Source organism: Rhodobacter sp. P2_H5, assembly GCF_056403335.1.
The window spans coordinates 111,525-459,359 of sequence record NZ_JBFUFS010000001.1 but is presented as its reverse complement, the minus strand read 5'-3'; the positions used below and the strand labels follow the sequence as shown (position 1 = coordinate 459,359).

Sequence of the window (347,835 nt, the reverse complement as noted above, 5' to 3'; positions counted from 1 at the left end):
TAGTCAGCGTGGCCGGGGCAGTCGACGTGGGCGTAGTGGCGGGCTTCGGTCTCGTATTCGACGTGGGCGGTCGAGATCGTGATGCCACGGGCCCGCTCTTCCGGCGCGCCGTCGATTTGGTCGTAAGCGCGGAATTCGCCGAAATACTTGGTGATCGCAGCGGTCAGCGTCGTCTTGCCGTGGTCAACGTGGCCGATCGTGCCGATGTTGACGTGCGGCTTGTTCCGTTCAAACTTTGCCTTACCCATGGGGTGCCCTCGGATTGGGGGGGCCGCAGGGACCCCGATTTCCACGCGCGGCGACTTAAGCCGGAAGCGAAGGAAAATCAAGGCCAGAAGGCACCAGCCGCCGTTACGGCAGGCTGGGGCCCAGAAGCAGGAGCGGCGAGATCTCTGCCGGTTTCGGCGGCAGTTTCGAGGGCGGCAGCTTCGGCGGGGCCGGCGGGACCGGTGCCGGGGCGGCCACGGTGGCCGGTGCCGGCGTGGCGGGCGGGGTTGCCGCGGGATTTGCAATCTGTTCCGCCGTCAGGCCCAGCCACTCGGGATGTTCCAGCATGTAGTTCTGCACCATCTTGGCGGCATTGAAGGCCAGCTTCTTCATCTGCTGGTCCTTGCTTTGCGTCCAGCCCGAGCCGATCACGCTTTCCGCCGAGATACCCTCGACATAAGTCATCCGCTTGCCGCCCTTGACCAGCAACTGCTGCTTGGCGTCATCCCAGACGTTGACCGTGAAGATCAACGCCGAATGCGGGCTGGCCACGATGGGCACGCCGGGCGGGGCCAGAACATAACCGTCGATCGAGATGCCGAAGTCAAAGAGCTTGTCGCCCGAATAGCTGCCGAAGCGGTCTGCCATGGCCTGGGTCATGACAGCCTTCCATTCCTCGGGCTTGGCCTGGCGCGAGATCGGCAGGGTCTGCGCCGTATCGGCGACCACGATGTTCAGGCCGAGGGCGAAATTCCCCATCGGGCGCGGCGGTTCACCGGCATCATGGGCATCGCAGGCCGCCAACAGGAACAGTCCGCACAGGACCAGAAGAGGGCGCAACATGCGAGGCAGGGTCATGATCGGGCAAGGCTCCTTGGCGCCGGGGTCCCGCGGGAAGTCCGTTGGGGGTCCATCCCGAGATAGCGGCGGCGTGGCGCCTTGGCAACTGGCGCGCGGCTGGACGGGGGCAAGATCGGCACTATATCGTCATCAGGGAAAAGCCTTGGAACAGGAGGCGCTATGGGCAAGCTGGACAAGGTCGAGGCACGGCTTCCGGTCCGCGTGCCGCTGCACACCCAACCCCTGGGCATCTGGGGCTCGCTGCAGGCCGGGCGGCGCAATGTGCTGGAGCTGATCCCCGAGATCGCCACCCGCGTCCCGATCCTGTCGGGCACCACCGGCAAACGCTGGCATATGGTGATGGACCCCGCCGCACTCCACATCATCTTGCGGGAAAGGGTGGAGGATTACCCCAAATCCATGGTCACCAAGCTGATCCTCGGCCCGGCCATCGGGGATTCGATGTTCGTGGCCGAGGGGGCGGAATGGCGCTGGCAAAGGCGCACCGCAGCACCGGTCTTCTCGCATCGCAACATCGCGGCCCTGGCGCCGGTGATGTCGGCCGCCGCATCCCGCGCCGTGGCCCGCTTCGATGCCGCCGCCGGCCGCGCTATCGACGCCTTCGACGAGATGGTCGCCGCCACTTTCGAGGTGATCTCTGACGTGACCTTCTCGGGCGGCGAGGGCTTTGACCGCGCCGGGGTGCATCAGGCGATCGAGGATTACATCAGCAAGACGGCGCGGATTTCGCTTCTGGACATCCTCGGCGCGCCCGCCTGGGTGCCGCGTCCGGGGCGGATGTTCTCCGGGCCGGCGCTGCGCCAGATGAAGGCGATGGCCGACACCGCGATCGACCAGCGCCGCCACCGCCCCTCGACCGGGGTGCCGGATCTTCTTGATCTGCTGATGGCCGGTGAAGACCCGAACACCGGCCGCAAGATGGATGTGGACGAGTTGCGCGACAACCTTCTGACCTTCATCGTCGCAGGCCACGAGACCACGGCTCTGACCCTCGCCTGGTCGCTCTACCTCTGCGCCTTTGACCCCAAGGTGCAGGAAGACGCCCGGGACGAGGCGAAAGCGGTGCTCGGCGCCCGCCCCGCCACCGCTGCCGACCTGGCCGCCCTGCCCCTGATCCGCCGCATCGTGGACGAGGCTTTGCGGCTGTATCCGCCCGCGGCCTTCCTGTCGCGCACAGCGCAAAAGGCCGATGAGCTTTGCGGGCGCGAAATCCGGGCCGAGGACACGGTGATACTGCCGATCTACGCGATGCACCGGCACCAGTTGCACTGGAAGAACCCGGATGCCTTTGACCCGGAACGGTTTTCCGACCCCAAAGCCATCCCGCGCCTGACCTATCTTCCCTTTGGCGATGGCCCCCGCGTCTGCATCGGCGCCTCTTTCGCGCTGCAGGAGGCGGTGATCATCCTGGCAACCTTGCTCGCCCGGTTCCGCTTTGCCCCGGTGCCGGGCAAGGCGCCCAAACCCGTGATGATCCTGACCCTGCGCCCGGAAGGTGGCGTCTGGCTGCAGGTGCAGCGGGCCTGAAAGGGGCCGGCAAGGCGTCACGGATGATTGCCCAAGTAAAACGCTTGGGCAATCTTGACCTTGCCGCGCGGGGCGGTCTATTCTGACAATAATACTTGGTAATAGGATCCGCCATGACCCGCCGCCCTTCCGAACCCCGTGCCACCAAACCGCGCCGCTGGACCAGCCTTGCGGTCGCCTCGGTCACGCTTGCCGTCACACCCGCCATGGCCGAAGTCCATCGCCCGGCGCCCATCACGCTCGCCATGCCCGGGCAGGCCGCCGGCGCCGCGCGCCTTTGGTTGGCGCAGGCCGAGGGCGGCGAGTCGGGCGAGGCTGGTTTGACGGCGGATGCCACCCCCGCGGCGGCCGTTCTGGCCGAGGTGATGATCGTCGAGGGCCATATGCTGGCCGCGCGCGATCTGTACGAAAAGGGTCAGAAGGACCTGGCGGTCGAGCTCGCACGCCATCCGCAAGAGGAAGGCACGCTCGACACCCTGGGCAAGGAAATGACGGCCAAGAACGCCGCCGACATGGCGGCCGTTGTGACGGCCTTCACCGAAACCATGGCCAAGGGCGCAGCACAAAACGAGGTGGATCAATCCCTTACCGCCCTGACCCAGACCTTCGGTGCCATCGCCGCCACCCCCGCTCCCGACGCCCGCGCCCGGTTTGACGCGGTGACGCTGCTGCTGAAAGCTGCCGCCGGGGAATATGAAGGCAGCCTCAAGGATGGCGCGGTCGATGACGTGATGGCCTGGCACGAGGCGCGCTCTTTCGTCACCCTTGCGCGCGAAACCTTGCAGGATCTGGCCGCGACGCCGAAATGGACCGCCGCCGCCAACAAGGCTCTGGCCGCAACGCGCGAGGCCGATGCCGCCTTTGGCGACCCGATGGCGGAGAAGCCGCTGGCGGGCGACCCGCAGATCCTGCTGGGGGTTGCGGCAAGGGTGGAGCTTGTCACCTCCTCCGTCAGGTAACTCTATGATCGTCATAGAGAATATCCTGTCCGCCGCCGAGGTCTTTGCCCTGCGCGAGGCCGCTGCCGGGCTGGTGTTTGGCGATGGGCGGGCGACGGCGGGGCGGCATGCGGCCCTGGTCAAGGCCAATGATCAGGCCCTGCCTTGCCCCGCTTTGGACGGTATCCTCGCCAAGGTCGAACAGGCGCTCGCGGCGAACCCGCTGTTCCGCTCGGCTGCCAGGCCCAAGGCGATGACGCGGCTGATCCTGTCGCGCTACCGCAGCGGGCAGACTTACGGCCTCCATGTCGATGACGCCGTGATGCAGGGCTTGCGCACCGATCTGTCCTTTACGCTTTTCTTATCAGATCCAGAGACTTACGACGGCGGCGCCCTGATCATCGAGGACCGTTTCGAGGCCCGTGCCATCAAGCTCGACCCCGGCGAGTTGATCCTTTACCCCGCCACGTCCCTCCACCGGGTGGAGGAGGTGACGCGGGGCGAGCGGCTGGCCGTGGTCGGCTGGGTGCAAAGCCAGATCCGCGATCCGGGCCAGCGCGAGATCCTGTTTGACCTCGATCAGGCGGTGGAGACCTGCTTTGCCAGTGAGGGCAAGACGGCGCAGTTCGACCTTCTGACCAAGACCCGCAGCAACCTGCTGCGCATGTGGGCCGAGGTCTAAACCCTTCAGAACGCTGGCTTAACGAGAGAGACGCAGGGCAATTCCCGCGTCTTCTTTCCGTCTTGCCTCTGTCTTCCTTCCGTCTCTACGCGCGGCGCTTGCAGGGCTTGTTAACCATGAACCGCCGAACACGGGGCGGTATCACAGCACCAGAAAATCCGTCGCGTGAAGGTCGAGGCCAACCTTGATCTGGACCAGTGCGATGGCTGCCGCAGCGCCGTTGCCGTCGCTGTCATAGGAGACCCAGCCCGAGTTCGCGTCGTAGAGGATCACCTGATCGGCGCGGGTCGCACCCCCGGCGACGAAATGGCTGGCATCCAGCACGCCGGCGGCGCCCAGACCGCCGATCACCTTGGAGGATAGCGCGATATGGTCCTGACCGCGGGTGAAGTCGGTGATCACGTCGGAATCCTCGGCCCGCACCGCCATGTTGAAGACGAACTGGTCGCGCCCGCTGCCGCCGGTCAGCACGTCATGGCCGACGCCGCCAAACAGCGTGTCGGTGCCGACGCCGCCATCGAGGCTGTCCTGGCCATAGCCGCCCGACAGCCGGTCGTCGCCGTAGTTGCCCAACAGGATGTCATTGCCGCCATTGCCGAACAAGGCATCCTTGCCACCACCACCGGCCAGAACGTCGCCGGCGCGCGAGCCCAACATCTGATCGCTGCCGCGCGTCAGATAGCTCAGAAGATAGTCCCAACGCGCCTCCCTCACATAGGTGAAGAATGTGCTCATGTCCGAATTGAGATTGGTGAAGGTGACGGAAATGACCCTGCCCGAGGTATCGACGATCTGCTCAGTCATGCCGGACAGGGAACCGCTGGTCACGTCGACGATCAGATCTCCCGACTTTTGCACCACGATTCCGGAACCGCTCAGGCTAAGGGTGTCGGTGATGGTGCCGTTGCTGACGCTCCAGACGATCTTGGTCGCGCTAATCGAGGCGGGAACGAAGCCCAGCAGACCGCCGAGGTCGAAGCCGTCAGCCCAATAGGCGCCCCCGCTGTCCCTCGGGAGGTCAAATACAAATTTCGCCATGAAATCACCCTGCACACACTGAACCCGCCCGATCGTGCAGGAGGCATCCGGCGCGGTCAAGTCAAAGTCGCACTGGACAAAGTCGGGTTGGCCAAAGTCGGGTTGGCGTCAGTTGAAGCGGTTGTCGCGCGGGAAGCCGCGGGGCGCCATCGAGCCGGTGCCGGCGCGGTTGCCCAGCCACATCAGAAGCTCGGTCTCGGTCCTTGTGCGACCGGCGGGGTCTTTCCACGACAGGCCCTGGGCGAGGGTGAAGGTCGTGGCGTCGGACAACCCGCCGTCCCTGTACTTTTGCAGGCGCACGCCCTTGCCCTTGGTCATTTCCGGCACCTGGGTTAGCGGGAAGATCAGGACCTTGCGGTTTTCCCCCACCACGGCGACATGATCGCCATTGACCCGGCGGCAGACGGCGGTTTTCACGCCCTCGGCCACGGTCAGCACCTGTTTGCCGGCCTTGGTCTGGGCCAGAACCTCATCCGAGTTCACCACGAAGCCGTCACCGGCGGTGGAAGCGAGCAGAAGCTTCTCGCCGGGGCGGAAGATCATCAGATCGACGATGGCGGTGTCGTTGGGCAGATCGACCATCAGGCGCACCGGTTCGCCCATGCCGCGCCCGCCGGGCAGGTTCACGCCCATCAGGGTGTAGAAGCGGCCATTGGCGGCGACGATCAGGATCTTGTCGGTCGTCTCGGCATGGAAGGCGAAGCGGGCGGCGTCGCCGTCCTTGAACTTCTGTTCGAGGCTGAGGTCGGCATGGCCTTTCAGCGCGCGGATCCAGCCCATTTGCGAACAGATCACGGTGATCGGCTCGCGCTCGATCATCGATTCGGCGGTGATTTCAATGGTCTCGCCCGCTTCGGCAAAGGTGGTGCGGCGGCGGCCGGCCTTGGTGTCCTTGCCGAAGGCCTTGCGGATCTCCTCCAGTTCGGTCCCGATGCGCTGCCACTGCGCGACATCGGAGGCGAGGAGTGTCGCCAGTTCGGCGCGTTCGGCGATCAGGGCGTCGCGTTCGGCGATCAGCTCCATCTCTTCCAGGCGGCGCAAGCTGCGCAGGCGCATGTTGAGGATGGCTTCGGCCTGCACCTCGTTCAGCTGGCCCTGGCCTGCGGCCGGCGGGACGTAGTCGCGCTCTGACGTGGCGCGCTTGTGCTTCTTGTCCCAGTTTTCCGCCATCAGGGCGCGCTTGGGGTCGTCATCATAGCGGATGATGTCGATCACGCGGTCGAGGTTGAGGAAGGTGATCAGGAAACCGGCGAGAATCTCCAGACGTGCGTCGATCTTGTCCACGCGGTGCTGGCTGCGGCGCTTCAGCACGTCGCGGCGGTGGTCGAGGAAGGCGCGCAGCACCTCTTTCAGCGAGCAGACTTTCGGCACCTTGCCGTCGATCAGCACGTTCATGTTGAGCGAGAAGCGCGATTCCAGTTCGGAATTGCGGAACAGGGCGGCCATCAGCTGGTCAGGCTCGACCGTGCGGGAGCGCGGTTCCAGGATGATGCGGATATCGTCGGCGCTCTCGTCGCGGACATCGGCGAGTAGGGGGACCTTTTTGAGGTTCACCAGCTCGGCCAGACGCTCGATCAGCTTGGATTTGGCGACCTGATAGGGGATCTCGGTGACGACGATCTGCCACATGCCACGGCCGAGATCCTCGATCTCCCACCTCGCCCGGGTGCGGAAGGAGCCGCGGCCGGTGCGGTAGCTGTCGAGGATGGTGGCGCGGTCTTCGACGATGACGCCGCCGGTCGGGAAATCGGGGCCGGGGATGAGGGCGACCAGCTGGTCATCGGTGGTGTCGGGGTCACGCAACAGGGCGTGGCAGCCGAGGATCAGTTCATCCAGGTTATGCGGCGGGATATTGGTCGCCATGCCGACGGCGATGCCCGAGGAGCCATTGGCCAGAAGGTTCGGGAAGGCGGCGGGCATCACCACCGGCTCTTCCAGCGTGCCGTCGTAGTTCGGGCGGAAGTCGACGGCGTTTTCGGCCAGACCTTCCATCAGCGCCTCGGCCACGGCGGTCAGGCGGGCTTCGGTGTAGCGGGCGGCGGCGGGGTTGTCGCCGTCGATATTGCCGAAATTGCCCTGGCCATCGACCAGCGGGTAACGCACGTTGAAGTCCTGGGCGAGGCGCGCCATCGCATCATAAATTGCAGCATCGCCGTGCGGGTGATAGTTTCCCATCACATCGCCAGAAATTTTTGCCGACTTGCGGAACCCACCGGTCGATGAAAGCCTTAACTCCCGCATGGCATAGAGAATGCGGCGGTGAACGGGCTTCAGCCCGTCGCGCGCATCGGGGAGCGCACGGTGCATGATCGTCGACAGGGCATAGGTCAGATAACGTTCGCCAATCGCGCGGGCCAGAGGCTCGCTGCGCAGGGCGGGGACGGGAGCCTCGGGGGGCGCGCCGTCAGGGAGATCGTCGTCGTGCGTATCGGACATGAGGCTTTCTGTAGTGCGCTGCGGCCAAGGGGTCCAGTGCGATTTCGCGGGCGGGGGCGGGCTGTGGCCCGTGCCTTGCCTACAATGCCCGCTTGCGGGCACCGGGTGCGCAAAGTGCGGCACACCCAGATTCAAGGTCTTTGAATGATTCGACTTCTGACCGCCCTGGCTGTGTTCCTGTTCTCCGCCCTGTGGTTTCTGGGCGAGGATCATGGCCAGTATATCCACCCGCCGCGCCCGCAGGAGGACGCCGCCGCAGCCCCCGCCGCGCGGCCGGTCTTCGTGCCGGCCAAATCCACCACCGGCCTGCCGGCTGGTGCCACGCCGGCCAAACCCGCCGCCTTGCCAGCGGTGGTTCCTGCGGCGCAACCTGCTGTCCAGCCCGCCGTGCAACCGGCTTCCGAGACGCCGCAGATCGGGGCGCAAACTGGGGAGGAGCAAAGCGCCGCCCCCGCCACCGGCGTGTCGCTTTCCCTGCCCCAGCCCGCGCCCGAGGCGCAAGTGATCCGCCTGATGCGCGCGCCCGCCGGGGCGACGGTGCGCGAGGGGCCGGGGACGCGTTTTGCAAAGCTCGGCACATTGAAAGCCGGGTTTGTGGTGATGGTGCTCGACGAGACCTCGGCCCCCGGCTGGACCCGGATCCGGACCGATGATGGCGGCGAAGCCTGGGTTGCGGCGAGCCTGTTGCGGGAATAGCGGTTGGCGGCGCGGCGGCTTCTGCTAGACCTGCCCGGCACAAGGCCAAGGCAAGGACCCCTGATGACGCGCACGATCCTGATCACCGGATGCTCCTCGGGCATCGGTTACGACGCAGCCCATGGCCTGAAGGCGCGGGGCTGGCGGGTCTTTGCCACCTGCCGCAAGCCCGAAGATTGCGTGCGGCTGCAGGGTGAGGGGTTGGAAAGCTTCGTCTTGGATTATGCCGATGAGGCGAGTGTGACGGCGGCGGTGGCCGAGGTCGCCACCTGCACGGGTGGCAAGCTGGACGTCCTGTTCAACAACGGCGCTTTCGCCTGCCCCGGTCTGGTCGAGGATCTGCCGCGCGGTGCCTTGCGGGCGATCTTCGAGGTCAATCTGTTCGGCCAGCATGACCTGACGCGGCAGGTCATTCCCCTGTTGCGGGCGGCAGGCGGCGGGCGGATCGTCAACTGCTCCTCGGTGCTGGGGATCGTGGGGGCGGAGTGGCGCGGCGCCTATGTGGCGACGAAATTCGCGCTGGAGGGCTTGAGCGATGTGATGCGGCTGGAGATGCGCGATCAGGGGATCAAGGTGATCCTGATCGAGCCGGGGCCGATCGGCACCAAGATCCGCGAAAACGCCATACCGCATTTCGAACGCTGGATCGACTGGCAAGGCTCGGTCCGCAGCGCACATTACACCAAGCTGCGCGACAGGCTTTATGCCGCAGGCGGGCCGGACCGGTTCCAGCTGCCGCCTTCCGCCGTGACCAAGGCGCTGATCCATGCGGTGGAGGCGCGCAGACCCAAGGCGCGCTATGCCGTGACAGTGCCGACCCGGATTGCCGGCCTGGCGCGGCGGCTCCTGCCGACGCGGATGCTGGACTGGGTGGTGGCCAAGGGCTGAGGTCTGGAAGATGGGCAAATTGCCCATCCTACCGGACAGGGCGCGCCTTGGGGTTGGCGGGGTCAGCGGTTGAGAAAATCCGACAGGATCGCGGCGAAGAGGGCCGGGTGTTCGAGATGGACGTTATGGGCGGCGTTCGGCACCACGGCGAGGTCGGCGCCCTTGATGCCCTGCCACAGCGCCTCGGGCTGGGACCAGGCGTAGGAACGGTCCCGGCTGCCCCAGATCACCAGGGTGCGGGCGCGGATATCGGAGAGGGCCGCACGGCCATCCCAGCTTTCCCAGGCTTTGAGGCTGGCGAGCGCGGCTTGCAGGCTGGTCTGGCGGCCCAGCGCCTCGCAGAGGGGGAAGCCCTCGGCCGCCTCGCCTTGCAGGAACCAGGTGGCGGCGATGCGGCTTGCGGTGGGTGCGATGCCTTCGGACAGAAGGCGGGCGCGGGATTGGGCGATGGTTTCGAACCTGCCGGGGAGCAGGCCTTGAGGGCCGGTGCCGTAGAGGGTGAGGCTGCGGAGGCGCTCCGGCGCGAGGCGGGCGATCTCCTGCACCACCATGCCGCCCATCGAATGGCCGAGGAGGTTGAATGCGGGGACGCCGAGGTGGTCGAGCAGGTCGAGCACCAGCCGCGCATGGCCGGTGATCGTCTCGGGTGCCTCAAGCCCCGCACTGGCGCCGAAGCCGGCGAGGTCGGGGCAGATCACGTCATGGGTGGCGCTGAAGGTTTCAAGCTCGCGGGTCCAGATGGCGCTGCCGGCGAGGTAGCCGTGGACCAGGACGAGGGGCGGGCCGCTGCCGCGCCTCTGGAAGGCAAGACCGGTCATGATGCGAGATCTGGGGCGGCCAGATCGCCGGCGGTGAGGTCGAAGACCTCGCCCGGGAAGAACTTGGCCAGGCGGATGTCGGCGGAGCGGGCGTGGCCCTCCATCCCCTCCAGCCGGGAGATGCGGGCGGTGGCCTCGGCGAGCGGGCGTGCGGCGGCGCGGGTGGCGCGTTGCCAGGTCACGGTCTTCATGAATTTATGGATCGAGAGGCCGCCGGTGTAGCGGGCCGCACCGGAGGTTGGCAGGACGTGGTTGGGTCCCGAGGTCTTGTCGCCGAAGGCCACGGTCGTCTCCTCGCCCAGGAACAGCGAGCCATAGGCGCGCAGGCGGCCCAGCCACCAGTCGAGGTCGCGGGCCTGGATATGGAGGTGTTCGGGGGCGAAATGGTCGGCGACCTCGGCCATTTCCTCGGCGCTGTCGCAGAGGATGACTTCGGCGAAATCTGCCCAGGCGGCGCGGGCGCTGTCGCGGTTGAGCGCAGGGAGCGATTCGATCAGCTTGGGCACCAGCGCCATGACGGCGGCGGCCAATGCGGCATCCGAGGTCACCAGCCAGACCGGGGAGTTGTAGCCATGTTCGGCCTGGCCGACGAGGTCATAGGCCACCATCTCGGCATCCGCCTCGGCATCGGCCACGACCATGCTGTCGGTCGGGCCGGCGAACATGTCGATGCCGACCTGACCGTAAAGGATGCGCTTGGCTTCGGCGACATATTGGTTGCCGGGGCCGACGAGGATATCGGCCTTGGGCAGACCGAAAAGCCCGTTGGCCATGGCGGCGACGCCCTGCACGCCGCCCATGTTCAGGATCACGTCGGCGCCGCAGAGGTCCATCGCATAGAGGATCGCGGGCGGAATGCCGACGCCGGGGCGCGGGGGAGAGCAGGCGGCGATATGGGGGACGCCGGCCACCTTGGCGGTGGTGATGGTCATGATGGCGCTGGCCACATGGCTGTAGCGGCCACCGGGCACATAGCAGCCGGCGGCGGAGACCGGGATCTGCTTTTGCCCCGCCATCAGGCCTGGCAGAATCTCCACCGTGCAGTCGGTGACGGTGGCGCGCTGCGCCTCGGCAAAGCGGCGGACGTTGTCATGGGCAAAGCGGATGTCGGCCTTCAGCCTTTCGGGCACAAGGGCTGCGGCGGCGCGCAGGACCTCGGGCGAGACGATGATCTCACCCTGCCAGCCGTCCAGCTCGCGGGCGAAGCGCCGGGCGGCGTCTTCGCCCTCCGCCGCGATCTGGGCCAGCATATGGGCCACGACGGCGCGCACGTCTTCCTGGTCCGTCTCGGCAGTCCGAACGGCTTTCTTCAAATATATCATCGACTTGTCTTTCCGGTTACATGCGCCCCTTCCAGGGCACGAGGCGGCGCTCGACAAAGCGCATCAAGAGGTCAAAGGCGAAGGCGATGATGGCGATCACGAAAATCCCCATGATCACCACCGGGGTTTGCAGGAACTGGCTGGCCGAGAGCACCATGTAGCCAAGGCCCTTGGTGGCGGCGACCATCTCGGCGGCGACGAGGGTGGTCCAGCCAAAGCCGATGCCAATGCGCATGGCGGTCAGGATCTCGGGCAGGGCGGAGGGCAGGATGACATGGCGCATCACCTGCCAGCGGGTGGCGCCGAAGGAATAGGCGGCGTGGATCTGTTCGATGGCCGCCGATTTCACGCCGGAGCGGGCGCCGAGGACGACGGGGGCGAAGACCGAGAGGAAGATCAGCAGGACCTTCGAGGTTTCGCCGATGCCGAACCAGATGATCATCAGGGGCAGATAGGCGAGCGGCGGGATCGGGCGGTAGAACTCGATCGGCGGGTCGAAAAGGCCGCGCATCAGGGGGCTCATCCCCATCGCGAGGCCAAGGGGCAGGCCGATGACGCAGGCCAGAAGGAAGGCGCCGAAGACGCGCAGGGTCGAGATGGTCAGATGGTCGAGGAAGGGCGTGCCGGTGAAGCCGGTGTTCCAGATCGCGATGAACTTGGTCACGATGCTCATGGGCGACGGCACGAACAGGGGTTTGACCCAGCCCATGTAGGTGACCAGCCACCAGACGAAGAAGAACAGCCCGATCGAGAAGGCCGAGAGCCAGAGCGAGCTGCCCTGCCCCGGCACGCCGTAGATCTCGCCCGGCTTGGTGGGTCTGGCACGCGACAGGCGCGACCAGAGGCCGGGGGCTTTTTGCAGGATGGGTTGGTCGGTCATGCCACGGCCTCCTCATCGGCGAAGATGATCTTCAGCACCTCTTCGCGCATCGCGATGAACTCGGGCGAGGCTTTGACCTGCCGGGCCGGCATGCCATCGAGGAACTGGCGCGAGAAGGGCAGATCGAAGAGATGGGTGATCCGGCCCGGGCGCGGTGACATGACCACGAGTTTGGTGCCCATGAACAGCGCCTCTTCGACGCTGTGGGTGATGAAGAAGATCGACTTCGCGGTGTCGTTCCAGATGTGCAGGATCAGCTCCTGCGCCTTTTCGCGGGTCAGGGCGTCGAGCGCGCCAAGGGGTTCATCCATCAGAAGGATCTTCGGGTCGCAGGTCAGGGCGCGGGCGATGCCGACGCGTTGCTGCATGCCGCCGGAAAGCTTGTAGACGGGCGAGTTCTGGAAGCCGTCGAGCCCCAGAAGGCCCACAAATTTGTTGGCGACCTCGTGGCGCTTTGCCTTGCCAATTCCTTGAATTTGCAGGCCGAAAGCCACGTTATCCAGGACGTTCAGCCAGGGCAGCAGCGCGTGTTTCTGGAACACCACGGCGCGGTCGGCACCGGGGCCTGCGACGCGCTGGCCGTCCAGCCGCAAATCGCCGGAGGAGGGCGAGAGGAACCCCGCGATCAGGTTCAGCAGGGTCGATTTCCCGCAGCCCGAGGCGCCCAGCGCCACGACAAATTCGCCCTCGGCAATCTCCAGGTCAATCTTGCTCAGCGCGGCCACCGGCGGGCGGCCATCCGCTGCCGGGTAGACAACCGAAACACTGTCGATCTTCAGCGCCATGAGCCGCTTTCCCTTTCAGATGGTCTCCCTGCCCGGGCGGTCCCGGGCAGGGCAAATGGCTTACTTCGCGGCGGCTTCGGCATAGGCCGGGGTCACGAAGGCGGAATAATCATCCGCCGTCGCGTCGATCCGGCCCGCACCTTTCAGGAACTCGGCGGTGGCCTTGACCTTGGCGGCAGCGCCACCGAGCCAGGTCTCGCTCGCTTGCGTCGCCATCGGCAGGAAGGTGAAGCCTTGCAGGATGTCCGGCACCTGGGAGGCATCGGCACCGGTGGCCTTGGCCAGCGCTATGACCTCGGGGGCGGTGGCGGTCCAGGCGGCGGGGTCTTTCAGGTAGCTGGCGTTGGCCTTGTCGATCTCTTTGAGGAACATGACGATCTTGTCCTTGTTGGCCTCGCCGAACTTGCGGTCGACGACCCAGCCGTCAAAGGTCGGATAGCCCCATTCGGCGGTCTGGTCGGCGCCGATGATCAGCTTGCCCGACTTCAGGATCTGCGATTGCACCGGCTGCCAGATCCAGGCGGCGTCGATGACGCCCTGGTCCCAGGAGGCGGCGATCTGGTCGGGCTTCATGCTGACAATCGTCACGTCGGTTTCGGCGATGCCTTCATGCTTCAAGGCGCCCATCAGCGAGAAATGCGCGGTGGAGCCGACCGGCACGGCGATGCGCTTGCCCTTGAGGTCGGCCACCTTTTCGATGCCCGAACCGTTGTGGGCAATCAGCGATTCCGCTTTGCCGATCACGTCGGAATAGGCGATCAGCTGCAGATCGACGCCCTGGCTGGCGGCAATTGCCAGCGGCGAAGAGCCAAGCTCGGACAGCACCACATCGCCCGAGGCCATGGCCGCGATGACATCGGTGCCGGAGGCGAACTTGCGCCATTCGATGTCCCAGCCGGTTTCCTTAGCCAGCGCGTCGGAGGTGGAGAGCAGTTGCATCGGCGTCGGGTTGCCGAAGTGGCCGATGATGATCTTTTCGGCCGAAGCAGCCCCTGCGAACAACATGGCAGAGGCGGCGAGGCCCAGGGCGAGAAGTCGGGTCGGGAGTTTCATGGGCAGGGCTCCTTGTTGGGTCGGTTTTGTGTTTTTATGGGTCTTACGTGGCGGTGGGTCCGGGAAGGGCAAATCTTGCGATCCCGGCCACCAGAATGTCCAGAGTATCAAAAGCCTGGCTCTCCGGCGCGACCGAATCTGCGATCAGCGAAAATTCGGTGCAGGCGATCATCTGGACCCGGGCGCCGCGCCGCAACAGATCGGCGGAGGCGGCTTGCAGGGTCTGGCGGGCGGTGTCGGTGGCGCCCCTGGCCTTGATCTCGCGGATGGCGGAGAGGAGCGCCGCCTCGTCCTCGGCGTAAAGCGGGGTCAGTCCGGCGGCGGCGAGCGGGGCATCGAAGAGGGCCACCTTGCGGACGGCGGGCGAGGCGAGGATGCCGACCGTGCCCCCGGCCCCGGCGAGGCTTGCCGCATGGGCGACCGAGAGGGCGACCATGTCGAGGAAGGGCACTGTCACCGCGCCGCGGATCGCATCGGCGTAATGGTGGGCGGTGTTGCAGGGCATGGCCAGCGCCTCGGCCCCGGCGTCTTGCAGCCTGCGGGCCATGGCGGCCAGAACCGGGGCGGGATCGACGCTGCCGCCGCCCAGAAGATGGTTGATCCGCGACGGGACTTGCGGGTTCTGGTCGACGATCAGCGGGATATGGTCGGCATCATCGGCCGCCTGCACCGCGCCCAGGATCTTCTGCATGATCAGGATCGTCGCCGCCGGCCCCATGCCGCCCAGAATCCCGACTCGCCGCGGGGCGGCTGGGCTATGGGGCGGCAGGGTGGCGGAGGTTTGCGTCATCGGATCAGGCGACCACCAGCGCCTTGGAGCTTTCCTCGAACACCGCATCATAGCCGAACAGCGCCGCCGAACCGCCGGTGTGGAGGAAGACCACCCTTTCGCCCTTCTTGAAATGGCCCTTGCGGCAATAATCGATCAGTCCGGCGGCGCCTTTGCCGGAATAGACCGGGTCGAGGAGGATGCCTTCCAGCTGGGCGAACATCGTGATCGCCTCCAGAGTATCGGCGCGCGGGATGCCGTAGCCGGCGCCGACATAGCTGGAATCGGCCACCACATCCTCGCGCTTCACGACACCGGGGCAACCGAGCTTTTCGGCGGTCTTCTGGGCCAGGGCGAAGACGCTGGCCTCCTGCTTGTCTTTCGGGGCGCGGACGCCGATGCCGGTCAGGGGGATGCCGGCGTTGATCGCCTTCAGCCCGGTGATCAGGCCCGCTTGCGTGCCCGCGCTGCCGGTGGCGGTGACGATATGGTCGATGACAAGGCCACGGTCGTTGGCCTGGCCCACCAGTTCAAAAGCGCAGTTCACATAGCCGAGCGCGCCGGTGGCGTTCGAGCCGCCGCCGGGGATGAGATAGACCTTGCGCCCCTCGGCGCGCAGCTTGTCGGCCACAGCCTCCATCTCGGCCTGCATGTCCATGCCGCCGGCGCGCTTGGAGGTGGTGGCGCCGTGCAGATGGTCCAGAAGCACATTGCCGTTGCCGTTGTAATTGCCGTCGTTGGACCCGGTCCGGTCCTCCAAGAGCAGATGGCAGGCGAGGCCGAGCTTGGCCGCAAAGGCGGCGGTCTGGCGGGCGTGGTTGGACTGGGTGGCGCCTTGCGTCATCACCGTATCGGCGCCCATGGCCTGCGCCTCGGCCATCAGGAACTCCAGCTTGCGGGTCTTGTTGCCGCCGGTCGACAGCCCGGTGCAATCATCGCGCTTGATCCAGATTTCCGGGCCGCCCAGCTCTTTCGACAGGCGGTCCAGCTTTTCCAGCGGCGTTGGCAGATGGGCCAGGAAGACACGGGGAAAGCGGGCGAGATGCATGGCGGCGTCCTTGAATTAACTTGCGCAAGACGAGCATTGATCGACTAAATTCAAATAGCAAATGCGAAATTTTCCATATATCTTGCAAGAATTGCAAGTTGAGGGTCACCATGCAGCTGGAATGGCTTGAGGATATCCTGGCGATCGCCCAGACCGGTTCCTTCAGTGGCGCAGCCGAAAAACGCCGGCTGACTCAGTCGGCTTTTTCCCGTCGCGTGCGGCAGATAGAAGAGCATGTCGGCGTCGAATTGTTCGACCGCAGCCACAAGCCGGTGGTCCTGCGGCCCACAACCCTCGCCCAAAGCGAACAAATTGCGCAGCTTGCCGCTTCCTTGCGCCAATTGGTGGTGGACCTGCGGCGCGGCGACCGAATCGCCAACAACAAGATCGTCATTGCGAGCCAGCACTCGCTGGCGACCTCTTTCACGCCGGGAATCATCCAGGGCATCCAGCAGAGCGGGGAGGAGACCTATGTCCGCCTCCGCTCGGCCAACCTGGACGAATGCTTTGGCCTGCTTTTGTCGCGGCAGGCCGATGTGGCGATCTTCTATCAGGTGCCGGAGGAGAAGATCGATGTCAGCGACGCCTATCTGGATGTGGTGACCCTCGGCACCGATCGGCTGATTCCGGTCTTTGCCAGCGCCCCGGTGGCGCAGGGCGAGCTGCCCTATGTCGCCTATCCCGGCGATGTCTCCTTCGGCAAGGTGATGGAGGGGCGGATCCTGCCGCAGCTGCCGCCGCATCTGACCCCGGTGCCGATGGCCGAAACCGCCCTGACGCTGGCCGCTTTGGAAATGGCGACGGTGGGGGTGGCGGTCGCCTGGGTGCCGCAGTCGCTGGCGGCGGAACGACTGGCGAGTGGCCGGCTTTGCGATCTGTCGCCCAGCCTGCCCAGCTGCCCCCTGCTGGTGCGCGCCGCCCGGCTGCATGGCGCGGCAGGACCGGTGGAGATGGCCTTCTGGTCGCGCCTGCTCGCCCTGTCAGCCGAAGGTTGAACCCTGGCCTGCTTTCGGGTTTTCGACCACCACGGCGATGCCCTGCCCGCCACCGATGCACATGGTGGCCAGACCGTAGCGGCCGCCGCTGCGCTGCAATTCATGGATCAGCTTGATCAGGATGATCGCGCCGGATGCGCCGATCGGATGGCCCAGCGCCACTGCGCCGCCGTTCGGGTTGGTCTTTTCCGGCGGAAAGCCCAGTTCCTGTGCCACGGCGCAGGCCTGGGCGGCAAAGGCCTCGTTGGATTCGATGACATCCAGATCCGCCACCGTCAGACCCGCGCGGGCCAGGGCCTGTTTCACCGCAGGCACCGGGCCAAGCCCCATCACCTCCGGCGCGACGCCGCCGAGACCGGTGGCGACGATCCGCGCCAGCGGCGTCACACCGCGCGCCTCGGCCACGGCTGCCTCCATCAGAACCAGCGCCCCGGCCCCGTCGTTGAGGCCCGAGGCATTGCCTGCGGTGACCGAGCCGTCCTTGGCAAAGGCCGGGCGCAGCTTTTCCAGATCGGCGAGGGTCACACCGGGGCGCACATGTTCGTCGGTATCAAAAACCACCTCGGCGCGGCCTTTCTTCACCGTCATCGCCAGGATTTGCGCGGTGAAGCGACCCTCGGCGATGGCCTGCGCCGCCCGCCTGTGGCTTTCGACGGCGAAAGCGTCCTGGGTGGCGCGGTCGATCTGGCCGCGCGTCGCGACATTCTCCGCCGTGATGCCCATGTGGCCGTTGCCGAAGGGGTCGGTCAGGGCGCCGACCATCATGTCCACGGCCTTCATGTCGCCCATCTTCTGCCCCGTGCGGCCCTGGGTGATCAGATGGCCGGCGCGGCTCATGCTTTCGGTGCCGCCGGCCAGCGCAATGTCGGCATGGCCGAGTACGATCTGCTCTGCCGCCGTGACCACCGCCTGCAGGCCCGAACCGCAAAGCCGGTTCAGGGTCAGCGCTGGGGCGGTATGGGGGACCCCGGCCCGCATGGCGACGATGCGCGAGATATACATATCCTCGGGGGCGGTGTGGATCACGTGGCCCATGACGGTCTGTCCGATATCCGCCCCCACACATCCGGCGCGGGCGATGGCCTCACGCGCGACAGCCGCGCCCAGATCGCCGGGGCTGATGCCGGACAGGGCGCCGGAAAAGTCGCCGATGGCGGTGCGGACGCCGGAGGCGATGATGACGGAACGGGGCATGGCGATCTCCTGCGGTGAGCTGCCTCAAGCTGTTCCCCCGGCCCGCGCAGGGCAAGAGCGTGGGTCCGTGTTCCACCCGTGACGTTGCGGCACGAGGGCCCTAGATCTTGCGCGGCGGGCCGACCGAATTGCGCACCACGAGGTCGGGCAGCAGGAGGATCTCGGTCTCGGCCGGTTCGCCCTCGCCCAGAAGCTGGAGGAGGAGCGCCATTGCATGCTTGCCGATCATGCCGCGCGGCTGGCGGATCGTGGTCAGGCCGGGCGACATGTAAGAGGCTTGCGGCACGTCATCGAAACCGGTGACCGAGAAATCGCGCGGCACGTCGTAGCCGCGGGCGGCGAGGCCCAGCATGACGCCGATGGCGGTCTGGTCGTTGACGCACATGAAGGCAGTGGGGAGCGTGTCGCGCAAAAAGAGGCGGTCCACAGCGAGGCGGCCGCTTTCGATGGTGCCGTCGCCCTCCATTACGATGCGGCTTTCGGCGGGGATGCCGGCCGCGTCCAGACCCGACTCGCAGCCGATCAGCCGGCGCTGATAGGCCAGCCGGTTGCGGGCCGCGCCGATGAAGGCGATCTTGCGGTGGCCTTCGGAGATGAGAAGATCGACCGCCTTGCGCGCGCCGCCGATGTCATCGACGCCGACATAAGGAATGCCGCCGTTGAAGACAGGCTCGAAGACGCCGACCGTGGGCGGCAGCTTGGCGGTCATCGACTGGTGGCCGAAGGGCAGGATGCCGGTGAAAAGGATCATCCCGGCGGCCTGGTTGGAGGAGAAGAACTTCAGATACTCCACCCCCCTTTGTGCGTCGTTCTGGGTGTGACCGATCAGGACGCCATAGCCATGCGCACGGGCCTCATTCTCCAACCCCACCAGAATGCTGGAGAAATTCGGGTCGCCGATGTCTGGCGCCACCACAAGGATCATGTTGGATTTGCCAAGCCGCAGGCTGCGCGCCATCGCGTTGGTGGTATAGCCGGTCAGGGCAATGGCCTGATTGACCTTGAGCCGGGTCGAGACGGCCACCTTCTCGGGCAGGTGGATGGCGCGCGAAACGGTGGCGATCGACACCTCGGCAATGCGGGCGACGTCTTCAATGGTGGCGGGTGAAGTGTTCGTCACGGTGCGGCCTGTTCCTGCTGACCCCCCTTTCCTACACGCTCCTCGCTGCAGGTGCAAAGCTGGCGGTAAAAATCTCGGGCGGCACCGGCAATGTAAACCTTTACATGAAAAATGCAAAGGTTTACACCTGAGGGAGCGGGGGGAGCCGCGAGGGAGGAAGTCATGGAGTCAGCGCCTTTGGGCCGCGACGACATCGTGCTGTCTGCGGAGCGGATCAGCAAGACATTCAGCGGCGTTCAGGTGCTGTTCAGCGTCGATTTCACCCTGCGGCGGGGCGAGATTCATGCGCTGATGGGGGAGAACGGGGCGGGGAAATCCACCCTCGTGAAGATCCTCTCGGGCTTTGAACAGCCGACCTCGGGCGAGATCTTCCTGGATGGCGTCAGCGTCAAGCTGCCGCCCAACGGCGCGGCGGAAGCCTTGGGGATCGTGGTGATCCATCAGGAATTCAACCTCGCCGAACATCTGACCGTCACCGAAAGCCTGTTTCTGGGGCGCGAGGTCGCCCGCTATGGCGTGCTCGACCGCAAGCTGATGCGGGCCGAGACGAGGCGGGTGCTGGACCTTTTGGGCTCGCATATCAGCGAGACGGCGGTGATTTCCGCGCTGTCGGTGGCCGACAAGCAGATGGTCGAGATTGCCAAGGCGATCAGCCGCGATGCGCGGATTGTCTTCATGGATGAACCCACCGCCGTCCTGTCGCGCGATGAGACCGAGGCGCTGTTCCGCCAGGTGCGCAAGCTGCGCGACCGGGGGACGAGTTTCGTCTTCGTCTCGCACAAGCTGGACGAAGTGACGGAACTGTCCGACCGCGTGACGGTCCTGCGCGATGGGCAATGGGTGAAGACGGCGGCGACCTCGACCTTGGACGGCGAGTCCATTGCCCAGCTGATGGTGGGGCGAGAGCTGTCCAGCCTTTACCCGCAGAAATCCGAACCCGATGTCGATGAGGCGCGGGTCTTGTCGGTGGTGGGGCTGACAACGGCCCATGTCCGCGACGCGCATTTCGACCTGAGGAAGGGCGAGATTCTGGGCTTTTCCGGCATGATCGGATCAGGCCGGACCGAGCTGATGGAGGCGATTGTCGGGCTTTATCCGCGCCTTGCGGGTGAAGTGCGGATCGGCGAGGCGCTGATGCCTGCGGGCGACATTCAGGCGACCTCTGACGCGGGGCTGGTCTATATGACCAAGGACCGCAAGTCGAAGGGCTTGCTTCTGGGGTCTGACATGACCGCCAACCTGACGCTGCAATCGCTTGACCGGCATGGGCACTGGGGCTACCTCAGCCCGGCCAGCGAGGCCAAGGCATTGGAGCGGGCGCGGCGGCGCTTTGACATCAGGGTGCGCGATGCCAGCGTGGTGGCGGGGCGGATGTCGGGCGGCAACCAGCAGAAGCTTCTGCTCGCCAAGGTGATGGAGATCACGCCGAAAATCCTGATCATCGACGAGCCGACACGCGGTATCGACGTGGGCACCAAGCAGCAGATCTACCATTTCATCGCCGGCCTCGCGCGCGAGGGGTGTTCGATCATCATGGTGTCTTCCGAGATGCCGGAGGTGATTGGCCTTTGCAGCCGCGTCGTGGTGATGCGGGCCGGGCGGATCGTCGGGGTGCTGGAAGGCGACGAGATCAACGAACAGGAAATCATGCGCTATTCGGCGGGCCTGAAACAAAAAGCCGTGGCGTGAGGGGGGACGAGATGACGACAGGAACCGAGGCCGAGGCGCGCAAGTGGCGCTGGCAGGATGTGGATCTGCGCGCCGTGGCGCCCTTTGCGGCGCTGGCGCTGTTGTTGATCCTAGGGGCCTTGGTCAACCCGAATTTCATCGGGCTCAACAACCTCGCCAATGTGGCGACGCGCAGCGCCTTCATCGCGCTGATCGCGGTGGGGGCGACCTTTGTGATCTCCTCGGGTGATCTCGATCTGTCGGTGGGGTCGATGGTGGCTTTCGTGGCCAGCCTGATGATCCTGTTCCTGAACTCTGGCGTGATTGCCGATCCGGGGCTGGCGATTGCGGCGGCGATTGTGCTGGCCCTGGTGATTGGCGCCTTGTGCGGGCTGGCCAATGGGTTGATCACGACACTGGGCAAGATCGAGCCCTTCATCGCCACCCTGGGCACGATGGGGATATACCGGGGTCTGACCACCTGGCTGAGCCAGGGCGGGGCGATCACCCTGAAATCGGCGGAACAGCAGAACCTCTACCGGCCAGCCTATTTCGGCTACATCCTCGGCGTGCCGGTGCCGATCGTGGTGGTGCTGGTGGTGACCTCGATCGCGGCCTTTGTGCTTTACCGGATGCGGTACGGGCGGCATGTGGTGGCGGTGGGGTCGAACCCGAATGTGGCGCGCTATTCGGGCATCAAGGTGGACCGGGTCAGGACCACGGCCTTTGTCATCCAGGGCGTCTGTGTCGCGATTGCGGTCATGCTTTATGTGCCGCGTCTGGGGTCGACCTCGGCCACCACGGGCATCCTGTGGGAGTTGCAGGCCATCACCGCCGTGGTCATCGGGGGCACCGCCCTCAAAGGCGGGGCGAGCCGGGTCTGGGGGACGATCTGCGGCGCCTTCATCCTGGAATTGGTGGGCAATATCATGCTCTTGTCGAATTTTATCAGCGAATATCTGATCGGGGCCATTCAAGGCGCGATCATCATCATTGCGATGCTGGTGCAACGATCACTGGTGCGCAAGTCGTGACGACGGCGCCGGGGAGGGGTCGCCCCGGCATCGCAAGACCAGACCTGTCCAAAGGGAGAGAGAAAATGCGTAAAGGACTAATGAGCCTTGTCACCGTGGCGGCCATCGCCATGGGCAGCACAGCCGCCTTCGCTGAAGACAAGCCGATGACGGTGGGTGTATCGATTCCGGCAGCCGATCATGGCTGGACCTCGGGCGTGGTGTTCCATGCCAACCGGGTCGCCAAGATCCTGATGGATCAGCACCCGGGGCTGAACATCATCGTCAAGACCTCGCCCGATCCGGCGAGCCAGGCCAATGCGCTGCAGGACCTTGAAACGCAAGGCATCGACGCCTTGGTGATCCTGCCGAGCGACCCCGATCCCCTGGTCAACTCGATCAAGGAGATCAAGTCCAAGGGCACCTTCGTGACCATCGTGGACCGTGCGCCCTCGGTCAACGACGATTCCGTGCGCGACCTTTATATCGCGGGCAACAATTTCGCGCTGGGGGAGACGGCGGGGAATTACATCAAGGCAACCACGCCGGATGCCCAGGTCGTCGTGATCCGCGGTCTGCCGATCCCGATCGACCAGACCCGTCAGGATGGCTTTGACAAGGCGGTTGCCGGCTCTGGCGTCAAGGTGCTGGATCGTCAGTTCGGCAACTGGAACCGCGACGATGCCTTCAAGGTCATGCAGGATTACCTGACCAAGTTCCCCAAGATCGACGTGGTCTGGTGCCAGGATGACGACATGGCCGTGGGCGTCCTGCAGGCGATCGAGCAGGCTGGCCGCACCGACATCCAGTATGTCGTGGCCGGTGCCGGGTCGAAAGACATGATCAAGAAGGTCATGGACGGCGACAAGATGATCCCGGTGGACGTTCTGTACCCGCCGGCCATGGTCGGTACCGCGCTGGAGATGACGGTGGCCGGGCTTTACGGCCAGGTTCCGGTGCGCGGCACCTTCACGCTGGATGCGACGCTGATCACCAAGGACAATGCCAAGGCCTATTACTTCCCCGACTCGCCGTTCTGAGCCGGACATGACGCGGYCACCTGCCCCCATCGGGCGGGTGGCCCCCATCGGAAGGCCGCGCAAACCGCCCCCTTCGCCGTTCTTCAGCGTTGCTTTCGCAAGGGCAGGCCCATAGTCTCCGCAGCATTGTAAAGCGTAACCTGTACTCTGGCGGGTTGAATTCATGGGCATTAGGATTGGTGACCTCACCAACCGGTTCGAATTGATGAACTGGCACGAACCGGTCGCGGAACGTATTCCCCGCAGGTTCAACGACCATGCCGAAGCCTTGCGCTTCCTGCGGCGGCATCTATTGCCCGACGAGGTCTCTTCCGCCGTGCGCCGGTGGAGCCATGACCTCGGGATCAGTTCCGGCACCCACAGCATTTTCCTCAACCGTCTGGCCCATGCCATCATGGCCGGCGAGCTTTGGGTGGCCGAGCTGGAGCGCGGCACGCTGCAAGGCGGTGGCGGCGGCGGTGGTGGCGGCAAGGTCGATCCGCCCGGACCCGGCCCGGGACCCGGTCCTGGCCCTGGGCCAAAGCCGAAACCGGTGCCGGTGGCCGAGCTGGTGGTGACGGTGAAGGATCTGAACGGCAAGCCGGTCGAAGGCGTCACCGTGACGGCGGGCGCGCTCGGCACCAAGACCACCGACAAGTCCGGCGTCGCCGATTATGGCAAGGTCACCCCCGGCAGCTATGACATCACCGCCGCCAAGCCCGGCCATGGCAAGAAGCGCAATGGCAACGAGGAGAAGGACGAGAAGAAATCCGTCTCGGTCCCCGATGGCGCCAGGACCGCCGTTGACCTGATCCAGCATCCCGAATGCGCCAATGTGGCCTTCTTCGAAGGCTCCAAGATCCGGCCCAACTACTTCGGTTTCGACCACAAGACCAACATGCGGGCGGTGCCAAAACCCTCCTACTGGGACCCGATCCCGCCCAAGGGCTCCTTGAAGATGCCGACCGACCGCCTGACCCGCGACGAGGCGCGCTGGGTCTCGGTCGCGGTCGGGCAAGAGGCGGAGGTGGAGATCCACTTCCTGTTCAGCGACACGCCCTGCGTGCCCTGCCTTGCCAACACGACCTACGAGGTGATCCCCGCCACGGTGGCCGAGGTGGTGACGGCCCAGATCACGACGCAGCATTCCTGGTTCAAGATCAAGGGCAAGGCCGAGGGCGAGGCGACGCTGAAGGTGGTCTGCGACGGGAAAGAGATCGGCTGGTTCCACATCTGGTGCAAGGAAGAGGCCACCGTCAACCTCGACATCTGCATGGTGACGACCACCCGCGCGCGGGCGGCGGTCTATTCGGCGGCCGACATAGATACACGGCTGAACCGGATCTACCGGCAGGCGGCCTTGAAGGTCAGCACGCTGGATCTGGGGACCATCGACCTGTCCGGCAATGCCGGGATTTCCACGCTGGAATCGAAGGTCTACCCCTCCGATGGCAGCGCGCCCTTCAAGGACGACGATCCGGCGCTGAACAATTTGCTGGCCGGGCTTGAAGGCGCGATCAACGGGGCGCTGGCGATCCGGCCTACGGGCCCCAAACCACGCGACAAGACGCGCAAGCTGATCTTCTATGTGCCGACCCTGGGCTGCAACCTGAACGGCATGGCGCGCAACATCGGGTTCTCTTCGGTCTTCCTGTTTTATGACACCTCGCCCAACTACTTCTCGACCTGCGGGCACGAGCTGGGCCACAGCCTCAGCCTGCGCCACCCGAGCGACCCCAAGGGCTCCGGCCAATATGCCGAGCACAATTACAAATCCGCCGGCCAGAACCCGACGCCGGCCTGGGCCGCCACCAATACCGAACCGGCGGTCACGGCCTATCCCTACACGACGGCGGCCGAGATCCGGGAGTCGAAGAACGTCCAGGGCAATGACCCGCTGAACCTGATGGGCTACTGGCATGACAGGGCGGTGCGCAATCAGCTGCGCTATCACCAGTGGAAAGTGATGGATCGGAAATGACCATGGATTACGTCAACATCTGCCCGCCCGCCATCGTCTACCGCATTCAGGAGGCGGACCTGAAATCCTCGTCCAGCAGCGACCTTCTGCCATTCATCCAGGGCGCCGGGGACCGCCGCTGCGTTCTGGCCGCGACCGAGGCCGTGGCGCGGCGGATCTCGGCGCTGACCGATCCGCAGGTCTTCGGCGCCTTTGCCAATACCGTCGCCTCTTATGCCAGCGATTTCGAGCCCGACCAGATCCCGGTGATCCGCGAGGCCTATCTGCACTATCCCTACAACCGCAAGGTCGCCGGCGAATACTTCGCGGGCCTGCGCCGCACCGGGATTGACCTGCGCAAGGAGTTGCGGGGCAAGATCCGCCCGGACTGGTCCTTTGCCACACCCTATAGCGAGGGCGATACCTGGGATTACTACATGTACCTTGCGAGCCTGGGCGAGCCGGGCGCGCTGGAGGCTTTGGCCGCCAAGATCGCCGACACGCCGGATGGCAATGACGTGACCCTGTTCCTGACCAGCCTCGCCGATCTGCCCGGGCCCGAGGTGGAAGAGGTCTTGCAACGTTACGCCCATGACAGCCGCACCGCCGATGGGGTGGACGGACCGGGCATGTCGCTGGCCGATACGGTCGTGCATCTGATGTCGATGCGCCATCCGAACTGAGCGGCGAATTGACAGGCGCGGGGCGCGGGCCCTAGGTTTGGCCCTCAACAGGCGGGGGCAAGATGGATCTGCGGGCTTACACCGGTTTCGTGGCCGCCGCCGAGGCGATGAACATCACCGTGGCAGCCCAGCGCCTGAACCTGACCCAATCGGCCTTGTCCCGCCAGATCAAGACGCTGGAGGAATCGCTCGGTGTCGCCCTGTTCGAAAAGGCCGGGCGCAATGTCCGGCTGACCGCGGCCGGGCAGGCGCTGTTCTCGCGGGTCAATGCGGTGCTGATCGCCGACCGGACGCTGCGGACTTTTGCCGATGATATCGCGCGGAACCAGACCGGGCTTCTGAAGATCGGCTTCTGCTCGCAACTGATCGAGCGGTTCTTGCCGAACTTCCTGCCGCAATGGCGCAGCGCGAACCCCGATATCGACATCCATATCGAAGACGGCGGCGGGCCGGAGCTGGGGGAAAAGCTGCGCGCGGGCGAGCTGCACCTGATCCTCAGCGCGATGCCCGCGGCCCCGGTGGCGCAGTTCGAGGCGCTGCCGCTGGGCAAGCTCGGCTTTCTCGCGGTCGCCACCGCCGAACATCTGCCACCCAGCCCGCGCCCGGTGGAGATGGCCGATCTGATGGCCCTGCCGATCCTGACGCTGAACCGCCGCCACGCCTCACGCGAGGTGTTCGATGCCGCCTGTCGCCTGCTTGGCGCCGCGCCGCAGGTGGTTCTGGAAAGCAGCGCGCCCGCGACCCTGTTTGCGATGGCGGCGGGCGGGAATGGGGTGGCGGTTGTGCCCTCCTCGGCCATGGTGCCTGCCGGGACGCAGGGTCCGGCGCAAAACGGGGCCAGCCGGGCGCTGGTCTCGCGGCCGATCGCGCTGCGCGGCACGCCGATCGAATTTGCGATCGGGGCGATGTGGAACAGCCGCGCGCCGTTGCCCCTTTATGGCCGCCGCTTCCTGACCGACATTGCCGCCCATATCGGCCAGGTCGAGGCCGCCGCCCTGCTGCAAACCACGTTGCGCATTGCCTGAAAACCGCTTGTCTGGGCAAAACCCATGCACATTCCGCATGAATCAGCGGCGCGATTATTCATTGGACGTATGGTTTGCCGTCACACTAGGATCACGAAAGCGCGCGCCTCGGCCGGGTTGCGCGGCGCAAAGACAAGCAGGGATACCCCGACGATGGAACGCAGCTTCGGTTGGAAAAGCCTGAACCAGGAGCGCATCGTGCTGGCCATCGCGATTGGGTTGTTTGTGGTGGCCGCCGTCGGCCTGCCGGGGTTTCTGACCACGGGCAATCTGCTCGCCATCCTGCGCTCGGTCTCGGTTCTGGGGATCCTGTCGCTTGGCATGGCGGTGGTGATCATCGGGCGCGGGATTGATCTGTCGATCGTGGCCGTCATGGCCATGTCGGTGGCCTGGTATCTGCAGATGCTGGGCGCGGGCGTGCCGGATGCCTCGGCCTTTGCGCTGGCCCTGGGTGGCGTGGTCGCGATCGGGCTGATCAACGGGTTTCTGGTGGCCTATGCCGAGGTGCCGGCGATCTTCGTCACCCTCGCCTCGGGGTCCTTCGTCTTCGGCTATGTCCGCTCGCAGCTGATCGACCGTGATGCGGTGCCGGTGCCGCATGGCCATTGGGTCGAGACCCTTGGCCAGATGCGGCTGGCCACGGTGCCGCCGGAGGTCTTCCTCTTTGCTTTTTTGGCCTTTGTCGCCTTCATCTTCCTGCGCTTCACCCGCTGGGGCCGCTTTGTCTATTACGCCGGGGACAACCCGGTGGCGGCGCGCAACATCGGGATTCCGGTGCGGCCGATGCTGGTGCTGCGCTATGTCATCTCGGCCCTCGCGGCCTTTGTGGCAGGCATCCTGACGGCGGCTAGCCTGCAGAGCATCAACAGCCGGGTGGTCAATTCGACCCTGCTTTACGACATCGTGCTGGTCGCGGTGATCGGCGGGATCGGGCTGTCGGGCGGCAAGGGCGGCGTGCGCAACGTGCTTTATGGCGCGGCGCTGATCGGGATCATGCTGAACGCGATGACGATCATCGACATCCCGCTTTTGTACCAGAACCTGATCAAATCGACGATCCTTCTGGCCGCGATCATCTTTGACGGCGTGATCAACCCGCGTGACGAACAAACCGCCCAGCAGGGCGACATCTGACTTTTCCGCCCCCCGCCATTGCGAACCAGAAGGATATGACATGAAGCTCGCGAAACTTTTGATCAGCGCTGCGGCCCTGGCCGCCTCGCTTCTGACCACCGCTCCGGCGATGGCCGACGACCCGGGCCCTGCCGCCTATTCCACCGCCCTGACCGGCAAGCGCGTGCTTCTGGTGCCGCTGGCGATGGGGTTCGACCTGGCCCAGGGCTGGTCGGCGATCCTGAAGCGTGAGGTCGAGGCCTTTGGCGGCTCCTTCGACACCCGCGACCCGAACTGGAGCACCGAAGCCGGGGCGCAGGCGCTGACCGAGGCGATCTCCTCTGACCCGCATCCCGATGTGCTGGTGGTGATGTCGCCGGACCTGAACTCCTATTCCAAGATCCTGAAGAAGGCGCAGGACGCCGGTATCTATGTGATCCTGATCGACAATCCGGCCAACTTCCCGGCCGATGCCTATGTGGGCAGCGACTGGAACAAGCTGGGTCAGCTGGAGGCCGAAGCGGTCGTGAAGGGCTGCGGCGAGGGGTCTTCCAAGAAGATCGGGCTGGTGCAGGGCGATCAGGTCAATGCGACCTCGCTTTACCAATATGCCGGGATCATGGAGGTTCTGGCCAAGCACCCGGATTTCAGCGTCGTGGCCAAGCCTGACAGCAACTGGGATGCGACCACCGCGCGCAACGTGGCCACCACGATGATCCAGCAGAACCCCGACATGTGCGGCATCATCGACTTCTGGGATGGCGATGCGACCGGAACCTCGGCGGCGATCCGCGATGCGGGGTTGAGCGACAAGATCTTCCTTGTCACCACCGGCGGCGGCGAGAAGACGGCGGATTGCGCGACGCTGGAGGATGGCACCTATGGCGCGGTGGTGATGACCGATCTGGCGCGCGAATCCGGCGATATGGTCGCGATGATCAAATACCTGCTGCAAAGCGGGCAGAAGCCTGGCACCGCCTCGCCCTATATCTACACGCTGCTGAAGGCGACGACCAAGGCAGACCTGAAGCCCGACACCTGCTGGGATCTGAAGGCGCTGCAGGCTGCCGCTGGCAAATAAGTGATCGGGCGTCGCAGGATATGCGGCGCCCCCCTGCCCTTGCGGGCCTTCTCCTGACCTGATCGAGCATATCCGATGCACCTCCGCGAGCGGCTGCAAGCCTGGCGCTACAACCTTGTCCCCGATCATCTGATCGGCGAGATCCTGACCAAGCGCTGGACCGACAATGCCATTCCCTTTCTGGCTTTGGTCGTCACGGTGGCCACCTTCGGCAGCCTGATCCCGGGGTTCTTCAAGCCCCTGTCGCTGCAGGAAAGCACCCGCCAGCTGGGGGAGTTTTCGCTGGTCGTCACCGGGCTTACGGTGGTGATGCTGGGCGGTGGCATCGACCTTGCGGTGGGGTCGATCTTCGCCCTTTCGGCCTTTGCGGCGGTGGCGTGCTTTTTCATCTTTGAGCTGCCGGTCTGGGTGGCGTTTCTGGCCTCGCTTTCGGTGGGCGTGCTGTTCGGTGCCATCAACGGCTATCTGATCGGCTATCTGCGGCTGCGGGCTTTTCTGACGACGCTGGTGACCTTCATCATCGGACGGGCGGTCTATGACATTCTGGTAGTGAGCTTCGCCTCCAAGGTGCAGATGTCCTCGGCCCAGTCGGATATCTGGGATTTCATCGGCGATGGCACGGCTTTGGGCGTGTCGGTGCCGGTCTGGGCGGCCTTGGCCTTGGGGCTGGTCACCCATGTGGCGCTGACCCGATCACGCCCCGGCTGGCATGTGCTGGCGGTGGGCGGCTCGCGCCGGTCGGCCTATAACGCGGGCATCAAGGTGCGGCGGACGGTGTTTCTGACTTATGTTTTTTCAGGGCTTTGTGCCTCGGCCGCCGGGTTCCTGATCGCCACGCGGCTGTCAGGTGCGGGACCCGGCACGGGTCAGGGGTTGGAGATCGCGGCCCTGACCGCCGCTGTGGTGGGGGGCAATTCGCTGGGTGGCGGGCGCGGGTCGGTGGCCAAGGGGATGATGGGCGCGATCATCGTGCTGGTGATGACCAATGGCCTGATCCGGCTGGGTTATGGCACCGGGACCAACCAGATGGTGCTGGGGCTTTTGCTCGCGGTGGCGGTCACCATCGACATCCGCTGGCTGAAGAACCGCCACAAGGTGCTGAACGAGGTCTATGTGGCCCCCGTCTACCTCGCCATGGGGCCGACGCAATCGGCCGAGCCTGCCTCGGGCACGCCTTACGCGTTGAACAACCGCCTGTCGCAGGCCGATGCCATCGGGCTGGGAGAGTTGGAGGGGCCGGAGGATGTGATCCTGGACGCCAACGACCACCTCTACTGCGGCACAAGGCATGGCGAGATCGTGCGGTTTTTCGCCCCCGATTATACACGGTCCGAGGTCTTCGCCCATGTCGGCGGCTTTCCCCTTGGGCTGGCGTTTGACGCCAAGGGCAACCTGATCTCCTGCGTCGGCGCGATGGGGCTTTATGCGATTTCGCCCGACCGCAAGGTGACCAAGCTTTCGGCGGAAACCGCGCGTTCGATGACCTCGATCGTCGATGACGCAAGGCTGCGCGACCCCAACGATCTGGATATCGCCCCGGATGGGAAGATTTACTTCACCGACTCGACCAAGCGCTACGATGCGCATGAATGGACGCTGGACAGCATCGAGAACCGGGCGACCGGGCGGCTTCTGGTCTATGATCCCAAGGATGGCAGCACGAAAACCCTGCTGGACGGCTATCGCTATACCAATGGCGTCTGCATGGCGCATGACAACAAGTCCTTGTTCTTTGCCGAAAGCTGGGCCTGCCGGATCCACCGCTATTGGCTGGAGGGGCCGAAGGTCGGCACTGCGGAGTGTGTCATCCGCGACATGCCGGGCTATCCGGACAACATCAACCGCGCCTCGGATGGCAGCTACTGGATGGCCTGGCTGGGGATGCGGACGCCCTCGTTCGACCTTTCCCTGCGGCATCCGGCGATGCGGAAGAGGATGGCGCGGCGGTTGCCGCAGGACGACTGGTTGTTCCCCAACATCAACACCGGCGGCGTGGTGAAGTTTGACGACAGCGGGCGGATTATCGGCACGCTGGGCGACCTCACCGGCGCCTCGCATGCGATGGTGACCTCCATGCGCGAGCATAAGGGGCAACTGTTGATCGGCGGCATCTTCAACAACCGGATCGGGCGCTTTGCCATCGAAGGCGCCGACAAGGGGTGGAGCGGGATGCGGTCTTATTGGGGGGTGGGGCAATGATCTTCGATCCGATCCTTGATATCTTCCGCGGCAAGGCCGTGACGATCCCGCCTTTGGACGGGGCGTTTCGCCCCAATACCGCGCTGGAGGATGCCCCGGTTTTAGCCGCCATGACCGCGCCGGACAATCTGGTACACTGGCAGGGCGAGGTTCTGGCCAGTTCAGGCGCGACGCTGCTGCGGCCCGATGGGTCTGTGGTGCAAAGCTTTGGCTCAGATGTGACGGCGCTGGCCGTTTCCCACTCAGACGATCTGGTCGTTGCGCTGGAGGATGGCAGCCTAACGGTGGCAGGCCAGCCGCTACCCCTGCCCCCGGGCGTCGCCTGCATCACGGCGCTGGCTTATGGGGCGGATGGACGGCTTTGGCTCGCCAATGGTTCGGCCACGTTGAAGCCGTCGCAATGGGCGACGGATCTGATGATGAAAAACGCCTCGGGCTCGGTCTGGGTGTTTGAGGGCGGTTGGAAGAAGGTGGCGGGCGGGCTCGCCTGGCCCTATGGGCTTTTGCCGGAGGGGGCGGGGGTTCTGGTCAGCGAAAGCTGGCGGCATCGGGTGTTGCGGCTGGGTGCCGGACGGCCGCAGCCGGTGCTGGAAAGCTTGCCCGGTTATCCGGCGCGGCTGGTGCCTGCGGCAGGGGGCGGGGCGTGGTTGGCACTCTTCGCGCCGCGCAACCGGTTGATCGAGTTCGTCTTGCAGGAAACCCATTACCGTCTGGCCATGATGGCCGAGGTGAAGCCGGAGTTCTGGATCGCCCCGGCGCTCGCCTCGGGCCAAAGCTTTCTGGAGCCGCTGCAATGCGGCGGCATCCGGATGATGGGCGTCCACAAGGCTTGGTCGCCGACCCGCTCGCAGGGGCTGGTGGTGCGGCTGGGCAAGGATATGGCGCCGCTTTATTCCTTCCACAGCCGGGCCAACGGCAGGCGGCATGGCGTGACCTCGGTTCTGGAGCATCAGGGGCGGCTTCTGGTGGCCGCCAAGGGTGGAGATTGCATCGTGACCTGCGAGGGAGAGGGCTGAATGGAACCGATCCTGAGGCTGGAAGCCATTTCCAAATCCTATCGCAGCGTGCCGGCGGTCAGCGGGGTGAATTTCACCCTGATGCCGGGCGAGATCCATGCCCTTCTGGGCGAGAATGGCGCGGGGAAATCGACCCTGACCAAGATGATGGCCGGGGTGGTGCAGGCGAGTTCGGGCAAGATCTTCCACAAGGGGGTGGAGACGAGTTTTGCCACGCCGAACGAGGCCCTCGCGGCAGGGATCGCGATGGTGTTTCAGGAAACCTCGCTGGTGCCCTCGATGACCGTGGCGCAGAACCTGTATCTGGGGTCGGAGAAGTTCCTCAACCGCTTGCGCGGGATCACGATTTCGACGCAGCAGTTCCTGCAATCTCTGAACTTCAGTGTCGATCCAACGGCGATGGTGGAGACTTTGGGCGCGGCCAAGCGCCAGATGGCCGAGATCGCCCGTGCGGTGCATCACAACGCCGAGGTGATCATCTTTGACGAGCCGACCGCCACGCTGACGCCCGAGGAGAAGCGGCATTTCTTTGCACTCCTGGGGCGGTTGAAAGCCTCGGGCGTGTCGATCATTTTCATTTCCCATGCGCTGGAGGAGGCTTTGGCCATTTCCGACCGGATCACCATTCTGCGGGACGGCGAGCTGGTGGTGACGGCGGAGACTTCGACCTTCACCCGCGACAGCATCATCGCGGCGATGGTGGGGCGGAGCCTTTCAGCCTCGATCTACAAGGCGCGGGATGATGCGTCCTTGCGCAAGCCGGGGCGCAAGGTCTTGTCGGTGCAGGATATCTCGATGGGCGCGATGGTGCGCAACACCTCGTTCTCGGTGTTCGAGGGCCAGATCACCGGGGTTTTCGGGCTGATCGGATCAGGCCGGACCGAGACCTTCAAGATCGTCGCCGGAATCGCCAAGCGCGACTTTCTGCGCGGCGGGACGATCCTTCTGGACGACAGGCCGGTGCGCTACCTGACCCCCGCCCCGGCGATGCGCGACGGGATCGTCTATGTGACCGAGGACCGCAAGACCGAAGGCATCTTCGAGACGATGAGCATTGGTGAAAACCTGTTCGGCGGCGCTTTGGCGGCGGGCAAGACGGGCGCCACGGTGGTACGGCTGGCCGATATCAAGGCGCTGGCTTCGGAATGGATCGCCAAGCTGAACATCCGCGCCATCAATGACAATGCCCGTGTGGTCGAACTTTCGGGCGGCAACCAGCAGAAGGTGGTGATCGGCAAGGGCCTGGTGCAGGCGCCACGTCTGGTGATCTTTGACGAGCCGACGCGGGGCGTCGATGTGGCGGCGATTGCCGAGATTCACCAGATCATCAACGGGTTGGCGGATGCGGGCCTCGCCGTGGTGGTGATCTCCAGCTACCTGCCCGAGGTTTTGAACCTGTCGGACCGCATCCTCGTCTGCCGGCAGGGACGCATCGTGGAAGAGCTGTCGCCGACCCAGGCAACCGAGGAAAAGATCATGTATGCTGCGGTCCACTGACCGCCAGAGGAGGACAGAATGGCAACCGTGAAACTGCTGACCGACGCCGAGGCCGAAGCGATCCCGCGGGTCAAGGCGGTGTTCGACGATATCCGCGCGACGCGGAAGTCGGATTTCATCAACAATTTCTGGCGGGCGGCGGCCAATGACCCCGCGCTGCTGGAGCGGACCTGGGGCGGGTTGAAAGAGGTCATGGCGGGCGAGACGGTTCTGGGCCGGGTGGTGCAGGAGATGATCTATATCGCGGTTTCGACCGCCAATGGCTGCAGCTACTGTGTCCATTCCCACACCGCTGCCGCACGGGCCAAGGGCATGACCGAGGCGCAGCATGCCGAGATGGTCGCGATCATCGGGCTCGCCGCGCAGACCAACCATCTGGTGACCGCGATGCAGGTGCCGGTCGATCCCGAATTCCAGATCGAAAGCTGACGTCATGGACAAGGCCCTGATCGCCCATCAGCCCGGCGGCCCGGAGGTCATGCTCTGGCAGGACATCGCAACCCCCTCCCCCGCTGCGGGGGAGGTTCTGGTGCGGCAGACGGCCATCGGGGTCAACTTCCTCGATATCTACAACCGCTCTGGCCTTTACCCCTGGACCACGCCCACCATGATCCCCGGGGCGGAGGCTGCGGGCGTCGTCGAGGCGGTGGGGCCAGGTGTCACCGGTTTGGCCCCCGGTGACCGCGTGGCCTATGTCCTGCCGCATGGCGCCTACCGCCAGCGAAGGGTGGTGCCGGCGGAACGGCTTCTGGCCCTGCCGGAGGCGATTTCGGATGTGCAGATCGCGGGCGTGCTGCTGAAGGGGCTGACGGCGCAATATCTGGTGACCGCCTGCCACGCGGTCCAGCCCGGGGATCGCGTGCTGGTCCATGCGGCGGCGGGTGGGGTTGGGTTGCTGCTTGGCCAGTGGCTGAAGGCGCTGGGGGCCATGGCGATCGGCACTGCGGGTTCGGCGGAGAAGGTCGCTCTGGCCCGCCAGCATGGCTATGCCCATGTCATCAACTACCGGAGCGAGGATTTCGTCAGCGTTGTCCGCGAAGTGACCGAGGGCAAAGGTGTTGCGGTGGTCTACGACTCGGTCGGGCAGGACACCTGGGCGGGCTCGCTGAAATGCCTGCAGCGGCGGGGCATGTTCGTGAATTTCGGCCAGTCCTCGGGGATGATCACCGGCTTTACCCTGGCCGACCTGGCGCGGGGCGGCTCGCTTTCGGCCAATCGTCCGGTGCTGTTCGACTACATCGCCAGCCGGGAGGAGCTTCTGGCCCGCAGCGGCGATCTGTTCGCCCGTCTCGCCAGCGGCGTCCTGCAGACCCCGGCGCCGCACACGCGCCCGCTGCAAGAGGCCGCTCTTGCCCATGACGATCTGGAGAACCGACGCACCACCGGGGCGACCGTCCTTTTGCCCTGACGTCACAGCGGGTTCGGGGCGGCTGCATACCTTCGCATAGTTGCAATGCAGGGCGCGGCTGCGCAGGCTGGGACCAGACCTTGCGCCCATTGCCCGCACCTTCCCTCCCCCTGCCGGGCGTTTCAGGATCTGAGGAAGAAACCCATGTTCGGCGACATCTCGGCGATTGATCTGGCGCGGCTACAGTTTGCCTTCACCATCTCGGCCCATATCATCTTTCCGGCCTTCACCATCGGCCTGGCAAGCTTTCTGGCGGTGCTGAACGCACTTTGGCTTTGGCGCAGGGACGCGGTTTACCTGCGGCTCTTTGAATATTGGAAGACCATCTTCGCGGTGATCTTCGGGATGGGCGTCGTCTCGGGCATCGTGATGTCCTATCAGTTCGGCACCAACTGGTCGGTCTTTTCCGACAAGGTCGGCCCGGTGATCGGGCCCTTGATGGGATACGAGGTGATGTCGGCCTTCTTCCTCGAGGCGGGTTTCCTGGGCATCATGCTGTTTGGCCGCGAGAGGGTGGGTGAGCGGCTGCATATGGCGGCCACGGCGATCGTGGCGATTGGCACGCTGTTCTCGGCCTTCTGGATCCTGAGCGCGAACAGCTGGATGCAGACGCCGCAGGGTTACACCATGAACGATCTGGGCCAGTTCGTCCCGGCGGATTGGGGAGCGGTGATCTTCAACCCGTCTTTCCCCTATCGTCTGGTGCATATGGTGCTGGCGGCCTATCTGACCACGGCCTTCATGGTCGGCGGGGTCGGCGCCTGGCACCTGATCCGCTCCCCCGACAGCCGGGGGGCGGAGATCATGTTCTCGATGGCGATGTGGATGGCGCTGATCGTCACACCGATCCAGATCTTTGCCGGCGATGCGCATGGGCTCAACACGCTGGAATATCAGCCCGCCAAGATCGCCGCGATGGAGGGCCATTTCGAGGGTTACCCCGAGGGCGGCGTGCCCCTGATCCTGTTCGGCCTGCCCGACGACAAGGGCGAGGTCACGCGTTACAAGGTCGAGATCCCCTATCTCGGCTCGCTGATCCTGACCCATAGCTTGAGCGTGCCGATGAAGGGGCTGAAGGACTTCCCCGCCGACGAGCGCCCGAAATCGGCAGTGATCTTCTGGACCTTCCGGGTCATGGTGGCGATCGGCTTTGCGATGCTGGGGATCGGGCTCTGGTCGGCCTGGGCGCGCTGGAAGGGGCGGCTTTACACCGAGGTCTGGCTGCACCGCGCCGCCGTGCTGATGGCGCCGGCAGGGTTCGCCGCCGTCCTGGCCGGCTGGATCACGACCGAGGCCGGGCGGCAGCCCTATACCGTCTATGGCCTGTTGCGCACCTCGGACAGCGTGGCGCCCCTGCATGCTTCGGCTGTCGGCACCTCGCTTCTGGCCTTTGTCGTGGTCTATTTCTTCGTCTTCGGCTCAGGCACCTTTTACGCCCTGCGCCTGATGTCCAAACGCCCGCGCGACCGGATCGAGATCGACGAGATCGGCCCGACCCGCACCGCCGGGATCACGCCCGTCGCGGCCGATCCCGCAGCGCCGCACACCGCGGCAAAGGAGTAGCGCCATGATCTTCGACCTTTCCTTCATCTGGGCCGGGCTGATCGCCTTCGCCGTGCTGGCCTATGTGCTGCTGGATGGCTTCGATCTGGGCATCGGGCTCCTTTACCCCTTCCTGAACAACCGCGAGGAGCGCCAGCTGGCGATGAACACCGTAGCCCCGATCTGGGACGGCAACGAGACCTGGCTTGTCTTGGGCGGCGGCGGGTTGTTCGCGGTGTTTCCGCTGGCCTATGCCATCGTGATGCCCGCACTTTACCCCCTGATCATCGCCATGCTTCTGGGGCTGATCTTCCGCGGCGTGGCCTTTGAATTCGTCCACCGCACCACAAGGATGCGCGGGTTCTGGGAGTTCGGCTTCTTTGCGGGATCGCTGGTGGCGGCCATTGCCCAGGGCATGGCGCTGGGGGCTTTGGTGCAGGGCATCAAGGTGACCGGGCGGGCCTATGGCGGTGGAAACTGGGATTGGCTGACGCCCTTCTCCGGCCTGACGGCACTGGCCTTGGTGGTGGGCTATGCGCTGTTGGGCGCGACCTGGCTGATCCTGAAGACCGAAGGGGCGACCCTGGTGCGGGCGCAGGCCTTTGCCCGGCCCCTGGCCGTGGCGCTGGTGGCCCTGATCGGCGCGGTCAGCCTCGCCACGCCCTTCCTGCGGCCGGAATATCTGGCGCGCTGGTTCGGCTGGCCCTCGGGGATCTGGAGCGCGGTGGTGCCGGTCCCGCTGGCCCTGACGGTCTGGCAGCTGTGGAAGGGGTTGCGCGACGGCGACGCCCTGCGGCCGTTTCTGGCGACGGCGGCGCTGTTCGTTTTGTCCTATGCCGGGTTGGGCGTCAGCTTTTACCCCAATCTGGTGCCGCCCAGCCTGACCATCGCCGAGGCGGCGGCGCCCGACGCCTCGCTGGCCTTCCTGCTGGTGGGGGCGGCGGTGCTGATCCCGATGATCCTGGCCTATACCGGCTATTCCTACTGGGTCTTCCGCGGCAAGGTGAAGCCCGAGGATGGATACCACTGATGCGCCGGGCCTTGTGGTTCCTCGGCCTTTATGTCGCCGGCATCCTGGTGGTCGGCGTCCTCGCCCTCGTGATCCGCGCGGCGCTCGTCTAGGGTGCGACGGGCCGGACGTCCTCCCGCCGGGGCAGACAAAACCCAGTCACTTTTTCTTCAAACCGCGCGGAAAACCGCCGATTTAGCAGGCGAAGCGAAAAGGAATCAGGCTAGACTACCCTTGAGGCAAACCTCGCGGCGCAGCCAAGGCCGCAGGACCAACGGGGAAAACCGGTGAACGCGCAGGCCAATGGGCACAGTTTCGCCCCCGCCGTGTCGGCCGAAACAGGCCCGCACACCGCGGTCGGGGGCATGCAGGACTTCTGGGGGCTGATCGCCGCCTACTGGCGCTCGCCCCTGTGGCGGCGGGCCTGGGCCCTGGGTCTGGCGGTGGCCGCGCTGTCCTGGTTCATCAGCCTGATCGGCGTCTGGGTCGCCATGGCGGCGGGTTCCTTTGAAAACGCCAAGGCGACCTATCAGACGCCCGGCAACATGTCGCCTTTCGCGGTGTTTCAAAGCGCCGCGCTGGTGCTGACCGGCGTCGTGGCGCTGTCGGTCACCATGATCGCCTTTCGCCACCTGCTGTCGCAAACCCTGCAGCGGCAATGGCGCAGCTGGCTGAATGCGCAATTCACCGAAGCCAGCCTGGACGAGGGCGGCACGCTCCTGAAACTGCAATCGATCCCGGGGCTGGATTCGATCGACCAACGCCAGGCGGAAAGCCTGAAAACCATGACCGGCAATGCGATCGGGCTGGCCATGGGCATCCTGTCGGTGATCGCCTCGACCTGGGAGGTCTCGCGCGCCTTGTGGCGGATCTCGACCCCGGTCCGCGGGCTGGAGGTTTTCGGCAACGGCGCAAGCTTTGCCCTGACGCTGGGCGGTATCGTCCCCTTCGCGCTGCTGGTCACCTGGGGCTTCACCCGCATCGGCGCCGTGATGCGCGATGTGAACAAGGATTTCCTCGAGGCCGAGGGCGCCTTCCGGTCCGAGCTCAACACCATGGTGCGCCGCGCCGGGCAGATCACCGCGCAGTCGGGCGAGGCGGTGCAAAAAAAGGTCAACCGCACGCTTTATGTCGAGATCGACAACGTCTGGCACCGCTCCAACATACTGCAGGCCGGGTTCATGGGGCTGCAGGGGTTCTACAGCACGCTGTCCTTTCAGGTTCTGGCCTCGGTCCTGGCGCTGCCGGCCTATGCCCAGGGCGAGATCGGCTTTCAGACCTATGTCACCACGGCGGCCCTGGTCGGTCAGCTGACCACCGGCTTTTCCTGGCTGATCGACGTGACCCCCGCCATCGCCTCGCTGAAGGCCGATACCGAGCGGATCACCGAATATGCCGCCGCAATCGAAAAGGTCCAGGACACCCGCGCCTTTTATCAGGCGACCGGGGTGCATGATTTCAGCTATCACCGCCATCCGGTCGAGGATGGCATCGTCGTCCTCGGGCTGGAACTGATGCACGAAGGGGCCACTTCGGAGCCGTTCCTGCGCGCCGAGGGCGAGCTGTACTTTCCCACCGGGTCGTGGACGGCACTGGTGGGGTCATCGGGCAGCGGCAAGTCCTCTTTCCTCAACGCCTTGATGCATCAGCAGGACTATGGCCGGGCCGAGATCTACCTGCCCTTGGGCCTGCGCCCGTTCTACGCGAGCCAGGCCGTGCGCACCCCCGATACCACGCTGAAACAGCTGGTGGCGGGCTCGGCCGATGCGGCGGATTTCAAGGATGCCGATGTGGCCGCCGTTCTGGTCGAGGCGGGGCTGGACAGCGCCCCGCTGCTGCGCTGCCTGAACGAGCGCAACTTCAACGGCCGGCAATGGGAACGCGCCCTGTCCGGCGGCCAGAAGAAGCGCCTGATCCTCGCCGGGCTTTTGCTGCACCAGCCCGAGATCGCCTTTCTGGACGAGGTGACGGCGGGTCTTGATCCGCAGGCGCAGTCCGAATTTTACGAAACGCTCAAGCGCACCTGCAAGGAGATGACGGTGATTTCCTCGATCCACAACCGGGCCATGCCCTATCTGCCCAGCGGCGAGCCGGTCTACGACTATATCGCCGAAATCGACAACGGGGTCATCGCCGTCCGGCCCTATGTCGAGGGTGCTCCGTTGCACCTGTCAGGCGCCGCAGAAAGCCTGCCCTCGCCGCGCCGCGATGACCGACGGGAGGTGATCCATGCCCGCCGCAACTGAACGGGACCACTTCCTCGACGCGCTGCTGGCGCGGATGACGCTGAAGGAAAAGATCGGCCAGCTGAACTACCCCTCCGGCGCCGGGATCGACACGACCGGCGTGGCGCAGGCGGTCGATGTGCCGGTGATGATCAAGCGGGGCGAGCTTTGCGGGATTTCAACCGGCGCCACGGTGGCCGACCGGCGCGAGTTGCAGCGGTTGGCGGTGGAAGAGGGGCCGAACGGCATTCCCCTTCTCTTCGGCAAGGACTGCATCCAGCGCTACAAGACCGGCGGGCCGATCCCGCTGGCGCTGTCTTGCTCCTGGGATCTGGACCTGATCCGGCGGATCAACGAGATGACCGCGCGCGAGGCGCGGGCCGATGGCATCACGATCAACTGGGCGCCGATGCTGGACATCTGCCACGATGCGCGCTGGGGCCGGATCGCCGAAGGCAATGGCGAGTTGCCCTATCTGGGCGCCCGCATCGCCGAGGTGATCGTGAAGGCCTATCAGGGCGCCGATGGCGACATGGCCCGCCCCGACCGCTTCATGGCGACGCTGAAGCACTTTCTGGGCTATGGCCTAGCCTTGGCCGGGCGGGATTATTCCAGCGTCGAGGCCTCGGTCGCGACCCTCGTCCGTGTGATGGAGCCCTTCCGCGCCGGGATCGAGGCCGGGGCCGGGGCGATCATGGTGGCCTTCAACACGATCAACGACATGCCGGTGACAGCACACCGCATTCTGCTGCAAGAGGTGCTGCGCCAGCGTCTGGGCTTTGACGGGCTGATCGTCACCGACTTCACCGCGATCGACCCCGAACTGGTCAACCACGGCATCGCCGCCACTTCGCGCGAGGCGGCCTATCTCGCCTTCAAGGCCGGGGTGAACATCGACCTCGTCTCCCAGGCCTTCCTGCGCCAACTGGCCGAACTTGCCGCCGATGGCACCGCCAACCCCGGGCATTATTACGCAGCTTACGGCGCCTACCGCGCCGGCCCGGTAACCGAGGCCGAGATCACCCAGCGCGCCCGCGAGGTGCTGGTGGCGAAGTGGAACCTCGGCCTGTTTCAGAACCCCTATATCGGCATGGACGAGGCCCTGCGCGACGCTGTGACCCGCACCCCGGCCCATGTGGCGCTTGTGCGCGAGGCTGCTGCCAAGTCGCTGGTCCTTCTGAAGAATGAAAACGCCGCCCTGCCCCTGCGCGATGAGGTCGGCACTTTGGCGGTCATCGGCCCTCTGGCCGACGATCGGATCGACATGCAGGGCACCTGGGCGATTGACGTGGACCCGACCCAATCGGTCACCCTGCTGGAGGGGATCACGGCTGCCGCCGGCAACCGGCTGGCGGTGCGCCATGCCAAGGGCTGCAACATCGTCGATGACCCCGCGCTTGCGGCGCGGCTGAACGTGCACAACCGCGACATGCCCTCGGTCATCCTCGGGCCGAACAGCCCCGGGGCAATGGTGGAGGAGGCCTTGGCCGTGGCGCGCACAGCGGATGCGATTTTGCTGTGTCTGGGTGAGGCCAAGGAGCATTCCGGCGAAAGCTCGACAAGGCTCGACATCGGCCTGCCAGAGGCGCAGCGCCCGCTGTTCGACGCGATTTCGGCCTATGCGGCCGAGGCGGGGAAACCCCTGATCCTTGTCGCCATGGCGGGCCGTCCCCTGGCGCTGGAACACGAGGCGGCGCGGGTCGATGCGCTGATCTGGGCCGGGCATCTGGGGACAGAGGCGGGCAATGGGCTGGCCGATGTGCTTTTTGGCCGGGTCAACCCCTCGGGAAGGTTGTCGCAGGCCCTGCCACGGCATCTGGGCCAGCTGCCCTACCGGACCGAGGGTCTGACGACCGGGCGGCCGATCACCGGGGCGGGGGTGACGGTTCTGGGCGATACCGCGACCGATGCCTCGGGCCGCCCGTGGTTTCGCAAGTTCACCACCGACTGCATCCTGGAAAGCCCCGCCACGCCGCTGTACCCGGCGGGCTTCGGCCTGACCTACACCAGTTTCGCCCATGGCCCATTGCAAGCCTCGGCCACCGAACTGCAGGATGACGACGAACTGACCGTCACGCTCACCGTGACCAACACCGGCGACAGGGCGGGCAGCGATCTGGTGCAGGCCTGGCTGCATGACGTGACCGGCCATTCCGCCCGGCCACGCCGCCAGTTGATCGGGTTTGAACGGGTCACGCTCGCCCCGGGAGAGGCCGCCACCCTGACATTCCACCTGACCCCGGAGACCCTGCGCTATCCGGTGGGCGAGAGCCTGACCCACTACACCACCGACTGGGAACCTGGCTCGTTCGATCTGATGATCGGGCGCTCGGCAGAGGACGTGGCCACCCTGCGCTTTGACTGGAAAAGGAGCTGAGATGCGGCTTTCCAATGACGCTTTGCTGGATCTGGTGCAGCGCCGCACCCTTGGCTATTTCTGGGACTTCGCCCATCCGGTCAGTGGCATGGCGCGAGAGCGGTCCTCGGGCGCGATCGGCTATGACACGCGGGAAACCGTGACGACCGGGGGCACCGGCTTTGGCATCATGGCGCTGATCGCCGGGGCAGAGCGGGGCTTTCTGCCGGTCGCCGATGTGCGCCAAAGGCTGGCCAAGATCGTTGACTTCCTCTCCGCCGCGCCGCGCTATGACGGGGCCTTCGCGCATTGGATGAACGGCACCACCGGGCAGACCATCGCCTTTTCGCCCAATGACGATGGCGGCGACGTGGTCGAGACGGCCTTCCTGATGCAGGGCCTGCTGACCGCCCGGCAATGGCTGAACGAAGGCGAGACCGCCCGCCAGATCGACGCGCTGTGGCGCGAGGTGGATTGGGCGGCCTTCTGCCCCTCGCCCTCCAAGATGATGTGGCATCGCACCGGCCACCATGTCATCCGCAGCGATTGGGGCGAGGGATTGCCGATCACCGGCTACCATGAGGGTCTGATGGCCTTCGTTCTGGCCGCCGCCTCGCCCACCCATCCGATTGATCCGGCGGCCTATCAGATCGGGTGGAAAACCTCGAAGACCTATGACAATGGCAAGAGCTTTCTTGGCATCCCGCTGCCGCTTGGCCCCGATTGGGGCGGGCCCCTGTTCTTCACCCATTACAGCTTTCTCGGCCTCGACCCGCGCGGACTGTGGGATGGCAAGGTGGAGTTCTTTGCCCAGAACCGCGCCCATGCGCAGATCCATGTCGCCTATGCCAAGGCCAATCCCAAGGGGTTCAAGGGCTATGGTCCGGCCTGGGGGCTGACGGCCTGCGATGGCAACAAGGGCTACAATGCCTTTTCCCCCACCAATGACCATGGGGTGATTGCGCCCACGGCGGCGCTGGCCTCGATGCCCTACACGCCCGTGGAATCGCTGGCGGCGCTCAGGCATTACCATGAGGATCTGGGCGACAGGCTGTGGGGCGAGTGGGGCTTTTACGACGGCTTCAACCAGACGGCGGATTGGGTCGCGGGCAGTCATCTGGCCATCGACCAGGGGCCGATCGTCGGGATGATCGAGAACGCCCGCAGCGGGCTTCTCTGGCGGCTGTTCATGTCCGCGCCCGAGATCGCCCCCGGCCTGGCCCGGCTGGGCCTGACCCACAGCACGACGGCGGATCAGGTCAGGCAGGTAGCTCTTGCATGATCAGAAGGATCGTCGCGGGCAAGGTGGTGTCGTTGCGCAACGCGCGCGCCTCGTCCGCGGCGAAATGGCAGGAATCCATCGGGCCGAGCACGACCTCCTCCGCGCCGTTGCTCAGGGTCACATGGCCGCTGATCACAAGGTACAGCTTCTCCTGCCGGGAGGCTTTGAGGCTGGTGTGCCCCCCCGGCAGAAGATGGGACAGGCCCATCCACATCGACCTGGCCCCTGTCGCCTCTTTACCTTGCAGGCGCAGGCAAGCCATGTCGAAATGCTCCGGGGCGGTGTAGCCCCGGGCCTCGCTGATGCGGGTGACCTCCATTACGGTTTCAGGATCACGCGGTCGGGGGTGGAGCGCAGGACCGAGGCATAGGCCTTGGCCGCATCCTCCAGACGGTAGACCGCGGCGGGGTTGATCGGGAAGGGCTTCAGGTGCCCGGTTTCGAACTTCGGCTTCAGCTTGTCGAAGATCTTGGCGCCGTAAACGCTGTCGAGCGCGAGCGTGTCCACGCCGATGTATTTGTGGCGGCCGCGGAAGAAGTTGAAGATGTCGAAGTCCACCGCCCGGTCAAAGGTCGAGATGAAGATCTGACGCGCCTGTTTCGCCATCGCCGCATTGGCCAGCGCGAAATAGGGGCTGCCCACGGTGTTGAAGACGATATCCACGCCATGCCCGCCGGTCTTTTCGCGGATCAGGGCCGCCACGTCCTGCGAGGAGCTGTCGAACATCTCGATCTCGGCATTGGCATGGCCGAGGTAGTCCATCGGCTTGTATTCCACGCCAAAGACCCGCGCTCCGGCGAGGGTTGCCAGTTGAATCGCCGCCTGCCCCACCTTGCCATTGGCGCCGCAGACCAGGACATTGTCCCAGGGCTGCACGCCGCCCGCCTCGCGCAGGCCCTCGAAGGCGGTGATGAAGGGCACGCCGATCGAGCCGGCCTCTTCAAAGCTGAAATTGGCGGGCTTGGCGCGGACGGCGGCTTGCGGCAGGACCATCCATTTGGCGTGGCTGCCGTTCTGGGTGATGCCCAGCTCGCCACCGCCGCCCCAGACCTCGGTCCCGATCAGGCTGGCCGGGCCCTCGCGGACGATGCCGCCAAAGTCGCGGCCCGGGGTGCGCGGCCAGATCGCGTGGGGCATGTGGCCGAGCGAGGCCTTGACGTCGGAGGGGTTGACGCCTGCCGCCACGATCTCGACCAGCACCTGACCCGGGCCGGGGCGCGGGGCGGGCGTGTCGGCCAGCAAAAGCTTCAGGTTGTCGAGATCGGCGGATTTCTCTTCGACGCGGATCGCGGGGCCGGAGAGGGGGGGATGTTGCATGTTCATGGGAATGTCTCCGTATGGGTATCCGGGTGAAGGTCAGGTGTTCAGGCCGAGGAGGGCGCGCGCCTCGTCGGGGGTGGCGAGCTGGCCGCCGAGTTTCTCGATCAGGTCGCGGGCGCGTTCCGTCAGCTCGCCATTGCCGGCGGTCAGCTGACCCTTGGCGATGAAGCTGGTGTCCTCCATCCCGATGCGGATATGGCCGCCGAGCAGCCAGGATTGCACCAGCATCGGGAAGGCCATCCGCCCGATGCCGAAGCCGGTCCAGACCGTGCCTTGCGGCAGCATCCGGGCCGCAACGGCCATCGCGTCGGGGGTGGAGGGCAGGCCGTATTTCACGCCTGTGACGATGGAGCACATCATCGGGCCGGCAATCGAGCCGTCTTTCAGCATGTCCTGCGCGAGGCCGATATCGCCGGTGTCGAACAGCTCGATCTCGGGCTTCACGCCGGCGCTCTTGATGATCTCGGCCATGATGCGGGCGTTGCGCGGGGTGTTGATCACCACCTGCCCGCCGGAGTTCATCGTGTTCAGGTCCAGCGTGCAGATCTCGGGCTTCAGGGCCGTGATATGTTCGACCCGCTTTTCGGGCGGCAGAAGCGTGGTGCCGGGGCCGGCGACCGCGGGGTTATCCAGCGAGGGGACGTAGCGGCCGCCCGGCCCGGTGGTCAGGTTCAGGATCAGGGACGTGTTGCGGGCCCGGATCAGCTCGATCACCTTGGCGTAAAGTGCGAGGTCCATCGAGGGTTTGGCGGTGACCGGATCGCGGACATGGATATGCGCGATGGCAGCGCCGGCATCGGCGGCCTCAAGGCAGGCGGTGGCGATTTCCTCGGGCGTCGCGGGCAGGCCGGGGTGGTTTTCGCGGGTGGCGAGGTTGCCGGTGACCGCACAGGTGAGAATGACTTTCGACTGCATCAGAGCGCCCTTCCGGCATCGACCGCGATCCTGATGCCGGTGGAGAGCGGCATATGGGCTACGGCGGCATAGATTGTATCGGCCACGTCTTCGGGTTGGGTCACGCGGCGCAGCGGCGCCGCCTCGCCCGCCTTGGCGATCTGTTCCGGCGTGCGCCCCGGCACGAAGCCGGTGGCGACCACGCCGGGAGAGACGGAGAGCACGCGGATGTCGGGGGCGAGGGCCAGCGCCAGCGTATGGGTCATGGAATCCAGCCCCGCCTTGGCCCCGCAATAGGCGACCGAGGACCCGAACCCCTTGTAGGCCGCGATGGAGGAGAGGTTGATGATCACCCCGCCGCCGGAAGCCTTCATCAAGGGCGCAAAGGCGCGGATCGTGGCGAAGACGCCGCGCCAGTTCGAGGCGAAGACCTCGTCGATGATCTGGTCGGTCAGGCGATCCAGATCGGCATGGGGAACGGGCGTGGTGGTGCCGGCGGCATTGATCAGGATATCGACCCTGCCGCAGGCCAGTACAACCGCCTCGCGGAAGGCCGTGATGCTGGCGCTGTCGGTGACGCTGACCGGCAGGGCGACGTGACCCTGCCCCGGCAGGGCCGCCGCCAGCGCCTCGGCCTTCTCGCGGCCGGAGCGGTAGCCCACGACCACGGTGGCCCCCGCCTCGGCCAGCCGCCGGCAGGTGGCGGCGCCGATGCCGCCAGAGCCGCCGACGACAACGGCGATCTTGTTCAGGAGCGTCTCAGACATGGGGATCGGCCTTGGCTTTGCCGGAGATCGGCGGGATCGGGAAGGAGGGCGTGCCGGGTTTCAGCACGAAGTCATATTCGCAGGTGAAGAAGGGCAGCTTGGCATTGGGGTAATCGGGGTGCAGTTCGGTATGTTCGACCAGCGTGCCGCAGATCTGCCGCTTGGCGCCAAAGACCACATCGGCGGCCATCATCTCTTCGGTGTCGGTGAAAATCTGGGTGATCAGCGTCTTGTGGCCCGGGGCCGAGACGATGAAGTGCACATGGGCCGGCCGCATCGGTTCCCGGTTCTGCGCCTTCAGAAGGTCACCGGCAGGGCCGAAGGTCGGCACCGGATAGCCCGCCGGCCGGACCGAGTGGAATTCATAGCGCCCATCCGCCCCGGTCATCTGCACGCCGCGCAGATTGTAATCGGCCTGATCGGGGTCCTGGTTCTCATAAAGCCCGTCGGGCGAGGCCTGCCAGATGTCCAGCGTCGCCCCGGCCAGCGGAGTGCCGTCCAGTTCGGTCACGCGGCCCTTGATGAAAAGCTCCGGCCCCGGGGTTTGCGAACGGGCGATGGTCTGGCCAAAGGGGCAGTGCGGGCTTTCGCCGCGGTAGAAGGGGCCGAGGAGGGCGGACATCGTCTCGCCCTGCATGCCGTCGTTGTTGATCAGGTCGATCAGGGTCGAGATGCCGAAGACATCCGCCGCCAGCACCGTCTCGTTATGGCTTTCGTCGGTCAGCTGGCCCAGCCGCGTGATCCAGCGCAGGCCGTATTCGAACTCCGCCTCGGTCGGGCGGGTTTCGCGGATGAAGGCGTGCATATGGGTGACAAGGCCGGTGATCAGCTCTTTCAGGCGCGCGTCATCGGTATTCTGCATCGCGTTCAGCACCTTGGGCGTCACCTCCTCCTCGCGGGAGATGATGAGGCGGGAAAGTGCGGGGTCTTGGGTGGCATGGAAATCCATGGGGAGCCTCGTAGGTTTGGGTTAGGTCCGGTTCGCGCGGTCCTGATGCTGCCCTCAGGCGAAGGCAGCCGCTTGTTTGGCCTTGGCAAGGTGGGGGTATTTCTCGGTCAGGAGAGAGCCGTGGTAATAGGTCGGCGCAAAGGCCGGGGTGGCGCGCAGCGCGGTGAGCCAGGCGGCGACCTGAGGTTTGCCGTCCCACATGTGGTCAAGGTTGATATCGGCCATCCGCACGATCACCGGCATCAGGGCGATGTCGGCGAGGGTGATACTGGATCCCATGAGCCAGGGCCCGCCGCTGGTGGCCAGCCACTGCGCCATGCGGTCGATGCCGCGTTGCAGGCGGCCCAGAGCCTCGTCCATCTCGGCCTTGGGGAAACCGGTGCGGCCCATCTTCAGAAGGAACTCGCGCCGCAGGGGTTTGCTGTCGGCGAGGGCCCGGAAGGCCTCCTCGCTCATGGTCTGGAAATGCGGCAGGAAGGCCAGGTTGTAGGAGGGCACGCGGATGGCGGGCGTCGGCACCTCGTCGATGAAGCGCATCATGGCGCGCATCTCGGCCGCCTTGACCGGGTCTTTCGGGCGCAAGGAAGCGGTGTCGGGCAGAATGTCTTCGAGGTATTCCAGGATCACCGCGCTGTCGATCACGGCGGCACCATCATGCACCAGCGCAGGCACCACGCCATTGGGGTTGATCGCGAGGTATTCCGGCTTCAGCTGGTCGCCCACGAAGAGGTCCAGCTTGTGTTCGGCAAAGTCCTGGCCCTTGGCGTGGAGCGTATAGCGGACGCGCTGCGAGCAGGTGGATTGCGGGGCGTTGTAGAGGGTGAAGGCCATGGCTTTAATCCCAGTTCAGGAAGCGGGGCAGCTTGTGCAGGCGGGCGAGGGTGCCGATGATGCCCAAGGGGAAGAACATCAGCACGATGACCATGAGGGCGCCGGAGGCGAGGATGTTCAGCTCTGACGCGCCGAGGGTGGCCACGAAAAGCTCGTTGAAGGCGATGATCAGGATGGCGCCGATGACCGGCCCGGCCACGGTGCCCTTGCCGCCCAGGATGCACATGAGGACCATGTTCACGCTGACCAGGATCACGAGGAAGATATTGGGGCGGATATAGGTGAGATACTCGCCCCAGATCGCCCCGGCCATGCCGACGAAAGCGCCCGAGATGGCGAAGGCCAGGACCTTGTAGGTGCGGGTGTCGATGCCGGCGCTTTCGGCCTTGATCTCGTCTTTCGAGATTGCGCGCAGGCCAAGGCCGAACTTCGAATGCTTGATCTTGTAGGAAGACCAGACCGCGAAGGCCGCGAGGAGGATGAAGGCGTAGTAATAGGGCAGCTTCGCCCACTGCGCCGACAGGTTGTTGGCCTTGAGCGTGACGCCATTGGTGCCACCGACAAACTCCCAGTTGTTGAAGAGGATGCCCGCGATCATCGTCAGCGCGACGGAGGAGATGATGAAGCTCGGCCCCCGCGTCTTCAGCGTGATCGACCCGATCAGATAGCCGACCCCGGCGCAAAGGAGCCCGGCCAGGGGGGCGAGGAGGATGGTCGAAATGCCGGTGCGGGCAAAGATCATCCCGGCGAAATAGCCGCCGATGGCGAAGAAGACGTTATGGCCGAGGCTGACATAGCCGGTGAAGCCGCCGAGGATGTTCCAGCCCGAGGCCATGGTGGCATAGCAGGCGGCGAACAGCACCAGATGCAGCAGGTAGTTGTAATTGCCGACGAATTGCAGGCCCGGCAACAGCAGAAGCACGGCCAGAAGAGTCACAGGAAACATGACGACCCTTGTCTTGTCGGCACTGGCGGCGAGTTTCGCGTTATGGGCGCGGCGGGCCTCCAGCACGGAGGAGGCGGCCTGGGTATCGGTGGTAATCGACATCATGCAAGCTCCGGTTTTTCGCCGAACAGGCCCTGGGGCCGCACGCGCAGGATCAGGAAAAGGGCGAGGAAGAAGGTCATCGTCGACCAGGTGGCGCCGATATAGGCCCCGACGAAGGCCGCGATCACACTGAGCAGGAAGGAGGCCACCACCGTCCCCATGATCGACCCCATGCCGCCGAGGACGACGAGGGACATCAGGATCGAAATCCACTCCCAATGCTTGGCCGGAAAGAAAGAGAAGACGAAGGAGACGAGCGAACCTGCGGCGCCTGCAAGGCCGATCCCGATGGCAAAGCTCATGATGCCGACGAGGTTGACGTTGACGCCCAGAAGCTCTGCCGCCTCGCGGTTCTGCGTGGTGGCGCGGATCGCATTGCCGAAGCGGGCGTATTTCAGGAACAGCGCCAGCGCGGTGATCAGCAGGATCGAGACGATCCCGGCGTAGAGCTGGCCTTTGGGGATGAAGATATCGCCCAGGAAGAAGGCATCGGTCGCATAGGCGGGCGAGGTGATGCGCTGGGTGTTGGTGAACATGCCGCCGAGCGCGCCTTCGACGATCATCGCGGTGGCGAAGGTCAGAAGCACGGTCATCTCGGAATATTTCGCCGATTTGGCCTGCCGCTCGAAGACGAGTTTATACAAGAGCACGCCGATGGCGGCCATGATGACGGTGGCGACCGGCAGCATGACCAGAGGGTCGATGCCCCAGAGCTTGAAGCCCCAATAGGTGATATAGGCGCCCCCGATGATCAGCGAGGGATGTGCAAGGTTCACGATCCGCATCACGCCAAAGACAAGGCTGAGCCCCGACCCCATCAGCGCGAAAACACCGCCGAGGGCCAAGCCGAGGATAAGGGTCTGGATGAAAAGGTCCATCTGTGTCTCCGGTTCAGGCGGCGCGTTTGCCGCCGAGGTACAGTTCCTGGATGCGCGGGTCGGCCAGCACATCGGCGGCGGGGCCTTCGAACAGCGTGCGGCCAAGGTCGAGGACCACGCCCCAGTCGGCATTGCGCAATCCCATCAGGGCGTTCTGTTCGACCAGAAGGATGGTGATGCCCTCGGCCGCCATCATCTTCATGATGTCGAACATCTCCTGGATGATCTTGGGGGCGAGGCCGAGCGAGGGTTCGTCCAGCATCACGATATCGGGCTTGATGATCAGGGTGCGGGCCATGGCCAAGGTCTGCTGCTGGCCGCCCGACATGGTGCCGGCCTGCTGATCGCGGCGCTGGCCAAGGATCGGGAAACGCTCCTCGATCTGGTCGATGGCCTTTTCCAGCCCGCTCTTGTCGGCGAGGGAGTAGCCGCCCATCCGCAGATTCTCGCGCACAGTCATCTTGGGGAAAAGCGCGCGTTCCTGCGGGACAAAGCAGATGCCCTTGCGCAGGATCTGGTCGGGACGCAGGCCCTTCAGGCTTTCGCCTTTGAATTTCACATCGCCCTGCCGGATTTTCAGCATGCCGCAGATGGCTTTGAGCAGGGTGGATTTGCCGGCCCCGTTCGGGCCGATGATGCAATGGACCTTGCCCGGCTGCACCGTCAGATGGGCGCCATCGAGGATCGAGGGCCCGTCGCCATAGCCTGCGGTCAGGCTGGTGACTTCCAGAAGTTCGGTCATTAGGCTGCCTCCTCCAGAACGCCGCCCAGATAGGCCTCCAGCACGGCGGGGTTTTCGCGGATCTCGGCGGGTTTGCCCTGGGCGATCACCCTGCCCTGCGCCATGACCACGATGTGGTGGCTGAGGCGCATGATCAGATCCATGTTGTGTTCGACGATCAGCACCGTCATGCCCTTGTCGTTCAGCTTGCGGATGTGGCCCGCGATCTCCTCCAGAAGGGTCGGGTTCACGCCGCCGGCGGGTTCGTCCAGCAGGATGATCTTCGGTTCGCTCATCAGAAGCGCCGCCAGATCCATCAGCTTTTTCTGCCCATAGGAGAGGTTGGCGCCGTCTTCATGGGCGATCCGCGTGATGCCCAGAAAGTCGAGGATGCCCATGGCCTTGTCGATTTCGGCGGTGGACATGGCGGGTTTGAACATGTCGCGCCAGCCGTTGATCTTGGTCTGGCAGATCACATTCTCCAAAACCGTCATGTCAGAGAGATTCCGGCTGATCTGGAAGGTGCGGCTGAGGCCGGCCCGCGTCACCTGATGCGGGCGCATGCCGTCGATGCGCTGGCCGTCCAGCCAGACCTCACCCTTGGTGGGGGCAGCGGTGCGGCTGATGCAGTTGAAGGCGGTGGTCTTGCCGGCGCCGTTCGGGCCGATCAATGCGGTGATCGAGCCGCGCTCGACCTGGAATGTGCAGCCGTCGACGGCCTTGATCCCACCGAAATGCTTGCCGAGCCCTTTGACGTCGAGCATGGACTGTCCTTTCGTTTGAAGGGGGGGTGGGCCCGGACCTGCCGGACCCAAAGGATCACGGGATCAGAACTTGCCCTTGGGATAGGTCAGGGCGGCCACGCCCTTGAACTCGTCCGTCGGGTAGACGAACTGCAGTTTGCCGTCCTTCCACTGGGTCATCAGGAAGGGCTTGTCCTTGGGCAGGCCGGTCTCGTCCCAGTTGAAACGGCCGAGGATGGTCTTGACCGGGTCTTCCTTGGTGCGGGCGCGGAGCCAGGCGCCCATCTTGGCATTGTCGGTGCTGCCCGCGCCGATCATCGCCTGTTCGATGCCCTGGCAGACGGCGAAGGGGATGGCGCTGTCTTCGTCCGGCACGGCGCCGTAAGCGGCCTGGTGGGCAGCGACGTAATCCGCGTTGGAGAAGGGCTTGCCGCCGAGGAGGGCGTCAAACGGCGCGTCCTTGTGCCAGGAGGTGTGGATCAACACGCCGTTGGCGCTTTCGCCGGTGCCCTCGGCATATTCGGACTGGGTGCCCTGGCTCAGGTAAACCATCTTCGCCTCGGCATGGACGGTCTTGAGTGCACGGGTCAGTTCCACCGCCTCATCCTCGGATGCGGTCAGGCCGATGATCAGGTCGGGCTTGGATTGCTTGACCTGATTGGCCAGGTTGAGCCAGTCGCTGAAACCCTCCTCCGGCCATTTCTGCTGGAAGACCACCTCGATCCCGGCATCGGCCAGATATCCCGGAGCCAGATCGGCCACTTCGGCGCCCGAGGCCGGGTCCATGACTTTTTCGCCCATCAGCCCCGACCACACGCCATTGGCGAAGAAGTCGTCGGCCGAGATGATCGCGGCTGTCAGGGGTTTGTCGGCGGGGACCAGATCCTTGATCACGCCTTCCAGCGAGGCACCGACATATTCCGCGGCATTGGGCTGAAAGTAGAAGAGGTTCTTGTAGCCCTGCTTGTAGATCCGCAGCGCGCCGCCCGCCGGGACCGCATGCACAAAACCGTTCTTTTCCAAAATGCTGGCCACCGGAAAGGTCAGGCGCGAGGAGAAGGTGCCATAGACCGCATCGACGCCATCGACATTGATGAAGCGTTCATACTGGTTGATCGCGGTGGCCGGGTCCGAGCGGTTGTCCGAGACGATCAGGTCGACCTTGCGGCCCAGAATGCCGCCACGCTCGTTGATCAGGTTGACGCAAAGCTCGTAGCCTTGCTTGTGCTTGGTCCCCGCCACGGCAAAGCTGCCGGTCAAGGGCAGCGAGGCGCCGATCTTGATCGGCGCTTCCTCGGCAAAGGCCTGCGCGGCGATCAATGCCGCCGCAGCCACAGCCCCGATCAGTGATTTGGTCTTCATGTCGTTCCTCCTCAAGGACATGCCACGCAATCGTTTGCGTGATCGGCGAAAGCTTTTCACCGGGAGGAGGGATCGCCACCGGCGGTCACGACACGCGCCTCGCCTGGCGGTGCGGAAACCGGTGAACGCCCCCTCCCCCGATGGCGCGACCGACCTCCTCAGCTCAGGCCGCGCAAACGATTGCACAAACCGTAGCGTCTTGGGCAATCTGCGTCAAGATGGCGCATGCAACCGTTTGCGCAGGGCGTTTCGAGGGCCTATAGTGGCGGAATTAAGCCCCGGGGGTCCCATGAATAAACGTGTCACTCTCAAAGACATAGCGCGGGCGACCGGGGTCCATGTCTCGACCGTGTCGCGGGCGCTGGACCCCAAGCGCGACACGCCTTTGACCGTGGATGTGGTGACGCGCATCCGCGAGACGGCGGAAAAGCTGGGCTACCGGCCGAATCAGATCGCCTCCAGCCTGCGGACCCAAAGGACCATGACCATCGGGGTGATGATCCCCGACATCACCAACCTGATCTTCCCGCCCATCCTGCGCGGCATCGAAAGCGTGATGGAACCTTTGGGCTACGCCTCGATCATCGTGAACACCGACAGTCAGCGCGGGCGCGAGCAGCGTCTGGTCGAGATCCTGCAGGACAGGGGGGTGGATGGCATCATCCACACCGCGGTCTTGCTGGACGATCCGACGATTGTGCGCGCCGCGGCGGCGGGCCTGCCGGTGGTGACCTTGAACCGCAAGATCGAGGGCACCCAGATCCCCTATATCATCAACGACGAGACGGCGGGCATCAACGCGGTCTTCTCGCTGCTGTATGACAAGGGCCATCGCCGCATCGCGCATCTCGCCGGGCCCCGCGCGCTATCGACTGGACAGCTGCGGCTCGATGCCTTCCGGGCGGCAGCACAAAGCCGGGGCATCGACCCGGACAGCCTGACGGTGATCGAGGCCAACCAGTTCGACGAAAGCGATGGGCGCTGCGCCGCCGCCGATATCCTGCACGCCGATCCCGGCACCACGGCGATTCTCTGCGCCAATGACCGGCTGGCGCTGGGGGCGATCGACCAGTGCCGCAGCCTGGGCCTGCGCTGCCCGGAGGATATTTCCGTCACCGGTTTCAACGACATGCCCTTCCTCGACATGATTCCGCCGCGCCTGACCACGGTCCGCATCCAGCAGTTTGACGCCGGGGTGGTTGCGGCCCGCCATATGGCTGCGATGCTGTCAGGGCGCGGTGCTTCGGTGCCGATCGAGACCATCCTGCCGGTTCAGCTGATCGAGCGTGACAGCGTGGCGGCCCCCAAAACCAAAGGACTTGACCCATGACCATCACCAAAAGCGGCACCGCCCCCTCTGCCAAGGGCGCCCCGGCCTATTTCACCGGCCAGGTGCGCCTGGACGCCCCTTTCAAGGCCGAGGCCCCGGCGAGGGTCTCTGGCGCCACGGTGACCTTTGAACCCGGCGCCCGCACCGCCTGGCACACCCATCCGCTGGGCCAGACCCTGCTGGTGACCGCCGGCCTCGGCTGGATGCAGATCGAGGGCGGACCGGTGGAGGAGATTCGCGCCGGCGATACCGTCTGGTTCGCCCCGGGCGTGCGGCACTGGCACGGCGCCAGCCCGACCATCGCCATGACCCATATCGCCATCGCCGAGATGCTCGACGGCTCTGCCGTGACCTGGCTCGAACATGTGACGGATGCGGAATATCAGCGCTGAGGGATTGAGACCTCCGAACACCAAGGGGTGCGCCGCTTTCGCGACGCAACCCTTAGTATTTCTGGAAGATTTGGTGAGCCGGTCGGGATCCGAACCCGAGACCTACTGATTAAAAGTCAGTTGCTCTACCGGCTGAGCTACCGGCCCACTGCGGCGCTGACTAAGCAAAGCTGCGGGGGACGTCAACCCCGATCATCGCACTTTTTTCGGAAGGGAGGTTTTGCATGGTGAGCCGTGCAGGATTCGAACCTGCGACAAGCTGATTAAGAGTCAGCTGCTCTACCAACTGAGCTAACGGCCCCATGCAAGGCGGGTCTTTAGTCCGATCATTTCCGGGCGGCAAGGCCCCGCAGCGCTTTTTCGCACCCGACTGGCAAAATCCTGTGGTGGGGCTTATATGGCCAACATGAACAGAACAGATTCTCCCCTCGCGACCGGCGGCCTTGGCTTCATGAAGATGCATGGGGCGGGCAATGATTTTGTCGTCATCGATTCGCGCGGGCGCGACGCGGTGGTGACGGCTGGCCTCGCCAAGGCGCTGGGCGATCGCAACCGCGGCGTGGGATTCGATCAACTGGCCGAGATTCGCTCGACCGAAGATGCCGATTTCGTTCTGGATTTCTGGAACAACGACGGCAGCCGGGCCGAGGCCTGCGGCAATGCCACGCGTTGTGTGTCGGATTATGTGATGCAGGGGCTTGGGCGCGACAGAGTGGATCTGGTCACCGTGCGCGGGCGGCTGGCGGCGCGGCGCTTGGCGGATGGCCGTGTGTCGGTCAACATGGGCGCGCCGCAGCGCGACTGGACCGAGGTGCCCCTGGCCCATGCGGCGGATACGCTGCACCTGCCCCTGCCGGGCGATCCGGTGGCGGTCGGCATGGGCAACCCGCATTGCGTGTTCTTTGTCCCCGATGCCGAGGCGGTCGACCTGCCCTCCCGCGGACCCGCGCTGGAACATGACCCGCTCTTTCCGCAACGGACCAATGTCGAGTTTGCCTCCGTGCTGGGGCCGGATCATTTGCGCATGCGCGTTTGGGAACGTGGCGCGGGGATCACGCTGGCCTGCGGCTCGGGGGCCTGTGCGACGGCGGTGGCAGCGCATCTGCGCGGCTTGACCGGGCGCAAGGTGCGGCTCGACCTCGACGGCGGTGTGCTGGAGATCGACTGGCGCGAGGATGGCGTCTGGATGACCGGGCCGGTGGCACGTGTCTTTGACGGCTGGCTTTCGGCCGATTATCTGGCGGCAAACGCATGAACGCCGATGTGAAACCTCCGGTCTTTGCGACGCTGGGCTGCCGGCTGAACGCCTACGAATCCGAAGCGATGAAAGAGCTTGCGGCCGCGGCCGGCCTGTCCGGCGCCGTCATTGTGAACACTTGTGCGGTAACTGCCGAAGCCGTGCGCAAGGCCAAGCAGGAAATCCGCCGTCTGGCCCGCGAAAACCCCGGTGCAGCGATGATCGTGACTGGTTGCGCCGCCCAGACCGAGCCCGAAACCTTCGCCGAAATGCCCGAGGTGACGCGGGTAATCGGCAACCACGAGAAGATGCAGGCCGACACCTGGAGTGGTCTGCGCGAGGGCCTGAACGTGCCCGATCTGATCGGCGTGACCGAGAAGATTCAGGTCGATGACATCATGTCGGTGCGTGAGACCGCGGGGCACCTCATCGACGGCTTCGGCCGCCAGCGCGCCTATGTGCAGGTGCAGAACGGCTGCGACCACCGCTGCACCTTCTGCATCATCCCCTATGGCCGCGGCAACTCGCGCTCGGTGCCGGCGGGGGTGGTGGTGGAGCAGGTCAAGCGCCTGGTGGACAAGGGCTTTTCCGAAGTCGTCCTGACCGGCGTTGACCTGACCTCCTGGGGCGCGGACCTTCCCGGGACGCCGCATCTGGGCGACCTCGTGCTGAAACTTCTGCGCCTGACGACGATTGAACGGCTGCGGATTTCCTCGATCGATTCGATCGAGGCCGATCCCGCGCTGATGGAGGCGATCGCCACCGAACCGCGCCTGATGCCGCATCTTCATCTCAGCCTGCAGGCCGGTGACAACATGATCCTGAAGCGGATGAAGCGCCGCCATCTGCGCGAGGATTCAATCCGCTTCTGCGAAGAAGCCCGCAGCCTGCGCCCCGACATGATCTTCGGCGCTGACCTGATTGCAGGCTTTCCGACTGAAACCGAAGAGATGTTCACAAACTCGCTGAAGCTGGTCGAAGATTGCGGCCTGACCTTCCTGCACGTCTTCCCCTTCAGCCCGCGCAAGGGCACGCCGGCGGCCCGGATGCCGCAGGTCAAGGGGCCGGATATCAAGGCCCGGGCGGCGCGCCTGCGCGCGGCGGGCGATGCGGCGCTGCTGCGACACCTGCAGGCGCAGCAGGGGCAGGTCCATCAGGTCCTGATCGAAAACCCGCGTCTGGGCCGTACCGCCCAGTTCACCGAGGTCAGCTTTGCCTGCGACCAGACCGAGGGCGCCATCGTCACCACTGCGATCACCGGCCATGCCGGGGGCAAGCTGCTGGGTCTGCCGCTGTAGCCCGCTCAGCTTTGGCGGATCGTGTCGCCGGGCTGCAGCGTCGGGAACAGTTCCACCACCTCGGGGCCAAGGTCGGGATTTTCGTTGCGCGCCGCGATGATCTGCGCCGCGCGCCGCCCGATCTTCAACCGGCAAGCGTCCATCGTGGCCAAACGGCGCGGCAAGCCGTCCAGCAGTTCCACACCATTGAACCCGGCCAGACCGACTTTCCCTGGCACATCGATCCCGCGGTCCAGGCAGTACAAGAGCCCACCCGCCCCGATCATGTCATTGGAGTAATAGAGAAAATCCACGTCCGGATTGCGCCGCAGCACCGAAGCCGTCATCTCGCGCCCCTTCAGAAGCGCCGAGCCGCCGTCGTAATACTCCCGGTCGACCAAAGCCATGCCAGCGCGCTTCAGGGCCTCTTCAAACCCCTCCAGCCGCTTCTTGGCGCGGAAATCGTTCGGCATCTGGGTGCCCAGGAAGGCGATCCGCTTGTAGCCCGAGGCCATGATCGCCTCGGCCATCTGCCGACCCGCGCGGCGGTGCGAGATGCCCACCGCGCTGTCGACAGCCGCGCCATCAATGTCCATCACCTCGACAATCGGGATGCCTGCCTGCGCCAACATGGCCCTTGCGGCCGCCGTATGTTCCAGTCCGGCCAGAATCACGCCCGAGGGGCGCCAGGACAGCATCTCGTACAGAACCTTCTCTTCACGATCCGGCAGATAATTCGTCACCCCCACCACCGGTTGCAGCCCGGTATTGTCGAGAATCTCGGAGATTCCGGTCATCACCTCGGGGAAAACCATGTTGGACAGCGAGGGGATGATCACGCCCACCAGATTGACCCGCTGGCTGGCCAAAGCCCCGGCGATCTTGTTGGGCACATAGCCGAGGGAGCGCGCCGCCTGCAGAACGCGTTCCCGCGTGGCGTCGGAAACGTCACCTCGGTTGCGCAGGACGCGGCTGACGGTCATCTCGCTGACACCCGAAGCCTCGGAGACATCCCGAAGCGTCAAGGTGCGGCGGGGTTCGGGAGCTGTGGCCTTGGTCACCGGGATATCCTTCTTTTCCGGAAATGTTAGCGCCAAATGTTTCGCTTGTCCAAGTGGTGATTCCACGATATGTTAACGCTAACAGGGCTTAATTGCAGTCCTGATCAGATCTGCTGTGTCCTGCAAGCTCTCACTTCGGATGCAACGGACCCAAAGGGGGAGTGGTGGGCCAAATTCACTCCCCCTTTTCTTTTCCAAAAGCGTTGCATGACGGGGCTTTTTGGGCGACAAGCCCGACAGGTCTGGCCGCTTTGCCGGGTAAGGCCTCGTAGCTCAGGGGATAGAGCGGCCGCCTCCTAAGCGGCAGGTCGATGGTTCGAATCCATCCGGGGTCACCAGACTGTTCAGCCACAGAAAAGGGGGCCGAAGCCCCCCTCCCTAGATGTCGAGATGTTCGACGTTCAGCGCATTGGCCTGGATGAAATCGCGGCGCGGTTCCACCACATCACCCATGAGTTTGGTAAAGATATCATCGGCTTCGGCAAGGTCGTCGACCTTGACCTGCAGCAGGGTGCGCGCCTCGGGGTCGAGCGTAGTTTCCCACAACTGGCCGGGGTTCATCTCGCCCAGCCCCTTGTAGCGCTGCAGGGACAGGCCTTTTTCGCCCTCCGCCAGCACGGATTTCAAGAGATCGACCGGGCCGAAGACGGGCTGATCGCGCTCCTTGCGCACCAGCTTGCCCGGCGCACGGTAGACCTCGCGGTCGCGCTGCGAGATGGCCGCCAGACGCCGCGCCTCGCCCGAGCGCAGAACGGCGCCGTCGAGCGTGCGCAGCTCCTCCACCCCACGCAAGATGCGCGAGAGGCGGATGCCGTGGTCTTGCGTGATGCGGCCATTCCAGCCGCGCTCGAATTCCGGCGCCACAAGGTTCAGGCGGCGCGCGACCTGATCTGCCACAGCCTGCAGATCGCCCTCCATGCTGCCGGGATCGAAAGCGCCGGCCAAAGCGGCCTGCTCCAGTATGGCGCGGGGGTAATGCGTCGGGAAGGCGTCCAGCACGCGGCGGAAGGCGCGGGCGCCTTCGATGACGCGGGCGAGGTCTGCCCCGGCGATTTCCTCGCCCGAGGCCATGCGCAGGATGGCACCCTCCACCCCCATCTCGATCAGGTAGTCATCCAGGGCAGCCTGATCCTTGAGGTAAACCTCTGATTTTCCACGCGCCACTTTGTAGAGCGGAGGCTGCGCGATGTAGAGGTAGCCGCCCTCGATCAACTCCGGCATCTGGCGGAAGAAGAAGGTCAGCAGCAGGGTCCGGATGTGGGCACCGTCCACGTCGGCGTCGGTCATGATGACGACCTTGTGGTAGCGCAGCTTCTTGATGTCGAACTCGTCGCGCCCGATGCCGGTCCCAAGGGCGGTGATCAGGGTGCCGATCTCCTGGCTCCCGAGCATCCGGTCAAAGCGGGCACGCTCGACGTTCAGGATCTTGCCGCGCAGCGGCAGGACCGCCTGATTGGACCGCGAGCGGCCCTGTTTCGCGCTGCCACCGGCCGAGTCACCCTCGACAAGGAAGATTTCGGACTTGGCGGGATCGCGTTCCTGGCAATCGGCGAGCTTGCCGGGCAGACTGGCCACATCCAGCGCGGTCTTGCGCCGGGTCAGATCACGCGCCTTGCGGGCGGCTTCGCGGGCGAAAGCCGCCTCGATGATCTTGCCGACGATGATGCGGGCGGGTCCGGGGTTTTCTTCAAACCATTCGCCGAGCTTTTCGTTGACGAGGTTTTCAACCGCAGGCCGGACTTCTGAAGAAACCAGCTTGTCCTTGGTCTGGCTGGAGAATTTGGGATCCGGCACTTTGACGGACAGGACGCAGGTCAGCCCTTCGCGCGCGTCATCCCCGGTGAAGTCGATCTTTTCCTTCTTGGCGATCCCCGAGGACTGCGCATAGGCGTTGATCGTGCGGGTCAGGGCACCGCGGAAACCGGCGAGGTGCGTGCCGCCATCGCGCTGCGGGATGTTGTTTGTGAACGGCAGGACGTTTTCGTGGTAACTGTCGTTCCACCACATCGCCACCTCGACCCCGATGCCGTTCTTTTCGCCGATCATGTAGATCGGTTCCGGCATCACCGGCACCTTGGAGCGGTCGATGTATTTGACAAACTCGCGCACGCCGCCGTCGTAGAACATCTCGACATGCAGGGGCTCGGCGGGGCGGTCATCCTCCAGAACGATTTTCACACCGGAGTTCAGAAACGCCAATTCGCGCAGGCGGACTTCCAGCGTCTTGAACTGGTATTCGAGGTTGGAAAACGTCCCGTCCGGCCGGTTGGTCTTGGCGGAAGCCAGAAAGCGCACCTCGGTGCCCTTGCGGCCCGGCGCGGGGCCGACGGGATGGACATGAACGGTGCAATCGCCATGCTCGAAGCGGGCGTTGTATTCGGTATCATTACGCCAGACCGTCAGCTCCAGCCATTCCGACAGGGCGTTGACCACGGAAACGCCGACGCCGTGCAGACCGCCAGAAACCTTGTAGGCATTGCCGGATTCATCGGTGTTGTTGAATTTGCCGCCGGCGTGGAGCTGGGTCATGATGACCTCGGCCGCCGAAACGCCCTCTTCCTCATGCATGTCAACCGGGATGCCGCGCCCGTTGTCGCGCACGGAAACGCTGCCATCGGCGTGGATTTTCACGCTGACTTCGGTCGCATGTCCGGCCAGGGCCTCGTCGATGCCGTTGTCCACGACCTCATAGACCATGTGATGCAGACCCGAGCCATCGTCGGTGTCGCCGATATACATGCCAGGGCGCTTGCGAACCGCATCTAACCCCTTGAGAACCTTGATGGAACTTGCGCCGTAGCTTTCGGTCTTGTTGGGCTCTTCAGCCATGTGCACTGCACCCCTTGATAAGCCTGCAACTTATAGCGATTGCGAGGGGGAATGTCACGGCTTGGGCACAAGATTTGGGGTCAGATGAAGGGAATTACGCCCGCAACCAGGATCAAAAGTGCGCCAGAAATCCGGTTGAGGATCTGCACCCGCTCCGGGCTCGACAGAAAGCCGCGCACACGGCCCAGAAACCCCGCGAGGGCGAGGTTTCCCGCCAAGGGCACGGCCACCGAAACCGCCAGAATGGCCGCCGTGTCCCAGGCCGTCAGCTTGGACAGGTCGCCGAAAAAGCCCGGCAGAACCGTCATGTAAAAGAGAATCGCCTTGGGGTTGCCGATCACGGCAGCCACCCCAGTCATGAAGCCCGCAAGCTTGCCCGGTCGCGTAAGCTTGCTGTCGGCTGACATCAGCGCGCCGGATTTCAGGATCAGAAGCACGCCCATCACCGCGAAGGTCGCCGCCGCAATCCAGCGCAGGATGTGCAGCGCGTCGCCATAGACTGACAGAACCCAGCTCATCCCCATGATGGCCACCAAGGGCCAAAGGCAATCGCCCAGCGTCACCCCCACCGCCAGCGGCCAGGCGGCCGCAAAGCCCCCCGACAGGGCCCGCGCCAGCAGCGCCACCCAGACCGGCCCCGGCACGGCCCAAAGCCCCACCAGTCCCAAGGCATAAAGTCCAAGCTCGGCCAATGTCAGCGTCATCGAAAGCGTCTTTCCCAGGGAATCGCGGTCGCAAGGGTTTCCCATGCCGTCAAAGTGAAAAGCAAGCCCCGAAGATCGCCCGCATAACGGAACGATCATTCGCCCGCGCGTTCGTTAACCTTCAGCGAACAACGCTCTCACCGGCGGCTTCCATCGCCGTCAGATGCTGCGCCCGCGGGCCCAAGGCGTCGAAGAGCCCGGGTTCGGTGCCGGTCATCAGGGCCTGCGCCCCCAGAAGGCAGATCTCGTCGTAAAGCGCGGCCCGGCGCCCAGCGTCCAGATGCGCTGCCACCTCGTCGAACAGCAGGACTGGCGGCTGGCCCAGATCTGCCGCCAGCGCCCGCGCATTGGCGAGGATCAGGCTGATCAGCAGGGCCTTCTGCTCGCCGGTCGAGCATTGATCGGCCGCCACCCCCTTGGCCCGGTAGGTCGCATGCAGATCCACCCGGTGCGGCCCGACCAGCGTCCGCCCGGCTGCCATGTCGCGCCGGCGTCCCTGCGCCAGGGCCTCGGCCAGATCCTCGGGCATCTCGCCCTCTAGCCGCAGGTCGGCCTGGGGAAAGGCCGTCTCCGCCCCCTGCTGGGCCGCAAGCAGCCGCGCCAGCGCCATCTGGCGGTTCGCGGTGATCTGGGCCGCAGCCTCAACCATCCGCGCCTCAAGCGCCCCATACCAGAAGGGGTCGCTCTGCCCCTCCTTCAACAGCCGGTTGCGGTCGCGCATCGCCTTTTCATAGGCGAGCGACACCTCGGCATGGTCCGGCGCAAAGCTGAGCGTCATGCGGTCCAGAAAGCGCCGCCGCCCCTCGGCAGGCTCGGTCCACAGCCGATCCATCGCCGGCACCAGCCACAGGATGCGCAGGATGCGGCCAAGCGCGGTCTGGCTCGCGGCCTTGTCGTCGATCCGCACCTCGCGCCCGGCCTCGCCTTCGGCCCAGGTCTCGACCTTGTGCGACGACCCGCCCAGGCCGCGCACCTCAGCCGCAACCTTCCAGCCCAGAGCCTCCGGCCGCCGCGCCAGCTCGGCGGTCGTGGCGCGCCGCAGCCCGCGCCCCGGCGACAAGAGCGAGACCGCCTCCAGAATGTTGGTCTTGCCCGCGCCATTCGGCCCGGAAATCGCCACTGGTCGCCCGTCAAAGGCCAGCCGCAAGGCACGATGGCTGCGGAAATGCGACAGGGTCAAGGCGGTAATGGCCAAACCACTCACCGGCTCACCCCTTTCATTTTGGTACAAATATCCCGGGGGTCCGGGGGCAGCGCCCCCGGCCTGCCTCAGACACGCATCGGCATGACGACATAGGTCGCCGACATGTCATTGCCTTCGCGCATCAAGGTCGGATCGCCCGAGGAGTTGAACAGGAAAACCGCATTCTCGCGGTCGACCTGGCCCGCAATCTCCAGCAGGTACTTGGCGTTGAAGCCGATCTCCAGTCGTTCGGCGTCATAAGCCACGGCCAGCTCTTCCTCCGCCGCGCCAGAATCAGGAGCGTTGACCGACAGGATCAGCCGGTCATCCTCCAGCGTCAGCTTCACCGCGCGCGAGCGTTCGGAGGAGACGGTCGCCACGCGGTCCACCGCCTTGGCGAACTCGGCAGCATCCACCTCCAGCCGGCGGGTGTTGCCGGTCGGGATCACGCGGGAATAGTCGGGGAAGGTGCCGTCGATGACTTTCGAGGTCAGCGTGACGCCCGGCGTGGCAAAGCGAACTTTCGTTTCGGAAACCGAGACCGCGATCTGGGCGTCGTCGTCATCCAGCAGCTTGCGCAGTTCGCCCACGGTCTTGCGCGGCACGATCACGCCCGGCATGGCCGCGGCGTTCTCTGGCAGGGCGGCGTCGATCTGGGCCAGACGGTGGCCATCGGTGGCCACACAGCGCAGCACAGCACCTTCGGCCGATTTGGCGACATGCATATAGACGCCGTTCAGGTAATACCTTGTTTCCTCAGTCGAAATCGCGAATTTCGCCTTGTCGAACAGCCGCCGCAGCACCGGGGCCGGGGCGGTGAAGTTCGTGGCGTATTCCGAGCTTGCCATCACCGGGAAATCCTCGCGCGGCAGGGTCGCGAGGTTGAAGTTCGACCGCCCCGCCGCAATCGCGAGACGGCCAGCCGCCGCATCGTCGATCAGGCTGACCAAGGCACCATCCGGGAGTTTGCGAACGATCTCGTGCAGCATCACGGCCGAGACGGTCGTGGCCCCCGAACGCTCCACCATAGCGGGGGCGCGGTCGACCACTTCGATATCCAGGTCGGTGGCGCGGAAGGACACGGTATTGCCCTCGGCCTCGATCAGCACATTGGCCAGGATCGGGATCGTGTTGCGGCGCTCGACCACCGATTGCGCCTGGGCCAGGGCCTTCAGAAGTGCCGCGCGTTCGATCGAGAGTTTCATCGTCCCATCCCTTTGTCTTGCCGCGTCTTGAAGCGCGGGGCCTTGAACCTAGCGGGTTTCCGCCAATTCACAAGGGCCTGAGCGTGGCTGTGGGGCCGACCCGCGCGGGTTTTGCATCAGGCCGGGGCAAAAAGGCCCCAGAGGCCGCGTTTCAGCTTTGCAGCAGGCGCTTTAGCAGCTGCAGATCGTCGGAAAGCTGGCTGTCGGTCGCCATCAGCTCTTCGATCTTCTTCACGCCATGCATGATCGTGGTGTGATCGCGCCCGCCAAAACGGCGGCCAATCTCGGGCAAAGAGCGCGAGGTCAACTGCTTGGCCAGGTACATCGCAACCTGACGCGGCCGGGCGATGTTGCGCAGGCGCTTCGGCCCGATCATGTCGGACAGGCGAATGTTGTAGTGCTCGGCGACCTTGCGCTGAATCTCTTCGATCGTCAGCTTGCGGTCCGAGGCGCGCAGGATGTCGGCGAGGCAGTCCTGCGCCAGATCCAGCGAGATTTCACGGCCCACCAGCGAGGCAAAGGCGAAAAGCCGGGTCAGGGCGCCTTCCAGCACTCGCACGTTGGTGGTGATGCGATGGGCGAGGAATTCCAGCACGCCTTGGGCAATTTGCAGGCCCTTGTACTGCGTGCGGTAATGCTCGGCCTTGGTTTGCAGGATCCCTAACCGCAGTTCGTAATCCGTCGGGTGCAGGTCGACGACGAGGCCACATTGCAGGCGCGACTTGATCCGCTCTTCCAGATCCTTAATCTCGCCCGGGGCGCGGTCGGCAGAAATCACAATCTGCTTGTTCTGGTCGACGAGGGCATTGAATGTGTGGAAGAACTCTTCCTGGGTCGAATCCTTGCCGGCGATGAACTGGACGTCATCGACCATCAGCACGTCAACCGAGCGGAAGATCTCCTTGAAATCCATGATCTGGCGTTCGCGCAGGGCCTGGACGAAGCGGTACATGAACTGTTCGGCGGAAAGATAGAGGACACGGAGTTCCGGCTGACGGGCCTGAAGTTCATGCGCGATGGCATGCATCAGGTGGGTCTTGCCGAGGCCGACGCCGCCATAAAGGAACAGCGGGTTGAAGGCGACCGGACCACCTTCGGCCACACGACGAGCAGCGGCGTGAGCCAACTCGTTCGGCTTGCCCACCACGAAGCTGTCAAAGGTGAAACGCGAATCGAGCGGGGCACCGGGCAACTCCTCGTCCACCGGGCGCACGGGGCGCGACAGCGGGCGGGCGGTGGACTTCTTCACCTCGGCCTTGGCCTCGGGCTTCGGCTCGCCCTCGCGGCCGACGGCAAATTCCACGCGGCTAACTTCGGCCCCGTTCTGTTGCAGCTGATTCAGAATCTGGTCGGCAAAATTACGCGAGACCCAATTGCCGAAGAAGGTGCTGGGAACTTCGAAATGCGCGACGCCGTTGCGCAGGGCGGCGAGTTTCAGAGGCTCGATCCAGGTCGTGTAATTGTTATGGCCGACCCGCGCGACCAAATCTTCCCGTGCCCGTCCCCAAGTCTCTTGCGTCATCTGTTCCGTCCAGGGTTCGACCGGCGCAGCTGCCAGTGACCCTTCCTTTGCTGTTTATCTGTCCGATCCCTCACGGCCTGGGGGCCACACGGAACCGCACCAGAGCCTGCGGCTCCGGTGGGTAAAACGTGCCTTCGGACACTGAAAAAACATCGGCCACAGATGCGCTGCGGACCCTATGCTATTTCCAGACTGCAACGGACAAAGCCGCTACATTATACCAAGGTGTTGATCACAAACCACTTTCTGTCTTTAACGGCTTAGCTTGGCAGCGCCCGCCCGCAGATATTCGGTCCGTGATTCCTTGTTGTCCCCCAAGTCGATGTGAATCGCTGGTTCAACGTACCAACTCCGCAAGGGGCAGGGCAATCGAACTTCTCGCTTGACAGAGGCCCCGCCCAACCGAATCCGAGGCCTCTGGCAAAAGAGCAACGCCGGCCCGGTTTTGCGGCAAAAGACGTCCCAAAATGCAAAAAACGCACCCCGGAGGGATGCGTTTTTCAATTCAGGTCGGTAAGGTCTCAGACCGCAGCAGCGGCGCCGAGGACCTTCACGCGGTGGTTGAGGCGCGAGATTTTGCGCGCAACCGTGTTCTTGTGCAGAACGCCTTTCGTGACGCCGCGCATCACTTCGGGCTGAGCGGCTTTCAGCGCAGCAGCGGCTGCAGCCTGATCGCCAGAAGCCAGGGCTTCTTCAACTTTACGAACGAAGGTGCGGATCCGCGAGCGGCGCGCCTTGTTCACATCTTGGCGTGCCACGGATTGGCGGGCGCGCTTCTTGGACTGGGCGGTGTTTGCCATATCGTTATCGGTGTCCGTTTGCGTAGGTATTGATCTGAAGCCGGGGCTATAGAGGCGACTCGGGGCTTAGTCAACCGGCAAACGTCATTTGTCCCGGAAGACCGGGGCACGTTTCTCCATAAAAGCCTGCATGCCTTCCTTCTGATCCTCGGTGGCGAAGGCCGCGTGGAACTGGCGGCGTTCGAACAGCAGACCTTCGGCAAGCGAGGTTTCAAAGGCGCGGTTGACCGATTCTTTCGCGGCTTTGATGGCAAGCTGGGACTTCGCGGCGATTGTAGCGGCGGTTTTCAACGCTTCCGTGACAAGATCGGCCATCGGGATGATGCGCGCCACCAGACCCGCCCGCTCGGCTTCGACCGCGTCCATCATGCGGCCGGTCAGGTTCAGCTCCATCGCCTTGGCCTTGCCGATGACACGGGTCAGACGCTGGGTGCCGCCCATGCCGGCCAGAACGCCGATATTGACCTCGGGCTGGCCGAATCGGGCCGTGTCGGAAGCGAGGATGAAATCGCAGAGCATCGCCAGTTCGCAGCCGCCGCCGAGGCAATAGCCCGAGACGGCCGCGATGATCGGTTTGCGGATTCTGGCGATGATCTGCGCCTCGACCCCGAAGAGGTCGGCGGTCACGACCTCGGCATAGGTCATGGCGGCCATCTGCTTGATGTCGGCCCCCGCCGCAAAGGTCTTGTCCGAACCGGTCAGGACGATGCAGCGCACCTCCGGGTTGGCGTCGGCCTCGGTCAGCGTCTCGGCCAGTTCGCGCATCAGCGTGGCGTTCAGCGCGTTCAGCGCCTCGGGCCGGTTGAGGCGGATCAAGAGCACCGGGCCGTGGGTTTCAAGAAGCAGGGTCTGCATGGGTCACCTCTGACAATTCGGGCAATAAAACGACGAGCGGCCCGATTGCACAAGACGCGCAATAGGCGTGCCGCAGGTCAGGCAGGGTTCCCCCTCGCGGTCATAGACGCGGAAGGTGTGTTGGAAATAGCCAAGCTCGCCATCGGCCTGGCGATAGTCGCGCAAGCTGGAGCCGCCCGCCTCGATCGCCTCGCTCAGCACCTCGCGGATGAGGGGGACGAGGAGGGCGACCTCCACCTCGGTCACGTCACGGGCCAGACGGGTCGGGGCGATCTTGGCGCGGTAGAGCACTTCGCAGACATAGATATTGCCGAGGCCCGAAACCACGGACTGATCCAGCAGCGCCGATTTGATCGGCGTGGCGCGGCCGTGCAGGCGGGCGGCGAGGTAGGATTCGTTGAATTCATTGCCCAAGGGCTCGGGGCCCAAGCCGGCCAGCAACTTGTGCGCGGTCCAGCCCTCGGTCGGCATCAGATCCATCGCGCCAAATCGCCGCGCATCGTTGAAGGTGATCCGCGCGCCATTGCCCATCTGCAGGACCACATGATCATGCTTTTGCGGCACCGGATGGGGGTGGTGAAACTCCCCCACCACGGCGCCGGAAATCAGCATCCGCCCCGACATGCCCAGGTGGATCAGCAGGGTTTCCGCCGAGGAGAGGTCCGCCAGAATGTACTTCGACCGTCGCCGCAGGCTCAACACCGTCTGGCCGCCGAGCCTTTCCGCCATTCGCTCCGGCAAAGGAAAGCGAAGGTCGGGGCGGTTGACGGCGGCGGTTTCGATGACCTGCCCTTCCATCACGGGCAAAAGGCCGCGCCTTACGGTTTCGACTTCGGGCAGTTCGGGCATCCCGGTTTCCTTGGTTGCGGTGCGGCGGGTTGAGGCGCTGCGAGGCTCAGCCTATAAGGTGCGGGCAAGGCAGGAAGGGCAAGCCCCGATGAGCGACCAGAACACCACGCATTTCGGTTACCAGACCGTGAATGAGGACGAGAAGGCCGGGATGGTCCATGGGGTTTTCACCCGTGTGGCCAGCAAATATGACATCATGAACGACTTGATGTCGGTGGGGATCCACCGGCTGTGGAAAGATGCCATGATGGATTGGCTGGCGCCGCGCCCGGGGCAGAAGCTTCTGGATGTGGCCGGCGGCACCGGCGATGTGGCCTTCCGCTTTCTGGGCCGCGCGCCCACCGCGACGGCGACCGTGCTCGACATGACCGAATCTATGTTGATCGAGGGCCGCAAGCGCGCCGAGGCGGAAAGCCTGTCGGACAGGCTCGACTGGATCGTCGGCGATGCGATGGCCCTGCCCTTCCCCGACAATACCTTCGACGTCTACACGATCAGCTTCGGCATCCGGAACGTGACCCGCGTGCAGGACGCCCTGAACGAAGCCTTCCGCGTGCTGCGGCCCGGCGGGCGCCTGATGGTGCTGGAGTTTTCGCAGATCCCGAACGAGATGCTGCAGAAGGCCTATGACCTTTACTCCTTCAACGTCATCCCGCCTCTGGGCAAGCTGGTGACGGGAGACCGCGATTCCTATCAATACCTGGTGGAATCGATCCGCAAGTTCCCGGAACAGGAAGTCTTCGCCGGGATGATCCGCCAGGCCGGCTTTGCCAATGTGAAATACCGCAACCTGACGCTGGGTGTGGCCGCACTGCATTCGGGCTGGAAGGTCTGATGCGGGGACCGCACAATCTGTTGCGCCTGATCCGCACGGGTGCGACCTTTGAGCGCACCGGGGCGATGGATGTCGTCCTCGAAGGCTTTGGCGCCCCCACGTCTTTGCGGATTCTGGCGCGAACCTTGGCCTGGCCCTTCAAATGGCTGGGCCTCAAGGGTGACCCTGCCCTGCCGCCGGTGACACGGGCGCTGACGGCGCTGGGGCCGGCCTATATCAAGTTCGGCCAGATCCTCTCGACCCGGCCCGATATCGTCGGCGAAGAGATGTCGCAGCAGCTGAAATACCTGCAGGACCAGCTGCCGCCCTTCCCCGTCGAACAGGCCAAGGCAATGGTGGAGGCCGAACTCGGCGCCCCGGTCGAAGCCCTGTTTGAAAGCTTTTCCGAACCGGTGGCGGCCGCCTCGATCGCCCAGGTCCACAAGGCCTCCCTGCGCGAGGATGGCAGGCTGGTCGCGGTCAAGGTGCTGCGCCCCGGGATCGAGCGCGCCTTCCGCGTCGATATCGACGCCTTCTACTTTGCCGCACGGACCGTGGAGGCCTTCCTCCCCTCCACCCGCCGCCTGCGGCCGATGGATGTGATCGCGCATTTCGAAGGCGTGGTGCTGGGCGAGCTGGACCTGCGTCTGGAGGCGGCGAGCGCCTCGGAATTCACCGCCAACACGGCGGGCGACAAGGGCTTTCAGGTGCCGCAACCGCTGTGGCGGCTGTCAGGGCGCAGCGTGATGACGCTGGATTGGGCCGAGGGGATCTCTCTGGCCGACAATGCCGCGCTGGATGCGGCCGGGCATGACCGGGTGGCGCTTGGCGCGCGGGTGCTGCAGCTGTTCCTGAGCCATGCACTGCGCGACGGCTTCTTTCACGCCGACATGCACCAGGGCAACCTGAAGGTGGCGGCCAATGGCGACATCATCGCCTATGACTTCGGCATCATGGGCCGGATCGACGCCTATACCCGCAAGGTCTATGCCGAGATCCTGATGGGCTTCATCCAGCGCAATTACCGCCGCGTGGCCGAAGTGCATTTCGAGGCGGGCTATGTCCCCGCCGACCGCGATGTCGAAGCCTTTGCCTCCGCCCTGCGCGCCGTGGGCGAGCCGATCTTCGGGATGGAGGCCAACCGCATCTCGATGGCGCGGCTCCTCTCCTATCTCTTTGAAGTCACCGAACGTTTCGGGATGGAGACGCGGACCGAGCTGATCCTGCTGCAACGCACGATGGTCGTGGTTGAAGGTGTCGCGCGCAGTCTGGATGCCAACATCAACATCTGGCAGGTCGCCCAGCCGGTGGTGACGGATTATGTCCGCAGCCATGTCGGCCCGCTGGCTCTCGCCAAGGATCTGGCGCTGACCCTGCAGGTGCTGGCGCGTTTCGGGCCGAAACTGCCGCGTCTGGTCGAAGACATGCTGATCGCCCAGGCCGCCGGGCCAAAGCCCCCACCGCCCCGGCAAGGTGTGCCGGTGGCTGTGGCGGCTTTGGGGGCGCTGGCGGTGCTGGCGCTCGGCCTCTGGGCCGGCGTGGTCATCAGGTAGAACGCTGGCCGGTAGGATGGGCAATGCTGCCCATCTTCCTTACGCGGCCTGTGACGCCCGCGCCTCGGTCAGGATGGCGTGCAGCTTGGACGGATCGGTGTTGGCGCGCAGCTTGGCGCAGATCCCGGAATCCCGCATGGTGCGCGAGACCAGGGCCAGCGCCTTCAGGTGCTCGACCCCGGATTCCTTCGGCGCAAACAGGCCGAAGACCAGATCGACCGGCTGGCGGTCGACCGAGTCGTAATCCAGCGGCTTTTCCATGCGCAGAAAGACGGCGACGATCCGGTCGATGTCGTCCAGCCGCGCATGGGGCAAGGCGATGCCATGGCCCACACCGGTGGGGCCAAGGCTCTCGCGTTCCTGCAGGCCATCGGTCGCGACCGAGGCGTTCAGGCCATAGGCCTGGGCAGCAATCTCGCCCAGCTCCTGAAACAGGCGCTTCTTGCCGGTCAATTGCCCGATGACCCGCACTGCGGTGGGCATCAGCAGCTTTGAAAGTTCCATGCGCCTGTTCTTACCTGCTCGCCCCGTACACGTCCGGGATCATTTGCCATTGTTCGGATCAATCCAGCCGATGTTGCCGTCTTCACGGACATAGACCACGTTGACCCCGCCATGCCCCTCGTTCCGGAACATCAGAAACTTCTGCCCGCCCAGTTCCAGCTGCATGACCGCCTCTCCGACGGTGATCGAAGGAATCTTCGTCTCCATCTCGGCAATCACGACGGGCTGAAGGGCTGCGGTATCGGCTTCTTCCGGCTCTTCGGTTGGCGCGAGGATATAGGCCGCGCCCATGCCGAATTCAACCGGCTGCGTGCGGTTGGAGTGATGGTTGCGCAGACGCCGCTTGTAGCGCCGCATCTGCTTGTCCATCTTCTCGCGGCAGGATTCAAAAGCGGCATAGATTTCAGTGGCATGACCCTTGGCTTGGGCGCTCAGACCGGTCGACAGGTGGATGGTCGCCTCGCAGACGTGTTCAAAGCCGGCCTTGGAAAAGACGATCGAGGCGTCGGTCGGTCGCTGGGCATATTTCTCGATCACTTCGCCAAGTTCAGATTTCACATGGGTCTGCAGCGCCTCGCCAATGTCGATTTGCTTGCCACTGATTTGATACCGCATGATTCCTCCTAAGCGTTGAATAGCCCCGGGTCAGATGAATCCGAGGGGGTAGTAGCTGGATTTGGTGGATATGATGCGCACCGTCGCCCATAAGCGGTGCCCCGTGTCAGGGCCGCGAAGGCAGAGCAAGGCAGGGCGAAACTTGCGCTCATCCCTAGCATTTGGGGATGCCACAGGGCACTTGTCAACTGCCCTGTGGTCTCTACTCAAATGATGCGGAAATTCTCGCCGAGGTAGACGCGGCGCACCATTTCATCGCGCACGATTTCGTCGGCCGTGCCGGTCATCAGAACCTTGCCGTCGTGCAGGATATAGGCGCGATCCACGATTTCCAGCGTCTCGCGGACGTTATGGTCGGTGATCAGAACGCCGATGCCGCGCGATTTCAGATCCTGCACCAGATAGCGGATTTCGGCCACCGCGATCGGGTCCACCCCGGCAAAGGGCTCGTCCAGCAGCAGGTACAGCGGGTTGGCCGCCAGACAGCGCGCGATTTCCACCCGCCGCCGCTCACCACCCGACAGGGCCAGCGCGGGGGCGGCGCGGATATGGGTGATCGAGAACTCCGACAGAAGCTCTTCCAGCTTCTCGCGACGCTTGTGGCGGTCGGGCTCGGCAATCTCCAGCACGGCGAGGATGTTGTCCTCGACGCTAAGGCCCCGGAAGATCGACATTTCCTGCGGCAGATAGCCGATGCCAAGCCGGGCGCGGCGGTACATGGGAAGTGCAGTGACATCGCGCCCGTCGATCAGAACCTGCCCGGTGTCCGGTGTCAGAAGCCCGGCGATGGCGTAAAAGGTCGTGGTCTTGCCGCTGCCGTTCGGGCCCAGAAGGGCCACGATCTCGCCCCGCGCCAGATCCAGCGAGACGTCCCGGATCACCAGCCGCTTCTTGTAACTTTTGCGCAGGTTGCGCACCTGCAGGCCATCGGCCCCCGGAGTTGCGTTCGGGTCGGACATCAGTTCTTCTTCGCCGGGGCTGGGGTGAAGGTCGTGGTCACGCGGCCATCCATCGTGCCAAGCCCGGTCTTGAGACTGAGCGTCAGCTTCTGGCCAGAGATCGCCGCAGCCCCCTGGGTCATCAGGACATCGCCCGTCATCAAGAGGTTGCCGGTCTCGGGCGCATATTCGGCATCCTGCGACGAGGCCGCATCGGTGCCCGCCGCAAGCTTGACCCCGCCGCTTGCCAGCATCCGTGCGATGGTCTTCTTGTCGGGGCCATATTCGATCTGCACCGAGGCGGCCTCCAGCCGCATGGTGCCTTGGGTCACCACGACATTGCCGGTGAACACCGCCTTGCCGTCGGTCTGGTTGACCGAAAGCTGGTCGGCGGTGACCTTGACCGGCTCGGAGGTGTCGGTCTTGAGGCCGGCAAAGGCCACATCGGTGCCCGCAGCCTGTGCCATCAGGGGCATCGCCATCAGAATGGCGGCAAAGATCCGGCAGCGCAGCATCACTATCCTCCGTTAGGCTGGTATATCAGGGTCACGCCCCCGGTGAAGTCCAATAGGTAGCCGCCCGTYGGGTCGAGGCCAAGGTGCATGGCCTTGGCATCAATCCGCACCCCCGGCCCGGTGCCGGTGACCGGACCCAGGCTCGTCACCTCGGTCTGGGCGAGCCCCACGCGCATCCCGTCGGACTGCAGCCTGTAGCCGGTCGAGGAGACCAGATCGACGCCGCCGGTCAGGATCGCCTCGTGCGCGGCATCGTCCATCCGTCCCGCGCCCGCAGCCATGGTGGCCGAGGCGCCGTTGGGCATCTCGATCAGGGAAGAGATCTTGGTGGCCGACCCGGCATTGTCAGACCCCGCCACCCCCGGCCGCGCCTCGGCCGCGTTGATCGTCAGGGCGGAGCCGTCCTTGGTCATGCCGGAATAGGCCGCATCGGTCAGACGCGGCTCTTTGGCGCGGTCGGCGATATCGGTGCTGGCATAGGGGATTGCATCCTCGGGGCTGACGCCGCGCCCGAACAGGAACAGCGTCGCGAGAAGCGCAAGCGCCGCCAGAGGCAGCAGAATCTTCAGCCAGAACACCACCCGCGAATGCAGATTGTCGGCCCAGATCCCTGCCATCACACCACTCCGGCGCGCAACAGGTCGTGGATATGCAGGATGCCCAAGGGCACCGGCCCGTCCTTGACGAAAAGGCAGGTGATCTTGCGCTCATTCATCACGGCCAGCGCCGTGGCTGCCAAGGCATCGGGCGCCACGGTGCGCGGGTTGCGGGTCATCACCTCTTCGGCCTTGCGCGACAGAAGCCCGTCCATGTGGCGGCGGAGGTCGCCGTCGGTGATGATGCCCTGCAAGGCCTGATCCGGCCCGACCACGCCGACCACGCCAAAGCCATGACGCGAGATGGTCAGAAGCGCCTCGGTCATCGGATGATCTGCCGCGATCAGCGGCATGTCCGTGTGCATAAGGTCGCGCACTTTGAGCAGCTTGGCCCCCAGCTTGCCGCCCGGATGAAAGATGCGGAAATGTTCGGGCGTGAAAGAGCGATGCTCCATCAGCGCGATGGCCAGCGCATCCCCCAAAGCCAAAGTCATCGTGGTCGAGGTGGTCGGCACGATCCCCGTCTCACAGGCCTCAGGGGCGTCGGGCAGCAGGATCGCCACATCCGCCGCCCGCAAAAGGGTCGAACCGGGGCGCGAGGCGACGCCGATCAACGGAATCTCGAACCGCCGGGTGTGGGCGACGATATCGGCCAGCTCCGAGGTCTCGCCCGAGTTCGACAGGACCAGAACCACATCGCCCGACATGATCATGCCAAGGTCGCCGTGGCTTGCCTCACCCGGGTGGACGAACTGCGCCGGCGTCCCGGTCGAGGCGAAGGTGGCGGCAATCTTGCGCCCGATATGGCCGGATTTCCCCATGCCCGAGACGATGACCCGGCCCTTGACCGCCATGATCAGATCGACCGCCGCCGTGAAACTGTCGCCCAGCGCCGCGCCCAGCATGACCAGCGCCTCGGCCTCGCGCGCTATGACGCGGCGGGCGGTGGCGAGCGGAGCGGCTTTCGGCAGGGTTTCAGTGGTGGAAAATGTCATTGGGCTCCTCCCAGCCGAGAAGATCCAGTTCCCCCCGGGTCGGCAGGAAGTCAAAGCAGCGCTGCGCCAGATCCAGCCGGTCCTCGCGGATCAGAATCGCCTCCAGCGCGGCCTTCAGCTTGTGCAGGTACAAGACGTCCGAGGCGGCATAGTCCTTCTGCGCGTCGGTCAGCGTCGCCGCACCCCAGTCCGAGGTCTGCTGCGCCTTGGAGACATCGACGCCGACCAGTTCGTTCAGGAGGTACTTCAGCCCGTGCCGGTCGGTGAAGGTGCGGATCAGCTTGGCGGCGATCTTGGTGCACCAGACGGGCTCGGTCCGCACGCCGAAAGCATTCTGCAAGGCCGCCACGTCGAAGCGGCCAAAGTGGAAGAGTTTCAATACCTTGGGGTCGGTCAGCAGGCGCTCCAGATTGGGAGCGGAGGTCTGACCGCGTGCGATCTGCACCAGATGGGCATGGCCATTGCCCGAGGACAGCTGCACCACACACAAGCGGTCGCGGCGCGGGTCAAGGCCCATGGTCTCGGTGTCGATGGCAACCACGGTGCCTAGATCAAGGTCGGCGGGCAGGTCGTTCTGGTAGAGGAAATTGGCCAAGGTCGGGTTCCATCACAAATGGGGCAGACGGCTGAGGTGCAAAACCGCGCCCTGTGCGGGCACGGTTTTCCGGGTTCATCCCGCTCGGCTTAGCTGATTTCGCACAGGAAGGGAATTCACCGCCCGCGCCTCGGCAGCGGCTGGCCCAAGGCGGCTATTCGCCCGCGCCATAGGGCGTGATGGCCCAATAGATCCAGCGGTCGGCCGGGTCTTTCGGCCCTGACAGCACCGCCCGGTCGTCGCGCACCCCCAGCCAGCCACCGCCTTGCATGCAAGGCCGCAGGCGGAACCCGGTCAGGTCGCGGTACATCAGCCAGCGGGTCACGTCGAACTTGTCGAAACCGGCCCGCACCGGCGCACGGCCAAGGGTGACGATCCCCGCGGAGCCCGCCAGAAGATGCTCTTCCTGGCCCTGGTTCAGAAAGGACCAAGTCCCATCGGGGTGAAGCCGGGTCAGCCAGCGCGTCCCGGTATAGGGTTGCAGCCGCGAGGGCACCAGATTGACGGTCGCAGCATAGACATTGCCATCCAGAAAGGCATTGGGCGTGTCGGCGAGCGAGGCCATCGACACCCAGGTGCCGGTCGCCAGCGCGATCCCGTTCACCAGAAGCGGCTGGGTGATCCTTTGCAGCTCATCCTGCGCGGTGCGCCGGTAGCGGGCATCGTGCGACAGATCAATCATGGAGCACCCCGAATGCGGCCCCCTTGGCCACCTCTTGCCAGAAGGCCGGGGTCGAAGTCTCGCTCAACCGCTGCTGGTAGTGGGCGCGCAGTTCATCAAAACGCTGGGTGAAGGCGCTGAGCGCGGCATAAAGCCGGGCCGCCACCGTCGCAAGCGCGGCAAGCCGGTGCGGGTCGGCAGGGTCGTAGATGCAGCGCCGTTCGGTGTGGGGGTTCCACAGGACCACGCGATCAAGTTCGATCTCGCCCCCCACGGCCTTCATGTAAAGGAAGGGCAGCACCGTCGTCACCTTGCCCGCACGGCGCGAGGCTTCGCTCAGCGTATCGACCAGCTCGTCCGGCATGGTGGAAAAGGCGGCGTCAAAGCTCTTGAACCGCGCGATCATCGCCAGGTAGTGGTCGGCGAAATCCTGCACCATCAGCCGGTCTCCGGCGACCAGATCGCCCAGAACCTCGGCATAGACCGACAGGCCCGCCACATCCGAGACCGAAAGATGCGCCCCGGCGCGGGTGTGGAAGAAGCTGGCGAAATCGTCGGGCTTGTCCTGGCCATAGGCCATGTTGATCACCACGCCATGCGCGATCGACATGTATTCCTGCGCGTAGGAATGCGCCGGCTCGTGCCAGGCCATCATGTTGGGGTTGGAGACGGTCACCCCACCCGCCGCCGCGTGGCGCAGGTTGTATTCGATGTCATCGCCGCGCAGGAAGAACGCCGCCGGCAGACCGATCTCCTCAAGACGACCATAGGGCATCGAAAGGAAGATGAAGGTCGAATATTCGGCATGATGCAGCCGCGCCATGTCATCGAGAAAGTCGAAGGCGCGGAAGATCCGGCTGTGCCGCAACAGGCGCGGGGCGATCACACTGCGCTGGCCGCGCGGGCTTTCGGAGGTGAAACGGCCCCAGAAGCCGCCATCCTCCCACATCCGGCGCGGTTCGGACTGCATGATCACCGGCAGGGTGTGGAAGGCGTTGTCCTTGCGGAACAGCGTGGCGCCCCAGTTGCGGGTCAGCGATTCCAGCGAGACCTGAAGGTCGTCATCGGTCAGCAAGACTTCGTTGATCGTCACGCCCGCAGCCGCGACCGCCTGTTGCAGGGTCAGAAGCTCCAGGCTCATGTTGCCGCCGCCGCCCAGATTGGGGCCGGTCATCACGAAAGTATTCAACAGGTTGTGGTCGGTGAGGTCGGCATAGGTCGTCTCGTCGAGACCGGTCGAGGAATCGTAGATCAGAAAGAACAGGTTGGACAGAACGCGGGCATAATCCCCCGCCGCCGCCTGTTCCTGAAACTGGCCGATCAGGTTTTTGACATCGCGGGTCCGCCCGAAGGTGCGGATCAGCACCACCATCCGGCCTTCGGTCGCCGCGGGGGCATGAGCTTCCCAGGTCGCGTCCACAAGCTCGCAGCCGTCGTGCAGGGCGCGGGCCACCCAGAAAAGCCGCGCCCCGCGCGGCAGCGACTGGATCGCGCCCAGCGGCACATGAACGTCGGTCACTTCCTCGGACTGCACAATCCGCTCGGCCAGGGCCATCGGCGGATGACCGATGCGGCTTTGATAGACCAGCACCTGAAACCGGCCGCGAAAGCGCAGATGCAGGGAGAAGTCCATGTTCTGGCAATGGGCCGAAAGGATCTGCGGGTAGAACGAATTGCGCAGCGTGCCGGTGTTCATCATCTCCTGATTGAGGAAATGCATGCCGCCATCCGGGCGCGGGCGGAAATGATCCTGTTCTTCGACGAAGAACAGATCATCCAGCCCGGTGATCCGGTTCGACAGATCCAGCCCCTGCAGACGGACATGCTCGCCCTTGGCGATGGGCGTGGTCTTGTCCGACCAGCGGCCGAGCGCCGCCGACAGCTTTTCGACCGTCTGGGAAAATCCAAGTGTGGTCATGCCAGAGCCGCCTCCCGAAAGAACAAATCTCAGGACGCCGGAACCAAAGACCCCCGCTGCCCCAATGTGGAATTGCCTTTCGAATAATCCGCAGTCGAACGCCCTGCAATAGACAAGACATGCGCCAGCACCGAAACGGCCAGGGTGCGCGGGTCGCGACAGGAGGGAATCAGCCCGAAATCCGGGCAAAGACGCTGGATGTGCTCATCCCTTACGCCCCGCGCGACGAGATCCTCCAAAAGCCGCTGCCGCGCTTTCAGGCTGCCCTGCGCTCCGATGAAAAAAGCATCCGTTGGCAGGAACTGCGCCAGAAGCCGCGCCTCGTTCTCGTGGTCGTGGAAGAACAGGGTAATGGCGGTGCGCCGATCGGGCACAGGGCAAGTGTAGGTGCGGAAACTGGGCACCACGGAGATGTTCAGAGGCCCGATGCGCGATAGGTCCGCTTGCAGGCCCTCCTGGCCAAAAAGCGTCACATCATAGCCCGCAGCCTGCGCCATCAAAGCGAAAGAGATGGCCTCGATGCCATGCCCATAGACCCAGAACCGAAGTTCGGGTTCCAGAACCACGACGATCTCCCCCGGATCGGCCATAACACTCCCCTGCGGCAGAAGCCGCAGGGCGCCATCCTCCAGCCGGATACCCAGCGCGGCATCGCAGCGCGCATCGCCGCGCGCCAGAACCGCCCGCAACAGCGCCGGATCAGGGTTGGGGATGAGGATGATCGACAGCCCGCCACCGCAAGGCAGCTTGAGGTCGAAGAACGGCGAGCCCTGCCCATAGCGCAGCGTGCGCGATGTGCCGGTCTGCAAGGCCGTGGCCGCATGTTCGGCGATGTCATCCTCGATACATCCCGAGGAAAGCGAGCCCGTGCGTTGGCCCTGCGGGCCGAAGGCCATCATCGTGCCGAGATTGCGATAGGACGTGCCCACCACCTCGGTGATGACAGCCAGAACGCCGCCGGTTTCAGAAAGCCGCTTCAGCGGCACACGATTACTGGCATATTCGATCATCAGACACCTGCTCTACCCTCCCCAAAGTGGGCCAGAAGGCCCCGCTGCACCAGAGGTCATTCGGCCAGACGACCAAAAGGTCGCAGTCGGGGCGGCCTCAACTGTCGGCTGGCGCGCGGACCGCCGTGATGACGGACATCAAGGCCTCCACCCCGCCGGGCAGCATGGCGGAAATCCCGTTGGGGGTACTGCGGATTTCCAGGATCCGGCCATAATATTCGACATCGGTCGATTCCACCAGCTTGTCGCCCTGATAGCTTTCCAGCGACAGGGAATAGAGCCCCTTCGGCAAAGGATTGCCCGAGGCGTCCAGCCCCTGCCACTTGTAGTCCGCACTGCCCAGCGGCAATTGGGTGCGCGCCACCTCGTTGCCGCCCTGATCCTTCACCACCAGAACCGCCTTGTCGGCATCTGAACTCGGGCTGGGCGAAATCGTCACGGGCGTTGCCCCGTCAAAATAGGCCGGCGCGGCCAGACGCGCATCCTTGCCCACCCAGTTGACCATCTGGCTCATCGTGCCGATCGAGTTCTGCGAGATCATCTGCGTCAGCAGGTCATTGGTCTTGGTCTGCTGCTCGACCCCCGAGAAGGTGGCCAGCTGAACCGCCAGCTGGTCGGCGCTCATCGGGTTCAGCGGGTCCTGGTTCTTGATCTGGGTCGTCATCATCTTGAGAAAAGTCTCATAATTCTTGTCGTTGTTCTGCGCTGCCGTCGATTTGCCGTTGGCAGAACCGTTCGAGCCGGAAATGGCGGAAACACTCATGGGCTGTCCTTTCAGAGGCGAAGGTCCAGACCGGCGCCAGGCGGGCCGACCCGGAGAGCGGGTTGTGCAGGAAGATCAAGGGCAGGCTGTCTTTCGGAAAGCATTTCCGCCCCGGGCGGCATGGCGGGTGCGGCACGATCCTGTCCTTTCTGGTTCCACTGGCCGAAATTGAGCGTACCGGTGTCAAAGCCGGCGGCCTGAAACTCCTGGCGCAGCTCTTCGGAATGGCGGCGGAGCAGATCGAGCGTTTCGGGACGTTCCGCGCTCAGGTTGATCTGGACCTGGCTGCCCTGGGTCAGAATGTCAAAACGCAGCCGCCCCAGCTCCGCCGGGTCGAGGATCAGCTCAGCCCGGCTGTGGCCGCTGCCCGCCACCGCATGGGCTAGACCGCTTGAAAAGCCGGGCGGCAATGCGTGATCCCCCCTGCCGCTCGCCTTGTCCGTGCTGCTTGTGGCGAGGCCAAGGTGGCGAAGATGCGGCACGAACCCGGCAGGGACCATGTGCAGCACGGTCGGCTGGCTTGCAGCGGGCTGGGCATCGGTCGGCAAAGGGGCCGGCTGGCCCGCAGCCGGCAAGGCATCAGTACGCGGCGCCCGCTCCGGCGCGGGGGCCGCGGCGACCGGCACGGCGGGTTCGGGGGTCACGGGGCCGCCCGTGCCATGCCCTATGCGCGGCAGCGCATCGCAGGGCACGGGGACGGGTACCCTCGAGGCCCCAGCCGCCCGCTTCGCAGCGACGGGGTGCGCAGCTCCCTGCACCTCGCCCGATGGTTCCGCAGGTGAGGCTGGCTCGTGCGCCCGGCCGGTCGTCCGCGCCATGTCACGATGCGGGCCCGCGCCTTGTCCGCGCCCCGCGCCCAACGCCGCACGCTCCACCGCAGGAGCAGTGGTGGCCAGACCTGGCGGCAAGAGGGCCGCGATGCTTGTCGTCAGTGTAGCGGACGTGAGAGGCGCAGCGCGGGCCGTCGCAATAGGCTCCGGTGCAGAGGGCGGCACAGGAACCGGCGTGGTGCGGTGCGGGGGCGGTGTGGACGCCGCCCGCCGCGGTTGCTGTGCTGACGCGATCGCGCCCTGCCTCGTCGCAATCTGCGCGGGGCGGGTCAGAGGCGGGATCGGCGCGTCAAAACTCTGCGTGGGCACATCGGTGGCTTCGGGGATGGCTTCGGGATGGAAGGGCACATTGGCAGCCGAGACGACGGTCGCGGGCGCCAAGTCCGCCGCTCGCGACACTGGCGTAATTTCCCCCTCAAGCGCTTCATATGGCGCCTTGCTCGCCAAGGCCTGCGACACGGGCACAGTGGAAACAGGTTCCGCCCTCGCGGAAGGTGTCCCGGCCTGCGCTTTTGGCCGGGCGGAAATGGCCTGAGGGGGGGCCGCCACCGGCACATCCGGAATGGGCGCTTTGGGCGAGGTCAAAGGCCCGGAGCGCGGCGCGATATGTGCCATAGGAGGATAGGCCGTCGCGTTCCTCGGCATCTCCAGCGGTCTCACGGAATCGGCGGCGGCCTGACGCCCCGGCACGCTCTGCGGCATTTCAGGGTCTGCAGGGGCTGGACTTACAGGAATAGCCAAGGATCTGGCCTCAATAGGCGGCGCAAACGCCTCTACCTCTGGGCCGGAGCCGCGCACCACAGGACCGGTAGGTGCGCGACCGGTCGCAAGTACATGATCGCCCACGACTGGTCCGCTCCTTTGCGCAAAATCCGAAGGGATCAGTCGTTCGAAATCCTGGCGAACAGCAGGCGCTTGCGGCGCTGCGACGCTCCTGTCGCGAACTGGTGTCGAGCCCTCGCCGCTTTCGCTGAACAAGGTCGGACCATCCGGTACAGCCTGACGCAGCGCTGAGTGCATTGTGCCAGAGGTCAGCATGACCCTCGTCGGCAGGTCGGTCGAGACGACAGGTCGTGGAGAGGCCAAGGGCGCGGCGCGAGAGAAAACAATCCTCGCCGCGCCCGCCATTGAAACCGGCAGCTCCGCAGGCACCTTGATCCGTGGGCGAGAATCCTCAGCATTCTTCCGCAATTCCGGCGAGTTACGGTCTGGCGGCCCGGAGGGAACCGCCCTCTGAACCGACAAAGCCGGCAGCGGCAGATTGACTGGCTCCTTCGCTGCACCCTGCGGCCGCGCCAGATCGGGTGAGGCAGCGATCGGTGGCCGTTCTGCCGCGACTTGTGCGGCCTTTGTCAGAGGTGGCGCCTGCTGCGGTGCCGCCAGATGGCCGCCCGGCTTGGCCCTTTCAGCCGGATCGGCTCTTTCAACGGAATTGGTCTGCTCAACCGAGCGGGCCCTTTCCGTCGGATTGGGATTTTCGATCGGAGGCGGCGTTTCACGCGAAGGGGGGACATTCCCCGTCTGTGTGTGACGTTCCTCTACGGGAACGGATTCCGCCTGGACGGCCCGTTTTGGATTGGCCGGTTCGGGCAGCGGAGTGGCCTTGGTCGCCACCATCCGGGCCGGCGGATCGCCTGCACCATCCGCAACGGCCGGAGGTTCCGGATCCGCCGTTTCCGACCCAGACGCTGGCGCCGGTCCCGTTGCGGCGGACGGCGCCCTGGCGGGAACGACGGGATTTGGCACGTCGGGTAGACTGATGGAGCGGCTTTCAGCAGCTGCGTCTGGAGCAGCCGTGTCGCCGATTATGGATTCCGGAGGCGCGCCGCTCGTCGGCGCATGCCTTTCTGCCGATTCGAACTTGAGAGGGGGTCCACTTCGGCCCGGGACGACAGCGGATGAACTTTCAGGGAATTTGTCCGCGCGCGCGCTCTCCTCAGGTTCGGCTTCGGCAAGACGTGGCCGAATCGTAGGCGGAGTCACCGAAACTGGCAGCGGAAGCGGAATGGCCGGAAGAGAGACCTCGACCACCGAATCGGGGGGTGCGGTCCGTGGCGTTGTGGATGGGGCAGCGGCCCTGGGCGAAAGCGGCATTGCGGCTTCGGCTGTCGCTTCGGAAGGACGCGCCGTATCGAAAACTTCCAATGAGAATCTCACCTCAAAGTCGCTCTTGAGGACAGATAGGTGCCGATGGCGGGCCATCGTCGAACGTCCGTCATGTGGCGCATCCGCCTTGGCATGATCAACCGATGCGGCCTTCAACGCTTCCGCCCTCGGTTGGTCTGCCACTGGCTGAGGAGGCGATATCTCCGGCGCCAATATTGCCGGTCCCAATGTGCCCAATGCCAATATCTCGGACCCTAACATTTCCAGATCCGTCACCCCCGGCAAAACCACCTCCGCATCTCGGTCCGGCTCAGGAGAAGGCTCAGCACCCGCCTCAACCGCGGCCTGCATCCCGCGGAGACGGTTCGGCGCCGGCCCGCCCCAAGCCACTGCGACAGGTTCGTCGCCCTGTGCCATAACCTCCGCAAAAGCTGCGGAAAGGTCGGCCGGGTCCTGCGCTTTGAGATTGCGCGCCGTGGCGACATGGTGGCTCGGCAAGATTTGCGGTGCGGCGTTCATTTCATTCCGACTTCTGTCGATGCCCGGGCATATTTCGACGGCAACAGTTACCAGCTGTTTACCGCTTGGGGCGATAGTTCGAAAAATACGCTGCAATTGGAGAATCCGATGCAAGGTCTGCCCCCGATTGATCCCGCCAGCACATTGAGCCCGGCGCGCGCCACCCTGCTCATGAAAAAAGCGAAGGAGCTGGAGACCAATTTCCTGTCGGAAATGCTGTCCTACACCGGGCTTGATTCGCAAAAAGGTGAATTTGGTGGAGGCATCGGCGAGGATCAGTTCAGCTCCTTTCTGCGCGAGGCCCAGGCCAAGGCCATGGTCGACCACGGCGGAATCGGCCTGTCCCAGAACATCTTCAACGCTTTGGTGAGGCGCGACCATGACAACACATGAACCGCGCGCCGCGATGCTGCTGGATGAGGTGCACGCGGCCCTGATGCGCAAGGATTACAGTGTCTTGGCCGATCTCGGCGCGGCTCTGGGCCGCGAACTCGACCAGCCGGGCGAAAAGCTGGATGCGGCCGCTCTGGCGATCATCAAGCGCAAGGCGGATCGCAACGCCGCCACCTTGCTTGCCATTCAGCGTGGCATTCGCGCCGCCCTGCGCCGGATCGCCGAGATCAAGTCGGTCTCTAACGGCATGTCGACCTACGACCGGTCGGGTCGCAAATACGAGGACCAGCAAGGGCGCGGGCTGGCTGCACGATATTAGAGATTAGATCAAATCCTGCGAATACAAGCTGTTGCGATTAGCAATCTCTTAGATGTTCCGCCGTTTTATAGGTCTTGCATCCCAGGTGGGGTGGCGCGTTCCGGGCCCTCCGGTCGCATTGGAAAGAAAGCCCAACTGCCATCATTGGTGATGGTGCAACAAGCCGTGCGCAAAGCGCCGGCTGACCGCAAAGGAAACGGAAATGTCGTCGATTCTGACCAACAACAGTGCGATGGTCGCGCTTCAGACCATGAAGTCGATCAGCATGAACCTCGCCAAGACCACCGCCGATATCTCTACGGGCAAAAGGGTCGCCACGGCCAAGGACAACGCGACCGTCTGGATCACCTTCACATTCGAAGAATAGGCCCGCTGCGTGGTGATCAGATTGGTCAGCTCGGAGGTGACATCGGTGGTCGATTGTTCTTGCGAATAGCCGACCAGCTTGCCGGTCGGGCCATCGCCGGAATCCCAGAGATAGAAGGGCCCGGAATCGGCCGAAACCTGGTAGGTCTGGTCGGAATGCGAGGCCAGGCCGTTCGGGTTGGGCACATCGACCACCGGGATCTGGTAGATCACCTTCGAGAATCCCTGGTCGTAATTCGCGTGCAGGTAGCCGTTGTCGTCAATCTCGACCCCGACCAGACGCGCGACGGGCGTGCCGTTGGTCGCCTTGCCGATCGGCGCGAAGCTTTCAGAGAGCTGGGTCATCCCGCCGGTCACACCGATGGCGCCGATATCCATGGCCACGCTGCCGCCGCCTACCGACAGGGGAATCACCCCCGTGGAGGGATCATAGTCGCTGCCGCTGACCGTGGTGACCGAGGCCAGGGTGCCGCCGGCCGACTGGCTGCTGTCGAAGGTCACCGTATACTCGCCGATGATCGCGTCATCCGAGGCCGAATCGGCGATGGTCATGTTCCAGGTGTTGGAGGCCCCGGTCGCCGGGACCGAGGGCGTGAAGACATAGTGCAGCGTTTCCTGCGTGCCGAGGTTGCCAGTATATTGCACCGACATCTCGTAACTGAGGCCGTTCGCCCCGGCCTGGGTCGCCGTGGCAGGCAGGTTCGCCCCCAGGGTCATCTTCGTGGTCGGGTTCGACACATATTGATTGGTGTCCAGCTTGACCGGAATCATCGCTTTCATGGTGTCGCGCGGGTAGTTGGCCAAGGTGCCATCCGGATTGGCGGGCCACCCCATCAGAACCTGGCCGGTCGAATTGCGCAGCACACCGTTGGCGTCGGCCTTGAAAGAACCGGTGGTCGCCAGCGAGATCGGAAGAGCCGTTGTGCCACTGTTGACCGCGTCAATCGTGGTGACGGCCATGAAGCCGCGCCCGTCAATCGCAAGGTCGGTGGAATTGGACGTGCCGATCAGTGGCCCGTGTTCGTCGATCACCCGATAGCTGGTCGATCTGACGCCGCCCGCCGAATAGGCGGTGCTGAGGTCGCCATGCACGACCACCGAGTAGAAATCGGACTGTGCCCTTTTGTACCCATAGGTGGAGGAGTTTGCGATATTGTCCGAAATGGTTGCCAGACGGTTGGCATTCGCATTCAACCCTGCCACCCCCGCATTCAGCGAAGAGGAAATCGTCATCGATAGCGCCTTTCTGCAGCTCGACCTTATGAGGACAAGCTGACCGCTCCGACTTAAGATTCGGCTAACAGATAAAATCCAAATCGTCTCTCAACGATTCTTGCGCAGGAGGATCACCTCGACCCGGTTGTTGCGCAGCGCCGAAGGGTCCGCCGTCGCCGGCTTGCGGTCCGCATGGCCCGTCACGCGCGCGATCCTCTCATCGGCCATGCCTGCATTTTCAAGCAGTTGCCGGACAACCTGCGCCCGCGAGGCCGACAGGTCCCAGACCGGATTGCGCGCCAGCATGACTGGATAGGAACGCACATAGCCATCGACCGAGATCTGGTTTTTCGTCTGCACCAGAACTTCCGACAAAAGCGAGGCAATTGCGCGCAAAGTATCGGTCGGGCCCGCGGTGTCCTGGTCAAACAGCGGGGTGCCCTCCAGATCGAAAATCTCGATCACAAGCCCCTCATCGGTGACCTTCGTCACGACATGGCTGAGCAAGCTCTGCATGGTCTGGCTCTCACCGCCCTTGCCCTCCAGCAGGCTTTGCAGGCGTTTCAGCTGATCGGCCTGAGCCGCGCTGTCCTGGCCCGCGGCATCGCCGCCGACCCCGCCTGACTTTTCAGCCTCGCCCGGCGAGGCCGCCGACTGCCCGGTGCCGTTGCGCGCCGAGGTCTGGTCGGTAAAGATCGAGTCGCCGCCAAAGGCGCCATCCCCGCCGCCTGAAATGCGGTTGATCGGGATCGTTGGATTGAAATAGTCCGCGATACCCTTGCGCTGTTTTTCCGTCGTTGCACCCAGAAGCCACATCAGCATGAAGAAGGCCATCATGGCCGTCACAAAGTCGGCATAGGCAACCTTCCACGCCCCACCGTGGTGACCGCCGCCGCCGACAACCTTCTTACGCTTGATGATGACTGGCGCGGCATTGGTTTGCCCGGCCATCCATTCACCCCACTTAACACCCAAGGTCGACCTTAGATCAGCAGGGTGAATCCGGGCTTAAGCGACTGCATTTTAGAGGTATTCCTGCAGGCCCATCAGATCGGCGCGCGCCGGCAGGCCGATCGTGGCATAGTCCATGAGGAACTGCCGGGCCGCAGCGCGCGACAAACCACCCTCGACCCGCCAGCCCTTCCCGGACTCGATCGCATCGCGCGCGTCGGCCCAATTGGCGCCGCGCGTGGTGAGGAAATCGCGCAGCTCATTCTGCGTCAGGCGGCCATAGCCGGTGAGGTACAGCTGATAGCGCTGGAAAGCCTGGTTCACCCCGACCAGATTCAGATGCGCAAAATGCGTCATGACATGGTTCAGCGTGCGCCTATCCAGCCCCGTGGCGAGCGCCTTGGACGGCCCCCGGATCACACAGCCGAGCAAGGCGAGGTGTTGGCAAAGCGCATTCAAGCCCGGCCCCATCCGCCCGCCCGCGGCAAAAAGGTCGTAGCGCGCGCCGATTTGCGCCGCCAGCGTCACCTGAGCGCCCGGAATGGCCCGCAAGCCGGCTGCCACCTCTTCGGCCAGGGGGCGCGGCAGGCTTTCGATCACCCAGCCCGAGGGCCCGTGACACTCCGACTCCCGCAGGGCGCGCGTCAGGCCCAGCCGCTCCAACACTGCGGCGGCGCGCGTCAAGGGACCCGAGAGGCGCAGGGACAGATCGCAAAGCTCCGGCTCGCCCACCGCATGTACGGGGCGCAGCGCCATCTGAACGCCCAAAGCCGCCAGCACGGGCAAGGCGGCCCGAACCGAAGCCGCGCGGCTGCGCGCGACTTCCAGGCCGCCGCCACCGCTCAGCAACCTCTCGGCCGCTGCTTTCGTCACACCAAGGTGCTGCGCGAGTGTTCCGGCCGCAAGGCTGGCGGATTCGCACGGCGCGAAAAATGCAACCTGAACGGTATCTTCGGCAAGCTGGGGCGCTGTCATCCGATCCTCCCATTTATGCCGCAGACCTTGCGATCCCAGCCGTCACCATTGCGTGACATCCGCGTTAACGAAGCGTCAAAACGTTAACGCGGACAGGGGGAATTTCAGAAATTTTTGCGCAAAAGGGCAAAATGCCGAAGATTTGCCCTTCTCAGATCACCGAAACCAGCCGCAAGGCATCGTAAATCGCGGCGTGGATGTTGCGCGCCTCCACCGCATCGCCGATGCGGAACAGCTGGAATCCTTCCGGCCCGCCCGCCATGGTCTGGGGTTTGCGATCGATGAAAGCCTCGTAATCCACCGCACCCAGATTCACGGAAGCGGGCTTGAGCGCGAAGTAAAGGTCATCCAGCGGCAGCGTGCCGTGGTTGACCACGACCTGGTCAAAGTTGCGGGTGATGCCCAGCTTGGCATAGTCGCTGTCGATGGTGGCCTTGATCAGGTTGCCGTCTTTTGCGACCGAGGACAGACGGTAAGTCACGGTAAAGGTGACATCCTTGTCCTGAATGGCGCGCATGTAGGGGACGAGGTTCATCGCCATCACATCGGGCACGAAGGTGCGGTCGGGGGTCATGACCTCGACCTTGGCGCCGGATTCGGCCAGAAGCTGCGCCGCCTGAAGCGCGGTATGGTCGCCCGCATCGTCATAAAGCAGCACGTTCTGCCCCGGCTTCACATCGCCCGAGAGTATATCCCAGGCCGACACCGTCAGTTCGTTGCCCGCGGCGAGGATGTCCTTCTGCGGCATGCCGCCGGTGGCGATGATCACGACATCGGGGTTCAAGGCGCGGACATCCTCGGCCTCGGCCCAGGTGTTGAAGCGGAACTCGACACCCAAGGCCGCGCATTGCGCCATGCGCCAGTCGATGATGCCGATCATCTCGGCCCGGCGCTTGGTCTGGGCCAGAAGCCGGACCTGGCCGCCGGCCTGATTGGCGGCCTCAAAAACGGTGACGCTATGGCCACGTTCGGCTGCGACGCGCGCGGCCTCCAGCCCGCCAGCGCCGGCACCGACGACCACGACCTTGCGCGGCTGCGCGACGCGTTCGATCGTGTGGGGCATGGTCTCTTCACGCCCGGTGGCGGGGTTGTGGATGCAAAGCGCCATGCCGCCCTGATAGATCCGATCCAGGCAATAGGTCGCCCCGACGCAGGGACGAATGTCATCCTCGCGGCCCTCGACGATCTTCTGCACGATATGGGGATCGGCCATATGGGCGCGGGTCATACCGACCATATCCAACTGCCCGGTAGCAATCGCATGGCGCGCGGTGGCCACGTCGGGGATGCGGGCGGCGTGGAAGGTGGGCATGCCGACCTCGGCCTTCATGCGGCCTGCGAAATCCAGATGCGGCGCGGATTTCATGCCGTGGATCGGGATCACATCCGTCATCGCCGCGTCGGTATGGATGCGCCCTTTGATAATGTTGAGGAAATCGACCAGCCCGCTGTCGCGGAACATCTTGCCGATCGCGACACCGTCATCGGCGCTGATGCCGCCGGTCTCGGCCTCGTCGGCCGTATAACGCATGCCGAGCAGGAATTTCTCGCCCACCCTTTTGCGCACGGCGGCCAGGACCTCCATCGCGAAGCGCGCCCGGTTTTCCAGGCTGCCGCCATAGGGCGCGGGCATCGCATTGGTCAGGGGCGACATGAACTGGTCAAGCAGGTGGCCGTAGCATTCGAACTCCACCCCATCCAGACCGGCCTCTTTCATCCGTTCGGCGGCATCGGCGAAGTCCGTGATCACACGGGCAATGTCCCAATCTTCCATCACTTTGGGGAAGGCGCGATGGCTCGGCTCGCGCGAGGGGCCGGCGGCCAGAACCGGCAGCCAGTCGCCCTTGTCCCAGCGGGTGCGGCGGCCCAGGTGGGTCAGCTGGATCATCACCGCCGCACCTGCCTCGTGGCAGTCATCGGCGAGACGCTTCATCCACGGCACGACCTCGTCCTTGTAGGCCAGCACATTGTTGAAAACCGGAGGGGAATCCTTCGACACCGCCGCCGAACCTGCAGTCATCACCATGGCGACGCCGGCCTTGGCACGCTCCAGATGATAAAGCCGGTAGCGATCCTTCGGCATGCCGTCTTCGGGATAGGCCGGTTCGTGACTGGTCGTCATGATCCGGTTGCGCAGGGTCAGGTGTTTCAGCTTGTAGGGTTGCAGCAGGGGATCGTTCGACATGGCGGCCTCCGGAGGGTTTGCGGCAAGATTGCCAAAATCGACATATGTGTCAAGTTTTCTCTGACGGGTGGTTGTCATGGAAACCCGCCCCGCCTAATCTGCCGCGATGGAACAGGTGCAAAACGAACGGGGATGGCGCGGATCGGCCGAGGTCTGGCTGGACGCGGCCTATGAGGTGCTGGTCGAAGCCGGGGTGGAGGCGGTGAAGGTCATGCCGCTTGCCGCGCGGCTTGGCCTGTCGCGCACCTCGTTCTACTGGCATTTTCCCGACCGCGAGGCGCTGCTGGCGGGCCTGATCGCCCGGTGGCAGGGCACCAACACCGCCCAACTCATCGCGCGGACCGAAGCGCCCGCCGCCACGATCACCGCCGCGATGCTGAATGTCTGCGATCTCTGGATCACGCCCGCATTGTTCGACAGCCGGCTGGAGTTTGCGATCCGCACTTGGGCGCTGACCGATCCCGCCTTGACCCGGACCCTGGCCGAAGCGGACGAGACGCGGATGCAGGCCCTGACCCGCCTGTTCCTGCGCTACGGGTTTGCCGAGGCCGAAGCGCGGATCCGGGCGCAAACCGTCTATCTCACGCAGATTGGCTATATCGCCATGCGTACCGTCGAAACCCTGGACCTGCGGCTCGCGCGGATTCCCGATTACGTTCTGGTCTTTGCCGGCCAGACCCCGACCGAGGCCGAGTTGCAGGAATTCCGCGCCCGCCACACGCCTTGAGCCTCAGGTCAGGCGGCGCAACAGATCCGACAGCACCATCTGCTCTGCGGTCGACAGGGGCGCCAGCGTCTCGGCCGACACATCCAGCGCCGACTGGACCCGGCGGCGGTAAAGCTCTGCTCCGGCCGGGGTCAGGCTGACGGTCAGGCGGCGCCGGTCGTCCGGGTCGGCTGCGGTTTCGACCAGACCGTCGCGGGTCAGCCGATCCACCACCCCCTTGATCGTCGCCGCGTCCATCGAGGTCGCCCGACCCAGAACATTCTGACTTTGCGCGCCAAGCTCCGCCAGCTTGGCCAGGGCCGCAAATTGCGTCGTGGTCAGTTCGGGGATGGCGGCACTGAAAATCGACAGGTGCCGCTGGGTCACACGCCGCAACAGGAAGCCGATCTGATCGTCAAGCACGTAGGGAGGGAGGGGGGTTTCCATGGTGTCAGGGTAGCCAAGCCTCGGCTCTGGCGCAAGAAAGTTGATGTGCAGGGCCCGAAAACACCGCCCCAATTCCCCTTGCGCTTCCCTTATGGGCGCGCTTTCGTGCAGATCCATCTGATTGGACGGAGGGCCGGATCCTGAACCAAATCGCGCGCCTGCATCTTGGCCAAAACTTCGAGGACGGGCATCCGGCCCGTACTCCCCGGGGCTGCGGCAGACAAGTCGTCCTGTTCATCGCCTCGCCGACATTCGCCTTCCCTTCCGCCGAGGTCTGAATGCGCGCCCTTTCCGCCGGACGCCACAGCTATGACAGGGTTGAGCCGGGCGACCACTATCTGACCGACTGGGCCGAAGTCACGCCCGAGGCGATCGACACCTTTGCCGCCCTGACCGGCGACAGGTTCGAAATCCACCTTTCAGCGGCCGGAGCGGCGCGCCACGGCTTTCGCGCCCGGGTCGCGCATGGGCTCCTGATCCTGTCGCTGATCGAGGGACTGAAAAGCCAGAGCGCGGTGCAGCTTGATACCTTTGCAGCCCTCGGCTGGGATTGGTCCTTCCGCGCCCCGGTCTATGCTGCAGACCGCATCCGCGCCCGGATTACCGTCAGGGACAAGCGGGCGGCCTCTCCCGACAAGGGGGTTCTGACGCTGGAGATTGCGGTGGAAAACCAATCGCTTCAAGTGGTTCAGCGCGGCACCGCCCACTTCATGGCTTACCGCGCGCGCCAGTCGCCATAGCCGAAGGCGGTGTAATCGCGGCCATAGGCCTCACGCGCGGCGGCCTCGACCTCGGGCGTATGGACCTCCGACAGGGGAAATACATGCCTGTCGGCAAGCTCGGGCAAGGGCTGCATCTCAACGCCGATCTCAGCACACAAAAAGGCCAGACCCTCGGCCAGATTATCCTCGCGCAGCACATGGTCCGGGGCCTGCAGCTGGGCGAAGCCGGTGATCGTGGCGATCTGGGTTGCCAGATGCGGCGGGGTGCGCAGTTCGGTCCGGCCGGCATGAAGGTGCTTGGCCACCTCCAGGAACTTGAGGAAGCCCGCCCGGTGTGCGGCCAGATCGGCGAAGCCCTTGCCCTTCGGCGGCAGCTCGAACTTGTGGACCCGCTTCAGGTGACCGCGGAGTTCGCCCATCCACTCCTTGTCGAGATAGTCGCAGAAGGCGCTATAGGCCCGGGCCAAAGGATGGCGCAGCACAGTGAAACTGCGGTGGCCGGGCCGGTCATTGCGCCAAGACTTCAGGCTTTGACGGTCGAAGCTGGTCAGGATCGGCCCATAGCCCTGCATCCACTTGCGCAAGACCTGCTCCGGCCCGGATTTGACCGGCTGGAACAGCAGGGGCAGCGTCTCCCCCGCGACATAGGTGTTGATCGCGCCCTGACGGCGTGGCTCGAAATTCGGGGTCTGGGCGATGTTGAAAAAGTCGATCTTCGCCAGCCCCGCCGTCATTTCTGCCGGGTTCGAGACCTTGTCGCGGACAGGCTCCGGATTCTGCTTCTTGAAGGACAGGTCCAGCGATTCCAACCGGCCCTCAACCCCCAGAAAGGCGGCAAGACCGTTCAGAACCTTCAGATCCAGCACATCCTCATAATCGATGTAGAACGCCGTCTGGCCCGAGACCTGCAGCCGGTTCAGAAGCTCGCCCTGAAACGCCTGCAATTCATCGGTGCGGGCGCGGAACTCTTCGATTTCGAACCGGGGACGCGCAGTTTTGATATTGGCGGCCGAGGTGGTGCGCCACTGGTTGGATTCCTTGGCAATCTTCCAGCTGATGTAGCTTTCCAAGGGGTTGCGAGTCAGGATCACCTTGGCGACCGAGGGGTCATCGACCACCAGGCCAAAAACGCGCGGGTCGTGGTCATGGAAATAGCGAAAGCCTGCCAGCCCTTCGGTCTGGCGGCGCATGGCTTTCAACAGCGTCTCGGGGTTCAGGTCGCGCTGGTGGATCGAGACGCCCAGCAGTTCGGACTTGTTGGCATTGCCGACGAAGGCCGGATTGAACGCCTCGCCATAGCACATCACCCCGGGAATGGCGTTCAGATTGGCCTCAAGGAAGTTCGATCCCGTCCGCATTTCCGCAAAGACGACGAAGGACTGAAAACGCGGTTTGGCCAAAAGAACGATCCTTTACTTCACCAGATAGGGACGACCCCGGCGGTTGGCGGCGGGGTTCGGGTCCTCGCCGGTCGGAAAATCGCCCATCAACACCGGCTGCATGCCCTGATTGCGCAGGTTCTGCAAGAATTGCCCAAAGCCCTTGAGGTCCGCAAGCCTTGGCGCCTCGGTCAGGCGGCGCTGGCTGCGGGGGCTGATCTCGTCCACGATGGTCTGCAGGGGCTCCATCGGGTTTTCGACAAATTCGGCCAGGGTCCAGATCCGGATCCGCGCCTTGGCGAAATGCGACCGCAGGATGGAAAGGTGATCGGATTCAATCTTTTGCAGGCGGGCGGCCTCGCGCCGGATCTCCGAGAAGTTCTGGTTGGAGTGGAAGAGCGGAATGGCCCAGGCGCCCGAGATGACCGAGATCTGCGCATTGGGATCGCAGGCCATGAACCAGCTGGTGGCCTGCAGGTCGTTTGGGCCGAACTGGAAGCACTGACGCTCGCCCCTTGTGTTCCAGATCAGGTTCGACAGGAAATTCTTCGGCGCATAGTCGCGCAGCGCGGCGCTGTTCGACATGGCACCGCTGAAGACCGCCTCGCCACCGGCAAATTCCACCCTGTCGGGGGCAAAGAGATGGCCATGGGCGCGGGTGCCGGCGACCTTGCCAAGCCAGGCCTCGAAATTCTCGAAAACCTCGGAGAAGCCTTCGAACACCGAATAGGGCGCTGCGGTACGCCCGTTTTCCCAGTTTTCATTGGGAAAACGGCTTTGCATGTACAGACCGGCGCGGCCTTTGGTACGCCGCTCGACCGCCTTGGCGAAGAGCCGGTCGATCTTGCCGGGGTTGGGTTCAGCCGAGGCCTGACCCGCCGCACTGCCGCGCAGGAAGGTGTCGTAAAGCTTGTTGGCCTGCGGCCAGATCTTGCGCGCCACAAAACAATCCGACCGGCGCAGAAGCTGCAGGTGATCGTCGTAGAAGATATGCGGCTTGCCCTGATAATCGAACTTCGAGAGCGTCAGCGAGCGGCTTTCGACATTGCTCGAGAACTGCCGCACCATGGTCTGGAAATAGCTTTCGTCGGGAATCCAGACCCGGCGGAAATAGCGGTCAATCTCGGCCCGGTCCGGGCTTTCGAGGATGGCCGACAGGGTCTGCCGCGTCAGACACCACCATTGGCTGCCCAGATGCGGCACAAGCGCGGACGGCACCTTGCGACGAAAGCGGATCCGGCGCTGAAATTTCACATACCAGTCAAAGGCACGCCGCCGTTTGCGCCAGCTGAAGGGGAACCGCAGGGTGAACCGTTCGAGGTTGAGGCCGCCGACCGTCCAGCCGACATCCTCGGTCGTCACGCTTTCGATGAAATCGGTGCGCGGGCGGCTTTCGAGATAGGCCATCAACTCTTCCACCGGGCGCAGCGGCAGGCAGGAGCCCGAGGCGAGGAAGACATGCCGCACCTCAGGGAAGGTCTTGAGCATGATGGTCGCGGCTTCCTGGGTCGCCGCCACGATGCCCCAGGTGCCCCATTCACAGGCATAGCGGCCGGAAAAGCGGACATTCCCCAGATCGGCCAGCGATTTGACCAGACCGTCATAGGCGGCAAAAGCCACCCGCTTGTCGACATGGATCACGACCGGGCAATCCCGTTCGGCCCAGTGGCGCGCCACTTCGGAGGCACGTTCCAGCGCCGTGTGACATAGCATGACGAAGCCGACGCTCACGCAGCCTCCCTCAGGCCCAATTGCCCTTGGACATCAGACCGAGAATTTCGAGCTGACGCCAGTTGATATATTTCTCGCTGAACTTGCACCACATGTCCGGATGCTTGGCCAGTTTTTCCTGATAGGCCTTATACTCCACGCTGGCCCCATAGTGCTGTCCGCGCGACATCTCCTCCGCCGCCTTGGTCGCAAATGTATCGAGAAACTTGGCGTGAAGAAGGCAGCCCGAGGCTTTTTCCCCGCCCCATTCGTCATAGACCAGATTAAGCCCGCGCGGCAGCAGCATATGGGTCGAGCTGACGTAGGCATAGGAACGGTGCCAATTCACCAGAGGCACCTTGTTCAAGGCCGGCGCCATCTCGGGCTTGTCGGGGAAGAAGACCCGGGTGCGCGGGCCGCCCTGAATCCACAGATTGCCCAGGCCGCCATTGCGGTGGATCGTGTAATTGCCGCTGTCGAACCACTGGGCAATCTCCATCGGGTTCTGCCCCTCGCGGTAGGGGCGTTCGTGGATCGGACCCTTGGGATACATGTCCAGCATCATAGCCGAGAACGACCGCACCGCCGAGGCATCCAGCCAATCGGTCAGGGCCCGCAGGGGTCGCGTCTCGCAGAAGGGATAGACCAGGAATTCATCGACATCGACCGTCAGGCACCAATGGCCGTGACAATAGCGCCGTTGCAGATGGGTCAGCCAATCGACCCCGAAGCGCGAGGCCTTGTAGCCGCCCTTGGTCGTCCAGAGCGAAACGTCGGGCTGTTCGGCCAGATATTCTCGGCTGCCATCGGTGCTGTCATTGTCGACGAACAGAAAATGCTCGATCCCAAGATCGCGGTAATAGCGCAGGAAATAGGGCAGGCGGATCCGTTCATCGCGCAGGGTGCAGAGCAGAAGGATCGCGTTGCCCGCCATCGCCCGCGTGCGATTGGCCACAACCTGCAACTCACGGCGCTTGAGGAAGGCGCGCAAATGCGCGCGCCGCCGTCGCGTCCTGAGCTTTATCGCTTCATACAAACTCACGCTCTGCCCCCGTCGTCTGCAACGACAACCTATCCTTCACCGTGTAAGATCAAAAGCTTGAGGAAGCCTTGACGCCCTGCCACTTTTCACCACGCAGCCAAAGTCCCGATCGGCCCGCACCGGGTTGGAGCCCGGCTGGTTCCAATTTCCGGACTTTGTAGCGAAATTCACAACAATCCAAGGGAGTTAGGAAAAAATTTCCGGCCTGCGCTACAGCCAGCCTCCACGCGACATCAGGCCAAGCGCCTCAAGGTTGCGCCAACCGCTATAGCTTTGCGACTGCGGGCACCACAAGTCCGGGCTGTTGATGACCTCGGCATAGTAGGAGTCGTAGAGATCGGAGTTGGCGAAATGCTGGCGCCGCGCGCGTTCCTCGGCCGATTTTTCGATGATCGTCGGCAGGAATTTGGTGTGCAGCAGGATTCCGGACAGCATTTCACCGCCCGTCTCGTCAAAAACCGCGTTCAGGCGGGGCGGCAGGATCGCGTGGGTGGAGTTCACATAGGCATAACCGCGGCGCCATTTCACCAGCGGCACCTTGTTGAGGGTCGGCGCCCGGCGCGGCTCGTTGCCGAAGAAAACCCGGGCGCGCACGCCGCCCTGGATCCAGAGATTGCGCATTCGGGGCTGAACCTGGACGACATAATTGCCACTGTCGAACCAGGGCAGCACCTCCAGCGGGTCCTGCCCGGGGGTGTAGGTCTGCGCCGCCAGCGGGCCTTGCGGGTAAAGATCCAGCATCATCGCCCCGAAAGAGCGCCGCCCCTCCGAATCAAGCCGGGCGGTCAGGGCGCGCAGGGGTCGCGTCTCGACATAGGGGTAGACGAGCAGCTCGTCGGCATCGAGCGTCAGGCACCAATGGCCCGGAGCATGGCGCTGCATCAGCCAGGTCAGCCAATCCAGCCCGAACCGCGAGGCCTTGTAGCCCGCCGCACTGTGCCAAAGCGAGACATCGGGTTGGTCCGCCAGCAACGCGGCCGTGCCATCGGTGCTGGCATTGTCAACGAAGAAGAAGTGATCGACGCCCAGCTTGCGATAGTATTGCAGGAAATGGGGCAGCCGCAGCGCCTCGTTGCGCACGGTGACGAAGGCGAGGATGGCGCCCGGGGCGATCTGGCGGGTGCGGTCGGCGAGCGGGGAAATCTCGCGCCGCTTGCGCAAGGCGCGCAGCAGAAAGCCGCGCCGCCGCAAACGCAGGCGATAGGCGCGCCAATAGGATGTCACGGAGGGGGAGGTCGCCGCCAACTCGCCCAGGCTTACGGCATGAGGCAGATCCACCGGCCCCCAGACCCGCCGCGCAAACTCACGCAAGCGTTCCCAGGGGCCAGCGGACAAAGCTTATTGAGCCGCTTTTTGCATGGCGACCATATCGTTGATATAGGCCGAGAATTCCTCACGCAGATCGGGGCGCGACAGGCCGAAGGCCACGGTCGCCTGCAGGAAGCCCGCCTTGCTGCCGCAGTCATAGCGCTGGCCACGGAAGCGGAAGCCGAAGACCTGGCCGGGGATTGCGGCCTCTTCGGCAATCGCGTCGGTCAGCTGGATCTCGCCACCGGCGCCCTGCTTCATCTTGTTGAGGTTGGTCATGACTTTCGGCGTCAGGATGTAGCGCCCGATCACCGCGAGGTTCGACGGCGCATCGGCAGCCTTGGGCTTTTCGACCATGCCCTTGACCTGCACGATCGAGCCCATGTCCTCGGCCACGTCCAGCACCCCATAGGAGGAGGCCTTTTCGACCGGCACTTCCATGGCCGCGACCATGTTGCCGCCAGTCTGTTCGTAAGCCTCGACCATCTGTTGCAGGCAGGGTTTTTCGGCGGCGATCACGTCATCGGGGAGCAGAACCGCGAAAGGCTCGTTGCCGATCATGCGGCGGGCGCACCAGACCGCGTGGCCAAGACCCAGCGCGCGGTTCTGCCGGACGTAGGCGATGGCGCCCGAATCCATGTTGGTCTCGCGCAGGATTTCCAGCAGGTCATCCTTGCCGGCACGGCGCAGCGTGGCTTCCAGCTCGGGCGAGTGGTCGAAGTAATCTTCCAGCGCGGATTTGCCGCGCGCGGTCACGAAGATGAATTCCTTGATGCCGGCGGCGCGCGCCTCGTCGATCGCGTATTGGATCAGCGGGCGGTCGACCAGGGTCAGGATCTCTTTCGGGACCGACTTGGTTGCAGGAAGGAAACGCGTCCCCATACCAGCGACCGGGAAGACGGCCTTGGTGACTTTCTTGATCTTGCGTTTGATGATTTCAGCCATTTCATCCACTCGGAATTCATCTGAGCGTGACGCTCATTATGTGAAGTTCTAACAGAACATTTGCCGGAACGCGCGCCCCCACGGTCCGAAACTCGCTGCATTTGCACAAATTTTTAAGCGCTTGCCTAGTACTTCCCTTTCAGCAGCGTAAAAGGCAAGTCCGGGTGCAGTTTTCTGGGCGGTTTCCTGCCAAACCCGGGGCCTACTGCATCGCCTGCATCATTTCCTCCAGAAGGCGAACGTCGGACGGGTTGTTCAACTCCCAGAATTGGCGGCCCCGCGCGGCGACTTCGACGCAAAGGACCTTGCGGCCCTGTTCAAGAAATCGCAGCTGTTCAAGGCCTTCCAGCTTTTCCAGGGGGCCTGTGGGCCAGGTCGGATATTGGGCAAGGGCGGCCGGTCGATAGGCATAGACGCCGACATGGTGGAAAACCGGGGTCATCTCGTCGGGTTCATAGGTCTTTCCCGTATAGGGGATTACTTCCTTGGAAAAGTAGAGCGCCCGGCCACCCGCGCCGAAAACCGCCGTGGTGCCGCCGACCCGACCGGCGCGGCGGTCGGCCAGAAAGCCTTCCACGGCCCGCCCGTCGCAGCGCAGGACCGGGGTGGCGATGTCGGCCTGCGAATCAGCCAGAAGGCCCGCCACCAGATCCTCGACGAACCAGGCGGGGGTCAGCGGCGCATCGCCCTGCAGGTTTACCACGACGTCATAGCCGGGCAGATGCTGCACCACTTCGGCGCAGCGCTCGGTGCCGTTCTGCGCCTCGGAGGAGGTCATCACGACCTCCGCCCCAAAGCTTTCGGCATGGCTGCGGATGCGATCGTCGTCGGTGGCCACCACGACCCGGTCGATGCCAGAGACCGCCATGGCGGCCTCCCAACTGCGGCGGATCAAGGTCTTTTCGCCATCCGGCCCGCGCAGGGTGACCAAAGGCTTGCCCGGATAACGGGTCGAGGCATAGCGGGCGGGGATCGCGATCAGGACGCTCATTTCTTCAGGGTGACCCCGGGCGCATAGGCGATGAAGAAGGGGTTGTCCCACCCCTTCTTGCCATAGGTCAGGGTCGTGTGGTCGTCAAAGCGCACCACCTGCCCGCCCGCGCCGCGCAGAACGGCATCGCCGGCGGCAGTGTCCCATTCCATCGTGCGGCCAAGGCGCGGATAAAGATCCGCCTCACCCGTCGCCACCAGACAGAACTTGAGGCTGGAGCCCGCCGACTTCATGTCCTTGACCGCATACTTGCCGATATAGTCATCCGTCGCGGCATCGCGGTGGCTTTTGGAGGCCACGACCATCAGGGCGCCATTGTCGGGTTTGGAGACGCCGATGGCCTTGGTGGCCCCGACGGTTTCCTTGTCGAACACACCGGTCTCTTCAACCGTGCTGCCATCCGGCAGAGTATAGAACAGCCGGTCCTGCGCCGGCGCATAGACGACACCGCGCACAGGCACGCCGTTTTCAACATAGGCGATGTTCACGGTGAAATCGCCGCGCCGCTGGACGAACTCCTTGGTGCCATCCAGCGGGTCGACAATGAAGAAGGTCGAGGCCTCCAGCGCGTGGCTTGCCGCCTGTTCCTCGGTGATCAGGGTCACGTCCGGATAGGCCGCACGCAGACCTGCCGAGATGATCTCGTCCGCCGCCTCGTCGGCCTCGGTCACCGGGCTGGTGTCACTTTTGGATTTCACCGCAAAATCCGGGCCATTGTAGACCTGCATGATTCGGTCACCGGCCTCGAGGGCGAGGCGTCGGAAGATCGGGATGAGGCGGTCGAAATCCATGCAAACTCCTGTGAGGACGGGTGAAACGGCTGGATCGCGGCCCAAACCCGTGCCAAGCCTTGATTGAATGACCCTGACTTTGCCTTTATCCTCAAAGATAAAGGGAACAGCAAGATTTCCCGGCGCAAAACGGGATCCGGTCCCGCAAGAGGCGATTCGATGTTTCAGCCCGCACTTCCCAAGAGCCATGTTGGCAGTTTTTTAGCCACGGCCGAGCTGATCTTTCACGTCGCGGTGCGCGACATCCGCAAATCGCACGGCAATGCGATCATGGGCCTGATCCTGACCATGGTGCAGTCCGTCGTCCTGGTGCTGTTCTTCTGGTTCATGCTGACGGTGCTGAAGATGCGCGGCTCGGCGGTGCGCGGCGACTTTATGCTGTACTCGATGACCGGCATCTTCATGTACATCACCCATGTGAAGACGCTGAAGGCGGTGTCGAACTCGGACGGGCCGACCTCCAACATGATGAAGCACGCACCGATGAACACGGTCGTAGCCATCGCGGGCCAGTCGCTGGCCTCGCTTTACCAGCAGATCCTGTCGATCGTGGTGATCCTGTTCTTCTACAACACCTGCTTCAACCGCATCACGATCGAACAGCCGATCATGGCGCTCTGCATGCTGTTGATCGCCTGGGTATCCGGCATCGGGGTCGGCATGGTGTTCAAGGCAGCGACACCCTGGTCGCCCAACTTCTTTTCCGTTCTGAACATGGTCTACAGCCGGGCCAACATGATCGCCTCGGGCAAGATGTTCCTGGCCAATGCGATGCCCACATCGAAGCTGGCCTGGTTCTGGTGGAACCCCCTGTTCCACGTCATCGACCAGACACGCGGCTTTGTTTTCCTGAACTATCACCCGCATTATTCCTCGATCAGCTATCCGCTGATCGTCTCGGCCGTGCTGATCATCATCGGCCTGATGGGCGACAGCATCACCCGCAAATACGCCTCGATCAGCTGGAGCGCGGGACGCTGACGGCTGGTTTTCGCGCTGTTCGGGGAAATATCGCGGTTTCATCAACTTCGGTGATATTTCCCCTCTGCAGGGCGCTTGCAGCACCCGAGACCCCCCCTTATATACCCCACGAAGCCAGATGGGGTTGTCCACCAGGGCAGCTTGCAGATGGTTCTCGTTGGGATCGGGGCAGGTCGCCTGATAGGGTCCGCCCCAAAACATCGCCTAAGTAAAGGGAACAGACATGGCCAAAATTATCGGCATTGACCTGGGAACGACGAACTCCTGCGTCGCCATCATGGATGGCAGCCAACCGCGTATCATTGAAAACTCCGAAGGCGCGCGCACCACGCCTTCCATCGTTGCGTTCACCGAGAATGAGCGTCTTGTCGGCCAGGCCGCCAAGCGCCAGGCCGTGACCAACGCCTCCAACACCATTCACGCCGTCAAGCGTCTGATCGGCCGCCGCGCCGATGACTCGATGCTGGCGAAAGACCTGAAGAACCTGCCTTACAAGGTGGTTCCCGGCCCGAACGGCGACGCCTGGGTCGAAGCCCGTGGCGAGAAGTTCTCGCCGGCGCAGATCTCGGCCATCATCCTGCAAAAGATGAAGGAAACCGCCGAGGCCTATCTGGGCGAGACCGTGACGCAAGCCGTCATCACCGTTCCGGCCTATTTCAACGACGCACAACGTCAGGCCACCAAGGACGCGGGCAAGATCGCCGGTCTGGAAGTGCTGCGCATCATCAACGAGCCGACCGCGGCTGCGCTGGCCTACGGCCTCGACAAGAAAGAGACCAAGACCATCGCGGTTTATGACCTTGGCGGCGGTACTTTCGACATCACCATCCTGGAGATCGACGACGGTCTCTTCGAAGTGAAATCGACCAACGGCGACACCTTCCTCGGTGGCGAAGACTTCGACATGCGCATCGTCAACTACCTGGCTGACGAGTTCAAGAAAGAGCATGGCGTTGACCTGACCCTCGACAAGATGGCCCTGCAGCGCCTGAAGGAAGCCGCCGAAAAGGCCAAGATCGAGCTGTCATCCTCGTCGCAGACCGAAATCAACCAGCCCTTCATCTCGATGGACCGCACCACCGGCCAGCCGCTCCACCTCGTGGTGAAGCTGACCCGTGCCAAGCTGGAAAGCCTGGTGGACGACCTGATCAAGCGTTCGATCAAGCCGTGCCAGGCCGCTCTGAAGGATGCCGGAGTCTCGATCTCGGACATCGACGAAGTGGTTCTGGTCGGTGGTATGACCCGGATGCCCCGCGTCATTGAAGAAGTGACCAAGTTCTTCGGCAAAGAGCCCCACAAGGGCGTCAACCCCGATGAAGTCGTGGCCGCTGGTGCCGCCATTCAGGCCGGCGTTCTGCAAGGCGACGTCAAGGACGTGGTGCTGCTCGACGTGACCCCACTGTCCCTGGGGATTGAAACCCTCGGCGGCGTGTTCACCCGCCTGATCGACCGCAACACCACGATCCCGACCAAGAAGAGCCAGATCTTCTCGACCGCCGAAGACAACCAGAACGCCGTGACCCTGCGCTGCTTCCAGGGTGAACGCGAGATGGCTGCCGACAACAAGCTGCTGGGTCAGTTCAACCTGGAAAACATCCCGCCGGCCCCGCGTGGCATGCCGCAGATCGAAGTCACTTTTGACATCGACGCCAACGGCATCGTCACCGTGAAGGCCAAGGACAAGGGCACCGGCAAAGAGCAGGCGATCACGATCCAGGCTTCGGGCGGTCTGTCCGATGCCGACATTGAGCGCATGGTCAAGGACGCCGAGGCCAATGCCGACGCCGACAAGGCCCGCAAAGAGCTGGTGGAAGCCAAGAACCAGGGCGAAAGCCTGATGCACTCGACCAAGAAGTCCTTGGCCGAACATGGTGACAAGGTTGACCCCTCGACCGTCGAAGTGATCGAACTGGCGATGTCCGCGCTTGAGGATACCCTCAAGACCGAAGACGCCGGCAAGATCAAGGGCGGCATCCAGAACCTGACCGACGCCGCGATGAAGCTGGGCGAGGCGATCTACAAAGCCCAGGCCTCGGCTTCGGAAGGCAAGGACGAAGATGCCCCGCGCGACGTGGACGATGACATCGTCGACGCCGACTTCGAGGATCTTGGCAACAACAAGCGCAAGTAACCAGCGCGGAACGGTCGATGGGCGGCCCCCGTAAAGGGGTCGCCCAAACGCGTTCTCGAACAGAGGTTCAGCAATGGCAAAGCGCGACTACTACGAAGTCCTCGGGGCCGCCAAAGGCGCCTCTGCGGACGAACTCAAGAAAGCCTATCGGACCAAGGCCAAAGAGCTTCACCCCGATCGCAACTCCGACAATCCCGAAGCCGAGGCTCAGTTCAAAGAGATCAACGAGGCTTATGACGTCCTGAAGGACGCCGACAAGAAGGCGGCCTACGATCGCTATGGTCATGCGGCCTTTGAAGGCGGGCGTGGCGGTGGTGGCGGCGCAGGCAATGGCGATTTCGCCTCGGCCTTCTCGGATGTTTTCGAGGATCTTTTCGGCGATTTCATGGGTCGCGGCGGTGGCGGGGCCCAAGGCGGGCGCCGGCGGGCGCAGCGCGGGTCTGACCTGCGCTACAACCTGCGCGTCAGCCTTGAGGAAAGCTTCAAGGGCGTCCAGAAGACGATTTCGGTGCCGACGGCCGTGGCCTGCGACACCTGCCACGGCACCGGTGCCGAAGGCGGGGCCGAACCTGTGACCTGCCCGACCTGTTCGGGCATGGGCAAGGTGCGGGCGCAGCAAGGTTTCTTCACCGTCGAACGCACCTGCCCGACCTGCGGCGGCGCGGGCCAGACCATCAAGAACCCCTGCAAGGTCTGCGGGGGGGCTGGTCGGGTCGAAAAGGAACGCTCGCTCTCGGTCAACATCCCGGCTGGCGTCGAAACCGGCACCCGGATCCGGCTTGCCGGCGAGGGCGAGGCGGGGATGCGCGGCGGACCGACGGGCGACCTTTATATCTTCATCGAAACGCGGGAGCATCCGATCTTCCAGCGTGACGGGGTCAACCTGTACTGCCGAGTCCCGGTGTCGCTGATCACGGCGGCCTTGGGTGGCGAGGTCGAAGTGCCCACGATCGACGGCGGCAAGAGCCGTGTCAAAGTGCCGGCAGGCACCCAGACCGGCAAGCAGCTGCGCCTGCGCGCCAAGGGCATGCCGGCGCTGCGCGGCGGCGGTCATGGCGACATGCTGATCGAACTGGCGGTGGAAACCCCGGTCAACCTGTCGACCCGGCAGAAAGAACTTCTGCGCGAGTTCGAGAAGCTTGAAGCCGAGGACAACAACCCCGAAGGCTCGTCTTTCTTCGCCAAGGTCAAGGGCTTCTGGGACGGGATGAAGAACTGAGCCCAAACTCTCCGGATGGGCGGAATCGCCCATCCTACCGGACAGGTCGCGCCTGTTGCCCAGGGCACCGTTAACCCTTCCTTCACCAAGCCAGTGGCAAACTGTGGCCATGGCACAGCATGGCTTTCAAGAATCACTTCTGCCGCTGTTCCCCACCTCGGGGGACGAGGATGAAGCCACGGCGGTGGCCCTGCCCGGCAGGCTGCCCTCCTATATCGCCGATCACCGCAAACGCCTGCGCGAACGTTTCATGGCGGGCGGGCAGGCGGCTTTGCCGGATTATGAATTGCTGGAACTTGTCCTGTTCCGCGCTATCCCGCGCCAGGATGTCAAACCGCTTGCCCGGCTGTTGCTGGACACCTTCGGCGATTTCAACCGGGTGATCACGGCCGCGCCGCAGCGGCTGCTGCTGGTAAAGGGCGTCGGCGATGCCGTGGTGGTGGAGCTGAAGCTGGTCGAGGCTGCGGCGGGGCGCCTGATGCGGGCCAAGGTGATGAACCGGCCGATCCTCTCGTCGTGGAATGCGCTGCTCGACTATTGCCAGACTGTCATGGCGCACCGCGAAACCGAACAGTTCCGCATCCTCTTCCTCGACCGCAAGAACGTGCTGATCGCGGATGAGGAACAGGCCAAGGGCACCGTCGATCATGTGCCGGTCTACCCGCGCGAGGTGGTCAAGCGGGCGCTGGAGCTGAACGCTTCGGCGATCATCCTGATCCACAACCATCCCTCGGGCGACCCGACCCCATCCGAGGCGGATATCTCGATGACCCTTCAGGTTCAGGAGGCGGCGCAGGTCCTGGGTATTGTCCTGCATGACCACCTGATCATCGGCAAATCGCGCGAGCTTTCGTTCAAGGCGCAGGGCTATCTGTAGCCGCTGGCCGCGCCGTGAAGGCCGGCTTCAGCCAGACCTCGACCCGCCGGTTCAGCCGGCGCCCGGCGGCGACCGCATCACAGGCCATCGGCAGCGCCTCGCCAAAGGCCTGTTCGGTCGGCAACTGGTCCAGCGGCATGCCGGGCACCAGTGCTTTCAGCGCGGCCAGCACCGCATCGGCGCGGGCCTGCGACAGGTCCATATTGGCCTGCACCGCGCCCTGCCCATCGGAAAAGCCGGCGAGCGTCAGGGCCTCGCCCTTGAAGAGGCCCGCCTCCATCATCTGCGCCAGATCGGCGAGGTTGTCCTGGCTGGCGGCATCCAGCGTGTTGGTGCCATCCTCGAACCGGAAGGTCAGTGACAGGCGATCGGCGCCGTCCATCGCGGTGACAAGGCGCTGCAAGTCCTCCAGCGTGGTCTGCGCGCCGGCCCCCTTGATGGCGTTGATCAGGCGCAAGCCGTCTGCGGTCATCGGTTGGCGTTCGACGCTGCGGTCGATATAGCCGGCCTGCGCCACGGCGCGCTGCGCCTCGGGGGTCGAGAGAAACTCCAGAAACTCGCGCACGAAAAGCGGCAGGCGGTGTCGGGGTGTCAGGAAAAATACTGGCAGGGTCAGGGGATAGTCCTGCGCCTTGACGGCAAGCCGGGTCGGCAGAAGGGGAAAGCCGCAGCTGTCGGTCAAAGGCAGGGTCCGGGCCGGCTGCGCCACCGAGCGACCGGTTACCGCGATGGCCCAGGGGTCGCGGGCGACGGCGGCGGCCAGTTCGGCCAGCGTCGCATGCGAGACCGTCACAGCGGGATCCTTGCCCAGCCGCGCCTTCAGCGCCCGTGCGACATCGCTGTCGGCGGCCAGCCCGTGCAGGACCAGCGGCATGTCCGGACCGCCGACGTCCTTCCAGTTCTTCGTCTCCCCCGCCAGAACGCGGGCCAGATCGGTGGTGGAAATCCGCGGTGTCGGGTTGTCGGGGGCAACGATCGGCACCAGCGCGTCCAGCGCCACCGACTGCGACCCGAGATCCGCCTCGGTCGTAGAGGCCAGCGCCAGCGTCGCCGCCCCCGAAAGCACCGCGTCATGCGCGGCCTGCGGCGAGGCCGGGGCAAAGGACACTTCGGCCAGCGCCTCGCCCGAGGTCGGGTCAGAGATCACCACCGGCATGCCCGGGTGCAGGGTCAGACCGCGACTTTGGGCAAAGGCCGCCAAAAGCGGCGGAAGCAGCTTGGCCCCGGCATCTGAGGCCCCGGTGATCGCGATCACCGCCTTGGGCGCGGTCAGGTCCGGGCAGGCCGGGCCATCGCAGACGACGCCCTGGCCATCAATCGTCAAAGGTCCGTAATTCGAGGCGATCCGGAAGAACTCTCCGTCATAGCCGGTCAAAGTGCCGGCGATCGACAGGGAACCGTCGCGCGACGTCAAGGTGACATCCTGCGCCCCAGCTGCAACCGGAAACAGAAACGCGGCGAAAACCGCCGCGCGCCACACCATCAAACCCATGCCATCCGCCGTTCCTAGTTGGCGACGAGTGTCACGTTTAGATCAAGATTCTTCAACACCAGAAAGTCACCGACCGCCGAACAATCGGGCATGGTGAGCGAAAGTCCGGTCACCCGCGCCGCCCCCGCCGTGCTGAGGATGGTTTGCCCGCGCATCACCCGGCCGCAACTGGCCGAGGAGACCGGCGCTTCGACCACGACCTCGGTCGTCGCGGGGGCGGCGGGATAGGTGTAAATTTGTGCCATCAGCGGGGCATCCACCGTCGCATCGCCCAGAAGGCTGATCCAGCCCCCCGCCCCCGGCGTGCCGGGCTGGCCGGGCGACACGTCGCCCGCGCCGCCAAAGGTAGCGCCATTCTCCATCCCGTGCAGGATGAATCCTGCCTTGCCGGACCATTGCACCACAAAGCGCCGGACCGTGGCGAGGTCGGCGAGCGGCAGCGCGGCGGAAGCCTCGCGCCCATCCGGCAGCTGCAAGGAGAAGCGGCCCGCCGCATCCAGCGCCGGCAGGCGCAGGGCCAGTTGCCCGGTCGAACCGATCCGCTCGGAGATCGCAAGCCCCGCGTGGTGCATCACAACCTCCGCCCCGGCATCGCAGGGCGCGCTCACCCGCAGCAGCACAACCGCGCCCGCCTCTGCTACAAGCTGCATCGTCGGCGCACAGTTTCCCTGAGCCGGCATCGGTGCCTGCGTCAAGGTTGCGGTGGCATGGACGGGGGGCGTCAGCTCCGCCGCATCGGGAGCGGCGGACAATTGCACGACATGCTCCAACGTCTTGAGCGAAGACTGCGTCGGAGGCACCGACTTGCGGGCCGCGAGGGTCTGGACCAGATGCCCCGCCGCCAAGGCAATCGCCACCACCGCGATGAATCGCGCGGCACGACGCAACCTCTCTGACGACAGCACCGATTCGATAGGGCTCATGTTCTTACCCGGAGACTCAAAGATGACCATTGCGCCTTGAAAGGGGCGCAGCTGCGGCCCGATCAAGGAAATCCTGCGGCGAAAGGGACGCAAACCCGGGCCGAAAGACGCATTCCCGCCGTTATCGCTGTGTGAAAACCCGCGCCCAGCCCATGGAACTGCGGCGCCGGTCAAGAGCCGCCGCGATCTTTGCAACTTCCTTATATCCACCCCCCGCCTTCCGTATCGAAAGGCGACGCGGCCCCGTGGCAATTTTGGCCCAGCAAAAAGGGGTACACCGATGCTTGATATCTGGTTTGGCGGGCTTGGCCTGGGGCTGATCGGCCTCATGGCGGCCTATGTCGCGCTGCTGCGCAAGGCGTGAGGGGACCATCATGTTTGAAGCGGTCCTCGGGCTGATCTTCGCCCTCGGCTTGGGCGTCTATCTGATCATCACCCTCATCGCCCCCGAGAAATTCTGATCCGGGTGCAGGAGTCTTTTCATGTCTATCAACGGATGGCTGCAGATCGCGGCCACTTTGGCTTTGGTTCTGGCGGTGGTGCTGCCGTTGGGCCGCTTTATGGCGCGGTTGTTCACCGGGGAGCGGACCTTTCTGCACCCGGTGCTTTCGCCGGTCGAGCGCGGTTTCTACCGTGCCGCGGGCATTGACCCCGCGCGGGAGCAGGGCTGGGCCAGCTACGGCCTGGCGATGCTGGTCTTCAGCGCGCTTGGCTTCCTGTCGCTCTATCTGATCCTGCGCCTGCAGGCCTTTCTGCCCTTCAACCCGGCGGGTCTGCCGGGTGTTGCGCCGGATCTGGCCTTCAACACCGCGGTCAGCTTTCTGACCAACACCAACTGGCAGGCCTATTCGGGCGAGGCCACGATGAGCAATTTCAGCCAGATGGCCGGGCTTGCCGTCCACAACTTCCTGTCCGCCGCCACCGGCATCGCGCTTGCCATGGCGGTGACGCGGGCTTTCGCGCGGTCGGGGGCGGCGACGCTGGGCAACTTCTGGGTCGATCTGACCCGGGCGACGCTCTACATCCTCTTGCCCCTGTCAATCGTGGTGGGGCTGGCGATGGTGGCCCTGGGCTTGCCCCAAAGCCTGTCGGCGGCGCTGGACGCCACCACGCTGGAGGGCGCGCATCAGACGCTCGCCCTTGGCCCGGTCGCAAGCCAAGAGGCGATCAAGCAACTGGGCACCAATGGCGGTGGCTTCTTCAACGCCAACTCCGCCCATCCGTTCGAGAACCCCTCGGCCCTGTCCAACGTGCTGGCGATCTGGGCCATGCTGATCATCTCCGCCGCGCTGCCGATCACCTTTGGCCGCATGGTCGGATCAGAGCGGCAGGGCTGGGCCTTGCTGGCGGCCATGGCGATCCTGATGATCGGCGGCGTGGCTTTGGTCTATTGGGCGGAAACCCAGGGCAACCCCCTGATGACCGCGCTGGGGGTTGACCCCGCGATGGGCAATATGGAGGGCAAGGAGCTGCGCTTTGGCCAGGCCATGTCGGCGCTTTTCGTGGCGGTGACCACTGGCCTGTCCTGCGGCGCGGTCAACGCGATGCATGACAGCCTGACGCCGCTTGGCGGGCTGGTGCCCATGGTTCTGATCCAGTTGGGCGAGGTTCTGCCCGGCGGTGTCGGCTCGGGTCTGTACGGCATGGTGGTGTTCTGCGTCCTGTCGGTCTTTGTGGCCGGGCTGATGGTCGGCCGCACGCCGGAGTTCCTCGGCAAGAAGATCGAAGCGCGGGAAATCCGGCTGGCAGTGCTGGCCGTGCTGATCCTGCCTCTGGTCATCCTCGGCTTCACCGCCGTGGCGGCCCTGCTGCCGGCTGCGCTGTCGAGCCTGAACAACGCCGGCCCGCATGGGTTGAGCGAGCTTCTCTACGCCTATTCATCGGCGGCGGGCAACAACGGCTCGGCCTTTGCCGGGCTGAACGCCAACACGCCCTGGTACAACACCACCCTCGGCATCGCGATGGTTCTGGGCCGGTTCGCCTATGTGCTGCCGGTGCTCGCCATGGCGGGGTCGCTGGCCGCCAAGACCCGCGTCGCGGCCTCCTCCGGCACTTTCCCGACGACCTCGGCCCTCTTCGTGGGTCTGCTGGTCGGGGTGATCCTGATCCTCGGCGGTCTGCAATTCTTCCCGGCCCTTGCCCTTGGGCCCATCGTGGAACACGTGCTGATGCACGCCTCCGCAACCTTCTGACGGAGCATTCCCATGTCAAAAGACACTCTCGCGGCACCTGCCCTGTTTGAAAGGGCAATCCTGCTGCATGCGGCGCGCGACGCCGTGGTGAAACTCGACCCGCGCAAGCTGATGCGCAACCCGGTGATCTTTGTGACCGAGGTTGTGGCGGCGCTGGTCACCTTCCTTTGGCTGCGCGACCTCATGCAAGGCACCGGCGAGCCGTGGTTTTCCGGGCAGATCGCGGCCTGGCTCTGGTTCACCGTGCTGTTCGCCACCTTTGCCGAGGCGGTGGCCGAGGGGCGCGGCAAGGCGCAGGCGGCGAGCCTGCGGCAATCGCGCAGCGACGTGCAGGCCAAGCTTCTGTTGCATCCCGACACCCAGGACGGGCTTTACGAAGTGGTCAACGCCCAGACCCTGGAACGCGGCGCCGTGGTTCTGGTCGAAACCGGCGATGTGATCCCGCTCGATGGCGAGATCATCCAGGGCGTGGCCGCGATCAACGAGGCCGCCATCACCGGCGAAAGCGCACCGGTGATCCGCGAGGCGGGCGGCGACCGGTCCGCCGTGACCGGGGGGACCACGGTCCTGTCGGATGCCATTCGCGTCCGCATCACCGCCGCACCCGGCCAGACCTTCATCGACCGGATGATCGCGCTGGTCGAAGGAGCGGAACGGCAGAAGACCCCGAACGAGCTGGCGCTTTCGGTCCTTCTTTCCGGCATGACGCTGATCTTCCTGATCGCCGTCGTCACGTTGTGGGGGCTGGCGGGCTATTCGGGCACCAGTGTTTCGATCGTCATGCTGGTGGCCCTGCTCGTGACCCTGATCCCCACCACGATCGGCGGCCTTCTGTCGGCCATCGGCATCGCGGGGATGGACCGGCTGATCCGCTTCAACGTCATCGCCACCTCGGGCCGTGCGGTCGAGGCGGCGGGGGATGTCGATACGCTCCTGCTCGACAAGACCGGCACGATCACCTTCGGCAACCGGATGGCGACCGAGTTTCTGGCCCTGCCCGGCGTGAGCGCGGCCGAACTGGCAAGCGCCAGCCTTCTGGCCAGCATGGGCGACGAGACGCCCGAGGGCCGCTCCATCGTGGCCTTGGCCAAGTCCGACTTCGGCCTGATCGAGCAGGACCTGATGGGCGCGGTTCTGGTGCCCTTTGCAGCCCAAACGCGGCTGTCGGGCATCGACATCTCTGGCCGCACCATCCGCAAGGGCGCCGTGGATTCGGTCCTGCGCTTTGCAGGCCTTGCGGCAGACCGCGCCCCGGTGGAGTTTCGTCAGGCGGTGGACCGGGTGGCACGCTCGGGCGGCACGCCGCTGGCTGTCACCGATGGCGCCCGGCTTCTGGGGGTGATCCATCTGAAGGACGTGATCAAACCCGCGATCCGCGAGCGTTTCGCCGCCCTGCGCGCCATGGGCATCCGCACGGTGATGGTGACTGGCGACAACCCGGTGACCGCCGCCGCCATTGCCTCGGAGGCCGGGGTCGATGACTTCATCGCCGAGGCCACACCCGAAGACAAGCTCGCCTATATCCGCCGCGAGCAGACCGGCGGGCGGCTGATCGCAATGTGCGGCGACGGCACCAATGATGCGCCCGCCTTGGCCCAGGCCGATGTCGGCGTGGCGATGCAGACCGGCACCCAGGCCGCGCGCGAGGCGGGCAACATGGTCGACCTCGACAGTAGCCCCACCAAGCTGATCGAGATCGTCGAGATCGGCAAACAGCTTCTGATGACGCGGGGCTCGCTCACCACCTTCTCGATTGCCAATGACGTGGCGAAGTATTTCGCCATCCTGCCGGCGCTGTTTGTCGCCACCTATCCGGCGATGGCCGCGCTGAACCTGATGCATCTCGGCTCGCCGGAATCGGCGATCCTGTCGGCGGTGATCTTCAACGCGTTGATCATCATCGCGCTGATCCCGCTCGCCCTGCGCGGGGTGCCTTACCGCCGGGTCGGGGCTGCGGCCCTTCTGCGGCGCAACCTGCTGGTCTACGGCCTTGGCGGCCTGGTCCTGCCCTTCATCGGCATCAAGGTGATCGACCTCGCCATCACCGCCCTGCATCTGGCTTAAGGAGCCTGAAAATGTTGACCCATCTTCGCCCCGCCTTCGTGCTTCTGGTGCTGTTCACCCTGCTTCTGGGTCTGGCCTATCCCCTGGCCATGACCGGGGTGGCCGGACTGGCCTTTCCGGCGCAGGCTGCGGGCAGCCCGATCAGGGAGGGCGACCGCGTGATCGGATCGTCCCTCATCGGGCAGATCTTCGTTTCCGACACCTATTTCCACCCCCGCCCCTCGGCCGCCGCCTATGACGGGATGGCCTCGGGCGGCTCAAACCTCGGGCCCTTGTCGAAAAAGCTGATCGACCGGGTGACCGCCGATGTCGCGGGCCAAAAGGGCGTGCCGGCTGATGCGGTGACCACCTCGGCCTCGGGGCTGGATCCGGATATCTCGCCGGCCAATGCGCAGGCGCAGGTGGCCCGCGTGGCTGCGGCGCGCCATCTGCCGCCGGAGAAGCTGGCCGCCCTGGTGGCGGATCAGACCACGGGGCGGCTCTTCGGCCTGTTTGGCGAGCCGCGCGTCAATGTGCTGGCCCTCAACCTCGCCCTCGACAAGCTGGCCGCGAATTGACCAGATAGCGCCATGGGCGACCCTGTCAGCACCCCCAAACGGCCCGACCCGGACGCGCTTTTGGCCCTGAGCCAGCGCGACAGGCCGGGCCGCCTGAAGATCTTCGTCGGCGCCGCTCCCGGCGTGGGCAAGACCTTTGCCATGCTCGCCGCCGCCCAAAGGCTGAAGACCGAGGGCCAGGAGCCGCTTCTGGGCCTGATCGAGACCCACGGACGGGCGGAGACCGAGGCCCTGATGCGCGGGCTGGAGGTTCTGCCGCGCAAAAGCATCGACTACCGCGGCCAGCACCTGGAAGAGTTCGACATCGACGCCGCCCTCGCCCGCCACCCAAGCCTGCTGGTCGTCGATGAACTGGCCCATACAAATGCCCCCGAAAGCCGCCACCCCAAGCGCTGGCAGGACGTGAAAGAGCTGCTGGAGGCCGGGATCGACGTCTGGACCGCGCTCAACATCCAGCATCTGGAAAGCCTCGCCGATGTGGTGGCCCAGATCACCGGCGTCACCGTGCGCGAGACAGTGCCCGACAGCATCCTGCAAACCGCGCAGGATGTGGTGCTGGTCGATATCACGCCGGACGAGCTGATCACCCGGTTGAAGGCGGGCAAGATCTATCTGCCGCAGACCGCGCAGAAGGCGACCGAGAATTTCTTCACACCCGGCAATCTGACCGCGCTGCGTGAACTGGCCCTGCGCCGCACCGCCGACCGGGTCGAGGATCAGATGACCCAGATCCTGCGGCAAAAGGCGATCGAGGGGCCGTGGGGCGCCTCGGACCGGCTGCTGGTTTGCATCGGCCCGGATATGGCGGGCGAAAGGCTGGTCCGACAAGCGGCGCGGCTCGCCTCTTCGCTGAACGCGGGGTGGATCGCGGTGTCGCTGATCCAGCCGGGACTGACGCCGGATCCGGCCCGCGACCACCGCATCTCCGACGTGCTGGCGCTGGCCGAAAGCCTGGGCGCCGAGGTGCGGCGGCTTACCAGCGACGACTTCACCCAGGACCTCCTCCGCATCGCCCGGCGCGAGAATGTGACCCAGATCGTGCTGGGCCGCAGGCCGCGCCGCTGGACCGCCCGGCCCTTCGCGCGCTCGCTGCCGGATGCGATGCTGCACCATGCCGAGGGCATCCCGGTGCTGGTGATGCCGCTGGCCGAGACGGAGGCTGCGGCGCCGTTTGCCAGCCGCCTCACCGCCACGCTGACCCGGCCCGGTCTGGCCCTCGACCTGACCTGGGCGGGCCTCGCCACCGGCCTCGGCGTCGCGGTTGGGCAGGGTTTGAACGCGCTGATGGCGCTGCCCAACCTTTCGATGGTGTTTCTGGTCGGCGTTCTCGCCTGTTCCAGCGCGCGGGGCACAAGGGCGGCGGTGCTGGCGGCGATGCTGTCCTTCCTCGCCTACAACTTCTTCTTCATCGACCCGGTCCACACCTTGACCGTGGCCAAACCGCACGAGCTTTTCGCGCTCTTGATCTTTCTGGTGGTGGCCACGCTGACCGGCTCCCTGACCGGGCGCATCCGGGCGCAGGCCCGCGCCGCCATGGCCCAGACCCAGGTGATCGAGGCGCAGGCCGCCTTTTCGCGCAAGCTGGCCGCCGCCTCGACCGAGGAGGACGTGCTTTGGGCCACCGTGACGCAGATCCACACGCTGCTCGGCGGCAAGGCGATCCTGCTTCTGGCCGAGGGGCAGGAACTGACCGCCCGCGCCGCCTGGCCGCCGGACGAGCTGGCCGACCCTGCCGAGCTGACCGCCGCCCGTTGGGCGCTGGAGAAGGCCGAGCCAGCGGGCTGGCGCACCGGCACCCTTCCAAACATCCGCTTCCGCTTTCAGCCCCTGAAGACCTCGCGCCGGGTGGTGGCGGTTCTGGGCTTCGAGCCGCCCGACCGCAGCGCCCCCCTGCCGCCCGAGGACGAGATCAAGCTCGACGCCGCCGTCGAACAGGCCGCGACCGCGCTGGACCGCGCGCTTCTGGTGCGCGAGGCAGTCAAAGCCGCCGCCCTGCAGGAGAACGAGAACATCCGCGACGCGCTATTGGCCTCGCTCAGCCACGATCTGCGCACGCCGCTGGCGGCAATCACCGGCTCGGTCTCGACCCTGCAACAAAGGGGCGCCGCCCTGCCCCAGGCGCAGCAGCAGGACCTGCTGCAGACCATCGGGCAAGAGGCGGGGCGGCTGAACCGCTTTGTCACCAACCTCTTGGAGATGAGCCGGATCGAGTCCGGCGCGGTCAAGATCCGGCGCGATTGGGTCGATGTGGGCGATGCGATCCGGGCAGCAGTGGAGCGCTGCGCCAAGGCGCATCCCGGCCGCAAAACGCGGATCAGCCTGGCGCCCGACCTGCGCTTCATCCGCGGCGATCAGGATTTGCTGGGACAGGTCGTGTTCAACCTGCTCGACAATGCGCAGAAATATTCCGATGAGGGCGAGGTGACCGTCCATGCCCGCAATCAAGGGGATCAGGTGGTGATCAGCGTGACCGACGAAGGCCCGGGGATCAAACCCGCCGACCTCGACCGGATCTTCGAGAAGTTCTACCGCGGCGGCGGCACCGACCGGCGCAAGCCGGGCACCGGGCTGGGCCTTGCGATCTGCAAGGGGCTGGTGCAGGCCATGGGCGGCACGATCACCGCCGAAAGCCCGGCAGCGCGGCGGCGCGGCACGAGGTTGATCGTGCGCCTGCCCGCCGCCGTCCTGCCGCCAGAACTGGCCCCCGAGGAGCCCGCATGAGCCTGACCCGCATCCTGATCGTCGATGACGATCCGCAGATCCAGACCATGCTGCGCATCGGGCTGGAAAGTGCCGGCTACGAGACCCGCCCCGCCCTGACCGGGCAGGATGCCGTGCGTCTGGCCGCCAGCATCGCCCCCGATGCCATCCTTCTGGACCTCGGCCTGCCCGACCGCGACGGCAAGGAGGTGCTGGCCGACATCCGCGCCTTCTCGCAGGTGCCGATCATCATCCTCTCGGCCCGCGACCGCGAGGCGGAGAAGGTGGCGGCCCTGGACCTTGGCGCCGACGATTATCTGGAAAAGCCCTTCGGCATCAGCGAGTTGCAGGCCCGCCTGCGCACCGCCGCCCGCCACGCCGCGCGTGGCAAGGGTGAGGTGCTGCGGCTGCAGATCGGCGATCTGGTCATCGACCTCGACAAAAGGCTGGTCAGCCGGGCGGGGCAGCCTTTGCGGCTGACGCCGAAGGAATATGACCTTCTGGCCATTCTGGCGCGCAATGCCGGGCGGGTGGTGACGCACCGCCAGATCCTGACCGCCGTCTGGGGCCCGGCGCATCACGACGACACGCAATATCTGCGGGTCTTCGTCGGCCAGCTGCGCACCAAGATCGAGCCCGACCCGGCCAATCCCACGATCATCCGCACCGAACCCGGCGCGGGCTATCGGCTGATGGAGCCCTGATCGCGGGCGAGAGGGTGGCGACACCGCCCCCTCGCCTTTGGCCGATCAGGCCAGCTTGCCGTGGCAGTGCTTGAACTTCTCGCCCGAACCGCAGGGGCAAGGGTCGTTGCGCGACGGGTTGCCCCAGGTCGAAGGATCGGCCTCGTTGAAGGCCACTGCGGCAGGGGGGGCAACCGGGGCCGCGACCTCGGGAGCCGGGGCCGGGGCGGGGGGCGCGGCGGGGGCCTGCATTGCCTGCTGCTGGGCGATCATCTGCGCCATCATCGCCTGCTGCTCTTCCTGCGTCATCGGCCGCACGAGGCCCAGCTTCTGCGTGACCTCCTGACGGAGCGAGTTCAGCATGGATTCGAACAGCGCGAAGGCTTCGGTCTTGTATTCGTTCAAGGGATCGCGCTGCGCATAGCCACGGAAGCCGACGACGGTGCGCAGATGCTCCAACGTCACCAGATGCTCGCGCCATTTGGCGTCGATAGTCTGCAGCAGCAGCTGCTTTTCGATCGAGCGCATGGTATCGACGCCGAAGGCCTCCAGCTTGCCGGCCATGGCCTTGTCGCTTTCGGCCACCAGACGCTCCAGCATGACCGCCTGATCGACCCCCTCTTCAGCTGCCCATTTGATGATCGGCAGGTCGAGGTTCATCTTTTCGATGACGGCGGCGTAAAGGCCGGGCACGTCCCATTGGTCGGCATAGGCTTTCGGCGGCAGGTAGAAGTCGACGAGATCCTCAGCGACCTGATGGCGCATGTCCTGCGCGATCTCGCCGACGTCTTCCGAGTTCATGATCTCCAGCCGCTGGCCGAAGATGGCCTTGCGCTGGTCGTTCATCACGTCGTCGAACTTCAACAGCTGCTTGCGGATGTCGAAGTTGCGTCCTTCGACCTTGGCCTGCGCGCGTTCCAGCGATTTGTTTACCCAAGGGTGAACGATGCTTTCGCCCTCTTTCAGGCCCAGCGTGGACAGGACTTTGTCCAGACGCTCGGAACCAAAGATCCGCATCAGGTCGTCTTCGAGGCTCAGGAAGAAGGACGAGCGGCCCGGGTCACCCTGACGGCCCGAACGGCCGCGCAGCTGGTTGTCGATCCGGCGGCTTTCATGGCGTTCGGTCGCCAGCACGAACAGGCCACCGGCGGCCAGAACGCGGGCCTTTTCCTCGGCATGTTCGGCTTCGATCTTGGCGCGGACCTCATCGGGGTGCAGATGCGGGTCGGCGGCGATCGCCTCCAGCACCTTCAGCTCGACGTTGCCGCCGAGCTGGATGTCGGTGCCGCGGCCAGCCATGTTGGTCGCGATGGTCACCGCGCCGAACTTGCCGGCATCGGCGACGATCTGCGCCTCGGCCTCGTGCTGGCGGGCGTTGAGGACGTTATGGGTGATGCCCTCTTTCTTCAGCATGTCCGACAGCGCCTCGGACTTCTCGATCGAGGTGGTGCCGACGAGGATCGGTTGACCCTTTTCATGCGCGGTGCGGATCGTCTTGACGATGCCTTCGTACTTTTCGCGCGCGGTGCGGAAGACCTGGTCATGGTCGTCGATCCGCTGCACCGGGCGGTTGGTCGGCACTTCGACCACACCCAGCTTGTAGATCTCCATGAATTCGTCGGCCTCGGTCGTGGCCGTACCGGTCATGCCAGCCAGCTTGCTGTAGAGGCGGAAGTAGTTCTGGAAGGTCACGCTGGCCAAAGTCACGTTCTCGGGCTGGACCTTCACATGTTCCTTGGCCTCGATCGCCTGGTGCAGGCCTTCCGACAGCCGGCGGCCACGCATCATGCGGCCGGTGAACTCGTCAATCAGCATCACCTCGCCATCCTTGACGATATAGTGCTGGTCGCGCTGGTAGAGCTTGTGCGCCCGCAGGGCCTGGGTGACGTGGTGCACCAGGGTCGTGCTTTCCGGGTCATAAAGCGACTGGCCATCGGGCAGAAGGCCCGCCGCATGCAGACGGCGCTCGATGAAATCGTTGCCCTCTTCGGTCAGCGTGGCCGACCGGACCTTTTCATCCAGCTTGAAATGCTCTTCGGTCAGTTCCGGGATCACGGCGTCGATCTTCTGGTACAGATCGCTGCGGTCCTCAGACGGGCCCGAGATGATCAAGGGCGTGCGCGCTTCGTCGATCAGGATCGAGTCCACTTCGTCGACGATCGCGAAGTTGTGGCCGCGCTGCGCCATTTCGGCGATCGAGCCCTTCATGTTGTCGCGCAGGTAGTCGAAGCCCAGTTCGTTGTTGGTCGCATAGGTGATGTCGGCGCGGTAGGCCTCGATCTTTTCCGGCTCAGGCTGGAAGGGCACCACGATGCCGGTGGTCAGGCCCAGGGCGGCATAAACCTTGCCCATCCACATGGCGTCGCGCTTTGCCAGATAGTCGTTGACCGTGACGACATGGACGCCCTTGCCCGACAGGGCGTTGAGATAGGCCGGAAAGGTCGCGACAAGGGTCTTGCCCTCACCGGTGCGCATTTCGGCGATATTGCCCTGATGCAGAAAGATGCCGCCCATCAGCTGGGTGTCAAAGGCGCGCAGGCCAAGCGCACGGCGGGCTGCCTCGCGGCAATTGGCGAAGGCTTCGGGAAGGACGGAATCAAGGCTCTCGCCGCCCTCCTGAACGCGTTTCTTCAGCGCCTCGGTCCGTTCCTTGATGCCGTCATCGCTCAGTGCCGCGAACTCCGGCTCCAAAGCATTGATCTTCTCGACCAAGGGGCGCACCGTTCTGACCATGCGGTCGTTGGGCGTGCCAAAGACTTTCCGTGCAAGCGTTCCCAAACCCAGCATCAACCACTCCGCCTGACCAATTCGGTTATGTCCGCCAAACGCTGACATCATCGTGTGAGGCTTGGCCTTGCCCGCACCCAAGTCACCCCCTAGAAGAGCCGGGCAGGTCGGCCAACCTGGCCGCGGACCAATCCAATGGGACGTGTGCGATTTAAGGTCTGGCCATGCCATAGTCAACGCTGCGCGACGCCGCAGCCGCATCAGGAGCGTGTGAGATGACGAAACTTTCCGGGTTCTGCGCCGCGCTGGCCCTTTCTGCCGGGTTGGCGCTGCCGGCCCTGGCCGAAACGACGGCCCCCGCGACCACCGAAGCTGCCCCCGCCGCCACGCCCGCCGTCGCTGCCACCGGCGCCACGGTTCTGGCCACGGTCAACGGCAAAGACATCACGCTGGGCGATGTGATCGTCACGCGCGACGGCCTGCCGCAGCAGTACAAGGCCCTGCCGGATGACCAGCTCTTCAAGGGCATCCTCGACCAGCTGATCCAGCAAGAGGCGCTGAAGCAGTCGGTCGGCGAAACCCTGTCGAAAAAGCAGACCATCGCGATCCAGAACCTGAACCGCAGCTACCTGTCGAACGAGGCGCTGATCGCCGGCATCAAGGACGCCACCTCGGAAGAGGCGATCCAGAAGGCCTATGACGCCAAGTACAAGGACATGGCGCCGGAGCTGGAATACCACGCCGCCCATATCCTGGTCGACAGCGAGGACAAGGCCAAGGCCCTCCTGGCCGAGATCGAGGGCGGCAAGCCCTTCGCCGATGTGGCCAAGGCCAATTCCACCGACGGTTCGGCTGCCAATGGCGGCGACCTCGGCTGGTTCGGCAAGGGTGCGATGGTCAAGCCGTTTGAGGATGCGGTTCTGGCCGCTCCGGTCGGCAAGGTCGTCGGCCCGATCAAGACCGATTTCGGCTGGCACCTGATCCTGGTCTCGGAAACCCGCAACAAGGCCGCCCCGGCACTGGCCGAGGTGCATGACCAGATTGCCGCCGAGGTGCAGAAGGCTGCCATCGAATCCTTCATCAAGTCTGTTACAGACAAGGCCACCGTCACCCGCGCCGATATCTCGGGTATCGACCCGGCGGCGATCAAAGACCTGACCCTTCTGGACAAGTAAGGACAAAGCGATGGGCAAGACCGATTGGAAAGCCGAAGCCAAGGCGCTGAGGAAAGAACTTCAGGCCCTGAAAGAGGCCACGCCGGCGCCCGCACCGGCGCCGGCGAAAAAGGCCAAGCCGGTCTCGCCCCTCGCCCCCGAACGCTTCCCCGACCTGCCCCTGATCCGCGGCGTTGAATTCGCCGCGGTCGAGGCCGGGGTGCGCTACAAGAACCGCAAGGACGTGATGCTGATCCGTCTGGCCCCCGGCACTGCCATGGCCGGGGTCTTCACCCGCTCCACCACGCGCTCGGCCTGCGTGCGCGATTGCCAGGCCAAGATCGCCGCCAAGGTGCCGGAAGGCGCCGGTGCCGCGATCATCGTGAACTCGGGCAATTCCAACGCTTTCACCGGCGCTTTGGGCGAACAGTCGGTTGCGGCCATCACCGGCCATGTGGCGCAGGCGCTTGGCCTGCCCACCAGCCGGGTGTTCTCCTCCTCGACCGGGGTGATCGGCGAACCGATCGCCCATGACCGCATCATCGCGGCCATCCCCGCCCTGCAGGCCGGCCTACGCGACGACGCGATCGTCATGGCCGCCGAAGCCATGATGACCACCGACACCTTCCCCAAGGGCGCCACCGCCACCGTGGCGGGCAAGGGCGGCGCGATCCAGATCGCGGGCATCGCCAAGGGCTCGGGCATGATCGCGCCCGACATGGCCACCATGCTGGTCTATATCTTCACCGATGCGAAGATCGCCCCCGCCGCGCTGCAAAAGGTGCTGTCGCGCCTCACCGACACCACCTTCAATGCCATCACGGTCGACAGCGACACCTCGACCTCCGACACCCTGCTGCTGGCCGCCACCGGCCAGTCCGAGGCCGCCCCCCTGACCGGCGCCGCCCTCAAGGCCTTCGAAGCCGCCCTCCGCGAGGTGATGCTCAACCTCGCGCATCAGGTGATTCGCGACGGCGAAGGGGCCACGAAATTCGTCGAGGTCCGCGTGACGGGTGCGGCAACCGATGCCGACGCCCGCAAGGTCGCCCTCGCCATCGCGGATTCGCCCCTGGTGAAGACCGCCGTCGCCGGCGAGGATCCGAACTGGGGCCGCATCGTCATGGCCGTCGGCAAGTCCGGCGCCGAGGCCGACCGCGACCGCCTGACCATCAAGTTCGGTGAGATGACCCTGGCCGAAAAGGGCTGGCGCAGCCCCTCCTATGTCGAAGCCGACGCCGCAGCCTACATGAAAAAGCCCGAGATCGTCATCGCGGTCGACATGGGTCTTGGTGAGGGCGCGCGCACGGTCTGGACCTGCGACCTGACCAAACGCTACATCGAGATCAACGCCGATTACCGCTCCTGAGGCGCGCGCCTTCGGCCTTCATTCAGACACAAGTATCCCACGGGGGTCCGGGGGTGTGAAACCCCCGGCCGCCGGCAAAGGGCGCAACCCATGAATATCATTCTTGTTTCCGCCGTCGCCCTGATCGATCCCGAGGGCCGCGTGCTTCTGGCCCAGCGGCCACCGGGCAAGTCCATGGCCGGCCTCTGGGAGTTCCCGGGCGGCAAGGTCGAACCCGGCGAGACGCCGGAAGCGGCCCTGATCCGCGAGCTGCACGAAGAGCTGGGCATCAACACCTGGCAAAGCTGCCTCGCGCCCTTGACCTTCGCCAGCCACGCCTACGACAGCTTCCACCTCCTGATGCCGCTCTTCGCCTGCCGCCGATGGGAGGGTATTCCCACCCCGCGCGAAGGCCAGACCCTCGCCTGGGTCCGCCCTGAAAAGCTGCGCGATTACCCGATGCCGCCCGCCGATCTGCCCCTGATCCCGATCCTGCGCGACTGGCTGTGACCAAACCTTCAAGTATTTTTCGAAAAATTATACTTCAGGATAGGTACTTTTCTTAACTTGCCTGTATCTTAATCGGAAAGTTACACATATCTTTCTAAAAACTGACACAGTGTTGAGGGTCGAGCCATGATCAGAACCATCTCCATCGGAAGCAGCGTTTTCATCCAGGGCACCTATGTGCGTGACCTGAGTGATGGCCAGATCGCCGTGAAGGTTGACGGCGGTACCTATGTTGGCCGCGCGATCCAGTCCTACAAGGCTGCGGCGCCGGCGAACGCCTGATCCCGCGCGCGGGCTACCACTTGCCTGCGGGGCCTTTCGGGGCCTTGGCACTGTTGTGAATTCAAAAGGCCGGGCAATTTGCCCGGCCTTTGCATTTCGTGTCCGCGCCCCGCAAGAAACTTCTGGCCAGAGAACCTCTGGCCAGACCTTTCCCGCAAGACCTGATCAGGCCAGGGTGCGCTGGATCTCTTCGCGTTCGAAGATTTCGATGACGTCGCCAGAGCGGACATCCTCGTAACGCTCGAAAGCCATGCCGCATTCCTGACCCATCGGCACTTCCTTGACCTCGTCCTTGAAGCGCTTGAGCGTCTTGAGCGTGCCTTCGTGGATGACCACGTTGTCGCGCAAGAGACGCACGCCAGCCGAGCGGCGGGCGACGCCTTCGGTGACGAGGCAACCGGCCACGTTGCCGATCCCGGTGATCTTGAAGACCTCCTTGATCGTGGCGTAGCCGATGAAAGTCTCGCGGATCTCGGCCTTGAGGAGGCCCGAGGCGGCTTTCTTGATGTCATCCACCAGGTCATAGATGATCGAGTAGTAGCGCAGCTCGACCCCCTTCTGGGTGGCGGAGGCACGGGCCATCGCATTGGCACGGACGTTGAAGCCGATGATCGGCGCCTTGCTGGCATCGGCCAGGCTGACGTCGCTGTCGGTGATGGCGCCCACACCGGAGTGCAGGACGCGCACGCGCACCTCGTCGTTGCCGACCTTTTCCAGCGCCTGCACGATGGCTTCGGTCGAACCTTGCACGTCGGCCTTCACGATGATCGGCAACTCTGCCACCGACTGGTCGGCCTTGGCCTTGGCCATCAGCTGTTCCATTGTGGTGGCAGCGCCAACGGCAGCGCGCTTGTCCTTGGTCGCCTTCTCACGGTAGTCCGCGATCTCACGCGCTTCCGCTTCGGTGTTGACCACGTTCAGCGTGTCACCGGCATGCGGCGTGCCCGACAGACCCAGAACCTCGACCGGAACGGACGGGCCAGCTTCGGTCACCGTCTCGCCCTTGTCGTTGATCAGGGCGCGGACCTTGCCCCACTGCTCGCCGACGACGAAGATATCGCCTTTGCGCAACGTGCCGTTCTGCACCAGAACCGTCGCCACCGGGCCGCGACCTGCGTCCAGCTTCGCTTCGATCACGGCGCCCGCCGCCTGACGGTTCGGGTTCGACCGCAGTTCGAGGATTTCGGCCTGCAGCGAGATCGCCTCGAGCAGGTTGTCGATGCCCTTGCCGGTCTTGGCCGAGACTTCAACGTCCTGCACGTCACCGGACATTTCTTCCACAACGATATCATGCTGCAGCAGATCGGTCCGCACTTTCTGCGGATTGGCTTCGTATTTGTCGATCTTGTTGATCGCCACGATGATCGGAACCTTCGCCGCTTTGGCGTGGGCGATGGCTTCGATGGTCTGCGGCATCACGGCATCATCGGCCGCAACCACCAGAATGACGATATCGGTCACATGAGCCCCGCGCGAGCGCATCGAGGTGAAGGCCGCGTGGCCGGGCGTGTCGAGGAAGGTGACAAGCTGGCCGTTCGGGGTTTTCACCTGATAGGCGCCGATGTGCTGGGTGATCCCGCCAGCTTCGCCCGACACCACATTGGCGTGGCGGATGGCGTCCAGAAGCGAGGTCTTGCCGTGGTCGACGTGGCCCATGATCGTGACGATCGGCGGGCGCGGCAGCAGGTCCTCGGTCTTGTCCTTGACCGTGTCGATCGCCTGTTCGACGTCGGCATCGGCGACGCGAACCGCGCGGTGGCCGAATTCCTCGATCACCAGTTCTGCCGTATCGGCGTCGATCGCCTGGTTCATCGTGACCATCATGCCCATTTTCATGAGCGATTTCACGACGTCAGCGCCACGTTCCGCCATGCGGTTGGCCAGTTCCGAGACGACGATGGTTTCCGGCAGCTGCACATCGCGCACCTGCTTTTCGGGCTTGAGGCCCATGCCCAAAGCCTTCTGGCGCGCCTTTTCCTGCTTGCGCTTCATCGCAGCCATGCTGCGCTGACGGCCACCTTCATCGGCGACGGCGTCAGACAGGGTCAGCTTGCCGGCGCGGCGGCCTTCTTCACCCTTGGCCTTGTTGGCGGCGCGTTCGCGGTCTTCGCGCTCACGGTCGGTGCGGCGCGGCGGCAAGCCGGGCTTGGCCGAGGCCGGACCACGCGAGACGGCATCCTCTGCCGGGGTCGCCGGAGCCGGACGGCCCGCAGGACCACCGCGCGAGGGCGCGGCCGAATTGTTCGAACGCGGCGCGGGCGAAGCGGCAGGCGCCTTGCGGGCCTCTTCGGCGGCCTTGGCGGCAGCCTCGGCTTCCGCCTTCACGCGGGCTTCTTCTTCAGCCTTGGCGCGGGCCGCAGCCTCTGCCTCGCGCTGTTCGCGCTCTTTGGCCTCGTTCTCTTCGCGCTTGCGCTGGCGATCTTCCTCGCGCTGGCGCTCGTCTTCGGCGCGCTTGGCGGCGTCTTCGGCTTCACGCGCCTTGGCGGCACGCAGAGCGGACAGACGACGCTCCATCTCGGCATCGGAAATGCCGGCAGGGCGCTTGGACGGATCGCCCAGACGCGGAGATGTCGCCACAGCCGCACCCGTACCCGGGGTCGGCGCGGCACCTTTGTTCGGCACCACCGTCAGCTTGCGCTTGACCTCGACCACGACGCTTTTCGTGCGGCCATGCGAGAAGCTTTGCTTCACCTGACCGGAACGAGGTGCGCCACCCAGGCCGAGGGGTTTTTTGCCGTCTGTATCGCTCATGCGTCCTACATATCCTTCAAGGCGGCATCGTCGCCGCCATCATGCCCGCCGGTCTGCACCCGCAGCCCAGCCAGCCTTGCCGCTTCCTCTACAACACGAGTCGTAAGGACACCAGTCGCAAGCGCGGCGTGTATCGCACGTTCGCGGCCAAAGGACAAACCCAATTCCCCTGCTGTCAGACAGCCGATGAACCCACCGCCATTTTCCGGTGGCCTGAGCTTGGTTTTCCCGCGTTCGGACCCGTCGGCTGCCTGGATCAGCACGGTTGCCCGCCCGTCCTTCAGCCATTCCTTCACTTTCTCATACCCGGTCACGGCGGCATTGGCCTTGCGACAGAGCGAGATCGATTCCTGCACCCGTTTGAGCACCAACGATTCGACCAGATCGGCCAGACCTTGCGGCACCTTCACGGGCTGTTTGGCGGCCCGGGCAAAGAGCCCCTTGGCCGCCGCCTTCTCAATCGCCTTGCGGTCAGCCGAGACGTAAAAGCCACGTCCGGGCAACCGGGCCAGAATATCCGGCGTCACCTGACCCTCGGGGTCAAGGCAGAACCGGATCAGGCCTGACTTGGGTTGAACTTCCCCGGTCACAATGCACTTGCGCTCGGGGTCGTCCATATCTGGGGTGCGGCCGCCGCGGGTCAAGGGGGTCCGGGGTGCGTTACGCCCCGGCCTCCTCTTCTGCTTCGGGTTCCATGGCGGTGGGGTCGACCCAGCCGAGCATGACACGCGCCGTCATCACCAGGGTCTGGGCTTCTTCCAGGCTCATGTCGAACTTCTCAAGGATGCCTTCATCCTTGACGCGCTGGCCGTTCACCGTGGTCCAGCCGCCCGACAGTTCCCAGTCGGCGCAGGTTGCGAAGTCTTCCAGCGTCTTGATGCCTTCCTTGCCAAGCGCTTCCAGCATCTGGGGCGTCAGACCTTCGAAGGACATCAGCTCGTCCTGTACACCATAAGCCTTTGCGTTTTCAATGGCTTTGTTGTTGGCAGCCTCCAGGTAATCCCGCGCACGGGCCTGCAGTTCGCCGGCCGTACCCTCGTCGAAGCCGTCGATGGAGAGAAGCTCGTCCGTCTCGACATAGGCCACTTCTTCCAGGTTGGTGAAGCCTTCCGAGACCAAAAGCTGCGCCATCATCTCGTCGATATCCAGCGTCTCCATGAAGAGCTTGGTGCGTTCGGCGAACTCGGCCTGGCGGCGAGCGGACTCGTCGGACTCGGTCATGATGTCGATGTCCAGCGCCGTCAGCTGGCTTGCCAGACGGACGTTCTGACCGCGGCGGCCGATGGCCAGCGACAGCTGTTCATCCGGCACCACGACGGTGATCTTGCCGACTTCTTCGTCGATCACGACCTTGGACACTTCAGCCGGTTGCAGGGCGTTCACAAGGAAGGTCGCCTGATCCTGATTCCACGGAATGATGTCGATCTTCTCGCCCTGCAGCTCGTTCACCACGGCCTGCACACGGCTGCCGCGCATACCGACGCAGGCACCGACCGGGTCGATCGAGTTGTCGTAGGAGATCACCGCGATCTTGGCGCGCGAGCCCGGGTCACGGGCGACAGCCTTGATCTCGATGATGCCGTCATAGATTTCCGGCACTTCCATCTTGAAGAGCTCGGCCATGAACTGCGGGTCGGTGCGGCTCAGGAAGACCTGCGGGCCGCGAGCTTCACGGCGCACGTCCTTGATATAGGCGCGGATGCGGTCGTTCGGGCGGTACGATTCGCGGCCGATCTTCTCGTTCCGGCGCAGGATGGCTTCACCGCGACCGATGTCGACGATGATGTTGCCATATTCCTCGCGTTTGACCTGACCGTTGATGATCGTGCCCTTGCGGTCCTTGAATTCGTCGAACTGACGGTCGCGCTCGGCTTCGCGGACCTTCTGGAGAATCACCTGCTTGGCCGATTGGGCAGCGATTCGGCCCAGATCGACGGGGGGAACCTCGTCGATCACCTCGTCACCGATCTTGGGGTCGGCGAGGTAGGATTTCGCCTGCTTGACGGTCAGCTGGGCGTGGTGGTTTTCCACCGCCTCGTCCTCGACCACGGTGCGGATGCGGGCAAAGGTGGCGCGGCCGGTCTTGCGGTCGATCTTGACGCGGATGTCCATCTCGGCGCCGTAACGCGACTTGGCGGCACGGGCGAGGCTGTCCTCCATCGCCTGGATCACCAGATCCGGGTCGATCATCTTTTCACGCGCGACGGCTTCGGCGGTTTGCAGAAGCTCCAGCTGGTTGGCAGAGGTAATCGCCATGTTCGTCTCCCGGCTTGGTGTCAGTGTTTGGTCGGTTCGGCGGGCTCTTCGTCCTCGCCGTCGGTTTCGGTCTCGTCGATCTCGTCAAAGCCGCCCTCTTCAACCTCGGGCACTTTGCGCTGGCGCAGCATTTCGGCGATCAGCTCGTCGGTGAGGATCAGCTTCGCGTCGGAAAGCCAATCAAAATCAAGGCCGATGATCACGTCCTGGCCATGCTCCTCGATCTCGATCAGCACGTCATTGCCTTCGACGCCCATCAGCCCGCCCTTGAAACGGCGGCGGCCGTCGATCAGCTCGGTCGTCTCGATCCGGGCTTCCCAGCCCTTCCACATCTCGAAATCTTTCAAACGCGTCAGCGGCCGGTCGATCCCGGGGGAGGAGACTTCGAGGACGTAATTCTCCTCGATCGGGTCTTCGACGTCCAAGACGGCAGAAACCGCGGTGGAGATATCGCCGCATTCATCGACGCCAATGCCGCCATCGGGGCGGTCGGCCATGATCTGCAGGATGCGGGTCGCCCCGCCCATCAGACGCACGCGCACCAGTTCAAAGCCCAGACCCTCGATCACCGGGGTGATGATGTCGGCCAGACGGCGGTCCATGGCGGTTTTGGCGATAAGGTCAGACATGAGGGAGGTCCCAGAAATGAAAAACGGGCCAACAGGCCCGCAAGATAGGTCGGCAGCTTCAGGTTTGGACCCTGAAACTTCTGTTAAAGGCGATATAGGCCCGATGCCCCTGTGTTGCAAGACAAATGCGCAGGTTCCGGGTCGAGCCTCGGGCGGCTTTTGGCGATATTGGCGGAAAATGGAGGCCATGATGCACTTTACCCCGATCCCCACCGACCTTGTTCGCGCCTGGCAATCCGGCGGCCCCGATGCCAATGGGCAGTTGCCCGAGCGTCATATCTCTGACGGCGATGGCAACCCCTGCCGCCATTGCCTGAAGATGATTCCCAAAGGCGCCGAGATGCTGATCCTCGCCCACCGCCCCTTCCCCGCCCCGCAGCCCTATGCCGAGTTGGGGCCGATCTTTCTGTGCGCGGATGCCTGCGAGGCGGGCGGCGGCGACACCCTGCCGGAGATTCTGGAGTCTCCGACCTATATCGTCCGGGGCTATGGCGCGGATGACCGGATCGTTTATGGCACCGGGGCGGTGGTTCCGGTTTCTAATTTGATATCAGAGGCTTACACGCGGATCACCGACCCGCGTGTGGCCTATGTTCATGTCCGTTCCGCCCGCAACAACTGCTTTCAGGTCCGGATCGACCGTTAGGGCCTAGTGGGCGGCGGCCCAGTTAAGTCCTTGGCCAGCTTCAACAATCAGGGGCACCTTCAGCGCCACGGCGGGGTGCGAGGCGCCCTCCATCACGGCTTTGGCGACCTTGATCAGGTCTGCGGCGGCGCCTTCCTCGACCTCGAACAGCAACTCGTCATGGACCTGCAGCAACATCTTGGCGGGGAGGCCGGCGATAGCGTCGGGCATCCGGATCATGGCGCGGCGGATCACGTCGGCGGCTGTCCCTTGAATCGGCGCATTGATCGCGGCGCGTTTGGCGAAGCCGGCGCCGGGGCCCTTGGCGTTGATCTCGGGCGTGTGGATCTTGCGACCGAACAGGGTTTGCACAAAGCCGTTGGCTTGCGCGAATTTCACCGTCTCGGCCATGTATTCCTTGATGCCGGGGAAGCGCTCGAAATAGCGGTCGATGAAGCCCTGCGCCTCGGCCCTTGGAATGCGCAGGTTGCGGGCGAGGCCGAAGCCCGAGATGCCGTAGATCACGCCGAAGTTGATCGCCTTGGCGCGGCGGCGGATTTCCGAGGTCATCTGATCGAGCGGCACGTTGAACATCTCTGACGCCGTCATGGCGTGGATGTCGATGCCGTCACGGAAGCTTTGCTGCAGGGCGGGAATGTCGGCGACATGGGCGAGGATGCGCAGCTCGATCTGCGAATAGTCGAGCGATACCAGAACCTTGCCTTTGGGCGCCACAAAGGCCTCCCGTATCCGGCGGCCCTCTTCGCTGCGCACCGGGATGTTCTGCAGGTTCGGGTCGGAAGACGCCAAGCGCCCGGTCACCGCCCCCGTCATCGAATAGGAGGTGTGGACCCGGCCGGTTTCGGGGTTGATATGCTCCTGCAGCGCGTCGGTATAGGTCGATTTCAGCTTGGAGAGCTGCCGCCAGTCCAGCACCTTACCGGGAAGTTCGTGTTCGGTGGCCAGATCCTCCAGCACATCGGCGCCGGTGCCATAGGCGCCGTTCTTGCCCTTCTCGCCGCCCGGCAGGCTCATCTTGTCGAACAGGATCTCGCCGAGCTGCTTCGGCGAGCCGACGTTGAATTTCTCGCCGGCGAGGGTCTGGATCTCCTCCTCCAGCGCCAGCATCTTCTGGGCAAAGGCGCCGGACATGCGCGACAGGGTGGCGCGGTCAACCTGGATGCCGGCCATCTCCATCTCGGCCAGAACCGGGACGAGGGGGCGTTCGAGGGTCTCGTAAACCGTCGTCACCTTGGCCTTATGCAGGTTGGGCTTGAAGGTCTGCCACAGGCGCAGCGTCACATCGGCATCCTCGGCGGCATAGGCCACGGCCTTGTCGAGGGGGACCTTGTCGAAGGTGACGGCGGATTTGCCGGAACCGATCAAGTCCTTGATCGGGATAGGTTTGTGGTGAAGGTATTTCTCCGACAGCTCATCCATGCCGTGGTTGTTCAGCCCGGCATACATCGCATAGGACATCAGCATCGTGTCGTCGATCGGGGCGACCGTGACGCCCAGCCGGGCGAAGATTTTGGCGTCATACTTCATGTTCTGCCCGATCTTGAGGACGGCATCATCCTCCAGAAGCGGTTTCAGAAGGCTTAACACCTCGTCCAGCGGCATCTGCCCCTCGGCCATGGTGACCGCGCCCAGAAGGTCATCGGTGCCGGTGCGGTGCAAAAGCGGGATATAGGCGGCCTGGCCGGGGTCGACGGCCAGCGAAATGCCGACGATCTCGGCCTGCATCTCGTCAAGGCTGGTGGTTTCGGTATCGACGGCCAGATAGCCGCGCTCGCGGGCGCGGGCGATCCATTTGGCGAGGGTTTCGGCATCGCGGATGCAGGTATAGGAATTCGTGTCGAAGGGCAGCGCCTCGGCCTTCGGCGCGTCGTGGGCACCGGCAACCTCGTAGCCTTTGGCATTGTCCAGCACCGGCGCCTCGACCTTCAGCTTTTCGGAAACGCGGCGGATAAGGGTCTGGAATTCCATCTTTTTGAGGAAGTCCATGATCGCCTCGGGCTCCGGCGCGCGCAGTTCCAGCGTGCCAAGGTCAAGGTCGATCGGCGTGTCGTCCTTCAGGGTGACCAGCTGGCGCGACAGGCGGATCTTGTCGGCGTTTTCCACCAAAGCCTCGCGGCGTTTGGGCTGCTTGATCTCGGATGCCCGGGCCAGAAGCGTGTCGAGGTCGCCGTATTCCTGGATCAGCAGCGCCGCCGTCTTCAGGCCGATCCCCGGCGCCCCCGGCACGTTGTCGACCGAATCCCCGGCGAGGGATTGGACGTCGATCACCCGGTCGGGTCCGACGCCGAACTTCTCCTGCACGTCGTCCAGCGTCAGACGCTTGTTCTTCATCGGGTCGTGCATGTCGACGCCGTTGCCCATCAGCTGCATCAGGTCCTTGTCGGAGGAGAGGATGGTCACCGTCCCCCCCGCCTCGCGCGCCTGTTTGGCCAGGGTGGCGATGATGTCGTCGGCCTCGTAGCCGGCAAGCTCGATACAGGCGACGTTGAAGGCGCGGGTGGCATCGCGCGTCAGCGGGAACTGCGGGCGCAGATCCTCGGGCAGGGGTGGGCGATTTGCCTTGTATTCCGGGTAGATATCATTGCGGAAGGTCTTGGCCCCGGCGTCGAAGATCACCGCGATATGGGTCGGCGCGTTCTGGTTGCGGGTGGTGGTGAGCTCACCCCACAGAAGGTTGCAGAAGCCTGCAACCGCCCCGACCGGCAGCCCATCCGACTTGCGGGTCAAAGGCGGCAGCGCGTGGTAAGCGCGGAAGATGAAGGCCGAGCCGTCGATGAGGTGAAGGTGATGGCCTTTGCCGAAAGTCATGTCGCGCGCCCCGCTCAAGTTTCGCCGAAGTATAGGCGGGAACCGGGTGCGGGTGCCACTAGGTTCGGTCAAACAGATAGGCGGACAGGCGGATGGCCTGCGGGGTCGGCGTCCAGAGGCCGAAGGGAATGCCCGCAGCCCGCAGAACCTCGCCCACCCAGACGTTGCAGGTCCGCAGCAGGCTGAAGTGCCCTTCGGCGGCGAAGAAGGCATCGGTCTGGCCGAAAGCCAGACCCGGCAGAGGCACGGGCTGACCCGCAGCGTCCCGCGTCAGGCTGGAGAGGATCGCGCCCGTCAGCCGATCCAGCTGCGCATCGGATACCGGCAGCCAGATCAGGCCCGGCACATCGGCCAGATCCCCGGTCACATCCAGATGCAACACCGCGTCGTCCCCGGTCATGGCCCGCAAGACGGTTGAGAGTTCAAGATCGGCATAGCTGCCCGTGGTGGTGTAAAACCCTGAAGAGCCCCAGCCCACCACAAGGTAGTGTGCGGTCTTGTCCTCCACCGGCACGCTCTGACTGGCGGCAAAGGCAAAGCTTGTGCGCAGGGTGTCGGTCAGGGGCAGAAGAATGTCGAAATGGATCGGCCCGGCGGCCAAAGCGATGGCGCGGGTCGGCACGCCATCCGTCTTCGTGTAGGACCCGGGCAGCGCTGCGCCGATCAGGCCGGCGCAGAGATAGAGCAAAGGCAGGCAAACCAGAACCGCGAAGAGGCGCAGGCCCCGGCGCATGGCAAGCCTCAGTGGTCGTCGTGGGCGTGGGCGCGGTCGATCTCGAAGCGCTTGTCGCAATAGCCGCATTCGACGAAACCGGTGTCCTCGGGGATGGTCAGCCAGACGCGGGGATGGCCCAGCGCTCCCACACCGCCGTCACAGGCGACTTTCCAGGTGGTGACGATTTGGGTCTCGGGCGCTTTGGTCGGCATATTGTCGTCCCTGAATGAGGTTTGGCGACAGGATAGCGGTTGCGCGGGGCCGGGGAAAGAGGGGGGTGCGGATTGTCTCCCAAGTCTTTGGGGACGCTGGGTTAACCGGTGAAAACCAGGGCGGCAACCGGGTCTTGCCGGCGTCTTCCTTCTGTCTTCCTTGCGTCTCTACGCGCGGCAAGACAGCAGGCCGTTAACCAAAGGGCGCCGAATCGGGCAGGACTGCGGGAATTTTCGCAGAAAATTCGGGCCCGGCGCGCCGCCCCCTCAGCCGGCGGTGCCGATCAGCTTGTCGCGCGCCTTCAGCGCGTTCAGCCAGCCGAGGCCGTGCACCGTCGCGCGGGCGGGGCGGTATTCGGCGGCGACCCAACCCTGGTAGTCCTGCGCATCGAGGTCGCGGAAGAGCGAGGTCAGGTCGAAGCCACCGCCGCCGGGCTCGGCGCGGCCGGGGAAGCCGGCAATCTGGACGTGGTTCACCAAAGCACGGTGCTTGTCCCAGACCGCTTGCGCATCGCCGTGGATGCGGGCGGCGTGCCAGATGTCGAACTGCAACCCGATGCGACGGTCTTCCAGATCGGCGAGGATCCGCGCCGCCTGGTCGAAGTCGTTGAGGAAATAGCCCGGCCAGTCATCGGCGTTCAAAGGCTCGATCGTCAGGCTGAGGTCGGGGGCGCTCTCGGCCGCCCAGGCGAGGTTTTCGGTGAAAACCTGGGTCGCCTGCGGCCCTTTGGCCACGCCCGCCATCACATGGACCGTCGCGGCGCCAAGCCGGGTGGCGAGGTCTGCGGCGCGCAGGAAATGCTCGCGGAACTGCAACTCCATCCCCGGCACAGCGGCATGGCCGCGGTCGCCCGAGGCCCAGTCGCCCGGCGGTGTGTTGATCAACGCCAGGGGCAGCCCGGCCAATGCCGCCTGCCAGTCCTTGGCGGGATGGTCATAGGGAAACAGGATCTCCACCCCGTCAAACCCCGCCTGCGCCGCAAGGCCGGGGCGGTCGAGGCTCGGGACCTCGGTGAAAAGCATGGTCAGGTTCGCGGCGTAACGGGGCATATGTCTCTGGTCTGGTCAGGTCGGCAGTTAAGTCGGGCGGCGGTCACGGCAGGTCGGCCGACGGGATCACCTTGAAGAACTGACCCTGGGACCAAAGGCCGAACCAGCTTTCCCGGTCTTGCACCTCATGGCAACCCAATTCGATCAGGCGGTAGAAGCTCTTGCGGTCAATACGCGCGTAAAGGCCAGACCGAATGTGGATATAGGGGGCAGGTTCCCCCTCAATCAAGCGAATTTCCAGCGGATTTTCGGCATCCGCCACCACCTCATCCTCGGTTTTGGTGACAAAACGCAAGACCTGATCGCGGCCTTCGCCCGTTGCCGTGAAGTCAACGGCGAAGAGCGGCGCGTCCTCGACCTTGATGCCGACCTTCTCGACCGGGGTCACCAGAAAGTAGTCCTCGCCCTCTTTCTTCAGGATTGAGGAGAAGAGTTTGACCATGGGCGCGCGCCCTATGGGGGTGCCGTTGTAGAACCAGGTCCCCTCCCGCGCGATCCGCATGTCGATGTCGCCGCAAAAGGCCGGGTTCCACAGATGCACCGGCGGAGGGCCCTTTTTTGCGGCTTTGGTCACGGAAGACAGGAGGCTTTCGGCATCAGGTTTCACGATCATTTGTGGCTTTGCCCCTTTTGCCATTTGTGCCTGCGGTCAGGATTGGCTTTAGTGTCCCACAGAACCCTGTCGGAGCAAAGTCATGTCCCAAGCCGAAGATCTCGTCACAGCCATCGAAGCCCTGGCCTCCCGTCTGGGGGTGGCGCGGGCCGCGATCGGCGGGCGCTTCATCGGTCAGGAGCAGGTGGTCGAGATGACGATGGCGGCCCTTCTGTCGGGCGGGCATGCCTTGCTGGTCGGCCTGCCGGGTCTGGGCAAGACGCTGCTGGTGGATACCTTGGCCACCGTCATGGGGCTGAAATCGAACCGCATCCAGTTCACGCCCGATCTGATGCCCGCCGATATCCTCGGCTCCGAAGTGCTGGAGACCGCGGCCGATGGCGCGCGCGCCTTCCGTTTCATCGAAGGTCCGGTGTTCTGCGAGCTTCTGATGGCCGACGAGATCAACCGCGCGAGCCCGCGCACCCAGTCCGCCTTGCTGCAGGCGATGCAGGAGCGTGAGGTCACCATCGCGGGCCAGCACCGCAAGCTTGGCCCGCCCTTCCATGTGCTGGCGACGCAAAACCCGATCGAGCAAGAGGGCACCTATCCCCTGCCCGAGGCGCAGCTCGACCGCTTCCTCGTGCAGGTTGATGTGGCCTATCCGACCCGAATGGCCGAGCGCGACATCCTGATGGCGACCACCGGCGCCACGCTGGCCGTGGCCCAACCGGTGTTTTCCGGGCCCGAGCTGATCGCGGCGCAGGCGCTGATCCGGCGGATGCCGGTCGGCGACAAGGTGATCGAGGCGATTCTGGACCTCGTCCGCGCCTGCCGTCCGGGGGAGCCGGAGGGCCGCGATCTGCGCGACACCCTGTCCTGGGGTCCGGGGCCGCGTGCGGCGCAGGCCCTGATGCTGACGGTGCGGGCGCGGGCCCTGCTGAACGGGCGGTTGGTGCCCTCGGTCGAGGATGTGGTGGCGATGGCGCAGCCGGTGCTGGAACACCGGATGGCCTTGAACTTTGCGGCACGGGCGCGGGGCGAAAGCCTGCAGGGCGTCATCGCCCGCGTGTCCGGCCGTGTTCTGGGCCAAGAGGCCGCCGCGTGAGCCTTTCCGCCGATCTGCGCGCCCGGGCCGAGGCCCTTGGCCAGTCCCTGCCGCCGCTTCTGGCCGAGGCCGAGCATCTGGCCGCGACCGTCGCCCTGGGCGAGCATGGCCGGCGGCGGGCCGGGATGGGCGACGACTTCTGGCAATACCGCCCGGCGCAGCCCGGCGATCCCCTGCGCAGCATCGACTGGCGCCGCTCGGCCCGGTCGGACCAGACCTTCGTGCGCGAGCGGGAATGGCAGGCGTCGCAGCAGGTGGTGCTCTGGGTCGATCCGGCGCAGTCGATGGCGTTTTCGGGCGCCGCCAATCGCCCCGCCAAGGCCGACCGCGCCCGGGTTCTGGCACTGGCCCTGGCCGTGCTTCTGCTCCGTGGGGGGGAACAGGTCGGTCTGGCCGGGCGCGAGCCGCCCAAGGCGGGCAAGGGCCAGATGCAGCGCCTGATCGAGGCGATGGCGCTGGATCTGGCGCGGGCCGGCGCGGATTACGGCGCGCCGGTGCCCGACGCCTTTGTGAACCACGGGCGCGCGGTTTTTGTATCGGATTTCCTGGGCGACATGGCCGCGGTGGAGCAATCCCTGGCGCAGGCGGCGGGCCGCGATGTGAAGGGCCTTCTGTTGCAGGTGCTCGACCCGGCGGAGGAGGAGTTTCCCTTCGACGGGCGGACGGTCTTCGTCTCGATGGGCGGCTCGGTCAGCCATGAGACCCAGCGCGCCGGCGATCTGCGCGAGCGTTATCTGGCGCGGCTGGCCGAACGCAAGGCGCGGCTCGCGGATCTCGCCCGGGCGGCGGGCTGGCATTACATGGCGCATCACACCGGGCAACCGGCGCAATCGGCCCTTCTCTGGGCCTATCGCGCGCTGGAGGGCGGGCACTGATGCTGGGCTTCACCTCTCCGCTCCTGTTGCTGGCGCTTCTGGCGGTGCCGGTGCTGTGGTTCCTGCTGCGGGCGATTCCGCCGGCGGCGATCCGGCGCAGGTTTCCCGGGGTCGCCCTGCTTCTGGGCCTGACGGACGAGGACCGCGAGGCGGACAAGACGCCGTGGTGGCTTCTGGCGCTCCGGATGCTGGCGATCGGCGGGGTGATCGTGGCCTTTGCCGGGCCGGTGCTGAACCCGACGCCTCTGGTCGCGGCCAAGGACCCGCTGCTGATCGTGCTGGATGGCGGCTGGCCGGATGCCTATGACTGGCAGGCCCGCATCGCCAAGGCCGCCAGCCTGCTGGACGGGGCCGAGCGCACCGGGCGGGCGGTGGCGGTGATCTCGTTGGCCGATGCCCCGCAGCCGGTCAGCTTCAAATCCGCCGCCGACGAACGCGGCAAACTCTCCGCCGCCCAGCCGCGCCCCTGGCTGCCCGGCGCCATGACGCTGTGGCTGGGCGATCTGCCCAAGGATCGGTTCGAGACCGACTGGATCACCGACGACCTCGCCCATCCCGGGCGGGCCGATCTGCTGGCCGCCTTGCAAAAACAGGGCGAGGTGCGGCTTCATGCCTCCGCCCGACCGATCTATGCGCTGCAACCCGCGGTGCAGGCCGAGGGCAAGCTGACCATCGCCGCATTGCGCGCCACGGCCGGCGTCGAGGCGCCATTGACGCTGGTCGCCCGCGGGCCGGACCCCTCGGGCACCGACCGCGAGCTGGCGCGGGTGCCGCTGACCTTTGACGCCGCGGCCACCACCGCCAAGGCGGTGCTGGACCTGCCGCCCGAACTGCGCAACCGCGTCACCCGCTTTGCGCTGGACGGTCAGCGCAGCGCGGGGGCTGTCACGCTGGCGGGCGATGCCCTGAAACGGCGCAAGGTGGCTCTGGTCGCCGATCAGGCGGCGGGCGAGGGGCTGCAGCTGCTGTCACCGCTGCATTACCTGCATCAGGCGCTCAGCCCCTCGGCCGATCTGATCGAGGGCGGGGTGACCGATGTTCTGCCCGCCAAGCCCGATGTGATCGTGCTGGCCGATGTGGCGCAACTGCCGCCCACCGAAAGCGACGCGCTGGTGGAGTGGATCGGCAAGGGCGGGCTTCTGTTGCGCTTTGCCGGGCCGCGACTGGCCGCCGCCGATATCGCAAAGCTGGAGCAGGACCCGCTGATGCCGGTCACGCTGCGGCAGGGCGGCATGTCCTCGGGCGGGGCGATGAGCTGGGGCGCGCCGAAGACGCTGGCCGCCTTCCCCGAAGGCTCGCCCTTCCATGGGCTGGAGATTCCGCCCGATCTGCGGGTGCGGACCCAGGTCCTCGCGCAGCCCGATCCCGACCTTTCGGCCCGCACCCTGGCCCTGCTGGACGACGGCACGCCTTTGGTGACGCGCAAGGTGATCGGGCTGGGCCAGGTCGTGCTGTTCCACGTCTCGGCCAATGCGGAATGGTCGGATCTGCCGCTGTCGGGCCTGTTTGTGCAGATGCTGGACCGGCTGGCGATTTCCGCCACCGTAGGCGCCGGCACCGCCGAGGGGCTGACCGGCCTGATCTGGACGCCGGAGCGGTTGCTGGATGGCTGGGGCGATCTGGGCGACCCCGGCAGCCTTGCCGGGGTGCCGGGGGCGGCTTTGGTGCAGGCGATGAAAAGCGGGCCGGGCAGTGCGGTGCCGCCGGGCCTTTACCGCAATGACGGGCGGGTGGTGGCCTTGAACCCGGTGGCGGGTGACTCGGTACTGGTCAAGGCGGTCTGGCCGGCGGATCTGACGCTGGGCGATCTGGCGCTGCCAACCGAACGGGCCTTGAAGGGGCCGGTGCTGGCCATCGCCATGATCCTGCTTTTGCTGGACATTCTGGCGACTTTGGCCCTGTCGGGGCGGCTGCGGTTTCGCGGCGCCGGCGTGGCGCTGGTGGCGCTTTCCCTCTTGTCCCAGCCGCAGGAGGCCCGCGCCGATGCTGCCGATGACCGCGCGATTGCCGCGACCGCGGGCGTGGTGCTGGCCTATGTGATCACGGGCGACACGCGGGTGGATGAAACCTCGGCCGCGGGGCTGCTGGGCCTGAGCGATCAGCTGGCCAACCGGACCGCGGTCGAGCCTTCGCCGCCGATGGGCGTGGACATCGAGAAGGACGAGCTGGCCTTCTTCCCCTTCCTGTACTGGCCGGTGACGGCGGATGCGCCGGTGCCCTCCTCGGCCACCTATGCCAAGCTGAACCGGTATCTGCGCACCGGCGGCATGATCCTGTTCGACACCCGCGATGCCGATGTGGCGGGCGCGGGGCCGACGCCCGAGGGGCAGGCGTTGCAGCGTATCGCCTCAGGTCTCGACATCCCGCCGATCGCGCCGATCCCCGAGGATCATGTGCTGACCCGCAGCTTCTATCTGCTGCAGGCCTTTCCGGGCCGCTTCACCGAAGGCGGGCTCTGGGTCGAGGCCGCGCCGCCGGATGCTGCCAAGGCGGAAGGCATGCCGTTTCGCAACCTCAACGACGGGGTGACGCCGGTGGTGATCGGCGGCAATGACTGGGCGAGCGCCTGGGCGGTGGATAGTGACGGGATGCCCCTCTACCCGGTCGGGCGGGGTGCTGCGGGCGAGGATCAGAGGGAATATGCCTACCGCTTCGGCATCAACCTGATGATGCATGTGCTGACCGGGAATTATAAGTCGGATCAGGTCCATGTGCCGGCCCTGCTGGAAAGGCTGGGCAAATGAGCCAGACATTCATCTTTCAACCCCTCGTGCCGGACTGGGCGCTGATTGCTCTGGCGGTGGCGGCGGCCTTGCTGCTGGCGCTGGCCCTGTGGCGCGGGCTGGCGGGTTGGGCCGTCCGGGCACTGGCGCTGGGGTTGGTGCTTCTGGCGCTTGGCAACCCGTCCTTGCAGGATGAAAACCGCAAGGCGCTGGCGGATATCGTTATTCTGGTCGTCGATGACAGCGCGAGCCAGGGCCTGTCGGACCGCACCGCACAGACCGCCCAGGCGGTTGAGGCGATCAAGGCCAAGGTCGCGGCCCTGCCCAATACCGAATTGCGGATCGTCCATGTCACCGATGCCAAGGACAATGCGGGCACGCTGGCGATGACGGCGCTGGCCCAGGCCCTGGCGCGCGAACCGCAGGCGCGGGTGGCGGGCGCCATCCTGATCACCGACGGACAGGTGCATGACTTGGGCGCCACGCCCACCCTGCCCGCGCCTTTGCAGGTGCTTCTGACCGGGCACCAGACGGACTGGGACCGCCGCCTTGTGATCACCAATGCCCCGGCCTTTGCGATCATGGGCGAGAAGACCAGCCTCAAGTTCCGCATCGAGGATCAGGGCAAGGCGCCGGCCACTGCGGGTGCCGTGGTCGATGTGACCATCGCGCTCGACGCCGAGCCGCCCTCGACCTTCTCGGTGCCGGTGGGGCAGGATCTGGACCTGCCGATCGGCTTGCCCCATGCCGGGATCAACGTGCTGCAACTGTCGATCGCGGGCCAGAAGGGCGAGCTGACCGACCGCAACAACACCGCCGTCGTCCAGATCAACGGGGTGCGCGACCGGTTGCGGGTTCTATTGGTGTCGGGCGAGCCGAACCCGGGCGAGCGGGTCTGGCGCAACCTCCTGAAATCCGACCCTTCGGTGGACCTTGTGCACTTCACCATCCTGCGGCCACCGGAAAAGCAGGATGGCATCCCGGTCTCGGAACTGTCGCTGATCGCCTTTCCGACCAAGGAATTGTTTGTCGACAAGATCAAGGATTTCGACCTGATCATCTTTGACCGCTATGCGATGCGGGGCATCCTGCCGATGTCCTATCTGCAGAACGTGGTGGATTATGTGCAGGAGGGCGGCACGGTTCTGGTGGCCGCCGGGCCGGAGTTCGGCCAGGTCGACAGCCTCTGGCGCTCGCCCCTGTCACAGATCCTTCCGGTGGAGCCGACGAGCCAGATCATCGAACAGGGCTACCGTCCCGCGCTGACCGAGGTCGGCCGCCGCCATCCGGTGACCGAAGGGCTGGAAGCCCTGGCCCCGCAAGGCGGCTGGGGCCGCTGGTTCCGCCTGATCGAGGTCAAGCAACGCTCGGGCCAGGTCTTGATGAGCGGGCCGGATGACAAGCCTTTGCTGGTGCTGGACCGGGTGGGCAAGGGGCGAGTCGCCGTCCTCGCCTCGGATCAAAGCTGGCTTTGGGGGCGCGGGTTTGAAGGCGGCGGGCCGCAGCTGGAGCTGTTGCGCCGTTTGGCGCACTGGATGCTGAAACAGCCGGAGCTGGAGGAGGAAAGCCTTGCCGCCTCGGCCGTGGGGCAACAGATGACGATCACCCGGCGCACCATCCTGGACACCGCCCCGCCGCCGGTCGTCCTGACCCTGCCGGACGGCACCACCAGCAGCGTCACGTTACAGAAAACCGCGCCCGGCCAATATGATGCGACCTATGCCGCGCCGGCGCTGGGGCTGTACCGGCTGCAACAGGGCGATCTGGCGCGGGTGGTGGCCGTCGGCCCCTCGGCGCCGAAAGAGTTCGAGGAAACCATCGCCAGCCCGACCAAGCTGCAACCCGCCGTCACCCCGACGCGTGGCGGGATCATGGCTTTGGAGGCCGGAATCCCGGATATCCGCCTGGTCAATGACGGGCGACCGGCGGCCGGGCGCGGCTGGATCGGGATCACCCCGCGCGGGGCCTATGTGACGGGCGAAATTTCGGTCAATGCCCTGCTACCGGCGTGGTTGTATCTGCTGCTGGCCGCGGCCTTCGCGGTGCTGGCCTGGGTGATCGAAGGGCGCAAGGGCAGCCGGGCCTGAAAATCGGGCCTGAAAAATAGGCCGGAGACTTCGTTCCCAGGCCTACTCGATCTTTTCCATCATCACGGCACGGGAATGGCTGGCAAACTCGCGCCGCAGCTGGACACCGCCGGTCAGCAGCACGGCGAGGATCAGCGCCCTTGGCCCGATCAGCCAGGCCAGCCCGGCCAGGGCGAAATAGACCGAGTTCAGCCCGCGGTTGAAGCTTTTGGCGGCGGTGATGTTGATCTCGGCGGTCTGGGCGGCGCGCGGCAGGGCGGTGTGCTTGGTGTGGTCATTGGGCACCGCCGCCAGCATGATCGCGCAATAGCCGAAGAGGCGATGGGACCAGACGAATTTCAGCAAGGCGTTGGACATCAGCCCGATCACGACGATCAGCTTGATGCGGATCTGGCTGACATCGGCCCCGATGGTCAGGTCATGCGCCAGCCCCTGCAGGGTCGTCACATTGCCGATTAGCGCCAGCCCGCCGCCGATGGCGATCATCGAGCCGGAGACGAAAAACGCCGTGCCCTGGCGCAGGCTGTCCATCAGGGAAATGTCGAAGATGCGCGGCGTGCGGGTCAGAAACTCCACCATCCAGCGGCGGCGGAAATCCTTCATCAGGACCGTCACCGAAACTCGCCAGGCCGGCGGATGTTCGGCCACATAGCCGGTGCCCAGCCAAACCGCCATCAGCAGCCCGAAAGCCACCGTGTCGAGGCCGGTGAATGTGGTCTCAAGGGTCGCAAGAAGATTCATGCCGGCAACCCTAGCGTGACGCGCAGCGCCTTGCCAGAGGGGATGCAGGCTCGTAACCTCGCGCAAAGGGGAGGCCTTGCCCATGGATATGCCATTGCCCGATCAGGCCGTGCTGTCGGCCCGTGACCGGATCATTTCGCGCCTGCGCGGGGTGCTCCCCGCCGGCGTGATCTCGGACCCGGCGGAGACGCTGGCCTATGAATGCGACGCGCTGAGCGCCTATCGCTGCGCGCCTTTGGCCGTGGTGCTGCCGCGCACGACGGCGGAGGTTTCGGCCCTGCTGCGGCTGTGCTGCGAGCTTGGGGTGAAGGTCGTGCCGCGCGGTTCGGGCACCAGTCTGGCGGGCGGGGCCCTGCCGACGGCGGATTGCGTGGTGCTGGGTGTGGCGCGGATGAATGGCGTTCTGGAGACCGATTACGAGAACCGCTTCATCCGGGTGCAGACCGGGCGCACCAACCTCGCCGTGACGGCAGCGGTCGAGGCGGATGGCTGGTTTTACGCGCCCGACCCGTCAAGCCAGCTCGCCTGCGCCATCGCCGGCAATATCGCGATGAACTCCGGCGGTGCGCATTGCCTGAAATACGGGGTGACGACCAACAACCTGCTGGGCGTGACCATGGTCCTGATGACGGGCGAGGTGGTGGAGATCGGCGGGCCGTGGAATGACGCCTGCGGGCTGGACCTGCTGGGCGTGATTTGCGGGTCGGAAGGGCAGCTTGGCATCGTCACCGAAGCCACCCTGCGCATCCTGCCCAAGCCCGAAGGCGCAAGGCCGGTGCTGATGGGCTTTGGCTCGAACGAGGTCGCCGGGGAATGCGTGGCCGACATCATCCGCGCCGGGCTGTTGCCCGTGGCGATCGAGTTCATGGACCGCCCCTGCATCCGCGCCTGCGAGGATTTCGCCAAGGCGGGCTACCCCGATTGCGAGGCGTTGTTGATCATCGAGGTCGAGGGCAGCCCGCCCGAGATCGACGCCCAGCTGGCCCGCATCAAGGAAATCGCCCAGCGCCACAACCCGACCGCCTACCGCGAAAGCGGCTCGGAAGAGGAATCGAAACGGATCTGGCTGGGGCGCAAGTCGGCCTTTGGCGCGGTGGGCAATCTGGGGGATTACATGTGTCTGGATGGCACGATCCCGGTCTCGGAACTGCCCCTGGTCTTGCGGCGGATTGCCGAGATGTCGAAGGCGGTGGGCCTGTCGGTCGCCAATGTCTTCCATGCCGGCGATGGCAACATGCATCCTTTGATCATCTACAACGCCAACAAGCCGGGCGATCTGGCTTTGTGCGAGGCTTTGGGCGCGGATATCCTGAAGCTTTGCGTCGAGGTGGGCGGTTGCCTGACCGGGGAACATGGCGTGGGGATTGAAAAGCGCGATCTGATGCATGTGCAGTTTACGCCTGCCGATATGGAGGCGCAGCTGCGGGTGAAGGACGTGTTTGACCCGGCCTGGCTGTTGAACCCGGCCAAGGTGTTCCCCTTGGACACCACCGCCAGCCGGCGCGCGGGCTGACAGCGCCGGAGGGTTTCACACCCTCCGGACCTCCCGTGGGATATTTATGGACCAATGAAAGACAAGATGCAGCCGAGAGATGAAGCTGAACTGAGCGAGATGGTGCGGGCTGCCGCCGGGCCTCTGTCCCTGCGCGGAGGCGGGACAAGGGGTGTGGCTTTCGGGCCGGGTGAGGTTCTGGAAACCTCGCGTCTGGCCGGGGTGCGGCTTTATGAGCCGGGGGCGCTGACGCTGGTCGTGGGCGCGGGGACGCCGGTGGCGGAGGTTTCGGCGCTGTTGGCGGGCGAGCGGCAGCGGCTGGCCTTTGAAGTGCCCAATTTGCAGCAGGCTTTGGGGCGCGCGGGCGTCTCCACCATCGGCGGGGTGGCGGCGGTCAATGCGGCGGGGCCGCGGCGGGTGCAGGCGGGATCGGCGCGCGATCACATGCTGGGCGTGCGCTTTGTCGACGGGCGCGGCACGGTGATCAAATCGGGCGGGCGGGTGATGAAGAATGTGACCGGGCTGGATCTGGTCAAGCTGCTGGCCGGGTCGCATGGCACTTTGGGCGTGATGAGCGAGGTCGCCTTCAAGGTGCAGGCTATGCCCGAGACCGAAGTGACCCTGCGCGCCGAAGGGTTGGGGGTGACGGCGGGGCTGGCCATGCTGCGCAAGGCGCTCGGCTCGCCTTTTGAGGTTTCGGGGGCGGCGCAGGGGGATTTCGGCACCTTGCTGCGGATCGAGGGGCTGGAAGCCTCGGTCCGGCATCGGGCGGCGGCGTTGCGCGGGCTGTTGGGCGGCGATTGGGCCGAGGTCGCGGGGCAGGATCTGTGGGCGCGGCTGCGGGATGGCGGCGGCGTCAGTGGCGATGCCTTGTGGCGGATTTCCTGCAAGCCGACGGCGGCGGAGGCGGTGGTCTCGGCTCTGGCTGGAACCTCGCATCAGGCGGCTTATGACTGGGGCGGCGGGCTGATCTGGCTGGGCGTCAGCGGGCTGGCCGATGGCGGGGCGGCGCGGATCCGGGGGGCTTTGGCGGGGGTTGGCCATGCCACCCTCATGCGGGGCCCAAGCGGGGTTGCGGTCTTTCATCCGGAGGCGCCGGGGGTTGTGGCCCTGTCGCGCGCGCTTCGGGCCAGATTTGATCCCAGAGGGATTTTGAACGCAGGGATCATGGACTGATGCAGACCTTTTTCACCGAAGCCCAGCTGGCCGACCCGACCCTGGCCGAAGCCAACAAGATCCTGCGGACCTGTGTCCATTGCGGCATGTGCACCGCGACCTGCCCGACCTATCAGGTGCTGGGAGACGAGCTCGACAGTCCGCGCGGGCGGATCTACCTGATCAAGGAGATGCTGGAAAGCGGGCGGCCGGCCGATGCCAAGACCGTCAAGCACATCGACCGGTGTCTTTCGTGCCTTGCCTGCACCACCACCTGCCCCTCGGGCGTGGATTATGCCCATCTGATCGACATGGGCCGCGCGCATATCGACCTGACCTACAAGCGCCCGCTGATGGACCGCTTCCTGCGCCGGGTGCTGGTCATGGTGATGCCCTATCCGCGCCGCTTCCGGCTGGCGCTGTTCGGCGCGCGTCTGGCGCGGCCCTTTGCCCGGCTGATGCCCGATGCGCGGCTGAAGGCGATGCTGAAGCTGGCGCCGAAGACCCTGCCGCCGGTCAGCCGCAACGACGATGCGCAGGTCTTTCCGGCAGAGGGCCCGCGGCGGATGCGGGTCGCCTTGATGACCGGCTGCGTCCAGAAGGCGCTGGATACCGAGATCAACGATGCGACGATCCGCCTTCTGACCCGGCTGGGTGCCGAGGTCGTGGTGCCGCGCAACATGGGCTGCTGCGGCGGGCTGCCGCTCCATATGGGCAAGGAGGCCACCGCCCTGCCCTTCGCCCGCAGCATGGTCAAGGCCGTGATGGCCGAGGACCGGCGCGAGGCTTTGGACGCCCTGGTCATCAACACCTCGGGCTGCGGGACGACCTTGAAGGATTACGGGCATCTGCTGGCCCGGGATGCCCTGGCGGGAGATGCGGCCAAAGTGGCCGGATTGACCAAGGATATCAGTGAAGTGCTGACCACGTTGGGCCTGCCTGCATCCAAGCCCATGGGCTTGTCGGTGGCCTATCACGCGGCCTGTTCGCTGCAACACGGGCAGAAGATCAAGACCCTGCCGAAGGACCTGCTGAAGGCGGCGGGCTTTACGGTGAGCGAGCCTTTGGACAGCCATCTGTGCTGCGGCTCGGCCGGGACTTACAACATCCTGCAGCCGGAGATTTCGGGCGAATTGCGCACACGCAAGGTGGCGAGCCTGATGGCGAAAAAGCCCGATGTGATCGCGGCGGGCAACCTCGGCTGCATGATCCAGATCGGGCAGGAGGCCGGGGTGCCGGTGGTGCATACGGTCTCCTTGCTCGATTGGGCGACCGGCGGCCCGGTTCCTGCCGCACTGCAACAGACCCGACTGCGACAAACCAGCGCCGCAATGATGCCCAGCTGAAGGGTTAGGACCGCCGTGAACCCCGGAGGTCCCATGCTGCGTCTGATTGCCCTTTTCTGCCTGATCGCCCTGCCCTTGCGGGCGCAGGAGACGCCCTTGGTCAAGCTGCAGACCCTGAATGACAGCCGGGGCTGGGAGGCGGTGGGCAAGCTCGTCCTCGGCGACCGCGGCTTTTGCACCGGGGCGCTGATTGCGCCGCAGCTGGTGCTGACGGCGGCGCATTGCCTGTTCGACAAGGAAAGCGGCGCAAGGCTCGACCCGGGCCAGATCAAGTTCCTCGCCGGCTGGCGCAATGGAAGGGCCGAGGCCTATCGTGGCGTCAAGCAGGCTGTGGCGCATCCGGATTACGTCTATGGCGGGTCGGACAGTCTGGACCGCGTGGCCGATGACGTGGCCCTGATCGAGCTGGATCAGCCGATCCTGACCCCCTCGGTCCGGCCCTTTGCAATTGCCGAGACGCCGAACACCGGGGATATGATCGGGGTGGTGTCCTATGGGCAGGGGCGGGCCGACAACCCCTCGCTGCAACAGGAATGCAGCGTGATGGACAAGCAGACCGGGATTCTGGTGCTGACCTGCGATGTCGATTTCGGCTCCTCCGGCGCGCCGGTGTTCCAGATGAAGGATGGCGTGGCGCGGGTGGTCTCGGTCATCTCGGCCAAGGCCGAGGTCGAGGGGAAACGGGTCGCCCTCGGCTCGGCGCTGCAGATCCCGATGGCCCTGCTGATGGACACGCTGAAGACCGCCGACAGCGGACGCGGCGACGTGGCCCATGTGCAGATCCTGTCGGGCGGGCTTGGCGGCGGGGCCAAGTTCATCAAGCCGAAGGCCGTACCGGCGCCCTGAGGGCGGATTGGCGTGGGCTGCGATCCGACGACTCTCGTTTTTCCCTCCGAGGGCGGTACGGCTGCGCTGGGTCTTTGACGCCACTGCCAGCGGAAGCGCATGTTTCTGCACGGCGCCTCGTCGCGTAAAATCTGGGAGTCAAATCTGGGTGATGCCCCTGGAACGGCCATAAATGGCCTGATCTTTCCGTTGCTTGGCCAGTTCCAGCCGAGATTTTCCCGGTTTTGACAGCCTCAAGATCTCGTGTCCGGCGCGGGGCTGGTCCGGGCGCCACGCCCGTCCCAGGGTCAGGGGCAGCATCGACGTTCGATGCCGAAAAAGTCGGGAAAAGCCCCTGGAGGCAGAAAATGAAGCATACCGCAGTCTTGGCCCTCGCTCTTCTTGCAACCCCGTTCGCCGCCATGGCGGGCGGCCCCGCAGCACCGACCATCGAGCCGACGGTCGCGGCCCCGGTGCCGGTGGCGCCGCCACCGCAGGCCGTCGACTGGACCGGCTACTACACCGGGCTTTCGCTGGGCCATGGCAAATCCTACGCCAATGTTTCGGGGCAGGATGGCACCCTTGGCATCGGCGGCGTGAACCTTGGCTACCGGAAGGATCTGGGCCAAGTCGTCATCGGTGGCGAACTCAGCTATGACAAGGACAATTTCCGCACCTCTGGCAATTCCAACAGCGCCTTCAAGAATACCACCGCGCTCAAGATGATCGTCGGCACCAATCTGGGCCGCACGCTGGTCTATGGCACGGTCGGGCTGGCGCAGTCGGATGCCACGGTGGCGGGCACAAGCGGCTCGGACCATGGCTATACCGCGGGGATCGGCGCCGACTATGCGCTGAACCAGCAATGGACCGTCGGCGGCGAACTTTCCACCGACCGGTACAACAACTTCGACAACACCGGAATCGACCTTAAGAACACGGCGGTGAAGGTGAAGATCGGCTACCGGTTCTGAGCGGAAGGCGGGCGCGGCCGGTCCGGGCAGACCCGACCGGCCGCGCGCAGGCGGGTGCCTTGAAATCCTCGACAGGGTTTCCCACATGAGACCTGTGCCGGATGCCACAAGGGTCCGGCCAGAAACCGCCCGTCCCCAAGGGGAGGGCAAATCTCGTGTCGCTCCAAGGAGGATGCCATGCAAGCTTTTGATTTCGCTCCGCTCTACCGTGCCACCGTCGGCTTTGACCGTGTGGCCAATCTGCTTGACCGTGCCCGGTCGGCCGATGTCGCCCAGCCGAGCTATCCGCCCTACAACATCGAAAAGACCGCCGAAGATGCCTATCGCATCTCGGTCGCCGTGGCGGGCTTCACGCCCGAGGAACTGACGGTCGAGGTCAAGGAAGGCGGCCTCTTCGTCTCGGCCAAGCGCACGGCTGAGACTGCCCCCAAGACCTATCTGCACCGCGGCATCGCCACCCGGGCCTTTGAACGCCGCTTCACGCTGGCCGATCATGTCCGTGTGACCGGGGCCACCCATGAACATGGGATGTTGCACATCGACCTCGTCCGCGAGACCCCCGAAGCGCTGAAACCGCGCCGGATCGAGATTGGCCGCGGCGCCGATGCGACCGAGGTCAAGGCGCTGGAGGGCACCACGGTTGAGGCAGCACCCCAGACGCTGAACTCCTGATCCTCTGATCATCTTCGACAAGGCCCCGGGCAAGTCCCGGGGCCTTTGTTTTGCCGCTGGACGCAAGGCGCGCGCTGGGCGAAGACGGGGCAATTCAGGAGGATGCCCATGGAACTGCACGCCCAGCCTTTGCCGCCCAGCCCGACCCCTGATGCGCCCACCCCGCTGCGCCCGGCCACCGCCGCCCTTGATGGCGGCCTGCGGCCCGATCCGGTCACCGGGGCGATCCAGCCCAATATCTCGATGTCGGTCAACAACCTCTTCAATCCGGGCGGCGCGGGCTTCTCGGCCGAGGGGGCGGACCTGACCGCCCTGCCCTATCTTTACGCCCGCTGGACCAACCCGACCGTCCGCGATCTGGAACGCCGGCTTTGTGCGCTGGAGGGGGCGGAGGATGCGCTCGCCACCGCCACTGGAGTGGCTGCGATCGCCGCGACCTTCCTTGCCCTGTTGAAATCGGGCGACCATCTGATCATCTCGGACGTCTGCTATGCCGGCGCTTACGAGCTTGCCAACCGCATCCTGCCCGGCTTTGGCATCGAGGTGACTCCCGTCAACCTGTCGGATCTCGCGCAGCTGAAAGCGGCGATCCGGCCCAACACGCGGCTGATCCATGCCGAAAGCCCCTGCAACCCCTTGCTGCGGCTGACCGATCTGGCGGGACTTGCCGCCATTGCGAAAGCGCATGGCATCCTGACCTCGGTCGACAGCACGCTGGCCACGCCTGTGATCACAAGGCCGCTGGCCTTGGGGGTCGATCTGGTGATCCATTCGCTGACCAAGTTCATCAACGGCCATGGCGATGCCCTGGGCGGAGCGGTGATCGGGCGGCAGGAAGTAATCTCGAAGATCCGGGCGCAGAGCGGGGTCTATCTTGGCGCCACCCTGTCGGCGCAGAATGCCTGGCTGATCCTGCGCGGCATCGACACGCTCTTCCCCCGGCTGCGCACCGCCTCGGCCAATGCGCTGCAGGTCGCGCGGTATCTTGAGGCGCATCCGGCGGTGCAGAAGGTCACCTACCCGGGCCTTCCCAGCCATCCGCAATTCGATCTGGCGCAGCGCCAGATGGACCTGCCCGGCGGCATGCTGACCTTTCAGGTCGCCGACCCCGAGGCCACCTCGCACCGCATGGCCGCCAGGTTCCGCGTCATCCATTATGCCTTTTCGCTCGGCCATCAACGTTCGATCTGCGTGCTGATCCCCACTGCGGAGATTCAGGCCTCGACCTACCGGATGGCGGGGCCGGCGCTGGAGGATTACCGCCGGTTTGCCGGGGATGGCGTGTTCCGCCTCTCGGTCGGGCTGGAAGACCCGGAGGATCTGACCGAGGATCTCGCTCGCGCGCTGGATCGGTAGGATGGGCAATTTGCCCATCTTCGGGGCCTGAACGGGGCGGCGCAGATAAAAAAAGCAGGCGGGGGGGCGCCCGCCTGCTTCGGATACTGAAAATGGATTTTCGGGAACCCTGCTCGATGGTCTCTTGTCCCGGAAAGTTGGTCGTCGCGGAAAGCTGACGTCTCGGAAAATCTGGTCGCTCCGGGGCCGCAGGACCCCGGGGCGGAAGGTCAGCCGATCAGCGCGTCGAACAGGCCATAGGCGCCGCCGCGGCTTTGCAGCAGATTGGCCTTGCCCGAACGGCTGGCATAGGCGGCAATCGCGTTATAGGTGCCCGGGCCAAAGGCGCCATCGAGGCTGCCGTTGTAGTAGCCGTAGTTCGACAGCGTGGCCTGGATCCGGATCCGCTCGTTGCGCGAGTAGGAGTTGAAGGCCTGCGCCCCCGGGGTCGAATAGATGCTTTGCTGGTAGGTCGGCTGGTAATAGGTCGGCTGGCGATAGACCGGGGCCGGTTGGTAATAGGTCGGCTGACGGTAAACCGGCGCGGGCTGGTAATAGGTCGGCTGGCGGTAGACCGGGCGATAATCGTCGCGGTAGACCGGCTGGTCACGGTCCCGGTTGCGGTGGTTGGACTGCTGGATCACCGATCCGATGATCACCGCGGCCAGGGCACCCTTGGCGAAATCCTGTTCGCGCTGGCCCCAAGCCAGAGCCGGAACCGCCGAGGTGGCCAGAAGCGAAACTGCAACAGTCGCGGCGATCAATTTGTTCTTCATGTTCGACATTACGGGCAGCATGTCATTTCCTTTCAGCGTGCTGTTGGCATTGCCCCGGACCCATGCCGTTGGCGTTTGCCTTGGACCAAGAGATGGCCCTTAAACGCAGGCTAGGCAAGATCAGCTCCCTGCTATCGGATATCAATGGCCTACAACCGGTATAATACATTGGTATTAAACGCTTTTCATAATCCTTCCGTGCCCCGCGCCACAGCACCTTTTCAGGGAAATCATCCGGCGGAAGGGCCCGGGATTCGCCGGATTTGCCTGCCACCTCCGGGCCTCATCCACAGGTATAGGGGCGCCGGGGTTGAAAACCGGGCGCGACTCAGGTCTGGCGATGAAGGGGGGGGCAGGTCATTGACCTGTGGCGCCCGGGCAAGGTCAAACCTCGCCCGGGGCAGAAGAGGTCATCAGACCGACAGGCAGATGTACTTCATTTCCATGTAGTCTTCGATGCCGTGATGGCTGCCCTCGCGGCCAAGGCCGGATTGCTTGACGCCGCCGAAGGGCGCGACCTCGGTCGAGATCAGGCCGGTGTTCACGCCGACCATGCCGTATTCCAGCTGCTCTTGCACCCGGGTGATCCGGCCGATGTCGCGGGAATAGAAGTAGGAAGCCAGGCCAAAGATCGTGTCATTGGCGCGGGCGATGATCTCTTCCTCGGTGTCGAACTTGAACAGCGGGGCAAGCGGGCCGAAGGTCTCTTCGGTGGCAACCTTGGCGGTGGGCAGGACGCCGGTCACCACGGTCGGTTCAAAGAAGGTGCCGCCGAGGGCATGGCGCTTGCCGCCGGTGATGATCTTGCCGCCAGAGGCCACAACATCGGCGATATGCTCTTCGACCTTCTCGACCGCTTCTTCGTTGATCAAGGGCCCCGTGGTGGTGCCCGCCGTCAGACCGTCGCCGATCGCCAGCTTGTTGACCGCCGCCGCCAGCTTGTCGGCAAAGGCGTCATAGACCCCGGCCTGCACATAGATCCGGTTGGCACAGACGCAGGTCTGGCCGTTGTTGCGGAACTTCGAGATCATCGCGCCTTCGACGGCCTTGTCGAGGTCGGCATCGTCGAACACGATGAAGGGCGCGTTGCCGCCCAGCTCCATCGAGCATTTCAGCACCTGCTGCGAGGCCTGACGCAGAAGGATCCGCCCCACCTCGGTCGAGCCGGTGAAGGTCAGCTTGCGGATCGCCGGGTTCTCGCAGAACTCCTTGCCGATCTCGGAAGCGCGGCTGGAGGTGATGACTGAGAAGACACCGGCCGGAACCCCGGCGCGTTCGGCCAGAACCGCCAAAGCGATCGCCGACAGCGGGGTTTCCGAGGCCGGGCGGCAGACAAAGCCACAGCCGGCGGCCAGCGCAGGGGCGACCTTGCGGGCGATCATCGCGTTGGGGAAGTTCCACGGCGTGATCGAGGCGGCGACCCCGATCGGCTGCTTGATCACCGTGATGCGCTTGTCGCGCTGGTGGCCGGGGATCGTCTCGCCATAGATGCGCTTGGCCTCTTCGCCGAACCATTCGATATAGGAGGCACCGTAAGCGACCTCGCCCTTGGCCTCGGCCACCGGCTTGCCCTGTTCGGCGGTCAGGATCACGCCAAGGTCATCCTGATTTGCCATGCAAAGGTCGAACCACTTGCGCAGCACGGCGGCGCGTTCCTTGCCGGTCTGGGCGGCCCAGCCCCGGCGCGCCGTGTCGGCGGCAGCGATGGCGCGGGCGGCATCGGCGCGGGTCATGTCGGGCACCCGGGCGATCACGTCGCCCCGCGCCGGGTTGGTCACGTCAAAGGTCGCGCCATCGGCCGCTTCCACCCATTCCCCGGCGATATAGGCCTTGTTGGGAAGCAGGGATGGGTCTTTGAGTAGGGCGCGCAGATCGGTTACGGAATCGAGCATAAGTGGGCCTCCATGACTCGTTTGCCTTGTGAGGATTGCAATGGCGCAGGGCTGGGGAAAAGTCCAGTTCCGGGCTGGGGTCTGGACTTAAGCTTTGCGCAGAACTGGAGGAGTGGAATGCAGGATTTCGAAGCCGCCTATCAGATCGGCGCCTATATCGACGGCGGCAGCGCCTATCCCCCCCGCTGGCGCGCCGAGGCCGAGGCCTTCCGGCAGGCGCTCGGCGCCCGGGCACAACTGGGCCTGCCCTATGGCGCGGCGCGGCGGCAGCGGTTCGACCTGTTCCTGCCCGAGGGCGCTCCTCACGGTCTTCTGGTCTTTGTCCACGGCGGCTACTGGATGAGCTTTGGCCGCGAGGACTGGTCGCATCTGGCCGCAGGCGCGCTGGCGCGGGGCTGGGCCTGTGCCATGCCCTCTTACACCCTCGCCCCCGAGGCACGGATTGCGCAGATGACGGGCGAGGTCGCCGAAAGCCTGCGCGCCGCTTCGGCGTTGGTGGCGGGGCCTGTGGTCGTCACCGGACATTCCGCCGGCGGGCATCTCGCGGCGCGGATGGGCTGCGCCGATCTGGACCTGCCTGAGGTGCTGCGGGTGGTGCCGATCTCCCCCCTGTCGGACCTTGCCCCCCTGCAGCAGACCGAAAAGCAGGCGACCCTGCATCTGGACGCGGCTGAGGTCGCAAGCGAAAGCCCGGCACGATTGAACCTTCGCCGCGGCTGCGAGGCCCATGTCTGGGTCGGCGGGCAGGAGCGCCCGGCTTTCCTCTGGCAGGCGCGCACCCTGTCCGAGGTCTGGGATTGCCCCTGGACCGTCGCCTCTGGCCGCCACCACTACGACGTGATCGACGATCTGGCCGACCCGGACAGCGCTCTGATCGCGGCCTGCCTCAAGGGGCTCTGACGCGCCCCATTCATTCTGGCTCAAATATCCACTCTTACGCCAGCGTCTCGCGCTGCCAGCCGTCGGTAAATTCCACCCGGTCACAACCGGCAAAGCGGGCGAGGCGGTCCAGCTCGGCCTCCAGCCGTTGCAGGCGGCCAGTGCCCATCGAGACACCCTGCTCCGGCCAGAAGGCGCGGATGCGCAGGGTGGATTGGTCGCGGTGCGCCTTGGCGTCGATCCGGCCGATCAGGCGGGCGCCTTCCAGCACCGGAAAGACGTAATAGCCATATTTGCGCTGCGGTTCGGGGACGAAAACCTCGATCCGGTAGTGGAAGCCAAACAGGTGCAAGGCCCGGTCGCGGTCGCGCAAGGCCGGGTCGAAGGGCGACAGGATGCGCAACCGGCCGGGCGGTTCGGGGGCATTGGCCGCCGCCACCAGCACATCGGGCCGCGCCAGGCTGCGCTTGCGGCTGCCATCGGCGCCTTCGACCTCGACCGGCACGACCTCGCCCTTTTGCAGGGCGGCTTGCGCCCAGGCCTTGGCCTCCTCCACCGTGATCATATGCCAATAGGCGCGCAACTCGCTGGAGTCGGCAAAGCCCAGGCGGTCGAGCGCCGCATTGCAGGACCAGTCGACCATGCTGGCGCGGTCGCCCTTTGGCGGGTGGTGCACCTCGGGAATGACGCGGTGCGACAGGTCATAGACCTTGCGGAAGCTTTCGCGCCGGGTGATGGCGAGCTTGCCGGTCCGCCACAGCCATTCCAGCGCGGTTTTCGACGGGTGCCAATCCCACCAGCCGCCCTTGCCGCGCACCTCGCCCTCGCCCACGTCGGAGGTGGTCAGCGGGCCTTCTTCCTCGATCCGGCGCAGGATGGTGTCGAACTGCGCCTCATAGCCCTCGCGGAACCATTTCTGCCAGTTGCCATGCAGGCGCGTCGCATCGCGTTCGAAGCGGTGATGCCAATGGCCATGCAGGTGGATCGGCAGGATCGAGGCATCATGGGTCCAGTGTTCCCACATCAGCCGGTCCTTCTCGATCAGCCGATGCAGCGCCTCGGGCTTGTAGGAGGCGCGGCGCGCGAAGAGGATCATGTGATGCGCGCGTTCGACCGTGTTGATGCTGTCGACCTGGACAAAGCCGATCCGGTCGATCAGCGCGGCCAGCGCCGCGCCAGAGGCCGGGCCGCTGGGCGGCTCTCCCAAAGCGTGACGGTCGAGGAACAGGCGGCGAGCGGCGGGGTTGGGAAGCAGGATCATGGGGGCGAGGCTAGCAGGCGGCAGGGGCAGGGCCAAGCAGATCTGCGGGCCGTCTGGGCGGACCGCTGAAGGATCTACTTTCGCCATAGTTGTGTCAAAATGGCTTGGCAGACCGGGGGATGTATCATTGCAAAGGTTTTGCCCGATGAATTTCCGCCGTCTTGTTGCAGCCCTCGCCACCTGCGCTGCTTTGCCCGCATTTGCCCCGGCGCTGGCCGAAACGCCCGCCGCCGACCCCGCGGCAGACCTCGCCGCCATCACGGCAAAGGCCGCCGCGGACCGCAACCTGCAGGTCTGGCTGCAACAGATGCTGCAGTACAAATCGCGCCCGAACGAGGCGCGGATGATGCTGGACCAGCAGATGTTCCAGTTCGATGGCATGGGCCGGACGCCCGGCGATGTGCCGTTCAACTACCGGACGCTGGCGCAGGTGCTGGTCGCACAGCAGCGGGCGCAGTACCTTGGCCAGATCCTGACGGCCGATCTGAACAACGATGGCCAGATCACCATGCAGGAGATCAAGGACGCCCTCAGAGTGCGCCAGATCCAGGGCGCGGCGGAGGCGTTCTTTTCGTCAGACGCGAACAACGACTCGGTGCTGGCGCCGGAGGAGATCCGCGCGGCCGCCGACCGTCAGGTCAGCTTGCAGCAGGGCCGCGCCCAGCGCGGCAATCCGGCCCAATTGTTCGACTTTGACGACGACGGCATCATGACCCCGGCCGAGCATGACCGGGGCATGGCGGCCTTGGGCCTTTAGGCCGACCCGTAAATCTGGCGCATCTCGCGGAAGGACATCAGGCGCTGGGTCTTCTCGTCCCAAAGCTTCAGCTTCACGCAGGCAAGGCTTTCGCGGATCGTCAGCTTCTGCGCCTGGGCGAGGTCCTTGTGATCACGCAGAACCTCCGTCAGGCGGTAGAAGGGGATGCGACTGTAAAGGTGGTGCACATGATGCACGCCGATGTTGCCGGTCAGCCATTGCAGGGGCTGCGGCAGCTGGTAGTGCGAGGAGCCTTCCAGCGCTGCGTCATGGATCTGCCAGTCTTCATCCTTCGCCCAATGGGTCTCTTCGAACTGGTGCTGGACGTAGAAAAGCCAGACCCCGATCGTCGCCCCGATCACCGAGGTCGGGATATAGATGAGCAGCAAGGGCATCAGCCCGCCGAGCCAGAGGATCAGCGCCACGATGATCGCGATCAGCGCATTGGTCCCCATGGCCGAGGTCCAGTAACGCCAGCCCGATTTCATCAGGCCCATCGGCAGACGGTTCTGCAGGATGAACAGATAGCTCGGCCCCAGCACGAACAGCACCAGGGGATGGCGGTAAAGCCGGTACATCAGCCGGCCCCAGCGGCTGCGGGCGCGGTATTCCTCGACCGTCAGGGTCAGCACATCGCCGATGCCGCGGCGGTCCAGGTTGCCGTGCTGCGCATGGTGAACGGCATGGGTGCGCTTCCAGACGTCATAGGGTGTCAGGGTCAGCACGCCCAAGGCCCGGCCCAGCCAATCCGAAACGGTGCGGTTGGTGAAATAGGAGGCATGGCCGCAATCGTGCTGGATGATGAAGATCCGCACCAGAAAGCCGCCGTTCAGCATCGCAATGGCCAGCGACAGCCAGGGCGACACCTCCATCGCGGCCCAGGCGAGCGCCCAGAGCATCAGGAAGGGCACCAGGGTCACGAACAGCTCGAAGATGCTGCGTCGGGTCGAGGGCTCGCGGTAGCGCGCCAAAGTCACCACCCATTTGCGGGCGGCGTCCTGTCGCGCCTTTGCGACGGCAAGGTCAATTGTCATGCAGGGGCCCATGTTGAGAGGCGCAGAGGGAAGGCAGAACCAAATTTCAGCTTCCGCTCATAGGGTCCGGGACTCAAGCCCGGGCTGGTCAGCATAATGAACGCTTTGCCCGCATCGGGAAAGCCTATTCCGCTGCAGGTGCGGCACGCTGCGCCGATTTGCGCAGTTTTTCACTCGCGGACTTCAATTGCCCGCAGGCGGCCATGATATCCTCACCGCGCGGGGTGCGGATCGGCGAGGCGTAGCCGGCGTTGTGGATGATGTCGGCGAAAGCATGGATGCGGTTCCCGGAGGAGCGTTTGTACGGTGCGCCGGGCCATTCGTTGAAGGGGATCAGGTTCACCTTGGCGGGGATGCCCTTGAGCAGTTCAACCAGACGCAGCGCGTCTTCCTTGCTGTCGTTCACATGGTCCAGCATCACATATTCAAAGGTGATGCGTTCCGAGTTCGACAGGCCGGGATAGGCGCGCAGCGCCTCCAAGAGGGTCTCGATGTTCCATTTCTTGTTGATCGGCACCAGCTTGTCGCGCACCTCGTCGGTGGTGGCGTGGAAGGAGATGGCCAGAAGGCAGCCGATTTCCGTGGCGGTGCGGGCGATCTCGGGCACGACACCCGAGGTCGAGAGCGTGATGCGGCGGCGGCCAAGGCCGATGCCTTCATCGTCCATCACGATCTTCATCGCGTCGCGCACGTTGTCGAAGTTGTACAGGGGCTCGCCCATGCCCATCAGCACGACGTTGGAAACCAGACGCACCTCGGGCTTGGGTTCGCCCTTGACCGGCCATTCGCCCAGATCGTCGCGCGCCAGCATGACCTGGCCGACGATCTCCGCCGCCGTCAGGTTGCGCACCAGCTTTTGCGTGCCGGTGTGGCAGAAGGAACAGGTCAGCGTGCAACCGACCTGGGAGGAGATGCAAAGCGTGCCGCGGTCGGTTTCGGGGATATAGACCACCTCGACCTCATGCCCGCCCTGGATCCGCACCAGATATTTGCGGGTGCCGTCTTCCGAAAGCTGACGGGTCACGACCTCGGGCAGTTCGATGCAGAAGTTTTCGGTGAGCATGACGCGGAAGTCCTTGGCGAGATTGCTCATCGCCATGAAGTCGCGCAGGCCCCAGTAATAGACCCATTGCCAGACCTGCCCCACCCGCATCTTGGCCTGCTTCTCGGGCGTGCCCGCCGCAATCAGCGCCGCGCGCAGCTCGTCACGGGTCAGACCGACGATATTGGTCTTGCCACCCGCAGCCAGCTTGCGCGGGATGGTCAGGAGGTCCTGAACAAGAGGGGCTTGGGTGATGGGCGTCTGGGCTGTGGTCATGGGTCTGGCTCCTGAAGCGGTGCATATAGGCGCTGCCGCTGCAAAAGAAAACAGCTGTGGTTGCTGATGCACCACAAGCTGTCCGAAATTGTCTGGGCCAGACCCTCGCGCCCCGCAACCGGGGCGCTCCAGGGCTTATTTGCAGCGGCTGGAGGCCTCGGCCATCGCGGCCGTGAAGCCGGAGAGGCTGAAGGTGTCCTTGGTCTGGGTGCCCTTGCCGGAATGCGCGGTCAGCGTGGCGGTCGAGCCCTTTTGCAGCGCGGCCATCAGCTTGGCGTCGTCATCGGCGCTGGACCAGGCCCATTCGCCCTTGGTCGACAGCTTGAACGTGGTGCCGTCGATGGTGACATCGACCGTGGATTTGTCGGCAAAGGTATAGCCGCCGGTGAAGGAGGTCTCGCCCAGCGGTTTGCCCGGGCGGAAGGTCACGAACAGCATCACGTCGCTGCGCTTGACCGAGACCGGCTTGCCGTCGCGGGTGTTCACGCTTTCCTTGGGCTTGGAGACGCCCCAGCATTCCTTCGGGCTGCCTTCGGCGAAAACGCTCCACGCCGTCTTGCTGGCCACCAGATTGTCAGAGGTCGCCTGTGCGTTCACCGCACCCGCCGTCAGAACCAGGGCAGCGCCGAATCCGGCACGCATCATCCAGTTTGTCATATCGTAAGCCTCCAGAAGCCTCTGCCCGCCCGGCCCCCTTGATCGGGGTTTTTCCTGTGGCGCGGGCCACATTCACTCGATATCCCATATGTAACCGATAATGTCCGTTCCGCGAAAGCCCCATGGGCAGTTTTTCGCCCAGACGTGAAGGAGAATGCGATGGGAAAGACGAACCAGCAGGCGCAGACCATGGTGGAAACCTGGCGCGGCGGGCTTTTGGAGAGCTATCACGCCGGCCACGCGGTGATCTGCGACGAGAAGGGCCAGATCATCGAGGCCTGGGGCAACCCCGAAGAGGTGATCTTCCCGCGCTCCTCCTGCAAGATGGTGCAGGCGCTGCCATTGATGGAAAGCGGCTGCGCCGATCAGGTCGGGCTGACCGAGGCGCAACTGGCCTTTGCCTGCGCCAGCCACTGGGGCCAGGCCCTGCATGTCAAGATGGCCGCCGCCTGGCTGGAAGGCCTCGGCATGGGCGAGGCCGACCTGCGCTGCGGATCACATGAACCGACCGACAAGATCGAGCGTGACCGCCTGATCCGCGCCGGGGAAAGCCCGTGCCAGTATCACAACAACTGTTCGGGCAAGCATTCGGGCTTCCTGACGATGAACCGCCATATCAAGGGCGGGCCGGAATATGTCGAGCATGACCATCCCCTGCAGGTGATGATCAAGCAGGCTTTCGAAGAGGTCACCGGCGAGACGAGCCCGGGCTGGGGCGTCGACGGCTGTTCGGCGCCGAACTTTGCCACCTCGGTCCACGGGCTGGCGCGGGCGATGGGGCGGTTTGCCGGCGCCACGGGCGAAGGCGACGGGCGCGACCGGGCGATGTTCCGCCTGACCAAAGCGATGGCGAAATATCCCGAACTGGTGGCAGGCGACACCTCGACCGATACGGAACTGATGCGCGCCATGGGCGGCAAGGTCACGATCAAGGGCGGCGCCGAGGCGGTCCATGTGGCGATCCTGCCCGAGTTGAAGCGCGGCATCGCAATCAAGATCGTCGATGGCGGGGCGCGGGCCTCGGATGCGGTGATGACGGCTTTGCTGATCCGGCTCGGGGCCTTGGACGCGGGGCATCCGGCGGTGGCAAAGCGGCTCAATACCGTGCAGAAAAACTGGCGCGGGATCGAGACCGGCACTTTGCAACTGGCGCCGGGCTTCCTGTAAGCTTCTGGAAGATGGGCATATTGCCCATCCTACCGGCCAGCGGATGCGCGAAGGCCCCCGGCGTTCTGCCGAGGGCCTTTTGCAGGACAGTCACCGACGGACCGGGCTTGGTGGGGGCTACAACCCGAGCCCGCCGGCTTCTGCGTTTCGTGCAACGGGTCTAGCGCCGAATCATGGCGGCTCCGCGACGGCAGTCGGGCGGGGCGGCGGTCATTTCGCGGCGGAAACGGGGCACGATTGGGCTGCCCTCGCGTGTCGCGGCGACTGGGCCTTGATTTGTGACGATGCGGCGGTAGACTTGCCCCATGACGGTTCTGACACCGACCCCTTTCCCGCATCCCGAACGCCCGCCCGAGCAGGTTTGTTTCGACCGCCGCGAGTTCGGCCAGATCTTCACTCTTTATGGCCGGATGGTCGCGATGGGCGAGTGGCGCGACTATGCCCTGGCCACCCTGCGTGACAGCGCGATCTTTTCGATCTTCCGCCGCACCGCCGAGATGCCCCTGTACCGCGTGGAAAAGCGCCCCGCCCTGCGCGGCAAGCAGGGGATGTATTCGGTTGTCGCCATGGACGGCCGCATCCTGCGGCGCGGGCATGACCTGACGCAGGTGCTGCGCGTGCTGGAGCCGAAGGCCGTCAGGCCGATCGACTGACCGCCTTACAGCCGGCGATGGCTGCGCAGGGGATGGCCTTCCTGCGCCTCGATCCGGGTGATGGCCTGAGCGATGCCTTCGTAGGCCACAGACATGCTATGGCCATTGGCGTGGATCAGCTTTTCGCCGTCCACCGCCATGGCGACATGGCCGGGCCAGAACAGAAGATCGCCCCGCCGGAACTCGCCCTGCACCACCGCGCCGGCCTTTTCCTGCAGGTCGGCGTCGCCGCCGATCGTCACCCCGCAGGCATGAAAGGCGATCTGGCAGAGGCCGGAACAATCGAGACCCGCCCTTGCATTGCCGCCCCAGAGATAGGGCGAATGCAGGAAGCTCTCTGCCACGGCGACCGGATCAGACAACGTTTGCCCAAGCGGCAGAAGGTGGCTCATCGGGACAAAGCCCTGCGTCGTCTGGGCATATTTGCCGCTTTGCCCCAGGACCGACAGCCGCGCGCCCATCGGCAGCGCCGCAATCTCGCGCGAGGCGGAGCGCGGCTCGGGGTAAAGATGGGTGCCGGGCGAGGCGACCCAATGGGTCAGCGGCGGCGCCTCTTCCAGCATCGCCTCGGGCAGCCAGCCGCAATAGCCATCCTTGGCGGCAAAGCCGAAGGCATGACCCTGATCGCGGTCAATCACGGTGAAATCCTCGCCGAGCCAAAGCTGACGCTCCCGCGCGCCGAAGGGTTCGCGCAAGAGGTCGGCGAGGGGGACGGCGACCTGGCGCAGCTGCCCCTCGGTATATTCCGGCGCCTCGACCACACCGCGAAGCGAGACATGGGCCACGCGGGCCGTGGCGGGGGTGAGGCGGCGGTCCATCCTACAGCCCCAGAAGCGCGGGAAGGGCGTTCAGCACCGCCCGTGCGCCCTGCCCCACGCCGCCCTTGGGCCGCGCCGGCAGGTCCGAGGGGGTATGGGCATAGATGTCGAAATGCAGATAGCGCGGGTTATCCACAAAGCGCCGCAGGAACAGCGCCGCCGTGCCCGAGCCGGCAAAGCCCCAGCCCGGCGCATTGTCGAGATCGGCGATGCCCGGCTCGATCACCACCTCGTAGGGATCGTGGAAGGGCAGGCGCCAGACCGGATCGAAACCCGCAAGCGCGCCCGCTTCCAAAGCCGCCACGACGCCCATGTCATTGCAGTAATAGGGGGCCAGATCCGGCCCCACCGCCACCCGCGCCGCGCCGGTCAGGGTGGCCATCGACAGGATCATGTCCGAAGGCTCCTCCTCGGCCCAGGCCAGGGCATCGCCGAGGACCAGGCGGCCTTCGGCATCGGTATCGTTAACCTCGACCGTCAGGCCCTTGCGCGAGGTCAGGATATCCTTCGGGCGCAAGGCATTGCCGGAAATGGAATTTTCCACCGCAGGCACGATGACGCGCAGCTGCAGGGGCAGGTTCAGCGTCATGATCATATGGGCCAGGCCCAGCACCGTGGCCGCGCCGCCCATGTCTTTCTTCATCAGGTTCATCCCCGAGGAGGGCTTGATGTTCAGCCCGCCGGTGTCGAAACACACGCCCTTGCCAACCAGCGTCAGCTTCGGCCCGACGCTGCCCCAGTGCATCTGCATGATGCGCGGCGCCCGGGTCGAGGCGCGGCCGACGGCATGGACCATGGGGAAATTCTGCGCCAGCAGGTCGTCACCGCGCACCACGGTGGTGCTGGCGCCGAAACGGGTGGCAAGGGCGGTGAAGGCGGCCTCAAGCTCCGCCGGGCCCATGTCGGAGGCGGGGGTGTTGACCAGATCGCGGGTCAGAAACTCGCCCTCGGCCATGGCGAGCATCCGGGCGCCGTCCACACCTTCGGGCAGGCGCAGCAGGGCGGGGGCGGTGGGCGTTTTGCTGGGGCGGTAGCGGTCGAAACGGTAGGATTGCAGGAGCCAGGCCAGAACCGCCTCATCGCGCTGCGCGGGGGAAAGGTTGCCCGCCAAAGCCCAGTTGCCCGCAGGCAGCCCGGCAATCGCCTTGGCCAGACCGAAGCGCAGCCGCGCGCGGGCCTTTGCACTGCCGAGCCCCGCCACGGCAGAGATACCCTCCGCGCCCGGGATCAGGCGCAGATCGCCCAAAGACGCCTCGAACCCGGTGCTCACAAGCCAATCCCTCGACGGATGGGCATCGCGGAAGGCGGGCCAATCGTCGGCGCTGACGACGGTCAGGGTTTGAAAGGGCGCAGCGGGGTCGGCAAAGCGGACTTCGGTCATGGCATTCTCCTGTGCCGTGACCCTAGCTTTTCCGCGCCGGGCTGCAAGAGGTCTAGCCTTGGGTGAGCCCCAACATCCCGCGATCCGCCGCCAGTGAGCGTTCGGCCACCCGCAAGAGCCTTGCCCAGACGGCGGCAAAGGCGGTGACATCGCTGCGTTCGATACAGGCGCGCACGTCGTCGGCGATCAGGCCCAGGCTGACCATGCCGAGGTTCTCGCTCATCCGTTGCAGGCGGCGCAGCTGGCGGGCCATATTCGCCAGATCGTGCGCCTGGACCTGGGCTGCCAGTCCCGACATGGTCACCGCCAGTTCGGTCAGGGCCCGCGTCACCACCTGCTCCGCCGAGGTCGTACCAAGGTTGCGATAGATCGTTGCAATCGGCTCGGCGTCTTGGCGCACCCGGTCATTGGGGCGCAAGGCCACCACATTTGCCATAGTCATTTCCCACACTCCTCAGTCACCCAAGGCCATCCTGCACCGTCTTGCTGAAGAAATAGTTCCCCGCACCCGAAAGGCGAGGCGGATAGTCGCTACGAATCCTCTCGAATTTGCTGCGATTGCAAACTATGGTCAGCCGACCACGAAGGAGCCTCGCATGGACCAAGCCCGCCCCCTGCCGACCTATCTCGTGAGCCGCTTTCACGGCTGGCGCGCCACGACCTATCAGGAAAACCGCGCCTGGTATCGCCGCTTGGCCGAAGGGGGCCAGCATCCGCGCGCCATGGTGATTTCCTGCTGCGACAGCCGGGTCCATGTCACCTCGATCTTCGGGGCGGACGAGGGGGAGTTCTTCATCCACCGCAACGTGGCCAATCTGGTGCCGCCCTACAACCCGGACGGCGAATATCACGGCACTTCGGCGGCGGTCGAATATGCCGTCACCTCGCTGGGGGTCGCGCATATCGTCGTGCTGGGCCATTCGAACTGCGGCGGTGTGAAGGGCTGCCACGACATGTGTTCCGGCCTTGCGCCGCAGCTGGAGGAGAAATCCTCCTTCGTCGGCCGCTGGATGGACATCCTGCGCCCCGGCTATCAGCGCATCGCCGGCCTGCCCGAGGGCGAGCGTGTGCCCGCGCTGGAACGTCAGGCGGTGCTGGTCAGCCTGGAAAACCTGATCACCTTCCCCTTCGTCCGCGAGGCTGTCGCCAATGACATGCTGACCCTGCATGGGCTTTGGAACAACACCGGCGAGGGTGCGCTGGAGCAATATGACCCCGCCAAGGGTGGCTTCGTTCCGGTCTGAACCTCAGACCAGAACCCCCGCTTTCAGGCCTTCGTAGACCGCCTCTTCCGCCGTGCGCGGGGCGAGGCAGTCGCCGATCAGATGCACTTCGATGCCTTGGGCCTGCAGGCTGTCCGACAGGGTTTCAACCGGGACATGGCCGAGGCAGAGGACCAGCGTATCCACCCCCGCCACCTCGATCGCGTCGCCATTGGCGGTGTGCTGCAGATAAACCGTATCGCCCGCCGTGCCGTAAAGCCTTGCATAGGGCATGACCTTGACCTGCAGTCGGTGCAGTTCAGAAGCGATGTTGTCGCGGACATAGAGCGGCAGCACCTCGCCCAGATGGGTGCCGTTGACGGCTAAAGTGACCTGAGACCCGTCGCGGGCCAGCTGTTCCGCAATGCCGGGACCGATCCAGTCGCAGCGCCAGTCGGCGACCAGAACCCGCCCGCCGGGGCGGACCTTGCGGTCAAGGATATCCCAGGCGGTGAGGATCTGCATCTCGCCATCGGTCGGCAGGTCCGGCACATGCGGCACGGCCCCGGTGGCGAGGATCACGGCGTCGGGCTTTTCCTCGGCCACAAGTTCAGGCGTCACGCGGATACCGCGGCGGATCTGGACCTGCGCCAGCTCCAACTCGCGCGACAGGTTGGTGACGATGCCGCCAAACTCGGCCCGGCGCGGCAGAAGCTGCGCTTTCAGAGCCTGCCCGCCCAGCTGCGGCGCGGCTTCGTAAAGGGTGACCAGATGGCCGCGTTTGGCGGCGGTCACCGCGGCCTTCATGCCGGCAGGGCCGCCGCCGACCACCATCACGCGTTTGGCTTTCGCGGCGGGGGCAAGGCGCGCATAGGTCAGCTCGCGCCCGGTTTCGGGATGCTGGATGCAGGACACCGGCAGACCGCGATGGAAATGCCCGATGCAGGCTTGGTTGCAGCCGATGCAGGCGCGGATATCGTCCACCGCGCCGCGCTGCGCCTTGTTGGGCATCTGCGGGTCGGCGATCATTGCGCGCGTCATGCCGCACATATCAGCCTTGCCGCTGGCAAGGATCGCCTCGGCCTCTTGTGGCTGGTTGATCCGGCCTGCGACAAAGACCGGGATTTTCAACGCCTTGCGGAAGCTGGACGCTTCCGGCGCCACATAGCCCGGGGTGAAGGCCATCGGCGGGGCGATATGCACCGCGCCCCCGACCGAGGCCGAGGTGCCGGTGGTGACATTCACATAATCCAGAAGATCCTCGGCGCCGACACAGGCGGCAATCGCCTCGTCCAGCGTCAGCCCCTCGTCATCGCGCTCACCACCGCTGATGCGCAGGCCGATGACAAAGCCTTCGTCGGTTTCGGCGCGGATCGCGGCCAGAACCTCGCGCAGGAAATGCAGGCGCTTGGCGTCATCGCCGCCATAGGCATCTGTCCGGCGGTTGATGCGGGGGTTGAGGAACTGGGCGGGCAGATAGCCGTGGCTCGCCACGACCTCGACCCCATCGAGCCCCGCCTGCCGCATCCGGCGGGCGGCGGCGGCGTAACCGGCCACGATCTCGGCAATCAGCGGCAGCGTCAGGGCACGCGGCATGACGTGAAAGCGTTCGTTTGGCGTGACCGAGGGCGCATAGGCCACCGCCAGCAAGCCATCCGCGCTTTCCATGATCTCGCGCCCCGGGTGGAACAGCTGCGAGAAGATGGCACAGCCCGCCGCATGGACGGTTTCGGCCAGCGCCCGATAGCCGGGGATGCAGTCATCGGAAGTCGCCATCAGCAGGTGCGAGGTGTAGCGGGCGGTTTCATGCACGCCGGCCACTTGCGTCACGATCAGCCCGGCCCCGCCCTCGGCCCGCGCCTTGTGATAGGCGATCAGCGCCGGGTTCACCGTGCCATCGCTGGGCAGGGTCGTGTCATGCCCGGTCGACAGGATCCGGTTGCGCAGGGTCACGCCGCGGATCGTCAGCGGGGCGAAGAGATGGGGGAAACGCATGGCGGCGACCTTGGCTGGGGGGGTTGGCCGATTGGTAGGCCAGTTCAGTAAAATTTCAAAGCTATTTTTTACTCTGGGAATAAACTTGCCAATACTTTTACAATGCTTCAGCTTGGGCTCATGGCAGAGACCAGTGAAATCCTCGGCGAACGCATCCGCGGCCTGCGCAAAAGGCGCGGGTTGACGCTGGCCGCGCTGGCGCAGGCGGCCGGGCTTTCGACCGGCTATATCAGCCAGCTGGAGCGCAACCTCGCCTCGCCCTCGATCCCGGCCCTCGTCAATATCGCCAAGGCTTTGGGCGTCACCGTGCAATGGTTCTTCGCTGGCGAGGCCGTGGTGCCGGAAGACGAGCGCGGCTATGTCATCCGCCGCCACAACCGCCTGTCGCTGCACTACGACGGCGGCATCGTGGACGAGTTGCTCACCCCGAAGCTGAGCCTTCAGGTCGAGATGATCCACACCCGCATGCCCCCCGGCACCGAAAGCGCGCAAAGCTACAGCCATGAGGGCGACGAGGTCGGCTTTGTCCTGCAGGGGCAGCTGGAGTTCTGGGTGGGGGAGCGCCATTTCCTGCTGAACACCGGCGACAGCTGCAGCTTTTCCTCACGCGAGCCGCACCGCTACCGCAATCCGGGGCCGGAGGAGGCGGTGATCCTTTGGGCGATCAGCCCGCCGAGTTTCTAGAGCGAAAAGCAAACGGCCCGGCCCTCTCACGGGGACCGGGCCGTTTGGCGCGATGGAAAAGGCTCAGTTGATCTCGGGCACCTGGTAGCGGTTGGTCAGGAGCGAGGTCTCGACCCGCTGGTTCAGCATGCCCCAGAGAAAACCGGTGGTGATCGTCTGCACCCCAAGCGAGGCACAGACCACCGCCAAGGAGGCCGGACGCACGATCATCGCCGGCGACAGATCGCCAAAGCCCGCGGCGGACCATTGCAAGACGGCCGTCACCGTGGCGCCCAGAGCGACCAGCAGGAAGGCGCCGCCCAGAAGGCAGGCGGTATCCACGCTGATCAGGCGCCGCAGCTTCTCGAACTCGGGGGAGGAGGGGAGGAGGTCGAAGCGCACCGCAAAGACCCGGGCCAGAGCATAGAAACAGACCATCTGGAACCCGGTCAGCACGAGAGCCGATGCGAGGATCAGGGTCGCAATGTCAAAGGTCACGCCGCCGATGTGCAGGGGGCCGAACATCAGGCCGGTGAAGGCGGCGCCACCCAACCCCAGAAGCATCATGCCCGGGTAGAAGAACAGCCAATAGGGCGCGAAGGTCAGAAGCAGCTTCAGATGCCGCCAGCCATCGCGCCAGCTGCGCAGATGCGGCGGGCGCGAGCGGCCATCGGGGCTGAGTGTGGTCGGAACCTCGACAATCTTCAGGCCCATCAGGGTGGCCTTGATCACCATCTCGGAAGCAAACTCCATGCCGGGCGAGTTCAGCTCCAGCCGCAGGGCCGCCTCGCGGGAGAAGCCGCGCAGACCACAGTGAAAATCGCCGACCGGGGTGCCGTAGAGCACGCGGCCCACGGTGGACAGCACCGGGTTGCCGAGATAGCGGTGCAGGGGCGGCATGGCGTTCTTGGCGATCCCGCCCTTGAAGCGGTTGCCCATCACCAGTTCGGCCCCGTCGCAGAGCGCAGCCACGAAGCTGTCGAGCCGCGAGAAGTCGTAGGAATCGTCGCTGTCGCCCATGATGATATAGGTGCCGCGGGCGTGGCGGATCCCGGCGATCAGCGCCGCGCCATAACCGCGCTGCGGGGCGGTCACCACCCTTGCGCCCAGCCGTTCGGCGATCGCCTGGCTGCCATCGGTCGAGCCGTTGTCCGAGATCAGGATCTCGCCCTCCACCCCGCTGCGGTCCAGATAGGCACGCGCCTTCACGATGCAGGCTTCCAGCGTTTCCGCCTCGTTCAGGCACGGCATCAGGATGGTCAGTTCGGTCATCACGAAATCCCCGGAGATGGATGCGTTGGGTCACTGGCTTTCGCCGGTCTGACCCCGTTTTCGGCAGAGATTCGGGCATTTGCGTGACCTGCGGTCGGTCTTTTCTTGTCAGCGCGCAATCCCGGCGGCAGGCGGTGATTGTTTCTGGAGCACCAAGGAATAGTCATAGATTCGCCCCGAATCCTGACTATCCCGCCGCTTGAGCATGCCAGACCGGCCCGGATAGAGGCGCGGCACGGCCCGAAGAGGATTGGAAGAGCAGATGTCTGATTCCCTGTTTCCGCCGCTGGCGCCGAACCCTGCGGTCATGCCGATGCCTTCCGCCACCCGCGCGCCGCAAAGCCTCGCGTCCCGGCTGTTCCCCCTTGCCCTGGTGCTGGCCTTGACCACGGTGGTGTTGCGGGGCGTGATGGCCTTTCCGCAGATCTTCAAGACGGTGATCGGCGGCGACAATGACGACATCATGCGCCTGATGCAGATCCGCGCCTGGCTGGGTGGCCAGGGCTGGTTCGACATGACGCAATACCGCGTGCTTCCGCCCGAGGGGATCTCCCTCCACTGGTCGCGCTATGTAGACTTGGGGATTGCGGCGATCCTGGTGCCCCTGTCCAAGGTCTTTCCGGCCAGCGTGGCGGAGAATCTGACCCTCGTGATCTGGCCGACGCTGCTGCTGGCGCTGATGGTCGTGATCGCGGGCTATGGCACGCGCAAACATCTGGGCGATGGCGCGGCGATTGCGGCCATGGTGGGCGTGGTGCAATGGGCGCTGCTCAGCCAGCTGTACTTTGGCCCGGGGCGGATCGACCATCACAATGTGCAGATGCTGACCACGACCATCATGGCCTATGCGATGATCGCGCGGGGCCGGCCCCTGCTGCATGGGGCGATCGCGGGGGCGGCGGCGGCCTTCTCGCTCGCCGTGGGGCTGGAGACCTTGCCGCTGATCCTGGTCGCCGGGGCGCTTCTGCTGCTGCGTTCGGCCTGGGAGCGGGAGGCGGCCAATACCTTGCTGACGGGCTTCTGCCTTGCCCTGTTCGGGGCCGAGCTGGTGCTGTTTCTCGGCCAGACCGGCCCGGACGAATGGCTGGTGCCACGCTGCGACAAACTCGCCTCGCCGGTGCTGGCGCTGAGCGCCATTGCCGCCATAGCCTGCCTTGCCCCCATCGCGCTGCGGCGCTGGTTGGCCAATCCCTGGGCGCGTCTGGGCGCTTCGGGGGTGCTGGTCGGCATGGGGGTCAAGCTTTGCGCCGGACTGCTCGCGCCCTGCCTGGCGGGCCCCTATGGCAGCCTGCCGCCCGACGTTCAGAAGATCATCGCGAACCAGATCCTCGAGGCGATGCCGGGTCTGGCCTTCGCCGGGCGCACCCCCTTTGCCTATAACAGCATGATGACCCCGGTCGTGGCATCCATCCTGCTGGGCGCTTTGTTCCTCGCCATCCGCCGCAAGGCCCCTGCTGCGGAGAAGGCGGCCGTCGGCCAGATGCTCGTCCTGGGATGCGTCGGTCTGCTGGGCAGCTTCTACCAGATCCGGATGAACCTGCTGTCAACCTGCGCGGTGCCCTTTCTGATCGGCTATGTCCTGCGCTGCCTCTGGGAAAAGCGCGCCGAACATCGCAAGGCCCTGTGGTCCCTGGCCCTCGTCGGAGGGGTCGCCGTCACGGAGTTCGCACAGCCGTTGAACATCCCGGCCAGGGCTGCGGTCCATGCCTTCTTGCCGCCGGAGAGGGCGAAGGCGCTGACCCAGAGCGCCTCGCTTGAGGAATGCCGCGATCCCGCCGACCTTTCCGCGCTGGACGCGCTGCCCAAGGCGCGAATCCTGACGCCGATGGACCTGGCCACGCCGATGATCGCCACCACCCATCACGACGGTCTGGCCGCGCCCTACCATCGCAGCGCCGCCGCCTATGCCAATGGCATCGTGCCCTTCCGCAGCTCGGAAGGCATGGTGGCCGCCCTGCGCAGCACCGGCGCGACATATGTTGCGATCTGTGGCGGCAGCGATGCCAGCCGCTCCCCAACCCTGACCGCCCAGCTTCTGCGCGGCGAGGTCTTGCCCTATCTTCAACCCGTGGCGGTGGCGGGGACGGCGCTCAAGGTGTTCAAAGTGCTGCCCGACATCCTGGCGGAGCAACCGTGATGCGTGTGGCGCCGAGGCTGCTGATGCCCCTCGCCTGCCTTGTGCTGCTGGCCGCTCTGGTTCTGCGGGCGGTGTTCGCCTTTCCGACCATCTTCGAGAAGCTTCTCGACGGCGACAACGACGACACCATGCGCCTGATGGAGATCCGCGACTGGCTGGGTGGTCAGGGCTGGTTCGACATGATGCAGTACCGCATCCTCGGACCGGAGGGGATCTCGATGCACTGGTCGCGCTATGTCGACCTTGGCATCTCGGCCATTCTGGTGCCGCTGGCCAAAGTCGTGCCAATGGCCACGGCGGAGCGGCTGACGCTGGTGATCTGGCCGACGCTTCTGCTGGCGCTGATGGTGGTTCTGGTGGGTTTTGGCACGCGGCGGATCCTCGGGTCGGGGGCTGCGATCATGGCGATGCTGATGGCGGTCCTGTGGCTGCCGATGGGATGGCTGTTCTTCGGGCCGGGGCGGATCGACCACCACAATGTGCAGATGCTGACCACGGCGGTCATGGCCTTTGCGCTGATCCTGCCCGGAGACGCGCTGCGCCGCGGGCTGATCGCCGGGGCGGCGGCGGCCTTCTCGCTGGCCGTGGGGCTGGAGACGCTGCCGCTGATCCTGGTTGCCGGGGGCATGCTGCTGGTCCGCTCGGGCTTCGAGGTCAAGGCCGCCAACGGGGTGCTGACCGGCTTCTGCCTGGCGCTTGTCGGGGCCGAAGTCGCCCTGTTTCTGGGCCAGACCGCGCCGGGCGAGTGGCTGGCGCCGCGCTGCGACGAACTGGCCCCGCCGGTTCTGGCGCTGAGCCTGATTGCCGCTTTGGCCTGCCTTCTGCCCATGGCCGCCCGGCATTGGCTGCGGGGTCCTGCGGCGCGGCTTGCGGCTTCGGTGGCGATCGCCGGGCTCGGGGTCGCGATCTGCGCACCCTTGCTGCTGCCCTGCCTGACCGGACCCTATGGCGCCCTGCCGGCCGAGGTGCAGGCCATGATGACCACCCAGATCACCGAGGCGCAGCCCGGTCTGGTCTATGCCGGCCACAACCCGCGCAGCTATAACCTTTTGCTGACCCCGGTCTTTGCCGTCGTCGCCCTGACCGCCCTGCTTTTGTGGTCGCGGCGCAAGTCCGCCCCGGGCGCCGAGTCTGATGCCATGGCCGCGCAGGATTCCGCCGCGCTTCAGATGCTGGTGCTGGCTTGCGTCGGGCTTCTGGGCAGCTTCTTTCAGATCCGCATGACCAACCTGACCGGCTGTGCCGTGCCCTTCCTGACCGGCTATGTGCTGCAGTGTCTGGCGCAAAGGCGGGCGGCGCGGCAAGGGTCGGTGGCAGGCTCGCTCTGGGCGCTGGCGCTGGTCGCCGCGGCTCTGGTGCTGGAGTTGCCGACGGTCGTGGCCCTGCCGGTCACCGCGCTGATCCGGGCCGCGATGCCCGATGCCGTGCGGGCCGAGGCTCTGGCCCCTGTCAACGATTGCCGCAATGCCACCGACCTTGGCGCGCTGAATGTGCTGCCGCCCGCGCGGATCCTGACCACGCTGGGCCTTGGCGCGCCGCTGATCGCCACCACCCATCACATGGGCCTCGCCGCCCCCTATCACCGGAGCGCCGCCGCGATGTGGAACGGCGTCTTCCCCTTCCGCAGCCCCGAGAACATGCTTATCGCCATCCGCGCCAGCAAGCCCGATTACGTCGCCGTCTGTGCGACCCTCGACATCGCCCGCCAGCCCGCATTTGCCGCCCAGCTGATGCGCGGCGATCCTGTGCCCTGGCTGCAGCCGGTGCCGGTGGCAGGCACCGCGCTCAAAGTCTACCGGGTGTTGCCCGAGGTCGGGGCGGTGCAGCCATGATCCGCCTCACCCCGCAACTTGCGACCTTCCTGCGGTTTCTGCTGGTCGGCGGCAGTTTCAGCCTTGGCTATTCGGTGACCACCGCAGCCCTGATCCGCTTTGCGGGCACGCCGCCGTTCTGGACCTCGGTCCTGGTCTATGTGGCGAGCATTCCCCTCGCCTATACCGCGCAGCGCCGCTTTGCCTTCCGGATCGAAAGGCCGCGGCGCAGCGCCTTTGCGTCCTATGTGGCGACACAGATCGGCTCGGTCTCGCTGGTCTCTGCGGTGACCACCCATTTCGTCACGCATCAGTTCTTCCACGACACGCTGCTGCTGTTGGTCACCTCGGCGCTGGCGGCGGTGGTCAGCTTCCTCATCGGGCGCTTTGTAACCTTTGTGCCGCAAGCCTAGCTGCGCAGGAAGCTTTGCGGCGGGCAGCCGAACTGGTCGTGAAAGGCCGCGACAAAGGCGCTGACCGACCGATACCCCAGGCCATAGGCGATCGAGGTGCTGCTTTGCCCCAGGTTCAGCCGCTCGATCGCCGCCAGAAGCCGCAGCCGCGCCCGCCATTGCCGGAAGGTGAGGCCGGTTTCGGCGCGGAACAGGCGCTCCAGCGTGCGCGGGCTGGCGCCGGCAAAGGCCGCCAGGGCATGAAGCCCGCGCGGATCGGCAGGGGCGCCGCCCAGATGCCGGGTCAGCCGCACCAGACGCGGGTCCTGCCCACCGGGGAGCGACAGCGGCGCAGGTTCCAGCGCCTCCACCTCGTCCAGGATCACGGCGCAAAGGTTCTGCAGCCGCGCATCGAAAGCCCTTGTCATGTCCTGCGCCCCCAGCCGCAGGATCAGCTGCCGCATCAGCGGCGTCAGCAGCAGGACCGCGCAGGCCTCTTGCCGGCGCGCGGGCAAGGCGGCGTCGAAGTAAAGGTTGCGGATCTGCGCCTCGGTCTCTGAACTGACGGCGTGCCAGGTGTCGGCCGCGATCCAGACCGCATGGCTCGGCGGCACGATCCAGACGCTGCCGCCGCCGGTGACCCGCAAGACCCCCTCCGCCGCCCACAGAAGCTGCGCGCGCGGGTGGCTGTGCGGGCGCACGGCGTCGCCGGGCCGGAAGGTGCGGCCATGCGCCAGGATCGGGCGGCGCGGGTCCTGGACAAAGCCGGTGCCGCTCGGGCTTTGGTCTGGCGTGTCAGCGATATCCTCTGTCATCATACCGGTCTAACGCAAAAGCGCCTTTGCGGCTAGTCTGGCCCGGTACAACAGAGGAAGCCCGCAATGACCCAAGCCCGCACCGCCACGCTGAAACAGGCCTTCATGCTGGGGCTTTTGCTGATCGCCCTGACCCTGGCGCTGATCACCCCCCCGGGCCTGACACCCACGCAGGGCCGCATCCTCGGCGCGGTTCTGGTCACGCTGGGCTTCTGGGCGACCGGGGTGGTGCCGAATTACCTGGCCAGCCTGATCCTGTTCTCGGTCGCGCTGATCTTCGGGCTGGCGCCCTCGGATCAGGTCTTTGCCGGTTTCGGCTCGGCGGCGGTCTGGCTGATCGTCTCGGGCTTCGTGATCGGCAGCGCGATCGGCCAATCGGGACTTGGCGCAAGGCTGGCCGGGGCGCTGGGGCCGCATTTGGGCGGCAGCTATGCCGGGCTGGTGGCCGGGCTGACCGCGGTGGCGATGCTTTTGGGCTTCATCATGCCCTCCTCCGTCGGACGGGCGGTGGTGATGATCCCGATCGGCATGGCTTTGGCCGACCGTGCCGGGTTTGGCCCCGGATCCCGCGGGCGGAGCGGGATCGCCGTGGCGCTGACGCTGGCCTGCAATGTGCCGAGCTTTGCCATCCTGACCGCGAACATCCCCAACATGGTGCTGACCGGTGCCGCCGAGACCATCGGTCATGTCCGCCTCGGCTATACCGAATATCTGGCGCTGCATTACCCGATCCTCGGGCTGGTTAAATCGGCGCTGACGGTCTGGCTGATCCTGCGGCTGTTTCCGGCCAAGGTCGCGACCCCGGTGCATATCGCCCCCGTGGCCGCTGCCGCGCCGAACGGCGCAGAGCTGCGGGTCATGGTCATCCTCTTGATCACGCTGGGCTTCTGGATCACCGACCATTTCCATGGCATCAACCCGGCCTGGATCGGCATCGCCGCTGCCACTGTGCTTCTGAGCCCGCGTCTGGGCGTGGTCAGCCCCGCCGCCTTCAAGGCTTCGGTCGATTTCGGGCTCTTGCTGTTCGTCGTCGGTGCCCTGACCCTGGGGACGCTGGTCAATGTCTCGGGCCTCGGCGCGCTTCTGGGCCATCTTCTGGAGGCGGTCCTGCCGCTGCAGCCGGGGCGCGATTTCGTCAACTTCGTCTCGCTGTCGGGGATGGCGATGGTCACCGGGCTTTTCACCACGGCGCCCAGCGTGCCCTCGGTCCTGACGCCCCTGGCGCAGGAACTGGCGGATCTGACCGGCTTCAGCCTGCCCGCCGTGCTGATGACCCAGGTGATCGGTTTTTCGACCGTCTTCTTCCCCTACCAGATCGCGCCGCTGGTCGTGGCGATGCAGCTGTCGGGCGAGAAACTCTCGCATCTTCTGCGGGTCATTCTGCCCCTGGCCGCGATCACGATTCTGGGGCTTTTGCCGCTGGATTACCTGTGGTGGCGGCTCCTTGGCTGGATCTGAGGCAGAACGGCTCCGCTCTGCCTGATTTTCGGACATATTCGCCTGTTATTTGGGCCACGGATGAACAAACCGGCGCAAGTCGCTGCACTTTCCGACAGAAGGCTTGCGCAAGGCCCACGGCCAAGCGTGGCCTCGCGGGGACCCGGCCTTGCTTGGACCCGGACCGACGCTGAAGGAGCCTGTCATGCTGCCCGCCATTCTCACCCTGCCCGCCCTGCAAGCCGCCTATGCCAGCGGCATGACCCCGCTGGAGGTGATCGAAGAGGTCATCGCCCGCCGCGCCGCTTTGGCCGACAAGGCCGTCTTCATCACCGCCACCCCGGACGAGGCGCTGCGCGATGCGGCCCGCGCTGTGATGGCGGGCGGAGCCGAGGGCAAGCCGCTTTACGGTATCCCCTTTGCGGTGAAGGATAATATCGACGTGGCGGGCCTGCCCACCACCGCCGCCTGCCCGGCGTTTGAATATGAACCGGCAGTGGATGCCGTCACTGTGGCCCGGCTGCGGGTGGCGGGGGCGATCGTGATCGGCAAGACCAACCTCGACCAGTTTGCTACCGGGCTGAACGGCTCGCGCTCGCCCTATGGCGCGCCGCGCTCGGTGTTTGATGCGGAATACGTCTCGGGCGGCTCGTCCTCCGGGTCGGCGGTGGCGGTGGCCTCAGGCCTCGCCGTCTTTGCGCTGGGGACGGATACGGCGGGTTCGGGCCGGGTTCCGGCGATGTTCAACAACCTCGTCGGCATCAAGCCCACGCCGGGCCTCGTGCCCAATACCGGCGTCGTGCCCGCCTGCCGCAGTGTCGATGTGGTGACCGTCTTTGCCGGATCGGTCGCCGATGGCGTGGCGATCCGCCGGGTGATGGACGGGTTCGACGGCGGCGACCCCTTCTCTCGCAAGGCCGTGCCGGTCAGCCTGCCGCCCAAGCCGCGGATCGGCGTGTTGGCGGGGGCCGAGCGCGAGTTTTACGGCAATGCCGAGGTCGAGGCCCTGTATGACGCCGCCATTGCCCGCGCCGAAAGCCTGGGCGCCACCATCGTCCCCTTCGACTATGCCCCCTTCCGCGAGGTGGCCGCCCTTCTTTACGACGGCCCCTGGGTGGCGGAACGTCTGGCGGCGGTGGAGGACTTCTTCGCCTCGAATGCCGATGACTTCGACCCGACCGTGCGCAAGATCATCGCCGGCGCCCTGCCCAAAACCGCGGTGGAGGCTTTCAAGGGCCGCTACCGACTGGAGGCTTTGCGCCAGATCGTCGCCCCGACTTGGGATGCGGTCGACATGCTGATGCTGCCGACCTCGCCCACCACCTACAAGGTGGCCGACATGCTGGCCGACCCGGTGACCAAGAACAGCCACTTCGGCCGCTACACCAACTTTGCCAACCTCCTCGGCTATGCCGCCATCGCGGTGCCGGGCGGGTTTGGGCCGTCAGGCCTGCCGGCGGGTGTGACCCTGGTCGGGCCGGGCTTCAGCGATGACGCCCTTGCTCCTTTTGCCGCCGCGATGCACGCCGCCGCTGCCTCTGGCATGGGCAAAGACAAGAGCGCCGCGATCCCGGCCGCACCCGAAGTCACCATCCCCGAAGGCTTCCTCCCGATCTGCGTCGTCGGCGCCCACCTGACCGGCATGCCGCTCAACCCCGAACTGACCGGGCCGGGCGGCTTCCTGCTGGGCGAGGCGAAGACCGCCCCCGGCTACCGGCTTTACGCGCTGGCCGGCACCGTGCCGCCGAAACCGGGCATGGCTTTCGACCCCGCCTTCACCGGCCCCGGCCTGATTGTCGAGGTCTGGGCCCTGCCCGCCGCCGCCTTCGGCGCCTTCGTCGCCCGCATCCCGGCGCCACTCGGCATCGGCAAGGTGGCGCTGGAAGATGGCCGCCAGATCTCGGGCTTCCTCTGCGAAGCGCATGCCCTGCAGGGTGCTACCGAGATAACCCAATACGGCGGCTGGCGCGCCTTCCGCGCCGCGCAAGCCTGACGTCGCGTGTCGGGCAGAAAACCCGGTTCCCCCTTTTGCCCGACACGCTCACTCATAGCGCGCGTCCAGCGCCTTGCCGATCTGCGCTGCGAATTTCGCCGCAGCGACCGGCAGGGTGCGTCCGCGCAGTTGGCACAGGTAGAGCCGCCCCTCCGGCACATCGCGGGTGTCGATGGGGCGAAAGACCGAGCCCTCCGCCTCGCCCTCGCCGGGCAGGCCGATCGGGATCTGAAAGCTGATCAGGTTTTCCTGCGCCGGATAGCGGCGCAGGAATTCGAAATGGTCCGCATCGAGCACGACGCGCAGGCTGATCGAAGATTTGATCAGCGCCAGGTCGATCAGGTGCCGCACACCATATTGCGCCGTGGGCAGGCCGATCGGATAGCCCGCACAGTCGCGCAGCCGCAAGCTATCGCGCCCGGCCAGCGGGTGTTCTGCCCCCATCACCGCATGGATCGTCTGCCGGGCGGAGCCAAGGATCTGCACTTCCGACAAACGAACCGGTTCAAAGATCAGCGCGATATCGGCGTCATGGTTGACCAGCGCCGCCTCCGCCGCCTCGCGGTCGCGCACCCGGACCGAGAAGGTCACGCCCGGATGGTCGCGCCGATAGGCGCCGATCTGTTCGGGCAGAAAGAAGGGCAGAAAGGCTTGCGAACAGGCGATATTCACATGGCCGCGCCTTTCGCCCGCAAGGTCGGCGATCTGGCTTTTCAGCTTCTCCAGCTCTGCCGCCTGGGTGCGCAGGTGGTGGATCAGCAGTTCTCCCGCCGTCGAAAGCCGCACCCCGCGTGGCAGGCGTTCGAAGATCGGCACGCCCATCTCATCCTCCAACGCCAGAACGCGGCGGTTCAGCGCGGTCGAGGTGAGGGCCATGCCCTCCGCCGCCTTGCGGATCGACCCGGCGCGGGCCACGGCGTCGATGAATTGCAGCGGGGTCAACTGGCGCATGGAGCCTCCTATGCTGCAAAGTTTGCAGCAGATTGGTGCAAAGGTAGCAGACGACAGCAGCAGTGCAACGGGTAACACTCTCGTTAACGAGTCGATGCCGCAGCGCGGCGCGACCTAACCCTGACATGGAGATGCCAATGACCCTTTCTCGCCGTCGCTTCCTAAATGGCGCTGCAGCACTTTCGGGCGCCGCGCTGACCTCGGGCCTGCCCTTCATGGCGCGGGCGGCCACGCCCCTGACCATCGGCTTCATCTATGTCGGCGCCAAGGACGACTTCGGCTACAACCAGGCCCATGCCGAGGGCGCCGCCGCCGTCAAGGCGATGGAGGGTGTGACCGTCGTCGAGGAAGAAAACGTCCCCGAGACCATCGACGTGCAGAAGACGATGGAATCGATGATCAACCTCGATGGCGCTTCGCTGCTGTTCCCGACCTCCTTCGGCTATTTCGACCCCCATGTGCTGACCGTCGCGCCGAAGTACCCCGAGGTGCGCTTTGAACATGCGGCGGGCCTGTGGAAAGAGGGTCTGCCCACCAATGTCGGCAGCTATTTCGGCTATATCGGCATGGGGCAGTACCTGAACGGCATCGTCGCCGGGCATATGACCAAGTCGAAGAAGATCGGCTTTGTCGCGGCCAAGCCGATCCCGCAGGTGCTTTTGAACATCAACTCCTTCCTTTTGGGCGCCCGTGCGGTGGACCCGACGATCACCTGCCAGGTGATCTTCACCGGCGAATGGTCGCTGGCGGTCAAAGAGGCCGAGGCGACCAATGCGCTCTGCGATGCCGGTTGCGATGTGATCACCTGCCACGTCGACGGCCCCAAGGTCACGATCCAGACCGCCGCCGGGCGCGGCGCCTATGTCTGCGGCTATCACGCCAACCAGTCGGCACTCGCCCCCGACAAATACCTGACCGGGGCGGAATGGAACTGGGCCGGCGTCTATACCGGCATGGTGAAATCGGTGATGGACGGAGAGAAGCTGCCCAACTTCATGCGCGGCGGGCTGACCGACGGCTATATCAAGATGTCGCCCCTCGGCCCCTCCGTGACGCCCGAAGCCAAGGCGCAGTTCGATGCGACCATGGCCGAGATCATGAAGGGCGGGTTCGCCGTGATCAAAGGTCCGCTGAAGGACAACAAGGGCAATGTGATCCTGAAGGACGGCGAGAAGCAGGTCGAGACGGATATCGCCTTGGAAAGCATGAACTATCTGGTTGAGGGCGTGGTCGGGTCCACCTCGTAAGGAGACGGCAATGGCAGATCAGGCGATCATCGGCAGCACGGGGGCCAGTTGGCTCCCAGGGCTGGCGCGAAGGTCCGAGGCGATGGTGATCCCCCTGGCCGCCTTGGCCTTGGGGCTTGCCCTCTTCGGGATATTCCTGCTGACGCAGGGCAAATCGCCCCTCGAGTTCATGGCGATCGTCTGGAAGGGGGCCTATGGCTCGGCCTTCTCCTTGCAAAACACCCTGTCGCGGGCGGCGCCTTTGCTTCTGTCCGCGCTGTGCGTCGCCTTGCCGGCCCGTCTGGGGCTGGTGGTGATCGGTGGCGAGGGCGCGATCGTGCTGGGCGGCGTGGCGGTTGGTGCCCTTGGCCCGCATCTGGCAGGGGTGACGCCAGTTGTCGCCCTGCCGCTGATGGCGCTGGTCGCGATGGCGGTCGGTGGCATCTGGATCGGTGCTGCTGGCGCCTTGCGGTTTTACCGTGGCGTGAACGAGACGATTTCCTCGCTGCTGCTGGCCTATATCGCGATTGCCTTGATGAACCACCTGGTCGAAGGCCCGTTCCGCGACCCGGCGTCCTTGAACAAACCCTCGACCTTGCCGCTCGCCGACGCTCTGCGCGTTGGCAACCTGCCGGGGATGGAGGTGCATTGGGGCCTGGCCTTCGGCATCCTGGCTTGCGTGATCTCCTGGGCGCTGATCGACAAGACGACCTGGGGCTTTGCGGCGCGGATCGCCGGCGGCAACGTCAAGGCGGCGCAGGTGCAGGGGCTGCCGGTGGGCAAGCTGATCCTTGGCTTCACCGCGCTGGCCGGGGCGTTTGCAGGCCTCGCCGGGTTCTTCGAGGTGACGGCGGTTTTCGGGTCGGCCAATGCTTCGCTGGCGGCGGGCTATGGCTATACCGGCATCCTCATCGCCTTTCTGGCCCGGCATAACCCCCTCGCCATCATCCCGGTGGCCCTGCTGCTGGCCGGGTTCGATGCGGCCTCGGGCCTGATCCAGCGCCGGATGGATCTGCCGGATGCGACGATCGTCGTGCTGCAAGGCTTTGTTTTCCTTGTGATCCTGATCTCTGACACGGCCTACGGACGCTTCAAGCTGTTCGCGCCGGAACGGTGGAGCGCCTGATGGAACATGACATCGGCCTGTGGGGCATCCCGATTGCCATCCTCGGCGGCGCTATCCGGGTTTCGACCCCCTTCCTCTTCGTGAGCCTGGGCGAGGTGCTGACCGAACGCTCCGGCCGCATCAACCTTGGCCTTGAAGGCACCCTGGTTTTCGGCGCGATGGCGGGCTATGCGACGGCCGTGCTGACCGGCTCCGCCTGGGCCGGGGTGCTGGTCGCGGCCTTTGCCGGTTCGATCTTCGGGCTGGTGCATGGCATGATCTGTTCGCTGCCCAAGGTGAACGACATCGCCATCGGCATCGCGATGATGCTGTTCGGCACCGGCATCGCGTTTTACTTCGGCAAACCCTATATCCAGCCGGTCGCCCCGCATCTGCCCGCGATCCCGCTGGGCTTCTGGTCCGACCTGCCGCAGTTGCAGGCGGCCCTGCAGATCAACGTGCTCTTCGTCGTGGGTCTGGCGCTGGCGCTCGGCATGGCCTGGATGTTCCGCAGCACAAAAGTTGGCCTGATCCTGCGTGTCGTCGGCGATAGCACTGATGCCGCCCGAGCTATGGGGCTGCGCCCCAATGTCATCCGTACACTCGCCACCGCAGCAGGCGGCGCCTTCGCCGGGATCGGCGGCGCCTTCCTGTCGCTGTATTACCCCGGCAGCTGGAACGAAGGCCTCTCCTCCGGTCAGGGCCTGATGGCGGTGGCGCTGGTGATCTTCGCCCGCTGGAACCCGATCGCCTGCTTTGGCGCGGCACTTCTGTTCGGTGGCGCAGGCGCCCTGGGCCCGGCCCTGCAATCAGTCGGCGTCTCCTCGGGCTATTACCTCTTCTATGCCGCCCCCTATGTCCTGACCCTTGGCGTGCTGATCGCCACCTCATCGCCGACCCGCGCCATGGCGGGCGCTCCCGGCGAGCTTTCCATCACCAAGTGAGGCCCCAATGTCCACGATCCCCTCGACCCCCTATGCCTGGCCCTGGAATGGCGATCTGCGCCCGGTCAACACCGCGCTGATCATCATCGACATGCAGACCGATTTCTGCGGCAAGGGCGGCTATGTCGACATGATGGGCTATGACCTGTCGATGACCCAGGCGCCCATCGCCCCGATCAAGGCGCTTCTGGCGGCGATGCGGGAGAAGGGCTACATGATCATCCACACCCGCGAGGGCCACCGCCCCGACCTCGCCGACCTGCCGCCCAACAAGCGCTGGCGGTCGCAGCAGATCGGCGCCGGCATCGGCGACGCCGGGCCCTGCGGCAAGATCCTGATCCGGGGCGAGCCGGGCTGGGACATCATCCCCGAGCTTTACCCCCTGCCGGACGAGGTCATCATCGACAAGCCCGGCAAGGGCAGCTTCTGCGCCACCGACCTGGAGCTGATCCTGCGCACCAAGGGCATCCAGAACCTGATCCTGACCGGGATCACCACCGATGTCTGCGTCTCGACCACGATGCGCGAGGCGAACGACCGCGGTTTCGAATGCCTGATCGTCTCCGACTGCTGCGGCGCCACCGATGCCGGCAACCATGCGGCGGCCCTGAAGATGGTCACCATGCAGGGCGGCGTCTTTGGCGCGGTCAGCGACAGCGCCGCCTTGTTCGCGGGGCTGGTATGAGTGTCATTGGCGCGGACCCCGTCCTCCCCGGCGCGCTGGAGGTTTCGACCCTGGGCATGACCATGCGCTTCGGCGGCTTCACGGCGCTGGAGGATGTCTCGATCCACATCGCCCCCGGCAGCTTTCACGCCCTGCTGGGCGAGAATGGTGCCGGAAAATCCACCCTCGTCAAATGCATGATGGGGTTTTACCACGCCACCTCCGGCCAGATGATCGTCGGCGGGAAAGAGGCGCAGATTGCCGACCCGCGCGATGCCCATGCGATGGGGCTCGGCATGGTCTACCAGCATTTCACCCTGGTCCCCTCACTGACTGCGGCGGAAAACCTCGTGATCAGCCGCCGCGACACGCCCGCCGTGATCGACTGGGCCAAGGAAAGCCGCGACCTTGCGGGTTTCATGGCAGCCATGCCCTTCAAGGTGCCGCTTGATCAACCGATCTCCCGACTGGCGGCCGGGGAGAAGCAGAAGCTTGAAATCCTCAAGCAGCTTTACCTTGGTCGCCGCTTTCTTATTCTCGACGAGCCGACCTCGGTTCTGACCCCGGACGAGGCGGATGAGGTGCTGGGCCATGTCCGCGGCCTGTGTACGGCGGGCGAGATTTCAGTCCTGATGATCACCCACAAGTTCCGCGAAGTGACTGCCTTTGCCGATGACGTCTCGGTCCTGCGGCGGGGGCGGCTGGTCGGCAAGGGCAAGGTCGCTGCCCTGAGCCATGCCGACATGGCCGCTATGATGATCGGCACTTCCGCCGCCCGCACCCCCTTGCCGCGCAAGGGCGAGGCCGGGGCCGAGGTGCTGACCGTCAAGGGCGTCACCGCACGCGACCGCTCGGGGTTGAAAGAGATCAACATCGCCGATCTGACCGTGAAGGCGGGCGAGGTCGTCGGCATCGCAGGCATTTCCGGCAATGGCCAGATGGAGCTGATGGAGGTTCTGACCGGCCAGCGCCCCTCCGCCGGCGATATCCGGGTGAATGGCCAGCCCTATCACGCGACCCGGCCCGAGGCGCAGGCCCTCGCCGTGCGCTACCTGCCCGAAGAACCCCTGCGCAACGCCTGCGCCGGCAAGATGAGCGTCACCGAAAACATCGCCTTCCGCAGCTTTGATCTGAAAGGCGCCACTCCCCGCTTCTGGCTGTCGGGCGCGCAGATGCGTGAGCAGGCGGCGAAGCTGGTCGATGCCTTCAAGGTCAAGACCGCCTCGCTCGACACGCCGATCGCCGCGCTTTCGGGCGGCAACGTGCAGCGCGCGGTGCTGGCGCGGGAACTGACGGGAGAGGTCAAGCTTCTCGTCATCTCCAACCCCTGTTTCGGTCTGGACTTCGCCGCCGTGGCCGAGATCCGCGCCCGCATCATGACGGCGCGCAACGCCGGCACCGCCGTCTTGCTGATGAGCGAGGATCTGGACGAGGTGATGGAATTGTCCGACCGTATCCTGGTCATGTCCGAAGGCCGGATCTCTTACGAAACCCCGGCAGCGACGGCGGATCTTGCCACCATCGGCCACCACATGGGGGGCCATGCCTGATGGCAGAGATTGCGGGCGCCCTGCCCTTCCCCTTCGATTTCGACCCCTCCACCACCGCGCTGATCGTCATCGACATGCAGCGCGACTTCATGGAGCCGGGCGGCTTTGGCGAGACTTTGGGCAATGATGTCAGCTTGTTGCGGGCGCTGATCCCCGCAGCCTCGGCCTTGATGGCCGGATGCCGGGCGGCGGGTATTCCGGTGATCCACACCCGCGAATGCCACGCGCCCGACCTGTCCGATTGCCCGCCGCTGAAACGCCTGCGCGGCAACCCCTCCCTCAGGATCGGCGACGAAGGCCCGATGGGGCGCATCCTGATCGCTGGCGAGCCCGGCGCAGGCATCATCCCCGAACTCGCCCCCCTGCCCGGCGAAATCGTCATCGACAAGCCCGGCAAAGGCGCCTTCTACGCCACCTCGCTGACCGAGGACCTCGCCCGCCTTGGCACCAAGACCCTGCTTTTCGCCGGGGTCACAACCGAGGTCTGCGTGCAAACCACGATGCGCGAGGCCAATGACCGCGGCTTTGCCTGTCTTCTGGTCGAGGATGCGACGGAAAGCTATTTCCCCGCCTTCAAGGCCGCCACTCTTGAGATGATCCGCGCGCAGGGGGCCATTGTCGGCTGGACCGCCCCCACCGCATTGGTGCTGGAGGCGCTTGGTGTCTGACCCCTTTTCCCTCTCCGGTTTTCTGCCGGAAACCTGGCGCGATGCCGTCTATGAACCCTTCCGCGAAGGGGTCGAAATCTCGCCGATCCTGACTGGCGAACCTGCGGTGGCCCTGTTGCGCTATGCCCCCGGTGCAGGCGTGCCACGGCACCTCCACCGCGGGCTGGAGACGATCCTCGTGCTCGAAGGCAGCCAGAGCGACGAGCGCGGCACCTACAAGACCGGATCGCTGGTCCTGAACCCCGAGGGCAGCGTGCATTCGGTCTGGTCCGACGATGGTTGCGTCGTGCTGATCCAGTGGAACAAGCAGGTCGAGTTCGTCTAGACCCCGAACTGGCCCCTATTCCACCTCTTTGCCCTGCGGCCAGGAGATCACGCTGTCGAGCTTGACCTCCTTGGTCTCCTTCGGGCCCAGATCGAAATCCCAGGCGAGGATGCCGCGCTGGCCATCGACATCCTGCACCGACACCTTCGGGTCGGCGGTATAGGTGATCTTGATATCCTCGGTTTCCGAATAGGGCACCTGATCCATGAGATGGACGGGCCAGGCCTCATCCGTCAGGTTCTCGACCTTCAGCACCGCCTTCTCCTCGATCTGGGTCGAGGAGGTGAAGATCCCCCGGTCACCCTCGGCCCGCTGGGGCATGTCGCGGGTCAGCTTCAACCCCTCGATCGCGCCGAAGCCAAGGTCCACCTTGCCACCGGGGGCCAGAACCTGCAAATCCGTCCCGCCGACCAAGGCCCCGTCCCGCGTGAGAATAGCTCCGCCGGGCAGCAGGATTTCCTTGGAGGTATTGGTCAGCTTGGCGACCAGAAAGGCCGTGTGGTCGTAACGCGGCACGGCAAGGGCCTGCACTTCGGGGGTGAAGGTCAGCTGATCCAGTTCCAGCCGCAGGTTTTCCACCCCAGAGGCCACATCGACGGCGGCGGCGTAGTGATAGACTACGGTATCGCCCTGATAGGCGGCCGCGCCGTAGTTCGATTTCGCAACCATTGCCTCCACCATCGGCGCCGGCTCGGCGACATCCCCGGACCCATCCGCAGCCAAACCGCGGCTCGGCGGGACGAATCGCTTGAGTTCGGGGTAGAGCCGCGACGCCTCGGCCTGTTCGCCGGGCCGCGCGGTGGACAGGGTCAGATCGACCCCGGCCCAATCCTCGCCGGTCGACTGGCTGACCAGAACGCCCCGGTCCACCGTCAGCTTCGGCGCCTTGCGGTCCAGCGCCATGTCATAGACCGGCAGCCAGGAAGCGTCGGAGACGTAATGCGTCACGGTCAGATGGCCGCCCTTGCCGGTGCTGGTGACGGCAACGGACAGGGCTGCGTAATCCTCGTCCCCCCGCGACAGGGCCTCCTGCGCGGCCTTGGCCTTGTCCAGCGCCTCTTGCGCCGCGGTGACGGCTTCCTGAGCAGCGGGCAGGCCCAGATTTGCGGCCTGCGCGGCCTGACGCGCCGCCAGAACCTTGGTCTGCACCATATCGGCAATCGCGGTCAGCCCCTCGGCCGTCGCGCCGGAACCTTCCAGCTTCAGCCCGGTCAGAAAGGCGATCTGGGCCTGCTGCGCCTCGACCTGGGCAGAGATCGCATCGACGGCGCCCTGCGCCTTGGCCAGATCCGCCTCGGCGGATTTGACAAGGGCCTTAGCTGAATCCATCGCCGGCGTGGTAGGCTCGGTGCGCGGCGGCAGACGGTCGGTGCGCAGCGCAAAGGCCCCGAGCGTCGCATCGGGCGAGGTCAGGCGCAGCAACTGCGGAACGGTCTTGGCGGGCAGATCGGTGATCAAGACCTCATGCGCGCCGGGTGGGGCATCAAAGCTGACCTCGCGGGTGATCTGGGCACCCTGCGGATAGATCGTCACGGCGGTGATATGGCTGGTGGCAAGCACGGTGTCTGCCCAAAGCGGCACGGGAATGGACAGCGGAACAAGGGCCAAAAGGCCAAGGGGGATGCGCATGAAAATTCTCCTGTAATTGACCTCAGCCTAGGCCCGCCGGCCCCTTCGGGCAAGCGGCTTTGCCCCCTTGCTGCCCCTGCCGCCTCCTGCCACTCTCCGCCCAAACAGGAGCCTGCCATGTCCACCAGCCACGCCAAGACTGAACATCTCAAAGCCACCGATGGCCTGCCCAAGGTGATCCGCGCCAAGGGCAGCTATCTTTGGGACATGAACGGCAAGCAATATATCGACGGTTCGGGCGGGCCTGCGGTCTATAGCCTTGGCCATGCCAATGACGAGGTCAACGCCGCTGTCATGGCGCAGATGAGCTCGATCGCGCATGGCTACCGCTACAACTTCACCACCGACGCTTTGGAGGAGCTGACCGAAATCATCCGCGCCCATTGCGGCGGCACCCTGCGCGAGATGGTCTTTGTCACCGGCGGGTCGGAGGCCGTCGAAAGCTGCCTCAAGATCGCGCTGCAATACCACACGGCCAATGGCCAGAAATCCCGCCGCCGTTTCATCTCGCGCCAGAGGTCCTGGCACGGCAACACGCTGGGCGCGCTTGGGGTTTCGGGCTTTGCCGAACGGACAGCGGCCTATGAGGGCGCCTTCATCCCCTCGATCAAGCTTTCCCCGGCCAACGCCTATCGCCCGATCTCCGGCGCCACGCCGGAAACCCTGGCCGAGGCCTGCGCCGCCGAGCTTGAGGCCGCCATCCTGCGCGAAGGCCCCGAGACCATCGCCGCCTTCATCTTCGAACCGGTCGTCGGCGCCGCAGGCGGCTGCGTGCCGGCGCCCGAGGGCTACGCCCAGCGTGTGCGCGAGATCTGCAGCCGTTACGGCGTGTTGATGATCGCGGATGAGGTGATGTGTGGCGCCGGCCGCACCGGCACCTGGCGCGCCTTGGCTTACGACGGGGTCGAGCCTGACATCATGTCGGTCGCCAAGGGCCTCGCCGCAGGCTACCTGCCTTTGGGCGCCGCCATCTGCACCACGGCCGTCTGGGAGGTGATCCGCGCCCGCGACGGGGCCTTCGGCACCGGGCACACTTTCTCCGGCCATACCGCCGCCTGTGCCGCAGGCGTCGCCGTGCAAAAGATCATCGCTCGCGAGGGCCTGCTGGAAAGGGTCGCCGCCAACGGCCCGCGCCTCAAATCCTGGCTGGCCGAGGCGCTGTCGGGCGTCGAGGCCCTGGGCGACATCCGCGGTCGCGGCCATTTCATCTGCGCCGAACTTGTGGCCGACCGCACCTCCAAGGCCGCTTTTCCCGCCCAGCACCAGCTTGCCCTGAAAATTCGCGCCCAGGCGATGGAAAACGGGCTTGTCTGCTATCCGGTCAGTGGCAATGTGGATGGGGTCAACGGCGACATCGTGATTCTTGCGCCGCCCTACAATTGCAGCGATGCCGAACTGGACGAGATCGTCACGAAATGCGCCACCTCGATCCGGCAGGTTCTTGCTTCCGAACACCTGGCCTGACCGCTGTCACGCAGGCTTGAAGCCGGAAATTTCAGGAATCACCGTACCATCCTGACCAAGAGGAATAAGGAGACTTCCGATGACACATATTTTCAGCAGCTTTCTCGTGGGCATTCTGGCCATTTTCTCCGTCCTGGCCGCCCCGGTCATGGCGGCAGGCACCAGCGACGGCAGCAGCGCCGCAAGCCCGACCGTCTCGGCCTATGACGAGGCCAAGGCCATGGTGGACGAGGGCAATTTCGCCGCCGCCCTGCCCAAGCTGATCAATGTGACCAAGGAAGACCCCAAGAACGCCGATGCCTGGAACCTGCTCGGCTTCACCTATCGCAAGCTTGGCCAGCTGGCCGACAGCGACAAGGCCTATCTGACCGTCTTGAAGATCAATCCCAACCATCTGGGCGCGCTGGAATATCAGGGCGAGCTGTTCATCACGACCGGCAAGATCGACAAGGCCAAGGCCAACCTCGCCAAGCTGCAGGGGCTCTGCGGCAAATGCGAACAGGCCGAGGATCTTGAGAAGGCCCTGAAAGCTGCAGGGGCGTAAGCCCCGCATCGCCCCCCGCGGGCTTCGCGCCAAGGCGCAAATAATCCGCTGTCGGGCCAGGACCTAAACCACTCGTTCACTTCCTTGGCGTAGCCCTTCCTGAACGCATCAGAAGGAGCGCCCATGCAGCACGCAGATCCCGCAGCCTTTCGCAGGCCCGTCAGCCGCAGCCTCGGTCAGGCCGCGATCTTGCGCCAGCTTTACGCGCAGGTCGATCTGACGCCGCTAGCCGCCCATCTGATCGCCCGCGCCGGGGCAGAGGTGGCCGATCCGGGTGCCGCGATGGATCTGTCGACCCTGCTTCTGGCGCAGGGTGGCGATCTGGCCGCCGAGGGGCGCGTGATGCAGCGCGCCGCCGTGCAACTGCAGCCGAGTTACGAGGTGATCCACGGCGCCGGCACCGGCCCGCGGGTTCTGGCCCTGGTGACGCCGGGCGATTTCATGACCAACACGCCGATCGATTTCCTGCTGGCCGGCTCGGACGCCGTGCTGATCCAGCATTTTGTCGATGAGGCGACCGAAAGCCTCGACAATCTGCCGCCGCATGACGTGATCTTCATGGCCGTGGGCGAAGGGCCGGAAAACGCCGGCGTCTTGGCCAACCTGACGCGCTTGTTGAGGAATCACCCCGGCCCCGTGCTCAACAACGCCCCGCGGCTGATCGCCCGCCTGACCCGCGACAACGTCAGCGCGATGCTGTCCGACGTGCCCGGCCTGCTTTGCCCGCCGACCCGCCGCGTCAGCCGCTTCATGCTGATCGCCGCTGTCCGCGCGCGACGCTTCTTCGACTTTCCCGCGGTGATCCGCCCGGTGGGGTCGCATGCCGGGCAGGGCCTCGCCAAGGTCGAAAATACCGAGGAATTAGACGCATTTCTGGCCACCCACCCGGAGGAGGAGTTCTTTACCGCTCCCTTCATCGACCATCGCGGCGCCGACGGGCTTTATGCCAAGGCGCGGGTCGTGCTGATCAAGGGCCAGCCCTTCGCCAGCCACATGGCAGCTTCACAGCACTGGATGGTGCACTATCTGAACGCGGCGATGGAAACGAACCCCGGCAGACGCGCGCTCGAAGCGGCCTGGATGGAAGATTTCGACAGCGGTTTCGCCCAGCGCCACGCCCAGGCCTTCGCCGGGCTGGCCGAGGCAATCGGCCTGGACTATTTCGGCATCGACTGCGCCGAATTGCCGGACGGGCGGCTTCTGGTCTTTGAACTCGACGTCGCGATGATCGTCCATGACATGGACAGCGCCGAGGTGTTTCCCTACAAAAAACCCGCCATGCGCAAGCTTTTCAAGGCCTTCGTCGCCGCCCTTGAAGGCGCCTGACCCCAAAGAAAAAGGCCCCACCTCGCGGCAGGGCCTTTACGCAATCTCGAAAGACTCAACCCTTTTTCAGGACCTTGCTGCCCAGAAGCTCGGCGATCTGCACCGCGTTCAGGGCCGCGCCCTTGCGCAGGTTGTCCGAGACGCACCACAGCGACAGGCCGTTTTCCACCGTCGAATCCTGGCGGACCCGGCTGATATAGGTGGCATATTCGCCCACGCATTCGATCGGCGTGATGTAGCCACCCGGCTCGCGCTTGTCGACGAGCAGGATGCCCGGCGCCTCGCGCAGGATGTCTTGCGCTTCTTCCCAGTCGAGCGGCTCTTCAAACTCGATGTTGATCGCTTCGGAGTGGCCGACGAAAACCGGGACGCGGACGCAGGTGGCCACGACCTTGATCTTGGGGTCGAGGATCTTCTTGGTCTCGGCCACCATCTTCCACTCTTCCTTGGTCTCGCCCGAGTCCAGGAAAACGTCGATCTGCGGGATCACGTTGAAAGCGATCTGCTTGGTGAACTTCTTCGGCGCGACCTCCTGGCCGGGGACGTAAAGCCCCTTGGTCTGGTCCCAAAGCTCGTCGATGCCTTCCTTGCCGGCACCCGACACGGATTGATAGGTCGACACCACAACGCGCTTGATCTTGGCGCGGTCGTGCAAGGGCTTCAAGGCCACGACCATCTGCGCGGTGGAGCAGTTGGGGTTGGCGATGATGTTCTTGTTTTTATACATGAAAATCTGATCGGCGTTCACTTCCGGCACGATCAGCGGGATCTGGCTGTCGTAGCGGTAAAGCGAAGAGTTGTCGATCACGACACAGCCCGCCGCCGCAGCCCGGGGCGCATAGATCTTGGTCGCATCCGACCCCACGGCGAACAAGGCAATGTCCCAGCCGGTGAAATCGAAAGTCTCCAGGTCCTTGGTCTTGACGGTCTTGTCGCCAAAGCTGATTTCAGTGCCCAACGATTTTCGCGATGCCAGTGCGGCAATCTCGTCAACCGGGAACTCGCGCTCGGCGAGGATGTTCAGCATTTCGCGGCCCACGTTGCCCGTGGCACCCGCGACGACGACCTTATAGCCCATCGGGGTTCTCCTTTATGTCAAAGACGGTTGGGCCTTAGCCTATGCGCGCGGGGGGCGAAAGGGGCGAATGGGGCAAAGCGCCAACTCTCCGCCCCAGCACAGATTATTCCGTTAAAGCGGAGGGACCTTCAGCGCAAAGCGCGCATCCCGCGCCATCAAAGCCTCGACAAAGCCGCGCTCGGCGACGAAATCATGCGGCACCTGCGCCGCCGTCCGACTGCCCGAGAGCGAAAGGCTGGCAAAGAAGTCAAAGCCGTAAAGATCAACCGAACGCGCCGGGCTGCGCGCCAGCAGGTCAATCATCATCAACCCGGTGGTGGGCGGCGCCCCCAGCAAGGCCTTCAGCCGAAAGAAATCCTCCAAGGGCGGCAGGGCAAATCCCGGGTGGCTCGCCACCGCCCAGGGCAGGCGCTTGCGCTTGTGCGACATCCAGAGGACCAGACGCGGGTTTAGCCGGGCCAAGGTCGCGGCGTCCAGACTGGTAGCGAGGCACAGCACATCGGTGCGGCTGCCGTGGCTTTCGGCGCTTGGCATCGGGGCGCGGTTGATCCGCAGGATCAGGTCGGCGGCGTCAATATCGGCCCCGAACTGCGCCTTCCCAAGGCTTTGCGCATTGCCGATCAGCGCGATCCGCCCCCGCATCTGCGCCAGAACCTGCGCCATGGGCAGGCCCATCGCGGCCAGCGGCGCCTCTTGCCGGCAGGTCCGGGCGAGGTAGAAGCCCAGCCTTGTCACGGCGTGTCCAGCATCTGACGATAGATCCCGACCAGGGTGGCCGCCTCATCCTCGATCCGGTGACGGGACAGGACATGGGCGCGGGCGGCCTCACCCCCCGCTTTCAGCAAGTCGGGATTGTCGATCCAGACCGAAAGTGCCCCGGTCAGTGCGGTGGCATCGCCCGGCGTCACCAAGGAGCCGACCTGCGGGCTGATCAAGGTCTCGAACGCGCCAACGCGGGCGGCGACGACCGGCACAGCGCAAGCCATCGCCTCCAAGGGCGTCAGGCCGAACCCCTCCCACCTTGCCGGGGCCACGAACAGATCCAGCGCCTGATAGTGGCGCACCACCTCGGCCCAGGGGATCTCGCCCAGAAAACTCACGCGGTCGGCGATGCCGGCGGCGGCCAGCCGGGCCAGCTGGGCCTCATGGAAGGCCTTGTTGTCCTCGGTCACCCGCCCGGTGAAGATGATCCGGACCTTGGGGCGCGAGGGCAGCAGGGCGCAGGCGGCCTCGACCAGCAGATCGACGCCCTTTTGCGCGCGGACCCGGCCAAAACAGCCCAGAACCACCGCATCCGGGGCGATCCCCAGGCTTTCGCGCAGGGCAGCACGGTCGGGCGCGGGGTGGAAAACCTGCGTATCGACGCCATGCATGACCACCGTGGCAGGCACCTGCAGATAGGATTTCGCCCGTTCCGAGGTCGCCACCACGCGGTCCATCTTCGCGATCATCCAGCGGGTGAAGCCCTTGTGGTGGCGCTGCGCGGCCGAGGTGAACAGCAGCCGAAACTTGCAGAAGAACAGATGCCGCAGGATCAGCCCCAGCGCCATTTCCGTATTGCGCCGCGCGTGCCAGACCCGCCAGCGCTTGCGCGACAGAAAGGGTAGCCGCGCCAAGGCGATATGCGGCATTTCGGGCGGCAGGCCGGGCCCGGTCGCCACAATCCCGATCATCTTCGCCTGGATCGGGATCAGCCGCACCACCGTCGCCGTGACCCCAGACAGGCGACGCTTCAGGTTCGGGGCGATCACCTCGATCGGGCGGGATTGGGCTTCGGGCATGACATCCTCGGGCATTTTAACCCGCGATAGCCCAAAGAACGGCCCTTGGGAAGCGTCAGGCGGGAACGGCCACCATCCGCTCGCGGATCGGCAGGTGGATCAGCGCCGAGAAGGCGCCGACGCCGATGCCGATCCACCAGACCATGGTGTAATCCCCGGTCAGGTCATACATCCGCCCACCAAGCCAGACGCCGAGGAAACTGCCGATCTGGTGGCTGAGGAAGACAAAGCCATAAAGCGTGCCCATGTAGCGCAGCCCGTACAAATGCGCGACCAGACCCGAGGTCAAAGGCACCGTCGCCAGCCACATCGCCCCCATGACAGCCGAGAACAGCAGGACCGAGCCCGGCGTCATCGGCAGCATGATGAACAGGATCGAGGCCACGGTCCGCCCGGTATAGATCCCCGCCAGCAGGTATTTCTTCGAATAGCGCTTGCCCAGAAGCCCGGACAGGATCGAGCCGGCGATGTTGAACAACCCAATCACCGAAATCGCCACCGCGCCGAGGATCGAGGTCGAGGAGATCCCGATCCCGGCGAGGATGCCGCTCGGGTCAATCGCGCCGCAGCGTTCGGTGACAAAGGCCGGGAAATGCGCCGTGATGAAACCCAGCTGATAGCCGCAAGAGAAGAACCCCATGAAAATCATCGCAAAAGACGGGTCCTTGAAGGTGCGGACCAAGACCGTGCCCAGCGATTCCTCCAGTTCGGCCTTGCTGGCCATGGGCGAGGATTTGAGGAACGGCAGCGCGAACAACGTCACGAGGATCACCACCGCGAAGATGCCGAAAACCGTCTGCCAATGGTAATGCTGCAGCAAAAGCTGCGCCGTGGGCGCGCCCACCACCTGCCCGGCAGAGCCCGCCGCCGTGGCAAGTCCCAGCGCGAGGCTGCGATGTTCAGGCCGTGCCGCGCGGCCGATGATGGCGAGGATCAGGCCAAACCCGGTGCCCGCGATGCCGAAACCGACCAGAATCTCCAACAACTGCATGGTGCCTGGCGTTGTGGCATAGGCCGAAAGCACCAGCCCCAGCGCGTAAAGCAGCGCCCCCGCGATGATCGCCTTGCGGTCGCCGAACTTCTCGCCCAGCGCGCCGAAGATCGGCTGGCCGATGCCCCAAGCCAGGTTCTGCACCGCAATCGCCAGCGAGAAATCCGACCGCGGCCAGCCGAATTCAGCCGCGATCGGGATCTGGAACACGCCAAAACTGGCGCGGATCGCGAAGTTGAGCAGCAGAACCGCACAGCCGGCAATCAGAACCGGGGTGAAGATCGAGGTTTTCGGCATGGCTTGCCCCAGTATCGGGTGAAATGTCGGGCGAAACTGGCGCTGCGGGCGGGCGGGGTCAAATTCTAATTTGTGATCGGTACAATCAAATTTTCGGGCCGCACTCCGGGCAATCGGCGCCCTCGAGGAAAGGATGCCCGCAGGCCCGGCACATCCGCGCCTTGCCCTGGGTCAACCCGTGGCCCACCGCGACCCGGGCGTCAAAGACAAAGCACTCGCCCTGCCAGAGGCTTTCTTCCGCAGGCACCTCCTCCAGATATTTCAGGATGCCGCCCTGCAAATGGAAGACCTCGGGCACGCCCTGACCGAGAAGGTAGTTTGTTGATTTCTCGCAACGGATGCCGCCTGTACAAAACATGGCGATGCGCTTGCCCGCAAAACGGGTGCGGTTTTCCTGCCACCACTGGGGGAATTCGCGAAACGTGCTGGTGCCGGGGTCGACCGCCCCGGCGAAACTGCCGATCGAGACCTCGTAGCCGTTGCGCGTGTCGATCACCGCCACATCGGGGGAGGAGATCAGCGCGTTCCAGTCCTGCGGCGGCACATGGTGGCCGACCCGGGCCAGAGGATCGACGCCTTCGACGCCCAGCGTGACAATCTCGCGCTTCAGCCGCACCTTCAGCCGGGTGAAGGGGTTGGCCTCGGCCTGGCTTTCCTTCCAGACCAGATCGGCGCAGCCCGGCAGGGCGCGGATTGCATCCAACAGCGCATCAATCGCGGCGCGGCTGCCCGCAACCGTGCCGTTGATCCCCTCACCGGCCAGCAAAAGCGTGCCCTTGATCCCCTCCGCCTGGCACAAGGCCAGCAACGGCGCGCGCAAGGCAGCGGGGTCCGGGAAGGGCGTGAAGTGGTAAAGTGCCGCGATGATGATCATGGCCGCGCCTTAGTCCTTCGCGGCCGCCAACTCAAGGCCCGCGCCGGCTTGACCCCCGTTCGCTGCATGCCTAACCCTGATCCCAAGCATGGAGGACCAGATGCGCCTGAGCGATGAAGCCCTGATCGTGATCGACGTGCAGAACGATTTCTGCCCCGGCGGCGCCCTCGCCGTGGCCGAGGGGGAGGCGATCATCCCCCGCATCAATGCCCTGATGGACGAATTTCAGACCGTCGTCCTGACCCAGGACTGGCACCCCGCCGACCACAGCTCCTTTGCCGAAAACAACCCCGGTCACGCGGCTTTTTCGCAGATCGAAATGCCCTACGGGTTGCAGACCCTCTGGCCCGCCCATTGCGTGCAAGGCTCCGAGGGCGCGCTGTTTCACCCCGATCTGCGCACTGATCCGGCGCAGCTGATCCTGCGCAAGGGCTTTCGCAGCGCCATCGACAGCTATTCCGCCCTTTTCGAGAATGACAAGAAAACCCCAACCGGGCTGGAGACTTACCTGCGCGGGCGCGGGATTGCCAAGCTGACCTTCGTCGGCCTTGCCACCGATTATTGCGTGGCCTTTTCGGCGCTCGATGCCGTGGCCCACGGCTTTGCCGCCACCGTGCTGGAGGGCGCCTGCCGCGCGATTGACCTTGGCGGCTCGCTTGCGGCGCAGAAAAAGGCGATGACGGCGGCCGGGGTCACCTTGCTGCCCTGACCTTCAGCCTTCCTTAACCCTGAGGGCCTAAGCCTCATGTCAGGACCGGGAAGGACTTGGCATGGCGGAGAGCCGCGACATTCGCACCGAAGCGCTGATTGACCTCGCGCATTTCGAAGACCGGATGAGCCCGCATGGCCGCCTTCTGCGCTATGCGCAGGGGCGCAACGTCGCCGTCTGGCAACGGCAGATTCTGATCCTGTTTGGCGGGGGAATCATCGCCCTTCTCGACTCGCCGGGACTTGCTCTGACCCTGGCGCTGCTGGCCTCGGGAAGCGAGGTCGTCGATCATCTCAGCCTGCGCCGGGTGCTTGGCCGCCTCGAAGGCGGGGACGAAGGGCCCTGGCCGCTGCGGCTGGCGCTGGTGTCCGCCGGGGTGCAATCCACCGCGATCGCGCTCTGCGTTGCGCTGACCTGGCGCAGCATCCCCCTGCACGAGTCGCGGTTCTTCGCGGCCGCCTGCCTCATCGCGGCCATCGTCAACGCGGGCCTGACCAGACCGCTGCTCCGCGCCGTGGCGGATCTGCGGCTGGCGATCTTGGGGTTGACCCTGTTTGTGCTGATGGCGCTGGATCTGGCAATGCCGCGTCTGGCCAGCTCGCAGGAATATGGGTTTTTCGCCGCCGCGGTCGTGCTGCTGACCTACATCTCGATCCTCTTCATCAACGAGATCGAGAAGAATGAACTGGAACGACGACGCAATGAATATGCCCTTCTGAAGCATCAGCACGAACAGGAACTTGCCCGGATCGAGCTTGCCCGCTCGGATCAGGACGGCCAGCGCCTTGCGCTGGTTGCGAAATATGCCAATGACAGCATCCTCGTTTCCGGCGCCGATGGCCGGATCGAATGGGTGAACGATGCCTTTTCCCGCAGCACCGGCTATACTCTGGCCGAGGTCGCGGGCCGTTTGCCGGGCGAGGTGCTCAATGCGCCCGAGACCGATCCCGAAACCACCGCGCAGCTCGACACGGCGCTGCGCCAACATCGCGCCGTCCGGGCCGAGGTGCTGAACCGGGCCAAATCGGGCCGGCTGTTCTGGGTGGAAACCTCGATCACGCCCATTCTCGACGACACCGGCCAGCTGCGCCACTGGGTCGCCGTCGAGCGCGACATTTCCGAAGCCAAGGAGCGTCAGGCCGAGCTTGCCCGCGCCCATGCCGCGATGGAGGAGGCGGGCCAGGCCAAATCGCGCTTTCTGGCCAATATGAGCCATGAAATCCGCACCCCGATGAATGGCGTGATCGGCGTGGCCGAGCTTTTGGCCGATACCAAGCTGAACCTCGTGCAGCGCGAATATGTCGACACGATCGTGGAGTCCGGCCGCCTGCTGCTGGAGATCATCAATGACATCCTCGACCTTGCCAAGCTGCAGTCCGGCAAATCCACGCTGGAAAGCCGTCCCTTCTCGCTCGCGGCGGCGCTGAACGGGGTTTTGCGCATTCTGGAACCCGTCGCGGCGAAAAAACAGCTGGAGTTGCAGCTGATCCTGCCGCAGGACGCCACTGTTCTGGGCGACGAGGGCAAGCTGCGGCAGATCCTCCTGAATCTCGCCGGCAATGCGGTGAAATTCACCCGCGAGGGCGCCGTCACGATCACGGTGCATCCGCCCGGCCCCGACGCCGACCTGCTGCGGGTCGAGGTCGCGGACACGGGGATCGGCATTGCGCAAGACCGGATCGGGCGCATCTTCGACAGTTTCAGCCAGGCCGACGACGGGATTTCGCGGCAATACGGCGGCACCGGGCTGGGCCTGACGATCTGTTCGATGCTGGCCGAGCAGATGGGGGGCGGCATCTCGGTCAGTTCGCAGATCGGGCGCGGATCGGTTTTCACCCTGCAGGTGCGGATGGCCCGCACGACGATGCCCGCGCCGGGGGCGGAACTGCGCAACGCTTCGCCGTTGCGCCCTGGTCTGCGGGTGATGATCGCCGAGGACAACCGCACCAACATGATGATCGTCCGCAAGATGCTGAAAGACCAGGTCGCCAGCCTGATCGAGGCGGAAAATGGCGCCCAGGCGCTGGATCTTTACCGGGCGCGGGCGGTGGATCTGGTCCTGATGGACGTCTCGATGCCGGTGATGGACGGGCTGCAGGCCACCCGCGAGATACGGAATTACGAGGTCGCCAAGGGCCTGCGCCGCTGTCCGATCGTGGCGCTCACCGCCAATGCCTTTGGCGAAGATCGCGCCGCCTGCTGGGCCGCGGGCCTCGACGGGTTTCTGGTGAAACCCCTCGCCCGCGCCGATCTTCTGGCCGAGATTGAGCTGCATTGCCCGGCCGACATCCTGCCCCGCCGCAAGAAGGGGCTTTGACCTTTCCGCAACCTTGCTGCCATAGTCACCGGCAAGAGGAGCGCGCACATGGTCGATCTTGCTACCAGAGTCTGGAACCACCGTTGGAAGATCGACCCGATTGTGCGGTCTCTGATCGACACCGACTTTTACAAGCTGCTGATGTGCCAGTCGATTTTCCGCAACCGGCCCGACACGCAGGTGCAGTTCAGCCTGTTGAACCGCAGCCGGCAGATCCGTCTCGCCGATCTGATCGACGAGGGCGAGCTGCGCGAACAGCTGGACCATGTCCGCTCGCTGTCGCTTTCCCGCGGCGAAAGCACCTGGCTGCGCGGCAACATGTTCTACGGCAAGCGCCAAATGTTCCGCCCCGATTTCATGGAATGGTTCGAGGGCCTGCGCCTGCCGCCTTACCATCTGGAAAAGCGCGACGGCCAGTACGAGCTGACCTTCGAGGGCCGCTGGCACGAGGTCATGCTCTGGGAAATTCCCGCCCTCGCCGTCCTGATGGAGCTGCGCGGCCGTGCCGTGCTGCAACGCCTCGGCCGGTTCGAGCTGGAGGTGCTTTACGCCCGCGCCATGACCAAACTGTGGGAGAAGATCACCCGCCTGCGCGCGCTGGATGGTCTGAAGATCGCCGATTTCGGCACCCGCCGCCGGCATTCCTTCCTGTGGCAGGATTGGGCCGTGCAGGCGATGATGGAGGGGCTGGAGAACCGCTTCACCGGCACCTCGAACTGCCTGATCGCCCAGCGCCGTGACATCGAGGCGATCGGCACCAATGCGCATGAACTGCCGATGGTCTATGCAGCCCTCGCCCGCGACGATGCCGAACTGGCCCAGGCGCCCTATCAGGTTCTGGCCGACTGGCAGGACGAACACGAGGGCAACCTGCGCATCATTCTGCCCGACACATATGGCACCGAAGGCTTCCTGAAACACGCGCCGGATTGGCTCGCCTCCTGGACCGGCATCCGCATCGACAGTGGCGACCCGGCGCGCGGCGCCGAAATCGCGATCCGCTGGTGGCAGGAGAAGGGCGAAGATCCGCGCCAGAAGCTGGTGATCTTCTCCGACGGGCTCGACGTCGCCAAGATCGAGGAGCTGCACCGCCAGTTTGCCGGGCGGATCAAGGTCTCCTTCGGTTGGGGCACCATGCTGACCAACGATTTCGTCGGCCTGGTGCCGAATGACGCGCTGGCGCCGTTTTCGCTGGTCTGCAAGGCGGCCTCGGCCAATGGCCATCCGACGGTCAAACTCTCGGACAACCCCAACAAGGCGATGGGGCCGGCCGATCAGATCGCGCGTTACAAGCGGGTCTTTGGCGTCGGCGCCCAGCAGTCGATGGAGGTGACGGTCTGACGCGTTGCGTCAGGCCATCAGATGCTTCATCGCCTTCTGGGCCAGCGGCAAATGGTCCAGCGCCGTCTGCTTGCCTTTCATTTCCTTCAGTTTATTGGCCCACTCTTCCAGTGAGGTCGCCTTGGACCATTGGACCGTGTGCTTGACATCATCGAGCACGATATCGGCAAAATCGATCAGCGCCTGATAGTCCGCATCATGCCCGGACAGACGCGCCGCCCATTTGGTCTCTTTCATGGTCTTGGCGCGCTGGGCCAGAAGGACGCCATAGTTCTCGATGACATAGAACATGTTGACCGCCTTGACGGCATCTTTCCAGTCCACCGGATTATCCTTGCTGTTCATCACCTTGAGAACATTACGGATCTTCCCGTCGTCGGGCAGGATGGTGAGGATGTTCAGCAGGCTGCCGGCCAGCATGTTGTCGATCATCCATTTCAGGCTGTCGAGATCCAGCGCAACTTCGCTGCGAGTCTCCTTGACGGCGCCGGCCAGCGTCTTGTCCATCCACTTGATCAGATCGGGCGCGGTCTTGGCGAGCTTCGCCTTGTACTTGCCGACGTCCTTTTCCAGACCGTCCAAGGCGTTGTTGATCGACGTGTAGCCCTTGGATCGGGCCTTGTTAACCGCGTCGATGGCGTCGCCGATGCTGACACCCGACACAGCGCCCTTTTTGACATGCTTGTCGCGCTCGTTCTTCCAGAGATCGCGCATTTTCGCCCAGTCCGCCATCCTCTCCTCCCTGCTTTTGGCAAAAGTGATAGCACGTTCGGGTAAGCGAACAATGAGGATTTCCCTCAGTCCTCGGCATCCGGCGTCTGGCGACCTTCCTTGACGCCGCTGCGGATTTTCTTGGCCACGATCCGGCGCTGGATACTGCCATAGGTCGGCTTGGTGGCCAGCCGCCGCTTTGGTGCGATCAGCGCCTGGCGGATCAGTTCGACCAGCCTTTCGCGCGCAATCTCGCGATTTTGCGCCTGGCTGCGGGTGTCTTCGACCTGCAGAACGATGGCGCCCTCATTCGTCCAGCGCCGCCCGGCCAGCCGCTTCAACCGGGCCTTGACCATCGGCGTCAGATGCGGCGAACGCTCTGCCTCGAACCGAAGCTCGACCGCGGTCGAGACCTTGTTCACATTCTGCCCGCCCGGCCCCGAGGCACGCACGAATTGCTCTGACAATTCCCAGTCAGCGATAAAGATGGAGTCGGTTATGTGCAGCATGTCATTGATTCAAAAGAGAAAGGGCCGCCTCGCCGGCGACCCTTCCCGAGTTCCAAGGAGATGGGCCAGTTAGGGCATCCATCCAACCTCAGGGCTTTTTTCAGGGGGTTGCCCCTAGAAAACGAGCCCTCCAGCTGTCCCGACACCACTCTCCAATATCACTCTAGACACTGGATCACCTCCTTTCGAAATTGTTGCCGATGAGGTCAGGTTGGCACAGATTTTGTGTTTGTCAAAATGTTTTACGCTAGCCGTACGCTCATTCGCGCAACAAACAGGCGGAAGGGCAACAATCCGAAGAGCGCGATCCCAAATTTTACGCACCAGTCGGCAACGGCCAGCGAAATCCAGAACGGAACCACCGGTCCGGCCCCCAAAAGCGGCCCGGGTGCCGCGGCCCAGGACACGTCATTGCCCGGCTCCAGAAAGACCAGCGAGGCCGAAAAGGCGATGGTGAAGAAGATCACGCTGTCGATGGTCGAGCCCATCAGGGTCGAGAGCAGGGGTGCGCGCCACCACTCGGCCCGGCGCAGACGGTCAAAGATCGTCACGTCGAGCAACTGCCCGACCAGAAAGGCCGTGGCCGAACCCAGCGCCACCCGCAGGGTGACCAGGGGCCCGAAATCGCCCACGATCTGCGTGCCGATCACCGAGCAGACCAGGCCCGCGACAAAGCCCGCCAGCACAACGGTCCGCGCCGCGCGCACCCCTTGCAGCCGGTTGGTGATGTCATTGACCAGAAAGCTCAGGGGATAGGTCAGCGCCCCCCAGGTCAGATAGGCGCCCATCGGGTGCTGCACGAGGATATTGGAGGCGACGACGATGATCGCCATGGCAAGGATGCCAGGAACCAGAATTTTCATGTTTCAGTCCGTTTTTTACAAGGTCGCGGAGACTTGGCCCTCCCCATGAGGACGGAGGGCCTTTAGCCCCGGCGCGGCCTTGCTGTCAACGGTCGGAACTCAATTCGCCTGCAGAACCGCGGAACACTGGGCCGGCAGATCGGCCATGGTGAACTCGCGCGGGCCCTTCTTGTGCGGCGGTTTCGGGCCCGGGTTCTTCACCGGCTTGGGGTGCAGATAGGCGTCCGACACCCACCAGGCCAGGGTCTCGTCGCAACCGCTGCCGCCCTTCGACAGTTCGGAGACGCTGGGCGACTGGGTCTGGCACAGGCTCGACCCGGGCGGGCATTTCAGCCGCACATGGAAATGGTCCTGATGGTTGGCCTCTGGCCGGATGTGTTGCAGCCACTTGGCATCGGCGGCAGTTGCGTTCTTGCACATCTCGATCTTGATCGCGGCGGCCACGAAAATCCGGTCCACCCGCGGGTCGGAGGCGGCGGCCTTCAGCACCTCGCGGTAGGATCTGTTCCAGTTTTCGTTGACCGAAAGCTGGTCATTGGTGCGGATCGAGATCGAGGAGATCTTCTCGCGCTGCGCCGCCGTCAGCTTCAGGCTGGCGGGCGGCAGGAACCAGACATCGGCATCCAGCCCCATCTGGTGGCTGGCGTGGCCGGAAATCATCGGCCCGCCGCGCGGATTGCCCATGTCACCGATGTACAGCCCGCGCCAGCCAAAGGCGGTGACCTTGGCACTGAGATCCTCAAGATAGGAGACCAGCACCGGATTGCCCCAGTTGCGGTCGCGCGACAGGCGCATCGCCTGCCAGGTCGGTCCACTTTCCGGCAGCTCGACGTTGCCGGCCGCACAGCCGCGCCCATAGGCCCCGATCGGCTGCGCCGCACCCGAGGTCGGCTGGGTATGCGCCGCAAAGAGCTTGGCCGCCGTCGTCTCGGCCAGGGCCGGCTGGGTCATGGCCAGAAGAAGCAGCAGAATCAGGCGTTTCATTCGCGTTCCCCCATCGGTTTGACCCAGATAAGCCCCACCATCCCAAGAATGAACAGCGTGATCAAGGGGATGGCGATGCCTAGGCGCGAAGACCCGCTGATCGCGGTGAAAAGCGCGATGCCGGCCGTGCCCAGAAAGGTCGTGGCCTTGCCGGACAGCGCGTAAAGCCCGAAAGCCTCGGTCGCGCGGGCGGGGGTCGTGTGGAACACCATCATCGTCCGGCTGGCCGCTTGCAAGGTGCCGCCCGCCGCGCCGATGCCGCAACCACAGAGGTAAAAGACCAGATCCGGCAAGGGCGAGCCGGTGGCGAGGCCCAGCCCGAAGAAGCTGTCGCGCGACATGCCCGCCACCACCAGGCAGACCAGGATCAGCACCACCATCGACCCCACGATCACCGGTTTCGGCCCCAGAGCCGAGTCCATCATCCCGCCGATCCAGGTGAAAACCGCCGCCGAAATCGCCGCGATGATGCCGAAAATCCCGATCTGGGTGATCGACCAGCCCAGAACGCCCGAGGCATAGATGCCGCCGATCCCGTAAAGCGCATTCAAGGCGTCGCGGTAGAGCATCGAGGACAGAAGATGCGCCCCAAGGCTTTGCCTTTCGCGCAAGGACAGGATCAGCGCCCAAAGGTGGCGCAGCGACGCGCCGAGCCGCACCCGCGCCTTGACCGGCCCCTCGCTGACCCAAAGCGCGAAGGGCACCATGAAGATCACATACCAGAGCGCGGTAAAGGGCCCGACCGCCCGCGTCCCCTCGCGCAGGCCGGCATCCAGCCCGAACAGGGGCGAGATTCCAATCAGCGTCTTTCCGGTCGCACTGTTTTCGTTGAAAAACAACAGCATGATGACCAGCGACACGATGCCGCCCAGATAGCCCCAGGCCGAACCCGAACCCGAGATCTTGCCCATGTCCTCATCCCCGGCCAGATGCGGCATCAGTGCGTTGGTGAAGATCGTCGCAAACTCCATCCCGATCAGGCCGATGCCGAACCAGACCATCGCCATGAAAAGGTCGGGCTCCACCGGGTTCAAGGTCCAGAGCATCGCGGAGCCGATCACATAAAGCGCCGAAAATCCCCAGATCCACGGCATCCGCCGCCCGGTGCCATCGGCGACGGCGCCAAGGATCGGCGCAAGACAGGCGATCAGGATGCCCGAAATCGTCTGCCCCGTGGTCCAGTAGGTCTGCGCCGCGGCATGGGCCGCCTCGGGCGCCATGCCGGAGGCTGCGAACTTGCCCGTCGCCACCTCGGAAAAGTAGGGCGAGAAAGTGAAGGTCAGCAAAAGCGTGCTGTAGGGCTGGCTCGCCCAATCGAAGAAAAACCAGCCCCAGATGCGCTGCCGCTTGCTTGCCATGACCTGCCCCTCGTTTTGGCCAATCAAGCCCGAAGCGGCGGCTTTAAGCAAGCGCCGCAGAAGAGATTGCGCTTGGTCGCCATGCAGGCTACCACATCTGCGCAAACGAAAGGTCCGCTCATGGGTTCGCTTCAAGCCATCCTTCTGCTCATCCTGAACATCGCCTATTGGATTGTGCTGGTGCATGTCATCATGAGCTGGTTGATCAACTTTCAGGTTCTCAACCTGCGGCAGCCTCTGGTGGCGCAAATCTGGTACGGTCTTTCCAACACGCTGGAGCCGGTCTATCGCCGTGTCCGCAAGCTGATCCCGATCTCGGGCGGCATCGACTTTGCGCCGCTGATCGTCTTTGTCATCATCCTGTCCCTGCGGATCATCGTCACGCGCAACGTCTATTGACCCCCGCAGGGGTGGAGTGCCGTCGTGTTTGAGAGCCAGGCCGCCAGTGACCCGATGACCTCGGCCAATGCCCTGCTCCACCAGGTCTGGGGCTTTGCCGGTTTTCGCCCCGGTCAGGCCGAGATTGTCGAAGCGGTGATCGAGGGCCGCAACACCCTGGCCATCATGCCGACGGGTGGCGGGAAATCCTTGTGTTTTCAACTCCCTGCGCTGTGTCGCGATGGGGTGACTGTCGTCATCTCCCCCCTGATCGCCCTGATGCGCGATCAGGTGCGGGCCTTGAAGGCCGCAGGGGTGGAAGCGGGGGCGCTGACCTCTGGCAACACCGAGGATGAAACCGAAGAGGTGTTTCAGGCGCTGGACGAGGGTCGGCTCAAGCTCTTGTACCTCGCCCCTGAACGTCTGGCGGCGGCGGCGACCATGTCCATGCTGCGCCGGATCGGCGTCTCGATGATCGCGGTGGACGAGGCGCATTGCGTCAGCCAGTGGGGCCACGACTTCCGCCCCGATTACCTGCGCATCGGCGAGCTGCGCCGAAGCCTGGGCGTGCCCCTCGCCGCCTTCACCGCCACCGCCGATGCCGAAACAAGGGCCGAGATCGTCACCCGCCTGTTCGACGGGGCTGCGCCGACGACCTTCCTGCGCGGCTTTGACCGGCCGAACATCCGCCTGGCCTTCGCCGTCAAGGACTCTCCGCGCGACCAGATCCTGCGCTATGCCGCTGCCCGCAAAGGCCAATCCGGCATCATCTATTGTTCCAGCCGCGCCAAGACCGAAATTCTGGCCCAGGCCCTGCGCGAAGCGGGCCACCTCGTCCTGCACTATCACGCCGGGATGGAGGCGGAAGAACGCCGCCAGGCCGAACTGCGTTTTCAGCAGGAGGATGGGCTGATCGTGGTGGCCACCGTCGCCTTCGGCATGGGGATCGACAAGCCCGATATCCGCTGGGTCGCCCATGCCGACCTGCCGAAGTCGATCGAGGGCTATTACCAGGAAATCGGCCGCGCCGGACGCGATGGTGCTGCGGCCGATACGCTGACGCTTTACGGCCCCGACGACATCCGCCTGCGCCGCAGCCAGATCGATGAGGGCGCCGCCCCGCCCGAACGCAAGGCCGCCGACCACGGCCGCCTCAACGCGCTTTTGGGTCTGGCCGAGGCACTGCATTGCCGGCGTCAGGTGCTTTTGACCTATTTCGGCGAGGATTCGCCGCCCTGTGGCAATTGCGACCTTTGCCAGCGCCCGGCCAAGCTGTTCGATGCGACCGAATCCGTCCGCAAGGCCCTGTCCGCCGTGCTGCGCACCGGGGAATATTTCGGCGCGGGCCATCTGATTGATATCCTGACCGGAAATTCCACCGCCAAGGTGGTCGAGCGTGGCCATGACAAGCTGCCGACCTTCGCCGTCGGGCGCGATCTGTCGAAATCCGCCTGGGCCGCCGTCTTTCGCCAGATGATGGGCCGCGATCTGGTGCGCCCCGATCCCGACCGTTTCGGCGCCCTGCGGATGACCGACAGCGCGGTACCAATCCTGCGCGGCGAGGAGTCCATCACTCTGCGCGCCGATACCGTCGAAAAGGCCGACCGGGCCGAGCGGACCACCGCCCGCGTTCAGGTCGACGAGGAGGATGTGGCGCTCTTGACCGCGCTCAAGGCCAAGCGGCGCGATCTGGCCCAGGCGCAGGGCGTTCCGGCCTATGTTGTCTTTCCCGACAAGACGCTGATCGAGATGGCCGAACGCCGACCGCAGACGCTGGACGAGATGATCGGCATCAACGGCATCGGCGCGCGCAAGCTGGAAAGCTACGGCCAGGCCTTTCTGGAGGTCATTCTGGGCGAGAAAGCCGCCGTCCCGCATCCGACGCGGCGCAAATTGTCGGGCCGTGAGGCCGGGCCGATCTATGATCGGCTGGAAGAGGCGCAGGTCGCCCTTTCGCGCGGTGACAATGGTCTGGGCAAGTACCTGTCCTGCACGCCCGCGACGCTGAAGCAGATCGCGGAAAGCCGGCCCTCGACCCTGGCGGAGCTTTACAACCTGCATGGCATGGGCGAGGCGCGCACCGAACGCTTCGGCGCCGCCTTTCTGGAGATTCTGCGTCAGGCCTGATCAGGTACCGGTCATCTTGACCTCGCGCTGCACGGGCCGCGCCACGGGCGGGCAAAACTCGGCCAGAACGTCACAGATCGCCACCTTGCGCAGCGGTTTGGTCATGTAGCGGTCGATTCCGGCGGCGAGGATATCTTCGGCATCGCCCTCCATCGCCAGGGCGGTCAGGGCGACGATGGGCAGGTGGGTTCGCCCGCCCTCCAGCGCACGGATGGCGCGGGCGGCGTCGCGGCCATCCATTTCCGGCATCGAGATATCCATGAAGATCAGATCCGGCCGGAAGCTCTGAAACAATTCGACCGCCTCGCGCCCGTTGTTGGCAAAGACCAGTTCGATATCGACATCCTTCACCATCTTCTGGAAGACCAGCTGGTTGGTCCGGTTATCCTCGGCCGTCAGGACTCGCATCGCGCGCGAGGCTTCGGCTTCGGGGGCGGGTGCAGGCGCCTCAACGCGCACGATCTCTTTCAGCCGGCGGTACAGATCCGAGCGCAGGATGGGTTTTTGCAGGATCGCGGCGAGGTGTTCCGCCCCTTCCCCCTCGCGCGCCTGTGCCGGGTTCGACGACAACAGCACGATCGGCATCGCGATCCCCTGCGCGCGGATCCGGGCGGCGAGGGTCAGCCCGTCCATCTCGGGCATCGAATGGTCGGTCAGGACCGCGTCGAAACCGGCGTCATGGGACAGCACCTCCAGCGCTTCGGCGCCGGAACGGCAGAGCGTCACTTCGACCCCGCAGGGCTGCAGCTGGCGTTCCAGGATGGTGCGGTTGATGAAGAGGTCGTCCACCACCAGAACCCGCCGCAGGTTGATCGGCAGATGCGGCACATCGGCGTCCTCGGCCACCGGCAGCGTCACGCGAAAGCCGAAAACCGAGCCCTTGCCCGGCTCGCTGTCGACCCAGACCGCGCCCTCCATCCGTTCGATCAGGCGCTGGGTGATGGCAAGTCCCAGACCCGTCCCCTCGAACTTGCGGTTGGATTCGCTGTCCACCTGGTTGAATTCGCCAAAGATATGGTCGAGGTGTTCGCCCGCGATGCCGATGCCGGTGTCTTCCACCGTGACATGCAGCTGCTGTTCGCCTGCCTCGGTGGGCAGCCCGACCACGCGGATCAGCACATGGCCCTTGTCGGTGAACTTGACCGCATTGCCCACGAGGTTGGTCAAAACCTGACGCAACCGCCCCGGGTCGCCCACAAAGCGCGTTGGCAGGAACATGTCGAAATCGATCATCAGGTCGATCCCCTTGCTGCGCGCCTTGGGCTGCAACAGCATGGCCACCTCGTGGATTGTACGTTCCAGATCAAAGGGTTCCGGGTAAAGCGTCAAACGCTCGGCCTCGATCTTGGAATAGTCCAGGATGTCGTTGATGATGACCAGAAGCGCCTCGCCCGAGGATTTGATCGTCTCGGCAAACAGCCTTTGTTCGGGCGACAAGGTGGTGTCGCACAACAGTTCCGCCATACCGACCACCCCATTCATGGGCGTGCGAATCTCGTGGCTCATATTGGCGAGGAAGGCGGATTTGGCGCGGTTGGCGGCCTCGGCGGCCTCGGTCGCGGCGAGAAGGGCGGCCTCGGCCTCTTTCTGGTGGGTGATGTCCATCCTGAGGCCGACTCGGCCACCGTCGGGCGTGGGGTGGTCCTGGCCGCGGATCCAGCGGCCATCCTTCAGCTGCTGTTCGAAGGGCGCGTTGGCCGCCCGGTGTTCGGCCATCCTCTGGGCGAGCCAGGCCTCCTCCTCGCCCTCGGCCACCACATGCTGGCCATGGGCGAGGCCATAGCGCAGCATGTCCTCAAAGCGCACCCCCGGTTTCAGGATGGGGGCGGAGACCGAGAAAATCTCGCGATACCGTTGGTTGCAAGTCAAAAGTCGGTCCTCCCTGTCAAAAAGTACAAAGCCGTCGGGGATCGCCTCGATCCCGGCCCAGATGCGCATCTGTTCGGTGATGTTGACCGACAGCGAGACGAGGTCGCCATCCTGGGCCCGCCTGTTCACCAGCTTGATCCACTGCCCGTTGGTCATCTGCAGGGTCACCGGTTCGATCGGGTCGGCGTCCAGACGGGCCACCATGTCGGCCACGAAGTCATCGACGGTCCGACCGGCCAGTTCGACCCGGTCGGCATCGGCCAGGCGCAGCATGATATCGGCATAGGTGATGCCCGGCGCGATCGGCAGACCTTCGAGCGGGCGCAGAAAGGCGCTGTTGGCCGCGACCAGCCGCAGGTCGGAATCATAGACCGCAAACCCGTCGTTGATCGTGTTGATCGAATCCCACAGCCGCCGTTCCGCCATCACCGCATGGGTATGGGCACGGTCGAGATCCTCGATGAAGCGTGATTGCTGGCCCTTCAGCTTTTCCGCCTCGGAGACGGCGCTGCGGGCAATGCCGCGCTGTTCGACGATCTGGTCGGACAGGGACCGCGCGTGGATCGACAATTTCTCATTGGCGGCAAAGAGTTCGCGGCTTTTCTGTTCCAAGAGACGTTCGGCGGCAAGCCGTGCGCGTCGTTCCTTTGCCAGACGTTCCACACTGTCCATCCCTGCCTGCGCCCGTTCCCCAGCCCCACGGTCCCGCCCTGCCGGGCGCACCGTCTTTCCGGCACATTGGCGCATCAAGATGAACACCTCCTTAACGCACGACAGGTTAGAATCCTTGCCGGAACCGGGCCCGGCATGCGATAAACCGACCCAGGTTTTGCGGAGGAATTTTTGATGCGTGGCTTTGCTTTGCGGTCCGTGGCGGCCGTTATTTTGGGTCTTCTGCTGTCGGATGCCGGGCTTGCGCGCGCCGATGATCTGGTGCCCGCGCGCCGGCTTGTGCTGTCGGAAAACACCGATCTGCCGGGGGGCGACCTGTCCTCGATTTTCGACACCACGCTGGAATCCTGCGAGACCGCCTGCCTGACCTCCAAGAAATGCGAGGCCGTGACCTTCAACACCAAGAATGGCTCCTGTTTCCTGAAAGCCGGGGCCGGGGCGCCCACCGCTTTTGACGGCGCCTATTCCGGCCAGGTCGTCAAGGCCGCCAAGGGGGTCGAGGCGCTGGCCCAGACCCGCCGGGCCGAGCTGACCTTCCTGCAGGACTGGGATGTCTCGACCGCGACCGATCTGGCCAAGGGCCTCGCCAACCTGCACATCACCAACGATTATACCGCCGAGGATCACCTCGCCTCTGCCAAGCAAGCCGAGGCCGATGGCGATTTTGATGCCGCCTACAAATACACCGGCGCCGCGCTCAACATCGAGGATAGTGCCGCCAACTGGCTGGAATATGCCCGGCTTCTGATGCTGGCCGCCGGCAATGACCAGGCCAATGCCAGCAGTTTGCGCGACAGCGCCTTCCGCGCCACGATCAACGCCTATCTGCGCGCCGATGCCAAGCCCTTGCAGCACTCGATCCTGGCCCAGATGGGCCAGGCGCTGGAAAGCATCGACCGTGGCCGCGACGCGGTGCAGGCCTACCGTCTGGCGCAAGCGCTGCAACCGCGCGACGACACCGCCAAGCTGCTGGAGGCCGCCGCCGGCAAATACGGCTTCCGCATCACCGACAACCAGATCCAGACCAGCACCGCCCGCCCGCAGGTCTGCGTGAATTTCTCGGACGATCTGGTGGCCTCGGGCGTCGATTATTCCAGCTTCGTCAAGCTGCCGGAAGCCGGGCTTTCGGTCTCGGTCGCGGGCTCGCGCCAGCTTTGTGTCGAGGGGATTTCCTTTGGCACTCGCTACACTTTCACCTTCCGCACCGGCCTGCCCTCCGCCACGGGTGAGACGCTGGCCAAGAATGTCGATGTCACCGCCTATATCCGCGACCGCAACCCCGGCGTGCGCTTCACCGGGCGCGGCTATGTGTTGCCGCGCACCGGCTCCGCCGCGATTCCGGTGGTGACGGTGAACACGACCAAGCTGGATCTTGAGGTCTGGAAAGTCACCGACCGCAACCTGTTGCGTATCCTGCAGAACGGCTATTTCGACTCGCCGATGTACGACTATCAGGAAAGCGATTTCGAAAGCCAGATGGGCTCCAAGCTCTGGAGCGGGACGGCGACCGTCGGCCAGGACGTCAACAAGGACGTGACCACCCGCCTGCCCCTCGATGAGGCGATCAAGGGCCAGCCCGCCGGGATCTATGCGCTGCGCGCCGCCGTGCCAGGGGTGGACCCCTATGCCGTGCCGGCCAGCTGGCAGTGGTTCGTCGTCTCGGACCTTGGGCTGACCTCGATGAGCGGGGTCGATGGGCTGAACGTCTTCGTCCGCGCTTTGGGCGATGCGTCCCCGAAAGCCGGGGTCGATCTGCAACTCCTCTCCGTCGCGAACGAGGTTCTGGCCACGGCCAAGACCGATGCCGAGGGTCATGCCCGCTTTGAACCCGGCCTGATCCGCGGCACCGACAGCGCCGCCCCGGCCATGCTGGTCGCCCGCGATGGCGAGGTCGACACCGCCTTCATGTCCCTGACCGATCCCGAATTTGACCTGTCAGATCGCGGGGTTGAGGGGCACGAGGCCGCGCCCCCCGTCGATGTGTTCCTTGATACCGACCGTGGCGCCTACCGCGCCGGGGAAACCGTCCACGCCACCGCCCTCGCCCGCGATGCCAAGCAGGAGGCCGTCACCGGCCTGCCCCTGACCGCCATCCTGATGCGCCCCGATGGTGTCGAATATGTCCGCGCCCTGGCCGATGATGTCGGCGCCGGCGGCCATGTCTTCGATTTCCCCATTGCAGGCTCCGCCCCGCGCGGCCAGTGGAGCATGGCGGTCTATTCCGATGTGGATGGCCCCGCCCTTGTCTCCAAGACCTTCCTCGTCGAGGATTTCCTGCCCGAACGGATCGACTTCAAACTCGACCCCGGCACCGCGCCGCTGCACCTCGGCGATGTGCCCAAGGTGGCCCTTGACGCCCGCTACCTCTTCGGCGCGCCGGGGGCTGATCTTGCGGTGGAAGGCGACGTGATCGTCAGCGCCGCCGATGGCCTCGCCGCCTGGCCCGGCTACAAGTTCGGCCGCTTCGACGCCGCCTTCGATGCGCGGCTCGCCTCCTTCTCCGACATCCGCACCGATGCGAAGGGCCATGCCGACATCGACGCCGCCCTGCCGGAGTTTGACGACCCGCTGATCCCGCTGCAGGTGAAATTCGTCCTGCGGGTTGCCGAAGGTTCGGGCCGCCCGGTCGAACGCAAGGTGACCAAGCCCCTGACCCCCTCCGCCGCGATGATCGGCGTGAAACCCCTGTTCGACGGCGTGGCGCCCGAAAATGCCGAGGCGCGCTTCAACCTGATCGGTGTCGATGCCGATGCCAGGGCCAGCGCGATGAAAGTCCATTGGGAGCTGACGCGGATCGAGACCAACTACCAATGGTATCAACAGGATGGCGGCTGGAACTGGGAGCCTGTCACCTCACGCCAGCGCATGTCTGAGGGCGATGCCGAGCTGAACGCCGCTGGTCCTACCGAGATTGCCGCCCCCGTCATCTGGGGTGAATATGAGCTGACCGTCGCGCGCAGCGATGGGCAGAAGGCCGTCACCTCGACCCGGTTCTACGCCGGCTGGTATGCGCCCGCCGATGTCTCCTCGACGCCTGACACGCTGCAACTCTCGCTCGACAAGCCGGAATACAAGACCGGCGACACCGCCATGCTGCGCCTCGTGCCGCGGGCGGCGGGCACCGCGCTGATCACGGTTCTGTCCAACGAGGTGATCTCGCATCAAGAGGTCGCCGTGAAAGAGGGTGAGAACCTGATCCCGGTTCCGGTCACCGATGCCTGGGGCACCGGCGCCTATGTCACCGCCGCCGTTCTGCGCCCGATGGATGTCTCCGCCGGGCGCAACCCGGCACGGGCCCTGGGCCTCGCCTATGCCAAGATCGACCCGGGCACCCGCGCGTTGAAAACCACCATCGAGACTGCGCCGGAGGCCGCCCCGCGTGGCCCCTTGAACATCGCGGTCAAGGTCGAAGGCACCCTGCCCGGCGATACGGCTTACGTCACCGTCGCCGCCGTCGATCAGGGCATCCTGAACCTGACCGGTTATCTGCCCCCCGATCCGCAGGACCATTACTTCGGCCAGCGCAAGCTGGGCGTCGGCATCCGCGACCTCTATGGCCGCCTGATCGACGGTCTGAACGGGGCCGAGGGCACCGTCCGCTCCGGCGGCGATGCCGGGGCCAACGCCCGCCTGCAAGCCCCCCCGCCCACCGAGGAGCTGGTGGCCAATTTCGCCGGCCCGATCACCGTCGATGCCGATGGCTACGCCCGCGTCTCCTTCGACCTTCCCGCCTTCAACGGCACCGTCAAGGTGATGGCCGTCGCCTGGAGCAAGCGCGGCGTGGGTCAGGCCAATGCCGATGTCCTCGTCCGCGATCCGGTCGTGGTGACTGCCTCGCTGCCGCGCTTCCTGCAACCCGGCGACCAGAGCCGCCTGCTCTTGGAAATCGTCCATGCCACCGGCCCCTCGGGCCATATGGGGCTTGCGGTCACAGCCTCGGGCCTGACGCTGGGCAAGGTGCCGGAAGGCGTCGATCTGGCCGACCTTGGCAAGGCGGTGGTCGAGATCCCGGTCAAGGCCGATGCCGTGGGATTGCAGACCATCGAAGTCACCCTGACCACGCCGGATGGCAAGGTCCTGACCAAAGACCTGAAACTCCCGGTGCAGATCAACGACCCCACGATCAGCCGGGTCAGCCGGCTTGACCTCGCCAAGGGCAAGAGCTTCACCTTCGATGAGGCGGCCTTCACCGGCCTGCTGCCCGGCTCGGCCAAGGCTGTCATGGCCGTCGGCCCGATCGCCCGCCTGAACGCCCCCGGTCTGCTGGCCACTCTGGACGCCTATCCCTATGGCTGCACCGAGCAGATCACCTCCAAAGCCCTGCCGCTCCTATACTTCGATCAGGTGGCCCAGGCGATGGACCTGCCCGGTGCCTTGAACATCAAGGGCCGGGTGGAACAGGCCATCTCCGCCGTCCTGACCAACCAGAGCGCCTCTGGCGCCTTCGGCCTCTGGCAACCGGGTGAGGGCGACATGTGGCTGGATGCCTATGTCACCGACTTCCTCTCCCGCGCCAAGGCGCAGGGCTATGCGGTGCCCGATCAGGCCTTCCGCACCGCGCTGGACAACCTGCGCAACCAGGTCAACTACTACGCCGACTTCGACAAGGGCGGCGAGCCTTTGGCCTATGCGCTGATGGTTCTGGCCCGTGAAGGCGCGGCGGCGGTCGGCGATCTGCGCTACTACGCCGATGTGAAGGGCGACGCTTTCGCCACCCCCACCGCCATGGCGCAACTGGGGGCGGCGCTTGCCAGCTACGGCGACCAGCCCCGCGCCGATGCGATGTTCGCCAAGGCGGTCAAGCTTCTGAACGGCCTGCCCACCAAGGAGGATCAGATCCTGCGCGCCGACTATGGCTCCTTGCGCCGCGATGCCGCCGCCGTCCTGACCCTCGCGGTCGAGGCCGGGTCGAAGTCGGTCGACCGCGAGGCTTTGACCAACCGCATCGCCACACAGGGCGCGCTTTCGACGCAAGAGGCCACCTGGTCGCTACTGGCCGCCAATGCTCTGATCGGCCAGCCCGACGCCAGCGGCATCACCCTGAACGGCGAGCCTGCCAAAGGCCCGCTCGTCAAGGTGCTGGACGCCAGCTACCACGACCCGGTTGTGGTCAAGAACGACGGCGCCGATACCACCCTGACCGTCACCACCTTCGGCGTGCCGACCGATCCGGTCACGGCCGGCGGCAATGGCTATGCGATCACCCGCAGCTATTACACGCTCGACGGTCAGCCCGCCGCCTTGGATGGCGCCAAGGTCGGCGACCGCATGGTCGCCGTCTTGGAGGTGACACCCTATGGCCGTGGCGAGGCGCGGCTGATGGTCAACGACGCCCTCCCCGCCGGGTTCGAGATCGACAACCCCAACCTGATCACCGGCGGCTCGGTCTCCAACCTCGATTTCCTCGACCTTGCCACGGACGTTGCCCATTCGGAGTTCCGTCAGGACCGCTTCCTGACCGCCATCGACCGGACGGACAATTCCAGCTTCCGCCTCGCCTATATCCTGCGCGCCGTTAGCCCGGGCACCTACCACCAGCCCGCCGCCTCGGTCGAAGACATGTACCGGCCCGACCTGAACGCCCATACGGACGCAGGCACGGTCACCGTTACCAAGTGATGAAGGCGCGTTGGTTCATCACCGCAGCGGCGGGCCTCTGGCTCGCCGCCTTTGCGCGCGATGGGCTGGACGCCTGGATCGACGCCACCGACCTGCCGCCCCTGACCCTCGCCACCAGTCAGGAGGTGCTCGACCGCAACGGCACCCTCCTGCGCGCCTATACCGTGGCCGATGGCCGCTGGCGGCTGGCGACCGACCCCGCCGCGGTGGACCCCTTCTTCCTCAGCCTGCTGCTGGATTACGAGGACAAGCGGTTTTACTCCCACCACGGCATCGACCCCCAAGCCCTGCTGCGCGCCGTGGCGCAGGCGGTCTGGCGCGGCCATATCGTCTCGGGCGGCTCGACGCTGACCATGCAGGTCGCCCGCCTGCTGGAGGAGTCCGGCACCGGCCATATCGAGGGCAAGCTGCGCCAGATGCGGGTGGCGCTCGCCCTGGAACGCCGCCTGACCAAAGCGCAGATCCTTGGCCTTTACCTCCACCTCGCCCCCTATGGCGGCAATGTCGAAGGCATGCGCGCTGCAGCCATCGCCTATTTCGGCAAGGAACCCAAACGCCTGACCCCGGCCGAGGCCGCCCTTCTGGTCGCCATCCCGCAAAGCCCGGAAACCCGCCGCCCCGACCGCAGCGCCGTGGTCAAAGCCGCCCGCGACCGCGTTCTGGCCCGGGCCCGCGCCGACGGGTTGATCGACGCCGAACAGGCCAAAGCTGCCGCCAGCGAGCCGGTGCCCAGTGCCCGCCGCCCCTTCCCCGCCTTGGCCCCGCATCTGTCAGACCGCGTTCTGGCCGAGGACAAGACCCAAACCCGCCACCAGACCACGCTCGACAAGGGCCTGCAGATGGCGCTGGAACGGCTCGCCGCCGATACCGTCCTCAGCCGCGGTGACCGGATTCAGGTCGCCATCGTCGTGGCCGATCACCAGACCGGAGAGATCCTCGCCTCGGTCGGTTCCGCCGCCTATACCGGCGGCGAAAGGCTGGGCTTCGTCGACATGACGACCGCGCTCCGCTCGCCGGGGTCCACCCTGAAACCCCTGATCTACGGCCTTGGCTTTGACGAGGGCCTGATCCATCCCGAAACCACGATCGACGACAAACCCAGCGATTTCAACGGCTACCGCCCGCAGAACTTCGACCGCCAGTTCCGCGGCACCATCCGCGTGCGCGAGGCTTTGCAGCTGTCGCTCAACATCCCCGCCGTGGCGCTGACCGATGCCTTGGGGCCGGCAAAGCTCTTGCAAGCGATGGACCGCGCGGGCATGAAATCCGCCCTGCCGACCGGCCAGCCCGGTCTGGCCATCGCCCTGGGCGGCATCGGTGTGACGCTGGAGGATATGGTCCAGCTTTACGCCGCCATCGCGCGTGGCGGTGTGGTGCGGCCCTTGACCCACAGCTACGGCAAGGACAACCCCGAAGGCCCCCGCGTCCTGACCCGCGTCTCGGCTTGGGAGGTGGCGGATATCCTCGCCGGCCTCGCCCCGCCCCCGGGGGCGCCGTCGAACCGGCTGGCCTACAAGACCGGCACCTCCTACGGCCACCGCGACGCATGGGCCATCGGCTTTGACGGGAAGAACGTCATCGGCGTCTGGATGGGCCGCGCCGATGGCACGCCGGTGCCGGGGGCCTTTGGTGCCGACCTTGCGGCGCCGGTGCTGTTCCAGGCCTTCGCCCGGCTGAAACCCACGCTCGACCCGCAACCCGCCCCGCCGCCCGATACCTTGATGCTGGCCAATGCCCAGCTGCCGCAACCGCTGCGCCAGTTCCGCAGCAGGCAAGCCGCTTTCGCCCCGGAACCCGACGCGCCGCAGCTGACCTTCCCGCCCGACGGGTCAGAGGTCGAGCTCCTCCCCGAGGGATTGATGGTGCGCGTTTCCGGCGGCACCGCGCCTTTCACCTGGCTCGCCAACGGCGCCCCGGTGATCAGCGGCGAGGCGGACCCCTCGCTGATGCTGCCCGATCTGGGGCGTGGATTTGTCACTCTTTTGGTCATTGACGCCGAAGGCCGCTCGGCCCGCGCCCGGGTGCGGCTGCGCTGACGCCGCGCGATTGACCTTCACCAGCCGCCCCGCTACCCGTGCAGGGAATCGTTGATCGGGAATGCCATGGCCGTTTCGCCCAAGTCCGCCCTCCTGCTGTCGGGCCTCGCCTCGGTTGTCGTGCTCGGCTCCGGCATGGGGATCCTCGGACCCGCCCTGCCGGTCTACGAGCGGGATTTTGCGCTGAGCACGGCGCAATCCGGGCTGCTGATCTCCACCCTCTGGGGCGGCTGTCTGTTGTCGGCGCTGGGGATGTATTTCAAGGGGGCCGAGGTCACGCCGCGCCCGGGCCTCGCGCTTCTGGTGCTGGGTTCGGTGCTGCTGGCGGTGGCGCCGCTCTGGCCGGTGGCCTTGGCCGGGGCGCTGGTCTTCGGCATGGGCTACGGCATCCTCGCCGCGCTGTTCAACGCGCGGATCCTCACGGCCTATGGTGCGCAGGGCGCCTCGCGGCTCGGGATGCTGAACGCGGCCTTCTCGCTGGGCGCGATCCTCGCCCCCTTCGGCTTTGCGCTGGCCGGCGGCGATCTGCGCCCGGCCTTCTGGACCATGGCAGCCTGTGCCGCGCTGGCCTGGGTGCTGTCCGGCAAGATCGGGCTGACCGGCGTGTCCGGCGGCACGCTGGCCCGGGGTTTTCGCCTGCATCTGCCGATCCTCGGCTTTGCGCTGATCGCCATCGGGATCGAGGCGAGCCTCGCCGGCCTTGGCCCCACCGCCCTGATCCGTGCCGGCATCGGCGAAGAGCGGGCCGCCGCCTTGTTGTCGCTGTTCTTTATCGCAGCCCTGGCCGCAAGGATCGCACTGATCGGCGTGGCACAGCGGGTGCCGGATTTCGCGATCTTCCTTTTTGCGCTGATCTGGGCCACGGTCTGCGCGCTCGGGGCGGCGCTGCTCAGCCCGGCGCTGTTCTTTCCGCCGCTCGGCGTGGCGGCGGGCCTGTTCTTTCAGGGCGAATATGTCACGGCGACCCGCAAGATGGGCAATGACCCGCGCGTTTCGCCGATCATCATCGCGGTCGGGCTGGTGGGGGCGATCTTCTCGCCGCTGTTCTATGCCCGGCTGATGGATGGCTTCGGCAGCCACGGCTTCTTCTGGCTGGTGGCCGGGGTCGCGGGGCTGGCTTCGGCGGCCGGCCTCGCCTCCTACCGGGCGATGATGCGCTAGACCGCCACCATCGGCACCCGGCCTTCATCGGTCAGAAGCCAGACCTTGCGCCCCTCGATCACCGCGGCCGAAACCGGGCCGCCATAGGCCGCACTGCTGTCCATGTTCAGGCGGTTGACGTAAAGCGTCGCATGGTCCAGCGCGGTATGGCCATGCACGATCAGCGCGCCGTGGTCGGTGGTATCTTCCAGAAAGCCCTTGCGGATCCACACAAGGTCATCCTCGGCCTGTTCAGCCAGGGGAATGCCGGGGCGGATGCCGGCATGGACGAAGATCGACTGATCAAAGACATAGCTGGTGGGCAGCGCCTCCAGAAAGCGGTGGTCCGCCATGGACACGGCGGCAATCGCATCGGCATGAACCTTGGCCACCGGCCGGTCCGCCGCATTGGCCACCCCATAAGAGGCCAGCGTCGCCGCCCCGCCGAGCTTGGGGTGCAGCCAGCTCAGTTCGATCCGCAAACCGTTGTCATGCCATTTCGGATCGTTGAGGAACTGGGTGAACAGCCGGTCATGGTTGCCCTTCAGCACCACCCAATCGCGGCCCTCGGCGATCCCCGCCATCAGATATTCCACCACGCCCCGGCTGTCGGGGCCGCGGTCCACCAGATCGCCCAGATGGACCACGGTGGCGGTGCCATGGCGCGCCATGTCCTCCGCGATGCGCCGATGGGCGACCTTCAAGAGGTCAAGATGGCCGTGAATGTCGCCGATGGCATAGATGTGCATGGTCTTCTCCGATCCGCGCGTTTTGGATAGGGGAAGCCCAAAGGAGGGGCAAGGCACCGTCGGTCACTTCTGCGCCGCCCGGATGCAATCAGGCCGGTTCGCCGCCAAGGTTTGCCCAGAAATCCACCTTCTGGTTGCGGTTCGGAAAGGGCTGATCCGGCACCGGCACGCCCAGAAAGGCGCAGAGCGGGCCCCAGCCCTCGGCCACGTCAAAGACCAGCAGGCGTTCGGCCGGGATCGCCGCGCGCACGTCGGCGGCGCGCTTGTGATAGGCCTCCAGGGCCCGGTCCTTGTCCATCCACTGGCCGTGAAAGGTCTTGTCGCAGATGATCGGCTGCATCGCATCCATCATGGCGCGGATATGCGGCGGCATCGGCAGGGTCGGGTAGATCCGGATCAGCTTGCCGATGGTCGTGGAGAAGCTTTGCCACCATTTGTCGTCGGGCCGCTGGCTGTGGATCACCTTGGCCTGCGGATAGGCCGCCGCCAGCTCGCGCCAGACATGGCAGCCCGGCCAATCGACCTGCGAATTGTAGCCGGCGAAAACCGCGTCCCAATCCACCGGCCTGCCCGAAGCGATATCCTGCCAGAAGGCGACCTGCGGCGGGTTGTGGAAGATCTCTTCCATGTGGTGGGTCGGACCGAAGCCCAGAATTTCCAGAGCGTTTTTCAGAGAAAGCGTCCCCGTCCGGCCAAAGCCGGAGCCTATGACCTGCAATGCCATCATTCCCTCCCGAATGTGCTGTGCGATCGTTTCATGCCGCAGGGCGAGGGTGCGGCGATCCGTGGATTCTGGCAAGAAAATAACAAGGCCCGCAGGGCAAGCCTGCGGGCCTTGGAAACCGGATGGCAAAGGGCTCAGGCGCCGACGAATTCCAGCGCCTTGACCTGGCTGAACATGCCGGTCGATTCCAGCGTATCCAGCACCTTCTGGTCGATGCGCTCGTCCAGATAGAGGATCGCGATCGCATCCTGCCCCACGCCCGAACGGCCGAGGGTGAAGTTCGCGATGTTCACGTTGTTCTTGCCCATGGTCATGCCGAGCAGACCGATGATGCCGGGCACGTCCTCGTTGGTGGTGTACAGCATGTGCTGCCCGATCTCGGCGTCGATGTTGATGCCCTTGATCTGGATGAAGCGCGGCTTGCCATCGGCAAAGCAGGTGCCCGCCACCGAACGCTCGCGCTTGTCGGTGACCATGGTAACCTTGATATAGGCATCAAACACGCCGGTCTTGTCCTGCCGCGTGGTGGAGATCTGGATGCCCTTGTCCTTGGCCACGATGGGGGCAGAGACGAGGTTCACATCCGGGTTCTGCGCCTTCAGGACACCCGCGATCACCGACTGGTTCAGCGCGGCAAGGTTCATGTCCGACACGCGGCCATCGTAAAGGATGTTGATGGCGCGGATCGGCTCCTCGGTCATCTGGCCGATGAAGGCGCCCAGATGGCCGGCCAGCTTGATCCAGGGCCCCATGACCACGGCCTGTTCGGCGGTGACATTGGGCATGTTGAGCGCATTCTGCACGGCACCGGTGAGCAGATAATCCGACATCTGCTCGGCCACCTGCAGCGCCACATTCTCCTGCGCTTCCGAGGTGGAGGCGCCAAGGTGCGGGGTGCAGACCACGTTCGGCATGCCGAACAAGGGGTTGGACGTGGCGGGTTCAACCTCGAACACATCGAGTGCCGCCCCGGCGACATGACCCGAGGTTAGCGCCTCGGCCAAAGCCGCCTCGTCCACCAGGCCGCCGCGGGCGCAGTTGATGATCCGCACGCCGGGCTTGGTCTTGGCCAGAGCCTCGCGGCTCAGGATGTTCTTGGTCTTGTCGGTCAAAGGCACGTGCAGGGTGATGAAATCGGCCCGCGCCAGCAGTTCGTCAAGTTCGACCTTGGTCACGCCGAGGGTCTTGGCGCGTTCCTCCGACAGGAAGGGGTCATAGGCCACGACCTTCATCTTCAGCCCGACCGCACGGTCGCAGACAATACCACCGATGTTGCCGGCCCCGATCACGCCGAGGGTCTTGTTGAAAAGCTCGACCCCCATGAAGCGGGTCTTCTCCCACTTGCCGGCCTGGGTGGAGGCATTGGCCTCCGGAATCTGGCGGGCGACGGCGAACATCATCGCAATGGCATGTTCGGCGGTGGTGATCGAGTTGCCGAACGGCGTGTTCATCACGATCACGCCCTTCTTGGAGGCGGCGGGGATGTCGACATTGTCGACACCAATCCCGGCGCGGCCAATCACCTTGAGGCGGGTGGCCTTCTCCAACAGCTTTTCGGTGGCCTTGGTGGCAGACCGGATGGCCAGACCATCATACTGGTCGATGATGGCGGCGAGCGCGTCCTTGTCCTTGCCGAGTTTCGGCATGTAATCCACATCGACGCCCCGGTCGCGGAAGATCTGGACGGCGGTTTCGGAGAGTTCGTCGGAAACGAGAACGCGGGGTTTATTCTGGGGGGCCATGACGGGCTCCTATGAATGGGGGGGTGAGGAAGATGGGCACATTGCCCATCCTACCAACTGCTGTACGGCGCTTTACTGGGCCGCGATCTCGGCCTGGAAGGCATAGGCGATCCAGGGCATCAGGGCTTTGACATCGGCGGTTTCCACCGTCGAACCGCACCAGACCCTGAGGCCGGGAGGCGCATCGCGGTAAGCGCCCATGTCCAGACCGGCACCGGCCTTTTCGATCCGCTTGGCGACGGCCTTGGCGAAAGCCTCGCCATCCTTGATCCGCGGATCGGTGAACTTCAGGCAAACGCTGGTGGTCGAGGCGATCTCCGCCGTCTCTGCCAGGTTGGCGATCCAGTCATTGGCAGCGCAGAAGTCCCAGATCACCTGGGCATTGGCCTTGGCCCGCGCCACCAGCCCTTGCAAGCCGCCCACCGACTTCGCCCATTTCAGCGAGACGAGGTAATCTTCCACCGCCAGCATCGAAGGCGTGTTGATCGTCTCGCCGAGGAAGATCCCTTCCGAAATCTTGCCCTTGGAGGTCATGCGGAAGATCTTCGGCAAGGGCCAGGCCGGGACATAGCTTTCCAGCCGTTCGACAGCCCGCGGCGAAAGGATCAGCATGCCATGCGCGCCCTCGCCGCCCAGCACTTTCTGCCAGGAGAAGGTCGTCACATCCAGCTTGTCCCAGGGCAGTTCCATCGCGAAAGCGGCAGAGGTCGCATCGCAGATCGTCAGGCCAGCCCGCGCAGCCGGGATCGCATCGCCATTGGGCAGGCGGCAGCCCGAGGTGGTGCCGTTCCAGGTGAAGACCACGTCCGAATCGAAATCCACCGTGGCGAAATCGACGATCTGCCCATAGGGCGCGACCTTGACTTTCGCGTTCAGTTTCAGCTGCTTGACCACATCGGTGACCCAGCCTTCGCCGAAAGACTCCCAGGCCAGCATCTCCACCGGGCGCGCACCCAGCAGCGACCACATGGCCATTTCCATCGCCCCGGTGTCCGAGGCCGGCACGATGCCGATCCGGTAATCCGCCGGCACGCCCAGAATCTCGCGGGTAAGGTCGATCGCCTCTTTCAGCTTGGCCTTGCCGATGGCAGCCCGGTGCGACCGACCGAGCGGTGCATCAGCCAACATGTCGAGGGAGAAGCCGGGGATCTTGGCGCAGGGGCCAGAAGAAAAGCGCGGGTTTGCCGGCAGCGCTGCCGGGGTCTGCAGATCAGACATGGTATCCTTCCAGATATAAGCCCCCCGTTGGGGAGGGGTGTCCCGCCGCCGGAATTACGGGCTGATCTGGTCGCGCGCAAGCGGAAAAGTCGGCCTCTTGCGGCACTTCGTCGTGAAAAACCGACATGGAATTCCACTATCGGAAACTCGGGGCACAAGAGGCTCCGAAACGAAAAGGGGGGCCGAAGCCCCCCTTTCCCTCAATGCACCACATGCGGATGCGGTCGCTGCCGGGCCGAGGGCATCACCCGGTCGCCGATCTGCAGACCCTCCAACCCGGCCGAGACGGTGACGGTCGTCCCGTCCAGAATCTCGCCCGCCAGCAGCATCTGCGCCAGCTGATCCTGCAGGTTGCGCTGGATCACCCGCTTCAAGGGGCGCGCCCCGTAGACCGGGTCATAGCCCTCATCCGCCAGCCATTGCCGCGCCGCCGCGTCGAGGTTCAGCACGATCTTGCGCCCGGCCAACCGCGCCTCCAGCTTCTTCAGCTGGATGTCGACGATGGCGCCCATGTCGGCCCGGGCCAGACGTTCGAAGATGATCGTCTCGTCCAGACGGTTCAGGAACTCGGGCCGGAAGTGGGCCCGCACCGCCTCCATCACCTCGGCCCTGGCTTGCGTCGGGTCGGCGCCTTCCGGCAGCTGGCTCAAGGAATAGGCCCCGAGGTTCGAGGTCAGGATGATCAGCGTCTGCTTGAAGTCCACCGTGCGGCCCTGACCATCGGTCAAGACCCCGTCGTCCAGCACCTGCAACAGCACGTTGAACACGTCCGGATGGGCCTTTTCGACCTCGTCGAACAGCACGACCTGATAGGGGCGACGCCGGACCGCTTCGGTCAGAACCCCGCCTTCATCATAGCCGACATAGCCGGGCGGCGCGCCGATCAGGCGACTGACGGCATGTTTCTCCATGAACTCGCTCATGTCGATCCGCACCATCGCGCTGTCATCGTCAAACAGATACTCGGCCAAAGCCTTGGTCAGCTCGGTCTTGCCCACACCCGTCGGCCCGAGGAAAAGGAAGCTGCCCAAAGGCCGCCCCTCGTCGTTCAGACCCGCCCGCGCCCGGCGCACGGCATTGGCAACGGCGGTCACCGCAGCCTTCTGCCCCACGACCCGCTCGCCCAGCTTTTCTTCCATGGCGAGCAGCTTTTCCTTCTCGCCCTCCAGCATGCGCGAGGTCGGAATACCGGTCCAGCGTTCCACCACTTCGGCGATCTGTTCCGGCCGTACGGCCTCAGACACCAAAGCCTCGCCCTCGCGGGCCTCGGCCTCGACCAGCGCCTTCTCAAGCCCCGGAATCCGCCCGTATTGCAGCTCGCCAGCCTTGGCGAAGTCGCCATCCCGCTTGGCGCTTTCCAGCTCGGCGCGGGCGCGGTCCAGCTGCTCCTTGATCTCACGCGCCTTTTCCAGGCTGTCACGCTCCGCCTGCCAGGTGGCCGTCATCGAGGCCGACTGTTCCTGCAGATCCGCCAGTTCCTTTTCCAGCCGCTCCAGCCGGTCTTTCGAGGCCGCGTCGTCTTCCTTCTTCAGGGCCTCCGCTTCGATCTGCAGCTGCAGGATCTGCCGATCCAGCGCATCGAGCTCCTCAGGCTTGGAATCCACCTCCATCCGCAGACGAGAGGCGGCTTCGTCCACCAGGTCGATCGCCTTGTCGGGCAGGAAACGGTCGGTGATATAGCGGTGGCTCAAAGTCGCCGCCGCCACCAGGGCCGAGTCCGAAATCCGCACGCCATGGTGCAGCTCGTACTTTTCCTTGATGCCGCGCAGGATCGAGATCGTGTCCTCCACCGTCGGTTCGGACACCATGACCGGCTGGAAGCGCCGGGCCAGGGCCGCGTCCTTCTCCACATACTTGCGGTATTCATCCAGCGTGGTGGCACCGACGCAATGGAGTTCGCCCCGTGCCAAAGCCGGCTTGATCAGGTTGGCCGCATCCATCGCGCCATCCGACTTGCCGGCACCGACCAGCGTGTGCATTTCGTCGATGAACAGGATGATTTCGCCTTCCGCCGAGGTGACCTCGCTCAGAACCGCCTTCAGCCGCTCTTCAAACTCACCGCGGTATTTCGACCCGGCAATCAGCGAGCCCATGTCGAGCGCCATCAGCTTCTTGTTGCGCAAGGACTCCGGCACGTCGCCGTTGACGATGCGCAGCGCCAGACCTTCGGCGATCGCGGTCTTACCCACGCCCGGCTCCCCGATCAACACCGGGTTGTTCTTGGTGCGGCGCGACAGAACCTGCATCGTGCGGCGAATTTCATCGTCGCGCCCGATGATCGGGTCGATCTTGCCCTCCGCCGCAGCCTCGGTCAGGTCGCGGGCGTATTTCTTCAACGCGTCATAGCCTTCCTCAGCGCTCGCCGAATCCGCCGTCCGCCCCTTCCTGATGTCATTGATCGCGGTGTTGAGGTTCTGCGCGGTCACGGCGCCGGCGTCCAAAGCCTCCTTGGCTTTCGACGCGACCATGCACAGCGCCATCAGGATGCGTTCCACCGGCACAAAGCTGTCGCCGGCCTTTTTCGCGACCTTCTCGGCCTCGTCCAGCACCCGCGCCAAAGCGGGATCCATGAAAGGCTGCGCATCGCCCGATACCTTGGGCAGCTTGGTCAGGGCCAGGGTCAGCGCCTCGGTCACCCGGTCCGGCTCGCCCCCGGCGCGGCGGATCAGGTTGGAGGACAGGCCCTGATCGTCATCCATCAAGGCCTTCAGCAGATGTTCGGGCGCCAGCCGCTGATGGCTTTCCCGCATCGCAATCGTCTGGGCCGCTTGCAGAAAGCCACGCGACCGTTCGGTAAATTTCTCAAGATTCATCATAATCTCCCTTGCAGCACCGCATCAGACGCCCTTCAAAGGCACGTCGCTTGCAGCCTGAGCCTCATGTGGGAAGCCACAGCCCCCGATGCAAGATTGCCACAGGCCCGCGGCGTGGATTTTGCCGCACTCCTCTGATACACCCGCCCCGCGACAGGGAGATTGACGTGGATCATGCGACACTGCGCCAGCAGGCCTTGGCTGAGGGCTTTTCCGCCCTCGGCATCTGCGCGCCCGACGCGATCCCGCAGGCCATCCCCCGCCTGCGCGCCTTCCTTGACGCCGGCCACCATGGCCAGATGGACTGGATGGCCGACCGCGAGGCATGGCGCGCCAACCCCGCCGCCCTCTGGCCCGAGGCGCATTCGGTCATCATGCTGGCTGAGGTCTATACGCCCGAGACCAACCCCCTCGAAGGCCTCACCCACCCGAGCCACGGTGTGATTTCGACCTATGCCCAGGGCAAGGACTACCACGACCTCGTCAAACGCCGCCTCAAACGCCTTGGCCGCTGGATGATGGATCAGTGTGCCAAGGCGGGGGAACCCTGCGAGATCAAGGTCTTCGTCGATACCGCCCCGGTTATGGAAAAGCCCCTCGCGCAAGCCGCCGGCCTCGGCTGGCAGGGCAAGCACACCAACCTTCTGTCCCGCGATCTCGGCAACTGGTTCTTCCTCGGTGCCATTTTCACCACTTTGGACCTGCCCAGAGACCAGCCCGAAACCTCGCATTGCGGCTCCTGCACCGCCTGCCTTGACGCCTGCCCGACCAAGGCCTTCCCGGCCCCCTACCAGCTCGACGCGCGGCGCTGCATTTCTTACCTGACGATCGAGCACAAAGGCCCCGTCGACCCCGACCTGCGCCCCCTGATGGGCAACCGGATCTATGGCTGCGACGATTGCCTTGCCGCCTGCCCGTGGAACAAATTCGCCGCAAGCGCCCGCGACCTTGGCTATCAGCCCAAAGTCGGCCTGCCCGAACTCGCCGACCTCGCCAGCCTCGACGATGCCGCCTTCCGCCAGCGTTTCGCAGGTTCCCCCATCAAGCGCATCGGCCGCGACCGGATGACGCGCAACGTGCTCTATGCCATCGGCAATTCCGCCGACCCGGCGCTGATCCCGATAGCCCGGCGCTTGACCGAGGACCCCGACCCCACCGTAGCCGAGGCCGCCACATGGGCGCTCACTCGCCTCGCAACCGGTCCCTGAGCCCGACGATCTGGTCGCGCAGCGCGGTCAGATCCTCCAAGGCCAGCCCGCAGGCGTCAAAGATGCAACCCGACAGGGCCGCGCTTTCGTCCTGCAAGGCGCGACCCTTGGCCGTCAGGCTGACCCGCACCTGCCGCTCATCCTCGGGCACACGGGCGCGGGTGACCAGTCCCTGCGCCTCCATCCGCTTCAACAGCGGCGTCAGCGTATTCGACTCCAGCTGCAAAGCCCGGCCCAGATCACCGACGCTGCGGCCATCCTCGTCCCACAAGACCATCAGCACCAGATATTGCGGATAGGTCAGGCCCAAGGGCGCCAGCAGCGGCTGGTAGACCTTCTGCATCGCATGGTTGGCCGAATAGAGAGAAAAGCAGATCATATTTTGCAGTTTCATCGCACACCTCTGCCCCTTAGATAAATCGCACACGATAGAATCGCAAGAGCCTTGACGCAGCCCCGCGACTCAGCTATTACATCGCTCACGATCAAATCGAACACGATTGGAGAATATGATGTCGATTGACCCGAAATATTGGACCGAAGCCACCGCAAACGGCGGTGGCCGCAATGGCCTGTCGAAACTGGCCAATGGCTCGCTGACCATGACCATGGCCTCGCCGAAGGAACTGGGCGGCTCCGGCCTCGGCCACAACCCCGAAGAGCTGTTCGCCATGGGCTATGCCGCCTGCTACCTGGGCGCGATGCGCTTTGCCGCCGCGTCCGAAAAGCTCGGCACCGTGCCGGATGAGGCCACCGTGACCGCCAAGGTCGGCATCGGCCCGCGTTCGGAAGGCGGCTTCGGCCTGTCGGTGAAGCTTGAGGTTTCCCTGCCCGGCGTCCCCGCCGATGTCGCCGCCAAGATGGTCGAGCGCGGCCATTTCATCTGCCCCTACTCGCACTTCTCGCGCGGCGAAGCGACGGTGGAAACCGCGCTGGTCTGAGACCTTGCTCCTGCGCCCCCCGGTGTTAGGCTCTGGCCGAAACCGGAGGGTGCCATGGTCGACCGTCTTATTGGTAAAGTAGCGATTGTCTCCGGCGGTGCCACAGGCTGTGGCGCCGCTGCCGTGCGTTTGTTCGCCGCCGAAGGTGCCGCCGTCGGCATCATCGACCGCAATGTTGCGGCGGGCGCGGCGCTGGCCCTTGAACTTGCCGCTGCCGGCCACCGGGTCACCTTCGCCGCCGCCGATGTCTCCAAGAAAGCCGAGGTCGATGCCGCCGTCGCCAGCATCGCCGCCGCCCTTGGCCCGGTCAACATCCTGTTCAATCACGCCGGGACCATCGTCATCAAACCCTTCCTGGAAACCGAGGAGGCGGACTGGGACTTCCTCTTCGACGTCAACGTGAAGTCCATGTACCTGATGACCCAGGCCGTCCTGCCGATGATGCTGGCGGCGGGCAAGGGCGCCATCGTCTGCACCTCCTCGATCTCCGCCGTCTACGCCACCCCGAACGAGGTGCTTTATGACGCGACCAAGGGCGCCTGCCACATGTTCGCCCGCGCCATCGCGGTGGAGTTCCGCGACAAGGGCATCCGCTGCAACGCGGTCTGCCCCGGCTTCATCGAGACTCCCCACGGCCTGCGCGAGGTGAAAGAGCTGACCGCCCTCGGCGTCGATGTCTCCGAAGCCGCCCTGAAGGCCGCCCAAGGCCGCTTCGGCCAGCCCGAGGACATCGCCCGCGCCGCCCTGTATCTGGCGTCGGATGACGCCGAGTTCGTCAACGGCACCCAGCTTTTCGTCGACAACGGCTTTTCGGCGGTGTGAAACCTTTAATCAAAGGTTAACAACACAGGCCATAGCCAAGCAAAAACAARCACTTACCAAAGATTGCACGCGTGCAATCCAACCCAAAGGCCCGCCATGAGCAACCCCCACTGGATCTATACCCAAACCGTCAAGACCTTCGCCGCCGGCGCCGAACCGCCCTTCGAGGACCCGTCGGAGCTGATGTCCTCCTGGGGCAAGGTCTGGGGCATCGACAACGACGTGGGCAAGATCCGCTCGATCCTGATGCACCGCCCCGGCCCGGAAATGAACGTGGTCGACCCCGCCAAGCGCCTGCCCGAGATCGGCTCCTACGGCGACCCCGCCGTGGGCTGGTACTTCCAATCCGACAGCCTCCCCGACCTCGTTCAGATGCAGCGCCAGCACGACGGCTTCGTGGCCGCGCTGGAGGCCGAGGGCGTCGAGGTCCATTACATGGAAGGCGAGGCCGGCAACCGCCTGAAACAGATCTACACCCGTGACCCGGTGATCATGGTCAAGGGCGGCGCCATCGTCTGCCGGATGGGCGCCCGGATCCGCCGCGGCGAGGAACTCGCCGTCACCCGCACCCTCGCCAAGATCGGCATCCCGATCCTGCGGACGATCTCGGGCCGCGGCATCATGGAAGGCGGCAGCTTCGCCTGGCTGAACGACAAGACTTGCGCCATCGGCGTCGGCGTGCGGGTCAACCGCGAGGGCGCCGAACAGGTGGGCGAGGTGCTGAAGCGGCAGGGCGTCGACCTCCTGATCGTCGAGCTGACCGGCTATGACATCCACCTCGACGTGTCCTTCCTGATGATCGACAAGGATCTCGCGATCCTGAACCCGATGGGCCTGCCCTATTCCTTCCTCGAAGACCTCACCGCCCGCGGCATCCGCTATATCGAGACCGACCCCGGCGACGACCCCTGGATCGTGAACTCCCTCGCCATCGCGCCCGGCAAGGTCCTGATGCCCGAAGGCGCCACCAACCGCACGCTCGATCGGCTGGCGGCGGCCGGCGTGACCTGGACCACGCTGCCCTATGCCGCCAACCACAAGAACGGCGGCGGGCTGCATTGCTCGACCACGCCCCTGCGCCGCGACAGCCTCTGACCGGCGATTTCCGCCGACCCGGGCCCCTTCGGTCGGCGGAAAGCCTGGGCGCGGCCCGGCACGGCGGTAGGAGAATCCGCCAGGCCGTGCTAGGGTGAAGGCCCACACAGGAGGGGTCCACATGACAAAACATCTGGCCGATCACCGCAAACCTTCCAGCTCGCAACGCCTCAAGCAATTCCTGCGCATCGCGCGCGACCGTTCCGAAACCGCCTTCCACGCGGTTTGGCAGCGCCAGAGCCCGGCGACGGATCAGGGCCGCCGCCTGGTCGAATTCGCGCGGATCGAGCGCGGGCGCGAGGTTTGAGGGCGCCACGTTGACGCAAGGCCGCGAAGCTTCTATGTCAGGCGGCAGGGCATCCGGTCCCTGCCGCCTGCAATCTTAGTGAAACCGGGGAAGATACCCAGCGCAACCTGATCTCCTCGGGACGCATCGGCAACGCAGGCCCCGGCGCAGACGTCCCTCAGGACAGGCCATGACCCCACTTCCCAATCTTGACGCCGCCAAGGCGCAAGCCCGCCATCTCCGCGCCGACCTCGCCACCCGCGGGCGCGAGATCAGCCATTCCGCCGCTTTGGAGCTGATCGCCAAAAGCTACGGCCAGCGCGACTGGAACACCCTCCACGCCGCCATCGGCAACGCACCCCGTCCGCCGGTCCACTTGGGCCAGATCGTGCCGGGGCGCTACCTCGGTCAAACCTTCCTCGCCGAGGTCATTGCCCTGCGTGAGGTTGCGGAAGGCCTCTACGAAGTGACCCTGGACCTCGAGACACCGGTCGATGTCGTGACCTTCGACAGCTTCTCCAATTTCCGCAGCCGGCTGCGCAAGGTGATCGGGCGCGAGGGACGCTCGCCCGACCAGACCTCGGACGGGGCACCGCATCTGATCCTGTGGGCGTAGGGTCGGCGCAATTTCCCTCAAACCGGCACGGGTTTTCCGCAATCCTGCCGCGATCACCGGGCAGGGAGGAGGCATGATGACAGATGCCCTTTCCCTCCAAGGCCCGTTGGCCCTTCTGATCGCAAGCCTTGTCGGCTGGTTACTGCTGGTGAACCTGCTGACCTTCGTCGCCTTCTACGTCGATGCGCGGCGGGTCGAGGCGGGCGAGATGCGGCTGCCGGCGTTTCAGCTGCTGCTGCTGTCCCTGCTCGGCGGCTGGCCGGCCGCCAAGGTCGCGCAATTTGCCTTCGGCTCTGCCACCCGTCCGCGACCCTTCGGCCTTCTGCTGAACCTGTCGATCCTGCCGGTCCTGGGCCTCGTCGGCTTTGGGATGGCGCAGGATCTGGGCCTCGTCGACATGGCGAGCAAGGCCGTGGCTTCTGTCCTGCCCACCGCCGCCGAGGGCGAGACCGAGGCGGCAGCGCCGAAACCGACGCTGCACAAGATGGGCCAGAACGCCGCCCCCACGGCCAGTTCGGTCACCGCCAAATCCGACCTGCCGAAGCGGATCGGCCCGGCCTCCAAAACCTCGGCCTGGCAGTCACGCTAGCTAGCGGGCGTCTCGCTCCAGGTTCAGCCACAGAACCTCGGCCTCGGTCAGGGTCAGCGCCGCGCCCGGCAGGGTCGAGACGATTTCCCCCGGCGAACGCGGGCCGATCAGCGCCAGAGAGGGGAAGCTCTGGTTCAGCACCCAGGCCGTCGCGATGTTATGCGCGGTGACGCCCTTTTCGGCGGCGAGGGCCTCGGCCCGGCGGCGCCGTTCGGCATTGGCGGGGCTGGCAAAGCAGGTCTCGGGGGCGGTCTCCTCGGGCAGGCGGTGGCGGAGCCCCTCGGGCAGAAAATAGCCCCTCGCCTGGGAGGACCAGGACAGATGCGCTACCGAACCCTTGCGCAGGAAGTCTAGCGTTTCCGGCGAGTTGGAGGTGATGCAGCCCGGCCAAAGCGGCTGCTCCATCACGGCAAGGGAAAGGTTGTTGTTCAGTATGCGGAAGGGCTCCAGCCCGTTTTTTCCGGCATATTCATTGGCTGCGGCCAGGCGGGCGGGCGTCCAGTTGGAGCCGCCGAAGATGCCGATCTTGCCAGCCCGTTTCAGCGCGTTCAGGGCCTCGACGAACTCACCCACCGGGACCTCGGGATTGTCGCGGTGCAGGATGTAGATGGGTGCTGCGTCCAAGCCCAGCCGGTCGAGACTGATCGCCAGCTCGGCACCAATGGCGCGGGGGGTGCAATAGGGGGTGTGGCCGCCTTTGGCGATGACGACGACCTCTTTCACCACGCCGCGCGCGGCGATCCATTCGCCAAGGATCTTCTCATGCAAGCCGCCGCCATAGACAAAGCCGGTGTCGAAGGCGTTGCCGCCGGCCTCCATCCAGGCATCCCAGGTGATCGCGCCCTCAGCCAGAGTGTTGCGGTTGTCACAGCCAAGGATCAGCTTGGAGATGGGCTGCGCCACGCCCTCCAGCCGAATCATCGGCATTGGCGGCAGGGCCTTGGGCAGCACGCCAGGCAGGATGCGGTTGGTTTCAGGACGCTCGGCGAAGGTCTTGTAGCCGACCTCGGCCCGCCAGCGGTCGAGCGTTTCGTTGTTGCCGATGGAATCGGCATGGCTCGGCGCGGGAGTGGTCGCCTGCAGGGCGCCCGACGCGATGGCTTTCGAGACATAGTCCGCCTCGAAGGCGAAAAGCATCCGCGGGTCGCGCAGGGTTTCGGTCCGCGTGCTCTCGCCCACCGTGATGTGGAAGGTCGTATCCGAAGGCCCGGCGTTGCGGCCCGGAACCCAGGGGTCGTCGATCACGATCTGCCCCTTGGAGCCGGTGATGATCGCCCGGTTGTCCATCACCCGGCAGACCGCCACCGCAATCTCGGCGACAAAGCCCGATGCGAAGGTCAACAGCCCATGCGAGACGGCATCGACCCCGGTTTCCGCCAGAACCCCGGTGCCCTTGACGCTGATCGGGTTGGCAAAGGGCTGCCCCACCGCCGCTCCCGCGATCAGCCGCGACAGCGAGACGGGATAGCCGCCGACATCCAGAATCCCGCCGCCGCCAAGCGCCATTTCATAGAGGCGCGAGCCGGGCTCGTAGGGGGCGTTGAAGCCGAACTGGGTGCGGATGTGCTGCAGGCTGCCGATCTCGCCCGAAGCGATGATCTCCAGCACGCGGGCCATCTGGGGATGGCAGCGGTACATGAAGGCCTCCATGAAGAAGCGGCCTTCTTGCGCTGCGACTTCAGTCACGGCGATCACCTCGGCGGCATTCATCCCGGCCGGCTTTTCGCAAAGGACGTGTTTGCCCGCGCGCAGGGCGGCGATCGACAGTTCGGCATGTTGCGGATGCGGGGTCGAGATATAGATCGCGTCGACTTCCGCGTCGGACAGGATCGCCGCCGTCGTGGCATGGCGATGGGCGGCAGGGATCGCATAGGCGTCGCCGAAGGCATCGCGCCGCCCCGCATCTCGACCGGCCACCGCCACCAGTTGGCCCGCGTCCGTCTGCGCCAGCCCGTCCGCATAGTTATGCGCGATGGCGCCCGGACCGATGATCCCCCAACGAATGGTCATGACGTCCTCCTGCTTGTTGGGCCTTTGGTAGCAGCCCAGCCCCACAGCAAGAAGGCTAATCTTTTGACAAAAGGCGCGACGCCTCCGGTAGGATGGGCAATGCTGCCCATCCTGTAGAAGGTGTCAGGCCCGGACGAGCGCTTCGTAGGCGGTGGCGATGCGCTTGGTCAGCTCGCCCACCTCGAACATGTGCTCGCCGATCTGGCCCACCGGGGTGACCTCGGCCGCGGTGCCGGTCAGCCAGCATTGCTCGAAGCTTGCCAGCTCTTCCGGCAGGATGTGGCGTTCGTGGACCACGATCTGCATGTCCTTCAGCATCCCGATCACGGTCTGCCGGGTGATGCCGTTCAGGAAGGCGTCGGCCATCGGCGTATGGACCTCGCCGTTCTTCACGAAGAAGATATTCGCCCCGGTCGCCTCGGCCACATAGCCGCGATAGTCGTACATCATCGCATCCGAACAGCCCTTGGCCATGGCCGCATGCTTGGACATGGTGCAGATCATGTACAGACCCGAGGCCTTGGCCGCCGAAGGGATCGTCTCGGGCGAAGGCCGCTTCCACTTGGAAATGTCGAGCTTGGCGCCCTTGAACTTCGCATCACCGTAATAGGCGCCCCATGTCCAGCAGGCTATGGCCAGCCGCACCGGATTGGCCAGGGCCGCAACCCCCATCTCTTCACCAGCCCCGCGGAAGGCGATGGCGCGGACATAGGCGTCGGTCAGGCCATTGGCGGCCAGAACCTCGGCCTTGGCGGCGTCGATCTCGGCGGCACTATAGGGGATCGGCATGTCGAGAAGCTCGCCCGATTTCAAAAGGCGCTCGGAATGCTCGGTCGATTTGAAGATCTTGCCGTTGTAGCAGCGCTCGCCTTCAAATACGGAAGAGGCATAGTGCAGCGCATGGGTCAGGATATGGACCTTGGCCTCGCGCCATTCCACCAGCTTGCCATCCATCCAGATGAACCCGTCACGATCGTCATATCCTGCCATCTCAGCCTCCGCTTTTGCAAATGTTGCGCCAGATCGGTCCGCTTCGGACATAATGTTGCGCAAAATCGACGCCGGGCTAACAGTTATGTCTTGGAATGTCAACAAGGCTGACGTAAATTCCCGGCAACGAAGGAGTGACCCATGGCCGAACCATCCGCCGGCGGCGAAAATCTGCTGTTCCTCACCGACGAGCAGCTGCGCAAGGGGATCGAGGCGATGTTCTTCGCCTATCGCGGCTTTACCGCCGATCCCGACCGCATTCTGGAAAAGATGGACTATGGCCGCGCCCATCACCGGGCCATCCACTTCATCAACCGCGCGCCGGGGCTGACGGTGTCCAGCCTGCTCGGCATTCTGGGGGTGACGAAGCAAAGCCTGAACCGGGTGCTGCGGACGTTGTTTGACGACAATCTGGTCGAGGCGCGGGTCGGCAAGACTGACAAGCGCGAGCGTCGCCTGCATCTGACCGAGAAGGGTCTGGCGCTGGAACGCGCCCTATCGGATGCGCAGCGCGCCAGGATGCGCGCCGCCTACCGCGCCGCCGGGCCCCAGGCGGTGCAGGGCTTCCGTACCGTTCTGGAGGCGATGATGGACCCCGAAATGCGCCGGCAGTATCTTGGCCTGCGGGAGGACGTGACATGAACGATCTGCAGGCCCATCTTCTGGTGGTAGATGATGACGAACGCATCCGCGGCCTCTTGCAGAAATTCCTGATCCGCAGTGGTTTTCTGGTGACCACCGCCCGCAACGCCGATCAGGCGCGGCGGCTGATGACCGGGTTGGATTTCGACCTTCTGGTGCTGGACGTGATGATGCCCGGCGAGGACGGCATCAGCTTCACCCGCGATATCCGCAAGCACCTGGCGATCCCGGTGCTGTTGCTGACCGCGCGGGGCGAGGCCTCCAACCGGATCGAGGGGCTGGAGGCCGGGGCGGATGATTACCTCGTCAAGCCCTTTGAACCAAAGGAACTTTTGCTGCGGATCAACGCGATCCTGCGTCGGGTGCCGCAGGTCAAACCTTCGGAAATCGGGCCGAAGCACTTGCAGCTTGGTGCCGCCCGCTACGACCCCGAGCGCGGCGAACTCTGGCGCGGCAACGAGCTGATCCGCCTGACCGCGACCGAGGCGCAGCTGATGCGTATCTTTGCCGCCGCCCCCGGCGTGCCCGTCGCGCGCGAGCGTCTGACCGGCGACATGCCCAAGGAAGCCACCGGCGGGCAAGAGCGCGCCGTCGATGTCCAGATCACCCGCCTGCGCCGCAAGATCGAGGATGACCCGCGCCAGCCGCGCTATCTGCAAACCGTGCGCGGCGAAGGCTATATGCTGCAACCCGACTGATTTCCGCCCCGCGGCGGCCTGATTCTGCCCGCTGCGGGCGCTGAAAAACCGGGCCGAAATCGGGCGGCCCGGGCGCGGGATTGCTGACCCGCCGCACCGAAGCCTCGCCTTTTAACCAATTTACCCTGCGTTCCGGAGGCCGCGATCGCCTGCGGACCCTTTCGGCCATTCCAGCGAAACCAATTCTTAAGCGCAGCGGGCTATCCGATAGGGAGCCCGGGTCAAAACGGGCTCCGGATCCCATGAAACATTCGCGGATTGTACCTGAGAGATGCCCATGACGCGTGACTGGAAACTTTTCGAACCACAGGAGCGGTTGAGCATCACTCGCTCCGAACCCCTGATGAGCTTTCTGGAGGGGCATGGCGACCAGTCGGTCCGCATCTCGATGCGCCATCAGAAGCGCCCCGATTCCCGGGTTGTTCAGGTGCTTTTGACCGCGGACCGCGCCTGGAAAGGGCGTGATCTGGGCTTTGATGTCTCCGATTTGCCGCCCCGGCTGGTGCAGGATTTCACCCGTCTCGGGCTCAACGCTGAAAACACTGGCTGGAGTGGTTTGAAATGACGCTGAAAGTACTTGCCATCGATGATTCCAAGACAATCCGCGAACTTCTGCGCTCGGTCATGGAGGAGGCGGGGTTTGATTTCGAATCGGCCTGCGATGGCGTTGAAGGGGTCGAACGCTATGCCGAGGTGCGCCCGGATGTGGTGATCACCGATATCAACATGCCCAACATGGACGGCTACGGCGTGATCGACGCGATCCGCCATGGCGACATCGACAATCAGGTGCCGATTCTGGTGCTGACCACCGAAAGCGGCGACAAGCTGAAAGCCCGCGCCCGCGATGCCGGGGCGACCGGCTGGATCGTGAAGCCCTTTGACGACGTGTCGCTCGTTTCGGTCATCCGCCGGGTGACGGGGATGGTGGCGTAAGATGAGCAACCCGATCCTCGACACCTTCTTTGAAGAGACGGAGGAGCTGCTTGAATCGCTCGCCGAGGGGCTCGAGTCGATGCAAGGGGCCGAGTTCGACAAGGAAACGCTCAACTCGGTCTTTCGGGCCGTTCATTCGATCAAGGGCGGGGCCGGGGCGTTCAAGCTGACCGACCTCGTCAACTTTGCCCATTCCTTCGAAACCGTGCTGGATGCGGCAAGGTCGGGCACGCTGGACCTGACGCCGCAAACCATCCACACGCTGATGCGCTCGGCCGATTGTCTGGCCGATCTGGTCGATGCCGCCCGCAGCGGCCGCACCATCGCCGAAGAGGTGACCTCGGGCTTTCTGACCGCCCTGCAGGCCTGCCTGGGCGAGGGCGAGATCGAGGCCGTCGATGCCTGGGACAATTTCGAATTCGCCGCCGTCACGCTGGACATTCCGGGGATCGCAGACGCCCCCGCGCCCGGACTGCTCGCTCTGCCGGAGGTTGAACCCGCGGCGCCGGCGGAGGAGCTCCCGCAGGTCCAGATCGGCTTCCAGATCGAATTCCGCCCGCGCGCGGCTCTTTACAGCAACGGTCACGAGCCCGCCCTGCTGTTCGCCGCGCTCAGCGAACTGGGCCAGATGACCAGCATGCTCGACATGTCCCAGCTTGGCACCTGGCAGGATTTTGACCCAGCCGAACCCAGGCTGAACTGGAAGGTGGAACTGCGCACCGATGAAAGCGAGACCGTTGTCCAGGATGTCTTCGAATTCGTCCATGGCCTCTGCGATCTGACAATCATGCCCCTGATGGGCCCCCCGCCCCAGCCCGACACGGGCGTGGATCTGCCCGACCCGGGGCCGCAACCGGCCAGCGAGCCTGTCAAACCGGGGCCAAACCCCGCCATGGCCGGCCTGTTCAGCGATGGCCCGCTTGGCGCCCAACCGGCGTTCAAGATCGCGGTCCCTGTGCAGCCCAAGACCAAGACCGACCGTAACGAGGACGGCTCCGAGGCGAAGGGGCCGAAGGCCACCCTGCGGGTGGATCTCGACCGGGTGGACAGGCTGATCAACGCGGTGGGCGAATTGATCATCAACCAGGCGATGATCGCTCAACGCCTGCAGGACATGACCTCAACCCATGACGACGACCTCGTCATGCATATCGAGGATTACCGGCTGCTGGCGCGCGACATTCAGGAAGGCGTCATGGCCATCCGCGCCCAGCCGGTGAAATCCCTGTTCCAGCGCATGTCGCGCATCGTGCGTGAGGCGGCCGATGCGACCGGAAAAATGGCCGAACTCGTCACCTCGGGCGAGGGCACGGAGGTCGACAAGACGGTTGTCGAACGTCTTGCCGACCCTCTGACCCATATGATCCGCAACGCGGTTGACCACGGGCTTGAAAGCCGCGAGGCGCGGGCGACCACGGGGAAATCGCCGATGGGCACGATCCGCCTGTCGGCCTCGCACCGGTCGGGCAGCGTGATCATCACGGTCAAGGACGATGGCGCCGGCCTCAACCGCCCCAAGATCCTGGAGATCGCCAAGCGCAAGGGTCTGGTTTCGCCCGATGCGGATCTGAGCGATTCCGAAATTGACCAGCTTCTTTTCATGCCGGGCTTTTCCACTGCCGCCACGATTTCAAACCTTTCCGGCCGCGGCGTCGGCTTGGACGTCGTGCGCAACGCGGTTCAGGCGCTGGGCGGGCGGATCTCGATCGCCACGGCGCCCGGACAGGGCACGGAATTCACCATCATGCTGCCGCTGACGCTGGCGGTGATGGACGGCATGGTCGTCACGGTGGGCGGGCAGACCCTGGTGGTGCCGATCACCTCGATCATCGAGACGATCCGCCCGCTGCCGGGCGACTTGCACCGGATCGGCACGGACGAGACGCTTCTGTCGATCCGCGGCCGGATGATCCCCGTGGTCGATGTGGCGCGCAGCCTGGGCTTCCCCTCGGCCGGCACCCAGGAAGCACCGCTTTTGCTGCTGGTCGAATCCGAAAGCCTTGGGGAGTGCGCGCTGGTCGTAGAATCGGTGCAGGACCAGCGCCAGGTCGTGATCAAGAGCCTGGAAAGCAACTTCGGCTCGGTACCCGGCGTCTCTGCCGCGACGGTTCTGGGCGACGGGCGCATTGCCCTGATTCTTGACCCCGATGCCATCGCCGGGGGCCGGGTGTCTTCGACCTATCAAATGCCCAACATCCTCTCGAACGCGGGAAGGACCGCCTATGCCAATGCTTGAAGATATCTCCAAATCCGAGGTCGAGTTCGTCACATTCTCGGCCGGCGAGCAAAGTTTCAGCATCGAGATCACACAGGTGCGCGAAATTCGCCGGTGGAGCCCGGTGACCGCATTGCCGCATGCACCGCATGAGGTGCTGGGCGTGATGAACCTGCGGGGCTCCGTCATCCCGATTTACGATCTGGCGGCACGCTTCGGTCTGGGGCAAACCCCGGAAAACCCGCGCAATGTGATCGTGGTGGCCATGCATGGCGGTCAGACGGTGGGCCTGCTGGTCGAGGCCGTTTCCGAGATCCTTTCCGTGCCGCGGGAGCAGATTCAGGAAACCCCCGACATCCGCTCTGAAATGGCACGGCAAAGCATCACCGGCGTCATCCCGATCGAGAATGGCATGACGCGGGTCATCGACCTCGGGGCGGTTCTGCATCCGGGCGGAAAGGCCGTTGCATGAGAGAGGCAATCTCCCCCGTGCAGCCGCCGGGTCCGGACCCAGACCGCTCGCGGGAGCGTCTGCAGTTCACGGATGCGGATTTCGCGGTCATCGCCGATCTGGCGATGCGCGATTTCGGCCTGCACCTGACGCTGGCGAAGCGCGATCTCGTCTACTCCCGCCTGCTCAAGCGGTTGCGGAGCCTGGGGCTGGAGCACTTCCGTGACTATTGCAGCCTGCTGACCAGCCCGCAGGGTGAAGATGAACGCATGGCGATGCTGTCCGCCCTGACCACCAATGTCACTCACTTCTTCCGCGAGGATCATCACTTCAAGTTGCTGCGCGACGTGGCGCTGCCACCGCTGATCAAGTTGGCGCGCGAAGGGGGGCGGGTGCGGATCTGGTCGGCCGGGTGTTCGGCCGGGCAAGAGCCCTATTCGCTGGCCTTCACCGTGCTGAACCTCTGCCCCGAGGCGGCCAAGCTGAACCTGCGCATCCTGGCCACGGATGTCGATTCCGAAATCCTCGCCAAGGCCAAGGCGGGCATCTACCCGGAGGAGGAACGCAAGGCCATTCCCGACGCCCTGCGCAAATTCATCGAGCCGGCCAAGTCCGGCTATTTCTCGATCGGCGCCGCGGCGCGCGAGTTGATCACCTTCGGGCGGCTCAACCTGATTGAGAACTGGCCGATTTCCGGCCCGTTTCAGGTGATCTTCTGTCGCAATGTCGCGATCTATTTCGACAAGCCGACGCAGGCGCGGCTCTGGGCGCGCTTTGGCGAGTTGATGTCGCACCAGGGCCATCTGTGCATCGGCCATTCCGAAAGGGTGGCGGGACCTGCCGAACAGATGTTCCGCGCGGTGGGCGTGACGGCCTATCAACGCACGGCCGCGGGATCGGGCGCACGACAATCCCGCCCCGAGGCGGCCACCACCTCTATCTCTCCAGACTTTTCTGACCGCCAAGAAGGACATGCCAAATGAGCCTGCGCGATACCATTCGCATCACCGTGATTGATGACATGTCGGTCAGCCGAGCCCTGATCACCCAATCGCTCGAAGAACTGGGGATCACGAAGTACCAGACCGAGAATGACGGGCGAACCGCCCTTGGCAAACTGGTGGCGGCCCCCGTCCACCTGGTCCTGTGCGACATGAACATGCCGGGCATGAACGGGCTGGAACTGTTGCATGCGCTGCGCAACAACAAGTCGACCGCCCGCATCGGCTTCATCCTGATCACCGGCCAGCCGACGCCGGAGCTTTTGCGGATCGGACAGGAGCTGGGTCTGAACAACCTGATCCGGAAGCCTTTCACAACCGCCACGATGAAAGCCTCGATCGAGCGCGTCGTGGGCCCGCTGTAACCGGAGGGCCAAGATGAAAGAACCCCTGCCGCCCCTGCTGGAACGCACTGCCGCAATCCTCGCAGACAGTGCGCAACTTCTGCTTCAGATCGAGGACAGCATCACGCCGCTCTTGGCGAAATCGCCGCTCACGGTGGAAGCTTCCGCCACGGCGGCCACGTTCCGCGCCAGCGGGGTGTCTTTGCAGAAGATCGACCTTCTGAGCCAGACGCTGGAGGATCTTTCGTTTTGGCTCAATGATTTGGCGCAGGAGAGCCGGCATCATGTCAGCGGCACGCTGTTGCCGGAGGCGGCCATGACCCGGCTGCGATTGGCCGACTTGCGGCTGCGCCTGCACGGGCACAGCCTGCCGCAGGAAGACGGCCTCAGGTCCGAGCCACTGCTGTTCTAGAAGGCCGGCGCCGCATCGCCCGTCCGGAACCAAACCGCGATTCTGGAAGGCGCGGGCCTTTTGAAGAATCGCTCTCATTAAACTGGCCTTAAATGCCTGACTGCAGAATGCCGAAAAAGAAGATGCATCGCGCCGTCGGCCAGACCGGGCCAAGCCAGACCGGCCAAGAGGGAATAAGATGATTAATTTCGGTTCCATTCCGTTGAAGACCAAGCTTCCGGCCGCGATCGTCGGGGTGGGTCTGTTGATGTCTGCCGTTGTTGGAACGGTGGGGTATTTCGAGCTCAGTTCCCTGGCGACGCATGATGCTGAATTCGCGATCCTGAGCACGCTGAAAGCCCGAAAATCCACTGTCGAGAATTACTATGCCGAAGTCGGCCGCGATCTTCTGGACATGGCAGGCAGCCCTGTAACCCTTTCGGGCTTCCGCAGGCTTGAAATGGGCTGGAAGGCGCTTGGCGCGAACCCGGCCGACGCGCTGACTTCGGATTTCATCACCAACAATCCCAATCCAGTCGGCAAACGGATGGAGCTCGACAGTGCAAGCACGCCAAGCCCCTATAATGATCAGCACGCCCAGTTTCACCCGACCTTTCGGAAATGGGCGCAACTGCACGGCTATTACGACTCCTTCCTGATTGATCTGGATGGCAATGTCATCTTCTCCGTCGACAAGGAATCCGATTTCGCCAGCAACCTGGTCTCTGGCCCCGAGGCGAAAGGCCCGCTTGCGGCGGTGTTCAAGGCCGCAAAATCGGACACTTCGCCGCGGGTGCACTATGCGGATTATGCAAAATATGGCCCTTCCGCGGGCGCACCGGCCTCTTTCGCGGCCAAATCCATCCTTGCGGAGGATGGCAAGGTGGTTGGCGTTTTCGCGGTCCAGATGTCGGATCACGCCTTGCAGGACATCGTGGACAGTCCGGTCGGGCTGCGCAAATCAGAAGAGATCACCTTGATCGGCGCCGACGGGACCGCGCGGACCTCCTCACGGTTTGGCGCGCGCTACAGCGTGCTTGACCCGCTGCCCAACCTGCCGCCCATCGACAGCAGCGCCCAGGCCGCCCTTGTGCCCGAACGCCACGTCAAGCTCAACTCCGGCGAGATCGGCACGGCGGTGGCGACGGGGGTGAAGATTGATGGATTGGATTATCGCATCCTCGTCGAAGTCGCCGACAGCGAGACCTATGCCAACGTCAATGCCTCGGTGAACCACCTGATCCTGTGGAGCCTTGCCGCGGCGGCACTGCTTGCCGTTCTGGGCACCTTCGCCGCGCGCACGATCACCGGCCCCATCGTGCGCGTCAGTTCGGCTATCCGCACCATCGCCAGCGGCGACCTTGCCACCGAGATCCTTGAAACGGATCGCAATGACGAGGTCGGCGACATTGCGAAATCCCTCGATGCGCTGCGCGAAAAACTCGCGCTCAACGAGGCTGAGCAGCAGGAACGCCAAGGCAAGGCGGAACATGCCAAACATGTCGTGACGCAGCTGACGACCGGGTTGCACAACCTGTCCTCGGGCAATCTGACCCATACGATCGACACCGATTTCGGTGAATACGAAAGCCTGCGCCAGGACTTCAACCAGGCCAGCGGGCGCCTGTCAGAGACGATGTCCCTGGTCGTTGAAACCTCGGAAAGCATCCGCTCCCGCGCCCGCGAGATCAGCCAGTCCTCGGAAGACCTGTCGACGCGGACCGAAACCCAGGCGGCAACCCTGGAGGAAACCGCTGCGGCGCTTGATGAATTGACCGCCTCGATCCGCTCGGCCGCGGAAGGGGCGAAAGAGGTGGAAGGTATCGTCAAATCCGCCCGAGCCGAGGCCGAAGAAAGCGGCAAGGTCGTCCAGGGCGCGGTCAGTGCAATGACCGAGATCGAGAATTCCTCCGACCAGATCTCGCAGATCATCGGTGTGATCGACGATATCGCCTTCCAGACCAATCTTCTGGCCCTGAATGCCGGGGTCGAGGCGGCGCGGGCCGGCGATGCCGGGCGCGGCTTTGCTGTCGTCGCTTCGGAGGTGCGGGCCCTTGCGCAACGGTCTTCTGCCGCCGCGAAGGAGATCAAATCCCTGATCAGCGCCTCGACCCAACATGTCGGGCGTGGGGTTGAACAGGTGGGGCGGGCCGGTGATGCCCTGGCCAATATCGTGAACCGCGTCGGTCATATTTCGACCCTGGTCTCCAACATCGCCTCGGCCGCCGCGGAGCAATCGACCGGTCTGGCCGAGATCAACGTCGGCATGTCGCAGCTGGATCAGGTCACGCAGCAAAATGCCGCCATGGTCGAGGAATCGACGGCCGCCAGCCAGTCGATGAATCAGGAGGCGTCCGGGCTTTCGGAACTTGTGGCCCAGTTCCAGGTGAAAGCCTCGATCATGCGTCCGCCGGTGAAGGCTCCGCGTCCGATCGTTGAAAACCTTGAGCTCCGGCGCAGCGCCCACGAGGCCGCACCGAAACCCGTCAAGGTCAGGGAGGTCATGGCCCCTGTTTCCCCCGCACCCCAGCGGAGCCAGCCCGCGAGCGCCAATGGCATGTGGCAGGATTTCTGATCCCGTTTGTGCAAGTCACCCGAAGGCCGGGATTCGGTAGGAGAGAATGGTGCCAGACCTTACAGTGATCATAGCGGGCGGAAATCCTGCGATGCGCATCAAGCTGATCAAAGCACTTGATGCGGTGCCGGGCTTTCGCGTGATCAGCCAGGCTTCGGACCTGCCCGCAACCTATACGGCGGCAGAGGCGATGGAGCCGGACATGGTCCTGATCGCCCGGGAGCTGACCCAATTGCCAGAATTCTCCCTCATGCGGTCGCTGTTTCGGGCCCTGGAGGCGCGGTGGATCACCGTGGATCACCGGGGGTTGAGCGGGTCGGGATTGATCCCGCCGGTCAATGCCGAAACCGCCAATGACTTTCCCGCCATTGATACAGCTTTGGCGCCTCAGGCCATTTGCGCGCAGATCTCGGCGGCGATGCGGCGGGTGGCGCCGCGCCCGCAAGCCCCGGTCGCCGGGCCGGTTACCGCCACGGCACGCAGCACCGGGGCCTTCCGCGCCGGAAAGCTGATCCTGATCGGCGCTTCGACCGGCGGCGTGGATGCCCTGTTGGCAGTCCTGTCGGCCCTGCCGGTCGATTGCCCGCCGGTTGCCGTTGTGCAGCACACCGGCCAAGGATTTTCCGAAAGCCTGATTCGGCTGCTCGCCCGCCGCACCAATGCCGTGGTCGAGGCGGCCCAGGACGGGATGGAGCTGCGTCCGGGGCGGGTCTGCGTCGCGGCCGGATGTCCCGGGCATATGAGGCTGCGGTCCAACAAACCTTATCGCATCGCGGTGGAACCCGGGCCGCTCGTGTCGGGTCATCTGCCCTCGGTCGATGCCCTTTTCCACTCTGCCGTTCCGGTGGCCTCGCATGTGGTGGCCGCCCTGTTGACCGGCATGGGCCGCGACGGGGCCGAGGGGTTGCTCGCCCTGCGCAAGGCCGGGGCCATCACCCTCGGACAGAACGAAAGCTCCAGCGTTGTCTATGGCATGCCGCGGGCGGCGTTTGAAATCGGCGCCGTGCGTCAGCAGTTGCCGCTGCCGGAAATCGCGGGCGCCATCCTGCGGGCCTGCGCCCAGAACTCGGAAAAAGGACGCGTTGCATCATGACCGTGATCACAGAGGGAAAGCTCGTCTACGTCGTACAGGGCACCTATTATGTGTCCTCCCATGCCGAAACCTCGCTCTCGACGGTGCTGGGGTCCTGCATCTCGGTCTGCCTGTTTGACACGGTGGGGGCGATCGGCGGGATGAACCACTTCCTGTTGCCAGCGGGCCGGGGCACCGATTCCGGGCATATCCGCTTTGGTGTCAACGCGATGGAAAAGCTGATCAACGAGTTGTTGAAGAACGGCGCCTCCAAGGCGCGCCTGCAGGCCAAGGTCTTCGGCGGCGCCCGCATGTCGGCGACGCTCACCGATATCGGGCGGCAGAATGGTGCCTTTGCCCATAGTTTTCTGGCCAATGAGGGGATTCCCATCGTCGCGGAAAGCCTGGGGGGTGTGCTGGCCCGCCGCGTCATCCTGCGGCCCACCACCGGACAGGTGAAGCTGCTGTTCGTCAAGAACGACGAGGTCGAGCTGAACGAGGTGCCGCCGCCGCGGGCACAGGCGCAATCGGGCAGCGTCGATCTGTTCTGACCGGGGGCGCGCGGTTGCGCCGGGGCGGCCGGCAAGGCCGTCCCCCTCTTGCGGAGGCTGCGATGCGGATCGAGGATGTCGAAACCCCTGCCGTTCTGGTCGATCTTGACCGGGTCGAGGCCAATATCCACCGCGCACAAAGCCTGTTTGACCAATTGGGCAAGGGCTTTCGCCCGCATGTCACGGCCCATGGGATCCCCTTTCTGGCGGGGCTTCAGATGCAGGCCGGGGCCATCGGCATCACCTGCCAGACCATCGCGGAGGCGGAGGTTTTCGCCACCGATTTTGACGATATCCTTCTGTGCCACAACCTGCTGTCGCCCGAGAAAATCGCCCGCGCCCGCCGTCTGGCCGAAGCGGGGCAGCTCCGCGTCGTGGCTGACAGTGCGGAAGGTGTGGCGGCGCTGTCCTCGGGCATGGCGGGCAGCGCCCTGCCCCTTCCCGTTCTGGTCGAATGCGACACCGGCAGGGCGCGCTGCGGCGTGCAAAGCCCCGAGGCCGCGCGCGATCTGGCCCGCGCCATCGCCGCCGCCCCGGGCCTGCGCTTCGGCGGGATGATGACCTGTCCCGGCCCACAAAGCCAAGCCCGGGTCGAGGCCTTTCTGTCGACCGCAGCCGCGCTTTGCCTGCCGGATGTCGGGCCCTGCGAGGTGATCTCGACCGGGGGGACGCCCTCGCTGGCTTTGGCGGCGCAGACGCCATCGATGACGGAATATCGTGCGAGGGCCTACATTTACAATGACCGCGCCCTGCTGGCGCGCGGCACTTGCCCCGTGGAGGATTGCGCGCTGACTGTTCTGACCACGGTGGTGAGCCGGCCCACGCCCGACCGTGCCATCCTGGATGCGGGGGCGAACTCGCTCACCTCGGGTCTTTTCGGACTGGAGGGTCATGGCATGATCCCGGCCTATCCCTCGGCTTCGATCACCGGCCTCGGCGCGGAGCATGCCCATGTCGATCTGCGGCTCTGCGGGGCGCGGCCCCGGATCGGCGAGAAACTGCAGGTGATCCCGAACCACGCCAGCGCGGTGAGCGCAGTTGCAAGCCAGGTGATCCTGCACCGCAGCAACGCGGTGATCCGCCCGGCTGAGGTGGTGGTGCGCGGCGGTGCGTTGTGACGGCTTGCCTCGGGCCCCGCTTTCCCCTTTGATCGCGGCAAAAGGGGGATGCCATGACCTTGTTCTATGCCCATGCGGCCGCCAGCCGCCATCGCACGCCTGCCGGCCATCCCGAACAGGTGGCGCGGATGGAGGCTGTCCAGAAGGGCGTCGCGAGCCTGAGCCTGACCCGGCGCGAGCAACCTTTGGCCGCCGAGGCGGAACTTTTGCGCTGTCATCCGCAAGCCTATATCGACCGGATCCGCGCCGCCGAGCCTCTGTCCGGCACGGCGCAGCTCGACCCTGACACCTGGATGTCGCCCGGCTCTTTCGAGGCGGCGCTGCGGGCGGTCGGTGGCGCTTGTGGGGCGGTGGACGCGGTGCTGGCGGGCGAGGACAAGACCGCCTTCGTGGCCTCGCGCCCGCCGGGTCACCATGCGGAAACCGCGACGCCGATGGGGTTTTGCCTGTTCGGCACCGTCGCGATTGCGACCAAAAGGGCGCTGGACCACCATGGTCTTGCCCGCGTCGCCGTGGTGGATTTCGACGTCCATCACGGCAATGGCACGCAGGATCTGCTCTGGAACGAGGGGCGCGCGCTCTTCGTCTCCAGCCAGCAGATGCCGCTCTGGCCCGGCACCGGGGGGCGCGAGGAAAAGGGCGCGCATGGCCAGATCCTGAACCTGCCGCTGCCGCCCGAAAGCAGCGGGGGCAGGATGCGGGCGGTCTATGAGGCCGAAGTTTTCCCCGCGCTTGCCGCCTGGAAGCCCGAACTGATCCTGATCAGCGCCGGTTTTGATGCCCATGAAGATGACCCTCTGGCGCAGCTGAACTGGCAGACCGCGGATTTCGCCTGGCTGACCCACAAGCTTTGCGACCTCGCTGATGCCTCGGCACAGGGCCGGGTGGTATCCTGCCTGGAAGGCGGCTATGATCTGGCGGCGCTGGCGGCCTCGGTCGCGGCGCATGTGGGCGTTTTGCAGGAGCGTGGCCTTGGCTGATAAACCCGTCGTAGAGATGACCTTTGAAGAGGCCATGGCCGAGCTGGAAAAGGTCGTCACCCAGCTGGAACGCGGCGATGTCGCGCTGGAACAATCGATCGCGCTGTATGAGCGCGGGGCAGCGCTGAAGGCGCATTGCGCGGGCAAGCTCAAGGATGCCGAAGAAAAGGTTGAACTGATCCGCGCCGCCGAGGGCAAGGCCATGGGCGTCACCCCGGTGGAGGGGATGTGAGCTTTCCCGATATCCTCGCCGCCGATGCCGCCGCCATTCAGGCGCGGCTGACTGCGGCCCTGTCCGACCGTGCCGAGGTGCCTGTGGTGGTGGCGATGCGCTATGCCCTTCAGGGCGGCAAGCGTCTGCGCGGCTTTCTGGCGCTGGAAACCGCACGATTGTTCGGTCTGGGTGACCGCGCGATCAGTGCGGCAGCGGCGGTCGAGGCCTTGCACGCCTATTCGCTGATCCATGACGATCTGCCGTGCATGGATGACGACGATCTGCGGCGCGGCCTGCCGACGGTTCACAAGAAATGGGACGAGGCGACCGCCGTTCTGGCCGGGGATGCTTTGCAGACCCTGGCCTTTGAACTTCTCTGCGATCCGGCCCTGGGGTCGGCAGAGGTGCGGATGGGTCTTGTTCAGGGCCTTGCCAGGGCCTCGGGCGCCGAGGGCATGGTTCTGGGGCAGGCTTTGGACATGGCGGCAGAGGTGGCGGCAGAGCCTTTGACGCTGGACCAGATCACAAGGTTGCAAGCCGGCAAGACCGGCGCGCTGATCGGCTTTTCGGCCGAGGCCGGGGCGATCATCGCAGGCGAGGACCGGGCGGCGCTGGCCGGATATGCAAGGGCGCTGGGGCTGGCTTTTCAGATCGCCGATGACATTCTGGATGTGAAGGGCGATCCTGCCAAGGCAGGCAAGCGGCTGGGCAAGGATGCGGCGGCAGGCAAGGCGACCTTTGTCTCGCTCCTTGGGCTGGAAGGCGCCGAGGCGCGGGCCCGCGACCTGATTGCCGAGGCCGAAGCCTGCCTTTCGCCCTATGGCAACCGGGCTGCGACCTTGATTGCGGCGGCGCGCTTCGTTATCGCGCGGGAAAGCTGAGGAATCCATGTCCGACACATCGCGCCCCATCACCCCGACGCTTGACCGCGTGCAGTTTCCCGCCGACCTGAAATCCTTGACGGACCGTGAGTTGCGGCTTCTGGCCGATGAACTGCGGGCCGAGACGATCTCGGCCGTGTCGGTCACCGGCGGCCATCTGGGCGCGGGTCTGGGCGTGGTCGAACTGACCGTGGCGCTGCATGCGGTGTTCGACACACCGCGTGACAAGTTGATCTGGGATGTCGGCCACCAATGCTATCCGCACAAGATCCTGACCGGCAGGCGCGACCGCATCCGCACCTTGCGGACCGAGGGTGGGCTTTCGGGTTTCACCAAGCGCAGCGAGTCGCGGTATGATCCTTTTGGTGCAGCGCATAGCTCCACGTCGATTTCGGCGGCTTTGGGCTTTGCAATGGCGGCCGAACTGGGTGGCGATCCGGGTGATGCGATTGCCGTGATCGGCGACGGCTCGATGTCCGCCGGCATGGCGTTCGAGGCGATGAACAACGCGGGTGCCTTGAAGAAGCGGATGTTCGTGATCCTGAACGACAACGAGATGTCGATCGCGCCGCCGGTGGGCGCGATGTCGTCCTACCTGTCGCGGCTTTACGCCGGGGCGCCCTTCCAGGAGATCAAGCAGGCCGCCAAGGGCATGGTCAGCCTGCTGCCCGAGCCGTTTCAAGAAGGCGCACGCCGGGCCAAGGAAATGCTGAAAGGCATGACCGTCGGCGGCACGCTGTTTGAGGAGCTGGGGTTTTCCTATGTCGGCCCGATAGATGGCCATGATCTGGACCAGCTGCTGCCGGTCTTGCGCACCGTCAAGGCGCGGGCGACCGGGCCGACGCTGATCCATGTGATCACAAAGAAGGGCAAGGGCTATGCCCCCGCCGAGATGGCCGCCGACCGGGGCCATGCCCGGGCCAAGTTCGATGTGCTGACCGGGGTGCAGAAGAAATCGCCCTCCAACGCGCCGTCTTACACCAAGGTTTTCGCCGAAGCCCTGATCCGCGAGGCCGAGGCCGACAGCAAGATCGTCGCCATCACCGCCGCGATGCCGGATGGCACCGGGCTGGACCTGTTCGCGACCCGCTTTCCCAGGCGCGTGTTCGACGTGGGCATTGCCGAACAGCATGCGGTGACCTTTGCAGCGGGTCTTGCGGCGGGGGGGATGAAGCCGTTCTGCGCGCTTTATTCCACCTTCCTGCAGCGCGGTTACGATCAGGTCGTGCATGATGTGGCGATCCAGAATCTGCCCGTGCGCTTTGCGATTGACCGGGCCGGGCTGGTCGGCGCCGATGGCCCGACCCATGCCGGGGCCTTCGACGTGGCCTACCTCGCCAACCTGCCGAACCTCGTGGTGATGGCCGCGGCGGATGAGGCGGAGCTGGTTCATATGGTCGCGACCGCCGCCGCGCATGACTCCGGTCCGATCGCCTTCCGCTATCCGCGCGGCGAGGGTGTTGGCGTTGAGATGCCCGCCAAGGGCGTGCCCCTGCCGATCGGCAAAGGCCGCATGATCCGCGAAGGCGCGCGCGTGGCGATCCTGTCCTTTGGCACCCATCTGGCCGAGGTTTTGAAGGCCGCCGAGGCGCTGGCCCTGCGCGGCCTGCCGCCCACTGTGGCCGATGCCCGCTTTGCCAAACCGCTCGACCGCGATCTGATCCTGCAGCTGGCGCGCAGCCATGAGGCGCTGATCACCATTGAAGAGGGCGCCATCGGCGGCTTTGGCAGTCATGTCGCCCAGCTTCTGGCCGAAGAGGGCGTCTTTGACACCGGGCTGAAGTTCCGCAGCATGGTCTTCCCCGATGTCTTCATCGACCAGGCCTCGCCCGAAGCGATGTACCGCGCCGCCGGGATGGAGGCGCCGCAGATCGAGGCCAAGGTTCTGGAAACGCTGGGCATTGCTGTGGTGGGCCCGCGGGCCTGAGGTCTGCGCGCCTGAGGTCTGCGGGACGGGAAGACCCGGCCGCAGCCCCTACCGCCGCCGGGTCTTGCGCCACAGGCTCAAGCCTAGCACGGCAAGACACCCCGCCAGCAGCAGGACCCCGCCCAGAAGCGGTGCGACCCCCAGAAGCTTGACCGCCCCTGCGACCAGCGCGATCAGCACGGCCGCTTGCAGGGCCATGGCCCCGTCATCGACGAACATGCTCAACGTCTCGTCCCAGATCAGGATCAGCCATTTCATCGCGCGCCCTCCAGCCCGGGTTTGGCACAAAGGCGCACCGCGCCGAGGGCGAAGACGAGGAACAGCGCAAAGATCCAGACCAGGGCCAGATCCTCGCCGGGCCACGCCGCGCCGAGCCCCTCGCCCGTCCAGAACACCCCGAAGGCGCAGAGCATCAGGCCCACGACGAATTTCAGCGTGTTCTCCGGCACCTGCACCAGCGGGCGATGCACGACGGCGCCCAAAATCAGCACAAGGACCACCGCCGCCAAGGCGCCCATGCCCGCCCAGAAGGTCTGGCCATGCGCCGCGCCGACCGCGATGACGATGAAGACGACCTCCACCCCCTCCAGCAGCACGGCCTTGAAGGCGGCGGTGGCGGCCATGACATCGGCCCGGCGCTCGGCGGCCAGCGCCTTCAGCTCGTCGGTTTCCCTGGCAAAGGCCAGCGCCTCGTCATGCAGCGGAATCCACCCGGCCGCGCGCAGGATCGCCTTGCGCAGCCAGCGCAGGCCGAACAGGATCAACAGGCAGCCCACGGTGAACCGCAGCGCCCCGATCGGGATCAGGGCCAGAACCGGCCCGAAGATCAGCACGATCAGCACCAGAACGCCCAAGGCCAGCGCCGAACCGGTCAGCGCCGGGCGCCAGCCTCGGGTGATGCCGACGGCGAGGACGATGGTGAAAGCCTCCACCACCTCGACCAGCGAGGCGAGGAAGGCGGCGGTGATGGTGGGGAAAAGCGCGGTCCAAGTCATCGCTGAGGCATCCCGCAGTTTGCGGGCCGGATCAATCGGAAAAGGCGGCGGCGGGCGCGCTTCAGGCGTCAGAGGTGCCGTGGCGGGCCATCTCGGCCAGAAAATGCGCTTGCAGGGCATCGGCAAAGACCCGCACCTTGGCCGGCACCAGCCGCCGGGTCGGATGGACGGCCCAGATCGCGGTCTCCTCGGGCAGGACATCGGCCAGCGGCAAGGACACCAGACGGCCACGGGCCAGATCCTCGGCGGCAAACCATTGCGACAGATAGGCGATGCCGACCCCGCCGCGGCAAACGCCATGCAGCGTCTCGAAGGAATTGGCACTGAAGCGGCCGTGGACCCGGGCAGACAGCGCCTCGCCCGTGACGCGGTGGCGAAAATCCCAGCGGTCAAAGCCACCCAGCGTCAGGCATTCATGCCCCGGCAGATCGGCCAGGTTCTGTGGCGCGCCGCGACGCTGAAGGTATTCGGGCGTGGCGCAAAGCACGCGTTGATTGGCCGCGATCTTGCGCGCCACGAGCGAGTTGTCGCGCAGGTTGCCGATCCGGATGGCCAGGTCGATGCCATCGGCCACGATGTCCACCACGCCATCGGTCTGGATCAGATCGACGCTGAGCCCCGGGTTGGCCGCCAGCACCGCCGGGATCATCGGCGCCACCATCAACCGCCCGAAGGCGATCGAGGCGGTCACGCGGAGCAGACCCTGCGCGCCCTCGCCCGCCGGGCGCAGCGCCTCGCGGCTGGTGGCGGCCTGATCCAGCATCGCTTCGGCATAGGGCAGAAAGGTCTCGCCTTCAGGCGTCAGGCCCACGGCGCGGGTGCTGCGATGCAAGAGCCGCACGCCCAGCTCCGCCTCCAGCGCCGCCAGCCTGCGGGTCACGGTCATCGAGGTCAGCCGCAGGCGCCGCGCGGCCCCCACAAGACTGCCGCTGCGCACCGCCTCCACCAGAATTTCCAGGTCATCGACGTTCATTATAACCTTTAGTGTGATACCGCCCACCCAAATGCAACGGCTAATGTCGGAATCGGAAAGACGCTAGATAGGGCGTGCAAACAGTCGCGGTCTGGAACCGCATGGAGTACGAGATGATCAATCCGACATTCGGGCCCGCGCAGCCGGTCCCAACCCAGCCAAAAGCAAAGGCCTCCGAGTTGAAAATACCGCAAGAGATCGGGCGTGGCACAATCCTTGCCATGGCCGTTGCCGCCGGGGCCGCTGTCGCGAACCTTTACTACAACCAGCCGATGCTGGAGATGATCGAGAAGGACATGGGCCGCACCGGCGTCAGCCTGGTGCCGACCGTCACCCAGCTGGGCTATGCGGCGGGCCTGTTCCTCCTGGTGCCGCTGGGCGATGTGCTGGAGCGCAAACGCCTGATCATCCTGCAGTTTCTGGTGCTGGCCCTGGCGCTCGTCGGCGCGGCGGTGGCGCCGGGCGGCTGGTCGCTGGTCGCCGCCTCGGCACTGATCGGGCTCAGCTCGACCGTGGCGCAGCAGATCGTGCCCTTCGCCGCCCATCTGTCGAATCCTGACAAGCGTGGCGCCACGGTCGGCACCGTGGTGTCGGGCATCCTGAGCGGCATCCTTCTGAGCCGGACGATCTCGGGCTATGTCGGCAGCACGCTGGGCTGGCGCGAGATGTTCTGGATCGGCGCGCCTATCGCCCTTCTGGCGGCGGCGACCGTGCAGCTGACCCTGCCGAAAAGCCAGCCCGATCAGAAAGTGTCCTATGGCGCCCTCTTGCATTCGCTGGCCGGCCTGTGGCGGGAATTCCCCGCGCTGCGCCTGGCCGCCGTGTCGCAGGCGCTGGTCTTCGGGGCTTTCTCGGCCTTCTGGACGGTGCTGGCCTTCCGCCTGCAACAGCCACAGTTCGGCTATGGCGCCGAGGTGGCGGGGCTGTTCGGGCTTCTGGGTCTGACCGGCATTCTGGCGGCCCCGATTTCCGGTCGCATCGCCGACAAGCGCGGCCCGCATACCGTGATCGCCGTGGGCGCGGTTCTGACGCTGGTGTCCTGGGTGATCTTCGGGCTCTGGACCTCGATCGCCGGGCTGATCGTCGGGGTCGTGGTGCTGGATTTCGCGATGCAGGGCAGCATGGTGTCGAACCAGCATGTGATCTACGCCCTGCGGCCCGAGGCACGTTCGCGGTTGAACACGATCTTCATGGGGTCGATGTTCCTCGGTGGTGCCGCCGGTTCGGCCCTGGCGACGTTCCTGTGGCCCTATGGCTGGGCTGCGGTTTCGGCGGGTGGTGCGCTGGCCGGTCTGGTGGCGGCGGGGCTGCAACTGAACAGCATCCGCAAACGCGCGGCCCGTTGAGGGTCGCTGCTTCCTCCCCTTGGTAAAATGAAATGTGCCGCGCTGGTGACAGCGCGGCACATTGGTTTTGGCAGGAGGGAAGGTTCAGGCGGTCATCGGGCTGCGCAGCGTCTCGAACAGGAACCAGCCGCGCTTTTCGCCCTCGTCGATCCAGTTCTCGAGCAGGCTGGCCGAGGCGACATCGCCGCCTTCGTCGCAGATGTCATGGACGCGGCGCATCTCGCCCAGGATCTGCAGGTTGTCGCTGTGCAGTTCGGCCAGCATGTCCTGCGGATCGACGTAGTCCGCGTCATTGTCGAGGATGGTCTGGGTGTTCATGATGCCGGTGATCGAGCGCAGCGTGGTGTGCCCCAGCTTTCGGACCCGTTCGGCCAGCGGGTCGGTCATCGCCAGAACCTCGTCGCCATGGTCGTCCAGCATCAGGTGGTAGTCGCGGAAATGCGGGCCGCTCATGTGCCAGTGGAAGTTCTTGATCTTGAGGTAAAGCGCGAAGGCATCGGCAAGGATGCGGTTCAGCCCGGCGGCGATGTCGCGGGTGGCCTCGGCGGACAGGTCGGTGGGCGTGGCCAGATGGCGGGCGGAGGCGGTTTTCTTCGGTTGGGTCATGGCAGGTCTCCTCTGGAATGATGCGATGGTAACGCGGGGCGGATGGTGTCGTTCCTTTTCAGCCAGAAGGTCCGAACCCGATCCCCCAAGGCCTTGCGGAAAGGTTAGACCCGGCCTTTGCTTTTCGCATCGCATACAAAGGTTTGGTCCTGTCCGGCGCGCAGCCCCGCGAATCCCACCCATGACGGAAACGGCCCTGCGGAGTGCCACTCCGGGGGCCGTTCGGGCAGTGTTTTCGCGGGTGGGGTGTCAGTAAAAGCGCGGGATCGGACCCAGTTGCGGGGTCTGGTCTGGCAGATCGACCTCGATCTTGTCGACATAGCACCAACCCCAGCCTTCCGGCGGGTCGTAGCCCTCGATGATCGGATGGCCGGTGGCGTGGAAATGCGCCCTGGCGTGGCGGTGCGGGGAATCGTCACAGCAGCCGACATGGCCACAATCGCGACAGAGCCGCAGGTGGACCCAGGCGCTGCCGATCTTCAGGCAGTCCTCGCAGCCCTTGGCACTGGGCTGGACCGTGTGGATCGTGTTGGTGTGAGTGCAGCGTTTCATCTTGCCTCCTCGGTCTGTTGGGCCAGCATGGTGTGGATCTGCGAGACGACGGCCGCACCCTCGCCCACGGCGGCGGCGACGCGCTTGGTCGATCCGGCCCGCACGTCGCCGATGGCAAAGACGCCGGGCAGGCTGGTTTCCAGTGACAGGGCACCCTGGCCAGTCTTGACGAAGCCATGCGCATCCATGTCGACGCAGGCCCGCGCCCAATCCGCGTTGGGATCGGCGCCGATGAACAGGAAGATGTGGCGCAGGCTGCGGCGGGTGATGGCGCCCGTGGTCCGGTCGCGGAAGCTTGCGGCCTCAAGCCCGGTCTCGCGGGCACCCTCGAGGCTGGCGAGTTCGGACCCGACGTGCAGTTCGACATTGGGCAGGGCGGCGATCCGGTCGATCAGGTAGCGCGACATGGTTTCCGCCAGCGGGCGGCGCACCACCAGATGCAGGCGGCGGACCTGCGGGGCCAGAAAGACCACCGCCTGACCCGCCGAATTGCCGCCACCGACCAGCGCCACCTCTTCCCCCGCGCAAAGCCGCGCCTCGATGGGCGAGACCCAGTAGGACACGCCCGCCCCTTCAAAGGTCGCAAGGTTGGGCACATCGGGCCGGCGATAGCGCGCGCCCGCCGCAATGACGATCGACCGCGCCCGGATCTTGCGATTGTCGGCACAGGCGAGGGCCAGCTGGCCTTCCCGCAGGCTCAGATGGTCGACCTGCACCGGAATCGCGATCTCGGCCCCGAATTTCAGCGCCTGATTGAAGGCCCGCGCCGAAAGCGCATGGCCCGAGATGCCGGTGGGAAAGCCGAGGTAATTCTCGATCCGGGCCGAGGCTCCAGCTTGCCCGCCCATCGACTGGCCATCCAGGACCAGAACCGACAGCCCTTCGGAGGCCGCATAGACCGCCGCCGCCAAGCCGGCGGGCCCGGCGCCAACGATCGCCACGTCATAAAGCTTCTCCGGCCCGAGATCCGGCACGATGCCCAGACAACCGGCCAGGGCGGCATCGGTCGGGCAGCGCAGGATCTGGCCGCCGGGGCAGACCACCAGCGGCAGTTCCGCCTCCAGCACGCCGGTGCGTTCGACCAGCGCGCGGCCCTCCTCGTCCAGGCTGGCATCCAGCAGCAGATTGGGCATCCCGGCACGGGTCAGGAAGTTCTGCAGGCGCAGCACATCCGGGCTGCCCGGCGCGCCGATCAGGATCGTGCCCGCGCCGCCATGGCCGATCAGCCCGACCCGGCGCAGGATCAGGGCGCGCATCATGATCTCGCCGATCTCGGCCGAGCCGATCATCAACGCGCGCAGGTGCGGCGCATCGAAGGGCAAGGCCACGCAACCCTCCGGCCCCGCCGCCCCGGCCGCCAGTGAGGGGCGGCCGGACAGCTGGTTCACCTCGCCAGTGAACTGGCCGACGGCATGGGTGGTGACGGGCGCCAGACTGTTCAGCCCATCGCGGCGCGTCACCACAATGGCGCCCGACAGGACCAGCCAGGTCGCCACCCCGCTGGCGCCAATGGCGAAAACCGTCTCTCCGGGGGCGAAATCCCGTGCCGGGGCACTGGCAAAGCGGGAGGCGATCGCGACCTGGGCTGGGGTCAGTATCGGGAAGATCTGGTGCTCCCGGCCATCGGTTTTGGACATAGACTATTTCCTCCTCGGAAGGGACGGGCTCGGAAGCGACGGGTGCCATTCCCTGCGGGCACCTTCGACGCGGCCTTGCTTGCGGCCAATCATACAGAAGTTTGCTTGCGCCGTCGCGCCACCCCAAACTTCAGTATGATGGCACGACACGCGCTTGTGCCTGATGGTTCATCAGATCACTGGACCAGACAAAGAGCCGCCGTCATGCGCCGCGAGGCCGACTTGCCCCCGCGGCGTAACAACGTCAGATTGAAAAGGTTCCGGCGATCGGTGGCAAGGGTTCAGGAGGCGGCCATACAGGGCGACAGGCAGGCAAGGCGGATCGTCGGCACCGTGCATTGCGCGGCGGCACTGGCGCTTGCGCTGGCCATCTTCGCGCTGGACGTGCTCAGCCCGCTTCAGGGCGCCGTGGCCGTGCTTTACACGATTGTCGTGCTGATCGCCGCCCGGCCGGGTCAGCGCAGCCTGGTCTTTGCCGCGGGCGCGGTGTCGGCGGCCCTCGCCCTGGTCGGCTATGCGATCAGCCATGGCGAGGCGCCGTTCGGGTCGCCGGCCATCCGGCTGGGCGTCAGCCTTCTGGCGATCTGCGTCACCAGCCTTCTGTCCGCCAGCCAGATCGCCCAGGCCGCACAGCGCCGCCGCGCCGATGCGCGCTATGCCACCATCCTCAACGCGTCGGGCTTTCCGATCTGGGAATCCGACTGGTCGCAGGCCTATGCGATGTTGCAGGGCGGCGCCGAGCCGACACCCGAACTCGCCCACAAGGCGGCTGCTTCGGCCTTTGTCCGCCACGCCAACCAGCAGGCGGCCCAGCTGTTCGGCTATGCCGACCGGTCCGAACTGATCGGCGGCAACATCCTGCAGAGACACACTTTGGGCGGGCAGGGCATTCAGGCCCGGATCTTCCAACGCCTGCAGGCCGGCGAATCCCCGGTGGAGGCCGAGGTGCAGTTCATCAAGCTGACGGGAGAGGTGATCGACGTCCTGTTGCGCGTCTCGCGCCCGCCGGATGATGAGGGCTGGAACCATGTGCTGGTCACCGCACTGGATGTGACCGAGCGCAACCGGGCCCACAAGGCGCTCGCGGAATCGCATTCCGAGCTGATCCACATGGCGCGCGTCATGACCCTGGGCCAGATCGCCGCCTCCATCGCGCATGAGGTCAACCAGCCGCTTTCGGCGATCATCACCTATGCGAAATCCGGCCGGCGCTGGTTGGCGCGCGATGTGCCGCAGGTCGCCGAGGTCAAGGATTGTCTGGATCAGATCGCCGCCAATGGTGCCCGCGCCGCCGATGTGATCGCCCGGATCCGCGATCTGGCGCGCAAGACCGAGCCGGTCCATGCCAATATCGCGCTGGATGCCGTTCTGGCCGACACGATGATCCTGCTGCAACGCGACCTCTCCGCCGCCGGCGTCTCGCTGGTTTCGGCGCTGCCGCCGGACCTGCCGCAGGTCTGCGCCGACCGCGTGCAGCTGCAACAGGTCCTGCTGAACCTGATCCTCAATGCGCAACAGGCGATGGCCACGACCGACGACGACAACCGCGCGATCAGGATCGAGGCCGAGGCGGAGGGCGGATTCGTGCGGATCGCACTCAGCGATGCCGGAACCGGGCTGGCGGGGGCGGACCCGGAAACCCTGTTCCGCCCCTTCTTCACCACCAAGGCCGAGGGTATGGGCATGGGCCTGACCATCTGCCGCAGCATCATGGAACAACACGGCGGCAGCTTGCATGCGGCGCAGAACCCGCTGGGCGGGCTGACGATGCACATGCGCCTGCCCATCGCACAGACAGGAGCTTGCGCATGACAGATCATCTGGAGAACGGCTGCGTCAACGTGATCGACGATGACCCCGGGCTGCGCGGCTCGATCGGCTCTTTGCTGCGGTCCTGCGGTTATCACGTTCGTCTCTTCGATTGCCCGGCCGCCTATCTCGCCGCAGAGATGCCGGAGGCGCGGTGCTGCCTTGTGCTCGATATCCGGCTGTCGGGGGAAAATGGCCTCGACTTTCAGGAAAGCCTCACCGGTCAGAAACACGCCGTGCCGGTCGTCTTGATCACCGGGCATGGCGATATTCCGATGACGGTGCGCGGCATGCGGGCCGGGGCGATCGACTTTCTGCCCAAGCCCTTCGGCGATGACCAATTGCTGGAAGCCGTGGCAAAAGCCCTTGATACGGATCAGGAAAGACGCAACGGCGCCTTGATGACGGCGCGGGTCCAGACCCATTACGATGGGCTGACCGCGCGCGAAAAAGAGGTGATGGCCCTGGTTGTGACCGGCCTGATGAACAAGCAGGTGGCCGCGCGCCTCGACCTCAGCGAGATCACCGTCAAGATCCACCGCGGCAACGTGATGCGCAAGATGGATGCCCAGTCGCTGGCCGACCTCGTGCGCATGGCCGAACAGCTTGGCGTGCGGGACGCGAGTATCCATCGGTATAACATTTAGGTATGATAGTGCGCAGGGCGCAGGCAGGGTATATCTTGGATGTCAGGCGCATTCTGTCCTGGCGATCGGAGTCCTCGCATGCCTCATCCCCTGTTGATTGCGATCGTCGATGACGATCCCGGCGTCCGCGGCAGCGTGGACAGCCTGTTGCGATCCGCCGGGATGGAGGGTTTGGGCTTTGCCACGGCCGAAGAGCTTCTGGGCTATGCCACCCCCGACAAATTCGCCTGCATCGTCACCGATCTGCACATGCCCGGCCTGTCGGGCATCGAGCTGCAGGAAGAGCTGATGCGCCGGCATTGGGAGAAGCCCCTGATCCTGATGACCGCCTATCCGACGCCCGCCGCGCGGCAACGCGCCCTGACCTGCGGCGCACGCGATTTCCTGGCCAAACCGATCGACCCCGACGCGCTTCTGGACGCGATCGAGGCCGCGACCAGTTAGGCGGCGTGCCGCAGACTGGCAGAAATCAGTGTCAGCACATCACGCTGCAGCTCGCCCCTTCGCCGGGCGGGGCAGCGGTTTCGTCCGGAGCTGCAACGCAAAAAGGGAGGGCGGATCCGATCCGCCCTCCCTTCGTCGTCGTGATCCGCAAGCTTACTTCTTGATGAAGGCCAGAAGGTCGGGGTTGATCACATCGGCATTCACGGTGAGCATGCCATGCGAGAAGCCYTTGTAGATCTTCTTCTCGCCGTTCTTCAAAAGCTTGATCTGCAGTTCGGCRGCRTTCTTGTAGGGCACGATCTGRTCGTCATCGCCCTGCAACACCAGCGTCGGCACGGTGATCGCCTTCAGATCCGCGGTCTGGTCGGTCTCCGAAAAGGCCTTGATGCCGTCGTAATGCGCGATGGCRCCRCCCATCATGCCCTGRCGCCACCAGTTGTCGATCACCCCTTGCGAGACCTTCGCGTCRGGCCGGTTGAAACCGTAGAAGGGRCCCGAGGCGAGGTCGAGGTAGAACTGCGCCCGGTTGGCGGCCAAGGCGGCGCGCAGGCCGTCGAACACCTCCATCGGCAGGCCATCGGGATAGGCCTCGGTCTTCAGCATGATCGGCGGGACGGCGCTGACCAGGACRGCCTTGGCCACCCGRCCCTGCGGCTCGCCGAAYTGCGCGACATAGCGGGCCACCTCGCCGCCGCCGGTCGAGTGGCCGATGTGGACGGCRTTCTTCAGGTCGAGATGCTCGGCCACGGCAGAGGCATCGGCGGCGTAATGATCCATGTCATTGCCGGTATCGGCCTGCGACGAGCGGCCATGGCCGCGGCGGTCATGCGCCACGACGCGGTAGCCATTGGCCAGGAAATACAGCATCTGGGTATCCCAGTCGTCCGAGGACAGAGGCCAGCCGTGGTGGAAGACGATCGGCTGGGCATCTTTCGGGCCCCAGTCCTTGAAGAAAATCTCCACGCCATCTTTCGTTTTCACAAATCCGCTGGACATTTCGTGGTCTCCGTTCTGAGGTTTTTTCTTGGGTTTGGTGTCGCCGAAGGCCTGACCCGCAAGGCAGGCCGAGCTGGCGAGGGCCGCTGCGCTGCCGACAAAGGCACGCCGGGTCAGCCAGAAGTTCGGATCGGACATGAGCATTCTCCGCCTGAAGTGTTCCAAGCCGCAGCACGCCCGGATGCAGGGGGAGGGTCCCGCACTCACCGATCATCGCCGCCTTGGCCTTCCCGTGTTTAGGGGGCGGATGCCGGGGAAGGAATCATACGAACGTTTGCAGTGACAGGCAGGGGGGAAATTTCGTCCCGCTGCGGTGGCGGCACGTTCGAACGAATTATAGTACGATAATATTCCTTTGTATACAGCATCTTATAACGCCCACCCTCCGCCGTGCTGCTGCAACATCCGGACCGTCCGGCTTGGACAAAACCTTCGTATGCTTTCAAAGCCCCGCCGAAGCCTGCACCTTCTGGTCAACCCGACGCTGTCGCAGGTTACCGCACAGCCTGTCGCAAACCCCCGTTTCGGAAGTGGAAAAGATGATGGACACCCCGCCAAAGCTCTGGACACTGGTCGTCGTGTCGGACTCGATCTGCCCCTGGTGTTTTCTCGGCAAGCGCCGGATCGAGGCGGCGCAGGTCACTCTCGCTGCCGAGGGGCTGAATTTCGACCTTGAATGGCGCCCCTTCCAGCTGAACCCCGACATGCCCGACGCCGGGATGGACCGGCCCACCTACCGCGCCGCCAAATATGGGGCGGCTGAAAGTGCGGCGATGGACCGGCAGATCACCCGGATCGGCCAGGAGGTCGGGATCGGCTTCCGCTATGACCTGATCGAGCGCACCCCCAACACGATGGCCTCGCATGTGATGATCGCCGATGCCCTGCGCGCCGGCGGCACCCTGTTGCAGAACCGCGCGGTCGAGGCGGTGTTTCAGGCTTATTTCACCCAGGGCCGCGACATCGGCAGCAGGGAGGTCCTGCGTGACATTGCGCGGGACGTGGGCTTTGAACACGGCCCCGCGATCGACCCCGGCCTGTGGGAGACCGTCGAGCTTCTGGACCGCGACGCCCGCCGGGCCGGCATCCGGGGCGTGCCCAGCGTACTTCTGGGCGAGGATTTCCTCTTCAGCGGCGCGCAACCCGCCGAAATGATCGTCACGGTCTTGCGGCAAGCGGTCGGATTTGCGGGAGACATGGCATGAGCGCGCGCGGCGCGGCCTCCGCACGGGATCTGCCGCGGATCGCGGTGGCCGGAGGGTCGATTGCGGGTCTTGGCGCCGGTCTGGCGCTGCATCGGGCCGGGTTTGCGGTGGATGTCTACGAAGCCGATCCGGGGCCCCTGCGCGCAGCGGGCGCCGGGCTGGTGGTGCAGCCTGAACTGAGCGCCCTGCTGCAGGTGCCGGGTGGCCCGGTTCTGCCCGTGACGCGGTGCAGCGGGCGGCGCCACCTTGGCTTCGGCGGAGGGGTCGGGCCGGTGCAGCCGATGCCGCAGCAGTTCACCTCCTGGGATGCGATCTACACCACGCTGCACCAGCAGTTCCCCCCGGACCACTATCATCCCGGCGCGGCCGTGGGCGAGGTGACCCTTTCGGAGGCTGGGGTCAGGCTGGAAGTGTCGGGCCGTGGCACCGTCGAGGCCGATCTGCTGGTGGCCGCCGATGGCAGCCAGTCGCCGATCCGCCGCCGCCTGCTGCCCGCGCTGGAGGCGGATTATGCTGGTTACGTCGCCTGGCGCGGCACTGTGCTGGAGGCGGAGATGCCCGTCGACCTCGTCGATGCCTTCGACGATATCTTCTCGTTCAGCGATGCGCGGTCGGGCGGCCATGCCCTGGCCTATTTCATCCCCGGGCCGGGCCTGGCCACGGCGCGCGGCCACCGGCAGATGAACTGGGTCTGGTATGTCGGGGCCACGCCCGGCCAGCGCGACGCGCTTCTGGTCACGCGGGATGGCCACCAAAGGCACGCCTCGCTGCGCCGGGGCATGGCGCGGGACGAGGTGGTCGCAGCGCTGCCCGGCCAAGCCGCCCGCGAGCTGCACCCGAATTTCGCCGCTCTTGTTGCTGCGACCCGCCAGCCCTTTTTGCAGACCATCGTCGATCTGGGCGTGCCGCAAACCGTGTTCGGCCGGACTGTTCTCACCGGCGATGCGGCCTTTGTCGTGCGGCCCCATACCGCCGGCGGCGCGGCCAAGGCTGCCCGGGATGCCCAGGCGCTGGCCGATGCGCTGCTGCAAAGCCCCGGCGATGTCGACGACGCCATGGCCAATTTCCAGCGGGGCCAGCTGCGCTATGGCAACCGCCTGCTCGACTACGGCATCGAGCTGGGCCGCCAATGGGCCCGCCTCTGAACCGCGAACCCGCGTCACCATTCCGTCTGAACCTGAAGGAAGTCCCAACATGAAGATCTCCGAACTCATCGCCGAAACCCTGGCCAATGCCGGTGTCAAACGGATCTGGGGCGTGACCGGCGACAGCCTGAACGGCCTGAACGAGGCGCTGCGCGTGCAGAAACGCATCGACTGGATGATGACAAGGCACGAAGAGGTGGCGGCCTTTGCCGCCGGGGCCGAGGCCGCCCTGACCGGCGAACTGGCCGTCTGCGCCGGCAGCTGCGGGCCGGGGAACCTGCATCTGATCAACGGGTTGTTCGACTGCCACCGCAACCATGTGCCGGTTCTGGCGATTGCGGCGCATATCCCCTCCTCCGAGATCGGGCTGGGCTATTTTCAGGAAACCCACCCGCAGGAGCTGTTCCGCGAGTGCAGCCATTTCGTGGAACTGGTAACCAACCCGGCCCAGATGCCCGAGGTTCTGCACCGCGCGATGCGCGCCGCCATCGGCAAGCGCGGCGTGGCGGTGATCGTGGTGCCCGGCGATGTGGCCTTGCAAGAGGCGCCGGCCGGGGCCTCCGCCACCTTCGCCGCCCCCGCCGTGCCGCGCATCCTGCCCGCCGCGACCGAGATCGCCAAGCTGGCCAGGATCCTGAACGAGGCGGAGGCGGTGACCCTGCTTTGCGGCAGCGGCTGCGCCGGCCAGCACGACGCCGTGGTGGCCCTGGCTGAAAAGCTGCAGGCGCCGGTCGTTCATGCCCTGCGCGGCAAGGAACATGTCGAGTGGAACAACCCTTATGACGTCGGCATGACCGGGCTGATCGGCTTCTCCTCGGGCTATCACGCGATGGAAAGCTGCGACACGCTTCTGGTTCTGGGCAGCGACTTTCCCTATCGCAACTTCTATCCCAAGGGGGCGAAGATCCTGCAGGTCGATATCGACCCCGCGCAACTTGGCAAACGCGCGCCGCTGACGCTGGGCATCGTCGGCGATGTGGGCGAGACCATTGCCGCCCTTCTGCCGCATCTGGACGGCGCGGCCGACCCTGGCTTCCTGACCGCCGCCCGCAAGCACTATGCCAAGGCGCGCGCCGGTCTGGACGATCTGGAACGGCCAAGCGCGAGGGGCCGGCCGATCCATCCGCAGTATCTGGCCCATATGGTCAGCAAACTGGCCGCAGAGGATGCGGTGATCTCGGCCGATGTCGGCACGCCGACGGTCTGGGCGGCACGTCATATCGCGGTCAACGGCAAGCGGCGGCTGCTGTTTTCGGCCAACCACGGCTCGATGGCCAATGCTCTGGCGCAGGCTTTGGGGGCGCAGGCTGCGGCGCCGGGGCGGCAGGTGATCTCGCTGTCCGGCGATGGCGGGTTCTCGATGTCGATGGGCGATCTTCTGTCGCTGCGCCAGCTGAAGCTGCCGGTGAAGGTGGTGATCGTGGACAACAGCGAATTGGGCTTTGTCGCGCTGGAGCAGAAGGCCGGCGGCTTTGTCGACACCAATGTGCATTACGACAACCCCGACTTTGCCGCCATCGCAACTGCCTCGGGGATTCTGGGCATCCGGGTCGAGGATGCCGATGATCTGGAAGCCGCCCTTGCCCGCGCCTTTGCCCATGACGGACCCGCCGTGGTCGCCGTGAAGACCGCGCCGCAGGAACTGGTCATGCCGCCCGCGATCACCCTTGCCATGGCCAAGGGGTTCAGCCTGTTCATGCTGAAAGCCGTGCTCAGCGGGCGCGGGGACGAGGTTGTCGAACTGGCGAAGACCAATCTGCGCTGACCTTTCCCGCAGGACCTCGCCAAGCGCCCGGCAGGGCGGCTATACCTGCCGGGCACCGGTTTTCCTGGAGACGACATGATCGACCTTTCCGTATTCACCGCGCTGTCGGGCATCGACCTTGGCGCTTTGGCCGACAAGCCGACCACGCTGAACCCCGGCCAGCAGGAGGCGGCCCAGTCGCTGTGGGCCTCGCCGGATGGTGCGCTGGACATCGGGCTTTGGGAATGCACGCCCGGGCGCTTCACCGCGGACCGCTCCGCCGCGGCGGAGTTCTGCTATTTCCTGCAGGGCAAGATCGTGATGACCCAGCTCGACGGCACGCCGCGCGAACTGGGGCCGGGTGATGCGGTGATGCTGCCGCGCGGCTGGAAAGGAACGTGGGAGATCGTCGAGCACACCCGCAAGATCTATGTCTTCCTGACCGATCCCACCTGAGGCCCGGTGGCTCCGATGACGCCAAAGCAAAGGATGACCGAGGGCATCGCCGAGGCCCGCGCCCTGACCGACCGGGGCGCGCATCAGGCGGCGCTGGCCCTGCTGGAGGCGCTGGCCGCCGATCCGGAGATCCGCATCCTGCCCGCCCAGACCGCTTTGCACCTGCCACGGCGCCTGCACTCTGCCATGTTGCATCTGGCCAAGGCGCGCGGCGACGCCGTGGCCCGCGCCGGGTTGCAGTTTCTGCTGATGCCGCCGCCCGAGGTTCTGGCACCCCTGTTCCACTATACCCTGGCCGAACAGCGGGCGATGACGTCGGCCAACCTGGCCCCGGTGCCGCGGGTGATCCACCAGATCTGGATCGGCCCCTTGGCCGTGCCCCCCGGCGTGGCGGCCTGGCGTGCCCATGCGGCACGGCAGGGCTATGGCTACAAGCTCTGGCAAGAGGCCGACCTCGCGCGGCTTGGCCTGCCCGACCAAGCGATCTTTGCCGCGATGCTGGCCAAGGGGGATTACCCCGGCGCGGTTGATGTGGCGCGCTATGCCATCCTTGCGGCGGAGGGCGGGATCTACCTTGACTGCGACTGGTATCCGGCGCGCGACGATATCGGTTTTCACGACCTGTTGCCGCTGCAGGGCCTGACCGCCCTGGCCGAGGTGGTGCCGCGTCAGACCGGGCTTGGTGGCCTGCTGCTGGCCAATTCCTTCATCGCCTGCCCGCCGGCCCACCCCGCCCTGCTGCGCCTGAACGCGCAATTGCCGCAGGCGCGGGCTTTGTTGCCCGAGGCGCCGGCCTGGTGGGCGACCGGGCCTCTGGTCTTCACCCTGGCCGCGCGCGGCGGGGCGGTCAGCCTGGCGCCGCAGACGCTTGTCGCCGGGGCGCTGGCGAAGGCCGCCTCGCCCGAGGCTTTGCGCGCCGAGGCGATGGCGGAGGGTGGCGGCCTTCTGATCGCCTGGAAGTCATGGTGAGGTGAGAAGCGCCGGCAGGCCGTGCCAAGCACAGCCCGGATGGCCCCGGGTCAGGGCAAAAAGCCGCTCCAGAAAGCCCCAGACCTGGGCGTCATGCACCAGGTGGTGGGTCAGCAGACCCACCGGCGCATCGCTGCGGCTGATGGCTGCGGCCAGTTCTTCGAACAGCACCGCATCGGGCCGACCGCCCCTGCTGCCGTGCCAATCCATCACATCGACATGGGTGTTGAACAGCGGCAGGGGGGCGTCACCCTCCGGGCCAAAGACCGACAAAGCCCGAAAGCCAAGGCCGGGCAAGCCCTGCACGACCTGAGAGCTGATCCGGTTCCACGGCGGCACCAAAACCGGGGTGAACTGCCCGCCATGGAGGCACGCAAGATGGGCAAAGCCCTGCGCCAACTCGGCCAGAACGGTCGCCACAGGGCGATGCGCGCCCAGCTCCTGCTTCTTCTCGGCGGGCGGGGCGTGGTTGACATGGGCCCAGCCATGGACCGCGACCGAAACACCCGGCGCCGACGACAGCCGGTCCGCCAGGTCCTGCCCCGAATGGGCCGGGATCACGGCGAGCGTCACCGGCACCCCTGCGCCAGCCGTCAAGGCCAGCAGATGGTCAAGGGCAGCACTTGGCTGCACGGCATCGTCATCGCGCAGCCAGAGCCGGGCAGGACGCCCCTCGGCGGCCCGCAAGTCCAGCGCCCGCAGCAAGGTGTCGCTCATGTCTGGTCCTTCATTGCCAGGTGCAGCAGATGATCCAGCCGGACCGCGGCGCCGGCAAGGCTGTGGTCGCGCAAGACCTGCGCCCGCGCCGCCTGCCCCATCCGGGCTTGCAGCGCGTCCTCGGTCAGAAGGCGGGTGATGGCGGCCGCGGCGGCCTGGTCGTCGCCCTCGGCGGTCAGAAAGCCGGTGACGCCATCTGCCACGACCTCGGGCACGCCGGCCACCGCCTGCGCCACGACGGGCACGCCGGCGGCCTGCGCCTCCAGATAGGCCAGGCCATAGGCCTCACCGCAGCCGGGCCAGACATAGGCCCGGGCGGTGGCCAGCAGTGCTGCGATGGCGGGTCGGTCCTGCTGGCCCAGCCAGCGGACCCGCCCCGGCGGCAGGCCCACGAACAGCGCCTGCACCTGCGGGCAGCAGGGGCCGTCGCCGATCACTGAAAGGTGCCAGTCCAGCCCCACGGGCAGCAAGGCGGCCCAGGCGGCCAACCGCTGATAGCTTTCCGCCTTGTCGCCGGGCCGCATCATGGCGACGGTCACCAGATGGCCGGGCCGCGGCTGGCTTGGCGCGGCAAAGGGCGTCGTGTCGATGAAGGCGGGAAAGCGGGCGAGCCGAGCCTCCGGCAACTCCCCGGCCAGACCCGCCGCATCGCGACCCGTCACGCACAGGTTCAGCCGCGCCTCCTGCACCGCCGCCCGGACATGGGCCTGCATCTCGGCCCAGATGCCGATGTTGCGCCGGCGGGAGTAGGAGGCCTCGACCGTCAGATAGGCCAGGCCGAAGCGGCGCGAAAGAACGGGGCCCAGAAGATCGGGCGCCTTGTAATAGGGGTGGTAGCAAAGCCAGACATCCGGGGCGCCGCCCTGCTCCCACAGGTCCGCGATCCGCGCCACCTCGGCCCCGGCCGTGGCCTGAAGCTGCGCCCAGCCTGTCTGGTCCTGCGCATCGCCCAGAAAGGCGCGCAGCTCCGAGACCACCGCGACCTGATGCCCGGCCTCCTGCAGGCAGGCGATCAGAAGCTGCGACATCAGCCGGTCGCCCGAGGGAACCGGATGGCCGGGCGCCTTCAGGGGTGCGTAAAAGGCGATCCGCAAGACAGGCTCGGGTCGGGTCATCAGCGCGGAGTCCACATGATCTTCACTTCACCGGCCCAAGTTAAACCCAATTTCACAAGTCAGCGACCCCAATCCGCCGGGGCGCCCTGATCCTTGACAGCCTCGCCGAACTGCCGCATCTCACCTGCACATGCAAGCGTGGCGGAGTGATCATGCCCCTGTCTTCCCTGCTCGACTCCATCACGTCCCGCGAGGCCCGCGTCGGGGTCATCGGTCTGGGCTATGTCGGCCTGCCTTTGGCCATGGCCGCGGCGCAGGGCGGCTTCACTGTCACCGGCTTTGACACCGACCCCGGCAAGATCACCGCAGTCGAGGCGCGCAAAAGCTATATCGAGGCGGTTTCGGATACCGTTCTGGCCAAACAGGTCGCCGAGGGGCGCTTCACCGCCACCTCGGATTTCGCCCAGCTCGGGCAATGCGATGTGATCGTGATCTGTGTGCCGACCCCCCTGACCCGGCACCGCGAGCCGGATCTGTCCTTCATCACCCGGACCTGCGACGACATCGCCAAGACGCTGCGCAAGGGGCAGTTGGTGGTGCTGGAATCCACCACCTATCCGGGGACAACCGATGGCCCGGTGAAGCGGATTCTGGAGGCGACGGGCCTCGTCTCGGGCCGTGATTTCTTCCTCGGTTTCTCGCCCGAGCGGGAAGACCCCGGCAACCGCGCCTTTGACACCTCGACCATCCCGAAGGTGGTGGCGGGCGACGGGGCCGAGGCCGGCCAACTGGTCACGGCCTTTTATGGCGCTGTGGTGAAAACCGTGGTCCCGGTCTCCTCCACCGCGACAGCCGAGGCGGTCAAGCTGACCGAGAACATCTTCCGCGCCGTCAACATCGCCCTCGTGAACGAGCTGAAGGTGATCTACGAGGCGATGGGCGTCGATGTCTGGGAGGTGATCGAGGCCGCCAAGACCAAGCCCTTCGGCTATATGCCCTTCTACCCCGGCCCCGGCCTCGGCGGGCATTGCATCCCGATCGACCCCTTCTACCTGACCTGGAAGGCGCGGGAATACGACATCCCGACCCGCTTCATAGAGCTTGCGGGCGAGATCAACGCCGCCATGCCGCGCCATGTCGTGGGCCGTCTGGCCGAGGCTTTGGACCAGCGTCTGGGCCGCGCGCTCAGCCGGTCGAAGGTGCTGGTGATCGGGCTCGCCTACAAGAAGAACGTGCCGGATATCCGCGAGAGCCCCTCGCTGAAGCTGATCGAACTGATCGAGGAGCGTGGCGGGCAGGCCTGCTATCACGACCCCTTCGTGGCCGAGATCCCGAAGACCCGGGCTTATGGCGCGCTCAAGGGTCGCAAGTCGGTGGACTTTGACGAGGCGGTGATCCGGGGCTTTGATGCCGTGGTGATTGCGACCGATCATGACGTGCTGGACTATGAGGCGTTGGCCAGATGGTCGGCGCTAATCATCGACACCCGCAATGTCTTTGCCCGCCGCCACATCCTGTCCGAGAACGTGGTCAAGGCCTGAGCCGTGGCGCATCGTCTGGCCATCATCGCCGACGCGCATTTCCACGACCCGGCCGGCGATTTCGGCGGCGCGGGGCTGGAGGTGGGCGGCCGACGGCTGGCCCTGCGCAGCTGGGCCGATACCAGCACCGGCCCCCGCGCCTTCAACGAGACGGCCAGGGTCCTGACCGCCGCTCTGGAGAGGATCGCAGCGCTTGGCCTGCGCCATGTGGTGCTGGCGGGCGATTACACCGATGACGGGCAGGCCGAAAACACCCGCCGCCTCGCCGCCCTGCTGGCGAAGTTCGAGGCGCGCCACGGGATGCGGTTCTATGCAACCCCAGGCAATCACGACCTGTTCGGCCCCTTGGGCAAGGATGTGACGACGCGCTTCATCTCCGCCCCCGGGCAGACCGTGATGGTGACCAGCGACGCCGAACAGGCCGCGATCGAGGGCCCCGGCGCCGTCCTGACCGCCGCCCTGCGCTGCGCCGGCCAGCCTGCCGCTTTGGATCCCATGGCGCGCTTCGGCTATTTTCGCCGGCCCGAGGATCTGCATTGGGAAAGCCCCTTCGGCCCGCAGGATCAGCCCGAACACCGGACCTATCAGGCGCATGCGGCTGATGGTTCGGTCAGCCTGCCCCTGATGGACGCCTCTTATCTGGTCGAGCCGGAGGCGGGGCTTTGGCTTCTGATGATCGACGCCAATGTGTTCGAACCGCGACCGGGCCGCACCGACCCGAGCCGCAAGAAGACCTTCATCGGGCCCTCGGATGCCGGGTGGACTTCGCTGTTGCGGTTGAAACCCTTTCTGTTGGACTGGATCCGCGATGTGACGGGGCGGGCACGTGCGCTCGGCAAGACGCTGGTCACCACCTCGCATTACCCTGTGCTGGACCCGTTCCAGGACGGCGCCGGGTCGGAGGTGGCACTTTATGGCCAGACCACCGTCGCACGGCGCAGCCCTGCGGCCTCGGTCGGGCACAGGCTGATCGCAGCGGGGCTGCGCTGGCATCTGGGCGGGCATATGCATGTCAACGCGACAACCCACCTGACGACGCCAGAGGGCAGCCTGACCGACCTGTCCCTGCCCTCCCTGGTGGCCTTTCCCCCGGCGTTCAAGGTGATCGCGGCCACGCCGGCGGCACTGTCGGCCCAGACCGTGACGATGGCCGATCTGCCGCCCGACCCCGACCTGTCGGCGCTGTATCAGGCCGAGGGCCGGCAGGGGCCCGCGCTGCCCTTCGGCGCCTTCCTGGCCGACCAGCGCCGGACGCATCTTGTGACCCGGCAACTGCCAAAGGACTGGCCGGCCGAGGCTCTGGCGCTGCTGCCGGGCCGGGATGCGGGCTTTCTTCTGGACCTGTGCGGCACGGGCGAAGCCGAGACGTCGGCAGAGTTCACCCGGCGCCACGGCCTGCCCGCCGAGGCTCTGCAGAGCTGCGCCCTGCAGGATCTGGTGCTGGACGCCAACCTGATCCGGACCGCCGGGCCGCTGGCGCCTCACTGGGTGCCGACAGAGCGACTGCACCTCTACCGCGCGCTGGCCGCCACTCTGGGGGATGACCGCGCCGACCCCGCCCGGGGCCACGCGGCCTTCTTTGCCCGCTTCCTCTCCGTGCTGGGCGCCTCGCTCGACCGGATGGCCACGGATGATACCTGCCCTGTCAGGCCGGAGGGCCAGAGGGTGAATCCGCTTGCGGTCCCGGTTGGTGCACAGGCTGAGGTGCCGCCTGTAGCTCCGGCTGCGGCAGGCGCGTCGCATGGGCTGCCACCACGATATCCATAGGCTCGCTCAGGCCGCGGATGGTGACGTTGTGATGCTCGGTCTTTTCCGAAGGCGGCAGGCCGGACAGCCGCAGCGCATAGGCTGACACCGCCACCTGCACGCCCAGTTCCTTCGTCATGGCCTCCAGCCGGCTGGCGATGTTGACCGTCTCGCCCAGGGCGGTCAGGCGGGCCACCGTCTCGGTCCGGTGGGCGGCGCCGATGCGGCCCAGAATGGCCTGACCGGCGTGGATACCGATGCCCATGGCCAAGGGTGTGCGCAGCTGGTCGCGCAGGCTTTGGTTCAGACCGTCCATCACGCCGCCCATCGCCCGGGCCGCGGCGATGGCCTTGCGCGCGCCCTCTTCCGGGGTGCCATCCATGCCGAAGATCGCCATGATCCCGTCACCCATGAACTTGTCGACGAAACCGCCGCTGTCCTCGATCGCTTCGGCCATGCGGCCGAGGAACTGGTTGAGGACAAAGACCACGTCGAAGGACAGCCAGGCCTCGGACAGCTTGGTAAAACCGCGCAGGTCGCAAAACAGGATCGTCACCTCGCGCTCGACCCCCCAATGGTATTTGTCGAAGAGAATTGCCTGACCCGGCTCCAGCCGGGCCGGCAAGAGGGTGGAGACCGCCAGATCCGCCGTCGGGCGCAGCTGGCAGGCCAGCCGCACATTGGCCGGCGCGCCGACCCGGCGCAGCACCAGCTGCTCCAGGTCCGAGGCGGGGGGCAGATCCTCCAGCCCTTCGACCACGCGCACGCGGCAGGTCGAACAGCGCGCCCGCCCGCCGCAGACCGAGGCATGCGGGACCCGGTTCGCGCGGCTGATCTCCAGCACCGAAAGGCCGCGGGTGGCTGTTACCCTTGGCCCGCCGACATATTGCACCGTGATCCGCGAGGCCATCTTGTTGCTGATCAGCAGCGCCAGCCAGATCAGAACCGCCGTCGCCAGAAGCGCGGAATAGGCATAGGACCAAGTGGAAAAGCTGTGCGAGATCGCGCGGTATTGCTCGGGGGTGAAGGGGCTGGAATAGCCGCCCCGCAGCGCGCTGACCCGGCTGGCCGAAACGAAGCCCGCATAGGCCAGCGCAGGGATCAGCACCGCCAGCCCGTAAAAGGCCCAGAGGTTGCGGCGATACCACGCCCGGGACGACAGCCACATATGGATGCCGATGCAGCCATGGACCCAGACCATGATGATCAGCAGGGCCAGCCGGACCGCCTCGCCGGGCCACATCGCCCACAGCGCATAGGCGTAGGTGTCGCGGATGCCGAAGAACTCGTAAACGCCGCGGGTGCCAAGGACATGGCGGATCAGCAGAAGCGGGATCATGAGGCCGAAGGAAATCTGCGCCACCCCGCGCAGGCCCATCCGCCAGGAGCGCTGCCGGATGAAGCGCAGCGTGCCCAGGATAAAATGCACCAGCGCCGCCGAACACAGCACGACGGTGCCGATCAGGCTGCGCGTCACCGCCAGACGCAGATCCTGCCCGACCTGCATCGCCTCGGGCGAGATGAGACCGAGCGCGTGGTTGATCAGATGCGTCGTGGCAAAGGTGAACAGCACCAGACCCGACCAGAGCCGCAGCTCCGCCGTACCGGGCCGCCAGCGCCGCCCTTCCCGCCGCGATACCTTTGGAATGCCGGTCATGCCGCCCCCTTCGAAGTCAACCGCCGGTTCTGCCGGCAGGATGGACCCGTTGCCCCCGGAGTCCGAGGCCAAAGTCGCATGTCAGCCCAGAATAACAAGATCGACCGGATGGGAAATGCCGGTAACCCGAACTCCGTTCTGCCGCAAGGCCACCGGGTTGACATAGCCCTGGGCCTCGGCCGTCTTGAAAGTGTTGCCATCGGTCAAGATCCGGGTGCCCTGCGCCTTGTTGGCGCTTTCCAGTTTGGAGGCGAGGTTGACCGAATTGCCGATCACCGTGAATTCATAACGCCCCTGCGAGCCGACGATCCCCACCGTCACATCGCCCGAGGCAACCGCCGAGCCGGTCCTGAAGCGCCCCGGCCAGCCCAGTTCGCTGAACTCGGCCGATTGCGCATCAAGTGCCGCAATCACCGCCTGCGCGGCACGCAGCGCATCGGCGGCATAGGTCTCGCTGCTGTGGACGGCGCCGAAGGTGGCCAGAATCCCGTCGCCCATGAACTTGTCGATCCGGCCATTGTGCTTTTCGACCTCGGTCAGGCTGATCCGCTGATAATGCGCCAGGACGCGCATCACCGTCTCGGGCGGCAGGCCCAGCGCGATGGCGGTGAAGCTGCGCACGTCGATGAACATGATCGAAGCGGTCCGCGTCTCGCCCTGGCCCATGCCGGGCAGGTTGGCAGATTGGGTGATCATGTCGGCCACCTCGGGCGCGAAGAACTGGCTCAGATCCTCGGCCGCCGCATGGCTTTGAATGGCGATGACCAGCACCCGCCGCGCCCGGAACAGCGCGAAGGTCAGGATCAGCGTCACGCCAAGGATCGTCATGATCTTGTCGACCTCCGCCCCGATCAACACGCTGTTCGAGGTCAGATATTCCACGTAATTCCGGGTGATCCGCGTATGCGCCATATCCGAGGTCAGCGCGTAGAGCACCATGATCCCCCAGCCCGAGGCCGCGATCAGCCCGGCCATCAGGACATAGCGCGGATCGAACCGCAGCGCGCGCAGGGCGATGAAGAAGAACAGATAGGTCATCGTCGGCGACTTGAGCGAGAACTCCGCCGGCTGCTGGTACTGGATGTGGAAGGAGAAGATCATTCCGCACAAAAGGCCCACATCGACGACCATCGACAGGACCAGAAACCACCCCGGCAGCACGGTGCGGTAGGACAGGACCACCCGGAACACCGTGAACATGAAATAGGCTGCCAGCGTCATCGGCACGAAGTTCGCGCCCGACGCGCCCTCGGCCCGGGGGGCCACCGCGTAAAGCAGCGTGAAAAAGCCCAGGATCCCCAGCTGCGCCCAGCCGATGGTCTGTTCGGCCATGGCCTCGCGGCGGTCCATCTCTGCCATCACGCGTGCCGGCATGGCATCGCCGTAATGCCCTCCGGTCCAGACGTAGTACAAAATGTCGCGCAGCGTTGTGAAGACGGAGGCCAAAGACTTTCCTACCTTCCACCTCGGGAACCGAAGCCGGGGACCGGCCCGGCAAGAGGCCCGCAATAGCTGGTTTCCCTGCAGCGAAAAAGAGTTATTTGGCGCCCGATCCGCCCAGGTCTGACCGCGGTGTCAAAGGTCGATCACCTGAAAATCCCGCCCGCAGAACGAGGCGGGGAAGATGGCCTGCGCCTCGTGTTCGATCCGGGTCAGCTGGGCGTCGGTGCGGGTGGTGCTGTGGTGGATGAAGCCAACCCGCTTGGCGCCGGCCACCTCTGCCAGACGCAGCGCCTGTTGCCAGGTCGAATGGCCAAAGCCCTTGAACTTGACCATCTCGTCATCGACAAAGTTGGCGTCGTACAAAAACAGATCCACCCCGTCGATCAGACGCAACACCGCCGGGTCCAGCTTGCCCGGCTCATGTTCGGTATCGGTGATGATCGCAACCGAGCGGCCGGCCCATTCGACCCGATAGCCCACCGCATTGCCCGGATGGTTGAGCATGTCGGTCCTGATGATCAGACCGGGATGCGGGCTCAGCACATCGCCCACGGTGAAATTGCGCGTGTCGATATGGGCGCTGCAGTAATCCGGGCCGATCGGAAAGAAGGGCGCGCGCATGAACTCCTTCAGGATCTGCTTGGTGGTCATCTCGGCGCCCATGTGGCCCGACCACATCTGCAGGGTCGATTCCTTGCAATACATCGGCAGGAAGAACGGCAGACCGATGATATGGTCGTAATGGGTATGGGTGAAATAGAGGGTGACGTTCTTGCAGCCTTCGCTCCGCATCGCGGCACCGGCGGGCAAGGCGCCGCTGCCGGCGTCGAACATCAGCACATGCTCGCCGCAGCGCATCTCGATGCAGGTCGTATTGCCGCCGAAGATCGCGAATTCCGGCCCGGTCGCGGGCAGGCTGCCGCGCACGCCCCAAAGCTTGATGCGGAGACCCGGATCAGACGTCATGCCGCGCACCGGTGCAAAAGGCCCGGATTGGTCTGGCCGGGCCAAACCCTGTCTGTCACGCGCATAGCCACGATCAGGCTTCCTCAGTAGCTGATGGGACGAAGCTTAAGAAGCATCGGCGCCGGATGCGAGGCCTGATTGCACAAATATACCAATTTTCTATTGGCTTTCTTCCTGCGCGCACCGCGATCCCGCCCTTGCCCTGCGCCTTTCAGCGCTTGGACAGGGCTGCGACTTTGCTGCGCGCCTCGGTCAGTTCGATCGTGGTCTGGCTCAGACGGTCAGCCAGCACGCGCACGACTTCGATGGTCATTTCGGGGAAGTCGGTCATCAGCTTGAAGAAATTGTCCTTGCTGATCCGCAGCGCCTCGACCGGGGTGGCGGCCCGGACGGTGGCGGTACGCGCCACATCGCACAGGATGGCGATTTCCCCGACGATGGCGTTTTCCTCCAGATCGGCGACCTTGATCTGCCCGGTCGGGCCATCGACCAGCACATCAGCCCGGCCCGACAACAGCACGAAGGCCGCATCGCCCGCCTCACCCTGACGGCACAGGACATCGCCGACGCGGTACGAGACGCGCTCCGAGGTGAAGGCCAGCAGCTTGAGCTTGGCGGGGGAGACGCCAACGAACAGAGGCACCTGCCTCAGCATCTTGACTTCATCATTCAGCAGCACGTTGTCACCTTCCCATTCGTCCCATCTCTGGTTCGGCCATGCCCTCCGACTATGCCGCGATCATTTCCTTGAAGATACCCATCTTTTGCGAAACTTCGGCGACAGCGCCATCTTCGACCAAATGACCGCGGTCAAAGACCAGAACACGGTCAAACATCAGCGCCGCACGGGCATTTGACACAACCCAGACGATGGCCGGCTTGCGATCGTCCTTGCGCAGATAGGCCAGGGCACCCGTCGCCACCCGCATTTGCGACTGCGGATCCAGCGCCGTCAGCGGGCGATTGAAGAGATAATAGTCCGAGCGGCGAATCAGCACCCGGGCGATATCCAGCTTTTGCCGCTGGACCGAGGTCAGCCGCTTGCCGCCGGTGCCGATGTGGAAATCGAGGCCGATCGACAGCACGGCCTCGTAGATCCCCAGTTTGCGCAAGACGCCGCCGGCCACGCCATAGATCCGCTCGGCGCCATCGCGGTACTTCTGGCTGATGCGGCCAAACAGCATGTTGTCCAGCAAAGTGCCCGAAACCATGTACTGGTCCGGATCGTAAAGCTCGATCGCGTCCTTGAGGCTGGGCGGCAGCCCCTCGTGGAAATCGGTCCGGAACGCCACGATCTGCGCCATCAGCTCGTCGGTCAGCAGGCCGAAGCGGTGGCGCGGCTCGATATAGTCGAAGCTGAGGCGGATCATCATGGCGCGGTCGGCATCGGTCAGGCCCATGGAGGTCTTGCCGAGTTTCTTCAGAACCATGTCGTACAGCGGGATGTCATCCGACTTCATGAAGGTCAGCTGCTGGAAGAAGGGGTGGTCGGGGGCCAGATCGCTGAACAGTTCGATCGCGTTGCGGGCGATTTCGACGCCCACCTCGAAGAGGGTCTTGCTCAGGCCGCGCTGGTCCAGGACCGTACGGAAATAGGGATTGTTGATGATCGCCCCGGCCATCAGCTCGGGCTTGCGGGCATTGCCGAACAGCAGGTTTTCAATGACCGTCGCTTCGACGTTGTAGGCGCCGGGTTCGAAGGGCACGATCAGCCCGTTCAGATCCTGCGCGGTCAATTCCTCGCGCAGGACGCTGCGCATCTCGACCGCCTTGGCGGCAAGCTCGCCATGTTCCGACATCTTGACGCTGGAGCGCAGCGCCAAATCGAACATGTCGCGCGTCAGGGCCACCGCATCCAGCGCCTCGAAGACCGAGGGCATCAGCGCGGCCATATCCTCGGCGCCATGGGCCTTGTAGTCGATCCAGTCGCTTTGAATGTCGAATTCGACGTTGCCGGCCTGTTGCGCCTCGCGGACCTCCCATTTCCGGCGGTCCAGATCGGCGCCGGTCAGTTGGCGCTGGCCCAGGGGGGCGTGTTTCAATCCGTACAGCAGGTTATCGCGCACCGTTCCGAAGAAGAAGCTGGCGTCACCTCCGGCGTAAGAGATCATGCGCCCGCTGATCGATTCGGGCAGGGAATGCAGATTGTCCGACCCGATCGTGACCCGGCCCTGACTGGGCCAGACGATCCGCGCCAGAACCTCGGCCAGAATCTCGGCCCCCGAGCCGGCATTGCCGACCAGGGCCACGGATTCGCCCGGGTTGAGGGTGAAGTTCACCCGCTCCAGACCCACCGCACCGCTTTCGGCCGTCACCCCCAGATTGACCGAGGCGATCGGCCCCTCAATCCGGCTCAGCGGGGCTTCTTCGGTCAGCGCCTGAATTTCGGGGTCCAAAAGGCCATCGACGGCGAACTGCCCGATGACCTGATTGTACTTGATCTGCACGTCCTGGCGGTTCTGGTCCCAGTCGATCAGCTCCTTCAGGGGGCCGGGCAGGTCCTTGTAGGCGCCGATCACGGCCACCAGCTGACCGATGTCCAGCTGCCCCCTCAGCGCCAGATAGCCGCCGATGCTGTAAAACAGGAAGGGCGTCAGCGAGGCGAGGAAGTTGTTGATGAACTTCACCATGAACTTCCACTGATAGATATCGAACCGGATCTTGTAGATCAGGCCCAGCCGCGAGGAGATATCGGCCCGTTCGAAGTTCGACGTGTCGTTGGAGTGGATGGTGTGGATGCCGTCGAAGATCTCGCTGACGCGGCCCGCCAGTTCGCGCGCGGTCAGCTGCCTTTCGCGGCCGAGGATCAGCAGCCGCCGCCGCATCCGCGGGATGATGAAGGCCTGCACCGTCACCAGCGCCGCGGTGATGAAGCCCAGGGGGACGCTCTGGACAAAGATATAGGCCAGCGCGGTCAGCGCCTGCCCACCCAACAGCGCTGGGGCCACGAAGGCATCGCCGGTGAAGGCGCCCAAAGGCTCCACCTCGTCCTTGATCATGCTGGCCATCTCGGCCCCCTTCAGACGTTTGAAGGTTGCGGGCGGAAACCGCAGGATATGGTCAACCAGCGTAAAGCGGATGCGGCGCAGCAGCCTTTCGCCCAGGCGGCCCTTGTAGGTGTTGATGTAGTATTTGAAGAGCCCGTTCACGATGACCAGCAGCAGGAACACCCCGCTCAGCGCGAAGAGCGTCGGCATCCGCTCCAGCGGTACGCCGGGAAACAACGTCACCGCGCCCAGCAGCGGCAGATCCACGGTGATCTGCATGAACAGCTGCGTGGCCCCGGCGGTTTCGAACCCCGCGCCCTGGATCGGGCCGTTCACGATCTGCTTGGGCAGGTTGAAGGACAGGAAATAGGGCACCATCGACAAGGCGACGATGGCCAGAATCCACAGCTGCTGCCGTTTCGTGTGGGTCCAGATATAACGCGAGATATTGGGGTCCAGCATGGCCTCACAGCCCTCCACTCTTCAGTCTGCCCTTTGGATGACCAAAGGGGCAAAGGGTCGTAACGTCCCGACGGATGCCTGTTTCCAGACCAGAAAGCTGCCGCCCGGGTCACTCAATATCAAGCCCGCTTTTCAGGCAAGGGTTTATCGTTGCAGCACAGGCTGCCGTGCGGCTGCCTTGGCCTTCATCACCCGGGCAGCCTGGGCGTAACCGCCCGAGGCGCCGTCGATGAAATGCATGTGATCGCCCGCCATCAGCGAGGGCACGATGCAGGTGACCAGGGCCGAGGTCTGGTTGTGCAGGCCGAACTGGCACAGGCCCGCGGCGGAAGCGGCTTCCAGAAGCGCTTCGATCCGGGCCAGCCCTGCGGCGTTGATGTCGAGGGTCATCTTCAGCCCGTCGTCGAACTTGCGAAAGTCGGTGTTGCGCGCCATTTCGCGCATGTAGGTGCGGGCATCGAAGCCGCCAAGGGTCATGCGGCTGCGGTACAGTACAACGGTCATGAAAATCGCGGTCAGCACCTTGAGGCGCGCAAGCAGACGCTTGCCGCGCGGCGCGCGGGCATTGGCCTCGGCCTCCAGCCCGCCCAGCGCAAGATAGGGGGTTGGGCCCTCGGGCGGCAGGGGGTTGCCCAGACCGCCAGCCGCATTGGCCACGTCGACCACATCGGCCACCAGCTTGCGAAAGGCGTCCGGGTCGGCGCCCGGCATCGGCACCGCGATGATCGACACGATCTGCCCGTTGCGCGAGGGGATCGGGTTCCAGCGGCAGGACAGGCCGGTCAGATCAGGACGGGTGCCGGGGGGCGCCATCGGCACCGTGAAGGCGCCGTCTTTCATCTGCGCCTCGGCCCAGGCCGAACCGCCGCCCGCGAACATCGCGAAGGTCAGCGTCGGACTGCCCTGAAAGCGCGCAATCCGCACATCATGCCCGGCGGCGCGGATCTCGGCCAGGGGAACGAGGGCCGTGCGCATGTTCAGGCCCAGATCCTCCTCGATCCAGCGCGCCGTAGCGGCCAGCGCCGCACGCGCCGCAGCAAAGCTGTCGGGCGGCACGGCCACGACCGCGCCATCTCCGCCAAAGACAAAGGGCATCTTGCTGTTGCCCAGCACGTTCAAGAGCGCCGTGATGACCGCAGCCCCCGCCATGTTGACCGTCTTGTACTTGCCCTGAGCGATCGCCTCGGTCGAGGAGACGACATCCGCCACCGCCAACGCCCAGCCGTCCGGCAGCGCCCGATAGCGTGACACATTCGCCACATCGGCAAACTCGGCGAAGGTCGGAAGCTCGGCAAGGAATGCGTCAGCGTGCGGATCGGTCATGGCGGCACCCTATCATGAATTTCGCTCAAATCAGGCGCACAGAGTCTCATTTTCTCTGCGCCGCTGCAAATTGCGATTTCGGGCCGGGGGTGCGCCATCCGGGGCTCTGGCACCAGCGCGGCAAAGCAGCCACGATCCGGCGACTTCGCAGCGGCCCGCACCGATTTACGCCATGGTCCTTGCATTCTGTTTGCAAATGGCAAGAACTTCCAGCCAAGACTGCTCTTCTGCGGAGGAACGGTGCCTTCATGCCCCGTGTGGCACAAGATCGGTCGGACAGGATGACGCTTCAGGGAATTGGCATGAGCACGGATCTGCTGCGCGTGGAAGACGTGAAAGTGTCTTTCGACCTGCCCACCGGCCATCTGGAGGCACTCAAGGGGGTGGGTCTGCGGGTCTTGCCGGGCAAGATCACCGCTTTGGTGGGCGAGTCCGGCTCGGGCAAATCCATTCTGGGTCAGACCATCATGGGGCTGCAACCCGACATCGCCAAGGTCAGTGGAAGGGTGCTTTTGCCCGATGCCAATGTGCCCGGCGGCATGGTGGACCTTCTGACCCTGCCGCGCGACGGGAGGCAGATCCGCGCGATCCGGGGTCAGCGCATCGGGATGATCTTTCAGGAACCGATGACCTCCTTCTCGGCGCTGCACACGATCGGCAACCAGATCTCGGAGGCCTTGCGGATCCACAAGCCCGTCTCGGCCAAGGAACAGCGCGAGCGGTCCGAGGAGATGCTGGCCTTGGTCGGCTTCACCAAGCCGGGCAAGGTCTTTGACATGTACCCGTTCGAGCTGTCGGGCGGTATGCGGCAGCGCGCGATGATCGCGATGGCGCTGATCTGCAACCCCTCGCTTCTGATCGCGGATGAACCGACCACCGCCTTGGACGTGACCATTCAGGCCCAGATCCTGACCCTTTTGCGCGATCTTCAGCAACGGCTGGACATGGCGATCCTTCTGATCACCCATGACCTTGGCGTCGTGGCCAATGTCGCCGACGAGGTGGTGGTGCTCTATCAGGGCCGGGTGATGGAATCCGGCCCGGTCGAGGATATCTTCCGGCGGCCGGAGCATCCGTACCTGAAAGGCCTCATGCAGGCGATCCCGCATTTCGGAATGGCGCGCGGCGAAAGGCTGCGCCCCCTGCGCGACATCCAGATCCGGCGCGACACGCTGATGGAGGCGATGGCCCGGGCGAAGCCCGCCGTTGCCGCCAAGGCGCCTGAGGTGCTGCTTTCGGTCCGCAACCTATCGAAAACCTACGAGATCCGTGGCGAGGCCTGGGATCTGCGCAAATCCGCCACCAAGCCCGCCCCCGCCGTCGATGGCGTCAGCTTCGACATCAAGCGCGGCGAATGTCTGGGGCTGGTCGGCGAAAGCGGCTGCGGCAAGACCACGGTCAGCAAGATCCTGATGCGGGCCGTGACCCCCGATGCGGGCGCGGTCATCTATGACGACGGCACCGGCCCAGTCGATGTGCTGGCGGCCAAGGGCGAGGATCTGCAGCACCTGCGAACCCAGATCCAGATGGTGTTTCAGGACCCGGTCTCTTCGCTGTCGCCGCGGATGTCGGTGGGCAATATCCTGTCCGAGCCCCTGGACATCCACAAACGCGGCACGGCAGCGGAGAAGCGGGCGACGGTCGATGCGCTTTTGGGCGCCATCGGCCTCAGCCAATCGGCGCGCCACCGCTATCCGCACAGCTTTTCCGGCGGCCAACGCCAGAGGATCGGCATTGCCCGGGCTTTGGCCCTCGCTCCCGGCTTGATCGTTTGTGACGAGCCGGTCTCGGCGCTGGATGTCTCGGTGCAGGCGCAGATCCTCAACCTGTTGAAGGATTTGCAGAAAGACCTTGGCCTGACCTATCTGTTCATCTCGCACAATCTGGCGGTGGTGGATTACATGGCCGACCGCGTGGCGGTGATGTGGGCCGGTCGCATTGTCGAGATCGCCCCGCGTGAGGTGATCATGCAGGCCCCGGTGCATCCCTATACCAAGGCGCTTCTGGCCGCCGTGCCCTACCCCGATCTGGACCGTCCGCTGGATTTCGCGACCTTTGCCGGCAACAGCACCCTGACCAGCGCCAGCTGGGCCGCCGCCTTCCGGGCCGAAACCTCGCCCGCCGATCTGGCACCGCTGGATCTGGGCGGCGGGCATTTCGTTCTGGCCCGGCGCAGCGCCACTGCGGGAGACCTCGTGTCATGATCACCCGCCGCACCGCCCTTTCGCTTCTGGCCACCGTCGCCCTGCCCAAGCTGGCGCAGGCCGAGATCCCCTCGCTGATGCCGCAAACCGCGATCGGCGACCTGCCGCCGCAGATCGCCCGCCTGCCGCGCAACCCGCGTGTCATCGACTTGCCCTCCATGGGGCGGTCGGCGGGCGAATACAGCGGCACGATCCGGATGCTGATCGGCGGCCAGCGCGACATCCGCCTGATCCCGATCTACAGCTATGCCCGTCTTGTGGGCTACGACGCCAAGCTGGAACTGGTGGCCGACATCCTCGCCAGTTTCGAGGTGGTCGAGGACCGGATCTACACGCTCCACCTGCGCGAGGGGCATCGCTGGTCGGATGGCAATCCCTTCACGGCGGAAGATTTCCGCTACTGCTGGGATGACATGATGAACAATTCCGAGCTTTACCGGGGTGGCCCGCCGGTGGACCTCAAGGCCGATGGCAAGGTGGTCGATTTCGAGGTGATCGACGCCTTGACCGTGCGCTACACCTTCGCCAGCCCGATGCCGGATTTCCTGCCCAAGCTGGCCGCGCCGCTGCCGCTGGTGCTGTTCGCGCCGCGCGTCTACATGAGCCAGTTCCATGCCAAGTATCAGACGCCCGAGAAGCTGGCCGAACTGATCAAGGTCAACCGGGTCGATGACTGGCCCAGCCTGCATGCCAAGATGGGCCGCTCTATCCGGCCGGAAAACCCCGATCTGCCGACACTGGAGGCCTGGCGCCCGCGCACCGCGCCTCCGGCCGAACAGTTCGTCTTCGAACGCAATCCCTATTTCCACCGCGTCGATCACCTGGGCCAGCAATTGCCCTATTTCGACCGCATCACGCTCGCGGTGTCCTCGGCCGAGATCATCCCGGCCAAGACCGCCACCGGCGAAAGCGACCTGCAAGCCTATGGCATCAGCTTTCCCGACTACACGCTGATGAAGCAGGCCGAAAAGCAGCATCCGGTCAAGGTTCTGCTCTGGCAGAAGATCCAGGGGTCGAGCGTCACGCTTCTGCCGAACCTCAACTGCAAGGATGAGGTCTGGCGCACTCTGTTCCGCGATGTGCGGATGCGGCGGGCCATGTCGGTGGCGATCAACCGCAAGGAACTGAACAAGGTCAATTTCTTTGGCCTCGGCCGCGAAAGCGCCGACACGATCCTGCCGGAAAGCCCGCTCTACAAGCCGGAATATGCCTCGGCCTGGGCGCAGCATGACCCGGATCTGGCGAACTCCCTGCTGGACGAACTGGGCCTGACCGCACGCGGCGGTGGCGGCATCCGCGAACTGCCCGATGGCAGGCAACTCGGCATCGTGGTGGAAACCGCCGGCGAAAGCAGCCTTGAGGTCGATGTGCTGGAGCTGATCGCCGACCACATGCGCGATGTGGGCATCGCGATCTACATCCGCTCCACCCAGCGCGACGTCTTCCGCAGCCGCGCCATGGGGGGCGAGGTGCAGATGGCCGTCATGCAGGGCCTCGACAATGGCGTGCCGACCGCCGACATGGCCCCCGACCAGCTGGCGCCGACCCAGGCCGACCAGCTGCAATGGCCGGTCTGGGGCAGCTGGTACAGCTCTGGCCAGACCGCGGGGCAAGCGCCCGATCTGGAGGCCGCGGTCCAGCTTGTCAGCCTTCTGCAGGACTGGCGCAAAAGCACCTCAACCGAGGAGCGCACCGTGATCTGGGGCAAGATGCTGACGATCTGGGCCGATCAGGTCTTTTCGATCGGCACGGTCAATGCGGCGCCGCAACCGATCCTGCGCTCGGCCCGGATGGCCAATGTGCCGGACCAGGGGCTGTTCGGCTTTTCTCCGACCAGCTTTCTTGGCGCCTATATGCCCGACACCTTCTACAATGCAGAGGATTGAGCCATGATCCGCTACGTCCTGCTGCGTACCCTGGCGATGATCCCGACGCTGTTCCTGATCTCGGTTCTGGTGTTCTTCATCATCGAACTGCCGCCGGGCGACTATTTCGAAAGCTATGTCTCGGAACTGCGCGCCCTGGGCGAAACCGCCGACCTGGCCGAAATCGACATGCTGCGCCAACGCTATGGCTTCGATCAGCCCGAAGTGGTCCGCTATTTCTGGTGGGTCGGCGGCATGCTGAAGGGCGACTTCGGTTATTCCTTCGAATACCGGATGCCGGTGAACGAGGTGGTGGGCGACCGGCTGTGGCTGACCGTGCTTTTGTCCACTGTCACGATCCTCTTCACCTGGATCGTGGCCTTTCCGATCGGCATCTATTCGGCGACCCACAAGTACAGCTGGGGCGATTACGGGCTGACCTTCCTCGGGCTGATCGGCATCGCGGTGCCGAACTTCATGCTGGCTTTGGTGATGATGTATTTCGCCAATATCTGGTTCGGCGTGTCGATCGGCAACATGATGGATACCCAGTACCTCAACGAACCGATGAGCTGGCCCAAGTTCACCTCCATCATGTCGCATATCTGGATTCCGGTGGTGATCATCGGCACTTCGGGTACGGCGGCGATGGTGCGGCGGCTGCGCGCCAACCTGCTGGACGAGCTGCACAAGCAATATGTCGTCACGGCGCGGTCCAAGGGCCTGCATCCCTTCAAGGTTCTGGTGAAATACCCGCTGCGGATGGCCTTGAACTTCTTCATCTCTGACATCGGGTCCATCCTGCCGGCGATGATCTCGGGCGCCGAGGTCACGGCCATCGTTCTCTCGCTGGAGACCACGGGCCCGATGCTGATCCGCGCGCTGCAAAGTCAGGACATGTATCTGGCGGGGTCGTTCCTGATGTTCCTGGCCTTCCTGACCGTGATCGGGGTTCTGGTCTCGGATATCGCGCTGACGATGCTGGACCCGCGGATCCGATTGGGCAAAGGAAGCTCGCGATGAGTGGTGACATGCTGGACAAACCCTCTTCCCTGCCCGCGCCCGGCGCGCCGATGGAGCATTTCGTCTCGGACGCGCCGTTTGACCCGAACGAGGCGGAAAACGCCGCCGTGGCGAAAAGCAAGATGTCCGAGGCTTCGCAGCTGCGCCTGATGTGGTGGCAGTTCCGCAAGCACAGGGTGGCCTTGGCCTGCGGCATCTTCCTTCTGGTGATGTATGCCTCGATCCTGATCAGCGAGATCCTGGCCCCCTACAGCCAGCAGGCCCGCAACATCGACTTTATCTATGCCCCGCCACAGGCCGTGCACCTGTTCCACGATGGCGCCTTCGTCGGCCCCTTCGTCTATGGCCGCAGCCAGACGCTGGATATGGTCTCGCTGCAACGGGTCTACACCGACAACACCGCGGATGTGCAGAAGCTGCGCTTCTTCTGCCAGGGCGACGCCTACAAGTTCTGGGGCATGATCCCGGCCAGCCTGCATCTGGTCTGCCCGGCCAAGGATGGCCAGTTCTTCCTTCTGGGCACCGACCGGCTGGGCCGTGATGTTCTGTCGCGGATGATCTATGGCGCCCGCATCTCGCTGACCATCGGCATCTTCGGCGTGGCGATGAGCTTCATCCTGGGCATCGTGATCGGCGGCCTGGCGGGCTATCATGGCGGCTGGTTTGACGCGATCACCCAGCGGGTGATCGAGGTTCTGCAATCCATCCCCTCGATCCCGCTCTGGATGGCCCTGGCCGCGATCATCCCGGTGACCTGGAGCCCGATCCTCGTCTATGTCGGCATCACGCTGATCCTCGGCCTCTTGGACTGGACCGGCCTGGCGCGCGGGGTACGCTCGAAACTCCTGGCGCTGCGCGAGGAGGATTACGTCCTGGCCGCGCGGCTGATGGGGGCGGGCAGCGCCCGGATCATCCGGCGCCACATGATCCCCGGCTTCATGTCGCACCTGATCGCCTCGGCCACGCTGACCATTCCGGGGATGATCCTGGGGGAAACCGCGCTGAGTTTCCTGGGGCTTGGCCTGCGCGCCCCCATCTCCAGCTGGGGCATCCTGCTGACCGAGGCGCGCAGCGTCAACATCATAGCCCTTTACCCCTGGTTGATGTTTCCTGTCATTCCTGTGATCGCGGTGATCCTGGCTTTCAATTTCCTGGGGGACGGGCTACGCGATGCCGCCGACCCTTATACATGAGTGACTTCAACCCATGTTAGCGATATTGGCTGGCGACCTTCAGCCGTCCGGACCGAGGAAGAGTGAATGAAGCACCCGTTGGATAACGCACGGATCCTGATGTACAGCCACGACACCTTCGGGCTGGGGCATCTGCGGCGCTGCCGGACCATCGCCCATGCGCTGGTGCAGGAATACAGCGGCCTGATGGTGCTGATCATCTCCGGCTCGCAGATCGCCGGGGCTTTCGACTACCGCGCCCGGGTCGACTTCGTGAAAATCCCCAGCGTGATCAAGCTGCGCAATGGCGAATATACCTCGCTGTCCGAACATATCGACGTGCAGGACACGATCAAGATGCGCCGCTCGATCATCCGCCATACCGCCGAGACGTTCGAGCCCGACATCTTCATCGTCGACAAGGAGCCGATGGGCCTGCGCGGCGAGATCGAAGAGACTCTGGCTTTCCTGAAAGCGCGCGGCACCACGCTGGTTCTGGGCCTGCGCGAGGTGATGGACGCGCCGCGCCTGCTGGATGCGGAATGGAAGCGCAACGATGTGATGAACAAGATCGACCGGATGTATGATCACATCTGGGTCTATGGTCCGCCCGACTTTTACGACCCGCTCTCCGGGCTGGACGTGCCGCAATCGGTGCGCGACCGGATGGAATTCGTGGGCTTCCTGCAACGCCGCTCGGCGCAGGAGAAGCTTTCGACCCAGCGCCGCGACAGCGACTATCTTCTGGTCACCACCGGCGGTGGCGGCGATGGCGCCGAACTGATCGACGACGTGCTGAACGCCTATCAGCATGACCCCACGCTGGAACAGAAATCCCTTGTCGTCCTTGGCCCCTATATGCCCGCCGAGCAAAGGGCCGAATTCCTGCGCAAGGGCGAGGCCATCCCCCAGGTCGAGGTGATCGAATTCGACACAAGGATGGAGGAGCTGATCGCAGGCTCGTCCGGGGTGGTGGCGATGGGCGGCTACAACACCTATTGCGAGATCCTGTCTTTCGACAAACCCGCCCTGATCGTGCCGCGCACCATGCCGCGCGAAGAACAGCTGTTGCGCGCCACCCGCGCCGCCGAACTCGGCATGATCGAGATGCTTCTGCCGGAAGAGGCCGCCGACCCCGCCCGCATGGCCGCCGCCCTGCGCGCCTTGCCGCGGCGCAAACGGCCGTCCGATGCCGCCCCCGGGCTGCAGCTGGAGGGTCTCACCAATATCTCGCGGCTGGTGGGCGACGATCTGCGCGCCCGCGCCGAACGGATTGGAAATCTCCGGTTGGTAAAGTGAGCGCGGCTGCGGCCCCCCGGCCCCGGCTTGTCGTCGTCGTCAAAGGCTATCCCCGCCTGTCGGAAACCTTCATCGCCCAGGAACTGCGTGGGCTGGAGCTGGCGGGGCTGGAGCTGGTGATCGTCTCGCTCCGCCACCCGACCGACAAGAAGCGCCATGCCGTGAATGACGAGATCGCGGCTGATCTGCTCTATCTGCCGGAATATCTGTATCAGGAACCCCTGCGCGTGCTGCGCGGGCTGTGGGCGGCACTGCGGCGCCCCGGCTTCTGGCCCACGCTGCGCGGCTTTCTGGGCGACCTTCTGCGCGACCCGAGCCCGAACCGCCTGCGCCGCTTTGGTCAGGCCGCAGTGCTGGTGGGCGAATGGCCGGCGGGCGGGGTCTGGCTGCATGCGCATTTCATCCACACGCCGGCTTCCGTGGCGGATTATGCGGCGCGGATCATGGGGATGGGCTGGACCGTTTCCGCCCATGCCAAGGACATCTGGACCTCCCCGGATTGGGAGCTTTCGGCCAAGCTGGGGCGCGCCCGCTGGGCCGTGACCTGCACCGCCTCGGGGCATGATCACTTGCAAACGCTGGCGCAAGACCCGACCCGGGTGCATCTGAGCTACCACGGCCTCAACCTCGAACGCTTTCCGCCCTTCACGGACGCTCGCCCGGCCCGCGATGGCAGCGATCCCGCCCAACCGGTGCGGATTGTCAGCGTCGGGCGGGCGGTGCCGAAGAAGGGCTATGACATCCTGCTGCGCGCGCTGGCCTTGCTGCCGCAGAGCCTGCACTGGCGCTTTACCCATCTCGGCGGCGGGGCCGAGCGTGAGACGCTGCAAAAGCTGGCCGAGGATCTGGGCATCGCCGATCGTGTGACCTGGCAGGGTGCTGTCGAACAATCCGAGGTTCTGGCGGCCTATCGCCAGTCCGACCTCTTCGCGCTGGCCTGCCGGATCACCGAGGATGGCGACCGCGATGGCTTGCCCAATGTGCTGGTCGAGGCGGCGAGCCAGGGCCTTGTCTGCGTCAGCACCGCCATTTCCGGCATCCCGGAACTGTTCACCTCTGGCGAAAACGGCTGGCTGACCCCGCCCGACGACCCGGAAGCCTTTGCCACAGCCTTGCAGACGGCCATCACCTCCCCCGCCCTGCGCCATACCTATGGCGCGGCGGCCGAGGCGCGGGTGCGCGGCACGATGGATTATCACCACAGCATCGCCCAACTGGTCGATCTTTTCGCGTCAGAAGGCATCAAAGCATGACCTCTCCCTCGGTGTTCTTCTATGTCCAGCACCTTCTGGGCATCGGCCATCTGGCCCGCGCCAGCCGCGTCGCACAGGCGCTGATCGCCGAGGGCTTTACCGTCACGCTCGTGACCGGCGGCTTGCCGGTGCCGGGCTTCCCCTCGCCCGGCATTCCCCATATCGCCCTGCCGCCGATTGCCGTGGCCGATGGCGCCTTCGCCGGCCTCATGACCGAAACCGGCGCCCCCGCCGATGCGGCCTATCTGGACGCCCGCCGGGACATGCTTTTGCGGGCGTATCGCGACGCCAAACCCGATATCGTCATGCTGGAGGCCTTTCCCTTTGGCCGCAGGCAGGTGCGCTTCGAACTGCTGCCGCTGATCGAGGCCATCGAGGCCACCACGCCGCGCCCGGTTCTGGTGTCTTCCGTCCGCGACATCCTGCAAAGGCGCAGCAAGCCCGGGCGGGATGAGGAGACAGTGGCGCTGGTCCGCCGCGCCTTTGACCGGGTTCTTGTGCATGGCGACCCCTCCTTCGCGGCCTTGGGCGACAGTTTCGCGCTGGCCGACCAGATCGTCGACAAGGTCAGCTACAGCGGCCTCGTCTGCCCGCCGGCGCCACCCGAACCTTCGGAACAGTTTGACGTGCTGGTCTCGGCGGGCGGCGGGGCTGCGGGGCGCGGGCTGATCACGGCGGCGCTTGGCGCGGCGCGGCTTCTGCCGGAGTTGCAGCGCTGGTGCGTGATTACCGGGCCGAACCTGCCGCAGGCCGATTATGATGCGATGGCGGCGGACCTTTCCTCCAACGTCACCCTCACCCGGTTTCGCCGCGATCTGGCCAGTCTGATGCGGGGGGTACGGCTGTCCGTCTCGCAGGCCGGGTATAACACGGTGGCCGATATCCTGATGGCGGGGTGCCATGCCCTCTTGGTGCCCTATGCCGCCGATGGCGAGACGGAACAAAGCGACCGCGCCGAAAAGCTGGAGGCGATTGGCCGCACGAGGAGCATCCCCGAAGCCGACCTGACCGCCGCGACCTTGGCCGAGGCGATCCGGAACGAAATCGCCCGCCCACTTCCGCGCCAGGCGCTGCAGATCCGCGTCGATGGTGCGGCGCAAAGTGCGGTGATCCTGCGCGACCTGCTGAAATCCCGCACCGCCTGAAATGACTTCGGGCGCGGCAGTGCTGCCGCGCCCGGGTTCGTTGCAGGCAATGAGCCTCAGTGCATGCCCAGAAGATGCGGCAGGAAGAGGGAGATGGCCGGGACATAGGTGATCAGCACGAGGAAGATCAGCATGCTCAAGAGCCAGGGCCAGACCGCCACGGTCAGCTCGGTGATCCCCATCTTGGTGATGCCCGAGGCAACGTAGAGGTTCAGGCCGACCGGCGGGTGGCACATGCCCACCTCCATGTTGACCACGATCATGATGCCGAAGTGGACGGGGTCGATGCCGAGCTTCACCGCCACCGGGAACAGGATCGGCGCCATGATGAGGACGATGGAGGAGGGCTCCATGAAGTTGCCGGCCACCAGCAGGATGATGTTGACCGCGATCAGGAACATCCACCACGACAGGCCCGCGTTGACCATCCACTCGCCCAGGGCTTGCGGGATGTTCTCATGCGCCATCAGGAAGCTGAACAGCATCGCATTGGTGATGATGTACAAGAGCATCGCCGACATGTTGGCCGATTGCAGCAGCACCCGGCGCACGTCGGACAGTTTCAGGTCCTTGTAGACGAAGACGGCGATGACGAAGGCGTAGACGGCGCTCATCGCGGCGGCTTCGGTCGGGGTGAAGATGCCGGTGTAGATACCGCCGATGACAACGACGATCAGCAACAGGCCCCAGATCGCCTCGCGGAAGGCCGTCCAGCGTTGGGCGAAGTTGGCTTTCGGCAGGCGCGGGAAGCCGAACTTGCGGGCGCGGTTCCAGGTGGTGAAGGCGAGGAAGCCAGCCAGCAGCAGGCCCGGGATCACGCCGGCCATGAAGAGCTCACCGACCGAGGCGGAGTCGACGATCTGGCCGTCGGGTCCGGTGACCTGCATGCCCGAGGTCGCCACTGCATACATCACCATCACGATGGACGGCGGGATCAGGATGCCCAGCGCGCCCGAGGTGGTGATGACACCGGCGCCGAACTGCTTGGGGAAGCCCTGCGCCACCATGGCAGGCAGGATGACCGAACCGATGGCCACGACCGTTGCCGGCGAAGACCCCGACACGGCGGCGAACAGGGCACAGGCGATGACCCCGGCCAAACCCAGACCGCCATGCCAATGGCCGACCATGGCCGTGGCAAAGTTGATCATCCGCTTGGCGACACCGCCATGGGTGAGGAAGTTGCCGGCGAGGATGAAGAAGGGGATCGCCATGATCTCGAACTTCTCGATGCCGGTGAAGAGTTTCAGCGCCACGGTGTCGATGGGTACGGTGGTCATGGTGAAGAGGAAGACCAGAACCGTCAGACCCAGCGCGATGGAGATCGGCATGCCGGTCAGCATCAGGGCAATCAGCCCGCCAAAAATCAGCAAAGCGTCCATTTCAGCGGTCCTTTCCGGGGGTATGCGGGGTCAGGTCGCTGTCGGTGATCGCATCGCCCACTTCGTCCAACCCGTCGACATGGCCATGGTCGTGATGCGGCAACTCTCCGGTGCGGGCGAAGGCCACGGCCACCTGGAGGAAGCGGAAGCACATCAAGGAGGAGCCAAGCGGGATAGCGAGGTAGATGATCCACATCGGCACCTCCAGATCGGGCGAGGTGGCCGAGCCGTGATACATGTCCCAGACGAAATTCGCCCCCAGCGCCGCGATGATGCCGGTGAAGGTGATCCCGGCCAGCAGGCCGAACATCACGAAGCCCGCCCGCTTGCGCGGCTCCAGCCGGTTGATCACCACATCGATGCCGACGTGGATGCCGGTGCGCACCCCGTAAGCCGCGCCGAACTTGGCCATCCAGACGAAGAGGACGATGGTCAGCTCCTGCGCCCAGACCAGGTTGACCGAACGCAGCCCGAAATAGGCCGATTTGACACTGGCCGACAGGCCGAGCCAGCCGTGGCTTTTGGTGAAGCCGACAAGGTCGGCCAGAAGGCCTAAGGAATAACGGTGGGTGACGGACAGGAATATCAGAAGCGTCGCCACCGCGATGAGCGAGGCGATCAGGACTTCTTCCAGCCGGTCGAGCAAGCGCAACATGGCACACCTCGTGGCGAWTGGGGGGATGGGGGTGGGGCAGCCCCGGCGGTGACCGCCAGGGCGCCCCGGGTGGGCTTATTCGCCCGCAGCGGCCTTGACGGCGGCAATCGTGTCAGCACCGATCCGGCTGGTCATCTCTTCGGTCACCGGGGCAAGCGCCTCTTTCCACTTGGCCAGCTCTTCCGGCGAAAGCTCGTGGAACTCGGTCGTGCCGGCGGCCTTCATCGCGGCTAGGGCCTTGTCGTTCTCTTCCTTGGCGATGCCATTGGCATAGACGGTTGCCTCATCCATCGCCTTTTCCAGCTCGGCGCGGATTTCCGGGGTCAGGTCATCCCAGAACTTCTTGTTCACGATGACCGCATAGCCCAGGTAACCGTGGTTGGAGATCGTGGCGTATTTCTGCACCTCGTTCATCTTCTGGGTATACATGTTCGACGGTGGGTTTTCCGCGCCATCGACAACCCCGGTCTGCAGCGCCTGATAGACCTCCGAGAAGGCCATGACCTGCGGCACGGCGCCCAGCGCGTTCATCTCGGCCTCCAGCACCTTGGAGGACTGGATGCGCATCTTCAGGCCCAGGAAGTCGTCGGGCGTGTTGATCGGGCTGTTGGCCGACATGATCTTGAAGCCGTTGTCCCAGAAGGCCAGACCGGTGATGCCCTTGTCCTGCAGCTTGCCCAGAAGCTCCTTGCCGACCGGACCCTGGGTGACCTTGTGCAAGGCGTCATAGCCCGAGAACATATAGGGCAGGTCGAAAACTTCGAATTCCTGCGCGCCGAGCGGGCCGAACTTGGCGAGCGAGGGGGCGAGCATCTGGACAGCGCCCAGCTGCAGGGCCTCGAGCTCTTCCTTGTCCTTGTAGAGCTGGCTGTTGGGATAGACCTCAACCTTGACGGCACCCTTGGTGTATTGGTCGGCCAGTTCGGCGAACTTCGCGGCGCCCTTGCCCTTGGGGGTATCGGGGGCGACGACATGGCTGAACTTGATGACGATCGGCTCGGCAAAGGCCGGCACGGCGAAGGTCAGAGACAGGGCGGTGGCTGCGGCAAGGCGGCCCAAAAGGCGGCGTGTCAACATGGTGTTCTCCTCCAAACTCTGCCCTCCCGGCAGATTGCCTATCTCATTGCCAGCAATCTTTCCCTTTCGCTATTGTGGGTTTCCGCAATAGGCTTGAGGCGGAAAGGGCCGAAGAGAGCCCGCCGCACTGTCAGGAGGGACAGCCGCGTGACCAGGGGGGAGCCGGGGGAGGATACCGGCGCAAGCAGCAGGCAAGCCCCCGTTTCGCCGGGGGCCGAACGTCCGGGCGATGACCCTTGGGCGGTCAATGCCCTGTCGCAGCCGCGCCGCATTGATCTTCTGTCGGTGATCCCGCTGGTGGCCATCGTGGCGCTCCTGGTGCTGGTCGGCACGCTGGTCTGGCTGGTCAACCGCACCGATGCCGAACGCGCCAGCACCAAGCTGGCCACCGACGCGCTCTGGGTCGAACAGACCCTGCGCTTTCAGCTGGCGGTGGACGAGGACATGGCGATCCGCATGGCGCTGGATGAAATCGGCGGCACCGCGCGCGACCTGTCCGAAACCCGCGCCCGCCTGCATGTCGCTGGAAACCCCGAGGTGGTCTCGGTCGTCTGGTTCGACGCACAGGGCCGGATGACCCACGCGGTGCCCGGGCGCTCCGCCCCGACGGATCCGCAGCTCGTGGCGCAGATGATGGGCAAGGGCGTGATCTCGACCCGGCCGGTCTATGGCAAGATTGCCGAAGATCACGTCACCTTCGCCATCCGCCCGCAGGAAAATGGCGTGCTGGTGGCGGTGACGATCTCGCTGCCGCTGCTTCTGGAACGCCACATCCCCTGGTGGATCACCGAGCAATATGCCGTCCGCCTGATGGGCGAGGATGACCGCATCCTGGCCGAACGTGCCCAGCGCCCGCCCGACCCCGGGGTGGCAGGCCACAGCATCAGCTTCGATCCGCCCCTGCGCGGCAGCGTGCTCAGCATCGCGCCCTATGCCGCCCCCGCCGCATTCGCCAACACGCTGATCGTGGCCACGATTGTCGGCCTCGCCGCCTTTGCCATCATGGCGCTGCTGGCGCTTTACCGCAACGCCAGCCGCCGCCGCCATGCCGAGCTGCGCCTGCGCGGCGAGATGGCCTTTCGCCGCAGCATGGAAGACAGCCTGACCGTTGGCCTGCGCGCCAAGGACCACGACGGGCGGATCCTTTACGTCAACTCGGCCTTCTGCAATCTGGTCGGCTGGTCCGCTGCCGATCTGGTCGGCCGCGCGATGCCGATGCCCTATTGGTCGCCCGACCGGCTGGAGGAAACGCTGGCCCGCCAACGCGCGTTGAACGCCGGCGGGGCCGAGCCTCAGGCTTTCGAGACGCGCTTTCGCCGCCGCGACGGCGCCGATATCGACGTGCAGGTCTACGAGGCGCCGCTGATCGACGCGCAGGGCAAGCACCGGGGCTGGATGGGCTCGGTCATCGACATCACCGAAACCAAAAGGGCTGCGCGGCTGGCCCGGGCGCAGGATGAAAGCCTGGCCCGCACCGGGCGGCTGGTGACCCTGGGCGAGATGGCCTCGACCCTGGCGCATGAGCTGAACCAGCCCCTCTCGGCGATTGCGAGCTATGCGGCGGGCGGCATGAACCTGATGCAGCAGGAAAGGCCCGACATGGGCCTGTTGCGTCAGGCCTTTGAGAAGATGCAGATCCAGGCTCGCCGTGCCGGGCAGATCATCCGCGGCATCCAGGATTTCGTCAAAAAGCGCGAGCCGCGGTTTTCACCCGTGCAGCTGGCCGATGTGGTGCATGAGACGCTCGGCTTTCTCGCCGCCGATGCGCGCGAGAACCGGGTGCGTCTGGTGGCCGATCTGGCCGAGGTCGGCCCGGTGATGGCCGACCGCATCCTTCTGGAACAGGTGCTGATCAACCTGATCCGCAACGGGATGGAGGCGATGGCTACCGCCCCACGCCGGGGTGACCAGCTGACCGTCAGCCTGTTTTCTGGCCCCGATGGCAAGGCCGTCATCGAAGTGGCCGACCAGGGCCCCGGCATCGCGCCAGAGATCCGCGACCGGCTGTTCGACGCCTTCACCTCTTCCAAGGCCGAGGGGATGGGGATGGGGTTGAACATCTGCCGCTCGATCATCGAACTGCACCGCGGGCAGCTGACGCACCGCGCCGGCCCGACCAGCGGCACGGTGTTCAGCGTCGTGCTGCCGGAAGGCCAGACACTCTCGGAAAGGGCTGCGGAATGACCGGAACCGTGCATATCGTCGATGACGAAGAGACGATCCGCGACGCCTTGGGCTTTCTTTTCGCTTCGCGGGGCATCGCGGCCCGTGGCTGGCCCTCGGGCGAGGATTTTCTGGCCGCCTGGCCGCAGGCCGACTGCGCCTGCCTTATCCTGGATGTGCGGATGGCGGGCCTCTCCGGCCCCGAGGTCTTTGACCGCCTGATCGCCGCCGGGTCGAAGACGCCGGTCATCTTTCTGACCGGCCACGCCGATGTGCCGGTGGCGGTGCAGGCGCTGAAGGCCGGGGCTTTCGACTTCATCGAAAAGCCCTTCAACGACAACCAGATCGTCGATGTCGCGCTGAACGCAATGGCCGCCCATGCCGACAGGATGCGCAAATCCGGCCAACGGCAAGAGGTCGAGATGCGCCTCGCCTCGCTGTCGCCGCGCGAGGCCGAGGTGATGCGGCTGATCCTGCAGGGCCTGTTGAACAAGCAGATCAGCGACAGCCTGGGCATCGCCATGCGTACCGTCGAGGTCCACCGCAGCCGGGTGATGGCCAAGATGCAGGTGCGCAACATCGCCGAACTGGCCGCGATCCTGAACGAGGGCTGATCGCGCGCGCCGCCAAAGCCCGGGGCGAATCAAGCCCTGGGCAGGCTTGGGTTCCAAGCGGGGCGGACGGCACGGCACCCCGGCAAAACCCTGTGCAAACCCGCGCCGGGCCTTGGCTGCATGTGGAAGCTGCGCAATTATTGGGCGCAAAACCCGCAAATCCGGCAAAATTCCCGCCTCAAGCCAAAGCCGCGTTTCAAGCGGAAATTTCCTGTTGCGCTGCAAGTCTTAATATGCCCACCATGAGGGCAGGAGTTGGAATGCTCCTGAAAATAGGCGCAGACATCGCGCCAGGCAACGTAGCTCTCTTGATCCGCTGGATCACGAGGGCTTTTTTTTTGCTCAATGGGGAGTGGCGACGATGAAGTTGCAACAGTTTTTGGGCGGCCTCGAAAATGTAGGTCCGGTCAGTACCGAAAAGCGCGTGTTTGTCCAGGACTGGGAGAAGCGGCTGTTCGGCGTTCACATGTGCATGATGGGCACCGGCATCTGGGCCTGGCCGCATCTGCGCGTCAAGGCCGAGGGGATGAACCCCTTGGACTACTTCAAATTCCGCTACTACATCAAATGGCTGGGCGGCATGTGCGCCTTCCTGATCGAGCGCAACTACATCAACAAGGAAGAGCTCGACGCGCTGACCGAGCATTACTTGAAGAATCCCGACGCGCCGCTGCCGGCCAAGGGCAATCCCAAGGTCACCCAGGCCGTCGTCGACTACATGTACACCGGCGACAACCCCTACCGCGATGTGGCGATCAACCCGGTCTACAAGGTCGGCCAGCGGGTCCGCGTGCTCGACCCCGCCTCGGCCGTGCACACCCGCCTGATCGGCTATCTGCGCAACAAGGTTGGCGTGGTGGACGAGGTGTACCCCAAGGCCGTGCTCTACACCGATGCGGTGCCGACCGATTCCATCAGCGTCCCGCAACCGATTTACCGCGTCAAATTCATGACGCGCGATATCTGGCCCGAACGTCCGGACACCAAGGACACGCTTTATAGCGAAGTCTTCGAGACCTATCTGGAATCGGCCTGATCCCCGCAAAAATCCGGGCGCGCGGAATTAGCTCCCCCGCCTCGCCTTAAAACCCAAAGCCAAGGAAATCTGAAATGCATGACGATCATGACGGGCATCACCACGACCTGCGGGAAACCGAATCCTATTACGCGGCGCGCACCAAGGCGCTGGAATCGCTGTTCCGCGAAAAGAACCTGATCGGCCAGGACACGGTCGATCGCGTCATCAACTTCTTCGACACCGAGATGGGCCCGTTCAACGGTGCCAAGGTCGTGGCCAAGGCCTGGGTCGACCCCGCCTTCAAGGCGCGCCTCCTGGAGAACTGCAACGCGGCCATCGCCGAGCTGGGCATCCGCGACGGGATCGAGGGCGAGAACCTGATGGCGGTGGAATCGACGAAATCGGTCCACCACATCGTGACCTGCACCCTGTGCTCGTGCTGGCCCTGGCCGCTTCTGGGTCTGCCGCCCTACTGGTTCAAGGACCCGGCCTTCCGCGCCCGCATCGTGCGCGAACCGCGCGAGGTGCTTCAGGAATTCGGCGTCACCCTCGCCCCCGGAACCAAGATCGAAATCTGGGACAGCAGCGCGCAGATCCGCTTCTTCGTCATTCCCCAGCGCCCCGAAGGCACCGAGGGCTGGAGCGAGGAGAAGCTCGCCGACCTCATCTCGACCGAGGCCATGCAGGGTCTCGACGTCGTCACCGTTCACTGAGCCCCCTCCGGTCCCTTGCGGACCGGGCATCAGAAAGGAAATCCCATGTCTCACGGAACCCTCTCGCTCGACCGCGCCGCACCGGCCGCCCTGTCGGAGCGCCTGAAATCGGCGCTGACGCTGTTTGCCGTTGGCAGCGTCTTCGTCTTCGGCGTCGGTCTGGCCAATACCTCGCTGGCCCACAATGCCGCGCATGACACAAGGCACGCCATCGGTTTCCCCTGCCACTGAGGCGCGCCCTGGGCCCCCCGCCTTGCCGTAGGCGGGGGGCCATCTGATCCATTCACCTCGCACGGCGGACGGTCCTTCAGCCCCCGCCCCGGCTTTGCCGTCACGCGAAAACAGGCCTGCCTTCGGGCCAGCCGCCCAACCCACAGGGAGAGCAACATGTCGAGAATTACGTCCCTGGCGATCAGTGTGGCCCTGTGCGGCTTTGCCGCCACCTGGCTGTTTCTGAGCGTCGGCACCATCCTGATCTGGGCCGCCTTCGTCGCCTGGGCCTGTTTCGTTGCGATCGGCGGCGATGTTGCTGCCTTCCGCACCACGGTGATTTGCAACGCTTTCGGGGTCTTCGTCGCCTCGACCACCGCCGTGGTGATCGCCACTGTGCCGCTGGGCGCGGTCTTCGGGCCATCGGTCTGGCCTGCGCTGGTCGTGGCCCTCTCAATCGCGCTCTACATCCTGGCGGCGAACATCCCGCTTTTCGCCTCGATCCCGGGCACGACCTTTGGTTACGCCGCGACCTTCGCCTATCTCTTGCAAACGCCCGACCGCTTCACCGCCGAGGCGCTGTTGTCGGCCAGTTTCCTCAGCTCCTACATCGTGGTGCCGGTCTCGATGGTGCTGGGGGCCTGCTTTGCCTTCGCCTCGGCCAAGGGATCGGACCTTCTGTTCGGCAACGGCCCGCGCCAGACCCGTGAAGCCCATTGACCAAGGGCGCGGCGGGTTCCGGCCCGCCGCCCCACCCCCCGTACAGTCCGAGGAATGCCATGTCGTCCAAGCGCCAGATCAATGTCGGTGTCGTCTTTTCAACCTCGGGCCCCTATGCGGCCATCGGGCAAGAGCTGCAGAACGGCGCGCTTCTTGCCCTGTCGCAGGTCAACGCCGACCCGCGTTTCGATTTTGAACTGGTGCCGGTGATCCGCAACCCGGCGGGGGATCTGCAGGACTATGTCACGATCTGCCAGGGCCTGCTGAGCAGCGGCACCCTGCGCCATGTGATCGGCTGCTACACCTCCTCAAGCCGGAAAGAGGTGATCCCGGTCTTCGAGAAATACGATGGCCTGTTGTGGTATCCCTCACATTACGAGGGGTTCGAGCATTGCACCAATGTCATCTACACCGGTGCCTCGCCCAACCAGCACATCGTGCCCCTGATGTCCTACATGATCGGCCATTTCGGCGATCAGGCCTATTGCGTCGGGTCGAACTACATCTGGGGCTGGGAAAGCAACCGGATCCTGCGCGAAAGCGTCACGGCTTGCGGCGGTTCGGTGATCAGCGAGCGTTACCTGCCGATCGGGTCCGAAGATGTCGCGGGCATCGTGGAAGAGATCATCCGCCTGAAACCCTCCTATATCTTCAGCTCGCTGATCGGCGTGTCGAGCGAGACCTTCATGCGCGTCCTGTGTGCGGCGCGGGGCGAGGATCCGGCCCTGTCGCCGGAAAGGATGCCAGTCTGCAGCAGCACCCTGTCCGAGCCTGAACTGGCCCGCCTCAGCCCCGCTTCGGCGCGCGGGCACATCGCCTCCAGCGTCTATTTCCAGTCGCGCGACACGCCACAGAACCGCGCCTTCATCGCCGCTTACAAGGCGCGCTATGGGGCGGAATGGGTGACCTCTGCCGATGCCGAGGCCGCCTTCAACGCCTGCCACCTTTTGGCGCTGGCGCTGCACGCCGCCGGGTCGGAGGCGATCGAGCCGGTCAAGCGCGCGCTCTTTGACGTGCAGTTTGACGCGCCCCAGGGCAGCATCTGGGTCGACGGCAACAACAACCATTGCTACCTGACGCCCTCGATCGGCCTGTCCAACGCCACCGGCCAGTTCGACATCCTGGAGGCGGCGCCCGCGCCGGTGCGACCCGACCCCTATCTCGTCGACTTCGACCCGTTGCAGCTGATCGACAGCAAGAAGGCGGCCACCACGCTCTGGTCGCCCCATGCCAGCTTCCACGCCAGGTTACGGGTGCTGCAATGACGCGTCGCCCGCTGCACAACTTCCTTGGCTGCCGGGTGCTGATCCTGCACCCGCCGAGCGGCAACATGACGGTGTTGAGCGAACAGCTCAAACGCCTGGGCGTGCAGGCCGAACTGCGCTGGCCGGTCGAGGCGGTGTCGGCCGCGGGTTTCGATCTGATCTTCTTTGACGCCGACCGGGGCTATGACGGGCTGTTTGGCTGGCCTGCCGGGCAGGCGCCGGTGCCGCTGATCGCGCTGATGGGCTCGGAAGCGCCGGGGCGCATCCAATGGGCGCTGGCGCAGATGCCTTCGGCTTATCTGGTCAAGCCTTTGGGCGTAAACGGGATTTTCAGCGCACTTGCCATTGCTTTCCACGACTTTGCCTACAAGGCCGAGTTGAAAGGCCGGATCGAAGAGCTGAACCGGCGGATGAAAGCCCGCCCCTCGGTTCTGATTGCCATCAACCTGGTGCAGGCCAGCCTGCGCATCGACCCCGAAGCCGCCTACGAGCTTTTGCGCTCCGAGGCGATGAACCGTCAGATCACGGTCGAGACCCTCTGCGCCCAGATCGCCCAGGCCGGAACGCTGGTGCCCTTGCGCGACAGCGGGCGGCCGAAACCCGGGGCCAAGCGCCCCCGCACTCCAGAACCAAAGCATTGAGAATGAAGGAGACCGTCATGGACTGGATCAAGGACTCGTGGATGGCACGCGCGGGCGTCGCAAAGGGCGTTCCGGGCAAGACCCATCACCTGACCGAAGAGGTTCAAGGCACCTACCATTACGTTTACGGCCCCTTTGCCAAGCCGGTGCTGCATATCAAGCCCGGCGACATCGTGGTGGCCGAAACCCATGATGCCTTCGAGGGCCGGATCGAGACGATCCATTCGATCCCCTCCGAAACCCTGAACGTGCCCTTCCTGAACCCGCAGAACGGCCCGATCCATGTGGAGGGCGCCGACAAGGGCGATGTGATCGCCGTGCGCATCCATTCGATCCTGCCGCGCGGGCCGCAGCCTGTGGGGACGGCCGCACTCCTCTCGGAGTTCGGCGGGCTGGTCGGCACCGCCACGACCGCGATGCTGAACGATCCGCTGCCCGAGATGGTCATCAAGATGAACGTCACCGAGGCCGGCATCCAGTTCAACGACCGCATCACCCTGCCCTACGAGCCCTTCATCGGCACCCTCGGCGTCAGTCCCGAGATCGAAGCCGTCTCGGCCCTGCAGCCCGACTACTGGGGCGCCAATATGGATGTGCCTGACGTTGCCCCCGGCGCCATCGTCTATTTCCCGGTGCTGAAGGAGGGCGGCTATGTCTATCTTGGCGATTGCCATGCAACACAGGGAGACGGCGAGCTCTGCGGCACGGCGGTCGAAATCCCCGCCACCGTCACGATCCAGATCGACCTGATCAAGAACCACCGCATCGCCTGGCCGCGGCTGGAGAACGAGACCTTCATCATGACCCTCGGCTCGGCCCGCCCCCTGGAGGATGCCGCCCGCATCGCCTACCGCGAACTGATCCGCTGGATGGTGGATGACTACGGCTGGGACAAGTACGAGGCCTATTTCTTCCTGACTCAGGCCGGAAAGTTGCGGGTCGGCAATATGGTGGACCCGAAATACACCATCGGCGCCTCGGTTCTGAAGGAATACCTCGCCGCCAATCTGGCCGTGAAATGAAACCGCGCCGCGTCGCCTTTTCGGAGATGCTGAAAACGCGGGCAGACCGGCGTGGTCCGCCCGCCCGGCCCGGCCTCCTTGGGGGAAGAACCGCAGTACCTGTTGTCCTGCGGGCAGAACCGGCTAGGCTTTTCGTCAGACGATCCTGCGCCAACGGGCGCGCACCTTCACACATCGGCGCATCCTGCGTCTGGCAACGAAGCCCCGCCTGGCCCCTGGCCAGCGGGGCTTTTTTGCTTTCAACCAGCAAAGGGGAATGACCATGAAAGACCTCGACATCACCGGCATGGAAGCGCGTTTCGTCAAAGGGCTGGAGGGCAGCCTCGCCGCCCCGCCCAAGCGTTGCGACCGGTTGCAGTTCGACGAACCCTGGCAGAGCCGCGCCTTCGGCATCGTGCTGGCCTTTGCCGAGGAAAAGGTCATCGACTATGAAGACTTCCGCGCCAGCCTGATCAAGTCGATCGGCGAGTGGGAAGCGAGCCACGCGCTGGATGACAAATCCTGGGAATATTACGAACAATGGCTGGCCGCACTGGAGCGTCTGGCCATCGAAAAGGGCATGGTCACCGCCGAAGAGCTGGACAAGCGGACCGAGGAAATCGTCTCGGGCGAGCGCAAGTATTCCTTCTTCGCCAATTACGCCTGACCGGCCAACCAAAGGGGACATGCCATGCTGCAACGCCTTTTGCTGATCGCCATGCTGGCCGGGGTTATTGCCGGTCTCGGGGCCACCGCCTTCCAGCTTTTCTACACCACGCCCCTGATCCTGGAGGCCGAGGTCTATGAGACGGCCGCGCCCGACCACGACCACGACCACGCCATCACCGCCCAGCCGCAAGAGGCGCATAGCCATGAGGCGAACACCGAATGGGCCCCGGCAGACGGGATTGAACGCACGCTGGCCACGCTGGCCGCCAATATCTTCGCCGGAATCGGCTTTGCCATGCTGATGGTCGGGGCCTTCCGGGTGTGGGGGGGCGTGGTCACCCTGCGCAGCGGCGTTCTCTGGGGCGGGGCAGGGTTCTTTGCCTTCAGCCTGTCGCCCTTCTTCGGCCTTCCGCCCGAACTGCCCGGCATCGTGGCGGCAGATCTCGCCAGCCGCCAGATCTGGTGGGTCTGCACGGTGCTTGCCAGTTCCGCGGGTCTGGCGCTGGTGGTCCTGCCAGTGGCCTACCTGCAGCCGAGGCTTCGCGCCGCTCTGGGTCTTCTGCTGATCGTGGCCCCCCATGCCATCGGCGCGCCGCATCTGGCGACCGAGGTGGCCTCATCGGTCCCCGCCCAGCTTTCGGCGCGCTTCGCCGTGGCGGCGCTGGCGCATGGGCTGATCTTCTGGCTGCTGATCGGGGTGGCGGCGGGCGGGCTCTATGCCCGGATGGGCGCGCAACGGGGCGGGATCGGCGGTCTGGCGCAGTCCGCCTGACGGCACAAGTCAGGCCTCTGTCTCCAGACGCTCCAGCCGGTAAAGGCTTTGGTCGTGATCCTCATGGCCGGCGGCGAGGACGACGCGGCCACCGAGGGCGCGCAGTCGGGTGTTGGTCTGGTTGCGATAAAGGTCGGCGCGAAACCGCAGATAATCGGCCCGCGCCCCCGGCAGGGCGCCCAGGCCCGCCGCCTCATGCAGGTGGCGGGCCAGATCGAACAGGGCGGGAAGCGTGAAGGTCAGCCCCTCGGCCGCCAGGGTGATGTCACCGGGCACATCCTTCAGCGGGGCAAGAAGGTCTGGCCCGCCGCGCAGAAAGGCCGCAAAGACCGCGTTCAGGATGAAGTCGTAAAGATCCGTCACGCTGCGCTCCTCCCCCTCCCGCCTGGGTCTTATGGCGTCATGGACCTTCCTTAGCCTGCGCTCGGCCGGTTTTGAACTGCCCCGCGCCAAGGACTGCGCAAAAATCGCGATCGCAGATTTGCAATCGTGATTGAGCGCGGCCCTTGATCGCGCTAATCTGCCGCCGTCGCAGGCCCGGATCGGCCACCGCGCAAGTGGCGCAAAGCGCGATGGAGAGATTTGGAGATCCCGCATGATGAGCCGCCCCGCCGCCAATCCTGCCGTGGTGCCTCTTGTCGTGTCCTCGATGCAGGACAGCGTTTACAACCAGATCCGTGACGTTCTGATGCGCGGCGGCTTTTCTCCGGGGCAAAAGGTCTCCTCGCGCAAGCTGGCCGCACGGCTGGGCACCAGCGACATGCCGGTTCGCGCCGCTTTGGGGCGGTTGCTGGCAGAAGGCGCCTTGGTGCAGAACGCCAATGGCACCTATTCCGTGCCCTTGATCAGTCTGCGCGGCTTTCGCGAGGTGATGACCTTGCGCGCCATGCTGGAAAGCGAGGCCACGCTCCAGGCCTGCGGCAATGTCGATCAGGCCGGGTTTCAGGAGCTCCATCTTTGCGCGGCGGGGTTGGAGCGTGCGATCGCCGAAAATGCGATCGACGATTACCTCGATTTCAACCAGCGGCTCAAATTCACCATCTACGGCTATTCCACCTCGCAGACGCTGCAATCGATGATCCGGCTGATGTGGCTGCGCGCCGGGCCCTTCCTGCGCCACCTGAACAAGGGCCTCGCCACGATGAGTGCGGCGAATTTCCACGATCAGGCGATTGCGGCCCTGGCCACCGGCGACCGGCAGGCGGCGGCCGAGGCGATTTCAAAGGATATTCTGGCCGGGATGGCCTTCCTGACCCTGCACGGCGAGTTCGCGCCTTAGACCGAGAAGCCGTAAAGCGCCCACTCCGCCTCGGAGACTTCGCGCGCCATCCTGTCCACCTCGGCTCGCTTCACCGCGACAAAGCCCTGATGCAGCATCGGCCCCAGGATGCGGCGGGCGAAGTCGGACTGTTCCAGCCGGTCAATCGCCTCGACCCAGCTGCGTGGCAGGGTGTTCCGGGCGGCATTTTCGTAAGCATTACCGACGACCGCAGGGCCGGGGTCAGCCTTGGCTTCGATCCCGGCCAGCGCCCCGCCCAAGGTGACCGCCGCCACCAGATAGGGGTTGGCATCAACTCCCGCCACCCGATGTTCAAAATGCCGCGCCTTGGCCGAACCGGAGGGCACCCTCAAGGCCACAGTGCGGTTCTCGAACCCCCAGGTGTCATTGCCGGGCGAGTAATTGACCGAGGCAAAGCGCCGCCACGAGTTGTAGAAGGGCGCCAGCACCGCCATCGTCTCGCCAATCGTGCCGCGCACCCCGGCAATCGCCTGCAGCATCAGGGGCGACAGCGTATCGGGCGCCGGGTCGGCGAACAGGTTCGCCCCCGCCTGATCCGCCAGGGACAGATGCAGGTGCATCCCCGACCCGGCCTGCGTGCCGAAGGGTTTGGCCATGAAACAGGCCTCCATCCCGAAGCGGCGCGCGGTCGAGCGGATCAACCGTTTGGCAATCACCAAATCATCCGCCGCCCGCATCAGGTCGCGGTAGCGGATCGTCAGCTCGTATTGCCCGACCGAATATTCAGAGATCAGCGCCTCCAAAGGCAGGTCCAGCGTCTTGGCGCCCTCGTATACGGCGTCAAAGAAGGGGGACATCTCGTCGAGTTCATCCACAGACATCGTGTTGGTGTTCAGGCTGCGCCGCCCGGTCAGGGGATAGCGGGCCGGCTGCATCCTGCCATTGGCATCGCGCTCGCGGTCGACGAGGTAGAACTCGACCTCCAGCGCCCCCATCGGCTCATACCCCAAGGCGCGGGCGCGCTGGACCTGCTCCACCAGCGCATGGCGCGGCTCGGCGGCAAAGCCGGTGCCGTCGGGGTTAAACATGCTGATCAGCACCTGCCCCCGCCCGGTCGAGGGCATGAAGCCCAGGGTCCCGGCCAGCGGCCAGCAGCGATGATCACCGCCGCCGTCATTCAGGACCAACCCGGTCCCCTCGACATCATCCCCCGCCACATCCTGCGCGAACATCGAGGCGGGAATGCCCCGGCCTTGCGTGAACAGGCTTTCCAGCTCGTGCCGGCGGATCGATTTGCCGCGCCCGATGCCGTGGCAATCGGTCAGGATGATGTCGATGGCCTGGGCATCCGGGTGCCGGGCCAAAAAGGCCTGCGCTTCGGCCAGATCGGCCCCGCCGGGAGGAGTGCTGGTCATTTCCTGTGCCCTGTCGTGATTGCGGTGCCACATTACAAAATGCGATCTCATTTTCAAGGGGCAGAGGCCGGGATTCTTGGTTTTTGATCAAATTTCTACAAGCGATTGCGACGAAATTTCCGCGTTATTCGTGGGCCGACGGGGCGGGCGGAGCGCCGCTGGTGGAAATGAATTGCCACACCCGGGGCTGCCGCGTAAGACTGCGATCGCAGTATCAGCAATTCAGGAGAATCCGGTGCCGGCTGTGGACAACGGGATTGCGACAGCCGGGCCGAAGATCGCCATTCTGGGCTGCGGCCTGATCGGCGAAAGCTGGGCCGCACTGTTTTTGTATTTCGGCTTCGAGGTCACCGCATGGGACCCGATGGAGCCCGCCCGTGCCAGCTTTGCCGAAAGGGTCGGGCGCCCTTTGGCGCAGCTTGACGATCTGGAGCACTGCAACACCATGGGGCAGCTGACAGTGGCGGCAACCCTCGCAGAGGCGGTGGGCGGCGCCGGGTTTATTCAGGAGAATGCACCGGAATCCATCGCCATCAAGCAGGCGCTTTATGCCGAGGTCGAGGCGCTGGCCCCGTCAGAGGCGATCATCGCCTCCTCTACTTCGGCTTTGCGCTGGTCGGATCTGACACCGCAGATGGCCAATCCGCCGCGGCTGATCACCGCCCATCCCTTCAACCCGCCGCATCTGGTGCCGCTGGTCGAGCTTTATGGCACAGACCCTACCGTGCTGGACCGGGCCGAGGCCATCTACCGCGCCATTGGCCGGGTTCCGGTGCGGATGAAGAAAGAGGCGACGGGGCATATCGCCAACCGCCTCGCCTCGGCCTTGTGGCGCGAGGCGGTGCATATGGTGGCCGAGGGCATCGCCGATGTCAGCGCGATTGATGCCGCCTTGGTCAACGGCCCCGGCCTGCGCTGGTCGGTGGTGGGGGCGCATATGGCCTATCACCTTGGCGGCGGGCCGGGCGGGATCGGGCATTACCTGACCCATCTGGGGCCGAGCCAGCAGCGCCGCTGGCAAAGCCTCGGTGCGCCCGATCTGACGCCCGACCTCTGCGCTCAACTCGTCGCGGGCATCGCGGAAGAAGCCGCCGGCCGCAGCATTGCCGAGCTGGAGGCCGAACGCGACGCCGGCCTGATCGCCGCGCTGAAGGCGCGCGCCCATGTCTGACGCCCCGATGTCTGACGCCCCCCGCATCGCCCTCATCCACGCGCTGGAGGAATCCATCCCGCCGATCCGCAAGGCCTTTGCCGAGATCTGGCCCGAGGCGCAGTGCTTTGATCTGCTGGACACCTCGCTGGCCGTCGACCTCGCCCATGCCGGCCAGCTGGATGACGCGATGATCGGGCGGTTTCTGACACTTGCCGATTACATGGCCGGCGCCACCGGCAAGGACGGGCAGGCGCAGGCGATCCTTTTCACCTGTTCGGCCTTCGGCCCGGCGATCGAGGCGGTCAAGCAGGCGCAATCCATCCCCGTGCTGCGGCCCAATGAAGCGGCTTTTGACAAGGCGCTGGACCTTGGCGACCGGCTGGGCCTGGTCGTGACCTTTGCGCCCTCGCTGCCCGCCCTGTCGGCGGAGTTGCACCAGATGGCCGCAGCCCGGGGCCGCAAGATCAGCATTGCCCCCGTGTTGGCAGAGGGGGCGCTTGCCGCCTTGAAAGCGGGCGATGGCGCCACCCATGACCGCCTTGTGGCCGAAGCCTGCAAGGATCTGACCGGGCTGGATGCCATCGTGCTGGGGCAATTCTCCCTCGCCCGCGCTGCCGCCGTTCTGCAACCGATGTTCGCCTGCCCGATCCTGACCACCCCCGCCTGTGCCGTAGAAGCCCTGCGCGCCCGGCTGACCCTGTAGGAGCCCACATGGACCTTTCCCCCAATTACACCGTCGCCGATATGGACAAGGCGAGCCTGCTGCATCCGGCGACCTCAATCGCCGATCTGCAGGCCAATGGCCCGGCCATCTATACCAGCGCCAATGGGGTCGAGGTCACCAATGCCAAGGGCCAGACCCTGATCGACCTTGGCGCGGGCCTGTGGTGCGTGAACGTGGGCTATGGGCGGGAAGAACTGGCGCAGGCCGGCTATCAGGCGCTGAAGGCGCAAAGCTATCAGCATCTGTTCGGCGGCGCTTCGGTCGAAAGCTCGGTCCGGCTGGCCGACCGGCTGCTGACCCTGTTCCGCGATACGGTGCCGGGGTCCGACATGGCGCGGGTGTTCTTTGGCAACTCGGGGTCGGATGCCAATGACACCGCCTACAAGCTGGTGCGCTACTACAACAACCTGCGCGGCAAGCCTGAGAAGAAGAAGATCATCTCGCGGATCGGGGCCTATCATGGGGTCACCATGGCCAGCGGCAGCCTCACCGGGATCGCCGCCTATCACAAGGCCTTCGACATGCCGCTGCCCGGCGTGCTGCACACCTCTTGCCCGCATTACTACGCCTATGGTCAGGCGGGCGAGAGCGAAGAGGCCTTCACCGCCCGCATGGTGGCCGATCTGGAGGCGATGATCGCAGCCGAGGACCCCGAGACCGTGGGCGGCTTCATCGCGGAACCCGTCATGGGCACCGGTGGCGTCTTCCTGCCGCCCAAGGGCTATTTCGCCGCCATTCAGGCCGTTCTGGAACGGCACGACATCCTGATGATCGCGGATGAGGTGATCACCGGCTTTGGCCGCACCGGCCAGTGGTTCGGCTGCGGCACTTACGGCATCCGCCCGGATATCGTCTCGCTCGCCAAGGGGCTGACCAGCGCCTATTTCCCGATGTCGGCCTCGATCATCTCGAACCGGATTTACGAGGTTCTGAACGCCGCCTCGGCCCAGACCGGGGCCTTCATGCATGGTTTCACCTATTCCGGCCATCCAGTCGGCGCGGCCATCGCGATGGCCAACCTTGATGTGATGGAGCGTGAGGATCTGGTGGCCAATGCGGCACGGCTGGAGCCTGTGCTGATGGGTGCCCTGCGCGGGGCACTGGGCGATCATCCTTTCATCGGCGACATTCGCGGCGTCGGCCTGATGGCGGGGGTCGAGTTCGTGGCCGACCGCGCGACGAAGAAAGCCTTCCCCGCCGGAACCGCGCCGCACCGGATCGTCGCCAAACATGCGATGGCGGCGGGGGTTCTGACCCGCGGGTTGCCCTATCTGCCGGTCAACTCCTTCTCGCCGCCCTTGTCGATCACCGCCGCAGAGATCGAGACCGGGATCGCCCGCTATGCCAGTGCCCTGAACGCCGCGATGCCGGAGCTTCAGGCCTTGCTGGCGTAAGGGGCGAACCGCGCCTTCAGTGGTCTGCGCTCAAGAGCTGGCAGATCACCTGCCCGTCGCGGCGGGCGATCCGGACCATGCCGGGGCTGCTTTGCACCCAAAGCGGCTCTCCGGCGTTGACGTTGCCCAGATAGGTCACCTCACGCCGGGCCAGAGGGGCCATGCTGCGGCTGAGCGCCCAGTCGGCCTCAGCGGCGAGGCGGGAGAAGGCGGGGAAATACATCAGCCCGACCGCGTTGAAATCCAGCGCCGGGTTGGGTGTCACCATGGCCGCAGGAAGGGTCTCAGACGGGGCCAGCCGCAGGGTGCGGGCCCTTTGGCGCGACCTTTCGGCCAGCGCCATCAAGGCGGCGGGGGCGTCGGGAAGTGCTGCCTCCTGCTGCGGCGGGCGGCGCAGGATGCGGTGGTTCGACCCGGTCGCATCATGGCCCACGAAGGTCGAGATCATCGAGAGTTCAGCCAGAACTTCACCCCCTGCGGTCAGCTGGTGGATGGATCCGGTCTGGCTGCCGCTTACCCGGAACAGGCGGGAGTGGAGCACGGCATCGACGCCCAGAAGGTCAGGTTGCGGCGGGCTGAAGGTCAGTTCGGTGGCGCAGAAGGCCGCGTAGATCGGGCGACCCTCGGCGTCACGAAAGACCGCACGCTCCTGCCCCATCGCAGCGGCGATCAGCGACCAATGCTGATCGCCGCAAAAGCGCAGCATCCATTGCTCGGAAATTCCCTGAGGCGCGAGCTGCATCATGCCAAGCCGGACCCTTTCTTCCAGAACCGGGGCCGGGCGCGGCGTGGCCGGGCGGTGAAAGGCCAGCACGCTCATTCGGCGGCCTTCAGCTCTGGCACATCGGCCAGTTGCGCGGCGATGGCATCGGCGAGGTAACGGCTGTCCTCGGCAATCCCGAGGAAGCGGCCCGAACCCCAGGTGTTCAGCCAGCCAAGGCCGATGAAGTGAAAGCCGGGCAACTCGGTCACGCCGCGGTGGAATTTCGGCTTGCCGCGTTCGTCAAAGACATCGACATGGATCCAGGAATAATCCGGCCGGAAGCCGATCGACCAGATCACGCTGGTGATGCCCAGCGCCGCCGCGTCAATCTCGGTGACCTCCTCGGCAGGCTCCCACAGCTTGGCGAAAGGCGGTTCCTCGGGCGCGTCGATGCCTTCGCGGGCGATGTAGTCGTCGATCACGTTGCGGATGCCGACATAGCTTTTGTCCGCATCATCGAGGTTCTTGGCGAGGTCAGGCAGAAAGCGGATCGTGCTGCCCGCCATGCCCGCGACCGAGCCGTAAAGCGAGATGTCATCCTCCACCACAAAGCGGCGCAGGTCGATCTCCTTGCCGCCGTCGCGGCCCGACATGTAGTGGTTGGTCTGGGTCAGCGCCTTGACCGGGTCGGGGTGGGTGTCGATGGTGATGGCGTAGTGGCCCATGTCGTACAGCCAGTCCGTCGCATCGCGGCCGCGGTATTTGCGCGGGCTGCGCGGGGCGGGGCCGACGGCGAGGTGGACCTTGCGGCCGTCGCGCACCAGATCCTCCATGATCTGCACGCCGGATTGCCCGGTGCCGATGACCAGGGTCGCGCCCTCGGGGATCTGGCTGGGGCGGCGGTAGTCGACCGAATGGATCTGCGCAATCGCCGGGTCCAGATCGGCGGCATAGGGCGGCAGGATCGGGTTGTCATAGCCCCCGGTCGCGATCACCACCTGATCGCAAGTCCAGGAGCCGATAGAGGTATCGACCTCGTATCCAAGGGGGCCGTGGGCGACGCGGGTTACGGTCACATTCTCATGCAGGGGGGGCGAGAAGCTGTCGGCGAAGGCGTCGAGATAGTCGGTGATCTGATCCTTCAGCATGAAGCCGTGGGGATCGTCGCCGGCATAGGGAAAGTCCGGCAGGCGGCATTGCCAGTTGGGCGTGACGAGGCAGAAAGTGTCCCAGCGGTTCTGCCGCCAGGAATGAAACTTGCCGTAGCGCTCGAACACGATGTGCTCGATGCCCTTCTGGGCCAGGCAATAGCTGACCGAAAGGCCAGCCTGGCCGCCGCCAACGATCACGACGGGAATATGCGGGGTCTTGGTCATGGCCTTGTCCTTCATTGTGTGATGGCGAGGCAGGTGACATCACCTTGCCCGTTGAATGTGGCGGCCCGCGCCTCGATCGCCTCCAGCTGCGCCATGGCGGAGGAGCAGGCGAAGCCGTATTTCGCCGCCACCCGGTCGGAGGCGCGGTGAAGGCCGATGCGGGCGCGGCTCAGGAAGGCATCGAGCGGATAGGTGGCGCCGGGAGAGAGAAAATCGCTGATGACGGTCGAGGGGGAATAGCAGCGTTCTTCGGTGCCATCGGGCCAGCGCAGGGTGAAGAAGGTCTCAGGCATCGGCGTGGTCCTTTTGGGCAAGGCCAAGGTAGGGGGCGGCGGCGTGGTCCCAGAAAGTGGCCGTGGCGCTGCCATCGGTCAGGCGGACGGCGCTGCCTTGGGTGATCTGGCCGATGATCCCGGCGGCGATGTCGCGAGCGGCAAAGCGGGCGCAGACCTCGGCGGCGTGCTGCGGTTGGGTGGCCAGAAGAAAGCCGAAACTCGGGAAGCTGCGCAGCCAGCGTTCCAGCGAGATCCCATCCGGTGGGGTGATTTTGGTCAGGTCAACGTCTATGCCAGTGCCGGAACATTCGGCCAGCATGAGCGCCGTGCCCACGATCCCTCCCTGGCTGATGTCTTTGCCGGCGCGCACCAGACCCGCCTCGGCCAGCGCCGGCAAAAGCGCCAGATCGCCACGCAGGCGGGCGGCGGGGGCCTCCAATGCTGCGCAGAAATTGTCGAAGTTGCGGTAGCTGCCGCGCTGGTCGATGGCGGCGATCAGCACCTCACCCGGGCGGGCGGCAAAGCTGCTGATCAGCGCCTCGGCCCGACCCATGACGGAAACGGCGAGGCTTAATTCCTTGGCCGCGAAGTTGGTATGGCCGCCGACGAGGGGGACGCCGTAAGCCTCGGATGCTGCGCGCAGGCCCGCGAGGAGGGGTGCAGCATGTGCAGCATCGGGCGCCCAGATCTGGTCGATCAAGGCCACGGCCCGCCCACCCATCGCGGCAATGTCGGAGAGGTTGACCATCACCCCGCACCAGCCGGCAAACCAGGGATCGTCCTGCACGAAGGCGGGAATGAAACCCTCGCCGGCCAGCAGGTCGTAGCCTCCTGCGCGCGGCAGCACAGCCGCATCGTCGCCGGGTTGCCCGGCGGAGGCACCCGTCAGCCCAAGTACCCGCGTCGCAGCGCCAATCGCCAGTTTCGAGCGGATCGAGGGATGGGCGCGCAGCGCGCCGGCGAGGGCTTCCGGCGTCATCGCGCAATGCCCCGCCGCATCGGGTGATACCAGCCTGCTGCCGGGTCGGCGAGTGGCGGATAGACCGACAGGTCCGCCTGCATCTTCACATGCACAACGCCGTGCAGCGTGACTTCCCCCAGGCTTTGCCAATGCAGGCGGCGGAACAGGACCTCGTTCTGTTTCTGCACATGGGCCAGAAAGGTATTGCAACCGCGCGTGGTGGCGGTGCGGACGGCGAGGCGGATCAGTTCTGTCCCCAGACGGCCCACCTGCCGGAAGTCGCGGTCCACGGCAAGGCGGGAACCCCACCAGAGGCCGGGGGTGGCCTCGTGAATCCGCACCGTGCCCACCACGGCATCGGCCTCGTGGGCATAGGTCGACAGGGCGGCGAGATGGGTGGCGATCAGGTCGATCTCGTCGCGGTCATGGGCGTGGAAGATCGCCTGTTCCTCGACAAAGACGCGGTGGCGCAGGTCGGCGACGCCTTTCGCCTCCCAGGCCGTCGCGGCCTCGCGGATGTAATAGCCGGGGCATTGGAAATGGGAGGGGGCAAGTTCCATCATGCGACCTTGAACTTTTCATAGGTCGAAAGCGCCGAGCAGGCGCCGCATTTGCCGCAGCCGGCCTTGATATCCTCGCTGCGCATTCCGGCCCTGACGATCATCTGGCCAAGGGGCCGCAGGATCGAAGCCATGAACTCGGGGCGCGGGGCGGGGTGGCTTTCCAGGGGCGTGCCGGAGATCGGGACGAAGGGCACGACGAAGGGGTAAACCCCCATGGCGCAGAGCTTTTCCGACATTTCCAAAATGGCTTCGGGCGTGTCGCCAAGACCTGCGAGGATATAGGTCGACACCTGGCCATAGCCGAAGACCTTCACCGACGCGGCAAAGCTGGAGAAGTACTTCTCCAACGGGACCGAGGCCTTGCCGGGCATGATGCGAGCGCGGACCTCGGGGGTGACGGCCTCCAGATGCATGCCCAAAGTGTCGATCCCGGCGTCGAACATGCGCTGGTGCCAGATGTCATCCTCGGGCGGTTCGCATTGCGCCTGCAGGGGCAGGTTGACGGCGGCCTTGATGGCCAGCGCCGATTCCACCATCACCGCAGCGCCACGATCGGCCCCGCGCGGGGTGCCGGTGGTCAGGACCATGTGCTTGACGCCGTCGAGTTCCACCGCGGCCTTGGCGACCTCGGCCAGTTGCGCCGGGGTCTTGTGCGCCACGGTGCGCCCGGCGGCGAGGCTTTGGCCGATGGCGCAGAACTGGCAGGTTTTCTTGCGGCTTTCGTAACGAATGCAGGTCTGCAGCACCGTGGTGGCCAGCACGTCGCGGGAATGGAGCGTGGCGATGTGGCTGTAGGGGATGCCATCCGCCGTTTTCAGGTCATAGAACCGGGGGCGAAGGGGGAAGCGGACCTTGGCGACCTCCTCCCCGTTGCGCATCACGCGGGAACGGCCGTCGGCGTCGGGGGTTTCCACAAGGAAGGGGCTTTCGAAGGCCGGGGCGGTGTGGACGGGGACCATCACCGTTGTCTCGCCAATCGTGATGGCCTTGTGGTCGGACGGACCCGCCCCGCCGCGCCGCGCCTCGTGGCCAACGCGGGGGTCGACCAACCGCATGCCGTGGGTTTGCAGGTCGTTGATCAGGGCGGAGTCAGACATTCTCGCTCTCCTCAGACGGGAAGGACACTTCGGCGCGGGTGACGGCGGGGCGCGTGTCGTGGACCAGATGGAGCAGTTCGGGGCGGGCGTAGTGGCCGACGCTGTCCATCATCCGCTTGCGCTTGGTGATCAGCCGCATATCAAGATCGGCGATCAGGATGCCTTCGCCCTGCGTCAAAGGCGGCACCAGATGGCGGCCTTCGGGCGAGATGATGCAGGTCATGCAGCCATCGCGCAGACCCTTTTGCAGCTTGGGATCGGGGTGGATCTGGGCGATCTGCTCTTCGGCCAGCCAGCCGGTGGCGTTGACGACAAAGCAACCAGCCTCCAGCGCATGGTGGCGCATGGTGACCTCGATCTGCTCGCCGAAGATCGGGCCGACGAGGCTGCCGGGGAAATGGGCGGCGTGAATCTCCTCGTGCTGGGTCATCAAAGCATAGCGGGCAAGGGGGTTGTAATGTTCCCAACAGGCGAGCGCGCCGACGCGGCCAACCTTGGTCTGCACGACCTTCAGGCCTGATCCATCGCCCTGACCCCAGATCATCCGCTCGTGATAGGTCGGCGTGATCTTGCGACGTTTCAGGGCAAGGGAGCCGTCGGCGTCAAAGATCAGCTGGGTGTTGTAGAGCGAGCCGTGGTCACGCTCGTTCACCCCCAGCACCACGACCACGCCGCGCTTGCGGGCGGCATCGGCCACGGCCTGGGTTTCGGGCGAGGGGACGGTGACGGCCTCCTGATACAGCTCCAGATGCGCGGGGCCTTGCTGCACCGGGGGCAGCACGAAGGAGAAATAGGGGTAATAGGGCACGAAGGTTTCGGGGAAGACAATGAAGCCCGCGCCCTTGTCGGCCGCCTCGGCAATGGCGTTGAGCACGCGTTCGATGGTGCCGGCCCGTCCCGCAAGATCGGGGGCGATCTGGACGGCGGCGGCGCGGATGGTGTCGGTGCGCATCGGGGAAACCTGTTGGCTGGGAGGGGGGAGAAGCCGGGCCAATGCGGCCCGGCTTGGGCGTCAGACGGTCCAGGTGTCGATGATGACGGCATTGGCCTTCTTGTGCAGAAGGATGCAGTCCAGCACGTCTTGCGGCGCGATCGGCGTGATGCCGGGGATCAGCGAGCCTTCGCCGTGGCCATAAAGCGCCTGAAGGGCGAAGCGGCAGGCATAGACCTTGCCACCCTCGGACATGAAGCGCTTGAGATTGTTGTTGAAATTCAGGTGGCCCGGGAACGCCTCATCCCCCAGCGTCGGGAAGCCGCGCTGCAGGCCGAGCGTGACGCCCGGGCCGTAGAGCAGAATCGAGGTCTCGTAGCCCTTCCGATTGAGGCGGATTGCATTGAGAATGTTGACCAACCCGATGGAGCCTTCGAAGGCCACCGTATGGAATGTGATCAGGGCCTTCTCGCCCGGATCGGCCTTCACATCCGGGAAAACCTTGTTCTCGTAATCGACGAGGAAGTCGCCATCCTTGTTCGGTTCCTTGGTAACTGCCGGCATATCGCGCTCCTTTTCTGCTGATGGAATAGGGATGCACTGCGCAAATTGTATGAATCAATCTGTAATTCAATATACATACAATTATTGCGGCAATAGGCAGATTATGCGCGGAGATTTTGGGCAAAGCGCCGCGCGCCCGCTTAGAAAGCCGACAGGGTGTGAACGGGGCGGCTAAAATTGTATACATCTCGGGCGGCCCGGATCGCGCGAATCCATACAATCTGCTTCAATCTGCCGAATCATCCCGCTATGAAGCGGGAAAGGAGCCCCGCATGATTGATTGGATCCCGAAACTCGCAGCCACCGGCAAACCCCGCTACATCGCCATCGCCGAGGCGATTGCCGCCGATATCCGTGCCGGGGTCTTGTCCGTGGGCGACCGCCTGCCGCCACAGCGCAAGCTTGCGGCGGGTCTGGGGATTGATTTCACCACCGTCTCGCGCGCCTATGCCGAGGCGCAGGCGCGGGGCCTGGTCGAAAGCCATGTCGGGCGCGGCACCTTCGTTGCGGGCGCGGCGCCGGTGGACCGCCAGCCCGACCCTCTGCGCGATCAGCAGGAAGACCTGTCGATGAACATGGCGCCGGAGCCGACCGATCCGGCCCTGATCGCCAAGATGCGCGAGGGGCTGGACTATGTTTCTGCCAACCTCGTCTCCTTGCTGCGCTATCAATCGGCGACCGGCAGCGAGAAGGACAAGGTGGCCGCCTCCACCTGGCTGTCGCTGCGCGGCATGGTGCCCCGGCTGGACCGGATCGCGGTGACCCCCGGCGCCCATCCGACGATGATGGCGATCCTGTCGATCCTGACCAGCCCCGGCGACATCATGCTGTGCGAAAGCGTCACCTATCCCGGCATCCGCAACATCGCCGGACGGATGCGGGTGCGGCTGGAAGGTGTGGCGATGGACGGCGCCGGCATCCTGCCCGACGCGCTGGATGCCGCGATCCGGCAGCACGGGCCGCGGGCGCTCTACCTCAACCCGACGCTGCAGAACCCGACGACCCTGACCATGCCGACCGAGCGCCGGCTGGCGGTGGCCGAGATCCTGAACCGCCACGGCCTGCCGCTGATCGAGGATGACGCCTATGGCTTCATCCCCGCCAAGGCCCCGGCGCCGCTGGCGGTTTCGGCGCCCGATCTGACATGGCATATCGGCGGGCTGGCCAAATGCATCGGCGCGGGGCTGCGTCTGGCCTATACCGTGGCGCCGACCGGCAAGGATGCCTATGCGCTGGGGCAGGCTCTGCGGGCGGTGTCGGTCATGCCCTCGCCCCTGTCGGCGGCGCTGACGACGCAGTGGATCGAGGATGGCACCGCCGACCGCATCCGCCGCTTTGTCCGCCAGGAAACCGCCGCCCGGCAGAAACTGGCGGCCGAGGTGCTTGCGGGCTTTGACTTTGCCGCCGCCGAGAACGCCTTCAACATCTGGCTCAGGCTGCCGCGCGGCTCTGGCCGGGCCGATATCATCGCGCGGATGTCGGGGCGGCATATCGGCATCATGCCCTCGGATGCCTTCACCGTGGGGGGCACGCCGGATGAACATCTGCGCATCTGCCTCGGCGGGTCGATCACCCGTGACACGCTGCGGTCGGGACTGGATTTCCTGTCCCACGCCATGCAGCCGGAAACCTTCATGGGGTGACCGGCGGGCCGCCTAGCGCAGCAGGGGCGCGAGGTTGGCCTGCAGGGCCAGAAGATCCTTCAGATAGGCGTCGCGCAGCCCGTCGACCGTCTGGTGAAAGGCGCTGGCCCCGATGTTCAGCGCGGCCACGGTCTGGCGATGGGCGTTGCGGATCGGCACGGCGATGGAGCGCAGGCCGATTTCGACCTCCTGGTCGATCAGCGCGTAGCCCTGCGCCCGGATTGCGGCCAGTTCTGCCAGGATGGCCTCCGGCTCCGTGCGGGTGAAGGGGGTGCGGGCCGGCAGAGGGGCTGCTTCCAGCAGGGCGCGCGCCTCGGCCTCGGGCAGGGCGGCCAGCATCACGCGCCCCATCGAGGTGCAATAGGCCGGCAGGCGCGAGCCCGGCATCAGGCCGATCGACATGACCTTGCGCTGGGCTGCGCGCGCCACATAGACGATCTCCGCCCCGTCGAGGATCGAAACCGAGGAGCTTTGCCCGATCCGTTCGGACAGGGCGTCCAGCAAAGGCTGCACGATCTGCGGCAGCGGCATGGTGGCAAGGCAGGCGGTGCCAAGACGCAGCACCCGAGGCCGGAGGGTGAAGAACTTGCCGTCGTAATCGGCATAGCCGTGATGGGCCAGCGTCAGCAGACAGCGCCGCGCCGTCGCCCGGTCCAGCCCGCTGGCCGCCGAAACCTCGGCAATCGATTGGCGCGGGCGTTCCGCGGTGAAAGTCTCGATCACCTGCAGCCCCTTGGCGAGGCCCCCCATGATGTCGCGCTCGCTGATCGTCATCTGCCCACCTTGTGCGATATGTCAACAAACGCAGCATATCGCACAAACCTGATGGACGAAAGCCCCTGTCAGCCCCTATCTCTTGCGCCAAGCGGGTGGGGAATCGCCCGGCAGGAGGCATTGATGGACAAGACACTTCCAGACCTCGCCAGCGCCGTGGCGGGGATCGCAGACGGGATGACCGTGATGATCGGCGGTTTTGGCGGCTCTGGCGCGCCGATCGAGCTGATCCACGCGCTGATCGACCGGTTTCTCGCGACCGGGCACCCCAAGGAGCTGACGGTGGTCAACAACAACGCGGGCAATGGCCATGTGGGTCTTGCCGCGCTGATCGAGCAGGGGATGGTGAAGAAGCTGATCTGCTCCTTCCCGCGTTCGGCCGATCCGGTGGTTTTCACCGAACGCTACCTCGCCGGTCAGATCGAGCTGGAGCTGGTCCCGCAGGGCACGCTCGCCGAGCGGATCCGGGCCGGTGGCGCGGGCATCCCTGCCTTTTACACGCCGACCAGCTTTGGCACCGATCTGGCCAAGGGCAAGCCGGTGGAGGTGTTCGAGGGTAGGTCCTATGTGCAGGAACGCTGGCTCAAGGCCGACTATGCGCTGGTCAAGGCGCATCTGGGTGACCGCTTGGGCAACCTGACCTACCGGATGGCTGCGCGCAACTTCAACCCGCTGATGTGCATGGCTGCGGCCACGACCATCGTGCAGGTCAGCCAGATCGTCGATCCCGGTGACATCGACCCCGAAGCCGTCATCACCCCTGGGATCTTCGTGCAGGGCGTGGTCGAGGTGCCGAACCCGGCGCAGGAAGAAGTGCTCAACCGCGCCAAGGCGGCCTATCCGGAGGTGGCGCAATGACCACGAAACTCTCCCCGACCCAGATGGCCTGGCGCGCAGCGCAGGACATCGAGGATGGCGCCTATGTCAACCTCGGCATCGGCTTCCCCGAGATGGTGGCGAAATTCCAGCCGCCGGGCAAACAGGCGATCTTTCACACCGAAAACGGCATCCTCGGCTTTGGCGAGGCGCCCGCCCCGGGTGCCGAGGATTGGGACCTGATCAACGCGGGCAAGAAGGCCGTGACGCTGAGGCCGGGCACCGCGTTCTTCCACCACGCCGACAGCTTTGCCATGGTGCGCGGTGGCCATCTGGATGTGGCGATCCTCGGCGCCTATGAGGTCGCCGAAAGCGGCGATCTGGCGAATTGGTCGACCGGGCCGAAAGGTGTGCCGGCTGTGGGCGGGGCGATGGATCTGGTCCATGGCGCCAAGCGCGTGGCGGTGATCACCGATCATGTCACCAAGGATGGCAAGCCGAAACTGCTGACCCGCTGCGCCCTGCCCCTTACCGGAGTGGGGTGCGTGACACGGGTCTATTCCTCCCTCGCGGTGATCGACATCGTGGCTGGCCATTTCGTGCTGCGCGAAAAGCTGCCCTCGCTGTCCTTCGACGATCTGCAATCCATGACCGGCGCCACGCTGCATCTTGAAGGTGCCGTGGCCGATCTGACCGTACCGGAGCTGTAAGCCATGACCGACGTTTTCATCTGCGACTATATCCGCACGCCGATCGGCCGCTACGCCGGAAGCCTGTCCGCCGTGCGCCCGGATGATCTGGGGGCCGTGCCGCTGCGCGCGCTGATGGCGCGCAACCAAGGCGTGGATTGGGAGGCGGTCGACGACGTGATCTTCGGCTGCGCCAATCAGGCGGGCGAGGACAACCGCAACGTCGCGCGCATGTCCCTCTTGCTGGCGGGTCTTCCGGTCAGCGTCGGGGGCACCACGATCAACCGGCTTTGCGGTTCGGGCATGGATGCGGTGCTGACGGCAGCGCGGCAGATTGCGGCGGGCGAGGCGGGGCTGATGATCGCCGGTGGCGTCGAGAGCATGTCGCGCGCGCCGATGGTGATGCCGAAAGCCGACACCGCCTTCAGCCGCGAGGCTGCGATTTACGACACAACCATCGGCTGGCGCTTCATCAACCCGGCGATGCACAAGGCCTATGGCACGGATTCGATGCCGCAGACCGGGCAGAACGTGGCAGATGACTATGGCGTGAGCCGCAAGGCGCAGGATCTGATGGCGCTGGACAGCCAGGCCAAGGCCGCAGCCGCCCAGGCCAGTGGCCGGCTGGCGCAGGAGATTACTCCCGTCACCATCCCGCAACGCAAGGGCGAGGCGCTGGTGGTGGACCGCGACGAACACCCCCGCGCCACCACGCCCGAGGCGCTGGCCAAACTGCGCCCGCTGTTCGAGGGCGGCTCGGTCACGGCGGGCAATGCCAGCGGGGTCAATGATGGTGCGGCGGCGCTGATCCTCGCCAATGCCGAGACGGCGGCGAAATATGGGCTGACGCCGATTGCCCGGGTGCTGGGCGGGGCGACGGCCGGGGTTCCGCCGCGGATCATGGGGATCGGGCCTGCGCCTGCCTCGCAAAAGCTGATGGCGCGGCTGGGGCTGACACCCGCCGATTTCGACGTGATCGAGCTGAACGAGGCTTTTGCGGCGCAGGGCGTCGCGACCCTGCGGCTTTTGGGTCTGGCCGACACCGACGCACGCGTCAACCGCAACGGCGGCGCCATCGCCCTGGGTCACCCACTCGGGATGAGCGGCGCCCGCATCACCGGCACCGCGGCACTTGAACTGAAGCTGACCGGGGGCAAAAGGTCGCTGTCCACCATGTGCATCGGCGTGGGGCAAGGCATTGCCGTGGCGCTGGAGCGCGTCTGAACCGAAACCCTCCCCGTTCCGCGCAAAAGGAAAGAAATCCGAAGCACCCATCGCGTTACTTTTCAACAATACCGCCGCTCCAAAAACAGCCATAAAAGCGTCGAAAGGCGTCGCGCCGTTTACCGCCAGCTGCACCATATGACGCAAGGAGCCTCTCATGCCGGATACACCAGACATCAAGATGCAGTCGCCGATGCCGATGCTCTTGCTGATCCTGTCGGTCACCACGGGGATGATTGATGCGATCTCCGTGCTGGGCCTCGGCAAGGTTTTCACGGCCAACATGACGGGGAATGTGGTCTTCCTCGGCTTTGCGGCGGCAGGGGCGGAAGGCTTCAAACCGCTGCCGCTTGCCACGGCCCTGGCAAGCTTCCTGATCGGCGCGCTGATCGGCGGCCGGGCCGCCAACTGGAACCGCGGAAAGCCGCTGCACCACTGGCTTTTGACCGCGGCGGTCATTGAAAGCCTGTTGATCTGGGCCGCAGCCGTGGCGGCAATCGGCAGCGGCGTTGCGGCGGTGGGCACTGTCCAACTGCTGATGATCGCCCTGCTCGGCGGGGCCATGGGCCTGCGCAACGGTACGGTGCGGCGTCTGGGCATCCCTGACCTGACAACCACGGTCCTCACCATGACCCTGACCGGCATCGCCGCCGACAGCACGCTGGCCGGCGGGGCCAACCCCAATCTCGGCCGCCGTCTTGGCGCGGTCGTGGCGCTGTTCGTCGGGGCAGCCCTAGGCGCCTTGCTGATCAACCTATCGGGCGGTCTGACCCTGCCCCTGATCGCGACCGGCGCCATCGTTCTGGTGGGCACCCTGGTCTTCGCCCGCCATCCGGCGCTGCACGCCCCGGTAAAATGAGCTCCCCCGAAAAGTCCCCCGAATTACCGCGCACGATCATCCAAGATCCTTCATCGGCAATTTCCGGATCTCAAACCAGATAACAGGAGAAAAACATGGCCCCCAAAGCGACAGCAACCCCGGGTAAGACCCTGCTGAGCCCGACCGATCACATGCTGATCATGATCGATTTCCAGTCGCAGATGGCCTTTGCGACCAAATCCATCGACGCGGTCAACCTGCGCGTCAATGCAGGCCTGGTCTCTGCCGCCGCCGCCAGCTTCAAGGTGCCGACGATCCTGACCACGGTCGCCGCCAAAAGCTTCTCCGGCCCGATGTTCGATGAAGTGACGGCACCCTTCCCCGGCCAGGCGCTCCTGGACCGCACCTCGATGAACACCTGGGAAGACGAAGCCGTCATCGCCCGCGTGAACGAGATCGGCAAGGGTCGCGTCGTGCTGGCCGGGCTCTGGACCAGCGTCTGCATCGTTGGCCCGGCGCTGTCCGCCATCGACCAGGGCTTCGAGGTCTATGTGATCGCCGATGCCTGCGGCGACGTCACGCCCGAGGCGCATGATCGTGCGGTGGACCGCATGGTGCAGGCGGGTGCGCGCCCGATGACCTCGGTGCAATACCTTCTGGAGCTGCAGCGCGACTGGGCGCGGGGCGAGACCTATGCCTCCACCACCGGCATCGCGCAGCGTCTCGCCGGATCCTATGGCCTGGGCATCCAATACGCCAAGGCGATGTTCAACGCCTCGGAAGGGCACTAGTCCCCTCCCCCCCTCGTTTTACGGAGCTCGCCCATGACCCCCGACCTGATCCTGCACAATGCGCGGCTGACCACGCTGGACCGCGAAAACCCGCAAGCCAGTGCGGTGGCCATTCAGGCCGGGGTGTTTCAGGCCGTGGGGGGCGAGGCCGAGATCCTCGCCCTCGCCGGGCCGCAGACGCGGGTCATCGACCTCAAGGGCCGCTCGGTCCTGCCGGGGCTAATCGACAATCACACCCATGTGGTGCGCGGCGGGCTGAACTATAACCTTGAACTGCGCTGGGATGGCGTGACCTCGCTTTCGGACGCGATGGCGATGCTGAAGGCGCAGGTCGCCATCACCCCGCCGCCGCAATGGGTGCGGGTGGTGGGCGGCTTTACCGAAAGCCAGTTCGACGAAAAGCGCCTGCCGACGCTGGACGAGATCAACGCCGTGGCGCCCGACACTCCGGTCTTCCTGCTGCACCTTTACGACCGCGCCTTGTTGAACGGTGCTGCCTTGCGGGCGGTGGGCTATACCAAGGTTACGCCCAACCCGCCGGGAGGCGAGATTCAGCGCGACGCTGCGGGCAACCCGACCGGGCTTTTGCTCGCCAAACCCAATGCCGGCATTCTTTATGCCACGCTGGCCAAGGGGCCGAAGCTGCCTTTCGACTACCAGGTGAACTCCACCCGCCATTTCATGCGCGAGCTCAATCGGCTGGGCGTCACCGGGGTCATCGACGCGGGCGGCGGTTTCCAGAACTATCCCGACGATTACGCCGTGATCCAGAAACTGGCCGATGACGGGCAGATGACGGTGCGGCTGGCCTATAACCTCTTCACCCAGAAGCCGAAGGAGGAGAAGGCCGATTTCCTCGCCTGGACAAAGTCGGTCAAGTACCGGCAGGGCGACGACTACTTCCGCCATAATGGCGCGGGCGAGATGCTGGTCTTTTCCGCCGCCGACTTTGAAGATTTCCGCGAACCCCGCCCCGACCTGCCTGCCGCGATGGAGGAGGATCTGGAAGGCGTCGTCCGCATCCTGGCCGAGAACCGCTGGCCCTGGCGGATGCATGCGACCTATGACGAGACGATCACCCGCGCGCTTGATGTCTTTGAAAAGGTGAACAAGGATATCCCGCTGCAGGGCCTCAACTGGTTCTTTGACCACGCCGAGACCATCTCGGACCGCTCGATCGACCGGATTGCGGCGCTTGGCGGCGGTGTCGCGGTGCAGCACCGGATGGCCTATCAGGGCGAGTTCTTCGTGGGCCGCTATGGCGCCGCCGCCGCCGAGGCCACACCGCCGATCGCAAAGATGCTCGAAAAGGGCCTGCACACCTCGGCCGGAACGGATGCGACGCGGGTGGCGTCCTACAACCCTTGGGTCTCTCTCTCCTGGATGGTGACGGGGCGCACAGTGGGCGGTCTTCGCATCACGCCGCAGCGCAATTGTCTGGACCGCGAGACCGCCTTGCGGATGTGGACCGAAAAGGTCGCGTGGTTCTGCAACGAGGATGGCCGGCGTGGCCGCATCGCCCCCGGCTACTTCGCCGATCTGACCCTGCCCGACCGCGACTATTTCGCCGTGCCGGAGGCCGAGATCACCCATATGACCTCGGATCTCACGATGGTCGGCGGCAAGATCGTCTTTGCCAAGGGCGATTTCGCCCCGCTGGACGAAAATCCGGTGCCGCCCGCCATGCCCGATTGGTCGCCGGTGCGGACCTATGGCGGTTACGGCGCCTGGGGCACGCAGCCCGATGTGGCACAGCAAGCCTCGGCCCGCTGCGGCTGCGCCAGCTCCTGCAGGGTGCATGGCCATGACCATGCCAGCGCCTGGGGGGCGAAACTCCCGACCTCGGACCTCAAATCCTTCTGGGGGGCGCTCGGTTGTGCCTGCTGGGCGGTCTGAGATGGACCAGCTTGCAGCACTTCTGCACAACGGGATCGTGCTGCACCTGTGCCTTCTGGCGCTGTGCGCGGCCTATATTCAGGGGCCGGTGACCAAAATCCTCGATTTTCAGGCCGCAACCGAAGAGATGGTCGCGCTGGGTCTTTCGCCGCCGCGGCTTCTGGCGCTGGGGACGATCTGCTTTGAACTCGCCACCTCGGCCATGGTGATCTCGGGCTGGCACCGCCAGATCGCGGCCCTGGCGCTGGCGGGATATACGATGGTCGCCACCCTGATCGCGCTGCGCTTTTGGGAACAGCCCAAAGGATTGGCGCGCACGCAGGCCATGGACGCCTTCTTTGAGCATGTTGGGTTGAGCGGCGCCTTTGTGCTTGTGGCGCTGATGGATTTTTGACGAGTTGCCGTGATCGGCCGGGCATTTTCAGGTAGCCTCGCCGGCACTTCCTCGTGCATGACACGAACGCAGACCCGCCTGAAAGGACCGTTGCGACAGCCTGTACCGCAGGAAAGGACGAAACCGATGGATTTCAGCACCAATCCGCCGCAGGAAACCAATCTCGTCGTGCGCGATTCGCTCGGCTGTGGCGTGCACGAACTGTTGTACGATCACACCCTGACGGTCGGCGGCATGACGTTTCGGCGCAAGACGGCCATGGGGCCGCATGTCGCCCGGATGGAAACCCCGCCCGAGGACCGCGGCCTGTTGATCGGCCTTTCGCTGCGCGCCGGGCACCGGCGGCGCTCGATGCAGGGACGAGAGGCGCGGGACGAGGTTTATGGCAAGGACTCGGCCTATATTCGCGACTTCGAGAACCCCTATGCCTGCCAGGTCGAGGGCAGTTTCGACTTCTTCCTGCTGGAACTGAACCGCGAATTCCTTGCCGAGATCGCCAACCGCGGCGAAAGCCGGCGCCTGCCCCAGCTGACGCGCCTGGCCGCCCAAGCCGACCCGGTGCTGGGGCATCTCGCCCAGGCGCTTTTGCCGTCGCTGGCCGACCCCAAGGGCGCCTGCCCGCTGCTGGCCGAACAGATCGGCACCGCCATGGTGACCCATCTGTTCCACAGCTACGGCACGGAAAGACCGCGCCCGCCGCGCCGCGTGCCGCGCCTTCCCGACCCGGCGCTGCGCCGCGCCACCGAGATGCTGATGGAGGAGGCCGGACCCGATGCCTCGATGGCCACCATCGCCGATGCGCTGAACATGTCGCGCGGCCAGTTTTTCCGCGCCTTCCGCGAGACGACCGGCACCACGCCCTATCAGTGGGTCCTGAACCAGCGGCTGGACCACGCCCGTCAGATGTTGCGCACGACCGACCTGCCGCTGGCGCAGATCGCGCTCCATTGCGGCTTTTTCGACCAAAGCCACCTGACCCGGATCTTCAGCCGCGAGGTTGGCGTCTCGCCCGGGCGCTGGCGGCGCGAAAGCCGCTGAGGGCGCGCCCCCTGCGGCCGATGGGCACGATCGTGCAATTTCGGCCACGAAGCTGCAATATCCGGACCCTTGGGCCCGGTACCCTTTGTGCGCGGCTTGGCAGGGCCGGCGGCAGAGCCTCATCCATGCACGCTCCCACAATCGAGACGGCAGGACAAATCCCATGGCTTTTCTGAAGACCACCGATGGCGTCGACCTTTTTTACAAGGATCAGGGCAAGGGCCGGCCCATTGTCTTTTCGCACGGCTGGCCGCTGTCGGCCGACGCCTGGGACACGCAGGCGCTGTTCTTCGGTCAGGAAGGGTTCCGCGTCATCGCCCATGACCGGCGCAGCCATGGCCGCTCGACCCAGGTCTGGGACGGCAACAACATGGACCGCTATGCCGACGACCTGCACGAGCTGATCGAAAGCCTGGACCTGAGGGATGCCGTCCTGATCGGCCACTCGACCGGCGGTGGCGAGGTGGCGCATTACATCGGGCGTCACGGCACCGCGCGCGTGGGCAAGGCGATTCTGGTGGGCGCCGTGCCGCCCCTGATGCTGAAAACCCCCGCCAACCCGGGCGGTGTGCCGCTGGACGTGTTCGACGGCATCCGCGCCGGCACCGCCTCCAACCGCTCGCAGTTCTTCAAGGATCTGAGCATCGCCTTCTATGGCTTCAATCGCTCGGGCGCTGCGGTCAGCCAGGGTCTGATGGACGGCTTCTGGCTGCAAGGCATGGCGGGCGGGTTGAAGGGGCTTTACGACTGCATCCACGAGTTTTCCGAGGTCGATTACACCGAAGACCTCAAGAAGATGAACATCCCGACCCTGATCATCCACGGCGATGACGACCAGATCGTGCCGATCGCCAATTCCGGCGAGAAGGCAGCCAGGATCGCCCCGCAGGCGCGGCTTCTGACCTATCCGGGCGCGCCGCATGGTCTGGTGGAAACCCTGCCCGAAAAGTTCTTCCACGACGTGCTGGACTTCATCAACGCTTGAGCCCACCCCTCCCCACATGAAAAAGGGCGGTCCCTGGGGGCCGCCCTTCTTCTTTTAGCGAAGGTGCAGGTTCACGCAGCGCCTGCGACAGGCGCGCCATGGCGGTGGTGGCTGAGCCAGACAAGGAGCAAGCCCCCCGCCGCCAAGAGGCCACCGGTCACCGGCACGGCGGCATAGCCGAGCCCCGCGCTGATCACCGCCCCGCCTGCGGCGGCACCGATTGCATTGCCCAGGTTGAAGGCACCGATGTTGACGGAAGAGGCCAGGCCCGGCGCGTCAAAGGCCGTCTGCATCACCCGCATCTGGACCGGCGGCACGATGGCAAAGGCCGCGGCACCCCAGAAGGTCAACATGATCGCGGCGCCCACATGGCTGCCCAGGACCAGAGGCATGGCCAGGCTGATCACGGCCAGCGCGCCGAGGAACAGCGCGGTTGCCCCCTCCAGCGACCAATCGGCCACCTTTCCGCCAATCCCGTTGCCCAGCGTGAAGCCCAGCCCGATCAGAACCAGCGCCAGCGTCACGAAATTGCCCGAGGCATTGGTCAGGCTCTCCAGCATCGGGGCCACATAGGTGTAGACCGAGAACATCGCGCTGGCGCCGAGGGTCGTGGTCAGCAGCGAAAGCAAGACCTGCGGCCGCACCAGCACCTGAAGCTCGCGCCGGACGTCAGGCCTTTGACCCGCGCCGACCCGGGGCAGCGCCAGGCCCAACGCGGTCATCGCGATCAGCCCCAGCACGGCCGTCCCGGCAAAGGACATCCGCCAGCCGATCTGCTGGCCGATCCAGGTCGCCATCGGCACGCCGCCGATATTGGCGATGGTCAGTCCCATGAACATGGTGGCGACCGCACTCGCCTGTTTCTCTTTCGGCACCACGCTGGCCGCCACGACCGAGCCGAGGCCGAAGAACGCGCCGTGGTTCATGCTGGTCACGATCCGCGAGGCGAGGAGCGTCCAGTAATCCGGGGCCAGGGCCGAAAGCGCGTTGCCGATGGTGAAGATCGCCATCAGGCACATCAGCGCCGCCCGCTTGCCAAAACGGCTGAAGATCAGCGTCATCACCGGCGCCCCGACCATCACGCCGATGGCATATGCGCTGATCAACAGCCCTGCCTTCGGGATCGAGACGCCCACGCCATCGGCGATCACCGGCAACAGCCCCATCGGCGAAAACTCGGTGGTGCCGATGCCGAAGGCCCCGATGGCCAGGGCTAGCACCGGCCAGTTGAAACCTGTCTTGTCTTGCAGTTGTGTCATGGTTCTGTCCTCAAGCCGCCCAGTCGGGCGCAAGACCCTTGGGCGAGACGATGCGGCCATCCGGCCGGGAAAGGGCTGTGATTACGGCCATCTCGGCCGCGGTCAGGGTGAAATCGAAAATGGCGAAGTTCTCGGCCAGACGGTCGGTCTTCGCGGTCTTGGAGAGCGCAATGCAGCCCTTCTGCACCAGCCAGCGCAGGGCGACCTGCGCCGCCGTCTTGCCATAGGCTTGGCCAATCGCGGCAAGGACCGGATCGCGCGGCACCGCGCCGTCGGCCATGCCGTAATAGGCGGTGATCGCGGCGCCGGTGTCCTGGGTCAGGGCGAGCATCGCCGATTGGTTCAGATAGGGGTGCATCTCGATCTGGTTGGTCACGATGGGCGCCTTGCTTTTCGCCACGGCTTCCCGGAACTGGGTCAAGTTGTAGTTACTGACCCCGATGAAGCGGGTCTTGCCGGCGGCCTGCACCTCGTTCAGCCAGGCGATCTGGTCGGCCACGGGGACCGTATCACCCGGCCAATGCGCCAAAAGCAGGTCGACATGGCCCACTTTCAGCTTCTCCAGGCTTTCGTCGACCGAGGCGGCAAAACCGGCGGCATTGTATTTGTCGACCCAGACCTTGGTGGTCAGGAACAACTCCTCGCGACGCGCGCCGGCGGCCTGCAGGGCGCGGCCAAGGGCGGCCTCGTTGCCGTAAATCTGGGCGGTGTCGAAATGGCGAAAGCCGGTGGCGAAGGCGGCGGGGATCACCTCCTCGACCTCGGCCTCCGACATGCGGAACACGCCAAAGCCCAGCGCCGGGATCTTCGCGCCATGGACATTCACAAACTGCATCGGTCTCTCCTGTGCGGGCGGCAAGGGGCGGGCGGCTCTGGCAAGGCCAGACAGTTCCGTGTTGCTTACCTTGTTGACAGATCAGCACATAAGCCAGCGATGCCGTCTTGATAATCCGTGCTATAGGCACATGATCTGTGAAATCAGTTCATAAAGCGGGACGTTGATGGACAATCGGGCAGGAGAAATGCAGATCTTTCTGCGCGTGGTCGACAGCGGCAGCTTTTCGGAGGCCGCGCGTCAGGTCTTGATGACGCCCTCGACCATCTCGAAACTGATCGACCGGATCGAGACCCGGCTGGGCGTCCGCCTCTTGGAGCGGTCCACCCGCCGCCTGTCGCTGACGGCCGAGGGGCGGATCTATTACGAGCGCAGCCAAAGCCTTCTGGCCGAGCTTGAGGATATCGAGCATTCGCTGTCGACCGGCGCGCGCAGCATGGGGGGCAAGGTGCGGGTCAACACTTCGGTCGTTTTCGGGATGATCGCGGTGGAGCCACTTTTGCCGGCCTTCTGGGCCGAATACCCCAATGTCGTGGTCGATCTCTCGCTTTCGGACGAAATTATCGACCTTTACCTTGATCAGACGGATGTGGCCTTTCGGATCGGGGCGCTGGAAAACTCCAGCCTGACGGCGCTGAAGATCGGCACGACGCCGCGCAAGATCGTGGCCTCGCCCGATTATCTGGCGCGGCGTGGCGTGCCGCAGCGCCCCGAGGATCTGGCCCACCACGCCTGCCTTGGTTTCAACTTTCGCCGCTCAGCCCCGGTGTGGCCGCTGCGCGAGTCAGGCCGGATTGTGGACCGGACGGTGGCAGGCCCGCTTCTGGCCAACAATGGCGAGACTGTGCGCAGGCTGGCTTTGGCAGGGATGGGTCTGGCTCGCCTGGGAGAATTCCACGTCCGCGGCGATCTGCTGTCAGGCACCCTTGTCGAGGTCATGGCCGACGCGGTCGAAAGCGAAGTCGAGGACATCCACGCCCTGTTTCTGGGCGGTGAACGTCTGCCACACCGCGTGCGCGCCTTTGTCGATTTCATGATCCCCCGGCTGCGCGCCGTTCTGGACGGGGCCTGAGCGGGCCCTGCGGGATTACCGTTTGTAAGGATCGGGCAGGGCCGGAACCAACGTGCCGCTGCAGGGGCCAAACCCGATCGTGTAGCCCGCCCCGCGCGCCGCGCCGGTCAGGGTCACGGTGTCATGATCCTCAAGGAAGCTTCGGCTGTGCTTGCCCAGGGCCAAAGGCGCCTTGCCGCCCGAGGTCAGCTCCAGCAGGCTGCCGAAATTCTCGCGCTTCGGCCCCGAGATCGTGCCAGAGCCCAGAAGATCGCCCGCATTCATCGGGCAGCCCGAGGTGGCGTGATGCGCCAGCTGCTGGGCCGCCGCGAAATAGACCTCGGCCGCGGAGGTGCGGCTGATCACCGTCGCAGCCCCGCCCGCAGGCGTCAGCGTGACCTCAAGTGCGATGTCGTAGGACAGCGGCCCGGGTTCCTGCAGATAGGGCAAAAGCGGCACCTCCCGCGGCGGGGAGGGCACGCGGAAAGGCTCCAGCGCCGCCTTCATCACCACCCAGGGGGAAATCGTCGTGGCAGTCGCCTTGGCCTGGAACGGCCCGAGCGGCTGGGATTCCCAGGCCTGGATATCGCGCGCCGACCAGTCGTTGAGCAGGACATAGCCGAAGATCATCGCGTCGGCCTCGGCCACGGTCACCGGCCCATCGGAGGGCAGGCCCACCACGGCGCCCAGCTCCAGTTCAAAGTCGAAGCGGCGCGAGGGCTGGAACGCTGGCATCTCATAGCCCTTGCCCCTGACCTGCCCCCAAGGTCTGCGCACCTCGGTTCCGCTGACCACGACAGAAGAGGCGCGGCCGTTGCAGCCGATCGGCAGATGCAGCCAGTTCGCCGGCAGCGCAGCGCCCTCGCCCTGCGCCAGCGCGGCCACATTGGCGGCATGCTGGCGGCTTGAGTTGAAATCGGTGAATTCCGAGACGAGGAAGGGCATCTGCAGGCTGACATCCTTGAGCGGGACGAGGTGATCCTCGACCAGGAACCGCTTGCTGGCGCCGTCTTTCAGCATCCTGGTGACCTGGGTCCGCAAGGCGGCCCAAACCGCCGGACCGGCCTCCATCACGCCATTCCAGAAGGGCACGTCCAGCAGAGGGCCGCCGTCCAGTTCCAGCAGGCCCTCGGCCTCCAGCGCCGTCACGTCCAGCACGAAATCGCCGATCGCCATGCCGCAATGCGCCTCGTCGTCGCCCCGGGAAAACACGCCGCAGGGCAGGTTGTTCAGCGGAAAGGGGCAGTCGGCCGCATTGGCCGAGGCCACCCAGCTTTGCATGAGGCTCATCTTCGGTCCCTTTCATCCAGTCCGGCGGTCATGCGGGCGGCGCCTGCAGCGCGGCCCGGTCCATCCGGCTTACGCGAGGCCGCCGCCTGTGCAAAGGCCCGGCCTTGCGACCGGGCCCCGGTTTGGCGGCTTTGCGAAGGGTCAGAGCCGTTCCAGCAGTACGGCGATGCCCTGACCGCCGCCGATGCACAGCGTGACCAGCCCGCGCGTCAGACCGTCGCGCGCCAGGCTGTGGACCAGCCGGGTGATCAGAACCGCCCCGGTGGCGCCGATGGCATGGCCATGGGCGATGGCGCCGCCCTCGACGTTGACCAGATCCTCGGGCAATCCCAGCTCATCGACCACGGCCAGGGGCACGGCGGCGAAGGCCTCGTTGATCTCGGCCCGTTCGATGTCGCCGATCGACCAGCCGGCGCGGGCCAGCGCTTGCCGGACAGCAGGCACCGGGCCAAGGCCGAACATCCCCGGCTCGACCGCGCCGATGCCCCAGCTGACCACGCGCGCCGCCGGCTGCAGCCCGATCTTCTCGGCATAGGCGCGGTCCGCCACGATCATCGCCGCCGCCCCGGCGTTCAGCCCCGGCGCATTGCCGGCGGTGATCGTTCCGTCCTTGCGGAAGGCGGGCTTCAGCTTGGCAAGACCCTCCGCCGTCGTCTCGGGGCGCGGCGCTTCATCGACGAGGAAGGTGCGCTCGCCCTTGCGGTCGCGCAGGATAACTGGCGCAATCTCGGCCGCGAAAAGGCCGGCCTCGCGGGCGGCGGAAAAGCGGGTCTGCGAGCGCAGGGCCCAGGCGTCCTGCCGCGCCCGGGTCAGGCCCTTGGCCGTGACCAGATCCTCGGTGTGCCAGCCGGAATGTTCACCCGAGAAGGCGTCGTTCAGGCCATCCGACAGCATGCTGTCCAGGATCTCGGCCGGGCCCATCCGGTAGCCCTGACGGCCCTTGGTCAAAAGATAGGGCGCGCGGTCCATGTTCTCCATCCCGCCGGCGATGGCGAGGGGGTGGAGGCCCAGCAGGATGTCCTGCGCCGCCGTCACCACGGCCTGCGCCCCCGATCCGCAGACCCGGTTGACCGTCATCGCCGGCACCGAGACCGGCAACCCGCCGCCAATAGCGGCTTGCCGGGCCGGGTTCATCCGGTTGCCGGCCTGAATGACATTGCCCATCACCGCCTCGCCCACCGAGGCCGGATCAATCCCGCCGCACTTGAGCGTCTCGGCGATCACGACGGCGCCAAGGTCGGTGGCCGGTGTGTCCTTGAGGCTGCCGCCAAAAGCGCCGATCGCGGTGCGGACCGGGTGGCAAAGAACGATTTCAACAGGTTTCATGATGTCTCCTTGGCGGGGTTCCCGCCCGTGAAGGGATCTGTCGGGGATCGGCGGATGCGGCTGGCCCGACCCCGGTGACCGTAGGGCCATTTTCGAGACTCACAATGATCTGGCGCATCGTCGCGGCTCCGCACTTTGATGACGATAGTCATATATTAAGCCCCCGGCAGGACGTCAACCAGCGCGGGTTGCTTTCAAGGTATGGCCGATCACCGCTATCTGCGGTGCGGCATGCCATGCTAACGTGGCGGCTGCGCAAGGACCGGGTCGGCGGATGGCGGAACCAATCTCTTCTCTCAGGCAGTTGTCGGAAGGCAATCGCGTGATCCGGATCGGCTTCCTTCTGGTGCCGGACTATCCGCTGATGACCTTTTCCGCCGCGCTGGATTCCCTGCGGCAGGGCAACCGTCTGGCAAAACGCAAGGTTTTTGAATGGGTTCTGATCTCCTCCGATGGCAAGGGGGTCAAATCGAGCAGCGGCCTGGGATTTGACGCCGATGCCGCGATGGCCACCGCGCCGCGCTGTGACGTGGTGATCACCTGCGCCGGGATCAACTATGCCGAGGCCTATGACCCGGCGATCTTCGCCTGGCTGCGGCGGCTGTATTCCGAGGGCTGCATCCTCGGCGCCGTCAGCACCGCCGTCTATTTCTTCGCCAAGGCCGGCCTGCTGGAGGGGCGCCGCTGCGCCGTCCATTGGGAATCCCTCGACAATTTCCGCAGCGAGTTCCCGAATTGCCTGGTCACCGACGACATCTTCGCCATCGACGGGCGGATCCTGACCTCTTCGGGCGGGACGGTGACGCTGGACATGATGCTGTACCTGATCGCGGCCACCCAGGGGCGCGAGCTTGCGGCGCAGATCTCGGACCAGTTCAACCATCCGCGCATCCGGCGGCATGACGACATCCAGAAAATGAACCCCGAGGACCGATTCGGCATCCGCAACACCAAGCTTGGCTTTGTCATCCGCCGGATGGAGGCCAACCTGAACCCGCCGATCGACATCGAGGATCTGGCGCAAAGCGCCTCGCTTTCGGTGCGCCAGCTGGAGCGGCTCTTCCTCGCCAATCTGGGCAAGAGCCCGTCGAAATTCTACATCGAGCTGCGGCTGGCGCGGGCCAGAGAGTTGCTTTTGAACACCAATCTTGGCGTGGCCACCATTGCCGAGATCTGCGGCTATCAGTCCGCCTCGCATTTCAGCCGGATCTACCGTCAGAATCTTGGCGAAGCCCCGGCCGCCACCCGCAAGGCCGACCCCAGATACGTGCCGCCCGCCCTGTGACCCTGCCACCTGCGCCCGCTAGAAGCGGGCGCAGAGATATGTCGCATTACGCATAGACTATGTCGAACTCATGCATATCGCACTGCAGCATTGGCCTTTATGCCTGAGGGATGGATCGCAAAAGGCCCCCGGCCCGCTGCAGCTTTGACCGGCACAAAAACAACCGCCCGCGAAGTCCTACCAAAAATACGGAACAGTATTTTGACCAACAGGAGAACCGCATGGAAAAGACCACTCACCCCTACGTTCCCACCCTTGTCACCGACCTGAAGGCCGGCGCCGTCAGCCGTCGTGATTTTCTGCGCAAGGCCACCTTGCTCGGCGTCTCGGCCACGGCGGCCTATGCGATGGCCGGCATGTCGATGCCCTTCGGCATGGCACGCGCCGACGAGATGCCCAAGGGCGGCAATCTGCGCGTCGGCATGCGCTGCATGGAGATCAAGGACCCCCATCTGGCCGACTTCGCCGAAAAATCCAACGTGATCCGGCAGGTCTGCGAGTATCTGACCCTGACCGACCGCAACAACATCACGCATCCCTACCTTCTGGAGAAGTGGGAGGCGAGTGACGACCTCAAGACCTGGACCCTGCACATCCGCAAGGACGCCACCTGGCGCAAGGGCGGCAAGTCGCTTACCGCCGATGACGTGATCTGGAACCTCAAGCGCGTGGCGGACCCGGCGGTCGGCTCTTCGATGCTGGGGCTGTTCACCGGCTATCTGGTCGAGGAATACGACACCGGCGAGAAGGACGACAAGGGCGCCGCCAAGATGTCGAGCCGGCTCTGGGCCGAGAATGCGATCGAAAAGGTCGATGATCTGACCGTCCGCCTGAACTGCTTTGCGCCGCAGATCGCGGTTCCCGAACATCTGTTCCATTATCCGATGTTCATCCTCGACCCCGCCGACAACGGCGCTTTCGGGCCTGAGGCGAATGGCACCGGCCCCTTCGAGATGGTCGAATATACCGTCGGCAAGGGTGCCAAATACAAGGCGCGGACCGATTACTGGGGCACGGGGCCCTTCCTCGACACCTTCGAATATGTCGATCTCGGCGATAACCCGGGGGCGGGGATTGCCGCCATGGCCTCCAAACAGGTCGATGGCCTGTCCGAGGCGGATGCCGTGCAGATCAGCGCCATGCAAAGCTTCCCGCATGTCGCGGTTTACAAGGTCGAAACCACGCAGACCATCGTGGCGCGGATGCACCCCGATGTGGAACAGTTCAAGGACAAGCGCGTGCGTCAGGCCATGCGCTTTGCCATCGACCGCGACAAGGTGATCCAGACCGCCCTCCTCGGCGCCGGCACCCCGGCCGAGGATCACCATGTCGCCCCCTCGCATCCCGAATATGCCGCCCTGCCGAAATACGCCCGCGACATCGACAAGGCCAAGAAGCTGCTGGCCGATGCGGGCTATCCCGATGGGTTCGAGATCGACATGGTGACCCGTCCCGACCCGATTTGGGAGCTGAACACAGCGCAGGTCATGGCCGAGCAGTTCAAGGACATCGGCATCAAGATCAACATCAAGTCCCTGCCCTCCTCGCAATATTGGGAGGTCTGGACCTCGGCCCCCTTCAGCCTGACCGCCTGGGGCCACCGGCCGCTGGCCGTGATGACCCTCTCGCTCGCCTACCGATCGAACGCGGCGTGGAACGAATCCCACTACGCCAACCCGGAGTTTGACGCACTTCTGACCCAGGCCAACGGCATCCTTGACCCGAAGGAACGCAGCAAGGTCATGGAAAAGATCGAGATGATCATGCAGGATGACGGGCCGATCGTGCAGCCGTTCTGGCGCGTCTTCTCGACCGTGATGGACAAGAAGGTGCTGGGCTTTGAACTGCACCCCTCGCAGTACATCTTCGCGCACCAATACGCCGTTTCGGCCTAAGCTTGCCCAAGGCGATCCGGCCCCGTCGCGGGCCGGGTCACCCGCCGTATCGGAGTGCCCCGCCCATGCTGACTTTCTTGGCCAATCGCATCGCGATGATGCTGGTGACGATGCTCTGCGCCTCGTTCCTCGTCTTTGCGGTGTGCGAGTTCACGCCGGGCAGTGTGGCGCGCAAGTCCCTGGGGCCTTTTGCCACCCAGCAGCAGGTGGATCTGCTGACCGAAAAACTGAAAGCGAACGATCCTTTGCTAATCCGCTATGGCCGCTGGCTGGGCGTGCTGGTGGGGGCGATCCCCGACCCCCTGCAAGACCCCGCGACCGGGCTGAACTTCGAGGACAAGCGCGGCGCGCAGTATTTTGGCAACTTCGGCTATTCGACGCTGAACAAGCTGCCGGTCAATGATGTGATCTGGGACCGGCTCGGCAATACCGCAATCCTCGCCGGGCTGGCCTTTGCGCTGATTGTGCCCTTGTCCATCATTTTCGGCATCCTGTCGGGCCTGAAAGAGGGCGGGCCTTTGGACCGGATCCTCTCGGTGATCTGCATCACCTTCACCTCGATCCCGGAATTTGCCTCGGGCGTGTTTCTGGTCACGCTGTTTGTCATCCTGTGGCCGATCTTGCCGGGGACAAGTCCTCTCAACAGCGATGGCGGCTGGTCGATCCCGTCGCAGTTCGTCCTGCCGGTGGCGGTGCTGGTGATCTACGACTTCGGCTATGTCGCCCGGATGATCCGCGTTTCGATGATCGGCGTGATGGAGCGGCCCTATATCCGCACCGCGATCCTGAAGGGGATGAGCCCGCGCCGCGTGATCCTGGGCCATGCGCTGCGCAACGCGATGATAGCACCCTTTACCGTGCTGCTGTTGCAGATCAACTTCCTGATCAGCGGCGTTGTGGTGACCGAACTGGTCTTCGCCTACCCCGGATTTGGCCGCCTGATCCTGGATGCGAGCCTGTTCGGCGACATCTCGACGCTGGAGGCCGCAACCCTGATCACCGTGGGCATCGCCGTGGTGACCCAGCTTCTGGGCGACATCGGCTATATGCTGCTTGATCCCCGCATCCGGGTGAGGTGAGCGATGACCGTGCAAACCCTTCCGAAAGCCCGCGCCCAGCGCCCGCAATGGATGCGGATCTTCCAGTCAAAGACGGCGACTGTCGGTCTGGTGCTGGTGGCCTTCTGGGTGCTGGCGGCACTTCTGGCGCCGATCCTGCCGCTGCCCTCGGCCACCGAGTCCGATGTCATGGCGATGGGCAATCCCTATCCCTCGCTGCACCATTGGCTCGGCACCGACATTCTGGGCCGCGATGTGCTGGCGCGGCTGATCTTCGGGGCGCGCACGGTGCTGATGGTCGCACCCTTGTCTGTGGCCGTGGCGATGGTGGTCGGCATCACGCTCGGCATGGTGGCGGGCTATTACGGCGGCTGGATCGACATGTTGATCAGCCGGTTTTCCGACATCATCCTCGCCTTCCCGGTGCTGGTCATCTACGTCATCCTGATCGCCAATATCGGGCCCTCGGTGGTCAATATCGTGATCGCGACCACGATCGCCTCGGCCCCCGGCATCGGGCGGATCACCCGCGGGCTGGTTCTGGGCCTGAAAGAGCAGGATTACATCGCCGCCGCCCGGCTGCGCGGTGAAAGCACGCCCTTCATCATGCTGGTGGAGCTTTTGCCGAACTGCCGCAGCATGCTGATCGTCGATGGCTGTCTGCGGATCGGCTACACCATCATCACCATCGGCATCCTGGGCTTTCTGGGCCTTGGCCTGCCGCCGCCCAACCCGGATTGGGGCGGCATGGTCAAGGAAAGCGTCACCGTTCTCAACGTCTGGCCGCTGATGTCGCTGTTCCCCTCGGCCGCGCTGGTCAGCCTGGTGCTGGGCTTCAACCTTCTGGCAGATGGCATGCGCGAGGCGTGGAAACCATGATCATGAGCCCCACCCTGCCCCCGCAGGACGCCGCCCTCCTGACCGTCAAGGACCTGCGGATCGAGTTTCGCGGCAAGACGGACACCGTGGTCGCGGTCCCCGGCCTGTCCTTCCATGTCCGGCCGGGCGAGGCCTATGGGCTGGTCGGCGAATCCGGCTGCGGCAAAAGCACGACGGCGATGGCGATCATGTCCTATCTGGGTGCTACGGGCATCGTCGCCTCCGGCAGCATCCGGTTCGAGGGGCAGGAGCTGGTCGGCGCCAGCCCAAAGGCGCTGCGCACGATCCGGGGCCGCCGCATCGCCATGGTCTACCAGGACCCGATGAGCGCCTTGAACCCGGTCAAGACCATCGGCGCGCAGCTGGCCGAGGTGCCGCTGCTGCATCTGGGCGCCTCCCGCCGCGAGGCCGTGGCGATGGCCGAGGCGATGCTGGCCGATGTGCGCCTGCCCGACCCGGGCGAGATGCTGCGCCGCTATCCGCATCAGCTGTCGGGTGGCCAGCAGCAGCGCGTTGTCATCGCGATGGCCCTTCTGGCACGCCCCTCGCTTCTCTTGCTGGATGAACCGACCACCGGGCTGGATGTGACGGTGGAGGCGGCGGTGATCGACCTGATCGGCGATCTGCGCCGGAAATATGGCACCAGCCTGCTGTTCATCTCGCACAACCTTGGTCTGATTGCGGAAACCTGTGACCGCGTCGGGATCATGTACTCCGGCGAGATGGTGGAGGAGGGGACGACCGGCGATCTGTTCCGCCACCCGCGCCATCCCTATACCCAGGGGCTGATCGACTGCATCCCCGACATCCACCACGACAAGACCAGCCGCGCGCTGGCCGCCATCCCCGGCCAGATCCCGCAGCCGCAGGACCGGCCCACGGGCTGTTTCTTCGCCCCGCGCTGCGCCGGTTTCACCCGCGGCCTGTGTGATGACCCGGCTCTGGCGATGGCGCCGGTTGGTGCGGGCCATCTGGTGCGCTGCGCCCGGGCCGAGGACCTGACATGGGTCAGGCCGGTGTCCGAAGTTCTCCCCGATCTCGCACCGTCGCCTGGCAATGAACTTGCGATCACGGATCTGTCGAAGACCTACAAGGTCGGCGGCCGCAAGACGCTGAAGGCCAATGATGCGGTGTCCTTTACCGCCGGCGCGGCAGAGATCGTGGCGCTGGTCGGCGAATCCGGCTGCGGCAAATCCACCCTGGCGCGGATCGTGACCGGGCTGGACCGCGCGACCTCCGGCCATATCTGGCTGGCGGGGGAGGATATCGCCAGGCTCGCCGCCAAGGACCGCCCGCGTGCCCTTTTGCAGGCGGTGCAGATGATCTTCCAGAACCCGGACAGCACGCTGAACCCGGCGCATAGTGCCGCCTTCTCCATCCGCCGCTCGATCAAGAAGTTCGGCGTGCGCGTTGGCAAGGCGGCGATCGACCAGAGGGTCACCGAGCTTTTGGAAATGGTGCGCCTGTCGCCCGCCCTGGCCAACCGCAAGCCCAGCCAGCTTTCCGGTGGCCAGAAGCAGCGCATCGCCATCGCCCGCGCCTTTGCCGCCGACCCGGCGTTGATCGTGGCGGATGAGCCGGTCTCGGCGCTGGACGTTTCGGTGCAGGCGGCGGTGGTGACGCTGCTTCTGGATATCCAGCGCGAGAAGCACACGACCATGCTGTTCATCAGCCATGATCTGGCTTTGGTGCGGCATGTGGCCGACAAGGTGGTGGTGATGTACCTCGGCCAGGTGATGGAACAGGGCAGCGTGGAGGAGGTCTTCGGTGGCCAGAACCATCCCTATACTCAGGCGCTGATCTCGGCCATCCGCAGCCCGAACCCCGACGACCGCCCCAAGGACCGCATCCACCTGACCGGCGACACGCCCAGCCCGGTCAACCTGCCCGCCGGGTGTCGCTTTGCGACCCGCTGTCACCGCAAGCTTGGCGTCCTGTGCGACACCGTACCGCCGCCGCTGCGCAGGCTTTCGCCCAGCCACGAGGTCAGCTGCCACATCCCCGCCGCCGACCTGCGGTCCGATCTTGATGGAGCCCACCATGCCCGCTGAACCCGCCTTCGACCTTGTGATCCGCGGTGGCCGTGTCGTCCTCCCCGAGGCGACCTTGGCCCTCGACATCGGCATTCGCGACGGCCGCATCGCAGCCCTCGCGCCCGACCTGCCCAAAGGCGCGCAGGAGGTTTCGGCCGAAGGCAAGCTCGTCCTGCCCGGCGGCGTCGACACCCATTGCCACATGGACCAGCAGCCTTGGGAGGGCAAATCCACCGCCGACGATTTCAGCACCGGCACCCGCTCGGCCCTGTGCGGCGGCACGACCACCGTGGTGCCCTTTGCGATGCAGATGCGCGGCCAGTCGCTGCGCGCGATTGTCGAGGATTACCACGAAAGAGCGCGGCCCAAGGCGCATATCGACTACGGCATCCACCTGATCATCGGCGACCCCTCGCCCGAGGTGCTGCGCGACGAGGTGCCGGCGCTGATCGCGGCGGGCTGCACCTCGATCAAGATTTACCTTACCTATGACGGGCTGAAGCTGGACGATTACGAGGTGCTGAACGTGCTGGACCTCGCCCGCAGTCAGGGCGCGATGGTCATGGTCCATGCCGAAAACGACGCCTGCATCCGCTGGCTGACCGAGAAATTCGTGGCCTCGCGCAAAACCCAGTTGCGCTATCACGAAAAGGCCCATTCGCCGATCGGCGACCGCGAGGCGACCCACCGCGCCATCAGCCTGTCGGAGCTGATCGAGACGCCGATCCTGATCAGCCATGTGGCGGCAGCGGCGGCGGTGGAGGAGATCCGCCGCGCCAAGGCCCGCGGCCTGCCGATCTTTGCCGAGACCTGCCCGCAGTACCTGTTCCTCTCGGCCGAGGATATCGACACCCATGACCTTTCCGGCGCCAAATGCGTCTGCACCCCGCCGCCGCGCGACAAGTCGAACCAGCCGGAAATCTGGCGCGGCATTCTGGACGGCACGCTGGATATCGTGACCTCCGACCATTCGCCGTGGAACTACGCCGACAAGATCGCAGGCGGGCCGGACACGCCTTTCACCCGGATTCCGAACGGGATTCCCGGCATCGAAACCCGGCTGCCGCTGATGTTCTCTGCCGGGGTGAACGGCGGGCGGATCTCCTTGCAGAAGTTCGCCGATCTGACCGCGACCCAGCCCGCCAAGCTCTTCGGGCTGTACCCGCGCAAGGGGGTGATCGCGCTTGGCGCGGATGCTGATCTGGCGATCTGGGATGCCGACCGGGAGGTTACAATCTCCAACGACCTGTTGCACCATGCCACCGACCACACGCCCTATGAAGGCCAAGTCCTGCGTGGCTGGCCCGTGGTGACCATCTCGCGCGGCGAGGTGGTCTGGGCGGATGGGCAGGTGCTTTCCACACCCGGACGCGGCCGGTTCATCGCCCGCAGCCGCCCCTTCGTGCCGCAACAGGGCCTGTCCTCGGTGCTGGCGTCATGAAGCGACTGGCGGGAAAGGTGATCCTGATCACCGGCGCAGCCAGCGGAATTGGCGCGGCGATTGCGCGGCGTTGTCTGGATGAGGGTGGCACGGTGGTCTGCTGCGACCGTTCGGGCGATCAGGTGGCAAGTCTGGCGGCAGGGCTTGGGCCGATGGCGCTTGGCCTTGAATGTGATGTGACGGACAGCACCTCGCTCGACGCGGTGGTGGCTGCGGCCAAGGCTCGTTTCGGGAGGCTGGACGGGCTGGTGCATAACGCTGCCGCCCCGTCGAAGGATGGCACCGTTGTGGATCTGGACCTTGCCCAATGGCGGCTGGAACTGGACGTCTCATTGACCGGGGCCTTTCTGGTCAGCAAGGCGGCGCTGCCCCTGATGATCGCAGGCGGCGGCGGGTCGGTGGTCTTCATTGCCTCGCAATTCGCCCATGTCGCGGTCGGCAAGGCGGTCGCCTACTGCGCGGCCAAGGCGGGGCTGGTGCATCTGGCCAAGGCGATGGCGGTGGATCATGCGGATCAGGGCATCCGGGTGAACTCCCTTTCCCCCGGCGCGGTCGCCACGGCCCGGCTTTTGCAACGCTGGCCGGATCTGGAGGCTGCCGATAAAGGCCTTGGCCCGGCACATCTGCTGGGCCGCATCGCCCAACCCGAAGAGATTGCCGCCGCCGCCGCCTTTCTTCTGTCCGCCGACGCCTCGTTCGTCACGGGGACGGACCTGCTGGTCGATGGCGGCTACGCGACGCGATGATGTGACTGTTATGGATTGGATAACGCGATGACCCTTCTTGTGACCGGCGGCACCGGCTTTGTGATGAGCGTTCTGACCCGCGCCTGGCTGGACCGCGATCCGGCCGCCAGGGCGGTGATCCTTGACCGCTCGCCGCTGGATGCGATGGCCGAACGCTTCTTCGCCCCGGTGCGCGAAAGGCTGACGGTGATCAGCGCCGATGTCCTTGACCCTTCGACTTGGGCCAAGGCGCTGGACGCCCACGCCATCACAGCCGTGGTCCACGGCGCCACGATCACCCCCATCTCACGCGGCACCGCCGGCGAGGCCAAGCGCCAGCCCGAGGCCGAGGACCCCGCCCGCATCGTCGATGTGAACCTGATGGGCACAGTCCGCCTGCTGGAATGGGCGCGGCAGAGCCCCGGCGTAAAGCGGTTCCTCTATGTCAGCTCCGGCTCGATCTATCGCCACAACGGCCCGGACTGGGCGTCGGAGCCTTTGCCCGAGGATGGCTATGTCGCTCCGCTGACGCTTTATGGCATTTCCAAATTCGCCTCGGAGATGGTGGTGAACCGCTATGCCGACCTCTTCGGGCTGTCGGCCCTGTCGGTCAGGCTCGCCTCGGTCTATGGGCCGATGGACCGCGCCACCGAAAGCCGCAACTTCCGCCATGTACCCAACCGCGTGGCCCATATGGCACTGGCGGGCGAAGTGATCCGCCCCAACGCTTTGGATCCGGTGGGCGACTACATCCACTCCACCGATGCGGCCGCCGCGATGATCGCCCTGCTCGACGCACCACAACTCCGCTACCGCCATTACAACATCGGCAGCGGCACCACGGCCACGATTGGCGAGGTGATCGACTGGGCCCGCGAAAGGCGCCCCGACCTCCGGGTCGAGGTCAGCCCGCACGAGACGGCCAATGTCATCCAGGACCCGGCCCTCAAAGGCGGCATGTGGGGCGCCTATGACACCGCCCGGATCGAGCGCGACACCGGTTGGCGCGCAAGGCCCGGCAGGGAGGCCTTTCACGATTACATGGACTGGATCCTCGAAAACGAGGACGCAGCGCAGGGGAGGAAACTCTGATGTCCGACGCCAACAAGACCACCGCCGACCTGACCAGAACCGAACGCCAGCCGCGCGATTTCGTGGGCTACGGGCCGAACCCGCCGCGGGTCAGCTGGCCGGGCGGGGTCAAGCTCGCGATCAATCTGGTGCTGAACTACGAAGAGGGCGCCGAATATTCCTGGCTGGAGGATGGCCGCAACGACAACTGGGGCGAATACAACATCCCCAACAGCCCGCCGGTCCGCGACCTCGGCACCGAGACGCATTTCGAATATGGCAGCCGCGCCGGGGTCTGGCGTCTGGCCCGGCTGTTCGACCGTTACAAGATTCCAGTCACCGTCTCGGCCTGCGCCGTGGCGCTGCAAAAGAACCCCGCGGTGGTCGAATGGATGAATGCGCGCGGCCATGACCTTCTGGGCCACGGGTTGCGCTGGAGCGAATATTCCACCCTGCCCCGCGCCGAAGAGGAGCGCCAGCTGCACGAGGCCATCGCCCTTTACAAGGAGCTGACCGGGCGGCGGCCGATGGGCTGGAACTGCCGGTCTTTCCCCAGCGTGAACACCCGCGACCTGATCGTGCAGGAGGGCGGGTTCCTTTACTACTCCGACCCCTGCAACGACGATCTGCCCTATTTCATGGACCACGGCGGCACTCGGCTGCTCGTCGTGCCCTATTCCAAGACGCTCAACGACAGCCGCTTCCTGATCGCCCCCGGCTACAGCAACCCGCGCGACTTTGCCGAGGATTGCCGCGCCGCGATCAATTACATGCTGGACGAGGCGGAGGAGACCGGAGGCCGGATGCTGACGATCTGCGTCCATGCCCGCTGGATGGGCCAGCCCAACCGTGCGGCGGGGCTGCGCGATGTGATCGACCATGTGGTGAAATCGCCCGGCGCCGCCTTCATGCGGCGCGAGGATATTGCCCGGCACTGGCTGGCCCATCATGGCTGAAACCCAACTGATGCCGAAACCCGGCGAGGCGGCCACCCAAGGCCAGGCGCTGACCGGCGCGCAAGTGGTGGCTGCGATCCTGAAGGCCGAAGGGGTCCGCCAGATCATCGGCTTTCCCAACAGCGAGCTTTTTGACGCTGCTGCCGCCCTGGATATTCCCCCGGTGATCACCCGCACCCCGCGCGTGGCCGCCAATATCGCCGAGGGCTATGCCCGCACCACCCAGGACGCCAGCCTCGCCGTGGTCACCGTGCAATATGGCCCCGGCGCCGAAAGCGCCTTTGGCGGCATCGCCCAGGCCTATAACGACGGGGCGCCCCTGCTGTTTCTGCCCACCGGCTATCCGCGTGGCGCCGAAGCCGTGGCGCCGAACTTTCAGGCCAGCCGCAACTTCCGCCATATCACCAAATGGGCCGAAACCGCCCTCCGCATCGAGGATCTGCCCAAGCTGATGCACACCGCCATCGCGCGCCTGCGCAATGGCCGCCCGGCGCCGGTATTGCTGGAACTGCCGGTGGATCTTTTGGCCGAAAAGCTGGAGCCGGTGCTGCAGGCCTATCAAAGCCCGCGCCGCAGCCTGCCCCAGGCCGATGCCGGAGAGGTGGCCGAGATGGTCGCGACCCTGCTGGCCGCGCAGAACCCGGTGATCTTCGCCGGGCAAGGCGTGCTGGCCAGCGGCGCCAGCGCCGAACTGGTCCGCCTGGCCGAGTTGCTGCGCATTCCGGTGATGACGACGCCCAATGGCAAAAGCGGCTTCCCGGAGGATCACCCCCTGGCGCTGGGCACCGCCGGGCGGGCGCGGCCGGCCATGGTCGATCACTTCATGGCCAAGGCCGATGTGGTGCTGGCGCTGGGCACCAGCCTGACCCGGTCGCATTACATCCTGCCAATTTCCAAGGACAAGATCCTGCTGCAGGTCTCGATCGAGCCGGATGATCTGGGCAAGGATTACCCGGTGGTGCAGGGCGTGGTCGGCGATGCCCGCGCGGTCCTGAACCAGATGATCGCCCATATCCGCGACCACCGCCTGCGCCCTGAAGGACGCGAGGCGATTGCCGCCGAAATCGCGCGGGTTCGCGCCGCCTTTCTGGAACGCTGGGTGCCGCATCTTCTGGCCGACAGCGACCCGATCTCGCCCTACCGCGTGGTGTGGGAGATCATGCAGGTGCTGGACCCCGCCACCTCGATCGTCACGCATGATGCGGGCAATCCGCGCGACCAGTTCACCCCTTTCTATCAGGCCACCGTGCCGGGCAGCTACATCGGCTGGGGCAAGACCACGCAGCTGGGCAGCGGGCTGGGCTTCGCGCTGGGGGCCAAGCTGGCCCGGCCCGAGGCGACGGTGGTCAATCTGATGGGCGAATCGGCCTTTGGCATGGTGGCGGGGGATTTTGAAACCGCGATCCGCTGCAACCTGCCGATCCTGACGGTGGTGCTGCGCAACCATGTGCTGGGCGGTTATGCCGCCAGCATGCCGGTCGCCACGCGCAAATACAGCGCCAACCGGATGTCGGGCGCCTATGCCCCGATTGCCGAAGCGCTGGGCGGCCATGGCGAATGCGTCACCCTCGCCGGCGGCATCCGCCCCGCCCTGTTGCGCGCCCTGACCCGCGTGCGCCAGGGCCAGGCCGCCCTGGTGGAGGTGGTGACCCATGAAGAACCCCGCCTCGCCGGGCTGTGCTAGGATCGGAAGGATGGCCCCATGTTTGATCTGATCCTGGCGGGCGGCACGGTGGTCAACGCCTCTGGCAGCCTTCGCGCCGATGTGGCGATGGCCGGCGGGCGTATCGCGGCCCTGCTGCCGCCAGGGGCGGAGGCCGAGTCTCTGGCCCGGCTGGATGTCTCGGGCAAGCACCTCTTGCCCGGGCTGGTCGATGCCCATGCCCATCTGCGGGACCCCGGCCTGACCCAGAAGGAGGATTTCACCTCTGGCACCACTGCGGCGGCGCTGGGTGGGGTGACCACCGTGCTGGACATGCCGACTGATGACCCCTGGACCGACACCGCCGCCCGGCTGGCCAGCAAGATGGCTTTGGCCGAAGGGCGCTTGCAGGTCGATGTCGGCTTTCAGGCCGTGCTGACGCAAGGGCTGGCCGAAGCCGAGGCGCTGATCGCCCTGCGCCCCGTCTCGCTGGAGCTGTTCACCGCCGATGTGCCGCAAGCCTTCATGTTCGACAGCCTCGACAGCGTCGCGCAGACGCTGAGGGCACTGGCGCGGCATGACATTCTGATGGGAATCTCGCCCGGCGACCAGTCGATCCTGCTGGGCAGTGCCGCCCGCGACAAGGGTACGGATATTGCGGCCTTTCTCGCCAGCCGCCCACCTTTGGCCGAAGCAGGGGGCATCGCGCGCGCCCTGATTGCCGGGGCCGAGGCCCGGGCGCGGGTCCATGTCCGCCAGATCAACTCCGCCGCCGGTGTCGCCGTCTGGCGCCGGATGCGCGACCTGTGTGACGCGAGTGTCGAGACCACGCCGCAGAACCTGTTCTTCACCGCCGAGGATTACACGGTGCAGGGCGCGGGCATGAAGGGCTCGCCCCCCCTGCGGTCGCGGCAGGATGTGGAGGCGCTGCGCGAAGCCCTGTCCGAAGGGTTAATCGACATCATGGCCACCGACCACGCCCCCCATACGCCCGTCGAAAAATCGGCCAGTTACAAAGCCTTCGCCGATATCCCGGGCGGGATGCCAGGGATGCAGACCCTGCTGGCGACCATGCTGAAACTGGTGGGCGAAGGTGTCATCGGCCTGCCCGATCTGGCGCGGATCTGCGCCTTTACCCCGGCCAGACGCTTTGGCCTGGGCGCCAGCAAGGGCGCGATTGCCCCCGGGATGGATGCCGATATTGCCGTCATCGACCTCGCCCGGACCACGGTGATCCGCAATGCCGATCAGGCCACAAAGGCCGGGTATACGCCCTTCGACGGCTGGGAGGTTCCCGGATACCTGACCGATGTCTTCCTGCGCGGCACCCGAATCGCAAGCGAAGGCAGGCTGATCGCCGCGGGGCAGGGCCATGTCGTCATCAGCCAGAGTTGAAGGACATCAGATGCCGTTGTTGCAGAACAAAGTCGCCATCGTCACCGGTGCAAGCTCTGGCATAGGCCGAGCCATCGCCTTGCGCTATGCCGCCGAGGGGGCCAGCGTGGTGGTGGCCGATGTGATCGAAACCCCGATCGAGGGCGGCATGCCCACCGCCGACCTGATCCGCGCGGAAGGCGGCAAGGCGCTGTACCTGAACGTGGATATCTCGGATTGGGCGCAGGTCGATGCGCTGGTGAGCCAGACCGTGGCGGCCTTTGGCAGGCTCGATCTGATGGTGAACAACGCGGCCATCTATACCTCCACCACGCTGCTACAGACCACGCCCGAGCAATGGGCGCGGGTGATCGGGGTCAACCTGACCGGGTTCTTTTACGGCTGCAAACGCGCGGCCCAGCAATTTCTGACGCAGGACCCGGTGGACGAGGTGCGCGGGCGGATCATCAACATCTCCTCCCAGCATGGCATGGTCGCCTGTCCGGGCGACTTTCCTTATGGCGTAAGCAAAGGCGGCATCGTGCAGATGACCCGGCAGATCGCGGTGGATCACGCCGGAGACGGCATCCTCTGCAACGCCATCGCGCCGGGCAAGATCATCACCGGCAAGCCGGGCATCGCCAATGACCCCGGCGCTCTGGATTACTCACGCCTGCGCACCCCCTGGCCGCGACTTGGCCAGCCGCGGGATGTGGCGGGGGCGGCGCTGTTTCTGGCCAGCGACATGGCCAGCTACATCACCGGCATCAACCTTCTGGTGGACGGCGGCTGGATGGCCGGCTGAACCACCTTCCCCAAACCCCGGCACGACCGGAGAAAAGGACTGACCATGGATCTTGGGATCAAGGGTAAAACCGCGCTTGTCCTCGGCGCGGGCGGTGGGCTGGGCGGGGCGATTGCCCGCACGCTGGCCGCTGAGGGCGTGGCCGTCGCCGTGGCTGACATCAACAAGGAGGCCGCCAATGCCACGGTGGCCGAAATCACCGCGGCGGGCGGCCGCGCCCTGGCGTTGGCCTGGGATCTGGGCGAGCTTTCGGTGATCGGCCCGAACCTCGGCCGGATCGAGGCGGAGTTTGGCACGGTCGACATCCTGGTCAACATTACGGGCGGCCCGCCGCCGACGCTGGTTTCGGGCCAATCGGCGGAAAGCTGGCGCAAGTTCTTCGATGCGATGGTCCTGTCGGTCATCGCGATCAGCGATGCGGTTCTGCCGGGGATGAAGGCCAAGGGCTGGGGGCGGATCATCACCTCGACCTCCTCGGGCGTCGTGGCGCCGATTGCCAATCTTGGCCTGTCGAACGCCCTGCGGATGTCGCTGCTCGGCTGGTCCAAGACCCTCGCGGGCGAGGTCGGGCGCGACGGGATCACCGCCAACATCGTGCTGCCGGGCCGCGTCGCCACCCAACGCATCGCCTTTCTGGACGAACAGAAGGCCAAGCGCGAGGGCAAGGCGGTCGAAGACGTCTCTGCCGCGAGCACGGCCTCGATCCCGGTCGGGCGCTATGGCGATCCGCAGGAATATGCCGATGTGGTGGCCTTTCTGGCCAGCGCGCGGGCGTCGTATCTGACCGGATCGGTGATCCGGGTGGATGGCGGGTTGATCGCCAGCGTCTGACGCATCGCGCATAGCTTGCGTCGGGTTGCGCCATATACGTCAACGGGCGCCCCCAGTAGCCTTCTCACGGATCCGATTTCCCTTTGCCAAAACCGGCGGCCCGTGCCGCCGGACCTGCAAAATCGTGCCGCCTCACCCCATTGACCCAAAAGGAAAAGCCATGCGCGCCGCCTTCCTCCGCCTTGTTCTGGCCGTCACCTGCGCCACACCTGCCTTGGCGCAGGAGGCGAAAGTCATCAATCCCGACGCCTGGTTTGCCGAGGGGCCGATCTGGTATCACGACAAGCTGTTTTACGTCGAATATGGGCGCAACACGGTGATGACCTGGGATGGCACCAAGAACGCGGTGTTCTGGAAGCAGGACGGCTGCGGCCCCTCCGCGGTTCTGCCGACCAGCACCGGTGATTTTGTGGTGACCTGTTACGATTCCAACTCGATCGGGCGCATCTCGGCCGAGGGCAAGACGTTGGAGCCTTTGACCAAGGACAGCGACGGCGCGGCCTTTGTCGGGCCGAACGACTTCGCGCCCGACAAGAAGGGCGGGATCTACTTCACCGGCTCGGGCAAGGGGGGTGCGCTGATTGACGCCTCGGCTTATTACATCGGCAAGGATGGCACGGTGAAGCGGGTCGCGGGGGATCTGCACAACGCCAATGGGCTGGTTCTGTCGAACGACGGCAAGATCCTTTATCTGGTCGAGACCGAGGATAACCGCATCATCGCCTTTGACGTACAAGACGATGGCAGCCTTCTGAACCGCCGTGTCTTTCTGCGGCTGGACGACCTGTTCCCGGGCGCGCCGCATATCTGGCCGGACGGCATCAAGATCAATGCCAAGGGTGAGATCTATATCGGCCAAAGCCCGCGGAGCCTGGATGCGCCCGGCAAGATCATCGTCGTGGATGGCGAGGGCAAGCTGTTGCGGACGCGGTCGGTGCCCTCGCCCTCGATGCCGAACTTTGCCTTCGGGCCGGGCGAGAAGGTGCTTTACGTCATGGCGCTGGACCAGATCGATGCCGCCCCCTGGCATGGCAAGGTTTACGAAATTCCCAACAACTAGCGCCCGTCAGGGCAGCTTGATGCCGTAGGTTTCGATCTTGCGGTACAGGGTCGGGCGCGAGATGCCCAATGCGATGGCCGCCTTGCTGAGGTTGCCGTGATGCGCCTGCAGGGCGCGCTCGATCAGCCGGACCTGAGCGTCCTTCAAGGAGGCGTCCGGAACCGGGCGGGCCCCAAGGGCCAGGTCCACCGGCTCGGGTCGGGCCGCGCTGGGGTTGGTGATCTCGGGCGGCAGGTCGGTCAGGGCCAGATTGCGCGATTTCGCCAAGCCATGCAGGCTTGCCATTAGGTTGCGCAATTCGCGGACATTGCCGGGCCAGGTGTGGCGCATCAGGGCCTCTTGGACCTCTGACCCCATGACCAGCAGATCACGGCCGGATTCGATGCTGATCTTGCGGTTGTAGTGCTCTGCGATCAGCAGGATATCCCCGCCCCGCGCCCGCAGTGGCGGGATGGTCAGGATCACCGCACTCAGCCGGTAGAACAGATCGCGGCGGAAGCGCCCGGCCTCGACCTCGTCCAGAAGCACGCGATTGGTCAGGGACAGCTGAAGCTGGGGCGCATCCGGCTCTTGCAGGCGGGTCATCCGTTCTTCCAGAACCCGCAGCAGGTACAGCTGAGTCTCGGGCGTGGCCTCGCCGATCTCGTCCAGACACACCGGCGTGCGGGCGTCGCGCAAAAGGTCGGCGCCGAACATCTGCGGCGCCATCGCCCCGCAATTGATCAGCCGGAAACGGTCGGTGCCGTCAGGGTCGATGCGGGCGTGGATCAGCCGGGCGAACAGTTCCTTGCCGACGCCGGTCTGCCCCTCGATCAGGGTGGGCGCATTGACCGAGGCGATGCGGTTGGCGGATTCCAGAACCTCCAGGATCACATCGCTTTTGCCGACGATCTTCAGCCCGGTCTTGCCGATATCGACCCCGGGCAGGGGCCGGATGATCGGGCGTGACAGCGCAGGTGCGGGATGGCTGACCTTGGGCTTGAAGACCAGGGCCGCGCCCTTGACCGAGCCGTCGATCTCGATCAGCCGGATATCCTCGCAGATATTCTCGCGCGGCAGGGCGGCGAGGATATTCTCTTCCGAGATGCCGTCGGGCAGTTCCAGAAACCGCGCGCCCAACCCCAGGTCGCGGTCCGAACACCCGACATCCAGCCCGCTGTTGCGGCTGAAGATCAGCCGGCCAAAGCGGTCGACGATGGCCAGGCTGTCGGACTTGCCCTGCGCCTCGACGGGGAACTTGCCGATGATCGCTTCCATCAGACGGATGTTCAGCAGGGATTGCTCTTGCTGCAGCACAAGTTCGATGTCGCGGGCGGCGGTGGCAGCGAAGGCGGCGTTGTGTTTCTGGAAGATGCCGGTCAGGCCCGACAGGTTGACCACGCCGATGATGCTGTGGTCGATCGGATCGCGGATCGGGGCGGCGGCACAGCTCCAGGCTTTCATGCCCTCGCAGAAATGCTCCTCGCCATGGACATAGACCGGCTGGCCCATCCAGAGCGCGGTGCCGATGCCATTGGTGCCCGAGGCGTCCTCGCTCCACACGCCGCCGACGGTCAGGTTGATCTTGCTGGCCTTGGCCAGGGTGGAGCGGTCGCCCACCGTTTCCAGGATCACGCCATCGCGGTCGGTCAGCAGCAGCATCGCCTCCGCCCCGGACAGAAGATCGCCGATCCGCGCCATCGAGGCCTGGGTCGCGCGGCGCAACTCGGCCTGATCGAAGGTGGATTTGGCCTGCGGCGCGCTGCGCGGAAGGGAGGGGGCGGCGAATTGATCCGGCTTGATGCCGGTCGAGGTCGACCGCACCCAGGATTGATAGATGACCGAGCGGACGCCGGGCATCGGCAGGCTCGGGGCGTTGCGGTTCGCAAGGAACCGGTTCCAGGCCTTTGACGTCTCGCGCGGGTCGACATCGGCGAAATCGAACCCCTGACGCGGGGGTCGTGGCGCAGAGCGCTGATCTGAAGTCATCATTAAGTCCCCTCCCGTGAACTTAACTTTCGGTGGCGGGTCCCTTTTTCGGACCCGTCGCAGACATTCTGGCGGCGCGGATCAGGTGATCTGCAGCCGCGCGCGGATGTCCTCGGCAAGCGTGTCTTCCGGGTAGTCCCGGTTGATCGTCCGATTGGCCAGATCGGCGATCTTTTCGGTAACCTCATCCGCGAGCGGCGTGAAGAAGCCGTTTTCCTTGGTGGCGATCACGAAGCACTTCTCCCCGTTGATTCGTTTGATCTGGCCCAGAAAGTGCAGCTGTATGCCCGAGTCGGTATCGGCCAGCACCACCCTTCCGTTCATGCTGATGCGCAGGTAGGGCACCGGCGCATCGGGCAGCCGGGGCCTTGCCTGATCGATGATGATCAGACCCTGCGCCTGTGGCGGCGGCGCAGCTTTTTTCGCCTTGTCCGCCGAGTACTTGCCGCCGCTGAGCGTATCGGCCAGTTTTTCGATCGTCCCCCAATTGCGCCGCAGATGTTCCTTGGCGTGCTTGTCTTCTTCCCTGGGGCCGCTATGTCTGGAATAGATGTCCAAGTGACGTCTCCTCAGTGTGGGCTGGCGTGTCACTTTGTCACAGAAGATTAGGAACGCTAACACGGGGCGCGAAATCTGTCGCATCCGTTGTTCCGGGCCTGTGCAAAGCGGAAAATGCGTAACGAAACGTTACAACCGGCGCAGCCGTCAGTTCGCGCGCGGCATGGCCGTGGTTTCGGCCTTGGGTTTGACCTTGGCCCCCATCCGGCCTTCGCTGATCCAGCGGGCGGCCAGAACGAAAGCCCCGGTGGCAAATTCGCGGCCATGTGC

The 347,835-nt window shown here is 65.2% G+C and carries 311 protein-coding genes, 3 tRNA genes and 2 pseudogenes (1 of these 316 cut by a window edge); 175 read left to right on the top strand and 141 right to left on the bottom strand.

Annotated elements, in window-relative coordinates; all coding sequences use genetic code 11:
- Positions 1 to 248 (bottom strand): GTP-binding protein (locus tag AC1DVR_RS02130; RefSeq protein WP_477998869.1); only part of this gene is annotated, 248 nt, incomplete at its 3' end.
- Positions 249 to 351: 103 nt separating this feature from the next.
- A complete protein-coding gene (locus AC1DVR_RS02125) occupies positions 352 to 1,065 on the bottom strand; it encodes a hypothetical protein (protein ID WP_477998868.1) in 714 nt (237 codons plus the stop codon).
- A gap of 162 nt (positions 1,066 to 1,227) precedes the next feature.
- On the opposite strand from AC1DVR_RS02125, the gene AC1DVR_RS02120 reads away from it, so the two are divergent.
- The 3 genes from AC1DVR_RS02120 (at position 1,228) to AC1DVR_RS02110 (ending at position 4,215) form a co-directional block, all read left to right on the top strand.
- Complete coding sequence (locus AC1DVR_RS02120) at positions 1,228 to 2,595, top strand: cytochrome P450 (RefSeq protein WP_477998867.1); 1,368 nt, start codon at positions 1,228 to 1,230, stop codon at positions 2,593 to 2,595.
- A gap of 113 nt (positions 2,596 to 2,708) precedes the next feature.
- Positions 2,709 to 3,554: a hypothetical protein gene (locus AC1DVR_RS02115; protein ID WP_477998866.1), complete on the top strand. Its 846-nt coding sequence runs from the start codon at positions 2,709 to 2,711 to the stop codon at positions 3,552 to 3,554.
- A gap of 4 nt (positions 3,555 to 3,558) precedes the next feature.
- A complete protein-coding gene (locus tag AC1DVR_RS02110) occupies positions 3,559 to 4,215 on the top strand; it encodes a Fe2+-dependent dioxygenase (RefSeq protein WP_477998865.1) in 657 nt (218 codons plus the stop codon).
- 141 nt (positions 4,216 to 4,356) lie between these two features.
- Here the strand turns inward: AC1DVR_RS02110 and AC1DVR_RS02105 are convergent, their stop codons facing one another.
- Together AC1DVR_RS02105 and parC are read right to left on the bottom strand one after the other, a co-directional pair.
- Positions 4,357 to 5,253: a calcium-binding protein gene (locus AC1DVR_RS02105; protein ID WP_477998864.1), complete on the bottom strand. Its 897-nt coding sequence runs from the start codon at positions 5,251 to 5,253 to the stop codon at positions 4,357 to 4,359.
- Positions 5,254 to 5,361: 108 nt separating this feature from the next.
- Positions 5,362 to 7,689 carry a DNA topoisomerase IV subunit A gene (gene parC / locus AC1DVR_RS02100; protein WP_477998863.1) on the bottom strand — a complete coding sequence of 776 codons (2,328 nt, stop codon included), beginning with the start codon at positions 7,687 to 7,689 and terminating at the stop codon, positions 5,362 to 5,364.
- Positions 7,690 to 7,833: 144 nt separating this feature from the next.
- On the opposite strand from parC, the gene AC1DVR_RS02095 reads away from it, so the two are divergent.
- Positions 7,834 to 8,385: an SH3 domain-containing protein gene (locus AC1DVR_RS02095; RefSeq protein ID WP_477998862.1), complete on the top strand. Its 552-nt coding sequence runs from the start codon at positions 7,834 to 7,836 to the stop codon at positions 8,383 to 8,385.
- Positions 8,386 to 8,448: 63 nt separating this feature from the next.
- A complete protein-coding gene (locus tag AC1DVR_RS02090) occupies positions 8,449 to 9,273 on the top strand; it encodes an SDR family NAD(P)-dependent oxidoreductase (protein ID WP_477998861.1) in 825 nt (274 codons plus the stop codon).
- 62 nt (positions 9,274 to 9,335) lie between these two features.
- Here the strand turns inward: AC1DVR_RS02090 and AC1DVR_RS02085 are convergent, their stop codons facing one another.
- The 7 genes from AC1DVR_RS02085 to cuyA are packed head-to-tail and all read right to left on the bottom strand — an operon-like array spanning position 9,336 to position 15,948.
- On the bottom strand, positions 9,336 to 10,091 hold the full coding sequence (locus AC1DVR_RS02085) for an alpha/beta fold hydrolase (RefSeq protein ID WP_477998860.1): 756 nt from the start codon (positions 10,089 to 10,091) through the stop codon (positions 9,336 to 9,338).
- The gene (hisD, locus tag AC1DVR_RS02080) at positions 10,088 to 11,413 is read right to left on the bottom strand and encodes a histidinol dehydrogenase (protein ID WP_477998859.1); all 1,326 of its coding nucleotides are present in this window, start codon (positions 11,411 to 11,413) and stop codon (positions 10,088 to 10,090) included. Before hisD ends, AC1DVR_RS02085 begins: the two co-directional genes overlap by 4 nt.
- A 16-nt stretch (positions 11,414 to 11,429) precedes the next feature.
- A complete protein-coding gene (locus AC1DVR_RS02075) occupies positions 11,430 to 12,293 on the bottom strand; it encodes an ABC transporter permease subunit (protein WP_477998858.1) in 864 nt (287 codons plus the stop codon).
- Complete coding sequence (locus AC1DVR_RS02070) at positions 12,290 to 13,078, bottom strand: taurine ABC transporter ATP-binding protein (RefSeq protein ID WP_477998857.1); 789 nt, start codon at positions 13,076 to 13,078, stop codon at positions 12,290 to 12,292. The genes AC1DVR_RS02075 and AC1DVR_RS02070 overlap by 4 nt, the downstream gene beginning before the upstream one ends.
- 60 nt (positions 13,079 to 13,138) lie before the next feature.
- Positions 13,139 to 14,131 (bottom strand): taurine ABC transporter substrate-binding protein, encoded by a 993-nt coding sequence (gene tauA, locus AC1DVR_RS02065; RefSeq protein WP_477998856.1) that lies wholly within the window; start codon positions 14,129 to 14,131, stop codon positions 13,139 to 13,141.
- A 43-nt stretch (positions 14,132 to 14,174) separates the two neighbouring features.
- On the bottom strand, positions 14,175 to 14,921 hold the full coding sequence (gene cuyB / locus AC1DVR_RS02060) for a cysteate racemase (protein WP_477998855.1): 747 nt from the start codon (positions 14,919 to 14,921) through the stop codon (positions 14,175 to 14,177).
- A 4-nt stretch (positions 14,922 to 14,925) separates the two neighbouring features.
- Positions 14,926 to 15,948 carry a D-cysteate sulfo-lyase gene (gene cuyA, locus AC1DVR_RS02055; protein WP_477998854.1) on the bottom strand — a complete coding sequence of 341 codons (1,023 nt, stop codon included), beginning with the start codon at positions 15,946 to 15,948 and terminating at the stop codon, positions 14,926 to 14,928.
- Positions 15,949 to 16,046: 98 nt separating this feature from the next.
- On the opposite strand from cuyA, the gene AC1DVR_RS02050 reads away from it, so the two are divergent.
- On the top strand, positions 16,047 to 16,943 hold the full coding sequence (locus AC1DVR_RS02050; protein ID WP_477998853.1) for a LysR family transcriptional regulator: 897 nt from the start codon (positions 16,047 to 16,049) through the stop codon (positions 16,941 to 16,943).
- Here AC1DVR_RS02050 and bktB read toward each other — a convergent pair.
- Both bktB and AC1DVR_RS02040 read right to left on the bottom strand, forming a co-directional pair.
- Positions 16,929 to 18,137, bottom strand: coding sequence for a beta-ketothiolase BktB (gene bktB / locus AC1DVR_RS02045; protein ID WP_477998852.1), 1,209 nt, complete (start codon positions 18,135 to 18,137; stop codon positions 16,929 to 16,931). The two genes, AC1DVR_RS02050 and bktB, sit on opposite strands and share 15 nt — an antisense overlap.
- 100 nt (positions 18,138 to 18,237) lie before the next feature.
- Positions 18,238 to 19,257 carry a LacI family DNA-binding transcriptional regulator gene (locus AC1DVR_RS02040; protein ID WP_477998851.1) on the bottom strand — a complete coding sequence of 340 codons (1,020 nt, stop codon included), beginning with the start codon at positions 19,255 to 19,257 and terminating at the stop codon, positions 18,238 to 18,240.
- A 162-nt stretch (positions 19,258 to 19,419) separates the two neighbouring features.
- Here AC1DVR_RS02040 and AC1DVR_RS02035 point away from each other — a divergent pair, with 162 nt between their 5' ends.
- The 19 genes from AC1DVR_RS02035 to AC1DVR_RS01945 all read left to right on the top strand — a co-directional run bounded on the left by AC1DVR_RS02035 (position 19,420) and on the right by AC1DVR_RS01945 (position 43,353).
- Entirely contained in the window at positions 19,420 to 20,946 is a 1,527-nt protein-coding gene (locus tag AC1DVR_RS02035; protein ID WP_477998850.1) for a sugar ABC transporter ATP-binding protein, read from the top strand.
- 11 nt (positions 20,947 to 20,957) lie between these two features.
- Entirely contained in the window at positions 20,958 to 21,959 is a 1,002-nt protein-coding gene (locus AC1DVR_RS02030) for an ABC transporter permease (protein WP_477998849.1), read from the top strand.
- 65 nt (positions 21,960 to 22,024) lie between these two features.
- Positions 22,025 to 22,978: a substrate-binding domain-containing protein gene (locus tag AC1DVR_RS02025; protein WP_477998848.1), complete on the top strand. Its 954-nt coding sequence runs from the start codon at positions 22,025 to 22,027 to the stop codon at positions 22,976 to 22,978.
- A gap of 163 nt (positions 22,979 to 23,141) precedes the next feature.
- Positions 23,142 to 24,938 (top strand): carboxypeptidase-like regulatory domain-containing protein, encoded by a 1,797-nt coding sequence (locus AC1DVR_RS02020; protein WP_477998847.1) that lies wholly within the window; start codon positions 23,142 to 23,144, stop codon positions 24,936 to 24,938.
- A 2-nt stretch (positions 24,939 to 24,940) separates the two neighbouring features.
- The gene (locus tag AC1DVR_RS02015) at positions 24,941 to 25,600 is read left to right on the top strand and encodes a hypothetical protein (RefSeq protein WP_477998846.1); all 660 of its coding nucleotides are present in this window, start codon (positions 24,941 to 24,943) and stop codon (positions 25,598 to 25,600) included.
- Between the two features lie 62 nt (positions 25,601 to 25,662).
- Positions 25,663 to 26,625, top strand: coding sequence for a LysR family transcriptional regulator (locus AC1DVR_RS02010; RefSeq protein ID WP_477998845.1), 963 nt, complete (start codon positions 25,663 to 25,665; stop codon positions 26,623 to 26,625).
- 153 nt (positions 26,626 to 26,778) lie between these two features.
- Positions 26,779 to 27,759 carry an ABC transporter permease gene (locus AC1DVR_RS02005; protein WP_477998844.1) on the top strand — a complete coding sequence of 327 codons (981 nt, stop codon included), beginning with the start codon at positions 26,779 to 26,781 and terminating at the stop codon, positions 27,757 to 27,759.
- Between the two features lie 40 nt (positions 27,760 to 27,799).
- Positions 27,800 to 28,819: a sugar ABC transporter substrate-binding protein gene (locus tag AC1DVR_RS02000; protein WP_477998843.1), complete on the top strand. Its 1,020-nt coding sequence runs from the start codon at positions 27,800 to 27,802 to the stop codon at positions 28,817 to 28,819.
- 75 nt (positions 28,820 to 28,894) lie between these two features.
- Positions 28,895 to 31,018: an ABC transporter permease gene (locus tag AC1DVR_RS01995; RefSeq protein ID WP_477998842.1), complete on the top strand. Its 2,124-nt coding sequence runs from the start codon at positions 28,895 to 28,897 to the stop codon at positions 31,016 to 31,018.
- The gene (locus tag AC1DVR_RS01990) at positions 31,015 to 32,034 is read left to right on the top strand and encodes an NHL repeat-containing protein (RefSeq protein ID WP_477998841.1); all 1,020 of its coding nucleotides are present in this window, start codon (positions 31,015 to 31,017) and stop codon (positions 32,032 to 32,034) included. Before AC1DVR_RS01995 ends, AC1DVR_RS01990 begins: the two co-directional genes overlap by 4 nt.
- Positions 32,035 to 33,531 (top strand): sugar ABC transporter ATP-binding protein, encoded by a 1,497-nt coding sequence (locus AC1DVR_RS01985; protein WP_477998840.1) that lies wholly within the window; start codon positions 32,035 to 32,037, stop codon positions 33,529 to 33,531. It abuts the gene before it with no gap.
- An 18-nt stretch (positions 33,532 to 33,549) separates the two neighbouring features.
- Positions 33,550 to 33,960 (top strand): carboxymuconolactone decarboxylase family protein, encoded by a 411-nt coding sequence (locus AC1DVR_RS01980; protein WP_477998839.1) that lies wholly within the window; start codon positions 33,550 to 33,552, stop codon positions 33,958 to 33,960.
- Positions 33,961 to 33,964: 4 nt separating this feature from the next.
- On the top strand, positions 33,965 to 34,939 hold the full coding sequence (locus AC1DVR_RS01975; protein WP_477998838.1) for a quinone oxidoreductase family protein: 975 nt from the start codon (positions 33,965 to 33,967) through the stop codon (positions 34,937 to 34,939).
- Between the two features lie 144 nt (positions 34,940 to 35,083).
- Complete coding sequence (locus tag AC1DVR_RS01970; protein ID WP_477998837.1) at positions 35,084 to 36,502, top strand: cytochrome ubiquinol oxidase subunit I; 1,419 nt, start codon at positions 35,084 to 35,086, stop codon at positions 36,500 to 36,502.
- A 4-nt stretch (positions 36,503 to 36,506) separates the two neighbouring features.
- Positions 36,507 to 37,511: a cytochrome d ubiquinol oxidase subunit II gene (cydB, locus tag AC1DVR_RS01965; protein ID WP_477998836.1), complete on the top strand. Its 1,005-nt coding sequence runs from the start codon at positions 36,507 to 36,509 to the stop codon at positions 37,509 to 37,511.
- Positions 37,511 to 37,603 (top strand): DUF2474 domain-containing protein, encoded by a 93-nt coding sequence (locus tag AC1DVR_RS01960; protein ID WP_477998835.1) that lies wholly within the window; start codon positions 37,511 to 37,513, stop codon positions 37,601 to 37,603. The genes cydB and AC1DVR_RS01960 overlap by 1 nt, the downstream gene beginning before the upstream one ends.
- 252 nt (positions 37,604 to 37,855) lie before the next feature.
- Complete coding sequence (locus AC1DVR_RS01955) at positions 37,856 to 39,736, top strand: ATP-binding cassette domain-containing protein (protein WP_477998834.1); 1,881 nt, start codon at positions 37,856 to 37,858, stop codon at positions 39,734 to 39,736.
- The gene (locus AC1DVR_RS01950; protein ID WP_477998833.1) at positions 39,720 to 42,092 is read left to right on the top strand and encodes a glycoside hydrolase family 3 N-terminal domain-containing protein; all 2,373 of its coding nucleotides are present in this window, start codon (positions 39,720 to 39,722) and stop codon (positions 42,090 to 42,092) included. Before AC1DVR_RS01955 ends, AC1DVR_RS01950 begins: the two co-directional genes overlap by 17 nt.
- 1 nt (position 42,093) lies before the next feature.
- Complete coding sequence (locus tag AC1DVR_RS01945; RefSeq protein WP_477998832.1) at positions 42,094 to 43,353, top strand: glucoamylase family protein; 1,260 nt, start codon at positions 42,094 to 42,096, stop codon at positions 43,351 to 43,353.
- Here AC1DVR_RS01945 and AC1DVR_RS01940 read toward each other — a convergent pair.
- The 11 genes from AC1DVR_RS01940 to AC1DVR_RS01890 form a co-directional block, all read right to left on the bottom strand.
- Positions 43,331 to 43,672, bottom strand: coding sequence for a cupin domain-containing protein (locus AC1DVR_RS01940; protein WP_477998831.1), 342 nt, complete (start codon positions 43,670 to 43,672; stop codon positions 43,331 to 43,333). The genes AC1DVR_RS01945 and AC1DVR_RS01940 overlap by 23 nt on opposite strands.
- Entirely contained in the window at positions 43,672 to 44,676 is a 1,005-nt protein-coding gene (locus AC1DVR_RS01935; RefSeq protein WP_477998830.1) for a quinone oxidoreductase family protein, read from the bottom strand. The genes AC1DVR_RS01940 and AC1DVR_RS01935 overlap by 1 nt, the downstream gene beginning before the upstream one ends.
- Positions 44,677 to 44,709: 33 nt before the next feature.
- A complete protein-coding gene (locus AC1DVR_RS01930; RefSeq protein WP_477998829.1) occupies positions 44,710 to 45,588 on the bottom strand; it encodes a beta-keto acid cleavage family enzyme in 879 nt (292 codons plus the stop codon).
- Complete coding sequence (locus AC1DVR_RS01925) at positions 45,588 to 46,334, bottom strand: SDR family NAD(P)-dependent oxidoreductase (protein ID WP_477998828.1); 747 nt, start codon at positions 46,332 to 46,334, stop codon at positions 45,588 to 45,590. The genes AC1DVR_RS01930 and AC1DVR_RS01925 overlap by 1 nt, the downstream gene beginning before the upstream one ends.
- On the bottom strand, positions 46,327 to 47,283 hold the full coding sequence (locus AC1DVR_RS01920) for a dioxygenase family protein (protein WP_477998827.1): 957 nt from the start codon (positions 47,281 to 47,283) through the stop codon (positions 46,327 to 46,329). The genes AC1DVR_RS01925 and AC1DVR_RS01920 overlap by 8 nt, the downstream gene beginning before the upstream one ends.
- 54 nt (positions 47,284 to 47,337) lie before the next feature.
- On the bottom strand, positions 47,338 to 48,114 hold the full coding sequence (locus AC1DVR_RS01915; protein ID WP_477998826.1) for a glutathione S-transferase family protein: 777 nt from the start codon (positions 48,112 to 48,114) through the stop codon (positions 47,338 to 47,340).
- Positions 48,115 to 48,118: 4 nt separating this feature from the next.
- Positions 48,119 to 49,165, bottom strand: coding sequence for a branched-chain amino acid ABC transporter permease (locus tag AC1DVR_RS01910; protein WP_477998825.1), 1,047 nt, complete (start codon positions 49,163 to 49,165; stop codon positions 48,119 to 48,121).
- The gene (locus tag AC1DVR_RS01905) at positions 49,162 to 50,040 is read right to left on the bottom strand and encodes a branched-chain amino acid ABC transporter permease (protein ID WP_477998824.1); all 879 of its coding nucleotides are present in this window, start codon (positions 50,038 to 50,040) and stop codon (positions 49,162 to 49,164) included. The genes AC1DVR_RS01910 and AC1DVR_RS01905 overlap by 4 nt, the downstream gene beginning before the upstream one ends.
- A gap of 13 nt (positions 50,041 to 50,053) precedes the next feature.
- A complete protein-coding gene (locus AC1DVR_RS01900; RefSeq protein ID WP_477998823.1) occupies positions 50,054 to 50,782 on the bottom strand; it encodes an ABC transporter ATP-binding protein in 729 nt (242 codons plus the stop codon).
- Positions 50,782 to 51,525 (bottom strand): ABC transporter ATP-binding protein, encoded by a 744-nt coding sequence (locus AC1DVR_RS01895; RefSeq protein ID WP_477998822.1) that lies wholly within the window; start codon positions 51,523 to 51,525, stop codon positions 50,782 to 50,784. Before AC1DVR_RS01895 ends, AC1DVR_RS01900 begins: the two co-directional genes overlap by 1 nt.
- 63 nt (positions 51,526 to 51,588) lie before the next feature.
- The gene (locus tag AC1DVR_RS01890) at positions 51,589 to 52,866 is read right to left on the bottom strand and encodes an amino acid ABC transporter substrate-binding protein (protein WP_477998821.1); all 1,278 of its coding nucleotides are present in this window, start codon (positions 52,864 to 52,866) and stop codon (positions 51,589 to 51,591) included.
- A gap of 289 nt (positions 52,867 to 53,155) precedes the next feature.
- On the opposite strand from AC1DVR_RS01890, the gene AC1DVR_RS01885 reads away from it, so the two are divergent.
- Both AC1DVR_RS01885 and AC1DVR_RS01880 read left to right on the top strand, forming a co-directional pair.
- Complete coding sequence (locus AC1DVR_RS01885) at positions 53,156 to 54,196, top strand: LacI family DNA-binding transcriptional regulator (RefSeq protein WP_477998820.1); 1,041 nt, start codon at positions 53,156 to 53,158, stop codon at positions 54,194 to 54,196.
- Entirely contained in the window at positions 54,193 to 54,588 is a 396-nt protein-coding gene (locus tag AC1DVR_RS01880; protein ID WP_477998819.1) for a (R)-mandelonitrile lyase, read from the top strand. Before AC1DVR_RS01885 ends, AC1DVR_RS01880 begins: the two co-directional genes overlap by 4 nt.
- Before the next feature lie 71 nt (positions 54,589 to 54,659).
- Here the strand turns inward: AC1DVR_RS01880 and AC1DVR_RS01875 are convergent.
- Both AC1DVR_RS01875 and AC1DVR_RS01870 read right to left on the bottom strand, forming a co-directional pair.
- Positions 54,660 to 54,735: transfer RNA gene (locus tag AC1DVR_RS01875), tRNA-Lys, on the bottom strand.
- A 78-nt stretch (positions 54,736 to 54,813) separates the two neighbouring features.
- Positions 54,814 to 54,889, bottom strand: a tRNA-Lys gene (locus AC1DVR_RS01870).
- 105 nt (positions 54,890 to 54,994) lie between these two features.
- Here AC1DVR_RS01870 and dapF point away from each other — a divergent pair.
- Together dapF and mtaB are read left to right on the top strand one after the other, a co-directional pair.
- Positions 54,995 to 55,843, top strand: coding sequence for a diaminopimelate epimerase (gene dapF, locus AC1DVR_RS01865; RefSeq protein WP_477998818.1), 849 nt, complete (start codon positions 54,995 to 54,997; stop codon positions 55,841 to 55,843).
- Positions 55,844 to 55,851: 8 nt separating this feature from the next.
- Complete coding sequence (gene mtaB, locus AC1DVR_RS01860) at positions 55,852 to 57,123, top strand: tRNA (N(6)-L-threonylcarbamoyladenosine(37)-C(2))-methylthiotransferase MtaB (RefSeq protein WP_477998877.1); 1,272 nt, start codon at positions 55,852 to 55,854, stop codon at positions 57,121 to 57,123.
- A 5-nt stretch (positions 57,124 to 57,128) separates the two neighbouring features.
- On the opposite strand, the gene AC1DVR_RS01855 is transcribed toward mtaB, so the two are convergent.
- Entirely contained in the window at positions 57,129 to 58,163 is a 1,035-nt protein-coding gene (locus AC1DVR_RS01855; protein WP_477998817.1) for a LacI family DNA-binding transcriptional regulator, read from the bottom strand.
- Between the two features lie 262 nt (positions 58,164 to 58,425).
- Between AC1DVR_RS01855 and AC1DVR_RS01850 the strand changes: the two genes are divergently transcribed.
- Positions 58,426 to 58,501, top strand: a tRNA-Arg gene (locus tag AC1DVR_RS01850).
- A 40-nt stretch (positions 58,502 to 58,541) separates the two neighbouring features.
- Here AC1DVR_RS01850 and gyrB read toward each other — a convergent pair.
- From gyrB to mutM, 8 genes are all read right to left on the bottom strand, one after another.
- On the bottom strand, positions 58,542 to 60,992 hold the full coding sequence (gene gyrB, locus AC1DVR_RS01845) for a DNA topoisomerase (ATP-hydrolyzing) subunit B (RefSeq protein ID WP_477998816.1): 2,451 nt from the start codon (positions 60,990 to 60,992) through the stop codon (positions 58,542 to 58,544).
- A gap of 80 nt (positions 60,993 to 61,072) precedes the next feature.
- Positions 61,073 to 61,696, bottom strand: coding sequence for a LysE family translocator (locus AC1DVR_RS01840; RefSeq protein ID WP_477998815.1), 624 nt, complete (start codon positions 61,694 to 61,696; stop codon positions 61,073 to 61,075).
- A gap of 121 nt (positions 61,697 to 61,817) precedes the next feature.
- A complete protein-coding gene (gene recF, locus AC1DVR_RS01835) occupies positions 61,818 to 62,900 on the bottom strand; it encodes a DNA replication/repair protein RecF (RefSeq protein ID WP_477998814.1) in 1,083 nt (360 codons plus the stop codon).
- 65 nt (positions 62,901 to 62,965) lie between these two features.
- Positions 62,966 to 64,084 carry a DNA polymerase III subunit beta gene (gene dnaN, locus AC1DVR_RS01830; protein WP_477998813.1) on the bottom strand — a complete coding sequence of 373 codons (1,119 nt, stop codon included), beginning with the start codon at positions 64,082 to 64,084 and terminating at the stop codon, positions 62,966 to 62,968.
- 151 nt (positions 64,085 to 64,235) lie between these two features.
- Positions 64,236 to 65,606 (bottom strand): chromosomal replication initiator protein DnaA, encoded by a 1,371-nt coding sequence (gene dnaA, locus AC1DVR_RS01825; RefSeq protein ID WP_477998812.1) that lies wholly within the window; start codon positions 65,604 to 65,606, stop codon positions 64,236 to 64,238.
- Positions 65,607 to 66,127: 521 nt separating this feature from the next.
- On the bottom strand, positions 66,128 to 66,406 hold the full coding sequence (gene rpsT / locus AC1DVR_RS01820; RefSeq protein ID WP_477998811.1) for a 30S ribosomal protein S20: 279 nt from the start codon (positions 66,404 to 66,406) through the stop codon (positions 66,128 to 66,130).
- A gap of 84 nt (positions 66,407 to 66,490) precedes the next feature.
- The gene (locus AC1DVR_RS01815) at positions 66,491 to 67,261 is read right to left on the bottom strand and encodes an enoyl-CoA hydratase-related protein (protein ID WP_477998810.1); all 771 of its coding nucleotides are present in this window, start codon (positions 67,259 to 67,261) and stop codon (positions 66,491 to 66,493) included.
- Between the two features lie 3 nt (positions 67,262 to 67,264).
- Positions 67,265 to 68,110 carry a bifunctional DNA-formamidopyrimidine glycosylase/DNA-(apurinic or apyrimidinic site) lyase gene (gene mutM / locus AC1DVR_RS01810; protein ID WP_477998809.1) on the bottom strand — a complete coding sequence of 282 codons (846 nt, stop codon included), beginning with the start codon at positions 68,108 to 68,110 and terminating at the stop codon, positions 67,265 to 67,267.
- 88 nt (positions 68,111 to 68,198) lie between these two features.
- Between mutM and ubiE the strand changes: the two genes are divergently transcribed.
- Both ubiE and ubiB read left to right on the top strand, forming a co-directional pair.
- Positions 68,199 to 68,945 carry a bifunctional demethylmenaquinone methyltransferase/2-methoxy-6-polyprenyl-1,4-benzoquinol methylase UbiE gene (ubiE, locus tag AC1DVR_RS01805; protein ID WP_477998808.1) on the top strand — a complete coding sequence of 249 codons (747 nt, stop codon included), beginning with the start codon at positions 68,199 to 68,201 and terminating at the stop codon, positions 68,943 to 68,945.
- Positions 68,945 to 70,477, top strand: a complete 1,533-nt coding sequence (gene ubiB / locus AC1DVR_RS01800; protein ID WP_477998807.1) for a 2-polyprenylphenol 6-hydroxylase — start codon at positions 68,945 to 68,947, stop codon at positions 70,475 to 70,477. Before ubiE ends, ubiB begins: the two co-directional genes overlap by 1 nt.
- Positions 70,478 to 70,516: 39 nt before the next feature.
- Here ubiB and AC1DVR_RS01795 read toward each other — a convergent pair whose 3' ends face one another.
- The 12 genes from AC1DVR_RS01795 to fliK form a co-directional block, all read right to left on the bottom strand.
- Positions 70,517 to 70,981 carry a PTS sugar transporter subunit IIA gene (locus AC1DVR_RS01795; RefSeq protein ID WP_477998806.1) on the bottom strand — a complete coding sequence of 155 codons (465 nt, stop codon included), beginning with the start codon at positions 70,979 to 70,981 and terminating at the stop codon, positions 70,517 to 70,519.
- 39 nt (positions 70,982 to 71,020) lie between these two features.
- Positions 71,021 to 71,596: a ribosome hibernation-promoting factor, HPF/YfiA family gene (hpf, locus tag AC1DVR_RS01790; protein ID WP_477998805.1), complete on the bottom strand. Its 576-nt coding sequence runs from the start codon at positions 71,594 to 71,596 to the stop codon at positions 71,021 to 71,023.
- 206 nt (positions 71,597 to 71,802) lie between these two features.
- A complete protein-coding gene (gene lptB, locus AC1DVR_RS01785) occupies positions 71,803 to 72,555 on the bottom strand; it encodes an LPS export ABC transporter ATP-binding protein (protein ID WP_477998804.1) in 753 nt (250 codons plus the stop codon).
- The gene (lptA, locus tag AC1DVR_RS01780; protein WP_477998803.1) at positions 72,555 to 73,049 is read right to left on the bottom strand and encodes a lipopolysaccharide transport periplasmic protein LptA; all 495 of its coding nucleotides are present in this window, start codon (positions 73,047 to 73,049) and stop codon (positions 72,555 to 72,557) included. The genes lptB and lptA overlap by 1 nt, the downstream gene beginning before the upstream one ends.
- Positions 73,050 to 73,051: 2 nt before the next feature.
- Positions 73,052 to 73,666, bottom strand: coding sequence for an LPS export ABC transporter periplasmic protein LptC (gene lptC, locus AC1DVR_RS01775; RefSeq protein WP_477998802.1), 615 nt, complete (start codon positions 73,664 to 73,666; stop codon positions 73,052 to 73,054).
- Positions 73,666 to 74,640 (bottom strand): KpsF/GutQ family sugar-phosphate isomerase, encoded by a 975-nt coding sequence (locus tag AC1DVR_RS01770; RefSeq protein ID WP_477998801.1) that lies wholly within the window; start codon positions 74,638 to 74,640, stop codon positions 73,666 to 73,668. The genes lptC and AC1DVR_RS01770 overlap by 1 nt, the downstream gene beginning before the upstream one ends.
- Complete coding sequence (locus tag AC1DVR_RS01765) at positions 74,621 to 75,235, bottom strand: ribonuclease D (RefSeq protein ID WP_477998800.1); 615 nt, start codon at positions 75,233 to 75,235, stop codon at positions 74,621 to 74,623. The genes AC1DVR_RS01770 and AC1DVR_RS01765 overlap by 20 nt, the downstream gene beginning before the upstream one ends.
- Positions 75,236 to 75,389: 154 nt before the next feature.
- Positions 75,390 to 75,917, bottom strand: a complete 528-nt coding sequence (locus AC1DVR_RS01760; protein ID WP_477998799.1) for a hypothetical protein — start codon at positions 75,915 to 75,917, stop codon at positions 75,390 to 75,392.
- The gene (locus AC1DVR_RS01755) at positions 75,910 to 77,814 is read right to left on the bottom strand and encodes a glycosyltransferase family 2 protein (RefSeq protein WP_477998798.1); all 1,905 of its coding nucleotides are present in this window, start codon (positions 77,812 to 77,814) and stop codon (positions 75,910 to 75,912) included. The genes AC1DVR_RS01760 and AC1DVR_RS01755 overlap by 8 nt, the downstream gene beginning before the upstream one ends.
- 29 nt (positions 77,815 to 77,843) lie before the next feature.
- Positions 77,844 to 78,824 carry an XdhC family protein gene (locus AC1DVR_RS01750; protein ID WP_477998797.1) on the bottom strand — a complete coding sequence of 327 codons (981 nt, stop codon included), beginning with the start codon at positions 78,822 to 78,824 and terminating at the stop codon, positions 77,844 to 77,846.
- 97 nt (positions 78,825 to 78,921) lie between these two features.
- Positions 78,922 to 79,587 (bottom strand): flagellar hook capping FlgD N-terminal domain-containing protein, encoded by a 666-nt coding sequence (locus AC1DVR_RS01745; protein WP_477998796.1) that lies wholly within the window; start codon positions 79,585 to 79,587, stop codon positions 78,922 to 78,924.
- An 11-nt stretch (positions 79,588 to 79,598) separates the two neighbouring features.
- On the bottom strand, positions 79,599 to 80,135 hold the full coding sequence (gene fliK / locus AC1DVR_RS01740) for a flagellar hook-length control protein FliK (RefSeq protein WP_477998795.1): 537 nt from the start codon (positions 80,133 to 80,135) through the stop codon (positions 79,599 to 79,601).
- A gap of 1,318 nt (positions 80,136 to 81,453) precedes the next feature.
- On the opposite strand from fliK, the gene AC1DVR_RS01735 reads away from it, so the two are divergent.
- The 4 genes from AC1DVR_RS01735 to AC1DVR_RS01720 all read left to right on the top strand — a co-directional run bounded on the left by AC1DVR_RS01735 (position 81,454) and on the right by AC1DVR_RS01720 (position 84,121).
- Positions 81,454 to 81,654, top strand: coding sequence for a hypothetical protein (locus tag AC1DVR_RS01735; RefSeq protein ID WP_477998794.1), 201 nt, complete (start codon positions 81,454 to 81,456; stop codon positions 81,652 to 81,654).
- A gap of 1,496 nt (positions 81,655 to 83,150) precedes the next feature.
- Positions 83,151 to 83,435: a rod-binding protein gene (locus AC1DVR_RS01730; protein ID WP_477998793.1), complete on the top strand. Its 285-nt coding sequence runs from the start codon at positions 83,151 to 83,153 to the stop codon at positions 83,433 to 83,435.
- A complete protein-coding gene (locus AC1DVR_RS01725) occupies positions 83,422 to 83,754 on the top strand; it encodes a hypothetical protein (protein ID WP_477998792.1) in 333 nt (110 codons plus the stop codon). The genes AC1DVR_RS01730 and AC1DVR_RS01725 overlap by 14 nt, the downstream gene beginning before the upstream one ends.
- A gap of 202 nt (positions 83,755 to 83,956) precedes the next feature.
- Positions 83,957 to 84,121 (top strand): flagellin N-terminal helical domain-containing protein, encoded by a 165-nt coding sequence (locus AC1DVR_RS01720; protein WP_477998791.1) that lies wholly within the window; start codon positions 83,957 to 83,959, stop codon positions 84,119 to 84,121.
- On the opposite strand, the pseudogene AC1DVR_RS01715 reads toward AC1DVR_RS01720, so the two are convergent.
- The 4 genes and pseudogenes from AC1DVR_RS01715 to AC1DVR_RS01700 form a co-directional block, all read right to left on the bottom strand.
- Positions 84,121 to 85,353 (bottom strand): annotated as a pseudogene (locus AC1DVR_RS01715) (flagellar hook protein FlgE); the annotation flags it as partial. The gene AC1DVR_RS01720 and the pseudogene AC1DVR_RS01715 sit on opposite strands and share 1 nt — an antisense overlap.
- Positions 85,354 to 85,443: 90 nt before the next feature.
- Complete coding sequence (locus tag AC1DVR_RS01710) at positions 85,444 to 86,286, bottom strand: flagellar motor protein MotB (protein ID WP_477998790.1); 843 nt, start codon at positions 86,284 to 86,286, stop codon at positions 85,444 to 85,446.
- 72 nt (positions 86,287 to 86,358) lie between these two features.
- Positions 86,359 to 87,261 (bottom strand): hypothetical protein, encoded by a 903-nt coding sequence (locus tag AC1DVR_RS01705; RefSeq protein WP_477998789.1) that lies wholly within the window; start codon positions 87,259 to 87,261, stop codon positions 86,359 to 86,361.
- 151 nt (positions 87,262 to 87,412) lie between these two features.
- A complete protein-coding gene (locus tag AC1DVR_RS01700) occupies positions 87,413 to 89,446 on the bottom strand; it encodes an oxidoreductase (protein WP_477998788.1) in 2,034 nt (677 codons plus the stop codon).
- A gap of 106 nt (positions 89,447 to 89,552) precedes the next feature.
- Here AC1DVR_RS01700 and AC1DVR_RS01695 point away from each other — a divergent pair, with 106 nt between their 5' ends.
- The gene (locus AC1DVR_RS01695) at positions 89,553 to 90,173 is read left to right on the top strand and encodes a TetR/AcrR family transcriptional regulator (RefSeq protein WP_477998787.1); all 621 of its coding nucleotides are present in this window, start codon (positions 89,553 to 89,555) and stop codon (positions 90,171 to 90,173) included.
- A 3-nt stretch (positions 90,174 to 90,176) separates the two neighbouring features.
- Here the strand turns inward: AC1DVR_RS01695 and AC1DVR_RS01690 are convergent, their stop codons facing one another.
- Positions 90,177 to 90,599 carry a MarR family winged helix-turn-helix transcriptional regulator gene (locus AC1DVR_RS01690; protein ID WP_477998786.1) on the bottom strand — a complete coding sequence of 141 codons (423 nt, stop codon included), beginning with the start codon at positions 90,597 to 90,599 and terminating at the stop codon, positions 90,177 to 90,179.
- Positions 90,600 to 90,877: 278 nt separating this feature from the next.
- On the opposite strand from AC1DVR_RS01690, the gene AC1DVR_RS01685 reads away from it, so the two are divergent.
- Positions 90,878 to 91,339 (top strand): MaoC family dehydratase, encoded by a 462-nt coding sequence (locus AC1DVR_RS01685; RefSeq protein WP_477998785.1) that lies wholly within the window; start codon positions 90,878 to 90,880, stop codon positions 91,337 to 91,339.
- Here AC1DVR_RS01685 and AC1DVR_RS01680 read toward each other — a convergent pair.
- The 7 genes from AC1DVR_RS01680 to cysQ form a co-directional block, all read right to left on the bottom strand.
- Complete coding sequence (locus AC1DVR_RS01680; RefSeq protein WP_477998784.1) at positions 91,315 to 92,721, bottom strand: nodulation protein NodH; 1,407 nt, start codon at positions 92,719 to 92,721, stop codon at positions 91,315 to 91,317. The genes AC1DVR_RS01685 and AC1DVR_RS01680 overlap by 25 nt on opposite strands.
- 12 nt (positions 92,722 to 92,733) lie before the next feature.
- Positions 92,734 to 94,431 (bottom strand): DUF5927 domain-containing protein, encoded by a 1,698-nt coding sequence (locus tag AC1DVR_RS01675; protein WP_477998783.1) that lies wholly within the window; start codon positions 94,429 to 94,431, stop codon positions 92,734 to 92,736.
- A gap of 10 nt (positions 94,432 to 94,441) precedes the next feature.
- Positions 94,442 to 95,452, bottom strand: coding sequence for a glycosyltransferase family 2 protein (locus tag AC1DVR_RS01670; RefSeq protein WP_477998782.1), 1,011 nt, complete (start codon positions 95,450 to 95,452; stop codon positions 94,442 to 94,444).
- Between the two features lie 210 nt (positions 95,453 to 95,662).
- Complete coding sequence (locus AC1DVR_RS01665; RefSeq protein ID WP_477998876.1) at positions 95,663 to 96,676, bottom strand: glycosyltransferase family 2 protein; 1,014 nt, start codon at positions 96,674 to 96,676, stop codon at positions 95,663 to 95,665.
- A 114-nt stretch (positions 96,677 to 96,790) separates the two neighbouring features.
- The gene (galU, locus tag AC1DVR_RS01660; protein WP_477998781.1) at positions 96,791 to 97,705 is read right to left on the bottom strand and encodes a UTP--glucose-1-phosphate uridylyltransferase GalU; all 915 of its coding nucleotides are present in this window, start codon (positions 97,703 to 97,705) and stop codon (positions 96,791 to 96,793) included.
- Positions 97,706 to 97,907: 202 nt separating this feature from the next.
- Positions 97,908 to 98,696 carry a 3-deoxy-manno-octulosonate cytidylyltransferase gene (locus AC1DVR_RS01655; RefSeq protein ID WP_477998780.1) on the bottom strand — a complete coding sequence of 263 codons (789 nt, stop codon included), beginning with the start codon at positions 98,694 to 98,696 and terminating at the stop codon, positions 97,908 to 97,910.
- Complete coding sequence (cysQ, locus tag AC1DVR_RS01650; protein WP_477998779.1) at positions 98,693 to 99,487, bottom strand: 3'(2'),5'-bisphosphate nucleotidase CysQ; 795 nt, start codon at positions 99,485 to 99,487, stop codon at positions 98,693 to 98,695. The genes AC1DVR_RS01655 and cysQ overlap by 4 nt, the downstream gene beginning before the upstream one ends.
- Before the next feature lie 159 nt (positions 99,488 to 99,646).
- Here cysQ and AC1DVR_RS01645 point away from each other — a divergent pair, with 159 nt between their 5' ends.
- From AC1DVR_RS01645 to radC, 4 genes are all read left to right on the top strand, one after another.
- Positions 99,647 to 100,468, top strand: coding sequence for an ABC transporter permease (locus AC1DVR_RS01645; RefSeq protein ID WP_477998778.1), 822 nt, complete (start codon positions 99,647 to 99,649; stop codon positions 100,466 to 100,468).
- A 223-nt stretch (positions 100,469 to 100,691) separates the two neighbouring features.
- Positions 100,692 to 102,599 carry a molecular chaperone DnaK gene (gene dnaK, locus AC1DVR_RS01640; RefSeq protein ID WP_477998777.1) on the top strand — a complete coding sequence of 636 codons (1,908 nt, stop codon included), beginning with the start codon at positions 100,692 to 100,694 and terminating at the stop codon, positions 102,597 to 102,599.
- Positions 102,600 to 102,672: 73 nt separating this feature from the next.
- Complete coding sequence (dnaJ, locus tag AC1DVR_RS01635; protein ID WP_477998776.1) at positions 102,673 to 103,818, top strand: molecular chaperone DnaJ; 1,146 nt, start codon at positions 102,673 to 102,675, stop codon at positions 103,816 to 103,818.
- Positions 103,819 to 103,927: 109 nt separating this feature from the next.
- Complete coding sequence (radC, locus tag AC1DVR_RS01630; protein WP_477998775.1) at positions 103,928 to 104,695, top strand: RadC family protein; 768 nt, start codon at positions 103,928 to 103,930, stop codon at positions 104,693 to 104,695.
- On the opposite strand, the gene AC1DVR_RS01625 is transcribed toward radC, so the two are convergent.
- Together AC1DVR_RS01625 and AC1DVR_RS01620 are read right to left on the bottom strand one after the other, a co-directional pair.
- A complete protein-coding gene (locus tag AC1DVR_RS01625) occupies positions 104,673 to 106,187 on the bottom strand; it encodes a phosphate ABC transporter substrate-binding/OmpA family protein (protein WP_477998774.1) in 1,515 nt (504 codons plus the stop codon). The genes radC and AC1DVR_RS01625 overlap by 23 nt on opposite strands.
- Before the next feature lie 14 nt (positions 106,188 to 106,201).
- The gene (locus AC1DVR_RS01620) at positions 106,202 to 107,110 is read right to left on the bottom strand and encodes a hypothetical protein (RefSeq protein ID WP_477998773.1); all 909 of its coding nucleotides are present in this window, start codon (positions 107,108 to 107,110) and stop codon (positions 106,202 to 106,204) included.
- A gap of 338 nt (positions 107,111 to 107,448) precedes the next feature.
- On the opposite strand from AC1DVR_RS01620, the gene AC1DVR_RS01615 reads away from it, so the two are divergent.
- Genes AC1DVR_RS01615 through AC1DVR_RS01590 form a run of 6 tightly spaced genes read left to right on the top strand, consistent with a single transcriptional unit; the run spans position 107,449 to position 115,327 of the window.
- Positions 107,449 to 107,571, top strand: coding sequence for a potassium-transporting ATPase subunit F (locus tag AC1DVR_RS01615; protein ID WP_477998772.1), 123 nt, complete (start codon positions 107,449 to 107,451; stop codon positions 107,569 to 107,571).
- Between the two features lie 21 nt (positions 107,572 to 107,592).
- Positions 107,593 to 109,302 (top strand): potassium-transporting ATPase subunit KdpA, encoded by a 1,710-nt coding sequence (gene kdpA / locus AC1DVR_RS01610; protein WP_477998771.1) that lies wholly within the window; start codon positions 107,593 to 107,595, stop codon positions 109,300 to 109,302.
- 12 nt (positions 109,303 to 109,314) lie between these two features.
- Positions 109,315 to 111,366 carry a potassium-transporting ATPase subunit KdpB gene (gene kdpB / locus AC1DVR_RS01605; protein WP_477998770.1) on the top strand — a complete coding sequence of 684 codons (2,052 nt, stop codon included), beginning with the start codon at positions 109,315 to 109,317 and terminating at the stop codon, positions 111,364 to 111,366.
- A gap of 11 nt (positions 111,367 to 111,377) precedes the next feature.
- A complete protein-coding gene (kdpC, locus tag AC1DVR_RS01600) occupies positions 111,378 to 111,923 on the top strand; it encodes a potassium-transporting ATPase subunit KdpC (RefSeq protein ID WP_477998769.1) in 546 nt (181 codons plus the stop codon).
- Positions 111,924 to 111,935: 12 nt separating this feature from the next.
- Positions 111,936 to 114,644 (top strand): ATP-binding protein, encoded by a 2,709-nt coding sequence (locus tag AC1DVR_RS01595; RefSeq protein WP_477998768.1) that lies wholly within the window; start codon positions 111,936 to 111,938, stop codon positions 114,642 to 114,644.
- Positions 114,641 to 115,327 (top strand): response regulator, encoded by a 687-nt coding sequence (locus tag AC1DVR_RS01590; protein ID WP_477998767.1) that lies wholly within the window; start codon positions 114,641 to 114,643, stop codon positions 115,325 to 115,327. The genes AC1DVR_RS01595 and AC1DVR_RS01590 overlap by 4 nt, the downstream gene beginning before the upstream one ends.
- Before the next feature lie 45 nt (positions 115,328 to 115,372).
- Here AC1DVR_RS01590 and secA read toward each other — a convergent pair whose 3' ends face one another.
- Entirely contained in the window at positions 115,373 to 118,093 is a 2,721-nt protein-coding gene (gene secA, locus AC1DVR_RS01585; protein ID WP_477998766.1) for a preprotein translocase subunit SecA, read from the bottom strand.
- Between the two features lie 215 nt (positions 118,094 to 118,308).
- Here secA and AC1DVR_RS01580 point away from each other — a divergent pair, with 215 nt between their 5' ends.
- From AC1DVR_RS01580 to AC1DVR_RS01565, 4 genes are all read left to right on the top strand, one after another.
- Entirely contained in the window at positions 118,309 to 119,208 is a 900-nt protein-coding gene (locus tag AC1DVR_RS01580) for a peptidylprolyl isomerase (protein WP_477998765.1), read from the top strand.
- 10 nt (positions 119,209 to 119,218) lie between these two features.
- Positions 119,219 to 120,553 (top strand): bifunctional glutamate N-acetyltransferase/amino-acid acetyltransferase ArgJ, encoded by a 1,335-nt coding sequence (gene argJ, locus AC1DVR_RS01575; protein ID WP_477998764.1) that lies wholly within the window; start codon positions 119,219 to 119,221, stop codon positions 120,551 to 120,553.
- A gap of 90 nt (positions 120,554 to 120,643) precedes the next feature.
- Entirely contained in the window at positions 120,644 to 121,042 is a 399-nt protein-coding gene (locus AC1DVR_RS01570) for a (deoxy)nucleoside triphosphate pyrophosphohydrolase (RefSeq protein ID WP_477998763.1), read from the top strand.
- Between the two features lie 126 nt (positions 121,043 to 121,168).
- Complete coding sequence (locus AC1DVR_RS01565) at positions 121,169 to 121,324, top strand: hypothetical protein (protein ID WP_477998762.1); 156 nt, start codon at positions 121,169 to 121,171, stop codon at positions 121,322 to 121,324.
- 165 nt (positions 121,325 to 121,489) lie between these two features.
- On the opposite strand, the gene infB is transcribed toward AC1DVR_RS01565, so the two are convergent.
- The 4 genes from infB to rimP are packed head-to-tail and all read right to left on the bottom strand — an operon-like array spanning position 121,490 to position 126,960.
- Positions 121,490 to 124,075, bottom strand: a complete 2,586-nt coding sequence (gene infB / locus AC1DVR_RS01560; protein ID WP_477998761.1) for a translation initiation factor IF-2 — start codon at positions 124,073 to 124,075, stop codon at positions 121,490 to 121,492.
- Positions 124,076 to 124,080: 5 nt separating this feature from the next.
- Positions 124,081 to 124,719 carry an RNA-binding protein gene (locus tag AC1DVR_RS01555; protein ID WP_477998760.1) on the bottom strand — a complete coding sequence of 213 codons (639 nt, stop codon included), beginning with the start codon at positions 124,717 to 124,719 and terminating at the stop codon, positions 124,081 to 124,083.
- Between the two features lie 16 nt (positions 124,720 to 124,735).
- Positions 124,736 to 126,331: a transcription termination factor NusA gene (gene nusA, locus AC1DVR_RS01550; RefSeq protein ID WP_477998759.1), complete on the bottom strand. Its 1,596-nt coding sequence runs from the start codon at positions 126,329 to 126,331 to the stop codon at positions 124,736 to 124,738.
- Between the two features lie 20 nt (positions 126,332 to 126,351).
- Positions 126,352 to 126,960 carry a ribosome maturation factor RimP gene (rimP, locus tag AC1DVR_RS01545; RefSeq protein ID WP_477998758.1) on the bottom strand — a complete coding sequence of 203 codons (609 nt, stop codon included), beginning with the start codon at positions 126,958 to 126,960 and terminating at the stop codon, positions 126,352 to 126,354.
- Between the two features lie 187 nt (positions 126,961 to 127,147).
- Here rimP and AC1DVR_RS01540 point away from each other — a divergent pair, with 187 nt between their 5' ends.
- Positions 127,148 to 127,606 carry a DUF1203 domain-containing protein gene (locus AC1DVR_RS01540; protein ID WP_477998757.1) on the top strand — a complete coding sequence of 153 codons (459 nt, stop codon included), beginning with the start codon at positions 127,148 to 127,150 and terminating at the stop codon, positions 127,604 to 127,606.
- A 3-nt stretch (positions 127,607 to 127,609) separates the two neighbouring features.
- On the opposite strand, the gene polA is transcribed toward AC1DVR_RS01540, so the two are convergent.
- From polA to AC1DVR_RS01515, 5 genes are all read right to left on the bottom strand, one after another.
- A complete protein-coding gene (gene polA, locus AC1DVR_RS01535) occupies positions 127,610 to 130,414 on the bottom strand; it encodes a DNA polymerase I (RefSeq protein WP_477998756.1) in 2,805 nt (934 codons plus the stop codon).
- A 58-nt stretch (positions 130,415 to 130,472) separates the two neighbouring features.
- Entirely contained in the window at positions 130,473 to 131,147 is a 675-nt protein-coding gene (locus AC1DVR_RS01530; protein WP_477998755.1) for a TIGR02117 family protein, read from the bottom strand.
- An 8-nt stretch (positions 131,148 to 131,155) separates the two neighbouring features.
- Positions 131,156 to 131,341, bottom strand: a complete 186-nt coding sequence (locus tag AC1DVR_RS01525; RefSeq protein ID WP_477998754.1) for a zinc-finger domain-containing protein — start codon at positions 131,339 to 131,341, stop codon at positions 131,156 to 131,158.
- Between the two features lie 267 nt (positions 131,342 to 131,608).
- Positions 131,609 to 132,391, bottom strand: a complete 783-nt coding sequence (locus AC1DVR_RS01520) for a hydroxypyruvate isomerase family protein (RefSeq protein WP_477998753.1) — start codon at positions 132,389 to 132,391, stop codon at positions 131,609 to 131,611.
- Between the two features lie 43 nt (positions 132,392 to 132,434).
- Entirely contained in the window at positions 132,435 to 133,004 is a 570-nt protein-coding gene (locus AC1DVR_RS01515) for a DUF1285 domain-containing protein (RefSeq protein WP_477998752.1), read from the bottom strand.
- Between the two features lie 82 nt (positions 133,005 to 133,086).
- Here AC1DVR_RS01515 and AC1DVR_RS01510 point away from each other — a divergent pair, with 82 nt between their 5' ends.
- Genes AC1DVR_RS01510 through AC1DVR_RS01495 form a run of 4 tightly spaced genes read left to right on the top strand, consistent with a single transcriptional unit; the run spans position 133,087 to position 139,776 of the window.
- Entirely contained in the window at positions 133,087 to 134,091 is a 1,005-nt protein-coding gene (locus AC1DVR_RS01510) for an AAA family ATPase (protein WP_477998751.1), read from the top strand.
- Positions 134,088 to 134,966, top strand: a complete 879-nt coding sequence (locus AC1DVR_RS01505; RefSeq protein WP_477998750.1) for a DUF58 domain-containing protein — start codon at positions 134,088 to 134,090, stop codon at positions 134,964 to 134,966. The genes AC1DVR_RS01510 and AC1DVR_RS01505 overlap by 4 nt, the downstream gene beginning before the upstream one ends.
- Positions 134,966 to 137,710 carry a DUF4159 domain-containing protein gene (locus AC1DVR_RS01500; RefSeq protein WP_477998749.1) on the top strand — a complete coding sequence of 915 codons (2,745 nt, stop codon included), beginning with the start codon at positions 134,966 to 134,968 and terminating at the stop codon, positions 137,708 to 137,710. The genes AC1DVR_RS01505 and AC1DVR_RS01500 overlap by 1 nt, the downstream gene beginning before the upstream one ends.
- Positions 137,707 to 139,776: a glutamine amidotransferase gene (locus tag AC1DVR_RS01495; protein ID WP_477998748.1), complete on the top strand. Its 2,070-nt coding sequence runs from the start codon at positions 137,707 to 137,709 to the stop codon at positions 139,774 to 139,776. Before AC1DVR_RS01500 ends, AC1DVR_RS01495 begins: the two co-directional genes overlap by 4 nt.
- Positions 139,777 to 139,818: 42 nt before the next feature.
- On the opposite strand, the gene AC1DVR_RS01490 is transcribed toward AC1DVR_RS01495, so the two are convergent.
- Positions 139,819 to 140,517: a DUF599 domain-containing protein gene (locus AC1DVR_RS01490; RefSeq protein ID WP_477998747.1), complete on the bottom strand. Its 699-nt coding sequence runs from the start codon at positions 140,515 to 140,517 to the stop codon at positions 139,819 to 139,821.
- 82 nt (positions 140,518 to 140,599) lie between these two features.
- Between AC1DVR_RS01490 and AC1DVR_RS01485 the strand changes: the two genes are divergently transcribed.
- The 7 genes from AC1DVR_RS01485 (at position 140,600) to AC1DVR_RS01455 (ending at position 148,337) form a co-directional block, all read left to right on the top strand.
- The gene (locus AC1DVR_RS01485; protein WP_477998746.1) at positions 140,600 to 142,030 is read left to right on the top strand and encodes an FAD-linked oxidase C-terminal domain-containing protein; all 1,431 of its coding nucleotides are present in this window, start codon (positions 140,600 to 140,602) and stop codon (positions 142,028 to 142,030) included.
- A gap of 66 nt (positions 142,031 to 142,096) precedes the next feature.
- Positions 142,097 to 143,185, top strand: a complete 1,089-nt coding sequence (locus tag AC1DVR_RS01480) for an FAD-binding protein (protein WP_477998745.1) — start codon at positions 142,097 to 142,099, stop codon at positions 143,183 to 143,185.
- Complete coding sequence (gene glcF, locus AC1DVR_RS01475; RefSeq protein WP_477998744.1) at positions 143,185 to 144,510, top strand: glycolate oxidase subunit GlcF; 1,326 nt, start codon at positions 143,185 to 143,187, stop codon at positions 144,508 to 144,510. Before AC1DVR_RS01480 ends, glcF begins: the two co-directional genes overlap by 1 nt.
- Before the next feature lie 33 nt (positions 144,511 to 144,543).
- Complete coding sequence (locus tag AC1DVR_RS01470) at positions 144,544 to 145,356, top strand: trypsin-like serine peptidase (protein WP_477998743.1); 813 nt, start codon at positions 144,544 to 144,546, stop codon at positions 145,354 to 145,356.
- Between the two features lie 347 nt (positions 145,357 to 145,703).
- The gene (locus tag AC1DVR_RS01465; protein ID WP_477998742.1) at positions 145,704 to 146,309 is read left to right on the top strand and encodes an outer membrane protein; all 606 of its coding nucleotides are present in this window, start codon (positions 145,704 to 145,706) and stop codon (positions 146,307 to 146,309) included.
- 177 nt (positions 146,310 to 146,486) lie between these two features.
- Complete coding sequence (locus tag AC1DVR_RS01460; protein ID WP_477998741.1) at positions 146,487 to 146,981, top strand: Hsp20 family protein; 495 nt, start codon at positions 146,487 to 146,489, stop codon at positions 146,979 to 146,981.
- A gap of 108 nt (positions 146,982 to 147,089) precedes the next feature.
- Positions 147,090 to 148,337, top strand: coding sequence for a trans-sulfuration enzyme family protein (locus AC1DVR_RS01455; RefSeq protein ID WP_477998740.1), 1,248 nt, complete (start codon positions 147,090 to 147,092; stop codon positions 148,335 to 148,337).
- A 209-nt stretch (positions 148,338 to 148,546) separates the two neighbouring features.
- On the opposite strand, the gene AC1DVR_RS01450 is transcribed toward AC1DVR_RS01455, so the two are convergent.
- Entirely contained in the window at positions 148,547 to 149,113 is a 567-nt protein-coding gene (locus AC1DVR_RS01450) for a peptidoglycan-binding domain-containing protein (protein WP_477998739.1), read from the bottom strand.
- A 392-nt stretch (positions 149,114 to 149,505) separates the two neighbouring features.
- Positions 149,506 to 150,984, bottom strand: a complete 1,479-nt coding sequence (locus AC1DVR_RS01445) for an NAD-dependent succinate-semialdehyde dehydrogenase (RefSeq protein ID WP_477998738.1) — start codon at positions 150,982 to 150,984, stop codon at positions 149,506 to 149,508.
- A 117-nt stretch (positions 150,985 to 151,101) separates the two neighbouring features.
- Between AC1DVR_RS01445 and AC1DVR_RS01440 the strand changes: the two genes are divergently transcribed.
- Positions 151,102 to 151,884 carry an alpha/beta hydrolase gene (locus AC1DVR_RS01440; protein ID WP_477998737.1) on the top strand — a complete coding sequence of 261 codons (783 nt, stop codon included), beginning with the start codon at positions 151,102 to 151,104 and terminating at the stop codon, positions 151,882 to 151,884.
- Positions 151,885 to 151,918: 34 nt separating this feature from the next.
- On the opposite strand, the gene AC1DVR_RS01435 is transcribed toward AC1DVR_RS01440, so the two are convergent.
- Positions 151,919 to 153,121 carry a winged helix-turn-helix domain-containing protein gene (locus AC1DVR_RS01435; protein ID WP_477998875.1) on the bottom strand — a complete coding sequence of 401 codons (1,203 nt, stop codon included), beginning with the start codon at positions 153,119 to 153,121 and terminating at the stop codon, positions 151,919 to 151,921.
- 148 nt (positions 153,122 to 153,269) lie between these two features.
- Between AC1DVR_RS01435 and AC1DVR_RS01430 the strand changes: the two genes are divergently transcribed.
- Positions 153,270 to 153,881, top strand: a complete 612-nt coding sequence (locus AC1DVR_RS01430; RefSeq protein ID WP_477998736.1) for an EF-hand domain-containing protein — start codon at positions 153,270 to 153,272, stop codon at positions 153,879 to 153,881.
- Here AC1DVR_RS01430 and AC1DVR_RS01425 read toward each other — a convergent pair.
- From AC1DVR_RS01425 to AC1DVR_RS01415, 3 genes are all read right to left on the bottom strand, one after another.
- Entirely contained in the window at positions 153,878 to 154,915 is a 1,038-nt protein-coding gene (locus AC1DVR_RS01425; protein ID WP_477998735.1) for a fatty acid desaturase, read from the bottom strand. The two genes, AC1DVR_RS01430 and AC1DVR_RS01425, sit on opposite strands and share 4 nt — an antisense overlap.
- Before the next feature lie 124 nt (positions 154,916 to 155,039).
- The gene (rlmN, locus tag AC1DVR_RS01420) at positions 155,040 to 156,233 is read right to left on the bottom strand and encodes a dual-specificity RNA methyltransferase RlmN (protein ID WP_477998734.1); all 1,194 of its coding nucleotides are present in this window, start codon (positions 156,231 to 156,233) and stop codon (positions 155,040 to 155,042) included.
- A 135-nt stretch (positions 156,234 to 156,368) separates the two neighbouring features.
- On the bottom strand, positions 156,369 to 156,890 hold the full coding sequence (locus tag AC1DVR_RS01415) for an invasion associated locus B family protein (RefSeq protein ID WP_477998733.1): 522 nt from the start codon (positions 156,888 to 156,890) through the stop codon (positions 156,369 to 156,371).
- Positions 156,891 to 157,049: 159 nt separating this feature from the next.
- Between AC1DVR_RS01415 and AC1DVR_RS01410 the strand changes: the two genes are divergently transcribed.
- Positions 157,050 to 158,057, top strand: coding sequence for an asparaginase (locus AC1DVR_RS01410; RefSeq protein WP_477998732.1), 1,008 nt, complete (start codon positions 157,050 to 157,052; stop codon positions 158,055 to 158,057).
- A gap of 305 nt (positions 158,058 to 158,362) precedes the next feature.
- Positions 158,363 to 158,710, top strand: coding sequence for a DUF2794 domain-containing protein (locus AC1DVR_RS01405; RefSeq protein WP_477998731.1), 348 nt, complete (start codon positions 158,363 to 158,365; stop codon positions 158,708 to 158,710).
- Positions 158,711 to 158,715: 5 nt separating this feature from the next.
- Here the strand turns inward: AC1DVR_RS01405 and AC1DVR_RS01400 are convergent, their stop codons facing one another.
- Genes AC1DVR_RS01400 through AC1DVR_RS01390 form a run of 3 tightly spaced genes read right to left on the bottom strand, consistent with a single transcriptional unit; the run spans position 158,716 to position 161,351 of the window.
- Positions 158,716 to 159,528, bottom strand: coding sequence for a C40 family peptidase (locus AC1DVR_RS01400; protein WP_477998730.1), 813 nt, complete (start codon positions 159,526 to 159,528; stop codon positions 158,716 to 158,718).
- A 1-nt stretch (position 159,529) separates the two neighbouring features.
- Entirely contained in the window at positions 159,530 to 160,909 is a 1,380-nt protein-coding gene (locus AC1DVR_RS01395; protein ID WP_477998729.1) for a leucyl aminopeptidase family protein, read from the bottom strand.
- 52 nt (positions 160,910 to 160,961) lie between these two features.
- Entirely contained in the window at positions 160,962 to 161,351 is a 390-nt protein-coding gene (locus tag AC1DVR_RS01390; RefSeq protein ID WP_477998728.1) for a hypothetical protein, read from the bottom strand.
- 154 nt (positions 161,352 to 161,505) lie between these two features.
- On the opposite strand from AC1DVR_RS01390, the gene AC1DVR_RS01385 reads away from it, so the two are divergent.
- Positions 161,506 to 162,153 carry a carbonic anhydrase gene (locus AC1DVR_RS01385; RefSeq protein ID WP_477998727.1) on the top strand — a complete coding sequence of 216 codons (648 nt, stop codon included), beginning with the start codon at positions 161,506 to 161,508 and terminating at the stop codon, positions 162,151 to 162,153.
- A gap of 3 nt (positions 162,154 to 162,156) precedes the next feature.
- Here the strand turns inward: AC1DVR_RS01385 and AC1DVR_RS01380 are convergent, their stop codons facing one another.
- Complete coding sequence (locus tag AC1DVR_RS01380) at positions 162,157 to 164,106, bottom strand: oxidoreductase (protein ID WP_477998726.1); 1,950 nt, start codon at positions 164,104 to 164,106, stop codon at positions 162,157 to 162,159.
- A 120-nt stretch (positions 164,107 to 164,226) separates the two neighbouring features.
- On the opposite strand from AC1DVR_RS01380, the gene AC1DVR_RS01375 reads away from it, so the two are divergent.
- Complete coding sequence (locus tag AC1DVR_RS01375; RefSeq protein WP_477998725.1) at positions 164,227 to 164,790, top strand: cupin domain-containing protein; 564 nt, start codon at positions 164,227 to 164,229, stop codon at positions 164,788 to 164,790.
- Between the two features lie 63 nt (positions 164,791 to 164,853).
- On the opposite strand, the gene AC1DVR_RS01370 is transcribed toward AC1DVR_RS01375, so the two are convergent.
- On the bottom strand, positions 164,854 to 166,041 hold the full coding sequence (locus AC1DVR_RS01370; RefSeq protein WP_477998724.1) for a glycosyltransferase family 2 protein: 1,188 nt from the start codon (positions 166,039 to 166,041) through the stop codon (positions 164,854 to 164,856).
- 262 nt (positions 166,042 to 166,303) lie between these two features.
- On the opposite strand from AC1DVR_RS01370, the gene AC1DVR_RS01365 reads away from it, so the two are divergent.
- The 3 genes from AC1DVR_RS01365 to AC1DVR_RS01355 are packed head-to-tail and all read left to right on the top strand — an operon-like array spanning position 166,304 to position 170,402.
- Positions 166,304 to 168,178 (top strand): hypothetical protein, encoded by a 1,875-nt coding sequence (locus tag AC1DVR_RS01365; RefSeq protein WP_477998723.1) that lies wholly within the window; start codon positions 166,304 to 166,306, stop codon positions 168,176 to 168,178.
- Positions 168,178 to 170,010, top strand: coding sequence for a hypothetical protein (locus AC1DVR_RS01360; protein WP_477998722.1), 1,833 nt, complete (start codon positions 168,178 to 168,180; stop codon positions 170,008 to 170,010). Before AC1DVR_RS01365 ends, AC1DVR_RS01360 begins: the two co-directional genes overlap by 1 nt.
- Positions 170,007 to 170,402, top strand: a complete 396-nt coding sequence (locus AC1DVR_RS01355; protein ID WP_477998721.1) for a GtrA family protein — start codon at positions 170,007 to 170,009, stop codon at positions 170,400 to 170,402. The genes AC1DVR_RS01360 and AC1DVR_RS01355 overlap by 4 nt, the downstream gene beginning before the upstream one ends.
- Here the strand turns inward: AC1DVR_RS01355 and AC1DVR_RS01350 are convergent.
- Positions 170,399 to 171,196, bottom strand: a complete 798-nt coding sequence (locus AC1DVR_RS01350; RefSeq protein ID WP_477998720.1) for an AraC family transcriptional regulator — start codon at positions 171,194 to 171,196, stop codon at positions 170,399 to 170,401. The two genes, AC1DVR_RS01355 and AC1DVR_RS01350, sit on opposite strands and share 4 nt — an antisense overlap.
- A gap of 66 nt (positions 171,197 to 171,262) precedes the next feature.
- On the opposite strand from AC1DVR_RS01350, the gene AC1DVR_RS01345 reads away from it, so the two are divergent.
- Together AC1DVR_RS01345 and atzF are read left to right on the top strand one after the other, a co-directional pair.
- Positions 171,263 to 172,654 carry an SLC13 family permease gene (locus AC1DVR_RS01345; protein WP_477998719.1) on the top strand — a complete coding sequence of 464 codons (1,392 nt, stop codon included), beginning with the start codon at positions 171,263 to 171,265 and terminating at the stop codon, positions 172,652 to 172,654.
- Between the two features lie 184 nt (positions 172,655 to 172,838).
- Positions 172,839 to 174,626: an allophanate hydrolase gene (atzF, locus tag AC1DVR_RS01340; protein ID WP_477998718.1), complete on the top strand. Its 1,788-nt coding sequence runs from the start codon at positions 172,839 to 172,841 to the stop codon at positions 174,624 to 174,626.
- Between the two features lie 48 nt (positions 174,627 to 174,674).
- Here the strand turns inward: atzF and AC1DVR_RS01335 are convergent, their stop codons facing one another.
- Positions 174,675 to 175,577, bottom strand: coding sequence for a LysR family transcriptional regulator (locus tag AC1DVR_RS01335; RefSeq protein ID WP_477998717.1), 903 nt, complete (start codon positions 175,575 to 175,577; stop codon positions 174,675 to 174,677).
- A 137-nt stretch (positions 175,578 to 175,714) separates the two neighbouring features.
- On the opposite strand from AC1DVR_RS01335, the gene AC1DVR_RS01330 reads away from it, so the two are divergent.
- From AC1DVR_RS01330 to AC1DVR_RS01300, 7 genes are read left to right on the top strand one after another with little or no spacing between them, the layout of a single operon-like run.
- Positions 175,715 to 176,824, top strand: a complete 1,110-nt coding sequence (locus AC1DVR_RS01330) for a BMP family ABC transporter substrate-binding protein (protein WP_477998716.1) — start codon at positions 175,715 to 175,717, stop codon at positions 176,822 to 176,824.
- A 10-nt stretch (positions 176,825 to 176,834) separates the two neighbouring features.
- Positions 176,835 to 177,929: an ABC transporter permease gene (locus tag AC1DVR_RS01325; protein ID WP_477998715.1), complete on the top strand. Its 1,095-nt coding sequence runs from the start codon at positions 176,835 to 176,837 to the stop codon at positions 177,927 to 177,929.
- Complete coding sequence (locus tag AC1DVR_RS01320) at positions 177,929 to 178,852, top strand: ABC transporter permease (protein WP_477998714.1); 924 nt, start codon at positions 177,929 to 177,931, stop codon at positions 178,850 to 178,852. Before AC1DVR_RS01325 ends, AC1DVR_RS01320 begins: the two co-directional genes overlap by 1 nt.
- Positions 178,853 to 178,859: 7 nt before the next feature.
- Positions 178,860 to 179,537: a biuret amidohydrolase gene (biuH, locus tag AC1DVR_RS01315; protein ID WP_477998713.1), complete on the top strand. Its 678-nt coding sequence runs from the start codon at positions 178,860 to 178,862 to the stop codon at positions 179,535 to 179,537.
- The gene (locus tag AC1DVR_RS01310) at positions 179,534 to 181,066 is read left to right on the top strand and encodes an ABC transporter ATP-binding protein (RefSeq protein WP_477998712.1); all 1,533 of its coding nucleotides are present in this window, start codon (positions 179,534 to 179,536) and stop codon (positions 181,064 to 181,066) included. Before biuH ends, AC1DVR_RS01310 begins: the two co-directional genes overlap by 4 nt.
- On the top strand, positions 181,066 to 181,734 hold the full coding sequence (locus AC1DVR_RS01305; RefSeq protein WP_477998711.1) for a cysteine hydrolase family protein: 669 nt from the start codon (positions 181,066 to 181,068) through the stop codon (positions 181,732 to 181,734). The genes AC1DVR_RS01310 and AC1DVR_RS01305 overlap by 1 nt, the downstream gene beginning before the upstream one ends.
- Positions 181,727 to 182,059: a cupin domain-containing protein gene (locus tag AC1DVR_RS01300; protein ID WP_477998710.1), complete on the top strand. Its 333-nt coding sequence runs from the start codon at positions 181,727 to 181,729 to the stop codon at positions 182,057 to 182,059. Before AC1DVR_RS01305 ends, AC1DVR_RS01300 begins: the two co-directional genes overlap by 8 nt.
- Positions 182,060 to 182,074: 15 nt before the next feature.
- On the opposite strand, the gene AC1DVR_RS01295 is transcribed toward AC1DVR_RS01300, so the two are convergent.
- On the bottom strand, positions 182,075 to 183,688 hold the full coding sequence (locus tag AC1DVR_RS01295) for a DUF4139 domain-containing protein (protein ID WP_477998709.1): 1,614 nt from the start codon (positions 183,686 to 183,688) through the stop codon (positions 182,075 to 182,077).
- A 117-nt stretch (positions 183,689 to 183,805) separates the two neighbouring features.
- On the opposite strand from AC1DVR_RS01295, the gene AC1DVR_RS01290 reads away from it, so the two are divergent.
- The 3 genes from AC1DVR_RS01290 to AC1DVR_RS01280 all read left to right on the top strand — a co-directional run bounded on the left by AC1DVR_RS01290 (position 183,806) and on the right by AC1DVR_RS01280 (position 187,022).
- Positions 183,806 to 185,152, top strand: a complete 1,347-nt coding sequence (locus AC1DVR_RS01290) for an aspartate aminotransferase family protein (protein ID WP_477998708.1) — start codon at positions 183,806 to 183,808, stop codon at positions 185,150 to 185,152.
- 79 nt (positions 185,153 to 185,231) lie between these two features.
- Entirely contained in the window at positions 185,232 to 185,696 is a 465-nt protein-coding gene (locus AC1DVR_RS01285; RefSeq protein WP_477998707.1) for a tetratricopeptide repeat protein, read from the top strand.
- A 123-nt stretch (positions 185,697 to 185,819) separates the two neighbouring features.
- The gene (locus tag AC1DVR_RS01280; protein WP_477998706.1) at positions 185,820 to 187,022 is read left to right on the top strand and encodes an ATP-grasp domain-containing protein; all 1,203 of its coding nucleotides are present in this window, start codon (positions 185,820 to 185,822) and stop codon (positions 187,020 to 187,022) included.
- A gap of 55 nt (positions 187,023 to 187,077) precedes the next feature.
- Here the strand turns inward: AC1DVR_RS01280 and AC1DVR_RS01275 are convergent, their stop codons facing one another.
- The 5 genes from AC1DVR_RS01275 to trhO form a co-directional block, all read right to left on the bottom strand.
- Entirely contained in the window at positions 187,078 to 188,100 is a 1,023-nt protein-coding gene (locus tag AC1DVR_RS01275; RefSeq protein ID WP_477998705.1) for an aspartate-semialdehyde dehydrogenase, read from the bottom strand.
- 111 nt (positions 188,101 to 188,211) lie between these two features.
- On the bottom strand, positions 188,212 to 188,835 hold the full coding sequence (locus AC1DVR_RS01270; RefSeq protein ID WP_477998704.1) for a glycosyltransferase family 29 protein: 624 nt from the start codon (positions 188,833 to 188,835) through the stop codon (positions 188,212 to 188,214).
- Entirely contained in the window at positions 188,832 to 189,881 is a 1,050-nt protein-coding gene (locus tag AC1DVR_RS01265; RefSeq protein WP_477998703.1) for a glycosyltransferase family 4 protein, read from the bottom strand. Before AC1DVR_RS01265 ends, AC1DVR_RS01270 begins: the two co-directional genes overlap by 4 nt.
- A gap of 55 nt (positions 189,882 to 189,936) precedes the next feature.
- Positions 189,937 to 191,169 carry an MFS transporter gene (locus AC1DVR_RS01260; RefSeq protein WP_477998702.1) on the bottom strand — a complete coding sequence of 411 codons (1,233 nt, stop codon included), beginning with the start codon at positions 191,167 to 191,169 and terminating at the stop codon, positions 189,937 to 189,939.
- 85 nt (positions 191,170 to 191,254) lie between these two features.
- The gene (gene trhO / locus AC1DVR_RS01255; protein ID WP_477998701.1) at positions 191,255 to 192,043 is read right to left on the bottom strand and encodes an oxygen-dependent tRNA uridine(34) hydroxylase TrhO; all 789 of its coding nucleotides are present in this window, start codon (positions 192,041 to 192,043) and stop codon (positions 191,255 to 191,257) included.
- A gap of 100 nt (positions 192,044 to 192,143) precedes the next feature.
- Here trhO and pncA point away from each other — a divergent pair, with 100 nt between their 5' ends.
- The 3 genes from pncA (at position 192,144) to pncB (ending at position 196,410) form a co-directional block, all read left to right on the top strand.
- Positions 192,144 to 192,752 (top strand): bifunctional nicotinamidase/pyrazinamidase, encoded by a 609-nt coding sequence (gene pncA / locus AC1DVR_RS01250; protein WP_477998700.1) that lies wholly within the window; start codon positions 192,144 to 192,146, stop codon positions 192,750 to 192,752.
- A gap of 61 nt (positions 192,753 to 192,813) precedes the next feature.
- Entirely contained in the window at positions 192,814 to 195,069 is a 2,256-nt protein-coding gene (locus AC1DVR_RS01245) for a hybrid sensor histidine kinase/response regulator (protein ID WP_477998699.1), read from the top strand.
- 48 nt (positions 195,070 to 195,117) lie between these two features.
- Positions 195,118 to 196,410 carry a nicotinate phosphoribosyltransferase gene (gene pncB / locus AC1DVR_RS01240; RefSeq protein ID WP_477998698.1) on the top strand — a complete coding sequence of 431 codons (1,293 nt, stop codon included), beginning with the start codon at positions 195,118 to 195,120 and terminating at the stop codon, positions 196,408 to 196,410.
- A gap of 9 nt (positions 196,411 to 196,419) precedes the next feature.
- Here the strand turns inward: pncB and AC1DVR_RS01235 are convergent, their stop codons facing one another.
- The 5 genes from AC1DVR_RS01235 to AC1DVR_RS01215 all read right to left on the bottom strand — a co-directional run bounded on the left by AC1DVR_RS01235 (position 196,420) and on the right by AC1DVR_RS01215 (position 200,835).
- A complete protein-coding gene (locus tag AC1DVR_RS01235; RefSeq protein ID WP_477998697.1) occupies positions 196,420 to 197,142 on the bottom strand; it encodes a hypothetical protein in 723 nt (240 codons plus the stop codon).
- Positions 197,143 to 197,207: 65 nt separating this feature from the next.
- Positions 197,208 to 197,630, bottom strand: a complete 423-nt coding sequence (arfB, locus tag AC1DVR_RS01230) for an alternative ribosome rescue aminoacyl-tRNA hydrolase ArfB (protein WP_477998696.1) — start codon at positions 197,628 to 197,630, stop codon at positions 197,208 to 197,210.
- A 242-nt stretch (positions 197,631 to 197,872) separates the two neighbouring features.
- A complete protein-coding gene (locus AC1DVR_RS01225; RefSeq protein WP_477998695.1) occupies positions 197,873 to 198,493 on the bottom strand; it encodes a queuosine precursor transporter in 621 nt (206 codons plus the stop codon).
- Positions 198,494 to 198,592: 99 nt separating this feature from the next.
- A complete protein-coding gene (mepA, locus tag AC1DVR_RS01220; protein WP_477998694.1) occupies positions 198,593 to 199,477 on the bottom strand; it encodes a penicillin-insensitive murein endopeptidase in 885 nt (294 codons plus the stop codon).
- Positions 199,474 to 200,835 (bottom strand): MFS transporter, encoded by a 1,362-nt coding sequence (locus tag AC1DVR_RS01215; RefSeq protein WP_477998693.1) that lies wholly within the window; start codon positions 200,833 to 200,835, stop codon positions 199,474 to 199,476. The genes mepA and AC1DVR_RS01215 overlap by 4 nt, the downstream gene beginning before the upstream one ends.
- Before the next feature lie 120 nt (positions 200,836 to 200,955).
- On the opposite strand from AC1DVR_RS01215, the gene AC1DVR_RS01210 reads away from it, so the two are divergent.
- Together AC1DVR_RS01210 and recQ are read left to right on the top strand one after the other, a co-directional pair.
- On the top strand, positions 200,956 to 201,234 hold the full coding sequence (locus AC1DVR_RS01210) for a YggT family protein (protein WP_477998692.1): 279 nt from the start codon (positions 200,956 to 200,958) through the stop codon (positions 201,232 to 201,234).
- Positions 201,235 to 201,288: 54 nt separating this feature from the next.
- A complete protein-coding gene (recQ, locus tag AC1DVR_RS01205; RefSeq protein WP_477998874.1) occupies positions 201,289 to 203,340 on the top strand; it encodes a DNA helicase RecQ in 2,052 nt (683 codons plus the stop codon).
- Here recQ and AC1DVR_RS01200 read toward each other — a convergent pair whose 3' ends face one another.
- Positions 203,341 to 205,881, bottom strand: a complete 2,541-nt coding sequence (locus AC1DVR_RS01200; RefSeq protein ID WP_477998691.1) for a response regulator — start codon at positions 205,879 to 205,881, stop codon at positions 203,341 to 203,343.
- Between the two features lie 174 nt (positions 205,882 to 206,055).
- Between AC1DVR_RS01200 and AC1DVR_RS01195 the strand changes: the two genes are divergently transcribed.
- From AC1DVR_RS01195 to AC1DVR_RS01185, 3 genes are all read left to right on the top strand, one after another.
- On the top strand, positions 206,056 to 211,500 hold the full coding sequence (locus tag AC1DVR_RS01195; protein ID WP_477998690.1) for an alpha-2-macroglobulin family protein: 5,445 nt from the start codon (positions 206,056 to 206,058) through the stop codon (positions 211,498 to 211,500).
- Positions 211,497 to 213,536 (top strand): penicillin-binding protein 1C, encoded by a 2,040-nt coding sequence (gene pbpC, locus AC1DVR_RS01190; protein ID WP_477998689.1) that lies wholly within the window; start codon positions 211,497 to 211,499, stop codon positions 213,534 to 213,536. The genes AC1DVR_RS01195 and pbpC overlap by 4 nt, the downstream gene beginning before the upstream one ends.
- Positions 213,537 to 213,602: 66 nt before the next feature.
- Positions 213,603 to 214,697: an MFS transporter gene (locus tag AC1DVR_RS01185; RefSeq protein WP_477998688.1), complete on the top strand. Its 1,095-nt coding sequence runs from the start codon at positions 213,603 to 213,605 to the stop codon at positions 214,695 to 214,697.
- Here AC1DVR_RS01185 and AC1DVR_RS01180 read toward each other — a convergent pair.
- The 5 genes from AC1DVR_RS01180 to clpB all read right to left on the bottom strand — a co-directional run bounded on the left by AC1DVR_RS01180 (position 214,694) and on the right by clpB (position 221,922).
- A complete protein-coding gene (locus tag AC1DVR_RS01180) occupies positions 214,694 to 215,425 on the bottom strand; it encodes a metallophosphoesterase family protein (RefSeq protein WP_477998687.1) in 732 nt (243 codons plus the stop codon). The two genes, AC1DVR_RS01185 and AC1DVR_RS01180, sit on opposite strands and share 4 nt — an antisense overlap.
- An 88-nt stretch (positions 215,426 to 215,513) precedes the next feature.
- Positions 215,514 to 216,149, bottom strand: coding sequence for a sulfotransferase family protein (locus tag AC1DVR_RS01175; protein WP_477998686.1), 636 nt, complete (start codon positions 216,147 to 216,149; stop codon positions 215,514 to 215,516).
- Positions 216,150 to 216,283: 134 nt separating this feature from the next.
- A complete protein-coding gene (gene serA, locus AC1DVR_RS01170; protein WP_477998685.1) occupies positions 216,284 to 217,891 on the bottom strand; it encodes a phosphoglycerate dehydrogenase in 1,608 nt (535 codons plus the stop codon).
- Positions 217,892 to 217,963: 72 nt separating this feature from the next.
- The gene (locus tag AC1DVR_RS01165; RefSeq protein WP_477998684.1) at positions 217,964 to 219,109 is read right to left on the bottom strand and encodes a phosphoserine transaminase; all 1,146 of its coding nucleotides are present in this window, start codon (positions 219,107 to 219,109) and stop codon (positions 217,964 to 217,966) included.
- Positions 219,110 to 219,309: 200 nt separating this feature from the next.
- The gene (gene clpB / locus AC1DVR_RS01160) at positions 219,310 to 221,922 is read right to left on the bottom strand and encodes an ATP-dependent chaperone ClpB (RefSeq protein ID WP_477998683.1); all 2,613 of its coding nucleotides are present in this window, start codon (positions 221,920 to 221,922) and stop codon (positions 219,310 to 219,312) included.
- A 167-nt stretch (positions 221,923 to 222,089) separates the two neighbouring features.
- On the opposite strand from clpB, the gene queG reads away from it, so the two are divergent.
- Entirely contained in the window at positions 222,090 to 223,130 is a 1,041-nt protein-coding gene (queG, locus tag AC1DVR_RS01155) for a tRNA epoxyqueuosine(34) reductase QueG (protein WP_477998682.1), read from the top strand.
- Here the strand turns inward: queG and AC1DVR_RS01150 are convergent.
- Complete coding sequence (locus AC1DVR_RS01150; protein WP_477998681.1) at positions 223,105 to 223,524, bottom strand: MarR family winged helix-turn-helix transcriptional regulator; 420 nt, start codon at positions 223,522 to 223,524, stop codon at positions 223,105 to 223,107. The genes queG and AC1DVR_RS01150 overlap by 26 nt on opposite strands.
- Positions 223,525 to 223,642: 118 nt before the next feature.
- Here AC1DVR_RS01150 and AC1DVR_RS01145 point away from each other — a divergent pair, with 118 nt between their 5' ends.
- The 6 genes from AC1DVR_RS01145 to AC1DVR_RS01120 all read left to right on the top strand — a co-directional run bounded on the left by AC1DVR_RS01145 (position 223,643) and on the right by AC1DVR_RS01120 (position 227,479).
- A complete protein-coding gene (locus tag AC1DVR_RS01145) occupies positions 223,643 to 224,071 on the top strand; it encodes an organic hydroperoxide resistance protein (RefSeq protein WP_477998680.1) in 429 nt (142 codons plus the stop codon).
- Positions 224,072 to 224,125: 54 nt separating this feature from the next.
- Positions 224,126 to 224,893, top strand: coding sequence for an SDR family NAD(P)-dependent oxidoreductase (locus AC1DVR_RS01140; RefSeq protein WP_477998679.1), 768 nt, complete (start codon positions 224,126 to 224,128; stop codon positions 224,891 to 224,893).
- A gap of 96 nt (positions 224,894 to 224,989) precedes the next feature.
- Complete coding sequence (locus tag AC1DVR_RS01135) at positions 224,990 to 225,988, top strand: dimethylarginine dimethylaminohydrolase family protein (protein ID WP_477998678.1); 999 nt, start codon at positions 224,990 to 224,992, stop codon at positions 225,986 to 225,988.
- A gap of 121 nt (positions 225,989 to 226,109) precedes the next feature.
- Positions 226,110 to 226,295, top strand: a complete 186-nt coding sequence (locus AC1DVR_RS01130) for a hypothetical protein (RefSeq protein ID WP_477998677.1) — start codon at positions 226,110 to 226,112, stop codon at positions 226,293 to 226,295.
- A 169-nt stretch (positions 226,296 to 226,464) separates the two neighbouring features.
- A complete protein-coding gene (locus AC1DVR_RS01125) occupies positions 226,465 to 226,890 on the top strand; it encodes a glyoxalase superfamily protein (protein ID WP_477998676.1) in 426 nt (141 codons plus the stop codon).
- A gap of 76 nt (positions 226,891 to 226,966) precedes the next feature.
- Positions 226,967 to 227,479, top strand: coding sequence for a DUF1294 domain-containing protein (locus AC1DVR_RS01120; RefSeq protein ID WP_477998675.1), 513 nt, complete (start codon positions 226,967 to 226,969; stop codon positions 227,477 to 227,479).
- Here the strand turns inward: AC1DVR_RS01120 and AC1DVR_RS01115 are convergent, their stop codons facing one another.
- A complete protein-coding gene (locus AC1DVR_RS01115) occupies positions 227,480 to 229,489 on the bottom strand; it encodes an aldo/keto reductase (protein ID WP_477998674.1) in 2,010 nt (669 codons plus the stop codon).
- A 123-nt stretch (positions 229,490 to 229,612) separates the two neighbouring features.
- Positions 229,613 to 230,479 carry a branched-chain amino acid aminotransferase gene (locus AC1DVR_RS01110; protein ID WP_477998673.1) on the bottom strand — a complete coding sequence of 289 codons (867 nt, stop codon included), beginning with the start codon at positions 230,477 to 230,479 and terminating at the stop codon, positions 229,613 to 229,615.
- Positions 230,480 to 230,620: 141 nt separating this feature from the next.
- Here AC1DVR_RS01110 and AC1DVR_RS01105 point away from each other — a divergent pair, with 141 nt between their 5' ends.
- The 17 genes from AC1DVR_RS01105 (at position 230,621) to dxs (ending at position 246,475) form a co-directional block, all read left to right on the top strand.
- Complete coding sequence (locus tag AC1DVR_RS01105; protein ID WP_477998672.1) at positions 230,621 to 231,121, top strand: MarR family winged helix-turn-helix transcriptional regulator; 501 nt, start codon at positions 230,621 to 230,623, stop codon at positions 231,119 to 231,121.
- Positions 231,118 to 231,819: a response regulator gene (locus AC1DVR_RS01100; protein WP_477998671.1), complete on the top strand. Its 702-nt coding sequence runs from the start codon at positions 231,118 to 231,120 to the stop codon at positions 231,817 to 231,819. Before AC1DVR_RS01105 ends, AC1DVR_RS01100 begins: the two co-directional genes overlap by 4 nt.
- 277 nt (positions 231,820 to 232,096) lie before the next feature.
- Entirely contained in the window at positions 232,097 to 232,384 is a 288-nt protein-coding gene (locus AC1DVR_RS01095; protein ID WP_477998670.1) for an STAS domain-containing protein, read from the top strand.
- Positions 232,381 to 232,755: a response regulator gene (locus tag AC1DVR_RS01090; protein WP_477998669.1), complete on the top strand. Its 375-nt coding sequence runs from the start codon at positions 232,381 to 232,383 to the stop codon at positions 232,753 to 232,755. Before AC1DVR_RS01095 ends, AC1DVR_RS01090 begins: the two co-directional genes overlap by 4 nt.
- A gap of 1 nt (position 232,756) precedes the next feature.
- Positions 232,757 to 234,991, top strand: coding sequence for a chemotaxis protein CheA (locus AC1DVR_RS01085; protein WP_477998668.1), 2,235 nt, complete (start codon positions 232,757 to 232,759; stop codon positions 234,989 to 234,991).
- Complete coding sequence (locus AC1DVR_RS01080) at positions 234,978 to 235,442, top strand: chemotaxis protein CheW (RefSeq protein ID WP_477998667.1); 465 nt, start codon at positions 234,978 to 234,980, stop codon at positions 235,440 to 235,442. Before AC1DVR_RS01085 ends, AC1DVR_RS01080 begins: the two co-directional genes overlap by 14 nt.
- Positions 235,439 to 236,404 carry a CheR family methyltransferase gene (locus tag AC1DVR_RS01075; protein WP_477998666.1) on the top strand — a complete coding sequence of 322 codons (966 nt, stop codon included), beginning with the start codon at positions 235,439 to 235,441 and terminating at the stop codon, positions 236,402 to 236,404. Before AC1DVR_RS01080 ends, AC1DVR_RS01075 begins: the two co-directional genes overlap by 4 nt.
- A complete protein-coding gene (locus tag AC1DVR_RS01070; protein ID WP_477998665.1) occupies positions 236,401 to 236,787 on the top strand; it encodes a response regulator in 387 nt (128 codons plus the stop codon). Before AC1DVR_RS01075 ends, AC1DVR_RS01070 begins: the two co-directional genes overlap by 4 nt.
- A 13-nt stretch (positions 236,788 to 236,800) precedes the next feature.
- Positions 236,801 to 237,178: a hypothetical protein gene (locus AC1DVR_RS01065; protein ID WP_477998664.1), complete on the top strand. Its 378-nt coding sequence runs from the start codon at positions 236,801 to 236,803 to the stop codon at positions 237,176 to 237,178.
- Between the two features lie 178 nt (positions 237,179 to 237,356).
- Complete coding sequence (locus tag AC1DVR_RS01060; RefSeq protein ID WP_477998663.1) at positions 237,357 to 239,732, top strand: methyl-accepting chemotaxis protein; 2,376 nt, start codon at positions 237,357 to 237,359, stop codon at positions 239,730 to 239,732.
- A gap of 49 nt (positions 239,733 to 239,781) precedes the next feature.
- The gene (locus AC1DVR_RS01055) at positions 239,782 to 240,825 is read left to right on the top strand and encodes a chemotaxis protein CheB (RefSeq protein WP_477998662.1); all 1,044 of its coding nucleotides are present in this window, start codon (positions 239,782 to 239,784) and stop codon (positions 240,823 to 240,825) included.
- Positions 240,822 to 241,355 carry a chemotaxis protein CheD gene (locus AC1DVR_RS01050; RefSeq protein ID WP_477998661.1) on the top strand — a complete coding sequence of 178 codons (534 nt, stop codon included), beginning with the start codon at positions 240,822 to 240,824 and terminating at the stop codon, positions 241,353 to 241,355. Before AC1DVR_RS01055 ends, AC1DVR_RS01050 begins: the two co-directional genes overlap by 4 nt.
- Positions 241,356 to 241,417: 62 nt before the next feature.
- Positions 241,418 to 242,473, top strand: a complete 1,056-nt coding sequence (locus tag AC1DVR_RS01045) for an alanine racemase (RefSeq protein WP_477998660.1) — start codon at positions 241,418 to 241,420, stop codon at positions 242,471 to 242,473.
- 53 nt (positions 242,474 to 242,526) lie between these two features.
- Entirely contained in the window at positions 242,527 to 243,453 is a 927-nt protein-coding gene (locus tag AC1DVR_RS01040; protein WP_477998659.1) for a histone deacetylase family protein, read from the top strand.
- Entirely contained in the window at positions 243,446 to 243,685 is a 240-nt protein-coding gene (locus tag AC1DVR_RS01035; protein ID WP_477998658.1) for an exodeoxyribonuclease VII small subunit, read from the top strand. Before AC1DVR_RS01040 ends, AC1DVR_RS01035 begins: the two co-directional genes overlap by 8 nt.
- A complete protein-coding gene (locus tag AC1DVR_RS01030) occupies positions 243,682 to 244,548 on the top strand; it encodes a polyprenyl synthetase family protein (RefSeq protein ID WP_477998657.1) in 867 nt (288 codons plus the stop codon). The genes AC1DVR_RS01035 and AC1DVR_RS01030 overlap by 4 nt, the downstream gene beginning before the upstream one ends.
- 7 nt (positions 244,549 to 244,555) lie before the next feature.
- Complete coding sequence (gene dxs / locus AC1DVR_RS01025; protein WP_477998656.1) at positions 244,556 to 246,475, top strand: 1-deoxy-D-xylulose-5-phosphate synthase; 1,920 nt, start codon at positions 244,556 to 244,558, stop codon at positions 246,473 to 246,475.
- Between the two features lie 48 nt (positions 246,476 to 246,523).
- On the opposite strand, the gene AC1DVR_RS01020 is transcribed toward dxs, so the two are convergent.
- The 3 genes from AC1DVR_RS01020 to AC1DVR_RS01010 all read right to left on the bottom strand — a co-directional run bounded on the left by AC1DVR_RS01020 (position 246,524) and on the right by AC1DVR_RS01010 (position 248,443).
- Entirely contained in the window at positions 246,524 to 246,733 is a 210-nt protein-coding gene (locus tag AC1DVR_RS01020) for a hypothetical protein (RefSeq protein ID WP_477998655.1), read from the bottom strand.
- Positions 246,730 to 247,470, bottom strand: coding sequence for a COG4280 domain-containing protein (locus AC1DVR_RS01015; RefSeq protein WP_477998654.1), 741 nt, complete (start codon positions 247,468 to 247,470; stop codon positions 246,730 to 246,732). The genes AC1DVR_RS01020 and AC1DVR_RS01015 overlap by 4 nt, the downstream gene beginning before the upstream one ends.
- Before the next feature lie 61 nt (positions 247,471 to 247,531).
- Positions 247,532 to 248,443: a LysR family transcriptional regulator gene (locus AC1DVR_RS01010; RefSeq protein WP_477998653.1), complete on the bottom strand. Its 912-nt coding sequence runs from the start codon at positions 248,441 to 248,443 to the stop codon at positions 247,532 to 247,534.
- Between the two features lie 179 nt (positions 248,444 to 248,622).
- On the opposite strand from AC1DVR_RS01010, the gene AC1DVR_RS01005 reads away from it, so the two are divergent.
- Complete coding sequence (locus tag AC1DVR_RS01005) at positions 248,623 to 249,789, top strand: MFS transporter (RefSeq protein ID WP_477998652.1); 1,167 nt, start codon at positions 248,623 to 248,625, stop codon at positions 249,787 to 249,789.
- Positions 249,790 to 249,873: 84 nt separating this feature from the next.
- Here the strand turns inward: AC1DVR_RS01005 and AC1DVR_RS01000 are convergent, their stop codons facing one another.
- The 3 genes from AC1DVR_RS01000 to AC1DVR_RS00990 form a co-directional block, all read right to left on the bottom strand.
- Positions 249,874 to 250,395 carry a Dps family protein gene (locus tag AC1DVR_RS01000; protein WP_477998651.1) on the bottom strand — a complete coding sequence of 174 codons (522 nt, stop codon included), beginning with the start codon at positions 250,393 to 250,395 and terminating at the stop codon, positions 249,874 to 249,876.
- Positions 250,396 to 250,644: 249 nt separating this feature from the next.
- The gene (locus AC1DVR_RS00995; RefSeq protein ID WP_477998650.1) at positions 250,645 to 250,947 is read right to left on the bottom strand and encodes a UBP-type zinc finger domain-containing protein; all 303 of its coding nucleotides are present in this window, start codon (positions 250,945 to 250,947) and stop codon (positions 250,645 to 250,647) included.
- A complete protein-coding gene (locus tag AC1DVR_RS00990) occupies positions 250,944 to 252,584 on the bottom strand; it encodes an FAD-dependent oxidoreductase (RefSeq protein WP_477998649.1) in 1,641 nt (546 codons plus the stop codon). The genes AC1DVR_RS00995 and AC1DVR_RS00990 overlap by 4 nt, the downstream gene beginning before the upstream one ends.
- A gap of 270 nt (positions 252,585 to 252,854) precedes the next feature.
- Here AC1DVR_RS00990 and AC1DVR_RS00985 point away from each other — a divergent pair, with 270 nt between their 5' ends.
- The 3 genes from AC1DVR_RS00985 to AC1DVR_RS00975 all read left to right on the top strand — a co-directional run bounded on the left by AC1DVR_RS00985 (position 252,855) and on the right by AC1DVR_RS00975 (position 255,484).
- Positions 252,855 to 254,396, top strand: a complete 1,542-nt coding sequence (locus tag AC1DVR_RS00985; protein ID WP_477998648.1) for a sensor histidine kinase — start codon at positions 252,855 to 252,857, stop codon at positions 254,394 to 254,396.
- Positions 254,393 to 255,040 carry a response regulator transcription factor gene (locus AC1DVR_RS00980; protein ID WP_477998647.1) on the top strand — a complete coding sequence of 216 codons (648 nt, stop codon included), beginning with the start codon at positions 254,393 to 254,395 and terminating at the stop codon, positions 255,038 to 255,040. The genes AC1DVR_RS00985 and AC1DVR_RS00980 overlap by 4 nt, the downstream gene beginning before the upstream one ends.
- Before the next feature lie 78 nt (positions 255,041 to 255,118).
- Positions 255,119 to 255,484, top strand: coding sequence for a response regulator transcription factor (locus tag AC1DVR_RS00975; protein ID WP_477998646.1), 366 nt, complete (start codon positions 255,119 to 255,121; stop codon positions 255,482 to 255,484).
- Between the two features lie 153 nt (positions 255,485 to 255,637).
- Here the strand turns inward: AC1DVR_RS00975 and AC1DVR_RS00970 are convergent, their stop codons facing one another.
- Positions 255,638 to 256,618: an alpha/beta fold hydrolase gene (locus AC1DVR_RS00970; protein ID WP_477998645.1), complete on the bottom strand. Its 981-nt coding sequence runs from the start codon at positions 256,616 to 256,618 to the stop codon at positions 255,638 to 255,640.
- Positions 256,619 to 257,022: 404 nt separating this feature from the next.
- Between AC1DVR_RS00970 and AC1DVR_RS00965 the strand changes: the two genes are divergently transcribed.
- The 5 genes from AC1DVR_RS00965 (at position 257,023) to AC1DVR_RS00945 (ending at position 261,999) form a co-directional block, all read left to right on the top strand.
- On the top strand, positions 257,023 to 257,685 hold the full coding sequence (locus AC1DVR_RS00965; protein ID WP_477998644.1) for a DsbA family oxidoreductase: 663 nt from the start codon (positions 257,023 to 257,025) through the stop codon (positions 257,683 to 257,685).
- Positions 257,682 to 258,830 (top strand): FAD binding domain-containing protein, encoded by a 1,149-nt coding sequence (locus AC1DVR_RS00960; protein WP_477998643.1) that lies wholly within the window; start codon positions 257,682 to 257,684, stop codon positions 258,828 to 258,830. The genes AC1DVR_RS00965 and AC1DVR_RS00960 overlap by 4 nt, the downstream gene beginning before the upstream one ends.
- Before the next feature lie 49 nt (positions 258,831 to 258,879).
- Positions 258,880 to 260,595, top strand: a complete 1,716-nt coding sequence (gene poxB / locus AC1DVR_RS00955; protein WP_477998642.1) for a ubiquinone-dependent pyruvate dehydrogenase — start codon at positions 258,880 to 258,882, stop codon at positions 260,593 to 260,595.
- Positions 260,596 to 260,670: 75 nt separating this feature from the next.
- A complete protein-coding gene (locus AC1DVR_RS00950; protein WP_477998641.1) occupies positions 260,671 to 261,030 on the top strand; it encodes a cupin domain-containing protein in 360 nt (119 codons plus the stop codon).
- A gap of 33 nt (positions 261,031 to 261,063) precedes the next feature.
- Positions 261,064 to 261,999 (top strand): glycosyltransferase family 32 protein, encoded by a 936-nt coding sequence (locus AC1DVR_RS00945; RefSeq protein ID WP_477998640.1) that lies wholly within the window; start codon positions 261,064 to 261,066, stop codon positions 261,997 to 261,999.
- Here the strand turns inward: AC1DVR_RS00945 and AC1DVR_RS00940 are convergent.
- Complete coding sequence (locus AC1DVR_RS00940) at positions 261,991 to 262,716, bottom strand: polysaccharide deacetylase family protein (protein WP_477998639.1); 726 nt, start codon at positions 262,714 to 262,716, stop codon at positions 261,991 to 261,993. The genes AC1DVR_RS00945 and AC1DVR_RS00940 overlap by 9 nt on opposite strands.
- Entirely contained in the window at positions 262,713 to 263,831 is a 1,119-nt protein-coding gene (locus AC1DVR_RS00935; protein WP_477998638.1) for a glycosyltransferase family 4 protein, read from the bottom strand. Before AC1DVR_RS00935 ends, AC1DVR_RS00940 begins: the two co-directional genes overlap by 4 nt.
- Positions 263,832 to 263,983: 152 nt before the next feature.
- Between AC1DVR_RS00935 and AC1DVR_RS00930 the strand changes: the two genes are divergently transcribed.
- On the top strand, positions 263,984 to 265,312 hold the full coding sequence (locus tag AC1DVR_RS00930) for a nucleotide sugar dehydrogenase (RefSeq protein WP_477998637.1): 1,329 nt from the start codon (positions 263,984 to 263,986) through the stop codon (positions 265,310 to 265,312).
- Positions 265,313 to 265,315: 3 nt separating this feature from the next.
- Positions 265,316 to 265,639: pseudogene (locus AC1DVR_RS00925) on the top strand (metallophosphoesterase); the annotation flags it as partial.
- A 1,318-nt stretch (positions 265,640 to 266,957) separates the two neighbouring features.
- Here AC1DVR_RS00925 and AC1DVR_RS00920 read toward each other — a convergent pair.
- The 6 genes from AC1DVR_RS00920 to AC1DVR_RS00895 all read right to left on the bottom strand — a co-directional run bounded on the left by AC1DVR_RS00920 (position 266,958) and on the right by AC1DVR_RS00895 (position 275,896).
- Entirely contained in the window at positions 266,958 to 268,715 is a 1,758-nt protein-coding gene (locus tag AC1DVR_RS00920; RefSeq protein WP_477998636.1) for an adenylate/guanylate cyclase domain-containing protein, read from the bottom strand.
- A gap of 81 nt (positions 268,716 to 268,796) precedes the next feature.
- On the bottom strand, positions 268,797 to 270,161 hold the full coding sequence (locus tag AC1DVR_RS00915; RefSeq protein WP_477998635.1) for an adenylate/guanylate cyclase domain-containing protein: 1,365 nt from the start codon (positions 270,159 to 270,161) through the stop codon (positions 268,797 to 268,799).
- 129 nt (positions 270,162 to 270,290) lie between these two features.
- The gene (locus tag AC1DVR_RS00910) at positions 270,291 to 271,124 is read right to left on the bottom strand and encodes an MBL fold metallo-hydrolase (RefSeq protein WP_477998634.1); all 834 of its coding nucleotides are present in this window, start codon (positions 271,122 to 271,124) and stop codon (positions 270,291 to 270,293) included.
- 211 nt (positions 271,125 to 271,335) lie between these two features.
- Positions 271,336 to 271,803: a cyclic nucleotide-binding domain-containing protein gene (locus AC1DVR_RS00905; RefSeq protein ID WP_477998633.1), complete on the bottom strand. Its 468-nt coding sequence runs from the start codon at positions 271,801 to 271,803 to the stop codon at positions 271,336 to 271,338.
- A 49-nt stretch (positions 271,804 to 271,852) separates the two neighbouring features.
- Entirely contained in the window at positions 271,853 to 274,573 is a 2,721-nt protein-coding gene (locus tag AC1DVR_RS00900) for an ABC transporter transmembrane domain-containing protein (protein ID WP_477998632.1), read from the bottom strand.
- Between the two features lie 144 nt (positions 274,574 to 274,717).
- Positions 274,718 to 275,896 (bottom strand): DUF3095 domain-containing protein, encoded by a 1,179-nt coding sequence (locus AC1DVR_RS00895; RefSeq protein ID WP_477998631.1) that lies wholly within the window; start codon positions 275,894 to 275,896, stop codon positions 274,718 to 274,720.
- A 302-nt stretch (positions 275,897 to 276,198) separates the two neighbouring features.
- Between AC1DVR_RS00895 and AC1DVR_RS00890 the strand changes: the two genes are divergently transcribed.
- The 7 genes from AC1DVR_RS00890 to AC1DVR_RS00860 all read left to right on the top strand — a co-directional run bounded on the left by AC1DVR_RS00890 (position 276,199) and on the right by AC1DVR_RS00860 (position 285,857).
- Positions 276,199 to 278,100, top strand: coding sequence for a dipeptide ABC transporter ATP-binding protein (locus AC1DVR_RS00890; RefSeq protein WP_477998630.1), 1,902 nt, complete (start codon positions 276,199 to 276,201; stop codon positions 278,098 to 278,100).
- Positions 278,097 to 279,986 (top strand): ABC transporter substrate-binding protein, encoded by a 1,890-nt coding sequence (locus AC1DVR_RS00885; RefSeq protein ID WP_477998629.1) that lies wholly within the window; start codon positions 278,097 to 278,099, stop codon positions 279,984 to 279,986. Before AC1DVR_RS00890 ends, AC1DVR_RS00885 begins: the two co-directional genes overlap by 4 nt.
- A 3-nt stretch (positions 279,987 to 279,989) precedes the next feature.
- The gene (locus tag AC1DVR_RS00880; protein WP_477998628.1) at positions 279,990 to 280,988 is read left to right on the top strand and encodes an ABC transporter permease; all 999 of its coding nucleotides are present in this window, start codon (positions 279,990 to 279,992) and stop codon (positions 280,986 to 280,988) included.
- Positions 280,985 to 282,181 (top strand): ABC transporter permease, encoded by a 1,197-nt coding sequence (locus AC1DVR_RS00875; RefSeq protein ID WP_477998627.1) that lies wholly within the window; start codon positions 280,985 to 280,987, stop codon positions 282,179 to 282,181. Before AC1DVR_RS00880 ends, AC1DVR_RS00875 begins: the two co-directional genes overlap by 4 nt.
- 66 nt (positions 282,182 to 282,247) lie before the next feature.
- Complete coding sequence (locus tag AC1DVR_RS00870) at positions 282,248 to 283,459, top strand: glycosyltransferase family protein (RefSeq protein WP_477998626.1); 1,212 nt, start codon at positions 282,248 to 282,250, stop codon at positions 283,457 to 283,459.
- Positions 283,456 to 284,712 (top strand): glycosyltransferase family 4 protein, encoded by a 1,257-nt coding sequence (locus AC1DVR_RS00865; RefSeq protein WP_477998625.1) that lies wholly within the window; start codon positions 283,456 to 283,458, stop codon positions 284,710 to 284,712. The genes AC1DVR_RS00870 and AC1DVR_RS00865 overlap by 4 nt, the downstream gene beginning before the upstream one ends.
- Positions 284,709 to 285,857: a glycosyltransferase family protein gene (locus AC1DVR_RS00860; protein ID WP_477998624.1), complete on the top strand. Its 1,149-nt coding sequence runs from the start codon at positions 284,709 to 284,711 to the stop codon at positions 285,855 to 285,857. Before AC1DVR_RS00865 ends, AC1DVR_RS00860 begins: the two co-directional genes overlap by 4 nt.
- 56 nt (positions 285,858 to 285,913) lie before the next feature.
- Here AC1DVR_RS00860 and AC1DVR_RS00855 read toward each other — a convergent pair whose 3' ends face one another.
- From AC1DVR_RS00855 to AC1DVR_RS00845, 3 genes are all read right to left on the bottom strand, one after another.
- The gene (locus AC1DVR_RS00855) at positions 285,914 to 287,239 is read right to left on the bottom strand and encodes a TRAP transporter large permease (protein ID WP_477998623.1); all 1,326 of its coding nucleotides are present in this window, start codon (positions 287,237 to 287,239) and stop codon (positions 285,914 to 285,916) included.
- Position 287,240: 1 nt separating this feature from the next.
- Positions 287,241 to 287,894 (bottom strand): TRAP transporter small permease, encoded by a 654-nt coding sequence (locus AC1DVR_RS00850; RefSeq protein ID WP_477998622.1) that lies wholly within the window; start codon positions 287,892 to 287,894, stop codon positions 287,241 to 287,243.
- A gap of 75 nt (positions 287,895 to 287,969) precedes the next feature.
- Positions 287,970 to 288,971, bottom strand: a complete 1,002-nt coding sequence (locus AC1DVR_RS00845) for a TRAP transporter substrate-binding protein (RefSeq protein ID WP_477998621.1) — start codon at positions 288,969 to 288,971, stop codon at positions 287,970 to 287,972.
- Positions 288,972 to 289,118: 147 nt separating this feature from the next.
- On the opposite strand from AC1DVR_RS00845, the gene AC1DVR_RS00840 reads away from it, so the two are divergent.
- The 11 genes from AC1DVR_RS00840 to AC1DVR_RS00790 all read left to right on the top strand — a co-directional run bounded on the left by AC1DVR_RS00840 (position 289,119) and on the right by AC1DVR_RS00790 (position 298,757).
- Positions 289,119 to 291,155 carry a two-component system sensor histidine kinase NtrB gene (locus AC1DVR_RS00840; protein ID WP_477998620.1) on the top strand — a complete coding sequence of 679 codons (2,037 nt, stop codon included), beginning with the start codon at positions 289,119 to 289,121 and terminating at the stop codon, positions 291,153 to 291,155.
- Positions 291,152 to 291,748: a response regulator transcription factor gene (locus AC1DVR_RS00835; RefSeq protein ID WP_477998619.1), complete on the top strand. Its 597-nt coding sequence runs from the start codon at positions 291,152 to 291,154 to the stop codon at positions 291,746 to 291,748. The genes AC1DVR_RS00840 and AC1DVR_RS00835 overlap by 4 nt, the downstream gene beginning before the upstream one ends.
- A 361-nt stretch (positions 291,749 to 292,109) precedes the next feature.
- Positions 292,110 to 292,784 (top strand): nitrile hydratase subunit beta, encoded by a 675-nt coding sequence (gene nthB, locus AC1DVR_RS00830; protein WP_477998618.1) that lies wholly within the window; start codon positions 292,110 to 292,112, stop codon positions 292,782 to 292,784.
- Between the two features lie 74 nt (positions 292,785 to 292,858).
- A complete protein-coding gene (nthA, locus tag AC1DVR_RS00825; protein WP_477998617.1) occupies positions 292,859 to 293,479 on the top strand; it encodes a nitrile hydratase subunit alpha in 621 nt (206 codons plus the stop codon).
- A gap of 45 nt (positions 293,480 to 293,524) precedes the next feature.
- A complete protein-coding gene (locus AC1DVR_RS00820) occupies positions 293,525 to 293,710 on the top strand; it encodes a CbtB domain-containing protein (RefSeq protein WP_477998616.1) in 186 nt (61 codons plus the stop codon).
- A gap of 156 nt (positions 293,711 to 293,866) precedes the next feature.
- Entirely contained in the window at positions 293,867 to 294,409 is a 543-nt protein-coding gene (locus tag AC1DVR_RS00815) for a DUF1097 domain-containing protein (RefSeq protein WP_477998615.1), read from the top strand.
- 59 nt (positions 294,410 to 294,468) lie between these two features.
- Entirely contained in the window at positions 294,469 to 295,674 is a 1,206-nt protein-coding gene (locus AC1DVR_RS00810; RefSeq protein ID WP_477998614.1) for a transporter substrate-binding domain-containing protein, read from the top strand.
- A complete protein-coding gene (locus tag AC1DVR_RS00805) occupies positions 295,671 to 296,315 on the top strand; it encodes an ANTAR domain-containing response regulator (protein ID WP_477998613.1) in 645 nt (214 codons plus the stop codon). The genes AC1DVR_RS00810 and AC1DVR_RS00805 overlap by 4 nt, the downstream gene beginning before the upstream one ends.
- Positions 296,316 to 296,332: 17 nt before the next feature.
- Positions 296,333 to 297,337, top strand: a complete 1,005-nt coding sequence (locus AC1DVR_RS00800; RefSeq protein ID WP_477998612.1) for an acetamidase/formamidase family protein — start codon at positions 296,333 to 296,335, stop codon at positions 297,335 to 297,337.
- A gap of 262 nt (positions 297,338 to 297,599) precedes the next feature.
- Complete coding sequence (locus AC1DVR_RS00795; RefSeq protein WP_477998611.1) at positions 297,600 to 297,983, top strand: nitrile hydratase accessory protein; 384 nt, start codon at positions 297,600 to 297,602, stop codon at positions 297,981 to 297,983.
- 24 nt (positions 297,984 to 298,007) lie between these two features.
- The gene (locus tag AC1DVR_RS00790) at positions 298,008 to 298,757 is read left to right on the top strand and encodes a CbtA family protein (RefSeq protein WP_477998610.1); all 750 of its coding nucleotides are present in this window, start codon (positions 298,008 to 298,010) and stop codon (positions 298,755 to 298,757) included.
- Positions 298,758 to 298,766: 9 nt separating this feature from the next.
- Here AC1DVR_RS00790 and AC1DVR_RS00785 read toward each other — a convergent pair whose 3' ends face one another.
- Positions 298,767 to 299,120: a hypothetical protein gene (locus AC1DVR_RS00785; RefSeq protein ID WP_477998609.1), complete on the bottom strand. Its 354-nt coding sequence runs from the start codon at positions 299,118 to 299,120 to the stop codon at positions 298,767 to 298,769.
- 232 nt (positions 299,121 to 299,352) lie between these two features.
- On the opposite strand from AC1DVR_RS00785, the gene AC1DVR_RS00780 reads away from it, so the two are divergent.
- Positions 299,353 to 300,036: a GntR family transcriptional regulator gene (locus AC1DVR_RS00780; RefSeq protein WP_477998608.1), complete on the top strand. Its 684-nt coding sequence runs from the start codon at positions 299,353 to 299,355 to the stop codon at positions 300,034 to 300,036.
- Here AC1DVR_RS00780 and AC1DVR_RS00775 read toward each other — a convergent pair.
- Positions 300,033 to 301,412: a glutamine synthetase family protein gene (locus tag AC1DVR_RS00775; RefSeq protein WP_477998607.1), complete on the bottom strand. Its 1,380-nt coding sequence runs from the start codon at positions 301,410 to 301,412 to the stop codon at positions 300,033 to 300,035. The two genes, AC1DVR_RS00780 and AC1DVR_RS00775, sit on opposite strands and share 4 nt — an antisense overlap.
- A gap of 235 nt (positions 301,413 to 301,647) precedes the next feature.
- Between AC1DVR_RS00775 and AC1DVR_RS00770 the strand changes: the two genes are divergently transcribed.
- The 3 genes from AC1DVR_RS00770 to AC1DVR_RS00760 are packed head-to-tail and all read left to right on the top strand — an operon-like array spanning position 301,648 to position 304,683.
- Positions 301,648 to 302,583 carry a 3-hydroxyacyl-CoA dehydrogenase NAD-binding domain-containing protein gene (locus tag AC1DVR_RS00770; RefSeq protein WP_477998606.1) on the top strand — a complete coding sequence of 312 codons (936 nt, stop codon included), beginning with the start codon at positions 301,648 to 301,650 and terminating at the stop codon, positions 302,581 to 302,583.
- Positions 302,576 to 303,268: an aspartate/glutamate racemase family protein gene (locus AC1DVR_RS00765; RefSeq protein ID WP_477998605.1), complete on the top strand. Its 693-nt coding sequence runs from the start codon at positions 302,576 to 302,578 to the stop codon at positions 303,266 to 303,268. Before AC1DVR_RS00770 ends, AC1DVR_RS00765 begins: the two co-directional genes overlap by 8 nt.
- An 8-nt stretch (positions 303,269 to 303,276) precedes the next feature.
- On the top strand, positions 303,277 to 304,683 hold the full coding sequence (locus AC1DVR_RS00760; protein WP_477998604.1) for an aminotransferase: 1,407 nt from the start codon (positions 303,277 to 303,279) through the stop codon (positions 304,681 to 304,683).
- A 16-nt stretch (positions 304,684 to 304,699) separates the two neighbouring features.
- On the opposite strand, the gene AC1DVR_RS00755 is transcribed toward AC1DVR_RS00760, so the two are convergent.
- From AC1DVR_RS00755 to AC1DVR_RS00720, 8 genes are read right to left on the bottom strand one after another with little or no spacing between them, the layout of a single operon-like run.
- On the bottom strand, positions 304,700 to 305,503 hold the full coding sequence (locus AC1DVR_RS00755; RefSeq protein WP_477998603.1) for a Pnap_2097 family protein: 804 nt from the start codon (positions 305,501 to 305,503) through the stop codon (positions 304,700 to 304,702).
- Positions 305,500 to 306,762 carry an MSMEG_0569 family flavin-dependent oxidoreductase gene (locus tag AC1DVR_RS00750; protein ID WP_477998602.1) on the bottom strand — a complete coding sequence of 421 codons (1,263 nt, stop codon included), beginning with the start codon at positions 306,760 to 306,762 and terminating at the stop codon, positions 305,500 to 305,502. Before AC1DVR_RS00750 ends, AC1DVR_RS00755 begins: the two co-directional genes overlap by 4 nt.
- A gap of 11 nt (positions 306,763 to 306,773) precedes the next feature.
- The gene (locus AC1DVR_RS00745) at positions 306,774 to 307,055 is read right to left on the bottom strand and encodes an MSMEG_0570 family nitrogen starvation response protein (RefSeq protein WP_477998600.1); all 282 of its coding nucleotides are present in this window, start codon (positions 307,053 to 307,055) and stop codon (positions 306,774 to 306,776) included.
- Complete coding sequence (locus tag AC1DVR_RS00740) at positions 307,048 to 308,016, bottom strand: sll0787 family AIR synthase-like protein (RefSeq protein WP_477998599.1); 969 nt, start codon at positions 308,014 to 308,016, stop codon at positions 307,048 to 307,050. Before AC1DVR_RS00740 ends, AC1DVR_RS00745 begins: the two co-directional genes overlap by 8 nt.
- On the bottom strand, positions 308,013 to 308,561 hold the full coding sequence (locus AC1DVR_RS00735) for an MSMEG_0567/Sll0786 family nitrogen starvation N-acetyltransferase (RefSeq protein WP_477998598.1): 549 nt from the start codon (positions 308,559 to 308,561) through the stop codon (positions 308,013 to 308,015). The genes AC1DVR_RS00740 and AC1DVR_RS00735 overlap by 4 nt, the downstream gene beginning before the upstream one ends.
- Positions 308,558 to 309,658 (bottom strand): MSMEG_0568 family radical SAM protein, encoded by a 1,101-nt coding sequence (locus tag AC1DVR_RS00730; protein ID WP_477998597.1) that lies wholly within the window; start codon positions 309,656 to 309,658, stop codon positions 308,558 to 308,560. Before AC1DVR_RS00730 ends, AC1DVR_RS00735 begins: the two co-directional genes overlap by 4 nt.
- Entirely contained in the window at positions 309,651 to 310,610 is a 960-nt protein-coding gene (locus AC1DVR_RS00725) for a Nit6803 family nitrilase (protein ID WP_477998596.1), read from the bottom strand. Before AC1DVR_RS00725 ends, AC1DVR_RS00730 begins: the two co-directional genes overlap by 8 nt.
- A gap of 60 nt (positions 310,611 to 310,670) precedes the next feature.
- Positions 310,671 to 311,153: an MSMEG_0572/Sll0783 family nitrogen starvation response protein gene (locus AC1DVR_RS00720; protein ID WP_477998595.1), complete on the bottom strand. Its 483-nt coding sequence runs from the start codon at positions 311,151 to 311,153 to the stop codon at positions 310,671 to 310,673.
- A 272-nt stretch (positions 311,154 to 311,425) separates the two neighbouring features.
- On the opposite strand from AC1DVR_RS00720, the gene AC1DVR_RS00715 reads away from it, so the two are divergent.
- The gene (locus tag AC1DVR_RS00715; protein WP_477998594.1) at positions 311,426 to 312,796 is read left to right on the top strand and encodes an aminotransferase-like domain-containing protein; all 1,371 of its coding nucleotides are present in this window, start codon (positions 311,426 to 311,428) and stop codon (positions 312,794 to 312,796) included.
- A 12-nt stretch (positions 312,797 to 312,808) separates the two neighbouring features.
- Here AC1DVR_RS00715 and AC1DVR_RS00710 read toward each other — a convergent pair whose 3' ends face one another.
- Positions 312,809 to 313,570 carry an IclR family transcriptional regulator domain-containing protein gene (locus tag AC1DVR_RS00710; protein WP_477998593.1) on the bottom strand — a complete coding sequence of 254 codons (762 nt, stop codon included), beginning with the start codon at positions 313,568 to 313,570 and terminating at the stop codon, positions 312,809 to 312,811.
- A gap of 123 nt (positions 313,571 to 313,693) precedes the next feature.
- Between AC1DVR_RS00710 and AC1DVR_RS00705 the strand changes: the two genes are divergently transcribed.
- The 9 genes from AC1DVR_RS00705 (at position 313,694) to AC1DVR_RS00665 (ending at position 322,223) form a co-directional block, all read left to right on the top strand.
- Complete coding sequence (locus AC1DVR_RS00705; RefSeq protein ID WP_477998592.1) at positions 313,694 to 314,428, top strand: 3-oxoacid CoA-transferase subunit A; 735 nt, start codon at positions 313,694 to 313,696, stop codon at positions 314,426 to 314,428.
- Positions 314,425 to 315,096 carry a 3-oxoacid CoA-transferase subunit B gene (locus tag AC1DVR_RS00700; protein WP_477998591.1) on the top strand — a complete coding sequence of 224 codons (672 nt, stop codon included), beginning with the start codon at positions 314,425 to 314,427 and terminating at the stop codon, positions 315,094 to 315,096. The genes AC1DVR_RS00705 and AC1DVR_RS00700 overlap by 4 nt, the downstream gene beginning before the upstream one ends.
- Positions 315,097 to 315,099: 3 nt before the next feature.
- Positions 315,100 to 316,299 (top strand): 3-oxoadipyl-CoA thiolase, encoded by a 1,200-nt coding sequence (pcaF, locus tag AC1DVR_RS00695; protein WP_477998590.1) that lies wholly within the window; start codon positions 315,100 to 315,102, stop codon positions 316,297 to 316,299.
- Between the two features lie 157 nt (positions 316,300 to 316,456).
- A complete protein-coding gene (locus tag AC1DVR_RS00690; RefSeq protein WP_477998589.1) occupies positions 316,457 to 317,158 on the top strand; it encodes a YoaK family protein in 702 nt (233 codons plus the stop codon).
- A gap of 95 nt (positions 317,159 to 317,253) precedes the next feature.
- The gene (locus AC1DVR_RS00685; RefSeq protein ID WP_477998588.1) at positions 317,254 to 317,910 is read left to right on the top strand and encodes a hydrolase; all 657 of its coding nucleotides are present in this window, start codon (positions 317,254 to 317,256) and stop codon (positions 317,908 to 317,910) included.
- 33 nt (positions 317,911 to 317,943) lie between these two features.
- On the top strand, positions 317,944 to 319,806 hold the full coding sequence (locus tag AC1DVR_RS00680; RefSeq protein ID WP_477998587.1) for an amidohydrolase: 1,863 nt from the start codon (positions 317,944 to 317,946) through the stop codon (positions 319,804 to 319,806).
- 1 nt (position 319,807) lies between these two features.
- Positions 319,808 to 320,200: a DoxX family protein gene (locus AC1DVR_RS00675; RefSeq protein WP_477998586.1), complete on the top strand. Its 393-nt coding sequence runs from the start codon at positions 319,808 to 319,810 to the stop codon at positions 320,198 to 320,200.
- Between the two features lie 126 nt (positions 320,201 to 320,326).
- Positions 320,327 to 321,238 carry a helix-turn-helix domain-containing protein gene (locus tag AC1DVR_RS00670; RefSeq protein ID WP_477998585.1) on the top strand — a complete coding sequence of 304 codons (912 nt, stop codon included), beginning with the start codon at positions 320,327 to 320,329 and terminating at the stop codon, positions 321,236 to 321,238.
- A 163-nt stretch (positions 321,239 to 321,401) separates the two neighbouring features.
- Entirely contained in the window at positions 321,402 to 322,223 is an 822-nt protein-coding gene (locus tag AC1DVR_RS00665; protein ID WP_477998584.1) for an alpha/beta fold hydrolase, read from the top strand.
- Between the two features lie 71 nt (positions 322,224 to 322,294).
- Here AC1DVR_RS00665 and AC1DVR_RS00660 read toward each other — a convergent pair whose 3' ends face one another.
- Both AC1DVR_RS00660 and AC1DVR_RS00655 read right to left on the bottom strand, forming a co-directional pair.
- Positions 322,295 to 323,482, bottom strand: coding sequence for an MFS transporter (locus AC1DVR_RS00660; protein WP_477998583.1), 1,188 nt, complete (start codon positions 323,480 to 323,482; stop codon positions 322,295 to 322,297).
- Between the two features lie 10 nt (positions 323,483 to 323,492).
- Positions 323,493 to 324,317: an aldo/keto reductase gene (locus AC1DVR_RS00655; protein ID WP_477998582.1), complete on the bottom strand. Its 825-nt coding sequence runs from the start codon at positions 324,315 to 324,317 to the stop codon at positions 323,493 to 323,495.
- A gap of 187 nt (positions 324,318 to 324,504) precedes the next feature.
- Here AC1DVR_RS00655 and AC1DVR_RS00650 point away from each other — a divergent pair, with 187 nt between their 5' ends.
- A complete protein-coding gene (locus AC1DVR_RS00650; RefSeq protein WP_477998581.1) occupies positions 324,505 to 325,389 on the top strand; it encodes a LysR family transcriptional regulator in 885 nt (294 codons plus the stop codon).
- A 15-nt stretch (positions 325,390 to 325,404) separates the two neighbouring features.
- On the opposite strand, the gene fahA is transcribed toward AC1DVR_RS00650, so the two are convergent.
- On the bottom strand, positions 325,405 to 326,658 hold the full coding sequence (fahA, locus tag AC1DVR_RS00645) for a fumarylacetoacetase (protein WP_477998580.1): 1,254 nt from the start codon (positions 326,656 to 326,658) through the stop codon (positions 325,405 to 325,407).
- A 141-nt stretch (positions 326,659 to 326,799) separates the two neighbouring features.
- Positions 326,800 to 327,984: a thiolase family protein gene (locus AC1DVR_RS00640; protein WP_477998579.1), complete on the bottom strand. Its 1,185-nt coding sequence runs from the start codon at positions 327,982 to 327,984 to the stop codon at positions 326,800 to 326,802.
- Between the two features lie 274 nt (positions 327,985 to 328,258).
- Here AC1DVR_RS00640 and AC1DVR_RS00635 point away from each other — a divergent pair, with 274 nt between their 5' ends.
- The 14 genes from AC1DVR_RS00635 to AC1DVR_RS00570 all read left to right on the top strand — a co-directional run bounded on the left by AC1DVR_RS00635 (position 328,259) and on the right by AC1DVR_RS00570 (position 345,039).
- Complete coding sequence (locus tag AC1DVR_RS00635) at positions 328,259 to 329,269, top strand: GlxA family transcriptional regulator (protein WP_477998578.1); 1,011 nt, start codon at positions 328,259 to 328,261, stop codon at positions 329,267 to 329,269.
- A gap of 221 nt (positions 329,270 to 329,490) precedes the next feature.
- Positions 329,491 to 331,164, top strand: coding sequence for an ABC transporter substrate-binding protein (locus tag AC1DVR_RS00630; protein ID WP_477998577.1), 1,674 nt, complete (start codon positions 329,491 to 329,493; stop codon positions 331,162 to 331,164).
- 65 nt (positions 331,165 to 331,229) lie between these two features.
- On the top strand, positions 331,230 to 332,243 hold the full coding sequence (locus AC1DVR_RS00625) for an ABC transporter permease (RefSeq protein ID WP_477998576.1): 1,014 nt from the start codon (positions 331,230 to 331,232) through the stop codon (positions 332,241 to 332,243).
- Between the two features lie 3 nt (positions 332,244 to 332,246).
- Positions 332,247 to 333,101 carry an ABC transporter permease gene (locus AC1DVR_RS00620; RefSeq protein WP_477998575.1) on the top strand — a complete coding sequence of 285 codons (855 nt, stop codon included), beginning with the start codon at positions 332,247 to 332,249 and terminating at the stop codon, positions 333,099 to 333,101.
- A gap of 2 nt (positions 333,102 to 333,103) precedes the next feature.
- A complete protein-coding gene (locus AC1DVR_RS00615; protein WP_477998574.1) occupies positions 333,104 to 335,152 on the top strand; it encodes a dipeptide ABC transporter ATP-binding protein in 2,049 nt (682 codons plus the stop codon).
- Entirely contained in the window at positions 335,142 to 336,575 is a 1,434-nt protein-coding gene (hydA, locus tag AC1DVR_RS00610; protein ID WP_477998573.1) for a dihydropyrimidinase, read from the top strand. The genes AC1DVR_RS00615 and hydA overlap by 11 nt, the downstream gene beginning before the upstream one ends.
- Complete coding sequence (locus tag AC1DVR_RS00605; protein ID WP_477998572.1) at positions 336,572 to 337,321, top strand: SDR family NAD(P)-dependent oxidoreductase; 750 nt, start codon at positions 336,572 to 336,574, stop codon at positions 337,319 to 337,321. Before hydA ends, AC1DVR_RS00605 begins: the two co-directional genes overlap by 4 nt.
- A gap of 27 nt (positions 337,322 to 337,348) precedes the next feature.
- A complete protein-coding gene (locus tag AC1DVR_RS00600) occupies positions 337,349 to 338,392 on the top strand; it encodes an NAD-dependent epimerase/dehydratase family protein (protein ID WP_477998571.1) in 1,044 nt (347 codons plus the stop codon).
- Positions 338,392 to 339,327: an allantoinase PuuE gene (locus AC1DVR_RS00595; protein WP_477998570.1), complete on the top strand. Its 936-nt coding sequence runs from the start codon at positions 338,392 to 338,394 to the stop codon at positions 339,325 to 339,327. Before AC1DVR_RS00600 ends, AC1DVR_RS00595 begins: the two co-directional genes overlap by 1 nt.
- Complete coding sequence (locus AC1DVR_RS00590; RefSeq protein WP_477998569.1) at positions 339,320 to 341,011, top strand: thiamine pyrophosphate-requiring protein; 1,692 nt, start codon at positions 339,320 to 339,322, stop codon at positions 341,009 to 341,011. The genes AC1DVR_RS00595 and AC1DVR_RS00590 overlap by 8 nt, the downstream gene beginning before the upstream one ends.
- Before the next feature lie 18 nt (positions 341,012 to 341,029).
- Entirely contained in the window at positions 341,030 to 342,364 is a 1,335-nt protein-coding gene (locus tag AC1DVR_RS00585; protein ID WP_477998568.1) for a dihydroorotase, read from the top strand.
- A 10-nt stretch (positions 342,365 to 342,374) separates the two neighbouring features.
- Positions 342,375 to 343,148 (top strand): SDR family NAD(P)-dependent oxidoreductase, encoded by a 774-nt coding sequence (locus AC1DVR_RS00580; RefSeq protein ID WP_477998567.1) that lies wholly within the window; start codon positions 342,375 to 342,377, stop codon positions 343,146 to 343,148.
- A 45-nt stretch (positions 343,149 to 343,193) separates the two neighbouring features.
- Positions 343,194 to 343,979: an SDR family oxidoreductase gene (locus tag AC1DVR_RS00575; RefSeq protein WP_477998566.1), complete on the top strand. Its 786-nt coding sequence runs from the start codon at positions 343,194 to 343,196 to the stop codon at positions 343,977 to 343,979.
- Positions 343,980 to 344,139: 160 nt separating this feature from the next.
- The gene (locus AC1DVR_RS00570) at positions 344,140 to 345,039 is read left to right on the top strand and encodes an SMP-30/gluconolactonase/LRE family protein (protein ID WP_477998565.1); all 900 of its coding nucleotides are present in this window, start codon (positions 344,140 to 344,142) and stop codon (positions 345,037 to 345,039) included.
- Positions 345,040 to 345,045: 6 nt separating this feature from the next.
- Here the strand turns inward: AC1DVR_RS00570 and AC1DVR_RS00565 are convergent, their stop codons facing one another.
- The 3 genes from AC1DVR_RS00565 to AC1DVR_RS00555 form a co-directional block, all read right to left on the bottom strand.
- On the bottom strand, positions 345,046 to 347,007 hold the full coding sequence (locus AC1DVR_RS00565; protein ID WP_477998564.1) for a sigma-54-dependent Fis family transcriptional regulator: 1,962 nt from the start codon (positions 347,005 to 347,007) through the stop codon (positions 345,046 to 345,048).
- A gap of 81 nt (positions 347,008 to 347,088) precedes the next feature.
- Positions 347,089 to 347,565 (bottom strand): hypothetical protein, encoded by a 477-nt coding sequence (locus tag AC1DVR_RS00560; protein WP_477998563.1) that lies wholly within the window; start codon positions 347,563 to 347,565, stop codon positions 347,089 to 347,091.
- Positions 347,566 to 347,712: 147 nt separating this feature from the next.
- On the bottom strand, positions 347,713 to 347,835 hold the 3' portion of the coding sequence (locus tag AC1DVR_RS00555) for a hypothetical protein (protein WP_477998562.1). 96 nt of this gene lie beyond the right edge of the window; only the last 123 of its 219 coding nucleotides appear in the window; the start codon falls outside the window, past its right edge — the gene reads right to left on this strand; the stop codon is at positions 347,713 to 347,715.

Bases quoted from the DNA above. Each gene is read 5' to 3' on its own strand.
- AC1DVR_RS02125 (WP_477998868.1), bottom strand. From the start codon at position 1,065: ATGACCCTGCCTCGCATGTTGCGCCCTCTTCTGGTCCTGTGCGGACTG.
- AC1DVR_RS02120 (WP_477998867.1), top strand. From the start codon at position 1,228: ATGGGCAAGCTGGACAAGGTCGAGGCACGGCTTCCGGTCCGCGTGCCG.
- AC1DVR_RS02115 (WP_477998866.1), top strand. From the start codon at position 2,709: ATGACCCGCCGCCCTTCCGAACCCCGTGCCACCAAACCGCGCCGCTGG.
- AC1DVR_RS02110 (WP_477998865.1), top strand. From the start codon at position 3,559: ATGATCGTCATAGAGAATATCCTGTCCGCCGCCGAGGTCTTTGCCCTG.
- AC1DVR_RS02105 (WP_477998864.1), bottom strand. From the start codon at position 5,253: ATGGCGAAATTTGTATTTGACCTCCCGAGGGACAGCGGGGGCGCCTAT.
- parC (WP_477998863.1), bottom strand. From the start codon at position 7,689: ATGTCCGATACGCACGACGACGATCTCCCTGACGGCGCGCCCCCCGAG.
- AC1DVR_RS02095 (WP_477998862.1), top strand. From the start codon at position 7,834: ATGATTCGACTTCTGACCGCCCTGGCTGTGTTCCTGTTCTCCGCCCTG.
- AC1DVR_RS02090 (WP_477998861.1), top strand. From the start codon at position 8,449: ATGACGCGCACGATCCTGATCACCGGATGCTCCTCGGGCATCGGTTAC.
- AC1DVR_RS02085 (WP_477998860.1), bottom strand. From the start codon at position 10,091: ATGACCGGTCTTGCCTTCCAGAGGCGCGGCAGCGGCCCGCCCCTCGTC.
- hisD (WP_477998859.1), bottom strand. From the start codon at position 11,413: ATGATATATTTGAAGAAAGCCGTTCGGACTGCCGAGACGGACCAGGAA.
- AC1DVR_RS02075 (WP_477998858.1), bottom strand. From the start codon at position 12,293: ATGACCGACCAACCCATCCTGCAAAAAGCCCCCGGCCTCTGGTCGCGC.
- AC1DVR_RS02070 (WP_477998857.1), bottom strand. From the start codon at position 13,078: ATGGCGCTGAAGATCGACAGTGTTTCGGTTGTCTACCCGGCAGCGGAT.
- tauA (WP_477998856.1), bottom strand. From the start codon at position 14,131: ATGAAACTCCCGACCCGACTTCTCGCCCTGGGCCTCGCCGCCTCTGCC.
- cuyB (WP_477998855.1), bottom strand. From the start codon at position 14,921: ATGACGCAAACCTCCGCCACCCTGCCGCCCCATAGCCCAGCCGCCCCG.
- cuyA (WP_477998854.1), bottom strand. From the start codon at position 15,948: ATGCATCTCGCCCGCTTTCCCCGTGTCTTCCTGGCCCATCTGCCAACG.
- bktB (WP_477998852.1), bottom strand. From the start codon at position 18,137: ATGCCCCGTTCCGTCATCATCGCCTCCGGCGTCCGCACCGCCATCGGC.
- AC1DVR_RS02035 (WP_477998850.1), top strand. From the start codon at position 19,420: ATGGAGTCAGCGCCTTTGGGCCGCGACGACATCGTGCTGTCTGCGGAG.
- AC1DVR_RS02030 (WP_477998849.1), top strand. From the start codon at position 20,958: ATGACGACAGGAACCGAGGCCGAGGCGCGCAAGTGGCGCTGGCAGGAT.
- AC1DVR_RS02025 (WP_477998848.1), top strand. From the start codon at position 22,025: ATGCGTAAAGGACTAATGAGCCTTGTCACCGTGGCGGCCATCGCCATG.
- AC1DVR_RS02020 (WP_477998847.1), top strand. From the start codon at position 23,142: ATGGGCATTAGGATTGGTGACCTCACCAACCGGTTCGAATTGATGAAC.
- AC1DVR_RS02015 (WP_477998846.1), top strand. From the start codon at position 24,941: ATGGATTACGTCAACATCTGCCCGCCCGCCATCGTCTACCGCATTCAG.
- AC1DVR_RS02010 (WP_477998845.1), top strand. From the start codon at position 25,663: ATGGATCTGCGGGCTTACACCGGTTTCGTGGCCGCCGCCGAGGCGATG.
- AC1DVR_RS02005 (WP_477998844.1), top strand. From the start codon at position 26,779: ATGGAACGCAGCTTCGGTTGGAAAAGCCTGAACCAGGAGCGCATCGTG.
- AC1DVR_RS02000 (WP_477998843.1), top strand. From the start codon at position 27,800: ATGAAGCTCGCGAAACTTTTGATCAGCGCTGCGGCCCTGGCCGCCTCG.
- AC1DVR_RS01995 (WP_477998842.1), top strand. From the start codon at position 28,895: ATGCACCTCCGCGAGCGGCTGCAAGCCTGGCGCTACAACCTTGTCCCC.
- AC1DVR_RS01990 (WP_477998841.1), top strand. From the start codon at position 31,015: ATGATCTTCGATCCGATCCTTGATATCTTCCGCGGCAAGGCCGTGACG.
- AC1DVR_RS01985 (WP_477998840.1), top strand. From the start codon at position 32,035: ATGGAACCGATCCTGAGGCTGGAAGCCATTTCCAAATCCTATCGCAGC.
- AC1DVR_RS01980 (WP_477998839.1), top strand. From the start codon at position 33,550: ATGGCAACCGTGAAACTGCTGACCGACGCCGAGGCCGAAGCGATCCCG.
- AC1DVR_RS01975 (WP_477998838.1), top strand. From the start codon at position 33,965: ATGGACAAGGCCCTGATCGCCCATCAGCCCGGCGGCCCGGAGGTCATG.
- AC1DVR_RS01970 (WP_477998837.1), top strand. From the start codon at position 35,084: ATGTTCGGCGACATCTCGGCGATTGATCTGGCGCGGCTACAGTTTGCC.
- cydB (WP_477998836.1), top strand. From the start codon at position 36,507: ATGATCTTCGACCTTTCCTTCATCTGGGCCGGGCTGATCGCCTTCGCC.
- AC1DVR_RS01960 (WP_477998835.1), top strand. From the start codon at position 37,511: ATGCGCCGGGCCTTGTGGTTCCTCGGCCTTTATGTCGCCGGCATCCTG.
- AC1DVR_RS01955 (WP_477998834.1), top strand. From the start codon at position 37,856: ATGCAGGACTTCTGGGGGCTGATCGCCGCCTACTGGCGCTCGCCCCTG.
- AC1DVR_RS01950 (WP_477998833.1), top strand. From the start codon at position 39,720: ATGCCCGCCGCAACTGAACGGGACCACTTCCTCGACGCGCTGCTGGCG.
- AC1DVR_RS01945 (WP_477998832.1), top strand. From the start codon at position 42,094: ATGCGGCTTTCCAATGACGCTTTGCTGGATCTGGTGCAGCGCCGCACC.
- AC1DVR_RS01940 (WP_477998831.1), bottom strand. From the start codon at position 43,672: ATGGAGGTCACCCGCATCAGCGAGGCCCGGGGCTACACCGCCCCGGAG.
- AC1DVR_RS01935 (WP_477998830.1), bottom strand. From the start codon at position 44,676: ATGAACATGCAACATCCCCCCCTCTCCGGCCCCGCGATCCGCGTCGAA.
- AC1DVR_RS01930 (WP_477998829.1), bottom strand. From the start codon at position 45,588: ATGCAGTCGAAAGTCATTCTCACCTGTGCGGTCACCGGCAACCTCGCC.
- AC1DVR_RS01925 (WP_477998828.1), bottom strand. From the start codon at position 46,334: ATGTCTGAGACGCTCCTGAACAAGATCGCCGTTGTCGTCGGCGGCTCT.
- AC1DVR_RS01920 (WP_477998827.1), bottom strand. From the start codon at position 47,283: ATGGATTTCCATGCCACCCAAGACCCCGCACTTTCCCGCCTCATCATC.
- AC1DVR_RS01915 (WP_477998826.1), bottom strand. From the start codon at position 48,114: ATGGCCTTCACCCTCTACAACGCCCCGCAATCCACCTGCTCGCAGCGC.
- AC1DVR_RS01910 (WP_477998825.1), bottom strand. From the start codon at position 49,165: ATGATGTCGATTACCACCGATACCCAGGCCGCCTCCTCCGTGCTGGAG.
- AC1DVR_RS01905 (WP_477998824.1), bottom strand. From the start codon at position 50,040: ATGGACCTTTTCATCCAGACCCTTATCCTCGGCTTGGCCCTCGGCGGT.
- AC1DVR_RS01900 (WP_477998823.1), bottom strand. From the start codon at position 50,782: ATGACCGAACTTCTGGAAGTCACCAGCCTGACCGCAGGCTATGGCGAC.
- AC1DVR_RS01895 (WP_477998822.1), bottom strand. From the start codon at position 51,525: ATGCTCGACGTCAAAGGGCTCGGCAAGCATTTCGGTGGGATCAAGGCC.
- AC1DVR_RS01890 (WP_477998821.1), bottom strand. From the start codon at position 52,866: ATGAAGACCAAATCACTGATCGGGGCTGTGGCTGCGGCGGCATTGATC.
- AC1DVR_RS01885 (WP_477998820.1), top strand. From the start codon at position 53,156: ATGAATAAACGTGTCACTCTCAAAGACATAGCGCGGGCGACCGGGGTC.
- AC1DVR_RS01880 (WP_477998819.1), top strand. From the start codon at position 54,193: ATGACCATCACCAAAAGCGGCACCGCCCCCTCTGCCAAGGGCGCCCCG.
- dapF (WP_477998818.1), top strand. From the start codon at position 54,995: ATGAACAGAACAGATTCTCCCCTCGCGACCGGCGGCCTTGGCTTCATG.
- gyrB (WP_477998816.1), bottom strand. From the start codon at position 60,992: ATGGCTGAAGAGCCCAACAAGACCGAAAGCTACGGCGCAAGTTCCATC.
- AC1DVR_RS01840 (WP_477998815.1), bottom strand. From the start codon at position 61,696: ATGACGCTGACATTGGCCGAGCTTGGACTTTATGCCTTGGGACTGGTG.
- dnaN (WP_477998813.1), bottom strand. From the start codon at position 64,084: ATGAAACTCTCGATCGAACGCGCGGCACTTCTGAAGGCCCTGGCCCAG.
- dnaA (WP_477998812.1), bottom strand. From the start codon at position 65,606: ATGACGCAAGAGACTTGGGGACGGGCACGGGAAGATTTGGTCGCGCGG.
- rpsT (WP_477998811.1), bottom strand. From the start codon at position 66,406: ATGGCAAACACCGCCCAGTCCAAGAAGCGCGCCCGCCAATCCGTGGCA.
- AC1DVR_RS01815 (WP_477998810.1), bottom strand. From the start codon at position 67,261: ATGCAGACCCTGCTTCTTGAAACCCACGGCCCGGTGCTCTTGATCCGC.
- mutM (WP_477998809.1), bottom strand. From the start codon at position 68,110: ATGCCCGAACTGCCCGAAGTCGAAACCGTAAGGCGCGGCCTTTTGCCC.
- ubiE (WP_477998808.1), top strand. From the start codon at position 68,199: ATGAGCGACCAGAACACCACGCATTTCGGTTACCAGACCGTGAATGAG.
- ubiB (WP_477998807.1), top strand. From the start codon at position 68,945: ATGCGGGGACCGCACAATCTGTTGCGCCTGATCCGCACGGGTGCGACC.
- AC1DVR_RS01795 (WP_477998806.1), bottom strand. From the start codon at position 70,981: ATGGAACTTTCAAAGCTGCTGATGCCCACCGCAGTGCGGGTCATCGGG.
- hpf (WP_477998805.1), bottom strand. From the start codon at position 71,596: ATGCGGTATCAAATCAGTGGCAAGCAAATCGACATTGGCGAGGCGCTG.
- lptB (WP_477998804.1), bottom strand. From the start codon at position 72,555: ATGTCCGACCCGAACGCAACTCCGGGGGCCGATGGCCTGCAGGTGCGC.
- lptA (WP_477998803.1), bottom strand. From the start codon at position 73,049: ATGCTGCGCTGCCGGATCTTTGCCGCCATTCTGATGGCGATGCCCCTG.
- AC1DVR_RS01770 (WP_477998801.1), bottom strand. From the start codon at position 74,640: ATGACATTTTCCACCACTGAAACCCTGCCGAAAGCCGCTCCGCTCGCC.
- AC1DVR_RS01760 (WP_477998799.1), bottom strand. From the start codon at position 75,917: ATGATTGATCTGTCGCACGATGCCCGCTACCGGCGCACCGCGCAGGAT.
- AC1DVR_RS01755 (WP_477998798.1), bottom strand. From the start codon at position 77,814: ATGACCACACTTGGATTTTCCCAGACGGTCGAAAAGCTGTCGGCGGCG.
- AC1DVR_RS01750 (WP_477998797.1), bottom strand. From the start codon at position 78,824: ATGATCGAATATGCCAGTAATCGTGTGCCGCTGAAGCGGCTTTCTGAA.
- AC1DVR_RS01745 (WP_477998796.1), bottom strand. From the start codon at position 79,587: ATGAGTGTTTCCGCCATTTCCGGCTCGAACGGTTCTGCCAACGGCAAA.
- AC1DVR_RS01735 (WP_477998794.1), top strand. From the start codon at position 81,454: ATGACCCTCGTCGGCAGGTCGGTCGAGACGACAGGTCGTGGAGAGGCC.
- AC1DVR_RS01730 (WP_477998793.1), top strand. From the start codon at position 83,151: ATGCAAGGTCTGCCCCCGATTGATCCCGCCAGCACATTGAGCCCGGCG.
- AC1DVR_RS01725 (WP_477998792.1), top strand. From the start codon at position 83,422: ATGACAACACATGAACCGCGCGCCGCGATGCTGCTGGATGAGGTGCAC.
- AC1DVR_RS01720 (WP_477998791.1), top strand. From the start codon at position 83,957: ATGTCGTCGATTCTGACCAACAACAGTGCGATGGTCGCGCTTCAGACC.
- AC1DVR_RS01710 (WP_477998790.1), bottom strand. From the start codon at position 86,286: ATGGCCGGGCAAACCAATGCCGCGCCAGTCATCATCAAGCGTAAGAAG.
- AC1DVR_RS01705 (WP_477998789.1), bottom strand. From the start codon at position 87,261: ATGACAGCGCCCCAGCTTGCCGAAGATACCGTTCAGGTTGCATTTTTC.
- AC1DVR_RS01700 (WP_477998788.1), bottom strand. From the start codon at position 89,446: ATGTCGAACGATCCCCTGCTGCAACCCTACAAGCTGAAACACCTGACC.
- AC1DVR_RS01695 (WP_477998787.1), top strand. From the start codon at position 89,553: ATGGAACAGGTGCAAAACGAACGGGGATGGCGCGGATCGGCCGAGGTC.
- AC1DVR_RS01690 (WP_477998786.1), bottom strand. From the start codon at position 90,599: ATGGAAACCCCCCTCCCTCCCTACGTGCTTGACGATCAGATCGGCTTC.
- AC1DVR_RS01685 (WP_477998785.1), top strand. From the start codon at position 90,878: ATGCGCGCCCTTTCCGCCGGACGCCACAGCTATGACAGGGTTGAGCCG.
- galU (WP_477998781.1), bottom strand. From the start codon at position 97,705: ATGGCTGAAATCATCAAACGCAAGATCAAGAAAGTCACCAAGGCCGTC.
- AC1DVR_RS01655 (WP_477998780.1), bottom strand. From the start codon at position 98,696: ATGAGCGTCCTGATCGCGATCCCCGCCCGCTATGCCTCGACCCGTTAT.
- cysQ (WP_477998779.1), bottom strand. From the start codon at position 99,487: ATGGATTTCGACCGCCTCATCCCGATCTTCCGACGCCTCGCCCTCGAG.
- AC1DVR_RS01645 (WP_477998778.1), top strand. From the start codon at position 99,647: ATGTTTCAGCCCGCACTTCCCAAGAGCCATGTTGGCAGTTTTTTAGCC.
- dnaK (WP_477998777.1), top strand. From the start codon at position 100,692: ATGGCCAAAATTATCGGCATTGACCTGGGAACGACGAACTCCTGCGTC.
- dnaJ (WP_477998776.1), top strand. From the start codon at position 102,673: ATGGCAAAGCGCGACTACTACGAAGTCCTCGGGGCCGCCAAAGGCGCC.
- radC (WP_477998775.1), top strand. From the start codon at position 103,928: ATGGCACAGCATGGCTTTCAAGAATCACTTCTGCCGCTGTTCCCCACC.
- AC1DVR_RS01625 (WP_477998774.1), bottom strand. From the start codon at position 106,187: ATGGGTTTGATGGTGTGGCGCGCGGCGGTTTTCGCCGCGTTTCTGTTT.
- AC1DVR_RS01620 (WP_477998773.1), bottom strand. From the start codon at position 107,110: ATGAGCCCTATCGAATCGGTGCTGTCGTCAGAGAGGTTGCGTCGTGCC.
- AC1DVR_RS01615 (WP_477998772.1), top strand. From the start codon at position 107,449: ATGTCGCGCTGCTGCGCAAGGCGTGAGGGGACCATCATGTTTGAAGCG.
- kdpA (WP_477998771.1), top strand. From the start codon at position 107,593: ATGTCTATCAACGGATGGCTGCAGATCGCGGCCACTTTGGCTTTGGTT.
- kdpB (WP_477998770.1), top strand. From the start codon at position 109,315: ATGTCAAAAGACACTCTCGCGGCACCTGCCCTGTTTGAAAGGGCAATC.
- kdpC (WP_477998769.1), top strand. From the start codon at position 111,378: ATGTTGACCCATCTTCGCCCCGCCTTCGTGCTTCTGGTGCTGTTCACC.
- AC1DVR_RS01595 (WP_477998768.1), top strand. From the start codon at position 111,936: ATGGGCGACCCTGTCAGCACCCCCAAACGGCCCGACCCGGACGCGCTT.
- AC1DVR_RS01590 (WP_477998767.1), top strand. From the start codon at position 114,641: ATGAGCCTGACCCGCATCCTGATCGTCGATGACGATCCGCAGATCCAG.
- secA (WP_477998766.1), bottom strand. From the start codon at position 118,093: ATGCTGGGTTTGGGAACGCTTGCACGGAAAGTCTTTGGCACGCCCAAC.
- AC1DVR_RS01580 (WP_477998765.1), top strand. From the start codon at position 118,309: ATGACGAAACTTTCCGGGTTCTGCGCCGCGCTGGCCCTTTCTGCCGGG.
- argJ (WP_477998764.1), top strand. From the start codon at position 119,219: ATGGGCAAGACCGATTGGAAAGCCGAAGCCAAGGCGCTGAGGAAAGAA.
- AC1DVR_RS01570 (WP_477998763.1), top strand. From the start codon at position 120,644: ATGAATATCATTCTTGTTTCCGCCGTCGCCCTGATCGATCCCGAGGGC.
- AC1DVR_RS01565 (WP_477998762.1), top strand. From the start codon at position 121,169: ATGATCAGAACCATCTCCATCGGAAGCAGCGTTTTCATCCAGGGCACC.
- infB (WP_477998761.1), bottom strand. From the start codon at position 124,075: ATGAGCGATACAGACGGCAAAAAACCCCTCGGCCTGGGTGGCGCACCT.
- nusA (WP_477998759.1), bottom strand. From the start codon at position 126,331: ATGGCGATTACCTCTGCCAACCAGCTGGAGCTTCTGCAAACCGCCGAA.
- rimP (WP_477998758.1), bottom strand. From the start codon at position 126,960: ATGTCTGACCTTATCGCCAAAACCGCCATGGACCGCCGTCTGGCCGAC.
- AC1DVR_RS01540 (WP_477998757.1), top strand. From the start codon at position 127,148: ATGATGCACTTTACCCCGATCCCCACCGACCTTGTTCGCGCCTGGCAA.
- polA (WP_477998756.1), bottom strand. From the start codon at position 130,414: ATGACTTTCGGCAAAGGCCATCACCTTCACCTCATCGACGGCTCGGCC.
- AC1DVR_RS01530 (WP_477998755.1), bottom strand. From the start codon at position 131,147: ATGCGCCGGGGCCTGCGCCTCTTCGCGGTTCTGGTTTGCCTGCCTTTG.
- AC1DVR_RS01525 (WP_477998754.1), bottom strand. From the start codon at position 131,341: ATGCCGACCAAAGCGCCCGAGACCCAAATCGTCACCACCTGGAAAGTC.
- AC1DVR_RS01520 (WP_477998753.1), bottom strand. From the start codon at position 132,391: ATGCCCCGTTACGCCGCGAACCTGACCATGCTTTTCACCGAGGTCCCG.
- AC1DVR_RS01515 (WP_477998752.1), bottom strand. From the start codon at position 133,004: ATGATCGTGAAACCTGATGCCGAAAGCCTCCTGTCTTCCGTGACCAAA.
- AC1DVR_RS01510 (WP_477998751.1), top strand. From the start codon at position 133,087: ATGTCCCAAGCCGAAGATCTCGTCACAGCCATCGAAGCCCTGGCCTCC.
- AC1DVR_RS01500 (WP_477998749.1), top strand. From the start codon at position 134,966: ATGCTGGGCTTCACCTCTCCGCTCCTGTTGCTGGCGCTTCTGGCGGTG.
- AC1DVR_RS01495 (WP_477998748.1), top strand. From the start codon at position 137,707: ATGAGCCAGACATTCATCTTTCAACCCCTCGTGCCGGACTGGGCGCTG.
- AC1DVR_RS01490 (WP_477998747.1), bottom strand. From the start codon at position 140,517: ATGAATCTTCTTGCGACCCTTGAGACCACATTCACCGGCCTCGACACG.
- AC1DVR_RS01485 (WP_477998746.1), top strand. From the start codon at position 140,600: ATGGATATGCCATTGCCCGATCAGGCCGTGCTGTCGGCCCGTGACCGG.
- AC1DVR_RS01480 (WP_477998745.1), top strand. From the start codon at position 142,097: ATGCAGCCGAGAGATGAAGCTGAACTGAGCGAGATGGTGCGGGCTGCC.
- glcF (WP_477998744.1), top strand. From the start codon at position 143,185: ATGCAGACCTTTTTCACCGAAGCCCAGCTGGCCGACCCGACCCTGGCC.
- AC1DVR_RS01470 (WP_477998743.1), top strand. From the start codon at position 144,544: ATGCTGCGTCTGATTGCCCTTTTCTGCCTGATCGCCCTGCCCTTGCGG.
- AC1DVR_RS01465 (WP_477998742.1), top strand. From the start codon at position 145,704: ATGAAGCATACCGCAGTCTTGGCCCTCGCTCTTCTTGCAACCCCGTTC.
- AC1DVR_RS01460 (WP_477998741.1), top strand. From the start codon at position 146,487: ATGCAAGCTTTTGATTTCGCTCCGCTCTACCGTGCCACCGTCGGCTTT.
- AC1DVR_RS01455 (WP_477998740.1), top strand. From the start codon at position 147,090: ATGGAACTGCACGCCCAGCCTTTGCCGCCCAGCCCGACCCCTGATGCG.
- AC1DVR_RS01450 (WP_477998739.1), bottom strand. From the start codon at position 149,113: ATGCTGCCCGTAATGTCGAACATGAAGAACAAATTGATCGCCGCGACT.
- AC1DVR_RS01445 (WP_477998738.1), bottom strand. From the start codon at position 150,984: ATGCTCGATTCCGTAACCGATCTGCGCGCCCTACTCAAAGACCCATCC.
- AC1DVR_RS01440 (WP_477998737.1), top strand. From the start codon at position 151,102: ATGCAGGATTTCGAAGCCGCCTATCAGATCGGCGCCTATATCGACGGC.
- AC1DVR_RS01430 (WP_477998736.1), top strand. From the start codon at position 153,270: ATGAATTTCCGCCGTCTTGTTGCAGCCCTCGCCACCTGCGCTGCTTTG.
- AC1DVR_RS01425 (WP_477998735.1), bottom strand. From the start codon at position 154,915: ATGACAATTGACCTTGCCGTCGCAAAGGCGCGACAGGACGCCGCCCGC.
- rlmN (WP_477998734.1), bottom strand. From the start codon at position 156,233: ATGACCACAGCCCAGACGCCCATCACCCAAGCCCCTCTTGTTCAGGAC.
- AC1DVR_RS01415 (WP_477998733.1), bottom strand. From the start codon at position 156,890: ATGACAAACTGGATGATGCGTGCCGGATTCGGCGCTGCCCTGGTTCTG.
- AC1DVR_RS01410 (WP_477998732.1), top strand. From the start codon at position 157,050: ATGGGAAAGACGAACCAGCAGGCGCAGACCATGGTGGAAACCTGGCGC.
- AC1DVR_RS01405 (WP_477998731.1), top strand. From the start codon at position 158,363: ATGACGGTTCTGACACCGACCCCTTTCCCGCATCCCGAACGCCCGCCC.
- AC1DVR_RS01400 (WP_477998730.1), bottom strand. From the start codon at position 159,528: ATGGACCGCCGCCTCACCCCCGCCACGGCCCGCGTGGCCCATGTCTCG.
- AC1DVR_RS01395 (WP_477998729.1), bottom strand. From the start codon at position 160,909: ATGACCGAAGTCCGCTTTGCCGACCCCGCTGCGCCCTTTCAAACCCTG.
- AC1DVR_RS01390 (WP_477998728.1), bottom strand. From the start codon at position 161,351: ATGACTATGGCAAATGTGGTGGCCTTGCGCCCCAATGACCGGGTGCGC.
- AC1DVR_RS01385 (WP_477998727.1), top strand. From the start codon at position 161,506: ATGGACCAAGCCCGCCCCCTGCCGACCTATCTCGTGAGCCGCTTTCAC.
- AC1DVR_RS01380 (WP_477998726.1), bottom strand. From the start codon at position 164,106: ATGCGTTTCCCCCATCTCTTCGCCCCGCTGACGATCCGCGGCGTGACC.
- AC1DVR_RS01375 (WP_477998725.1), top strand. From the start codon at position 164,227: ATGGCAGAGACCAGTGAAATCCTCGGCGAACGCATCCGCGGCCTGCGC.
- AC1DVR_RS01370 (WP_477998724.1), bottom strand. From the start codon at position 166,041: ATGACCGAACTGACCATCCTGATGCCGTGCCTGAACGAGGCGGAAACG.
- AC1DVR_RS01365 (WP_477998723.1), top strand. From the start codon at position 166,304: ATGTCTGATTCCCTGTTTCCGCCGCTGGCGCCGAACCCTGCGGTCATG.
- AC1DVR_RS01360 (WP_477998722.1), top strand. From the start codon at position 168,178: ATGCGTGTGGCGCCGAGGCTGCTGATGCCCCTCGCCTGCCTTGTGCTG.
- AC1DVR_RS01355 (WP_477998721.1), top strand. From the start codon at position 170,007: ATGATCCGCCTCACCCCGCAACTTGCGACCTTCCTGCGGTTTCTGCTG.
- AC1DVR_RS01350 (WP_477998720.1), bottom strand. From the start codon at position 171,196: ATGACAGAGGATATCGCTGACACGCCAGACCAAAGCCCGAGCGGCACC.
- AC1DVR_RS01345 (WP_477998719.1), top strand. From the start codon at position 171,263: ATGACCCAAGCCCGCACCGCCACGCTGAAACAGGCCTTCATGCTGGGG.
- atzF (WP_477998718.1), top strand. From the start codon at position 172,839: ATGCTGCCCGCCATTCTCACCCTGCCCGCCCTGCAAGCCGCCTATGCC.
- AC1DVR_RS01335 (WP_477998717.1), bottom strand. From the start codon at position 175,577: ATGCGCCAGTTGACCCCGCTGCAATTCATCGACGCCGTGGCCCGCGCC.
- AC1DVR_RS01330 (WP_477998716.1), top strand. From the start codon at position 175,715: ATGACCCTTTCTCGCCGTCGCTTCCTAAATGGCGCTGCAGCACTTTCG.
- AC1DVR_RS01325 (WP_477998715.1), top strand. From the start codon at position 176,835: ATGGCAGATCAGGCGATCATCGGCAGCACGGGGGCCAGTTGGCTCCCA.
- AC1DVR_RS01320 (WP_477998714.1), top strand. From the start codon at position 177,929: ATGGAACATGACATCGGCCTGTGGGGCATCCCGATTGCCATCCTCGGC.
- biuH (WP_477998713.1), top strand. From the start codon at position 178,860: ATGTCCACGATCCCCTCGACCCCCTATGCCTGGCCCTGGAATGGCGAT.
- AC1DVR_RS01310 (WP_477998712.1), top strand. From the start codon at position 179,534: ATGAGTGTCATTGGCGCGGACCCCGTCCTCCCCGGCGCGCTGGAGGTT.
- AC1DVR_RS01305 (WP_477998711.1), top strand. From the start codon at position 181,066: ATGGCAGAGATTGCGGGCGCCCTGCCCTTCCCCTTCGATTTCGACCCC.
- AC1DVR_RS01295 (WP_477998709.1), bottom strand. From the start codon at position 183,688: ATGCGCATCCCCCTTGGCCTTTTGGCCCTTGTTCCGCTGTCCATTCCC.
- AC1DVR_RS01290 (WP_477998708.1), top strand. From the start codon at position 183,806: ATGTCCACCAGCCACGCCAAGACTGAACATCTCAAAGCCACCGATGGC.
- AC1DVR_RS01285 (WP_477998707.1), top strand. From the start codon at position 185,232: ATGACACATATTTTCAGCAGCTTTCTCGTGGGCATTCTGGCCATTTTC.
- AC1DVR_RS01280 (WP_477998706.1), top strand. From the start codon at position 185,820: ATGCAGCACGCAGATCCCGCAGCCTTTCGCAGGCCCGTCAGCCGCAGC.
- AC1DVR_RS01275 (WP_477998705.1), bottom strand. From the start codon at position 188,100: ATGGGCTATAAGGTCGTCGTCGCGGGTGCCACGGGCAACGTGGGCCGC.
- AC1DVR_RS01265 (WP_477998703.1), bottom strand. From the start codon at position 189,881: ATGCCCGAAGCCCAATCCCGCCCGATCGAGGTGATCGCCCCGAACCTG.
- AC1DVR_RS01260 (WP_477998702.1), bottom strand. From the start codon at position 191,169: ATGCCGAAAACCTCGATCTTCACCCCGGTTCTGATTGCCGGCTGTGCG.
- trhO (WP_477998701.1), bottom strand. From the start codon at position 192,043: ATGATCATCATCGCGGCACTTTACCACTTCACGCCCTTCCCGGACCCC.
- pncA (WP_477998700.1), top strand. From the start codon at position 192,144: ATGCGCCTGAGCGATGAAGCCCTGATCGTGATCGACGTGCAGAACGAT.
- AC1DVR_RS01245 (WP_477998699.1), top strand. From the start codon at position 192,814: ATGGCGGAGAGCCGCGACATTCGCACCGAAGCGCTGATTGACCTCGCG.
- pncB (WP_477998698.1), top strand. From the start codon at position 195,118: ATGGTCGATCTTGCTACCAGAGTCTGGAACCACCGTTGGAAGATCGAC.
- AC1DVR_RS01235 (WP_477998697.1), bottom strand. From the start codon at position 197,142: ATGGCGGACTGGGCGAAAATGCGCGATCTCTGGAAGAACGAGCGCGAC.
- arfB (WP_477998696.1), bottom strand. From the start codon at position 197,630: ATGCTGCACATAACCGACTCCATCTTTATCGCTGACTGGGAATTGTCA.
- AC1DVR_RS01225 (WP_477998695.1), bottom strand. From the start codon at position 198,493: ATGAAAATTCTGGTTCCTGGCATCCTTGCCATGGCGATCATCGTCGTC.
- mepA (WP_477998694.1), bottom strand. From the start codon at position 199,477: ATGAAACGCCTGATTCTGCTGCTTCTTCTGGCCATGACCCAGCCGGCC.
- AC1DVR_RS01215 (WP_477998693.1), bottom strand. From the start codon at position 200,835: ATGGCAAGCAAGCGGCAGCGCATCTGGGGCTGGTTTTTCTTCGATTGG.
- AC1DVR_RS01210 (WP_477998692.1), top strand. From the start codon at position 200,956: ATGGGTTCGCTTCAAGCCATCCTTCTGCTCATCCTGAACATCGCCTAT.
- recQ (WP_477998874.1), top strand. From the start codon at position 201,289: ATGACCTCGGCCAATGCCCTGCTCCACCAGGTCTGGGGCTTTGCCGGT.
- AC1DVR_RS01200 (WP_477998691.1), bottom strand. From the start codon at position 205,881: ATGGACAGTGTGGAACGTCTGGCAAAGGAACGACGCGCACGGCTTGCC.
- AC1DVR_RS01195 (WP_477998690.1), top strand. From the start codon at position 206,056: ATGCGTGGCTTTGCTTTGCGGTCCGTGGCGGCCGTTATTTTGGGTCTT.
- AC1DVR_RS01185 (WP_477998688.1), top strand. From the start codon at position 213,603: ATGGCCGTTTCGCCCAAGTCCGCCCTCCTGCTGTCGGGCCTCGCCTCG.
- AC1DVR_RS01180 (WP_477998687.1), bottom strand. From the start codon at position 215,425: ATGCACATCTATGCCATCGGCGACATTCACGGCCATCTTGACCTCTTG.
- AC1DVR_RS01175 (WP_477998686.1), bottom strand. From the start codon at position 216,149: ATGGCATTGCAGGTCATAGGCTCCGGCTTTGGCCGGACGGGGACGCTT.
- serA (WP_477998685.1), bottom strand. From the start codon at position 217,891: ATGGCCCCCCAGAATAAACCCCGCGTTCTCGTTTCCGACGAACTCTCC.
- AC1DVR_RS01165 (WP_477998684.1), bottom strand. From the start codon at position 219,109: ATGTCTGATCTGCAGACCCCGGCAGCGCTGCCGGCAAACCCGCGCTTT.
- clpB (WP_477998683.1), bottom strand. From the start codon at position 221,922: ATGAATCTTGAGAAATTTACCGAACGGTCGCGTGGCTTTCTGCAAGCG.
- AC1DVR_RS01150 (WP_477998681.1), bottom strand. From the start codon at position 223,524: ATGAAACTGCAAAATATGATCTGCTTTTCTCTCTATTCGGCCAACCAT.
- AC1DVR_RS01145 (WP_477998680.1), top strand. From the start codon at position 223,643: ATGTCGATTGACCCGAAATATTGGACCGAAGCCACCGCAAACGGCGGT.
- AC1DVR_RS01140 (WP_477998679.1), top strand. From the start codon at position 224,126: ATGGTCGACCGTCTTATTGGTAAAGTAGCGATTGTCTCCGGCGGTGCC.
- AC1DVR_RS01135 (WP_477998678.1), top strand. From the start codon at position 224,990: ATGAGCAACCCCCACTGGATCTATACCCAAACCGTCAAGACCTTCGCC.
- AC1DVR_RS01130 (WP_477998677.1), top strand. From the start codon at position 226,110: ATGACAAAACATCTGGCCGATCACCGCAAACCTTCCAGCTCGCAACGC.
- AC1DVR_RS01125 (WP_477998676.1), top strand. From the start codon at position 226,465: ATGACCCCACTTCCCAATCTTGACGCCGCCAAGGCGCAAGCCCGCCAT.
- AC1DVR_RS01120 (WP_477998675.1), top strand. From the start codon at position 226,967: ATGACAGATGCCCTTTCCCTCCAAGGCCCGTTGGCCCTTCTGATCGCA.
- AC1DVR_RS01115 (WP_477998674.1), bottom strand. From the start codon at position 229,489: ATGACCATTCGTTGGGGGATCATCGGTCCGGGCGCCATCGCGCATAAC.
- AC1DVR_RS01110 (WP_477998673.1), bottom strand. From the start codon at position 230,479: ATGGCAGGATATGACGATCGTGACGGGTTCATCTGGATGGATGGCAAG.
- AC1DVR_RS01105 (WP_477998672.1), top strand. From the start codon at position 230,621: ATGGCCGAACCATCCGCCGGCGGCGAAAATCTGCTGTTCCTCACCGAC.
- AC1DVR_RS01100 (WP_477998671.1), top strand. From the start codon at position 231,118: ATGAACGATCTGCAGGCCCATCTTCTGGTGGTAGATGATGACGAACGC.
- AC1DVR_RS01095 (WP_477998670.1), top strand. From the start codon at position 232,097: ATGACGCGTGACTGGAAACTTTTCGAACCACAGGAGCGGTTGAGCATC.
- AC1DVR_RS01090 (WP_477998669.1), top strand. From the start codon at position 232,381: ATGACGCTGAAAGTACTTGCCATCGATGATTCCAAGACAATCCGCGAA.
- AC1DVR_RS01085 (WP_477998668.1), top strand. From the start codon at position 232,757: ATGAGCAACCCGATCCTCGACACCTTCTTTGAAGAGACGGAGGAGCTG.
- AC1DVR_RS01080 (WP_477998667.1), top strand. From the start codon at position 234,978: ATGCCAATGCTTGAAGATATCTCCAAATCCGAGGTCGAGTTCGTCACA.
- AC1DVR_RS01075 (WP_477998666.1), top strand. From the start codon at position 235,439: ATGAGAGAGGCAATCTCCCCCGTGCAGCCGCCGGGTCCGGACCCAGAC.
- AC1DVR_RS01070 (WP_477998665.1), top strand. From the start codon at position 236,401: ATGAGCCTGCGCGATACCATTCGCATCACCGTGATTGATGACATGTCG.
- AC1DVR_RS01065 (WP_477998664.1), top strand. From the start codon at position 236,801: ATGAAAGAACCCCTGCCGCCCCTGCTGGAACGCACTGCCGCAATCCTC.
- AC1DVR_RS01060 (WP_477998663.1), top strand. From the start codon at position 237,357: ATGATTAATTTCGGTTCCATTCCGTTGAAGACCAAGCTTCCGGCCGCG.
- AC1DVR_RS01050 (WP_477998661.1), top strand. From the start codon at position 240,822: ATGACCGTGATCACAGAGGGAAAGCTCGTCTACGTCGTACAGGGCACC.
- AC1DVR_RS01045 (WP_477998660.1), top strand. From the start codon at position 241,418: ATGCGGATCGAGGATGTCGAAACCCCTGCCGTTCTGGTCGATCTTGAC.
- AC1DVR_RS01040 (WP_477998659.1), top strand. From the start codon at position 242,527: ATGACCTTGTTCTATGCCCATGCGGCCGCCAGCCGCCATCGCACGCCT.
- dxs (WP_477998656.1), top strand. From the start codon at position 244,556: ATGTCCGACACATCGCGCCCCATCACCCCGACGCTTGACCGCGTGCAG.
- AC1DVR_RS01020 (WP_477998655.1), bottom strand. From the start codon at position 246,733: ATGAAATGGCTGATCCTGATCTGGGACGAGACGTTGAGCATGTTCGTC.
- AC1DVR_RS01015 (WP_477998654.1), bottom strand. From the start codon at position 247,470: ATGACTTGGACCGCGCTTTTCCCCACCATCACCGCCGCCTTCCTCGCC.
- AC1DVR_RS01010 (WP_477998653.1), bottom strand. From the start codon at position 248,443: ATGAACGTCGATGACCTGGAAATTCTGGTGGAGGCGGTGCGCAGCGGC.
- AC1DVR_RS01000 (WP_477998651.1), bottom strand. From the start codon at position 250,395: ATGACCCAACCGAAGAAAACCGCCTCCGCCCGCCATCTGGCCACGCCC.
- AC1DVR_RS00995 (WP_477998650.1), bottom strand. From the start codon at position 250,947: ATGAAACGCTGCACTCACACCAACACGATCCACACGGTCCAGCCCAGT.
- AC1DVR_RS00990 (WP_477998649.1), bottom strand. From the start codon at position 252,584: ATGTCCAAAACCGATGGCCGGGAGCACCAGATCTTCCCGATACTGACC.
- AC1DVR_RS00980 (WP_477998647.1), top strand. From the start codon at position 254,393: ATGACAGATCATCTGGAGAACGGCTGCGTCAACGTGATCGACGATGAC.
- AC1DVR_RS00975 (WP_477998646.1), top strand. From the start codon at position 255,119: ATGCCTCATCCCCTGTTGATTGCGATCGTCGATGACGATCCCGGCGTC.
- AC1DVR_RS00965 (WP_477998644.1), top strand. From the start codon at position 257,023: ATGGACACCCCGCCAAAGCTCTGGACACTGGTCGTCGTGTCGGACTCG.
- AC1DVR_RS00960 (WP_477998643.1), top strand. From the start codon at position 257,682: ATGAGCGCGCGCGGCGCGGCCTCCGCACGGGATCTGCCGCGGATCGCG.
- poxB (WP_477998642.1), top strand. From the start codon at position 258,880: ATGAAGATCTCCGAACTCATCGCCGAAACCCTGGCCAATGCCGGTGTC.
- AC1DVR_RS00950 (WP_477998641.1), top strand. From the start codon at position 260,671: ATGATCGACCTTTCCGTATTCACCGCGCTGTCGGGCATCGACCTTGGC.
- AC1DVR_RS00945 (WP_477998640.1), top strand. From the start codon at position 261,064: ATGACCGAGGGCATCGCCGAGGCCCGCGCCCTGACCGACCGGGGCGCG.
- AC1DVR_RS00940 (WP_477998639.1), bottom strand. From the start codon at position 262,716: ATGAGCGACACCTTGCTGCGGGCGCTGGACTTGCGGGCCGCCGAGGGG.
- AC1DVR_RS00935 (WP_477998638.1), bottom strand. From the start codon at position 263,831: ATGACCCGACCCGAGCCTGTCTTGCGGATCGCCTTTTACGCACCCCTG.
- AC1DVR_RS00930 (WP_477998637.1), top strand. From the start codon at position 263,984: ATGCCCCTGTCTTCCCTGCTCGACTCCATCACGTCCCGCGAGGCCCGC.
- AC1DVR_RS00920 (WP_477998636.1), bottom strand. From the start codon at position 268,715: ATGACCGGCATTCCAAAGGTATCGCGGCGGGAAGGGCGGCGCTGGCGG.
- AC1DVR_RS00910 (WP_477998634.1), bottom strand. From the start codon at position 271,124: ATGACGTCTGATCCGGGTCTCCGCATCAAGCTTTGGGGCGTGCGCGGC.
- AC1DVR_RS00900 (WP_477998632.1), bottom strand. From the start codon at position 274,573: ATGCTGGACCCCAATATCTCGCGTTATATCTGGACCCACACGAAACGG.
- AC1DVR_RS00895 (WP_477998631.1), bottom strand. From the start codon at position 275,896: ATGACCGATCCGCACGCTGACGCATTCCTTGCCGAGCTTCCGACCTTC.
- AC1DVR_RS00890 (WP_477998630.1), top strand. From the start codon at position 276,199: ATGAGCACGGATCTGCTGCGCGTGGAAGACGTGAAAGTGTCTTTCGAC.
- AC1DVR_RS00885 (WP_477998629.1), top strand. From the start codon at position 278,097: ATGATCACCCGCCGCACCGCCCTTTCGCTTCTGGCCACCGTCGCCCTG.
- AC1DVR_RS00880 (WP_477998628.1), top strand. From the start codon at position 279,990: ATGATCCGCTACGTCCTGCTGCGTACCCTGGCGATGATCCCGACGCTG.
- AC1DVR_RS00875 (WP_477998627.1), top strand. From the start codon at position 280,985: ATGAGTGGTGACATGCTGGACAAACCCTCTTCCCTGCCCGCGCCCGGC.
- AC1DVR_RS00870 (WP_477998626.1), top strand. From the start codon at position 282,248: ATGAAGCACCCGTTGGATAACGCACGGATCCTGATGTACAGCCACGAC.
- AC1DVR_RS00860 (WP_477998624.1), top strand. From the start codon at position 284,709: ATGACCTCTCCCTCGGTGTTCTTCTATGTCCAGCACCTTCTGGGCATC.
- AC1DVR_RS00855 (WP_477998623.1), bottom strand. From the start codon at position 287,239: ATGGACGCTTTGCTGATTTTTGGCGGGCTGATTGCCCTGATGCTGACC.
- AC1DVR_RS00850 (WP_477998622.1), bottom strand. From the start codon at position 287,894: ATGTTGCGCTTGCTCGACCGGCTGGAAGAAGTCCTGATCGCCTCGCTC.
- AC1DVR_RS00845 (WP_477998621.1), bottom strand. From the start codon at position 288,971: ATGTTGACACGCCGCCTTTTGGGCCGCCTTGCCGCAGCCACCGCCCTG.
- AC1DVR_RS00835 (WP_477998619.1), top strand. From the start codon at position 291,152: ATGACCGGAACCGTGCATATCGTCGATGACGAAGAGACGATCCGCGAC.
- nthB (WP_477998618.1), top strand. From the start codon at position 292,110: ATGAAGTTGCAACAGTTTTTGGGCGGCCTCGAAAATGTAGGTCCGGTC.
- nthA (WP_477998617.1), top strand. From the start codon at position 292,859: ATGCATGACGATCATGACGGGCATCACCACGACCTGCGGGAAACCGAA.
- AC1DVR_RS00820 (WP_477998616.1), top strand. From the start codon at position 293,525: ATGTCTCACGGAACCCTCTCGCTCGACCGCGCCGCACCGGCCGCCCTG.
- AC1DVR_RS00815 (WP_477998615.1), top strand. From the start codon at position 293,867: ATGTCGAGAATTACGTCCCTGGCGATCAGTGTGGCCCTGTGCGGCTTT.
- AC1DVR_RS00810 (WP_477998614.1), top strand. From the start codon at position 294,469: ATGTCGTCCAAGCGCCAGATCAATGTCGGTGTCGTCTTTTCAACCTCG.
- AC1DVR_RS00805 (WP_477998613.1), top strand. From the start codon at position 295,671: ATGACGCGTCGCCCGCTGCACAACTTCCTTGGCTGCCGGGTGCTGATC.
- AC1DVR_RS00800 (WP_477998612.1), top strand. From the start codon at position 296,333: ATGGACTGGATCAAGGACTCGTGGATGGCACGCGCGGGCGTCGCAAAG.
- AC1DVR_RS00795 (WP_477998611.1), top strand. From the start codon at position 297,600: ATGAAAGACCTCGACATCACCGGCATGGAAGCGCGTTTCGTCAAAGGG.
- AC1DVR_RS00790 (WP_477998610.1), top strand. From the start codon at position 298,008: ATGCTGCAACGCCTTTTGCTGATCGCCATGCTGGCCGGGGTTATTGCC.
- AC1DVR_RS00780 (WP_477998608.1), top strand. From the start codon at position 299,353: ATGATGAGCCGCCCCGCCGCCAATCCTGCCGTGGTGCCTCTTGTCGTG.
- AC1DVR_RS00775 (WP_477998607.1), bottom strand. From the start codon at position 301,412: ATGACCAGCACTCCTCCCGGCGGGGCCGATCTGGCCGAAGCGCAGGCC.
- AC1DVR_RS00765 (WP_477998605.1), top strand. From the start codon at position 302,576: ATGTCTGACGCCCCGATGTCTGACGCCCCCCGCATCGCCCTCATCCAC.
- AC1DVR_RS00760 (WP_477998604.1), top strand. From the start codon at position 303,277: ATGGACCTTTCCCCCAATTACACCGTCGCCGATATGGACAAGGCGAGC.
- AC1DVR_RS00755 (WP_477998603.1), bottom strand. From the start codon at position 305,503: ATGAGCGTGCTGGCCTTTCACCGCCCGGCCACGCCGCGCCCGGCCCCG.
- AC1DVR_RS00750 (WP_477998602.1), bottom strand. From the start codon at position 306,762: ATGACCAAGACCCCGCATATTCCCGTCGTGATCGTTGGCGGCGGCCAG.
- AC1DVR_RS00745 (WP_477998600.1), bottom strand. From the start codon at position 307,055: ATGCCTGAGACCTTCTTCACCCTGCGCTGGCCCGATGGCACCGAAGAA.
- AC1DVR_RS00740 (WP_477998599.1), bottom strand. From the start codon at position 308,016: ATGACGCCGGAAGCCCTCGCCGGCGCGCTGCGCGCCCATCCCTCGATC.
- AC1DVR_RS00735 (WP_477998598.1), bottom strand. From the start codon at position 308,561: ATGATGGAACTTGCCCCCTCCCATTTCCAATGCCCCGGCTATTACATC.
- AC1DVR_RS00730 (WP_477998597.1), bottom strand. From the start codon at position 309,658: ATGTCTGACTCCGCCCTGATCAACGACCTGCAAACCCACGGCATGCGG.
- AC1DVR_RS00725 (WP_477998596.1), bottom strand. From the start codon at position 310,610: ATGCGCACCGACACCATCCGCGCCGCCGCCGTCCAGATCGCCCCCGAT.
- AC1DVR_RS00720 (WP_477998595.1), bottom strand. From the start codon at position 311,153: ATGCCGGCAGTTACCAAGGAACCGAACAAGGATGGCGACTTCCTCGTC.
- AC1DVR_RS00715 (WP_477998594.1), top strand. From the start codon at position 311,426: ATGATTGATTGGATCCCGAAACTCGCAGCCACCGGCAAACCCCGCTAC.
- AC1DVR_RS00710 (WP_477998593.1), bottom strand. From the start codon at position 313,570: ATGACGATCAGCGAGCGCGACATCATGGGGGGCCTCGCCAAGGGGCTG.
- AC1DVR_RS00705 (WP_477998592.1), top strand. From the start codon at position 313,694: ATGGACAAGACACTTCCAGACCTCGCCAGCGCCGTGGCGGGGATCGCA.
- AC1DVR_RS00700 (WP_477998591.1), top strand. From the start codon at position 314,425: ATGACCACGAAACTCTCCCCGACCCAGATGGCCTGGCGCGCAGCGCAG.
- pcaF (WP_477998590.1), top strand. From the start codon at position 315,100: ATGACCGACGTTTTCATCTGCGACTATATCCGCACGCCGATCGGCCGC.
- AC1DVR_RS00690 (WP_477998589.1), top strand. From the start codon at position 316,457: ATGCCGGATACACCAGACATCAAGATGCAGTCGCCGATGCCGATGCTC.
- AC1DVR_RS00685 (WP_477998588.1), top strand. From the start codon at position 317,254: ATGGCCCCCAAAGCGACAGCAACCCCGGGTAAGACCCTGCTGAGCCCG.
- AC1DVR_RS00680 (WP_477998587.1), top strand. From the start codon at position 317,944: ATGACCCCCGACCTGATCCTGCACAATGCGCGGCTGACCACGCTGGAC.
- AC1DVR_RS00675 (WP_477998586.1), top strand. From the start codon at position 319,808: ATGGACCAGCTTGCAGCACTTCTGCACAACGGGATCGTGCTGCACCTG.
- AC1DVR_RS00670 (WP_477998585.1), top strand. From the start codon at position 320,327: ATGGATTTCAGCACCAATCCGCCGCAGGAAACCAATCTCGTCGTGCGC.
- AC1DVR_RS00665 (WP_477998584.1), top strand. From the start codon at position 321,402: ATGGCTTTTCTGAAGACCACCGATGGCGTCGACCTTTTTTACAAGGAT.
- AC1DVR_RS00660 (WP_477998583.1), bottom strand. From the start codon at position 323,482: ATGACACAACTGCAAGACAAGACAGGTTTCAACTGGCCGGTGCTAGCC.
- AC1DVR_RS00655 (WP_477998582.1), bottom strand. From the start codon at position 324,317: ATGCAGTTTGTGAATGTCCATGGCGCGAAGATCCCGGCGCTGGGCTTT.
- AC1DVR_RS00650 (WP_477998581.1), top strand. From the start codon at position 324,505: ATGCAGATCTTTCTGCGCGTGGTCGACAGCGGCAGCTTTTCGGAGGCC.
- fahA (WP_477998580.1), bottom strand. From the start codon at position 326,658: ATGAGCCTCATGCAAAGCTGGGTGGCCTCGGCCAATGCGGCCGACTGC.
- AC1DVR_RS00640 (WP_477998579.1), bottom strand. From the start codon at position 327,984: ATGAAACCTGTTGAAATCGTTCTTTGCCACCCGGTCCGCACCGCGATC.
- AC1DVR_RS00635 (WP_477998578.1), top strand. From the start codon at position 328,259: ATGGCGGAACCAATCTCTTCTCTCAGGCAGTTGTCGGAAGGCAATCGC.
- AC1DVR_RS00630 (WP_477998577.1), top strand. From the start codon at position 329,491: ATGGAAAAGACCACTCACCCCTACGTTCCCACCCTTGTCACCGACCTG.
- AC1DVR_RS00625 (WP_477998576.1), top strand. From the start codon at position 331,230: ATGCTGACTTTCTTGGCCAATCGCATCGCGATGATGCTGGTGACGATG.
- AC1DVR_RS00620 (WP_477998575.1), top strand. From the start codon at position 332,247: ATGACCGTGCAAACCCTTCCGAAAGCCCGCGCCCAGCGCCCGCAATGG.
- AC1DVR_RS00615 (WP_477998574.1), top strand. From the start codon at position 333,104: ATGAGCCCCACCCTGCCCCCGCAGGACGCCGCCCTCCTGACCGTCAAG.
- hydA (WP_477998573.1), top strand. From the start codon at position 335,142: ATGCCCGCTGAACCCGCCTTCGACCTTGTGATCCGCGGTGGCCGTGTC.
- AC1DVR_RS00605 (WP_477998572.1), top strand. From the start codon at position 336,572: ATGAAGCGACTGGCGGGAAAGGTGATCCTGATCACCGGCGCAGCCAGC.
- AC1DVR_RS00600 (WP_477998571.1), top strand. From the start codon at position 337,349: ATGACCCTTCTTGTGACCGGCGGCACCGGCTTTGTGATGAGCGTTCTG.
- AC1DVR_RS00595 (WP_477998570.1), top strand. From the start codon at position 338,392: ATGTCCGACGCCAACAAGACCACCGCCGACCTGACCAGAACCGAACGC.
- AC1DVR_RS00590 (WP_477998569.1), top strand. From the start codon at position 339,320: ATGGCTGAAACCCAACTGATGCCGAAACCCGGCGAGGCGGCCACCCAA.
- AC1DVR_RS00585 (WP_477998568.1), top strand. From the start codon at position 341,030: ATGTTTGATCTGATCCTGGCGGGCGGCACGGTGGTCAACGCCTCTGGC.
- AC1DVR_RS00580 (WP_477998567.1), top strand. From the start codon at position 342,375: ATGCCGTTGTTGCAGAACAAAGTCGCCATCGTCACCGGTGCAAGCTCT.
- AC1DVR_RS00575 (WP_477998566.1), top strand. From the start codon at position 343,194: ATGGATCTTGGGATCAAGGGTAAAACCGCGCTTGTCCTCGGCGCGGGC.
- AC1DVR_RS00570 (WP_477998565.1), top strand. From the start codon at position 344,140: ATGCGCGCCGCCTTCCTCCGCCTTGTTCTGGCCGTCACCTGCGCCACA.
- AC1DVR_RS00565 (WP_477998564.1), bottom strand. From the start codon at position 347,007: ATGACTTCAGATCAGCGCTCTGCGCCACGACCCCCGCGTCAGGGGTTC.